428 protein-coding genes, 10 tRNA genes and 6 pseudogenes (2 of these 444 cut by a window edge) are annotated in these 449,931 nt (G+C 68.7%); 202 read left to right on the top strand and 242 right to left on the bottom strand.

The features are described from left to right. A protein-coding gene (locus FHQ07_RS14150; protein WP_139717750.1) for a DEAD/DEAH box helicase crosses the window boundary here: on the bottom strand, positions 1-835 show its start. 3,533 nt of this gene lie to the left of the window's left edge; 835 of the gene's 4,368 nt are visible here — the first part of the coding sequence; its start codon is at positions 833-835; its stop codon lies off the left edge, out of view. On the opposite strand from FHQ07_RS14150, the gene FHQ07_RS14420 reads away from it, so the two are divergent. Continuing rightward, positions 803-1,006 carry a hypothetical protein gene (locus FHQ07_RS14420; RefSeq protein WP_168191406.1) on the top strand — a complete coding sequence of 68 codons (204 nt, stop codon included), beginning with the start codon at positions 803-805 and terminating at the stop codon, positions 1,004-1,006. The genes FHQ07_RS14150 and FHQ07_RS14420 overlap by 33 nt on opposite strands. Here the strand turns inward: FHQ07_RS14420 and FHQ07_RS14145 are convergent. From FHQ07_RS14145 to FHQ07_RS14115, 7 genes are all read right to left on the bottom strand, one after another. After that, on the bottom strand, positions 979-1,785 hold the full coding sequence (locus FHQ07_RS14145; RefSeq protein ID WP_139717749.1) for a DUF3298 and DUF4163 domain-containing protein: 807 nt from the start codon (positions 1,783-1,785) through the stop codon (positions 979-981). The two genes, FHQ07_RS14420 and FHQ07_RS14145, sit on opposite strands and share 28 nt — an antisense overlap. A gap of 154 nt (positions 1,786-1,939) precedes the next feature. Next, on the bottom strand, positions 1,940-2,149 hold the full coding sequence (locus FHQ07_RS14140; protein WP_139717747.1) for a cold-shock protein: 210 nt from the start codon (positions 2,147-2,149) through the stop codon (positions 1,940-1,942). Positions 2,150-2,381: 232 nt separating this feature from the next. Continuing rightward, the gene (locus tag FHQ07_RS14135) at positions 2,382-3,095 is read right to left on the bottom strand and encodes a pseudouridine synthase (protein WP_139717744.1); all 714 of its coding nucleotides are present in this window, start codon (positions 3,093-3,095) and stop codon (positions 2,382-2,384) included. A 34-nt stretch (positions 3,096-3,129) separates the two neighbouring features. Beyond that, the gene (locus FHQ07_RS14130) at positions 3,130-3,402 is read right to left on the bottom strand and encodes a GNAT family N-acetyltransferase (RefSeq protein WP_139717742.1); all 273 of its coding nucleotides are present in this window, start codon (positions 3,400-3,402) and stop codon (positions 3,130-3,132) included. 14 nt (positions 3,403-3,416) lie between these two features. Beyond that, positions 3,417-4,037: a rhomboid family intramembrane serine protease gene (locus tag FHQ07_RS14125; RefSeq protein ID WP_139717741.1), complete on the bottom strand. Its 621-nt coding sequence runs from the start codon at positions 4,035-4,037 to the stop codon at positions 3,417-3,419. 3 nt (positions 4,038-4,040) lie between these two features. Beyond that, positions 4,041-5,672, bottom strand: a complete 1,632-nt coding sequence (locus FHQ07_RS14120; RefSeq protein WP_139717739.1) for a POT-type proton-dependent oligopeptide transporter — start codon at positions 5,670-5,672, stop codon at positions 4,041-4,043. Between the two features lie 46 nt (positions 5,673-5,718). Continuing rightward, positions 5,719-6,354 (bottom strand): glutathione S-transferase family protein, encoded by a 636-nt coding sequence (locus FHQ07_RS14115; RefSeq protein WP_139717737.1) that lies wholly within the window; start codon positions 6,352-6,354, stop codon positions 5,719-5,721. Between the two features lie 130 nt (positions 6,355-6,484). On the opposite strand from FHQ07_RS14115, the gene FHQ07_RS14110 reads away from it, so the two are divergent. Together FHQ07_RS14110 and FHQ07_RS14105 are read left to right on the top strand one after the other, a co-directional pair. Beyond that, a complete protein-coding gene (locus FHQ07_RS14110; RefSeq protein ID WP_139717735.1) occupies positions 6,485-8,266 on the top strand; it encodes a M14 family metallopeptidase in 1,782 nt (593 codons plus the stop codon). A gap of 4 nt (positions 8,267-8,270) precedes the next feature. After that, on the top strand, positions 8,271-9,116 hold the full coding sequence (locus tag FHQ07_RS14105; RefSeq protein WP_139717734.1) for an endonuclease/exonuclease/phosphatase family protein: 846 nt from the start codon (positions 8,271-8,273) through the stop codon (positions 9,114-9,116). A gap of 6 nt (positions 9,117-9,122) precedes the next feature. On the opposite strand, the gene FHQ07_RS14100 is transcribed toward FHQ07_RS14105, so the two are convergent. Continuing rightward, positions 9,123-9,719, bottom strand: a complete 597-nt coding sequence (locus tag FHQ07_RS14100) for a YdeI/OmpD-associated family protein (RefSeq protein ID WP_139717732.1) — start codon at positions 9,717-9,719, stop codon at positions 9,123-9,125. A gap of 66 nt (positions 9,720-9,785) precedes the next feature. Here FHQ07_RS14100 and FHQ07_RS14095 point away from each other — a divergent pair, with 66 nt between their 5' ends. From FHQ07_RS14095 to FHQ07_RS14085, 3 genes are all read left to right on the top strand, one after another. After that, positions 9,786-10,034 carry a hypothetical protein gene (locus tag FHQ07_RS14095; RefSeq protein WP_139717730.1) on the top strand — a complete coding sequence of 83 codons (249 nt, stop codon included), beginning with the start codon at positions 9,786-9,788 and terminating at the stop codon, positions 10,032-10,034. Positions 10,035-10,109: 75 nt separating this feature from the next. Next, a complete protein-coding gene (locus FHQ07_RS14090) occupies positions 10,110-10,529 on the top strand; it encodes a ribonuclease domain-containing protein (RefSeq protein ID WP_139718118.1) in 420 nt (139 codons plus the stop codon). Next, positions 10,526-10,960: a barstar family protein gene (locus FHQ07_RS14085; RefSeq protein WP_139717728.1), complete on the top strand. Its 435-nt coding sequence runs from the start codon at positions 10,526-10,528 to the stop codon at positions 10,958-10,960. The genes FHQ07_RS14090 and FHQ07_RS14085 overlap by 4 nt, the downstream gene beginning before the upstream one ends. Before the next feature lie 78 nt (positions 10,961-11,038). Here the strand turns inward: FHQ07_RS14085 and FHQ07_RS14080 are convergent. The 3 genes from FHQ07_RS14080 to tpiA form a co-directional block, all read right to left on the bottom strand. Beyond that, positions 11,039-11,123 (bottom strand) — tRNA-Leu (locus tag FHQ07_RS14080). Positions 11,124-11,163: 40 nt separating this feature from the next. Continuing rightward, positions 11,164-11,610 carry a preprotein translocase subunit SecG gene (gene secG / locus FHQ07_RS14075; protein ID WP_139717726.1) on the bottom strand — a complete coding sequence of 149 codons (447 nt, stop codon included), beginning with the start codon at positions 11,608-11,610 and terminating at the stop codon, positions 11,164-11,166. Between the two features lie 28 nt (positions 11,611-11,638). Next, positions 11,639-12,391: a triose-phosphate isomerase gene (gene tpiA, locus FHQ07_RS14070; protein WP_139717724.1), complete on the bottom strand. Its 753-nt coding sequence runs from the start codon at positions 12,389-12,391 to the stop codon at positions 11,639-11,641. A gap of 66 nt (positions 12,392-12,457) precedes the next feature. Between tpiA and FHQ07_RS14065 the strand changes: the two genes are divergently transcribed. Further along, positions 12,458-13,132, top strand: coding sequence for a DUF6445 family protein (locus FHQ07_RS14065; RefSeq protein WP_139717723.1), 675 nt, complete (start codon positions 12,458-12,460; stop codon positions 13,130-13,132). 43 nt (positions 13,133-13,175) lie between these two features. Here the strand turns inward: FHQ07_RS14065 and FHQ07_RS14060 are convergent, their stop codons facing one another. The 12 genes from FHQ07_RS14060 to prmB form a co-directional block, all read right to left on the bottom strand. After that, entirely contained in the window at positions 13,176-14,129 is a 954-nt protein-coding gene (locus tag FHQ07_RS14060) for an isopenicillin N synthase family dioxygenase (protein ID WP_139717721.1), read from the bottom strand. A 65-nt stretch (positions 14,130-14,194) separates the two neighbouring features. Beyond that, positions 14,195-15,559, bottom strand: a complete 1,365-nt coding sequence (gene glmM, locus FHQ07_RS14055; protein WP_139717719.1) for a phosphoglucosamine mutase — start codon at positions 15,557-15,559, stop codon at positions 14,195-14,197. After that, a complete protein-coding gene (gene accD / locus FHQ07_RS14050; protein ID WP_139717717.1) occupies positions 15,556-16,443 on the bottom strand; it encodes an acetyl-CoA carboxylase, carboxyltransferase subunit beta in 888 nt (295 codons plus the stop codon). The genes glmM and accD overlap by 4 nt, the downstream gene beginning before the upstream one ends. A gap of 86 nt (positions 16,444-16,529) precedes the next feature. Continuing rightward, positions 16,530-17,345, bottom strand: coding sequence for a tryptophan synthase subunit alpha (gene trpA / locus FHQ07_RS14045; protein ID WP_139717715.1), 816 nt, complete (start codon positions 17,343-17,345; stop codon positions 16,530-16,532). Next, positions 17,342-17,803: a DUF3144 domain-containing protein gene (locus FHQ07_RS14040; protein ID WP_139717713.1), complete on the bottom strand. Its 462-nt coding sequence runs from the start codon at positions 17,801-17,803 to the stop codon at positions 17,342-17,344. The genes trpA and FHQ07_RS14040 overlap by 4 nt, the downstream gene beginning before the upstream one ends. Positions 17,804-17,857: 54 nt before the next feature. Continuing rightward, a complete protein-coding gene (gene trpB / locus FHQ07_RS14035; protein WP_139717711.1) occupies positions 17,858-19,084 on the bottom strand; it encodes a tryptophan synthase subunit beta in 1,227 nt (408 codons plus the stop codon). Further along, positions 19,074-19,772 (bottom strand): phosphoribosylanthranilate isomerase, encoded by a 699-nt coding sequence (locus FHQ07_RS14030; protein WP_139717709.1) that lies wholly within the window; start codon positions 19,770-19,772, stop codon positions 19,074-19,076. Before FHQ07_RS14030 ends, trpB begins: the two co-directional genes overlap by 11 nt. A gap of 11 nt (positions 19,773-19,783) precedes the next feature. Next, a complete protein-coding gene (truA, locus tag FHQ07_RS14025) occupies positions 19,784-20,584 on the bottom strand; it encodes a tRNA pseudouridine(38-40) synthase TruA (RefSeq protein WP_139717708.1) in 801 nt (266 codons plus the stop codon). A 17-nt stretch (positions 20,585-20,601) separates the two neighbouring features. Beyond that, complete coding sequence (locus FHQ07_RS14020; protein ID WP_139717706.1) at positions 20,602-22,611, bottom strand: FimV/HubP family polar landmark protein; 2,010 nt, start codon at positions 22,609-22,611, stop codon at positions 20,602-20,604. 61 nt (positions 22,612-22,672) lie between these two features. Continuing rightward, positions 22,673-23,707 (bottom strand): aspartate-semialdehyde dehydrogenase, encoded by a 1,035-nt coding sequence (locus tag FHQ07_RS14015; RefSeq protein WP_139717704.1) that lies wholly within the window; start codon positions 23,705-23,707, stop codon positions 22,673-22,675. 118 nt (positions 23,708-23,825) lie between these two features. Next, a complete protein-coding gene (aroC, locus tag FHQ07_RS14010; RefSeq protein ID WP_240703507.1) occupies positions 23,826-24,929 on the bottom strand; it encodes a chorismate synthase in 1,104 nt (367 codons plus the stop codon). A gap of 19 nt (positions 24,930-24,948) precedes the next feature. Further along, positions 24,949-25,896, bottom strand: coding sequence for a 50S ribosomal protein L3 N(5)-glutamine methyltransferase (gene prmB / locus FHQ07_RS14005; protein ID WP_139717700.1), 948 nt, complete (start codon positions 25,894-25,896; stop codon positions 24,949-24,951). 83 nt (positions 25,897-25,979) lie between these two features. Between prmB and FHQ07_RS14000 the strand changes: the two genes are divergently transcribed. From FHQ07_RS14000 to FHQ07_RS13990, 3 genes are all read left to right on the top strand, one after another. Beyond that, on the top strand, positions 25,980-26,618 hold the full coding sequence (locus FHQ07_RS14000; RefSeq protein WP_139717698.1) for an SCO family protein: 639 nt from the start codon (positions 25,980-25,982) through the stop codon (positions 26,616-26,618). Further along, a complete protein-coding gene (asd, locus tag FHQ07_RS13995; protein WP_139717696.1) occupies positions 26,615-27,457 on the top strand; it encodes an archaetidylserine decarboxylase in 843 nt (280 codons plus the stop codon). Before FHQ07_RS14000 ends, asd begins: the two co-directional genes overlap by 4 nt. 80 nt (positions 27,458-27,537) lie before the next feature. Then, entirely contained in the window at positions 27,538-28,602 is a 1,065-nt protein-coding gene (locus FHQ07_RS13990; RefSeq protein WP_139717694.1) for a GGDEF domain-containing protein, read from the top strand. A gap of 375 nt (positions 28,603-28,977) precedes the next feature. Here the strand turns inward: FHQ07_RS13990 and FHQ07_RS13985 are convergent, their stop codons facing one another. Beyond that, a complete protein-coding gene (locus FHQ07_RS13985) occupies positions 28,978-30,513 on the bottom strand; it encodes a transglycosylase SLT domain-containing protein (protein ID WP_139717692.1) in 1,536 nt (511 codons plus the stop codon). A 154-nt stretch (positions 30,514-30,667) separates the two neighbouring features. Here FHQ07_RS13985 and FHQ07_RS13980 point away from each other — a divergent pair, with 154 nt between their 5' ends. From FHQ07_RS13980 to greB, 5 genes are all read left to right on the top strand, one after another. Continuing rightward, the gene (locus FHQ07_RS13980) at positions 30,668-32,179 is read left to right on the top strand and encodes a helicase HerA-like domain-containing protein (RefSeq protein WP_139717690.1); all 1,512 of its coding nucleotides are present in this window, start codon (positions 30,668-30,670) and stop codon (positions 32,177-32,179) included. 37 nt (positions 32,180-32,216) lie between these two features. Further along, positions 32,217-32,711, top strand: a complete 495-nt coding sequence (locus tag FHQ07_RS13975) for a copper resistance protein NlpE (RefSeq protein ID WP_139717688.1) — start codon at positions 32,217-32,219, stop codon at positions 32,709-32,711. 217 nt (positions 32,712-32,928) lie between these two features. Beyond that, a complete protein-coding gene (locus FHQ07_RS14415; RefSeq protein WP_168191578.1) occupies positions 32,929-33,075 on the top strand; it encodes a hypothetical protein in 147 nt (48 codons plus the stop codon). Positions 33,076-33,084: 9 nt separating this feature from the next. After that, positions 33,085-33,888, top strand: coding sequence for a CPBP family intramembrane glutamic endopeptidase (locus FHQ07_RS13970; RefSeq protein ID WP_139717686.1), 804 nt, complete (start codon positions 33,085-33,087; stop codon positions 33,886-33,888). Further along, the gene (gene greB, locus FHQ07_RS13965) at positions 33,885-34,388 is read left to right on the top strand and encodes a transcription elongation factor GreB (protein ID WP_139717684.1); all 504 of its coding nucleotides are present in this window, start codon (positions 33,885-33,887) and stop codon (positions 34,386-34,388) included. Before FHQ07_RS13970 ends, greB begins: the two co-directional genes overlap by 4 nt. On the opposite strand, the gene FHQ07_RS13960 is transcribed toward greB, so the two are convergent. The 3 genes from FHQ07_RS13960 to rimO form a co-directional block, all read right to left on the bottom strand. Beyond that, positions 34,376-34,819 (bottom strand): low affinity iron permease family protein, encoded by a 444-nt coding sequence (locus FHQ07_RS13960; RefSeq protein WP_139717682.1) that lies wholly within the window; start codon positions 34,817-34,819, stop codon positions 34,376-34,378. The two genes, greB and FHQ07_RS13960, sit on opposite strands and share 13 nt — an antisense overlap. Before the next feature lie 70 nt (positions 34,820-34,889). Beyond that, positions 34,890-35,462, bottom strand: a complete 573-nt coding sequence (locus FHQ07_RS13955; RefSeq protein ID WP_139717680.1) for a hypothetical protein — start codon at positions 35,460-35,462, stop codon at positions 34,890-34,892. Positions 35,463-35,582: 120 nt separating this feature from the next. Further along, a complete protein-coding gene (gene rimO / locus FHQ07_RS13950) occupies positions 35,583-36,914 on the bottom strand; it encodes a 30S ribosomal protein S12 methylthiotransferase RimO (protein WP_139717678.1) in 1,332 nt (443 codons plus the stop codon). Positions 36,915-36,979: 65 nt separating this feature from the next. Here rimO and FHQ07_RS13945 point away from each other — a divergent pair, with 65 nt between their 5' ends. The 6 genes from FHQ07_RS13945 to FHQ07_RS13920 all read left to right on the top strand — a co-directional run bounded on the left by FHQ07_RS13945 (position 36,980) and on the right by FHQ07_RS13920 (position 43,241). Then, positions 36,980-37,648, top strand: a complete 669-nt coding sequence (locus tag FHQ07_RS13945; protein WP_139717676.1) for a dienelactone hydrolase family protein — start codon at positions 36,980-36,982, stop codon at positions 37,646-37,648. After that, entirely contained in the window at positions 37,645-38,052 is a 408-nt protein-coding gene (locus tag FHQ07_RS13940; RefSeq protein WP_139717674.1) for an HIT domain-containing protein, read from the top strand. The genes FHQ07_RS13945 and FHQ07_RS13940 overlap by 4 nt, the downstream gene beginning before the upstream one ends. A gap of 264 nt (positions 38,053-38,316) precedes the next feature. After that, positions 38,317-39,822: a M20/M25/M40 family metallo-hydrolase gene (locus FHQ07_RS13935; RefSeq protein ID WP_139717672.1), complete on the top strand. Its 1,506-nt coding sequence runs from the start codon at positions 38,317-38,319 to the stop codon at positions 39,820-39,822. Positions 39,823-39,843: 21 nt separating this feature from the next. After that, the gene (locus FHQ07_RS13930) at positions 39,844-40,596 is read left to right on the top strand and encodes a hypothetical protein (protein ID WP_139717670.1); all 753 of its coding nucleotides are present in this window, start codon (positions 39,844-39,846) and stop codon (positions 40,594-40,596) included. After that, a complete protein-coding gene (locus tag FHQ07_RS13925) occupies positions 40,593-42,470 on the top strand; it encodes a tetratricopeptide repeat protein (RefSeq protein ID WP_139717668.1) in 1,878 nt (625 codons plus the stop codon). The genes FHQ07_RS13930 and FHQ07_RS13925 overlap by 4 nt, the downstream gene beginning before the upstream one ends. 15 nt (positions 42,471-42,485) lie before the next feature. After that, entirely contained in the window at positions 42,486-43,241 is a 756-nt protein-coding gene (locus FHQ07_RS13920; RefSeq protein ID WP_139717667.1) for a hypothetical protein, read from the top strand. Between the two features lie 6 nt (positions 43,242-43,247). Here FHQ07_RS13920 and dcd read toward each other — a convergent pair whose 3' ends face one another. Together dcd and apbC are read right to left on the bottom strand one after the other, a co-directional pair. Next, positions 43,248-43,820 (bottom strand): dCTP deaminase, encoded by a 573-nt coding sequence (gene dcd / locus FHQ07_RS13915; RefSeq protein WP_139717664.1) that lies wholly within the window; start codon positions 43,818-43,820, stop codon positions 43,248-43,250. 49 nt (positions 43,821-43,869) lie between these two features. Next, complete coding sequence (gene apbC, locus FHQ07_RS13910) at positions 43,870-44,718, bottom strand: iron-sulfur cluster carrier protein ApbC (RefSeq protein ID WP_139717661.1); 849 nt, start codon at positions 44,716-44,718, stop codon at positions 43,870-43,872. Positions 44,719-44,923: 205 nt separating this feature from the next. Here apbC and FHQ07_RS13905 point away from each other — a divergent pair, with 205 nt between their 5' ends. The 7 genes from FHQ07_RS13905 to rnfB all read left to right on the top strand — a co-directional run bounded on the left by FHQ07_RS13905 (position 44,924) and on the right by rnfB (position 54,461). Beyond that, complete coding sequence (locus FHQ07_RS13905; RefSeq protein ID WP_139717659.1) at positions 44,924-47,845, top strand: TonB-dependent receptor plug domain-containing protein; 2,922 nt, start codon at positions 44,924-44,926, stop codon at positions 47,843-47,845. A gap of 87 nt (positions 47,846-47,932) precedes the next feature. Further along, positions 47,933-49,927, top strand: coding sequence for an alpha/beta hydrolase family protein (locus FHQ07_RS13900; protein WP_240703506.1), 1,995 nt, complete (start codon positions 47,933-47,935; stop codon positions 49,925-49,927). Between the two features lie 116 nt (positions 49,928-50,043). Beyond that, positions 50,044-50,862 (top strand): tetratricopeptide repeat protein, encoded by an 819-nt coding sequence (locus FHQ07_RS13895; protein ID WP_139717657.1) that lies wholly within the window; start codon positions 50,044-50,046, stop codon positions 50,860-50,862. Positions 50,863-50,948: 86 nt separating this feature from the next. Continuing rightward, positions 50,949-51,380: a DUF2147 domain-containing protein gene (locus FHQ07_RS13890; protein ID WP_139717655.1), complete on the top strand. Its 432-nt coding sequence runs from the start codon at positions 50,949-50,951 to the stop codon at positions 51,378-51,380. Positions 51,381-51,449: 69 nt separating this feature from the next. Further along, positions 51,450-51,878, top strand: coding sequence for a DUF2147 domain-containing protein (locus FHQ07_RS13885; RefSeq protein ID WP_139717653.1), 429 nt, complete (start codon positions 51,450-51,452; stop codon positions 51,876-51,878). Between the two features lie 91 nt (positions 51,879-51,969). Next, positions 51,970-54,033, top strand: a complete 2,064-nt coding sequence (gene metG / locus FHQ07_RS13880; protein WP_139717651.1) for a methionine--tRNA ligase — start codon at positions 51,970-51,972, stop codon at positions 54,031-54,033. Beyond that, a complete protein-coding gene (gene rnfB, locus FHQ07_RS13875) occupies positions 54,030-54,461 on the top strand; it encodes an Rnf electron transport complex subunit RnfB (protein WP_139717650.1) in 432 nt (143 codons plus the stop codon). Before metG ends, rnfB begins: the two co-directional genes overlap by 4 nt. Before the next feature lie 4 nt (positions 54,462-54,465). On the opposite strand, the gene FHQ07_RS13870 is transcribed toward rnfB, so the two are convergent. From FHQ07_RS13870 to FHQ07_RS13845, 7 genes and pseudogenes are all read right to left on the bottom strand, one after another. Further along, on the bottom strand, positions 54,466-55,413 hold the full coding sequence (locus FHQ07_RS13870) for a TraB/GumN family protein (protein WP_168191577.1): 948 nt from the start codon (positions 55,411-55,413) through the stop codon (positions 54,466-54,468). Between the two features lie 5 nt (positions 55,414-55,418). Further along, positions 55,419-56,384, bottom strand: a complete 966-nt coding sequence (locus FHQ07_RS13865; protein ID WP_240703505.1) for a DUF1684 domain-containing protein — start codon at positions 56,382-56,384, stop codon at positions 55,419-55,421. Between the two features lie 11 nt (positions 56,385-56,395). After that, positions 56,396-57,127 (bottom strand): annotated as a pseudogene (locus FHQ07_RS14745) (DNA mismatch repair MutL family protein); the annotation flags it as partial. A 60-nt stretch (positions 57,128-57,187) separates the two neighbouring features. Next, a pseudogene (mutL, locus tag FHQ07_RS14740) lies at positions 57,188-58,195 on the bottom strand (DNA mismatch repair endonuclease MutL); the annotation flags it as partial. A gap of 31 nt (positions 58,196-58,226) precedes the next feature. Further along, positions 58,227-59,633, bottom strand: a complete 1,407-nt coding sequence (locus tag FHQ07_RS13855) for an N-acetylmuramoyl-L-alanine amidase (protein ID WP_240703616.1) — start codon at positions 59,631-59,633, stop codon at positions 58,227-58,229. A gap of 152 nt (positions 59,634-59,785) precedes the next feature. Next, positions 59,786-60,244: a tRNA (adenosine(37)-N6)-threonylcarbamoyltransferase complex ATPase subunit type 1 TsaE gene (gene tsaE / locus FHQ07_RS13850; RefSeq protein WP_425476974.1), complete on the bottom strand. Its 459-nt coding sequence runs from the start codon at positions 60,242-60,244 to the stop codon at positions 59,786-59,788. A gap of 13 nt (positions 60,245-60,257) precedes the next feature. Next, a complete protein-coding gene (locus FHQ07_RS13845) occupies positions 60,258-61,739 on the bottom strand; it encodes an NAD(P)H-hydrate dehydratase (protein WP_139717641.1) in 1,482 nt (493 codons plus the stop codon). Between the two features lie 33 nt (positions 61,740-61,772). Here FHQ07_RS13845 and queG point away from each other — a divergent pair, with 33 nt between their 5' ends. Next, positions 61,773-62,834, top strand: a complete 1,062-nt coding sequence (queG, locus tag FHQ07_RS13840; protein ID WP_139717639.1) for a tRNA epoxyqueuosine(34) reductase QueG — start codon at positions 61,773-61,775, stop codon at positions 62,832-62,834. 143 nt (positions 62,835-62,977) lie between these two features. Here the strand turns inward: queG and pgi are convergent, their stop codons facing one another. The 6 genes from pgi to pcnB all read right to left on the bottom strand — a co-directional run bounded on the left by pgi (position 62,978) and on the right by pcnB (position 68,524). Then, positions 62,978-64,480 (bottom strand): glucose-6-phosphate isomerase, encoded by a 1,503-nt coding sequence (gene pgi / locus FHQ07_RS13835; protein WP_139717637.1) that lies wholly within the window; start codon positions 64,478-64,480, stop codon positions 62,978-62,980. Next, entirely contained in the window at positions 64,477-64,857 is a 381-nt protein-coding gene (gene panD, locus FHQ07_RS13830; RefSeq protein WP_139717635.1) for an aspartate 1-decarboxylase, read from the bottom strand. The genes pgi and panD overlap by 4 nt, the downstream gene beginning before the upstream one ends. 145 nt (positions 64,858-65,002) lie before the next feature. Continuing rightward, entirely contained in the window at positions 65,003-65,845 is an 843-nt protein-coding gene (gene panC, locus FHQ07_RS13825; RefSeq protein WP_139717633.1) for a pantoate--beta-alanine ligase, read from the bottom strand. Positions 65,846-65,852: 7 nt separating this feature from the next. Next, positions 65,853-66,662, bottom strand: a complete 810-nt coding sequence (gene panB / locus FHQ07_RS13820) for a 3-methyl-2-oxobutanoate hydroxymethyltransferase (RefSeq protein WP_139717631.1) — start codon at positions 66,660-66,662, stop codon at positions 65,853-65,855. 24 nt (positions 66,663-66,686) lie between these two features. Further along, entirely contained in the window at positions 66,687-67,172 is a 486-nt protein-coding gene (gene folK / locus FHQ07_RS13815) for a 2-amino-4-hydroxy-6-hydroxymethyldihydropteridine diphosphokinase (RefSeq protein WP_139717629.1), read from the bottom strand. Continuing rightward, positions 67,169-68,524: a polynucleotide adenylyltransferase PcnB gene (gene pcnB / locus FHQ07_RS13810; protein ID WP_139717627.1), complete on the bottom strand. Its 1,356-nt coding sequence runs from the start codon at positions 68,522-68,524 to the stop codon at positions 67,169-67,171. Before pcnB ends, folK begins: the two co-directional genes overlap by 4 nt. Positions 68,525-68,668: 144 nt before the next feature. On the opposite strand from pcnB, the gene FHQ07_RS13805 reads away from it, so the two are divergent. Continuing rightward, positions 68,669-68,744: transfer RNA gene (locus FHQ07_RS13805), tRNA-Glu, on the top strand. Between the two features lie 144 nt (positions 68,745-68,888). Beyond that, positions 68,889-69,212, top strand: coding sequence for a ferredoxin FdxA (gene fdxA, locus FHQ07_RS13800; protein ID WP_139717625.1), 324 nt, complete (start codon positions 68,889-68,891; stop codon positions 69,210-69,212). 64 nt (positions 69,213-69,276) lie between these two features. On the opposite strand, the gene FHQ07_RS13795 is transcribed toward fdxA, so the two are convergent. Together FHQ07_RS13795 and dapA are read right to left on the bottom strand one after the other, a co-directional pair. Further along, positions 69,277-69,795: a hypothetical protein gene (locus FHQ07_RS13795; protein ID WP_139717623.1), complete on the bottom strand. Its 519-nt coding sequence runs from the start codon at positions 69,793-69,795 to the stop codon at positions 69,277-69,279. 12 nt (positions 69,796-69,807) lie between these two features. Continuing rightward, entirely contained in the window at positions 69,808-70,710 is a 903-nt protein-coding gene (gene dapA, locus FHQ07_RS13790; protein ID WP_139717622.1) for a 4-hydroxy-tetrahydrodipicolinate synthase, read from the bottom strand. 174 nt (positions 70,711-70,884) lie between these two features. Between dapA and FHQ07_RS13785 the strand changes: the two genes are divergently transcribed. The 5 genes from FHQ07_RS13785 (at position 70,885) to thiD (ending at position 75,010) form a co-directional block, all read left to right on the top strand. Continuing rightward, positions 70,885-71,445, top strand: a complete 561-nt coding sequence (locus tag FHQ07_RS13785; RefSeq protein WP_139717620.1) for a glycine cleavage system transcriptional repressor — start codon at positions 70,885-70,887, stop codon at positions 71,443-71,445. Further along, the gene (locus FHQ07_RS13780) at positions 71,445-71,915 is read left to right on the top strand and encodes a peroxiredoxin (RefSeq protein ID WP_139717618.1); all 471 of its coding nucleotides are present in this window, start codon (positions 71,445-71,447) and stop codon (positions 71,913-71,915) included. The genes FHQ07_RS13785 and FHQ07_RS13780 overlap by 1 nt, the downstream gene beginning before the upstream one ends. Positions 71,916-72,066: 151 nt before the next feature. After that, a complete protein-coding gene (locus FHQ07_RS13775; protein ID WP_139717616.1) occupies positions 72,067-73,464 on the top strand; it encodes a PhoH family protein in 1,398 nt (465 codons plus the stop codon). A 9-nt stretch (positions 73,465-73,473) separates the two neighbouring features. After that, on the top strand, positions 73,474-74,157 hold the full coding sequence (locus tag FHQ07_RS13770; RefSeq protein WP_139717614.1) for a YoaK family protein: 684 nt from the start codon (positions 73,474-73,476) through the stop codon (positions 74,155-74,157). 37 nt (positions 74,158-74,194) lie between these two features. Then, on the top strand, positions 74,195-75,010 hold the full coding sequence (thiD, locus tag FHQ07_RS13765) for a bifunctional hydroxymethylpyrimidine kinase/phosphomethylpyrimidine kinase (RefSeq protein WP_168191576.1): 816 nt from the start codon (positions 74,195-74,197) through the stop codon (positions 75,008-75,010). Here thiD and FHQ07_RS13760 read toward each other — a convergent pair. The 6 genes from FHQ07_RS13760 to FHQ07_RS13735 are packed head-to-tail and all read right to left on the bottom strand — an operon-like array spanning position 74,997 to position 80,574. Continuing rightward, a complete protein-coding gene (locus tag FHQ07_RS13760; protein WP_139717609.1) occupies positions 74,997-75,755 on the bottom strand; it encodes an SDR family oxidoreductase in 759 nt (252 codons plus the stop codon). The two genes, thiD and FHQ07_RS13760, sit on opposite strands and share 14 nt — an antisense overlap. Positions 75,756-75,763: 8 nt before the next feature. Then, a complete protein-coding gene (locus tag FHQ07_RS13755; RefSeq protein WP_139717607.1) occupies positions 75,764-76,456 on the bottom strand; it encodes a histidine phosphatase family protein in 693 nt (230 codons plus the stop codon). Beyond that, positions 76,453-77,529 carry a phosphotransferase family protein gene (locus FHQ07_RS13750; RefSeq protein WP_139717605.1) on the bottom strand — a complete coding sequence of 359 codons (1,077 nt, stop codon included), beginning with the start codon at positions 77,527-77,529 and terminating at the stop codon, positions 76,453-76,455. The genes FHQ07_RS13755 and FHQ07_RS13750 overlap by 4 nt, the downstream gene beginning before the upstream one ends. Next, on the bottom strand, positions 77,526-78,353 hold the full coding sequence (locus FHQ07_RS13745; RefSeq protein WP_139717603.1) for an SDR family oxidoreductase: 828 nt from the start codon (positions 78,351-78,353) through the stop codon (positions 77,526-77,528). The genes FHQ07_RS13750 and FHQ07_RS13745 overlap by 4 nt, the downstream gene beginning before the upstream one ends. Further along, positions 78,350-79,567, bottom strand: coding sequence for an acyl-CoA dehydrogenase family protein (locus FHQ07_RS13740; protein WP_139717602.1), 1,218 nt, complete (start codon positions 79,565-79,567; stop codon positions 78,350-78,352). Before FHQ07_RS13740 ends, FHQ07_RS13745 begins: the two co-directional genes overlap by 4 nt. Beyond that, the gene (locus FHQ07_RS13735) at positions 79,567-80,574 is read right to left on the bottom strand and encodes an NADP-dependent oxidoreductase (RefSeq protein WP_139717600.1); all 1,008 of its coding nucleotides are present in this window, start codon (positions 80,572-80,574) and stop codon (positions 79,567-79,569) included. Before FHQ07_RS13735 ends, FHQ07_RS13740 begins: the two co-directional genes overlap by 1 nt. A gap of 65 nt (positions 80,575-80,639) precedes the next feature. Here FHQ07_RS13735 and FHQ07_RS13730 point away from each other — a divergent pair, with 65 nt between their 5' ends. After that, a complete protein-coding gene (locus FHQ07_RS13730) occupies positions 80,640-81,491 on the top strand; it encodes an alpha/beta hydrolase family protein (protein ID WP_139717598.1) in 852 nt (283 codons plus the stop codon). Here FHQ07_RS13730 and fabB read toward each other — a convergent pair. Both fabB and fabA read right to left on the bottom strand, forming a co-directional pair. Next, on the bottom strand, positions 81,488-82,672 hold the full coding sequence (gene fabB / locus FHQ07_RS13725) for a beta-ketoacyl-ACP synthase I (RefSeq protein ID WP_139718112.1): 1,185 nt from the start codon (positions 82,670-82,672) through the stop codon (positions 81,488-81,490). The two genes, FHQ07_RS13730 and fabB, sit on opposite strands and share 4 nt — an antisense overlap. A gap of 29 nt (positions 82,673-82,701) precedes the next feature. Then, positions 82,702-83,217, bottom strand: coding sequence for a 3-hydroxyacyl-[acyl-carrier-protein] dehydratase FabA (fabA, locus tag FHQ07_RS13720; protein WP_139717596.1), 516 nt, complete (start codon positions 83,215-83,217; stop codon positions 82,702-82,704). A 187-nt stretch (positions 83,218-83,404) separates the two neighbouring features. On the opposite strand from fabA, the gene zwf reads away from it, so the two are divergent. From zwf to FHQ07_RS13695, 5 genes are read left to right on the top strand one after another with little or no spacing between them, the layout of a single operon-like run. Next, on the top strand, positions 83,405-84,874 hold the full coding sequence (zwf, locus tag FHQ07_RS13715) for a glucose-6-phosphate dehydrogenase (RefSeq protein ID WP_139717594.1): 1,470 nt from the start codon (positions 83,405-83,407) through the stop codon (positions 84,872-84,874). Next, complete coding sequence (pgl, locus tag FHQ07_RS13710) at positions 84,874-85,581, top strand: 6-phosphogluconolactonase (protein ID WP_139717593.1); 708 nt, start codon at positions 84,874-84,876, stop codon at positions 85,579-85,581. The genes zwf and pgl overlap by 1 nt, the downstream gene beginning before the upstream one ends. After that, positions 85,581-87,413 (top strand): phosphogluconate dehydratase, encoded by a 1,833-nt coding sequence (gene edd / locus FHQ07_RS13705; RefSeq protein ID WP_139717591.1) that lies wholly within the window; start codon positions 85,581-85,583, stop codon positions 87,411-87,413. Before pgl ends, edd begins: the two co-directional genes overlap by 1 nt. Then, the gene (gene glk / locus FHQ07_RS13700) at positions 87,410-88,417 is read left to right on the top strand and encodes a glucokinase (RefSeq protein WP_139717589.1); all 1,008 of its coding nucleotides are present in this window, start codon (positions 87,410-87,412) and stop codon (positions 88,415-88,417) included. The genes edd and glk overlap by 4 nt, the downstream gene beginning before the upstream one ends. An 8-nt stretch (positions 88,418-88,425) precedes the next feature. Then, a complete protein-coding gene (locus tag FHQ07_RS13695) occupies positions 88,426-89,076 on the top strand; it encodes a bifunctional 4-hydroxy-2-oxoglutarate aldolase/2-dehydro-3-deoxy-phosphogluconate aldolase (RefSeq protein ID WP_139717587.1) in 651 nt (216 codons plus the stop codon). A gap of 119 nt (positions 89,077-89,195) precedes the next feature. Here FHQ07_RS13695 and FHQ07_RS13690 read toward each other — a convergent pair whose 3' ends face one another. The 5 genes from FHQ07_RS13690 to FHQ07_RS13670 form a co-directional block, all read right to left on the bottom strand. Next, positions 89,196-91,994 carry a TonB-dependent receptor gene (locus FHQ07_RS13690; protein ID WP_139718110.1) on the bottom strand — a complete coding sequence of 933 codons (2,799 nt, stop codon included), beginning with the start codon at positions 91,992-91,994 and terminating at the stop codon, positions 89,196-89,198. 300 nt (positions 91,995-92,294) lie between these two features. Then, positions 92,295-93,254, bottom strand: coding sequence for an alpha/beta hydrolase (locus tag FHQ07_RS13685; RefSeq protein WP_139717585.1), 960 nt, complete (start codon positions 93,252-93,254; stop codon positions 92,295-92,297). Between the two features lie 4 nt (positions 93,255-93,258). After that, positions 93,259-95,289, bottom strand: coding sequence for a glycoside hydrolase family 97 protein (locus tag FHQ07_RS13680; protein WP_139717584.1), 2,031 nt, complete (start codon positions 95,287-95,289; stop codon positions 93,259-93,261). 5 nt (positions 95,290-95,294) lie between these two features. After that, positions 95,295-98,012 carry a pullulanase-type alpha-1,6-glucosidase gene (gene pulA / locus FHQ07_RS13675; protein WP_240703504.1) on the bottom strand — a complete coding sequence of 906 codons (2,718 nt, stop codon included), beginning with the start codon at positions 98,010-98,012 and terminating at the stop codon, positions 95,295-95,297. Positions 98,013-98,029: 17 nt separating this feature from the next. Continuing rightward, entirely contained in the window at positions 98,030-99,640 is a 1,611-nt protein-coding gene (locus FHQ07_RS13670) for an alpha-glucosidase family protein (protein ID WP_139717580.1), read from the bottom strand. Between the two features lie 194 nt (positions 99,641-99,834). On the opposite strand from FHQ07_RS13670, the gene FHQ07_RS13665 reads away from it, so the two are divergent. Both FHQ07_RS13665 and FHQ07_RS13660 read left to right on the top strand, forming a co-directional pair. Next, positions 99,835-101,310, top strand: a complete 1,476-nt coding sequence (locus tag FHQ07_RS13665; protein WP_139717578.1) for an MFS transporter — start codon at positions 99,835-99,837, stop codon at positions 101,308-101,310. 151 nt (positions 101,311-101,461) lie between these two features. Then, positions 101,462-103,048 carry an alpha-amylase family glycosyl hydrolase gene (locus FHQ07_RS13660; RefSeq protein WP_240703615.1) on the top strand — a complete coding sequence of 529 codons (1,587 nt, stop codon included), beginning with the start codon at positions 101,462-101,464 and terminating at the stop codon, positions 103,046-103,048. A 6-nt stretch (positions 103,049-103,054) separates the two neighbouring features. Here FHQ07_RS13660 and FHQ07_RS13655 read toward each other — a convergent pair whose 3' ends face one another. The 10 genes from FHQ07_RS13655 to FHQ07_RS13610 all read right to left on the bottom strand — a co-directional run bounded on the left by FHQ07_RS13655 (position 103,055) and on the right by FHQ07_RS13610 (position 113,541). Then, positions 103,055-104,101, bottom strand: a complete 1,047-nt coding sequence (locus tag FHQ07_RS13655) for a LacI family DNA-binding transcriptional regulator (protein ID WP_139717574.1) — start codon at positions 104,099-104,101, stop codon at positions 103,055-103,057. A gap of 362 nt (positions 104,102-104,463) precedes the next feature. Continuing rightward, positions 104,464-104,540: transfer RNA gene (locus FHQ07_RS13650), tRNA-Arg, on the bottom strand. A 71-nt stretch (positions 104,541-104,611) separates the two neighbouring features. Continuing rightward, positions 104,612-104,704, bottom strand: a tRNA-Ser gene (locus FHQ07_RS13645). Between the two features lie 71 nt (positions 104,705-104,775). Further along, complete coding sequence (gene csrA, locus FHQ07_RS13640) at positions 104,776-104,967, bottom strand: carbon storage regulator CsrA (RefSeq protein ID WP_139717572.1); 192 nt, start codon at positions 104,965-104,967, stop codon at positions 104,776-104,778. Positions 104,968-105,089: 122 nt separating this feature from the next. Next, positions 105,090-107,723: an alanine--tRNA ligase gene (alaS, locus tag FHQ07_RS13635; RefSeq protein ID WP_139717569.1), complete on the bottom strand. Its 2,634-nt coding sequence runs from the start codon at positions 107,721-107,723 to the stop codon at positions 105,090-105,092. A 112-nt stretch (positions 107,724-107,835) separates the two neighbouring features. Then, entirely contained in the window at positions 107,836-108,348 is a 513-nt protein-coding gene (locus tag FHQ07_RS13630; protein WP_139717567.1) for a regulatory protein RecX, read from the bottom strand. Continuing rightward, positions 108,345-109,370 (bottom strand): recombinase RecA, encoded by a 1,026-nt coding sequence (gene recA / locus FHQ07_RS13625; protein ID WP_139717565.1) that lies wholly within the window; start codon positions 109,368-109,370, stop codon positions 108,345-108,347. Before recA ends, FHQ07_RS13630 begins: the two co-directional genes overlap by 4 nt. Before the next feature lie 157 nt (positions 109,371-109,527). Further along, positions 109,528-110,163 (bottom strand): transcriptional repressor LexA, encoded by a 636-nt coding sequence (gene lexA / locus FHQ07_RS13620; protein WP_139717563.1) that lies wholly within the window; start codon positions 110,161-110,163, stop codon positions 109,528-109,530. A gap of 53 nt (positions 110,164-110,216) precedes the next feature. Further along, positions 110,217-110,717 (bottom strand): CinA family protein, encoded by a 501-nt coding sequence (locus FHQ07_RS13615; RefSeq protein WP_139717561.1) that lies wholly within the window; start codon positions 110,715-110,717, stop codon positions 110,217-110,219. 112 nt (positions 110,718-110,829) lie between these two features. Then, positions 110,830-113,541 carry a TonB-dependent receptor gene (locus FHQ07_RS13610; protein ID WP_139717559.1) on the bottom strand — a complete coding sequence of 904 codons (2,712 nt, stop codon included), beginning with the start codon at positions 113,539-113,541 and terminating at the stop codon, positions 110,830-110,832. Positions 113,542-113,769: 228 nt separating this feature from the next. Between FHQ07_RS13610 and mutS the strand changes: the two genes are divergently transcribed. Continuing rightward, positions 113,770-116,334, top strand: coding sequence for a DNA mismatch repair protein MutS (mutS, locus tag FHQ07_RS13605; protein ID WP_139717557.1), 2,565 nt, complete (start codon positions 113,770-113,772; stop codon positions 116,332-116,334). A gap of 448 nt (positions 116,335-116,782) precedes the next feature. Next, positions 116,783-117,574 (top strand): serine hydrolase domain-containing protein, encoded by a 792-nt coding sequence (locus tag FHQ07_RS13600; protein WP_206202326.1) that lies wholly within the window; start codon positions 116,783-116,785, stop codon positions 117,572-117,574. A 45-nt stretch (positions 117,575-117,619) separates the two neighbouring features. On the opposite strand, the gene FHQ07_RS14610 is transcribed toward FHQ07_RS13600, so the two are convergent. Further along, positions 117,620-117,754 carry a hypothetical protein gene (locus FHQ07_RS14610; protein WP_425476923.1) on the bottom strand — a complete coding sequence of 45 codons (135 nt, stop codon included), beginning with the start codon at positions 117,752-117,754 and terminating at the stop codon, positions 117,620-117,622. Positions 117,755-117,977: 223 nt separating this feature from the next. Here FHQ07_RS14610 and FHQ07_RS13595 point away from each other — a divergent pair, with 223 nt between their 5' ends. Together FHQ07_RS13595 and katG are read left to right on the top strand one after the other, a co-directional pair. Continuing rightward, positions 117,978-118,592, top strand: a complete 615-nt coding sequence (locus tag FHQ07_RS13595) for a DUF937 domain-containing protein (RefSeq protein ID WP_139717554.1) — start codon at positions 117,978-117,980, stop codon at positions 118,590-118,592. 178 nt (positions 118,593-118,770) lie between these two features. Next, positions 118,771-121,020 (top strand): catalase/peroxidase HPI, encoded by a 2,250-nt coding sequence (gene katG, locus FHQ07_RS13590; protein ID WP_139718108.1) that lies wholly within the window; start codon positions 118,771-118,773, stop codon positions 121,018-121,020. Between the two features lie 48 nt (positions 121,021-121,068). Here katG and FHQ07_RS14410 read toward each other — a convergent pair whose 3' ends face one another. The 10 genes from FHQ07_RS14410 to ffh all read right to left on the bottom strand — a co-directional run bounded on the left by FHQ07_RS14410 (position 121,069) and on the right by ffh (position 128,997). Continuing rightward, entirely contained in the window at positions 121,069-121,809 is a 741-nt protein-coding gene (locus FHQ07_RS14410) for a peptidoglycan-binding protein (RefSeq protein ID WP_206202325.1), read from the bottom strand. Between the two features lie 145 nt (positions 121,810-121,954). After that, positions 121,955-122,644, bottom strand: coding sequence for a peptidoglycan-binding protein (locus FHQ07_RS13580; protein ID WP_139717552.1), 690 nt, complete (start codon positions 122,642-122,644; stop codon positions 121,955-121,957). An 87-nt stretch (positions 122,645-122,731) separates the two neighbouring features. After that, a complete protein-coding gene (locus FHQ07_RS13575) occupies positions 122,732-123,139 on the bottom strand; it encodes an RNA-binding S4 domain-containing protein (protein ID WP_139717550.1) in 408 nt (135 codons plus the stop codon). A 72-nt stretch (positions 123,140-123,211) separates the two neighbouring features. Continuing rightward, positions 123,212-123,634, bottom strand: coding sequence for a 50S ribosomal protein L19 (rplS, locus tag FHQ07_RS13570; RefSeq protein WP_139717548.1), 423 nt, complete (start codon positions 123,632-123,634; stop codon positions 123,212-123,214). Between the two features lie 164 nt (positions 123,635-123,798). After that, positions 123,799-124,569: a tRNA (guanosine(37)-N1)-methyltransferase TrmD gene (trmD, locus tag FHQ07_RS13565; protein WP_139718105.1), complete on the bottom strand. Its 771-nt coding sequence runs from the start codon at positions 124,567-124,569 to the stop codon at positions 123,799-123,801. Positions 124,570-124,580: 11 nt separating this feature from the next. Beyond that, on the bottom strand, positions 124,581-125,102 hold the full coding sequence (gene rimM / locus FHQ07_RS13560) for a ribosome maturation factor RimM (protein WP_139717546.1): 522 nt from the start codon (positions 125,100-125,102) through the stop codon (positions 124,581-124,583). 37 nt (positions 125,103-125,139) lie between these two features. Continuing rightward, a complete protein-coding gene (rpsP, locus tag FHQ07_RS13555) occupies positions 125,140-125,388 on the bottom strand; it encodes a 30S ribosomal protein S16 (protein ID WP_139717544.1) in 249 nt (82 codons plus the stop codon). Between the two features lie 86 nt (positions 125,389-125,474). Next, a complete protein-coding gene (locus FHQ07_RS13550) occupies positions 125,475-126,503 on the bottom strand; it encodes a M48 family metallopeptidase (RefSeq protein ID WP_139717543.1) in 1,029 nt (342 codons plus the stop codon). Then, positions 126,503-127,564 carry a YjgN family protein gene (locus tag FHQ07_RS13545; RefSeq protein WP_168191574.1) on the bottom strand — a complete coding sequence of 354 codons (1,062 nt, stop codon included), beginning with the start codon at positions 127,562-127,564 and terminating at the stop codon, positions 126,503-126,505. The genes FHQ07_RS13550 and FHQ07_RS13545 overlap by 1 nt, the downstream gene beginning before the upstream one ends. A gap of 62 nt (positions 127,565-127,626) precedes the next feature. Next, complete coding sequence (ffh, locus tag FHQ07_RS13540; protein WP_139717539.1) at positions 127,627-128,997, bottom strand: signal recognition particle protein; 1,371 nt, start codon at positions 128,995-128,997, stop codon at positions 127,627-127,629. Between the two features lie 64 nt (positions 128,998-129,061). Here ffh and FHQ07_RS13535 point away from each other — a divergent pair, with 64 nt between their 5' ends. The 5 genes from FHQ07_RS13535 (at position 129,062) to FHQ07_RS13515 (ending at position 134,791) form a co-directional block, all read left to right on the top strand. Further along, complete coding sequence (locus FHQ07_RS13535; protein WP_139717537.1) at positions 129,062-129,853, top strand: cytochrome C assembly family protein; 792 nt, start codon at positions 129,062-129,064, stop codon at positions 129,851-129,853. A gap of 78 nt (positions 129,854-129,931) precedes the next feature. Continuing rightward, positions 129,932-130,390 carry a MarR family winged helix-turn-helix transcriptional regulator gene (locus FHQ07_RS13530; protein WP_139717535.1) on the top strand — a complete coding sequence of 153 codons (459 nt, stop codon included), beginning with the start codon at positions 129,932-129,934 and terminating at the stop codon, positions 130,388-130,390. 3 nt (positions 130,391-130,393) lie between these two features. Then, positions 130,394-131,842, top strand: a complete 1,449-nt coding sequence (locus FHQ07_RS13525) for an efflux transporter outer membrane subunit (protein WP_139717533.1) — start codon at positions 130,394-130,396, stop codon at positions 131,840-131,842. A 10-nt stretch (positions 131,843-131,852) separates the two neighbouring features. Further along, complete coding sequence (locus tag FHQ07_RS13520; RefSeq protein WP_139717531.1) at positions 131,853-133,073, top strand: HlyD/EmrA/EmrK family protein; 1,221 nt, start codon at positions 131,853-131,855, stop codon at positions 133,071-133,073. 254 nt (positions 133,074-133,327) lie between these two features. Next, complete coding sequence (locus tag FHQ07_RS13515) at positions 133,328-134,791, top strand: DHA2 family efflux MFS transporter permease subunit (protein WP_240703614.1); 1,464 nt, start codon at positions 133,328-133,330, stop codon at positions 134,789-134,791. A 7-nt stretch (positions 134,792-134,798) separates the two neighbouring features. Here FHQ07_RS13515 and radA read toward each other — a convergent pair whose 3' ends face one another. The 8 genes from radA to murJ all read right to left on the bottom strand — a co-directional run bounded on the left by radA (position 134,799) and on the right by murJ (position 144,081). Further along, a complete protein-coding gene (radA, locus tag FHQ07_RS13510; RefSeq protein ID WP_139717527.1) occupies positions 134,799-136,202 on the bottom strand; it encodes a DNA repair protein RadA in 1,404 nt (467 codons plus the stop codon). Between the two features lie 83 nt (positions 136,203-136,285). Further along, a tRNA-Thr gene (locus tag FHQ07_RS13505) sits at positions 136,286-136,361 on the bottom strand. Positions 136,362-136,418: 57 nt separating this feature from the next. Then, a complete protein-coding gene (locus FHQ07_RS13500; protein WP_168191573.1) occupies positions 136,419-136,802 on the bottom strand; it encodes a helix-turn-helix transcriptional regulator in 384 nt (127 codons plus the stop codon). A gap of 299 nt (positions 136,803-137,101) precedes the next feature. After that, complete coding sequence (gene ispH, locus FHQ07_RS13495) at positions 137,102-138,055, bottom strand: 4-hydroxy-3-methylbut-2-enyl diphosphate reductase (RefSeq protein ID WP_139717523.1); 954 nt, start codon at positions 138,053-138,055, stop codon at positions 137,102-137,104. A gap of 7 nt (positions 138,056-138,062) precedes the next feature. Then, entirely contained in the window at positions 138,063-138,566 is a 504-nt protein-coding gene (gene lspA, locus FHQ07_RS13490) for a signal peptidase II (protein ID WP_139717521.1), read from the bottom strand. Next, positions 138,566-141,355 carry an isoleucine--tRNA ligase gene (gene ileS, locus FHQ07_RS13485; RefSeq protein ID WP_240703613.1) on the bottom strand — a complete coding sequence of 930 codons (2,790 nt, stop codon included), beginning with the start codon at positions 141,353-141,355 and terminating at the stop codon, positions 138,566-138,568. Before ileS ends, lspA begins: the two co-directional genes overlap by 1 nt. A 143-nt stretch (positions 141,356-141,498) precedes the next feature. Beyond that, on the bottom strand, positions 141,499-142,452 hold the full coding sequence (locus tag FHQ07_RS13480; RefSeq protein ID WP_139717517.1) for a bifunctional riboflavin kinase/FAD synthetase: 954 nt from the start codon (positions 142,450-142,452) through the stop codon (positions 141,499-141,501). Positions 142,453-142,491: 39 nt separating this feature from the next. Continuing rightward, complete coding sequence (gene murJ, locus FHQ07_RS13475; RefSeq protein WP_139718103.1) at positions 142,492-144,081, bottom strand: murein biosynthesis integral membrane protein MurJ; 1,590 nt, start codon at positions 144,079-144,081, stop codon at positions 142,492-142,494. A gap of 194 nt (positions 144,082-144,275) precedes the next feature. Here murJ and rpsT point away from each other — a divergent pair, with 194 nt between their 5' ends. Next, positions 144,276-144,545: a 30S ribosomal protein S20 gene (gene rpsT / locus FHQ07_RS13470; protein ID WP_139717516.1), complete on the top strand. Its 270-nt coding sequence runs from the start codon at positions 144,276-144,278 to the stop codon at positions 144,543-144,545. Between the two features lie 139 nt (positions 144,546-144,684). Here the strand turns inward: rpsT and obgE are convergent, their stop codons facing one another. The 3 genes from obgE to rplU form a co-directional block, all read right to left on the bottom strand. Further along, positions 144,685-145,764, bottom strand: a complete 1,080-nt coding sequence (gene obgE, locus FHQ07_RS13465; RefSeq protein ID WP_139717514.1) for a GTPase ObgE — start codon at positions 145,762-145,764, stop codon at positions 144,685-144,687. A 103-nt stretch (positions 145,765-145,867) separates the two neighbouring features. Next, a complete protein-coding gene (gene rpmA, locus FHQ07_RS13460; protein ID WP_139717512.1) occupies positions 145,868-146,128 on the bottom strand; it encodes a 50S ribosomal protein L27 in 261 nt (86 codons plus the stop codon). A gap of 17 nt (positions 146,129-146,145) precedes the next feature. Next, positions 146,146-146,454: a 50S ribosomal protein L21 gene (gene rplU, locus FHQ07_RS13455; protein WP_139717510.1), complete on the bottom strand. Its 309-nt coding sequence runs from the start codon at positions 146,452-146,454 to the stop codon at positions 146,146-146,148. A gap of 672 nt (positions 146,455-147,126) precedes the next feature. On the opposite strand from rplU, the gene uvrA reads away from it, so the two are divergent. Both uvrA and FHQ07_RS13445 read left to right on the top strand, forming a co-directional pair. Beyond that, on the top strand, positions 147,127-150,036 hold the full coding sequence (gene uvrA, locus FHQ07_RS13450) for an excinuclease ABC subunit UvrA (RefSeq protein WP_139717508.1): 2,910 nt from the start codon (positions 147,127-147,129) through the stop codon (positions 150,034-150,036). After that, a complete protein-coding gene (locus FHQ07_RS13445; RefSeq protein ID WP_139717506.1) occupies positions 150,033-150,461 on the top strand; it encodes an acyl-CoA thioesterase in 429 nt (142 codons plus the stop codon). Before uvrA ends, FHQ07_RS13445 begins: the two co-directional genes overlap by 4 nt. A 15-nt stretch (positions 150,462-150,476) precedes the next feature. Here the strand turns inward: FHQ07_RS13445 and FHQ07_RS13440 are convergent, their stop codons facing one another. Next, complete coding sequence (locus FHQ07_RS13440; protein ID WP_168191572.1) at positions 150,477-150,905, bottom strand: copper chaperone PCu(A)C; 429 nt, start codon at positions 150,903-150,905, stop codon at positions 150,477-150,479. A gap of 39 nt (positions 150,906-150,944) precedes the next feature. On the opposite strand from FHQ07_RS13440, the gene FHQ07_RS13435 reads away from it, so the two are divergent. Continuing rightward, positions 150,945-151,703, top strand: coding sequence for an enoyl-CoA hydratase/isomerase family protein (locus FHQ07_RS13435; RefSeq protein ID WP_139717502.1), 759 nt, complete (start codon positions 150,945-150,947; stop codon positions 151,701-151,703). Between the two features lie 3 nt (positions 151,704-151,706). Here FHQ07_RS13435 and arsC read toward each other — a convergent pair whose 3' ends face one another. The 4 genes and pseudogenes from arsC to FHQ07_RS13410 all read right to left on the bottom strand — a co-directional run bounded on the left by arsC (position 151,707) and on the right by FHQ07_RS13410 (position 154,653). Beyond that, positions 151,707-152,129 carry an arsenate reductase (glutaredoxin) gene (gene arsC / locus FHQ07_RS13430; protein ID WP_139718101.1) on the bottom strand — a complete coding sequence of 141 codons (423 nt, stop codon included), beginning with the start codon at positions 152,127-152,129 and terminating at the stop codon, positions 151,707-151,709. A gap of 25 nt (positions 152,130-152,154) precedes the next feature. After that, positions 152,155-153,018, bottom strand: coding sequence for a sulfurtransferase (locus FHQ07_RS13425; RefSeq protein ID WP_139717500.1), 864 nt, complete (start codon positions 153,016-153,018; stop codon positions 152,155-152,157). Continuing rightward, a pseudogene (locus FHQ07_RS13420) lies at positions 153,018-153,835 on the bottom strand (CoA pyrophosphatase). Before FHQ07_RS13420 ends, FHQ07_RS13425 begins: the two are co-directional and overlap by 1 nt. An 83-nt stretch (positions 153,836-153,918) precedes the next feature. Beyond that, complete coding sequence (locus tag FHQ07_RS13410) at positions 153,919-154,653, bottom strand: FKBP-type peptidyl-prolyl cis-trans isomerase N-terminal domain-containing protein (protein WP_139717495.1); 735 nt, start codon at positions 154,651-154,653, stop codon at positions 153,919-153,921. A gap of 223 nt (positions 154,654-154,876) precedes the next feature. On the opposite strand from FHQ07_RS13410, the gene FHQ07_RS13405 reads away from it, so the two are divergent. The 13 genes from FHQ07_RS13405 to FHQ07_RS13345 all read left to right on the top strand — a co-directional run bounded on the left by FHQ07_RS13405 (position 154,877) and on the right by FHQ07_RS13345 (position 166,136). Then, complete coding sequence (locus tag FHQ07_RS13405; RefSeq protein ID WP_139717493.1) at positions 154,877-155,659, top strand: enoyl-CoA hydratase/isomerase family protein; 783 nt, start codon at positions 154,877-154,879, stop codon at positions 155,657-155,659. Beyond that, on the top strand, positions 155,659-156,030 hold the full coding sequence (locus FHQ07_RS13400) for a hypothetical protein (protein WP_139717492.1): 372 nt from the start codon (positions 155,659-155,661) through the stop codon (positions 156,028-156,030). The genes FHQ07_RS13405 and FHQ07_RS13400 overlap by 1 nt, the downstream gene beginning before the upstream one ends. Beyond that, complete coding sequence (gene nth, locus FHQ07_RS13395) at positions 156,027-156,758, top strand: endonuclease III (RefSeq protein WP_139717490.1); 732 nt, start codon at positions 156,027-156,029, stop codon at positions 156,756-156,758. Before FHQ07_RS13400 ends, nth begins: the two co-directional genes overlap by 4 nt. Before the next feature lie 74 nt (positions 156,759-156,832). Beyond that, on the top strand, positions 156,833-158,059 hold the full coding sequence (locus tag FHQ07_RS13390) for an OprO/OprP family phosphate-selective porin (protein ID WP_139717488.1): 1,227 nt from the start codon (positions 156,833-156,835) through the stop codon (positions 158,057-158,059). Between the two features lie 187 nt (positions 158,060-158,246). Then, positions 158,247-159,266, top strand: a complete 1,020-nt coding sequence (pstS, locus tag FHQ07_RS13385) for a phosphate ABC transporter substrate-binding protein PstS (protein ID WP_168191571.1) — start codon at positions 158,247-158,249, stop codon at positions 159,264-159,266. 168 nt (positions 159,267-159,434) lie between these two features. Continuing rightward, on the top strand, positions 159,435-160,526 hold the full coding sequence (pstS, locus tag FHQ07_RS13380; RefSeq protein WP_139717485.1) for a phosphate ABC transporter substrate-binding protein PstS: 1,092 nt from the start codon (positions 159,435-159,437) through the stop codon (positions 160,524-160,526). A gap of 34 nt (positions 160,527-160,560) precedes the next feature. Beyond that, positions 160,561-161,523, top strand: a complete 963-nt coding sequence (pstC, locus tag FHQ07_RS13375) for a phosphate ABC transporter permease subunit PstC (protein ID WP_139717483.1) — start codon at positions 160,561-160,563, stop codon at positions 161,521-161,523. 23 nt (positions 161,524-161,546) lie between these two features. Further along, positions 161,547-162,416, top strand: a complete 870-nt coding sequence (gene pstA / locus FHQ07_RS13370) for a phosphate ABC transporter permease PstA (RefSeq protein WP_139718099.1) — start codon at positions 161,547-161,549, stop codon at positions 162,414-162,416. Next, positions 162,409-163,251, top strand: coding sequence for a phosphate ABC transporter ATP-binding protein PstB (gene pstB, locus FHQ07_RS13365; RefSeq protein WP_425476922.1), 843 nt, complete (start codon positions 162,409-162,411; stop codon positions 163,249-163,251). Before pstA ends, pstB begins: the two co-directional genes overlap by 8 nt. Then, positions 163,251-163,952, top strand: coding sequence for a phosphate signaling complex protein PhoU (phoU, locus tag FHQ07_RS13360; protein WP_139717479.1), 702 nt, complete (start codon positions 163,251-163,253; stop codon positions 163,950-163,952). The genes pstB and phoU overlap by 1 nt, the downstream gene beginning before the upstream one ends. Before the next feature lie 103 nt (positions 163,953-164,055). Next, on the top strand, positions 164,056-164,568 hold the full coding sequence (locus FHQ07_RS13355) for an HvfA family oxazolone/thioamide-modified RiPP metallophore (RefSeq protein WP_168191570.1): 513 nt from the start codon (positions 164,056-164,058) through the stop codon (positions 164,566-164,568). 6 nt (positions 164,569-164,574) lie between these two features. Further along, entirely contained in the window at positions 164,575-165,399 is an 825-nt protein-coding gene (locus tag FHQ07_RS13350; RefSeq protein WP_139717476.1) for an HvfB family MNIO-type RiPP peptide maturase, read from the top strand. Beyond that, a complete protein-coding gene (locus tag FHQ07_RS13345) occupies positions 165,396-166,136 on the top strand; it encodes an HvfC family RiPP maturation protein (RefSeq protein WP_139717474.1) in 741 nt (246 codons plus the stop codon). The genes FHQ07_RS13350 and FHQ07_RS13345 overlap by 4 nt, the downstream gene beginning before the upstream one ends. A 48-nt stretch (positions 166,137-166,184) precedes the next feature. Here the strand turns inward: FHQ07_RS13345 and FHQ07_RS13340 are convergent, their stop codons facing one another. The 15 genes from FHQ07_RS13340 to FHQ07_RS13270 all read right to left on the bottom strand — a co-directional run bounded on the left by FHQ07_RS13340 (position 166,185) and on the right by FHQ07_RS13270 (position 184,188). Further along, entirely contained in the window at positions 166,185-167,153 is a 969-nt protein-coding gene (locus FHQ07_RS13340) for a copper resistance protein B (protein ID WP_139717472.1), read from the bottom strand. Beyond that, a complete protein-coding gene (locus FHQ07_RS13335) occupies positions 167,150-168,955 on the bottom strand; it encodes a copper resistance system multicopper oxidase (protein WP_139717470.1) in 1,806 nt (601 codons plus the stop codon). The genes FHQ07_RS13340 and FHQ07_RS13335 overlap by 4 nt, the downstream gene beginning before the upstream one ends. Positions 168,956-169,071: 116 nt before the next feature. Next, positions 169,072-169,470 carry a CopL family metal-binding regulatory protein gene (locus FHQ07_RS13330; protein WP_168191569.1) on the bottom strand — a complete coding sequence of 133 codons (399 nt, stop codon included), beginning with the start codon at positions 169,468-169,470 and terminating at the stop codon, positions 169,072-169,074. A 78-nt stretch (positions 169,471-169,548) separates the two neighbouring features. Next, a complete protein-coding gene (locus tag FHQ07_RS13325; RefSeq protein ID WP_139717467.1) occupies positions 169,549-170,850 on the bottom strand; it encodes a PQQ-dependent sugar dehydrogenase in 1,302 nt (433 codons plus the stop codon). 386 nt (positions 170,851-171,236) lie between these two features. After that, positions 171,237-172,436, bottom strand: a complete 1,200-nt coding sequence (locus FHQ07_RS13320) for an acyltransferase family protein (protein ID WP_139717465.1) — start codon at positions 172,434-172,436, stop codon at positions 171,237-171,239. Continuing rightward, a complete protein-coding gene (locus FHQ07_RS13315) occupies positions 172,411-173,097 on the bottom strand; it encodes an ABC-2 transporter permease (protein WP_139717463.1) in 687 nt (228 codons plus the stop codon). Before FHQ07_RS13315 ends, FHQ07_RS13320 begins: the two co-directional genes overlap by 26 nt. After that, a complete protein-coding gene (locus FHQ07_RS13310; protein ID WP_139717462.1) occupies positions 173,094-173,978 on the bottom strand; it encodes an ABC transporter ATP-binding protein in 885 nt (294 codons plus the stop codon). The genes FHQ07_RS13315 and FHQ07_RS13310 overlap by 4 nt, the downstream gene beginning before the upstream one ends. Then, positions 173,975-174,400 (bottom strand): GntR family transcriptional regulator, encoded by a 426-nt coding sequence (locus tag FHQ07_RS13305; protein WP_206202324.1) that lies wholly within the window; start codon positions 174,398-174,400, stop codon positions 173,975-173,977. The genes FHQ07_RS13310 and FHQ07_RS13305 overlap by 4 nt, the downstream gene beginning before the upstream one ends. Before the next feature lie 188 nt (positions 174,401-174,588). Further along, a complete protein-coding gene (locus tag FHQ07_RS13300; protein WP_240703502.1) occupies positions 174,589-176,010 on the bottom strand; it encodes a glycoside hydrolase family 47 protein in 1,422 nt (473 codons plus the stop codon). Beyond that, on the bottom strand, positions 176,007-177,254 hold the full coding sequence (locus FHQ07_RS13295; RefSeq protein ID WP_139717461.1) for an AGE family epimerase/isomerase: 1,248 nt from the start codon (positions 177,252-177,254) through the stop codon (positions 176,007-176,009). The genes FHQ07_RS13300 and FHQ07_RS13295 overlap by 4 nt, the downstream gene beginning before the upstream one ends. Next, complete coding sequence (locus tag FHQ07_RS13290; RefSeq protein ID WP_139717460.1) at positions 177,241-178,239, bottom strand: carbohydrate kinase family protein; 999 nt, start codon at positions 178,237-178,239, stop codon at positions 177,241-177,243. The genes FHQ07_RS13295 and FHQ07_RS13290 overlap by 14 nt, the downstream gene beginning before the upstream one ends. Positions 178,240-178,246: 7 nt before the next feature. After that, a complete protein-coding gene (gene fucP, locus FHQ07_RS13285) occupies positions 178,247-179,542 on the bottom strand; it encodes an L-fucose:H+ symporter permease (protein WP_425476921.1) in 1,296 nt (431 codons plus the stop codon). A gap of 38 nt (positions 179,543-179,580) precedes the next feature. Further along, positions 179,581-180,618 (bottom strand): LacI family DNA-binding transcriptional regulator, encoded by a 1,038-nt coding sequence (locus FHQ07_RS13280; protein ID WP_139717456.1) that lies wholly within the window; start codon positions 180,616-180,618, stop codon positions 179,581-179,583. A gap of 4 nt (positions 180,619-180,622) precedes the next feature. Further along, positions 180,623-183,094: a GH92 family glycosyl hydrolase gene (locus FHQ07_RS13275; protein ID WP_139717454.1), complete on the bottom strand. Its 2,472-nt coding sequence runs from the start codon at positions 183,092-183,094 to the stop codon at positions 180,623-180,625. Positions 183,095-183,135: 41 nt separating this feature from the next. Next, positions 183,136-184,188 carry a glucokinase gene (locus FHQ07_RS13270; protein WP_168191568.1) on the bottom strand — a complete coding sequence of 351 codons (1,053 nt, stop codon included), beginning with the start codon at positions 184,186-184,188 and terminating at the stop codon, positions 183,136-183,138. Positions 184,189-184,255: 67 nt separating this feature from the next. On the opposite strand from FHQ07_RS13270, the gene FHQ07_RS13265 reads away from it, so the two are divergent. Then, positions 184,256-185,008, top strand: coding sequence for a copper homeostasis protein CutC (locus FHQ07_RS13265; protein ID WP_139717451.1), 753 nt, complete (start codon positions 184,256-184,258; stop codon positions 185,006-185,008). On the opposite strand, the gene FHQ07_RS13260 is transcribed toward FHQ07_RS13265, so the two are convergent. Further along, entirely contained in the window at positions 184,993-185,937 is a 945-nt protein-coding gene (locus FHQ07_RS13260) for a glycosylasparaginase (RefSeq protein ID WP_425476973.1), read from the bottom strand. The genes FHQ07_RS13265 and FHQ07_RS13260 overlap by 16 nt on opposite strands. Before the next feature lie 236 nt (positions 185,938-186,173). Between FHQ07_RS13260 and rnt the strand changes: the two genes are divergently transcribed. Then, positions 186,174-186,869, top strand: a complete 696-nt coding sequence (gene rnt, locus FHQ07_RS13255) for a ribonuclease T (RefSeq protein ID WP_168191567.1) — start codon at positions 186,174-186,176, stop codon at positions 186,867-186,869. Positions 186,870-186,935: 66 nt separating this feature from the next. On the opposite strand, the gene FHQ07_RS13250 is transcribed toward rnt, so the two are convergent. From FHQ07_RS13250 to FHQ07_RS13220, 7 genes are all read right to left on the bottom strand, one after another. Next, positions 186,936-187,211, bottom strand: a complete 276-nt coding sequence (locus FHQ07_RS13250) for a CBU_0592 family membrane protein (protein ID WP_139717447.1) — start codon at positions 187,209-187,211, stop codon at positions 186,936-186,938. A gap of 15 nt (positions 187,212-187,226) precedes the next feature. Then, positions 187,227-187,970: a 23S rRNA (guanosine(2251)-2'-O)-methyltransferase RlmB gene (gene rlmB, locus FHQ07_RS13245; protein ID WP_139717445.1), complete on the bottom strand. Its 744-nt coding sequence runs from the start codon at positions 187,968-187,970 to the stop codon at positions 187,227-187,229. A gap of 28 nt (positions 187,971-187,998) precedes the next feature. Further along, complete coding sequence (locus tag FHQ07_RS13240; RefSeq protein ID WP_139717444.1) at positions 187,999-188,637, bottom strand: FABP family protein; 639 nt, start codon at positions 188,635-188,637, stop codon at positions 187,999-188,001. Positions 188,638-188,706: 69 nt separating this feature from the next. After that, positions 188,707-191,172 (bottom strand): ribonuclease R, encoded by a 2,466-nt coding sequence (gene rnr, locus FHQ07_RS13235; protein ID WP_139717442.1) that lies wholly within the window; start codon positions 191,170-191,172, stop codon positions 188,707-188,709. Positions 191,173-191,268: 96 nt separating this feature from the next. After that, a tRNA-Leu gene (locus tag FHQ07_RS13230) sits at positions 191,269-191,353 on the bottom strand. Between the two features lie 75 nt (positions 191,354-191,428). Then, positions 191,429-191,797 carry a nuclear transport factor 2 family protein gene (locus FHQ07_RS13225; RefSeq protein ID WP_139717440.1) on the bottom strand — a complete coding sequence of 123 codons (369 nt, stop codon included), beginning with the start codon at positions 191,795-191,797 and terminating at the stop codon, positions 191,429-191,431. Positions 191,798-191,820: 23 nt separating this feature from the next. Continuing rightward, complete coding sequence (locus FHQ07_RS13220; protein WP_139717438.1) at positions 191,821-192,336, bottom strand: DUF1993 domain-containing protein; 516 nt, start codon at positions 192,334-192,336, stop codon at positions 191,821-191,823. 104 nt (positions 192,337-192,440) lie between these two features. On the opposite strand from FHQ07_RS13220, the gene parC reads away from it, so the two are divergent. The 8 genes from parC (at position 192,441) to FHQ07_RS13180 (ending at position 202,761) form a co-directional block, all read left to right on the top strand. Continuing rightward, positions 192,441-194,687, top strand: coding sequence for a DNA topoisomerase IV subunit A (gene parC, locus FHQ07_RS13215; protein WP_139717436.1), 2,247 nt, complete (start codon positions 192,441-192,443; stop codon positions 194,685-194,687). Continuing rightward, complete coding sequence (locus FHQ07_RS13210) at positions 194,687-195,358, top strand: thiopurine S-methyltransferase (protein ID WP_139718092.1); 672 nt, start codon at positions 194,687-194,689, stop codon at positions 195,356-195,358. The genes parC and FHQ07_RS13210 overlap by 1 nt, the downstream gene beginning before the upstream one ends. Positions 195,359-195,402: 44 nt before the next feature. Continuing rightward, complete coding sequence (hemN, locus tag FHQ07_RS13205; protein ID WP_139717434.1) at positions 195,403-196,803, top strand: oxygen-independent coproporphyrinogen III oxidase; 1,401 nt, start codon at positions 195,403-195,405, stop codon at positions 196,801-196,803. A 19-nt stretch (positions 196,804-196,822) separates the two neighbouring features. Continuing rightward, a complete protein-coding gene (locus FHQ07_RS13200) occupies positions 196,823-197,575 on the top strand; it encodes a helix-turn-helix domain-containing protein (RefSeq protein ID WP_139717432.1) in 753 nt (250 codons plus the stop codon). Between the two features lie 90 nt (positions 197,576-197,665). After that, positions 197,666-199,954 carry a nitric-oxide reductase large subunit gene (locus tag FHQ07_RS13195; RefSeq protein ID WP_139717430.1) on the top strand — a complete coding sequence of 763 codons (2,289 nt, stop codon included), beginning with the start codon at positions 197,666-197,668 and terminating at the stop codon, positions 199,952-199,954. Between the two features lie 106 nt (positions 199,955-200,060). Further along, positions 200,061-201,293 carry an NnrS family protein gene (locus FHQ07_RS13190; RefSeq protein WP_139717429.1) on the top strand — a complete coding sequence of 411 codons (1,233 nt, stop codon included), beginning with the start codon at positions 200,061-200,063 and terminating at the stop codon, positions 201,291-201,293. A 14-nt stretch (positions 201,294-201,307) separates the two neighbouring features. After that, the gene (locus FHQ07_RS13185; RefSeq protein ID WP_139717427.1) at positions 201,308-201,697 is read left to right on the top strand and encodes a SirB2 family protein; all 390 of its coding nucleotides are present in this window, start codon (positions 201,308-201,310) and stop codon (positions 201,695-201,697) included. Further along, the gene (locus FHQ07_RS13180; RefSeq protein WP_240703501.1) at positions 201,694-202,761 is read left to right on the top strand and encodes a PLP-dependent cysteine synthase family protein; all 1,068 of its coding nucleotides are present in this window, start codon (positions 201,694-201,696) and stop codon (positions 202,759-202,761) included. The genes FHQ07_RS13185 and FHQ07_RS13180 overlap by 4 nt, the downstream gene beginning before the upstream one ends. A 3-nt stretch (positions 202,762-202,764) precedes the next feature. Here FHQ07_RS13180 and FHQ07_RS13175 read toward each other — a convergent pair whose 3' ends face one another. Beyond that, on the bottom strand, positions 202,765-203,043 hold the full coding sequence (locus FHQ07_RS13175) for a hypothetical protein (RefSeq protein WP_139717425.1): 279 nt from the start codon (positions 203,041-203,043) through the stop codon (positions 202,765-202,767). An 8-nt stretch (positions 203,044-203,051) separates the two neighbouring features. Continuing rightward, on the bottom strand, positions 203,052-204,260 hold the full coding sequence (locus FHQ07_RS13170; protein WP_139717424.1) for an alginate export family protein: 1,209 nt from the start codon (positions 204,258-204,260) through the stop codon (positions 203,052-203,054). A gap of 203 nt (positions 204,261-204,463) precedes the next feature. Here FHQ07_RS13170 and nirK point away from each other — a divergent pair, with 203 nt between their 5' ends. Genes nirK through FHQ07_RS13155 form a run of 3 tightly spaced genes read left to right on the top strand, consistent with a single transcriptional unit; the run spans position 204,464 to position 207,319 of the window. Next, entirely contained in the window at positions 204,464-205,981 is a 1,518-nt protein-coding gene (gene nirK, locus FHQ07_RS13165) for a copper-containing nitrite reductase (RefSeq protein WP_139717422.1), read from the top strand. A 1-nt stretch (position 205,982) separates the two neighbouring features. Then, entirely contained in the window at positions 205,983-206,750 is a 768-nt protein-coding gene (locus FHQ07_RS13160) for a formylglycine-generating enzyme family protein (RefSeq protein ID WP_139717421.1), read from the top strand. After that, positions 206,747-207,319 carry an SCO family protein gene (locus tag FHQ07_RS13155; protein WP_139717409.1) on the top strand — a complete coding sequence of 191 codons (573 nt, stop codon included), beginning with the start codon at positions 206,747-206,749 and terminating at the stop codon, positions 207,317-207,319. The genes FHQ07_RS13160 and FHQ07_RS13155 overlap by 4 nt, the downstream gene beginning before the upstream one ends. Before the next feature lies 1 nt (position 207,320). On the opposite strand, the gene FHQ07_RS13150 is transcribed toward FHQ07_RS13155, so the two are convergent. Continuing rightward, positions 207,321-208,100, bottom strand: coding sequence for a helix-turn-helix domain-containing protein (locus FHQ07_RS13150; RefSeq protein WP_168191566.1), 780 nt, complete (start codon positions 208,098-208,100; stop codon positions 207,321-207,323). 126 nt (positions 208,101-208,226) lie between these two features. Here FHQ07_RS13150 and ccoN point away from each other — a divergent pair, with 126 nt between their 5' ends. From ccoN to FHQ07_RS13095, 11 genes are all read left to right on the top strand, one after another. After that, a complete protein-coding gene (ccoN, locus tag FHQ07_RS13145) occupies positions 208,227-209,663 on the top strand; it encodes a cytochrome-c oxidase, cbb3-type subunit I (RefSeq protein WP_139717405.1) in 1,437 nt (478 codons plus the stop codon). Positions 209,664-209,670: 7 nt separating this feature from the next. Further along, positions 209,671-210,294: a cytochrome-c oxidase, cbb3-type subunit II gene (gene ccoO / locus FHQ07_RS13140; RefSeq protein WP_139717403.1), complete on the top strand. Its 624-nt coding sequence runs from the start codon at positions 209,671-209,673 to the stop codon at positions 210,292-210,294. Position 210,295: 1 nt separating this feature from the next. After that, complete coding sequence (locus FHQ07_RS13135) at positions 210,296-210,436, top strand: cbb3-type cytochrome oxidase subunit 3 (RefSeq protein WP_139717402.1); 141 nt, start codon at positions 210,296-210,298, stop codon at positions 210,434-210,436. Next, the gene (ccoP, locus tag FHQ07_RS13130; protein WP_139717400.1) at positions 210,436-211,371 is read left to right on the top strand and encodes a cytochrome-c oxidase, cbb3-type subunit III; all 936 of its coding nucleotides are present in this window, start codon (positions 210,436-210,438) and stop codon (positions 211,369-211,371) included. Before FHQ07_RS13135 ends, ccoP begins: the two co-directional genes overlap by 1 nt. Positions 211,372-211,380: 9 nt before the next feature. After that, entirely contained in the window at positions 211,381-211,677 is a 297-nt protein-coding gene (locus tag FHQ07_RS13125) for a hypothetical protein (protein WP_139717398.1), read from the top strand. 6 nt (positions 211,678-211,683) lie between these two features. Next, on the top strand, positions 211,684-213,225 hold the full coding sequence (locus tag FHQ07_RS13120) for a 4Fe-4S dicluster domain-containing protein (protein ID WP_139717396.1): 1,542 nt from the start codon (positions 211,684-211,686) through the stop codon (positions 213,223-213,225). Continuing rightward, complete coding sequence (locus tag FHQ07_RS13115; protein ID WP_139717394.1) at positions 213,225-213,734, top strand: FixH family protein; 510 nt, start codon at positions 213,225-213,227, stop codon at positions 213,732-213,734. Before FHQ07_RS13120 ends, FHQ07_RS13115 begins: the two co-directional genes overlap by 1 nt. After that, on the top strand, positions 213,731-216,142 hold the full coding sequence (locus tag FHQ07_RS13110; protein WP_240703500.1) for a heavy metal translocating P-type ATPase: 2,412 nt from the start codon (positions 213,731-213,733) through the stop codon (positions 216,140-216,142). Before FHQ07_RS13115 ends, FHQ07_RS13110 begins: the two co-directional genes overlap by 4 nt. After that, positions 216,142-216,330 (top strand): cbb3-type cytochrome oxidase assembly protein CcoS, encoded by a 189-nt coding sequence (gene ccoS, locus FHQ07_RS13105; protein ID WP_139717390.1) that lies wholly within the window; start codon positions 216,142-216,144, stop codon positions 216,328-216,330. Before FHQ07_RS13110 ends, ccoS begins: the two co-directional genes overlap by 1 nt. Beyond that, the gene (locus FHQ07_RS13100) at positions 216,320-217,042 is read left to right on the top strand and encodes a sulfite exporter TauE/SafE family protein (protein WP_139717388.1); all 723 of its coding nucleotides are present in this window, start codon (positions 216,320-216,322) and stop codon (positions 217,040-217,042) included. The genes ccoS and FHQ07_RS13100 overlap by 11 nt, the downstream gene beginning before the upstream one ends. A gap of 82 nt (positions 217,043-217,124) precedes the next feature. Next, entirely contained in the window at positions 217,125-219,494 is a 2,370-nt protein-coding gene (locus tag FHQ07_RS13095; RefSeq protein ID WP_139717386.1) for a penicillin acylase family protein, read from the top strand. Here the strand turns inward: FHQ07_RS13095 and asnB are convergent. The 6 genes from asnB to map form a co-directional block, all read right to left on the bottom strand. Continuing rightward, complete coding sequence (gene asnB, locus FHQ07_RS13090) at positions 219,491-221,173, bottom strand: asparagine synthase B (RefSeq protein ID WP_139717384.1); 1,683 nt, start codon at positions 221,171-221,173, stop codon at positions 219,491-219,493. The genes FHQ07_RS13095 and asnB overlap by 4 nt on opposite strands. Positions 221,174-221,343: 170 nt before the next feature. Then, complete coding sequence (gene dapE / locus FHQ07_RS13085) at positions 221,344-222,504, bottom strand: succinyl-diaminopimelate desuccinylase (protein ID WP_139717382.1); 1,161 nt, start codon at positions 222,502-222,504, stop codon at positions 221,344-221,346. Further along, positions 222,501-222,860, bottom strand: a complete 360-nt coding sequence (locus FHQ07_RS13080; protein ID WP_139717381.1) for a Spx/MgsR family RNA polymerase-binding regulatory protein — start codon at positions 222,858-222,860, stop codon at positions 222,501-222,503. Before FHQ07_RS13080 ends, dapE begins: the two co-directional genes overlap by 4 nt. A gap of 140 nt (positions 222,861-223,000) precedes the next feature. Continuing rightward, on the bottom strand, positions 223,001-223,927 hold the full coding sequence (dapD, locus tag FHQ07_RS13075; RefSeq protein WP_139717379.1) for a 2,3,4,5-tetrahydropyridine-2,6-dicarboxylate N-succinyltransferase: 927 nt from the start codon (positions 223,925-223,927) through the stop codon (positions 223,001-223,003). Next, a complete protein-coding gene (gene glnD / locus FHQ07_RS13070; RefSeq protein ID WP_139717377.1) occupies positions 223,924-226,551 on the bottom strand; it encodes a [protein-PII] uridylyltransferase in 2,628 nt (875 codons plus the stop codon). Before glnD ends, dapD begins: the two co-directional genes overlap by 4 nt. Beyond that, positions 226,548-227,324 carry a type I methionyl aminopeptidase gene (gene map / locus FHQ07_RS13065; protein WP_139717375.1) on the bottom strand — a complete coding sequence of 259 codons (777 nt, stop codon included), beginning with the start codon at positions 227,322-227,324 and terminating at the stop codon, positions 226,548-226,550. Before map ends, glnD begins: the two co-directional genes overlap by 4 nt. A 383-nt stretch (positions 227,325-227,707) precedes the next feature. Here map and rpsB point away from each other — a divergent pair, with 383 nt between their 5' ends. From rpsB to dnaE, 17 genes are all read left to right on the top strand, one after another. Next, positions 227,708-228,511, top strand: a complete 804-nt coding sequence (gene rpsB, locus FHQ07_RS13060) for a 30S ribosomal protein S2 (RefSeq protein WP_139717373.1) — start codon at positions 227,708-227,710, stop codon at positions 228,509-228,511. A 105-nt stretch (positions 228,512-228,616) separates the two neighbouring features. Next, positions 228,617-229,498 carry a translation elongation factor Ts gene (tsf, locus tag FHQ07_RS13055; RefSeq protein WP_139717371.1) on the top strand — a complete coding sequence of 294 codons (882 nt, stop codon included), beginning with the start codon at positions 228,617-228,619 and terminating at the stop codon, positions 229,496-229,498. Between the two features lie 122 nt (positions 229,499-229,620). Next, complete coding sequence (pyrH, locus tag FHQ07_RS13050; RefSeq protein WP_139717369.1) at positions 229,621-230,343, top strand: UMP kinase; 723 nt, start codon at positions 229,621-229,623, stop codon at positions 230,341-230,343. 52 nt (positions 230,344-230,395) lie between these two features. Further along, positions 230,396-231,358, top strand: coding sequence for a cation diffusion facilitator family transporter (locus tag FHQ07_RS13045; protein ID WP_139717367.1), 963 nt, complete (start codon positions 230,396-230,398; stop codon positions 231,356-231,358). Between the two features lie 84 nt (positions 231,359-231,442). Next, on the top strand, positions 231,443-232,000 hold the full coding sequence (gene frr / locus FHQ07_RS13040) for a ribosome recycling factor (protein WP_139717365.1): 558 nt from the start codon (positions 231,443-231,445) through the stop codon (positions 231,998-232,000). A 68-nt stretch (positions 232,001-232,068) separates the two neighbouring features. After that, positions 232,069-232,776 (top strand): polyprenyl diphosphate synthase, encoded by a 708-nt coding sequence (gene uppS / locus FHQ07_RS13035; RefSeq protein WP_240703611.1) that lies wholly within the window; start codon positions 232,069-232,071, stop codon positions 232,774-232,776. Further along, positions 232,773-233,621 carry a phosphatidate cytidylyltransferase gene (locus FHQ07_RS13030; protein WP_139717361.1) on the top strand — a complete coding sequence of 283 codons (849 nt, stop codon included), beginning with the start codon at positions 232,773-232,775 and terminating at the stop codon, positions 233,619-233,621. Before uppS ends, FHQ07_RS13030 begins: the two co-directional genes overlap by 4 nt. Before the next feature lie 10 nt (positions 233,622-233,631). Beyond that, a complete protein-coding gene (gene dxr / locus FHQ07_RS13025) occupies positions 233,632-234,837 on the top strand; it encodes a 1-deoxy-D-xylulose-5-phosphate reductoisomerase (protein ID WP_425476920.1) in 1,206 nt (401 codons plus the stop codon). After that, positions 234,834-236,207: an RIP metalloprotease RseP gene (gene rseP / locus FHQ07_RS13020; protein ID WP_139717357.1), complete on the top strand. Its 1,374-nt coding sequence runs from the start codon at positions 234,834-234,836 to the stop codon at positions 236,205-236,207. Before dxr ends, rseP begins: the two co-directional genes overlap by 4 nt. A gap of 71 nt (positions 236,208-236,278) precedes the next feature. Beyond that, the gene (gene bamA, locus FHQ07_RS13015; RefSeq protein WP_139717355.1) at positions 236,279-238,744 is read left to right on the top strand and encodes an outer membrane protein assembly factor BamA; all 2,466 of its coding nucleotides are present in this window, start codon (positions 236,279-236,281) and stop codon (positions 238,742-238,744) included. Positions 238,745-238,759: 15 nt separating this feature from the next. Beyond that, positions 238,760-239,779 carry a UDP-3-O-(3-hydroxymyristoyl)glucosamine N-acyltransferase gene (gene lpxD / locus FHQ07_RS13010; RefSeq protein WP_139717353.1) on the top strand — a complete coding sequence of 340 codons (1,020 nt, stop codon included), beginning with the start codon at positions 238,760-238,762 and terminating at the stop codon, positions 239,777-239,779. Continuing rightward, positions 239,776-240,258, top strand: a complete 483-nt coding sequence (fabZ, locus tag FHQ07_RS13005; RefSeq protein WP_139717351.1) for a 3-hydroxyacyl-ACP dehydratase FabZ — start codon at positions 239,776-239,778, stop codon at positions 240,256-240,258. Before lpxD ends, fabZ begins: the two co-directional genes overlap by 4 nt. Before the next feature lie 4 nt (positions 240,259-240,262). Beyond that, positions 240,263-241,060, top strand: coding sequence for an acyl-ACP--UDP-N-acetylglucosamine O-acyltransferase (gene lpxA, locus FHQ07_RS13000; RefSeq protein WP_139717349.1), 798 nt, complete (start codon positions 240,263-240,265; stop codon positions 241,058-241,060). A 5-nt stretch (positions 241,061-241,065) separates the two neighbouring features. After that, a complete protein-coding gene (lpxB, locus tag FHQ07_RS12995; protein WP_139717348.1) occupies positions 241,066-242,217 on the top strand; it encodes a lipid-A-disaccharide synthase in 1,152 nt (383 codons plus the stop codon). Then, complete coding sequence (gene rnhB, locus FHQ07_RS12990; protein WP_139717346.1) at positions 242,214-242,825, top strand: ribonuclease HII; 612 nt, start codon at positions 242,214-242,216, stop codon at positions 242,823-242,825. Before lpxB ends, rnhB begins: the two co-directional genes overlap by 4 nt. Positions 242,826-242,946: 121 nt before the next feature. Next, a complete protein-coding gene (locus FHQ07_RS12985; protein ID WP_168191565.1) occupies positions 242,947-243,570 on the top strand; it encodes a YkvA family protein in 624 nt (207 codons plus the stop codon). A 105-nt stretch (positions 243,571-243,675) separates the two neighbouring features. After that, the gene (dnaE, locus tag FHQ07_RS12980) at positions 243,676-247,200 is read left to right on the top strand and encodes a DNA polymerase III subunit alpha (RefSeq protein WP_139717343.1); all 3,525 of its coding nucleotides are present in this window, start codon (positions 243,676-243,678) and stop codon (positions 247,198-247,200) included. Positions 247,201-247,216: 16 nt separating this feature from the next. Here the strand turns inward: dnaE and FHQ07_RS12975 are convergent, their stop codons facing one another. Together FHQ07_RS12975 and FHQ07_RS12970 are read right to left on the bottom strand one after the other, a co-directional pair. Beyond that, positions 247,217-247,603, bottom strand: coding sequence for an STAS domain-containing protein (locus tag FHQ07_RS12975; protein WP_139717341.1), 387 nt, complete (start codon positions 247,601-247,603; stop codon positions 247,217-247,219). A 12-nt stretch (positions 247,604-247,615) separates the two neighbouring features. Continuing rightward, positions 247,616-250,012, bottom strand: a complete 2,397-nt coding sequence (locus tag FHQ07_RS12970) for a SpoIIE family protein phosphatase (protein ID WP_139717339.1) — start codon at positions 250,010-250,012, stop codon at positions 247,616-247,618. Between the two features lie 100 nt (positions 250,013-250,112). Here FHQ07_RS12970 and FHQ07_RS12965 point away from each other — a divergent pair, with 100 nt between their 5' ends. The 6 genes from FHQ07_RS12965 to FHQ07_RS12940 are packed head-to-tail and all read left to right on the top strand — an operon-like array spanning position 250,113 to position 256,751. Next, positions 250,113-251,075, top strand: a complete 963-nt coding sequence (locus tag FHQ07_RS12965) for an acetyl-CoA carboxylase carboxyltransferase subunit alpha (RefSeq protein ID WP_139717336.1) — start codon at positions 250,113-250,115, stop codon at positions 251,073-251,075. A gap of 3 nt (positions 251,076-251,078) precedes the next feature. Beyond that, positions 251,079-252,374 (top strand): tRNA lysidine(34) synthetase TilS, encoded by a 1,296-nt coding sequence (gene tilS, locus FHQ07_RS12960; protein WP_139717334.1) that lies wholly within the window; start codon positions 251,079-251,081, stop codon positions 252,372-252,374. 9 nt (positions 252,375-252,383) lie between these two features. Beyond that, complete coding sequence (locus FHQ07_RS12955) at positions 252,384-252,659, top strand: exodeoxyribonuclease VII small subunit (protein WP_139717332.1); 276 nt, start codon at positions 252,384-252,386, stop codon at positions 252,657-252,659. Further along, positions 252,652-253,533, top strand: coding sequence for a polyprenyl synthetase family protein (locus FHQ07_RS12950; RefSeq protein ID WP_139717330.1), 882 nt, complete (start codon positions 252,652-252,654; stop codon positions 253,531-253,533). The genes FHQ07_RS12955 and FHQ07_RS12950 overlap by 8 nt, the downstream gene beginning before the upstream one ends. A 15-nt stretch (positions 253,534-253,548) precedes the next feature. Further along, entirely contained in the window at positions 253,549-255,444 is a 1,896-nt protein-coding gene (locus tag FHQ07_RS12945; RefSeq protein ID WP_139717328.1) for a CHASE2 domain-containing protein, read from the top strand. Then, entirely contained in the window at positions 255,423-256,751 is a 1,329-nt protein-coding gene (locus FHQ07_RS12940; protein ID WP_168191564.1) for a M48 family metalloprotease, read from the top strand. The genes FHQ07_RS12945 and FHQ07_RS12940 overlap by 22 nt, the downstream gene beginning before the upstream one ends. A gap of 45 nt (positions 256,752-256,796) precedes the next feature. Here the strand turns inward: FHQ07_RS12940 and FHQ07_RS12935 are convergent, their stop codons facing one another. The 3 genes from FHQ07_RS12935 to pmbA all read right to left on the bottom strand — a co-directional run bounded on the left by FHQ07_RS12935 (position 256,797) and on the right by pmbA (position 259,210). Further along, entirely contained in the window at positions 256,797-257,231 is a 435-nt protein-coding gene (locus FHQ07_RS12935) for a DUF4870 domain-containing protein (protein ID WP_240703499.1), read from the bottom strand. 154 nt (positions 257,232-257,385) lie between these two features. After that, entirely contained in the window at positions 257,386-257,748 is a 363-nt protein-coding gene (locus tag FHQ07_RS12930; protein WP_139717322.1) for a DUF4870 domain-containing protein, read from the bottom strand. 106 nt (positions 257,749-257,854) lie between these two features. Continuing rightward, positions 257,855-259,210, bottom strand: coding sequence for a metalloprotease PmbA (pmbA, locus tag FHQ07_RS12925; protein ID WP_425476972.1), 1,356 nt, complete (start codon positions 259,208-259,210; stop codon positions 257,855-257,857). A 32-nt stretch (positions 259,211-259,242) separates the two neighbouring features. On the opposite strand from pmbA, the gene yjgA reads away from it, so the two are divergent. Further along, positions 259,243-259,830 carry a ribosome biogenesis factor YjgA gene (yjgA, locus tag FHQ07_RS12920; protein WP_139717319.1) on the top strand — a complete coding sequence of 196 codons (588 nt, stop codon included), beginning with the start codon at positions 259,243-259,245 and terminating at the stop codon, positions 259,828-259,830. On the opposite strand, the gene tldD is transcribed toward yjgA, so the two are convergent. The 4 genes from tldD to FHQ07_RS12900 are packed head-to-tail and all read right to left on the bottom strand — an operon-like array spanning position 259,831 to position 267,244. After that, a complete protein-coding gene (gene tldD / locus FHQ07_RS12915) occupies positions 259,831-261,273 on the bottom strand; it encodes a metalloprotease TldD (protein WP_139717317.1) in 1,443 nt (480 codons plus the stop codon). A gap of 50 nt (positions 261,274-261,323) precedes the next feature. Continuing rightward, complete coding sequence (locus FHQ07_RS12910; RefSeq protein ID WP_139717315.1) at positions 261,324-265,175, bottom strand: YhdP family protein; 3,852 nt, start codon at positions 265,173-265,175, stop codon at positions 261,324-261,326. Positions 265,176-265,184: 9 nt separating this feature from the next. Next, positions 265,185-266,678 carry a ribonuclease G gene (gene rng / locus FHQ07_RS12905; RefSeq protein ID WP_139717313.1) on the bottom strand — a complete coding sequence of 498 codons (1,494 nt, stop codon included), beginning with the start codon at positions 266,676-266,678 and terminating at the stop codon, positions 265,185-265,187. Then, complete coding sequence (locus FHQ07_RS12900) at positions 266,675-267,244, bottom strand: Maf family protein (protein ID WP_139717311.1); 570 nt, start codon at positions 267,242-267,244, stop codon at positions 266,675-266,677. Before FHQ07_RS12900 ends, rng begins: the two co-directional genes overlap by 4 nt. 153 nt (positions 267,245-267,397) lie before the next feature. Here FHQ07_RS12900 and FHQ07_RS12895 point away from each other — a divergent pair, with 153 nt between their 5' ends. Together FHQ07_RS12895 and FHQ07_RS12890 are read left to right on the top strand one after the other, a co-directional pair. Continuing rightward, positions 267,398-268,132 carry an SIMPL domain-containing protein gene (locus FHQ07_RS12895; RefSeq protein WP_139717309.1) on the top strand — a complete coding sequence of 245 codons (735 nt, stop codon included), beginning with the start codon at positions 267,398-267,400 and terminating at the stop codon, positions 268,130-268,132. Between the two features lie 231 nt (positions 268,133-268,363). Beyond that, positions 268,364-269,074 carry an energy transducer TonB gene (locus FHQ07_RS12890; protein ID WP_139717307.1) on the top strand — a complete coding sequence of 237 codons (711 nt, stop codon included), beginning with the start codon at positions 268,364-268,366 and terminating at the stop codon, positions 269,072-269,074. 64 nt (positions 269,075-269,138) lie between these two features. On the opposite strand, the gene FHQ07_RS12885 is transcribed toward FHQ07_RS12890, so the two are convergent. The 7 genes from FHQ07_RS12885 to leuS all read right to left on the bottom strand — a co-directional run bounded on the left by FHQ07_RS12885 (position 269,139) and on the right by leuS (position 275,447). Next, positions 269,139-269,369 (bottom strand): cupin domain-containing protein, encoded by a 231-nt coding sequence (locus tag FHQ07_RS12885; RefSeq protein WP_139717305.1) that lies wholly within the window; start codon positions 269,367-269,369, stop codon positions 269,139-269,141. A gap of 67 nt (positions 269,370-269,436) precedes the next feature. Continuing rightward, complete coding sequence (gene rlmH / locus FHQ07_RS12880; RefSeq protein WP_139717303.1) at positions 269,437-269,907, bottom strand: 23S rRNA (pseudouridine(1915)-N(3))-methyltransferase RlmH; 471 nt, start codon at positions 269,905-269,907, stop codon at positions 269,437-269,439. A gap of 4 nt (positions 269,908-269,911) precedes the next feature. Further along, positions 269,912-270,331, bottom strand: coding sequence for a ribosome silencing factor (gene rsfS, locus FHQ07_RS12875; protein WP_139717301.1), 420 nt, complete (start codon positions 270,329-270,331; stop codon positions 269,912-269,914). A 24-nt stretch (positions 270,332-270,355) separates the two neighbouring features. After that, positions 270,356-271,045, bottom strand: a complete 690-nt coding sequence (gene nadD / locus FHQ07_RS12870; RefSeq protein WP_139717299.1) for a nicotinate-nucleotide adenylyltransferase — start codon at positions 271,043-271,045, stop codon at positions 270,356-270,358. After that, complete coding sequence (holA, locus tag FHQ07_RS12865; protein WP_139717297.1) at positions 271,042-272,088, bottom strand: DNA polymerase III subunit delta; 1,047 nt, start codon at positions 272,086-272,088, stop codon at positions 271,042-271,044. The genes nadD and holA overlap by 4 nt, the downstream gene beginning before the upstream one ends. 21 nt (positions 272,089-272,109) lie before the next feature. After that, positions 272,110-272,619 (bottom strand): LPS-assembly lipoprotein LptE, encoded by a 510-nt coding sequence (locus tag FHQ07_RS12860; RefSeq protein WP_139717295.1) that lies wholly within the window; start codon positions 272,617-272,619, stop codon positions 272,110-272,112. Positions 272,620-272,660: 41 nt separating this feature from the next. Continuing rightward, positions 272,661-275,447, bottom strand: coding sequence for a leucine--tRNA ligase (gene leuS, locus FHQ07_RS12855; protein ID WP_139717293.1), 2,787 nt, complete (start codon positions 275,445-275,447; stop codon positions 272,661-272,663). Between the two features lie 72 nt (positions 275,448-275,519). Here leuS and FHQ07_RS12850 point away from each other — a divergent pair, with 72 nt between their 5' ends. Then, a complete protein-coding gene (locus tag FHQ07_RS12850) occupies positions 275,520-276,827 on the top strand; it encodes a metal-dependent hydrolase family protein (protein WP_139717291.1) in 1,308 nt (435 codons plus the stop codon). Here the strand turns inward: FHQ07_RS12850 and FHQ07_RS12845 are convergent. Genes FHQ07_RS12845 through FHQ07_RS14600 form a run of 5 tightly spaced genes read right to left on the bottom strand, consistent with a single transcriptional unit; the run spans position 276,806 to position 279,605 of the window. After that, complete coding sequence (locus FHQ07_RS12845; RefSeq protein WP_139717289.1) at positions 276,806-277,420, bottom strand: DUF998 domain-containing protein; 615 nt, start codon at positions 277,418-277,420, stop codon at positions 276,806-276,808. The genes FHQ07_RS12850 and FHQ07_RS12845 overlap by 22 nt on opposite strands. Beyond that, a complete protein-coding gene (locus FHQ07_RS12840) occupies positions 277,417-278,322 on the bottom strand; it encodes an alpha/beta fold hydrolase (protein WP_139717288.1) in 906 nt (301 codons plus the stop codon). Before FHQ07_RS12840 ends, FHQ07_RS12845 begins: the two co-directional genes overlap by 4 nt. Beyond that, positions 278,319-278,537, bottom strand: a complete 219-nt coding sequence (locus FHQ07_RS12835) for a helix-turn-helix domain-containing protein (RefSeq protein ID WP_139717286.1) — start codon at positions 278,535-278,537, stop codon at positions 278,319-278,321. Before FHQ07_RS12835 ends, FHQ07_RS12840 begins: the two co-directional genes overlap by 4 nt. Position 278,538: 1 nt before the next feature. Then, positions 278,539-278,940 (bottom strand): bleomycin resistance protein, encoded by a 402-nt coding sequence (locus FHQ07_RS14605; RefSeq protein WP_240703498.1) that lies wholly within the window; start codon positions 278,938-278,940, stop codon positions 278,539-278,541. Beyond that, positions 278,937-279,605 (bottom strand): hypothetical protein, encoded by a 669-nt coding sequence (locus FHQ07_RS14600; protein ID WP_240703497.1) that lies wholly within the window; start codon positions 279,603-279,605, stop codon positions 278,937-278,939. Before FHQ07_RS14600 ends, FHQ07_RS14605 begins: the two co-directional genes overlap by 4 nt. Before the next feature lie 134 nt (positions 279,606-279,739). On the opposite strand from FHQ07_RS14600, the gene FHQ07_RS12825 reads away from it, so the two are divergent. Then, entirely contained in the window at positions 279,740-280,630 is an 891-nt protein-coding gene (locus FHQ07_RS12825; RefSeq protein ID WP_139717282.1) for an IS1595 family transposase, read from the top strand. Between the two features lie 360 nt (positions 280,631-280,990). Here the strand turns inward: FHQ07_RS12825 and FHQ07_RS12820 are convergent, their stop codons facing one another. Beyond that, positions 280,991-281,560, bottom strand: coding sequence for a hypothetical protein (locus FHQ07_RS12820; RefSeq protein WP_139717280.1), 570 nt, complete (start codon positions 281,558-281,560; stop codon positions 280,991-280,993). Between the two features lie 222 nt (positions 281,561-281,782). Between FHQ07_RS12820 and trxA the strand changes: the two genes are divergently transcribed. The 3 genes from trxA to FHQ07_RS12805 all read left to right on the top strand — a co-directional run bounded on the left by trxA (position 281,783) and on the right by FHQ07_RS12805 (position 285,207). Then, on the top strand, positions 281,783-282,658 hold the full coding sequence (trxA, locus tag FHQ07_RS12815; protein ID WP_139717278.1) for a thioredoxin: 876 nt from the start codon (positions 281,783-281,785) through the stop codon (positions 282,656-282,658). 58 nt (positions 282,659-282,716) lie between these two features. Beyond that, positions 282,717-283,166 carry a DUF4442 domain-containing protein gene (locus tag FHQ07_RS12810; protein WP_139717276.1) on the top strand — a complete coding sequence of 150 codons (450 nt, stop codon included), beginning with the start codon at positions 282,717-282,719 and terminating at the stop codon, positions 283,164-283,166. 64 nt (positions 283,167-283,230) lie between these two features. Continuing rightward, positions 283,231-285,207 (top strand): serine/threonine-protein kinase, encoded by a 1,977-nt coding sequence (locus FHQ07_RS12805; protein ID WP_168191563.1) that lies wholly within the window; start codon positions 283,231-283,233, stop codon positions 285,205-285,207. Between the two features lie 3 nt (positions 285,208-285,210). On the opposite strand, the gene FHQ07_RS12800 is transcribed toward FHQ07_RS12805, so the two are convergent. Then, positions 285,211-286,539, bottom strand: a complete 1,329-nt coding sequence (locus FHQ07_RS12800) for a hypothetical protein (RefSeq protein ID WP_139717272.1) — start codon at positions 286,537-286,539, stop codon at positions 285,211-285,213. 71 nt (positions 286,540-286,610) lie between these two features. Between FHQ07_RS12800 and FHQ07_RS12795 the strand changes: the two genes are divergently transcribed. Further along, positions 286,611-287,285, top strand: a complete 675-nt coding sequence (locus tag FHQ07_RS12795) for a DUF502 domain-containing protein (protein WP_139717270.1) — start codon at positions 286,611-286,613, stop codon at positions 287,283-287,285. After that, the gene (locus FHQ07_RS12790) at positions 287,282-288,052 is read left to right on the top strand and encodes a queuosine precursor transporter (RefSeq protein WP_139717269.1); all 771 of its coding nucleotides are present in this window, start codon (positions 287,282-287,284) and stop codon (positions 288,050-288,052) included. The genes FHQ07_RS12795 and FHQ07_RS12790 overlap by 4 nt, the downstream gene beginning before the upstream one ends. A 65-nt stretch (positions 288,053-288,117) precedes the next feature. Here FHQ07_RS12790 and FHQ07_RS12785 read toward each other — a convergent pair whose 3' ends face one another. Next, positions 288,118-289,449 (bottom strand): DEAD/DEAH box helicase, encoded by a 1,332-nt coding sequence (locus FHQ07_RS12785; protein WP_139717267.1) that lies wholly within the window; start codon positions 289,447-289,449, stop codon positions 288,118-288,120. A 309-nt stretch (positions 289,450-289,758) separates the two neighbouring features. Here FHQ07_RS12785 and FHQ07_RS12780 point away from each other — a divergent pair, with 309 nt between their 5' ends. Together FHQ07_RS12780 and FHQ07_RS12775 are read left to right on the top strand one after the other, a co-directional pair. Then, positions 289,759-290,145 (top strand): hypothetical protein, encoded by a 387-nt coding sequence (locus tag FHQ07_RS12780; protein ID WP_168191562.1) that lies wholly within the window; start codon positions 289,759-289,761, stop codon positions 290,143-290,145. 2 nt (positions 290,146-290,147) lie between these two features. After that, a complete protein-coding gene (locus FHQ07_RS12775) occupies positions 290,148-291,326 on the top strand; it encodes a low temperature requirement protein A (RefSeq protein ID WP_206202323.1) in 1,179 nt (392 codons plus the stop codon). 3 nt (positions 291,327-291,329) lie between these two features. Here the strand turns inward: FHQ07_RS12775 and FHQ07_RS12770 are convergent, their stop codons facing one another. The 4 genes from FHQ07_RS12770 to FHQ07_RS12755 are packed head-to-tail and all read right to left on the bottom strand — an operon-like array spanning position 291,330 to position 295,109. After that, on the bottom strand, positions 291,330-291,749 hold the full coding sequence (locus tag FHQ07_RS12770) for a DUF1801 domain-containing protein (protein WP_139717263.1): 420 nt from the start codon (positions 291,747-291,749) through the stop codon (positions 291,330-291,332). Positions 291,750-291,758: 9 nt separating this feature from the next. Further along, positions 291,759-293,132: an MBL fold metallo-hydrolase RNA specificity domain-containing protein gene (locus FHQ07_RS12765; protein ID WP_139717262.1), complete on the bottom strand. Its 1,374-nt coding sequence runs from the start codon at positions 293,130-293,132 to the stop codon at positions 291,759-291,761. Between the two features lie 58 nt (positions 293,133-293,190). Beyond that, a complete protein-coding gene (locus FHQ07_RS12760) occupies positions 293,191-293,949 on the bottom strand; it encodes a LytR/AlgR family response regulator transcription factor (RefSeq protein ID WP_139717260.1) in 759 nt (252 codons plus the stop codon). Next, entirely contained in the window at positions 293,946-295,109 is a 1,164-nt protein-coding gene (locus FHQ07_RS12755; RefSeq protein ID WP_139717258.1) for a sensor histidine kinase, read from the bottom strand. Before FHQ07_RS12755 ends, FHQ07_RS12760 begins: the two co-directional genes overlap by 4 nt. 159 nt (positions 295,110-295,268) lie before the next feature. On the opposite strand from FHQ07_RS12755, the gene FHQ07_RS12750 reads away from it, so the two are divergent. From FHQ07_RS12750 to dxs, 7 genes are all read left to right on the top strand, one after another. Beyond that, positions 295,269-298,343 (top strand): TonB-dependent receptor, encoded by a 3,075-nt coding sequence (locus FHQ07_RS12750; RefSeq protein ID WP_168191561.1) that lies wholly within the window; start codon positions 295,269-295,271, stop codon positions 298,341-298,343. A 4-nt stretch (positions 298,344-298,347) separates the two neighbouring features. Next, on the top strand, positions 298,348-298,848 hold the full coding sequence (locus FHQ07_RS12745; protein WP_139717254.1) for a DoxX family protein: 501 nt from the start codon (positions 298,348-298,350) through the stop codon (positions 298,846-298,848). Beyond that, positions 298,845-299,267: a DoxX family protein gene (locus tag FHQ07_RS12740; protein WP_139717252.1), complete on the top strand. Its 423-nt coding sequence runs from the start codon at positions 298,845-298,847 to the stop codon at positions 299,265-299,267. The genes FHQ07_RS12745 and FHQ07_RS12740 overlap by 4 nt, the downstream gene beginning before the upstream one ends. Positions 299,268-299,368: 101 nt before the next feature. Further along, positions 299,369-300,745, top strand: coding sequence for a M16 family metallopeptidase (locus FHQ07_RS12735; RefSeq protein ID WP_139717250.1), 1,377 nt, complete (start codon positions 299,369-299,371; stop codon positions 300,743-300,745). Then, positions 300,742-302,136, top strand: a complete 1,395-nt coding sequence (locus FHQ07_RS12730) for a M16 family metallopeptidase (RefSeq protein ID WP_139717249.1) — start codon at positions 300,742-300,744, stop codon at positions 302,134-302,136. The genes FHQ07_RS12735 and FHQ07_RS12730 overlap by 4 nt, the downstream gene beginning before the upstream one ends. A 159-nt stretch (positions 302,137-302,295) precedes the next feature. Then, the gene (locus FHQ07_RS12725) at positions 302,296-304,371 is read left to right on the top strand and encodes a M13 family metallopeptidase (RefSeq protein ID WP_139718086.1); all 2,076 of its coding nucleotides are present in this window, start codon (positions 302,296-302,298) and stop codon (positions 304,369-304,371) included. 123 nt (positions 304,372-304,494) lie between these two features. Next, positions 304,495-306,402: a 1-deoxy-D-xylulose-5-phosphate synthase gene (gene dxs / locus FHQ07_RS12720; protein WP_139717247.1), complete on the top strand. Its 1,908-nt coding sequence runs from the start codon at positions 304,495-304,497 to the stop codon at positions 306,400-306,402. A gap of 15 nt (positions 306,403-306,417) precedes the next feature. On the opposite strand, the gene FHQ07_RS12715 is transcribed toward dxs, so the two are convergent. The 10 genes from FHQ07_RS12715 to thrS form a co-directional block, all read right to left on the bottom strand. Beyond that, entirely contained in the window at positions 306,418-307,458 is a 1,041-nt protein-coding gene (locus tag FHQ07_RS12715) for a TraB/GumN family protein (protein WP_168191560.1), read from the bottom strand. Positions 307,459-307,589: 131 nt separating this feature from the next. Then, positions 307,590-307,666 (bottom strand) — tRNA-Pro (locus FHQ07_RS12710). Positions 307,667-307,765: 99 nt separating this feature from the next. After that, positions 307,766-308,122: a MerR family transcriptional regulator gene (locus tag FHQ07_RS12705; protein ID WP_139717243.1), complete on the bottom strand. Its 357-nt coding sequence runs from the start codon at positions 308,120-308,122 to the stop codon at positions 307,766-307,768. Beyond that, the gene (locus FHQ07_RS12700; RefSeq protein ID WP_139717241.1) at positions 308,115-308,432 is read right to left on the bottom strand and encodes an integration host factor subunit alpha; all 318 of its coding nucleotides are present in this window, start codon (positions 308,430-308,432) and stop codon (positions 308,115-308,117) included. The genes FHQ07_RS12705 and FHQ07_RS12700 overlap by 8 nt, the downstream gene beginning before the upstream one ends. An 11-nt stretch (positions 308,433-308,443) precedes the next feature. Further along, entirely contained in the window at positions 308,444-310,828 is a 2,385-nt protein-coding gene (gene pheT / locus FHQ07_RS12695) for a phenylalanine--tRNA ligase subunit beta (protein ID WP_139717240.1), read from the bottom strand. Then, positions 310,825-311,820, bottom strand: a complete 996-nt coding sequence (gene pheS / locus FHQ07_RS12690; protein ID WP_139717238.1) for a phenylalanine--tRNA ligase subunit alpha — start codon at positions 311,818-311,820, stop codon at positions 310,825-310,827. Before pheS ends, pheT begins: the two co-directional genes overlap by 4 nt. A gap of 100 nt (positions 311,821-311,920) precedes the next feature. After that, positions 311,921-312,280, bottom strand: a complete 360-nt coding sequence (gene rplT, locus FHQ07_RS12685) for a 50S ribosomal protein L20 (RefSeq protein WP_139717236.1) — start codon at positions 312,278-312,280, stop codon at positions 311,921-311,923. Between the two features lie 11 nt (positions 312,281-312,291). Further along, the gene (gene rpmI, locus FHQ07_RS12680; protein ID WP_027083463.1) at positions 312,292-312,489 is read right to left on the bottom strand and encodes a 50S ribosomal protein L35; all 198 of its coding nucleotides are present in this window, start codon (positions 312,487-312,489) and stop codon (positions 312,292-312,294) included. 237 nt (positions 312,490-312,726) lie between these two features. Next, positions 312,727-313,254 (bottom strand): translation initiation factor IF-3, encoded by a 528-nt coding sequence (gene infC, locus FHQ07_RS12675; RefSeq protein ID WP_139718084.1) that lies wholly within the window; start codon positions 313,252-313,254, stop codon positions 312,727-312,729. Between the two features lie 94 nt (positions 313,255-313,348). After that, a complete protein-coding gene (thrS, locus tag FHQ07_RS12670; protein WP_139717234.1) occupies positions 313,349-315,247 on the bottom strand; it encodes a threonine--tRNA ligase in 1,899 nt (632 codons plus the stop codon). 325 nt (positions 315,248-315,572) lie between these two features. Here thrS and FHQ07_RS12665 point away from each other — a divergent pair, with 325 nt between their 5' ends. The 3 genes from FHQ07_RS12665 (at position 315,573) to FHQ07_RS12655 (ending at position 317,660) form a co-directional block, all read left to right on the top strand. Further along, entirely contained in the window at positions 315,573-316,217 is a 645-nt protein-coding gene (locus tag FHQ07_RS12665) for a MarR family winged helix-turn-helix transcriptional regulator (protein WP_139717232.1), read from the top strand. A 91-nt stretch (positions 316,218-316,308) separates the two neighbouring features. Continuing rightward, a complete protein-coding gene (locus FHQ07_RS12660; RefSeq protein ID WP_139717230.1) occupies positions 316,309-317,055 on the top strand; it encodes a hypothetical protein in 747 nt (248 codons plus the stop codon). A gap of 44 nt (positions 317,056-317,099) precedes the next feature. Continuing rightward, a complete protein-coding gene (locus tag FHQ07_RS12655; protein WP_139717228.1) occupies positions 317,100-317,660 on the top strand; it encodes a redoxin domain-containing protein in 561 nt (186 codons plus the stop codon). A 74-nt stretch (positions 317,661-317,734) separates the two neighbouring features. Here the strand turns inward: FHQ07_RS12655 and FHQ07_RS12650 are convergent. After that, positions 317,735-317,809 (bottom strand) — tRNA-Val (locus FHQ07_RS12650). A 57-nt stretch (positions 317,810-317,866) separates the two neighbouring features. Further along, positions 317,867-319,915, bottom strand: coding sequence for an excinuclease ABC subunit UvrB (gene uvrB, locus FHQ07_RS12645; protein ID WP_139718082.1), 2,049 nt, complete (start codon positions 319,913-319,915; stop codon positions 317,867-317,869). A 161-nt stretch (positions 319,916-320,076) separates the two neighbouring features. Between uvrB and FHQ07_RS12640 the strand changes: the two genes are divergently transcribed. Then, positions 320,077-320,607, top strand: a complete 531-nt coding sequence (locus FHQ07_RS12640) for a GspH/FimT family pseudopilin (protein WP_139717226.1) — start codon at positions 320,077-320,079, stop codon at positions 320,605-320,607. 56 nt (positions 320,608-320,663) lie between these two features. Here FHQ07_RS12640 and FHQ07_RS12635 read toward each other — a convergent pair. From FHQ07_RS12635 to FHQ07_RS12605, 7 genes are all read right to left on the bottom strand, one after another. Continuing rightward, a tRNA-Asn gene (locus FHQ07_RS12635) sits at positions 320,664-320,740 on the bottom strand. A 173-nt stretch (positions 320,741-320,913) separates the two neighbouring features. Next, a complete protein-coding gene (locus FHQ07_RS12630; protein ID WP_277871792.1) occupies positions 320,914-321,327 on the bottom strand; it encodes a type IV pilin protein in 414 nt (137 codons plus the stop codon). 3 nt (positions 321,328-321,330) lie between these two features. Beyond that, positions 321,331-325,143: a pilus assembly protein gene (locus FHQ07_RS12625; protein ID WP_240703496.1), complete on the bottom strand. Its 3,813-nt coding sequence runs from the start codon at positions 325,141-325,143 to the stop codon at positions 321,331-321,333. Between the two features lie 27 nt (positions 325,144-325,170). After that, positions 325,171-325,767 (bottom strand): pilus assembly PilX family protein, encoded by a 597-nt coding sequence (locus tag FHQ07_RS12620; RefSeq protein ID WP_139717224.1) that lies wholly within the window; start codon positions 325,765-325,767, stop codon positions 325,171-325,173. Beyond that, positions 325,764-326,645, bottom strand: coding sequence for a PilW family protein (locus FHQ07_RS12615; RefSeq protein ID WP_139717222.1), 882 nt, complete (start codon positions 326,643-326,645; stop codon positions 325,764-325,766). Before FHQ07_RS12615 ends, FHQ07_RS12620 begins: the two co-directional genes overlap by 4 nt. Then, complete coding sequence (gene pilV / locus FHQ07_RS12610) at positions 326,642-327,127, bottom strand: type IV pilus modification protein PilV (protein WP_139717220.1); 486 nt, start codon at positions 327,125-327,127, stop codon at positions 326,642-326,644. Before pilV ends, FHQ07_RS12615 begins: the two co-directional genes overlap by 4 nt. Then, entirely contained in the window at positions 327,124-327,654 is a 531-nt protein-coding gene (locus FHQ07_RS12605) for a GspH/FimT family pseudopilin (RefSeq protein ID WP_168191559.1), read from the bottom strand. Before FHQ07_RS12605 ends, pilV begins: the two co-directional genes overlap by 4 nt. Before the next feature lie 187 nt (positions 327,655-327,841). Here FHQ07_RS12605 and FHQ07_RS12600 point away from each other — a divergent pair, with 187 nt between their 5' ends. Then, positions 327,842-328,819 (top strand): sensor histidine kinase, encoded by a 978-nt coding sequence (locus FHQ07_RS12600; RefSeq protein WP_139717216.1) that lies wholly within the window; start codon positions 327,842-327,844, stop codon positions 328,817-328,819. Positions 328,820-328,828: 9 nt separating this feature from the next. On the opposite strand, the gene ppnN is transcribed toward FHQ07_RS12600, so the two are convergent. The 5 genes from ppnN to grxD form a co-directional block, all read right to left on the bottom strand. Next, on the bottom strand, positions 328,829-330,232 hold the full coding sequence (gene ppnN / locus FHQ07_RS12595) for a nucleotide 5'-monophosphate nucleosidase PpnN (RefSeq protein WP_139717214.1): 1,404 nt from the start codon (positions 330,230-330,232) through the stop codon (positions 328,829-328,831). 106 nt (positions 330,233-330,338) lie between these two features. After that, a complete protein-coding gene (locus tag FHQ07_RS12590; protein ID WP_139717212.1) occupies positions 330,339-333,650 on the bottom strand; it encodes a TonB-dependent receptor in 3,312 nt (1,103 codons plus the stop codon). 213 nt (positions 333,651-333,863) lie between these two features. After that, positions 333,864-334,457 carry a YhgN family NAAT transporter gene (locus tag FHQ07_RS12585; RefSeq protein WP_139717210.1) on the bottom strand — a complete coding sequence of 198 codons (594 nt, stop codon included), beginning with the start codon at positions 334,455-334,457 and terminating at the stop codon, positions 333,864-333,866. Then, entirely contained in the window at positions 334,454-335,197 is a 744-nt protein-coding gene (locus FHQ07_RS12580) for an SDR family NAD(P)-dependent oxidoreductase (protein WP_240703495.1), read from the bottom strand. Before FHQ07_RS12580 ends, FHQ07_RS12585 begins: the two co-directional genes overlap by 4 nt. Then, the gene (gene grxD / locus FHQ07_RS12575; RefSeq protein WP_139717208.1) at positions 335,194-335,517 is read right to left on the bottom strand and encodes a Grx4 family monothiol glutaredoxin; all 324 of its coding nucleotides are present in this window, start codon (positions 335,515-335,517) and stop codon (positions 335,194-335,196) included. The genes FHQ07_RS12580 and grxD overlap by 4 nt, the downstream gene beginning before the upstream one ends. A gap of 149 nt (positions 335,518-335,666) precedes the next feature. Between grxD and FHQ07_RS12570 the strand changes: the two genes are divergently transcribed. Then, complete coding sequence (locus FHQ07_RS12570; protein WP_139717206.1) at positions 335,667-336,245, top strand: superoxide dismutase; 579 nt, start codon at positions 335,667-335,669, stop codon at positions 336,243-336,245. 64 nt (positions 336,246-336,309) lie between these two features. On the opposite strand, the gene FHQ07_RS12565 is transcribed toward FHQ07_RS12570, so the two are convergent. From FHQ07_RS12565 to purE, 3 genes are read right to left on the bottom strand one after another with little or no spacing between them, the layout of a single operon-like run. Beyond that, positions 336,310-336,813, bottom strand: coding sequence for a CcdC protein domain-containing protein (locus tag FHQ07_RS12565; protein WP_139717204.1), 504 nt, complete (start codon positions 336,811-336,813; stop codon positions 336,310-336,312). Between the two features lie 17 nt (positions 336,814-336,830). Then, positions 336,831-337,970, bottom strand: a complete 1,140-nt coding sequence (locus FHQ07_RS12560; RefSeq protein ID WP_139717202.1) for a 5-(carboxyamino)imidazole ribonucleotide synthase — start codon at positions 337,968-337,970, stop codon at positions 336,831-336,833. Continuing rightward, positions 337,971-338,474, bottom strand: coding sequence for a 5-(carboxyamino)imidazole ribonucleotide mutase (gene purE / locus FHQ07_RS12555; RefSeq protein ID WP_139717200.1), 504 nt, complete (start codon positions 338,472-338,474; stop codon positions 337,971-337,973). A gap of 84 nt (positions 338,475-338,558) precedes the next feature. On the opposite strand from purE, the gene FHQ07_RS12550 reads away from it, so the two are divergent. Together FHQ07_RS12550 and nadC are read left to right on the top strand one after the other, a co-directional pair. Then, entirely contained in the window at positions 338,559-338,828 is a 270-nt protein-coding gene (locus FHQ07_RS12550) for a Trm112 family protein (protein WP_139717198.1), read from the top strand. Next, positions 338,825-339,700, top strand: a complete 876-nt coding sequence (gene nadC / locus FHQ07_RS12545) for a carboxylating nicotinate-nucleotide diphosphorylase (RefSeq protein WP_139717196.1) — start codon at positions 338,825-338,827, stop codon at positions 339,698-339,700. The genes FHQ07_RS12550 and nadC overlap by 4 nt, the downstream gene beginning before the upstream one ends. A gap of 4 nt (positions 339,701-339,704) precedes the next feature. Here nadC and FHQ07_RS12540 read toward each other — a convergent pair whose 3' ends face one another. Further along, positions 339,705-340,466 carry an FHA domain-containing protein gene (locus FHQ07_RS12540; RefSeq protein ID WP_168191558.1) on the bottom strand — a complete coding sequence of 254 codons (762 nt, stop codon included), beginning with the start codon at positions 340,464-340,466 and terminating at the stop codon, positions 339,705-339,707. A 75-nt stretch (positions 340,467-340,541) separates the two neighbouring features. Between FHQ07_RS12540 and FHQ07_RS12535 the strand changes: the two genes are divergently transcribed. Continuing rightward, positions 340,542-340,880 (top strand): DUF3301 domain-containing protein, encoded by a 339-nt coding sequence (locus tag FHQ07_RS12535; RefSeq protein ID WP_139717193.1) that lies wholly within the window; start codon positions 340,542-340,544, stop codon positions 340,878-340,880. Positions 340,881-340,970: 90 nt separating this feature from the next. Here the strand turns inward: FHQ07_RS12535 and FHQ07_RS12530 are convergent, their stop codons facing one another. The 6 genes from FHQ07_RS12530 to FHQ07_RS12505 form a co-directional block, all read right to left on the bottom strand. Then, positions 340,971-341,435, bottom strand: coding sequence for a ClpXP protease specificity-enhancing factor (locus FHQ07_RS12530; RefSeq protein WP_139717191.1), 465 nt, complete (start codon positions 341,433-341,435; stop codon positions 340,971-340,973). A gap of 27 nt (positions 341,436-341,462) precedes the next feature. Then, complete coding sequence (locus tag FHQ07_RS12525) at positions 341,463-342,098, bottom strand: glutathione S-transferase N-terminal domain-containing protein (protein ID WP_139718074.1); 636 nt, start codon at positions 342,096-342,098, stop codon at positions 341,463-341,465. A gap of 105 nt (positions 342,099-342,203) precedes the next feature. After that, positions 342,204-342,947, bottom strand: a complete 744-nt coding sequence (locus FHQ07_RS12520) for a cytochrome c1 (RefSeq protein WP_139717189.1) — start codon at positions 342,945-342,947, stop codon at positions 342,204-342,206. Next, complete coding sequence (locus FHQ07_RS12515; protein WP_139717187.1) at positions 342,940-344,211, bottom strand: cytochrome b; 1,272 nt, start codon at positions 344,209-344,211, stop codon at positions 342,940-342,942. Before FHQ07_RS12515 ends, FHQ07_RS12520 begins: the two co-directional genes overlap by 8 nt. A gap of 3 nt (positions 344,212-344,214) precedes the next feature. Further along, complete coding sequence (gene petA / locus FHQ07_RS12510) at positions 344,215-344,814, bottom strand: ubiquinol-cytochrome c reductase iron-sulfur subunit (protein ID WP_139717185.1); 600 nt, start codon at positions 344,812-344,814, stop codon at positions 344,215-344,217. A 131-nt stretch (positions 344,815-344,945) separates the two neighbouring features. Beyond that, positions 344,946-345,878, bottom strand: coding sequence for a lytic transglycosylase domain-containing protein (locus tag FHQ07_RS12505; RefSeq protein ID WP_139717184.1), 933 nt, complete (start codon positions 345,876-345,878; stop codon positions 344,946-344,948). 149 nt (positions 345,879-346,027) lie between these two features. Here FHQ07_RS12505 and miaB point away from each other — a divergent pair, with 149 nt between their 5' ends. Together miaB and FHQ07_RS12495 are read left to right on the top strand one after the other, a co-directional pair. After that, positions 346,028-347,422, top strand: coding sequence for a tRNA (N6-isopentenyl adenosine(37)-C2)-methylthiotransferase MiaB (gene miaB, locus FHQ07_RS12500; RefSeq protein WP_139717182.1), 1,395 nt, complete (start codon positions 346,028-346,030; stop codon positions 347,420-347,422). A gap of 16 nt (positions 347,423-347,438) precedes the next feature. Beyond that, entirely contained in the window at positions 347,439-347,636 is a 198-nt protein-coding gene (locus FHQ07_RS12495) for a hypothetical protein (protein WP_139717180.1), read from the top strand. On the opposite strand, the gene FHQ07_RS12490 is transcribed toward FHQ07_RS12495, so the two are convergent. The 5 genes from FHQ07_RS12490 to FHQ07_RS12470 form a co-directional block, all read right to left on the bottom strand. Then, positions 347,619-349,304, bottom strand: a complete 1,686-nt coding sequence (locus tag FHQ07_RS12490; RefSeq protein ID WP_139717177.1) for an amidohydrolase — start codon at positions 349,302-349,304, stop codon at positions 347,619-347,621. The genes FHQ07_RS12495 and FHQ07_RS12490 overlap by 18 nt on opposite strands. Before the next feature lie 75 nt (positions 349,305-349,379). Then, entirely contained in the window at positions 349,380-350,462 is a 1,083-nt protein-coding gene (locus tag FHQ07_RS12485) for an ABC transporter permease (protein ID WP_139717175.1), read from the bottom strand. Next, on the bottom strand, positions 350,459-351,382 hold the full coding sequence (locus tag FHQ07_RS12480; protein WP_139718072.1) for an ABC transporter ATP-binding protein: 924 nt from the start codon (positions 351,380-351,382) through the stop codon (positions 350,459-350,461). The genes FHQ07_RS12485 and FHQ07_RS12480 overlap by 4 nt, the downstream gene beginning before the upstream one ends. Before the next feature lie 13 nt (positions 351,383-351,395). Beyond that, complete coding sequence (locus FHQ07_RS12475; RefSeq protein WP_139717173.1) at positions 351,396-352,355, bottom strand: HlyD family secretion protein; 960 nt, start codon at positions 352,353-352,355, stop codon at positions 351,396-351,398. Between the two features lie 11 nt (positions 352,356-352,366). Beyond that, the gene (locus FHQ07_RS12470) at positions 352,367-353,059 is read right to left on the bottom strand and encodes a TetR/AcrR family transcriptional regulator (RefSeq protein ID WP_139717171.1); all 693 of its coding nucleotides are present in this window, start codon (positions 353,057-353,059) and stop codon (positions 352,367-352,369) included. Between the two features lie 96 nt (positions 353,060-353,155). Between FHQ07_RS12470 and FHQ07_RS12465 the strand changes: the two genes are divergently transcribed. Further along, positions 353,156-354,142, top strand: coding sequence for a PhoH family protein (locus FHQ07_RS12465; protein ID WP_139717169.1), 987 nt, complete (start codon positions 353,156-353,158; stop codon positions 354,140-354,142). Between the two features lie 9 nt (positions 354,143-354,151). Next, positions 354,152-354,634: an rRNA maturation RNase YbeY gene (gene ybeY / locus FHQ07_RS12460; RefSeq protein WP_139717166.1), complete on the top strand. Its 483-nt coding sequence runs from the start codon at positions 354,152-354,154 to the stop codon at positions 354,632-354,634. Between the two features lie 6 nt (positions 354,635-354,640). On the opposite strand, the gene FHQ07_RS12455 is transcribed toward ybeY, so the two are convergent. Beyond that, positions 354,641-356,317, bottom strand: a complete 1,677-nt coding sequence (locus FHQ07_RS12455; RefSeq protein WP_139717164.1) for a tetratricopeptide repeat protein — start codon at positions 356,315-356,317, stop codon at positions 354,641-354,643. 195 nt (positions 356,318-356,512) lie between these two features. On the opposite strand from FHQ07_RS12455, the gene FHQ07_RS12450 reads away from it, so the two are divergent. Genes FHQ07_RS12450 through FHQ07_RS12440 form a run of 3 tightly spaced genes read left to right on the top strand, consistent with a single transcriptional unit; the run spans position 356,513 to position 359,586 of the window. After that, positions 356,513-357,382 (top strand): CorC family transporter, encoded by an 870-nt coding sequence (locus FHQ07_RS12450; protein ID WP_139717163.1) that lies wholly within the window; start codon positions 356,513-356,515, stop codon positions 357,380-357,382. Continuing rightward, positions 357,369-358,559: a lipoprotein N-acyltransferase Lnb domain-containing protein gene (locus FHQ07_RS12445; protein WP_139717161.1), complete on the top strand. Its 1,191-nt coding sequence runs from the start codon at positions 357,369-357,371 to the stop codon at positions 358,557-358,559. The genes FHQ07_RS12450 and FHQ07_RS12445 overlap by 14 nt, the downstream gene beginning before the upstream one ends. A gap of 31 nt (positions 358,560-358,590) precedes the next feature. Continuing rightward, complete coding sequence (locus FHQ07_RS12440; RefSeq protein ID WP_139717159.1) at positions 358,591-359,586, top strand: magnesium and cobalt transport protein CorA; 996 nt, start codon at positions 358,591-358,593, stop codon at positions 359,584-359,586. On the opposite strand, the gene FHQ07_RS12435 is transcribed toward FHQ07_RS12440, so the two are convergent. Genes FHQ07_RS12435 through FHQ07_RS12420 form a run of 4 tightly spaced genes read right to left on the bottom strand, consistent with a single transcriptional unit; the run spans position 359,583 to position 365,156 of the window. Next, entirely contained in the window at positions 359,583-359,774 is a 192-nt protein-coding gene (locus tag FHQ07_RS12435) for a hypothetical protein (protein WP_139717157.1), read from the bottom strand. The genes FHQ07_RS12440 and FHQ07_RS12435 overlap by 4 nt on opposite strands. 44 nt (positions 359,775-359,818) lie before the next feature. After that, complete coding sequence (locus FHQ07_RS12430; RefSeq protein ID WP_240703494.1) at positions 359,819-361,072, bottom strand: DUF819 family protein; 1,254 nt, start codon at positions 361,070-361,072, stop codon at positions 359,819-359,821. Between the two features lies 1 nt (position 361,073). Further along, entirely contained in the window at positions 361,074-363,152 is a 2,079-nt protein-coding gene (locus FHQ07_RS12425; protein ID WP_139717155.1) for a S9 family peptidase, read from the bottom strand. Between the two features lie 60 nt (positions 363,153-363,212). After that, positions 363,213-365,156: an OPT family oligopeptide transporter gene (locus FHQ07_RS12420; RefSeq protein ID WP_139717153.1), complete on the bottom strand. Its 1,944-nt coding sequence runs from the start codon at positions 365,154-365,156 to the stop codon at positions 363,213-363,215. Between the two features lie 111 nt (positions 365,157-365,267). Between FHQ07_RS12420 and FHQ07_RS12415 the strand changes: the two genes are divergently transcribed. Then, positions 365,268-366,995 (top strand): peptide MFS transporter, encoded by a 1,728-nt coding sequence (locus tag FHQ07_RS12415; protein WP_139717151.1) that lies wholly within the window; start codon positions 365,268-365,270, stop codon positions 366,993-366,995. Between the two features lie 86 nt (positions 366,996-367,081). Next, a complete protein-coding gene (locus FHQ07_RS12410) occupies positions 367,082-369,097 on the top strand; it encodes a M13 family metallopeptidase (protein ID WP_139717149.1) in 2,016 nt (671 codons plus the stop codon). 17 nt (positions 369,098-369,114) lie between these two features. Here FHQ07_RS12410 and FHQ07_RS12405 read toward each other — a convergent pair whose 3' ends face one another. Together FHQ07_RS12405 and FHQ07_RS12400 are read right to left on the bottom strand one after the other, a co-directional pair. Further along, positions 369,115-369,792 (bottom strand): rhomboid family intramembrane serine protease, encoded by a 678-nt coding sequence (locus FHQ07_RS12405; protein ID WP_240703493.1) that lies wholly within the window; start codon positions 369,790-369,792, stop codon positions 369,115-369,117. Positions 369,793-369,871: 79 nt separating this feature from the next. Then, positions 369,872-370,231, bottom strand: a complete 360-nt coding sequence (locus tag FHQ07_RS12400; RefSeq protein ID WP_240703492.1) for an MGMT family protein — start codon at positions 370,229-370,231, stop codon at positions 369,872-369,874. 43 nt (positions 370,232-370,274) lie between these two features. Between FHQ07_RS12400 and FHQ07_RS12395 the strand changes: the two genes are divergently transcribed. Beyond that, complete coding sequence (locus FHQ07_RS12395) at positions 370,275-370,685, top strand: hypothetical protein (protein ID WP_139717144.1); 411 nt, start codon at positions 370,275-370,277, stop codon at positions 370,683-370,685. A gap of 74 nt (positions 370,686-370,759) precedes the next feature. Here FHQ07_RS12395 and FHQ07_RS12390 read toward each other — a convergent pair whose 3' ends face one another. Continuing rightward, positions 370,760-371,881 carry an inorganic phosphate transporter gene (locus FHQ07_RS12390; protein WP_139717142.1) on the bottom strand — a complete coding sequence of 374 codons (1,122 nt, stop codon included), beginning with the start codon at positions 371,879-371,881 and terminating at the stop codon, positions 370,760-370,762. 21 nt (positions 371,882-371,902) lie between these two features. Continuing rightward, positions 371,903-372,529 carry a DUF47 domain-containing protein gene (locus tag FHQ07_RS12385; RefSeq protein WP_139717140.1) on the bottom strand — a complete coding sequence of 209 codons (627 nt, stop codon included), beginning with the start codon at positions 372,527-372,529 and terminating at the stop codon, positions 371,903-371,905. Between the two features lie 189 nt (positions 372,530-372,718). Here FHQ07_RS12385 and FHQ07_RS12380 point away from each other — a divergent pair, with 189 nt between their 5' ends. Beyond that, positions 372,719-374,044 (top strand): hemolysin family protein, encoded by a 1,326-nt coding sequence (locus tag FHQ07_RS12380; protein WP_139717138.1) that lies wholly within the window; start codon positions 372,719-372,721, stop codon positions 374,042-374,044. Then, the gene (locus FHQ07_RS12375) at positions 374,031-374,675 is read left to right on the top strand and encodes an exopolysaccharide biosynthesis protein (RefSeq protein ID WP_139717136.1); all 645 of its coding nucleotides are present in this window, start codon (positions 374,031-374,033) and stop codon (positions 374,673-374,675) included. The genes FHQ07_RS12380 and FHQ07_RS12375 overlap by 14 nt, the downstream gene beginning before the upstream one ends. Before the next feature lie 43 nt (positions 374,676-374,718). Here the strand turns inward: FHQ07_RS12375 and FHQ07_RS14735 are convergent. From FHQ07_RS14735 to FHQ07_RS12360, 4 genes and pseudogenes are all read right to left on the bottom strand, one after another. Beyond that, positions 374,719-375,462 (bottom strand): annotated as a pseudogene (locus FHQ07_RS14735) (putative bifunctional diguanylate cyclase/phosphodiesterase); the annotation flags it as partial. Positions 375,463-375,531: 69 nt separating this feature from the next. Then, a pseudogene (locus tag FHQ07_RS14730) lies at positions 375,532-376,320 on the bottom strand (diguanylate cyclase domain-containing protein); the annotation flags it as partial. A gap of 533 nt (positions 376,321-376,853) precedes the next feature. Further along, positions 376,854-377,792: a phosphate/phosphite/phosphonate ABC transporter substrate-binding protein gene (locus FHQ07_RS12365; protein WP_425476970.1), complete on the bottom strand. Its 939-nt coding sequence runs from the start codon at positions 377,790-377,792 to the stop codon at positions 376,854-376,856. Between the two features lie 68 nt (positions 377,793-377,860). Beyond that, positions 377,861-378,646: an RNA methyltransferase gene (locus tag FHQ07_RS12360; protein ID WP_139717134.1), complete on the bottom strand. Its 786-nt coding sequence runs from the start codon at positions 378,644-378,646 to the stop codon at positions 377,861-377,863. Positions 378,647-378,742: 96 nt separating this feature from the next. Here FHQ07_RS12360 and FHQ07_RS12355 point away from each other — a divergent pair, with 96 nt between their 5' ends. Continuing rightward, positions 378,743-379,561 carry an inositol monophosphatase family protein gene (locus FHQ07_RS12355; RefSeq protein ID WP_139717132.1) on the top strand — a complete coding sequence of 273 codons (819 nt, stop codon included), beginning with the start codon at positions 378,743-378,745 and terminating at the stop codon, positions 379,559-379,561. Positions 379,562-379,636: 75 nt separating this feature from the next. On the opposite strand, the gene secF is transcribed toward FHQ07_RS12355, so the two are convergent. The 6 genes from secF to FHQ07_RS12325 all read right to left on the bottom strand — a co-directional run bounded on the left by secF (position 379,637) and on the right by FHQ07_RS12325 (position 385,767). Then, the gene (gene secF / locus FHQ07_RS12350; RefSeq protein ID WP_139717130.1) at positions 379,637-380,599 is read right to left on the bottom strand and encodes a protein translocase subunit SecF; all 963 of its coding nucleotides are present in this window, start codon (positions 380,597-380,599) and stop codon (positions 379,637-379,639) included. Between the two features lie 13 nt (positions 380,600-380,612). Beyond that, positions 380,613-382,487 (bottom strand): protein translocase subunit SecD, encoded by a 1,875-nt coding sequence (gene secD, locus FHQ07_RS12345; RefSeq protein ID WP_139717128.1) that lies wholly within the window; start codon positions 382,485-382,487, stop codon positions 380,613-380,615. Positions 382,488-382,541: 54 nt separating this feature from the next. After that, positions 382,542-382,886, bottom strand: a complete 345-nt coding sequence (gene yajC, locus FHQ07_RS12340; protein WP_139717126.1) for a preprotein translocase subunit YajC — start codon at positions 382,884-382,886, stop codon at positions 382,542-382,544. An 80-nt stretch (positions 382,887-382,966) separates the two neighbouring features. Next, on the bottom strand, positions 382,967-384,091 hold the full coding sequence (gene tgt / locus FHQ07_RS12335) for a tRNA guanosine(34) transglycosylase Tgt (RefSeq protein ID WP_139717124.1): 1,125 nt from the start codon (positions 384,089-384,091) through the stop codon (positions 382,967-382,969). 160 nt (positions 384,092-384,251) lie between these two features. Next, positions 384,252-385,292 (bottom strand): tRNA preQ1(34) S-adenosylmethionine ribosyltransferase-isomerase QueA, encoded by a 1,041-nt coding sequence (gene queA / locus FHQ07_RS12330; RefSeq protein WP_240703490.1) that lies wholly within the window; start codon positions 385,290-385,292, stop codon positions 384,252-384,254. Between the two features lie 43 nt (positions 385,293-385,335). Next, a complete protein-coding gene (locus FHQ07_RS12325; RefSeq protein WP_139717120.1) occupies positions 385,336-385,767 on the bottom strand; it encodes an Lrp/AsnC family transcriptional regulator in 432 nt (143 codons plus the stop codon). A 126-nt stretch (positions 385,768-385,893) separates the two neighbouring features. Here FHQ07_RS12325 and FHQ07_RS12320 point away from each other — a divergent pair, with 126 nt between their 5' ends. Next, positions 385,894-387,387: an aminotransferase class III-fold pyridoxal phosphate-dependent enzyme gene (locus FHQ07_RS12320; protein WP_139717117.1), complete on the top strand. Its 1,494-nt coding sequence runs from the start codon at positions 385,894-385,896 to the stop codon at positions 387,385-387,387. An 82-nt stretch (positions 387,388-387,469) separates the two neighbouring features. Beyond that, positions 387,470-388,102, top strand: a complete 633-nt coding sequence (gene upp, locus FHQ07_RS12315) for a uracil phosphoribosyltransferase (protein ID WP_139717115.1) — start codon at positions 387,470-387,472, stop codon at positions 388,100-388,102. Between the two features lie 7 nt (positions 388,103-388,109). Here the strand turns inward: upp and FHQ07_RS12310 are convergent, their stop codons facing one another. Both FHQ07_RS12310 and FHQ07_RS12305 read right to left on the bottom strand, forming a co-directional pair. Then, on the bottom strand, positions 388,110-388,496 hold the full coding sequence (locus tag FHQ07_RS12310; protein ID WP_139717113.1) for an MAPEG family protein: 387 nt from the start codon (positions 388,494-388,496) through the stop codon (positions 388,110-388,112). Between the two features lie 9 nt (positions 388,497-388,505). Then, entirely contained in the window at positions 388,506-389,396 is an 891-nt protein-coding gene (locus FHQ07_RS12305; RefSeq protein WP_139717112.1) for an MBL fold metallo-hydrolase, read from the bottom strand. Between the two features lie 68 nt (positions 389,397-389,464). Here FHQ07_RS12305 and FHQ07_RS12300 point away from each other — a divergent pair, with 68 nt between their 5' ends. Next, positions 389,465-390,205: an SEL1-like repeat protein gene (locus FHQ07_RS12300; protein WP_139717110.1), complete on the top strand. Its 741-nt coding sequence runs from the start codon at positions 389,465-389,467 to the stop codon at positions 390,203-390,205. A gap of 24 nt (positions 390,206-390,229) precedes the next feature. Here FHQ07_RS12300 and ggt read toward each other — a convergent pair whose 3' ends face one another. The 5 genes from ggt to rsmD form a co-directional block, all read right to left on the bottom strand. Further along, entirely contained in the window at positions 390,230-391,951 is a 1,722-nt protein-coding gene (gene ggt / locus FHQ07_RS12295) for a gamma-glutamyltransferase (protein ID WP_139717108.1), read from the bottom strand. Continuing rightward, positions 391,948-392,202: a YfhL family 4Fe-4S dicluster ferredoxin gene (locus FHQ07_RS12290; protein ID WP_139717106.1), complete on the bottom strand. Its 255-nt coding sequence runs from the start codon at positions 392,200-392,202 to the stop codon at positions 391,948-391,950. Before FHQ07_RS12290 ends, ggt begins: the two co-directional genes overlap by 4 nt. A 57-nt stretch (positions 392,203-392,259) precedes the next feature. Next, a complete protein-coding gene (locus FHQ07_RS12285) occupies positions 392,260-392,739 on the bottom strand; it encodes a hypothetical protein (protein ID WP_139717104.1) in 480 nt (159 codons plus the stop codon). Between the two features lie 72 nt (positions 392,740-392,811). Beyond that, a complete protein-coding gene (coaD, locus tag FHQ07_RS12280) occupies positions 392,812-393,309 on the bottom strand; it encodes a pantetheine-phosphate adenylyltransferase (protein ID WP_139717102.1) in 498 nt (165 codons plus the stop codon). 21 nt (positions 393,310-393,330) lie between these two features. Further along, the gene (gene rsmD / locus FHQ07_RS12275; RefSeq protein ID WP_139717100.1) at positions 393,331-393,930 is read right to left on the bottom strand and encodes a 16S rRNA (guanine(966)-N(2))-methyltransferase RsmD; all 600 of its coding nucleotides are present in this window, start codon (positions 393,928-393,930) and stop codon (positions 393,331-393,333) included. An 87-nt stretch (positions 393,931-394,017) separates the two neighbouring features. Here rsmD and ftsY point away from each other — a divergent pair. The 4 genes and pseudogenes from ftsY to FHQ07_RS12260 form a co-directional block, all read left to right on the top strand. After that, positions 394,018-395,091: pseudogene (gene ftsY / locus FHQ07_RS12270) on the top strand (signal recognition particle-docking protein FtsY); the annotation flags it as partial. Beyond that, on the top strand, positions 395,088-396,371 hold the full coding sequence (locus FHQ07_RS14590) for an AsmA family protein (protein WP_240703489.1): 1,284 nt from the start codon (positions 395,088-395,090) through the stop codon (positions 396,369-396,371). The pseudogene ftsY and the gene FHQ07_RS14590, both read left to right, overlap by 4 nt. Beyond that, the gene (gene mutY / locus FHQ07_RS12265; RefSeq protein WP_240703488.1) at positions 396,368-397,411 is read left to right on the top strand and encodes an A/G-specific adenine glycosylase; all 1,044 of its coding nucleotides are present in this window, start codon (positions 396,368-396,370) and stop codon (positions 397,409-397,411) included. Before FHQ07_RS14590 ends, mutY begins: the two co-directional genes overlap by 4 nt. A gap of 2 nt (positions 397,412-397,413) precedes the next feature. Continuing rightward, positions 397,414-397,686: an oxidative damage protection protein gene (locus tag FHQ07_RS12260; protein WP_139717095.1), complete on the top strand. Its 273-nt coding sequence runs from the start codon at positions 397,414-397,416 to the stop codon at positions 397,684-397,686. On the opposite strand, the gene FHQ07_RS12255 is transcribed toward FHQ07_RS12260, so the two are convergent. Beyond that, positions 397,665-398,084: a DUF6491 family protein gene (locus FHQ07_RS12255; protein ID WP_139717093.1), complete on the bottom strand. Its 420-nt coding sequence runs from the start codon at positions 398,082-398,084 to the stop codon at positions 397,665-397,667. The genes FHQ07_RS12260 and FHQ07_RS12255 overlap by 22 nt on opposite strands. 145 nt (positions 398,085-398,229) lie before the next feature. On the opposite strand from FHQ07_RS12255, the gene FHQ07_RS12250 reads away from it, so the two are divergent. The 7 genes from FHQ07_RS12250 (at position 398,230) to aqpZ (ending at position 404,017) form a co-directional block, all read left to right on the top strand. Then, a tRNA-Phe gene (locus FHQ07_RS12250) sits at positions 398,230-398,305 on the top strand. A 106-nt stretch (positions 398,306-398,411) separates the two neighbouring features. Continuing rightward, positions 398,412-398,600 carry a hypothetical protein gene (locus tag FHQ07_RS12245; RefSeq protein WP_139717091.1) on the top strand — a complete coding sequence of 63 codons (189 nt, stop codon included), beginning with the start codon at positions 398,412-398,414 and terminating at the stop codon, positions 398,598-398,600. 1 nt (position 398,601) lies between these two features. Further along, the gene (locus FHQ07_RS12240) at positions 398,602-399,078 is read left to right on the top strand and encodes a hypothetical protein (RefSeq protein ID WP_139717089.1); all 477 of its coding nucleotides are present in this window, start codon (positions 398,602-398,604) and stop codon (positions 399,076-399,078) included. Positions 399,079-399,248: 170 nt separating this feature from the next. Continuing rightward, entirely contained in the window at positions 399,249-401,039 is a 1,791-nt protein-coding gene (locus FHQ07_RS12235) for an acyl-CoA dehydrogenase C-terminal domain-containing protein (RefSeq protein ID WP_139717087.1), read from the top strand. 93 nt (positions 401,040-401,132) lie between these two features. Further along, the gene (locus FHQ07_RS12230) at positions 401,133-401,798 is read left to right on the top strand and encodes an HNH endonuclease (protein ID WP_139717085.1); all 666 of its coding nucleotides are present in this window, start codon (positions 401,133-401,135) and stop codon (positions 401,796-401,798) included. A 285-nt stretch (positions 401,799-402,083) separates the two neighbouring features. Continuing rightward, positions 402,084-403,184, top strand: coding sequence for a hypothetical protein (locus FHQ07_RS12225; RefSeq protein ID WP_139717083.1), 1,101 nt, complete (start codon positions 402,084-402,086; stop codon positions 403,182-403,184). Positions 403,185-403,282: 98 nt separating this feature from the next. After that, on the top strand, positions 403,283-404,017 hold the full coding sequence (gene aqpZ / locus FHQ07_RS12220; protein ID WP_139717081.1) for an aquaporin Z: 735 nt from the start codon (positions 403,283-403,285) through the stop codon (positions 404,015-404,017). Positions 404,018-404,086: 69 nt separating this feature from the next. On the opposite strand, the gene FHQ07_RS12215 is transcribed toward aqpZ, so the two are convergent. From FHQ07_RS12215 to FHQ07_RS12200, 4 genes are read right to left on the bottom strand one after another with little or no spacing between them, the layout of a single operon-like run. Continuing rightward, entirely contained in the window at positions 404,087-404,680 is a 594-nt protein-coding gene (locus tag FHQ07_RS12215) for a class I SAM-dependent methyltransferase (RefSeq protein ID WP_139717079.1), read from the bottom strand. Positions 404,681-404,704: 24 nt separating this feature from the next. Next, on the bottom strand, positions 404,705-406,837 hold the full coding sequence (gene rlmKL / locus FHQ07_RS12210) for a bifunctional 23S rRNA (guanine(2069)-N(7))-methyltransferase RlmK/23S rRNA (guanine(2445)-N(2))-methyltransferase RlmL (RefSeq protein ID WP_139717077.1): 2,133 nt from the start codon (positions 406,835-406,837) through the stop codon (positions 404,705-404,707). Next, positions 406,834-407,364: an alpha/beta hydrolase gene (locus tag FHQ07_RS12205; RefSeq protein WP_139717075.1), complete on the bottom strand. Its 531-nt coding sequence runs from the start codon at positions 407,362-407,364 to the stop codon at positions 406,834-406,836. The genes rlmKL and FHQ07_RS12205 overlap by 4 nt, the downstream gene beginning before the upstream one ends. Continuing rightward, a complete protein-coding gene (locus FHQ07_RS12200) occupies positions 407,361-407,855 on the bottom strand; it encodes an MOSC domain-containing protein (protein ID WP_139717074.1) in 495 nt (164 codons plus the stop codon). Before FHQ07_RS12200 ends, FHQ07_RS12205 begins: the two co-directional genes overlap by 4 nt. A gap of 22 nt (positions 407,856-407,877) precedes the next feature. Between FHQ07_RS12200 and FHQ07_RS12195 the strand changes: the two genes are divergently transcribed. From FHQ07_RS12195 to FHQ07_RS14470, 3 genes are all read left to right on the top strand, one after another. Beyond that, positions 407,878-408,435, top strand: a complete 558-nt coding sequence (locus tag FHQ07_RS12195) for an N-acetylmuramoyl-L-alanine amidase (protein WP_139717072.1) — start codon at positions 407,878-407,880, stop codon at positions 408,433-408,435. Between the two features lie 110 nt (positions 408,436-408,545). Then, complete coding sequence (gene tesB / locus FHQ07_RS12190; protein ID WP_139717070.1) at positions 408,546-409,451, top strand: acyl-CoA thioesterase II; 906 nt, start codon at positions 408,546-408,548, stop codon at positions 409,449-409,451. Between the two features lies 1 nt (position 409,452). Further along, a complete protein-coding gene (locus FHQ07_RS14470; protein WP_206202322.1) occupies positions 409,453-410,265 on the top strand; it encodes a hypothetical protein in 813 nt (270 codons plus the stop codon). A 51-nt stretch (positions 410,266-410,316) separates the two neighbouring features. Here the strand turns inward: FHQ07_RS14470 and FHQ07_RS12180 are convergent, their stop codons facing one another. Next, positions 410,317-410,910, bottom strand: coding sequence for an EF-hand domain-containing protein (locus tag FHQ07_RS12180; RefSeq protein WP_139717069.1), 594 nt, complete (start codon positions 410,908-410,910; stop codon positions 410,317-410,319). Positions 410,911-411,029: 119 nt separating this feature from the next. Between FHQ07_RS12180 and FHQ07_RS12175 the strand changes: the two genes are divergently transcribed. Continuing rightward, entirely contained in the window at positions 411,030-411,749 is a 720-nt protein-coding gene (locus FHQ07_RS12175) for an arginyltransferase (protein WP_139717067.1), read from the top strand. A gap of 3 nt (positions 411,750-411,752) precedes the next feature. Here the strand turns inward: FHQ07_RS12175 and FHQ07_RS12170 are convergent, their stop codons facing one another. Together FHQ07_RS12170 and purT are read right to left on the bottom strand one after the other, a co-directional pair. Beyond that, complete coding sequence (locus tag FHQ07_RS12170; protein WP_139717065.1) at positions 411,753-412,115, bottom strand: hypothetical protein; 363 nt, start codon at positions 412,113-412,115, stop codon at positions 411,753-411,755. A 12-nt stretch (positions 412,116-412,127) separates the two neighbouring features. Next, positions 412,128-413,333 (bottom strand): formate-dependent phosphoribosylglycinamide formyltransferase, encoded by a 1,206-nt coding sequence (gene purT, locus FHQ07_RS12165; RefSeq protein WP_139717063.1) that lies wholly within the window; start codon positions 413,331-413,333, stop codon positions 412,128-412,130. 91 nt (positions 413,334-413,424) lie between these two features. Between purT and FHQ07_RS12160 the strand changes: the two genes are divergently transcribed. The 9 genes from FHQ07_RS12160 to FHQ07_RS12120 all read left to right on the top strand — a co-directional run bounded on the left by FHQ07_RS12160 (position 413,425) and on the right by FHQ07_RS12120 (position 419,715). Further along, complete coding sequence (locus FHQ07_RS12160; RefSeq protein WP_168191557.1) at positions 413,425-414,336, top strand: SdiA-regulated/phytase-like domain-containing protein; 912 nt, start codon at positions 413,425-413,427, stop codon at positions 414,334-414,336. Between the two features lie 95 nt (positions 414,337-414,431). Then, on the top strand, positions 414,432-415,295 hold the full coding sequence (locus tag FHQ07_RS12155; RefSeq protein ID WP_139717060.1) for an SPFH domain-containing protein: 864 nt from the start codon (positions 414,432-414,434) through the stop codon (positions 415,293-415,295). Positions 415,296-415,309: 14 nt separating this feature from the next. Beyond that, positions 415,310-415,495: a type II toxin-antitoxin system antitoxin gene (locus FHQ07_RS12150; RefSeq protein WP_139717057.1), complete on the top strand. Its 186-nt coding sequence runs from the start codon at positions 415,310-415,312 to the stop codon at positions 415,493-415,495. Then, positions 415,492-415,662 (top strand): DUF4177 domain-containing protein, encoded by a 171-nt coding sequence (locus FHQ07_RS12145; protein ID WP_139717055.1) that lies wholly within the window; start codon positions 415,492-415,494, stop codon positions 415,660-415,662. Before FHQ07_RS12150 ends, FHQ07_RS12145 begins: the two co-directional genes overlap by 4 nt. Position 415,663: 1 nt before the next feature. Next, positions 415,664-417,055 (top strand): alpha/beta hydrolase, encoded by a 1,392-nt coding sequence (locus FHQ07_RS12140; protein ID WP_240703487.1) that lies wholly within the window; start codon positions 415,664-415,666, stop codon positions 417,053-417,055. 15 nt (positions 417,056-417,070) lie between these two features. Continuing rightward, complete coding sequence (locus FHQ07_RS12135) at positions 417,071-417,604, top strand: PH domain-containing protein (RefSeq protein WP_139717054.1); 534 nt, start codon at positions 417,071-417,073, stop codon at positions 417,602-417,604. Continuing rightward, on the top strand, positions 417,601-417,813 hold the full coding sequence (locus tag FHQ07_RS12130; protein WP_139717053.1) for a hypothetical protein: 213 nt from the start codon (positions 417,601-417,603) through the stop codon (positions 417,811-417,813). The genes FHQ07_RS12135 and FHQ07_RS12130 overlap by 4 nt, the downstream gene beginning before the upstream one ends. A 28-nt stretch (positions 417,814-417,841) precedes the next feature. Next, the gene (locus FHQ07_RS12125; protein ID WP_139717052.1) at positions 417,842-418,660 is read left to right on the top strand and encodes a M15 family metallopeptidase; all 819 of its coding nucleotides are present in this window, start codon (positions 417,842-417,844) and stop codon (positions 418,658-418,660) included. Next, on the top strand, positions 418,657-419,715 hold the full coding sequence (locus tag FHQ07_RS12120) for an acyltransferase family protein (RefSeq protein ID WP_139717051.1): 1,059 nt from the start codon (positions 418,657-418,659) through the stop codon (positions 419,713-419,715). The genes FHQ07_RS12125 and FHQ07_RS12120 overlap by 4 nt, the downstream gene beginning before the upstream one ends. Positions 419,716-419,718: 3 nt before the next feature. Here the strand turns inward: FHQ07_RS12120 and rfbD are convergent, their stop codons facing one another. Genes rfbD through ssb form a run of 5 tightly spaced genes read right to left on the bottom strand, consistent with a single transcriptional unit; the run spans position 419,719 to position 423,655 of the window. Then, positions 419,719-420,609: a dTDP-4-dehydrorhamnose reductase gene (gene rfbD, locus FHQ07_RS12115; RefSeq protein ID WP_139717050.1), complete on the bottom strand. Its 891-nt coding sequence runs from the start codon at positions 420,607-420,609 to the stop codon at positions 419,719-419,721. After that, the gene (gene rfbC, locus FHQ07_RS12110) at positions 420,606-421,166 is read right to left on the bottom strand and encodes a dTDP-4-dehydrorhamnose 3,5-epimerase (RefSeq protein WP_139717049.1); all 561 of its coding nucleotides are present in this window, start codon (positions 421,164-421,166) and stop codon (positions 420,606-420,608) included. The genes rfbD and rfbC overlap by 4 nt, the downstream gene beginning before the upstream one ends. Positions 421,167-421,176: 10 nt before the next feature. Next, on the bottom strand, positions 421,177-422,070 hold the full coding sequence (rfbA, locus tag FHQ07_RS12105) for a glucose-1-phosphate thymidylyltransferase RfbA (protein WP_139717048.1): 894 nt from the start codon (positions 422,068-422,070) through the stop codon (positions 421,177-421,179). Beyond that, a complete protein-coding gene (rfbB, locus tag FHQ07_RS12100) occupies positions 422,067-423,122 on the bottom strand; it encodes a dTDP-glucose 4,6-dehydratase (protein ID WP_139717047.1) in 1,056 nt (351 codons plus the stop codon). The genes rfbA and rfbB overlap by 4 nt, the downstream gene beginning before the upstream one ends. Before the next feature lie 26 nt (positions 423,123-423,148). Further along, positions 423,149-423,655 carry a single-stranded DNA-binding protein gene (gene ssb / locus FHQ07_RS12095; protein ID WP_139717046.1) on the bottom strand — a complete coding sequence of 169 codons (507 nt, stop codon included), beginning with the start codon at positions 423,653-423,655 and terminating at the stop codon, positions 423,149-423,151. A 171-nt stretch (positions 423,656-423,826) separates the two neighbouring features. On the opposite strand from ssb, the gene FHQ07_RS12090 reads away from it, so the two are divergent. Beyond that, positions 423,827-424,828 carry a polyprenyl synthetase family protein gene (locus FHQ07_RS12090; protein ID WP_139717045.1) on the top strand — a complete coding sequence of 334 codons (1,002 nt, stop codon included), beginning with the start codon at positions 423,827-423,829 and terminating at the stop codon, positions 424,826-424,828. Here FHQ07_RS12090 and FHQ07_RS12085 read toward each other — a convergent pair whose 3' ends face one another. The 4 genes from FHQ07_RS12085 to FHQ07_RS12070 are packed head-to-tail and all read right to left on the bottom strand — an operon-like array spanning position 424,829 to position 431,067. Next, complete coding sequence (locus FHQ07_RS12085; protein WP_139717044.1) at positions 424,829-425,626, bottom strand: dienelactone hydrolase family protein; 798 nt, start codon at positions 425,624-425,626, stop codon at positions 424,829-424,831. A 59-nt stretch (positions 425,627-425,685) separates the two neighbouring features. Then, entirely contained in the window at positions 425,686-427,095 is a 1,410-nt protein-coding gene (gene murD / locus FHQ07_RS12080) for a UDP-N-acetylmuramoyl-L-alanine--D-glutamate ligase (RefSeq protein ID WP_139717043.1), read from the bottom strand. Further along, the gene (murL, locus tag FHQ07_RS12075) at positions 427,076-428,437 is read right to left on the bottom strand and encodes a UDP-N-acetyl-alpha-D-muramoyl-L-alanyl-L-glutamate epimerase (RefSeq protein ID WP_425476918.1); all 1,362 of its coding nucleotides are present in this window, start codon (positions 428,435-428,437) and stop codon (positions 427,076-427,078) included. The genes murD and murL overlap by 20 nt, the downstream gene beginning before the upstream one ends. Further along, entirely contained in the window at positions 428,434-431,067 is a 2,634-nt protein-coding gene (locus FHQ07_RS12070; RefSeq protein WP_139717042.1) for a bifunctional aspartate kinase/diaminopimelate decarboxylase, read from the bottom strand. Before FHQ07_RS12070 ends, murL begins: the two co-directional genes overlap by 4 nt. 88 nt (positions 431,068-431,155) lie before the next feature. On the opposite strand from FHQ07_RS12070, the gene FHQ07_RS12065 reads away from it, so the two are divergent. Together FHQ07_RS12065 and FHQ07_RS12060 are read left to right on the top strand one after the other, a co-directional pair. Further along, positions 431,156-432,022: a PhzF family phenazine biosynthesis protein gene (locus FHQ07_RS12065; protein ID WP_139717041.1), complete on the top strand. Its 867-nt coding sequence runs from the start codon at positions 431,156-431,158 to the stop codon at positions 432,020-432,022. A gap of 29 nt (positions 432,023-432,051) precedes the next feature. Then, positions 432,052-432,936 (top strand): PhzF family phenazine biosynthesis protein, encoded by an 885-nt coding sequence (locus FHQ07_RS12060; RefSeq protein WP_139717040.1) that lies wholly within the window; start codon positions 432,052-432,054, stop codon positions 432,934-432,936. An 81-nt stretch (positions 432,937-433,017) separates the two neighbouring features. Here the strand turns inward: FHQ07_RS12060 and FHQ07_RS12055 are convergent, their stop codons facing one another. Both FHQ07_RS12055 and FHQ07_RS12050 read right to left on the bottom strand, forming a co-directional pair. Continuing rightward, on the bottom strand, positions 433,018-433,710 hold the full coding sequence (locus tag FHQ07_RS12055) for a glycine zipper 2TM domain-containing protein (protein WP_139717039.1): 693 nt from the start codon (positions 433,708-433,710) through the stop codon (positions 433,018-433,020). A gap of 144 nt (positions 433,711-433,854) precedes the next feature. Further along, positions 433,855-434,292, bottom strand: a complete 438-nt coding sequence (locus FHQ07_RS12050) for an OsmC family protein (RefSeq protein WP_139717038.1) — start codon at positions 434,290-434,292, stop codon at positions 433,855-433,857. Between the two features lie 95 nt (positions 434,293-434,387). Here FHQ07_RS12050 and FHQ07_RS12045 point away from each other — a divergent pair, with 95 nt between their 5' ends. The 7 genes from FHQ07_RS12045 (at position 434,388) to FHQ07_RS12015 (ending at position 440,627) form a co-directional block, all read left to right on the top strand. Further along, a complete protein-coding gene (locus tag FHQ07_RS12045; RefSeq protein WP_139717037.1) occupies positions 434,388-435,332 on the top strand; it encodes an aminotransferase class IV in 945 nt (314 codons plus the stop codon). After that, positions 435,329-436,063, top strand: coding sequence for a sulfotransferase-like domain-containing protein (locus tag FHQ07_RS12040; RefSeq protein WP_139717036.1), 735 nt, complete (start codon positions 435,329-435,331; stop codon positions 436,061-436,063). Before FHQ07_RS12045 ends, FHQ07_RS12040 begins: the two co-directional genes overlap by 4 nt. Positions 436,064-436,219: 156 nt before the next feature. After that, on the top strand, positions 436,220-438,268 hold the full coding sequence (gene fusA / locus FHQ07_RS12035) for an elongation factor G (RefSeq protein ID WP_139717035.1): 2,049 nt from the start codon (positions 436,220-436,222) through the stop codon (positions 438,266-438,268). Positions 438,269-438,337: 69 nt separating this feature from the next. Beyond that, the gene (locus tag FHQ07_RS12030) at positions 438,338-438,886 is read left to right on the top strand and encodes a M23 family metallopeptidase (protein ID WP_139717034.1); all 549 of its coding nucleotides are present in this window, start codon (positions 438,338-438,340) and stop codon (positions 438,884-438,886) included. A gap of 75 nt (positions 438,887-438,961) precedes the next feature. Then, complete coding sequence (locus tag FHQ07_RS12025; protein WP_139717033.1) at positions 438,962-439,519, top strand: YceB family lipoprotein; 558 nt, start codon at positions 438,962-438,964, stop codon at positions 439,517-439,519. 2 nt (positions 439,520-439,521) lie between these two features. Beyond that, positions 439,522-439,905, top strand: a complete 384-nt coding sequence (locus FHQ07_RS12020; protein WP_139717032.1) for a hypothetical protein — start codon at positions 439,522-439,524, stop codon at positions 439,903-439,905. Next, positions 439,902-440,627 (top strand): hypothetical protein, encoded by a 726-nt coding sequence (locus FHQ07_RS12015; RefSeq protein WP_139717031.1) that lies wholly within the window; start codon positions 439,902-439,904, stop codon positions 440,625-440,627. The genes FHQ07_RS12020 and FHQ07_RS12015 overlap by 4 nt, the downstream gene beginning before the upstream one ends. A gap of 3 nt (positions 440,628-440,630) precedes the next feature. Here FHQ07_RS12015 and FHQ07_RS12010 read toward each other — a convergent pair whose 3' ends face one another. Continuing rightward, positions 440,631-442,889 carry a DUF5916 domain-containing protein gene (locus FHQ07_RS12010; RefSeq protein WP_240703486.1) on the bottom strand — a complete coding sequence of 753 codons (2,259 nt, stop codon included), beginning with the start codon at positions 442,887-442,889 and terminating at the stop codon, positions 440,631-440,633. A gap of 172 nt (positions 442,890-443,061) precedes the next feature. Then, a complete protein-coding gene (locus tag FHQ07_RS12005; RefSeq protein WP_139718060.1) occupies positions 443,062-443,526 on the bottom strand; it encodes an SET domain-containing protein in 465 nt (154 codons plus the stop codon). Between the two features lie 134 nt (positions 443,527-443,660). Here FHQ07_RS12005 and FHQ07_RS12000 point away from each other — a divergent pair, with 134 nt between their 5' ends. After that, complete coding sequence (locus FHQ07_RS12000; RefSeq protein ID WP_206202321.1) at positions 443,661-444,206, top strand: cytochrome C; 546 nt, start codon at positions 443,661-443,663, stop codon at positions 444,204-444,206. A 17-nt stretch (positions 444,207-444,223) separates the two neighbouring features. On the opposite strand, the gene FHQ07_RS11995 is transcribed toward FHQ07_RS12000, so the two are convergent. Beyond that, complete coding sequence (locus tag FHQ07_RS11995) at positions 444,224-444,478, bottom strand: hypothetical protein (protein ID WP_139717029.1); 255 nt, start codon at positions 444,476-444,478, stop codon at positions 444,224-444,226. A gap of 170 nt (positions 444,479-444,648) precedes the next feature. Between FHQ07_RS11995 and FHQ07_RS11990 the strand changes: the two genes are divergently transcribed. The 6 genes from FHQ07_RS11990 to FHQ07_RS11965 all read left to right on the top strand — a co-directional run. Continuing rightward, entirely contained in the window at positions 444,649-445,554 is a 906-nt protein-coding gene (locus FHQ07_RS11990) for an alpha/beta hydrolase (protein ID WP_139717028.1), read from the top strand. 77 nt (positions 445,555-445,631) lie between these two features. Further along, positions 445,632-446,081 carry an SUF system Fe-S cluster assembly regulator gene (locus FHQ07_RS11985; protein ID WP_139717027.1) on the top strand — a complete coding sequence of 150 codons (450 nt, stop codon included), beginning with the start codon at positions 445,632-445,634 and terminating at the stop codon, positions 446,079-446,081. Between the two features lie 10 nt (positions 446,082-446,091). Beyond that, positions 446,092-447,534, top strand: coding sequence for a Fe-S cluster assembly protein SufB (gene sufB, locus FHQ07_RS11980; protein ID WP_139717026.1), 1,443 nt, complete (start codon positions 446,092-446,094; stop codon positions 447,532-447,534). A gap of 27 nt (positions 447,535-447,561) precedes the next feature. Beyond that, entirely contained in the window at positions 447,562-448,326 is a 765-nt protein-coding gene (sufC, locus tag FHQ07_RS11975; RefSeq protein ID WP_139718056.1) for a Fe-S cluster assembly ATPase SufC, read from the top strand. Positions 448,327-448,328: 2 nt separating this feature from the next. Then, positions 448,329-449,588 (top strand): Fe-S cluster assembly protein SufD, encoded by a 1,260-nt coding sequence (gene sufD / locus FHQ07_RS11970; protein WP_139717025.1) that lies wholly within the window; start codon positions 448,329-448,331, stop codon positions 449,586-449,588. Next, positions 449,585-449,931: the 5' end (the start) of a cysteine desulfurase gene (locus FHQ07_RS11965; RefSeq protein ID WP_139717024.1), read on the top strand. 889 nt of this gene lie beyond the right edge of the window; the window shows 347 of its 1,236 coding nt (coding positions 1-347); it begins with the start codon at positions 449,585-449,587; its stop codon lies off the right edge, out of view. Before sufD ends, FHQ07_RS11965 begins: the two co-directional genes overlap by 4 nt.

Below are 449,931 nucleotides of genomic sequence, written 5' to 3'. Positions count from 1 at the left end.
CGATGCGTGCGTACACCAGCTCCCACTGCGCATTCGACATCACCGCGTCCAGCGGCACCGGCGGCAGTTCCAGCGCCAAGTCGCGCTTGCGCACGTGGCCGATATCGACGATGACCGGGAAAAGGGGGTCAGAGTCGGTTTTCGTTTCGAAAACCGACTCTGACCCCCTTTTCCCGACCAGGAACTTCGCCACCGCCTCGATCGGCTTCTGCGTCGCCGACAGGCCCACCCGCGTCGCGCGCTTGCCGGTCAACGCGTCCAGCCGCTCCAGCGACAGCGACAGGTGGCTGCCGCGCTTGTTCTGCACCAGCGCGTGGATTTCGTCGACGATCACCGTGCGCACGCCCGCCAGCATCGCCCGCCCGGATTCGGAGCCGAGCAACACGTACAGCGATTCCGGCGTGGTCACCAGGATGTGCGGCGGGCGCTTGCGCAGGGCCGCGCGTTCGGACTGCGGGGTATCGCCGGTGCGCACCGCGGTGCGGATGGCGACATCGGGCAGCGCCTGCGCGGCGAGTTCCCCGCGGATGCCGGCCAGCGGCGCATCGAGGTTGACGTGGATGTCGTTGGACAGCGCCTTCAGCGGCGAGACGTAGAGCACCAGCGTCGCATCCGGCAGGCCGCACGACAGGCCTTCGCGGACCAATGCGTCGATGGCGGTCAGGAATGCGGTGAGGGTCTTGCCCGAGCCCGTCGGTGCGGCCACCAAAGTGTCTCGACCGGAAGCAATCGCAGGCCAAGCCGCGATCTGCGCGTCGGTCGGCGCGGGGAAACTGCGCGCGAACCACGCGGCGACGGCGGGATGGAAGACAACGAGCGCCGGGTGCGCGGACATGCGCGGATTATCCGCCGCGTCGGGCTGCGGCGAATGAACGCGCTGGCGATCGAAATCGAGCCGGATCTGGGCGCTGCCGTGCATCGCGCCATGCTGCCGGCGGCGCGTCTCAGGAACTGCGACGCAGCCGCGCCAGTGCGGGATCAGCCGCCCTGGAACAGCTTGCGATAATCGGCGGCCACGTGCGGCAGCAGCGCCCGCGCCGGAATTTCCACGGTGCGCGTGCCTTCGACGTACGGCGCGACCTGGTACGGCGGGAACACGAAGCGGATCGCGCGGATCTGCCCTTCGGCATTCATCACCGGCTCGAACTGGGCGAAATTCGCCGGCGCCGGCTTGGTACCGTCGTCGATCATGCGACTGCCGGTCTTCAGCTGCTCGGCGCGATCGGCGCCTTCCACTTCGTCCGCATCCAGGCGCTGCGACAACGCGGTCATCAGCTGCTCGCGGCTGGCGTCGGAAATGGCCTGCCAGCCGGCGGCATCGACGATCAAACGGTCGGCCTGCAGCATCTCCTGCCGCTGCGGCAACCAGACGAAACGCGCCACCAGCGGATTGCCGTGGGCGCCGCCGGTATAGCTGCTGCCATCCGCCGCCACCGCCACCACTTGCGGGGTATCGACCAGGCCGGTGAACTGCAGGCTGAGGTCGTAGGGTGCGGTGGGTTTCTGCCCTTTCAGGCCTGCCACGGCCTTCATCAAGTCGGCGCGCGCGGCATCGGCATAGGCCTTCAAGGCCTGCGCCAGCGCGGGATGGTTGCTGGCGGATTTCGGGTAGCTGATGCCGACGATGTAATCCGGCCGGGTTTCCACCACGTCCTGCAGGGCCACGCTGGCCGGAACCGCGGCGGGGGACTGTGCATCCGCGGTCGGCGCAGGCGCGCGATCGCAGGCTGCGAGCAGGGTGCAAGACGCGAGGACGAGGATCTGGGCGATGCGGGGGGAGCGCATGTGCAAGGGGAAACCGGTGATTTCGAGAACGATTACGCGATTCAGGCTAGCCAGAGGACGTTGAAGGACACGTGAGAAGCCGGCCCCGTCCTGCATCGCCGTAAAGAAAAAGCCCGGCCGGAGCCGGGCTTTCTTGGCGCGAGCGCCAGGCGAATTACATCGCCTGCACTTCGTCGGCCTGCAGGCCCTTCTGGCCCTGCACGACCTTGAAGGAGACCTTCTGGCCTTCCTGCAGGGACTTGAAGCCGGTGCCCTGGATCGAGCGGAAGTGGACGAAGACGTCCGGGCCGCTTTCCGGGGTGATGAAGCCGAAGCCCTTGGCGTCGTTGAACCACTTGACGGTACCGGTCTGACGATCCGACATGTTTGTTACTCCTAGAACAGTTTGAAATGGTGACACGGTCCGCCGAAACGCACCGCGACTGTCGAGCAAGGGGTAACGCACACGATGTAGCGGATCACATGGATCTACCGCATCGGGTCACGATGTACCGTGATCCCGCTTGAAACAGTGGGCGCACCATACCGCACTTTTCTGGACATTTGTGAATGGGTGGCAATTATTTTTCGCCGCCCCGGAGCCGGCTGCAACCGGCCTACCAGTCCGCCTGCTCCGGCAGCAGGCCGCGCAGCTCGGCGTCGGTCAGGTTGCGCCACTGGCCGGGCTTGAGGCGGCCGAGCTTGACGTTGCCGATCCGCACCCGCAGCAGCTGCTTCACCCGGAAGCCGAAATGGGCCGCCATCAGCCGGATCTGCCGGTTCAGGCCCTGGGTCAGCACGATCCGGAACCCCTGGCTGCCCAGCTTGCCGGTCTTGCACGGCAAGGTGAGCTGGCCGTGGACCGGCACCCCGCGGCTCATCCCGCGCAGGAATTCCGGGGTCACCGGGTGGTTCACCGCGACCAGGTATTCCTTCTCCAGCTTGTTCTCGGCGCGCAGGATGCGGTTGACGATGTCGCCGTTGCTGGTCAGCAGGATCAGCCCTTCCGAATCCTTGTCCAGCCGGCCGACCGGGAAGATCCGCTGCTGGTGGTCGACGAAATCGACGATGTTGCCCTTCACCGCGGAATCGGTGGTGGAGGTGATCCCCACCGGCTTGTTCAGCGCGATGTACACGTGCCGGCGCTGGCCCTTGGCCGCCGTCCGCACCGCCAGTGCATTGCCGTCGACGCGGACCTCGTCGCCCTCGCCCAGTTCGGCGCCGATGCGGGCGCGGATGCCGTTCACGGTCACCCGGCCCTCCGCGATCAGGCGGTCGGCCTCGCGGCGGGAGCAGAAGCCGCTATCGGCGATGTGTCGGTTCAGGCGCATGGGCGCGCATTCTACGCGCCCGGGGGGGGCGGGATCAGGCGCGCAAGGCGTCGAATTCCGGATGGCGGCGCATCCACGCGTCCGCGTAGGAGCACAGCGGCTCGACCTTCAGCCCCTCGTTGCGGGCGTGCAGCAGGGCCGCGCGCACCAGGTTCCCGGCGATGCCGCGGCCACCGATCGCGGCCGGGACGATGGTATGGGTGATGGCGATGGCGTTGTCGCCCGGCACGTATTCCACGTAGGCGAGGTGGCCGTCCACCTCGGTGACGAAGCGGTGATGGGCCGCGTCATGGCGGATCTCGGACATGGCGGTCTCCTGGGTCATGGGGATCCCGAGTGGAACAAGCTTTGCGTGAAGTGGCCGAAAACCCGCGGTTCCATCAGCAGCGTGAACAGCACGCCGTAGGCCGCGCCCCACAGGTGCGCGCTGTGGTTGACGTTGTCGCCGCCACGGCGGTCCATCCAGATGCTGTAACCGACGTACAGCAAGGCGAACAGGAATGCGGGGATCGGCACCGGGATCGGGAAGATGACCAGCTTCGACCACGGATCGAACAGGATGAACGCGAACAGCACCGCGGAGACCCCGCCGGAGGCGCCCAGGCTGCGGTAGTTCGCGTCCCTGCGATGGCGAAGGTAGGTCGGCAGGATCGCCACCACGATCGCCGATAGGTAGAACAGCACATAGCCGATCGGGGTGATCCACCCCGAGAACACCCGCTCCACCGCCGTGCCGAACGACCACAGGGTGATCATGTTGAACGCCAGGTGCATCCAGTCGGCGTGGATGAACCCGTGGGTGAGCAGGCGGTCGTATTGCTTGCGCCGTTCCACCGCCGGCGGCCACAGGATCAACCGCTCCAGCAGGGCGCGGTCGTTGAAGGCGCGCCACGACACCAGCACGGTGATGGCGACGATCACGATGGTCAGCGAGAAGGTCATGCGTCAGGCGGTCCGGTAGTTGTCCTGCATCGGATAGGTGCGGGCATAGGCGGCGAATGCCAAGGCCGCGGCGAAGGCGAAGACCGCGAAGAAGAACATCAGGAACGCGTTCTCGCTGTAGCCGGTGGCGGCGATCCGCGCGGTCACCGCCTCGTTGCGCACGGCGACGTTGGTCAGCAGCACCCACAGGCTGCCGAAGGTACTGGTCAGGTACCAGAAGGCCATGATCACGCCCTTCATCGATTGCGTGGCCTGGCTGTAGGCGAATTCCAGCGCAGTGGCGGACACCAGCACCTCGCCGAAGGTCAGCAGCAGGTAGGGCCAGGTCTGCAACGCCAGCGAGGTCTGCGCACCGCTGTCGATCTTGAGCTGGATCAGGCCGGCGATGACCCAGGCGATGCCGGCGAAGGCGATGCCGAAGCCCATCCGCCGCAGCGCGGTCGGCTCCCAGCCGATCCGGCGCAACGCTGGGTACAGCACGAGGTTGTTGAACGGGATCAGCAGCATGATCAGCAGCGGGTTCAGCGCCTGCATCTGCCCGGCTTCCTTGACCAGCCAGCTCGGCCACCACCAGGCCTCGTGCGGCACGATCATGTCCTTGCCCTGGATCACCCAGGTGCTGGCCTTCTGGTCGAACAGCGACCAGAACGGCGTGGTCAGCGCGAACACGATCAGGATCCGCAGCACCGCGCGCACGCCATCCACCGCCGCGTCCGGATGCCGGCCGCGCGCGCGTTCCAGCTGCATCGACACGCCGATGCCGCCGAACGCGATCAGCGCGCCCAGCGCCAGGCAGGCGCTGATCACGAAATGGAAATCCTCCGGCCAGAACGGCAGGTTGATCCCGAACCACGCATGCAGCGCCCAGCACAGCAGCATCGCCGCCGCGAGCACGACGCCCGTGCCCGCCACCAACAGTCCCGGCCTGCCCTGCCCCGCGACCTGCGTGGTCAGTGCGGTGCGCGCCACGTTGAAGAACGAATCCGGATCCTCGCCGCGGGTCGGCGGCACCCGCACGTACTGCTTGCGGCCCAGCCAGAACACCAGTGTGGCGATGAACATCAGGATGCCGGGAATGCCGAACGCCACCGCCGGCCCGAAGTTGCGCAGGAACAGCGGCATCAGCAGCGAGGCGAAGAAGCTGCCGAAGTTGATCGTCCAGTAGAACGCGTCGAACACGATCTTGGCGAGGTGCTTGTTGGCGGTGGTGAACTGGTCGCCGCAGAAACTCACCACCAGGGGCTTGATGCCGCCGCTGCCCAAGGCGATCAGGAACAGGCCGGTGTAGAAGCCGGTGCGATTGCCTTCGAACAGCGCCAGGCAGGCATGGCCCGCGCAGTAGACCAGCGAGAACCACAGCACCGTGTTGTACTTGCCGAAATAGCGGTCCGACAGCCAGCCGCCGAGCAGCGGGAAGAAATACACGCCGATCACAAAGCTGTGGAACACGTCCTTGGCCACGCCCTGGCGTTCGGCCTCCGGCACGTAGGCCAGGATCACGCTGCTGACCAGGAACTGCACCAGAATGTTGCGCATCCCGTAGAAGCTGAAGCGCTCGCAGGCTTCGTTGCCGATGATGTAGGGGATCTGCCGGGGCAGGCGCGCGTTCGGATCGGCCACCGTGGTCTGGGTCATGCTTGGTGCTTCGTGATGGGTGGCGGAAGCCTAACCGATGCGGCCCTCAGGCCCATTCGCTCAGCCCTTCGCGTTCATACAGGAGCTTGAACGAGGGCCGCGCCTTCATGCGTTGCGCCAGCGCCGCCAGCTGCGGCCATTCGGTGGCCGGCTTCGGCATGTTGCGCGACCAGCGCATCAGCATGGTCAGGTAGAAATCGGCGACGCTCGGTTCGTCGCCCAGCAGGTACGGGCCATGCGCCGCGAGGTGGTCGTCGATGCGTTGCCACTCCGCCTCGATGCGCGGCGCGCAATGCGCGCGCAGGACATCGGCATTCGCCTCGCCGGCCGGCTCGCCCGGATACCACCATTGGCGGAACAGCGGCTGCACCATGTTGGCCAGGTTGAACATCCACTGCAGGTAATCGGCACGCCGCGTATCGTCCGGCAACGGCGCCAGGCGATCGTCCGGGTGGCGCTCCGCCAGCATCAATGCCAGCGCCGCGGCTTCGTATTGCGGCCTGCCGTCGATCACCAGCGTGGGCACCACGCCGTTCGGGTTCAGCGCGAGATACTCCGGCGATTTCTGCGCCTTCGCCGCGGTATCGACCAACTGCAGCCGGTGCGGCACATCCAGTTCGATCAGCAACCAGTGCACGAGCAGGCTGGCGGCGCCGGGGGCGTAGTAGAGGGTCGTGTCCATGTGCGAACCGATGGCGGGCGATGCCGCATCTTCGCATGCGCCGGATCGGCGCGGCCGCATGACCTTGGGCAGTCACGGCCGCGCGACGCCCCGGTTACCATCGGCCCAATCCCCCGGAGACCTGCCGACCATGCGCCGCGCCTTGCTTGCCGCCACCTTGTTCGCCTGCCCGCTGTTCGCCGCAGCGCCGTCCGCCTCCGCCGCCAGCGCGGCCTTGGCCACCACCGCCGAACGCAGCGGCTTCAGGCAGACCGGCCGCTACGACGAGGTGATCGCGCTCTGCGATGGCTTCCAGTCGGCCTACCCGCAGGCAGTGCGCTGCTTCAGCTTCGGCACCACCCCCGAGGGCCGGCCGATGAAGGCGATGGCCGTGTCCACCAGCGGCGCGCTGGACGCGAAGGCGGCGCAGGCGCGCGGCCTGCCGGTGCTGCTGGCGCAGGGCGGCATCCACGCCGGCGAGATCGACGGCAAGGATGCGGGCTTCTGGCTGGTCCGCGACCTGCTGCAGGGCAAGGTCGGCAAGGGGCTGCTCGACAAGGCCGTGCTGCTGTTCGTGCCGGTGTTCAATGCCGACGGCCACGAGAATTTCCGCGCCTGGAACCGCCCCAACCAGCGCGGCCCCGAGCAGATGGGTTTCCGCGTGACCGCGCAGCGCTACAACCTCAACCGCGACTACGTGAAGGCCGACAGCGCCGAGATGCAGGCGATGCTCGGCCTGGTCAACCAGTGGGATCCGCTGGCGATGCTGGACCTGCACGTGACCGACGGCGCCAAGTTCCAGCACGACATCTCGATCACCGGCGAGCCCACCAATTCCGGCGACATGGCCCTGCGCGAGGCCGGCAACGGCCTGAAGGACGGCATCATCGCCAAGCTGGCGACGCAAGGTTCCAAGCCGGTCGGGTTCTACCCGAGCTTCGTCGAGGACGACAATCCGGCCTCCGGCTTCGTCCACGGCGTGAGCACGCCGCGCTTCTCCAACGGCTATTTCCCGCTGCGCAACCGCATCGGCATCCTGGTCGAGACCCATTCCTGGCGCACCTATCCGGAGCGGGTGAAGGCCACTTACAACGCCGTGCTCGACGCGCTGGAACTGGTCGCGGCGAACGGCCCGCGTTGGCTGCAGCTCGCGCACGACGCGGACGCGCGCGCGGCCAGGCTCGGCGGCCAGCCGATACCGCTGGACTACAAGGCCACCGACCAGGTGCGCAGCATCGACTTCCTCGGCTACGCCTACACCCGCACGCCCTCGGAGATCTCCGGCGCGACGATGACCCGCTACGACGAGCGCAAGCCGCAGGTGTGGAAGATCCCGCTGCGCGACGAGATCGTGCCGGGCAACAGCATCGTCGCGCCGATGGGCGGTTATCTGGTGCCGCGGCAGTACGCGGTCGCGGTGGCCAAGCACCTGCTGGCGCACGGCATCGGCTTCCGCGTGCTGAGCGCGCCGCTGCGCGACAGCAAGGCGCAGGCGTTCATCGCCGACAGCGCGCAGTTCTCGCCGGCATCGGTCGAAGGCCACCAACGGGTCAGCCTGGCGGGCAAGTGGACGCCGCAGGCGGCGGAGGTCGCCGCGGGCTCCCTGTACGTGCCGATCGCGCAGGCGAATGCGCGGCTGCTGGTCAACATCCTGGAGCCGACCGCCACCGACTCGATGGCGGCCTGGGGCGATTTCAACAACGCCTTCGAGCGCAAGGAATACATGGAGGGCTACGTCGCGGAAGAGCAGGCGCGGTTGATGCTGGCGAAAGACCCCGCGCTGAAAGCCGAATTCGAAAAGAAGCTGAAGGACGACGCCGACTTCGCCAGCAACCCCGCTGCCCGCCTCGATTTCTTCTATCGACGCCACCCGGCATGGGACGCGGGCAGCAACCGCTACCCGGTGCTGCGCACCGATACCGTGCTGGACTAAGCCGGTGTACCGCCGCCGAGCGCTCGCCACCGGGTTGCTGGCGATGCTGTTGGCGGCGGCATCCGCGTTCGCCGGTTGCGCGACGATCCGGGAACCGCGCGCCCCGTCGTTCGGGATCGTCACCTTCAACCTGTACCACGACAAGGCGGACTGGCCGAAGCGCCGCGCCCTGATCGTCGACGAACTGCGCGAACTGCAACCCGACGCGATCGTGCTGCAGGAAGTCCTGCAGCACGAGGCCCTGCGCAACCAGGCCGACGACCTGGCCGCTGCGCTCGGCTATTCGGCGTACTTCATTTCGATCGACCCCGGCGACAGGCCGCGGCGCTACGGGAACGCGATCCTGACCCGGCATCCGGTGCTGGCCCGCGACTGGACGAGACTGCGACCGCTGGAGGATTCGCGCACCGCCGGCTGGGCACGCATCGACATCGGCGGGCATCCGCTCAATGTCTACGTCACCCACCCCAATTACCAGGACGACGACAGCGGACGACGCATGCGCGCGCAACAACTCGCCGACCTGCAGGCCTTCATCGCGCGCACCGCCGGCGCTGCGCCTTCGATCGTGGCCGGCGACTTCAATGCAGGTTCAGGCCAGCCCGAACTCGCCGCGCTGGAAGCCGGCCACGACAATGCGTTCGACACCCTGCATGGTCGCGCGGACCCGCGGCCGACCCTCAATCCGCATTACTTCCCGGACGATGCCCGCCGCATCGACCACGTGTACCTGCAACGCGGGCCGCTGAAGCCACTCGAAGCCCGCATCGTGCTGGATCGGGAAGGCGCGCCCGGCGTCTGGCCCAGCGACCACTTCGGCCTGTACGTGCGTCTCGCGTTCGCCCGCTGAGGGCGATCAGCAGTTCTCGTACTTCCAGTTGCGGCGCTTGCCTTCGGCCATCCACTCGACCGCCTGCGCCAATCGCTTGGCGCGGGTGTCCTCGCGCTTGGCCTCGACGATCCACTCGATGTACTCGCGCTTGCAGCCGGGCGGGAACCCATCGAAGGTCGCCTGCGCGGCCTTGTCCTTCTTCAACGCGGCGACGAGGTCGTCCGGCGCCTGTGGCGGTGGCTTCGGCGCAGACTTGCGCACCGGCGCCTTCACCCCGTCCTCGTTGAGCTTCATCGCCTTCTTGACATGCGCGAGCAGGGTCTTCTTCGGCGGCAGGTCCTTGATCGTGACCATCTTGCCGTAGCTGCCCATGCCATCGCGCGGCGAGCCGTCGCCCACCACCAGCGCATGCTTCCAGAACCCGAACGAGGCGTGCTGCTTGAACGCCGCCATCCCGCACAGGATGCCGCCGGCATGCACGAAGGTCGGCATGCCCCACTTGATGGTTTCCTCGACCTGCGGGCAGGCCTCGTGCACCAGTTCGCGCACGCGGGTCAGGATCGGCTGCGCGAACGGCGCGGCGCGTTCGATGTAGGCGTCGATGCGTGGGTCGCGGGCCATGGGCTTGCATGCGCGTGGGGACGGGGCCATTCTGCGCCTCCAGCCGGATGTCGCACAGGGGGGCCCATGCCTCAGTCCGAACGACGCAAGGACGAGCACCATCGCGCGCGCGAAATGCGCGCCGAGCTCAACGAAGCGCAGCAGGAGACGCTGGACGCGCTGGAGCGCTACGGATGGTCGCTGAAATTCATCCGCCACCCGCTGTTCCAGCCATCGATCCCGGTCGTGTTCGACGGCGACCGCAAGACCTTCGGCGTGCTGGAAGCGGACGGCACGTTGAACGAACACCCACCCTTCGAGATCCGGCACGACTGATCGATGCGCAACCGCAACCCGAACAACTGGATTCCCTGGCTGCTGCTCGCGGTCGTGCTGGCCGGCGGCTGGCTCATGTGGCCGCGCCCGCAAGCGCTTCCTCCCGCCCCCGCCGGCGACACCGTCCACGCGCTTCCCGGCAATGACATCGCCCTGCCGCCGATGGCGGATGCTTCGCCATCGGCGAAGCCGGTCGAGGCGGAAACGGCGCTCCCGGGTTTCCTGCCGGCCGAAGCGCACGCCACCATCGCCATGATCCGGCGCGGCGGCCCGTTCCCGCATCGCCAGGACGGCAGCGTGTTCGGCAACCGCGAGGGCCGCCTGCCGCGCAAGCCGCGCGGCTGGTACCGCGAATACACCGTCGACACGCCCGGCGTGGAACATCGCGGTGCGCGCCGGATCGTCACCGGCGGCGACCCGCCCGGCGAGTGGTACTACAGCGACGACCACTACGACAGTTTCCGCCGCTTCGATGTCGCGGGAGGCCTGCAGTGACCGATTCCGGTTTCGACCTGGGCCTGGACGATGCGGCCCGCGCCGGCGTGTTCTTCGTCACCAGCGACGACATCGCGACGCTCGGCATGGCGAGCCGCGACGCCGGCCTGCTGAGCCGCCGCATCGACCTGCGCGGCTGCGCCGACAAGGCGACGCTGATGCTGCGGCTGGCCACCGCACTGGACTTCCCCGCCGGCAGCGGCCGCAACTGGGATGCCGCCAGCGACCGCCTGCGCGACCTGTCCTGGCTGCCCGCGCCCGGCTACGCCTTGCTGTTCGATGCCGCCGCCGAACTGCGCGACGCCGACGAAACCAGCTTCGACACCCTGCTGGAAATCCTTGACGAAGCGGTGTCCGACTGGGCCCGGCGGGAGATCCCGTTCTGGGCCTTCCTGGCCTTGCCGGAAGACGAGTTCGAGCAGGCGGAGTGAAACCCGCGGGCCTGGAGTCGCCATCGGGACTCGAACCGCAACAAAAAGCCCGCCTTGCGGCGGGCTTCTCGTTTTGTATGGTGCCCAAGAGGGGACTCGAACCCCTACGACCTAAATCGCTACCACCTCAAGGTAGTGCGTCTACCAATTCCGCCACCTGGGCAGGTGTTGCGGCTCGCGCCGCGAGAACATTGTAAATCCGATTACTTGGCCGGGGCAGGTGCCTGTTCGGCGGCCGGCGCAGCAGCGGCAGGCTGCTGGGCGTACTGCGGCGCGGAGACCGGCGCGGCCGGCTGTTGCGCCGGGGCGGCGGCCGGCACCTGCGCGGTCGGCACTTGCTGTGCCGGCGCGGCGGGCGCCTGCTGGCCCATCACGCCAAGATCCGCCGCGGCCGGCGTGGCGCCGCCTTGACGGGCCATCTTGCTGGCGTAGACGGCCATGCCCAGGCTGATGGCGAAGAACATGATCGCCAGCCACTTGGTGCTCTTGGTCAGGAAGTTCGATGCGCCGCGCGAGCCGAACACGGTGGCCGACGCGCCGCCGCCGAAGCCCGAACCCGCCTGCGCACCGGCACCGCGCTGCATCAGGATCAGGCCGATCATGGCGATCGCCACCAGCACGTACAGCACGTTTACAAGTTGCAGCCACATCGTGATTCGTATCCGTCTTGTATTTGGGTCAGGCCGCCGCGGCGGACGCGATGGCCAGGAAATCCGCGGCGACGAGCGAGGCGCCGCCGATCAGCCCGCCGTCGACGTCGGCCTGGGCGAACAGGCTGGCCGCGTTGTCGGGCTTCACGCTGCCGCCGTACAGGATCGGCAGCGAGCCGGCGATTGTAGCATCGCGCGCGGCCACCTCGCCACGGATGAACGCATGCACCTCCTGCGCCTGTTCCGGGCTGGCGGTCCGGCCGGTCCCGATCGCCCAGACCGGTTCGTAGGCGATGACCGCCCCGGCGAACGCCTGCGGGCCCGCGGCGTCGAACACGGCCTGCAACTGCTCCTCGATCCGCCACTCGGTCTGCCCTGCCTCGCGCTCGTGCAGGGATTCGCCCACGCACACGATCGGGGCCAGGCCGGCGTTCTTGGCGGCGACGAACTTGGCCGCCACCAGCTCGCTGGTTTCCCGGTGGTGCTGGCGGCGCTCGGAATGGCCGACCAGGCCGTACTTCGCCCCGATATCGACCAGCATCGAGGCCGAAACCTCGCCGGTATAGGCGCCCTTGGCATTGGCGCTGACGTCCTGCGCGCCGAAATCCAGCCCGCGCCTGGCGAATTGCGAGATCAGCTCGCAGAGGTAGGGCAGCGGCGGCAGGATCACCAGTTCGACGCCCGCCGCGGCCGGCGCGGATGCCACGGCATCCAGCAAGCCGTGGGCGAAGGCGCGATCGCCATGCAGTTTCCAGTTCCCGGCGACGATCTTGCGGCGCATGCGCGGCTCCCAGCGTGTGATGCGCAAGTTTAGCAACCGGCGGCGGCGGGCCGTTATAGTCGCGCGATGAACCGCCCCTTGCCGCCCCTGCGCATCCTGCCCTACCGCAAGCCCACCGAAGGGCGCGACTACTGGGTGTTCGACGACGTCCTGCCGAACGCGGGCGACGTGCGCGAACGCTGCATGGCCAAGCAGGACTGGGCGCTGGGCTTCCCGCATACCGGCGAGAGCTGGCCCGGGCGCCGCGCGTTGCCGGCGCTGGAAGCGGACGAACTGTCGCTGGTCGAAGGCCGGGTGCGCGCCGCCACCGGCATGAAGCGGTTGTGGGTGCAAAACACCCCCGACGGCAAGACGCTCAACCACAACTGCGTGCAGGTCGTCGGCGAACGCGAGGCGGGTGCGCGCCCGCACACCGATTCGCGCGCGCTGTGCCGCTATGCCGGCGTGCTCTACCTCACGCCCGACGCGCCGCAGGATTGCGGCACCAGCTTCTATCGCCAGCGCATGCCCAGCGGCCAGCTCGGCGGCAACACGGTGAACAAGCCGCACAACACGCTGGTCGACGCATTGGGCACCCGCTTCGTGCCGCCGGACGCGTTCGTGGAGGACGTGCGCGTGCCGAACCGCTTCAACCGCCTGCTGGTCTACAGCGCGGCGATGATCCACAGCGCCACCGCCTATTGCGGCGAAGTGCTCGCCGACGAGCGGATGGCGGCGGTGTTCTTCTGGATGGGCGCCTAGCCGCAGCCATGCGCGAAGGCCGCCTTGCGGCGGCCCCGGCGGTTCACTTCAGCTTGATCTCGCGCAGCCGTTCCTCGAGGTAGCCCTGCGCGGTGATCGGCTCCGGATAGCGGCTGGGATTGTCCGCGGTGATCGTGGACGGCAGCACGTCGATCAGGAAATCCGGGTTCGGGTGCAGGAAGAACGGCACCGAATAACGCGGCTGGCGCGCCTGCTCGCCCGGCGGATTGACCACCCGGTGGGTGGTCGACGGGTACACGTGGTTGGTCAGCCGCTGCAGCATGTCGCCGATGTTCACGACGATGGTGTCGGCATCGGAGGTGAACGGCACCCAGTCGCCCTTCTTCGACAGCACTTCCAGGCCGGCGGCGCTGGCGCCCACCAGCAGGGTGATCAGGTTGATGTCCTCGTGCGCGCCGGCGCGCACGTTGGGGATGTCGTCGGTGGTGATCGGCGGATAGTGGATCGGGCGCAGGATCGAGTTGCCGGAATCGGTCTTGTCGGCGAAGTAGTCCTCCGGCAGGTCGATGTGCAGCGCCAGCGCGCGCAGGACCTGCGAGCCCAGTTCGTCCAGCGCCTGGTACAGGCCGTAGCCGACGCGCTTGAACTCGGGCAGTTCCTGCGGCCACAGGTTCTCCGGCATGTCGTTCGCGTACCTGGAGTCGCGCGGGATCTCGCGGCCGATGTGCCAGAACTCCTTGAGGTCGGAATACTTCGCGCCCTTCGCGGTTTCCACCCCGAACGCGGTATAGCCGCGCGCGCCGCCGCCGCCGGGCACGTGGTAGCGCTTCTTGGTGTCCTCGGGCAAGGCGAAGAACTTGCGGAAGGTCTCGTACGCCTCGTCGATCTGCGCCTGCGGGATGCCGTGGTTGCGGATCCCGGCGAAGCCCCATTCGCGGTAGGCCGCGCCGAGTTCGTCGATGAAGGCCTGGCGGTCCTGCGGCGACGAGGGATGGGTGAAACGGCGGATGTCGAGGGTCGGTATCTGGCTGGCCATGGCGTGCTGTCTTGAAGGGTCTGCGACAGTGTGCGCCCGTCGCGGAGGATGGGGTTTGATCGGGATCAGGCCGCCGCCACGCGCACGGCGTCGGCGAGCCTGGCCAGGGTGGATTCGACCAATGCCGGGTCGTCGGCTTCGACCGTGACCCGCACCACCGGCTCGGTGCCGGACGCGCGCAGGAACGCGCGGCCGCGGCCTTCGACCGCGCGTTGCGCCTCGGCCAGGGCGATGTGCACGTTGTCGGCGTCGGCCGGCTTGGCATTGCCGCTGTAACGCACGTTGACGGTCTTCTGCGGCACCTTGCGCAGGCCGGCCAGCGCCTCGGCCAGGCCGACGCCGCGGCGCTGCAGCACCTCCAGCACCTGCAGCGCGCTGACGATGCCGTCGCCGGTGCTGGCGCGGTCCAGGCAGAGGATGTGGCCGCTGGCCTCGCCGCCGAGCACGCCGTCGTTCGCCAGCAATTGCTGGTGCACGTAACGGTCGCCGACCTTGGCGCGGACGAAACCGATGCCGCGCTCGCCCAGCGCGCGCTCGAAGCCGTAGTTGGTCATCAGCGTGCCGACCACCGGCCCGCGCAGACGCCCGCTTTCCTGCCAGTCGCAGGCCAGCACGTACAGCAGCTCGTCGCCGTCGCGCGCCTGGCCTTCGCCATCGACGAACAGCACGCGGTCGCCGTCGCCGTCGAAGGCGATGCCGAGGTCGGCGCCGGTCCCGCGCACGCGCGCGGCGAGGAATTCCGGATGGGTGGAGCCCACGCCGTCGTTGATGTTGACGCCGTTCGGGTCGACGCCGATCGCATCTACGCGCGCGCCGAGCTCGCGCAGCACCAGCGGGCCGAGCTGGTAGGTCGCGCCGTTGGCGCAATCGACCACGATGCGCATGCCGTCGAGGTTGAAGCCCTTCGGCACCGAGTTCTTGCAGGCCTCGACGTAGCGGCCGATGGTGTCGCGGGTGCGCACCGCCTTGCCGAGCTGCTCCGAGGACACGGTGCGGAACGGCGCGTCCAGCGCGGCCTCGATCGCGAGTTCGGTGGCGTCGTCGAGCTTCTCGCCCTGCGCCGAGAAGAACTTGATGCCGTTGTCGTGGTGCGGGTTGTGCGAGGCCGAGATCACGATGCCGCCGTCGGCGCGCATCGAATGGGTCAGGTGGGCGACTGCCGGGGTCGGCATCGGGCCCATCAGCTGCACGTCGACGCCGGCCGCGACCAGCCCCGCTTCCAGCGCGGCCTCGAACATGTAGTTGGAGATGCGGGTGTCCTTGCCGATCACCACCATCGGCTTGCGCCATTCGCGGTCGCGCTGGCGCGCGGCGGCGACCAGCGCGTGGCCGTAGGCATTGCCCAGGCGCAGGACGAAATCGGCCGAGATCGGGCCTTCGCCGACCCGTCCGCGGATGCCGTCGGTACCGAAATACCGGCGCGCGCTCACGCGGCCTCCGCGTCGTCCGCAGGCATGGCCTGCTTCATCAGCAGCGCCAGCAGGTGGGCGAGGCGATCGCGCATCTCGCGGCGATCGACGATCTGGTCGACGGTGCCGTGCTCGAGCAGGAACTCGCTGCGCTGGAAGCCTTCCGGCAGCTTCTCGCGCACGGTCTGCTCGATCACGCGCTGGCCGGCGAAGCCGATCAGCGCCTCCGGTTCGGCGATGTTGAGGTCGCCGAGCATGGCGAAGCTGGCGGACACGCCGCCGGTGGTCGGATGGGTGAGCACCGAGATGTACGGCAGCCCCGCCGCGCGCAAACGGCCCAGCGCGGCCGAAGTCTTGGCCATCTGCATCAGCGAGAACAGGCTTTCCTGCATGCGCGCGCCGCCGCTGGCGGAGAAGCACACGAACGGGCAGCGCAGTTCCAGCGCGCGCTCCGCGGCCAGGGTGAAGCGCTCGCCGACCACCGAGCCCATCGAACCGCCCATGTAGGCGAAGTCGAAGGCGGCGGCGACCACGTTATGGCCCTTCAGCTTGCCTTCCATCGCGACCAGCGCATCGCGCTCGCCGGTCGACTTCTGCGCGGCCTTGATGCGGTCGGAATACTTCTTCTGGTCCTTGAACTTGAGCACGTCTGTCGGGCCGAGTTCGGCGCCGATCTCGTGCCCCATCCCGTCGTCCAGCAAGGCCGCCAGCCGCGCGCGGGCGCGGATCGGCATGTGGAAATTGCACTTCGGGCAGACCTCGAGGTTTTCCTCGAGCTCGGGGCGGTACAGCACGGCGCCGCAGCGCTCGCATTTCTCCCACAGGCCTTCCGGCACGCTGCGCTTGCGATCCACCCCGGTTTCGGTGCGGATGCGGGCAGGCATCAATTTTTTAAGCCAGCTCATTCGGGGCGATCACCGCGGTTGTCGAGCGCATGGGTTGTTCGCCCGCCATCCCGGCCGGCGCCGGGATGACGGCATCGCAGTCTAGCTCAGGCGGCGACGGCCACGCCGTCGAGCGCGGCGCGCAGCGGACGCAGGAAATCGCCGGCGCGGGTGGCGGCTTCGGCCCCGTCCGCGCTGGCTTCGAGGGCGGAGACCAGCGCGCTGCCGACCACCACGCCATCCGCATTCGCGGCCATGGCCGCGGCGCTTTGCGCATCGCGGATGCCGAAGCCGGCGTACACCGGGATCGCGGCCATCGCGCGCAGCCGTTGCAGGCGCTGGCCGGCATCGCCGACGTCGAGCCGGTCCGCGCCGGTCACCCCGGCGAAGCTGACGTAGTACAGGTAGCCGTCGGCCTGGGTGGCGAGCCGCTGCAGGCGGGCTTCCGGGGTGGTCGGCGAGGCCAGCGAAATCAGCGCCAGCCCATTGCGGGCGAACGCCGCGCGGTATTCCTCCGCCTCTTCCGGCGGCAGGTCGACCAGCAGCACGCCATCGACGCCGGCTTCCGCCGCCGCCGCCGCGAAGCTCGCGGAGCCGCGGATCTCGACCGGGTTCAGGTAGCCCATCAGCACCACCGGCGTGGACGCATCGCGCTCGCGGAACGCGCGCACGCACTCCAGCACGTAGCGGATGCCCGCGCCGCGCGCCAACGCACGCTCGGAACTGCGCTGGATCACCGGGCCGTCGGCCATCGGGTCGGAGAACGGCACGCCCAGTTCGATCACATCCGCGCCGGCATCGACCAGCGCGTGCATGACCGGCACCGTCGCCGCCAGCGAGGGATCGCCGGCGGTGACGAACGGCACCAGGGCCTTGCGGCCGGCCGAACGCAAGGCGTCCAGCCGGGTCTGTAGCCGGGTCATTCGTTCGAGGCGGCCGGCGGGGTCGCGCCGGCGGCGGCGACGTAATCGGCGGCAGGCGTCTGCTGCTTCATGCGGCCGATCTGCACGCCGGCGGCGGCGTATTCCGTGGCGAGCTCGGATTCGCCGACGTCGATGCCGCGCTCCTCGCCCATCCCGTCCAGGTGCTCGTTCAGCATCCTGCGGTACATGGTGGTCATGTAATCCATGAAATCCTTGCGCTCGTTGGCGGCATTGATCGGCTTCACGCTGACCAGGTACATGTGGGCGCTGTGGCGGGCGGCGGCGTAGTTCATCGCCATCGCGGCTTCCTTCACCCCGAACTTGCGGGTCTGGTCGTCGGACACGGCCAGGTAGGCGTTCACTGCATCGAAAAAGCCGGGATCGACCTTCACGCCACCCTGCGCGGCCGCTTCTTCGGTGTTGTCGGCCGCGGTCTGGGCCTGCTGTTCGTCGGCCATGGCCGGACTCCTGATAGCGATTGGATTGAACCGGCTATTGTCGCCGAATCCGGGCTACAGGGCCAAGCCCTCGCGCCCGGCGATGGTGTGGACGTCCTTGTCGCCGCGGCCGGACAGGTTGCACAGGACGATGCCGTCCTTCGGCATGTCCCGCGCCAGCTTGATCGCCTGGGCGATGGCATGGCTGGACTCCAGCGCCGGCAGGATGCCCTCGGTCCTGGCCAGCAGGTGGAACGCCGCAAGCGCCTCGTCGTCGGTGACGCCGACGTATTCGGCCCGCCCGGTGTCCTTCAGGAACGCGTGTTCGGGGCCGACACCGGGATAATCCAGGCCGGCCGAAACCGAATGGGTCTCGATGATCTGCCCGTCGTCATCGCAGATCACATAGGTGCGGTTGCCGTGCAGCACGCCGGGGCGCCCCGCCGCCAGCGAGGAGGCGTGGCGCCCGGTCTCGATGCCGTCGCCCGCCGCTTCCGCGCCGACGATCCGCACATCGCGATCGTTCAGGAACGCATGGAACACGCCGATGGCGTTGCTGCCGCCGCCGACGCAGGCGGTCACCGCGTCTGGCAGGCGGCCGTATTCGGCCAGCATCTGCGCGCGCGCCTCGCGCCCGACCACCGCGTTGAAGTCGCGAACCATGCGCGGATACGGGTCCGGCCCGGCCACGGTGCCGATGATGTAGAAGGTGTCGCGCACGTTGGTGACCCAGTCGCGCATCGCCTCGTTCAGCGCGTCCTTCAGCGTGGCCGAGCCGCTGGTCACCGGCACCACGGTCGCGCCGAGCAGCTTCATCCGGTAGACGTTGATCTTCTGCTGTTCGATGTCGGTGGCGCCCATGTACACGACGCACTCGAGGCCCAATCGCGCCGCGACCGTGGCCGAGGCCACGCCGTGCTGGCCGGCGCCGGTCTCGGCGATGATCCGGGTCTTGCCCATGCGGCTGGCCAGCAACGCCTGGCCGATGGTGTTGTTGATCTTGTGCGCGCCGGTATGGTTCAGGTCCTCGCGCTTGAGCAGGATGCGCGCGCCGCCGGCCTCTCGGCTCAGGCGCTCGGCGAAGTAGATCGGGCTGGGGCGGCCGACGTAATGCGCCAGGTCGGCCTCGAATTCGGCGATGAAGGCGGGATCGACGCGCGCGGCGTCGTAGGCCGCGGCCAGCTCCTCCAGCGGGCCGATCAGGGTCTCGGCGACGAAGCGCCCGCCATAGCGGCCGAAGTGGCCCGCCGCATCCGGGTAGGCATGGAAATCGAGGTGCTGGTCAGTCCGCTCAGCGGCCACAGGCGTAACACTCCTTCAAATCATTGTCCTCGCCGAGTTCGACGCAATCGGCGCGCCGCACTTCCTCGACGAAACGGCGCATCAGCGCGCCGTCCTTGATGCCGGGTTCCAGTTCGATCCCGCTGGACACGTCCACGCCCCACGGCGAGGCGGCGCGCACCGCGGCGAACACATTGTCCGGCTGCAAGCCGCCGGCCAGCACATAAGGCTTGGACATGTCGGGCGGAATCGCGGCGATATCGACGCGCTGGCCGCTGCCGCCGGCTTCGCCCGCGCCGTGGCCGTCCAGCACGAAACCGGCGGCATGCGGATAGCGCCCGTGCAGCACGCGCCCGCTCAGGCTCGCCCCGGCGCCGCGCAGGCCGATGCCCTTCAGGTACGGCAGGCCGAACTTGCGGCAGAAAGCGTCGTCCTCGCCGCCATGGAATTGCAGCAGGGTCGGCCGCGCATGCGCGATCGCCTCGCGCACCTCGTCCACGCTGTTGTCCATGAACAGGGCGACCACGTCCACCAGCGGCGCCAGCGCATCGCGCAAGCCTCGCGCGGCCTGCGGCGCAACCCGGCGCGGGCTGCGCGCGGCGAAGATCAGGCCCACCGCATCCACGCCCAGCTCGCCGGCCAGGCGTACGTCGCCGGCGCGGGTCAGGCCGCAGAACTTGATGCGGGTGCGGAACAGCGGGCGAACCATGGGGCCGGCTCTCAGGAGGTCGTTTCGTCGCCGCAGACTTCCTGCGGCAGCCCCCATTGTCGCGGATAGCGCGGGCCGATGAACAGCAGCCCCGCCGCCGGCGCGGTCGGGCCGGCGATGGTGCGGTCGCGCTTCTCCAGCAATTCGGCGATCCATTCGCGCGGTTGTTCGCTGCGTCCCACCACCAGCAGCGAGCCGACGATGTTGCGCACCATGTGGTGCAGGAAGGCATTGGCCTGGACCTCGACCACGACCTGTTCGCCTTCGCGATGCACCGCGATCTCGTGCAGGTTGCGGCGCGCGTGGGCGGCCTGGCATTGCACGCTGCGGAACGCGGAGAAATCGCGCTCGCCCGTCAGCGCCTGCGCGGCCTGGTGCATCGCGCCCGCATCCAGCGGCATGCGTTCCCACCCCAGGTACTGGCGCTCCAGCCCCGGCCGCACCGTGCGATTGAGGATGCGATAGCGATACCGCCGCCCGCGTGCGGAAAAACGGGCGCTGAATTCATCGGAGACCGGCACGCACCAACGCACCGCCATCGTCGGCGGCAGGCTGGCGGTGGCGCCAAGAACCCAGCCGCGCGGATCGCGCCGGGCATCGGTGTCGAAATGCACCACCTGGCACTGGCCATGCACGCCGGCATCGGTGCGGCCCGCGCAGACGGTGTCGATGCGCGCGTCGGCGACCTTCGACAGCGCGATTTCCAGCGCCGTCTGCAGGCTGCCGTCCGGCTCCCGCGAACCCGCCGCGCTCAATCGCTGCCAGCCGGAAAAACCGCTGCCGTCGTATTCGACCCCGAGCGCGAGACGCATGTCGCCCTTGCGCGCCCTCAGCCGAGCTCGCGCAGCATGCGGGCCGCTTCGGTGCGCATGGCCGGATCCGGGCCGTCGAGCAGTTCGCGCAGCAGTTCCTTCGCCGAATGATCGTCGCCGATGTCGAGGAAGGCGCGAGCCAGCTTCATCCGTTGCTCGGCGCTGGCCTGCGGCGGCGGCGGGTCGGGTTCCTGCGGCACGAAACGCGGCTTGGCCGTTTCCGCCGGCGGCGCAGGCGCAGGCGCGGCGGTCTTGACCCAGCCGGAATGCCAGTTCGGGGCCTCGCTGCGCGGGGCCTGCGTTGCCGGCACCTCGTCCAGGTCGACCACGGTGGTCGCCGCCGGCGCTTCATCGGCGATATCGGCGGATTCGCCTTGCGCGGCCTCGTCCAGGGTCGGCACCACCATGCTTGCCGCCAATGCCTCGCTGTCGAAGCCGCGCCGCGCGGGCGCCTTCGCTGCCGGTTTCGGCCCGCGACGCACGAACAACCAGGCCAGCACGGCCATGCCGACCAGGGCCAGTCCGCCCCACAGCCAGGGCATCGGGTTCGACGGATGGGGCTTCTCGGCAGGCTGCGCGGTCTGCGCGGTCTGCGCCGCCGCGCTGGCGGGCGGGGCCTGCACCGCGGCCGCGGCCTTGCGCGCATCGGCCAGGCGCTGCTGCGCGGCGGCCAGCTCGCTGTCCTTCATCGACAGCAACTGCTCCTGCTGCTGCTTGAGTTTCTCGAGTTCGGCCACGCGCTCCTTGAGGTCGCCGATTTCGGCGGCCTTGGCGGCGATGTCCTCGTCCTTTTGCCGCAATTGTTGCTGGAGCATGCTGCCCTCGCCCCCGGCATTGGTGCCGGATCGTGTTCCTGTGGCCTTGCCCGGTGCCGCCGGCGGCACGATCTCCAGCCGCGCCTGCTGCCGGCGCGGCGCGGCGGCCGGGGTTTTCGGCGCCGCCGGTTTCGCGACGGCGGTCTTGTCGGTCGTTGCCGGTGCCGCCGGCTTTTCGCTGGCCTTGGCACTGCGCGTCGGCGTGCCGGCGGCTGGCGCGCGCTCCGCGCTGGCGGCGGCATCGGCCACCACCGTCGCATCCGGTTGCGCGACCGGACGCCGCGCCTGCCGCCATTGCTGCATCTGTTCGCGCACCACCAGCGCGGCCTCGTCGGCGCTGACGCCGCCGATCTCGCCGCCGCCCGGCACGCGCAGCACCGCACCACGCTTGAGCAGGTTGATGTCGTTGCCGAGGAACGCGTCCGGATTGGCCCGCAGCAGGGCAAGCATGGTCTGGTCCAGGCTGTAGCCGCCCGCCAAGCCCAGGCCGTGGGCGATCTTCGACAGGGTTTCGCCCTGCCGCACCGGCCCGTACTGCGCGGACGCGGACGCGGCGGCGGCAGGCGCAGGCGGCGGCACGGCGATCGCCGGGGCCGGCATCGCTACCGGCTCGGCGGCCGCTTGCGCAGGCGGCGGCAACGGCGCCACCGCGACCGGCGGCGGTGCCGGTTCGGCGGCGGCGGCAGGCGGCGCGGCCGCCGCGACCGGCGCGGGTGCCGGTGCCGGTGCCGGCGGGGCGACCGCCGCTGGAGCCTGTTGCAGCGGTCGCTGCACCACGTTCGGCGCGGCCACCACCGGCGCACTGATCGCCGGCTGCACCGGCGCGCTGGCGGTGCGCGGCGCATCGACCAGCGCCGAGTACTCGCGCACCAGCCGGCCCTGCCCCCAATCCACTTCGATCAGGAAATTCAGCACCGCCTGGTTGACCGGCGCGACCGTGGTCACCCGGATCACCGGGCGGCCACGCGCATCGCTGCCCAGGCTGAACTGCAGGTTGGCGGCGGCTCCGCTGGGTGCGGCAAGGCCGACCCGGCGGAAGGTTTCCGGCGAGGCCAGCCGCGCCTGCAGCGCTTCCAGTTCGCCCGGGGTGGTGGAGATGATCGGGATCTCGGCCAGCAACGGCTGGTTGAGCCGCGACTTCACCTCGATCTGGCCCAGCCCCAGCGCCGCGGCATTGCCCGCCGCCAGCAGCAGCGCGGTTGCAACCGCCATTCGCAATTTGCCGATCACGCGCGCCCTCATCCCTGCTTCCCCGCGTGGACTCTAGCCGTGCTCAGCCTTCGCTGGCAACGAGTTCCGCGATCTGCACCGCGTTCAGCGCCGCGCCCTTGCGGATGTTGTCGGACACCACCCACAGGTTCAGTCCGCGCGGATGCGAGAAATCCTCGCGGATGCGGCCGACGTACACGGCATCGCTGCCGGAGGCATGGGTCACCGGGGTCGGATAACCGCCGGGCGTGTGCTCGTCGACGACGACCACGCCCGGCGCGCGTTCCAGCAGCTCGCGCGCCTGTTCGACGGACAGCTTGTCGCGGGTTTCGATGTTGACCGCCTCGGAATGGCCGTAGAACACCGGCACCCGCACCGCAGTCGGATTCACCTGGATCGCCTCGTCGCCGAGGATCTTGCGGGTCTCCCACACCAGCTTCATCTCTTCCTTGGTGTAGCCGTTGGGCTGGAAGTCGTCGATGTGCGGGATCAGGTTGAAGGCGATCTGCGCCTGGAACTTCTTCGGCGCGATCTCCTGGAAATTGAGCAACTGGCCGGTCTGGATGCCCAGCTCCTCCAGCCCGGAACGCCCGGCGCCGGACACCGACTGGTAGGTGGCGACGTTGATGCGCTCGATCTTCGCCGCGTCGTGCAGCGGCTTCAGCGCCACCATCAGCTGCATGGTCGAGCAGTTCGGGTTGGCGATGATCCCGCGCGGGCGGTTGCCCACCTGTTCCGGGTTCACTTCGCTGACCACCAGCGGCACGTCGTCGTCGTAGCGGAAGGTCGAGGAATTGTCGATGACGACCGCGCCCGCGGCGGCGAACTTCGGCCCGTATTCCTTGCTGATGCCGCCGCCGGCGGAGAACAGCGCGATCTCGACGCCGGCCGGGTCGAACGTGGCCAGGTCCTGCACCACGATGTCGTCGTTGCCGTACTTGACCAGGCTGCCGGCCGAACGCTCGCTGGCCAATGCGATCACTTCGCTCGCCGGGAACTCGCGCTCGGCCAGGATCGACAACATCGTCTCGCCGACGGCGCCGCTCGCGCCGACCACCGCCACCTTGAATCGCCTGTTTGAAGCGGGCTTGCTGCTCATGGAATGTCCTCTCGTCTGATTGCGGCGCGCTGCGCGCCTGCTGGATGGATGGATGCGTATCGCGGTTGCCGCTGCGGCGCAGTCGTTGCCCGTGGGGGGCGGATGGCACGACTGGCCGCTATCGTTTTTTGCCGGTGGCGGCGGGAATCCGCGGCGACATCTCGCCCACGTCGCCGCACTGCGCACGGTGGCGCAGGGCCTGATCCATCAGCACCAGCGCCAGCATCGCCTCGCAAATGGGCGTTGCGCGGATGCCGACGCAGGGGTCGTGGCGGCCGGTGGTGACGACCTCCACTTCGTTGCCCTCGACATCCACGGTCTGGCCCGGCAGGCGCAGGCTGGAGGTCGGCTTGAACGCCACCGACACCAGCACTTGCTGGCCGCTGGAAATGCCGCCGAGGATGCCGCCGGCATGGTTGGACAGGAAGCCGTCGCGGGCGATCTCGTCGCGATGCTGCGTGCCCTTTTGCGCCACCGCGGCGAAACCGTCGCCGATCTCCACGCCCTTGACCGCATTGATCGACATCATCGCCGCGGCAAGCTCGCCGTCGAGCTTGCCGTACACCGGCTCGCCCCAGCCCGGCGGCACGCCGTCGGCGACCACGGTGACCCGCGCACCGACCGAATCGCCGGACTTGCGCAACGCGTCCATGTACGCCTCGAGCTCATCGACTTGCGCGGCATGCGGCCAGAAGAACGGATTGGTTTCGATGGCGGCGGCATCGAACCCGTTCGGCACGACCTCGCCGATCTGCGACATCCAGCCCTGCACGCGCACCCCGTACCGGTCCGCCAGCCACTTCTTGGCGATGACGGCCGCGGCCACGCGCATGGTGGTTTCGCGCGCGCTGCTGCGTCCGCCGCCGCGCGGATCGCGGATGCCGTATTTCTGCCAATAGGTGTAATCGGCATGGCCGGGGCGGAACTGCGCGGCGATGTTCGCGTAGTCCTTGCTGCGCTGGTCGGTGTTGCGGATCAGCAACGCGACCGGGGTGCCGGTGGTCCTGCCTTCGTACACGCCGGACAGGATTTCCACCGCGTCCGCCTCGTGCCGCGCCGAGGTATGCCGGGTCTTGCCGGTGGCGCGGCGCGCGAGGTCGTGCGCGAAATCTTCCGGCGCGATGGCGATGCCCGGCGGGCAGCCGTCGACCACGCAGCCGATGGCCGGCCCGTGCGACTCGCCGAAGGTGGTGACGCGCAGCAGCTGGCCGAAAGTGTTCAAGTGGGTCGGCCGCGCCTGCTCAGAACAGGTCGCCGGGCGGCGTGCCGCGCGATTCGCGCGCATCCGCCAGCCGTGCGATCCGCTCGTGGTGGGCGATCAGGTCGGCGCATTCGGCGACGAAGATCCCCATCTGCCCGAACTTGAATTCCACCCAGGCCAGCGGCAGTTCCGGCAGCAGCTTGACCAGCGCGCGTTCGGCCTCGCCGACTTCGCAGATCAGCAGGCCGTCGCGGTCCAGGTGCAGCGGGGCATCGCGCAGGATCCTCAGCGCCAGGTCGAGTCCGTCGTCGCCGGCGCGCAGGCCGAGTTCCGGCTCGTGCGAGTACTCGCGCGGCAGGGCGTCGGTCTCGTCGTTGGTGACGTAGGGCGGATTGGTGACGATCAGGTCGTAGTGCTCGCCCTGCAATCCGGCGAACAGGTCGGACTTGAGGAAGCGCACGTTCTCCACGTGCAGGCGCTTCTCGTTCTCGCGCGACAGCGCCAGCGCGTCGTCGCTGATGTCCACCCCGTCGACGTGCCAGTCCGGGTTGTGGTGCGCCATCGCGATGGCGATGCAGCCGGAGCCGGTGCACAGGTCCAGCGCGCGACGCACCTCGCGGTCGCCCAGCCAGGGCTGGAAGCCGGCTTCGATCATCTCCGCGATCGGCGAACGCGGCACCAGCGCACGCGGGTCCGACTTGAAGCTCAGCCCGGCGAACCAGGCCTCGCCGGTCAGGTAGGCGGCCGGGATGCGCTCCTCGATGCGGCGCAGGAACAGGCCCAGCACGTCTTCCTTCTCGGCCTCGGTGATGCGCGCGTTGCCGTACACCGGCGACAGGTCGTGCGGCAGGTGCAGGGCATGCAGGGTGAGCTGGGTCGCCTCGTCGAGGGCGTTGTCGTAGCTGTGGCCGAAGGTCAGCCCGGCCGCGTTGAAACGGCTGGCGCCGTAGCGGATCAGGTCGATGATCGTCTGCAATTCTTCGGACATGGCGGCGCTATGCGGTCTGTAACCGTGAAGTATAGCGGCGGCGGGCCGCTATCATGGCCGCTTTCCGGTCATTGCCATCGCTCATGTCGAAACGCGCCATCCTCCTGCTGGTCATCGCCGCCATCGCCGCCGGGCTGGGCCTGTGGGTGTCGCAGCGGCATTTCGCCGTGCCGGTGGCCGCGCCGCCGTCCGTGGCCAGCTTCAACCTGCTGCCGACGCCACGCACCCTGCCTGCGTTCTCCCTGCAGCAATCGGACGGCACGCCGCTGACCGGCGACGAGCTCAAGGGCCACTGGACCTTGGTCTTCCTCGGCTTCACCCACTGCCCGGACGTGTGCCCGACCACGCTGGCCCAGCTTGCCGGCGCGCAGAAGCGATGGGCGTCGCTGCCGGAAGCCACCCGCCCGCGCGTGCTGTTCGTCTCCGCCGACCCGGACCGCGACAGCCCGAAGCTCACCGGCGACTACGCGCATGCCTTCCACGCCGACACCCTGGCCGCGACCGCGCCGCTGCCGCAGCTGGAAGCCTTCGCGCGTTCGCTGTCGCTGGTGTTCATGAAATCGCCGGGCGCCAGCGGCAAGCCGGACGACTACACGATCGACCACAGCGCCGCGCTGGTGATGCTCGACCCGCAGGCGCGGATGGCCGGCGTGGTGCAACCGCCGTTCGATGTGAAAGGCATCGCCGCCGACCTTGCCAAGCTGACCGAGGGCAAACAATGAGCCCGATCACTGCCCTCACCTATGTCCTGCCGCACCGGCTGCTGTCCTCGCTGGCGCGCAGGCTGGCGTACTCGACCAATCCGTCGATCAAGCAATGGCTGATCGACACGGTGACCCGCAAGTTCGGCGTCGACCTGTCCGAAGCCGCCGAACCGGATCCGAACGCGTATCCAAGCTTCAATGCCTTCTTCACCCGCGCGCTGAAGCCCGGCGCGCGCGTGCCGGATCCGGATCCGAACGCGTTGCTGATGCCGGCCGACGGCCACATCAGCCAGTGCGGCGAGATCGTCGATGGCCGCATCTTCCAGGCCAAGGGCCAGTCCTATACCGCCGCCGAACTGCTGGGCGACGAGGAAGCCGCGAAGCCCTACGCCGACGGCCTGTTCGCCACCGTGTACCTCTCGCCGCGCGACTACCACCGCGTGCACATGCCGTGGACCGGCACCCTGCGCGAAACCGTGCACGTGCCCGGCCGGCTGTTCTCGGTCGGCACCGCCGCGGTGGCCGACGTGCCGCGCCTGTTCGCCCGCAACGAGCGCCTGGTCTGCCACTTCGATACCGAGTTCGGGCCGATGGCCTCGGTGATGGTCGGCGCGCTGCTGGTGTCCGGGGTGGAGACCGTGTGGAGCGGCGTCGAGATCCCCGCCTATGCCGACCGCATCACCAGCAAGGATTACCGCGGCAAGGGCATCGTGCTCGAGCGCTTCGCCGAGATGGCGCGCTTCAACTACGGCAGCACGGTGATCGTGCTGCTGCCGAAGGGCGCGGCGAGCCTTGCGCCGGGGTTGGCCGCGGAACAGCCCGTGCGGCTGGGGCAGCGACTGGCGTTGCGCGGATGATGCCAAGGGCCGGGCGGCCGGCCCGGCGCTTGCGCCGCTTGCCGCGATAGGGGAACCTGCGCGCGCGATCCGGGGGACGAATGCATCAGGACGATTCCGGGCGGGACACCTTGCGCCAGCTGTCGGTGCTGAACCGCATCGCCCGCATTGCGCTGGAAGACCTCGACCTCGGCCCGATGCTGCAGCGGATCGTGGACACCCTGCACGACGAATTCGGCTGGGAATTCATCGCCTTCGCCCGGGTCGACCGCGAGCGCGGCGAATTCTGCTGCGAAGCGGTGTACAGCGAGGTGCCCACGGCGATCGCCGTGGGCTACCGCCGCGCGCTCGGCTCGGGCGTGGTCGGCGAATGCGCGCTGACCGGGCGCACGCTCGACATCGAGGACACCAGCAGCCACCCCAATTTCATCGACACCATGCCCGGCACCCGCTCCGAACTGTGCGTGCCGATCGTCCATCGCGGCGAGGTGCTGGCCGTCCTCAACGTCGAAAGCCAGGCGCCGGGCGCGTTCCGCGGGCAACGCGCGTTGCTGGAAACGGTCGCCGACCAGATCGCCGGCGCGATCCGCGCCGCCAACCTGGTGGCGGCCCTGCAACGCGCCAACGAGGAACTGCGGGATGCCTACGCCATCGTCGAATCGCTGTCGGAACTCGACAGCCTGACCCGGATCCCCAACCGGCGCAGCTTCGACGCATGGTTCGCGCAGGCGCATGCGGATGCCGGCGCATCCGCTTCCCCGCTGTCGCTGGTGCTCGCGGACGTGGACGACTTCAAGGCCTACAACGACGGCTACGGCCACCTGGCCGGCGACGATTGCCTGCGCCTGGTCGCGGCGATCCTGAAGGAGACGATCGCCGGATCGACTGGCCGGCTGGCCCGTTACGGCGGCGAGGAATTCGCCATCATCCTGCCCGGCACCGCGCTGGAGCAGGCGCATGCCCTGGCCGAGCGCGTGCGCGAAGCCGTGCAGGCCTGCGCGATAGAACACCGCCATGCGCAGGCCGGCCTGGTCACCATCAGCGTGGGCGCCGCCTGCGCGGTGCCTGCGGCGGGCAGCGCGACCGATGCCTTGTTCGCCAGAGCGGATCGCGCGCTCTACGAAGCCAAGCGCGCGGGGCGCAACCGGGTCGCCAGCGCCGCCTGACCGCCGGCAACCGCCCCGGCCCGCTGCCTTGCATGGCAGCGGGCGTTCGCGGGCTCGCGGCTAGCGCCGCTCGAATTCCCCGCTGGCCCCGGCCCGCTGCCTTGCATGGCAGCGGGCGTTCGCGGGCTCGCGGCTAGCGCCGCTCGAATTCCCCGCTGGCCCCGGCCCGCTGCCTTGCATGGCAGCGGGCGTTCGCGGGCTCGCGGCTAGCGCCGCTCGAATTCCCCGCTGGCCCCGGCCCGCTGCCTTGCATGGCAGCGGGCGTTCGCGGGCTCGCGGCTAGCGCCGCTCGAATTCCCCGCTGGCCCCGGCCCGCTGCCTTGCATGGCAGCGGGCGTTCGCGGGCTCGCGGCTAGCGCCGCTCGAATTCCCCGCTCACCCCTTGCAGCCTGCGAGCTTCAGGGCCTGCCCGGGGCGGATCGCGTACTTCGGCGGCTTGAGCTTGTTGGCCTTGGCGAAATCGGACAGGTCGCAATCGAACTTGCGCGCGATCCCGGTCAGGTTCTCGCCGCGCTGCACCTTGTAGGTCTTCGGCTTCGCCGGCTTGGCGGGCTTGGCCGGCCTGGGCGGCGGCGCGGCTTCCTGCGCCGGCGGATCGGCGCTTGCGACGGGCGCGCTGGTCATCGGCCCGATCCGCACCAGCGCGGACTGCACGTTGCTCTGCACCAGTTGCTTGGCCAGTTGCGCGCGCTTGCCGTTGCCGCAATTGAAGCGATACAGCCAGGCGATGCGGGTGGTGGCGTTGAGCGCGGTACCGGCGGGAATCGTGCTGTCCACGTCCCAGCGCGGATTGAGGTTGCGCAACGCGCGCATGTAGCCGTCGCGCGAACCGTAGTTGCCCAGGCAGATGGTGAGCTCGTAGATCGAGGCCGGTTGCGTCAGGGTGACCATGGCCGGCCTGGCGCTGACCCGCGGCCAGCGGATGCCGTATTCCTTCGGATGCAGGAACAGCCAGGCCGCGGCGATCACCATCGGCACGTAGTCCTTGGTTTCCGCGGGGAACTGGTTGTAGACGTCGTAGTCCCAGAAGCTGCGCCCGCCGCTGCCCTGGAACACCCGCGCCGCGCGGCCCTCGCCGCCGTTGTAGCCGGCCAGCGACAGTTCGATGCTGTTGTTGAGCTGGGCCATGCGCTCGCTCAGGTACTGCGCGGCGGCATCGGCCGATGCGGCCGGGTCGTAGCGGGTATCGAAGCCGGTGCCGTCGTTGCCCAGGCCGAAGCGGCGGCCGGTGGCCGGCATGAATTGCAGCGGACCCACCGCGCCGGCGCGCGAACCGGCATGCACCTTGCCGTTGGATTCCTTGGCCATGATCCCGAACAGCAGCGCCTCCGGCAGGCCGTGGCGCTTGAACGGCGGCGACATCAGGTGCTGCATGTAGCGGTAGTTCTCGTAGCTGTCCATCAGCGACGGGCGCATGTCGGTGAGCCAGCGGCGGATGCCGGCCTGCACCGCCGGGTTGAACTGCACCATGCGCACGAAGCGCTGGCCGTCCTCGCTCAGCAGCGAGGCTGCGTTCGCCTCGTCCGGCACGTCGGCGGCGGTGAAGTCGGCTTCGTCGATCGGGTCCTGGCCGTCCTCGTCGAACAGTTCCTCGCCGGCTTGCGGGCTGGCCTTGAGCAGGCGTTCGTAGGTCGCCAGCATGCCCGGCATCGAGCAGCCCTTCTGCTTCGCGCAGGCCTCGATCACCGTCTTCATCTCGGCCAGCGCGGCGCTGCTGGCGGCGCTGGCGGCTTCCTCGTCATCGGCCAGCATGCCGTCGCGGTAACGCTTCTCGGCGGCATCCATGCGTTGCTGGAGGACGCTGGCGGCGGCCAGGTCGCGCTTCGATTGCGCGTGGGCGCCCGGCGCGGACAAGGCGGCGATCGAGGCGATGGCGAATGCGGCGGCAAACACGGAAACGCGATGGGACATGGATGCATCGAGGGGCTGCGTGGGAAGCGGGAGGGTAGCCGCCACGCGCGGGCAAGGGAACCCGCCACGGCACGGGAAATGCGACCGGCATCGCATAGAATCGGCGTTGCACGCATTCACATTCCCAGCAGCCCATCATCGGACGCGCATTCGCATGGACCCCATCCTCGTCGGCAAGGCCGTCACCACCGAAACCAGCGGCAACGTGTTCCTGCTGCCGAAATACGGCAATCGCCACGGCCTGGTCGCCGGCGCCACCGGCACCGGCAAGACGGTGACCCTGATGACCCTGGCCGAGGGCTTCAGCCGGATCGGCGTGCCGGTGTTCCTGGCCGACGTCAAGGGCGACGTGGCCGGGCTGGCGGCGGCCGGTGCCATGAACGACAGGATCCAGCAGCGCATCGCCCAGCTGGGCATCGCCGATTACCGCAATGAAGCCGCGCCGGTGGTGTTCTGGGACCTGTGGGGCAAGCTCGGCCACCCGGTGCGCACCACCGTCAGCGAGATGGGCCCGACCCTGCTCGGCCGCATCCTCGAATTGAACGAGACCCAGGGCGGCGTGCTCGACATCGTGTTCAAGCTGGCCGACGACCGCGGCCTGCTGCTGCTCGACCTCGAGGACCTGCGCGCCCTGCTCGGCCTGATCGCCGAGGAACGCAAGGACGTGTCCACCTCCTACGGCCTGGTCAGCACGCAGTCGATCGGCGCCATCCAGCGCGCCCTGCTGCGCCTGGAACAGGAAGGCGCGGAGCTGTTCTTCGGCGAACCGGCGCTGGAACTGGCCGACCTGATGCGCACCACGACCGACGGCCGCGGCGTGGTCAACATCCTGGCCGCCGACCAGCTGATCCTGAAGCCCAAGCTGTATTCCAGCTTCCTGCTGTGGCTGCTCAGCGAACTGTTCGAGAACCTGCCGGAAGTCGGCGACCTCGACAAGCCGAAACTCGTCTTCGTGTTCGACGAGGCGCACCTGCTGTTCGACGACGCGCCGCCGGCGCTGCGCCAGCGCATCGAACAGGTCGTCCGCCTGATCCGCTCCAAGGGCGTCGGCGTGTACTTCTGCTCGCAGTTCCCCGACGACGTGCCGGACGAGATCCTCGGCCAGATGGGCAACCGCTTCCAGCATGCGCTGCGCGCGTTCACCCCGCGCGACCAGAAGGCGGTCAAGACCGCCGCGGAAACCTTCGTCGCCAATCCCGGCCTGGACGTGGCCAAGACCATCGGCCAGCTCGGCGTCGGCGAGGCGCTGGTCTCGACCCTGCAGGACAAGGGCATCCCGATGCCGGTCGAGAAGACCCTGGTCGCGCCGCCGCGTTGCCGGATGGGCGCGATCACCGAGGCCGAACGCGCGCAGGTGCGCGCCGGCAGCCCGGTCGGCATGAAGTACGACACCCGCATCGACCGCGATTCCGCCGCCGAACTGCTGGCGAAGAAAGCGGAAACGAAAGCCGAACAGGCGCAGGCGCCGCAAGCGAAGACCCGCGAAGACGACGATGCCGAGGAAGGCGGTTTCGGCGGTGCGGTCAAGGACGCCGTGTTCGGCACCAAGCGCCGCCAGGGCATGATCGAGACCATGGCCAAGCAGACCGCCCGCACCGTCGGCAACCAGGTCGGCCGGCAGATCCTGCGCGGCATCCTCGGCAGCATCTTCGGCGGCAAACGCTGATCCCCGACCATCCGCAACCCATCGACGAGACCACACGATGAACCGCTCGCGCATTTTCCTTGCACTCGCCCTGTCCTGCCTCGCCCTCGCCGCCTGCAAGCGCGAAGCCGAGGCGCCGCCCGCAGCCGTCGCCGCCGCGCCGACCGAAGAGATCAAGAGTGCGGTGATCTCCGAAATCGACCAGAACTCGCCATCCAGCGCCGCCCCGGGTTTCGACGCGAAGGCGTTCGCCGGCACCTACGGCGGCACCCTGCCCTGCGCGGACTGCCCCGGCATCGACACCAGCATCGCGTTCGCCCCGGAAGGCGGCTTCACCATGAGCGAGGTCTACCAGGACAGCGACAGCAGCAGTTTCACCCTCAAGGGCACCTGGACCGTAAAGGAAGACGGCAAGACCCTGCTGCTCGATCCGGAAGACAAGCAGGAGCGCGACCGCTGGTTCGAAGTCGTCTCCGGCAACGAGTTGCGCGCGCTGGATACCGAAGGCAAGCCGATCGACAGCAAGCTCGATTACAGCCTGCGGCGCCGTTGATCGATGGGGCGCTGGGGTCCGCCCGGCAGCATCGCGCTGATCACGCGCGCCGGGCACGACCGGCTGAAGGCGGACGCCGCGCCCGCGGATCGCGATGCGGTGTTCTTCGGCGCGCACGTCGCACTGGTGAGCACGCGGCACAACCACGGCCTGCCCCGGCCAGGAGATCGGCGAGCTCCTGTCGGGGACCCGGCGCCGCCAAGGCGTGGCGGAACGCATGGCGAAGCAGACCACGCGCAATGTCGGCGGCTTGATCGGCGAATCGGCGGCCGGCAATACGGCGGGCCGTTCGGCAAATGGAGCGCGCGCGGGATCTTCGGCAGGCGTTGAGTGCGCCGTTGTTTTTTCTTCACAACACCTCTAGGACATATCGATGACCAAGACCCAGCGCGGGCTTGCGGTTTTCCTGTTCATGGCGTTCGTCCCGGTCTGGGCCTGCGACATCTTCATGAGCGAGGACAACCCGCTGTATTGGTACACCGCACTCTTCTGCAGCCTCGGCGGGTTTGCCGCCAGCTATGCCGAAGGCGGCTTGGACGGGCTGCGCGCGTTCGGCCGGCGCACACTGCGCGTGGCCGGGTCGCTGCGTTTCATCGTCATCGGCTATCTGATTCCGCTCGGCCTCGGGCTCGGGTGGATGGCGCTGCGCGCGGCGGGCAAGCTGCCGTCCGCTTTCCACCCCGCCCTCGATGCCGGCTTCCTCACCATGCTGGCAACGGCGTGGATCACCGGCCCGTTCGCCGAGGAGTTCGGCTGGCGCGGTTATCTCCAGAACACGCTGCTGACTCGCATGTCGCCGTTCCTGACCGCACTGGTCGTCGCCCTCATCTGGGCCGTCTGGCATCTACCGGCGTTCTACGACAGCGTGTTCTCCTCGCTGCGCTCCACGCTGGGCTTCGCCTCGCATTGCCTGACGCTGTCGCTGCTGCTGGTATGGCTGGTGCCGCGCGCCGGCGGCTCGGTGTGGCCGGCTGTGTTCCTGCATTGGAGCGCCAATACGCACGGGCGCCTGCTGGAAGCCGCCTTCCCCACCATCGGCGGCGCCAACCTGCCCGGCGGCGCGTCGAGCGCGCCGTTCTATCTGGGCGCCGTGCTGTTGTTCGTGGCCTGGCAGCGCAGGTACTACTTCCGCCGCGCCGCGTCGGCCAGCGCTCCACCGGAACCGTTGTCCGCATGAGCCGTTGGCGTCCCCCCGCCGAGAAGAGCACGGCGCTGATCACCCGCGAAGGCCACGACCGGTTGAAATCGGAACTGGACGACCTGTGGCGGGCGAAGCGCCCCGGCGTGGTGAAGGCCCTCGCCGCCGCGGCGGCCGAGGGCGACCGCTCGGAGAATGCCGAGTACACCTATCGCAAGAAGCAACTCGGCGAGATCGACCGCCGGGTGCGTTACCTGAGCAAGCGGCTGGAGGCCTTGCGCGTGGTCGATGCCGCGCCCGCCGACCGCGACGCGGTGTTCTTCGGCGCGGAGGTCGAACTGGAAGACCTGGACAGCGGCGAGCTGGTGCGCTACCGCATCGTGGGCCCGGACGAGACCGACGCGCAGCGCGGCTGGATCAGCATCGACGCGCCGCTGGCGCGGGCGATGCTCAGGAAACGCGTGGACGACGGATTCGACGCCGTGCTGCCGGGCGGCGTCGTGCGCTACGCGATCGTCGGGATCCGCTATCGCGGCTGAGCGGGATCCGTCGGTGCCGCGACTTCCGGCGTGCCCACGTCGTTGTCGTCGTCCGCGATGTCGCACTCCCGCGCGCGCCGGGCCAGCGCCTCGTAGCGATCCTGGAACGTCTGCAACTCCCGCTCCTCCAGCTCCTCGAGGTCGAGCAGGCTGTTGTGCGCGCCGCGGGTGGCGCGGATCAGTTCGTCCAGCTTGATCTGCAGCGCGCGCGCGTCGCGGTTCTGGCTGTTCTGGATCAGGAACACCATCAGGAAGGTGACGATGGTGGTGCCGGTGTTGATCACCAGCTGCCAGGTGTCGCTGAAGCCGAACAGCGGCCCCGTCACGATCCACGCCAGCACCACCAGCAGCGCCAGCACGAAGCTCAACGGGCTGCCGGCGAAGCGCGAAGCGGCATTGGCGAAACGCGTGAACCAGCGCCTGTTGGCCATGCGGTAGCTCCGGATCGTGGCGCCCCATCTTGCGCCGACAGGCGCCGGCGTCAAGGCGACACGGCGCGGTTCAGTCGCGATCCTCGCCGGCGGGCACGCTTTCGGCAGCCACCAGGCCGTCCGGGTTCGGCGTGTCTTCCATGTACACCGGCACCGACTTGCGCGACGTGCGCTGCGGTTTTGAATACAGGTAGGCCGGATCGTCGTCGCGCTTCGCGGCCTGGTTGACGATGCCGCGCACGACCTGGTGCGCGCCGGTCAGCAGGTTCCAGCTGGTCTCGACCATGTCGTGGCTGTTGGTGCGGCTGTAGGTGGTGGCGTCCAGGCCGATCAGGCGCATGCGCTTGAGCTTCGGATCCCAGCGATAGCGGTAGGTCGCCATGGTCGCGGTGGTGCCGCCTGTCAGGTCGCCGACCACCAGCACGTCCTTCTTCACCGACAGGCTGGCTGCGCCCAGCGGAAACGGATCGAGCTTCTTGTTGATCGACGCCGGCTCGAAGCCCCAGTCGAGTTCGTCCTTGTAGCCGATCTTCACCACCAGCCAACGCGCGTCCTCGTTGCCGCCGACGAAGGCGACATCGGGGATGCCATCGCCGTTGATGTCGCCGTTGCGCCGGGTTTCGAGATGGGCGCCATCGGGCAAATCGACCAGCAGGTCCTTGTCCGACGGAATCCAGAATTCCGGCTGCCCTGTCCCCGCGGATCCTTCGCGGGCGCCGGCCCGGCAATCGCAAGGCCAAGCATCGCCAACAAACCGATCGCGTTACGCGTTGTACTCGACTTCGCCATACAGGTCGTGCTCGTCGTTGCCCATGATGCGGACGAATGCGAAATCGCCGGGCTGGAGGCCGGCTTCGCGACCGTCCTGGACCTGCACCAGGCCATCGATCTCCGGCGCATCCGCCTTCGATCGCGCGATGGCGAGCTCGCCGTCGATCGCATCGACGATCACCTGCTGCACCGTGCCGACCTTGGCCGCCAGCCGCGCTTCGCTGATCGCCGCCTGCCGCTCCATGAAACGCGCCAGGCGCTCCTGCTTGAGGTCTTCATCGACTGGATCCGGCAATTCGTTCGCCTTGGCGCCGTCCACCGGCGAATAGGCGAAGGCGCCGACGCGGTCCAGCTGCGCTTCGTCGAGGAAATCCAGCAGCTCCTCGAACTCGGCCTCGGTCTCGCCGGGGAAGCCGACGATGAAGGTGCTGCGGATGGTCAGCTCCGGGCAGATCGCACGCCAGCGCTGCACGCGCTCCAGGGTCTTGTCGACCGCGCCGGGCCGCTTCATCAGCTTCAGCACGCGCGGGCTGGCGTGCTGGAACGGGATGTCGAGGTACGGAAGAATTTTCCCCTCCGCCATCAGCGGGATGATGTCGTCCACGTGCGGGTACGGATACACGTAGTGCAGGCGCGTCCACACGTCGAGTTCGGACAGGCCTTCGCACAGCGCCTTCATCCGCGTCTGGTACTGCTTGTCGCGCCAGGTGCGCTCGGCGTACTTCACGTCGACGCCGTACGCGCTGGTGTCCTGCGAAACGACGAGCAATTCCTTGACGCCGCCGCGCACCAGCTTCTCGGCTTCGCGCAACACCTCGTCGACCGGGCGCGAGACTAGGTCGCCGCGCATCGACGGGATGATGCAGAAGCTGCAGCGATGGTTGCAGCCCTCGGAAATTTTCAGGTATGCGTAGTGCTTCGGCGTGAGCTTCAGACCGTAATCCGGCACCAGGTCGATGAACGGATCGTGCTTCGGCGGCAGCGCGACGTGCACCGCTTCCATCACGCTCTGGTAGTCCTGCGGGCCGCTGATCGAGAGCACGTCCGGGTAGGCCTCGCGGATCACCTCGCTGCGCTTGCCCAGGCAGCCGGTGACGATGACCTTGCCGTTCTCGGCCATCGCCTCGCCGATCGCGTCCAGCGATTCGGCCACCGCGCTGTCGATGAAGCCGCAGGTGTTGACCACCACCACGTCGGCATCGTCGTAACTCTGCACCAGGTCGTAGCCCTCGACCCGCAACTGGGTGAGGATGCGCTCGGAATCGACCAGCGCCTTGGGGCAGCCGAGGCTGACGAAACCGACCTTGGGTTGTTGCAGGGACATGCACGGGCACCGCGAAAAGGTGCGAAATTATACGTCCCCACCCCGCCGCGAGGCCGGAGGCTGCGATGGGCGACTGGATCCACCTCGACACCCCCGCCGGCCCGGTCCGCGCCTGGCTGGCCCGCCCGGACAAGCCGCCGCGCGGCGCGGTGATCGTGCTGCAGGAGATCTTCGGGGTGAATGCGCACATCCGCGCGGTGGCGGACGGGTTCGCGAAGCACGGGCTGGTGGCGATGGCGCCGGCGCTGTTCGACCCGGTGCAGCCGGAGGTCGAACTCGGCTATGGCGATGCCGGTTTCACCCGTGGTCGCGAGCTGGTGGCCGAACTCGGGACGGAGCGCGCCCTGCAGGTGGTCTCCGCCGCGGCGCGCTGGCTGCGCGAGGCGCACCACCATCCCGGCGTGGTCGGTTATTGCTGGGGCGGCTCGATGGCCTTCCTCGCCAATACCCGGCTGCGCCTGCCGGCGGTGAGCTACTACGGCGCGCGGACCATGCCGTTCATCGCCGAACCCGCGCAGGCGCCGCTGATGTTCCATTTCGGCGGCCACGACCGCAGCATTCCACCCGAGGACATCGTCCGTCATCGCGAACTGCAGCCGCAGGCGAGCGTGTTCGTCTACGCCGCCGCCGACCATGCCTTCAACCGCGACGTCGACCCGCATCACTTCCATGCCGAAAGCGCGGCGCTGGCGCGCGAGCGCACCCTCGCCTTCCTCGCGGAGCACACCTCATGAACGCCTGGCAGCTTCACCCGCAATTGGCCAACGACACCGTGCCCGTCATCGAATTGGCGCTGTGCGAAGTGCGGCTGATGGACGATGCCAACCATCCGTGGCTGGTGCTGGTGCCGCGCATCGCGGACATGGTCGAGATCATCGACCTCGACCCCGCCCAGCGCAGCCAGCTCACCGCCGAGATCGATGCCGCCTGCCGCGCGCTGAAGACCCTGTTCAAGCCGGACAAGCTCAACGTGGCCGCGCTCGGCAACATGGTCCCGCAGCTGCATGTGCACGTGATCGCCCGCTATCGCGACGACATCGCCTGGCCGCGGCCGGTCTGGGGCAACGCGACCGCGCGCCCGTACGCGCCCGAGGAACTGATCGAGCGGGTCAAGGCATTGCGCACCAGTCTGGCCTGAAAGCCGACCCATTCACGTTCGTACCGACAACGCCAAGGGGGATGGCGATGGATCGGAACCAGACGCCCTGCAGGGGCCCCGCATGAGCGGGCCCGCCTGCCGCAACGCCGATGACCCCGTGCGGCCGGCAACGCCTGCCGCAGGCCGGACAACGTTCAGCAGGGCGCCATGCGCCTGCACCCGCTGACCGCACGCCGCCGCGACGCGCACCACGGCCGCCAGGCACGTGATGCCCACCCTTCCATGGCAACCAAGGAGCATCGGATGTCCCCGCATCGCCCGATTTCGTCCGGCGGCATCGCCGCTGCGCTCGTGCTTGGCCTCGCCGCGCTGGCGCCGGTCCACGCGGCCGATGGCACGCACGCGCCGCTGCGCGCGCAGCTGACGGCGCAACACGATGCCAACGTCCAGCGCCTGCGCGACTGGATCGCGCTGCCCTCGATCGCCGCCGAGAACCTCAACGCCGCGCAAGGCGCCGAACACATGCGCCAGCTGCTGCTGGAGGCCGGCTTCCAGCATGCGGACATCATCCCCACCGACGGCAAGCCCGGCGTGTTCGCCACCCTCGATGCCGGCGCGCCGAAGACCGTCGGCGTGTACTTCATGTACGACGTCAAGCAGTACGACCCGAAGGAATGGAGCAGCCCGCCGCTGGAAGGCCGGATCGTCCACAAGCCCGGCTACGGCCAGGTGATGATGGGCCGCGGCGCGGTCAACCAGAAAGGCCCGGAGGCCGCGTTCCTGGCCGCGCTGCACGCGTTCAAGGCGGCCAACGTGAAGCTGCCGGTGAACATCGCGCTGATCGCCGAGGGCGAGGAGGAGATCGGCTCGCCGCACATCGGCCAGATCGTGCGCGCGCCGCAGGTGCAGGCCGCGCTGGCGAAGACGGTGGGCGTGTTCATGCCCAGCGCGATGCAGGACACCGACGGCATCGTCACCGTCAGCCTGGGCGCGAAGGGCATCGTCGAGCTCGAGCTGGTGGCCAGCGGCGAACAATGGGGCCGCGGGCCGAGCCGCGACATCCATTCCTCGCTCAAGGCGATGGTCGACAGCCCCGCGTGGCGGCTGGTCAAGGCGCTCGACACCCTGGTGTCCGCGGACGGCAACACCATCGCCATCGACGACTATCCGCAGCCGCCGCCGATCAGCGAGGAGCATCGCGCGATGATCAAAGCGGCGATCGCCCCCAACAGCGAGGCCGAGGCGAAGACCGCCTACGGCGTGCAGCACTGGATCGACGACCTGCCCTACCAGCAGGCGCAGGAACGCCTGGTCTCGCAGCCCACGGTCAACATCGAGGGCCTGGTCGGCGGCTACACCGGCCCGGGCGGCAAGACCGTGCTGCCGCATCGCGCCGTCGCCAAGATCGACATGCGGCTGGTGCCGGGCATGCGGTTCGACGATGCGGTTTCGGCATTGAAGCGGCACCTCGCCAAGCGCGGCTTCGGCGACATCGAGGTCAACGTCACCGGCGGCTACAACCCCACCCAGACCCGCGCCGACGCGCCGCTGATCCAGGCGCAACTGGCCGTGCTGCGCGCATGCGGGATGGCGCCGCTGCTGTGGCCGCGCAATGCCGGTTCCTACCCGGGCTTCGCCTTCACCGACCCGCCGCTCAGCCTGGCGGCGGGCCACTTCGGCATGGGCCACGGCAGCGGTGCGCATGCGCCCGACGAGTACTTCGTGATCGAGTCGGAGAACAAGAACATCGACGGCTTCGATGGCGCGGCGATGTCCTACGTCGACTATTTCTACGCACTCGCCAAGTAGGCAGACGCCGACGCCATGATCATGCGCCGCCTGACTCAGTCGCTGAAGGAGCAGAACTGGACGGCGATCGCCATCGAGTTCGTGTTGCTGGTGTTGGGCGTGTTCCTCGGCATCCAGGTCGGCAACTGGAACCAGGAGCGCGAGTTGCGCGCCAAGGCGGACACCTTCAGCGCGAGGCTGCGCGAGGATCTCCGCCGCGAACTCTGGTTCGAACGTGCCTTGATCGAATACAGCCGGCAGGTGCGCAGGAATGCCGAACTCACCCTCGCCGCGCTCTATGGCCGCGAGCCGTCGACCGACGAGCAATTCCTCGTCAGCGCCTATCGGGCGACGCAGTACATGTACGCCAATCAACATCGCGCCACCTTCGACGAACTGGTGTCCACCGGCTCCATGGATTTGATCACCGACAGCGCCCTGCGCGGGATCGCCAACGCCACCTTCATGAATCCGCTGATCGATAAGATTCGCGACAGATCCATCGATTCGGAATACCGCAAGCTGTTCCGCGAGAGCGTGTCCTTCGAGGTGCAGAACGCCCTGACGGCACGTTGCGGGGATCGCCCGCCACGCGCCTATGACTACGCCGCACTTGCGCACATGCTCGATTACCCGTGCACGCTGGGCCTGCCCGAGGCGGCCATCCGCGACGCGGCGGCGGCGTTGCGCGCGCAGCCGCGCCTGGTTCCCGCGCTGCAACTGCGGCATGCCGACATCGGCACCGCCATCTCCGACCTGAGCCTGGACATGGACCGCAAGGCACGCGCCCGATGAGCTTCCTGGCCGAACTGCGCCGCCGCAACGTGATCCGCATGGCCGGGCTGTACCTGGTCGGCGCGTGGCTGGTGACGCAGGTGGCGGCGACCCTGCTGCCCGTGTTCGATGCGCAGGCGTGGGCGATGAAGGCGGTGGTCGGATTGCTGGCGGTCGGCTTCCTCCCGGCCATCGTGTTCGCCTGGGTGTTCGAGTTGACCCCGGAAGGCCTGAAGCGCGATGCCGATGTCCCGCTGGCGCAGTCCATCGCGCCGCGGACCGCACGCAGCATGGAGCGCATCTTCCTGTTGCTGCTGGCGCTGGCGCTGGGCTTCTTCGCGTTCGACAAATTCGTGTTGGCGCCGCGGCGCGAGGCCGCATTGGTGGCCGCCGCCACGCAAACGGTCAAGGCCGAAGCCGGCATCGCCGGAAAATCCGCGATCAGCGAGAAATCCATCGCGGTGCTGCCGTTCGTCAACATGAGCGCCGACAAGGACAACGACTATTTCTCCGACGGCATCGCCGAGGAAATCCTCAACGCGCTGGCGCAGGTGCAGGACCTGAAGGTCGCGGGCCGCACCTCGTCGTTCCAGTTCAAGGGCAAGAACGAAAACCTGACCGTCATCGGCGAAACCCTGGGCGTGGCCCACGTGCTGGAAGGCTCGGTGCGCAAGCAGGGCGACAAGGTGCGCATCTTCGCGCAGCTGATCCGCGCGAAGGACGGCTACCTCCAGTGGTCGGAAACCTACGACGGCGACTTGAGCGACGTCTTCGCCTTGCAGGAACGCATCGCCCAGGCCATCGCCGCCAAATTGCAGCTCACGCTCTCCGGCCAGCAGGCGCAGCGGCTGGTCGATGCCGGCACACGGAATCCCGATGCCTACCAGCTGTACCTGCAGGCCTCCGCCATCTTCGACCATCGCGATGGTCCGCACATGCTCGACGCGGTCAAGCAACTGGAACAGGCGATCGCGCTCGATCCGAACTACGCCCGCGCGTATTCGCGGCTGGCGGCGGTGCACGGGATCCTGCCGACGTATGTCCCGGGCCGCTACGCGGACAGGGAGAAGCAGGTGCGCGCCAACGCGCAACGCGCGATCGAACTCGACCCGCGCCTGGCCGAACCCTGGGCGGCGATGGGCATGACGAGTTCGCTGTCCGGCAGCATCAGCCTGATCGAATCGCGGGAATACTTCGAGAAGGCCCTGCAACTCGATCCGGACGACATCACCAGCAATTTCTGGTTCGGGCTGGCGCTGGTGCGCAGCGGTTACAACCGCGCCGGGGCGGAACGCATCGAGCACGCGCTGGCGGTCGATCCGCTGGTGCCGAACGTGATGCGCTGGCGCGGCGTGTTGTATCTGCGCGATGGCGACATCGCCCATGCCGAGCCGCTGCTGCAGCGGGCCTGGGCCGCGGGCCTGCGGCTGGCCGGCCGCGAACTCGGCGAGATCGCGTTCCGCCATGGCGATGCCGCACAGGCGAAGCGCATCTGGACGGATGGCTCGGATCCGATGCTTAGACAATTGCCTGCTGACGCGCGGAAAGCCTTGGCCGATGGCTTGCTCGGCGGGAATGCCCCCGAACGCGCGCGCGCCGTTGCCGTGATCGATGCCTACCTCGCGTCGGATCCGGAATTCGTGCCCGGCATGATGTCCCTTTGGCTGGCGCAACTCGGCGCTGGCGCACAGGCGATGGAACTGGAGCGCACGCGGGTGAAGGTGGACAACTCCGATTTCATGGCCTATCTGTTCAGCCCGGCCGGCGAATCGCTGCGCGCGTTGCCCGAATTCCCCGCCTACATCAAGGCCAAGGGCTTCCCGGCGCTGTGGGACAAGTACGGCGCACCGGACTTATGCACGAAATCGGCCAACGGCGACTACGCCTGCCAGTGACAAAGGAGCACGAAAATGCTGCTGCGCCGCCTGTCGCAATCGCTGAAGGAACAGAACTGGACGGCGATCGCCGTCGAGTTCGTGCTCCTGGTGGCGGGTGTGTTCCTCGGCATCCAGGCGGCCAACTGGAACGAGACGCGGATCGAACGCGACTTGGTGCGCGGGCACCTGTCCGAGATCGCCCAGGACCTGCACACGCACGAGGCCATCGGCGAGGAGCTCGTCGATTCGACGAAGATGCGCATCGCCGCCGTCGACTACATCTACCGCGAGGCCTTCGGCACCCGCCTGCCGACCACGCTGAAACTTGCGTCGAGATCATGGAACGCGCCGAAGGTCGACGCCTTCCCGCCGGACCAGCTCGACCAGCTGATGGGTTCGATCAACCTGGTCCGCGTCTCGGTGCGCTCGCGCAACGCCTACGAGTCGCTGATCAATTCCGGCCGCCTTGGCTTGTTGAAGAACCGCACACTGGCGCGCCATATCCAGACCTACTACGGCAACTACGACGACCTGCTGGACACGCAGACCAATGTGTTCCGCACGTTCCGCACCGACGGCGTGATCCAGCAATACCCGCTCGGGGTTTCGGTGTTCGACCAGCGCCCGGCATCGGAGATCGTGGCGCTGGCGCGGGACAACCCGGGGTTCGCCGCGTACCTGTGCAGCCAGCGCGAATGGGCCATCCTCAACTGGAACCTGCTGCACAACAGCGACCTGGAGACCAGGGCGCTGTTGCTCGCCATCGAGAAGGAGCTGGCCGCGCCCTGAGCGAACTCAGGTCTTCGGCAAGGTGACGCCTGTCTGCCCCTGGTACTTGCCGCCGCGGTCCTTGTAGCTGGTCTCGCAGACATCGTCGGCATCGGCCTGGAAGAACAGCATCTGCGCCACGCCTTCGTTGGCGTAGATGCGCGCCGGCAGCGGCGTGGTGTTGCTGAATTCCAGGGTGACGTGGCCTTCCCACTCCGGTTCCAGCGGGGTCACGTTGACGATGATCCCGCAACGCGCGTAGGTGCTCTTGCCCAGGCAGACCACCAGGGTGTCGCGCGGGATGCGGAAGTACTCGACGGTACGCGCCAGCGCGAACGAATTCGGCGGGATGATGCACTCGTCGGCCACCACGTCGACGAAGCTCTTCGGGTCGAAGTGCTTGGGGTCGACGATGGTCGAGTTGATGTTGGTGAACACCTTGAACTCGCGCGAGCAGCGCACGTCGTAGCCGTAGCTGGAGGTGCCGTAGCTGACGATGCGGTTGCCGTCGACCTGCTTGACCTGGCCGGGCTCGAACGGCTCCAGCATGCCCTGTTCCTGCGCCATGCGGCGGATCCAGCGGTCGCTCTTGATGCTCATCGGGTCGGGTCGTCGGTCGGAGGCGAAGCGGGCAATTCTACCTGCGCGCCTACCCGCCCAGCAGCGAGGCCATGATCCCGCTGCGGACTTTCGGACGCAGCTCGAGCTGGGCCAGCATCGCCCGCGCCAGCTCGCGATAGGCCCGGGCAGCCGCCGAATCCGGCTGCGCGGCGACGATCGGCGTGCCGGCATCGCCCTGTTCGCGGATCCCGATCTGCAGCGGCAAGGAACCCAGCACCGGCACGCCGTACTGCCCGGACATCCGTGCCGCCCCGCCCTCGCCGAAGATGTGTTCGGCATGGCCGCAGTTGCTGCAGACATGCACCGCCATGTTCTCGACCAGGCCGAGCACCGCGATATCGAGCTTCTCGAACATCTTCAGCGCCTTGCGCGCATCCAGGGTGGCGATGTCCTGCGGGGTGGTCACGATCACCGCACCGGCCACCGGGATCTTCTGCGCCATGGTCAGCTGGATGTCGCCGGTGCCGGGCGGCAGGTCGACCACCAGCACGTCGAGGTCGCCCCAGCGGGTCTCGGTCAGCAACTGGGTCAGCGCCGAGGTCGCCATCGGCCCGCGCCAGATCATCGGCGCGTCCTGGTCGACCAGCAGGCCGATCGACATCGCCTCGATCCCGTGCGCGCGCATCGGCTCGATGGTCTTGCCGTCCGGGCTGTCGGGCCGGCCGGACAGGCCCAGCATCATCGGCACGCTCGGGCCATAGACATCGGCATCCAGCACCCCCACCGCCAAACCCTCGGCCGCCAGCGCCAAGGCCAGGTTGACCGCGGTGGTGGACTTGCCCACCCCGCCCTTGCCGGAGCCGACGGCGACGATGTTGCGGACATTGGCCAAGGGCTTCAGCTCGCCCTGGACGGCGTGGGTGGGGAGGCGGGGCATGGGCGGATCGCTGTGTCGGGGGCGGCAAGTCTAGCCCCGCCAACCATTCGGGCGGCTGCGGACCCGGCTTTGACGCTCATCGCCATAGCATGAAATTGCTAAGGTCTTGTGGCAACTACGTTAATTACTTGTTATCGTCAGGATTCCGGCTTGGCCGGTCCTGCTTCATATCGACGTTTGCAACCGCCTCCTACAGGGGAAATCCATGGCTGTCCGCACCAATATCCGCTTCACCCGTAGCCCACTCACGCTGGCGCTTGCCGCCGCGATGCTGCTGCCAGCCGCCTCGGCAATGGCACAGGACCAGTCTTCCGACAAGACCGACGCCACCGCCACCCAGGACGGCACCAAGACCCTTGACCAGGTCACCGTCGTCGGTTCGCGCATCAAGCGCGTCGAGATCGAAGGCCCGGCACCGATCACCGTGATCACCCGCGCGGATATCGAGCGCGAAGGTTTCCAGACCGTCGGCGACATGCTGCAGACGCTGACCCAGAACACCACGTCCTCGTTCACCGGCGACCTCGCGGTCAGCGGGTTCACCCCCAACGCGCAAGTCGTGAACCTGCGCAACCTGGGCCCCGGCTACACCCTGACCCTGGTGAACGGCCGTCGCCCGGCCCAGTACCCGCAGCCCTACAACCGCGACAACAACGTCGTCAACGTCAAGGCCATTCCGTCCTCGATCGTCGAGCGCGTCGAAGTCCTGACCGGCGGCGCATCGGCGATCTACGGTTCGGACGCCGTCGCCGGCGTGGTCAACATCGTGACCCGCGAGAACATCGACGGGCACAACCTCCGCCTGACCGTCGGCACCACCTCGGCTGGTGGCGGCGACCGCGGCAAGCTCGAGTTCTCGGGCGGCGCCAGCGGCGACCGCTGGAGCACCGTGTATGCCCTGCAGTACGAGAAGTGGGACCCGGTGTTCGCCAGCCAGCGCGACTTCCTCTCCGACACCCGCCGAGGGCCGCTCGGTAGCATCACCAACCCGGCGCTTTCGCTGATCGCCATCCGCGGCAATACCCGCCCGGGCGGCGCCGTCAACACCAATGCCTTCTATCCGGGCCAGGCCGCGTGCGACGCATTCGGCTACACCACGGTGACCACCGCGACGCGCGGCACCTACTGCGGTTCGTTCACGCAGCCGGCTTCGCGTTCGATCTTCAACGCGGGCTCGAACTACTCCGGCTACATCAATGGCCGGTTCGACGTCAGCGACAGCCTGCAGTTCTTCGGCGACTTCACCTACTACCACGCCGACGGCAAGTCGAGCAGCGGCACCGAATTCTGGGGCACCAGCGGCGACCGCTTCCTGACCACCAGCAGCGGCGCCACCACGTCGCTCTACTACGATCCGCAAGCCGGCGGCCTGCTGCAGCTGCAGCGCGTGTTCAACCCGTTCGAGCTCGGCGGCAATGAAGCTGCCACCACGCTGTACGACGAGAACACCTACAACGCCACCATCGGCGCGAACGGCACCCTCGGCGACCGCTTCGACTGGGAAGTGTCCTACCAGACCTCCCGCTACGAGTACACCGCCGATCGCCCGCGCCTGCTCGCCAAGGCGGTCCACGACTACTTCCTGGGCCCGCAGCAGGGCTGGGCATCCTCGACCGGCGTCGCCGGCGGCATCTACCCGGTCTACAGCCTGAACCTGGCCCGCTGGTATGCCCCGATCACCCCGGAAATCTACCGCTCGTTCGCGACCCGCGTGATCAACCGCGGCGAAACCAGCTCCTCGAACTTCAACTTCACCCTGTCGGGCGACCTGTTCGACCTGCCCGCGGGTCCGCTTGGCTTCGCCGCGATCCTCGAGTCCGGCACCCAGGAAACCGACCTGAAGAGCGATCCGCGCCTCGACCAGCTGCGCCCGATCGATGCCGGGACCGTCTACAACCTGACCAGCTCCGGCCGCACCCACGGCACCCGCGACCGCTATGCAGCCGGCGTCGAATTGAACGTCCCGATCTTCAGCAAGCTGGACATGGACATCGCCGCGCGCTGGGACAAGTACGACGACATCACCGCCGTCGACGACGCGATCACCTACAACATCGGCCTGAAGTACCGCCCGGTCGACAGCCTGCTGCTGCGTGCGTCCTACGCCACCAGCTTCCGTGCCCCGGACATGCAGCTGGTATATGCGGAAGGCGCCGCCTCGTATTCGACCGTGCTCGACGAATACTCCTGCCGCTCCGGTACCGGCCTGGGCCTGACCACCGGCCCGCGCACGCGCACCCAGTGCAACGTGACCAACGACCCGACCATCTACCAGGCGCAGACGCTGATCGCCGGCAACCCGCTGCTCAAGGAAGAAGAAGGCAAGTCCTTCACCGCCGGTTTCGTGTGGGACGTGGCCGACAACATGAGCGTGTCGATCGACTACTGGCGCATCAAGCTGGCCGACCAGGCCACCCAGCTGAGTTCGGCCTACCTGCTTGAGAACGAGGCCAACTGCCGCCTCGGCGTCAAGCGCGACGGCACGGCGTTCGAGCACGAGGCGTCCTCGGCCTACTGCCAGAACATCACCAGCCTGATCACCCGTACCGTGGGCGAGCCGGGTTCCAGCACCGACAACCGCATCTCGCGCATCAACTCGGCCTACATCAATGCCGCGCTGACCGATACCAGCGGCATCGACGCGAGCTGGAAGTACTCGCTCACCACTGACCGCATCGGCAAGTTCAATTTCGATGTCGGCTACTCGCTGATGCTGACCAACAAGTACAAGCAATTCGACACCGACCCGCTGGTCGATTACCGCAATGACCCGATCATTTCGGATCAGCGCAGCCGCGTGCGCGGCTCGATCGGCTGGTCGCTGAACACCTGGTCGGCCACGCTGTTCGGCACCCGCTACGGCTCCAACGGCAGCTTCGCCGCCGTGAATGGCGTCAACGCGGCAGGCGGCGCATACAGCTCCCGCCTCGAGCCGTACATGCTCTACAACATCTCGCTGGGCAAGCGCATCAACGAGAACCTGTCGCTGATGGGCACGGTGGTGAACGTCACCAACAACACCTTCCGTCCGGACAACAGCAACACCGGCTACCCGTACTACGACTACACCATCGGTGCGGATCCGATGGGCCGTCGCTTCACGCTCACGGCCGAATACAAGTTCTGATCCACGGCCTGCACCAGAAAAAGACCCGGCCATCGCCGGGTCTTTTTTTGCCCGCGGGTCGCCCATCGAACAGCGAACGAGGACTACATGAAGACAACCATCGCAGCGATCGCACTGGCTTGCGCAGGCGCGACGCCCGGACTCGCGTGGGGCCAGGCATCGGCCGCAGCCTATTCCATCGAGGACTTCGTCGGCCACGCCAGTTATGGCGCGGTGAAGATCTCCCCCAATGGCGAATACCTCGCCGTCACCGTGGATCGCGGCAACCAGGACGTCCTGACCGTGATGCGGACCCGCGACCTCGCCATCCTCAAGGTCAACCAGTTGCCCGAGGAAAAGAGCATCGGCAGCTTCTACTGGGTGAGCCCGACCCGACTCATGTTCAATGCCGTCCGCAAGATGGGCGGGTATGCGCAACCGTTCTCGACCGGGGAATGGTTCGCGGTCAACGCGGACGGGACACAGGCTCGCCCGCTGATCTTCTACGGGACGCGCGATGCCAGCCAGCGCAGCAAGACGGTCGGGGCCGAGAGCTTCTCCCTGCTCGACACCCTGCGCAACGACGACCAGAACGTGGTCATGCAGGTCTACTACCCGCGCTCGTCGGAAGGCGCCGGCACCGAGATCGTCCGCATGGACGTGCTGAGCGGACGGCGCACCTCGCTGGGCCGCGCGCCCAAGGAAAACTGCAGCATCTCGCTGGACTCCGCCAAGTTGCCGCGCTTCGCGGTGTGTTCCTCCAGCACCAACGAGGATGGCGAATACGACGAACGCACGGAACTTTACCGCAAGGACGAAAGCGGCTGGACGCTGGTCAACGCATCCAAGACCGGGGGCAAGCACCTGCAGGTGATCCGTACCACGTCCACCGGCGTGGTGTACGCCGACCAGGATGACGGCAAGAATCCTTCGGCCGTCGGCACCCTTGATACTGCCACCGGCAGCTTCACCCCGCTGTTCCAGGAGAAGGTCGCGGACATCTCCAACTACATCTGGTCGACCGACGACGCCACCTTGCTGGCAGTAGCGACTGAAGCCGGCGCCCCGGTGGTGAAGCTGCTCGACGAAAGCCACCCCGATGCGGAACTGTATGCCTCGCTCGCGTCCGCCTTCCCCGGGCAAATGATCGATTTCTCGAGCTACACGCAAGACGGCAAGAAAATCGTCGTGTCGGTCTACAGCGACAGCAACCCCGGCGAGCTGTACCTGTACGACCGCGATACCGGCAAGGCGCGCTTCCTGATGGGGCGCTACCCCAAGCTGGACAAGGCACGCATGGCGACGGTGAAGCCTTTCAGCTTCAGCGCCCGCGACGGCAGGCTCATCCATGGCTACCTCACCCTGCCGCGCGGCTCGAGCGGCAAGAACCTGCCGTTGATCGTCAACCCGCATGGCGGCCCGATCGGCCCCCGCGACAATTGGGGGTTCAACCCCGAAGCCCAATTGTTCGCGAACCGCGGCTATGCCGTGCTGCAGGTCAATTACCGCGGGTCGAGCGGCTATGGCCGCGGCTTCCAGGACGCGGGACACATGCAATGGGCCCAGGGCATCCAGAACGACATCATCGATGCCGCGCAATGGACGATCCAGAACGGTTACGTCGACAGGAACCGGGTCTGCATCTACGGCGGCAGCTTCGGCGGCTATTCGGCGATGATGGCGCCGATTCGCGCGCCCGGCTTGTTCAAGTGCGCCTTCGGCTACGTCGGTGTCTACGACGTGGACATGATGTTCAAGAAAGGCGACATCCCCCAGCGCGAATCGGGCCTGCGCTATCTCCGCCGCACCCACGGCACGGACCCCGCCGCATGGGCGCAGAACTCTCCCGCCAGACGCGCCGCCGAAATCAAGATCCCGGTGTTCCTGGCGGCCGGGGCACGCGACATGCGTGCTCCGCCCGAACAGACCGAAGCCATGGAGAAGGCCTTGGTCGCCGCCGGCAACAAGCCGGAGGGCGTGATCATCCAGTCTGGCGAGATGCACGGGTACTACGATGTGAAGAATCGCGTCGAGCTGTATACCCGGATGCTCGATTTCTTCGCCCGCCACCTGGGCGGCAACGCCTCGCCCGCGGCACCATGAGGCGCGCGACAGGGCCGGCAACCCCGGCCCTGTCGCCGCGATCATGACCAACGACGGATGACAACCATCCGGGCGGCCATCAGCATCGCCGCGAACCCCTGGATGAACCGGACACGATGAAGAACACCCGCTCGGCCGCCATCGCGCTGGCCACCCTGCTTGCCGCCTGCACGGGCGCGCCGGCGTGGGGGACAAACGGCAAGCCCGTCAACCCGGATATCGACGAAGGCATGATCCGGGCGGGCTTCCTGGGCAGTCACCCGGACCTGCGTTACCGCTTGCTGGGCTTGGAGCAGCGAAGGCAAGGCAAGCATGCCGATGCGTTCCGCTTCTTCCAGCGGGCCGCGTATTACGGCGACAAGCCCTCGCAAGGCATGCTGGCCGAGATGCTGTGGAATGGCACGGGCACGGCGGCAGATCGCCCGCAGGCGTACGCCTGGATGGATCTTGCGGCCGAGCGCGGCTACGAGGGCTTCCTGGTGCTGCGCGAACGCTACTGGAATGCCTTGGGCGAAGTCGAACGCGACGACGCACTGGCGCAAGGTGAAGCGATCTACGCGAAATACGGTGATGCCGCGGCGCAGCCTCGCCTCGCCAGGGTGCTGCGTCGTGAACGGCTCAGGATGACCGGCAGCAGGACCGGATCCGCCGGCACGCTGAAGATATCGGTGCCGGGTCCTGCCGGCCCCGAGGAAATCGACGGCAGCAAGTTCTACGACGAGAAATTCTGGAACCCGAAGATGTACCGGGCCTGGCACGACGGCATCTGGATGAAGCCGCGCATCGGGCAAGTCACGGTCGGCGAGGCGGAACAGGTGAAAGACGCCGGCCACCCGGCGTCCCGCATACCAGCGGTAAAGCCGACCACCGATACGCGCGAGCCCGCCACGCCGGACGTGGATGAAGCCGGGCTGGGCACGCCAAAGGGCGGCTGAATGAACGGCTTCCATACGTCGCCGGATGCGGTATAAATCCGCAACGGGCGCGCCGCGCCCCGCCACATCCCTGGGAGGGGACTCACATGCGCAAGATCATCCTCGCCGCCGCGCTCGCGTCCATCGCGTTCTCCGCCACGGCGCAGAACCACGCTTCGCCGATCGGCAAGTGGAAGACGCTGGACGACGAGACCGGCAAGGCCATGACCATCACCGAGGTCTACGAGGCCAAGAACGGCACGCTGGCCGCGAAGATCACCGAGAACCTGGGCCTGCCGGCGACCTGCACCGGATGCAGCGGCCAGTACAAGAACAAGCCGTTCGTCGGCATCGTCACCTTGTGGAACCTCAAGGCCAACAAGGACGGCACCTGGGGCGGCGGCAACGGCTACAAGCCCTCGGATGACAGGAATTTCAACGCCAAGTCGGTGAAGCTGGTCGACGGCGGCAACAAACTCGAAGTCAAGGGCTGCGTCGCCTTCTTCTGCAAGACCGCGACCTGGGTGCGGGCGCACTGATCGCGCCAGCATGACCCACCGAAACGGCCCGCATCCCGGGCCGTTTCCATTTCGACCGAAGGAAACCCGATGCGCGCCATCGCCCTGATCGCACTGCTGTCCCTCCCGCTGCTGGTACAGGCGCAGGAGTCGCCGGCAGGCCGCTGGAAGACCATCGACGACGCCAGCGGCAAGGCCAAATCCGTGGTCGAGATCTACCAGGCCAGGGATGGCAGCTACGCCGGCAAGGTCGCCGAGATCCTCGACCTCAAGGACGGCCCGAACCCGGCCTGCAAGGAATGCTCAGGCGCCAACCACGACAAGCCGATCAAGGGCATGGTCATCCTGTGGGGCCTGAAGCCCGACGGCAATCGCAAATGGGCCGGCGGCCACGTGCTCGACCCGAACAACGGCAAGACCTACAAGTCCAAGCTGGAATTGCTGGATGGCGGGCGCAAGCTCGGCATGTCCGGCTGCATCGCCTTCATCTGCCGGCAGCAGGTCTGGGTGCGGCAGTAGGGCGCGCCGCCGGCCGCATGCGAAGCCCCGGTTTGCCGGGGTTTTTTGTTGCCATGCAATAATTGCCGACCGCTCCGCACGCGTACTCCCGATGCCCCGCACCGCGCTCGTCACCAATGCCCTGCCCTACGCCAATGGCCCGCTCCACCTCGGCCACCTGGTGGGCTATGTCCAGGCCGACATCTGGGTGCGCGCGCGGCGCATGGCCGGCGACACGGTGCACTACGTCTGCGCCGACGACACCCACGGCACGCCGATCATGCTCGCCGCCGAAAAGGCAGGCGTGACGCCGGAAGCCTTCATCGCCAATATCCAGGCCGGGCACGAGCGCGACTTCGCCGACTTCGGCGTGGCCTTCGACCACTACGATTCCACCAATTCGGCGCGCAACCGCGCGCTGACCGAATCGATCTACGCATCGCTCGAGGCCAACGGCCATATCGGCCATCGCTCGGTGCAGCAGTTCTACGACCCGGACAAGGGCATGTTCCTGCCCGACCGCTACGTCAAGGGCATCTGCCCGAACTGCGGCACGCCCGACCAGTACGGCGACAATTGCGAACACTGCGGCGCCACCTATGCGCCGACCGAACTCAAGGAACCGAAGTCGGTCATCTCCGGCGCAACGCCCGAGCTGCGCGATTCCGAGCATTTCTTCTTCGAGGTCGGCCGCTTCGAGGCCTTCCTGCGCCAGTGGCTGGAAGGCGATGTCGCCGTTCCCGGGGTCAAGGCCAAGCTGCGCGAGTGGCTGGATGCCGAAGGCGGCCTGCGCGCCTGGGACATCTCGCGCGATGCGCCCTATTTCGGCTTCGAGATCCCCGGCACGCCGGGCAAATACTTCTACGTCTGGCTGGACGCGCCGATCGGCTACCTGTCCAGCTTCCAGGCGCTGTGCGCGGCACGCGGCCTCGACTTCGACGCCTACCTGCGCGCAGGCAGCGATGCCGAGTTGCATCACTTCATCGGCAAGGACATCGTCAATTTCCACGGCCTGTTCTGGCCGGCGGTGCTGCACGGCTCCGGCCATCGTGCGCCGACCCGGCTGCACGTCAACGGCTACCTGACCGTGGACGGCGCCAAGATGAGCAAGTCGCGCGGCACCTTCGTGATGGCGCGCACCTACCTCGAGGCCGGGCTGGATCCGGAAGCGCTGCGCTACTACTTCGCCTGCAAGACTTCCGGCGGCGTCGACGATCTCGACCTCAACCTGTCCGACTTCATCGCGCGGGTGAACAGCGACATCGTCGGCAAGTTCGTCAACCTGGCCAGCCGTTGCGCGGGTTTCATCGAGAAGCGCTTCGACGGCCAGCTGGCGGCATCCCTGCCGGATCCCGCGCAGTACGATCGCTTCGTGGCCGAACTCGCCGGCATCACCGCCGCCTACGAACGCAACGAGGCCGCCGCCGCGCTGCGCTCGGCCATGGCCCTGGCCGACGAGGCCAACAAGTACATCGACGAAAGGAAGCCGTGGGTGCTGGCCAAGCAGGACGGCGCCGATGCCGAACTGCAGGCCGTCTGCACCCAGGGCCTGAACCTGTTCCGGGTATTGGCCGCGGCGCTGAAGCCGGTGCTGCCGCGCACCACGCTGCAAGCGGAAGCCTTCCTCGACGCCCCGGTATCGCGCTGGGACGATCTCGCTGCGCCGTTGGCCGCGCGCGGCATCAAGCCCTATGCCCCGCTGTTCACCCGCATCGACCCCAAGCACATCGACGCCATGATCGACGCCAGCAAGGACACCCTCGCCGCCGCACCTGTTGCGCAGGCCGCGCCCGCGAAGAAGCCCGAAGCCGCGCCCGTCGCGAAGCAGGACCCGAACGCGCCGGCGCACATCGGCATCGACGATTTCGCCAAACTCGACCTGCGCATCGGCAGGGTGCTGGAATGCGGCTTCGTGGAAGGCTCGGACAAGCTGCTGCGCTTCCTGCTGGATGCCGGCGAGCTCGGCCAGCGGCAGATCTTCTCCGGCATCCGCGCCAGCTACGGCGAGCCAGACAAACTGGTGGGCCGCAACGTGGTGTTCATCGCCAATCTCGCCCCGCGCAAGATGCGCTTCGGCACCAGCGAAGGGATGATCCTGTCGGCCGGCTTCGACGGCGGCGGGCTCTCGTTGCTGGATGCCGATGCCGGCGCGCAACCGGGCATGCCGGTGAAGTGAGCGCGCGCGCGCCGCTGGGCTCCGTCGAACTGGTCGAACGCCTCGACCGCATCCTGCCGCAAACCCAGTGCGGGCAATGCGGCTACGACGGTTGCCGCCCGTATGCCGAAGCGATGGCGCGCGGCGAGGCCGGCATCGACCATTGCCCGCCCGGCGGCGATGCCGGCGCACGCGCGCTGGCGAAGTTGCTCGGCGTCGACGCGAAGCCGTTCGACCGTTCGCGCGGCGAGCACAAACGTCCGCTGGTCGCGGCCGTCATCGAAGCCGATTGCATCGGCTGCACCAAATGCATCCAGGCCTGCCCCGTCGACGCCATCGTCGGCGCCAGCAAGCACATGCACGTGGTGATCGAGCCGCTGTGCACCGGTTGCGAGCTGTGCATCCCGGCCTGCCCGGTGGACTGCATCGTCATGCAGCCACCCGCCTGAGGGCTCAGTTCGCGGCGGGCGCCTCGCAGCCCTCGCAGACGCGCTCGACCGCGTAGCCCTTCGCACGCAGTTTCTCGACCAGTCCGTCCTCGCCGAGCAGGTGCAGGCTGCCGACCACCACCAGGGTGTCGTCGCTCTTGGAGTCCTTCAGTCGCGCCTCGACCTTCGGCAGCCAGGCATTGTTGCGATCCACATCCAGCAGCTTGTAGGACTCGGGGGTCTTGCGCGCCATGTCCGCGCGCATGCCGTCGTCGAGCCTGGCCACGTCGCCGCTGCGCCACCAGCCATGCATGTCCTGCATCTGCTTGATCGCCTGCTTCGGGTCGCCCAGGAACTCGTCCAGCCCATCCGCCTGCTCGGCGTAGGGCACGCTGTCCATCGCCTTCATCTGGTCTTCGATGGTCTCCAGGCCCGCGGTCGGCTTGTTGGCCGCGGCCGCGCGCGCCATCAGGTTGCGATCGAGGCCGAGGTCGGCCTTGAAGCCCATCGCATTGGTGATGCCGAGCACCAGGCTCAGGCTCACCATCCACGGCTCGCTCTGCTCCAGCATCTGCACCGAACCGCCGGTCAGCGCAAGCAGGTTGCCCAGCTTGTCCAGCGTCGGTTTCGGCAGCACCGTACTCAGGCTCTTGCCATCCGCGTAGGCCGCGTATTTCTGGATGATCGCCGCCGTTTCCGGCGCGCTCATCTCGCGCGGATCGACCTCGAACAACAGCGACTCGGCATCGTCGAAGGCGGCGTCGATCTCCTTCGGCAGCGGATAGTCGTCCTGCTTCAACAAGTGGAACGAACCGAGCAGGTAGACGCTGTTGTCGGCATCCGACACCTTCCACAACAAGGGCCGTTGCGGCGGCTGCGCTGCCGCTGCCGCTGCCGCGGACGGCTGTTCGGCGAAGGCGGCGGGCAAGGCCAGCGTGGTCGCCAGGGCGAGGCAAAGCAGGCGGGATTTCAAGTCGATCATCCTTCGGTCGGGGGATCCTGCCGCGCAGGATCGTGGGGGACGGCTTGGGGCTTGCGGTAGTCGCGCTCGCCCGCCTGGATGGCGAGATCCAGCCGGTTCTCCGGCGGCGGCAGCGGACAGGTCGCGAACGGGGTGAACGCGCAGGGCGGGTTGTAGCTCTGGTTGAAGTCGAGCACCAGCCGGCCCTGCTTGTCCGGCATCGGCGCATCGAGGAAACGCCCGGCACCGTAGCTGCCGTGGCCGCTGGTGCGATCGGCGAACACCAGGAACAGCGTGCCCTCGCCTTCGTCCAGCGCTTCCAGGCGATAGGTCTTGCCGCCGCGCTCGAACTCCACCATGCCTGGATTCGGGATGTGGTCGGTGGTGCCGATGATGTTGGCGATCGGCAGGGTCTTGCCCGGCGGATGCGCGATGAATTTCGCAGGGATCTGCCAGTCGCGCCCGCCCACCCAATATTGCAGGCCGGCGAACTTCACCCGGCTCTCCGCATCCGCATGCTTGATCCGCAGCGCCAGGCGGCCGCCGCGCTCGATCACGGTGGCCAATCCCTTGCCGCCATCGAACACCAGTTGGCTGGCGCCTTGCGGGTCGCTGTCGATGCGCAAGTTGGTTGCGCCGATCTGCGGTTTTCCGTCCACCGTCACCAGCGCATCCGGCACGAAGCCGACCTGCTTGCCGCGCACCGTGAACACGCCAAGGTGCTCCGGCCCCATGCTGGTGCGGATGCCGTTGTCGGCGCCGCTGCCGACGCGGTGCGCGCCGGGATCCAGCCAGTGCAGGCCGACCAGGCTGGTCCAGCCGTCCGGCCGGCTCAGGTCGATCACCCGCTTGGCCCGCCACAGGTACTGGACCCGCGCGAACTCCCTGGCCTCGCGCGCGGCCTGCGCAGTCTGTTCCTGCGCCGCAGGTCCGGCCGGGCCGCGCTTGCAGGCGGCGAGCATGGCGACGCTTGCCAGCAACATCGCCGCGAATTTCAGCGTCCGCGCAGGAACCATCGATCGATCTCCGCCAGGTTGAAGCGCGTCCAGGTGGGACGGCCATGGTTGCATTGCCCGGAGCGTTCGGTCGCTTCCATCTCGCGCAGCAGGGCGTTCATTTCGGGCACGCTCAGCCGGCGATTCGCGCGCACCGCGCCATGGCAGGCCATGGTCGCCAGCAGTTCGTCGCGGGTTTCGGCGACGCGGCGGGTCGCGCCGTGTTCGCGCAGGTCGGCGAGCACGTCGCGCAGCAACGCTTCGACGTCGCCCTGCGCGAGCAGCGCCGGCACGCTGCGCAGCAGCAGCGATTGCGGGCCGCCGCGCTGCACCTCGAAGCCGAGTTGCGCCAGCGTTTCCGCTTCGCGCTCCGCGATTTCGGCCTCGCGTTCGGAGACGGCGATGCCGGCCGGCACCAGCAGCGGCTGGGTGCGCAGGCCGGCGCCGTCGTGCGCGGCCTTCAGCTTTTCGTAGCCGATGCGCTCGTGGGCGGCGTGCATGTCGACCACGATCAGTCCGTCGGCGTTCTCGGCCAGGATGTAGATGCCGTGCAGCTGGGCGATCGCGAAACCGAGCGGCGGCATGCCGCCCGGCGCATCGTCGGGCGTCGGCATCGCTGCGAACGATTCCGCGGGCGCGGGCGATGCGTCGCCCTCGCGCGGCGCGTACAGCGCGGCATAGGCCGCGGGCGCATCGCTGACGCGCAGGCCCATCGCCGACTGCTGCGGCGCCGGCATCGACCATGCCTGCGCCGGGTGTTGCTGCGGCATCGGCATTGCCGCGCTTCCCGCGCGGGTTTCCGCCAGCGCCGCATGCAGCGTGCGATAGACGAAGTCGTGGACCAGCCGCGATTCGCGGAAGCGCACTTCGTGCTTGGCCGGATGCACGTTGACGTCGACCCCGCGCGGATCGAGTTCGAGGAACAGTACGTAGGCCGGATGGCGGCCGTGGAACAGCACGTCGGCGAAGGCCTGGCGCACCGCGTGCGAGACGTTGCGATCGCGCACGCTGCGGCCGTTGACGTACAGGTATTGCTGGTCGGCGCTGGCGCGGTTGTAGCTCGGCTGCGCGATCCAGCCATGCAGGCGCATGCCCGCGCCAGCGTGGTCCACGCGCAGCGCATTGCGCGCGAAGTCCTCGCCGAGGGCTTCGTGCAGGCGCACGTCGCCGAGCCCCATTCCGTTCTGCAGCTGGCCCTCGCTTTTCCAGCGGCGCGATGGCTTGCCGTTGTGGGAGACGCGCAATTCGACGTCCGGCCGCGCCAGCGCCAGCGAGCGCAACCATTCCTCGATGTGCGAGAGCTCGGTGCGTTCGGCGCGCAGGAACTTGCGCCGCGCCGGCACGTTGTAGAACAGGTCGCGCACCTCGACCGTGGTGCCTTGCGGATGCGGGTGCGGCGCGACCTCGCCGACCCTGCCGCCCTCGACCTGCAGCATGGCGCCGTGCCCGCTGCCGTCGCGGCGCGAACTCAGGCGGAAGCGGCTGACCGATGCCACCGACGGCAGCGCCTCGCCGCGGAAACCGAGCGTCGCCACCGCTTCGAGGTCGTCGATGCTGGCGATCTTGCTGGTCGCATGGCGCTGCACCGCCAACGGCAATTCGGCCGCATCGATGCCGCCGCCGTCGTCGCGGATGCGGATCAGGCGCACGCCGCCTTCCTCGAGCTCGATGTCGATCCGCTGCGCGCCGGCGTCGAGCGCGTTCTCGACCAGTTCCTTGACCACGGACGCGGGACGCTCGACCACTTCGCCGGCGGCGATCTGGTTGATCAGGACATCGGGGAGTCGGCGGATGCTCACCCGCCAAGTTTAACGTGCGCGCCCTTGCGCTTTACGGGCTTCCGCCCGCGCCGACGCTGGCCACGCCGCCATCCTGCCGGGCCTGCGCGCGCGCCGCATACAGCGTGCCCGGCGGCGGCTGGCGCGAGAAATAATCGTCGATGCCGTCCAGGATCGCGGTCGCGAGGGTGCGCTGGAAATCGCGGTCGATGAGCCGCTTTTCCTCGTCCGGGTTGGAGATGAAGGCGGTCTCGACCAGCATCGCCGGCATCTTGTCGGAGGTGCGCAGCACGGCGAAATTGGCGCGCTCGATCTCCGGCTTGTGGTTGTTGCCGACCCGCTTCAGGCCGCCGAGCACGTGGCTGGCGGCGTCTTCCGAGGCCTTCATGTTGCCGCTCTGGGTGAGGTCGAGCAGCACCGACTTCAGGGTGTTGTCGACCACCCGCACGCGTTCGCCGCCGATCACGTCGGCCGCGTTTTCCTTGTCCGCCAGCCAGCGCGCACGCTGCGAGGAGGCACCGCGGGTGGACAGCACGTAGACCGAGGAGCCGCGGGCATTGCGGTTCTCGGCGGCATCCGCATGGATCGACAGGAAGATGTCGGCCTTGTTGGCGCTGGCGCGGCGGGCGCGCTGGCCCAGCGGGATGAAGACATCGGTGTCGCGGGTCAGGAAGGCCTTCATGCCCTGCGTGGCATTGATCTGCCGGGCCAATTCGCGGGCGATCGCCAGGGTCACGTCCTTCTCGCGGGTGCCGTTCAGGCCGTGCGCGCCGGGATCCTGGCCGCCGTGGCCGGCATCGATGGCGATCACCAGCGGCCGCATGCCGGGCTGCATCGAACGACGCGGCGCGGGCACTGGCGCCTGCTCCGCCTGCGACGCGGGAATCACGGGCTCGGGCTTGCCGGTGGCGATGCGGGTCGGCACGCCGGTGGCGACCGTACCCGGCAATTGCGACACGGTCGCGGACTGCTCGGTCTTGTCGCCGGCTGCGGCCACGGCCGGCGCATTCGTCGCCGCGGCCTTGGCGATCTCCGCGATGGGGTCGCGCACCGGTGCCGGCGCATCCGCCGCCTTGGGCGCCGGCTGGACATCGGCGACGCCGTCGCCCGGCCATTCCAGCACCAGGCGCGGGCCATCGGCGGACTGCTCGATGCGCGGCTTGAGCACGGCCACGCTGCTCGCCAGGTCGAACACGATGCGCACGGTGCCGGGCTCGGGCTGGCCGCTGCGCACGGCCTTGACCACGCCGGCGGCCTTGGGAAGGCTGAGGCCGCGGCCAAGACGGCTTTCGGGGAAATCCACCACCAGGCGGTCGGGGTTGCGCAGGCCGATCAGCTTGTAGCCGCCTTCACGATCCAGCAGGAACTCGGCACGCGTCCCAGTGGCCCCGGTTTCCACGCGCAACTGCCTGATTTCAGAGGCGTTTGCGAGATTCCAGCAAAGCGCGGCCAGCAGCATGGCGGCCAGCAGCAGTTGCTCGAAACGGATCCCCTTGACGCGCATGGCCGGGAGTTAAGCACTTGTGAACCCGATTGGCAAGTACTTTTCCCTTAATAATCCGTAACCTGCCGCAACTTCCTGCGGCAGGAATGCGATCCTGCCCGGAAACCTCAGCCCGACGCCATTTCGTTCAGCCAAGCCTGTCCGGTCCCGGTGTTCGGACGCAGCCGGCAACGCCGCCCAGCGCCTTCCACGGCGAGCTCGATGTCCAGGTCGGCCTGCGGCAGCGCGCCCTGCCCGCGCTCCGGCCATTCGACCAGCCACAACCGGATCTCGCCATCGAGGCCGAGGAACTCCAGTTCGCCGGGGTCGCCGATCCGGTACAGGTCCAGGTGCAGGGCCACGCCGCCGGCCGGCAGCGGGTATTGCTCGACCAGGGTGTAGGTCGGGCTGCGGATGGTGCCGGTCACGCCCAGCGCCCGCAGCAATGCGCGCGCCAAGGTGGACTTGCCGGCACCGAGGTCGCCGTGCAGGTGGACGACCGCGCGTTGCGGCAGGTGCCGCGCGAGCCGGGCGCCCAACTCGGCGGTGGCGTCCGCATCCTCCAGCAGGAGGTTGGTCGAAGTCAGTGTTTCCATCCCGCTATCGTCGCATCGGATTGGCCAGCCGTCGCAACCACGGCAACAGGTCGCTGGGCAGCAGGCCGCGCTCGCCGTCCACGCGCGCCGCGGCATCGCCCGCGCTTGCATGCAGCAGCGCACCGGCGATCGCGGCATCGCGCGGCGCGAAGCCCTGGGCCAGCACTGCGGCGATGCACCCGGTGAGTAGGTCGCCCATCCCGCCCACCGCCATGCCCGGGTTGCCGGCGCAGATCACTGCCGGCGGCGCGCCCGGCGATGCCACGATGCTGCCCGCGCCCTTCAGCACGACCTGCGCACCGTAGCGTTCGACCAGCGCTTGCGACGCCGCAAAACGGTCGCGTTGCACCTCCGCGGTGGCGATGCCGAGCAGTCGCCCCGCTTCGCCCGGATGCGGCGTGAGCACGTCGCATTCGTTCAACCGCCTCGACGACCGGGCGAGCAGGTTCAGCGCATCGGCATCGAACACGCGTGGCTTGTCGCAGGCGAGCACGGCATCGAACAACATCCGCCCCCACTCGCCCTGCCCCAGGCCCGGGCCGATGGCGATCGCATCCACACGCTCCAGCAACGGTGCAAGTTGTTCGGCATGGTCGACGGCATGCGCCATCGCTTCCGGCCGCCGTGCCAGCAAGGCCGGCACATGCCCCATACGCGTTGCCACGCTGACAAGACCGGCACCGCAATGCAGCGCGGCATCGGCCGCCAGCAGCACCGCGCCGCCGCTGCCGGCATCGCCGCCGACGCACAGCACATGGCCATTGCGCCCCTTGTGCGAATCGCGCGGGCGCAACGGGAAGAACCCGTGCAAGGCATCGTGGCGATAGGCCAGCGCCGCCGCTTCGATGCCGTCGAACAGCGTGGCCGGCAACTCGAGCGTCGCCAGTTCCAGTTCGCCGGCATGGTCGATCGCGATACCGGTACGCAGGCCGCGATGGCGGGCGATGAACTGCAGGGTGCGATCCGCGACGATAGCCGCGCCCGTTGCGGAGCCGCGGACGGCGTCGATGCCGCTCGGCACGTCCAGGGCCAGCAGCGGCGCGGGATGTGCGTTGATCGCCTCGATCAGCATGGCGGTCCCTGCATCCGGCGCGCGCGACAGGCCGATGCCGAACAGCGCATCGATGATCAGGTCGGCATGGCGCAGCGCGTCGGCCAATTCCGCGACCTGTCCACCAGCCGCGAGGTATTCGTCGCAGGCGCGCTGCGCCAACGGCGTGGCCGGCGGCTGCAAGCGCAGCACCTGCACGCTGCGCCCGCTGTCCTGCGCATGCCGCGCCAGCACGTAGCCATCGCCGCCGTTGTTGCCGGGTCCGCATGCAACCGCGATCCGCTGCGCCTGCGGCCAATGCTTCAACACGCTGCGCCAACCGGCCTGTCCCGCGCGTGCCATCAATGCGAATGCGTCGCCATCGAGGTAGGCCGTGCCACGCGTTTCGAGCGTGCGCAAGGCGTCTGTATCGAACAACGGCAGCGGGCTGTGCATCGCCGGATTCTATGCCGCACCTATACTTTGCGCATGTCCGCCATCGCGCCCGATTACGCCGCACTCGCCGCCCGCATCCGCGCGCTGGCGCAGGCGGCCGGCTTCCAGCGCTTCGGCATTTCCGGAGTGGAGTTGCCCGAGGACGAAGCCTTCCTGCGCAGCTGGCTGCAGCAGGGCCTGCACGGCTCGATGGCGTGGATGGCGCGCCACGGCGACAAGCGTGCGCGCCCGGCCGAACTGGTGCCGGAGACGCTGCGGGTGGTCTCGGTCGGCCTCGATTACGGGCAGGATGCCGATGCCGCCTGGGACAACCTGCGCGACGGCGAACGCGCCTACGTGGCGCGCTACGCGCTGGGCCGCGACTACCACAAGCTGATGCGCAACCGCCTGCAGAAACTGGCGGACGACGTGGCACGCGAGATCGGGCCGTTCGGGCATCGCGTGTTCGTGGATTCGGCGCCGGTGCTGGAGCGCGCATTGGCGCGCAACGCCGGGCTGGGCTGGATCGGCAAGCACACCTGCCTGATCGACAAGGACGGCGGCAGCTGGTTCTTCCTCGGCGAACTGTTCGTCGACCTGCCCTTGCCCATCGACCCGCCGGCCAGCGCGCATTGCGGCACCTGCACGCGCTGCATCGAGGTCTGCCCGACCCAGGCGATCGTCGCGCCCTACCGGCTGGATGCGCGGCGCTGCATCAGCTACCTGACCATCGAGCACGAAGGCAGCATCGACGAGGACCTGCGCCCGCTGATCGGCAACCGCATCTTCGGCTGCGACGATTGCCAACTCGTATGCCCGTGGAACAAGTTCGCGCAGCGCACCGACGAGCCGGATTTCCGCGCACGCAACAACCTGGACCAGGCCACGCTGGCGGAATTGTTCGCCTGGGACGAGGACGAATTCCTGCGCCGCACCGAGGGCAGCGCGATCCGCCGCAGCGGGCACGAGCGCTGGTTGCGCAACATCGCGGTGGCGCTGGGCAATGCGCCGAAGACGGATGCGGTCATCGATGCGCTGCAGTCGCGCCGCGAGCATCCATCATCCGTCGTGCGCGAGCATGTCGAATGGGCGTTGGCGCAACACGCCCGCATCTGACGACAGCGAGAAAACCACGCAGGCCGGTTGGCCTCGGGTCACTTCGGGACCATCGGCGACATGGATGTCGCCGATGAGCCTACATGGACGTACTTGCGGCGTGTCCCGAAGTGGCCCGGGGCCAGCCGGCCAATCGAGAACGTTCAGCGGCGAGCATTGAACTCCCGCAACAGCTCGCGTGTCACCGCATCGTCCACTTCGCCTTCGCCCTGCAGTGCCGGCAGCAAACGATTCGCCACCTGCTTGCCCAACTCGACGCCGAACTGGTCGAAGGCATTGATGCCCCACAGCACCGACTGCAGGTACACGCTGTGCTCGTACAGCGCGATCAGCATGCCCAGCGACTGCGGGGTCAGCGCATCGAGCAGCAACAGCGTGCTCGGGCGATTGCCCGGATAGCGGCGGTGCGGATCGTCGCTGGCCTGCCCGTTCGCCAGCGCCTCGGTCTGCGCCAGCAGGTTGGCGAGTAGCGCTTGGTGATTCTGCGTGTACGGATGGTCGGCCTGCAGCACGCCGATGAAATCCGCCGGCACCGCCTGGGTGCCCTGGTGCAGGGCCTGGAAGAAGCTGTGCTGGGTGTCGGTGCCGGCGCCGCCCCACCATACCGGCACGGTCTCGGCGGCGACCGCGCTGCCGTCGACGTGCACCGACTTGCCCAGGCTCTCCATCACCAGCTGCTGCAGGTAGTTCGGCAGCAGCCTGAGGCGTTCGTCGTACGGCAGTACCGCCTGCGTGGCGGCGTGCAGCGCATTGCGGTTCCAGACCGCGGTCAGCGCATGCCAGGCCGCGAGGTTTTCGCGCAGCGGCGCATCGGCGGCATGCGCATCCATCGCCGCCGCGCCGTCGAGCAACTGCAGGAAGCGCTCCATGCCGATCGCCAGCGCGATCGGGAAGCCCACCGCCGACCACAGCGAATAGCGCCCGCCGACCCAGTCCCACATCGGCAGGGTGCGCTCGGCCGGGATGCCGAAATCGGCGACCCGTTGCGCATTGGTGCTGACCGCGTACAGGCGCGAATCGTCGCCGAGCCAGTCGCGGACGATGCCGCCGTTGAGCAGCGTCTCCTGCGTGCCGAAGGTCTTGGAGATGACGATGGCGGCGCTGCGCTTCGGGTCCAGCGCGGCCAGCACGCGCTGCGCGGCGTTGCCGTCCACGTTGGAAACGAAGTGCACGCGGAAGCGGGCGCCGGGCAGCGACAGCGCATCGGCCACCAGCCGCGGGCCGAGGTCGGAGCCGCCGATGCCGATGCTGACGATGTCGGTGACGTCGCCGGCTTCCAGCCCGGCGACCAGCGCGCGCATCCGCGCCTGCGCGGCGACCGCCTGCGCGCGCGCATCGCGTGCGACCGGCGCGCCCGAGGCCTCCCCGCGCAAGGCCGTGTGCAGCACCGCGCGGCCCTCGGTCGAGTTGATGGCCTCGCCGTCGAGCTGGCGGCGCATCGCGCCGGCAAGCCCGGCGCGTCCGGCAATGCCGAACAACGCGTCCAGCACCGCGCGGTCGTAGCGCTGGCGCGAGAAGTTGGCGTACAGCGGGCCGACCCGCAACGCGAAATCGCGCGCGCGCGCCGGGTCGGTTTCGACCAGGCCGGCGATCGAGCTGCCGGCCAGGCGTTGCGCATGCGCATCGAGGCCGGCGAGCGGACTCATGCGGCCTGCTTCGGCATCGAATGGTTGGTGTGGGTCAGGCGGTTGTCGCGATCCACGTACACGCAGGTCGGCTTGAACTTCGCCGCTTCCGCTTCATCGCAATGGCCGTAGGCGCAGATGATCACCAGGTCGCCCGGCTGCGCCTTGTGCGCGGCCGCGCCGTTGACCGAGATCACCCCACTGCCTTCCTCGCCGCGGATCGCGTAGGTGGCGAAGCGCTCGCCGTTGTTGACGTTGTAGATCTCGATGCGCTCGTATTCGCGGATCCCGGCGATGTCCAGCAGGCGGCCGTCGATCGCGCACGAACCTTCGTAGTGCAGCTCGGCGTGGGTGACGGTGGCGCGGTGGATCTTGGCCTTGAGCAGGGTCAGTTGCATTGTTTCGGCTCCAGCGAACGGCCCGGGCAAACGCCCGGCACGGCGCAGTATAGGGGTCTGTTTCCGCACTGCAACATCGCCCGGCGAACGTTCAGCCGGCGTCAAACTCCGGGCTTTGGAACTCGCGGCTTCAGAACTCGCGGCTTCAGAACTCGATATTGTCGATCAGCCGCGTGCGGCCCAACCGGGCCGCGATCAGGGCGACCCACGCCCCGCCCTCGCCATCGGCCGGCTCGCTGAAATCACGACCACGCACGACAGCGTAATCCGGGACGAAGCCTGCATCGCGCAATGCCGCGTCGGCATCGGCCTCGACCCGCGCACGCGGCGTGCCGGCGCGGATCGCATCGCGCATCGCCCGAAGGGTGCGATGGATGACCGCCGCGGTCGCGCGCTCCTCGTCGGACAGGTACTGGTTGCGCGAACTCATCGCCAGCCCGTTGGCCTCGCGGACGATCTCGCCACCGACGATCTCGATCGGGAATTGCAGGTCGGCGACCATCTGCCGGATCACCGCCAGCTGCTGGTAATCCTTGTTGCCGAATACCGCCACGTCGGGCAGCACCTGGTTGAACAGGCGGCTGACCACCGTGCACACACCATCGAAATGGCCCGCCCGGAACGCGCCTTCCAGCACCGCGCTGACGCCGGGCACGTGCACCTTCGCGGCAAGCTCGACCCCGAACGGATACATCGATTCGACATCCGGCAGCCACAGCGCATCGCAACCGGCGGCGGCGAGGCCCGCGGTATCGGCATCGGGCGTGCGCGGATAGCGGGTGAAGTCCTCGTTCGGACCGAACTGGGTCGGGTTGACGAACACGCTGGAGACCACGCGGTCGGCCTGTTCGCGGGCGAGCTTCACCAGCGAATAGTGGCCGGCATGCAGGTTGCCCATGGTCGGCACGAAGCCGACGCGCAGGCCCGCGCGCTTCCAGCCGCGCACGCGTTCGCGCAGGACGTCCAGCCCGGTAATGGTCTCGATCATGTCGGCGTCAGGCGTAGGCGTGGTCGGCGTCGGGGAAGCGGCCTGAACGCACGGCATCGGCATAGGCGCGGATCGCGCCGGCGACGGAACCGCCTTCGGCCAGGAAATCCTTGACGAACTTCGGCTTGCGATGGCCGGTGTCGAGGCCGAGCAGGTCGTGCAGCACCAGCACCTGGCCGTCGCAACCGGCGCCGGCGCCGATGCCGATGGTCGGGATCGGGCTGGCGGCGGTGATCTGCGCGGCCAGTGCGGCCGGCACGCCTTCCAGCACCAGCAAGGCGGCGCCGGCTTCGGCCACGGCGAGCGCATCCTCGCGCAGCCTGGCGGCGGCGGCATCCTCGCGGCCCTGCACCTTGAAGCCGCCGAAGCGGTGCACCGATTGCGGGGTCAGGCCCAGATGGCCGCAAACGGGGATTTCGCGCTCGACCAGGTAGCGGATCGTGTCCAGCTTGTGGCCGGCGCCTTCCAGCTTGACCATGCTCGCGCCGGCCTGGACGAAGCGCACCGCGGCGGCGTGCGCTTCAAGCGACGAGCCGTCGGAGCCGAAGGGAAAGTCGGCGATCTTCAGCGCGCGCTTCGCGCCGCGGGCGACCGCAGCGGTGTGGTAGACGATGTCGTCGACGCGCACGGGCAAGGTCGAATCGTGGCCCTGCACCACCATGCCCAGCGAATCGCCGACTAGGATCAGGTCGCAGCCGTTGTCGTCCAGCACGCGGGCGAAGCTGGCGTCGTAGCCGGTCAGCATCACCAGCTTGCGGCCTTCGGCGCGCGCCTGCGCGAGCATCGGCACCGTCCAGGGTTTTTGCGGCTCGCTCATGCCTGGTTCCTGCCTGCGGGGCGGCTAAGGTAACGCTTCGATGCCGTCGGCCGCCATGCCGGCGGCGATGCTGGCGACGCTACCGATGCCGGGAATCGCCAGTTGCGGTGCGATTTCGGCCAGCGGCAACAGGGCGAAGGCGCGCTCGTGCAAGTGCGGATGCGGCACCCGCAGGCCGGGTTCGTCGATCACGGCGTCGCCGAACAGCAGCAGGTCGAGGTCCAGCGTGCGCGGGCCCCAGCGTTCGCCATCGAGGCGGACGCGGCCGAAGCTGCGTTCGATGGCGAGCAAGGCGTCGAGCAGCTCGCGCGCCGGCATGCCGGTCTCGACCAGGGCCACCGCATTGATGAAATCCGGCTGCTCGGTGCGGCCCCACGCCGGCGTGCGATACAGCCGCGAGGCGCGCAGCAGCTCGGTATCCGGCAAGCGCGCAAGTTCGTCGATGGCATCCCGCAAGGTCGCCACCGCTTCGCCCAGGTTGGCGCCCAGCCCGACCGCGGCGAGGGTCATGCCGGCGCTTGCGAGGCCGATCCGTTGCGGCGGCGACGGCGGCGCTTCTTGCGCGGCGCGTCCTGCGCTTCGTCGTCGCCTTCGACCACGGCCTCATGTTCGGCGCCGGCCACCGCTTCGGCCGGATGCGATTGCGCCTCGCGCCAGAACGCCACGTCCTCGGCATGCGAGTCGGACGCCGACAGGCGCAGTTCGAGGAAGTCGAACGCGGCGCGGAAGCGCGGATGCGACAGCAGGCGGAACACCCGCTTGCGCTGGCGCAGCGAGAAACGCGGTTGCAGCAGCCAGATTTCCTGCATCGGCAGCGAGAACCGGCGCGGCAGCGCAGTGCGCCCGACCTGGTGCAGGGTGACGCGATCGGCGGCGCGGCGTTGCGCCTCGGCGGCGTGCACGCCCTGCGCCTGCAACTGCGCCAGCGCACGGCAGTAGGCCGGCCACAGCAGCACCGCGTACAGGAATGCGGGGGAAACGGATTCGTCCGCGGCGACCCGCGCATCGGTATTGCGCAGCCCCTGCACCAGCATCCGCCGCAGCGCGCCGGACTTGTTGGACGCCAGCGCCTGCGCGGTTTCCGGCAGCAGCGCCGGCAGCAGGCCGTGCTTCTCGAGCAATTCGAAGCTGGCGACCGCGTGGCCGGACAGGAACAGCTTCAGGGTTTCCTCGAACAACCGCGCCGGTGCGGCTTCGGCCAGCAGCGGGGCGAGGTACGGGATCGGTTCGGCGGTCGCGGCTTCGATGGTGAAACCGAGCTTGGCCGCCAGGCGCGCCGCCCGCAGCATGCGCACCGGGTCTTCGCGATAACGGGCCTCCGGCTCGCCGATCAGGCGCAGCAGCCGCGCCTGCACGTCGGCATAGCCGCCGGTGTAGTCGCGCACCGAGAAATCCTCGATCGCGTAATACAGGGCATTGGCGGTGAAGTCGCGGCGGACCGCGTCTTCCTCGATGGTGCCGTAGACGTTGTCGCGCAGCAGGCGGCCGCCGTCGTCGGTCTGGCGGTCGTCGTTGTCGTCGGCGCTGTTGGCGCGGAAGGTGGCCACTTCGATGATCTCGCGCCCGTAGACCACGTGCGCCAGGCGGAAGCGGCGGCCGATCAGCCGGCAGTTGCGGAACAGCGCCTTGACCTGCTCCGGGGTGGCGTCGGTGGCGACGTCGAAATCCTTGGGCTCGATCCCGGCCAGCAGGTCGCGCACCGCGCCGCCGACCAGGTAGCCGCCGAAACCGGCCGCGCGCAGGCGGTACAGCACGCGCAGGGCGTTCGGGCTCATCTGCTTGCGCGAGATGTCGTGCACGTCGCGCGCGATGACGCGCAGTTCGGGCGTGGGCAGGCTGGGCTGTGCGGCGGTATCGGTCATGCTTGGCGGCCGTGCCGCGCGGTTCCTGAAACGGGTCGGGTGCGTTGCCAGTGGCGGACGCAGCCCTCTATACTAGCAAGCTCGGCGTGCGGCCCAGCCGCCCCGAACGCCGGTCGTCCAACCGGCGCAGTTCGGCACCACCCTGCTCCCATCGTCTAGAGGCCTAGGACACCGCCCTCTCAAGGCAGTAACACGGGTTCGAATCCCGTTGGGAGTACCAATCCCGGAAACCCGCGCAGTGCGCGGGTTTCTTTTTTGTTGCCGCCCCGGCTTCCCACGGATCGGCGCCGCGCATGGCCGAAAAACGCTGCTGGCGTTTTTCCGCGGCGCTAAACTACCCGCATCGCGCCACGGATCGCTGCCCATGCCCTTCGTCGTCACCGAAAACTGCATCAAGTGCAAGCACACCGACTGCGTGGAAGTGTGCCCGGTCGACTGTTTCCACGAAGGCCCGAACTTCCTGGTGATCGATCCGGACGAGTGCATCGACTGCACCCTGTGCGAACCGGAATGCCCGGTCAATGCGATCTTCCCGGAAGAGGACGTGCCCGCGGGGCAGGAAGGCTTCGTCGCGCTCAATGCGGAACTGGCGAAGGCATGGCCGGTGCTGACCACCCGCAAGGACCCGCCGGCGGATGCCGCGGAGTGGGACGGCAAGCCGAACAAACTGCCGCTGCTGGAACGCTGAGCGGCGTGGACTGCAAGCAAAAGGGCGCCTCACGGCGCCCTTTCTGCATCCGGCAAGCGCCCGGTTACGGCGCGATCGCCGCCTTCAGCGCGGCGACCAGCTTGACCGGGGCTTCGCCGGTCGGCGGCAGGCCGCGCGGGTCGACCGCGGACACGTAGGCGCCATCGCCCACCTTGGTCACGCGCACCAGGAACTTCGCGCCCATGTAGTCGACGTCGTAGGTGCCCAGGATCTGGGCGCGGTTCACCACCTTCACGCCGGACGTGGCGCCCAGCACCTCGCCGACCTTGGCGAAGATGGCGTCGCGGTCGCCGCTGGCATTGAAGCCGATCGGCGCGGCGCTGCCGCCGCCGGCGTTGTTCATGCCCGAGGCGGACACGCTGCCGCCCGCGGCCGGCAGGGCCATGGCACGATCCGCGGACGGACGGTCGAGGTCCGGCGGCACTTCCAGCGGCCGGCTTTCGGCGCTCTGGGCATACAGCTCGTTCTTCTTGCCGAACATGCTGCAGCCGGACACGGCCGCCACCAGCACGAGGGCAGCCAGCGGGGCGGCGAGGCGGGAGGCGCGGGAGAAACGGGGCATCAGGAGCTCCTGTCAGGCCGCCTGCAGGCGGCAGCGTTGTTCGAGTTGGAGGATGTCCGCGTGCAGGCGCAGGGCCTCGGCGGCATGTGTCGATGATAGCGGCTGCAGCGGCAGGCGCAGGCCGTGGCCGATTCCGTTCAGCGCCAGTAGGGCTTTCACCGGGATCGGGTTCGATTCGATGCCAAGGAAGTGGTAGAGGGCGTGCAGGCGCGCATCGAACTCCTCCGCACCCTCGGCATCGCCGCCCAGGGCCAGCTCGCAGAGGCGGCGGAAGGCATTCGGCACCACGTTGGAGGCCACCGAGACGATGCCGTCGGCGCCGGCCAGCATGGCGCGTGCCGCGGTCGGATCGTCGCCGCTGAGCACGGCGAAGCCGCTGCGGCGCAACGGCAACAGGGCTTCCATCCGCTCGCCGTCGGCGCGCGCCTCCTTGATGCCGACGATGTTGGGGTGCAGCGACAGTTCGCCGCTGGTTTCCGCCGCCAGGTCGCAACCGGTGCGGCCCGGCACGTTGTACAGCACCACCGGCAGCCCGCCATCGTCCGCGACCGCGCGGTAATGCGCCAGCAGGCCGGCTTGGGTCGGCCGCACGTAGGGCGGGGTCACGACCAACGCGGCATCCGCACCCAGCGCGGCAGCGCGGCGATTGGCCTCGATGGTCTTGGCGGTACTCGACTGGCCGGTACCGGCCAGCACCGGGATGCGCCCGCCGACCTGCTCCACCGCGGTACGCAGCAGGGTCTCGTATTCGGGATCGAACAGGGCCGCGGCCTCGCCGGTCGAACCGGCCACGACGATGCCGCGGGTACCGGCATCGAGCTGCCCCTGCAGCAGGCGCTGCCAGGCGGAAAGGTCGATCTCGCCGGCGGCCGTGAACGGCGTCGCCAGCGCGGTGATGCTGCCGGAAAGTTGCAAGGGGAAGGCTCGAGGCTGGGCGCAGGCGCGACGCGGCCGGCGCGGACGGACGGGGGGTTGTGCGGCCGATCTTACTTGCGGCGCGAAAGGGCCGGCAAGTATGCTGGCGGCACGCGATGCCCGCATGCCGATCGCCGATTTCAGCCAGACGCCCCAACCGCTTCGGACGCCCACTTGACCGACACCACCGCACGGCCAGCGCCGAACGAAAACCACCTGCTGATCAACGCGTACAGCACGCATCCGCAGTCGCCCCTGCTTGCCGTCACCCGCCGCATCGCCGACTCCGGCTGCAACCTGGTGGACACCCGCCTGGCCACGGTCGGCCGCGACGTGTCGGTGACCGCGCTCGCCACCGGCTCCTGGGACGCGGTGGCCAAGCTCGAGACCATGCTGACCAAGCTGGAGCGCGAGGAAGGCCTGAAGCTGGTCTGGTACCGCACCGGGCCGAAGCCCGTGCAGTCCAGCCTGCTGCCCTACGTGGTCGAGGTGATCGCCTCGGACAAGCCAGGCATCCTGTTCCAGCTGGCGGATTTCTTCGACCGCCAGGGCATCACCATCGAGAGCCTGCACTGCTCGCGCTACCGGGCGATGCAGACCGGCGCCGACATGTTCTCCGCCCAGCTGACCATCGGCGTGCCCTCGGACATGCACATCGCCGCCCTGCGCGACGACTTCCTCGAGTTCTGCGACCACCTGAACCTCGACGCCATCATGGATCCGATGAAGTACTGATGCTGCAGACCGGCGACCGCGTTCCCGATCTTCCCCTGGCCCTGTCCAGCGGCAAGGCCGCGACGCTGGGCGATTACGCCGGCAAGTGGCTGGTGCTGTACTTCTACCCGAAGGATTCCACCCCGGCCTGCACCACCGAAGGCCAGGACTTCAACGCGCTGCTGGCGAACTTCAAGCGCGCCGGCGCGCAGGTGCTGGGCGTGTCGAAGGATTCGCTGAAGGCGCACCAGAACTTCATCGCCAAGCAGGGCTTCAAGTTCGACCTGGCCAGCGACGCCGACGAAACCGTGTGCAACGCGTTCGGCGTGATCCAGCCGAAGAAGCTGTACGGCCGCGAGTACATCGGCATCGTCCGCAGCACCTTCCTGATCGATCCCGCCGGCGTCATCCGCCAGCAATGGCAGCCGGTGAAAGTGCCCGGCCACGCACAGGCCGTCCTCGACGCGCTGAAGGCCGCGAAGAGCAAGTGACCGCATCCGTTTCCACCCCGTCCGGCCCGGCGCAGCGCGCCGGGCGTTCATCGTCGCGCGCGCCAGTGGCGCGCAAGCCGCTCCTCTTCACCCACCGCCCCGCCCCGCGGGATGTGGTGGCCCGCCGCTGTCCGACTGCAGGAATCCCAGCATGACGCGAAGCAAGCGCATCTACGTCCTCGACACCAATGTGTTGATGCACGACCCGACCGCGCTGTTCAAGTTCGAGGAGCACGACGTCTACCTGCCGATGCAGGTGATGGAGGAGCTCGACAACGGCAAGAAAGGCACCAGCGAGGCCAGCCGCAACGCGCGCCAGGTCAGTCGCTTCCTCAACGAGCTGATCGAGGCGCACGGCAGCGCCGACGTGCACAACGGCATCGCCCTGGTGCGCCCGAACGGGCTGCAGCTGCGCGGCGCGGAAAGCGCCGGCCGGCTGCTGTTCCAGACCGGCGACTTCGACGCCGGCAAGCGCTTCGGCACGGTGATCCCGGACAACAACATCCTCGGCGCGATCCTGGCGCTGAAGGAATCCGACCCCGGCGCGCCGGTGGTATTCGTGTCCAAGGACATCAACCTGCGGATCAAGGCCTCGATCGCCGGCATCGTGTCGGAGGATTACGAGAACGACCGCGCGCTGGACGATTTCAGCCTGCTCTACACCGGCGCCACCGCGCTGCCGGAGGATTTCTGGTCGCGCCACGGCAAGGACCTGCGCTCGTGGACCGACAAGGGCCGCACCTACTACGAAATCGCGCGCAGCGAGGACGACGACTGGTACCCGAACCAGTTCCTGTACCTGCCCGGCGACGATGACGCCGAGATGAAGGTGGCCAAGGTCACCGACAGCAAGGTGACCCTGCAGATCGTCGACGACTTCCGCCACAGCCAGCATGCGGTGTGGGGCATCCTCGCCCGCAACCGCGAGCAGAACTTCGCGCTCAACGCGTTGATGGACCCGGAAATCGACTTCGTCACCCTGCTCGGCACCGCCGGCACCGGCAAGACATTGCTGGCGCTGGCCGCGGGCCTGGCGCAGACCATGGACGCGCAGCGTTACCGCGAGATCATCATGACCCGCGCCACGGTCAGCGTCGGCGAGGACATCGGCTTCCTGCCCGGCACCGAAGAGGAAAAGATGACGCCGTGGATGGGCGCGCTGACCGACAACCTGGAAGTGCTCACGCACAACCAGGACGGCGGCGCCTGGGGCCGCGCGGCGACCAACGACCTGCTCGCCAGCCGCATCAAGATCCGCTCGATGAACTTCATGCGCGGCCGCACCTTCCTGTCGCGCTACCTGATCCTCGACGAGGCGCAGAACCTCACGCCGAAGCAGATGAAGACCCTGATCACCCGCGCCGGTCCGGGCACCAAGATCGTCTGCCTGGGCAACGTGGAACAGATCGACACGCCCTACCTCACCGAAACGACTTCCGGCCTGACCTACGCGGTGGACCGCTTCAAGCACTGGGCGCACAGCGCGCACATCACCCTGCGTCGCGGCGAGCGCTCGCGGCTGGCCGACTTCGCTTCGGAAGTGTTGTAGCGGCCCGCGATGGGAGTGGCATTGCCGCGCTGGGTCTGGATCGGCGCAGGCCTGCTGGCCTGCGTCGCCGGCATGGTCAACGTGGTCGGTTACCTGGGTTTCGAGCACCAGGCGATCACCCATCTCACCGGCACCACCACCCTGCTCGGCGAGGCGGTGGCCAAGCGCGACCTGCGGGCCATCTCGCATCTTGCCGGCGTGGCGCTGGCGTTCATGGCCGGCGCCGCGCTCAGCGGGATGCTGATCCAGGACAGCACGCTCAAGCTCGGCCGCCGCTACGGCGTGGCGCTGGTCCTGGAATCGCTGCTGCTGTTCGCGGCGATCCCGCTGTTCCGCCACGGCCAACTCGCCGGCGCGCTGCTGGCGGCGATGGCCTGCGGCCTGCAGAACGCGATGGCCACCACCTACAGCGGCGCGGTGATCCGCACCAGCCACCTGTCCGGCATGTTCACCGACCTCGGCATCGGCATCGGCCATGCCCTGCGCGGCCTGCCGCTGCAGAAGCGACGGCTGATGCTGTGCGGGTTGATCATCGCCGGCTTCTTCACCGGCGCGGTGCTGGGCGCGCTGCTGTTCATGCACTTCGGCTACCGTGCGCTTGCGGTGCCGGCCGCGATCACCGGCAGCATCGGCCTGGGCTATGCCGTGTATCGGCACGCGCAAGTGCGGCGCGGCGGCGCCGAATCCGCCTGAACCGGCATCATTGCCGCCCGACTTCCGGAATCCCTTCGTGAACGATCCACGTCCCGTCAGCGCCCTCACCATCGCCGGCTCCGACTCCGGCGGCGGCGCCGGCATCCAGGCCGACCTCAAGACCTTCGCCGCGCACGGCGTGCATGGGTTGAGCGCGATCGCCGCGCTGACCGCGCAACACACGCGCGGGGTGACTGCGGTGCATGTGCCGGAGATCGGGTTCCTGCGTGCGCAACTCGACGCCTGCTTCGAGGATTTCCGCATCGGCGCGGTGAAGATCGGCATGCTGGCAAGCGCCGGGGTGATCGATGCCGTGGCCGATGCGCTGGAACGGCATCGTCCGCCGTTCGTGGTGCTCGACCCGGTAATGGTGGCGACCAGCGGCGCCAAGCTGCTGCAGGACGATGCCCTGCATGCGCTGCGCACGCGGCTGGTCCCGTTGGCATCGATCATCACCCCGAACATTCCCGAAGCCGAATTGCTGACCGGCATGCGCATCCTCGATGCCGCAGCGGCGGATCGCGCCATCCTGTCACTGCGACGGATGGGATCGCCCGCCGTGCTGCTGAAAGGCGGCCACTTGGACGAAGGCGAATGCGTGATCGATCGTTATGACGACGGCCACGCCGACGCGACCTTCATGCACGACCGCCTGCCCGTCGAAGGGCATGGCACCGGCTGCACGCTGGCCTCGGCGATCGCCGCGAACCTGTGCCGCGGCATGGCAATGCCCGCCGCGGTGGAAGCCGCCACCGATTACATCGAACGCGCGCTGCGCGGCGGCTATCGGCCCGGCCGCGGCGACGTGGTCGTGCTCGACCACTTCGGCGCATCGGCGCTCAGAACAGCTTGACCACCCAGCGCAGCGGCAGGCGCTTCAGCACCCATGCCAGCGGCGCCCACGGCCACCACGGCACGTAGGCCACGTCGGGTTCGCGCAGGATCGCCGCGGTGAGCAGGCGGCAGCCGCGTTCGCCATCGATCATGAACGGCGTGTGCGCGGCCGGCGCATCCTCGTTCATCTCGGTGCGGATGTAGCCCGGCAGCAAGGTGCTGACCCTGATCCGCGGCTTGCGCAGCATGTCGGCGCGGATGCCTTCGGCCAGCGAGGCCACGCCGGCCTTGCTCGCCGCGTAGGCGGTCAGCCCGCCACGGAAGCCGCGTATCGAACTCACCGACGAGATCACCGCGAGGTGGCCGCGATCCTGCGCGCGGAAGATTTCCATCGCCGCCTCGCACTGCGCCAGCGCGGCGATCAGGTTGGTCTCGATGATCGCCTTGTTGCGCTCGAAGCCGCCCTTGCCGACCGGCATGCCCTGGCCGATGCCTGCATTGACGACGACCCGGTCGAGTCGGCCGAAGTCGCCGCGGAACCCGCGCACGACCTCGAAGACCCGGGCGTAGTCGGTCACGTCGAGCGTGCGCACGACGATGCGGATGCCGGGATGCGCGGCTTCCAGTTCGGCCTTGAGCGATTCCAGCCGGTCCAGCCGGCGCGCGCACAGGCCGAGGTCGTGGCCGCGCCTGGCGAATTCGCGGGCCATGCCGGCGCCGAGCCCGGAGCTGGCGCCGATGATGATGACGTTGCTGTTGCCCATGCCTGTCCTCAACGATAGGTGACCAGTGCCGCGTGCTCGCCTTCGAAATGCGCATGCCCGTTGAGCGTGGACAGGCGCAGGCCGTCGCGCCCGCGCACCAGCTTGGTCACGCCGCAATTCACCAAGTTCCAGTTGAGGCGGAAGCCGTCGCTGTCGGGGATGCGCAGCAGGTCCTGCGCCAGCGCCGCGATCGGCCCGCCGGAAGTGAATACCAGCGCATCCGTCCCATGCGGCAACGCATCGAGCACGCCGGCCAACGCCGCCCTGCAGCGCGCCCTGAACGCCTGCCAGGTCTCGACGTAGTCGTCGTCATGCCCGCCGCCGACCCAGCGCACCACGGCCTGCTCGAACATCGCCTGGAACGCGCGCTTCGGATCCGGCGCGGCCATCAATTCCGCACGCAGCCGTGCATGGCCGGCATCGTCCGGATGCAGGGCATCGATCACCCCCACATGGTCGAACTCGTTCCAGCCGGCATCGACCTGCCATTCGGCGGCGCGGCCCATCGCCTGCAAACAGCCTTGCGCGGTTTGGCGATGGCGCAGCATGTCGCCGCTGATCACCGCGCCGACTCGCGGCGACAGCGCGGCCAGCGTACCGCCCAACACCCGCGCCTGCGTTTCGCCGCGCTCGCTGAGCCTGTCGTAGTCGGCGGCACCGAACGAGGCCTGGCCATGGCGGATCAGGTACACCGCGCTCATCGCACGCTCCCTTGCCGGGCGATCGCGCGACGGCAGCGCCAGTGCAGGTAGTTCACGAACAGCCAGAACCGCTTGAACGCGGGATTGCGGGTCTGTCCGTGGTGGTAGCGGTAGTAGATCTGCTGGGCGATGGCGGACAAGCGGAACAGGCCGTAGACCTCATGGAAGGTGAAATCGCGCGCATCGAAATCCATCTTCCCGCAGTAATAGTCGACGACTTCGCGCCGGCTCAGCATGCCCGGCAGGTGCGTCGGCTGGCGACGCATGCCCTGCGCCATGAAATCGTCGCCCGCCTCGACCCAGTAGGCCAGCGTGTTGCCGAGGTCCATCAACGGATCGCCCAGCGTGGCCAGCTCCCAGTCGAGCACGCCGACCACGCGGGTCGGATCGACGGGATCCAGCACCACGTTGTCGAAGCGGAAATCATTGTGGGTGACGCAGATGCGTTCCTGCGCGGGCAGGTTCGCGGCCAGCCAGCGCATGATCCTGTCGCCGCGCGGCACGTTCCAGGTGCGCGCGTCGCGGTAGCGCTTGCTCCAGCCCTCGATCTGGCGCTGCGCGTAACCCGTGCCCTTGCCGATGCCAGCGAGCCCCGCCGCATGGTGGTCGACCCGATGCAGCGCGACCAGCGTATCCAGCACGTTGGTGCACAGCAGGCGCACGCGCTCAGGCGGCAACGCGATCCCGCGCGGCAGGTTCTTGCGCGGGACGATCCCGGCCAGCCGCTGCATCGCGTAGAACTCGGCGCCGATCACCGAGGCATCGGCGCAGTAGGCGCGCATCTCCGGCACCAGCGGGAACACCGGCTTCAACGCCTGCTGGATGCGGAATTCGCGGCCCATGTCGTGCGCCGACTTCGCCTTGGTGCCGGCCGGCGGGCGGCGCAGGATCAGGTCGTCGTTGGCGTATTGCAGCCGATAGGTCCAGTTCGAGGCACCGCCGGCGTATTGGGTGACCTGCGGCGTGCCCTGCAGCGCGGGCAATGCCTGCTTCAGCCAGGCATCGACCGCGGCGATATCGAGCTCCTCGCCGCTGCGTACGGCGCGCGCCTCATCGGCCGCGTCCGCGCTCACGATGCGGCCTTGCGCTGCATGCGCGCGGCCACGCGTGCCAGTTGCCTGCGCATCAGCGCCAGGTACAGGCGATACGGCAGCAGTCGCTTCAAGCGCCAGAACCGTTTCGCTTCGGGATGGGTGAGGATGTGCGGATCGCCGCGCTGCATGCCGTCGAAGATGCGGTCGGCGATCTCGTCGGCGCCGATCCGCGCGCGTTCGACCAGGCGCTTGGTCATGCCTTCCAGCGCCGGGTTCGCGGCGCGCATGTTGCGGGCCAGGTCGGTGCGGAAGAACGCCGGGCAGACCACGCTGACGCCGATGTTGTCCGGCTCCAGTTCCAGTTGCAGGGTTTCCGAGAGCGCGACCACCGCGGCCTTGGTGGCGTTGTAGGCCGAGGCCTGCGGCAGGTGCACCAGCCCGGCCATCGAGGCGATGTTGACCAGCTGCCCGCCGCCCTGCGCCTTCAGCACGGGCGCGAACACCTTGCAGCCGCGCACCACGCCGAGCAGGTTGATGTCGACCGCCCATTGCCAGTCTTCGAGCGTGGTTTCGCCGATGCCGCCCATCTGCGCGACGCCGGCATTGTTGACCACCACGTCGACCCCGCCCCATTCGCGCTGCAGCCAGTCGGCGGCGGCCTGCAGCGCGTCCTCGCGGGTGACGTCGCAGGCCAGCGCGTGGCTGTGCGGCGCATGCGCGCGGATCGCCGCCAGCGCGTCGGCGCAGCGCTCGGCATCGAGGTCGCCGATGCACACCTTCCAACCCGCACGCGCATGGCGTTCGGCCAGCGCGCGACCGAGGCCGGACGCGCCGCCGGTGATGAAGATGCGCTTCCCGCTCATTTGTATTTCGCCAGCTCCATGCGCGCCACCATCGCCCGATGCACTTCGTCCGGGCCGTCGGCCAGGCGCAAGGCGCGCGCAAGCGCGAACAACCCGACCAGCGGCACGTCGTCGCTGACGCCGGCGCCGCCGTGGATCTGGATCGCCTGGTCGACCACCGCCTGCAGCATGTTCGGCGCGACCACCTTGATCGCCGAGATCTCGGTCATCGCCTGCTTCGCGCCCACCGCATCGATCTTCCACGCGGCATACAACGTGAGCAGCCGCGCCTGGTCGATGGCGATGCGCGCATCGGCGACCCGCTCCAGGTTGCCGCCCAGCTGCAGGATCGGCTTGCCGAAGGCGACGCGTTCCAGGCCGCGGCGGATCATCAGCTCCAACGCGTGTTCGGCGGCACCGATCGCACGCATGCAATGGTGGATGCGCCCGGGTCCCAGGCGTCCCTGGGCGATGGCGAAGCCCTTGCCCGGGCCGAGGATGTAGTTCGCCTTCGGCACGCGCACGTTGTCGAACACCACCTCGCCATGCCCGTGCGGCGCGTCGTATTCGCCGTGCACCGCCAGCATGCGTTCGATGCGTACGCCGGGCGTGTCCATCGGCACCAGCACCATGCCGTGGCGCGCATGCGATTCGGCGCCGGGATCGGACAGGCCCATGAAGATCGCGATTTCGCAATGCGGATGGCCGATGCCGGTCGACCACCACTTGCGGCCGTCGAGCACCAGTTCGTCGCCATCCTCGCGGATCGTGGCGCGCATGTTGGTGGCGTCGGACGAGGCCACCTCCGGCTCGGTCATGCAGAACACCGAGCGGATATCCCCCGCCAGCAGCGGCGTGAGCCAGCGCGCTTTCTGCGCTTCGCTGCCGAAGTGGTGCAGCACTTCCATGTTGCCGGTGTCCGGCGCGCTGCAGTTGAAGATCTCGGCGGTGAATTCGTTGCGGCCCATGGCCTCGGCCAGCGGCGCGTATTCCAGCGTGCTCAGGCCCGCGCCGTGTTCGACATCGGGCAGGAACAGGTTCCACAAGCCCGCCGCACGCGCCTGCGCCTTCCATTCCGCCATCTGCCCGGGCTCGCGCCATTGCGTCCAGTCGGCGCCGGCATTGGCCGCGTTCTGGCGCCGGTATTCGGCCTCGCGCGGGGCGACGTGTTCCGCCAGGAACGCCTGCAGGCGCTGCAGGTATTCCCGCGTCTTCGCGCTGTGGGCGAAGTCCATCAGCCGATCTTCAGCAGCAGCTTGCCGGTGTTCTCGCCGCGGAACAGCTTGAGCAGCGCGTCCGGGAATGTGTCGAAGCCCGCGACGATGTCCTCGCGCGATGTCAGCTTGCCCTGCGCAAGCCACAGGCCCATCTCGCGCGCCGCCTCGCCATAGCGCGGTGCGTAGTCGAACACCACCATGCCCTGCATGCGCGCGCGGTTGACCAGCAGCGACAGGTAGTTGGACGGACCCTTCACGCCCTCGGTGGCGTTGTACTGGGAGATCGCGCCGCAGATCACCACCCGCGCATGCATGGCGAGTTGCGACAGGGCGATGTCGAGGATCTCGCCGCCGACATTGTCGAAATACACGTCGATGCCCTTCGGGCAGTGCTCGCGCAACGCCTTGCGCACGTCCCCGGACTTGTAGTCGATGGCGGCGTCGAAGCCGAGTTCGTCGACCAGCCAGCGGCACTTCGCCGCGCCGCCGGCGATGCCGACCACCCGGCAGCCCTTGATCTTGGCGACCTGCCCGACCACCGTGCCGACCGCACCCGCGGCACCGGAGACGACGACGGTGTCGCCCTCCTTCGCCGCGCCGACATCGAGCAGGCCGAAATACGCGGTCATGCCGGTCATGCCGAGCACGCCAAGGTAGGTCGGCAGCGGCGCCAGCGCGGTATCGACCCGCTGCACGCCCTTGCCGTTGGACAGCGCGTATTCCTGCACGCCGAACAGCCCGGCCACCTTGCTGCCCACGGGGAATCCGGGGTGCTTGGACGCGATCACCTCGCCGGCACCGCCCGCGCGCATGACCTCGCCGATGCCGACCGGCGGCACGTAGGACTTGCCTTCGTTCATCCAGCCGCGCATCGCCGGATCCAGCGAGACATATTCGACGCGGACCAGGAATTCGTTGTCGCCGGGTTCGCGCACGGGCTCCTCGACCAGGGTCCAGTCGCTGGCCTTGGGCAGGCCGATCGGACGCGCGGCGAGGCGGAACTGGCGGTTGGCGATGGCGTTCATGCGGTCCGATCCCGTGGGCTGGACCCGCATCGTATGCGTACGCAGGCGTACGGCACAATGCGTCGATGCCATCTTCCGACATCGCTTCGTTTTCCTGCCTCGAACTGCCGGTCGCATCGCCGGACGGCCACCGCGCCTGCCTGCTCGCCCGCATTCCAGCCGCGCCGCAGGCCAGCCTGTTGTGGGTGCCGGCACTCGGGGTGGCGGCGAAGCATTACCTGCCGTTCGCGGATGCGCTGGCGGCGCACGGCGTCGCCGTGTTCCTGCACGAATGGCGCGGCAACGGCTCCAGCAACCTGCGCGCCAGCCGCGCATGCGACTGGGGCTACCGCGAACTGCTGGAGGACATCGCCGCCAGTGCGACCGTGGTCGCGGCAACCGCACCGGAACTCCCGCGCATCGTCGGCGGGCACAGCCTCGGCGGGCAGCTTGCGGGCCTGCATCTCGCCCTGCATCCACAGGCGGCGTCCGCACTGTGGCTGGTCGCCAGCGCCGCCCCGTATTTCCGCGCGTATCCGGCGCCATCGCGTTGGTGGCTGCCCTTGGCCTATCGCTTCCTGCCATGGCTGGCGCGGGTCAACGGCAGCCTGCCCGGCCGCTGGATCCGCTTCGCCGGCAACGAGGCGCGCGGCGTGATGGCGGACTGGGCGCGCAGCGCATTGAGCGGCCGTTATGCCGCGTCCGGCCTGGACGTCGATCTCGATGCCGCGATGGCGCAGTTCCACGGTGAGGCCCGCGCGATCGCGCTGCGCGACGACTGGCTGGCACCGCCGACTGCGACCGGGTTCCTGCTGTCGAAATTCAGGCCGGCACGCACCGAGCTGGCATTGTTCGACGCGGCGCGCCTGGGCACCTGCGCCGACCATTTCGCGTGGATGAAGCAGCCCGACGCGGTGGCGGACTTCCTGGCCGGCTAGAGCTTGCCGAACACCAGCGTGGCGTTGGTGCCGCCGAAGCCGAAGCTGTTCGACATCACCGTGCGCAACTGCGCATCGCGGCTTTCGCGCAGGATCGGGAAGCCTTCGCAACGCGGGTCCAGGGTCTCGATGTTGGCCGAGCCGGCCATGAAGCCGTCGCGCAGCATCAGCAGCGAATAGATCGCCTCGTGCACGCTGGCCGCGCCCAGCGAATGGCCGCTCAGCGCCTTGGTCGAGGACAGCGGCGGCACCGCGTCGCCGAACACCTCGCGCACCGCGCCGAGTTCGGTGACGTCGCCCAGCGGGGTGGAGGTGCCGTGGGTATTGAGGTAATCGATGGGACGATCGATGCCTTCCATCGCCATGCGCATGCAGCGCACCGCGCCCTCGCCGCTCGGCGCCACCATGTCGGCGCCGTCGCTGGTCACGCCGTAACCGATCAGTTCGGCATGGATGCGCGCGCCGCGCGCGACCGCGTGGTCGTAATCCTCCAGCACCAGCATGCCGCCGCCGCCGGCGATGACGAAGCCGTCGCGGTTGGCGTCGTACGGACGCGAGGCGGTGGCCGGGGTTTCGTTGTACGAAGTGGACAGCGCGCCCATCGCGTCGAACATCACCGTCATCGTCCAGTGCAGGTCCTCGCCGCCGCCGGCGAACACGATGTCCTGCGCGCCGAGCCGGATCAGGTCCGCCGCCGCGCCGATGCAGTGCGCGGAGGTCGCGCAGGCGGCCGACAGCGAATAGCTCACGCCCTTGATCTTGAACGCGGTGGCCAGGTTGGCGGAGACGGTGGAGCACATCGTGCGCGGCACCATGTACGGCCCGACCTTGCGCACCCCGCGCTCGCGCAGGATGTCGGCGGTTTCCACCTGCCATTCGCTGGAGCCGCCGCCGGAACCGGCGATCAGGCCGGTGCGCGGGTTGCTCACCGCCGCTTCGTCCAGCCCCGCATCGGCGATCGCGTCGCGCATCGCCACGTAGCTGTAGGCCGCGGCATCGCTCATGAAGCGCTTGAGCTTGCGGTCGATGGCGGCCTCGAGGTCGAGCTCGACCGCGCCGCCGACCTGGCTGCGCAGGCCGCGCTCGGCGTGGTCCGGCAGGAAGCGGATGCCCGCGCGCCCCGCGCGCAATGCGGCCGAAACCGTGTCCAGGTCATTGCCGAGGCAGGAGGCGATGCCCATGCCCGTCACCACGATGCGGCGTTGCGTGCTCACATGCCCTCCATCGACTGGAACAGGCCAACCCGCATGTCCGACGCGGTGTAGATCTCGCGCCCGTCGACATAGGTGCGGCCGTCGGCGATCACCATCTTCAGGCGGCCGCGCATCACCCGGCGGATATCGATCTCGTAGGCGACGACCTTCGCATCCGGCATCACCTGCCCGGTGAACTTGATCTCGCCGGCGCCGAGCGCGCGGCCGCGGCCCTGCTCGCCCAGCCACGGCAGGAAGAAGCCGGTGAGCTGCCACATCGCGTCCACGCCCAGGCAGCCCGGCATCACCGGGTCGTTGAGGAAATGGCAGCCGAAGAACCAGAGATCCGGATGGATGTCGAGCTCGGCGCGGATGAAGCCCTTGCCGTAGGCGCCACCGTCCTCGGTGATGGTGGTGATGCGGTCGAACATCAGCATCGGCGGCGCCGGCAGGCGCGCGTTGTCGGTACCGAACAATTCACCGCGGGCACAGGCCAGCAGTTGCTCGCGATCCAGCGAGGGCAGGCGGGTCATGGGGCGACCTGTTTTGGAGTAAGAACTCGATTCTACGGCCGGCGGGTCCGACATACCTACGCGTATGCGAGCAGGAATGCGGGTTCCGGCCTTTACCCGGGTGAAATCGATTGCCGGCTGAAACCATTCCCGCAACGCAACATTTCCCGTATTAGACTTGGGCCGACTGCCCTTCCGGAACGCCCGCGTGACGCGACCCGCGCCTGCTTCGCTGCTGACCATCTTCGGCGCCACCGGCGACCTCGCCCAGCGCATGCTGCTGCCCTCGCTGTACAGCCTGCAGGCGGAGCAGCTGCTGCCGCCCGGCCTGCGCATCCTCGGCACCGCGCGCAGCGAGCTGGATCGCGAAGGCTTCTCCACCCTGGTCGCCAACACCATCAACCAACGGATCCCGGCGGCGGAACGCAACGACGCCGCGCTGCGCGCCCTGCTGGGCCGGCTCGACTACTGCGCCGCCAGCGTCGACAACGACGCCTCGATGCAGGCGCTGGCGGCGAAAGTCGGCGAACTGCGCAACGGCGACGTGCTCTACCACCTCAGCACCGCGCCGCGCTTCTACGTGCCGGCCTGCCACGCGCTCGCCGCGCACGGCGCCGCCGACGCGCAGACCCGGGTGATGCTGGAGAAGCCGATCGGCAAGGACCTGGCCAGCGCCGACGCGATCAACGACGGCGTGGCCCAGGTGTTCGACGAGGAGCGGGTGTACCGCGTCGACCATTACCTCGGCAAGGAAGGCGTGCAGAACCTGATCGCGCTGCGCTTCGGCAACGCGCTGTTCGAGCCGCTGTGGAATTCCGTGCATATCGAGCAGGTGCAGATCACCGTGGCCGAGACCGTCGGCGTGGAAGGCCGCGGCGACTACTACGACGACTCCGGCGCGATGCGCGACATGCTGCAGAACCACCTGTTGCAGCTGCTGTGCCTGGTGGCGATGGAACCGCCGGCGCGGTTCGGCCCGAACTCGGTGCGCAACGAGAAGATCAAGGTGTTGCGTTCGCTGCGCGCGATCGGCCGCGACGACGTCGCCGGCGAATCGGTCGCCGGCCAATACACCGCCGGCGCGATCGACGGCGTGGCGGTCCCCGGCTATGCGTCGGAGCTCGGCCGCGACAGCCGCACCGAAACCTTCGTCGCCCTGCGCGCGCACGTCGACAACTGGCGCTGGTCGGGCGTGCCGTTCTACCTGCGCACCGGCAAGCGCCTGCCCGCGCGCTGCACCGAGATCTACATCCAGTTCCGCAAGGTGCCGTATTCGATCTTCGGCGGCCGCGCCGCCACCGACATGCAGCCCAACGGACTGCTGATCCGCCTGCAGCCGGAAGAGCGGATCGAACTCGACCTGATGGCCAAGACCCCGGGCCTGGACCGCAGCGGCCTGCGCATGTCGCAGGTGGCGCTGGATCTGGACTTCCACCAGGAATTCGCCAACGCGCGCCGCCGCATCTCCTACGAACGCCTCTACCTCGACGCGATCGAAGGCAACGGCACCCTGTTCGTGCGCCGCGACGAAACCGAAGCGGCCTGGCAATGGGTGGACACCATCCTCGATGGCTGGCGCAGCGCGAACCACGCCCCCAAGCCCTACCCCGCCGGCACCTGGGGACCGAGCGCGGCGGTGTCGCTGATCGAGCGCCACGGCCACAGCTGGCGCGAGTGATGGGCTGGGTCGAACACGACTACCCGAACACCGGTGCGTTGATCGACCAGGTCGCGCGGGCGCTGCAGCACGCCTGCCGCGAGGCCATCGGCGCGCGCGGGGCCGCATGGCTGGCGCTCGCCGGCGGACGCACGCCGCTGCCGATCTACGCACGACTGGCCGCCTCGCCATGCGACGGCACGATCACCGCGATCCCCACCGATGAACGCTGCGTGCCGCACGACCATCCCGCCTGCAACTTGCGTGCGCTGCGCGAAGCGTTCGCGGCGAACAGCGGCATCACCGCGGCCGGCATCACCCGCGAAGACGGCGACGAAGCCGCATCGCTGGCGCAGGCACGCGCGCTGTTCGCGGTGAATGCGCAACCTTTCGACTTCGTGCTGCTCGGCATGGGCGCGGATGGCCATTTCGCCTCGCTGTTCCCCGGCGCCGCCAACCTCGCCGAAGGCCTGGCGATGGAGGGCGGCATCGATGCCATCGCCACCCAGCCCGATCCGTTGCCGCCGGAAGCGCCATTCGTGCGGATCAGCCTGAGCCTGCCGCGCTTGCTGCGCGCCCGCGAAGTCCACCTGGTCGTGACCGGCGAGGACAAGCGCCGCGTGCTGCGCCAGGCGCAGCAGCAGGACCAGGGCGGCGCCATTCCATACCCGGTTGCCGCGCTGCTGCATGCGCGCGACCATCGCCTGCAGATCCACTGGAGTCCCTGATGGCAGCGTTGCATCCCGTGGTCGAACGCGTCACCGCCCGCATCGCCGAACGCAGCCGCAAACTGCGTGACGACTACCTGGCGCGGATGGACGCCGCGCGCGAATCGCGGCCGGCGCGCCGCGACCTGGGCTGCGGCAACCTCGCCCACGGCTTCGCCGCCTCCGGCGCCGACAAGGCCAACCTGCGCAGCGGCAGCGGCGGCAACATCGGCATCGTCACCGCCTACAACGACATGCTCAGCGCGCACCAGCCGATGGAGCAGTATCCGTCGCTGATCCGCATGGCCGCGCGCAACGCCGGCGGCAGCGCGCAGGTCGCCGGCGGCGTGCCGGCGATGTGCGACGGCGTCACCCAGGGCCGGGCCGGCATGGAGCTGTCGCTGTTCTCGCGCGATGCCATCGCGATGGCCACCGCGGTGTCGCTGTCGCACGAGATGTTCGATGCCGCGCTGCTGCTCGGCGTGTGCGACAAGATCGTGCCCGGCCTGCTGATCGGCGCGCTCAGCTACGGCCATTTGCCGACGATCTTCGTGCCGGCCGGACCGATGCCCTCCGGCATCCCCAACAAGCAGAAGGCGGAAGTGCGCCAGCGTTACGCGCTCGGCGAAGCCAGCCGCGACGAGCTGCTGGAGGCCGAGGCCGCCTCGTACCACGCACCCGGCACCTGCACCTTCTACGGCACCGCCAATTCCAACCAGATGCTGATGGAAGTGATGGGCCTGCACATGCCGGGCAGCGCCTTCGTCAGCCCGGGCACGCCGCTGCGCGATGCGCTGACCGTAGCCGCCGCCGAACAGGCATTGCGCATCACCGCGCTCGGCGACGACTACCGCCCGCTGGCGCGCACCGTCGACGAGAAAGCCATCGTCAACGCGATGGTCGGCCTGGCCGCCACCGGCGGCTCCACCAACCATGCGCTGCACCTGGTCGCCATCGCCCGCGCCGCGGGATTGATCATCGACTGGGACGACCTCGACGAACTGTCGCAGGCCACGCCGCTGCTGGCGCGCGTGTACCCGAACGGCAGCGCCGACGTGAACCACTTCCATGCCGCGGGCGGCCTGGGCTTCGTCATCCGCGAACTGATCGACGCCGGCCTGCTGCATCCCGACATCGCCTGCGTGCACGGCGGCGACCTGCGCCAGCAGGCGCTGGAACCGCACCTCGACGGGCTGCAGTTGCAATGGCGCGATGCGCCCGCGCAATCGAAGGACGACAGCGTGGTGCGCGGCGTGGCCGCGCCATTCGACAGCGAGGGCGGCCTGCGTCGCCTCGAAGGCAACCTCGGCCGCTGCGTGGTGAAGATCTCCGCGGTCGCGCCGGAGTTCCGCCGCATCGAGGCGCCCGCGCGCATCTTCGATTCGCAGGATGCCTTGCTCGACGCATTCAAGGCGGACCAACTGACCGGCGATTTCGTCGCGGTGGTGCGCTGGCAGGGCCCGCGCGCCAATGGCATGCCGGAACTGCACAAGCTCACGCCGACGCTCGCGGCCTTGCAGGACCGCGGCCAGAAAGTCGCGCTGCTGACCGACGGCCGCATGTCCGGCGCCTCCGGCAAGGTGCTCGCCGCGATCCACGTGACGCCAGAAGCGGCGGATGCCGGCGCGCTGGCCAAGCTGCGCGAAGGCGACCTCGTCCGCATCGATGCCGAGGCCGGCACGATGGACGCGTTGGTGGATGCCGGCGAATGGGCGGCGCGCGCGGTCGCGAAGCCGGAACTCGCCGGCAACCGCATCGGCCACGGCCGCGAGCTGTTCGCGCTGATGCGCAGGCAGGTCGGCCCGGCCGAACAGGGCGCCTGTTCGCTGTTCATCGACGAGGACGATGCATGAGCACGCTGGCGCTGGTCGCGGACATCGGCGGCACCAATGCGCGCTTCGCGCTGACCGACCTGGCCGCGCCGAACGTCGAACTGCACGAGGCGCAATCGCTGCGCAACGCCGACTTCGCCAGCGTCCAGCATGCGGTGGAACACTACCTGCAGGGCATCGGCAGCATGCCGAAGCACGCCGCGCTGGCGGTGGCCTGCCCGGTCGGCAGCGACGAGATCCGCCTGACCAACCGCGCATGGTCGTTCAGCCGGCGCGAACTGCAGCGCACGCTCGGCCTCGACGAGCTGCGCATGATCAACGACTTCGGCGCGGTGGCGTGGGCGATCCCCTCGCTGCAGCGCGACAGCCTGGTCACCCTGCACGGCGATGCCTCGGCGCCGCTGCGCGGCCCGGTCAGCGTGCTCGGCCCCGGCACCGGCCTTGGCGTCGCCCAGCTGGTCGGCTCGCACGAGCATGGCTGGCACGCGGTGGAAACCGAAGGCGGGCATACCAGCTTCGCCCCGATCGGCGACGAGGAGCGCGCGATCGCCGCGTGGCTCACCGCGCAGCACGGGCGCACCTCGACCGAACGCCTGCTGTGCGGCAAGGGCCTGTCGGAAATCGACCTGGTCCTGCGCGGCGGCACGGCCGTCGTCCCGGCCACCAGCCTCATGCCCGGCGAAAGCAGCCTGCAACGCCATGGATTGCGCGACCCCGCCGAAATCGTGGCCGCGGCGCTCGAAGGCCACGACATCGCCGCGCGCCAGACCCTGGCGCGTTTCTGCGCCGTGCTCGGCAGCGTCGCCGGCGATTGCGCGCTGATCCATGGCGCGCGCGCGGTGGTCATCGCCGGCGGCATCGTGCCGCGCTTCATCCCGTTCCTGCGCAGCAGCGCGTTCCGCGAACGCTTCCTGGCCAAGGGCCGGATGGCGGCGCTGCTGGAAACCGTGCAGATCCACGTCATCACCCACCCGCAACCGGGGCTGCTCGGTGCCGCCACCGCGCTGCGCTCCCGCGACCTGTGAGCCAGACCATGCTCGTTACCGCGCGCCACAACCAGCTCGTCGACGAAGTGTTCGCCTTGGCGCCGGTGATCCCGGTGCTGGCGATCGACCGCATCGAGGACGCGCTGCCGCTATGCCGCGCCCTGGTCGACAACGGCCTGCGGGTGCTCGAGATCACCCTGCGCACGGCGTGCGCGCTGGAGGCGATCGCCGCGGTCGCGCGCGCGATGCCGCAGGCCTGCGTCGGCGCCGGCACGGTGTTGAACGCACGCGATCTCGATGCGGTGACGCAAGCCGGCGCGCGCTTCGCGATCTCGCCCGGCGCCACCGACACGCTCTATCGCCACGCCGCCGGCTGCCCGATCCCGCTGATCCCCGGCATCGCCACCGCCAGCGAACTGATGCGCGGGCTGGAACACGGCTGGCAGCGCTTCAAGTTCTTCCCCGCCGAATCCAGCGGCGGCGTGGCCGCGCTGAAGGGCTTCGGCGGCCCGTTCGCGCAGGTGCGCTTCTGCCCGACCGGCGGCATCGACGCCGCCAAGGCGCCCGCCTACCTCGCATTGCCCAACGTCGCCTGCGTCGGCGGTTCGTGGATGGTGCCGGGCGATGCGCTGAAGGCGAAGGACTGGGCGCGCATCGGCGCGCTGGCGCGCGGAGCAGCGGCTCTGGCACGCGGCTGATCACCACGATCGGACGATGCCAGCTGCCTCGGCAAGAGCCGCACGCCTGGACTGTCCACAAACAAAAGCCCCCGCATCGATCGATGCGGGGGCTGCTTGTGCACTGTGAGGCTAAGCGATCAGAACTTGTAGTTCACGCCGAACAGGAGTGTGCGGCCCCACTTGACGGTCTCCAGCGGACGGTCCTTGCTACCGGCGTAGGTGCGGTAGGACTCGTCGCCCAGGTTGCTGGCCTGCAGCAGCAGGCTTAGCCCCTCGAGACTGCTGTTTTCGCCGAAGGCATAACTGACTTGCGCATCGGTGATGTTTTCGCCGACCACGTAACGCAGGGTGCGCTGTCCATCGAAGTTGCCGATCTCGCCAATGAAATCGGAACGGCGGCGGTTGTTGACGCGGAACTCGAAGCCGTTGCGCTCGTAGTAGGCGGTCAGGTTATAGACGCGCCTGGACAAGCCGGGCAAAGCGATCGGATCGCTGCCGATGCTGCTGGTGTTCTCGGGCGCCGCGATCGTGATGTTGCTATCGTTGAAGGTGGCGCTCGCCACCACGCCGAAGCCGGTGAAAGCCTTGCCGAACACCAGATCAAGCGGCATTGACGCGGTCAATTCGAGACCCTGCATCTTGCCGCCCTTGCCGTTGAACTGCGCGGTGTAATTGCCCGTGTTCTTCACCGTGACACCGGGCGGAAGCGAAGCGCCATTCACCGCCATCCACGACGCCACCTGATCGGTGAAATCGTAGCCGTCCCGGGTCGCGGTATAGATGTAGTTGACCAGATCCTTGTAGAAGTAAGCGGCGGCCACGTAGGCCTTGGAACCGAAGTACTTCTCGTACGAGATGTCGAACGCATTCGCGCGCCACGGCCGCAGCTCCGGATTGCCGCCACCACCGCCGGGAACGCCGGTGGCGGTGTTCACGCCGAAGTCCAGCGATGCGCGCATCTGGTCCACCCGCGCACGCGCGACTTGGCGCGCCAACCCGACGCGAAGCGTCTGGTCGTTCTCGAGCGAGAAGGCCAGGTTCATGCTGGGCAGAACATCGGTGTACTTCGCCCCCTTGTGGATCGGGAGCGCCTGCCGGCCGGCCGGCTGGGTGGCGTCCCAGTACCTGGAATCCGAGGACTGGTCTGTATGCTGGATCTGCACGCCGATGTTGCCGCGCACCGGGACCGATCCCCAGGTGGTATCGATGTTCGCCTTGACGTAGCCGGTGCCGATTTTCTCGTCGACCGCCCATGCCTTCGGGATCAGGTAGTCGAGGTTGTCCACCGGATTGAAGGTCATGTAACGCGAAACCGCGCCAGGCACGTTCCACGACGGGATCAGCCCCACGCCTGCGAACCCGAGGTCCACCAGACCGTACTGCAGGTCGGAGGCGATCGTCGTGTCGCCCTGCGCACCGACGTTGATGCCGCCTTCGGGCTGCCATTTCTGCTTGTGCCGATCCGAGTAATTCACGCCGGCATTGATTCCGGAGAACACGTTCTCCATGGCCCCCGGAGCCGGGAATTCCGCATCAAAGCGGAAGCTCTTCAACTCATCCTCGACCTTCGGCATCTTTCCGTAACCCGATCCGTAGATCGTGTTGCGCAGATATAGCTTGGTGGGATCTGAGTAATCACGGCCCGGCTTCAGCTGCGGAAATGGGCTGCCGGCGTAATTCACAGTCAGGGTGTCCAGCTGCTTGCTAGGCACCAGCTGGGTATTGTTCTCGAGGTTGATCTCGTTGCGCTTGGCCTTCGACCAGCTGAAATCGGCCGTAAGCTTGACTTGGTCGAGGAAGAATTCGTTGCGCCATCCGAATGCGTCGATCTTGTCCTTGCGCTTGTTGTACATCCCGCGGACGAGCGGATAGACGTTGGCGACCGTGCCGCCGGTCAAGGTTCCGTTGCCATTCACCCCGACATTGGTCCAGCTGCACGCCGGGCTGCACGGATAATCGCCGTTGTAGTAGAGATGGGATTCGAACTGGTTGGCAGTGTCTTCCTGGGTCGCCTGCGAATGGAACACGTCCAAGGTGCTGATCCAGGCGTCAGAAGGACGGAATTCGAGGGTACCCATCACGCCATCGCGCTTGCTGTAGCCAGTGCGGCGCAATGCCTTGATGCCGTCGGAGAACCATGTCCCCGCGGCGATGCCGGGACGCCAGCCTGCGCCGGCTTCGAACCAGGGTTCGTACAAACCCACTTGGTTCTCCTGGATCGGGGTATCCGAATGCGAGTAGCCGATCGAAAAACCAATCTTGCGATCCGCCGACTGGCCGATATAGCTCGCATTGAAGCGGTTGCCGTCGGCATCGGCATTCGCTGCGGAGCCGAGCGAATTTCGCTGCCAACGGCCGCTCAGTGCGATCACGCGGTGATCGTAATCCAGCGGACGCACGGTGCGCATATCGATCGTGCCGGACAGGCCCTGCCCGACCAGCGCCGCATCCGGCGTCTTGTACAGGGTCACGCCGGCCATCAATTCGGACGGGTACTGGTCGAACTCGACGCTGCGGTTGTCGCCCGTGCTCACCAGCTCGCGGCCGTTGAGCAGGGTGGTGGCGAAGTCCGGCGACAGGCCGCGCACGCTGATCACCTGCGCACGACCCGCCACGCGCTGGGCGGCGACGCCCGGCAGGCGGGCGATCGATTCGGCGATGCTCACGTCCGGCAGCTTGCCGATGTCCTCGGCCGACACGGCCTCGACGATCGAGGTCGCATCCTTCTTGATGTCGATCGCGCGCTCGATGCCGCCGCGGATGCCGGTCACCGTGACCTTGTCGAGGGTCTTGGCATCGTCGGCCTTCTTCTTCGCCGCCGCTTCTTCCCCGGCCTGGCCCGTCGACGGGGCCGTTTGCGCATGCGCCTGGGCCGTCAACATCATCGTCGCCGAGGCCAGCGCCACGCTCAGCAGGTTTCGCTTCAACTGCACCATCTTCCCCTCCAGGAATTTCGTTTGAGTGGTCGGACGATCGTTGTCGTCCGCTCCGCCGAGCCCGCATGCCGGCAGGCCATGCGTGAACGCGACCGATAGTAGTCGCGGAGTTTCGATGCCGCGCCAAACTGCATACGTATTCATGGAATTTCCGTTAATCGCCCGCTGGAACCCGCATGGCAGCGCGCTTTCAGGCATGGGCCGGTTGCGCGCGGAACGCACCGGCGCGAGGCGGCGCGGCGCTCGATCCCGTTTTTTTTGCAATGCACCATGCGCCAGCGCGCAGCCGAATCGCGGCGATCAATCCCGGCGTGCGGGCGGTGCGGCGGAATACGCCCAGCGCAGGAATACCGGCAGCATCCGCGCCCAGCTCGGCTGGTCGTGGCGGCCGCCCGCCAGCAGATACAAGGCCGCGGCTTCGCCATTCGGATTGTGCGGATCATCCGGGCTCACGTCGTAGCCGAGCTGGCGCAGCCCCTTGCGCGATGCGCCATCGGGGCCGTCCCAGCCTTGCATCAAGTCGCGTGTGTCGTCGAGCACGTCGATGACGCCATCGCCATCGCGGTCGTCAGTTTCCTCGTTCGTGCCGACGCCGAAGAACAGCTGCGGACGCTGCATCGGTTCGCTGCCATCCACCAACACGTGCACGATGCGCGTGGCCTGCACGGCATCCGCATCGCGATTGTCCGCCGACAGCCAGAACGAGGGCGAGAACGCACCGACGCGACCGAACGTTTCCGGATATTGCCAACCGATGCCGAACGCGCTGAGCGCGCCCAGCGACCAGCCGAGGATGGCGCGGCCGTCGGCGCGCGGCACGGTGCGGTAGCGCGCATCGATGGCCGGCAGCAGCGCTTGGGTGAGCCACTGCGCATAGGCCTGCGCGTTCGCGCCGACGTTCCCGTACTTGGTGGGCGCGATGATGGCGTCGCCCTTCGCGCGGTCGAACAGGCCATAGCCGGCCATGCGGTCCGGCGGCATGTCGATGGCGACCACGATGATCCGGGTGATCGCATGGCGGGCATACAACGCTTCGAGCGTGCCGGCCATGCCGACCGCGTCCATGTCCTGGCCGTCGTTGACGTACAGCGCCTCGTAGCGGGCCTGGGTCGCCGCGTAGTCCGGCGGCAGGTAGACGCGCACCCGGAACGGCTTGTCGGACAGCCCGGGCGCCGCCTGTTCCAGCGTCTCGACGCGAATGCCCTGCGCCTGCGCAATGGCGCAAGCGAGCAACAACCACAGACCGGCGATGAACCGCATCCGATCAACCCTCGATGGGGACCAGCCGCACCGCCGCACCGCCGCCGCCAGCCAGCCACAAGGCCAGCGTGTCGCCGCGCGTCACCTCGCGGGATTCGCGCACGAAGCGGAAACGCGCGTCGCCATGCCAGTCGGCGCCTTCGCCATCGCGGTAGATCTCCGCGCGGTAGCGCTTGCCGGGATCGAGGAAATCCAGCGCCAACGGCACGTTGCGCGGATTGCGGTCGTTGACCGCGCCGATGAACCAGGCATCCGCGCCGCGCTGCTTGCGCGCGATCACCGCGTACTCGCCGACCTCGCCGGCCAGCATCCGGCTTTCATCCCAGTCCACCGCGACGTCCTTGATGAACTGGAAGGCATCGGCATGCTGCGCGTAGTGCTCCGGCAGGTCGGCGGCCATCTGGATCGGGCTGTACAGCGCGATGTACAGGCCCAGCTGCCGGGCCACCGTGCTGCCGATCTCCTGCCCGTTCTTGCCGGTCAGGCTGACCACGCCCGGGGTGTAGTCCATCGGCCCGGCCAGCATGCGCGTGTAGACCAGCGTGACTTCATGCTCCGGCGAATTCGGCGGATCGCCCCAGGCATTGAACTCCTGCCCGCGCGCGCCTTCGCGCGAGACCCAGTTCGGGTAGGTGCGGCGCAGCCCGGTGTCCTTGATCGGCTCGTGCGAATTGATCGCGACATGGTGTTTCGCCGCGTCCTGCACCACGCGCAGATGATGGTTGCTCATCCACTGGCCTTCGTGCCATTCGCGCAGCACCGGGCCGTTCACAACATCTTGGCGCTCGATCTGCCCGGCATCGCAGACGTAGCCGGTCTTGACCGCGTCGATGCCCAGCGTGTCGAACAGGGCGAACGCCTCGTCCATCTGCCGCTCGTAGTGGCTGACCGCGCAACCGGTCTCGTGGTGGCCGATCAGGTGCACGCCCTTGGTTTTCGCGTATGCCGCAAGGCCGCGCAGGTCGTAGTCCGGCGTCGGCTTGCGGAAGTCGAAATCCCAGCCGTTGGCGAACCAGTCGCCGTCCCAGCCCACGTTCCAGCCTTCGACCAGCACGCCGCGGAAGCCGTTTTCTGCGGCGAAATCGATGTAACGCCTGGTGTTCGCGGTGGTCGCGCCATGCTTCGGCCCGGTCGCCCAGGTCTGCTTGTCCAGGTGCAGCGACCACCACACGCCCACGTACTTGGCCGGCTTGAACCAGCCAACGTCGCCCAGCTTGTTCGGCTCGTTGAGGTTGAGGATCAGGTTGGATTCGACCAGGCCGCCGGCGTTGTCGCTGATGGTGATGGTGCGCCAGGGCGTGGCGAACGGCGTCTTGCGCACCACCGGAGTCGGACTGCCCGGGGTGAGGATCGCGCGCAGGGTGCGGCCGTCGCGCATCAGGTTCATGCCGGCGTAATCGACCAGCGCGGCCTCGTGGATGCTGAGGTGCACGCCGTCGTCGGTGCGCAAGGTGATCGGCGTCTGCGCCACGCCCACTTCGACCAGCGGCGTGCGTTGGTAGAGGTATTCCTCGCGGTTCCATTCGAAGGCGGGAATCCACCACGCGGTGGCCGGCCGCGCGATCGCGAACTCGGTGAGTTCCTGCACGATCTGCGCTTCCTGCAGCTTCGGCTGGGCCGGGATGTCGTAGCGGAAGCCGACGCCGTCGTCGAACACCCGGAACACCATGTCGAAGCGGCGCCTGTCGTGGTCCTTCTCGACGAAGCTCGCGCGCAACTCGTTGTAGTGGTCGCGCACGTAGCGGCGCTCGCCCCAGGGTTGTTCCCAGGTGCTATCGGCGCTGCGCGCGGCCTGCTTGTCCAGTTGCAGCCCGCGCAGGATCTGCCGGCCATTGCGGAAGATGAAGCCGAGCCGCGAATCGGCGACCACCGGCTTGCCGTCGCGCAGCACGCGGTAGGCCAGCCGCCCCTCGCCGTTGAGGTCCAGCTGGACCACGATCCGCCCGTCCGGCGACGTCGCCTGCGCCACCTGTTCCGCATGCACGAAACCCGGCAAGGCCAACGCCAGCAAGATGCCCCATCGCAATCCCTTCATCGTCCTCACTCCTTCCGTTCGATCACGAACACCACCGCGGTGCGGCCCGGTACGCTGAAATGCCCGTCGGCCGCCCGGTAACGCGCCTGCTTCGCCCGCGCATCCGCCGCGCTACCGGCAGCCTGCAGCGGATGCAGGACATAAGCCTTGCCGGCATCGTCCGGCAGCACCAGGGTTTGCGGTTCCGGCGACACGTTCAGCAGGTAAAGCACTTCCGCGAATGCGCCCGCCATTCCGCTTCCGTCCAGGTGCCCGGCGATCACCAGCGGGTTCTGCGCCGGCCCCGCGTTGCGGAAGGCGAGCCTGCGCTGCACCTCGTCCGCGCTGCGCAGCCGGAACAAGGGCGTGCTTGCGCGGATGCGCAGCAGGTCGCGGAAGGCATCGCGCATCCAGGCGATGTCGGCCGGCGACGGCTTGGCGTTCGCATTGCGCAGCACCGGCCGCAGCAGCTCCCAGTCCTTGCCGTTGTCCGGCCGCGGCGGCAGGCCGGCGGCGAAACCGTTATCGCTGTAAGTCCAGTCGAGGCGGTTGAACCAGTCGCCGGAATCGAAGCTGTTGCGGTCCAGCGACTTGCTGCGCAACAGGTCCATGCCGGCATGGAAATAGGGGATGCCCTGGCTGAAGGCGACGAAGGCCGCGCCGAGCAGCTGCACCCGCGCGCGTTCTTCCGAGGTGGTGGCCTGCGGCAGTTTCAGCGCATCGATATCCCACAAGGTCGGGTTGTCGTGGTTCTCGACGTAGTTGACGACTTCGCCCGGTTGGCTGGCGTAACCGGCCTCCATGCCCTTGTAGTCGAGCGCCGACAGCGACGCGACGCGGCCGTCCGCCAGCGGCATGCGGTAGTCGCGCAAGGTGCCGGCAAGTCCCGCGCGCGCAAGGTCGGCGGCGTGCAGGAGCTCGCGGCGGGTGGCCTTGCCGCGCGCGCGCGCGTTCGGCGCATAAGCCAGCCCGTCGAGCAGGCCCTGGTTGGCGACCAGCTCGGCGCCGGAATCGCAGCAACCGCCGCCGCGCAGCGCATCGCGCGCGCGGTCGCTGAAGCTGGCGATGCCGGTACCGTTCAACATGCCCTGCGCGGCCTGCGGGAAACGCGCGCCGTTGGCGATCTCGCCGAAGTTCCAGCCCTCGCCCAGCAGCGGCACGTGGCGGCCCGCCGCCGCATCCGCGGTGCGTTGCACCTCGATCATCGCCGCCCTTGGCTGGTGGCCCATCAGGTCGAAGCGGAACGAATCGATCCGGTACTGCTTCGCCCACAGCGCGACGGAATCGCGCATCAGCCGCGCCATCATCCTGTGTTCGGTCGCGGTGTTGTCGCAGCAGGTCGAGGTCTCGACCCTGCCGTTCGCATCCAGCCGCTGGTAATAGCCGGGCACGATCCGGTCCAGCACCGAGCGCGGCGATTGCCCGGACGCGCTGGTGTGGTTGTAGACCACGTCCATGCCCACGCGCAGGCCGGCCGCGTGCAGCGCCTGCACCATCGCGCGGAATTCGCGGATGCGCACCGCGCCGTCGGCCGCGTCGCTGGCGTAGCTGCCTTCCGGGGCATTGAAGTGGAACGGGTCGTAGCCCCAGTTGAAGCAGTCCCGTGCCGCCACCGCCGTCACCGCGGCCTGTTGCGCCTCGCTGTCGGCGGCGGCCTGCGGGATCGACGGTGTCGCGCACGCGGCTTCCGGCACCGTGGCGAAATCGAACACCGGCAGCAGGTGGATGTCGGTGATGCCGGCCTCGCCCAGTGCACGCAGGTGGCGCATGCCATTGCTGTCGGCATCGGTGAATGCCAGGTACTTGCCGCGGTGCGCCTGCGGCACGCTGGCATCGCCCGCCGAGAAATCGCGCACGTGCAATTCGTAGATCGCCATGTCGGTGTTCGAAGCCAGCGCAGGCGGACGCGGCGCCGTATCCCAGCCGGCGGGCTTCAATGCGGGATCGTCGAGATCGGCGAGATAGCTGCGCGTGGAATCGGTGGTCAGGCTGGTCGAGTACGGGTCGGTGACGCGATTGCGGACGATGCCGGCGCCCGGCACGAACACGTCGACGAGGTAGCTGTAATAGCTGCCGCGCAGGTCGCGGGGCACGCTGCCGGACCACGCGCCGCTGCGCGCCTCGTAGGCCAGCGGCAGCTGTTCGATCGCGGCGGATGCGCCGTCGCGGTAGAGGCAGAGCGAGACCCCGGTCGCGGTCGGTGCCCACAGGCGGAACCGGGTGGCGCCCGCGCCAGGCACGGCACCGAGCGCCTCGCTATCGTCGCCCGCCGGCGCATACAAGGCATCCAGTGCGCCCGGCGTTTGCAGGTAGGTGGCATCGACCACATTGCCCTGCCTGTCCTCGCGCACCAGCAGCAGCTGTCCACGCAGCAATCCGCGCAGCGCGGCCTTGGCGGCATCGGGGATCGCCAGGGTGGCGCCAGCGCCGATGTAGGCGAAGCGCCCGGCGACGGCCTCCGGCACGTCGCTGGCCGGCGCCAACGCGAACGTTTGCATGGCGCTTGCCAACGGTTTGCCGCGGCTGATGCGCAAGCCTGCCGTGTTCGACGCCAGCAGCCGATAGCGCGCTTCGCCGGCCTGTCCCGGCCAGCGGATCAGCGCATCGTCAAGCCAGTACGCACGCGCATCGGTGGCGGCATGCGCGACCGGCTGCAGGACACGCATGCCGTCGCCATCGCAGTCGGCGGCCGTCGCGCGGGCGTGACCGCCAACGGCCAGCAGCAATGCGAAGGCCATTCGCATGCCGCGCATCGCCTCGCTCACCCGAGGATGGCGTAGGCGGCGCCGCGTGGCGGGAAATGCAGCGCGCCGTCGCGCAGGCTGGCCGCATCGGCGCCTGGTGCCGGCAGCAGTTCGATTCCGGCGGGAGCCGTCCATGCGACCGGATCCGGCGAGAGGTTGAAGGCCACCAGCAGGCGCTGGCCGTCGTGCTCGCGGACGAAGGCGAGGACCTGCGCCGGCGCGTCGAGGAAGCGGATCGCGCCTTCGACCAGCGCGGGTTGCGACTTGCGCCAGTGCAGGAACGCGCGCGCGGCGTTCAGCACCGAGGCCGGGTTCGCCGACTGGGCCGCCACGTTGCGCGCGATGTGCGCCGCGGGCACCGGCAACCACGGCTTGGCGCTGCTGAAGCCGGCCTGCGCGCGGTCGCTCCAGGGCATCGGCGTGCGGCAACCGTCGCGGCCCTTGAAGTTCGGCCAGAACGCCTTGCCGTAGGGATCCTGCAGCGCCTCGTACGGGACGTCGGCCTCGGGCAGGCCGAGTTCCTCGCCCTGGTAGAGGCAGACCGATCCGCGCAACGAGCAGACCAGCGCGACCAGCTGCTTCGCATGCGCATCGCCGGCCTCGCCGTTGCCCCAGCGCGTCACCGCGCGCTGCACGTCGTGGTTGGAGATCGCCCAGCACGGCCAGCCGTCCTGCAATTTCGATTCCAGCGCCTCGACCGTGCCGCGGATGTGCGCGGCCGAACCGTCGTCGGTCAGCAGCTCGAAGCTGTAGCCCATGTGCAGCCGGTGCGGCTGCACGTATTCGACCATGGTCGCCAGCGAATCGTCGGAGGAAATCTCGCCCAGCGCGGCGACGTCCGCATAGCCGTCCATCAAGCGGCGCACGTCCTCGAGGAAGGCGAGGTTCTCGGGGCGGGTGTTGTTGTAGGTGTGGTACTGGAATGCGTAGGGATTGTCGGGACTGAAGCCGCGCCCCTGGCGCAGTTCCATCGGCTTGGCCGGGTTGTCGCGCAGCTGCGCGTCGTGGAACGGGAAGTTGATCGAATCCAGGCGGAAGCCGTCCATGCCGCGTTCCAGCCAGAAACGCAGGTTGTCGAGCTGCGCGGCGCGCACCTCCGCCGAGTGGAAGTTGAGCTGCGGCTGCGAACTGAGGAAATTGTGCAGGTAGTACTGGCGCCGGCGCGGATCCCAGGTCCAGGCCACGCCGCCGAAGATCGACAGCCAGTTGTTGGGCGGGCTGCCATCGGGCCTGGCATCGGCCCACACGAACCAGTCGGCCTTCGGGTTGTCGCGGTCCTGCCGGCTTTCCACGAACCACGGATGCTCGATCGAGCAATGGCTGGGCACCTGGTCGACCATCACCTTCAGCCCGCGCGCATGCGCCTCGCGCAGCAGGCGGTCGAAGTCTTCGAGCGTGCCGAACAGCGGATCCACGTCGCGGTAGTCGGCGATGTCGTAGCCGAAGTCGGCCATCGGCGACTTGAAGAACGGCGAGATCCAGATCGCGTCCACGCCGAGCGAAGCGATGTAGTCGAGGCGGTCGACGATGCCCGGCAAGTCGCCGACGCCATCGCCATCCGTGTCGAGGAAGCTGCGCGGGTAGACCTGGTAGATCACCGCGCCGCGCCACCATTGCTGTCCGCTCATCCCCGCCCCAAGCCGCATTTCAGGCCGCGACTATGCCGCGACGTGCGCATGGATCGGAACCCGCGCGGGCATGCGATCCGCTTGAATACGTTTGCATGCGCGAAACAGCCCGGATATGCCGCGCTGCATCAAGACGAACGCATGCCGCAGCCCCACACTCCATGCACTTCATGCAACGCGAGTGCGAGGAAACGATGAGTCGAAAGCCGCAACTGTCGTTCTGGCAGATCTGGAACATGTGCTTCGGCTTCCTCGGCATCCAGTTCGGCTTCGCCCTGCAGAACGCCAACGTCAGCCGCATCTTCCAGACCCTGGGCGCGGAGATGGATTCGCTGCCGGGGCTGTGGATCGCCGCGCCGCTGACCGGCCTGGTCGTGCAGCCGATCATCGGCTACATGTCCGACCGCACCTGGACCGGACTGGGCCGGCGCCGCCCGTATTTCCTCGCCGGCGCGGTGCTGGCCTCGCTCGCGCTGCTGTTCATGCCGGACTCGCCGAGCCTGTGGATCGCGGCAGGCACGTTATGGGTGCTGGATGCCTCGATCAACGTCTCGATGGAGCCGTTCCGCGCCTTCGTCGGCGACCAGTTGCCGGTCTCACAGCGCGCCAAGGGCTATGCGATGCAGAGCTTCTTCATCGGCGTCGGCTCGGTGGTCGCCAGCATGCTGCCGTGGATGCTCGAAAAATTCGGCGTGGCCAACACCGCCGATGCCGGACAGGTGCCGGACACCGTGCGCTACGCCTTCTATGCCGGTGCCGGCGTGCTGTTGGGCGCGATCGCGTGGACGGTGCTGCGCACCCGCGAATACCCGCCGGAAACCCTGCATGCCTACGACGAAGCCGCGCCGCTGGACCGCGCGCCGCTGGATCGCGCGCGCGCCACCCGCTTCGGCCTGCTGTGGCTGTGCATCGGCGCGTTCGGCCTGGCCGGCGTTGCCTGGCAAGGCCTGCCGCGCGAGCTGTACCTGCTCGGCGCCTTGCTCGCGGCATACGGCATCGCCCTGCTCGCGCTGGGCATGGTCGGCCGCGACAACGGCTTCTCGCACGTGATGCACGACATCTACGCGATGCCGGCCACCATGCGCCGGCTCGCGGTCGTGCAGTTCTTCTCGTGGTTCGCGCTGTTCGCGATGTGGATCTACACCACCGCCACCGTGACCTCGGTCTACTACGGCACCACCGACACCGCATCGGCGGCGTACAACACCGGCGCCAACTGGGTCGGCGTGCTGTTCGCCGCCTACAACGGCTTCGCCGCGCTCGCCGCCATCGCGATCCCGTTCATGGCCAGCCGCCTCGGCCTGCGCAAGAGCCACCTGGTCAACGTCGCGCTGGGCGGGCTTGGCCTGGCCTCGCTGCCGTTCATGCCGAACGAGGACTGGCTGATCCTGTCGATGGTCGGCGTCGGCTTCGCCTGGGCCTCGATCCTGTCGCTGCCGTATGCGCTGCTGTCCGACAGCCTGCCCGCGCAGAAGATGGGCGTGTACATGGGCATCTTCAATTTCTTCATCGTCATCCCGCAGTTGGTCGCGGTGGCGACGCTGGGCTACATCCTCAAGCACGTGTTCGCCGACGACCCGTCGAAGATCCTGGTGATGGGCGGCATCAGCATGCTGGTGGCCGGCCTGTGCGTGCTGCGCGTGCCCGAGCCCGCCGCGCACGCGGCCTGACGGAGCCGACTGCATGCGCATCGCCATCGCCCCGCTCGCCGCCGCCATCGCCCTAGCGGTCGCCGCTTGCAGCCCCGCGCCGACCACGCCCAAGGCCGATGCCAAGGCCGCCACTGCCGCGCTGCCGGACTACTACGGCACGCTGGAACCCATGGCCAGCGACGCGGTGTACTTCGTGCTCACCGACCGCTTCGTCAATGGCGATACGTCCAACGACCAGCGCGAGCAGGGCAAGGCGAAGGGCGATGCGTTCTACACCTTCGATCGCCCGGTGCCCGGTGCGCCTGCCGGCAAGCACGACAACATCGGTTACCTGGGCGGCGACTTCAAGGGCATCGCCGACCACGCGCAGTACATCCGCGACATGGGCTTCGGCGCGGTGTGGATCACCCCCATCGTCGACCAGCCGGACGAAGCCTTCACCGGCGGCGAACCCGCCAAGTGGGGAGGCTTCTGGACCGATGGCGGCAAGACCGGCTACCACGGTTACTGGGGCGTCAACTTCTACCGGCTCGACGAACACCTGCCCTCGCCCGGCCTGGATTTCCGCGCACTGACCAAGACGCTGCGCGCGCATGGCTTGAAGACCGTGCTGGACATCGTGGCCAACCACGGTTCGCCCGCCTACACGATGCCCGTGGACCAGCCGAAGTTCGGCGAGATCTACGACGGCGGCGGCAAGCTGATCGCCGACCACATGAACCTGCCGCCGGACAAACTGGACCCGAACAACCCGCTGAACGCGTTCTACAACCGCAAGGCCGGCATCGCCCAGCTGTCCGACCTCAACGAAAACGACCCGCGCATGCTGCCCTACCTGCTGGGCGCGTACCAACAATGGATCGACCAGGGCGCCGATGCGTTCCGCATCGACACCATCGGCTGGCTGCCGCACACGTTCTGGCATGCGTTCACGCAGAAGATCCGCGAGAAGCATCCGGGCTTCTTCATGTTCGGCGAAGCCTTCGACTACGACGCGAACAAGATCGCCGAACACACCTGGGCGGAGAACGCCAACGTCAGCGTGCTCGATTTCCCGCTGAAGCAGGCGCTGGCTAGCCTGTTCGAGAAGCCCGCGGGCGACTTCGCCACGCTGGCGGAACCGCTGCACCTGACCGGTGGCCCGTACGCGAACCCGTACGAGCTGATGACCTTCTACGACAACCACGACATGCCGCGCATGAATGCCGGCGACAACGGCTTCATCGACGCCAACAACTGGCTGTTCACCGCGCGCGGCATCCCGGTGATCTACTACGGCTCGGAAATCGGCTTCGAACGCGGCGCCGCGGAGCACGCGGGCAACCGCAACTACTTCGGCGTCGAAGGCATCGCCGCGGCGAAGACGCATCCCATCCATGCGGCGCTCGCGCGCATCGCGAAGGTGCGCGCGGCCTCGCCAGCGTTGCAGCGCGGCCTGCAGGTCAACCTGGAACTGAAGGGCGACCGCGCGGCGTTCTACCGGGTCTACCAGCATGGCGGCGAGCACCAGCTCGCATTGGTGCTGCTGAACAAGGGCGATGCGCCGCAGGACTTCGCCATCGACGCCATGCTGCAGGCGGGCCGCTGGCGGTCGGCACTGGACGAGGGGGCGATCGACGTCGCCCGCGGCAGCTCGCTCAAAACCCGCGTGCCGGGGCATGGGGTACAGGTGTACCTGCTCGATGCCGCAGTCAGCGATCCTGGGTTGCTGGCGGCGCTGGACGCCGCGATGGCCGGCGCACGCCGACCGCAATAAATCGTCTCAGCCGCCGCTGGAGGCGCGGACCTGCAGGGTCGGCGCCATGGTGATGCTTTGCGCGGGCTGGTCGCGCACCAGTTGCAGCAGGGTGTCCACCAGCAACTCGCCGGCCTTCGAAGTGTCCTGCACCACCGTGCTCAGCGGCGGGTTGGAGAAGCGCGCCATCGGCGTGCCGTCGAAGCCGACCACCGCCACGTCTTCCGGAATCCGCAAGCCGGCCTCCTTCAACGCATGCATCGCGCCGAGCGCGATCAGGTCGCTGGCGGCGAAGATCGCGTCGAACGGCAGGCCGCGCGCGATCAGCACCTGCGCCGCCTCGTAGCCGGCCTGCTCGGTGCTGTCGGCATCGACCTGCAGGGCCGGATTCATGCGCAGGCCCACTTCGCGCAACGCGGCGTCGCAGCCGCAGTAGCGGGCGAAGAATTCGGGGAAATGGGTGGAGGCATCGCCGAGGAAGGCCACTTTCTTGCGCCCCTGGGCGACCAGGTGGCGGCCTGCCAGCGCCCCGCCTTCGGCATTGTCGCAACCGATGGAGATGCCCGGCTGGCCCTGCAGCACCGGCCCCCAGCGCACGAAATGCGTGCCCTGCGCCACCAGGTGCGCGAGCTTGCTCTCGTAGGCCAGGTAGTCGCCGTAACCGAGCAGGATCAGGCCATCGGCCTTCATGCTGTCCTCGTAATCCGCATGCCAGTCGTCCGACAGTTGCTGGAACGAGACCAGCAGGTCGTGCCCGTGGCGCGCGCAGGCGCGGGTGATCGAGCCCAGCATCGACAGGAAGAACGGGTTGATGTGCGAATCGTCCGGGGTGGGATCCTCGAACAGCAGCAGCGCCAGCGTGCCGGAGCGCTGGGTGCGCAGGCTGGAGGCGTGGCGGTCGACCTTGTAGTTGAGCTCCTTCACCGCCTCCTCGACCCGCCTGCGGGTCTCCGCGTTGACCAGCGGGCTGCCGCGCAGCACGCGCGACACGGTGGCCTGGGACACGCCCGCGCGATGGGCGATGTCCATCGAGGTGGCCTTGGTCTTCTTCTTCGCGCGGGTGGGCGATTGCATCGTCGCAGTGTGCTATCGGCCCGCGTGCGAATACAAGGCGAATCGAAGGCGAGGACGAACCCGCCCTTGGCCGGCTTTCCTAAGGCATGCGCCCGGAAGGGTGAGCCGGCGCCGCCTGCGAAGCGCAGCTTCGCGCGCGGCGAACGCCCGAGCGCTGCGCGCGAGGGCCGGCAATCCGACGGTGTAACAAAAAAAACCGGCCCTGAGGCCGGCTTTTCAAAGGTGGCGCGCCCGGAAGGGTGAGCCGGCGCCGCCTGCGAAGCGCAGCTTCGCGCGCAGCGAACGCCCGAGCGCTGCGCGCGAGGGCCGGCAATCCGACGGTGCAACAAAAAAAGCCGGCCCTGAGGCCGGCTTTTCAAAGGTGGCGCGCCCGGAAGGATTCGAACCTCCGACCCCCAAGTTCGTAGCCTGGTGCTCTATCCAACTGAGCTACGGGCGCAGAAGCGGAATTATGCCGGTTCAACGAAACATCCGTCAATCGCGGCGTGTTGCAACGCATGAACAACCAAGTGGCGGAGACTGAGGGATTCGAACCCTCGATGGAGCTTTTGACCCCATACTCCCTTAGCAGGGGAGCCCCTTCGGCCTCTCGGGCAAGTCTCCGAGGCTGTTCAAGCGAGCGCGAAGAATACAGGCTGCGCCGTGATACGGCAACGCGCCGGTGACAACCGACTTCAGGGGGTTTCGTCGCCGGCCTTGCCGTCGTCGTTCTGGATGCGCTGGTAAATCTCTTCGCGATGCACGGCCACATCCTTGGGCGCGGTAATGCCGATCCGCACCTGGTTGCCCTTGACGCCGAGCACCGTGACCGTGATCGCATCGCCGATCATCAGCGTTTCGCCCACCCGTCGTGTCAGGATCAGCATCGCGCAACTCCCATGTCGCTTGATCGGTTCCGCGTTGCCCCCTGCATGCGGATACCGGTACTTCCAGTCCCACGGATGATACGAGGCTTCATTCAGCTTTCACAAGCAGGCCAGACGCCCATTCAGCCCATGCGGCCCCGTATCCAGGCCGGTACCCCGTCCAGCGCAGCGACCAGGGCCGGACCATCGTCTCCGCCGCCCTGCGCCATGTCCGGACGGCCACCGCCCTTGCCGTTGATCTGACCGGCGACCATGCCCAGCAGTTCCCCGGCCTTGATCCTGCCAGCCGCGGCGCCGCTGACGCCGGCCACCAGCGCCGCCTTGCCGCCATCGGTACCGGCCAGCACGACCACGGCATCGCCCAGCTGCTGCTTGAGCCGGTCCATCGCGTCGCGCAGGGCCTTGGCGTCGAAGCCTTCCAGCCGCGCCGCCAATACCTTGATCCCGCCGACGTCCTGCGCCTGCGAGGCCAGGTCGCTGGTCGCGCCCGACGCAGCCTTCGCCTTCAGCGCTTCCAGTTCGCGTTCCAGCTTCTTCTGGCGGTCGAGCAGGCCGCGCAGCTTGTCGCCGACGTCGCCGGCGGTGCCGCCGAGCAACGCCGCCGCTTCGCCCAGCCTGCGCTCCTCCTCGGCCACGTAGTCCAGCGCGCCCTGCCCGGTCAGCGCCTCGATCCGGCGCACGCCGGCGGACACGCCGCCCTCGGAGACGATCTTGAACAGGCCGATGTCGCCGGTGCGGCCGACATGGGTGCCGCCGCAGAGTTCGGTCGAGGTCGGGCCGAAGCGCAGCACCCGCACTTCCTCGCCGTACTTCTCGCCGAACAGCGCCATCGCGCCGAAATCGAGGGCGTCCTGCATGCCCATGTGGCGCACTTCGCCCTCGTGGTTGGCGCGCACTTCGGCGTTGACCCGGCGCTCGATGTCCGCGAGTTCCGCCGCGGTCATCGGCTGGAAATGCGAGAAGTCGAAGCGCAGGCGGTCCGGCGCGACCAGCGAACCCTTCTGCTGCACATGGGTGCCCAGCACGTTGCGCAGGGCGGCGTGCAGCAGGTGGGTGGCGCTGTGGTTGAGGATGGTGGCGCCGCGGCGCGCGGCATCGACCGACGCGACCAGCTTGTCGCCCTTCTTCAGCGTGCCGGCCGACAGCGTGCCGACATGGCCATGGAACTGGCCGGCGAGCTTCAAGGTGTCATCGACCACGAAGCGCACGCCCTGCTCGTCCAACTCGCCGGTGTCGCCGACCTGGCCGCCGGATTCGGCATAGAACGGGGTGGCATCGAGGATGACGATGGCTTCGTCGCCGGCATCGATGGCATCCACCGGCTTGCCGTCCTTCAGCAGGGCGATGACCTGCAGGCCGCCCGCGGCCAGCGATTCGTAGCCGAGGAACTTCGTCGGCGTCAGTTGCGCGACGAGTTCCGCCGGCAACACGGTGCCGCCACCGAACTTGCCGGCGGCGCGCGCGGTCTCCTTCTGCTGCGCCATCGCCGCATCGAAACCGGCCACGTCGACCGACATGCCGCGCTCGCGCGCCATGTCCTGGGTGAGGTCGAGCGGGAAGCCGTAGGTGTCGTACAGGCGGAAGGCGTCGACGCCGGGGATGGTGTCGCCGGACTTCGCCGCGACCTCGTTGAAGATGCGCATGCCGGAATCCAGCGTTTCGGCGAAGCGTTCTTCCTCGGCCTTCAAGGCGCGCTCGGCGGTGGCGCGGCCTTCGCGCAGCACCGGGTAGGCCTCGCCCATCAGCGCATCCAACGTCGCGACCAGCTTGTGGAAGAACGGTTCGCGCACGCCCAGCATCCAGCCGTGGCGCAGCGCGCGGCGGATGATCCGGCGCAGCACGTAGCCGCGGCCTTCGTTCGAGGGCAGCACGCCGTCGACGATCAGGAACGCGCTGGCGCGAATGTGGTCGGCGATCACCCGCAGCGACTTGTTGTCGAGGTCGGCGGTGCCGGTGAGCTCGGCGGCGTGCTTGATGAGCGCCTGGAACAGGTCGATCTCGTAGTTGGAATGCACGTGTTGCAGGATCGCGGTGATGCGCTCCAGGCCCATGCCGGTGTCCACGCAGGGCGCCGGCAGCGGGGTGAGCGTGCCGTCCGCGGCGCGGTCGAACTGCATGAACACGTTGTTCCAGATCTCGATGTAGCGGTCGCCGTCCTCGTCGGGCGAGCCGGGCGGGCCGCCGAAGTGCGCCGGGCCGTGGTCGTAGAAGATTTCCGAGCACGGGCCGCAGGGGCCGGTATCGGCCATCTGCCAGAAGTTGTCGCTGGCGAACGGCGCGCCCTTGTTGTCGCCGATGCGGATGATCCGCTCCGGCGGCAGGCCGATGTCGTTCAACCAGATGGCGTAAGCCTCGTCGTCGGTGTGGTAGACGGTGGCCAGCAGGCGCTCCGGGGGCAGCTTCCAGACCTGGGTCAGCAGTTCCCAGGCCCAGGCGATGGCCTCTTTCTTGAAATAGTCGCCGAACGACCAGTTGCCGAGCATTTCGAAGAAGGTGTGGTGGCGCGCGGTGTAGCCCACCGAGTCCAGGTCGTTGTGCTTGCCGCCCGCGCGCAGGCAGCGCTGCACGTCCGCCGCGCGCACGTAGCTGCGCTTCTCCGCGCCCAGGAACACGTCCTTGAACTGGACCATGCCGGAATTGGTGAACAGCAGGGTCGGGTCGTTGCCCGGCACCAGCGGCGCCGACGGAACGATGGTGTGGCCCTTGGAGGCGAAGAAATCGAGGAAATCCCGGCGGATGTCGGAGGTGGTTTTCATCTGGGCATCGAGTGAGGGCGGGCGCCATGCGAAGCGCCGCGATCCCGTCACGATGCGGGCGCGGAACCGAGTTGGCAACCCAATCGCGCGATTCTACAGGCCGCAGCCAGCCTCAGTCCCCATCGTCCGAATCCTGCAGGGCGGCCTTGGCCAGCGACATGGCGAAGCCGCGCCGCAGCAGCAGGTCGAGCGCCTTGCGCCGTTGCCCCGCGTCGGATCGGTCCAGAACGCCGAAGCGGCGTCGCAGCAGGTCCCGTGCGGCACCGATCCAACCGTCCTGGTATGCCTCCATGGCCGCCGAGACAGCGTCCGTACCCAGGCCATGGGTTCCGAGCTCGGCGCGGATCCAGCCAGGGCCATAGCCGGCGGAAGCACGGCTGCGCACCACGGATTCGGCGAACCGGGCGTCGTCCTGCCAGCCCGCCTCGGCGAGCTTGTCGATGACGGCGGCGGCCTCGGCGCTCTCGACGCCGCGGCCCGTGAGTTTGCGCGCAAGCTCCTTGCGCGAATGCTCGCGCCGGGTCAACAGGCCCAGCGCGCGCGCAGTCGGTGATGGCTCCGGGCGATGGCGGCGCCTACGCGCTGACGAGGACGTTTCGTCGCCACCACCGCCCGGCACCGTCATTCGTCGCGGCCTTCGTCCCGCGATGCTTCTTCCGGCACGAACTGCTCGCGCAGGGCGGCTTCCAGCTTCTGCGCCGCAGCCGGGTTCTCCTTGAGGTACTGGCGGGCGTTTTCCTTGCCCTGGCCGATGCGCTCGCCGTCGTAGCTGTACCAGGCGCCGGCCTTCTCGACCAGCTTGGCGTCCACGCCCATGTCGATCAGTTCGCCCTCGCGGCTGATGCCCTCGCCGTACAGGATCTCGGTGACCACCTGCTTGAACGGCGGCGCCAGCTTGTTCTTGACCACCTTGATCCGGGTCTGGTTGCCGATGATCTCGTCGCCCTTCTTGATCGAGCCGATGCGGCGGATGTCCAGGCGCACCGAGGCGTAGAACTTCAGCGCATTGCCGCCGGTGGTGGTCTCCGGGCTCTGGCCGGGCATCATGATGCCGATCTTCATGCGCAGCTGGTTGATGAAGAACACCATGCAGTTGCTGCGCTTGATGTTGCCGGTCAGCTTGCGCAGGGCCTGGCTCATCAGGCGTGCCTGCAGGCCGGGCAGCTGGTCGCCCATCTCGCCCTCGATTTCCGCCTTCGGGGTCAGGGCGGCGACCGAGTCGATCACCACCATGTCGACGGCATTCGAACGCACCAGCATGTCGGCGATCTCCAGCGCCTGCTCGCCGGTATCCGGCTGCGACAGGTACAACTCGTCCAGGTTCACCCCCAGCTTCTGCGCATAGACCGGATCCAGCGCGTGCTCCGCGTCGATGAAGGCGCAGGTGCCGCCGGCCTTCTGGCACTGGGCGATGGTCTGCAGGGTCAGGGTGGTCTTGCCGGAGGATTCCGGGCCGTAGATCTCGACCACGCGGCCCTTGGGCAGGCCGCCGATGCCCAGCGCGATGTCCAGCATCAGCGAGCCGGTGCCGATGGTCTCCACCGCTTCCACGGTGCGGTCGCCCATGCGCATCACCGAACCCTTGCCGAACTGCTTCTCGATCTGGCCCAGGGCCGCCGCCAGCGCGCGCTTCTTGTTCTCGTCCATCGTGGTGTTCCTCAAGGTCGTTGAATCCGGGATGTGGGCAGGTTAGGCGGGGCGCATCGCAAAAGCTGCGACGCCGCGCGCCGTGCGATCAGACTGCCGATGGACGATGCCCACGGGCATCGGGGAATGCCGCGGCCGCGGCTGCGACTTGTGCGCGTCACGCATTCGGGCGCACCAGGCCGCAGTACAGGCCTTCGATGGCGAAGTCCTGGCCGGGCTGCACCTCGATCGGCGCGTAATCCGGATTGCGCGGCAGCAGGCGGATGCGGCCCTGGCCGATCTTCAGCAGCTTGACCGTGATCTCGTCGTCGATGCGGGCGATCACCACTTGCCCGCTGCGCGCATCGGAAGTGCGGTGCACGCCGATCAGGTCGCCGTCGAAGATGCCTTCGTCGCGCATCGAATCGCCCTTCACCTTCAGCAGGTAGTCCGGCGCCGGCGAAAAGAAGGTGCGGTCCATCAGCACCACCTGCTCGCTGCCGATGTCGGCGCCGATCGGCACGCCGGCGGCGACCTGCCCCAGTACCGGCAGTTGCAGGACATCGTCGTTGGTCGGCAGCGGCAACTGCTGCGGACCCTCCGGAAGTTGCAGCAGGCGCAGGCTGCGCGCGCGCCCGGGGCTGCGCTCGACGATGCCGGCGGCTTCCAGCGCCTCCAGGTGGTACTGCGCGGCGCGCACCCCCTTGAAGCCGAAGGCGCGGGCGATTTCCGCCTGCGAGGGGGCGAAGCCGTCCGCCTCGATGCGCTCGGCGATGAAGGCGTGGATGTTGCGCTGGGTATCGGTCAGGTTCATGGTTAGTAGTAATACTACTAACGAATTTGGCCGTCAACACCCTCCCCCGGATTTCAGGCCAGCTGGTGCTCCAGCCCGCGCAAGGCCGCCGCCACGGTCTGCCGGCGCACCGCGTCGCGGTCGCCTTCGAAGTGGAAGACTTCGGCGCGCGGGTAGCCGCCACGCCGCTTCCAGGCGACCCACACGGTGCCGACCGGCTTGTCCTCGGTGCCGCCGCCCGGGCCGGCGATGCCGGTCACCGCCACCGCGATGCCGGCGCCGGAGTGCACCAGCGCACCGGAGACCATTTCGATCACGGTTTCGCGGCTGACCGCGCCATGCACTTCCAGCGTGTGCGGGTTGACCCCCAGCATCGCCTGCTTGGCTTCGTAGCTGTAGACGGCCATGCCGCAATCGAACCAGGCCGAGGAGCCGGCGACATCGGTCACCGCCTTGGCGATCCAGCCGCCGGTGCAGCTTTCGGCGGTGACCAGCATCTGCCGCGCGGCCAGCAGGCGCGCGCCGGTGGCCTGCGAAAGCGCGTCGAGTTCGGCATCGGTGGGAACGATCGTCATCGTGGGTTCGCCGCGGGAAGTGCAGGCGTTGTAGCGCATGCCCGCGCGACATGCACGCCCGAAACCGAACCGGCCCGCAATGCGGGCCGGTTCCGCCACACCCGCGAGCCGATCAGAACCGCTTGCGGAAGGTGATGCCGTAGGTCGCGGGCGCGCCGAGGAAGGCGTTGTAGGTGTTCAGCGGATCGCCCGGCGTCGGCGCGCCGGGTGCCTGCAACGGGCCATCGAACGCCACCTGCACGTAGTCCTGGTCGAGGATGTTCATGCCCCACAGCTCGAGTTGCCAGTTGCGATCGCGCGAACCGATGCCGATCCGCGCGTTGACCACGGCATAGGCGTCCTGCAGCTTCTCCGCATCCAGGTCGGAACCGGTGTTGTAGTCGGACATCCACTTGCCGCCGATGTTGAAGCGGCCTTCCAGGTTGGAACCGATGTCCCATTCGTAAGTCGCCGAAGCGGACAGCGACCATTTCGGGGCGAAGCTCATCTGCGCGCCCGGCAGCTTGTACAGCTGGCCGATCGAGGGACAGGCGACGGTCGTCGCGCCCGGCCCGACGAAATCGCAACCCGGGATGTGCTTGCCGTACTTGGTGTCCGCATAGACCAGGCCCGTCTGCAGCATCAGGCCCGGGGTGGCCTGCCACAGCATCTCGGCGTCCAGCCCCTGCGAGGTCACCTTCGGGATCGAACGCACCACGAAGCTGGTGCCGAGGAAGCTGTTGAGCTGGAAGTCGCTGTAGGTCTGGTGGAACAGCGCGCCGTTGAGCAGCAGGTTGCCGCCGGCCCAGGTGGTCTTGGCGCCCAGCTCGTAACTGTCGACGAATTCGCCGGGGAACGAGGTGTCGGAAGTGGTCGGCGTGACCCCCACCTGGGTGCGGTCGAGGTTGAAGCCGCCGGCCTTGTAGCCGCGCGCGGCGGAGAAGTAGGTCATCGCCTTCTCGTTCCAGCGATAGGCGAACTTCAGGGTGCCCGACCACTCGTTCTCCTCGCGCGACTGGTGGGTCACGCGCCCGTCATGCAGCGCATTGGTCCAGGGCAGGCACATGCGTCCGAGCACGCCGGCCACCAACGCCTGCCCCGCCGCGGACGAACCCAGCGCGGTCGCCAGCTGGCTGATCAGCGCCTGCTGGTTCGCCGCCGGCAACTGCGACAGGTTGGCGATGCGCGCGGCCAGCAGGCGCGCGATGCCGGCGCCCGGGTTGCTCAACGAAGCCGCGCAGGCCAATCCGCCGTTGGGGTTGTCGTAGACCGCATCCAGTTTCTTCCGTTCCTGCGTGTAGCGCAGGCCCAGGGTCACGTCGAAGGCTTCGGTGGCGTGCCAGGTGTTGTTGGTGAACAGGGCGAGGTTCTTCGCGTTCTGCTCGTACTTGTCCAGCGCGCCGAGGCCGGCGAAGGTCGAACCGAAGCTTTGCCCGCTGAACTGCGACAGGAACGCGGCCGGGTTGGCCGGGTTGAACGACATCGTCAGCGGCAGGTGGTACTGCGCGCTCACCGCGGCCAGGGTCGGATCCAGCGCGGCCTTGATCGACGGCAACGCGGATGAACCCACCAGCGTCGAGAGGTACGGCTCGTAGGCCGCGCCGATGCGGTAGGACTCGGTCTTCTCCAGGTTTTCATTGGCGTAGAACAGGCCGACCATCCAGTCCAGCTTGTCGGTGGCCCCGGCCAGGCGGAGTTCCTGGCTGAAGGTCTTGAAGCGGTTGAACGATTCGCTTTCCTGCGGGTTCATGTAGATCAGGTCGGCCGCGCTGAAGTCGAAGTCGCGCCCGTTGACCGCATCCCAGTCGCGCCCGCCGGTGACCGAAGTCAGGGTGGATCCGCCGAACGCGGCGAGGTCGATGTTGACCTCGGCCTGCAGGCCCTTGTCGTTGATGATTTGCGAGGTGTCGCGATTGCTGTACGCATGCCGCGCCCACGGATCGGCATGGCCGCTGGGGGCGATGGCGTTGCCGCCGCCAAGCGCATTGATCAGCGCCGAAGGCGACGTGCCGCTGACCAGCTGCACCGCGGTGCAGCAGTTCTCGTCGCGCTTGGTGAGGTCGCCGGAAATCACGATGTCCACGCCATCGGCGGGCTCGATCAGCAGCTTGCCGCGGAAGGTGTTGAAGTCCTGGTCGTAGTCCTTGTCCACGGTGCGCGGGCCGGCGCCGGTGGTCACGTCCATCCAGCCATCGCGGTCGCGGTGCGCCGCATAGATGCGGAAGGCCGCGTAGTCGCCCAGCGGCGCGTTGAACCAGCCGGCCAGGCCGAGCGCGCCGTAGTTGCCGAACGTCGTCTCGATCCCGCCGCCGAGCTCGTGATCCGGGCGCTTGGTCACCACGTTGATCACGCCGGCCGAGGTGTTCTTGCCGAACAGGGTGCCCTGCGGCCCCTTCAGCACCTCGATGCGCTCGAGCTCGCCGAGGTCGCCGAAGCCGACGCTGTTGCGCGGCCGGTACACGCCGTCGATGACCACGCCGACCGAGGACTCCAGGCCCATGTTGTCGCCGACCGTCCCGATGCCGCGGATGCGCGCGGTGGTGATCGCCTCGTTCTGGGTGCTGGTCACGGTCAGGCCGGGCACCAGGATCTGCATGTCCTTGATGTCGCGCACGCCGGTGTCCTGCAGGGTCTGCTGGGACAGCGACGTGACCACGATCGGGACGTCCTGCATCGCCTCCTCGCGCTTCTGCGCGGTGACGACCAGGGTGTCCAGGGTCTTCGCCACTTCCTTCTTCTCGGCCGGCGCGGCGTCCTGTGCGAACACGGGCAACACCGACATCGCGGCCAATGCCGCGAACACGGCGACTGCCAACTGCTTGGGCTGCGGTTGCTTGCGATACATGGACTCCCCCTTGGTTTGAATACGCCGGCATGCGCGCCGTCGCGTGCGCGACGGCTGCATCGTCATCGACTCGGCCACGTGGGGGATGGCGCGCGGGCAGCGTGAAGACCGCCTTGACGGAAAACTAACACATCCGTACGCCTGCGTGTCCAGCGGTCGTTACAGCCGGAACGATGGGTGCGCGGGGTGGATCGGGCACACTATCCGGCCCCTCGCCCACGCTTGCGCATGTCCCTCGAGCAACACACGCCGCTGATGCGCCAATTCTTCGCCGCCAAGGCGGAGCACCCGGACGTCCTGCTGTTCTTCCGGATGGGCGATTTCTACGAACTGTTCTACGACGATGCGCGCAAGGCCGCGCGCCTGCTGGACATCACCCTGACCCAGCGCGGCAGTTCCGCCGGCCAGCCGATCCCGATGGCCGGCGTGCCCCACCACGCCTACGAGGGCTACCTGGCGCGGCTGGTGGCGCTGGGCGAGTCGGTGGCGATCTGCGAACAGATCGGCGACCCGGCACTGGCCAAGGGTCTGGTCGAACGCAAGGTAGTGCGTATCGTCACCCCGGGCACGGTCACCGACGAAGCCCTGCTCGACGAACGCCGCGACACGTTGCTGCTGGCGATCAGCCGTTTCAAGCACGGCTACGGACTGGCCTGGGCGGATCTCGCCAGCGGCCGCCTGCGGGCGAACGAAGTCGACAACGACGACGCGCTGGAAGCCGAACTCGCCCGCCTGCAACCGGCGGAAACCCTGATCGCCGACGAAGAGGGTTGGCCCGAGGCGGTGCTGGAAGCGCGCGGCCTGCGCCGCCGCGCACCGTGGCTGTTCGATGCCGACTCCGGCCGCCGCCAGCTGCTGCAGTTCTTCGGCGTGCACGACCTGACCGCGTTCGGCATCGACGACAAGCCGCGCGCGATCGCCGCCGCCGGCGCCTTGCTCGGCTACATCGAGGAAACCCAGAAGCAGCGCCTGCCGCATTTGCGCGCGATCGCCCTGGAAACCAGCGACGAAGCGGTGGCGATGAATGCCGCGACCCGCCGCCACCTCGAACTGGATTCGCGCATCGACGGCGATGCGCGCGCGACCCTGCTCGGCGTGCTCGATTCCACCATCACCCCGATGGGCGGGCGCCTGCTGCGGCGCTGGTTGAATCGCCCGCTGCGCAACCGGCAGACCGTCGGCGAGCGTCATCACGCAGTGGCCACGTTGATCGAGCATCGCGCCGACGACCTGCTGCGCGAAGCCTTCCGCGGCCTAGGCGACCTCGAACGCATCCTCTCGCGCGTCGCCCTGCGCAGCGCGCGCCCGCGTGACCTCTCGACCCTGCGCGACGGCCTGTCGCTGCTGCCCGCCGTGCGCGAGATCCTGGCGTCGCTGGATTCGCCACGCCTGCGCGCCCTGCACGACGAACTCGGCGAACACGATGCGACCGCGCACCTGCTGCGCTCGGCCATCGTGCCGCAACCGCCGCTGCTGGCGCGCGACGGCGGGGTGATCCTCGAGGGCTACGATTTCGAGCTGGACGAGCTGCGCACGCTGTCGACCAACGCGGACCAATTCCTGATCGACCTGGAAGCGCGCGAGCGCGAGGCCACCGGCATCGCCACCCTCAAGGTCGGCTACAACCGCGTGCACGGCTACTACATCGAGATCAGCAAGGGCCAGGCCGACAAGGCGCCGGTGCACTACACGCGGCGGCAGACCCTGACCGGCGCCGAGCGCTACATCACCGAGGAACTGAAGGGCTTCGAGGACAAGGTGCTGTCCGCGCGCGACCGCTCGCTCACCCGCGAGAAGCTGCTGTACGACGGCCTGCTCGACCTGCTCAACGAGCAGCTGGAACCGCTGCGCCGCTGCGCGGGCGCGCTGAGCGAACTCGATGTCTTCGCCGGTTTCGCCGAACGCGCGCAATCGCTGGACTGGACGATGCCGCAGTTGCGCGACACACCGGGCATCGCCATCGAACGCGGCCGCCATCCGGTGGTGGAAGCAGTGCGCGACGCGCCGTTCGAACCCAACGACCTGGTGTTCGACGACGCCACCCGCATGTACGTGATCACCGGCCCGAACATGGGCGGCAAGAGCACGTTCATGCGGCAGAACGCGCTGATCGTGCTGCTGGCCTGCATCGGCAGCTTCGTGCCGGCGGCGAAGGCGACCATCGGCCCGATCGACCGCATCCTCACCCGCATCGGCGCCGGCGACGACCTGGCGCGCGGGCAATCGACCTTCATGGTCGAGATGAGCGAGACCGCCTACATCCTCCACCACGCCACCGAACAGTCGCTGGTGCTGATGGACGAGATCGGCCGCGGCACGTCCACCTATGACGGCCTCGCGCTCGCGGACGCGGTCGCGCGGCAACTGGCGGCGAGCAATCGCAGCTACACCTTGTTCGCGACGCACTATTTCGAACTGACCGCCTTGGCCGAACCCGGCAGCGGCATCGCCAACCTGCACCTGGATGCGGTCGAACACGGCGATGCGCTGGTGTTCATGCACGCGGTGCGGCCGGGACCTGCAAACCGCAGCTTCGGGCTGCAGGTTGCGGCACTGGCGGGCCTGCCGAAGGCCGCGCTGCAGCAGGCGCGCGCGCGGCTGGCCGAACTGGAATCGCAGAACCGCGATGCGCCGCTGGTGCCGATGAGTGCGCCGGCGCTGGATTCGCCGCAGCAGTTCGGCCTGTTCTCGCCGCAATCGGCGGCGCTCGACGCACTGGCCGCGATCGATCCGGACGATCTCACGCCGAAGCAGGCGCTGGAGGCCTTGTATCGGCTGAAAGCGCTGGGCTGAACCGCGCGCCACCGGCCTGCAAACCCGGATGCCGCGGCGGTGCCTGCGGACGAACCGATCGCGGATCGCATGGCGCTGCGCGATGACCGCCCGTCAACCGCCTGCGCAAGAAGGCGTTAGTTGCGATAAGCGCTGTCCATCGCAGCGCATCCAACCACAGAGGTTTTGCATGACCCGGATTCGCTTGCCGCGGCCAGCGCAGCGCCACGCCTTCCTGTTGATGTTGCTCCTGCCATGCCTGCAGGGATGCGGTGGCGGCGGTGCGTCTTCGCCGGCTCCGCCGCTGCCGCCTCCCTCGCAACCGCCTCCGCCTGTCCCGCCGCCCAGCAATGCGCAACGCAGTGCGGCGTCCACCGCGACCGCGCAGAGCGGCAGCAACGCGTGCGCGGCGATCCGGCCGTTCTATTGGGAAATCGGCGACAGGTCCGCGAGCCTCGCCGCGGGCTCGGTGAACTCGGCGACCGATGCCACGGTGTACAAGGCGGACACGCCGATGGCCATCGCATCGGCATCGAAATGGATCTTCGCCGCCTACGTGGCCCAAGTACGCACGGGCTTGCTCACCGCACAGGACATCAAGTTCCTGAATTTCCGCAGCGGCTACAGCAGCTTCAACGGTTGCCAGCAGGGGCAAAGCGTCGACGAGTGCGTCGCCTTCGGCAACAACGGCGTCTACCACCCGGCCACCGACGGGCTGTTCTCCTACGGCGGCGGCCACATGGAAAAGCACGCGAGTACGATCGGTCTGGGCGCGTTGCGCAACGACGGCCTCGCCGCGGAGATCCGCGCCAAGGTCGGCAACGACATCGCGCTGATCTACACGCAGCCGCAACTGGCCGGCGGGATCTACACCACCGCCGACGACTACGCGCTGTTCCTGCGCAGGCTGCTCGGCGGGCAACTGGCACTCGGCGCCCTGCTCGGCACCCACGCGGTGTGCACCAACCCGGCGACCTGCCTGCAAGCGGTCAATACACCCGTGCCGACCACCGAAAGCTGGAACTACTCGCTGGGCCACTGGGTCGAGGCCGATCCGATCGTCGGCGACGGGGCGTTCAGCAGCGCCGGCGCCTTCGGTTTCTATCCTTGGATCGATGCCAGCAAGACCTGGTACGGCATCGTCGCCCGCAAGCAGGCGACGTCGGGCCAGGATCCCGACCAGAGCCTGGGCGAAGGCTATCGTTCCGCCCAGTGCGGCCGGCTGATACGCAAGGCCTGGGTCACCGCCACGGCGCAGTAGCCCGACCGATGCCGGCAGTGCCCTTGCCGCGCGAGGCGGGTGCGGTCACGCCGACAGCGGCGGATGCTCGGCGGCCAGGGCGGTATCGCGCGCATTGGCACGCTGGGCGGCCGGACGGCCGATATGCCGCTGCACGAACTCGACGAAGGCCGGCCGCGACTCCAGCGCACCGACCCGCATCTAGAACGCCAGGCACCGGCGTGCGCCTGCGCTGCAACTCGTCCAGCAGCTGCAGCAGGCGCGCGGCGCGTGTGGTCATGGCGATGGCATGGCGGGGGACTGCCGCAGGATAACGAGCCCCGCGATGCGAAAAAAAACCCGGAACAGCCCTTGCGCGGCGTCGCGTCCTGCTACCGTGTCCGTCCCGCGGATCATTCCGCCTGGCGCTTGCGAGGAACACAAGATGAGTTCATTGACCGATGAAATCTTCTCCCAGCTGTCGCGTGCCGACGTGCAGCAGATCGGTTCGCAACTCGGCACCGGGCAGGCGCAGACCGCCGGCGCGATCGCCGCGGCGCTGCCGATGATCCTGGGCGCGATGGGCCGCAACACCAGCCAGGCCGACGGCGCGGATGCGTTGTTCGGTGCGCTGGGCCGCGACCACGCGTCCGGCGGCGGCATCGCCGACATCCTCGGCGCGGTGCTCGGCGGCCAGCAGAACCGGCAGACCGACGGTCTGGGCCAGCTCGGCCACATCTTCGGCGGCCAGCAGCCACAGGCCGAAGCCGGCCTGGGCCAGGCCACCGGCCTCGGCAGCGACAAGGCGCAGATGCTGCTGAAGATCCTCGCCCCGATCGTGATGGCCTATCTCGCCAAGCGCATGTTCGGCGGCGGCGCAGCGCAAGGCTCGCCGCAGGACCTCGGCAACATCCTCGGCCAGGAGCGCCAGGTGCAGCAGCAACAGGGCGGCCTCGGCGGCGGCCTGCTCGGCGCGGTGCTCGACCAGGATGGCGATGGCCAGCTCGGCCTCGGCGACCTGCTCAAGGTCGGCATGGGGGCGATGCGCGGCGGCGGCTGAGCGCCCTCGCCCGATCTCCCGCAACGGCCGCGCATGCGGCCGTTGTCGTCTTCGGCATGGTCGATGCCTGCGGGTTCGATAGTCGGGGATTATCGAAACCGTTCGATCATTCGATTTCAACTGTCGCGCAACGGAGTCTATGGTGTCTGCAGCCACCCGCAACCGCCAGGAGCCGACCGTGTCGACCGAATCGAAATGCCCTTTCCACAGCAAGACCGCCGGCACCGGCAACCGCGACTGGTGGCCGAACCAGCTGCGGCTCGACCTGCTCAACCAGCACGGTGCGCGCTCGAACCCGCTGGGCGAAGCATTCGACTACGCCAGCGCATTCAAGAGCATCGACTACCACTCGCTGAAGAAGGACCTGCGCGAACTCATGACCGATTCGCAGGATTGGTGGCCGGCGGACTTCGGCCACTATGGCGGCCTGATGGTGCGCCTGGCCTGGCACAGTGCGGGCACCTACCGGATCGGCGACGGTCGCGGCGGCGGCGGCCGTGGCCAACAGCGTTTCGCACCGCTCAACAGCTGGCCGGACAACGTCAGCCTGGACAAGGCGCGCCGGCTGTTGTGGCCGATCAAGCGCAAGTACGGGCAAGCCGTTTCCTGGGCCGACCTGATCATCCTGGCCGGGAACGTGGCGCTGGAGACGATGGGGTTCCGCACCTTCGGCTTCGGCGGCGGCCGCGAGGACACCTGGGAACCCGACCTCGACGTCTACTGGGGCCGCGAGACCAAGTGGCTGGGCGGCGATGAGCGCTATGCGCACGGCGATGAGGGCGTTTCCAAGCCGGGCGAGGCCGCGGTGCTGGTGTCGGACGATCGCGCCGATGGCGACAGCCACACGCGCAGGCTGGAGAACCCGCTGGCGGCCGTGCAGATGGGCCTGATCTACGTGAACCCGGAGGGCCCGGACGGCAATCCCGATCCGTTGCTGGCCGCGAAGGACATCCGCGAGACCTTCGGCCGCATGGCGATGGACGACGAGGAAACCGTTGCGTTGATCGCCGGCGGCCACACCTTCGGCAAGACCCACGGCGCCGGCCCGGCCGACAACGTGGGCGCCGAACCCGAAGCCGGCGCACTGGAAGCGCAGGGTTTCGGCTGGCACAACGCGTACGGCAGCGGCAAGGGCGCCGACACCATCACCTCCGGCATCGAGGTGACCTGGACGCAGACGCCGACGCTGTGGAGCAACAAGTTCTTCGAGAACCTGTTCGGCTTCGAATGGGAGCTGGAGAAATCGCCGGCCGGCGCGCACCAGTGGGTGGCCAAGGACGCGCCGGAAGACGTGCCGCATGCGTACGATCCGGCGCGGAAGCAGCGGCCGAAGATGCTGACCACCGACCTCTCGCTGCGCTTCGATCCGGCGTACGGGGCGATCTCGCGGCGTTTCCTCGAAAACCCGCAGGCCTTCGCCGAAGCGTTCGCCCGCGCCTGGTTCAAGCTGACCCATCGCGACATGGGGCCGCGCGCGCGCTACCTGGGCCCGGAAGTGCCCAAGGAAGAACTGATCTGGCAGGATCCGGTTCCCGAAGTGGATCACCCGCTGATCGATGCCGCCGATGCCGGCGCATTGAAGGCGAAGATTCTCGCCAGCGGCCTGAGCGTGTCCGAGTTGGTGTCTGCTGCATGGGCTTCGGCGTCCACCTTCCGCGGCGGCGACAAGCGCGGCGGCGCCAACGGCGCGCGCGTGCGGCTGGCGCCGCAGAAGGACTGGGCGGCGAACCGGCCCGAGCAGCTGGCCAAGGTGCTGAAAGCGCTGGAGCGCATCCAGATGGAATTCAACCTCGATGCCGGCGGCGGCAAGAAGGTCTCGCTGGCCGACCTGATCGTGCTGGGCGGCGGCGCAGCCATCGAAAAAGCCGCGAAGGACGGCGGCCACGACATCGGCGTGGCGTTCTCGCCGGGGCGCACCGACGCCACCCAGAAGCAGACCGACGTCGATTCGTTCGCGCCGCTGGAGCCGTTCGCCGACGGCTTCCGCAACTATCTCGCCGGCGCGTCCGAGGTCCCGGCCGAGCACCTGCTGGTGGACAAGGCGCAGTTGCTGACCCTGAGCGCACCGGAGATGACCGTGCTGGTCGGCGGCCTGCGCGTGCTCGGCGCGAACAGCGACGGATCGGGGGACGGCGTGCTCACCGACCGCCCGGGCACGCTGAGCAACGACTTCTTCGTCAACCTGCTGGACATGGCCACCGAGTGGAAGCCGACCGGCCGGAACCGCTACGAAGGCCGCGACCGCAAGAGCGGCGCCGCCAGATGGACGGCTACGCGCGTGGACCTGGCGTTCAGCTCGAACTCGGTGCTGCGCGCACTGGCCGAGGTGTATGCCAGCGCCGACGCGGAGCTGAAGTTCGCGCAGGATTTCGCCGCGGCCTGGACCAAGGTGATGGAGCTGGATCGCTTCGACCTGGCCGACCGATAGCGGTGCCCGGCGGCGAACGGACGCGCATGCGGCCGTTCGCCCGCCGCGCTACTGGAACAGGCGGTAAGTGCGGGTGCTGACTTCGCTGACCCAGCGGTGATAGCTCACCCGCCAGCGCTTTCCCACGTTCGGCTCCCACGGGTCGTACACCATCAGGCTGGTGCCGATGCCGCTCGGATCGTTGTCGCCGCGCACGCCCACGACCAAGGTCATGTGGCCCGGGCTGCCCTGGTAGCCGCTGGGTATGCGCGTCAGGTAGCCGCTGACGTTCCACAGCGTGTCCACCATCACCGGCCCATGCCGCACCAGCGCGGCGAACCCCTGCGGCGTCCACGAAGACGGCGGGTAGTAGCGCAGGCCGTGCACGCGCGCGTAGCGCTCGGTCTGCGGCACCCAGTTGGCCACATCGGACTGGTTGTAGAGGCCGTTGGTGTCGTCCCACATGTCCGACGGCGTGGCCGCCTTCACCGCGCCCACGCTGCTGCGCTTGAGCATGGCGGTCGCCGCGGCCCAGCAGGTGCTGTTGGTCGGTTGCGGGATGAACGGACGGACATGCCGGGCCGGCGCGTAGGCCTCGGCATCGAACAGCGCATTCTGGGTGCACTGCCCCGCCTCGCCGTCCACCACCAGCCAGGCTTCGTCCTGGTAACGGCGCACCGCGGCCAGCGTGCGGCTGCCGAAATCGCCGTCGACGCTGAGCGTGGTACCGGGCAGTTTCCGGTTCAACGCTTCCTGCAGCCTGCGTACCTGCTCGCCCCTGGAGCCGAGCCTCAACACCGTGACAGTCATCGTGCGCATCCCTCGAGTGATGGTGCGCAATGCTGCGGCGGGCGCCTTGCGCGCGCCATTCCCAATACGAGGTAGCGCCGATGCCGCGGCCGGCGCCCGATAAGCGCTTCGGCCTATCGCCTACGGGCGGTGCCGGAGCGATCGCTCAGGGCGGGATCAGCAGGTATTCCAGCGAAGCCGGCGCGCGGTAACTGCCGTCGCGCAGGATGATCGGGCTGACGAAGCTGCCGTAGACCGCCCCATGCCCCACCGGCCACGGATCGTGGATGCGCACCATGGTGCCTTGGCCCGAGGCATCGCCGTCGCTGTAGACGCCGCTCAGCACTACCGCATGGCGGCCGGTGGCGTGCTGGACGCCGATCCACAGCGGCGTGCGCATCAACAGCGCGACCAGCTCACCCACGTCCGGCGTGTGATCCGGCATGCGCCAGCCGAGATGGCGGGCGAAGGCCTCGATGTTCTCGAATTCCGGCGCAAGGCCGCCCGTCGTGCCCAACGCCACGCCGTCCGGCGTCGCGTAATTGCTCGCATCGATCATCCCGGCGGCGGTCGCCCAGCAACTCATGCCGGTGGGCTGCCCATGCCGCTGGATGGGATGCTCGCGCTGGTTGCGCAAGCCGAGCGCCGTCCATGTTTGCGGGCCGACGATGCCGTCCACCACCAGCCCCGGATGCCGACGCTGGAACGCGCGCACCGCGCGATCGGTTTCGCCGTCGAACCGGCCGTCGCTGCCGAAGTACGGGTAGTCCGCATGCTCGCGGGTGTCCGCGCGCACCAGCAGGCGCTGCATGAACTCCACGTGGATGCCACGGCTGCCGCGGCGCAGGGTCTGCATGCCGCCTCCCGGGCGGGATCCTTACGCGGCAGTGTCGGCAAGCGCATCCGACCCGGCAATCCGCCTTCCGGGATAGGCCGCCCGGCTTCAAAGCGCGTCGATGTCGCCCAGCGCGCGGATCAGCCGGCGCGCGCGCTTGTCCGGCCTGGTTTCCGGCGGGCGGAAGCCGGCGCGCTCGGCGGCGCGCGCCGCCCGCGCCTGCTCGCGCGCGATTTTCGATGCATCCGATTCGCGGTACAGGGCCTGCGCGACGCTGGCCGGTCCGCGCACGTCGCTGAGGGCGGCGACTTCCAGCTCGAAGCGCTCCTCGCCGCGCGCAACCACCAGCGCATCGCCGACACGCACGCCGCGCGAGGGTTTCGCGCGCTGGCCGCCGAGATCGACCTTGCCGGTCTCGATCGCATGCTTCGCCAATGCCCGCGTCTTGTAGAAACGGGCCGCCCACAGCCACAGGTCGAGGCGGACGCTGGCGACGGGTTCGGTCTGCATCGTCATCGACCCATCGGACTCCCGGAATGCAAACGGCCACCCGGAGGTGGCCGTTGCGGGAAGCAGCCGATGCGCGCCTTACTCGGCGGCGGCTTCGGCAGCCGCCGCGGCGAGCGCGGCAGCCTTGGCCTTGGCGTTGCCGGCCAGGTCTTCCTTGATGCGCGCCTTCTTGCCTTCCAGGCCGCGCAGGTAGTACAGCTTGCTGGCGCGCACGTCGCCGCGGCGCTTGACCTGCACCGAGTCGATGGTGGCGCTGTGGGTCTGGAACACGCGCTCGACGCCGAAGCCGTGCGAGATCTTGCGCACGGTGAACGCGGAGTTCAGGCCGGCGTTCTTCTTGCCGATGACCACGCCTTCGTACGCCTGCACGCGCTCGCGGTTGCCTTCCTTGACCTTGACGTTGACGACGACGGTGTCGCCGGGGCCGAAGTCGGGAAGCTTGCGGGTGATTTGCGCGCTTTCGAAATCCTGGAGCAGGGTGTGGATCGAGGGCTTGTTCATGGGATCAACCTGTTTGCAGTGTGTGCGTGCTTCTGCACGCGCCTGTTGGAGTCGTTATATGCGCGAGTGCACGTGGACCCGCGTCATGGCACTGGTGTAGCGATGGATCGGGGTGAAGCGAAGCCGCGCATTATAACGGCATTTTTTCCTTGCGCGCTAGGGGCTTAGGCGTCCTCGCCGGCGTCCTGCAGGGCGGCCGCGTATTGCGCCCGGAAGCCCTCCAGCAGGCCGCGGTCGGCCCTGGACAGCGCCGCCTCGTCCAGCAGGTCGGGCCGGCGCAGCCAGGTGCGGCCCAGCGCCTGCTGCCGGCGCCAGCGGGCGATCCCGGCATGGTTGCCGGACAGCAGCACTTCCGGCACCGAGCCCAGCTCGTGCTCGACCGGGCGGGTGTAGTGCGGGCAATCCAGCAGGCCATCGCCCTCGAAACTGTCCTGCACCGCGGATTCGGCGTCGTTCAGCGCGCCGTCCTGCAGCCTGGCCACGGCATCGACCAGCACCGCCGCCGCCAGTTCGCCGCCGGACAGCACGTAGTCGCCGATCGAGATTTCCTCGTCCACCTCGGCCTGCAGCAGGCGCTCGTCCACACCCTCGTAGCGGCCGCAGAGCAGGACCAGGCGCGGCAGCGCGGCCAGTTCGCGGACTTTCGCCTGGGTCAGGCGCTGGCCTTGCGGGCTGAGGTAGACCACCTTCGCCGGCGCCGGATCGGCCTCGCGGGCGGCGCGCAGCGTGGCGCGCAGCGGGTCGATCAGCATCACCATGCCCGGGCCGCCGCCGAACGGGCGGTCGTCGACCCGGCGGTAATTGCCCTCGGCATGGTCGCGCGGGTTCCAGCCGTGGATCGACAGCAGCCCGCGCTCGCCGGCACGCCCGACCACGCCGTGCGCGGCCAGCTGGGCGACGAATTCGGGGAACAGGCTGACGATGTCGAAGCGCATCGGCATCGACCTCAGAAGTCCGCGTCCCAATCGACGGTGACGATGCCGGCAGCGAAATCCACGCTGCGGATGTAGTCCGGCAGCACGAACGGGATCATCCGCTCGCGTTCGCCCTGCGCGACCAGCACATCGTTGGCGCCGGTCGAGAACAGATGCGAAACGATGCCGAAATCCACGCCTTCGACATTCACCACGCGCAGGCCTTCCAGGTCGACCCAGTAGTACTCGCCGTCCGCCGGCGGCGGCAATGCCGAACGCGGCACCAGCACCTCCGTACCGCGCAGTGCATCGGCGGCGTCCTTGTCCTCGATGCCGGGCATCGTCGCGATCAGGCCCTTGCCGCCCTCGCGCACGCGCACGCCTTCGCAGGTGCGCTCGACGCCGCGGGCGTCGCGCAGGGTCCAGGGCTGGTATTTGCCGATGGCGCGCAACGGGTCGGTGAAGCTTTCCAGCTTCACTTCGCCGCGCACGCCGAACGCACCGTGCAACCGGCCCACGGTGATCATCCGCTGGCGGCTGTCCGGTGCGTTCATGGAAGCAGCGCCGCCCGCATCACGGGCGGCTGCGGCGTCAGGCGGCCTTGGCGGCCTGCTTGTACAGGTCGGCGACCTTGTCGGTCAGCTGCGCGCCGTTGTCGACCCAGTGCTTGACGCGGTCCAGGTCCAGCTCGATGCGCTTCTCGGCGCCCTGCGCGACCGGGTTGTAGAAACCCACGCGCTCGATGTTGCGGCCGTCGCGCGCGCTGCGGCTGTCGGTGACGATGATGTGGTAGAAGGGGCGCTTCTTGGCGCCGCCACGGGTAAGGCGGATCTTGACCATTGCGGTTTCTCGGTGGAGCCCAGCGGCCGGAATGGCCGGGTAAGCCGGCAAGTATAACGCCTTGATCCGGCGAGGCAAAGCCCGACTCAGCGACGGGCCGCCGCCGCTCGCTCCGCGGCGGCGATGCGCTCCGGGCTGGGCGGATGGGTGGACAGATAACCGACCGCCCCCTGCTCCAGCCCTTTGGGAACACCGGCGGACAGCCGCCGCATCATCGAGGCGAACGCCTTCGGCGATTGCCCGCGGCGCAGCAGCAGTTCGAAGGCATAGGCGTCGGCCTCGCGCTCGTAGCCGCGCGAGAAACCGCTGATCAGCAGGGTGGCCGGGATCGACACCGCCAGCGACGAGCCCGACGCGTCGCCGAACAGCAAGCCGGCGATGACGAACACCGAGGAGCTTTCCAGCGCCCCGCGCATGCCGTGGCGATGCACGTGGTGCCCGGCTTCGTGGGCGAGCACCGCCAGCACCTCCTCGTCGGTTTCGGCCAGGCCGATCAATTCGTCGGTGACGAAGATGCGGCCATCCGGCAAGGCGAAGGCATTCGGGCCGATGCCGGGCGCGCGCACGATCGACAGGCGCATCCCGGCGGAACGCGGCTCGCCCGCCACCAGCGCACGGAAGCGCCGATCCAGGCTTGCGCGACGCGCGGCGGGCACCTGGCTCGGCTTGAAATGGATGCGCTCGAGCATCGCCACCACCTGGTCGCTGGCATGGCGCTCGATCGCCGGCGGCATGCGCTCGGCGACTTCGCGGGCGAGCCACGGCATGCCGAAACGCAGGAACAGCAGGGTCGCCGCCAGCACCAGCGCGGCCGAGGCGATGATCGCGCCGCGGCGCCGCTCCAGCCAATCGGCGAACCCCTCGATGCGCCCGCCCGCGCCCTGGAACCAGGCCTCGAGTTCCGGCGAATCGGCGACCTCCACCCGCGCACCGTCCGGCAGGCGCAGGATCCGCGGCGTGCGGCCCAGGCGGGGATTGATCGCCACCGATTCCAGCGGCCATTGCCGGGTTTCGGCATCGTCGAAGGCGAGCTGGAGCATGCCTTGCGCGCAGCCCAGCCGGACCGCGCGGGCTCGGCTGGACTCGCCGTCGTACCAGGTCGCCGGCAGCGGCATCAGAGGCCGAGGTCGATGCCCACGTCGAGCGCGTCGATCAGTTCCGCGCCGGCCGCGGCATGCTCGCGCTCCTGGTCGCGGACGAAATCGTCGATGCCGCCGTCGGCAAGCACGGCGAAGTGCGCGGCGCGGTAGCGCGCGAGCCGGATCATCGCCCATGGCACGGCCAATCCGAGCGTGCAGACGATGGCGACCAGGTTGCTGGCGTACAGCCACATCATGTCGCGCACGCGCAGGCTGGATTCGAAGCGGTGCGGCCCGAGCCGGGTGTTGTTCCACAGCAGGTTGGCGTAGCGAACGCGCAGGAAGATGCCGAGCGCGAACATGCCGGCGTAGAACAGCACGAGCGCGGCGACCACCCCGACGCCCAGCGCCTGCGCGGCCGGACCCTCGGCCGCGTGGACGCCGGCGAAGATCGCCGCGCTGAACGCGATCCCGAACGCCAGCATCAGGCCGGCACCGATGCCCAACGCGACCAGGTACGGCGGGTAGTAGCGCGAGGCGTCGCCGGCGAACTCGAAGCGCTTGCGGCCGAACCGGTGCCCGCCGGCGACGAATTCGTGCTGCTTCAGTTTCATCAGCGGATACAGCAACGTGCCGGTGATCGCGCTGAGCAGCTGCCAGCCGAGGAACGGGCCATAGGCCGCGCCGCCTTCGCGATCGAAACGGAAGCTCAGCCCGCGCCACGCCGAATTGCGCGCGCGGAAGCGCAGCCCCAGCACGATGATCAGCGGCATCAGCGCGAACAGGGCCAGGATCAGCGCGAAATACAGGATCGGCAGGAACTTCGACGACAGCAACAGCGCGATCACCACCGCATAGGCGATCAGGCGCCCCTTGAGGATCGCGATCGGATCGGCGAGGTAGTCGAAGCTGGAACCGGCAAGCGTGGTGTTGCCGTAGAAGTAGCGCTCGCTGCGCACCTTGGCCCAGGCCGAATAGATGCCGAGGGTGACGATGCCCAGCAGCAGGTTGACGAACCAGATGCCGAAGTACTCGCCTGCGCGCCCGGCGAACGCCGGCTGGTGGCGCACGACCCGCCCGGTCCCGGTCCTAGCCATGGCAGCAGCCGGCTGCGCCGGGATTGCCTCGCTCATCGTGCCTTCCCCCGGAGTCGCCGGCATCAACGCATCGGCGGCATGCCGCCGCGCCCGCCCATCATCCCGCTCAGCCCGCGCATCATGCCCTTCATGCCGCCGCGGCCCAGCTTGCCCATCATCTTTTCCATCTGCTGGTACTGCTTCAGCACCTTGTTGACGTCGGCCGGGGTCAGGCCGGAGCCGCGGGCGACGCGGGCGCGGCGCGAACCGTTGAGCAGGTCGGGGTTGCGGCGCTCTTTCTTCGTCATCGAATTGATGATCGCGATCATCCGCGGCACTTCCTTGCCGGTGACCTGCTGCTTCACCGATTCCGGCAGCTGGCCGACGCCGGGCAGCTTGTCCATCAGGCCGTGCAGGCCGCCCATGTTCTGCATCTGCTCGAGCTGGTCGCGCATGTCGTTGAGGTCGAACTTCTTGCCCTTGGCGACCTTCTCCGCCAGTTTCTTCGCCTTGTCGTGGTCGACCTGCGCCTCGACCTGCTCGACCAGCGACAGCACGTCGCCCATGTCGAGGATACGGCCAGCGGCACGGTCCGGATGGAACACGTCGAGGCCATCCGGCTTCTCGCCGACGCCGATGAACTTGATCGGCTTGCCGGTGATGTAACGCACGGAGAGCGCCGCGCCGCCGCGCGCATCGCCATCGGTCTTGGTCAGCACCACGCCGGTCAGCGGCAGCGCCTCGCCGAAGTGCTTCGCCGTCACCGCGGCGTCCTGGCCGGTCATCGAATCGACCACGAACAGGGTTTCGACCGGATTGACCGCACCGTGCAGCGCCTTGATCTCCGCCATCATCGCGTCGTCGATGCTGGTGCGGCCGGCGGTATCGACGATCAGCACGTCGGCGAACGACTTGCGGGCGTCGTCGATCGCCGCCTTGACGATCGCTTCCGGCTTCTGCGACGCATCCGACGGGAAGAACAGCGCACCGACCTGCCCGGCCAGCGTCTGCAATTGCTCGATCGCGGCCGGACGATAGACGTCGGCGCTGACCACCATCACCTTCTTCTTGCGCTTTTCCTTCAGGTGCTTGGCGAGCTTGGCCACGGTGGTGGTCTTGCCCGCGCCCTGCAGGCCGGCCATCAGGATCACCGCCGGCGCCGGCACGTTGAGGTTCAGGTCGGACGCCTGCGCGCCCATCACCGCGGCCAGTTCGTCGCGCACGATGCGCACCAGCACCTGGCCCGGGGTCAGCGAGCGCATCACTTCCTGGCCGACCGCGCGCACCTTGATCCGCTGGATCAGCGCCTGCACCACCGGCAGCGCGACGTCCGCTTCCAGCAGGGCGATGCGCACTTCGCGCACGGCTTCGCTGATGTTGGAATCGGTCAGGCGGCCACGTCCGCGCAGGCGTTCGAAGGTGCCGGACAGGCGTTGGGTCAGGGATTCGAACATCGTGGGCTGCGCAAGAGAAACGGCCCGCGATTATAGCGGGCAGCCTTTGTGCGACACTGGATCGATGACAATCGTTCTCATCGCCATCGCGTTGTACCTGGTCGCCTCGGGCTGGCTGGTCGCTTCGGTCCAGCGCGACGATGACGCCTCGCGAAGCTGGCTGCTGCCCGCCAACCTGGCCCTGCTCCTGCATGGCGCGACCCACTACCTGGCCTGGCGCGGCAGCGGCATCACCGACCTGCATTTCTTCGCGGCGCTGTCGCTGGCCGGCCTCGGCATGGCGATCCTGACCGCGATCGTCGGCGCCTCCGGGCGCATGCGCGCACTCGGCGTGGTGGTCTTCCCGTTGGCCGCGCTGACCTTGCTGGGCTATTCGCTGTACGGTCATGCGACTAAGCCGGAGCCGCTGGACTGGCGATTGCTGCTGCATGCCTGGCTGGCCCTGCTGGCCTACGCCACCCTGGCCATCGCCGCGCTGCTGGCGATCTTCCTGTGGGCGCAGGAACGCGCGCTGCGCCGCCGCGAATTCCACCGCTGGCTGCGCGCGCTGCCGCCGCTCACAGAGTTGGAAACCCTGCTGTTCCGCACCATCAGCGTCGGTTTCGTGCTGCTGGGCGCGGTGCTGCTGACCGGCGTGCTGTTCGTCGACGACCTGCTGGCCCAGCACCTGGTGCACAAGACCGTGCTGAGCGTGCTCTCGTGGCTGGCATTCGGCGCCTTGCTGCTCGGCCGCTGGCGCTTCGGCTGGCGCGGCGCCACCGCGGTGCGCTGGACGCTGGCGGCGATGGTCCTGCTGCTGCTGGCCTTCTTCGGCAGCAAGTTCGTGCTGGAACTGGTCCTGCACCGAGCAAGCTGAATGCAGCCGCCGCGAATACGTTTGCAGCGATAATATTTGCATTGACAACTATTGCATGGGCGGGCAATATGCCGCCCCATGAACGTACCCGCCACCCCCGCCGAGGCCTGCAGCGGCTCCGCCCTGGGCCTGCTGTTCCGGCAGACCCGCGATGCCATGTGGGCGCGCATGGAGAAGGAACTGGCCGACGCCGGCCATGACCTGACCTTCAGCCAGTTCATCGCGATCAAGAAGCTGGCCACCGGCATCGCCAGCGTCACCGACCTCGCCCGCGCCGCCGACCTCAACCCCGGTGCGATGACCCGCCTGCTCGACAAGCTGGAAGCCCGCGGCCTGTTGCAGCGCGTGGCCGACCCGAACGACCGCCGCGCCCTGCACATCCACCTGACCGAGGCCGGCGTGGCGATGTGGCGCGACATCGACCAGTGCGGCCAGCGCGTGCGCGAACGCGCCCTGCAGGGCATGGACGACGCCACCCGCACCCAACTCACCCGCCTGCTGGAGCAGGTGCGCGACAACCTCGTTGCCGAAGACTGAGCCATGAACAAACTCCTTCCCCTCGCCATCGCCAGCGCGCTGCTGGCCGGCTGCGCCAGCAGCAACGGCCTCGTCGCTGAAGGCAGCCGGCGCGATCCGGCCACGCTTTCCGCCGGCAAATCGCTGGGCAACGCCAAGGTCTCCGACGCCGCCTGGCCGTCCGAGCGCTGGTGGGCCGCGTTCGGCGATCCGCAGCTGGATGGGTTGATCGATGAGGCGCTGGCCGCCTCGCCGGCGCTGGATGCCGCCGACGCACGCACCCGCAAGGCGATCGCGCAAGCCGGGTTGGCGGATGCCGCGCGCAAGCCGAGCCTGGGCGCCGGCGCGCAAGTGCTGGGCCTGCAGATTCCGGAAACGCTGGCCGGCCCCGATCTCGGCGGCGATTTCAGCGTCGCCGAACTGCTCACCCTCAACTTCAAGTACAACCCGGATTTCTGGGGCGCGGACAAGGCCAAATGGCAGGCCGCGCTGGGCAATGCGCGTGCGGCCGAAGTCGACGCGCAGGCCGCGCGCCTGCAGCTGGCGGCGAACATCGTGCGCGCCTATGTCGCGCTGGCGCAGGCCTTCGATGCGCAGGACGCGGCCAATGCCGAAGCCGCACGTTCCGATGCCTTGGTGAAGCTCAACCAGCAGCGGATCAAGGCCGGCCTGGACAACACCATCGCGCTCAACCAGAACCAGAGCGCTTCCGCCGCCGCACGCCAGCAGGCGCAGGCCGCGCAGCAGCAGATCGACGCGCTGCGCAATGCGCTCGCGGCATTGGTCGGTGCCGGCCCGGATCGTGGCCTCGAGATCGCGCGCCCGATGCTGGCGACGCCGGATGTCGCGGTGCCCTCGCAACTGCCCAGCGACCTGCTCGCCCGTCGCGCCGACATCGTCGCCGCGCGCTGGCGGGTCGAAGCCGCGCAGCACGGCATCGATGCCAGCAAGGCCGCGTTCTACCCGACCATCAACCTCAGCATGATGGTCGGCCTGGCCGCCGGCAACCTCGGCGACCTGTTCGGCAGCGACGCGCTGCTGGTCAATGGCGGCCCCGCACTCACGTTGCCGATCTTCGAAGGCGGCCGCCTGCGCAACCAGCTGATGGGTAGCAATGCCGACTACGACCTCGCCGTGGCGAACTACAACCAGTCGCTGCTCGGCGCGATCCGCGAAGTGGCCGATGCCGTACAAGGCGCGCGTGCGCTGGATGCGCAACTCGCCAGCACCCGCATCGCCCGCGACACCGCGGCCAAGGCGTATGCCGCGGTCGCGCAGCGCCATCGCGCCGGCCTGGCCAACCAGCTGGACGTGCTGGCCGCGCAGAAGCCGCTGCTGCAACTCGACCAGCAACTGGCCGCGCTGAACGCGAAACGGCGCACCGCGACCATCGACCTCGACCAGGCGCTCGGCGGCGGCATTGCCCTGCCCCAATCGAACACGACCGCGCCCAACACCACCGCATCGAACTGAGCGACCCGACATGACCACCGAAACCACTCCGAACACCTCCGCGGGCCAAGGCGCGCCGCTGCCGGTCTCGCAAAGTTCGCTGAAGCCGGCCAACGGCAAGCGCAAGCGCGCGCTGCTGATCCTGCTGGTCGTCGCCTTGCTGGCCGGCATCGGCTGGCTGGCGTACTACCTGCTGGTCGCGCGCTGGCACCAGGACACCGACGACGCCTACGTGCAGGGCAACATCGTCAGCATCACCCCGCAGACCGCGGGCACCGTGGTCGAGATCCACGCCGAGGACGGCATGCGCGTGCAGGCCGGCCAGGTGCTGGTGCAGCTGGACCCGAACGATGCGCAGGTCACCTACGAACAGGCCAAGGCCAACCTCGCCGGTACCGTGCGCCAGGTGCGCGGGCTGTACAGCAGCGTGGATTCGGCGCAGGCCGATATCGCCGCGCGCGAAGTCGCGGTGGCGCAGGCACGCGCCGACGTCGCCCGCCGCAGCGGGCTGGTCGCCAGCGGTGCGGTGTCCGCCGAAGAACTCGCGCATGCACAGGCGCAACTGAAGTCCGCCGAAGCGGCGCTGTCGGCCTCGCGCGGCAGCCTGTCGCGCAACCGCGCGCTGGTCGATGCCACCACCGTCGCCAACCAGCCGCAGGTGCAGGCCGCCGCCGCGCAGCTGCGCCAGGCCTACCTGAACCTGCAGCGCGCGGCGATCGTCGCGCCGATCGACGGCTATGTCGGCAAGCGCAGCGTGCAGCTGGGCCAGCGCGTGCAGCCGGGCACCGCCCTGCTGACCGTGGTGCCGCTGGAACAGGTGTGGGTCGACGCCAACTTCAAGGAAACCCAGCTGCGCAACCTGCGCCTGGGCCAGCCGGTGGAACTCGTCGCCGACGTGTACGGCGACAAGGTGGTCTACACCGGCAAGCTGACCAGCCTGGGCCTGGGCACCGGCAGTGCGTTCGCCCTGCTGCCGGCGCAGAACGCCAGCGGCAACTGGATCAAGATCGTGCAGCGCGTGCCGGTGCGGGTCGAACTGGACCCGAAGCAGCTGCGCGAACACCCGCTGCGCCTGGGCATGAGCATGGCGGTCGACGTCAGCGTGCGCGACCAGGACGGCCCGGTGCTGCCCGCCGCCAGCGCGCGCGAGCCGGTGCTGGCCACCCAGGCCTATGCCAAGCAGCTGAAGGATGCCGACGCGCTGATCCGCGACGTCATCGAAAGCAACTTGCCGCAGGGCCACAAGGCCTGACCTTCCACGCAGGAGTCGCGCAGGCGGCCGCGTTCCCGATCCCTCCCCCTCGTCGGAACGCGCCCCCTGTCGCCGGCAGCCACCGCGCTGCCGCTCCTGCACCTTCTTCCTGATCCCGGAACCGCATGTCCACCATCGCGCAAGAAGAGGAAAACTTCGGCTTGCCGCCGGGTCGCGAGGCCGTGGCGAAGCCGGAGGATTTCCGCCCACCGAACGTCGCCCTGACCACGCTGGGGCTGGCGCTGGCCAGCTTCATGCAGGTGCTGGACACCACCATCGCCAACGTCTCGCTGCCGACCATCTCCGGCAACCTCGGCGGCAGCGCCAACCAGGCGACGTGGGTGATCACCTCGTTCGCGGTGAGCACCGCGATCGCGCTGCCGCTGACCGGCTGGCTGGCGCGCCGCTTCGGCGAACGCAAGCTGTTCGTGTGGTCGACGATGGCGTTCGTGATCGCCTCGTTCCTGTGCGGCATCGCCAACAGCATGGGCCTGCTGGTGCTGGCGCGCGCGTTGCAGGGCTTCGTGGCCGGGCCGATGTACCCGATCACCCAGGCGCTGCTGCTGTCGATCTACCCGCCGGCGCGGCGCGGACAGGCGATCGCGCTGCTGGCGATGGTGACGGTGGTCGCGCCCATCGCCGGCCCGATCCTGGGCGGCTGGATCACCGACAACTACAGCTGGGAATGGATCTTCTTCGTCAACGTGCCGATCGGCATCTTCGCCAGCACGGTGGTGGGCCGCCAATTGAAGGGCCGCCCGGAACGGCTGGAAAAGCCGAAGATGGACTACGTCGGCCTGGCCACCCTGGTGCTGGGCGTGGGCGCGCTGCAGATCCTGCTCGACCTCGGCAACGACGAGGACTGGTTCCACTCCACCACGATCGTGGTGCTGGCCATCGTCTCGGCGATCGCGCTGGCGGTGTTCGTGATCTGGGAACTGACCGACAAGGATCCGATCGTCAACCTGCGCCTGTTCCGCCACCGCAACTTCGCCGCCGGGACCATCGCGATGGTGCTGGCCTACTCGGCGTTCTTCAGCGTCGGCATCCTGGTGCCGCTGTGGCTGCAGCGCAACCTGGGCTACACCGCGATCTGGGCCGGCTTCGCCACCGCGCCGATCGGCATCCTGCCGGTGCTGCTCACGCCATTCGTCGGCAAGTACGCCAACCGCTTCGACCTGCGCATGCTGGCCAGCGTGGCCTTCGTGGCGATGTCGCTGACCAGCTTCACCCGTTCCTACTTCAACCTGGACGTGGACTTCGCCCACGTGGCCTGGGTGCAGCTGTTCCAGGGCATCGGCGTGGCGCTGTTCTTCATGCCGGTGCTGCAGATCCTGCTGTCCGACCTGGAACCGCACGAGATCGCCGCCGGCTCGGGGCTCGCTACCTTCGTGCGCACCCTGGGCGGCAGCTTCGCCGCATCGCTGACCACCTATGCCTGGACCGAACGCGGCGCGGTGCACCACGCCCACCTCACCGAAAGGATTTCCGCCTACGATCCGAACACGCTGCAGGCCGTGGCCCAATACGGCGGCGGCGACCTGCAGCGCGGCGCGGCGGTGCTGGAACGGATGATCTCCAACCAGGCCGCGCAGCTCGGCTTCAACGAGATCTTCCACCTGCTCGGGATCCTGTTCCTGTGCGTGATCGCCTTCGTCTGGATCGCCAAGCCGCCGTTCGCCGCCAAGGCCGGCGGTGCCGCGGCCGGCGGGCATTGAACGGGGACTACGCGTGCTCCAGCGCCTCGGCCAGGCGTTCGACCGCGATCACCTGCATGCCCTTGTAGCTGCCGGACTTCGGCGCATTGGCCTTGGCCACGATGGCGCGCTTGAAACCGTGCGTCGCCGCTTCGTTGAGGCGCTCCTCGCCGTTCGGCACCGGGCGGATCTCGCCGCTCAGGCCGACTTCGCCGAAGGCGATCGTCTTTTCCGGCAGCGGCCTGTCGCGCAACGACGACAGCACCGCCAGCAGCACCGGCAAGTCCGCGGCGGTTTCCTGCACGCGGATGCCGCCGACCACGTTGACGAACACGTCCTGGTCGCCGGTCATGATCCCGCCATGCCGATGCAGCACCGCCAGCAGCATCGCCAACCGGTTGCCTTCCATGCCCACCGCCACGCGACGCGGATTCGACAGCGGCGAGGCATCCACCAATGCCTGCACCTCCACCAGCAGCGGCCGGGTGCCTTCGCGGGTGACCATCACGCAACTGCCGGGCTGTGGCGCGCTGGCGCCGGACAGGAAGATCGCGGACGGATTCGGCACCTCGCGCAAGCCCTTGTCGCCCATCGCGAACACGCCGAGCTCGTTGACCGCACCGAAGCGGTTCTTGAACGCGCGCAACACGCGGAAGCGCGAACCGGAATCGCCCTCGAAATACAGCACGGCATCCACCATGTGCTCCAGCACGCGCGGACCGGCGATGCCGCCTTCCTTGGTGACATGCCCGACCAGGAACACCGCGGTGCCGGTCTCCTTGGCATAGCGCACCAGCCGCGCCGCGGCCTCGCGCACCTGCGACACCGAACCCGGCGCCGCGCTCAGCGTGTCCGTCCACAGGGTCTGGATGGAATCGGCGACGATCAGTTTCGGCTGCGCCGCGAGCGCATGCTCGAGGATGCGCTCGACGCAGGTTTCGGCCAGCGCCTGCACGCCGTCGAGCGGCAGGCCCAGGCGCTGCCCGCGCCCGGCCACCTGCGCGAGGGATTCCTCGCCGGTCACGTACAGGCCCGGCAATTTCGCCGCCATCAGCGCCAGCGCCTGCAGCAGCAGCGTCGACTTGCCGATGCCGGGATCGCCGCCGACCAGCACCACCGCGCCTTCGGCCAGGCCGCCGCCGAGCACGCGGTCGAATTCGCCGATGCCGGTGGACACCCGCGCCTGCGCGTCCGCGCGCACGTCCGCCAACGCGGTCACTTTCGGCGCATCCACCTTGCCCGCCCAGCCGCCGCGCCGCGACGCCGGCGATGCCGCCTGCGCCGCGCTTTCCAGCACGACCTCGCCCAGCGTATTCCATGCACCGCAGGCATCGCACTGGCCCTGCCACTTGGCGTAGTCGGCGCCGCATTCGCCGCAGACGTAGGCGGTCCGGCGTTTCGCCGAGGATGTGCTGGATGCGGTCTTGGCCATGCCGCATCCTAGCCGCCACAGGTCGCAGCCGTTAAGACGCGGGCACGAAAAAGCCCGCGCGGGGCGGGCTTCTTCGTTGCAGCTGGTGCCGGAAATAGGAATCGAACCTACGACCCCATCATTACGAATGACGTGCTCTACCAACTGAGCTATTCCGGCGTGGGCGCAATTCTAGCCGCTGCCGGGCCGGCGTTCCAGCGAGAACGCGGCAATCCCTCACCTCGCCTTGCTTCCGCGGTGCCCGGCCTGCAGGGCAAGGATCAATTCCATGACCAGGTGCTGCGAACGGCGCGCCAGGTTGCGGTACGCCGCCAGCAGCGCGCGTTCCTCGTGCGCATCCACCAGTTCGGCATCCGCCGCGGGAATGTCGGCCAGCGCTTCCGGGTCGGATGTCATGCCGCCGCGGCCCGTGCCCAGCCATTCGATCGAGACGCGGCAGGCGCGGGCGATCGCCACCATGTTCTGCATCGACGGCTGCACGTCGTTCGCGGATTCCCAGTTGGAAACCGCGCTGCGCTGGACCTTGACGAGCTCCGCCAGGCCCGCCTGCGACAAACCGGCCTTGCGACGCGCGCGCCGGATCCGTTCCTGCATCTTCATGAGCCCGACTTGCCAGCCTTGCTGGCGGCCATCAACACTGTCCCTATTATGCACACGCTGGCTGTCAATTCCACCGGAACCCCAATATGCAGAACGCCTGTACATGGGCATGACAGCAATCCTGTCATGGCGAACCTGCCTCGATGCGGGCAGCATTCGGGAACGGGCGACACGGACGTTGCCCGCTCCTCCCCCGGGGCGCCGGTGGTTCCTCGTCAGTGACGCAGCGCGTCGCCCATCCCGGCCGCCCCGCTTTTCTGCGCTACCGAACGCCACGCTTGAAGCGTGGCGTTCGCGCGTCAGTCCACCAGCCGCAGGCGCAGTTCCTTGGGCAGGGCGAACACCATGTCTTCCGGCTCGCCATGCAGCTCGCGCACGCTGGCCGCACCGAGCTCGCGCAGCCGCGCGAGCACGCCCTGCACCAGCACGTCGGGCGCGGAGGCGCCGGCGGTGACGCCGATGCGCTTGCGCCCCGCCACCCAGGCGGGATCGATCTCGTCGGCGCCATCGATCAGCCAGGCCGCCGCACCTTCGCGTTCGGCCAGCTCGCGCAGGCGGTTGGAATTGGAGGAATTCGGCGAGCCGACCACCAGCACCGCGTCGCAGCCCTCGCCGACCAGCTCGCGCACGGCGTCCTGGCGGTTCTGGGTGGCGTAGCAGATGTCGTCGTTCTTCGGCCCCTGCATCTCCGGGAAGCGGGCCTTCAACGCGGCGATGATGTCGCGGGTGTCGTCCACGCTCAGCGTGGTCTGGGTGGTGAACGAGCAGTTGCCAGGCTGCGCGATCTCGAGCGTGGCAACGTCATCGATGTCCTCGACCAGGTGGATGCTGCCGATGCCGCCCTCGCGGTTCCACTGCCCCATCGTGCCTTCCACTTCCGGATGCCCGGCGTGGCCGATCAAGACCATGTCGCGGCCGTTGCGGCATTGCCGCGCCACTTCCAGGTGCACCTTCGTCACCAGCGGGCAAGTGGCATCGAACACCTTCAGGCCGCGGCGTTCCGCTTCGCGGCGCACCGCCTGCGAGACGCCGTGCGCGCTGAAGATCACCGTGTTGCCGTCCGGCACTTCGTCCAGTTCCTCGACGAAGATCGCGCCGCGCGCCTTCAGGTCGTCGACCACGAACTTGTTGTGCACGACCTCGTGGCGCACGTAGATCGGCGCGCCCAGGGTCTCGATGGCGCGCTTGACGATCTCGATGGCACGATCGACGCCGGCGCAGAAACCGCGCGGGTTGGCGAGCAGGATATCCATGCCGCGATTATCCGCCCTGCGCTTTCGGCTTGCCCGACAGCAGCCCGAACAGGCCGATGCCGATGGCGCCGCCGACCACCGCGCAGTCGGCGATGTTGAACGCCGGCCAATAGTGCTCGCCGACGTACCACTGGATGAAATCGACCACGTGGCCGTGCATGAAGCGGTCGATCACGTTGCCCAGCGCGCCGCCGATCACCAGCGCCAGCGGCAGCGCCTGCTTCCAGTCGCCGCGCGGCGTGCGCGACAGCATCCACGCCATCAGCCCGCTGATGGCGAAGGCGAGCGTGGCGAAGAAGTACTTCTGCCAGCCGCCGGCATCGGCGAGGAAGCTGAAGGCCGCGCCGGTGTTGTAGGTGCGGTACCAGTTCCAGAAACCGTCGATCACCGGCACCGCGGTGAATTCCGGCAGTGCGTGCAACACCCAGGCCTTCGACCACTGGTCGACGACGACGACGATGACCGATGCCAACAGCCAGGGCAACGCATTCGGCTTGACCGGCGCGGCCATCAGAACCACTCCCGTGTTTCGCCGGGGCCTTCGATGTTGGACACGCAGCGCATGCACAGCTCCGGATGCCGCGGATCCGCACCGACGTCCCCGCGGCGATGCCAGCAACGCACGCATTTGGCCTTAGTCGTCGCTTGCGCAAACACGCCGACCACGCCCTTCGCCTCCGCGTCCGGCACCACCCGCACGTCGCCGCTGATGAACAGGAAGCGCAGTTCGTCGGCCAGCGGCGCCAGCCGGTTCTGCTCGGCGACGCCGCAGCGCAATTCGATTTCCGCATCCAGCGCGGCGCCGATCTCGCCGGCGGCGCGCATCGGTTCCAGCACCTTGGCGACCTGCTCGCGCAGCGCCAGCAAGCCGTCCATGTCCGCTGCCGACAGCGCGGCATCGTCCGCCAGCGGCGCGAGGCCGTCGTACCAGGTCGCGAACAGCACGTTGCCGGCGCGCTCGCCCGGCAGGTGGCCCCACATCTCGTCGGCGGTGAAGCTCAGCACCGGCGCGATCCAGCGCACGAAGGCCTCGGCGATGCGGAACATCGCCGACTGCGCGCTGCGACGCCCGCGCGAATCCTCGCCCATCGTGTACAGCCGGTCCTTGGTCACGTCGAGGTAGAGCGAACCCAGGTCGACGCTGCAGAAGTTCATCAGCGCCTGCACCACCGCGGCGAAGTCGTAGTCCGCGTAGGCCTTGGCGATCTCTTCCTGCACCTGCCAGGCGCGATGCACGATCCAGCGGTCCAGCGCGACCATGTCGTCGAGCGCGCGCAGGTCGCGCGCCGGGTCGAAGCCGTGCAGGTTGCCGAGCAGGAAACGCGCGGTGTTGCGGATGCGGCGATAGGCATCGGCGTTGCGCTTGAGGATCTCCTGCGACAGCGACATCTCGTTGCTGTAGTCGGCGCTGGCGATCCACAGGCGCAGGATGTCCGCGCCCAGGGTCTTCATGATGTCCTGCGGCTCGATGCCGTTGCCCAGCGACTTCGACATCTTGCGGCCGTGCTCGTCCACGGTGAAGCCGTGGGTCAGGCATTGCCGGTACGGCGCGGCCTTGTCGATGGCGACGCCGGTGAGCAGCGAAGACTGGAACCAGCCGCGATGCTGGTCGGAACCTTCCAGGTAGAGGTCGGCGGGCTTGCCAAGGCCGCGCGGCAACAGCACGGCTTCGTGGGTGACGCCGGAATCGAACCAGACATCGAGGATGTCGGTGATCTTGTCGTAATCCTTCGCTTCGTCGCCGAGCAGTTCGGCGGCATCGAGCGAATACCAGACGTCGACGCCGCCCTGCTCCACGCGCTCGGCCACGGCGCGCATCAGCTCGACGCTGCGCGGATGCGGCTCGCCGGTTTCGCGATGCACGAACAAGGCGATCGGCACGCCCCAGGTACGCTGGCGCGAGATCGTCCAGTCCGGGCGGTCCGCCACCATCCCGGCGATGCGCGCCTCGCCCCATTCCGGGTACCACTTCACGCCCTTGATCGCGGCCAGTGCGTCGCTGCGCAGGTTCGCCTGGTCCATCGAGATGAACCACTGCGGGGTGGCCCGGAACGCCACCGGCGTCTTGTGCCGCCAGCAATGCGGGTAGCTGTGGGTCAGCTTGGAGAACGCGAGCAGCGCTTCGTTCGCGCGCAGCACCTCGACCAGCGCGTCGTTGGCCTTCCACACATGCATGCCGGCGAGCTCGACGCCGTCGGCGGGCGGCGTCGACGTCAGGTACACGCCGCGACCATCGACCGGATTGAGCTGCGCTGCCGAATACTTCTCGACCAGGCCGTACTTCTGCGAGACCGCGAAGTCTTCCTGGCCGTGGCCGGGCGCGGTATGCACGGCGCCGGTGCCGTCTTCGGCGCTGACGTGGTCGCCGAGCAGGATCGGGATGTCGCGCTCCGGATAGAACGGATGCGCGAACAACATGTTCTCGAGCTTCTCGCCGCTGGCGCGGCCGAGCAGCACGACTTCATCGACGCCGTAGCGCTTGAGCGCCTTCTCCGCCAGCGCTTCGGCCAGCACCAGCCAACGCCGCGAACCGTCGCCCTTGGCCGGGCCTTCGACCAACACATAATCGAGTTCCGGGCCCATCGAGATCGCCAGCGATGCCGGCAGCGTCCACGGCGTGGTGGTCCAGATCGGCACCGCGATCTCGACGCCATCGGGCACGCCGATGCCGAACACGCCGGCGATCTTCTTGTTCTCGCGCGCGGCGTAGGCCACGTCGACTGCGGGCGAGACCTTGTCCTGGTACTCGATCTCCGCTTCCGCGAGTGCGGAACCGCAATCGAAGCACCAGTACACCGGCTTCACCCCACGCAGCAGGTGACCGTTCTCGACCACTTTCGCGAGCGCGCGGATCTCGTCGGCCTCGAACTTGAAGTCCAGCGTGCGGTACGGATTGTCCCAATCGCCCAGCACGCCGAGGCGCTTGAAGTCGCGGCGCTGCACGTCGATCTGCTCGTTGGCGTACTCGCGGCACTTCTGCCGGAACTCGACCGCGTCCAGCTTGACCCCGACCTTGCCCCACTTCTTCTCGATCGCGATCTCGATCGGCAGGCCGTGGCAGTCCCAACCCGGGATGTACGGCGCATCGAAGCCGGCCACCGTCTTCGACTTGACGATGATGTCCTTGAGGATCTTGTTGACCGCATGGCCCAGGTGGATCGCGCCGTTCGCGTACGGCGGGCCGTCGTGCAACACGAACTGCGGGCGGCCCTTGGCCACGCTGCGGAGTTGCGCGTACAGGCCTTCGCTTTCCCAGCGCGCCAGCGTGTCGGGTTCGCGCTTGGGCAGGTCGCCGCGCATCGGGAACGCGGTCTCCGGCAGCAGGATGGTGGCCTTGTAGGGGTTGTCGGTTTTATCGGTCACACGGAGGCCTGTTTGGTCGATGCTCTTCTTGGAAACTCCGCACACGGAAGCGCGGGCTCTTGCTCAGGGGCGAGCGCATGTCACGCGGTGGCTCGCTGTGGCGTTGAATGGTCGAGGATGGCCCGCGCCTGCTCGTCGTCGCGCTTGATCTGCGCCACCATGGTCGGCAGGTCGGGGAATTTTTCCTCGTCGCGCAGGCGGGCGACGAATTCGACTTCGATGCGGCGGCCGTAGAGGTCGCCATCGAAATCGAACAGGTGCGCTTCCAGCAGCGGATCGACGCCGAACACGGTCGGGCGGGTCCCGAAGCTGGACACCGAGGGCCACGGCCTGTCGGCGACGCCGTGCACCCAGGTCGCGTAAATGCCGCGCAAGGCCGGCGTCTTGCCGCCGTAGCGCAGGTTCGCGGTGGGATAGCCGAGGGTGCGGCCGAGCTGCTGGCCGCGCACGACATGCCCGCCGATCGCATACGGGCGGCCGAGCAGGCGCGCGGCGGTATCGAAATCGCCGTTGCCCAGCGCCGTGCGGATGCGGGTGCTGGACACGCGTTCGCCGGCGAGCTGCACCGGTTCGATCTCATGCGCGGTGAAGCCGAGTTCGGCGCCCATCGCCTTCAGCAAGGCGATGTCGCCGGCTCGGCCCTTGCCGAAACGGAACTCGGGGCCGACCCAGACCTCGCGCGCATGCAGGCGCTCCACCAGCACCTTGCGCACGAAGTCTTCGGCCGGCATCGCCGCCAGTCGTGCGTTGAAGCGCAACAGGCCGATGACGTCGCAACCCAGCGCGTACAGGCCTTCCAGCTTGGCGCGCGGCAGCATCAGGCGCGGCGGCTTGGCGTCCCTGGCGAAGAACTCGCGCGGCAGCGGCTCGAAGCTCAGCGCCACCGCCGGCAAGCCGAGTGCGCGCGCACGCGCAACCGCGCGGCCGACCAACGCGCGATGGCCCAGGTGCAGGCCGTCGAAGGCGCCGATGCAGGCCACGCTGCCCTGCGGGCTCGGGGCCCGGCCATCGGCGTCGCGGAACAGAGGCTTCATGATGACCTTGGAGTATAGCTGCGGTGCAGCATCGCGGCCTCAGTGCTCGCGGAAGTCGCGCGGGCGGAAGCCCAGCGCCAGCATCGCCAAGCCGTAGACCGCCGCGCCGCCGAACACCAGCGCGCCCAGCCAGCCGATCCGCTGCCATTTGTCGACCACGGTGAAATCCGGCGCCAGTTGCAGGCCGGCGACCAGCGCCGCCGCCATCACCCCGTTCGCCAGCAGCATCCGCACCAGGAAGCGCGTCCAGCCCGGCTGCGGATCGAACACATCGGCCTTGCGCAGCCAGCGCCACAGCAGCACCAGGTTGAGGTAGCTGCTCAGCGCGCTGGCGATGCCCAGCGCGAAATGCAGGCCGGGCACCCGCGCCAGGGCCGCCATCACGCCGTCGGCCTTGGCCGCGTCCGGCACCCACAGCATGTACAGCAGGGCCAGCAGGCCGACGTTGAACAGCATGTTGGCGACCATCGCCACCAGTCCGGCGCGTACCGGCGTCCTGGTGTCCTGGCGCGCGTAGAACGCCGGCAGCACGGTCTTGACCATGGCGAACGCCGGCAGGCCGAAGCTCAGGCCGAACACCGACAATGCGGTCATCCTCGCCGCCTCGGCGGTGAACTTGCCGTACTGGAAGATCGTCGAGACCAACGGCAGCGACAGCAGCATCAGGCCCAGCATCGCCGGGACGATGATGATCAGGGTGGTGCGCAGGCCCCAGTCCAGCGACTTCGAGAACCCCGCACGGTCGGTGTTGACGTGGTGGCGGGACAGCGTGGGCAGGATCACCGTGCCCAGCGCGATGCCGAATACGCCCAGCGGGAACTCGAGGAAACGGTCGGCGGTGGACAGCCAGCTCTGCGAGCCGTGCACCAGCATTGCGGCGATGAAGGTGTCGAACAGCAGGTTGACCTGCGCCACCGAGGAGCCCAGCAGGGTCGGCACCATCAGCCGCATCACCTTGCGCACGTCCGGGTGGTTCCAGCCCCAGCGCGGCAACGCCAACAGATCGAGTTTCGCCAGCTGCGGCAGCTGGAACAGCAGCTGCAGCACGCCGGCGGCGAGGATCGCCCAGCCCATCGCCAGGATCGGCGGGTGGGTGAATTTCGAGCCCCACAGCGCGCCGGCGATCATGCACAGGTTGAGGATGATCGGGGTGAACGCCGGCCAGCCGAAGCGCTGGAAACTGTTCAGGGCGCCCGCGGACAGGGCGGTCAGCGACACGAACAGCAGGAACGGGAAGGTCAGCCGCAGCAGGTCGGTGATCAGCTGGTCCTGGCCCGGCGCCGGCTCGGCCTGGGTGAAGGCGGTGGCCAGCTGGGGGGCGAAGATCATGCCCAGCGCGGTGATCAGCAGCAGCACCCCGCCCAGGGTGCCCGCGGTGCGGCCCATCAGCGCCTTCAGGTCGTCGTGGCTGCGCTTTTCCTTGATCTCGGTGAACACCGGCACGAAGGCGGTGGAGAACGAGCCCTCGGCGAACAGCCGGCGCATGAAATTGGGGATGCGGAAGGCGACCCAGAAGGCGTCGGTCATCCAGTTGGTGCCGAAGGTGGTGTTGAACACCTGGTCGCGGACCAGGCCGAACACCCGGCTGAGCATGGTCATCCCGCCGAAGGACAGGACGCCGCGGGTCATGCTGCGGCCGGGTTTGGCCGATGCCGGGCCGCCGCTCATGCCCGTCCCGCCCGGCTGCCGGGGCCAAAACCGGGGTTGTTGACGCAAGCCATTGAATCGCCCATAATTTTGAGTCTTCCAGATCCTTTCGTCCGTGGGCAGTCCTGCCGGCGGCCGATTCTTTCAGCCCCAACAGACTCTCCAGGATTTTCCTCGTGGCCAATATCAAGTCCGCCAAGAAGCGCGCCAAGCAGACCGTCGTGCGCAACGAACGCAACGTCGCCCAGCGCTCCATGCTGCGTACCGCCGTCAAGAAGGTGATCAAGGCGCTCGACGCCAACGATGCCGAAGCCGCAACCGCCGCGTTCGTCACCGCGCAGCCGCTGCTGGATCGCTTCGCCGCCCGCGGCCTGATCCACAAGAACAAGGCCGCCCGTCACAAGGCCCGCCTGACCGCGCGCATCAAGGCGCTGAAGGCCGCCTGAGGCCGCAGCGTCATTCGCAAAAAACCCGGCGAAAGCCGGGTTTTTTGTGCCCGCCGTGGTTGGCGGGCACGATCCGGAGCATCGCCGACGCGATGTCGAAAAACGCTCCGGGCGTTTTCTCGCTGCCTGCGCGAATGCCTCAAGCATCGCCATTCGTGCTCGCCGCCGCTTCATTCGCCGCAGCCTCGAGTTCGTCCTCGCGCAGGCGGTCGAAGAAGGCCTGCACCGCCAGCATGATCGGACGGGTGCCTTCGCGACCCAGCGCCGAGGTGATGTACCACGGTTCCTTCCAGTCCAGCTCGGCGACGATCGCCTCGGCCGCGGCCCGCGCCTCGTCCTCGAACATCAGGTCGGCCTTGTTCAGCACCAGCCAGCGCGGCTTCTCCAGCATCGCCGGATCGTACTTGCGCAGCTCGTGCTCGATCGCCCGCACCTGCTCCGCCGGCGAGACCGCGCTGCCTTCGTAATCCATCGGCGCCATGTCGACCAGGTGCAGCAGCAGGCGGGTGCGCTGCACGTGGCGCAGGAACAGGCTGCCAAGGCCGGCGCCGTCGGCCGCGCCCTCGATCAGGCCGGGGATGTCGGCGATCACGAAGCTGCGGCCCACTTCCACGCTGACCACGCCGAGGTTGGGATACAGGGTGGTGAACGGATAGTCGGCGACCTTCGGCGTGGCCGCCGAGACCGCGCGGATGAAGGTCGACTTGCCCGCATTGGGGAAGCCGAGCAGGCCCACGTCGGCCAGCAGCTTCAGCTCCAGCCGCAGCACCCGGGTCTCGCCCTCGGTGCCCGGCGTGGCCCGGCGCGGGGTGCGGTTGACCGAGCTCTTGAAGTGCATGTTGCCGAGGCCGCCCTGCCCGCCCTTGGCCACCAGCAGGCGCTGGCCATGCTCGGTCAGGTCGCCGATCACCTCGTCGGTGTCGACGTTGTGGACCACGGTGCCGACCGGCACGATGATGGTCCTGTCGTCGCCGGCCTTGCCGTACATCTGGCTGCCCATGCCGTTCTCGCCGCGCTGCGCCTTGAAGCGCGTCTCGTGGCGGAAGTCGACCAGGGTGTTGAGGTTCTCGTCGGCCTGCAGCCAGACGTCGCCGCCGTTGCCGCCGTCGCCGCCGTTGGGGCCGCCGAGCGGGATGAACTTCTCGCGACGGAACGCGATGCAGCCATTGCCGCCATTGCCGGCGGTGACGGTGATTTCAGCTTCGTCGACGAGTTTCATGTGGGCGATTGTGCCGTGTCCGGTGAAGTGTGTGAGGAGCAGCCAGCCTGCAGAAACGAAAAGCCCCGCCGAAGCGGGGCCGTTCGCGGCGCATCGGCGTGGATTACTCCGCGGCGACGATGCTGACCGTGCGGCGCTTCTTCGGGCCCTTGGCCGAGAACTCGACCTTGCCGTCGACCAGCGCGAACAGGGTGTGGTCGCGGCCGAGGCCGACGCCCATGCCCGGGTGGAACTGGGTGCCGCGCTGGCGGACGATGATGTTGCCGGCCTCGATGGCCTGGCCGCCGTAGATCTTGACGCCCAGGTACTTCGGGTTGGAGTCGCGGCCGTTGCGCGAGGAGCCTACGCCCTTTTTATGTGCCATGACGGATTCTCCTTAGCTCAGCCGGCGATGCCGGTGATTTCGATTTCGGTGTAGTGCTGGCGGTGGCCCATCTGCTTGCGATGGTGCTTGCGGCGACGGAACTTCACGATGCGCACCTTGTCGGCACGGCCGTGGCCGACGACCTTGGCGGCAACCGAAGCGCCCTTCAGCGCGTCGCCCAGCTTGATGCCGTCGGCGTCGCCGAGCAGCAGGATGTTGTCGAACTTGATCTCGCTGCCGGCTTCGGCTTCGAGTTTCTCGACGCGGAGCTTTTCGCCCTGCATCACGCGGTATTGCTTACCGCCGGTGACCAGTACTGCGTACATGATGGTGGTTCCTGACTGTGGTTTCTGTAGTTCTTCTTGGTCATGTCGGCCGTTAAATCCGACACGCTGAGTGCCATCGAGGGCAGACAGGAGCGGAATTGTAGGGGATTCAGCTAGTTAGGGTCAACTGGGGTCCCGGATCGCGTCCCGAGGCGGCCGGGGGCAATCCCGCCGCTCCCTCGAGTCGTCCAGGACTCAGGTCACGGGCGCGGGCCATCCGTGGCCCGCTCGGGATTACCCCCGGCCGCCTCGGGACGCTCGGGTGAGTTGACGACATTGGATGGGAACAGCCGAAGAGCGAAAACCGCTTGTCCACACCCCGCGACATGGCTCGGGGGCGTCGTGTGTCTGGGGGAGGAGTTCGAGCGGGCCATGGGTGAAGCTGGGCCGCTTGCGCGGCACTACCGCGCAGCCCGGCTGAACGCCCGGCGCGCTGCGCCGGGCCGGAGGAGCCGCGAAGCGGCGTGCCCGCGCCCGCCGCATCAGTCAGGACGACTGGACAAGGCGGCGAGGCCAGCCCCGGGGCACACGGCGGCCCTGCGTCGCAGCCCCGGAGACGCCCATAACGAAAGCTGGCAATCCACCGATTTGCCCCCAAATCACCTGCTCGCTACGCTTCCCGATTGGCCTTCGCATCGCGCCGGCCACCCCCACCCGCAGGACAGACCCACGATGGCGCTGGACTACATCCGCATCCGCGGCGCACGGACGCACAACCTCAAGAACATCGACCTCGACCTGCCGCGCGAGAAATTGATCGTGATCACCGGCCTGTCCGGGTCCGGCAAGTCCTCGCTCGCCTTCGACACGATCTATGCCGAAGGCCAGCGCCGCTACGTCGAATCGCTGTCGGCCTACGCGCGCCAGTTCCTGAGCGTGATGGACAAGCCCGACGTCGACCACATCGAGGGCCTGTCGCCGGCGATCTCGATCGAGCAGAAATCCACCAGCCACAACCCGCGCTCCACCGTCGGCACCATCACCGAGATCCACGACTACCTGCGCTTGCTGTACGCGCGCGTCGGCAGCCCGCGCTGCCCCGACCACCACTTCCCGCTGGAAGCGCAGACCGTCAGCCAGATGGTCGATGCAGTGCTGGCGATGGAAGCCGATGCCGCGCTCGGCGAGCAACGCTGGATGCTGCTGTCGCCGGTGATCCGCGAGCGCAAGGGCGAGCACCTGCAGGTGTTCGAGCAGCTGCGCGCGCAAGGCTACACGCGCGTGCGCGTCAACGGCCAGGTGCACGAGATCGATGCAGTGCCGGCGCTGGCACTGCGCCAGAAGCACACCATCGAAGCCGTCATCGACCGCTTCAAGCCGCGCGCGGAGATCAAGCAGCGCCTGGCCGAATCGTTCGAGACCGCGCTCAAGCTCGGCGACGGCATGGCCATCGTGCAGTCGATGGACGAGCCGGCGCGCGAGCCGCTGCTGTTCTCGTCGAAGTATTCCTGCCCGGTCTGCGACTACTCGCTGCCGGAGCTGGAACCGCGGCTGTTCTCGTTCAACTCGCCGGTCGGCGCCTGCCCGACCTGCGACGGCCTGGGCGTGTCGCAGTTCTTCGATCCGTCGCGGGTGGTGGCGCATCCGGAGTTGTCGCTCGCGGCGGGCGCGATGCGCGGTTGGGACCGCCGCAACGCCTACTACTTCTCGATGATCGCGTCGCTGGCCAAGCACTACAAGTTCGACGTGGACATGCCCTGGCAGCTGCTGCCGGCGAAGATCCGCGACATCGTCCTGCACGGCAGCGGCGACGAGGTGATCAACCTGGTCTACGTGGGCGAGAACGGCAACAAGTACCAGCGCAAGCACACCTTCGAAGGCATCCTGCCGAACCTGGAGCGCCGCTACCGCGAAACCGAATCCGCCGCGGTGCGCGAGGAACTGGCGAAGTACATCAGCGAACGCCCCTGCCCCGACTGCGGCGGTGCGCGCCTGAACCGCGCCGCGCGCAACGTGTTCGTCGCCGACCGGCCGCTGCCGGAGATCGCGACGCTGCCGATCGACGCCTCGCTCGCCTTCTTCGACAAGCTCACGTTGCCCGGCTGGCGCGGCGAGATCGCGGTCAAGATCGTCAAGGAAATCCGCGAACGGCTCGGCTTCCTGGTCGATGTCGGCCTCGACTACCTCACGCTGGAGCGCAAGGCCGATTCGCTGTCCGGCGGCGAGGCACAGCGCATCCGCCTGGCCTCGCAGATCGGCGCGGGGCTGGTCGGGGTGATGTACGTGCTCGACGAGCCCAGCATCGGCCTGCACCAGCGCGACAACGAGCGCCTGCTCGGCACCCTCACCCGCCTGCGCGACCTCGGCAACACGGTGATCGTGGTCGAGCACGACGAGGACGCGATCCGCCTGGCCGACTACATCGTCGACATCGGCCCCGGCGCCGGCGTGCATGGCGGCGACGTGGTCGCGCAGGGCAGCCTGCCGGAGGTGTTGAAGGCGCCGCGCTCGGTCACCGGGCAATACCTGTCCGGCAAGAAGAAGATCGAGGTCCCGGCGCACCGCAACCCGCCCAACCGCAAGCTGATGCTCAAGCTGAAGGGCGCCAGCGGCAACAACCTGAAGGACGTCGACCTGGAGATTCCGTCGGGGCTGTTCACCGCCGTCACCGGCGTGTCCGGTTCCGGCAAGTCGACGCTGATCAACGACACCCTGTATTCGCTGGCCGCGAACGAAATCAACGGCGCCTCGCACACCGCGGCGCCGTACCGCGAAGTGCAGGGCCTGGACCTGTTCGACAAGGTGGTCGACATCGACCAGTCGCCGATCGGACGCACGCCGCGCTCGAATCCGGCGACCTACACCGGCCTGTTCACCCCGCTGCGCGAGCTGTTCGCGCAGGTGCCGGAAGCGCGCGCGCGCGGCTATGCGCCGGGCCGCTTCAGCTTCAACGTGCGCGGCGGCCGCTGCGAGGCCTGCCAGGGCGACGGCCTGATCAAGGTCGAGATGCACTTCCTGCCCGACGTGTACGTGCCCTGCGACGTCTGCGCCGGCAAGCGCTACAACCGCGAGACGCTGGAGATCCTCTACAAGGGCCACAGCATCCGCGACGTGCTGGAAATGACCGTGGAAGACGCGCTGGAGCTGTTCCAACCGGTGCCGAGCATCGCCCGCAAGCTCGAGACGCTGATGGACGTGGGCCTGAGCTACATCAAGCTGGGCCAGTCGGCGACCACGCTGTCCGGCGGCGAGGCGCAGCGCGTGAAGCTGTCGAAGGAACTGTCGCGCCGCGATACCGGCCGCACCCTGTACATCCTCGACGAGCCGACCACCGGCCTGCATTTCCACGACATCGAGCACCTGCTGGCGGTGCTGCACAAGCTGCGCGACGACGGCAATACCATCGTCGTCATCGAACACAACCTGGACGTGATCAAGACCGCGGACTGGGTGGTCGACCTCGGCCCGGAGGGCGGCCATCGCGGCGGCATGATCATCGCCCAGGGCACGCCGGAGGACGTGGCCGCCAACCCGGCCTCGCACACCGGCCGCTTCCTTGCGCCTTTGCTCGAAAAAAACGCGGCACGCTCGGCATCCACGCCCAAGCCTGCCGCGAAGAAGGCAAGGAAGAAAACCGCATGAGCCAGCCAGCAACCGGCACGTTGTTCCGCATGGCGATCCCGCTGCGCTGGAGCGACCTGGACGCGTTCAACCACGTCAACAATGCGCGCTATCTGACCTTCATCGAACAGGCGCGCATCGAGTGGTTGGAAGGCCTGGACGCACCGTGGGTGACGGAGGAATACGGCCCGGTGCTCGCGCAGACCCTGCTCAACTACAAGCTGCCGATCGAGTACCCGGCGAATGTCTTCGTCGAGCTGTTCACCGAGCGGCTCGGCACCAGCAGCGTGACCCTCGGCCATCGCATCCTGGCGGCGGACGGCACCCTGCACTGCGACGGGCATGCGGTGGTGGTGTGGATCGACCGCCGCAGCGGCAAGTCGCGGCCGCTGCCGGAGGGCGTGCGGCGCGCGCATGAATCGCTGATGGCGCCGGCAACGGACTGAAGTCCGCCGATGGAATCAGGGCGCCGGCTTGCGCGCCTCGAATTCGCCGAGCAGTTCGCGGCCGTCCTTCAGCTTGAACACGATGGCGACGCGGCTGCCCGGCTTCAGCGTCGCCTTCGGCTGCATCAGCATCAGGTGCAGGCCGCCCGGCTGCAGCAGCGCCGCGCCATCCGGCGCGATCCGCAGCTCCGGCACTTCGCGCATGCGGTTGATGCCGTCGACCAGCTTCGATTCGTGCAACTCGACGCTGCCGTAGGCCGGGCTGCTGGCCGAGACGATGGTCGCCGGCATCGGGCAATGGTTGTCGATCCGGCCGAACCCGGCCTGCATCGGCATGCCGCCGGGCATGAGGCGGATCCAGCCGTCCTTGACCTTGGGCGCGCAGTCGCGGGCGCAGGCGGACAGCGGCAGGCACAACAGCAGCAATGCGATGCGGATCTTCATGCGCCTATGATAACGGCTGCCCTGCATCCGGATCCCGCCATGCCGCTCGTCGAAACCCTCGTCCACGGCCACGTCACCGAACTGCGCTTGGCGCGCCCGCCGGTCAACGCGCTGGATCCCGCGCTGTGCAACGACCTGGCCGCCGCGCTGGCCGCCGCGCTGGCCAATGGCGCCGGCGGCATCGTGCTGTCCGGCGGCCCGAAGGTGTTCTCGGCCGGCCTCGACGTGCCCTACCTGCTCTCGCTGGGCGACGACCAGGCCGCGTTGTTGCACGCCTGGACCGCGTTCTTCGATGCCGCGCGCGCCCTGCTGGAATCGCCGGTGCCGGTGGTCGCGGCGATGGCCGGGCATGCGCCCGCCGGCGGCTGCGTGCTGGCGCTGTGCTGCGACTACCGGATCATGGCCGAAGGCCCGTACCGGATCGGCCTCAACGAAACCCAGGTCGGGCTGGTGGCGCCGGAAGGCATCCAGTCGCTGCTGGCGCGCGTGGTCGGGCCGCATCGCGCGGAACGCCTGCTGGTCGCCGGTGCGATGCCGGATGCGGCCGAGGCGTTGCGCATCGGGCTGGTCGATGAACTGACCGGGATCGACGACGTCGCCACCCGTGCCCGCGTGTGGCTGGAAGAGCTGCTGCAATTGCCGCGCAAGCCGATGCAGGAAACCCGCCGCATCGCCCGGCGCGACGCCGTGGCCGCGCTGCGGCCGGAACGCATCGACCTGCCGCGCTTCGTCGGTGCGTGGATGGAGCCGGATACGCAGGCGGGATTGCGCGCGATGCTGGCGCGCATCGGCAAGTGAGCCTTAGCGGACGCGATTGCCGCGTTCGTCGATCACCACCTCGCCGTCTTCCTTCACGAACGGCTTGTCGCAGGGCGGCAGCACGTCCAGCACCAGCGACGAGTCCGGCCGGCATAGGCGGGTGCCCAGCGGGCTGAACACGAACGGCCGGTTGATCAGCGCCGGATGCGCGAGCATCGCGTCGAGCAGCGCATCGTCGGTGAGCGCGGCATCGTCCAGCCCGTTGGCGAGGTAGGCCGGCTCCTTGCTGCGGATCGCCTCGCGCACGGACAGGCCGGCGGCGGCGATCGCCTCGCGCAATCGCGCCTTGTCCGGCGGCGACTGCAGGTACTCGACGATGCGCGGTTCAATCCCGGCGTGGCGGATCAGCGCCAGCGCATTGCGCGAGGTGCCGCAGGCCGGGTTGTGCCAGATTTCGACGGGCATGGTCATGGCGCGGATCGACGCATGCTCAGGCGCCGGCCGCGACGGGCCGCGCGGGGTCGCTGATCCAGCCGCTCCACGAACCGGTGTACAGCTTCGCGCCGCGCAATCCGGCGCGTTCCATCGCCAGCAGGTGGTGACAGGCGGTGACGCCGGAACCGCACATCGCCACGACCTGGTCCGGGCTGCGCTCGCCGAGCATGGCGCGGAATTCGTCGGCCAGTTGCATCGGCGACTTGAAGCGGCCGTCGGCAAGATTGTCGGAATACGGACGGTTGATCGCGCCGGGCACGTGGCCGGCGATGCGGTCGATCGGCTCCTCTTCGCCGCGGAAGCGCGACGCTGCGCGCGCATCCACCAGCATGCCGCCCTGCTGCAGGTGCGCCTCGACCGCCTCCGCGCCCAACAGGCGCGAGGCGTCGAAGGACAGCTGGGCGGCCTGGTATTTCGCCCGGAACTGATCCGCGACGGTGGCGGGCGACGATGACACCGGCAAGCCCAGCGCGGTCCAGCGCGCCCAGCCGCCATCGAGCACGGCGACTTTTTCATGGCCCAGCATGCGCAGCAGGAACCACAACCGCGCGGCGTGCGCACCATCGCCATTGTCGTAGGCGACGACCTGCACGGTCGGCCCGATGCCCCAGCGCGACAACTTGGCGGTGAAGACCTCCGCGGACGGCCACGGGTGCCGGCCCTCGCCATGCGGCGACATTTCCGACAGGTCGCGCTCGAGGTGCGCATAGACCGCGCCCGGCAGGTGCGAGGCCAGGTAGGCGTTCTCGCCGGCATTGGGATCGAGCAGGCTGAAACGGCAATCGACGATCGCAAGGTCGCTGCGGTTGAGGCCGATCGCCAGGGTTTCGGCCTGCACCAGGGTTGTCCATCCGGCCATCAGATCCTCCCGGGGATTGCATGCGCGAGGCGTTCGCGGAGGTTGAACAGGATCGAGGCGGTCACGCCCCAGATCCGTTGCTGGTCATAACGGTATTGGAGCACGTGGCGCGGCCGTCCGCCGAATTGCAGCTCGATTTTCTCCAGCCTGGCAGGATCCAGCAGCAGATCCAGCGGCACCTCGAACACCTCGGCGACCTCGCCCGGATCCGGTCGCGGCGCGAAATCGGGCTCGATCAACGCCAGCAACGGCAGCACGCGGAAGCCGGTGATGGTGAGCATCGGATCGAGATAGCCCAGCGCCGTGGCCTGCGCGGCCTGCAGGCCGACTTCCTCCCGCGCCTCGCGCAGGGCGGCCGCGGCGGGGCTCGGGTCGAAGCTTTCGATCCGGCCGCCGGGGAAACTCACTTGCCCGGCGTGGTGGCGCAGGCCGTCATGGCGGCGGGTGAGCAGCACGCTGGGACCGTCTGCATGGGCCATCACGCCCACCAGCACGGCTGCAGCCCTGGGCTCGCCGGGCGACAGCAGGCCGTCCAGTTCGTGCAGGTTCCAGGGTTCGCCGGCCGGCGGCCGGTCAAGCGGATGCACCGCCAGCCGCAGCGACTCGACAAGCGCGGCCAGGGGCATCAGGCCGGCTCGCGCCGCGCCGCACGCCGGGGCAGGACGTCTTCCATCAGGCGCAGGCGGACATCGTCGTTCATCATCGGCCACGCGGCGATCTCGTCGCCGCTGCGGTGGCAGCCGGCGCACAGGCCGTCGTCGTCGATGTTGCAGATGCCGATGCAGGGACTCAGCACGGCACGGAACTGGTAAGTCATGTCGCTACCGTAGCATCGCTTCCGGAAACGCGATGCGCCGGCATAACCGGCGCATCGCGGAACACCTGCGGACAGGGCAACGATTACTTGACCGCGCCCAGCTCGACCTGGATGGCGACGGCCTGCTGCGCGAACTGCTGGTTCTGGTCGCCCACGCCCTTGCCCGGCGGCACCACCACTTCCCACACCGCACCCTGCGACATCAGCGGCAGGGTTTCCTTCAGCGCGGGGATCGGCGCATCGGAGACCTTGAACGCCGGCGGGGTCTGCACGCCGCTGAGCGGCACGCCGACCGCGGCGAGGAAGCTGCGCAGCGCGATCTGCACCTGGCTGGTGGCGGTGACCTTGGCGCCGGTGCCCTGCTTGGCGATGCGGTACATGATGCCGCTCGGCAGGGTCACCACGCCCTGCTGGGCCTTGTACTTGGTGACGAAGTCCGTGGACTGCGCCTGGTTGTCGGCCAGCGCCTTCTTGAACGCGTCTTCCATCTTCTTCTGCACGCGCTGCTGGAAGCCGGAATAGGCCGTGCCCAGCTGCTGCTCGGTATAGGCCGGCTGCTTCTTGGCATAGGCGTCCTGCACGCCGCGCACGACGGTGGCGATGTCGATCGGTTCGCCGGAGTTGACCAGTTCCTGGCCCAGCGACCAGCCGAAGGCGTAGCTCGCATGGGTCTTGTCGACCGCACCGGACGCCGCCGGGGCGGCCGTAGCGGCAGCGGGCTTGGCCGGGGCCGGCGCGGCCGGCTTGGTCTGCGCCGAGGCGATGCCGGCGGTGAGGGTCAGGGCCGCCAGGCTGGCAGCAAGCACGCGCAACTTCATCAACACAACCTCGCTCAAAATTTGGGGCGGCTTCGCCGCCCTTGGGTCCGACGCGGCCAGGCCGCGCGGTGCTTAACTTGCCGCCGGTCGAACCGCCCCGGATGGACACGCTAGGATAGCGGCCGCAGGGCTTAACCGCCACTGAGGCCTTACTCCGACCCGCGCCAGCCGGGAAAAGTTCCAACCCCTCCCCCTTCACGCAAAAACGACTCCCAGAGGCCGCATGACCAACCCCCTGCTGCTGATCGCCACCGCCGACGGCGTGCGCACGATCCGCGTCAACCGCCCCGACAAGCTCAACGCGCTGAACGCAGCGACCCTGGACGCGCTCGACGCCGCCTTCGCCGACGCCGCCGTCGACGATGCGGTCCGCGTGGTGGTCCTGACCGGCAGCGGGCCCAAGGCGTTCGTGGCCGGCGCCGACATCGCCGAAATGAATGCGCTGAGCCCGGTGCAGGGCCGCGATTTCTCCCTGCGCGGGACGCGCATGATGCGCCGTGTCGAAAAGATGCCGAAGCCGGTGATCGCGATGGTCAACGGCTTCGCCCTCGGCGGCGGGCTGGAACTGGCGATGTGCTGCCACCTGCGCATCGCCGCCGACAGCGCCAAGCTCGGCCAGCCGGAGATCAACCTCGGCCTGATCCCGGGTTTCGGCGGCACCCAGCGCCTGCTGCGCCTGTGCGGCCGCGCCGCCACCCTGGAGCTGTGCCTGACCGGCGCGCCGATCAATGCCGAACGTGCGCTGCAGCTCGGCATCGTCAACCGCGTGGTGCCGGCGGCGGAACTGGAAGCCGAGACCATGAAGCTTGCGGCGCAACTCGCGGGCTCGGCGCCACTGGCCCTGCGCGGCATGATCGACTGCGTCAACATCGGCGGCGAATGCGGGATCGAGGAAGGCCTGGAATACGAAGCCGCGCAGTTCGGCCTGGTGTTCTCCACCCAGGACATGCGCGAAGGCACCTCGGCGTTCCTGGAAAAGCGCAAGCCGGCGTTCCACGGACGCTGATGGCCGCGCCCTGCCCGCATTGCGCCTGCGCGTCCGCCGACGGCGCCGGCGCGCATGCCTTGCTGGCGCTGTTGGCCGCGGACGACCTGGATGCGGCGATGACGCAGGGCCTGCTCGACGCACATCGCTGTCCGGCCTGCGCTGACGGTTGCAACGCACGCCTCGCCGCCGCGCGCGACCAGCGACGGCTCGCGCTCGCCGCGCGCGACCGTTACCGCGCGCGTGGCGCAAGGCTCGCACGGCGCAAGGCCGAACGCGAAGCGGCGCGTGCGCCAGCATCCTCGCAAGCCGCCAAGGCGCCGGCATTGCCGTCGGCCGCCGCCGACGTGCTGGCGCGCGCACTGGCGAAAGCGGCCGCGCGCACGCCATGAAGCCGGCATCGGAACGTCCCGTGCGCGGCAGCAAGCTGACCCGCGGACAGATCGTCGAACTGTTCTCGCGCCTGCGCGAGCTCAACCCGGAACCGACCACCGAACTGGAATACACCAGTCCGTTCGAATTGCTGGTGGCGGTGATCCTGTCAGCGCAGGCCACCGATGTCGGCGTGAACAAGGCGATGCGCAAGCTGTTCCCGGTCGCGAACACGCCGCGGGCGATCCTCGCGCTGGGCGAGGACGGGCTGAAGCCGTACATCGCCACCATCGGCCTGTTCAACACCAAGGCGGTGAACGTGATCGCCATGTGCCGGCTGCTGCTCGAGCAACATGAGGGCGAAGTGCCGCGCACGCGCGCCGCACTGGAAGCCCTGCCCGGGGTCGGCCGCAAGACCGCCAACGTGATCCTCAATACCGCGTTCGGCGAACCGACCATCGCCGTCGACACCCATATCTTCCGTGTGTCCAACCGCACCGGGCTGGCGCCGGGCAAGACCGTCCGCACCGTCGAAGACAAGCTGGTGAAGCTGGTGCCGGAGGAATTCCGGCTGGACGCCCATCACTGGCTGATCCTGCACGGACGCTACACCTGCAAGGCACGCAAGCCGGACTGCCCGCACTGCCCGATCCGGGACCTGTGCAAGTTTCCCGGCAAGACCGCCGCCATCGATGACGACAGCGCATGGCGCGCACATGTCGATAAAAAGACAGCCTTGTCACAATAACGAAAGATTCACGCCCTAGGCTGCGCGCCATCGGCACCCCGCGTGCCGCTTCCCAACCTCACCAGGGCAACCCCATGAAACTCTCCCGCCGCACCCTGTCCATGGCCTTGCTGGCCGCCCTCGCCGCCCCGGCCGCGCACGCGGAAGTGCCGATCGACGTGATCGCCGGCTCCGAAGTCAGCTTCGAGGGCCTGCTGCAGGCCGACGCCAACTGGTTCCACAGCGACCTGGCCAACCTCAACGGCTCGGCCACCGACGGCAAGGACGGCGACTTCAAGCTGCGCCGCGCCGAGCTGGTCCTGAAAGGCAAGGGCCCGGGCAACTTCGAGTGGGTGCTCGGCTACGACGCCAAGGCCGACAAGTGGCTGGATACCAACCTGAAGTACAAGATCGGCGGCAACAGCAGCAACTTCGTCCAGTTCGGCCAGTTCAAGCAGCCCAACAGCCTGGAAGAGCTGAGCTCGACCAAGAACAACGATTTCATCTCCAAGGCCACCATCACCAATACCTGGGCAGTCGCCCGCCGCGTCGGCGTCGCCTACGGCATGGGCGATGCCAACTGGAGCGTGACCGGCAGCGTGTTCGGCCGCGAATTGACCCGCAACCTGGGCGCCGGCAACGGCTTCGGCCTGCGCGGCACCTGGGCGCCGATCAACGAGACCGGCAACCTCCTGCACCTCGGCCTGTCGTATGCCCGCTATGACGCCGAACTCGGCGCCGTCGGCAACAACGTGCAGGATACCCAGCGCTGGCGCGCCCGCCCGAACGCCGACCTGTCCGGCGTGCGCCTGGTCGATACCGGCAACCTGACCCTGGCCGACAAGGTCGCCACCACCGGCCTGGAAGGCATGTGGGTCAAGGGACCGTTCAAGCTGCAGGGCGAGTACATGCGCAGCACCACCGGTCGCGGCGGCAGCTTCTCCGACTTCACCGGCAAGGGTGCCTACCTCAGCGCGCTGTGGAACGTGACCGGCGAGACCTGGGGCTACAAGGCGGGCACCCCGACCACCCCGCTGCCGAACGAGCCGGAATCCGGCATGTGGCAGGTCGGCCTGCGCTACGACACCATCGACCTCAACGACGGCAGCCTGAACACCAGCGGCGCCACCCCGGTGGTCACCGGCGTGCTGGGCGGCAAGATGGATGCGTGGACGCTGGGCGCGAACTGGTACCTGCGCTCCAACTTCAAGCTGGCGGCGAACTACGTGAAGGTCACCAGCAGCAAGTACAACAGTACGGCCAAGGCGATCCTCCACGACGACCCGAGCGTGGTCGAGTTCCGCGCGCAGTTCTTCTGGTAAGCGCCGCACCGCCATCGGACCCGGAGGGGCGCGACGCAAGTCGCGCCCTTTTTCGTTCGCGCGCGGCCGGCACTGTCATCGATCTGTCATCGCACCTCCATCGCGCTGTCATCGAACCGTTATGCAATGCACGCAGCCGGGCAGCGGCCCGCCTTTCCAATTTCGTGCACAACCTCTGGAGCATCGCGTGTTCAAGTCCATCCAATTCCGCGTCGCCGCCCTCGCGCTGGCGACCAGCTTCGCCGCAGGCGCCATGGCCGCCGATGTCACCGGCGCTGGCGCGTCGTTCGTGTACCCGGTCATGTCGAAGTGGTCGTCCGACTACGCCAAGGCCACCGGCAAGAAGGTCAACTACCAGTCGATCGGCTCCGGCGGCGGCATCGCCCAGATCAAGGCCGGCACCGTCGACTTCGGCTCGTCCGACGCCCCGTTGAAGCCGGAAGAGCTGGACAAGTTCGGCCTGGCCCAGTTCCCGTCGGTGATCGGCGGCGTGGTGCCGGTGCTGAAGGTGCCGGGCGTGGTCGCCGGCGCGATGAAGCTGGACGGCGAGCTGCTGGCCGACATCTTCCTGGGCAAGGTCGAGAAGTGGAACGACCCGCGCATCGTCGCGCTGAACGGCGGCCTCAAGCTGCCCGACCTGAAGATCACCGTGGTCCACCGTTCGGACGGCTCCGGCACCACCTTCAACTTCGTCAACTACCTGTCGAAGGTCAACGCGCAGTGGAAGTCCACGGTCGGCGAAGGCACCGCGGTGAAATGGCCGGTCGGCATCGGCGGCAAGGGCAACGAGGGCGTGACCGCCTACGTCAAGCAGATCAACGGTTCGATCGGCTACGTCGAGCTGTCCTACGCGCTGCAGCAGAAGCTGACCTACAGCCGCATGAAGAACGCCGCCGGCAACTTCGTCAACCCGAGCGACGACACCTTCTCCGCCGCCGCCGCCAACGCCAACTGGAAGAACGCCAGGGACTTCTACCTGGTGATGACCAATGCGCCGGGCGAGAACAGCTGGCCGATCACCGCCACCAATTTCATCCTGATGTACAAGACCCCGAAGAACGCCGCCGGTGCCAGGAACGCCAAGGACTTCTTCAAGTGGGTGTACGCCAACGGCGACGCCCAGGCCAAGGCGCTGGACTACGTGCCGCTGCCGGATGCGCTGGTGCAGCAGATCGACGCCTACTGGGCGACCGAGATGAAGTACTGATCCGAATCCCCCGACCAGGGATGTACGTCGCGAGCGGGCCTTCGGGCCCGCTTTTTTTTGCGCCTGAACCCGGCGTTGTGACGAAAGCCGGGGCGCTGTCATCGACATGTCACAAAAACATCATTTCATGTCGCCATCCGAACAATGCGACCAGAAGACGAGCCCCCGATGAACCGCACCCTGCCCCGCATCGCCGCCCTCAGCCTGTGCCTGCTGGCCGGCCTGACCGCCTGCAAGAACGAATCCGCGCCGGCCGCCGCCAATGGCGAGGCCGCGTCGACGGCTTCGGCCCCGGTCGGCGACAAGGTCGCCGCCGAGATCACCGGTGCTGGCGCCAGCTTCGTGTATCCGCTGATCTCCAAGTGGTCGGCCGACTACGCGGCCGCCACCGGCAACAAGGTCAATTACCAGTCGATCGGCTCCGGCGGCGGCATCGCCCAGATCAAGGCCGGCACCGTCGACTTCGGTTCCTCGGACAAGCCGCTGGCACCGGAAGAACTGGCCAAGGACAGCCTGGTGCAGTTCCCGTCGGTGATCGGCGGGGTGGTGCCGGTGGTCAACCTGCCCGGGATCGAAGCCGGCAAGCTGCGCCTCACCGGCGCGCTGCTCGCCGACATCTACCTGGGCAAGGTCGCGATGTGGAACGACGCGGCCATCGTCGCCGCCAACCCGGGCGTGGCGCTGCCGGCGGAGAAGATCAGCGTGGTGCGCCGCTCCGACGGTTCCGGCACCACCTACAACTTCACCAACTACCTGTCCAAGGTCAGCGCCGACTGGAAGGCCAAGGTCGGCGAAGGCACCACCGTGAACTGGACCGGCACCAGCGTCGGCGGCAAGGGCAACGAGGGCGTGGCCTCGTACGTGAAGCAGCTGAAGGGCGCGATCGGCTACGTCGAGCTGTCGTACGCGCTGCAGAACAGGATGGCGCATGCGGCGATGCAGAACGCATCCGGCGCGTGGGTACAGCCAAGCGCGGCCAGCTTCGCCGCGGCCGCCGCCAGCGCCGACTGGCAGAACGCACGGGACTTCAACCTGGTGATCACCAATGCGCCGGGCGCCGATGCGTGGCCGATCGCCGCCACCAATTTCATCCTGATGCGCAAGCAGCCGCGCGACGCGGTGGCCGCCAAGGCCGCGCTGGAATTCTTCCGCTGGTCGCATGGCAACGGCAGCGCGCAGGCGCAGGCGCTGGACTACGTGCCGCTGCCGGCGGAACTGGTGCAACAGGTCGAGGCGTACTGGGCGGCGCAGCTGAAGTAAGCGCGCCCAGTCCCCCATCGAGCCGAGACCACGCATGAATGCCACCGCCCTTCCCGCGTCGGCGCGCGACATCGTCGACGCGCGCAACGACCGCCTGTTCCGCTGGCTGCTGACCGCCACCGCCGTGTTCGTATTGGTCACCCTGGCCGGCGCCGCGCTGTCGATGCTGTGGGGCGGCCGCAGCGTGCTGGCCAGCGAAGGCCTGGACTTCTTCTTCTCCACCGACTGGAACCCGGTCGAGGACAAGTACGGCGCGCTGGTGCCGATCTACGGCACCGTGGTCACCGCGATCATCGCCATGCTGATCGCGGTGCCGGTGAGCTTCGGCATCGCCTTCTTCCTGACCGAGGTCGCGCCGCGCTGGCTGCGCACCCCGGTGGGCACCGCGATCGAACTGCTGGCCGGCGTGCCTTCGATCATCTACGGCATGTGGGGCTTCTTCGTGCTGATGCCGGTGATGCGCGAATCGCTGATCCCCTGGCTCAACGACCACGTCGGCCCGCTGGCGCTGATCGGCCCGCTGTTCCAGGGCCCGCCGATCGGCGCCGGCATGCTGACCTCCGGCATCGTGCTGTCGATCATGGTGATCCCGTTCATCTCCTCGGTGATGCGCGAGGTGTTCCTGACCGTGCCGTCGCGGCTGAAGGAATCGGCCTACGCGCTGGGCGCGACCAAGTGGGAAGTGAGCTGGGACATCGTGTTGCCGTACACCCGCTCGGCGGTGATCGGCGGCGTGTTCCTCGGCCTGGGGCGCGCGCTCGGCGAGACCATGGCGGTGGCCTTCGTGATCGGCAACAGCGTCGGCTTCACCAAGTCGTTGCTGGAACCGTCCACCACCATCGCCGCGCTGATCGCCAACGATTTCGGCGAGGCCACCGAAACCTACCGCGCCGCGCTGCTGCTGCTCGGCTTCGTGCTGTTCATCGTGACCTTCGTGGTGCTGGCGATCGCCCGCCTGATGCTGATGCAGCTGGCACGCAAGGAGGGCAACCGATGAGCGCCGCGACGGCTCCCGCTTCGATGGCCCGCGACAAGGCGCGCAGCGCGCTGTATCGGCGCCGCGGCATCACCAACATCATCGCGATCGCGCTGGCCTGCGCCGCCGCGCTGTTCGGCCTGGCCTTCCTCGGCTGGATCCTGTGGACGCTGCTGGCCAAGGGCCTGGCCCACCTCGGCCCGTCGCTGTTCACCCAGGACCAGCCGCCGCCGATGGAAGCCGGCGGCCTGCGCAACGCCATCGTCGGGTCCCTGCTGATGTGCGGCATGGGCGTGGCGATCGGCACGCCGCTCGGCATCGCCGCCGGCACCTGGCTGGCCGAAGTCGGCAACAACCGCAAGCTCGGCACGGTGGTGCGCTTCGTCAACGACATCCTGCTGTCGGCGCCGTCGATCGTGCTCGGCCTGTTCGTCTACGCGGCGTTCGTGATGCAGACCGGCGGCAATTTCTCCGCGATCGGCGGCGCGCTGGCGCTGGCCTTCATCGTGCTGCCGGTGGTGGTGCGCACCACCGACGAGATGCTGCGGCTGGTGCCGGTGCAGATGCGCGAAGCCGCGCTGTCGCTGGGCGTGCCGCAGTGGAAGGTGACCATGCAGGTGCTGTACCGCAGCGCCCTGCCCGGCATCGTCACCGGCGTGCTGCTCGCGCTCGCCCGCATCTCCGGCGAGACCGCGCCGCTGCTGTTCACCGCCTTCGGCAACGAGTTCTTCAGCCTCGACGTCACCGGCGCGATGAGCGCGGTGCCGCTGGTGATGTACAAGTTCGCAGGCTCCGGCTTCGAGAACTGGGAGCACCTGGCCTGGGCCGGCGCGCTGCTTGTGACCCTGTTCGTGCTGGCCATCAGCCTGATCGCGCGCACCTTGCTACTGCGCAACAAAGTCGCAAATGACTAACTTCCCGCGGATCGATCCCATGAACGATGCACGCCTTTCCGTCGCCGCCGCCGTGCGCGACGCCGCCCTGCCGCTGGCGCCGCCGGTGAAGATCGCCGCGCGCGACCTGAACTTCTGGTACGACAGGTTCCACGCGGTCAAGCACATCAACCTGGAGGTGCCGGAAAAGCGCGTCACCGCGCTGATCGGCCCGTCCGGCTGCGGCAAGTCCACCCTGCTGCGCGTGTTCAACCGCATCTATGCGCTCTACCCGAAGCTGGAGGCCAAGGGCGAGGTGCTGCTGGACGGCGAGAACATCCTCGATGCCAAGTACCCGATGAACCGCCTGCGCAGCAAGGTCGGCATGGTGTTCCAGAAGCCGGTGCCGTTCCCGATGACGATCTACGAGAACGTGGCCTACGGCATCCGCCACCACGAGCGCCTGGGCAAGGCCGACATGGACGCGCGCGTCGAGCAGGCGCTGCGCCAGGCCGCGCTGTGGGACGAAGTGAAGGACAAGCTGAAGACCAGCGGCCTCGGCCTCTCCGGCGGCCAGCAGCAGCGCCTGTGCATCGCCCGCGCGGTCGCACTGCGCCCGGACGTGCTGCTGCTCGACGAACCGACCTCGGCGCTGGACCCGATCTCCACCAGCCGCATCGAACAGCTGGTCGAGGAGCTCAAGCAGGACTTCACGATCATGATCGTGACCCACAACATGCAGCAGGCCGCGCGCGTGTCCGACTACACCGCCTTCATGTACCTGGGCGACCTGGTCGAGCACGGCGCCACCGAGCAGATCTTCTCCAACCCCTCGAAGCAGCAGACCGAGGACTACATCACGGGACGTTTCGGCTGATGAACGAGCACAACCACATCGTCAAGAGCTACGACCAGGAGCAGGCCGCCCTGCTCGACGAACTGATCCGCATGGGCCAGATGTCGGTGGCGCAACTGGATGCCGCGCTCGACGTGGTCGAACGCCGCGACGACAAGGCCGCCGAGCGCGTGATCGGCAACGACGAGGCGATCGACGCAATGGAGCAGCAAGTCAACCACGACGTGATCCGGCTAATCCGCCGCGGCCCGATGGCTACGGACCTGCGGGTGATCCTGGCTGCGTTGCGGGTGGCCTCGGACATCGAGCGCATCGGCGACCTCGCCGCCAACATCGCCAAGCGTTCGATGGCGCTGAACCTGAGCCCGCCGCTGCCGCACACCCGCGGCCTGGACGCGCTCGGCCGCATGGCCGCGCGCCAGGTGCGCGAGGTGCTCGATGCCTACGTCCAGCGCGACGGCGATGCCGCCCTGCGCGTGCGCGCCAACGACGCCGAACTGGACACCCTGTACACCGGCCTGTTCCGAGAACTGCTGACCTACATGATGGAAGACGCGCGCGCGATCACCCCGTGCACGCACCTGCTGTTCATGGCCAAGAACCTGGAGCGGATCGGCGACCACGCCACCAACATCGCCGAGAACGTGTGGTTCCTGATCCACGGCGAGGAACTGATGCCGCCGCGCGACAAGCGCGACGAAAGCAGCACCACGGTGGTGTGAACGCACCGATCCGCCGCATGGATGCCTTCGGGCAAGTCGCGGCAGCGCCGTCCGCGCGGTAGGATGCCGGCACACCACGATGCGCCGACGCGCCGGAGTTGCCATGTCACAGTCCAAAACCAACAAGCCGGTCGCCCTGGCGATCGGCGCCGCCGTCGCCACCGGCACCCTGGTCGCCGGTTCGCTGTTCTCGATGCAGGCGATGGCCAGCGGCTACATGCAGGATGCCCCCAAGGCCGAAGCCAAGGCCGCCGAAGGCAAGTGCGGCGAAGGCAAATGCGGCGAGGGCAAGTGCGGCGGCGACCAGGCTGCCGCCAAGGGCAGTGGCGCCTCCGTCGGCAAGCCCAATCCCGGCAAGCACCACGCCATGGCGGACATGGACGCGGACAAGGACGGCCGCCTGTCGCGCGCCGAGTTCGATGCCGCGCACAAGGGCATGGAGGAGAAGTTCGCCGCCCACGACATCGACGGCGATGGCTTCATCACCCAGGCCGAGATGGACCAGCACCATGCCGCGATGAAGGACATGCCGGCGCAGGACGCCGGCAAGGCCAAGGCCGAGGGCAAGTGCGGCGAAGGCAAATGCGGCGAGGGCAAGTGCGGCGGTTCCAACTGACCGCGCATGCCTGAGGCATTGCCGATGCGCAGCGCGGGCCTCGGCCTGCGCCGCGCGCTGATCGACGCGTTGATCGAGGCGCCCGCGGGCGCCTTCGATTTTCTGGAATGCGCGCCGGACAACTGGATCGGCGTCGGTGGCGGGCTGGGCGACAAGCTCGCCATGCTGTCCTCGCGGCATCCGCTGAGCTGCCACGGCCTGTCGCTGTCGCTGGGCGGGCCGGATCCGCTGGACATGGCATTCCTGCGCAAGACCCGCGATTTCCTCGAACGCCACCAGACCGCGCTGTACAGCGAGCACCTCAGCTACTGCAGCGCGGACGGCCATCTCTACGACCTGCTGCCGATCCCGTTCACCGACGAAGCCGTGCGCCACGTCGCCGCGCGCATCCGCGACGTGCAGGACGCACTGGGCCGGCGCATCGCGATCGAGAACGTGAGCTACTACGCCGCGCCGTTCCAGGCCTTGAGCGAAGTGGAATTCGTCGACGCCGTGCTGCGCGAGGCCGACTGCGACCTGCTGCTGGACGTCAACAACGTCCACGTCAATGCCATCAACCACGGCTACGATGCGCACGGCTTCATCGACGCGATGCCGACCGCGCGCATCGCCAGCTACCACGTCGCCGGCCACTACGACGAGGCCGATGACCTCAAGATCGACACCCACGGCACGCCGGTGAAGGACGCCGTCTGGGGCCTGCTGGCGCATGCCTACCGCGTGCACGGCGTGCGCCCCACGCTGCTGGAGCGCGACTTCAACTTCCCGCCGTTGCCGGTGTTGCTGGACGAAGTGCAACGCATCCGCGACCTGCAGGTGCAGCCCGCATGAGCCGCCTGCGCGAACAATTCGAGGCGATGGCCCAGCACGTGCGCGATCCGGATGCGCACGCCGGGCCGCCCGGCATCGAGGCCCGCCGCCTCAAGATCTACAGCGACCTGGTCTACAACAACCTGGACGGCTTGCTGGCCGGCGGTTTCCCGGTGATCCGCAAGACCCTGGGCGATGCCGGCTGGCAGGCGCTGCTGCGCGGCTTCCTCGCCCGCCACCACAGCCGGACGCCGCTGTTCACCGAGCTGGGCCGCGAACTCATCGCCCACATCGAAGCCGAACCCGATCCACGGCGCCCGTGGCTGGCGGAGCTCGCGCATTACGAATGGGCCGAACTCGGCCTGCAGCTCAGCGATGCCCCGATGCCGGCGCACGATGCGCACGGCGACCTGCTCGATGGCGTGCCGTTGCTGTCGCCGCTGGCCTGGCCGTTGGCCTATCGCTGGCCGGTGGACCGCATCGGGCCGGAGCATCAACCGACGGCCGCGCCGGCAGAACCGACCCTGATCCTGTTGCGCCGCGAATCCGATGGCCGCGTGCATTTCTCCAAGCTGTCGCCACTGCTGTACCGATTGCTGGAGCTGATCGGCGCGAACCCGGGGCGCAGTGGACGCGAGCTCTTGCTTCGCCTGGCCGATGACGCCGGGCAAGCCGACTTCGACGCCTTCCTGCACGATGCCGTGCCGATGCTGGCACGCCTGCATGCCGAAGGCGTGCTGCCCGGCACCCGCGCATAGCGGGTCGTTCGCGCTCGACCCGCAACGCGGCGCGGCGCGGTTCTCCGCTCAGAACCAGAAGCGGAGGCCCGCGACCAAGCGGGTATCCCGGACCTCTTCGCCGGCGGCGCGGCGCATGCCCGAGGTGCGGCCGAACGCCCGCTCATGGACGATGCCGATGTAGGGCGCGAACTGGCGGGTGACCTCGCAACGCAGGCGCGCGCCCGCCTCCGCCGTGCCCAGTCCGGAACCGATGCCGCGCCGCGCGTCGTCCTTGCCATGGAATTCGAGTTCGAGCAGCGGCTGCAGGATCCAGCGATCGCTCAGCCGCGTTTCGTATTCGACTTCGAGCCGCGCGCCGGCCTGCCCGGACCGGCCGAGGTAGGCGGTGGCCGCGACCTCGAACTTGTACGGCGCCAGCCCCTGCACGCCCACCGCCACGAAGTCCTGCGCGGCGCCCGGCTTGAAGTCGTGGCGCATGCCGGCCACGACCTCCCACCAGCGGGCGAACGCGCGCCCGTACAGCACTTCCAGATCCGCGCTTTCGGCGTGCCCGCCGCTGCGCTCGCCTTCGCTGCGCAGCCAGAGCTTGCTGCGGTCGCCGCCGACCCAGCCGCGCGCTTCCCATGCCTGGCCGCTGCCGGGCCCGGCGTCGAATCCCTCGAGGCGATTGAACAGCACGTAGTACTGCCGCGTGGTGCCGTGCATCGCGTGTCCGCCCGCAGGCGGCACCGCCGCCGCGCGATCGGCGTCGGTGGGCGGCGGGACCGGGGTGGCGGGCCGGCCGTCGGCGCGCGGCATCGCCATGCCCTGCATGCCGGACATGTCATGGCCCATGCTCGAGTGATCCATCTGCGCATGCTCGATCGCCGTTTGCGCAGCCGGCGCCCGCGCATCCCGCGCGGGTTCGGCTTTCGCCGCCGGCGCAGCGCGATCCATCTTCGAGTGGTCCATCTTCGAGTGATCCGCCTGCTGCGCGAATGCCGGCGTCGCCGACAGCAGCGCGAGCCCGAACAGGCCTGTCGCCAGGGTCTTCATGCGATGCCCTCCCCGACCCGCACCGTGCGCATCATCCCCGCCTCCATGTGGTACAGCAGGTGGCAGTGGTAGGCCCAGTCGCCCAGCGCGTCGGCGCGGACGCGGTAGCTGCGCCTGCTGCCGGGCGGCATGTCGATGGTGTGCTTGCGCACCAGGAACCCGCCCTGCGCGTCCTCCAGGTCGCTCCACATGCCATGCAGGTGGATCGGGTGGGTCATCATCGTGTCGTTGACCAGCACGATGCGCAGGCGCTCGCCGTAGTTGAGGCGCAGCGGTTCGGCATCGGCGAACTTGCGGCCGTCGAAACTCCAGGCGAAACGTTCCATGTGGCCGGTCAGGTGCAGTTCGATCTCGCGTCCCGGCTCGCGGCCGTCCGGATCGTCGAACGCGCTCTTGAGCATCGAATAGCTCAGCGCCTTGCGCCCGTTGTCGCGCAGGCCGATGCCGGGATCGTCGAGTTTCGCCACCGGCGACATCGCCTGCATGTCGACCAGCGGGTTGCCGGTTTCGCTGGCCGGGTGCGACTGCATGCCGGCGCCATGCCCCATGCCGGGCTTCGCGCCGTGGTCCATGCCCGGCATGCCCATGTTCGCGCCGCAGGCCATCTCGCCGGCCTTGGCCGCGGCCATGCCGCCATGCCCCATGTCGGCCATGCTCAGCAGCGGGCGCGGATCGACCGGCGGGACCGGCGCGCGCAGGCCTTCGCGCACCGCCAGCGTGCCGGCGACGTAGCCGGTGCGGCCCATGTCCTGGGCGAAAATGGTGAACGCGTCCTGGCCGGAGGGCTCGACGATCACGTCGTAGGTCTCGGCGGTGGCGATGCGGAACTCGTCGACCGTCACCGGGTGCACGTACTGGCCATCGGCGGCGACCACGGTCATCTTCAGGCCGGGGATGCGCACGTCGAAATGGGTCATCGCCGAGCCGTTGATGAAACGCAGGCGGAGCTTCTCGCCGCCGCGGAACAGGCCGGTCCAGTTGCCCAGCGAGGTGCTGCCGTTGAGCAGGTAGGTGTAGGTGTTCGCGTTGACATCCGACAGGTCGGTCGGCGACATCCGCATCCTGCCCCACTGCCTGCGATCCGCGAGCGTCGCCGCCAGGCCGTCGCGTCCGGCATCGCGCATGAAGTCGCCGACCGTGCGCAGCGCATGGTTGTCGTACATCGGCATCTTCTTCAGCCGCGAGAACAACCGCCGTGGATCGAGGTCGGTCCAGTCGGACAGCAGCACCACGTAATCGCGGTCGTAGGCGAACGGTTCGGGCTCGACCGGATCGATGATCAGCGCGCCGTACAGGCCGGCCTGCTCCTGGAAGCCGGAATGGCTGTGGTACCAGTAGGTGCCGCCCTGGCGGACATCGAAGCGGTACCGGTACGTCTGGCCGCGATGGATGCCGTCGAAGCTCAAGCCCGGCACCCCGTCCATGTTGGCGGGCAGCAGGATCCCGTGCCAATGGATCGAGGTTTCGTGGCCGTGGACCGAGCCGGCCGGCAGCGCATTGGACACCCGCAGGTTCACCGTGCTGCCCTCGCGCCAGCGCAGCACGGGCGCGGGCAGCGAGCCGTTGACGGTGACCGCGCTGCGCACGCGCCCGGTGAACGCCATCGGCGTCTCGCCGATGGTGAGGTCGAACTCGGTGCCGGACAGCACGTTGGCGTTGCCGGGCCCTTTCAATGCCCAGGCGGGTTTCGGCCACAGGCCGAGGCCGGCGATCGCACCGCCGGCCGCCAGGCCCTGCACGAATCGCCGCCGCGAAGGCTTGGACAGGCCATCGGCATCTCGGCCGAAAGGATCGGAAGACATGTGAACTCCATCGTGGTGTCGGGGCGTCCAGCGCAGGCGCCGGATCGAAGGCCGCAAGCGCAGCGCACGGCAGGCGCGCGCGCATGCGGATCGGCGCCGGTGGCGCCGCAGGACACTCAGCCGATGGGAGGTCGGATCAGGTGGGGCAAGGCCGGGGCGGCATGGCCCGCCGGCATCGGCCGGATGTCGCCGGCATGGGGCATCGCCGCACCGTGGAACGCGATCGCCGGCGGCAACGCGGCGGCATGGCTGATGCATGCACAGGCGCACGTGGCCGACTTGCAGCAGCCTGGCGCGGCGGGTTGCTTGGGCGATTGCTCCGGGCTCGCCATCGGCGGCGATCCGTCCTCGTGGCAGGGCATGGCATGCCCGGCCACCTGCGCCGGTTCGCTCGCGGCGGCATGGCGGTCGTCCGTGCCTGCATGCATCCGCACGGATGCCATCGCCGGCGCCACCCCGTTGAGCACGAGGGCGAAGCACAGCAACAGGCGCAGGAGGATGGCGCGAGCGGACATGGATTCCATCTTACCGTGCAGCGCCACGACGGGCGAAATGCAGCGCCGATCGACGCAGTGCGCAAGATCCGAATGGCTTCAGCGGTTGCCGGGCGTGCGCAGGGCGGTCACGCGCCATACGCGGTTGCCGACATCGTCGGCGACCAGCAGCGCCCCATCGCCGCCGATCGCCACCCCGGCGGGCCGGCCGCGCGCATTGCCTCGACCGTCGAGGAAGCCGGTCAGTACGTCCACGGGTTGGCCTTGCGGCTTGCCGTTGGCGAAGGGAACGAACACGACCTTGTAGCCCGCGGGTTCGCGGCGGTTCCACGAACCATGCAGGCCGACGAAGGCGCCCTCGGCATAGCCGGGCAGGCGCGCGCCCTTGGCGAAGGCCAGGCCCAGCGGCGCGACATGCGAACCCAGCGCATAGTCCGGCGCGATGGCACGCGCCACCAGATCCGGCCGCTGCGGCCTGACCCTGGCATCGACATGCTGGCCGTAATAGCTGTATGGCCAGCCATAGAACGCGGCCTCGCGCACCGAGGTGAGGTAGTCGGGCACCAGCTGGTCGCCGAGTTCGTCGCGTTCGTTGACCACCGTCCACAGCGCACCGGTGGCCGGCTCCCACGCCATGCCGACCGGATTGCGCAAACCCGAGGCGAACACGCGCTTGCGGCCGCTTGCGGTGTCGATCTCGAGGATGTCGGCACGCCAGGCTTCCTCCTGCATGCCGTTCTCGGCGGCATTGCTGTTGGATCCGACCCCCACGTAGAGGCGGCGGCCATCGCCACTGGCGAGCAGACTCTTGGTCCAGTGATGGTTGCGCGGGCCACCCGGCAAGTCCGTCAGTTTGCGCGGCGCTTCGGCGATGGCGGCCATGCCGTTGCGCGGGGATCGCCAGGCGACGCTGACGATGGCGTCGGCATTCGCCACGTACAGGCGGCCGCCGGCCAAGGCCATGCCGAAGGGCGAATGCAGACCGGCCAGCAGGATCCTGCGCGTCTCGGCCACGCCATCGCCGTCGGCGTCGCGCAACAAGCTGATCCGGTTCGCACTCGGCACGCCCGCGCCCGCGCGGCCCATCACCTTCTTCATGAACCATGCGCGCAGTCCTGTTTCGGCGGGCTTCGGCGGCGCATTGGTCTCCGCCACCAGCACATCGCCATTCGGCAACACGTACAGCCAGCGCGGATGCTGCAAGCCTTCCGCGTAGGCATTCACCGCGAGACCCGGTGCCGCTTCGGGTTTTTCCGCGGCTCGCCAACCGACCGCCGGGGCGATGTTGATGGTGGGGATCGGGCGCGGCGCGCGGGGCGCAGGCAATGCGGGATTGGAACCGGTCTGGCTGGCGTCGGTGCGTTGCGCCCCGGCGTCCTGCGGTGCGGCGCACGCTGCCATGGCGGAGCCGAACACCAGGCAGAGGGCAATGCCCTGCGCTGTTCGCGCGATCGGGCCTTGCCCTCGCCCTGTCGCGGACGCATCGGCCCTGGCGCCTTCCGGCCTTGCGCTCGACCATGCCGGTACGCGCGATCCGCCCGGCGCGCGATGCGCGATTGCGGGCGCAGGCGCGTTGCGCTCGATTCGATTCGCCTGGCGTGTTTGCTTGGCGGTGGGCATGAGCACACTCCTTGCACGTCGGCATATCCCGGCTCGCGCAGCATCGCGCCGCCTGCGTCACGCCCTCGTCAAACGATGGCGATCGCGCTGAACGAACGCAAAGCGGGGCATGAACCGTGCCGGGTAGCGGAATTCGCCCGCCGCGACGACGCCTTGGAGCTCCACAGCTAGCTGCCGTGCATCGCCACCGCCCGGCTGCGTCGGCCCGACTGCCTGCCGTTCAGCAACCTGCCGAGCACGCTGCGCCGGACCAGCAGCTGGTAGCTGGCGAACGACAACAGCGCCGTGGCCGATACCGAGATCGCGAACTTGGCGGCCCAGTGCATCGGCAGGTCCAGCAGCCGGTACTGGATCGCAAGCAGCAATGGCAGGTGCACGATGTAGACCCAGTACGAGCCATCGGCGAGCCAGCGCATGGCCGCGTTGCGGGTGTCCAGCCATCGCTGCGCGGCGAGCAGGCACCACAGCGTCATCCAGAGCCCGGCGCAGGCTTCAAGCAGGGCATGCAGCATGTGCTGGGCGGTGGAAGCATGCGTGGCCGCGAATCCGTCGGTCAGGCGGAACAGCAACGCGTAGGCCGCAATCGCGCCGATCGGCAGCAAGGCCGACAGCGGCTGCAGGCGCGCGAGCAAGGCCTCGTGATGGAACAACTGGTAGCCGAATGCGAAGTAGACGCCGAAGAACGCCAGCGCCCATAGCGCGGGCACGAAGAACTCCGGCGCGGGCCATGGCGTCCCGGTCAGTGCCAGTGCGGGCGCCAGCAGCACCGGCAGGCCGGCAAGCATCGCGACCGCGGGCATCGCCGCGATCCTGCGGCCGATGCGCCCCAGCTCCAGCGTCGACGCGATCCAGACCATCAGCGTGAACAGCAGCAGGTAGAACAGGAACCACAGGTGCGCCCAACCCGGCATCGACGGCATCGCGCCGTGCTGGGCGATGTAGGCGCGGATCCACGCCAGCGCCGGCGACGGATGCGCCGCCGACAACGCCGCGCGTTCGGTCAGCCGGCCCATGCCGGCGAGCACGAGCGGTGCGAACAATACCAACGGCAGCAGCACGCGCACGCCACGATTGCGGAACAGGCCCGCCATGCCGCGCCGCGCCACCAGCAGCGCCGCGAAATATCCCGCCACCGCGAAGAACAGCGGCATCCGGAACATGTGCAGGAACCAGGCGAACGCATCGACGATGCGTGCGTTGCCAGCATCCGCCGCCGGCCACACCGGATGCATCAGCGGGCTGTAGGCGAGCGCCGCATGGAAGACCACGCCGGCCAGCATCGCCAGCGCGCGCAGGTTGTCCATGTAGTGGACGCGGTTGCCGGCCTGCATCGCGGCGAGCTCAGAGGAACGAGGCCTTGCGCGCATGCGCCCAGCCGGCGGCGAGGATCGCGATGGCCATCACCGCCAGTTCGCCGCCGACCAGCCCCAGCACCTGCGGACTCCAGACGACGGCATCGCCCCGCAGATGCTCGCGTATGCCATCCATCCAGGTGACCCAGTAGATGAAGGGTCCGATCAGTGTCATCAGCGCCAGCATCGCGAAGGCGTTCCAGCCTTCCGAATCCACCGCGATCGCCACGCACAGCGAGACGATGAAATTCACCAGCACGAACAATGCGATCAGCACCACCCATGGCACGGCGCCGTCGGGACCCGGCGTGGCCAGGATCAGGCCCAGCAGGCCGCCGGTCACGAGCAGGAACGGCACCATGTAGATCGTCAGGTTGGCCAGCAACTTCCCCCAGAAGACGTCCATCGGCGTCACCGGCAGGCTCATCACGAAGGGCTGGGTCTGTTGCTTGCGTTCGGCCATGACCAGGGACCCGACCGCGAAGGTGCCCACCACGATCAGCAGCACCAGCAGCAACAGCCCACCGGCGGCCGACATCAGCGGCGTGCCCATCCCCACCAACCCCAGGGCAAACAGCAGGCCACCGATGAAGCCCGCGAGTTGCTTCTGGTAGACCTGCCAATCCTTGACGATCAGCCTGCGGACCATCGCGGCATCGGATGCGAGCCAGTTCATGCGTTGCCGCTCCCGCGGACGGTGGTGATGAAGATGTCTTCCAGCGACATCGGCTCGATCGATTCGACGGCAAGCCCGAGCGCCTGCAGCGCAGGCAGGGTGGCATCGTCGAACGCGCCGGTCTTCACTTCCAGCAAGGGCGCGCTGTCGCGGATCGAGGCGACGCCCGGCAGGCGGCGAAGCGCCTCCGTGGACGCGCCGCGGCAAAGGATCCGCCGCCAGCCGTCGAGGAAGGATTCCTTGTCGCGCGCGGCGACCACGTGGCCGCCATGCAGGAAGGCGATCGAATCGGCGATCTGCTCGATGTCGGCGGTGTTGTGCGAGGAGAACAGGATCGAGCGTTCTTCGTCGCGCAGGACGTCGGCGATGGCGTCGAGCACCTCGCCGCGCGCGACCGGATCCAGCCCCGTGGTCGGCTCGTCCAGCAACAGCAGCCGCGGATGGCGGGCGAAGATCAGCAGCAGCAGGGCCTTGACCCGTTGCCCGTGGGAGAAGCCGCCGAGTGCCTGCTGCGGCCGCAGGTCGAAGCGCTTCAGCAGGTCCTGCGCATAGGCCTCGTCCCACGCGGGATAGACGCTGCGGATGAAGTCCATGTGCCAGCGCAGGCTCTGCCCGCGATACAGGCGCATGTCGTCGGAGGCGTAGCCGATCTCGCGCTTCACCGCGACCTGCGCCTGTGGCATCCGTTGGCCGAGCACCTCCACCGTGCCGCCATCGGCACGGACAAGGCCCATCAGCAGACGCAACAGGGTCGACTTGCCGGCGCCATTGACGCCGACCAGGCCCATCACCTGCCCGGCCGGCAGCACCAGGTCGATGTCGTGCAGGGCGAAGCCGTCGTAGTGCTTGCGCACGCCTTGCAGCGCGATGGCGGGGATCATTGCGGTTTCCCTGGATCGTGGTTCTTGGTCGTGTGTGCGGCGTCGGCCTGCCCGGCCAGCGCCTGTTCCACCCGTTCGACGATCTCCCGTCGCGCGAGCCCGAGCTTCCTGGCCGCCTCCAGCAGCCCCTGCAACTGCGCCTGGAATTCCTGGGTGGCCAGCGCCTGGGTGGCGTCCAGCGCATCGGCCACGAACGAACCCTTGCCGTGCCGCGTCACGATCACGCCGGCCCGCTCCAGTTCCAGGTAGGCGCGCTTGACCGTGATCACGCTGACGCGGCTGCCGGCGGCGAGCTCGCGGATGGATGGCAACGGCGCGCCCGCCTGCCATTCCCCCGCCATCACCTTGGCGACGACCTGCTCCACGATCTGCACGTACATCGGCGTGCTCGAGTGCGGAGACAGCAGCAGTTCGTCGCCCATGCAGGCCTTCGACTTAGTGTGTATAGTGAATATACACAGATATTTTCAGTCGTCAATGGCCGACCGCAGGAGCGACCGCGCGGGCAGCCGCAAGCACATGCCGCCGGCGAACCTCACCGCGGCATGTTCGACGGGCCGAGCCGGCCCGGGACCGGTCCGCGCGGATCCGCCCGCGCCTGCGCCTGGCCTCAGTCCTTCCAGGTCTTCCGCAACGGATGCGCCTCGGTGTTGAACACCACGCCATCGAAGTCCAGCGCGGACGGCGGCGAGAACAGCAGCCAGTAGTACTTGAAGGTTTCGGCGAACAGGAAACTCTCCATCGCGTCGCGCCGCTCCATCGTGCGCACGTCGCGGATCGCCGCATAGCCTGCGTCGGTGCGGGCGTGGCGGACGAAGTCGTCGAAGAACTCGCGGCCCATCGCGCGCCAGCGCGGGTCGCGGGTGTAGTGATGCAGGTAGTACGCGGACTCGACGATCTCCGGGCGCAACTGGTAGCCACCGGACACGACCTCCATCTTGCGGTAGTCGAGCGCTTCGGGCTCGATGCCGTGCAGTCGCCACATCGCCTGGCCGGACCGTTGCAGGCGCGCGGCGCGGTCGATGTCGCCGCCCAGCGCCAGCACCGCCGGCAGGAACGCGTCCAGCGCGCCGTAGACGCTGGCAGCGCGCGCGCCCGTGTCCATGTCCGCGTGGCCGTACCAGAGCTCGCCGTCGCGCAGTTCGTCGGCGAGATAGGCGTTCATCGGGCCGACGCTCTGCTCCCACATGCGCTTGCAGTCCTGGTCGCCGAACAGCTTCCAGCACTTCAGCAGGTATTCGTAATAGGAGTCGATGCCGCCGCCGATGTGGCTGTCGCGGTCGGTCCATGCGCCGGTCTCGACATCGATGCCGCTGCCGACCAGGCCGATCTTCGACCGCCGCTCGAAGGTCGCGACCAATGCGCGCTTGGCCTTGTCGTAATAGACCGGCTTGCCGGTGAGTTTCGAGAGCGTGCCGAACTCCAGCAGCAGGGTGCCGGTCTCGGCCGGGTTGCTGACCTTGCCGCTGGCCTCGCCGGTGCGCAGGTTGACGTGGGTGTACGGCAGGCCGGTGGGCGACTCGAACGCCGGCAGCAGGCGCGTGCCGAGGTCGTCGGCCAACTCGAGCAGCTTGCGGTCGCCGGTCATCTGGTAGCCGGACAACAGGCCGCCGAGCAGGCGGATGGTGACCTCGAAGTTCTGCACCTTCATGTCGTGGTCGAACGACAGGCGGGTGACGATCAGTTCGCGCGCCTCGGCGGCCTCCTTGTCCAGCCCCATCAACAACAGCGTGTCCAGCGCATCCACCGGGGTCATCAGCAGCGACTGCGGATACCAGTCGTGCGGCGCCTTGCTCAACGGCTTGAGCGCGTCGTGGCCGCTCGCGTAGCGCATGTAGCCCTGCCAGGCGTGGCGGGTTTCCTCGCGCACGCGTGCGGCCATGCGCGCGGCTTCGGCGTCGTCCATCGGCTGTGCGTAAGCCGCGGCGGCGGGCGCACCCGGCCTGGGCGGGGATTGCGCGCAACCTGCGGCCATCGCCAGCATCGACAAGGCCGCGGCCAGGCCCAAGGCGCGAACGGACGCGCCGCTCACTTGCCCGGCCTCAGCAGGTTCATCACTTCGTAGGCCGCACCCATGGTGTGGTAGTCGGTCTTGCCGGCCGGACTCTTCTGGTCGCCGTACTTGCGGTTGTCGGCATCGAGGATGCGGTACCACGCGCCATGCGCGTGATCGACCAGGTGCGCCCACGCATACGCCCACAGGTGTTCATACCAGTCCCAGTACTGCGGCTCATCGAAGCGCGCGGCCAGCAGCGCCGCGGCGGCCAGCGACTCGGCCTGCACCCAGAAATACTTGTCGTCGTCGCAGACGAACATCCCCTCGGGAAGAAGCCCGCCGCCGATCGGCGCACCCTGCATGCCAGGTTGCCGCCGCGCTTCCGGCGCGAAGCCGTAGTACATCCCGCCGCGTTCGCTGTCCCAGGAGCACGCCAGCGCGGTGTCGAACAGGTGGCGCGCCATCGGCGCCAGCCAATCGGTCGCCACGTGGCGATCGAGGATCAACAGCAGCTTGGCCCATTCGGTCTGGTGGCCGGGCTGGAATCCCCACGGGCGGAACAGGTGCTTCGGATCGTCGAGGTGGTAGTTCCAGTCCACGTTCCAGTCGCTGTCGTAATGCTCCCAGACCAGGCCGCCGGCCTGGGCCGCCTGCCGGCGGGTCATGTTGCCGGCCAGCAGCAGCGCGCGGTCCAGCCAGCGCGTGTCGTCGCTGGCCTCGTAGGCGGCGAGCATCGCCTCGCACATGTGCATGTTGGCGTTCTGGCCGCGATAGCCGCTGAAGTTCCAGTCGGCATCGGCCTCGTCCCTGTACAGGCCGTGTTCCGCCTCCCAGAAGCGCGCTTCCAGCAGCAGCCAGACTTCCTCCATCCAGTCGGCGGCCTCGGCCACGCCGGCCATCCGCGCATGCGCATACGCCAGCAGCACGAAGGCCAGGCCGTAGCAGTGGTTGCTGCGGTCCTCCGCCGCGCCGTCGCGGATCGTCCAGGCATAGCCGCCGGTCTCGGCGTCGAGATGCGCATAACACAGGTAATGCAGGCCGTGCAGCATCGCCTCGCGGTATTCCGCGTTGCCGAACTCGCGATACGCCATCGCGTAATTGAAGACGAAGCGGGTGCTGCTGACCAGGTGGCGATGGCCCGTGTCGTAGACCGTGCCGTCGTCCTTGAAGTAGTGGAAGAAACCGCCGGCCGGATCGATGCAGCGCGGATGGTAGAACGCCATCGTGCGGGCGATGTGCGCGCGCAGGAACTCGGGCGAACGGAAATCAGGCTGGTCCATGGAGGTCCTCGTCCTGCAGCAGGCGGATGACTTCGGCGTGGGTGGGCATGGCGGCGAATGCGCCATGGCGGGTGACCGCGAGCGCGCCGCAGGCGGCGGCGAAGCGCATCGCGTCTTCGATCGCGGCGGTATCGGCGACGAACGCGTCGATGCCGGCCGCATCGATGCCCCGCTCCGCGAGCCGGTACAACAGGCCGCCGACGAAGGCGTCGCCGGCCGCGGTGGTGTCGATGGCGCGCACCCGGAAACCGGCGACCGTGCCGCCGGCATCGCGCGCATGCCAGCGCATGTCGGCGGCGCCGTCGGTGACCAGCACCAGCCGCGCATGGCCGGCGAACAGCCGCGCCAGCACGGCCCGCTCGCCGCCCAGCGGTGCCGCCAGGTAGTCGAGTTCGTTGCGTGCCAGCTTCACCAGGTCCGCCGCGTCCAGCAGGCGCCACAGCCACGGATGTGGGTCGACTTCCCGCGGCCACAGCGCCGGCCGCAGGTTGAGGTCGACGCTGGCCAGCACGCCGGCAGCGCGCGCGCGGCGCATGCCGGCGAAGGTGGCCTCGGCGATGGCGGGTTCGGTCAGGCTGTTGGAACAGGCATGGAAGGATGCCGCGCGTTCGAACATGGCCGGCTGGAAATGCGCGTCGCGGAACAGCAGGTCCGCGGCCGGCGGCCGATGGAAACTGAAGCTGCGCTCGCCTTCGTCGTCCAGGGCGACGAAGGCCAGCGCGGTCTTCGCCGCATCGGTGCGGACGATGCCCGAGGTGCCGACGCCGGCATCGCGCAGGCTGCCGAGCAGGAAGTCGCCGAACATGTCTTCGCCGAGCATGCCGATGAACTGCGCAGCGCCGCCCAGCCGCGCCACCGCCACCGCCACATTGGCCGGAGCGCCACCGGCGAACTGCAGGAAGCTGCGCGGCGCACCAGGCGCGTCGCCGGGACGGGCGAGGAAGTCGATCAGCGCCTCGCCGAAGCAGAGGATCCCGCGTCCCATCGCGGCCTCATCCATCGCGGCGCGAACCCCGCAGGCCGTACCAGACGATGTAGCCGTAGCACAGCAGCGGCAGCACGAAGGCATGCTGCACGCCGATGCGGTCGGCCAGCAGGCCCTGCGCGAACGGCACCACCGCGCCGCCGACGATCGCCATGATCAGCAAGCTGGAGGCCTTGCCGGTCAGCGGGCCGAGGCGTTCGATGCCCAGCGCGAAGATGGTCGGGAACATGATCGAGTTGAACAGGCCGATGGCGACCACGCTGTACACCGCCAGCGAACCGGCGCCCGACATGGTGAGCAGCAGCAGCGCCACGCAGGCCAGCGCGAACAGCGCCAGCAGCGTGCGCGGCGGGAACTTCGCCAGCAGCGCGGAGCCGATGAAGCGGCCGACCATCGCCAGCGTCCAGTAGGCGGACACATAGTTGGTCGCATGTTGCTCACTGAAACCGCCGATCTCCGGCATCGACAGGTAATTGACCAGGAAGCTGCCGATCGCCACTTCCGCGCCGACGTAGAAGAAGATCGCCAGCACGCCGAACAGCACATGCGGATGGCGCAGCGTGTCCATCAAAGTGTGCTTCTGGTCGTCGGCCTGTTCGGTGGTCTCGGTCAACGCGGGCAAGCGGAACAGGAAAACGAACACCGCGAGCAGGAAAAGCACGAATGCCAGCCCAATGTACGGCCCCTGCACAGACTGTGCTTCCGCTCCGCGATAGGCCAATTGTTGGGCTTCCGGCAATGCGGACAACTGCTCTGCACTCAAAATTGTGCCGCCCAGAATCAGCATGCCACCGAACTTTGGAGCAATTGCCGTGCCCAGCGAGTTCAACGCCTGCGCCAGGGTCAGCCGGCTGGAGGCCGTGCTTTCCGGCCCGAGCAAGGCGACGTAGGGATTGGCCGCGACCTGCAGCACGGTGATGCCGGTGGCCAGCACGAACAGCGCGGCGAGGAAGGCTTCGTAGATGCGCAGGTGCGCCGCCGGCCAGAAGCCGAGCGCGCCGATCCCGGCGATCACCAGCCCGGCGACGATGCCCTTCTTGTAGCCCAGGTGCGCGACCAGCCGGCCCGCCGGCAGCGACATCAGGAAGTACGCGCCGAAGAAGGTGAACTGCACCAGCATCGCCCGCGCGTAGTTCAGTTCGAACACCGCCTTGAGATGCGGAATCAGGATGTCGTTGAGGCAGGTGAGGAAGCCCCACATGAAGAACACCGTGGTGACCACGGCCAGGGCGACGCGGGTGTTGACCGCAGGCGCAGTTGCATCGCCCGATGGAGCGCCCGAAGGCATTTGCGAAATATGCATGGCTTGCGCGCCTCTCCTCGCGCGGTCTGGTTATCGGGTCAGTCGTGCAAGGGCGTGCCGCTGCTGTCGCGCACCACCAGCCGCACCGGCGCGATCACCCGGCGCACCGGCGCATCCGGATCGCGCACGCGCTCCAGCAGCAGTTCGGCGGCCTGGCGGCCGCGTTCGCGCGGATCGACGGCGAGCGTGGTCAATGCCGGCGTGGTCTGCGCGGCTTCGGGAATGTCGTCGAAGCCGGTCAGCGCGAAGTCCAGCCCCGGGCGCAGGCCGCGCTCCATCAGGCCGAGCTTGAAACCGAGGGCGACGTTGTCGTTGTAGCAGACCGCGGCGGTAAGCCCGTGCTCCTGCTGGAACAGCATGCGGGTCGCCTGCCTGGATTCGACGCGGTTCGGCGCGCATTCCACCAGCCAGCGCGGATCCGCGGCGACGCCGGCGGCGTCCATCGCGCCGAGGTAGCCCTGGCGGCGCTCCTGGCAGGAGCTGGAATCGGCATGGCCGCCGAAGAACGCGATCCGGCGATGGCCGAGCGACAGCAAGTGCTCGGTGGCCAGGCGCGCGCCGTTGCGGTTGTCGAGGGCGAGGAAATCCCATTGCGTGCCGGGGATCTCGCGGTTGAACACCACCACCGGCTCGTGGCCGAGCATGCGCTGCAGGCGCGGGCCATCGGTATGTTCCGCCGGCGACAGGATGATGCCGGCCGGGCTGTGCTCCATCAGCGACCCGAGCACCGCTTCCTGCCACTCCACCGACTCGCCGGTGCTGCCGAGCAGGGCGACATGGCCGGCGCCGACCAGCGCATCGCCCACCCCCATCGCGAATTCGGCGAAGAACGGATTGGAGAGGTCGTTGATGATCAGGGCGACGCTGCTCGACGTGCGCGTGCGCAGGTTGGCGGCCGCGCGGTTGTAGACGTAACCCAGCGCCGCGATCTGCCGTTCGACGCGCTCGCGTGTCTTGGCATGCACCAGCGGGCTGCCGCGCAGGACCAGCGACACCGTGGCCCGCGACACCCCGCTGGCGAGCGCGACGTCGTTGACGGTGATCTTCCTTTCCCGGTTCGGCCTGGCTGGACGCATGCGCTCATCCACCTGCCGGCAGCGCGGCCGGGCAGAGTGCGGCCGGCAGGTCTTCCGGCGCGGTTCCCCAGCCGTCCAGCGGCGGGCGATCGACCAGCTCGATGCGGATCGCGCCGCCCCGGCGCAACCGATCCCAGCCGATCCATGCCGGCGCATGCGCGATGCCATCCATCGCCAGGCCGCCGATGTACTGCAATTTGCGGCCGTCCGCGCCTGGCGCCTCGATGCGCAGGACCCCGCCATCGCCGAGCTCGAGCTCCACCCCGGCGAAACGCGGCGCATGCAGCAGCAATTGCCCGCTGCCGGGCACCGCCGGATACAGGCCGATCGCGCTGAAGATGTACCAGGCCGACATCGTGCCGAGGTCGTCGTTGCCGGTGACGCCGTTCGGCGCATTGGTGAACAGCGCCTGCGCCGCGCGCACCACGGTCGCGGTCTTCCACGGCTGGCCGAGCAACGTGTACATCCACGGGCTGTGCAGGTCGGGTTCGTTGTTGGGGTTGTAGCGGTACTGGTTGTAGTAGCTGTACGGGCCGACCACCCACTGCTTGCGCGCACCGCCCTGCAGGTCCTGCGCCAGTGCGTCGTAGGCGAAGAACGCGTCCAGCCGCTGGCGCGCCTGTTCGATCCCGCCCATCGCCGCGACCAGCCCCGGCACGTCCTGCTGCACCAGCCACTGGTATTGCCAGGCGGTGCCTTCGTGGAAGCCGTGGTTGGAGCGCGGGTCGTATGCGCCATGGGTCGGCACGTAGAACCCGCCGTCATCGATGCGCGGACGAGGGAAGCCGCGGAAGCCCAGTTGCGAATCCACGACATCCGCATCCCAGACCTTGCGCCAGTTGCGCCCGCGTTCGCGCAGGATCGCGGCGGCCCGGGTTTCGCCGAGCGCCGATGCCATCTGCGCCAGCGCGCAATCGCCCAATGCATATTCCAGCGTGGCCGAACCGCCGTGGTGCTGGTCGACGTCCATGCCCTTCGACGGATAGGCGCGGTCGTAGGGCACGAAACCCTGCGCCAGGTAGCTGTCGTTGCCGGCGCGGCCCTGCGCCCGCGACATCGCCGGTGGCCGTCCGTCGGCGTTCTGCCACAGCGCCTGCCAGGCCTCGCGCTCGCGGCCCTGCAACGCGCCGAAGCGCCACAGGTCGACCAGCCACGGCGTGACCGGATCGCCGGTCATGATGTTGGTGTCGAAGTTGGCATAGCCCCAGCGCGGCAGCCAGCCCATCTGGTCGTGGATCGCCAGCATCGAACGCGCGATGTCGCGCGCGCGCTGCGGACGCAGCATCGCCAGCAGCTGGTTCTGCGTGCGATAGGTGTCCCACAGCGAGAAATACTCGTGGTAGGTCCAGCCATCGGCGACATGGATGTTCTCGTCGTAACCGCGGTAGCGGCCATCGGCGTCACTGCCGGTCATCGGTTGCAGCAGCGCGTGGTACAGCGCGGTATAGAACACCGTGCGGTCGTCGGCGCTGGCGCCCTCGATGCGGATCGAGCCGAGTTCCTTGCGCCAGGCGTCCTGCGCCTGCCGGCGCATCGCATCGAAGGCGATGAGCTTGCCGCCGCGCCTGCCTTCGGCGTCCAGGTTGCGGCGCGCGCCCTCGGCATCGACATGCGAGATCGCGCTCACCGCGGTCACGCTGCGCGACGCGCCCAGGTCGAACGTCAGCCACGCGCCATTCGGCACTTCCCACTGCGCGCCCACGCTGTGCCGCGCGCCGGGCACGCCGCCGTCCTTGTCCCATACGCCGAACGCCTTGAACGGGCGATCGAATTCGATGCGGAACCAGGTGGTGTACTGCTTGCCGCCGCAGAAGCTCTTGGTCACCAGCCGGCCTTCCAGCGCGCGGTCGCCGACCACCTCGACCACGCTGCCGACGACTTCATGCTTCTCGTTGGCCTGGCCGAGGTTGACCAGCACGTGGCCGCTCTTCGCATCCGCGGCGAAGGTGTAACGCTCTGCCGCCGCGCGGGTCAATGCGGTCATTTCCGCATCGATGCCGCCGCGATCGGTCAGGCGCACCTTGTAGTAGCCGGCCTGCCCGACTTCGCCGTCGTGCGTATAGGCCGATGCATAGGCCTTGTAGTCGAACGCTGCCGCCTTGTTGTCGCTGGTGTCGAAATCGCCGCCCGGCCCGATGCTCCCGGTCACCGGCAGCACCGCGACCTGCCCGCCCTGCTCCCAGCAACCGGCGCCGGACACGAAGGAGTGGCCGAAGCCGCGGATCTTCTTGTCGTCGTAGCGGTAGCCGGCGTAGTGGTCGCTGATCGGGCTGACCTGGAGCATGCCGAACGGCGCCGACGCGCCCGGGAAGGTATTGCCCTCGTCCTGGCTGCCGATGAAGGTGTTGACCCGCGCCGGCAACCCGGCATCCGCCGCCGTCGCCTGCGATGCGATGCACACGCCTGCGGCCAGCACGAACGCATGCAGCGCCCTGCTCGAACGCCCGCCAAAGCGGGCCGGATAGCCCTGCGACATGCACCACCCCGATTGCAGCCCCGGGACGAATTTAGAACGATCTAAATCGAAGCACAAGCCATCTGCGCGCCGGCCTGCGCCTGGCCGCGCTGCTGGTACCAGACCGCGGCGCCGATGACGCCCTGGTGCGGGTGGTCGATCAACCGGACCGGTATCTGTTCGAGTGCCGCGCGCATGATGCCGGTGCCCGTCCCGACGAAGCGCGCCCGGAATTGGCTGCCCGGCAGGAACTCGCGGATCCTGGGCACGATCCCGCCGGCGACATGCACCCGGGTCGCGATGCCGGCCACCGCCAGGTTGCCGATGGTCGCGCCGAGGACCGCGCAGAACATCTCCACGGCCTCGAGCGCCTGGCGGTCGTCGCCCTGGCGCGCGGCCGCCACCACCTCGGCCGGCGATGCTCGACGCACCGCCTCGCCATCCAGCGCGCACAGCGCGCCGTACAGCGTGAGCAGGCCGGGGCCGGAGACGATCTCGGTGCAGGCCACGCCCGCCGCCGCGGCGAACAGCTGCCCGAGCACCGCCAGTTCCCGCGCATTGCCGGGCGCGAACGCCATCTGCCCGGCTTCGCTCGGCAGCACCAGGATGCGGCCATCGCAGGGAATCCGGTAGGCGGCGCCCAGCCCGGTGCCCGGCCCCACCACCAGCCCGGGACCATCGGCCACCGGTTCTTCCGGGCCGCAGAGCAGGACGCTGTGGTCCGGCCCCAGGCACTGCACGGCGTGCGCGACGGCGACGAAATCGTTGACCGCGGCCACCCGCGCGATGCCCAGCCCGCGCAATTCGGACAACGACACCGGCCACGGCAGGTTGAGGCTGGTCACCGTGTCGCCGCGATGCATGCCGGCGCAGCCGATCGCCGCATCGTGCACGCGGCCGCCGCCGGATCGCGAGAGGAAATCCGCGACGATGCCGGCCAGGCTCGGGAAAGCGGAGCAGTCGTACTGCTGGTGGGCGAGGATGCCGATGCCGCCGTCGGCATCGTTGCGCACCAGGGCAAGCCGCGCGTGCGTGCCGCCGATGTCGGCGACCAGCACCGGCGCGTCCTCGCGGGCCACATCGGCGGCGGGCGGAATTCCGGGGCCAGTCTTCATCACGAAACGTTTTAGCGGCGAGGCCGCGGCAGCGCAACCGGACCGGCAGCCGGCTACCATCCTGCCGATGTACGCGCACGATCCGCCCCTGCTCGAAGTCGCCGCGAATTCGCTCGCCTCCGCCATCGCCGCGCAACAGGGCGGCGCGGGACGGGTCGAACTGTGCTCGGCGCTCGAACTCGGCGGATTGACGCCCTCCCATGCGCAAATCGCATTGGCGCGCGAGGCCTTGCGCATCCCGCTGGTCGTGCTGGTCCGCCCGCGCGCCGGCGGCTTCCTCTACGACGACGACGAGTTCGCGACGATGCTGCGCGACGTCGAAACCTGCGCCTCGCTGGGCTGCGACGGGGTGGCGATCGGCGTGCTGGATGCCGACGGCGGCGTCGACCGCCCCCGTTGCGCCGCACTCGTCGCCGCGGCCGGCAGGATGGGCGTGGCCTTCCATCGCGCGATCGACGTCAGCCGCGATCCGCTGCAATCGCTGGAAGACGCGATCGCGCTGGGTTGCGTGCGCGTGCTCAGCTCGGGCGCGCAAGCCGACGCGGCGGCGGGCGCGGCATTGCTGCGCGAGATGGTGCTGCGCGCGGCCGGACGCATCGTGGTGATGCCGGGCGCGGGCATCGACGCGGGCAATGCCGCAGCGCTGCGCGACTCGACCGGCGCGCGCGAGTTCCACGCCTCGTGCAAGGCCGGCATGCCTTGCGCGGCGCGCTACGCGCCGCCGCGCGCGCTCGGCATGACCGGCGCCGATACGCGCACCGACGCGGAATGCGTGCGCCGGCTGGTCGCGGCGCTGCGCGCGGGTCAGCCCCCGGGATAGACCGAACGCGCCTGCAACAGCGCCTCGCGCTGGCCGGCATCGCATACCGCGTACACGAAGCCGTCGTGCAACGCGAACGCGCCTACTTCGCCATCCCGGTTCATCGCCAGGAAGCACACCTGCAGGGTCCTGCTCGCCTGCGGGCGCTTGCGCACCACGCGCTCGATCGCTTCGCGGCAGGCGTCCATCGGCGTGCGCCCCTGCCGCATCAACTCGACCACCAGGAAGCTGGCGGCATTGCGGATCATTTCCTCGCCGACCCCGGACGCCGTCGCCGCGCCGACCTCGTTGTCCACGTACAGCCCGGCACCCACGATCGGGCTGTCGCCGACGCGGCCGTGCAGCTTCCAGGCCATGCCGCTGGTGGAGCAGGCGCCGGCCATGCGGCCTTGCCCATCCAGCGCGAGGATGCCCAGGGTGTCGTGGTTCTGCTTGTTGCCGGGCCGGGCCGCTGCGGGCATGCCCGCGCGTTCGGCATTGATCTGCGGACTGTAGCGCGCGGTCTTGCGCCATGCCTCCCAGGCCGCGCGCGCCTCCGGGGTCAGCAGCGAATGCCGTTCGAAACCCTGCTCCAGCGCGAACTGCTGCGCACCCGCGCCGACCAGCATCACGTGCGGCGTCTTCTCCATCACCGCCCGCGCCACCGCCACCGGATGCGCGATGTCCTCGATCGCCGCCACCGCGCCGCAGCGTCCATCGCCATCCATGATGCTGGCGTCCAGGGTCAGCACGCCGTCGCGATCCGGATAGCCGCAACGGCCGACGGTGGAATTGCATAGCGTGCCTTCCGCCCAGCGCGCGCCGGCCTCCACCGCATCCAGCGCGGACCCGCCGGCCTGCAGCGCCTGCCAGGCGGACTGGTTGGCGCCCACGCCGAAATCCCAGGTCGACGCCACGCGCGGGCGCACGCTGTCCTTGCGCACGGCCATGCCGTCTCCAGCGGCGCACGCCGTGGCCGGCGCCAATCCCAGCGCGGCAGCGGACAGCAGGCCCGATTGCAGGAAACGGCGGCGGCTGGTCATCGGGCTCTCCTGAATCGCGCGGTCGAGGCGCGATGCGACGGCATCGCGCGGCGTACAGGTAGCACGCGCTGCAAGCCGCGGCAACGCCGCGCGGCGACGCCGGCAATCGTCGCGCCGGAGGCGACATCGCTTAACCTGTGCGGATGAGCGACGAGACCGAGACCAGCCCCGCCTTCAAGCCGATGGCCGAACGCTTCCGCGGCTACCTGCCGGTGGTGGTGGACGTGGAAACCGGCGGCTTCGACTGGAACCGGCACGCACTGCTGGAAATCGCGGCGGTGCCGATCGAACTCGACGAGGACGGCCGCTTCGTGCCCGGCGAGGTGGCGAGCGCGCACATCGAACCCGCGCCCGGCACCAGCATCGACCCGAAGTCGCTGGAAGTCACCGGGATCAAGGTCGACCACCCGCTGCGCGGCGCGCTGCCGGAGCGCGAGGGCCTGGACAAGGTGTTCATGCCGGTGCGCGCGGCGGCGAAGAAGCACGGCTGCCAGCGTGCGATCCTGGTCGGCCACAACGCCCACTTCGACCTCAATTTCCTCAACGCCGCGGTCGGCCGCGTGCAGCACAAGCGCAACCCGTTCCATCCGTTCAGCGTGTTCGACACGGTGACGATGGCGGGCATGGCCTACGGGCAGACGGTGCTGGCGCGCGCGGTGCATGCCGCGGGCCTGGAGTGGGACCAGCGCGAGGCGCATTCGGCCGTCTACGATGCCGAGCGCACCGCGCAGCTGTTCTGCATCATCGCCAATGCATGGCCGCAAATCGGAAACGCCACGCCGGGTGTCGCGCAGGCATCGGACACAGGCAAGCTCGACGACCCGGATGCCGCCGACTAGCCTGCATGGGTGAGCCTGGCGTTCGCGGAGCAACGCGTCCCGCGCGGGCGAACGCGCGCGATTGGCTCAGGCCCGGGTCGCTTTCGCTTCCGCCTTCTGCCTGAAAGAGCGTGCGATCCCGTACAGGCTGACCGCCATCCACGCGGCTTCCAGCAGGAACACCGACAGATTGAAGGTCCCCAGCAGCGAGACCAGGATGCCGGCAGCGCCGCACAAATTGAGCAGCTGGTAGACCAGCCCGGTGCCGGACAGCTTGCCCGCCTGCAGCAGGGCGAAACCGCCCAGGATCATGGCGGTCCCCAGCAGGCCCACCCAGTCGTACCACGCCAGTTCCAGCGCCATCGCATTCCCCTTGGTTTATTGCCGTTGCCGCACCGCTTCGAACAGCGCGATGCCGGTGGCCACGGAGACATTCAGGCTCTCGAACTCGCCCGGCATCGGGATCTTCACCAGCTGGTCGCAGTTCTCGCGGGTCAGCCGGCGCAGGCCGTCGCCCTCGCTGCCCATCACCAGCGCCACGTTGCCCTTGAGGTCGAGCGCGTACAGCGAGGCCTCCGCCTCGCCGGCGAAGCCGTAGATCCACACGCCGGCCTTCTGCAGGTCGCGCAGGGTGCGCGAGAGGTTGGTGACGCTGAAGATCGGCAAGGTATCCGCCGCACCGGCCGAGGTCTTGCGCACGGTGGCGTTGACCTGCACCGCCTTGTCCTTCGGGAACACCACCGCGGTCGCGCCCGCCGCCGCCGCGCTGCGCAGGCAGGCGCCGAGGTTGTGCGGATCCTGCACGCCGTCCAGCACCAGCACCAGCGCGCGGCCGTTCGCCGCTTCGATCAATGCCGGAAGCTCGTGCTCGTCCCAGGTCCTGGCCGCGGCATAGCGCGCCGCCGCGCCCTGGTGGCGCACCCCGCCGGCGACGCCGTCCAGCGCCTGCCCGGCGACCCGGCGCACGTCGATGCCGAGGCGTCGCGCATTGCCTTCGATTTCGACGATGCGCGGGTTCTTGCCGCCGGCTTCCAGCAGCACCTCGCGCACGTGCTCGGCGTCGTGCTCCAGCGCGGAGGCGACCGCGTTGAGGCCGACGATCCATTGGGCTTGCTTGCTCATGCGGGTATTTTGCCCGAGCGACGCCGGATCAGGCGACGCGCGCCATCGGATTCGGCGTCGGTTCGCCGATTTTCGTCAGCAGGTTGCGGTCGGTGTGGTGGAACGGCTGGTCCTGGCCGAGGATCTGCAGCACGGTGTCTTCCTCGTAGCCCCACGTGCCGTCCGCATGGATCTCGACCGCGATCCGGAATTCGATGGTCTTGAACGCATGCTGCAGGTACGGCGCGGAGCAGATGCCCCAGGTCTCGAGGCCGGCAGTGGCGGTCAGTTCGAAGCGCTTGGCGTCCGCCGCGGCCTGGCACGTCGCCATCGCGGTCATGCCGCGCGGGATGGTCAGGGTGTGGATGATGCTGCCGGTCGCCGGTTCCCACAGCCAGTAGCCCACCTGTTCGTGGTAGGTCTTCACCTGGTCGGGCTTGGTGATGTGGGTGTGGTAGCGCAGCCCGTACAGCAGCTGCGGGCCGTTGGTGAACGGATCGGTCGGCTGCAGTTCGATCCGTTCGACGTAGGCCTGCTGCTTCGGCCCCTCCGCCTTCGGCTTGAGGTCGAGGCCGCGCGTGCCCTGCCAGATCCCGGCCAATGGCGCCAACGGCCCGAGATTGGCCAGGGTGTGGACGTCGATATCGCGTGGTTCGGTGTAGATGTCCTCGGTGGTGGCGCTGTCCATCCCGTTTCCCGTCGATCGTAGCGATGGCGGAAAGCCTACCGGGATGGATCGAACGCGGCTACGGCGGGTTCAGTACTTCTGCTTCGCCCGCTTGGCCGGCTTGCCGCGCTCCGGCAGCGGCTTCACGCCCGCTTCGTAGCGGCCATCGTCCTCGACCAGGCGGAAATCGATCTTGCGGTCCTCCACGCTGGCCTTCAGCACCACGATCCGCACCCGGTCGCCCAGCCGGTATTCGTGGCCACGGCGTTCGCCGGTGAGGGTCTTGCGCACGGCATCGAAATGATAGAAATCGCGCGGCAACTGGGTGACATGGACCAAGCCATTGACCTTGGACTCGTCCAGTTCGACGAACAGGCCGAAGCTGGTCACGCCGCTGATGGTGCCGTCGAATTCCTTGCCGACGTGGCCTTCCATCCATGCCGCGCGGTAGCGCTCGTCGACCTCGCGTTGGGCCTCGTCGGCGCGGCGCGAACGCTCCGAGCACTGCAGCGACAGGTTGGCCATCGCATGCGGCGAGTATTCGTAGGTATCCGGCTTGCCGCCGGCCAGCGCGTGCTTGATCGCACGGTGCACCAGCAGGTCGGGATAGCGGCGGATCGGCGAGGTGAAGTGCGCGTACGCCTCCAGCGCCAGGCCGAAGTGGCCGATGTTGTCCGGCGCATACACCGCCAGCGACTGGCTGCGCAGGATCACCGATTCCAGCAGCGCGGCATCCGGCCGCTCGCGGATTTTCTCCAGCAGGTTGCGGAAATCCTTCGGCTTCACCTTCGCCCACGGCGGCAGCCGCAGCTGGAATTCCTTGAGGAACTCCTCGAGGTCGGCGTACTTGGACTCCGGCGGCTTGTCGTGGTCGCGGTACGGCGCCGGGATGCGCGCGGCGAGCAGGAACAGCGCGGCCTGCACGTTGGCCGCGATCATGCATTCCTCGATCAGCTTGTGCGCGTCGTTGCGCTGGAGCATGCCGGCCTGGGTCACCGCGCCCTGCGCATCGAGGACGAAACGCACTTCGCCGCTCTCGAACTCGATCGCGCCGCGCTTGGCGCGCGCCTTGTCCAGCACCTTGTACAACTGGTGCAGGCGCTGGATCTGCGGCAGCAGCGGGCCGATCTTGGCCAATGCCGCGGCGTGCTCGTCCTCGGGGATGCCCTCGCCGACCGCGTTCCACACGTCGGTATAGGTCAGGCGCGCGTGCGAGTGCATCACCGCCTCGTAGAACTCGGCGCTGGCGACGATGCCGTCGCGCCCCACCTGCATGTCGCAGCAGAAGCAGAGGCGATCCACCTTCGGGTTCAGCGAGCAGATGCCGTTGCTCAGCGTCTCCGGCAGCATCGGCACCACGAAGCCGGGGAAATACACCGAGGTCGCGCGCAGCTGCGCCTCGTCGTCCAGCGGCGTGCCCGGGCGCACGTAATGGCTGACGTCGGCGATGGCGACGATCAGGCGGAAGCCGTCCTTGTTCGGTTCGCACCAGACCGCGTCGTCGAAATCCTTGGCGTCCTCGCCGTCGATGGTGACCAGCGGCGTGTCGCGCAGGTCGACGCGGCGGGCGGTGTCGGCCGGCTGCACGTCCAGCGGCACCGCGGTGGCCTGCGCCAGCACTTCCGGCGGGAATTCGTGCGGGATGTCGTGGCCGTGGATCGCCGCCTCGACCGCCTGCGAGGCGGTGAGCTTGTCGCCCAGCACCGCCAGCACCTTGCCGATCGGCGGGCGATGCGCGTCCGCCGGGGTGGTGATCTCGGCGACCACCAGCTGGCCGCTGCGCGCGTCGTTGCGGCCATCGGCGGGGATCATCACGTTGCGCTGCACGCGCTTGTCGTCCGGCACCACGTAGCCGATGCCGAGCTCCTCGGTATAGCGGCCGATCAGGCGGGTCAGCCGGCGCTCCAGCACTTCCACGATCGTGCCTTCGCGACGGCCGCGGCGATCCATGCCGGTGACGCTGGCCAGCACGCGGTCGCCGTGCATGACCTTGCGCATCTCGAACGGCGGCAGGAACAGGTCGTCGCCGCCGCCCGCATCCGGGCGCAGGAAGCCGAAGCCGTTCTCGTTGGCGATCACCACGCCGGGCACCAAGTCCATGCGTTCGGCCGGTGCGTAACCGCCGCGCCGGTTCTGCAGCAACTGGCCGTCGCGCAGCATCGCCGACAGCCGCTTCTCCAGCGCCTCGAAGCGATCCGGCGCGGTCAGCGCGAGCTTCTGCGCCAGCCCGTCGGCATCCATCGGCCCGTCGTGGGCGGCCAGCACCTGCAGGATCATCTCGCGGCTGGCGATGGGCTGGGCGTAGCGCTGCGCCTCGCGCTGCGCGTGCGGATCGAAGCGCGGCGATGGCGGTGGGGCGGCGCGTTGCGGCGCCGGCCGGCCGCGCGATGGCGGCGCCGACGCCGGCAGTTCCGGCATCCACGGCGGCCGCTTGGACGCCGCGGGCTTGCCGCCGCGTTCCGATCCCGCCTTGCTCGACTTGCTCGCCGGCTTGCCGGCCTTGCCCGTGGGCGCCTTGCCGCGGCCCGGGCCGCGCTTGCTGGGGGGCTTGCTCATGCGCCGATCTTACAGGGCGTGTCGTACGCGCCGGGCGCGCGCACCCGCTGCGAAAAACAAAAAACCCCGCTTGCGCGGGGTTCTTCATGTTTCGCTTGGTGCCCAGGAGAGGACTCGAACCTCCACGGTTTTACCCGCTAGTACCTGAAACTAGTGCGTCTACCAATTCCGCCACCTGGGCAGGTGCGAGCCGCGCATTTTCCGGGAGCGAGGCGCCCATGTCAACGGTCCGGAGCAAGTCCGTCGCCGGCTGCCCTCAGAACATGCCCAGCGCGTTCGGCGAATCCTTCGGGATCTCCTGCCCCAGGTCCCACAACTCGACGATCCTGCCGTCCTTGAAGCGGGCGATGTGGACCACCGCGTATTCCAGCCCGGCATCCGCGCGCGTCAAATGGGACAGCACCGCGACCCGATCACCGCCGTCGACCACCTGCTTCGGCTCGAACGACTTGTTCGGTTCCGCCGCCGCGCTCTGCTCCATCGCCAGCAGCAGCGATTCGCGGTCGCCCGGGAACCAGGCGTTGTGGTGGACGAAATCCGCGGCGACGAAGCGCTCGTACGCCGCGCGCACCTCGCCGCGGGCGCACATGCGCAGGAATTCGCAGGCGATGTCGGCATTGCCCATGGCGCCCTCCTTGGAGCGGCCGGTCAACCGTCCTGGCGGATGTGCGGGGCGAGGAAGCGCATGTAGTCGGCCTTGCCCACCGGCGCGCCCAGCATGCGCAGGATCGCGTAGGTCGTGGTGATGTGGAAGTACAGGTTCGGCAGCAGGTACTCGCTGACGTAGCCATGGCCGGGCAGTTCGCAATAGCGGCCGGGGCCAAGGCCGATGCGCTTGACCAGGTCCAGTTGCGCGTCGTCGCAGGCGATCGCGAGCACGCGCGCGCGGGTATCGGCGATATGCGCGCGCGCCGCCGCGAGCGAGGGCACCGCCGGATCGATGTTCTCGATCGGCAGGCCCGCGCACCATTGCGAGAACCCGCGCGGCTGGTTGCAGGCGAAGGCGATCTGCGCGCCCAGCGGCAGCATGTCCGCGGCCAGCCGGGCGTTGATGAGGTCGTGCTGCGCGCCGAGGTGGGCTTCGCCGACGTCGAGCAGGTGGCCGAGGGTATCGAGGCGCGACACGAAGACGCGCTGCAGTTCCTGGATTCGCGGGTTGGACATGGGGCGGGCCGGGCCGGAGGGAGCCGCAGTATCGCGCCATCCGCGGCTGCCGTGGGGCCGCACGGCGCGGCCACCTCGGCGGCGCCGATCCGTAGAATGGGCGGATGACCGACGACAGCATCCGCACCGCCTTCCACGGCTTCGAACAGATCCCGCTGCGCGAGTACGCCGAACGCGCCTACCTCGACTACTCGATGTACGTGGTCCTCGACCGCGCCCTGCCCTTCATCGGCGACGGCCTCAAGCCGGTGCAGCGCCGGATCATCTATTCGATGAGCGAACTCGGCCTCAACGCCGGGGCCAAACCGAAGAAGTCCGCGCGCACCGTCGGCGACGTGATCGGCAAATACCACCCGCACGGCGATTCCGCCTGCTACGAGGCGATGGTGCTGATGGCGCAGCCGTTCAGCTACCGCTACCCGCTGATCGAGGGCCAGGGCAATTTCGGTTCGTCGGACGATCCGAAGTCGTTCGCGGCGATGCGCTACACCGAATCGAAACTCGCGCCGATCGCCGAAGTGCTGCTGGGCGAACTCGGCCAGGGCACGGTGGACTGGGATCCGAATTTCGACGGAACGCTTGAAGAACCTACGTGGATGCCGGCGCGGCTGCCGCACCTGCTGCTCAACGGCACCACCGGCATCGCGGTCGGCATGGCCACCGACGTGCCGCCGCACAACTTGAACGAAGTGGTCAGCGCCTGCGTGCGCCTGCTCGACGATCCCGACGCCAGCGTGCGCGACCTGTGCGAACACGTGCGCGGCCCGGACTACCCGACCGCGGCGGAAATCATCACCCCCGCCGGCGACCTGCAGGCGATGTACGAGACCGGCACCGGTTCGGTGCGCGCCCGCGGCGTGTTCGTCAAGGAAAGCAGCAACATCGTGATCACCGAGCTGCCCTACCAGGTCAGCCCGAGCAAGATCATCGAGCAGATCGCCACGCAGATGCGGGCGAAGAAACTGCCGTGGCTGGAGGACATCCGCGACGAATCCGACCACGCCAACCCGACCCGCATCGTGCTGGTGCCGCGCAGCAACCGCGTCGACGCCGACCAGCTGATGGGCCATCTGTTCGCGACCACGGACCTCGAGAAGAGCTACCGGGTCAACATGAACGTGATCGGCCTGGACGGGCGTCCTCAGGTGAAGAACCTCAAGGCGCTGCTCAGCGAATGGCTGAGCTTCCGCCAGGACACGGTGACCCGCCGGCTCAAGCATCGCCTCGACAAGGTGGAGCGCCGCCTGCACCTGTTGGAAGGCTTGCTGGTCGCGTTCCTCAACCTCGACGAAGTGATCCGCATCATCCGCACCGAGGACGAACCGAAGGCGGCATTGATCGCGCGCTTCGCGCTGTCCGAAGAACAGGCGGACTACATCCTCGACACCAAGCTGAAGCAACTCGCGCGGCTGGAAGAGATGAAGATCCGCGGCGAGCAGGACGAACTGGACAGCGAACGCGACCGCTTGATCGCCACGCTCGACAGCAAGGCCAAGCTGAAGAAGCTGATCAAGGACGAATTGCTGGCCGATGCGAAGAAGTTCGGCGACGCGCGGCGCAGCCCGCTGGTCGCGCGCGAGGCCGCGCAGGCGCTGGACGAAACCGAACTGGTCGCCAGCGAGCCGATGACCGTGGTGCTCAGCGAGAAGGGCTGGGTGCGCGCGGCCAAGGGCAACGACGTCGACGCCGCCGCGCTCAGCTACCGCGAGGGCGATGGCCTGCTGGCGGCGGTGCGCGCGCGCAGCAACCAGCAGGCGGCCTTCCTCGATTCCGCGGGCCGCAGCTATTCGACCGCGGTGCATACGCTGCCGTCGGCGCGCGGCAACGGCGAACCACTGACCGGGCGCTTCACCCCCGCGCCGGGCGCCAGCTTCCAGGCGCTGGCCAGCGGCGACAACGATGCGCGCTTCGTGATCGCCTCCAGCCACGGCTACGGCTTCGTGACCCGCTTCGAGAACCTCACCGGCCGCAACAAGGCCGGCAAGGCCTTGCTGTCGCTGTCCGAAGGCGGCCTGGTGCTGCAGCCGGCGGCGGTGGCCAGCGTGGACGCCGACCGCATCGTCGCCGTCACCAGCGCCGGCCATGTGCTGGCGTTCCCGCTCAGCGAACTGCCGGAGCTCGACAAGGGCAAGGGCAACAAGATCATCGAGATCCCGAAGGCCAAGCGCGGCACCGAGAAGGTCGTCGCCATCGCGGTGGTGCCGCCGGGCGGCAAGCTGCAGGTGAAGTCCGGCGCGCGCACCATGACGCTGAGCTTCAAGGAACTGGACGAGTACATCGGCGCGCGTGGTTCGCGCGGCGGGTTGTTGCCGCGCGGCTGGCAGAAGGTGGACGGACTCGGGGTGGAATGATGCAACCCGAGTTCTGGCACCAGCGCTGGGCCGACAACCAGATCGGTTTCCACCAGCAGGCACCGACGCCGCTGCTGCTCAAGCATTGGCCTGCGCTGGGCGTTCCGGCGGCAGCGCGGGTGTTCGTGCCGCTGGCCGGCAAATCGCTGGACATGGCCTGGCTGGCGGCGCAGGGCCATCGCGTGCTGGGCGTGGAGCTGTCGCAGCTTGCGGTCGAACAGTTCTTCGCCGAGCACGGCCTGCAGCCGGATATCCGCGAAAGCCGATACGGCCGCCACTACGCCGCCGGCGACATCGAACTGATCTGCGGCGATGCGTTCGGGCTGGATGCCGAGTTGCTGCGCGATTGCGCCGCGGTGTTCGACCGCGCCGCGCTGATCGCGTTGCCGCCGGAACTGCGCCGGCGCTACGCGGGCGAGCTGTACGCGGCCTTGCCCGCCGGTTGCCGCGGCCTGCTGGTCAGCCTGGAATATCCACAGGCCGAACGCGCCGGGCCGCCGTTCTCGGTGCCGGAAGACGAGGTCCACGACCTGTTCGACGCCGATTGGCGGGTCGAGCTGCTGGATCGCCGCCCGATCCCGCCCGAGCATCCCGGCTTCGTGGCCGGCGTGTCGCGGCTGGATACGGCGGTGTACGCGCTGCGCCGGGGCCGATCGCCCGCCCGGAGTTGATCCAAATCAAGGTGCGCCCCCGCCGCGCCGCCTAACGTGCGCCGATGGAATCGCAATCCATCGCCTTCAATACCGAGCTGCTGCGCCGCTACGACCGGCCGGGGCCGCGCTATACCTCGTATCCGACCGCGCCGCAGTTCCATTCCGGCTTCGGCGAAAAGCAGCTGCGCGAGGTCGCGGCCAGCAGCAACGGCGACCCGATCCCGCGCCGGCTGTCGCTGTACGTGCACGTGCCGTTCTGCGAGAGCCCGTGCTTCTACTGCGGCTGCAACCGCATCATCACCCGCGACAAGGCGCGCGGCGACGCCTACCTGGCGCGGCTGTACCGCGAGATCGCGCTGACCGCCGACCTGTTCGACCGCGACCGCGAGGCGATCCAGCTGCATTTCGGCGGCGGCACCCCGAATTTCCTGTCGCCGGCGCAGCTGGGCGAGGTGGTGGAAACCCTGCGCAGCCATTTCCGCTTCTCGGACGCGCGCGACCGCGATGTCTCGATCGAACTCGACCCGCGCTTCGTCGATGCCGACGACATCGCCGCGCTGGCCAGGATCGGCTTCAACCGCGCCAGTTTCGGCGTGCAGGACTTCGATCCGGCGGTGCAGCAGGCGGTCAACCGCATCCAGTCGGTGGAACAGACCCGCGCGGTGGTCGAGGCCTGCCGCGCCAACGGCTTCCGCTCGGTCAACGTCGACCTGATCTACGGCCTGCCCAGCCAGAACGGGGACGGCTTCGCGCGGACCCTGGACATCGTCGCGGACATGCGTCCGGACCGGGTGGCGGTGTACGGCTATGCGCACATGCCGCACCTGTTCAAGCCGCAGAAGCAGCTCGACGACACCCTGCTGCCGAGCGGCGAAACCAAGCTGGCCCTGCTGCAACTGGCGATCGAGAAGCTCACCGCCGCCGGCTACCTGTACATCGGCATGGATCATTTCGCCCTGCCCGACGACGAACTGGCGCTGGCGCAGGCGCGCGGCGGCCTGCACCGCAACTTCATGGGCTATACCACCCACGCCGACAGCGACCTGGTCGGGTTGGGCGTGTCCGCGATCAGCCACATCGGCGACAGCTTCAGCCAGAACCCGCGCGACCTGCCGAGCTGGCAGGCGGCGCTGGACGAGGGCCGGCTGCCGGTGTTCCGCGGCATGCGCCTGGATGCCGACGACGTGTTGCGCGCCGACCTGATCCAGCAGCTGATGTGCCAGGGCGAGATCCCGGTGGCGGCGCTGGAGCGCCGGCACGGGATCGATTTCGCGGACTATTTCGCCACCTCTTTGGAGCGCCTGGCGCCGCTGGTCGAGGACGGGCTGGCGCGGATCGAACCGGGGCGGATCGTGGTCACCTCGCGCGGACGCCTGTTGCTGCGTAACATTGCGATGTGCTTCGACCGATACCTCGACCAATCCGCCGCCATCGCCACGCCGCGTTTTTCCCGCGCGATCTGAACCCATGGCGGTGGGCGCCATGAGCCGCGCGGCTTTCCCGCGCCAGGACCAGCGCACCCTGGCCGACGACGGCAACGAACTGCGGTTCTGCTCGACCTGCGCGTTCTCGCAGGCGTGCATGGACGAAGGCATGGACAAGGCCTCGCTGGGCGACCTGCACGTGCTGGTGGAGCATGTCGGCCCGTTCCACGCCGGCGAGTACATCTTCCGCGAGGGCGACCCGTTCGAGGCGATCGCCGCGGTGCGCGCCGGCACGGTCAAGACCAGCGTGGTCGATCGCGATGGCCACGAACACGTGCTCGGCTTCCACCTGCCGGGCGAGGTGATCGGTCTCAACGCGATCGACGGCGACCGCTATCCCTGCGATGCGGTGGCGCTGGACACGGTGATGCTGTGCCGGTTCTCGTTCCCGAAGATCTCGGTGCTGGCGACGCGCCTGCCCGGCCTGCAGCGGCAGCTGTTCCGCCTGCTCAGCCGCGACATCGGCCGCGCCGCGCTGCTGGCCGGCGACTGGTCGGCCGACCAGCGGATGGCCGCGTTCCTGCTCGGCGTGTCGCGGCGGCTGGCCGCGCGCGGGTTTTCGCCGAACCGCTTCCAGCTGACCATGCCGCGCACCGACATCGCCAACTACCTGCGGCTGGCGCCGGAAACCGTGAGCCGGGTGCTGCGCCGTTTCCAGGAAGAGGGGCTGTTGCGGGTCGAGCGCCGCGAACTGGAGTTGCTCGACCGCGACGCGCTCGACGCGCTGGCGGCGCCCGTATTGCGCGACTGACCCGCGCCGGCAACGCCGCGGTTGACCTGGATCAGGGACGGCCCGCGGTGCAGCGCCGACCATGGCGCAGTCCACAACGGGGAATCCATCATGTCCACCACCAAACGGCTTTGGCTGGGGCTTGCCGCCCTGCTCATCGCCAGCTTCGGCGTCATGCTGTGGCTCGGCTTCGAACTGCACCAGACCGCGCCGCCGATGCCCGAGCGCGTCGTCACCCGCAGCGGGCAAGTCGTCTACACCCGCGCCGACATCGAACAAGGCCGCCAGGTCTGGCAGAGCATCGGCGGCCAGCAATTGGGCTCGATCTGGGGCCATGGCGCGCTGGTCGCGCCCGACTGGTCGGCCGACTGGCTGCATCGCGAAGCGGAGGCGATGCTCGAACTCGACGCGCGCGCCAACACCGCCGAGCCGTATTCGATGCTCGATGCCCCGGCGAAGGCGCAATTGCAGGCCGCGTTGCAGGCGGAGCTGCGCGCCAACACCTACGACCCGGCCAATGGCGACATCGTGGTCAGCGACGTGCGCGCGCAGGCGATCAGCCAGGTCGCCGCGCACTACGTGAGCCTGTTCTCCAACGACCCGGCCACGCATGCGCTGCGCGAGGCCTACGCGATGAAGGAAGACACGGTGCCCGACCAGGAACACCGCCGGGCGATGACCGCGTTCTTCTTCTGGACAGCGTGGGCGGCGGTGACCAACCGACCCGACGGGACCATCAGCTACACCAACAACTGGCCCTACGACCCGCTGGTCGGCAACACCCCGACCTCCAGCTCGTTCATGTGGTCGATGTTCTCGCTGCTGTTCCTGCTCGGCGGCATCGGCCTGATGAGCTGGCACTACGCCGCCTACCACGGCAAGGAAGCGCTGCCGGTACCGCCCGCGCGCGACCCGCTGCTGGGCCTGAAGCCGACGCCGTCGATGCAGGCCACCGCCAAGTACTTCTGGGTGGTGATCGCGCTGTTCCTGGTGCAGATCCTGCTGGGCGCGACCACCGCGCACTACCAGGTGGAAGGCCAGGAAGCCTACGGCATGAAGATCGCCGAGATCCTGCCCTACTCGCTGACCCGCAGCTGGCATACGCAACTGGCGGTGCTGTGGATCGCCACCGCGTGGCTGGGCACCGGCCTGTACATCGGCCCGGCGATCTCCGGGCATGAGCCGAAGTTCCAGCGCGCCGGCGTCAACTTCCTGTTCGCCTGCCTGCTGGTCATCGTGGTCGGCGCGTTCGCCGGGCAGTGGTTCGCGGTGATGCAGAAGCTCGGCCTGGCCCACAACTTCTGGTTCGGCCACCAGGGCTGGGAATACGTCGACATCGGCCGCTTCTGGCAGGCGTTCCTGTTCGTCGGCCTGCTGCTGTGGCTGTTCCTGGTCGGCCGCGCGCTGTGGCCGGCGATCAGGCGCAAGGACGAGATGAGTTCCATCGTCGGCCTGCTGTTCCTGTCCACCATCGCGATCGGCCTGTTCTACGGCGCCGGCCTGATGTGGGGCGAGCACACCCACATCTCGCTGGTCGAGTACTGGCGCTGGTGGGTGGTGCACCTGTGGGTGGAAGGCTTCTTCGAGGTGTTCGCGGTGGCGGTGATCAGCTTCCTGTTCGTGAAGCTGGGCCTGCTGCGCGGCAAGACCGCGACCGAGGCGGTGCTGTTCGCCACCATCGTGTATCTGACCGGCGGCGTGCTGGGCATGTTCCACCACCTGTACTTCGTCGGCACCACGACCGCGGGCGTCGCGTTGGGTGCCGCGTTCTCGGCGCTGGAAGTGGTGCCGCTGGCGATCATCGGCCTGGAAGCCTACGAGACCTGGAGCCACAGCCGCGCCACGCCGTGGATGGCCCGCTACAAGTGGCCGATCATGTTCTTCCTGGCGGTGAGCTTCTGGAACCTGGTGGGCGCCGGCCTGTTCGGCTTCCTGATCAACACCCCGATCGCGCTGTACTACATGCAGGGCCTGAACCTCACCCCGCTGCACGGGCATACCGCGCTGTTCGGCGTGTACGGGATGCTCGGCATCGGCCTGATGCTGTTCTGCCTGCGCGGGCTGAAGCCGCAGGTGCAGTGGCATACCGGCCTGCTGCGCGGCGCGTTCTGGTGCTTCAACATCGGCCTGGTGCTGATGGCGCTGCTGACCCTGCTGCCGATGGGCGTGCTGCAGCTGCAGGCCGCGCTGGAGCACGGCTACTGGTTCGCGCGTTCGGCGGAGTTCATGAACCGTCCGATCATCGACATGCTGGTATGGATGCGCGTGCCCGGCGACACCATCTTCAGCGTCGGCGCGGTGCTGCTGGGCTGGTTCGTGCTGCGGCAGTGGCTCCTGCCCGCGCGCGATCCGGACTACGACCGCGCCCTCGCCGAAGGCCAGGCCGACGGCGAACGCTGAGCGCCTCCGGGGATGGCAGGGGCGGCCTTCGGGCCGCCCTTGTCGTTTACGGGACCAGCTGACCTGGATCAAGGCACGCGACACGGCCGGCGCGAACAATCGCCGCATGTCCGCAAGTCCGCCACCGATGCCCTCCGCCCTCTCGCCGCGCCTGCTCGCCGCCGCACCGCACCGCCTGCTGTTCTTCGTCGGCGCCGGCAACATCCTGCTGGCGATGCTGTGGTGGGCGGCCTGGCTGGCCAACACCCGCTGGCAACTGTGGGAGATGCCGCAACCGACGCCGTACGCCGGCTGGCTGCATGCCTTCGTCATGCAGTACCAGATGCTGCCCAGCTTCATCTTCGGCTTCCTGCTCACCGTGTTCCCGCGCTGGATGGGCCTGCCCGAGCTGCAGCGCTGGCGCTATGCGCCGGTCGGGCTTGGCCTGTTCGGCGGACAGCTGGCGACCCTGCTCGGCGCGCTCGGCTGGCAGTCGGGGATGGTGGTCGGCACCCTGATGACGCTTGCCGGCTGGATGGCCGGCATCGCCCACCTGCTGCCGCTGCTGTGGCGCGAGCGCGGCACCACCTGGCATGCGCGTTCGTGCATGGCCGCATTGCTGCTGGGCCTGGCCGGCCTGCTGCTGTGGTTCGCCTTCCTGCTCAACGAACAGCCGCTGTATGCCTTCGCCAGCATCAAGATCGGCACCTTCGGCTTCCTGCTGCCGGTGTATCTCACCGTCGCCCACCGGATGTTCCCGTTCTTCGCCGGCAACGCGGTGATGGGCTACCAACCGTGGCGACCGCTGTGGCTGCTGGCCGCGTTCTGGCCGCTGCTGCTCGCGCACCTGCTGCTCGAGCTGTTCCACGTCTATGCGTGGCTGTGGCTGGTCGATGTGCCGCTGTTCGCGCTGGCGCTGCTGATGAACTGGAAGCTGTGGCCGCGCGGCCGCATGCCGGGGCTGCTGGCGGTGCTGTTCATCGGCCTGGCCTGGCTGCCGCTGACCTTCGCGCTGTATGCGGGCCAGAGCCTGGCCTATGCGATGACCGGGATCTATTTCCTCGGTCGCGCGCCGGCGCATGCGCTGTTCGTCGGTTTCTTCGGCAGCGTGCTGGTGGCGATGGTGACGCGCGTGACCCAGGGCCATTCCGGGCAACCGCTGTTCATGCCGAAGGCGGCGTGGTGGGCGTTCGCCGCGGTGCAGGTCGTCGCCTTCGCCCGCATCGGCGCGGAGCTCGCCGACGATCCCGCCGCGTGGATGGCCTGCGCCGCGCTCGGCTGGCTGCTCGCGTTCGCGCCGTGGGTGCTGCGCATCGGCCGCATCTACCTGTCGCCGCGCGCCGACGGCAAGCCGGGCTGAGCAGGCCCGACCGGATGTTCGAGTTCTATCCGCAGATCAAGCTCTTCCACATGAGCGTCGCCCTGCTCAGCGGCGCGCTGTTCGCCCTGCGCGGCGCGTTCGCGCTGGGCGGCGCGCGCTGGCCGCAGGCGCTGCCGGTGAAGCTGCTGAGCTACGGCATCGACACCGCCCTGCTCACCGCCGCGCTGATGTTGCTGACCATCCTGCCGTGGGCGATGTTCGCCAACGGCTGGCTGGCGGCCAAGCTGGTGCTGGTCGTCGTCTATGTCGTGCTCGGCGTGTTCGCGATGCGGCCCGGGCGCAGCCAGCGCACGCGCGCGCTCTGCTACATCGCCGCGCTGCTGGTGTTCGCCCAGGTCTACGGCATCGCCCGCGCGCACAACCCGCTGGGCTGGCTGGCGTGAGCGGCGACGCCGCACGCGAGCGCCGTTGGGCGGCGGAGGCGATCGCGCAACTGCACCGCGAGGCCGCGCGTTCCGCCGACACCCACCTGCTGCACATGCGCTTCGCCGGCTTCCCCGGCATCGACTTCTATTTCAAGGACGAGGCCGCGCACCCGACCGGCAGCCTCAAGCACCGGCTGGCGCGTTCGCTGTTCCTGTACGCGCTGTGCAACGGCCGCCTGCGCGAAGGACAAACGGTCGTCGATGCCTCGTCCGGCAGCACCGCGATCTCCGAAGCCTGGTTCGCGCGGCTGCTCGGCCTGCCGTTCGTGGCGGTGATGCCGGCCAGCACCGCGCCGGCGAAGATCGAGGCGGTGCGCACGCTGGGCGGGCATTGCGAACTGACCCATGGCGATCAGTGCCCGCAGGCGCGCGCCCTCGCGATCGCCGCCGACGGCGCCTGCTTCCTCGACCAGTTCGGCCTGGCCGAGCGCGCCACCGACTGGCGCGGCAACAACAACATCGCCGAATCCATCATCGGCCAGCTGGCGCGCGAACCGCATCCGCAGCCGGCATGGATCGTCTGCGGTGCCGGCACCGGCGGCACTTCGGCCACCATCGGCCGCTTCCTGCGCTATCGCGGCCTGGAGACGCGGCTGTGCGTGGCCGAACCGTCGGGCCGCGCCTTCGCCCATGGCTGGCGCAGCCGCGATCCGCGGGCCACGGCCAGCCGCGACACCCTGATCGAGGGCATCGGCCGCGCGCGGGTGGAACCTGGCTTCCTGTTCGACGTGGTGGATGCGCTGGTCGAGGTCGGCGACGCCGATTCGATCGCCGCCATGCGCCTGCTGGAACGCCTGCTCGGCCGCCGCTACGGCGGCTCCTCCGGCACCAACCTGGTCGCCTGCCTGCAACTGGCGACCGCGATGCGCGAACGCGGCGAGGCCGGCAGCATCGTCACCCTGCTCTGCGATCGCGGCGAACGCTATGCCGGCACCCTGTTCGACGACGGCTGGCTGGCCGCGCACGGGATCGATCCGGCGGCAAGCGAGGCGCGCCTGTCGGCCCGGCTGCGCGCCGCCTGAGCCTCAACCCAGCAGGCGACGCGCCAGCCCCTGCAGCGCCTGCCACGAATCCGCCAGCCTGTCCTCGCGCGGCATGGTGTGCGCGATCAGCCTAAGCGCGCCTTCCAGCGCGCGCACGCGGGTCAGCAAGGCGTCGTAGTCGGCGGCGGCCACCAGCTCGAACTTGCGGTCCTGGCAGACGCCGATGCAGGGCCGCGGCGCATCCACCTTGCCGCAGCCGATGCAGCGCCAGCCCTGGATGCGCTCGGGCTCGGGCGCGGGCGCGTCGACGATGGCAGCCATCGCGTCCTTCATGGCGCCGCGCTGCCCTTGTATTCGACCTGCAGCCAGAGCTTGCGGGTATCGCGCGCATAGGCGTCGGCGCGGTAGTCGGCGAACTTCAGCAGGCCGCTCACGCCCTTGGCCAGCGGCAGGCTGAGCGACGCGTTCCATTCGCTGCCGTAGTGCGCATCGCCATGGTCGGCGCGGTAGTCGTGCCAGGCCAGCTGCCAGCCCATGCGCGCGCCGGCGCGCTCGCGGCCGAAGGCGCCGCCAAGGCCCAGATAGCGATCGTCCAGGCCGTTGGCCGGCGTGACCAGGAACTTGTCGGCCCAGCCGTTGAATGCGTGCAGGGTGGCCAGCGGCGTCTGCAGCGCGTGCGTGCCGTTGCCGCCGAGGCGTTCCCAGCCGGCGCGCGCGGTGATGCCGTGCATGGTGATCGCAGGTTCCAGCAGCCAGTAGCCGTGCGAGAACTGCAGCGGGTTGTTGGCGTGGTCCCGCTGGCGCGCGGTTTCCAGCGTCCAGCCGAACTTCGCCTGCGAAACCGGCACGCTGCCGCTCCAGCGCAGTCCGTATGTCGCAGTGGAGGCCGCCGCCACGTCGCGGTCCTCGTGCAGGTAGGCGTAGCCCGCCAGCTGCTGCGCGCCGTGCTTCCACGCGGCATTGAGCAGGTGGCTGGACAAGGCGCGCTCGCGCGCCAGCGGATCGCGGGCGTCGTCGCCGTTGATGCGGTGCACGCGGTCGAGGTAGGCATAGCGCAGGGCGAGGTCCTTGCGCGGGGCGAACTCCAGCGCCAGCGCGTCGAAGGTCTGTTCGTTCTGCCGCCAGCCGACGTTGCCGACCCAGCGCTGGTTGTCGAACAGCAGGCGCTGCCGGCCCAGCGCCAGGTTGCCGCGCGCGCCCTTCCAGCCCAGCCAGGCCTGGTTGAGTTCGGCGCCGTGCGGATCGATCACCGCCGGCAGCGTGCCGCGGCCGTTGGCGCCGCTGTTGTAGCGGTTGTTGCCGGCCACGCCCTCGCCTTCCAGCAAACCGTTCCAGCCGGATGCGGACGCGAAGCGCAGGCCGGCGCGCAGGCGCAGCGTATCCGCGCGCGCGGCATCGGCGAAGGCAGCGTCGTCGACCTGTTCATGGCGTGCGCGCAAGTCCCATTCCAGGGACAGTTTCGGGGTCTCGCGGGCCTGCGCCGGAAGCGCGGCGGCGCACAGCAGCAGCGGCAAATGGACGAACGATGGACGGGACATGGCTGTACTCTGGAGGCGATACGCACAGCCTCCGCGGCACGACCGTTCCGCGCGTTGATGCAGGTCAAGCCATGCGCCGGCGCTGGCGCGCGCGGCGAACCCGGTTGACCTAGGTCAACGCGCCGCGGTGGTGCCGAATCCAAGCTCGCATCGAGCCTTCGAACGCGCCGTGCGGCGCACTACCTGCCTCAAGGGGAATCCCGATGAAACGCGCCATCCCGCTTCTCGCCCTCAGCCTCGCCATCGCCATGGCCCTTCCCGCATGCAGGCAGGACGCCGCCGCCGACGCGAAACCGGCGACGGCAACGACCGACACCGGCGGCTCGGCCAAGGGCGACTTCGGCCCGCCGCAGGGTGCGCCGGTGGAAGCCGTGCTGACCTCGCCGCCGAACGTGCCGCCCGCGACCGGGCGCACCGCGCCGGCCAAGGTGATCGTCTCGCTGGACGTGGTCGAGAAGGAGATGCCGATCTCCGAAGGCGTCACCTACACCTTCTGGACCTTCGGCGGCACCGTGCCGGGCAGCTTCATCCGCGTGCGCCAGGGCGACACCGTCGAATTCCACCTGCGCAACATGCCGGACAGCAAGATGCCGCACAACATCGACCTGCACGGCGTGACCGGCCCCGGCGGCGGCGCGGCGTCCAGCTTCACCGCGCCCGGCCACGTCAGCCGTTTCAGCTTCAAGGCGCTCAACGCCGGCCTGTTCGTCTACCACTGCGCCACCGCGCCGGTCGGCATGCACATCGCCAACGGCATGTACGGGCTGATCCTGGTCGAGCCGCCGGAGGGCATGCCCAAGGTCGACCGCGAGTACTACGTGATGCAGGGCGACTTCTACACCACCGGCAAGTACCGCGAGAAAGGCCACCAGGGCTTCGCGATGGAGAAGGCGATCGACGAGCACCCGACCTACGTGCTGTTCAACGGCATGGAAGGCGCGATGACCGGCGACAAGGCGCTGACCGCCAAGACCGGCGAGAAGGTGCGCCTGTACGTCGGCAACGGCGGGCCGAACCTGGTGTCCAGCTTCCACGTGATCGGCGAGATCTTCGACAAGGTCTGGTACGAGGGCGGCACCAAGTACCAGGAGAACGTGCAGACCACGCTGATTCCCGCCGGCGGCGCGGCCATGATGGAATTCCACATGGAGGTGCCGGGCAGCTACGTGCTGGTCGACCACAGCATCTTCCGCGCCTTCAACAAGGGCGCGCTGGCGATCCTCAAGGCCGACGGCCCCGAGGACAAGACGATCTACTCCGGCAAGGAAGTCGATGCGGTCTACCTGGGCGACCAGGCCGCCGGCACCAGCCGCGCGCCGGTGGCCGCGGCCGCCGCGTCCGCGAAGACCGGCAACCTGACCAAGGAAGAGCAGATCGCCGCCGGCAAGGTGCTGTTCGCCGGCACCTGCTCGACCTGCCACCAGCCGGACGGCGCGGGCCTGCCCGGCGTGTTCCCGCCGCTGGCCGGCTCCGACTTCATCAAGGCCAACCCGAAGCGGGTGCCGCAGATCATCCTGCACGGCCTGGTCGGCCCGGTGAAGGTCAACGGCAAGGACTACAACTCCAACATGCCGCCGATGAGCCAGCTGACCGACGACGAGGTGGCCAACATCGGCACCTACGTGCTCAACAGCTGGGGCAACCCCGGCGGCCAGGTGAGCAAGGCCGATGCCGCCGCCGCGCGCGCCGCCAAGCCCGCCAACGGCTCGGACGGCCACTGAGATGCGCCGGCTCGCCGCCCTGCTGCTGTGCGTGCTGCCGCTGGCGGGCCAGGCCGCCGGCGACGGCTACGCCCGGCTGCCGGGCGGCGGGTTCCGCTCCGCGCTCAAGTACGAAGACCGGCAGTCCGTGCGCATCGCGCCGTTCCGGCTGATGCAGACGCCGGTCACCAATGCGCAGTTCCTGGCATTCGTGAACGCCAACCCGCAATGGCAACGCGGCAAGGCGCCCTCGGTGTTCACCGAGGCGCGCTACCTGCAGCACTGGGCCGGGCCGCAAACGCTCGGCGCGAACGCCTTGCCGCAGCAACCGGTGGTCAACGTCAGCTGGTTCGCCGCCGATGCCTATTGCAAGGCGCAGGGCGCGCGCCTGCCGAGCTGGAACGAGTGGGAATACACGGCCGCCGCCGACGAACTGCGCAAGGACGCGCGCAAGGATCCGGTGTGGCGCGAACGCATCCTCGCCTGGTATTCGCGTTCGTCGAAGACGGCGCTGCCGCGGGTCGGCCTGCAGGCCGCGAATGCGTACGGCGTGCGCGACATCCATGGCCTGGTCTGGGAATGGACCGGCGACTGGTCCTCGCTGCTGGTCGATGGCGACAACCGCAAGCAGGGCGATGCCGACAAGGCCAAGTTCTGCGGCGCCGGCGCGCTGTCGATGGACGACCGCGACAACTACGCGGTGCTCATGCGGGTGGCGATGCTGTCCTCGCTGGAAGGCGCCGACGTCACCCCCAACCTGGGATTCCGCTGCGCGAGGGATGCACGATGAAGACCCTGTTGCTGTCCGCCCTGCTCGCACTGGCCGCCGCACCCGCGGCTGCGCGCGATGCGCCCTTGCCCGCGGATTCGGTGTACCAGCTGCAGGCGACGCTGGTCGACCAGGCTGCGCGCAAGACCGAATGGCGCGCCCTGCGCGGCAAGCCGCGGCTGGTGGCGATGTTCTACACCTCCTGCCAGTACATCTGCCCGCTGATCGTGGACAGCGGCAAGGCGGTCGAGCGCCAGCTCGCGCCGGCCGAGCGCGCGCGCATCGGCATCGTCCTGGTCAGCATGGACCCGGCCCGCGACAGCCCGAAGGCGCTGCAGGCCGTGGTCGACAAGCGCAAGCTGGACGGCGGGCGATGGACCTTGCTGGCGCCGCAGGCGGACGACGTGCGCGGCATCGCCGCGGTGCTCGGCGTGCGCTACCGGCAACTCGCGGACGGCCAGTTCAACCACAGCAGCGCGCTGGTCTTGCTGGATGCCGACGGCCGGGTGCTGGCGCGCACCGAGAAGATGGGCACCCAGCCGGATCCCGAATTCGTCGCCGCCGTGCGCCGCGCAGCCGCGGCGAAGTAACTCAGGCGCGCGAACGCCGCCCCGCATCGCGCGCGAGCTCGGCCTCGCAACCGCTGGCCGCGGCATGCAGGCGCTTCGCGTCCAGCACCCGCACCCGGCGGCCGTGCACGTCGATCACGCCCTCTTCGTGCATGCGGCTGAAGCTGCGGCTCACGGTTTCCAGCGCCAAGCCCAGGTAGCGGGCGATCTCGTCGCGGCTCATCGGCAGCTGGAAATCGTCGGCGGGCCGCCCGATCCGCCGGTAGCGCTCGCCCAGCCCGTGCAGGAACAACGCGATGCGCTCGCTGGCCTGGCGGCGCGAGAGGACATCGACATGGTCGTGGTCGCGGTCCGTGCTCTGGCCCATCACCCGCAGCAACTGCTGCTGCAGGCTGGGCAATTCGCTGGCCACGCTGGCCAGGCTGGCGAACGGCAGTTCGCAGACGCGGGCCTCGGTCAGGGCGACCGCCTCGCAGCGGTGGCGGCCGCTGCCGAGCGCGTCCAGCCCGAACAGCTCGCCCGGCAGGTGGAAGCCCAGCACGTGCTCATCGCCGGCCTCGTTGACGCCGACGGTCTTGAAGGCGCCTTCGCTGGCCACGTACACCGAGCCCAGCGGGTCGCCCGCGCGGAACAGCGATTCGCCGGGCTTCAGCGGCTTGCGCCGTTGCACGACCGCTTCCAGCCGGCCCAGGTCCGGGCCATCGACGCCGGCCGGCAGGCACAGCCGCTGCAACGAGCACTCCGCGCAACTGCGGCGCAGGCGGGCCAGGTCCAGGGGGATCGCTGCGCTGTCGGCTGACATGGCCGCCATTATCGGCGATCCGCGCGGCGGATGCCCGCGCGGACAAGTCAAGGCCCGCGATTTGATCCAGGTCAAGCTGGTACGGCGCGCAACCAGTAGCATATCCGCGGACTTCCGGAGGCACGCATGCAGGCTGTCAGCGAAACCTACAACGACAAGGTGGTGAAGCAGTTCGCCATCGCCACGATCCTCTGGGGCATCGTCGGCATGCTCGTCGGCGTGTTCATCGCCGCCCAGCTGTACTGGCCGACCCTCGGCGAGGGCATTCCCTGGCTCAGCTACGGCCGCCTGCGCCCGCTGCACACCAACGCGGTGATCTTCGCCTTCGGCGGCAGCGCGCTGTTCGCGACCAGCCTGCACGTGGTCCAGCGCACCTGCCACGTGCGCCTGCTCAGCGACAAGCTGGCCGCCTTCGTGTTCTGGGGCTGGCAGGCGGTGATCGTGGCCGCCGCCATCACCCTGCCGCTGGGCTACACCCAGGGCAAGGAATACGCCGAGCTGGAATGGCCGATCGACATCCTGATCGCGGTGGTGTGGGTCTCGTACGCCTGGCTGTTCTTCGGCACCATCGCCAAGCGCCGCGTGCAGCACATCTACGTGGCCAACTGGTTCTACGGCGGCTTCATCCTCGCCGTGGCGCTGCTGCACATCGTCAACAACATCGCGATGCCGGCCGGCGCCATGAAGTCCTACTCCGCCTACAGCGGCGCGGTCGACGCGATGGCGCAGTGGTGGTACGGCCACAACGCGGTCGGTTTCTTCCTGACCGCCGGCTTCCTCGGGATGATGTACTACTTCGTGCCGAAGCAGGCGCAGCGGCCGATCTATTCCTACCGCCTGTCGATCGTGCACTTCTGGGCGCTGATCGCGGTCTACATGTGGGCCGGCCCGCACCACCTGCAGTACACCGCGCTGCCGGACTGGGCGCAGTCGGTGGGCATGGTGTTCTCGCTGATCCTGCTGGCGCCGAGCTGGGGCGGCGCGATGAACGGCATCCTCACGCTGTCCGGCGTGTGGCACAAGCTGCGCACCGACCCGATCCTCAAGTTCCTGATCGTCGCCATCAGCTTCTACATGATCGCCACCTTCGAGGGGCCGATGATGTCGATCAAGACGGTCAACTCGCTGTCGCACTACACCGACTGGACCGTGGGCCACGTCCACGCCGGCGCGCTGGGCTGGGTGGCGATGATCTCGATCGGTTCGCTGTACGCGCTGCTGCCGCGCCTGCTCGGCAAGGCCTCGATGCACTCGACCAGGTGGATCGATACCCATTTCTGGCTGCACACCCTGGGCGTGGTGTTCTACATCGCCTCGATGTGGATCGCCGGCGTCATGCAGGGGCTGATGTGGCGCGCCACCAACCCCGACGGGACGCTGACCTACACCTTCGTCGAGGCGCTCAACGCCACCTATCCCTATTACCTGGGCCGTCTGTTCGGCGGGCTGCTGGTGCTGGCCGGGATGTTGCTGATGGCCTGGAACACCTGGCTGACCGCGCGCGGCGCCACCGAAACCGAGCAAGCCGTGCTGCCGCCCGACGCCTCCGAAGCGCGCGCCTGAGGACCCCATGAGCGAACACCACAATCCCCACGAGAAGATCGAGAAGAACGTCGGCCTGCTGGCGGTGCTGATCGCGGTCGCGGTTTCGTTCGGCGGCCTGGCCGAGATCGTGCCGCTGATGTTCCAGGCCGAGACGATCAAGCCGCTGCCCGGGGTGAAGCCCTACCCCGCGCTGCAGCTGGCCGGTCGCGACGTGTACATCCGCGAAGGCTGCTACAACTGCCATTCGCAGATGGTGCGCACCCTGCGCTTCGAGACCGAACGCTACGGCCACTACTCGCTGGCCGGCGAGTCGGTCTACGACCGCCCCTTCCAGTGGGGCAGCAAGCGCACCGGGCCCGACCTGGCGCGCGTCGGCGGCCGCTATTCCGACGACTGGCACCGCGTGCACCTGATGAACCCGCGCGACGTGGTGCCCGAGTCCAACATGCCCAGCTTCCCGTGGCTGGCCGAAAACAAGGTCGATGGCGAAACCGTGCAGGACCACATGCGCGCGCTGCAACGCCTCGGCGATCCGTACACCGATGCCGAGATCGGCAAGGCCGCGACCGACGTCGCCGGCAAGACCGAACTGGATGCCGTGGTGGCCTACCTGCAGGGCCTCGGCAAGCACGCACCGAAGGGAGGCTGAGATGGTTGCCGGCATCATCACCACGTTGTTGCTGCTCGTGTTCCTGGCCGGCTGGGCCTGGGCCTGGAGCCCGCGCCGCAAGCCGGGCTTCGACGAGGCCGCGCGCCTGCCGCTGTCGGACGGGATGGAGGACCGCCCATGATGAGCACAGGCTGGTCGTGGTACGTCATCGTGCTGGTCGCGCTCAACATCGGCGGCTGCGCCTGGCTGCTGTGGTGGACCGCCAAGCGCCGCCCCGGCGATCCCAAGCCGGAAGACACCAGCCATGTCTGGGACGGCGACATCACCGAATACAACAAGCCGCTGCCGCGCTGGTGGATCAACCTGTTCTACCTGACCATCGCGTTCGCCATCGGTTACCTGGTCTGGTATCCGGGCCTGGGCAATTTCGCCGGCAAGTCCGGGTGGACCTCGGCCGGCGAGCATGACCGCGACAAGGCCGCGTACAACGCCAAGCTCGAGGAGACCTTCGCGCCGTACAAGGGCCAGTCGATCGACGTGCTCGCCCGCGATCCGGCGGCGTTGAAGCTGGGCCGCTCGATCTTCGGCAATACCTGCTCCACCTGCCATGGCTCGTCGGCGCAGGGCGCGATCGGCTACCCGAACCTGTCCGACAAAATCTGGCACTGGGGCGGCAGTCCGGAGCGCGTGCTGGAAACGGTGATGAAGGGCCGCGAGGGCGTGATGGCGCCGTGGGGCACCGTGCTCACCGGGATGGGCGGCGAACATGCGGTGGACAACGTGGTCGCCTACGTGCGCACCCTGTCCACCCCGGGGCAGAGCCTGCAGAACAACTACATGGCGGCGCAGGGCCAGAAGCTGTTCGACAACATCTGCGCCGCCTGCCACGGCAAGGACGGCAAGGGCAACCAGCAACTCGGCGCCCCCGACCTGACCGATGCCTACTGGCTGTACGGCGACAGCACCGCCGCGCTGCGCGAGACCATCGTCAACGGCCGCCACGGCTCGATGCCGGCGCACGGCCCGCTGCTCGGCGAAACCCGCGCGCGGCTGGTGGCGGCGTACGTGTGGTCGCTCTCGAACGGCAACGCCAAGGGCGCGGGCACCCCGCGCTAGACTGAGCCGATGGCCGACCATACCGCGCCCCGCTTCGACCACCCGCCGCGCCCGATGGCGCAGCGGGTCGGCGCCATCCTGTGGCCGAGCTTCTTCGCCGCCGGGGTGGCGACGATGGTGTTCTTCGCCTTCGTCGACCCGCTGGCGCTGCGCGACATGACCTTCCCGAACATCGAAATCAGCCGCGGCCTGGGCTACAGCATCGGCTTCTTCATGTTCTGGCTGGCCACCGCCGCTTCCAGCCTCTTCACCTGGATCCTGCTGCGCCCGGCCAGCCGCTTCAACCGGCCGCTGCCGCCGCAGTAAACACGCATGGGCAACAAGCAGATCCCCCTCGAAGTGCTCGACTCGGGCGGCGCCGCCTACGTCAGCGAACGCAAGGTCTACCCGCGCGACGTGTCCGGCCCGCTGAACCGCCTGCGGGTGGCCGCGGTGTTCTGGCTGCTCGGCATGTTCTACCTGTTCCCGTGGCTGAGCTGGGACGGACGCCAGGCGGTGCTGTTCGACCTGCCGGCGCGCAAGTTCCATGTCTTCGCCATCACCTTCTGGCCGCAGGACTTCCTGTTCCTGGCGATGCTGCTGATGATCGCCGCGCTGGCGCTGTTCTTCTTCACCGCGCTGGCCGGACGCCTGTGGTGCGGCTACGCCTGCCCGCAGACGGTGTGGACGGAAGTGTTCCTGTGGATGGAAAGCGCCATCGAAGGCGACCGCCACAAGCGGATGAAGCTGGATGCCGGCCCATGGACGCGCGAGAAACTCCTGCGCAAGGGCGGCAAGCACGTCGTGTGGCTGTTGTTCGCGCTGTGGACCGGCTTCACCTTCGTCGGCTTCTTCACCCCGATCCGCGAACTGGCCGCGCGCGCCTGGCCCTACCAGTGGGGCGGCTGGGAAAGCTTCTGGGTGTTCTTCTACGCGCTGGCCACCTGGGGCAACGCCGGCTTCCTGCGCGAGCAGGTGTGCAAGTACATGTGCCCGTATGCGCGCTTCCAGAGCGCGATGTTCGACCGCAACACCCTGATCATCGCCTACGACCCGATGCGCGGCGAACCGCGCGGCCCGCGCAAGCGCGGCCTGGGCAGCGTGCTGGAACGCGCGCGCGGCCTGCTCGACGTCGGCACGGCCTACGACTACGTGTTCCGCGCCAGCCGCCATCCCAGCGCCGCCGCGCAGCAGGCGCACGCGGCCGGCACCATCACCTTCGACACCGGCGCCGAAGCCGCGCCGCTGCCGAAGTTCGCGCCGGACGAACTCGGCGACTGCATCGACTGCACCCTGTGCGTGCAGGTCTGCCCGACCGGCATCGACATCCGCAACGGCCTGCAGTACGAGTGCATCGCCTGCGGCGCCTGCATCGACGCCTGCGACGCGGTGATGGAGAAGGTCGGTTATCCGAAGGGACTCATCCGCTATTCGACCCAGAACGCGATCGACGGCAAGCCTTCGCGCGTGCTGCGCCCGCGCATCTTCGTGTACGGCACGATCCTGCTGGCACTGATGCTCGGCTGGGTCTGGGGCGTGACCCATCGCACCCCGCTGATCGCCGAAGTCCTGCGCGACCGCAACGCGCTGTTCCGCGAGACCGCCGCCGGCATCGAGAACGGCTACACGCTGAAGATCGTCAACAAGACCGATCGCGCGCAGCGCTACCGCATCACCTTCTCCAGCGATGCCGCAGGGCTCGCCCTGCGCGAAGCCCCGACCGTCGACGTCGCCGCCGGTTCGGTGGCCTCGCAGCCGCTGACCCTAGTCGCGCCGGCCGGCACCCGCGGCCGCCATGCGCTGCACTTCGAGGTCAGCGCACTCGACGGCAAGGCCAGGGAAACCGTCGACAGCAGCTTCTTCGGGCCACTGTGATGCAGGCACCGCTGTCCGCGCGCCCGGCATGGAAGGAACCGATGGTGTGGCTGGTCGCCGCGATCCCGGCCGCCTCGGTGGTCGCCTCGGTGGCGCTGCTGGTCGCCGCCGCGCGCTCCAGCGGCAACAACGATGCGGTGGCGGATCGCGTGCAGCGCACCGCGCAGATCCAGGTCAGCGACCTTGCGCCCGACCTCGCCGCGCGCGAGCTCGACCTTGCCGCAAGCCTGCGCGTGGGCGACAAGCGCATCGACGTATTGCCCGCCCACGGCGCATTCCCGCGGGACGCACCGCTGCAGCTGGCCCTGCACCACCCCACCCGCGCGCAGGACGACCTCCAGCTCATCCTGCAGCCCTCCGCCGATGGCTGGTCGATGGCGTACCCCTTGCCGCAGGCGCATGACTGGACGTTGACGCTGGCGCCGGTCGACGGCCGTTGGCGCCTGCAAGGTCGCCTGCCACGTGACCAGCGCAGCGCCGGATTGCAGCCCGCCCTGGGCGCGCGATGAACGGCATGGTGGCCGTCGCCGGCCCGGTGCCTGCCGCGGCCGCCGGCTGCTTCCATTGCGGCGATTCGCTGCCGGCGGCGCCGGTCGCGCTTCGACTCGATGGCGTTACCCGCGAGTTCTGCTGCAACGGTTGCGCCGCCGCCGCGCAATGGATCCGCGACGCCGCCCTCGACGACTATTACCGCCTGCGCGAACGCCCGGGCCGTCGCATCGATCCCGACGATGGCTCGCTGGCGCACTGGGACCGCGAGGACGTGCTCGCCGGCCATGCCCGCGCGGTCGACGGCGGCCGCGAACTGGTGGTGGTCGCCGAGGGCATGCATTGCGCGGCCTGCGCCTGGCTGATCGATCGCGCGCTCTCGCGCGAGGACGGCGTGCTGGACGTGGTCGCCAATGCGGTGACCGGCCGCATCCGCATCGCCTGGGACCCGGCGCGCACCCCGCTGTCGCGGCCGTTGCGGCGGCTGCAGGCATTGGGCTACCGCCCGTATCTCGCCGCCGGCGAGGAACGCGAACGCGAACGTCGGCGCGAACGCAACCGCTGGCTGCTGCGGATCGGCATCGCCGGGCTGGGCGCGATGCAGGCGATGATGTTCGCCGAGGCGCTGTACCTCGACACCTCGAACCAGATGTCGCTGCCGATGCGCGACTTCCTGCGCTGGATCGCCTTCCTGGTGTCGACGCCGGTGGTGTTCTGGGCCGGCTGGCCGTTCCTGTCCGGCGCCTGGCGCGAGCTGCGCGAACGCGCCCCCGGCATGGATACGCTGATCGCGTCGTCCACCCTGCTCGCCTACGGCGCCAGCGTGGTCGAGACCGTGCGCGGCGGCCCGCATGTCTGGTACGACGCCGCGGTGATGTTCGTGTTCCTGCTGCTGCTCGCGAGGATGCTGGAGCAACGCGTGCGCACCACCGCCAGCGCGCAGGTCGATGCCCTCGCCCGCGCGCGGCCCGCCCTGGCGCTGCGCGAAACCGCCGATGGCGGCAGCGAAACCGTGCCGCTGGCGCAACTGGCCATCGGCGACATCGTGCGCATTCCGGCGGGTGAGGCGGCGCCCGCGGATGGCGTGCTGCTGGATGCCGAAGCCCGCTTCGGCGAAGCCCTGCTCACCGGCGAATCGCGTCCGCTGCGCAAGCAGGCCGGCGACACAGTGCTCGCCGGATCGCTGTGCGACGGCCGCACCGCGCGCATCCGCGTCGAACGCACCGGCGGCGACACGCGGCTGGCGCAGCTCGCCGCACTGGTCGAACGCGCGCAGGCGCAGCGCCCGCCCGCCGCGCGCAACGCGGATCGCATCGCCCGGATCTTCGTCACCGCGCAACTTGCAGGCGCCGTCGTGCTGTATTCCGCATGGCGCGCGCATGCGCCGGAGCGCGCCTTCGAGGTCGCCCTGGCCTGGCTGGTGATCAGCTGCCCGTGCGCGCTGTCGATGGCGATCCCCGCCGCGCTGGCCGCCGCCAACAGCGCGCTGGCGAAGATCGGCGTGCTGCCGGTGCGCGCCGATGCGCTGGAACGGCTGGCCGGCATCGACACCGTCGTGTTCGACAAGACCGGCACGCTCAGCGACGGCGAGCCGGAGCTCGGCGCCATCGCCACCTTCGCGGATCTGTCGCAGGTCGATGCGCTGCGCATCGCCGCCGCGCTCGAACGCGGCAGCACGCACCCGCTGGCAAGGGCGTTCGCGGTCATCGTCGACCCGCCGCAGGCGAGCGACGTCGCCACCCATGCGGGTGCCGGCATCGAAGGCCGCGTCGAAGGCAGGCGCTGGCGGCTCGGCCATGCCGCGTTCGCCTGCAAGGGCGAGGACGACGGCGCGCTGTGGCTGGGCGATGGCGAACGCGCCCACGCGCGCTTCGGCATCCGCGAACGCCAGCGCGCGGATGCCGGCGATGCCGTGCATGCCTTGCACGCGCACGGCATGCATGTGCACCTGCTCAGCGGCGATGGCGCGACCGCGGTCCACCGCTTCGCCGACTTGCTCGGCATCGAACATGCGCTGGCGCGCCGATCGCCCGAACAGAAGCTCGCCGAACTGCAGCGCCTGCAATCGGCAGGCCGCGCGGTGGCGATGATCGGCGACGGCATCAACGACGCGCCGGTGCTGGCCGCCGCCGACGTGTCCATCGCCATCGGCGACGGCGCAGCATTGGCCACCCGCAACGCCGACCTGGTGCTGGCCGCACCCACCCTGATGCGCATCCCGCAGGCCATCGTGCTGGCGCGTCGCACGCGCACAGTGATCCGCCAGAACCTGGCCTGGGCATTGGGCTACAACCTGCTGGCGCTGCCGGTCGCCGCGCTCGGGCTGGTCACGCCGTGGCTGGCCGCGCTGGGCATGGCCCTGTCCTCGCTCACCGTGACGCTCAATGCGCTGCGGCTGGCGCGCGCACCGCGCATGGAGCGCGCCTGATGGCCATCCTGCTGCTGCTCATCCCGCTCAGCCTGATGCTGCTGGTGGTGGCGATCTGGGCCTTCGCGTGGGCCGTGAAGCGCGGCCAGTTCGACGACCTCGACACCCCGGCCATCGACATCCTCCGCGACGACGACGCGCCCGCGCCGCGGCACCCGCGCGACCAGGCCGGCGACGATGCCGGTTGACGGCCTGGTGCTGCTGGCCGCGTTCGCCAGCGGCCTGCTCGGCACCGTGCATTGCGCGGCGATGTGCGGCGGCATCGCCACCAGCCTCGCCGTCGGGCAACGCGACAGCGTGTGGATGGCGGCGCTGCCGAACCTCGGCCGGGTGCTGGGCTATGCGCTGGCCGGCGCCATCGTCGGCGGGCTCGGCGGCGGCCTGCTGCAGCTGGCACGCATGCCGCAACTCGGGATCGCGATGCGGGCGCTGGTCGGCATCGTGCTGGTAATAGCTGGCCTGCGCCTGCTGGACCGCACGCATCGCCTGCCGAAGTTCGGCGGAGGCTCCGGCGCGCGCCTGTGGCGTTGGCTGGCGCCGCTGCGCGCGCGCGCATGGCCGGCGGATACCGCCGGCAAGCGACTCGCGGTCGGCATGCTGTGGGGCTGGATGCCGTGCGGTCTCAGCACCACCCTGCTCGCCGCCGCGTGGCTGCAGGCCAGCGCCGCGCATGGCGCGCTGACCATGGCCGCGTTCGGCTTGGGCACCCTGCCCTTGATGATCCCGCTGACCTGGGCCGGGGCGCGCATCGGCCAACGGTTGCAGCGTGGCGGTTTGCGCAACGCGGCGGGCGCGCTGGTGATCGGCGCCGGCCTGCTCACGCTCGCCGGGCCGTGGTTGATGCACGTCCCCATGCTGCATGGCATGCTGGCCGCGCTGGGTTGCCGCAGCCTGCCGTAAGCGCTGCCCCCTTGCGCCCCGCGGCGCGAACGCACACCCTGAAGCCGGATCGCGCCGCGACGCGGCATTGGGGAATCGCTCGATGATGAAGTGGCTCAGGCGCGGCATCGCGCTGTTGCTGGTCCTTGCCCTGCTCGTCGCCATCGCCGCGTGGTGGGCGATGCGCGCCAGCCTCGCCGCCCTCGATGGCGATGTCGCGTTGCCGGGCCTCTCCGCCGAAACCACGATCCAGCGCGATGCGAACGGCACGGTCACCATCGACGCCAGCAACGAAGCGGATGCCATGCGCGCGCTCGGTTACGTGCACGCGCAGGAACGCTATTTCGAGATGGACCTGCTGCGCCGTACCGCGGCCGGCGAACTGGCCGGACTGTTCGGCGCGATCGCCATCGATACCGACAAGCGCCACCGCGTGCACCGCCTGCGTGCGCGCGTCGCCGCCAACCTCGACACCGTCGCCGGCGCGCAACGCCCGCTGCTGCAGGCCTACGTGGATGGCGTCAACGCCGGCCTGCGCGACCTCAAGGCGCGCCCGTGGCCGTACCTGCTGCTGCGCCAGCAACCGGCGAAGTGGCGGATCGAGGACACGCCGCTGGTCGGCTATGCGATGTACTTCGACCTGCAGGGCGGCGACGACGCCAACGAATACGCGCTGTGGACGATCAAGCCGCAGCTGCCCGATGCGCTGTACGCCCTGCTCACCCATTCCGGCAGCACCTGGGATGCGCCATTGTTCGGTGCCGCCCGCGGCGACGCGGCATTGCCGACCGCGGACCAGGTCGACCTGCGCAAGCTGCCGGCACCTCCCGCAGCGAAGCCCGGCGAGATGGCCCACGGCGGCGACATCGGCAGCAACAACTTCGCGGTGGCCGGCAGCCTGACCGCCGACGGCCGCGCCATCGTCGCCGACGACATGCACCTGGGCCTGCGCGCGCCCAACATCTGGTTCCGCGCACGCCTGCGCTATCCGGATGCGCGTGCGCCCGCGGGCAAGGTCGATACCGGCGGCTTCAGCCTGCCGGGCCTGCCCGGGATCGTGGTCGGCAGCGGCGGCCACGTGGCCTGGGCGTTCACCAACAGCTATGGCGACTACCAGGACTGGAAGCTGCAAACGCCGTGCGCGAAAGACGCGGCCAGCGCCGGCTGCGCGCCGATCAAGACCCATCGGGAACGCATCGCGGTCGCTGGCGGCAAGGCCGTCGATTTCGATGTCGAGGAATCCGCATGGGGCCCGCTGCTGCATCGCCTGCCCGATGGCCGCGCGCTCGCCTTGCGTTGGGCCGCGCACCTGCCCGGCGCGCTCAACCTCGGCGTGGTCGACCTGCCGAAGGCGCGCGATGTCGGCGATGCGCTGGCGATCGCCGACCGCGTCGGCATCCCCACCCAGAACCTGTTGCTCGCCGACCGCGACGGCCGCATCGCCTGGCGCCTGCTCGGGCCGATCGCGCAGCGCGAAGGCGCATGCGCATCGACGCACCTGGTCGAGAACGATGCGACCGCTGCGCAATGCGCGCCCTGGAAGATCGCCAGCGACCGCTCGCCGCGCCTCGACGCGCCGGCTTCCGGCCGGCTGTGGACCGCGAACGCGCGCACGCTGGATGGCGACGCGCTGCAAGCCGTCGGCGACGGCGGGCTCGCGCTGGGCGCGCGCGCGCAGCAGATCCGCGACGACCTGTTCGCGAAATCGAAATTCAGCGAACGCGACCTGCTGGCGATCCAGCTCGACGACCGCGCCCTGTTCCTGCAACGCTGGCATGCGTTGCTGGGCGAACGCGCCGCGCAGGCGAAGACCCCGGCGCTGTCCGCACTCGCCGCTGCCGCGAAGACCTGGGAAGGCCGCGCGATCCCGCAATCGGTGAGCTACCGCATCGTCCGCGCGTGGCGGCTGGCGGTGCATGCGCGCATCCTCGACGGCCTGACCGCGCCGGCGCAGGCTGCACTGGGCAAGGACTACACCGCGCCGAAACTGTCGCAATTCGAGGGCGTGGCCTGGCCCCTGGTCGCGCAACGACCGCCGCACCTGCTGTCGCGTCGTTTCGACAGCTGGGATGCACTGTTCGAGGATGCCGCGAACGAAGTGCGTGGCGATCTCGAAACGCATGGCCCGCTTGCCCAGCGTCGCTGGGGCGAGCGCAACACCGCGGCGATCTGCCACCCGCTGGTGCGCGCACTGCCGTTCGCGAAATCCATGCTATGCATGCCGGCCGACCAACTCGCCGGCGATACCGCGATGCCGCGCGTGGCCGGCCCGGATTTCGGCGCCTCCGAACGCATGGTGGTGTCGCCCGGCCACGAGGCCGACGGCATCATCCACATGCCCGGTGGGCAGAGCGGGCATCCGCTCTCGCCGTTCTGGGGCGCGGGTCACGAGGACTGGGTGCACGGCCGGCCCACGCCGTTCCTGCCGGGTCCGGCCACGCACACCCTGCGCCTGCAACCGGCGACGCGCTAGGCCACCAGCGCGTCGTTGTGCACCCCGGCCACGGCACGGCCGGAGGGATCGGCCATGGTCGCGAACGCGGCATCCCAGGCAATGGCTGCGGGCGATGAACAGGCGATCGACTTGCCGCCCGGCACCGTGTTCGCGCAGGCCTCGCCGGGGAAGATCTCCTCGAACAGGCGGCGGTAGAAATACGCTTCCTTGGTCTGCGGCGGATTGACCGGGAATCGCGTTTCCGCGGTGGCGAAATCCGCATCGCTGACTTGCGCTTCGGCATGCGCCTTCAGGCCGTCGATCCAGCCGTAGCCCACGCCGTCGCTGAACTGCTCCTTCTGCCGCCACAGGATTTCCTGCGGCAGGTAGCCCTCGAACGCCTCGCGCAGCACGGATTTCTCGATCTTCCCGCCGCCGCTCATCTTGTGCCTGGCGTCCATCCGCATCGCCACGTCCATGAACTCGACGTCGAGGAACGGCACCCGCGGCTCCACCCCCCAGGCCATCATCGACTTGTTGGCGCGCAGGCAGTCGTAGCTGTGCAGCGCGTCCAGCTTGCGCACCAGTTCCTCGTGGAATTCGCGCGCGTTCGGCGCCTTGTGGAAATACAGGTAACCGCCGAACAGCTCGTCGCTGCCCTCGCCGCTGAGCACCATCTTCACCCCCATCGCCTTGATCCGCCGCGCCAGCAGGAACATCGGCGTCGAGGCGCGGATGGTGGTGACGTCGTAGGTCTCGATGTGGCGGATCACTTCCGGCAACGCATCGAGCCCTTCGGCGAAGCTGTAGGTGAAGCCGTGGTGCACCGTACCCAGGCTGTCTGCGGCGACCTGCGCGGCTTTTAGGTCGGGCGAGCCGTCGAGGCCGATGGCGAAGCTGTGCAGGCGCGGCCACCAGGCCTCGCCCTTGTCGTCGTCCTCCACCCGCTTGCGCGCGAACTTGGCGGCGCAGGCCGCGACCAGCGAGGAATCCAGCCCGCCCGACAGCAGCACGCCGTACGGCACGTCGCTCATCAGCTGGCGGTGCACCGCGCGCTCGAACGCCTCGCGCAGTTCGGCCTTGTCGGCGGCGACGCCCTGCACCGCGTCGTAGTCGCGCCAAGCGCGCTTGTACCAGTGGGTGAGCTCGCCGCTGGCGCTGTCGTAGACCTGGCCGGGCGGGAACGCGGCGACGTCGTCGCAGATCCGTACCAGCGCCTTCATTTCCGAGGCGACCCACAGGCGGCCATCGGCATCGTGGCCCCAGTACAGCGGGCAGATGCCCATGTGGTCGCGCGCGACCAGCACCCGCTTCGCCTGCGCATCCCACAGGGCGAAGGCGAAGATGCCGTTGAGCCGGCCCAGCCAGGTCTCCGGGGCTTCGCCATCGCGATACAGCGCGTTGATCACCTCGCAATCCGAGCCGGTCTGGAACGCGTACGGCTTGGCCAGCCGGCGCTCGAGTTCGCGGTGGTTGTAGATCTCGCCGTTCACCGCCAGCACCAAGGTGCCATCCGCGGAATGGATCGGCTGCGCGCCGCCGGCGGGATCGACGATGGCCAGGCGCTCGTGCACCAGCAGCGCATTCGCATCGGCATGTACCCCGCTCCAGTCCGGACCGCGATGGCGCTGGCGCGCGGACAGCGACAAGGCCAGCGGCCGCAGGGGTTGCAGGTCCGCGCCGGGGCGGAGGTCGAAGACGCCGAGGATCGAGCACATCGTGGAAGTCCTTGAGGGGAATTTCGGGAGGGGAAAACGAAGAAGCCCGCACTTCGCAGTGCGGGCTTCGGGAAGATCAGCGTGTGACGCGCGCGCTAATCGCCGACCCGCGGGGGGCTGGCGTTCAGACGATTATTATTTTCGGCGCGCTGGAAGCTCATGGGCCGACCTTAACCCGCCGAAGCGGCATCGCGCAACGGTTGCGCCAGCAACCGTTCGAGCAGGGCCAGGTACAGATCCGGCAGCGCCTCGAGGTCCGCCACGCGCACATGCTCGTCGACCTTGTGGATGCTGGCATTGACCGGCCCGACTTCGATGCACTGCGCGCCCAGCGGGGCGATGAAGCGTGCATCCGAGGTACCGCCGCCGGTGCTTTCCTCCGGCGCTGCGCCGGCGAAGCGCGCCAGCACTTCGCGCGCGGCGGCACGCAGCGGGCCTTCCGGCGTGTAGAACGGTTCGCCGCCGCGATGCCAATGCAGGTCGAACTCCAGGCCGTATTCGCGCAGCAGGTTTTCGCACTCCGCTTCCAGCTGCGCGGCGGTCCAGTGCGGGTTGTAGCGCAGGTTGAACAGCAGCTTCGCTTCGCCGGGGATCACGTTGTTGGCGCCGGTACCTGCGTTGAAATTGCTGATTTGCAGCGACGTGGGCGGGAAGCTTTCATAGCCGGCGTCCCACTGCTTCCACGCCAGCCCGGCCAAGGCCCGCAACGCCTGGTGGATCGGGTTGCGCGCCTTCTCCGGATAGGCGACGTGGCCCTGGATGCCCTTCACCGTGAGCGTGGCCGACAAGGTGCCGCGCCGACCGACGCGCAGCAGGTCGCCGAGCATCGCCTTCGACGAGGGTTCGCCGGTGATGCACCAGTCGATGCGCTGGCCGCGTTCGCGGAACAGGTCGGCGACCTTGCGCACGCCATCGACGGCATCGCCCTCTTCGTCCGAGGTCAGCAGCAGCGCCACCGTGCCCGCATGGCCCGGATGCGCGGCGACGAAATTTTCCAGCGCGACCACGAACGCCGCCACGCTGCCCTTCATGTCCGCCGTGCCACGGCCGTACAGCATGCCATCGCGCACTTCCGGCGCGAACGGATCGCTGGCCCAGGCGTCGCGCGGGCCGGGCGGCACCACGTCGGTATGGCCGAGCAGCACCAGTACCGGGCCGTCGCCGCTGCCGTGCGTCGCCCACAGGTTGTCCACCTCGCCGAAGCGCAGGTGTTCGATGGCGAAGCCGGCGCGCTGCAGGCGCTGCGCGATCAGTTGCTGGCAACCAGCATCGTCCGGCGTCACCGAAGGCCGCGCGATCAAGTCGCAGGCCAGGGCGAAGACGTCGCTCACTTGTCGATCCCGAACAGTTTCTTGAAGCCGTTGTCCGAAAATCCCTGCGACATCGAACCGTCGTTGAGCACGACGACAGGCCTGCGGATCAGCTGCGGATATTCCTTCAGCAGCAGCTTCCATTCGGCATCGCTGCCGGGCGCCTTGCGGTTCGGCGGTAGCTCGCGCCAAGTCGTCGAGGACTTGTTGATCAGCAAATCCCAGCTGCCCGCCGCGTCTTTCCATGCGATGAGCGTTTCCGGCGCCTGCCGCTCGTCGCGATAGTCGACGAAGCGATAGTCGATGCCGAAGCGCTTCAGCCAGTTCTGCGCCTTCCTGCAGGTGTCGCAGTTCTTCAGGCCGTACAAGATCGTCATGCGGAACAACTCCGGGGGAATGGTCGGCAGGCGGTTTTCGCGACCATCGGCGACATGGATGTCGCCGATGAGCCTACATGGATGTACTTGCGGGTGTCGCGAAAACCGCCTGCCGGCCAGCCTCGCGACGATGCCGAACCTCAGTCGGCCAACCCGCGCAGCAATTCGTTGACCGAGGTCTTGCTGCGCGTCTTCGCGTCCACCTGCTTGACGATCACCGCGCAGTACAGCGAATGCGAACCGTCCTTGGCCGGCAACTGGCCGGACACGACCACGCTGTACGGCGGCACCCGGCCATAGCTGATCTCGCCGGTCGCGCGGTTGTAGACGCGCGTGCTCTGGCCGAGGAACACGCCCATGCCGATCACGCTGTGGTGGCCGACCACGAAGCCTTCCACCACTTCCGAACGCGCGCCGATGAAGCAATGGTCCTCGATGATCGTCGGGCTGGCCTGCAGCGGCTCCAGCACGCCGCCGATGCCGGCGCCGCCGGACAGGTGGCAGCCCTTGCCGATCTGCGCGCAGCTGCCGACCGTGGCCCAGGTATCGACCATCGTGCCTTCGCCGACATGCGCGCCGATGTTGACGAAGCTCGGCATCAGCACCACGTCCTTGCCGATGTGGCTGCCCGCGCGCACCACCGCGCCCGGCACCACCCGCGCGCCGAGCTTGCGGAAATCGGCTTCGTCGAAATCGGCGAAGCGCGCCGGCACCTTGTCCCAGAACGGCGCCGGATAGCTTTCGACCAATTCCATTTCCTGGGTGCGGAAGTACAGCAGCACCGCCTTCTTCAGCCATTCATTGACCGCCCAGCCGCCGTTGCCGTCCGGTTCGGCCACGCGCAGGTCGCCCTTCTCGAGGCCTTCGATGACGCGATCCACCGCAGGCCTGGTGGCGCCCTCGATCTCTTCCGGGGTCAGCGCGGCGCGGCGCTCCCACGCGCTTTCGATCTCGAAGCGCAATGTTTCGATCTCCGCCGCACGCGCGGCGGCGCGCGCCTTCGCGGGCGACGGCTTCGCTGCGGCTTGCTCGTCGGCGGTCTTCTTGTTGGGCTTGGCGGGGCTCATCGCGGGTCTCCGTCGAGTGCGGCCAGCAGCGCGTCGCGCAACGACTGGCGTTGGGGGTCGGGCAACGGGCGGTCGTGCTCGTCGCTGATCTGGAACATGTCCTCGGCGCGTTCGCCGAAGGTGGCGATGCGCGCATCGTGCACGCGCAGGCGCTGCTCGCGCAGCACGCGCGCGATGTCGGCGAGCAGGCCCGGACGATCGTTGCAGACGATGCTGACCAGGGTGCGGCCGGCCTCCGCCTCGGCGAACCCGACCTGCGGGACGATGCGGAAATGGCGCAGATGGCGCGGCTGGCTGCGCCGCGCGGGCAGCACGCGGCCCAGGTCGCCGGCCAGCACGCGCTGCAGGCTGGTTTCGATCTGCGCCGGCGCAGGCGCGTGCCGCGGGTCGTTCGGCAACACGTGGAAGGTGTCGAAGATGGTGGCGTCCGGGCCGTCCAGCGCGCGCGCCTGCAGGATGGCCAGGCCGGCGCGATCCAGCCCGATCACGATCGCCGCGAACAGGCCATCGCGATCCGGCGCATGCACCAGCACTTCATAGCCACTGCCGCCGAGCTGGCGCGCACGCACGACGGTCTCGCCTGCCGCCACATCGCGCAACGCATTGGCCTGCCAGGCGATCTGTTCGGGGCGACTGCGCAGGAAATTGTCGCGCGGCATGCGCGCGAAGACGGCGTCGATGACGTCGTCGTCGAGGCCTTCCTCGGACAGCAGCATGCCGGCGGTGGCGCGGTTTTCGTCGATGCGTTCGTCCGCCGCGACCGGATGCTCCAGCCCGCGCCGCAACGCGAGGCGCGTCGCCGTGTGCAGGTCGGCCAGCAGCCGGTCCTTCCACGCATTCCACAGCTTCGGCGAGGTACCGGCGATGTCCGCGCAGGTCAGCAGGTACAGGCAATCCAGGCGCTGGCGATCCTCGACCAGCGCGGCGAAGCGGTGGATCACCTCGGGATCGGTGATGTCCTGCTTCTGCGCGGTCACCGACATCAGCAGGTGCTTGCGCACCAGCCATTCGACCAGCGCGGTATCGGCTTCGATCAGGCCCATCGCCTCGCAGAACTCGCGCGCATCGACCGCGCCGAGTTCGGAATGGTCGCCGCCGCGGCCCTTGCCGATGTCGTGGAACAGGCCGGCCAGCAGCAGCAGTTCCGGCTTGCGCAGCTGCGGCCAGACCGTATGCGCGACGGCGAAGCGTTCGTCCGCCTCGCCGGAGGCGAACGCGGCCAGGTTCTTCAGCACCGCCAGCGTGTGCTGGTCCACGGTGTAGACGTGGAACAGGTCGAACTGCATGCGCCCGGACACCTGCGCGAACGCGGGGATCCAGCGCCCGAGCACGCCGAGCCGGGTCATCCGTTCCAGCGTCTTCACCGGCTGCGGGCCGCGCAGCAGTTGCATGAAGGCTTCGCGCAAGGCTGGCGACGCCTTCGCGTATTCCTGGATCCCGGGCAAGGCGCGCGCCAGTTCGCGTGCGGTCTGCGAATGCAAGCCGCGCAGCGACGTGTCGGCCGCCCAGGCCGCGAACAGCGCGAACACGTTTGCCGTGTCTTCCAGCAACCAGCCCGGCTTGCGGGTGGCGAGGTAACCGCGGCGCAGCTCGAGGTCGTCGTCAAGCGCCTGCGGCTCGGCGGCGCCGTCGAAATGTTCCTCGAAGCGCTGCAGCAGGCGGTCGTTGATCCGCCGCACGATCGCCGCGCTGCGGTAGAAGCCCTGCATCATCTTCTCGACCGCCAGCGAATCGCCGTCGTCGGCGTAGCCCAGGCGCTCGGCCAGCAGTTTCTGGAAATCGAAGCGCAGGCGTTCCTCGCGCCGCCCGGCGACCAGGTGCAGGCCGAAGCGCAGGCGCCCGAGCGCACGCCGTTCGCGATCCAGCGCGACGGCTTCGTCGGCACCGAGGTGGTCCAGCCCGACCAGCGGATCCAGCTCGCGCACGCCGAAGCTGCGCAGCGCCATCCAGCCCAGCGTGTGCAGGTCGCGCAGGCCGCCGGGGCCGTCCTTGAGATTGGGTTCGAGGTTGTCGCTGGTGTCGCCGAAGCGCGCGTGGCGCTGCGCCTGCTCGCGCACCTTGGCCTCGAAGAAGGCCCGCGCCGGCCAGACCCGTTCGGGCGAAACCGCGTCGCGCAGGCCCTGCTGCGCGGCCTCGCCGGCCACCAGCGGGCGCGCTTCGATCAACGCGGTGAGCACGGTCTGGTCAGCGCTGGCCTCGGTGCACTGCGCGGGCGAACGCACCGCCTGGCTCGCCTGCAGGCCGGCATCCCACAGCAAGGCGAGGAAGCGTGCCAGCGCGGGCTGCTGCGCCTGCTGCACATCGCCATCGGCGAGCACCAGCAGGTCGATGTCCGAATGCGGGAACAGTTCGCCGCGGCCGTAGCCGCCGACCGCGAACAGCGCGAGCCCGGCACCGGCCGGGATGCAGCGCTGCCACCCGGCGCGGATCACTTCATCGACCGCACGCGTGCGCAGCGCGACCAGCTTGTCGACGATCTCGCCGCCGTCGAAGCGCCTGGCCAGCTTCGCGTCGGCCTGCGCCAGCACCGCGCGGGTAGCCGCGGCCCAGGCGGCATCGCCGTCGGCGCCCGCCGGGACATCAACGGAAGCCGCAGTCGTGTCGGCCGCCGCGTGGGTACTCACAGGTCGTTGTCGTCGCCCGGCAGGCGGGTCAGGATCTCCGCGCCGTCGGCGGTGACCGCGACGGTGTGCTCCCACTGCGCCGACAACTTGCGGTCCTTGGTGACCACCGTCCAGCCGTCCGGCAGCAGCTTGGTGTGGCGCGCGCCTTCGTTGATCATCGGTTCGATGGTGAAGGTCATGCCTTCCTTCAGCACCACGCCCTCGCCAGGGCGGCCGTAGTGCAGCACCTGCGGGTCGTCGTGGTAGACCTTGCCGATGCCGTGGCCGCAGTACTCGCGGACCACGCTGAAGCGCTCGGATTCGGCGTACTGCTGGATCGCGTGGCCGACATCGCCCAGGGTCGCGCCCGGCCTGACCGCGCGGATGCCGCGGAACATCGCCTCGCGGGTCACCTCGACCAGTCGCCTGGCCATCACCGACGGGGTGCCGACGAAGTACATGCGGCTGGTGTCGCCGTGCCAGCCGTCCTTGATCACGGTGACGTCGATGTTGACGATGTCGCCGTCCTTCAGCACCTTGGATTCGCTGGGGATGCCGTGGCAGATCACATTGTTGACCGAGGTGCACACGGTCTTGGGGAAGCCGCGGTAGCCGACGTTGGCCGGGATCGCGCCCTGCACGTTGACGATGTGGTCGTGGCAGATGCGGTCCAGTTCCTCGGTGGTCACCCCCGGCTTCACGAACGGGGCGACCACCTGCAGCACTTCGGCGGCCAGGCGGCCGGCTTCGCGCATCTTCTCGAGGTCGGCGGCGGTTTTCAGGTTGATGCTCATGGGCGGATTATCGCCGATCCGGCCTCTGCAGTGCCGCGCAGGGCGACGCAGCCGGGCCGCCGGCCGGGGCGCGAACCGAGCGGGTCATGGATGGCCCGCGCCCGCAAGATCGATCCTGGACGACTGGACCGAGCGGCGTGCTCACGCCCCGGCCGGCGGCCCGACTGCCCACGGATTGCCCCGATCCACTTTTTGCGCCATACTTTCAAGGCTTTACCGCCGCCATGTCGGGCGACACCGGCAAATCCACACCTGTCGACAACCCCTGCGCCGGGGTGCTCCGCAAGGAGTTCGGACGCAGTGACGGCAGGGAGGCCCAACCCCGGAACCATTGCCCCGCCGCAACGATCGGCGGCCGGTTCCATTGTTCAGGAGTTACTGCAATGCCCCAGATCACCATGCGCCAGATGCTGGAAGCCGGCGTCCATTTCGGCCACCAGACCCGCTACTGGAACCCCAAGATGGGCCCGTACATCTTCGGCGCCCGCGGCAAGATCCACATCATCAACCTCGAGAAGACCGTCCCGCTGTTCAACGACGCGATGAACTTCATCAGCGGCGTGGCGCAGAAGCGCGGCACCATCCTGTTCGTGGGCACCAAGCGCAGCGCGCGCGACCCGATCAAGGAAGAGGCGACCCGTTGCGGCATGCCGTACATGACCCAGCGCTGGCTGGGCGGCTCGCTGACCAACTTCGCCACCGTGAAGAAGTCGGTCGCCCGCCTGAAGGAACTGGAGGCCGCGGAAACCGACGGCACCTTCCAGAAGCTGGTCAAGCACGAAGTGATGGGCCTGCGCCGCGAGCGCGACAAGCTGGAAGCCTCGCTGGGCGGCATCAAGGACATGAACCGCCTGCCGGACGCCCTGTTCGTGATCGACATCGGCCATGAAGACATCGCCATCAAGGAAGCCAAGAAGCTCGGCATCCCGGTGATCGCGGTGGTCGACACCAACTACGACCCGAACCTGGTCGACTACGCCATCCCGGGCAACGACGACGCCATCCGTGCCGTGCAGCTGTACGCCGGCGCCGCCGCCGACGCCGTGCTGGAAGGCAAGGCCGCCACCCCGTCCGCCGCCAGCGTGCGCGAGGAAGACTTCGCCGCGGACGGCGACAAGAAGCCGGCCCGCCGCGCACCGGCCAAGAAGGCCGCCGCGACCGACGACGCCGCGCCGAAGGCCGAGTAACCGCAACGTCACGCAGCCGCACCAAGCCGTGCGGCCGCGACGCAGGCAACGCGACACATTGGCGGGCCAGGCGCCCGCCCGACTCATTACATCGAAGGTATCCCCATGGCTGAAATCACCGCTTCCCTGGTCAAGGAACTGCGCGAGCGCACCGGCGCCGGCATGATGGAGTGCAAGAAGGCACTCAGCGAAACCAACGGCGACATCGACGCGGCGGCCGAGGCGCTGCGCAAGTCCGGCGCCGCCAAGGCCGACAAGAAGGCCGACCGCGTGGCCGCCGAAGGCCGCATCGGCGTGGCCCAGGCCGGCGGCAAGGCCGTGCTGGTCGAGGTCAACTCCGAGACCGACTTCGTCGCCAACGACGTCAACTTCAAGAACTTCGTGCAGACCGTCGCCGACGCCGCGCTGGCCTCCGGCGCCGCCGATGTGGAAGCGCTGAAGGCCGCCAAGCTGGCCTCCGGCGAGACCGTCGAGGAAGCCCGCGCCACCGCCGTGCAGAAGCTGGGCGAGAACATCCAGATCCGCCGCCTAGCCAAGGTCGACGGCAGCAATACCGTCGGCGCCTACGTGCACACCAACGGCAAGATCGGCGTGCTGGTCGACCTGGCCGGCGGCAACGCCGAACTGGCCTCGGGCCTGGCCATGCACGTCGCCGCGATGAACCCGCCGTACAACAAGCAGGCCGACGTCCCGGCCGACTTCGTGGCGAAGGAAAAGGAAATCGAACTGGCCAAGATGTCCGAGAAGGACAAGCAGAAGCCGGCCGAGATCCTCGAGAAGATCATCGGCGGCAAGATCGCCAAGATCGTCAACGAAGTGAGCCTGTACGGCCAGAACTACGTGCTGGATTCCGACAAGACCGTGGAAGCCGTGCTGAAGGGCGCCGGCGCCGACGTGGCCGGCTTCCAGCGCCTGGTGGTCGGCGAAGGCATCGAGAAGGTGGTCGAGGACTACGCCGCGGAAGTGGCGAAGGCGATGCAGGTCTGATCGACCGCACCATCGCGATACGGAAAACCCGCCGGCGACGGCGGGTTTTTTTTATGGCCCGCGCGCGAGCCGGCGCGCCGCATCGGCTAGAATTCCGCCGTTTACCCCGCCGGAGCTTGCGCATGTCGAACCTCGCCTATCGCCGCGTCCTGCTCAAGCTCTCCGGCGAAGCGCTGATGGGCGACGAGGACTACGGCATCGACCCGAAGGTGATCGGGCGGCTGGCGCGCGAAGTGATGGAAGTGCGCGAGGCCGGCGCGGAGATCGCGCTGGTGATCGGCGGCGGCAACATCTTCCGCGGCGCCGGCCTGGCCGCCGGCGGCATGGACCGGGTCACCGGCGACCAGATGGGCATGCTGGCCACGGTCATCAACGCGCTGGCGATGCAGGACGCGCTGGAGAAGCTCGGCGGCAAGTCGCGGGTGATGAGCGCGATCAAGATCAACGACGTGTGCGAGGACTACATCCGCCGCCGCGCCGTGCGCCACCTGGAGAAGGGCCGCATCGCGATCTTCGCCGCCGGCACCGGCAACCCGTTCTTCACCACCGATTCCGGCGCCGCGCTGCGCGCGATCGAGATCGGCGCCGACCTGCTGCTGAAGGCGACCAAGGTCGATGGCGTGTACGACAAGGACCCGAAGAAGCACGCGGATGCGGTCAAGCTGGATGCGCTGACCTACGACGAGGTGATCGCCCGCAACCTGCAGGTGATGGACACCGCCGCGTTCGCCCTGTGCCGCGACGCCGACCTGCCGCTGCGCATCTTCGACATGGCCCAGCCCGGCGTGCTGCTGCGCATCCTGCGCGGCGAGCAGATCGGCACCCTGGTGCGCGGCCGCAGCTGAGGCCGGGCCGCTGGAATAGTGTCCGCAGCGCGCGCCATGCCAAGCTCCGCGCATGCACGGACACTCCCACGCTGACGGCACCCGCGCATTCGCGTGGGTGACCCTGATCAACCTGGCCTACACGGCGCTCGAAGCCGGCTACGGCTTCGCCACCAATTCGCTGGCGCTGCTGTCGGACGCGCTGCACAACTTCGGCGACGTGCTCGGCCTGGGCCTGGCCTGGGGCGCGGCGGTGCTGGCCAAGCGACCGCCGACCGAACGCCACACCTACGGCTGGCGCCGCGCCACCCTGCTCTCGCCGCTGGCCAATGCCTTGCTGCTGGTCGCGTTCTCCGGCGCGCTGGGCTGGGAGGCGATCCGCCGCTTCAACGCGCCGCCGGAGGTGCCCGGCCTGCCGGTGATGGTGGTGGCGGCGATCGGCATCGCCATCAACCTCGGTGCCGCCTGGCTGGTGCGCGACGGCCATGCCCACGACCTCAACCGGCGCGGCGCCTTCCTGCACCTGGTCGCCGATGCCGCGGTGTCGCTGGTGGCGGTGCTGGCCGGCGCCGGCATGTGGTGGCTGGGCTGGACCTGGCTGGACCCGGCCACCGCCCTGCTGGTCGCGGTGGTGGTGGCGATCGGTTCCTTCGGCCTGCTGCGCGATGCCTTCAATGCCGCGATGGACGCGGTGCCGCGCGGCATCGACCAGAACCAGGTGCGCGGCTGGCTGCTGCAACAGCCGGGCGTGTCCGCGGTGCACCACCTGCACATCTGGTCGCTGGGCGCCGGCGAGATCGCGATGACCGCGCACCTGGTGCGCGCGGGCGACGCCGACCACGACGCCTTCATCGACCGCCTCAACGACGGCCTCGACGAGCGCTTCGGCATCAACCACCCGACCCTGCAGATCGAGCGCGGCCACGGCGCGGCCCACGACTGCAACGACCGCGCGCCGCATGGACAGGCGATCGACCGGCACCATGGGCACGTGCACGGCCACGGGCATGGCAGCGACGAATTCGGCCATCCATGAATCCCCGCGCCCCCGGGCCGGCGCCGGGGCCGGCACCGGCTCGCATATAATTCCGCGGTTACCCAAGGAACCCGGAGCACATCGATGCTGAACGACATCAAGAAGGACGCCCAGGCCCGCATGGGCAAGAGCATCGAATCGCTGCGCCACAACCTGGTCAAGGTCCGCACCGGCCGCGCCAACACCGGCCTGGTCGACAGCATCAAGGTCAATTACTACGGCTCCGACATGCCGCTGTCGCAGGTCGCCAGCGTGGCGGTGGGCGATGCGCGTTCGATCATCATCACCCCGTGGGAAAAGCAGATGGTCGGCGCGGTCGAGAAGGCGATCCTCGCCTCCGACCTCGGCCTGACCCCGAACACCGCCGGCACCGTGATCCGCCTGAACATCCCGGCGCTGACCGAGGAGCGCCGCAAGGAACTGACCAAGGTCGTGCACAACGAAGGCGAGGACGCCAAGGTCGCGATCCGCAACATCCGCCGCGACGCCAACCACCAGGTCAAGGAACTGCTGAAGGACAAGCAGATCACCGAGGACGAGGCGACCCGCACCGAGGCCGAGATCCAGAAGATCACCGACGGCGCGATCAAGGACGTGGACGACGTGGTGAAGGCCAAGGAAACGGAACTGATGGCGGTCTGAGCCGCCTGCGCGACGCACCAGACGTGACGAGCCCCGCCGCGCGCGTTCCGCGCCACATCGCCATCATCATGGATGGCAACGGCCGCTGGGCGCAGCAGCGCCACCGCCCGCGCATCATCGGCCACCGCGCCGGCGCGCGCGCGGTCAAGTCCTGCGTCGAGTTCTGCCTCGACAACGGCGTGCAGGCGCTGACCCTGTTCGCGTTCTCCAGCGAGAACTGGAACCGGCCCAGCGACGAGGTCGGCGGGCTGATGAAGCTGTTCCTCGGCGCGCTGGAGCGCGAAGTGGACGAACTGCACCGGCTCGGCGCGCGGCTGCGCTTCATCGGCGAACGCGCCCGTTTCGCGCCGGAGATCCTGGCCCGCATGCAGGCCGCGGAGTCGCTGACCGCAGGCAACGCCAGGCTGCAGTTGAGCATCGCCGCCAGTTACGGCGGCAGGCAGGACATCGCCCAGGCCGCACGCGCGCTGGCCGAGGAGGTCGCCGCCGGCCGCCTGCGCGCGGACCAGATCGACGAAAGCGCGATCTCCGCGCGGGTCGCGCTGGCCGACCTGCCCCCGCCCGACCTGTTCATCCGCACCGGCGGCGAGCTGCGCATCAGCAACTTCCTGCTCTGGCAGCTGGCCTACACCGAGCTGTGGTTCACCGACACGTTGTGGCCGGACGTCGATGCCGCCACACTGCGCCGCGCACTGGACGATTACGCCGGTCGCGAACGCCGCTTCGGGCTGACCAGCGCGCAGGTGGCGGGACACGCAACCGGGGGAACCACGTGACCAAAACGCGCCTGCTGGCTGCGCTGATCATGGCGCCGATCGCCATCCTGACCGTGCTGTTCGTGCCGACGCCGGTACTGGCCGCGCTGAGCGCGGTGCTGTTCCTGGTGGCGCTGTGGGAATGGCTGAAGCTGGCCGAGATCGACGACACCCTGGCACGCACGGTACTGCTGCTGTGCAACGTGGGGGTGATGGCGGCGCTGGTCTGGGGCTCGCGCTCCGCGCAGGGCGGCTCGTTCGCCCTGCTGCAGCTGGTGGTGCTGATCGGCGTGGCCTGGTGGCTGCTGGCGATGCTGTGGATGAAGCACTACCACTTCGCCTCCGACCACGATTCGCATGCGCGCGCGTTCAAGCTGCTCGCCGGCACCCTGGCGGTGATCCCGGCTTGGTGCGCCCTGGGCCTGATCCATGCCAGCGCGCCGAACGGCCACCGGTGGCTGTTGCTGGCGTTGTTCCTGGTCTGGGCCGCGGACAGCGGGGCGTATTTCGCCGGCCGCTATTTCGGCGGCAAGCTGTTCAAGCGCAAGCTGGCGCCGAGGATCAGCCCGAACAAGACCATCGAGGGCCTGCTCGGCGGCCTGCTGCTGTCGCTGGCAGTCGCCATGGTCGGGGCGATGCTGATCGGTGCGCGCGTCGACCAGTTGCCCGCGATCGGCCTGGTCGCGCTGGCCACCGTGCTGTTCTCGGTGGTCGGCGACCTGTTCGAGAGCCTGCTCAAGCGCCACGTGGGAGCCAAGGATTCCGGCGACCTGATCCCCGGCCACGGCGGCGTGCTGGACCGCGTGGACAGCGTGCTGGCCGCGCTGCCGGTATTCGCACTGGGCAAACTGTGGTTGGGTTTCTAGGGCGGCGATGATGCAGAGGGTTGCAGTCTTCGGCGCCACCGGTTCGATCGGCGCGTCCGCGCTGGACGTGATCGCGCGCCATCCGGCGACGCTGCGCGCCAGCGTGCTGGCCGCCGGCAGCAAGGTCGGCGAGCTGGTCGGACTGTGCCGCACGCATCGCCCGGAGCATGCGGTCATCGCCGACCAAAGCCGCTTCGCCGAGCTGCGCGACGGATTGCGCGCGGCGGGATTGGCGACCGAGGCGCACGCGGGCGGCGCGGCACTGGATGCCCTGGCGGGCGGCGACGCCTGCGATGCCGTGGTCGCCGCGATCGTCGGTGCCGCGGGGCTGCCTTCGACCCTGGCCGCCGCGCATGCCGGCAAGCGCCTGTTGCTGGCCAACAAGGAATCGCTGGTGCTGGCGGGCGAACTGCTGATGCAGGCCGCACGGGCCGGCGGCGCACGCATCGTGCCGATCGACAGCGAGCACAACGCGGTGTTCCAGTGCCTGGCCAGTTGCGATGATCCGGCCGCGGTCTCGCGCATCACCTTGACCGCCTCGGGCGGTCCGTTCCGCGGCCGCAGCCGCGCCGAATTGGCCGACGTCACGCCTGCGCAAGCCGTCGCCCACCCGAAGTGGTCGATGGGCCCGAAGATCTCGGTGGATTCGGCCACGCTGATGAACAAGGGCCTGGAGGTCATCGAGGCCCACCACCTGTTCGCCCTCCCGGCCGGCAGCATCCGGGTGCTGGTGCATCCGCAGTCGCTGGTGCATGCCATCGTCGATTTCGTCGACGGCAGTTCGCTGGCGCAACTCGGCCTGCCGGACATGCGCACCGCGCTGGCGGTAGGCCTGGGCTGGCCGCGCAGGATCGAATCCGGGGTCGCCCCGCTCGACCTGCTCGCGCAGGGCGGCAAGCTCGAATTCGAAGCCCCCGACCTCGACGCCTTTCCCTGCCTGGCCCTGGCCTGGCGCGCGCTGGACGCCGGCGGCAGCGCCCCGGCCGTGCTGAATGCCGCCAACGAGGAAGCCGTTTCAGCCTTTCTTCAGGGCCGGATCGGTTTCCTGTCCATCCCCGACACCGTCGCCGCGACCCTGGACGCCATGCCCGCGCAACCCGCCGATTCGCTGGAAGCGCTGCTGGAGGCGGACGCGCGGGCGCGGGCGACGGCGCGAGCGCGGATCGACAGCCTTGCGGGCCGGACCCGCCCCACGCCCATGAGCATGTTCCCTTGAGTGAATTCTTCGGATCGTTGTGGTGGCTGCTGGTCGCGCTGGGCGTGCTGGTCACCTTCCACGAATTCGGCCATTTCTGGGTCGCGCGCCGCTGCGGCGTGAAGGTGCTGCGCTTCTCGGTCGGCTTCGGCCGCGCACTGTGGTCGCGTCGCGGCAAGGACGGCACCGAATACGTGGTCGCCGCGATTCCCTTGGGCGGCTACGTCAGCATGCTCGATGAAAGCCGGCTCGACGGGCGCGAGGGCGACGTGCCGGCCGCCGAGCTGGACCGGGCCTTCAACCGCCAGAGCGTGTGGAAGCGCATCGCGATCGTGGCCGCCGGCCCGCTGGCCAACCTGCTGCTGGCCGTGGCCCTGCTGTGGGCGATGCTGGTGATCGGCCGCCCCGACTACGCACCGGTGATCGGCAAGGCCGAGGGCATCGCCGCACAGGCCGGCCTGCAGGCTGGCGACCGCATCCGCGCGGTCGACGGCCGCGACACCCCGACCTGGAGCGAGGCGCTGATGGCGTTGAGCGTGGCCGCGCTGGACGGGAAGCCGGTGCAGGTGCTGGTCGCGCGCGGCGATGGCGACGAGCAGGCGCGCAGCCTGCCGTTGGACAGGCTGCCGGCCGGCTTCGACGAATCGCGCGCGCTGCAGGCGATCGGCCTGACCGCGCGCCACGAACTCATGCCCGCGGTGGTTGGCCGGATCGCCGAGGGCACCCCGGCGTGGGGCGTGCTGGCCGAGGGCGACAGGATCACCGCCGTTGACGCGGCGCCGGTGAGCAGCTTCGACCAGATCGCGCCGCTGGTGAACGTGCTGGGCGAGCGCGGCGGACCGGGCATGGTCGAAGTCGAGCGCGATGGCGAACGCCTGGCGCTGGAGATGACCCCGGTCTGGCGCGCCAAGCCCGATGGCGGCAAGAGCTGGCAGCTGGGCTTCGGCAACGCCGCCGCGACGCTGCCGGCGCACGACGCCGTCCTGCGCCTGAACCCGATCGCCGCCGTGCCTGCCGCGGTCAGGGAAACCGGCTACCAGGCCAGGCAGCTGTTCGAGATGATTGGGCGCGCGTTCAGTGGCCGGGTGTCGGTGCAGAACACGGTGTCCGGGCCGATCGCCATCGCCCAGGCGGCGAATGCCTATGCCAGCGGCGGCACCGCGTGGTTCCTGAACTTCCTGGCCCTGCTCTCGGTCAGCCTTGCCATCCTCAACCTGCTGCCGATTCCCGTCTTGGACGGTGGTCACCTGCTGTATTACCTTATCGAGCTGGCCATCGGCCGCCCCCTGGGCGATCGCGCGATGGCCTTCGGCCAGTACCTCGGGCTCGCGCTGATCGCGGGGCTGACGGGCCTGGCGTTCTACAACGACATCCTGCGCCTGGTGTCGTGACGCATCGCTCCCCCGCCGCTGGTGCCCGACCGCATGCACCCAGCACCATGTTCCGCAACAGGATGTTCCGAATGACCCGACCCTTGTCCCGCCGCCTGCTCACACTTGCCCTGGCCTCGGCGCTCGCGCTGCCGGCCTGGGCGCAGACGGCGCTCGCACCGTTCGCGGTCAGCGACATCCGCATCGACGGCCTGCAGCGCATCGGCGCAGGCACCGTGTTCACCTACCTGCCCGTCGAGCGCGGCGACACCCTCGACGCCGCCAAGGCCGCCGAGGCGCTGCGCGCGCTGTACAAGACCGGCTTCTTCGAGGACGTGCGCCTGGACCACCAGGGCAGCATCCTGGTGATCACCGTGGTCGAACGGCCCGCCATCAACAAGCTGACCCTGGTCGGCAACAAGGACCTGAAGTCCGAAGACCTGCTGAAGGGCCTCAAGGACATCGGCCTGTCCGAAGGCGAGACCTTCAACCGCCTCAACCTGGATCGCGTCACCCAGGAACTGAACCGCCAGTACAACAACCGCGGCAAGTACAGCGTCGAGATCAGCCCGAGCGTGGAGCGGCTCGACCGCAACCGCGTCAACCTGACCCTGAACATCAAGGAAGGCAAGGCGGCGAAGATCCGCCACATCAACCTGGTCGGCAACGACAGCTACAGCGACGAGGAGATCACCAAGTCCTGGGAATCGCATACCAGCAACTGGCTGAGCTGGTACAAGCGCGACGACCAGTACTCGCGCGAGAAGCTGTCCGGGGACATCGAGAAGCTCAACGCCTGGTACCTCAACCGCGGCCACGTCGATTTCAGCCTGGACACGACCCAGGTCGCGATCAGTCCCGACAAGAAGGACATGTACCTCACCGCGGGCATCACCGAGGGCGAGGTGTACAGCGTCTCCGGCGTGACCGTCTCCGGCGACACCGTGCTGCCGAAGGAGGAGATCGAGAAGATCGTCGAGTTCATCAAGCCGGGCAGCACCTTCTCGCGCGGCGTGCTCGAATTCGCGACCGATGCGATCACCGCGCGCCTGTCCAACATCGGCTACGCCTTCGCCCAGGTCAACCCGGCACCCACGATCGACCGCGACAAGCGCACCGTCGGCATCGACTTCCAGGTCCAGCCCGGACCGCGCGTCAGCGTGCGCAGGATCGTGTTCAAGGGCAATACCCGCACCGCCGACTCGGTGCTGCGCCGCGAGATGCGCCAGTTCGAGGGCAGCTGGTATTCGCAGGCGGCGATCGACCGCAGCAAGGTGCGCCTCTCGCGGCTGGGCTATTTCGAGGAAGTGAACGTCGAGAACGAGCCGGTGCCGGGCAGCGACGACCAGGTCGACGTGGTCTACACGGTGAAGGAAACCACCTCGGGCAGCATCGCCGCCGGCGTGGGCTATTCCCAGCTGTCCGGCGTCAACCTGTCGCTGCAGCTGTCGGAGAACAACTTCCTCGGCACCGGCAACCGGGTGTCGGTGGGCCTGACCCGCAGCACCTACCAGAAGCGCTACGACTTCTCCTTCATGAATCCGTACTTCACGGACGAAGGCCTGTCGCTGGGCTACAACCTGTGGTGGCGCGAGTTCGACTATTCCAGCTACAACGTCGCCCAGTACTCGACCAACAGCGGCGCGGCGCAGGTGTTCATGGGCCTGCCGCTGAGCGAGAGCGATTCGGTGTCGCTGATGTTCGGCATCGACAGCAACGAGATCCTGGCGTTCCCCGGCTCCACCCCGCCGCCGCTGGTGGACTACATCAGTGCGGTCGGCAACCGCACCTTCCATGCCCTGCGCACGCAATTGGGCTGGTCGCGCGATACCCGCAACGACTATTTCATTCCGGTACTCGGCAGCACCCAGAGCCTGTCGGCGGAAATCGCCATGCCGGGCTCCACGGTCGAGTACTACAAGCTGTCCTACGACTTCGCCAAGTATTGGCCGCTGAACCAGGCGCTGGTGGTGAAGACCGCCGTCAACCTCGGCTATGGCGATTCCTACGGCAAGGACTTCACCCGCAACCTCTGCTACACCGCGCCGACCTATACCGACAGCAATGGCGACGGCATCCTCGACACCGAGGTGCCCGGACCCGCGCCGAGCGATCCGTGCCTGCCGACTTCGCCGGATTTCGACAAGACGGTGACCGCCAGCGGCCTGCCGTTCTTCGAGAACTTCTATGCCGGCGGCATCGCTGCGCAGGGCAAGGTGCGCGGCTTCGTCGACAACACCCTGGGCCCCGCCTATGCCGGCATCTCCGGCTATCGCCAGCCGTTGGGCGGTTCGTTCCTGCTCGCCGGCTCGGTGGAAGCGATCTTCCCGAAGCTGTTCGACAGCCCGGCCGCGCGCGTCTCCGCCTTCCTCGACTTCGGCAACGTCTACAACGGCTGGGACAACTTCAGCGCCAGCGACCTGCGCGCGTCCGCCGGCGTGGCGCTGCTGTGGCGTTCGCCGATGGGCCCGCTGTCGATCAGCTACGCCATGCCGCTGCGCAAGAAGGCCGGCGACCAGATCGAGCGGCTGCAGTTCACCTTCGGCGGCCAGCTGTAACGGCCGCAACCGGGCATGAGCGCGCCAGTCTTCGCCGCTTCGGAGCTGGCGCAACGGTTCGGGCTTGAACTGCGCGGCGACGACCGCGCGGTGCATGGCGTCGGCACGTTGGCCACCGCCACCGCCGACCAGTTGGGTTTCCTCGCCAACCCGCGCTACCGCGGCCAGCTGGCCGAGACGGGCGCCGGCGTGGTCGTGCTGCGCGCGGACGATGCCGATGCGCGCGCCGGCACCGCCCTGCTGGCGCGCGACCCTTACGTCGCGTTCGCCAAGATCGCCGCCCTATTCGAGCGCAAGCCCGCGCGCATGGCCGGCATCCATCCCACTGCGGCGGTCGATCCCTCCGCCGAGGTCGAGCCTTCCGCGCATGTCGGGCCGCACGTCTCGATCGGCGCGCGCAGCCGGATCGGCGCCGGCGCCAGCATCGGCCCCGGCTGCGTGATCGGCGAGGATTGCGTAATCGGCGAGGGCTGCGAACTGGTCGCGCGCGCCACCCTGGTGACCCGCGTGCGGCTCGGCAAGCGCGTGCTGGTGCACCCCGGCGCGGTGCTCGGCGCCGACGGCTTCGGCATCGCCATGGACCATGGCCGCTGGATCAAGGTACCGCAGCTGGGCGGGGTGATGGTCGGAGACGACTGCGAGATCGGCGCCAACACCAGCATCGACCGCGGCGCGCTGGGCGACACCGTGCTGGAAGAGGACGTGCGCCTGGACAACCAGATCCAGGTCGGCCACAACGTGCGGATCGGCGCGCATACCGCGATGGCCGGCTGTTCCGCGGTGGCCGGCAGCGCGGTGATCGGCCGCCATTGCCTGGTCGGCGGCGGTGCCGGCATCCTCGGCCACCTCGAGGTCTGCGACCGCGTGGTGATCACCGCGATGTCGCTGGTCACCCACTCCATCCGCGAGCCCGGCGAGTATTCATCGGGCACCCCCTTGATGGACAATCGCAGCTGGCGCAGGAGCGCCGCGCGCTTCAAGCAACTCGACGACATCGCCCGCCGCAGCAAGGCCGGCGACAAGGACCCAGAATGACCGATGCAACCCACAGCGCCAGCGCCAGTCAGGTAAGCCTGCCGGTGAACACCCCGGAGATCGAACGCCTGCTGCCGCACCGCTATCCCTTCCTGCTGGTCGACCGCGTGGTCGAGTTCGAGAAGGACAAGCGCGTGCTGGCGTACAAGAACGTGACCTGCAACGAACCCTTCTTCACCGGCCATTTCCCCGGCCACCCGGTGATGCCCGGCGTATTGGTCGTCGAGGCGCTGGCGCAGGCCGGCGGCCTGCTCACCCAACTCTCGCGCGACCCGGCCGAGCTCGGCAAGGACACGTTCTACCTGGTCAAGGTGGACAACGCGAAGTTCAGCCGGATGGTGGTGCCGGGCGACAAGCTGGAACTCGAGGTCGAGCTGAAGCGGCGCATCCGCAACATGGCGCAGTACGTGGGCGTGGCCCGCGTCGACGGCGAGCAGGTCGCCTGCGCCGAGATCCTGTGCGCGGCGGCGCGGGACTGAGCCGATGGCCGGCGACAGCGCAGCGCTGATCCACCCGACCGCGGTCGTCGACCCGTCGGCGAAGCTCGGCGCGCACGTGCGCGTCGGCGCGTACGCCGTGATCGGCGCGGAGGTCGAGATCGGCGACGACACCCGGATCGGCCCGCATTGCGTGATCGAAGGCCCTACCAGGATCGGCCGCGATAACGTCTTCCACGGCCAGGCCGCGATCGGCGGCGCGCCGCAGGACAAGAAATACCGCGGCGAGCGCGTCGAACTGGTGATCGGCGACGGCAATTCGATCCGCGAATTCGTCACCATCAACCGCGGCACCGGCGACGGCGGCGGCATCACCCGCATCGGCCACCGCAACTGGATCCTGGCCTACTGCCACGTCGCCCACGACTGCATCGTCGGCAACGATTGCGTGTTCTCCAACAACAGCACGCTGGCCGGCCACGTCACCGTCGGCGACCAGGTGATCCTCAGCGGCTTCACCGGCGTGCACCAGTTCTGCCGGATCGGCGACCACGCCTTCATCGGCATGGGCGCGTTCGTCAACGGCGACGTGCCGCCGTTCGTGATGGTGGCGCAGGAAAAATACGCGCGCGCGCGCGGCATCAATGCCGAGGGCCTGAAGCGCCGCGGTTTCGATGCCGGCCGCATCGCCAGCATCAAGCGCGCCTACCGCGCGCTGTACATGGGCGATGCCAGGCTCGACGAGGCCAAGGCCGAGCTCGGCGAGATCGCCGCGGCCGGCAGCGAGGACGTGCGCGCCATGCTCGACTTCATCGAGAGCGGCGAGCGGCCGCTGCTGAGGTAGGCGCCGTGCCTGCGGCTGTCCGGCGTGTCGCCCTGTGCGCCGGCGAAACCTCCGGCGACCAGCTCGGCGCGGGACTGATCGAACAACTGCGCAAGCGCTTCCCCGATGCGGAATTCGCCGGCATCGGCGGCGACCGCATGCGCGCCGCCGGCCTCGACGCCTGGTTCGATGCCAGCGAACTGGCGGTGATGGGCCTGGCCGAAGTGCTGGCCCACCTGCCGCGCCTGTTGCGACTGCGCAAGGCGTTCCGCCAGCGCGTGCTGGACTGGAAACCGGATGTCTACATCGGCATCGACGCGCCGGACTTCAACCTCGGCGTGGAGCGCTGGCTCAAGCAGCGCGGCGTGCGTACCGTGCATTACGTCAGCCCCTCGGTCTGGGCCTGGCGCGAAAACCGCGCGGCGAAGATCGGCGCCAGCGCCGACCGCGTGCTCTGCCTGTTCCCGATGGAACCGCCGATCTACGCCAGGCACGGCGTCGACGCGGTGTTCGTCGGCCATCCGCTGGCCGATGAAATCTCCCTGCAACCCGATCGCGACGCCGCGCGCGCCGCGCTCGGCGAGCCGGCCGATGCGCCGATCCTGGCGCTGTTGCCGGGCAGCCGGCTCGGCGAGATCGAACGCATGCTGCCGGTATTCCTCGACGCCGCGTCGCGCCTGCAACGCGACATCTCCGGCCTGCGCGTGCTGGTGCCCGCCGCCAATGCGCAATGCCGCGCCGCGATCGAGCGCATCGCGGGCGATGCGGCGAACGTCCGCGTCCTCGATGGCCGGGCGCAGGCGACGATGATCGCCGGCGACTGCGTGCTGCTGGCGTCCGGCACCGCCGCGCTGGAAGCGATGCTGTGCAAGCGGCCGATGGTGATCGGCCATCGCATCTCCGCGCTGACCTACGCCATCGTCAAGGCCTTCGGCCTGCTGAAGTCGACGCACGTGAGCCTGCCGAACATCCTCGCCGGCAAGGCGCTGGTGCCGGAGCTGCTGCAGGGCGAATGCACCGCGGACAAGGTGCATGCCGCGCTGCTGCGCTGGTTCCGCGATGCGGGCGCCGCCGCCTCGCTGCAGCCCGAGTTCCTCGCGATCCACCAGGCCTTGCGGCGCGATGCATCGGCCCGTGCCGCGGAGGCGGTCGCCGGATTGCCGCCGCGCCCGGCATGACGATCCTGCTCGCCGGCGTCGACGAAGCCGGGCGCGGCCCGCTGGCCGGACCGGTGTGCGTGGCCGCGGTGATCCTCGATCCCGCCCGCCCCATCGATGGCTTGGACGATTCCAAGCAGCTCAGCGAACGCAAGCGCGAGGCGCTGTATCCGCTGATCGTCGAGCGCGCACTGGCGTGGCGGATCGAATTCGTGGAAGCCGGCGAGATCGACGCGCTCAACATCCTGCAGGCGACCATGACCGGCATGCGCCGCGCCGTCGCCGCGCTGGCGCCGGCCGCGCACCACGCGCTGATCGACGGCAACCGCGTGCCCGACGGCATGCCCTGCCTCGCGACCGCGATCGTCGATGGCGACGCATCCGAGCCGGCGATCATGGCCGCATCGATCCTGGCCAAGGTGGCGCGCGACGCGCGCATGCGCGAATTGCACGGGCAGTACCCGCAATACGGCTTCGACCGGCACAAGGGCTATCCCAGCGCGATGCATCGCGAAGCGCTGCTGAAGCACGGACCGTGCCCGCAGCATCGCCGCAGTTTCGCCCCGGTTCAGCGCGCGCTGGCGGCATGCGCGCAACATGACTTGCGGCACCTCGCTTCCGGCACATGACCCGACTGGCCCGGCGGCGCATGCTGCGCCTGCATCGCATCGATGCGGCGTGCGCGCAAGCCGGCCGACGCCCGCGCGCAACCCTCCCCCGCATGTCGGCCACGCGAGGTGCGCCATGTTCATGCGAACCGCAGCGCCCGCCGATACGCCGCTGCCCTGGGACGACCGTCCCGGCCACGCCCACCGCGACAGCATCGGCGGCCTCAGACTCGACGCCACCGCGGTCGCGCGCTTCGACCGCCTGCTGCACGAGATCCATCCCGAGGCGCGCCATGTCGATGCCGACCGCATCGCCACCCTCGGCCGCTGGCTGCAGGGCCTGCCCGCGGCGCGCGCGCGGGCGGTGCTGGACGAACGCCTGTCGCGCATCGAACAGCTGCGCGCGATGCTCGACGACGCCGACTGGGACCGTCGCCAGGGCGCCTGCCGGCGCGTGCGCAAGCTGCTGGCCTACCTCGACCAGGACCAGGACCTGATCCCCGACGCGATCCCGCTGCTCGGCCTGCTCGACGACGTCATCCTGCTGGAACTGGCCTGGCCGGCGGTGGCGACCGAAGCCGAGGACTACGCCGATTTCTGCGAATACCGCGCCACGGCGGCACCCGGCGGCGACGGCATGCAACGCCGCGAAGCCTGGATCCGCGACCGCCTCGGCGCACTGGCGCTGTTCCAGCACCATGCCCGGGTCAATGCCAGCCGCTACATCGACGGCGGCCATCCCGACCGACCGTTCCGGGTGGCCTGAGCCGACGCGGCGGCGCGAGCAGGGCCGGGCAGCTTCCGCGGCCTGTCAAGCCTTGCCCGGGGCACGGTGGCGGCCTACCCTGCTGGCTGGTTACGCGGTGCCAAGATGTCTGCCCGTTTCGTCCCCCTGCACCTGCACAGCGAATACTCGCTGGTCGATTCGACGATCCGCATCCCGGAACTCGTCGCGGCCTGCGCGGCGCGCGGCCTGCCGGCAGTGGCGATCACCGACCAGAACAACCTGTTCGCCCTGGTCAAGTTCTACAAGGAAGCGGAGAAGGCCGGGATCAAGCCGATCGCCGGCGCCGACGTGCTGGTCGCCGACGGCACCGCCGCGCCCTCGCGCCTGACCCTGCTGTGCCGCGACAACGACGGCTACCTCAGCCTCTCGCAGCTGCTGACCCGCGCGTGGATGCAAGGCCATCGCGTCGATGGCGTGGTCGCGCGCCCGGCCTGGCTGGCGGAGAACAAGGGCCTGTTCGCGATCGCCGGCCCGCATTCGGAACCGGGCCTGCTGTTCGCCTCGGGCCGCCACGACCTGGCCGAGCAGGCGCTGGCCGACCTGCAGGCGAAGTTCGGCGAACGCCTGCATCTGGAACTGCTGCGCACCGGCCGCGCCGGCGAAGACGCGTTCAACGCCTTCGCGCTGGACGTGTCCGCGCGCCGCGGCATTCCGCTCGTCGCCAGCAACGACGTGCGCTTCCTCGACGCCGACGGCTTCGACGCGCACGAGGCGCGCGTGTGCATCGCCAGCGGCCGCGTGCTGGACGACGCGCGCCGCCCGCGCGACTACAGCGCGCAGCAATACCTGAAGTCGGCGGACGAGATGACCGCGCTGTTCGCCGCCGATGCGGCGGACGCGCTCGACAACACGGTGGCGCTGGCGCAGCGCTGCAACCTGGAACTGCGGCTGGGCACCTATTACCTGCCCGCGTTCCCGGTGCCGGACGACGAGACCCTGGACAGCTGGATCCGCAGCCAGTCGCGCGCCGGCCTCGCGCAGCGGCTGCAGAAAGCGCCGCTGGCGCCCGGCAAGTCGCGCGCCGACTACGACGCGCGGCTCGAGCTGGAGCTCGACGTCATCGTCAAGATGGGCTTCCCCGGCTACTTCCTGATCGTCGCCGACTTCATCAACTGGGCCAAGCAGCACGGCATCCCGGTCGGTCCCGGCCGCGGTTCCGGCGCCGGCTCGCTGGTGGCCTGGGCGCTGGGCATCACCGACCTCGACCCGCTGCCCTACGACCTGCTGTTCGAACGCTTCCTCAATCCGGAACGCGTGTCGATGCCGGACTTCGACATCGACTTCTGCATGGATCGCCGCGACGAGGTGATCGACTACGTCGCCCGCAAGTACGGCCGCGACCGCGTCAGCCAGATCATCACCTACGGCACGATGGCGGCGAAGGCGGTGCTGCGCGACGCCGGCCGCGTGCTCGGCCTGTCCTACGGCTTCGTCAACGACCTGGCGAAGCTCATCCCGCTGCAACCGGCCGACCCGCTGTCGCTGGACGACGTGATCGGCCGCAGCAAGCGCTCGCAGCAGAAGGACGGCTACCTGATCGCCGAGATCAAGGACCGCTACGAGTCCGACGACGACGTCCGCGACCTGATCGACCTCGCCCTGCAGCTTGAAGACCTGACCCGCAACGCCGGCAAGCACGCCGGCGGCGTGGTGATCGCGCCCAGCCCGCTGCAGGACTTCTGCCCGCTGTTCGCCGAACACGACGGCCACGGCCATGGCCGCAACCCGGTGACCCAGTTCGACAAGGACGACGTCGAGTCGATCGGCCTGGTGAAGTTCGACTTCCTCGGCCTGCGCACGCTGACCATCATCGACTGGGCGGTGAAGGCGATCAATGTCCGCCGCGCCGCCAATGGCGAGCCCGCGCTCGACATCACCGCGCTGGAACTGACCGACAAGGCCGCGTACGAGCTGTTCGCGCGCGGCGATTCGGTGGCGGTGTTCCAGTTCGAATCGCGCGGCATGCGCGAGCTGCTCAAGCGCGCCAAGCCCGACACCTTCGAGGACATCATCGCGCTGGCCGCGCTGTTCCGCCCGGGCCCGCTGGGCAGCGGGATGGACCGCGAGTGGTGCGACCGCAAGCACGGCATCGCCGAGGTCAGCTACCCGCACCCGGCGCTGGAACCGGTGCTGGCGCCGACCTACGGCGTGATCGTGTACCAGGAACAGGTGATGCAGATCGCCCAGGTGCTGGCCGGCTATTCGCTGGGCGGCGCCGACCTGCTGCGCCGCGCGATGGGCAAGAAGAAGCCCGAGGAAATGGCGAAGGAGCGCGCCAAGTTCGAGGCCGGCTGCGCCGAGCGCGGGATCGAGGCGAAGGTGGCGACGCCGATCTTCGACCTGATGGAGAAGTTCGCCGAGTACGGCTTCAACAAGTCGCACTCCGCCGCCTACGCGCTGGTCGCCTACCAGACCGCATGGCTGAAGGTGCATTACCCGGCCGAGTTCATGGCCGCGGTGCTGTCCTCCGACATGGACAACACCGACAAGGTGGTCGGCTTCCTCGACGAGGCGCGCGCGCTCGGCCTGACCGTGCTGCCGCCGGACGTGAACGCCTCGGCCTACATGTTCGAGGCCACCGACCCGAACACGATCCGCTACGGCCTGGGCGCGGTGAAGGGCGTGGGCCGCGGCGCCTGCGAGGCCATCGCCGCCGCCAGGGAATCTTCCGGCCGCTTCGTCGACCTGCTCGATTTCTGCAAGCGCGTGGATGCCGCCGGGCTCAACAAGCGCACGCTCGAGGCCCTGATCCACGGCGGCGCGATGGACGCGCTGGCGAAGAACCGCGCCTCGCTGATGCTGCAGCTGCCGGAAGTGCTGAAGGCCACCGACCAGATCGCCAGGAACCGCGACGCCGGCATGGTCGACATGTTCGGCAATGCGACCGGCGCACCCGACATCCACATCGAGCTGCCCGAATGCGCCGACTGGCCGCTGGCGCAGTTGCTGCAGGGCGAGCGCGAAACCCTGGGGCACTACTTCAGCGGGCATCCGCTGGATCCGCACCGCGAGGAATTGAAGCGGCTGGTCGGCCACGACCTGGCATCGCTGGACGCGCTGTGGGAAGCGCGCCCGCAGGAAGCGCGCAAGGGCTGGCGCCAGCAGATGCAGGCGGTGGTCGCGGGCCAGGTGGTCGGCATGCGCAAGCGCGGCGATTCGCAGGCCTTCGTGCAACTGGAGGACGGGCGCGGCCGCATCGAATGCGCCTTCTTCGGCGACGAGTGGCAGGAATACGCGCCGCTGCTGACCCGCGACCGCATCCTGGTGGTGGAAGGCGACCTGCGCGAGGACGAATTCAGCGGCGGTTTCGCCCTGCGCGCCAAGCGCTGCTGGGACTACGGCCAACTCTGCGGGCAGCAGGCGCAGCGGCTGTCGATCCGGCTCGACCTGCGCACGCCGGGTGCGTTGCAGCAGTTCGAGGGGGTGCTGAAGGCGCACCCCGGCAACACCCCGCTGCTGATCGAGGCGACCACCGCTTCCGGCATCGGCCGGCTGTCGATCAACGGCGGTCGCGGCCTGCGCATGGATGCCGCCCTGCCCGGCCTGTTGCGCAGCCTGCCCGGCGTGCAGGCGGTGAACGTGCACCTGGGCAAGCCCTGGGTGCAGTAGCGCCAAGCGCCTGCGATCAGTCCTCGCCGTCGCCGGCGACGATCTTCTTCTGGATCCTGTCGAGGTAGGCGTCGGCCTCTTCCACCGAACGGAAGATCTCGCTCAACGGCACCGCCTTGACGATGTCGAACACCTTCTGCACCTGCGGCTGCGCGTTGGCGACCACCGCCTTGCCGCCGCGCTCGGACAGCAGCTTGCGCACGCGGAAGATCGAGCGCACGCCGGCCGAGCTGATGTATTCCAGTTGCGCCAGGTCGAGCAGCAGCGATTGCACCTTCGCCGCCAGCACCAGGGTCAGGCGATCGTCGAGCTCGCCGTAGGTATGCGTGTCCAGGCGGCCGCCGATCTCGACGCGCTGGCTGCCGTTCGGATGCAGCGGATGGATGCGGACGTTGATGGCCATGGGATCGCGCGCTTAGGTTGCAGGGAGTATGGCATCGAGCTCGATGCGCAACACGTTCCAGCCATCTTCGCGTCGGTAAACTGTGCGCTGCGACAACTCGCGGACCAGGTGGATGCCGAGCCCGCCGATCGGGCGCTGGTCGAGGTCGGCCTCCAGGTCCGGCACCGGATGCGCCAGCGGGTCGTAGGCCGCGCCGTTGTCGCGGATCTCCACCACCACCCGCCCTGCCTCGATGGCCAGGCCGACCGCCAGCGCATCGACGCCGCCCCGCACGCCATGGTCCATCAGGTTGCAGGCCAGCTCCTCGACCACCAGCTGCGCATCGTGGATGCAGCCGCCGTCGACCGCCGCATCGCGCAGGGCGGCCGCCACCGCGTCCAGCAGTTCCGGCAAGCGCGCGCGCTCGTCCGGCACGCGCAGGCGGATCGGCCACTCGCCCGCGGCCGGACGCGTTGCGCAATCGATCGCGAACACGGTGATGTCGTCCGATTGCGCCGCGCCGGACGCGAAGGCATGCACCGCGCGCAGCACGCCATCGCAGGCTTCGGCAGCGCTGCGCGATCCGCGCAAGGCCGCGTGCAGGCGATCCTCGCCGAAGGCCGCGTCGTCGCGGTCCAAGGCCTCGGTCACGCCGTCGGTGTAGGCGAACAGCAGCGCGCCCGGCTGCAAGCGGCCGCGCCAGACCTGGAAGCTGCATTGCGCGTGGAAACCGAGCGCCGGGCCGGATTCCAGCGCGATGGTTTCGATGCGGCCGTCCGCATGCCGCAACAGCGGCGCGTCGTGCCCGGCGCTGGCGATCGCCAGCTCGCCGGTCGCCGTGTCCAGCAGGCCGCACAGCACGGTGGCGAACATGCAGGCATCGTTGCCCTCGCACAGGTGGCGCGCGGCGTCGGCCAGCACCTGGTCCGGCGCATCGCCCGCGGCCGCCGCCACTTCCAGCACGGTCACCGCGCGCGCCATGAACAGCGCCGCCGGGACCCCCTTGTCCGACACATCGCCGAGCACGAACCAGGCTCCGCCACCGCGATGCGGGAAGTGGCCATGGAAATCGCCGCCGACCGCCTTGGCGGGCTCCAGCCGCGCGCGCAGGCGGTACTGCAAGCGGGCGCCGTCGAAGTCGCGATCCTGCGGCAGCATCGAACGCTGGATGCTGCGCGCGATGTCCAGCTCGCTCTGCAGTTTCTGCCGTTCCGCGGCGTAGCGGCCGATCTCGTCCAGCTGCAGGCGGATCGAATCGCGCGCGCGCTCCAGCGCGCGCGCCATCACCCCGACTTCGTCGCCGCGCGCGTCGTGCGGCACCGGCCAGTCGAACTCGCCGCTGGCGAAGTGGCCGGCGCTGGCGGTCAGCTCGGTGAGCGGCACGGTGATCCGCCTGGCCAACCGCAGCACCGCCAGCGCCAACAGCAGCGCGACCAATGCGCCGATCAGGCCCAGCATGCGCATCGCGCTGTCGAGGCCGGCGAGCATGGCGTCGCGGGCGAGCGAGAGTTGCAGGCTCCAGCCGCTGTCGCCCACCGGTTGCAGCACCGAATAGCGGACCGTGCCGTTGCGCGCATCGGCATGGGTGAACTGCAGCCCGCGTCGTTGCGCGCGCGCGGACTCCATCGGCTCGAGATCGCCGCGGCCGAAGCGCGCGATGTAGCCGGCCAGGCTATGGGCGAATGCGACGCCCCGCTCCGGATGCACCGCCACCGTCCCCGCCGGCGCGAACAGCGCGGTGCGCTGGCCGGTCACCGTGCGCAGCGATTCCAGCGAGGACGACAGCGCCTGCACCGGCACGTCCAGGCTGACCATGCCGATGCGCCTGGCCTCGCGGTCGCGCAGCGGCAGGTTGAGCGTGGTCATGTAGCGGCCGCCGGCGGTCTCGTTGAAGTACGGCTCCGACCACCAGGGCGAGGTCGCCTTCAACGTGCGCTGGTACCAGTCGCGCCCGGCCAGGTCGTAGCCGTCGGCGAGCAGGTCGCGGTCCGGCACGCCGCGCGCGGCGATGCCGACGTAGTAGGCCATCGGCGCGCGATCGGCCAGCACCCCGGGCTCCACTGCGACCAGGCCGCCGACCGTGCTCGGATTGGCGTCCAGCATCGCCTCCATCGCCGCCAGCAATTCGCCGCGGGTCAGCGACACCCGGTTGCTGAGTTCGATCATCGCCTCGCCGGACACCCGCACCGAGCGCATGGTCGCGTCCAGCCGGTCGGCGGCCTGTTGCGCCTCGTAGCGGGTGCGCGCCTCGGCATCGGCGACGACGCGTTCGCGCGCGGCGAGGAAGGCGGCGGCGAATCCGGCCAGCAGCAGCAAGGCCAGCAACAGCCCGACCCACAGCATCAGCCGCGTGCGCAGGCTGGCGTGCCACGGCACGCGCACGGCCGCCGGCGAGGGCGCAGACGGGGCCTGCATGGGTGGCTGGTCCATCCATGCAGCCTCCGATGGCCCATCGCCCGCGTCAAGCGACGCCCCGGGGTGCGCGACCTACGGCTCGGTATGGCAGGCCCGCTGGGCTAAACTGCGCCGGATGAACCCGAACTACCTCGACTTCGAACAGCCCATCGCCGACCTGGAAGCCAAGATCCAGGAACTCCGGCATGCCAGCAGCGGCCCGGCGGTCAACATCGACGCCGAAGTGCATGCGCTGCAGGACAAGCTGCGCAAGCGCACCGCGACCATCTTCCGCGACCTCACCCCGTGGCAGGTCTCGCAACTTGCGCGGCATCCGTCGCGGCCGTACACGCTGGATTACCTGCGGGTGATCTGCGACGAATTCCAGGAACTCGCCGGCGACCGCGCCTTCGCCGACGACAACGCCATCGTCGGCGGGCTGGCCCGCATCGACGGCCGCCCGGTGATGGTGATCGGCCACGAGAAGGGCCGCGACACCAAGGCCAAGGTCAAGCGCAACTTCGGCATGCCCAAGCCGGAGGGCTACCGCAAGGCGCTGCGCCTGATGCAGCTGGCCGAGCGCTTCGGCCTGCCGATCCTGACCTTCATCGACACCGCCGGCGCCTGGCCGGGCATCGACGCCGAGGAACGCGGCCAGTCCGAAGCCATCGCCCGCAACCTGCTGGAAATGGCCGAACTCAAGGTGCCGATCATCTGCACGGTGATCGGCGAAGGCGGCTCCGGCGGCGCGCTCGCGATCGGCGTCGGCGACCGCACCCTGATGCTGGAATACAGCACCTATTCGGTGATCACCCCGGAAGGCTGCGCCTCGATCCTGTGGCGCGATGCCGGCAAGGCCAAGGATGCCGCCGAACAGCTCGGCCTGACCGCCAAGCGGCTGCTCGGGCTGGGCCTGATCGACAAGGTCGTGCGCGAGCCCACCGGCGGCGCGCACCGCAACCCGGTGCAGATGGCCAGGCGGCTCAAGGCCGTCCTGCTCAACGAACTCGATGCGCTCGAGCAGGTGCCCGCCGACCAGCTGCTGGAGCGCCGCTACCGCCGGCTGCGCGGCTACGGCGCTTACGAAACCGCCAGCTGAGCGATGCCCGCGACCGCGCTGCGCAAGGCGGTGACGCGCGACGACGGCCGACCGATCCTGCTCGGCTACAGCGGCGGCATGGACTCCGGCGTGCTGCTGCACCTGCTGGCGAACGACGCCGGCGCCCGCCGCAACGGCCTGCGCGCGATCCACGTGCACCACGGCCTGCATGCCGATGCGGATGCGTGGGCCGCGCATTGCCGGCGCGAATGCGCGGCGCTCGATGTCGCGTTGCAGGTCGTGCGCGTCGAGGTCGATCGCGATGCCGGCCTCGGCCCCGAGGGCGCGGCGCGCGCGGCGCGGCATCGCGCATTCGGGGAATCATTGGGCGAAGGCGAGGTCCTCGCCCTCGCCCACCATCGCGACGACCAGGCCGAGACCTTCCTGCTGCGCGCCCTGCGCGGTTCCGGCGCGGACGGCCTGGCGGCGATGCGGCCGTGGCGCAGCTGCGCGCGGGGCTGGCTGTGGCGGCCGCTGCTCGGGATCGCCCGGGACGAGCTGCGCGGATACGCGATGGCGCACGGATTGCGCTGGATCGACGATCCCGGCAACGGCGATCCGCGCTTCGACCGCAACTTCCTCCGCAACCAGGTCATGCCGTTGCTGCACCAACGCTGGCCGGCCGCGGCGCAAAACCTCGCACGCAGCGCGGCATTGAGCGCGCAGGCGGCCGGCCTGCTGGAGCGCGAGGATGCGAGCGCCCTGTCGCGCGCGATGCACGACCAGTCCGCGTTGGATGTCGCCGCCCTGCGGAACATCACGGCTGAACGGCGCGCGCGGGTCCTGCGGCGCTGGATCGAAGGGCTGGGCCTGCCGCCGCTGCCGGGCCGCGGAATCGAACGCATCGAGACCGGATTGCTCGCCGCGCGCGCCGATGCCGCGGCCTGCTTCGACTGGGCCGGCGCGCGCGTGCAGCGCTGGCGCAACCTGCTGCATGCAGGGCGCATTCGCGCAGCGCTGCCGCGGGACTGGGAACAGGCCTGGGACGGCGATGCGCCGCTGGCGTTGCCGACCGGCGACCGGCTGGAACTGATCGGCGCCGGGCGTTTCGATGCGCCGTTGCGCGCGCATGCGCGGCAAGGCGGCGAACGCATCGTGCAGCCGGGTCGCGCGCATTCGCACGCGTTGAAGCACGTGCTGCAGGATGCGGAGCTGCCGCCGTGGCAGCGCGCGCGCCTGCCGCTGCTCTCCGACCGGGACGGCGAACTGCTGGCCGCCGGCGACGGCATCCTGTCCGCGCGGATGGCCGCATGGTTGCGGGCGCATGGCGCACGCCTGCACTGGACGCGGGTGCCGTAAACTCGCGCCATGGCCAAGAAATCCCCTGCAAGCGAAGCCACCGCCACGGATGCCTCGCCAGTCGCCGACTTCGAGGCCTCGATGCAGTCGCTCGAGGCGCTGGTCGGCAAGATGGAGGCCGGCGAGATGACGCTGGAGGAATCGCTGGCCGCCTACGAACGCGGCGTCGGCCTGTATCGCCGCTGCCAGGGCGCGCTGGAACAGGCCGAACTGCGCGTGCGCCTGCTCAGCGACCCGGCCCGGCCGGACGAGGCCCGCCCCTTCGATTCCGGCGACGATGCCTGAGGCCACGTTCGCGGCCTGGCGCGCGCGGGTCGAAGCCGCGCTCGACCATGCCCTGCCGGCTCCGCACGATTCCCCGCAACGCCTGCACGCGGCGATGCGCCATGGCGTGCTCAACGGCGGCAAGCGCATGCGGCCGATGCTGGCGTATGCCGCCGGCACCGCATTCGGCGCGGACCCGGCGCAGCTGGATGCCGCCGCGGTCGCGGTCGAACTCGTCCATTGCTATTCGCTGGTCCACGACGACCTGCCGGCGATGGACGACGATGCGCTGCGGCGCGGCCAGCCGACGGTGCACGTCGCCTTCGACGAAGCCACCGCGATCCTCGCCGGCGATGCGTTGCAGGCGCTGGCGTTCGCGGCGCTGGCGCATGCGCCGCAACCCGCCGGATCGCGCGTCGCGATGCTGGCCGAGCTCGCGCATGCGTCCGGCGCGGCCGGGATGTGCGGCGGGCAGGCGCTGGACATCGACGCGACCGGCAAGGCCGGCGCCATCGGCATCGACGGATTGCAGCGCCTGCACGCGCTGAAGACCGGCGCCCTGCTGCGCGCGTCGGTGCGACTGGGCGCTATCGCGGCGGGCGCGGACGAGGCAAGCCGGATCGCGCTCGACCGCTATGCCGACGCACTGGGCCTGGCGTTCCAGGTCCGCGACGACCTGCTCGACATCGAAGGCGATGCCGCCACCCTCGGCAAGACCGCGGGCAAGGACGTCGCCCAGGACAAGGCCACCTTCCCCGCGTTGCTCGGCATCGAGGCCAGCCGCGCGCGGCTGGCGGAGCTGTCGGCCGTCATGCACGATGCGCTGGCGGGCCTGGCGGTGGAGACGGCCGCGCTTGCGGCGCTCGCCCGCAAGGTGGTCGAACGCGACAACTGACGGGGACGCCGGGGGATGGCGCGCAAGCTGGTCAAGACCTTGCAGGACCGCATCGACGCCGCGATGGCCTCGCTGGCGGTGTGGTTCATGGATGCGTGGACCATCGTCGAACGCAGCTGGCGGCGGCCGCTGTCGCGCCTCGCGCTGCGCCTGAAGTACGCGTTCTACCCGCTGCTGGCCTGCGCCGCGCTGGGCTGGCTGGGCTGGGACTGGACCCACCAGCGCAGCCTGGATGCGGCCGAGAACAGCATCTTCGACACCGTCATCCAGTGGCGCCCGATCGAACCCAGGCCGTCGGGCAAGACCGTGGTGGTGGAGATCGACGACTGCTCGATCGACTATTTCAGCAACCGGGGCCAGGGCGGCTGGCCATGGCCGCGACAACGCCATGCCGACCTGCTGGACATGCTGGACCGGGCGGGCGTGCGCGCCGCCGGCATCGACGTCCTGTTCCTCGACGCATTGCGCGAGGATCCCGATGGCGATGCGGTGCTGGACGCGATGGCGAGCGGCGGCGACGGGCGTTTCGTGTTCGCATCCAAGCGCCAGGATCCGGCGTTCGACGCCGATGCGCCGCTGCGCGCATCGCAACTGCCCGGCGCGTTCCGCAACGACGCGAACGCGCAAGCACCAGGCCCGCGCGTGATGGTGCTGCTGCCTTACGGCGAGGCGATGGCGAAGCATTCCGCGCTGACCAATGTCAGTCGCGGGCAGGACGGCGTCCTGCGCGACGTTCCGTTGTCCGAGGACGTGGGCGGCGGCTGGTCGCTGCCCACATTGCCGCTGCGGCTCGCGATGCTCTTGCAGCGGAGGCCCGGCTCCGCCTACCCGGCCGAGATCCGCGTCAACTGGCGCGAACACAGCCGCATGCCGTATGTCAGCGCGGCGAACCTGCTCGAAGGCAAGCAGGTCTGCGTCGACAAGGCCGGCGAGAAGCGGCCCGACCTGAAGGACGCCGTGGTGCTGGTGGGCTACACCGCTTCCGGCATCAGCGACAGCAAGCCGACCCCGGTCAACCCCGCGATGCCGGGCGTCGAAGTCTGGGCCGAGGCCACCGACGCGCTGCTGCACGCGGGCGGGATCAAGGTGCCGCCGACGTCGTTCAAGTACCTGCTGGCGGCGCTGCTGGTGATGCTGACCACCTACGCCTTCTGGCGCGGCGAACCGCACGAGGACGTGGATCCGATCTTCGTCGCGATCAACATCGCCCTGCTCGCCGCGGCCTTCGTCGGCCTGACCTACTTCGGCGCGTTCCTGGACATCTTCGCCAGCATCGGCTTCGTCAGCCTGTGCTTCGGCTTCTGCCGGCTGTACTCGGGCGTGCAGCGCGGGCGCGCGGTCGGCAACAACGACTACCGCGACGAATACGATCCGCGCAGGCATCCCTGGCTGGTGATGGCGCGGTTGCGCTTCATCGCCAATCCGGAGCTGGACGCGTTCGCCGCCGTGCGCGGCAAGCGCGAATACCGCCGCCTGCTGCGCCGCCAGCTCTACGCCGGCGGCGAGGCGGTGATGATCGAAGGCATCGTCGAACGCAAGAGCTGGCTGCACGAGATCCTCGACGACCTGATCGTGCTGGTCTGGGAAGGCACCGATGAAGCCGCCGCGATGGCTTTGGCGAAGCGCGAGCTCGACCAGCTCTTCGCATCGCTGAACGACGGCGACCTGCCGCTGGATGCGCATGGCAGGGTGATGATCTGCGTGTCCGCCGCGGAGATCGACGACGACAACGACGACAGCGTGCGCGGCGAACGCGTGCGCCTGCGCGAACTGCTCGGCCGCGACCTCAATGCCACCGATGAATGGCCGCTCACCGCCGACAACCGCGTTTACGATGCGACACGTCCGGGCGCTACCATCGCGCAGACCGGCAACAGAGGGGACACAGGATGCGAAACACCCACCGATTGAGCCTGGTGCTGGCCACTGCCCTGCTTTCGCTCGGCCTCTGGGCCGCCGATGCGGCGACCACGGCCACCGTCTCCAAGCCCTCGGTGGAGGTGCGCCGCGGTCCCGATTTCAAGACCCCGGCGATCGCCACCCTCGCCAAGGACGCCAGCGTCACCATCGCCGCGCAGCAGGGCCTGTGGTTCAAGGTGCAGACCGCCGACGGCAAGACCGGCTTCGTCCGCGTCAACGACGTGCGCATGGCCTACGCCAAGGCCGAGACCGCCGGGATCGGCAAGACGCTGTTCTCCGGCAAGGCCGGCAAGGGCCGGGTCAGCGAAACCGCCAGCGTGCGCGGGCTGGACGAGAGCGACCTCAAGGCCGCCGCCTTCGATGCCGAGCAACTGCAGCTGATGGAGTCCTATCGGGTCGAGCCGGCGGCGGCCGAGAAGGCCGCGCGCGCGCGCCACTGGCCGGCCACCGAAGTGGCCTACGCCGCCGAATTCCGGCCGGGCCAGGCGCCGGCGGGGCCGCAGGCCACCCAGGCCGAAAAGCGCCAGCGCTTCGGCATCGCGCGCAACCTGCTGGGGATGGTCAAGCCCGGCCTGGCCGACGCCGCGGACGGCGGCGAGGAGATGATCGGCAAGTCCGAGCAGGAAATCACCGAGCAGGAACTGGAACTCGGTCCGCTGATCGCCGGCCGCATCCTCGGCGCCGCGCCGCTGGTCGCCGATCCCGCGGCGCAGCGCCGGATCAACCTGGTTGGCCGCTGGCTGGCCTCGCGCACCAGCCGTCCCGACCTGCCGTGGACCTTCGGCGTGATCGAGTCCGACGAGGTCAACGCCTTCGCCGCGCCGGGCGGCTACGTGCTGGTCACCCGCGGCCTGTACCAGCTGCTGGCGGACGATGCCGAACTCGCCGCGGTGCTGGGCCACGAACTCAGCCATGTCGTCCAGCGCGACCATTACGAGGTGGTGCGCAAGCAGGAGACGCAGGGCGCGCTCGGCAAGATGGGGATGAAGCGGGTCAAGGCCGGCGGCGTGGCCGGCAGCCTGGCCAAGGATTACGTCGCCAAGCACGGCGCAGCGGTGATGATGACCAAGCTGGACCGGGATGCGGAGTTCCGCGCCGACGAAGCCGCCGGCATCTACCTGGCGCGCGGCGGCAGCAATCCGCTGGCGCTGTACGCGGTGCTGCAGAAGATGACCGCGCTGGGCACCAGCTCGCCCAAGCTGACCCAGCTCTATCGCACCCATCCGCCGCTGGATGCGCGCATGGACCGCATCGACCAGCGCGGCTATGCCGGGCTCGAGGCCTATACCAAGCGCTGAGCGGGCGCCTTCCGCTGCAGGAAAGCGCCCGCCCCGGCCTGCGACTTACTTGAACAGGCGGATGCTGATCGGATAGCGGTACGGCTGGCCGTCGTAGGCCTTGAACGCCGCGATCAGGCTGCATGCCAGCCAGGCCACGGCGATCGCCGCATACACGGCCAGCAGCAGCAAGCCGGCGGGGGCGGTGACCAGCAGGCCGATGCCGAGGGTCAGCAAGGTCGCCCCGACCAGCACGACCGTGATGGCCAGCGCCACGCCGGTGTAGATCAGCATGCTGAGGTTGAAGTTGAGCGCTTCCCTGGCGTGCTCGGCAGCGAAGGGATAGCGGTCGCGCACCAGCAGCCACACCGCCAGTGCGGCGATCGCGCCGGCCACGCCGGCGACCCAGCTGGTCAGCAGCGCCGCAAGCAGGGCCGCCACGTGCGCGCCGGCCGCCCATTGGCGGTCGCTCAGGCCCGGGGACAGGGATTGGATGTTCATGGTCTCCATCGTCGGCTCCCGCCGGAATCGTTCCGGCCTCAGGACGATGATGGGGCCGCCGGCAGGCGATGCAAGCGAAGCGCCGACCGGACCCCGCATGCTGCGATGAAGGGCCTCCGGCGGGCGACGAAACGCCCGCCGGGGCGATGCCGCCTTACTTGATCAGGCGCAGCGCGAAGGGATAGCGATAGGCCACGCCTTCGTTGGCCTTCATGCCGGCGAGGATGCTGAAAATCAGGTTGATGATCCAGATCACCGGCATCAGCAGCAGACCGATGCCGACCACGCTCAGGATGGTGGCGGCCACCCAGCCGATCGCCAGGGTGATCTGGAAGTTCAACGCCTCCTTGGCCTGGTCGTTCAACCAGCCCTTGTCCGGCTTGTCCTTGTTGGTCAGCCAGATCACCAGCGGCACGATGAAGCTGAGGATGATCCCGGACAGATGCGTGAGCAGCGCGAGCGTCTTGTCCTCTTGCGAGGCACCCGACGGTGCGGAGGTAGCTTCGTTGGTTTCCATGCGTGGTTCCCCGAAATGACGGCGCAATGCCGCGATGCCGAGGATAACGCGATCCGCCGCCGCCGGAGGTCAGCCGCGGCGCCCGCGGCGGCGGCCGGGCCAGGGCTCAGCCGCTGCCGGCCACCGTCATCCTGCCGACCAGGATCGAACCGGTGCGGATGTGCGAACGCGGGTCGACATCGGTGCCGACCGCCTCGATCGCGGCGAACACCTGCTTGAGGTTGCCGGCGATGGTGATGCCGTCGACCGGATAGGCGATGTGCCCGCCCTCGACCCAGAAGCCGGCGGCGCCGCGCGAGTAATCGCCGGTGATCGGGTTCACGCCCTGCCCCATCAGCTCGGTGACCAGCAGGCCGCGGCCCATGCCGCGCAGCATCGACTCCAGGTCGCCGGCATTCGCGTGCACGTGCAGGTTGTGCACGCCGCCGGCATTGGCGGTGGTCTGCAAGCCCAATTTGCGCGCGGAATAGCTGCCCAGCACGTAGCGCTGCACAACGCCGCCCTGCACCAGCGGCGATTCGCGGGTGGCCACGCCTTCGGCATCGAACGCGGCGGAACGGAAGCCGCGCGCCAGGAACGGCAGCTCGTCGATGCCGAACCAGTCCGGGAACACCCGCGTCCCGGCGCTGTCGAGCAGGAAGCTGGCCTTGCGGTACAGCGCACCGCCGGACACCGCGCCCAGGTAATGCCCGACCAGCGAACGCGCCATCTCCGCGGCGAACAGCACCGGCACCTCGCCGGTCGGCAGTTGCCGCGGATCGAGCCGTTCCAGCGTGCGCTGCGCCGCCTTGCGGCCGACCGCATCGGCCTGTTCCAGGTCGGACGCTGCCAACGCCACGCTGTACCAGCTGTCGCGTTGCATGGCATCGCCCTCGCCGGCGATCAGCGCGCAGCCGATGCTGTGCGAAGTGCCGCGCTCGCCGCCGAGGAAGCCGTGCGAATTGGCATACACGCTGATCGAGGCATTGGTATTGACCGATGCGCCGTCGGAATTGCCGATCCGCGGATCGCTGTCGCGACCGGCCTGTTCGCTGGCCAGCGCCAGGTCGATGGCACGTTGCGCATCGATGTCCCACGGATGCCAGCCGTCGAACTCGCGCTGGGTGGTGGCCATCAGCTCGGCATCGGCCAGCCCGGCGGCGGCATCGTCCTCGGTGAATCTGGCGATCGCGCAGGCTTGGGCGACCGTCGCCGCGAGGCTGTCCTCGCGCAGGTCGGCGGTGCTGGCGCTGCCCTTGCGCTGGCCGAAATAGACCGTCACCGCGATGCCGCGGTCGCGGGTGGCTTCGACCGTCTCCACCTCGCCCATGCGCACGTTGACCGCAAGCCCGCTGTCCTCGTTGCAGCTGACTTCGGCCTGGCTGGCGCCGGCGGCGCGCGCCTGCTCGAGCAGGCGCTGGGCCACGCCGGACAACCGCTGCAGGCGCGCGTGGCTGTCGTCGGCGACGGGGGCGATATCGATGGCTGGGCTGTTCAATGGATTATCCTGTAGCGATGCGAGGACGCGACGACGAAACCGGGGAATTCTTCAGCCCCAGCCGCAGCGCCAACCGGCGTGCGGCGCTGGACGTGCTGGAACTGGGCGAACAACTGGTGGCGCTGAGTCCGGCGCAGCTGGCCAGGTTGCCGATCCCCGACGAATTGCTGCCGCATATCCGCGAGACCCAGCGCATCGCCTCCTACGGCGCGCGCAAGCGCCAGCTGGCGTTCCTGGCCAAGCAGATGCGCCGGCAGGACGATGCGGCGCTGGACGCGATCCGCGACGCGATGAGCAAGGACGGCGACGCCGCGCGCAGGGAAACCGCTGCGATGCACCGCATCGAGGCGCTGCGCGACGCCCTGCTCGGCGAGGACGGCGACGCGGCGATGACCGAGCTGCTGGACGAACACCCGGACGCCGACCGCCAGAAACTGCGCCAACTGGTGCGCAACGCGCACGAGGAACGCAAGCGCAACAAGCCGCCGCGCGCCTACCGCGAATTGTTCCGCGAATTGCGCGGACTGCAGGCGCAGGACGGAGACGCATCCAACGACGATGCGGACGATGCGTTCGACGACGAAGGCGACGAAGACCACGGCTGATCAACCAGCCCTGGTTCCGCCGACGGTCAATTCCGAAATCAGCAACGAAGGCTGGCCCACGCCCACCGGCACCGACTGCCCGTCCTTGCCGCAGACGCCGACGCCATCGTCCAGCGCCATGTCGTGGCCGATCATCGCCACCTTCTGCATGGTCTCCGGGCCGTTGCCGATCAACGTGGCGCCCTTCACCGGCGCGGTGACCTTGCCGTCCTCGATCAGGTAGGCCTCGGTCGCGCTGAACACGTACTTGCCGCTGGTGATGTCGACCTGGCCGCCGCCGAAATTCACCGCGTACAGGCCCTTTTTCACCGAAGCGATCATTTCCTGCGGGTCGTGGCTGCCGGCGCGCATGTAGGTATTGGTCATGCGCGGCATCACCAGGTGGGCGAACGATTCGCGGCGGCCGTTGCCGGTCGGCGCCATGCCCATCAGCCGCGCATTGAGCGTGTCCTGCATGTAGCCGACCAGCACGCCGTCCTCGATCAGCGTCGTGCAATTGGTCGGGGTGCCTTCGTCGTCGATGTTGAGCGAACCGCGGCGGCCGTCCAGCGTGCCGTCGTCGACGATGGTGACGCCCTTCGATGCCACCCGCTGGCCGATCCGGCCGGCATACGTGGAAGTGCCCTTGCGATTGAAATCGCCTTCCAGGCCGTGGCCGACCGCTTCATGCAGCAGCACGCCGGGCCAGCCCGCGCCCAGCACCACCGGCATCACGCCCGCGGGCGCATCGACGGCGTCGAGGTTCACCAGCGCCTGGCGCAAGGCCTCGCGCGCGAACTTCTCCGGCTTGTCGTCGGCCAGCAGTTGCTCGTACGAATGACGCCCGCCGAAACCGGCGTAACCGGATTCGCGGCGGCCGTTCTGTTCGACGATCACCTGCACGTTCATCCGCACCAGCGGGCGCACGTCGCCCGCCAGCACGCCGTCGCTGCGCGCGACCAGCACGGTATCCACCGCGCCGCTGAGGCTGACCATCACCTGCTGCACGCGCGGGTCCAGTGCGCGCAGCAACCCGTCCACGCGCCGCAACGCCGCGACCTTGGCCTCGTTGCCCAGCGCATCGACCGGATCCAGCGCCGGGTACAGCTGGCGTCCGCCGCTGCGCTGCAAGGCCTGTGCGCCGTGTTCGCGGCCATCGCGGGCGATCGCCCGCGCCGAATGCGCGGAGGCGATCAGCGCCTGCGCGTCGAGGTCGTCGGAATAGGCGAAGCCGGTCTTCTCGCCGGAGATCGCGCGCACGCCCACGCCCTGCTCGATCGAATGCGCGCCGTCCTTGACGATGCCGTCCTCCATGCTCCAGTTCTCGCGGCGCGCATGCTGGAAATACAGGTCGCCGAAATCGATGCCGGGGCCGAGCAGGCTGCCGAAGGCGCGCTGCAGGCTGTCCAGGTCGAGTCCGGTGGGCGCCAGCAGGCGCGATTCGGCGATGGCGAGATGGGTCATGGATGCGATTCGTTCGGCTCGATGATGGGATGGCGGCGAAGCGGCGGGGATCAACCCGGCGGCGGTTCGCGCACCGGCTTGGCTTGCGCCGCCGGGGCGCGGCTGGTGACTTCCACCTTGGGCGAGGCCCATGGCCCGGTGACGCGGTAGGTCTTGGCGCCCAGCCCCTGCAGCGGCTTGTCCAGCACCGCATTGGCGACCGCGCCGACCGCGGCGCCGACCGGGCCGCCGGCGATCGCGCCCACCGCGGTCAGCAGGCCACCGGATTTCGGCAGCACGTCCACGGTCTGGTCGAAGCGCTGGGTGCGCAGGTCCGCGCTACCGCGCACGTGGATGTCCGCGGCCGGTCCCTTGATCGCCAGGTTGTCGGTGCGCGCCGCGCCCTGCGCCAGGCGCACGTCGCCCTTGATGCTGTCGAAGGCGAAGCCCTTGTCGAAGAAATCGCGGAAATCCAGGGTCAAGCGGCGCGGCAATTGCGCGATGCCGAGCAGGCCGAGCACGCGGCCGGCGCCGGGTTCGATTTCCAGCAGGCGGCCATCGCGCGCATCCAGTGCGATGTTCGCCTCCATCGCGCCCGGGTCCAGCACTTCCGGCCCGCCTCGCCAGTTCGCCTCCATCCCGAGCTTGCCCTTGCCGCCGGCGACCTGCCCGCCCAGCCCCAGCCCGGCGAGCAGTGCGCCGATGTCGTCGCTGTCCACGTTCAAGCGCAGTTGCGTGCGCGCCGCATCGCCACGGCCCGACCAGGTGCCGCTGGCGCTCAGGCGCTGCTTGCTGCCGCGCGACGCGAATTCGTCCATGCGCATGCCGCCGGCGACCGGCGTGCTGCGGAAGCGCGCGCTTCCCAATACCGCATCGCCGATGCGCAACTCGCCGACCTCGAACAGCATCGGCGGGATGTTGGCCGGGTCGAACGCGATCGCGCCCGTCGCGGCAGCCGCGGGCAGCGGCGGAGCGGCCACCGGCTTCGCCGGCGCGCCCTTCGCCGGCATCCGCCAATGCAGGCGTTCGAAACGGCCGGCGACGGTCGCACCGTCCTGGTCCGGCACCAGCAACGAACCGGCGATGCCAGCGCCCTGCACCTGCACTGCGGTGCCGCGCGCGGCGGGGGCCAGGATCAGCTTCGCGTCGGCGAAGTTCGAGCCCAGCAGGCGCAACTGCCTGGCATCGACCTCGATCCGGCGCAGCGGCATCGAAGCGCCGCCGCGGTCGCCGGACACCACCCCGATCCAGTCCAGCGCATCCAGCCGGTCCACGCGCCCGCCGATGACCAGCCCATTGGCCGGCGGCGCGTCCGCCACGCTGCCGCCTAGCTGCACGCGCACGCCGGTCTGCTGCCCGCTGCTGCGGCTGCGCAGCGAGAGCAGGTTGCCGAGCTCGACCGCGACCTCGCCGCGTTCCATCGGCAGGTTCACGTCGACCGTCGCCTCCATCGCCTCGGATGCGGGCTTGCGCACGGGTTCCGGCAGGTCGATCGAGGTTCCGACCAGGTTCGAACGCAATTGCAGGCGCGTCGGCGGCGCGGCCTGCGCCGCGCCGTGCGGGATCGCCACCGCCACCGTCCATGCCGAACGCCCGTCCAGGTAGGGCTTCAGCCAGCCGAGGTTGCCGGCCTTGTCGAGCAGGTCGTCGATCCCGGCATTCGCCTGCAGCTCCGCCTCGAACGCCTGGTTCGCGTCGCGCACATGCGGGCCGGCGCGCAACGAGAGCACGCCCGCGGCGCCGTCGTGGCGCACCTGCAGCTTGTCCGCGAGGAAACCGCCGTTGTCGTAACTGGCCTGCCCGCGCACGTTGTCGAAGGCCAGCTTCCAGCGCTCCTCGCGCATCGTGGCGCCGGCAAGGTCGATCCTGCCCTGCATGCGCATCTGCGGCGCGCCGTCGTGGTGGAACGGCAGCAGCATGTGGAAATCGGCGGTGGCCGGGCCCGCCGCCCGTAGGTTGTCCATCACCTCGCCATGTTCCTTGTGCAGCGGGCTCTGCCGCAGCATCGCCAGGAACGCGCCGGCGTCGCCGGCGGCGTTCGCATCCACGCTCAGCTCGGCGCGGCCGAACCGCGGGATGCCGGCCCTGAACGAGCCGACCGGCACGCCGGCGAGCCGGCCGGAGCCGGCGATGGTGAACCCATCCGCCTCGAAGCGGATGTTGCCGTCCAGCTGCTCGATCGCCGGCCAATCCGGCTGGAACTTGAGCTTGCCGCCCTGCATGCGGGCATCGACGCGGAATTTGCCGGCACCGGCGTGGCCGGCCTCGGTGTGGAACGGCCAATCGTCGAGGTCGCCGGCGACCACCGCATGGATGTCGCGCAGGGTGCCGCCCTGGAGCGCGGCATCCAGCCATTCGACGGTCGATTTCGGCATCAGGTGATGGATCCAGAAACCGTGCGCGGCGGAGACCTGGGCGTCACCGATGTCGGCGGCGATGTCGAGGTGCGGGCGCCCGCCATCGTTCGGGAAACCGATGCCGCCGCGCGCCTTCAGGCTGAGCTCCTTGCCGCCGATGGCCAGCCCCGGCGTGCGCACGGTCCAGCCCGCGCCATCGCGCCAGAGCACGGCTTCGCCGTCGAGGGTGAATTGGTGGACCACGCCGAAGCCCGCAGGCCAGTCGAACGCCACCATGGCCGTGCGGTCGAAGCGCAGGCGCAGGCCATCGGCGTCGCCCTGCAGCTGCGCATCGACGCCGCGCATGCCCGGGCTGTTGCCGACCGGCGCGAAATGCAGGCCGCGCACGAGCGCGTCGACGCGCAAGCCGCCGCCGCGCGCGCCGGCCACGTCCACGTTCTCCAGCACCGCACCGGCGGCGGAGCCATGCAGCCAGCGGCGCAGGTCCGGCGACACGCGGTCGCTCAATGCCAGCAAGGCCAGCAGGGGCGCGGCATCGATGCGCCTGGCCCGCAGGCCGTACTGCCCGCCGCCGGCAACGGCGACGCCATCCAGCACCTGCTGGCGCTCGCCTTCGCCGATCCGCAGGCGGGCCGCGCGCGCCTGCCACTGGCGGATGCTGCCGGTCCAGCGCGCGTCCATGTTGACGATGCCGAAATCCAGGGTCGGCGCGCTGCGCCCGCCGGCGAGCGGCGCGCCGCGCAGCACCACGTTTTCCATCGCGGCATCGGCATGCACGTCGACCACGCGGTGCGCCTTCAAGGCCGCCCAGGCCTGGATCCGGCCGCGGCCGGACGCCGGCGCGATCCCGGCGAACTGCACGATGCCGGCCAGCTCGCGCAGGTCTGCCTTGCGCGTGCCCGCGTATACCCGGCCATCGCCGCTGCGGCGGTCGAAATCCAGCGCCATCGCGAACGGCATCGCCCGCTTGCGCAGCCATGCCCGCGCGCCCCCGCGGATGCGCGGGCCGTCCACCCGCATGCGCAGGTCGATGCGCGGCAGGCTCATGTCGACCTGCAGTTCCGGCGCGCTCACGTGCAGGCGCGCATCCGACACCTGCAATTCGCCCAGGCGCTCCAGGGTGGCGAACGGGTCGCCGTCCGCCTGCTGCTGTCCGGGCAGGCCGCGCACGCTCCAGCGCCCGGCCGCGTCGCGCTGCAGGGTCAGGTCCAGCCCGCGCACGCGCAACTCGGTGAACGAACGCCCCGGCAGCAGCCCGGCATATTGGGCGACCAGGATCTCCGCGTCGCCGATGCGCAGCGGATCGGCGCCGTCGCCGATGCGCAGGTTGTCCAGCCGCAGCAGCGGGCCGCGCCGGGTCCATTCGGTTTCGACGTGGTCGAACGCGACCTTGCGTTGCGCGCGCGCGCTCAGCCATTCGGCGATCTTCTGCGGGTGGCGCTCCACCAGCGGCAGCAACTGGCTGCCGATGCCATTGCCCAGCGCGAACAGCACCAGCAGCGCGGCCAAGCCGTACCAGGCGCCACGGCGCAGCAGGCGCAGGCGCCGGCGCAGCGGGGTGGTCATGCCGCGCGCTCAGAGCAGCACGACATCGAACTGCTCCTGCATGTATTGCCCATCCGCCTGGAAGCGGATCGACTTGCCGAGGAATTCCTCCAACTCGGCGACCGCGTTCGACTCTTCGTCGGTGATGCGGCCCACCACCTTCGGCGAGGCGATCACCAGCAGGCGCGCCGCATCGAACTGGCGCACCGCGCGGACGATCTCGCGGAAGATCTCGTAGGTGACGGTTTCCGCGGTCTTGACCGTGCCGCGCCCGCTGCATTCGTGGCAGGGCTCGCTCAACTGGCGTTGCAGCGATTCCACCGTGCGCTTGCGGGTCATCTCCACCAGGCCGAGCGGCGAGAAGTCGTAGACCGTGGTCTTGGCATGGTCGCGCGCCAGCGATTTCTCCAGGGTGCGCAGCACCTGCCGGCGGTGCTCGGCATCGATCATGTCGATGAAGTCGATGATGATGATCCCGCCCAGGTTGCGCAGGCGCAGCTGGCGCGCCACCGCCTGCGCGGCCTCCAGGTTGGTGCGGTAGACCGTCTCCTCCAGGTTGCGCTGGCCGAGGAAGGACCCAGTGTTCACGTCGACCGTGGTCATCGCCTCGGTCTGGTCGATCACCAGGTAACCGCCGGATTTCAGCGGCACTTCCTTCTCCAGCGCGCGGCCGATCTCGTCCTCGACCCCGTACAGGTCGAAGATCGGGCGCGCGCCACCGTAGTGCTCGATCTTCTCCGCCAGTTCCGGCATGTACTGCGCGGCGAATTCGCGCAGGCGCTCGCAGGTCTCGCGCGAATCGACCTTGACCTTCTCCACGTCGCGGCGGATGAGGTCGCGCACCGCGCGCAGCGGCAGGCTGAGGTCCTCGTACACGCAGCTGCCGACCTTGGCGCTGGCGGCAGTTTCCTCGACCAGCTTCCAGGCGCGGCCCAGGTAGGCGACGTCTTCCGCAAGCGCCTCGGCCGGCTGCCCTTCGGCATTGGTGCGCACGATGTAGCCGAACTGCCCGCCGGGCGGCGCCAGTTCGGTCATCAGCGATTTCAGCCGCGCGCGCTCGTCCTCGTCCTCGATCCGCGCGGAGATGCCGAGCACGCGCGAGCGCGGCAGCAGCACCATGTAGCGCGAGGGAATGCTGATCTGGGTGGTCAGCCGGGCGCCCTTGCTGCCGATCGGGTCCTTGACCACCTGCACCACGATCTCGGCGCCGTCGCGCAGCAGTTCGGTGATCGGGATCTGCACCTGCATCGGCGCACTGGCCGGCGCATCGTCGCCCTCGCCGGTGTCGAGCTGGGTGCTGCGGAAGATGTCGTTGGCATGCAGGAAGGCCGCGCGCTCCAGGCCGATGTCTACGAACGCGGCCTGCATGCCCGGCATCACCCGCTGCACCTTGCCCTTGTAGATGTTGCCGACCACGCCGCGCTGGCTGCCGCGCTCGATGTGCAGTTCCTGCAGCATGCCGTTCTCGACCACCGCGACGCGGGTTTCGCGCGGGGTCACGTTGACCAGCAGTTCCTCGCTCATTGCAGCAGCCCGAACCGCTTCAGCAGTTGCGCGGTCTCGAACAAGGGCAGGCCCATCACCCCGCTGTAGCTGCCGGACAGGTGCTCGATGTGGGCCTGGAAGCGGCCCTGGATCGCATAGGCACCGGCCTTGCCGTCCCATTCGCCGCTGGCGATGCAGGCGGCGATGTCGGCATCGGACAGCGCCGCCACCTGCACCTGCGAGGTGGAGACCGCCTGGGTTTCACGCCCGGCCGAGACCAGCGAGACCGCGGTGATGACTTCGTGCGTGCGGCCCGACAGCGTACGCAGCATGCCGGCGGCATCCACCGCATCGGCGGGCTTGCCGAACACGCGGCCGTCGAGGATCACCTCGGTATCCGCGCCAAGCACCACCGCACCCGGCACCGCGACGACCTCCAGCAGGCCGGCGCCGGCCTTCTCGCGCGCCACCCGGCGCACGTATTCGTGGGCGGCTTCGGACGCGCCCTGGCGTTCGGGGATATCGAGGTCGATGACGCCGAAATCGAGGCCCAGGCGGGCCAGCAGTTCGGCGCGGCGCGGCGAGCGCGAGGCAAGATGCAGCATGCGTAAAGTCTAACCCGCGGCTGACTGCGGGCCGCGTGCATTGGCGCACGCAACCCCGCTGCGGCTCACCATGCGTTCACTCCGGCACCGGCGTTCACCTGGCGCCGACCGCGCCGCCCGCTACCATTCCCCCGCATCGACAAGGAGTCCACCATGCCGTTCCGCCCGCTCGTCCTCGCCATCGTCCTTGCCTTCGGGATTCCCATGACCGCTTGCGCCCAACCCCAGACTTCGACCGCTGGCGAGATGCCGGCCACCGGCACCCTGCTGTCCGTCTCCGCATCCGCCGATGCCAAGCGCGTGCCGGACGTGGCCACGATCTCCACCGGCGTGGTCACCCAGGCCACCGACGCCAACGCGGCGATGCGCGCGAATGCCGCGCAGATGGACAAGGTGATGGCCGCGATCCGCGCGGCCGGCATCGCCGAGCGCGACATCCAGACCAGCGGCATCAACCTCAACCCGAACTACAAGTACGTCGAGAACGCGCCGCCGTCCATCGTCGGCTACCAGGCCAGCAACACGGTCAACGTCAAGGTGCGCGACCTGTCCAAGCTCGGCAAGGTGCTGGACACCTTCGTCGAACAGGGCGCCAACCAGGTCAACGGCCCGAGTTTCGAGGTGGACAAGCCGGACGAGGCCTACGACGAGGCGCGCGTCGCCGCGCTCAAGAAGGCGCAGGCGCGCGCCAGGACCTACGCCGAGGCGCTGGGCCTGAAGGTGCGCCGGATCGTCAGCATCAGCGAGGGCGGCGCCAGCTTCCCGCGGCCGATGCCGATGATGCGGGCGATGGCCGCGGATGCCGGCTTCGCCAAGGAAACCTCGGTATCGCCGGGCGAAAGCACGCTGTCGGTCAGCGTCGAGGTGGTGTTCGAACTCGGCGACTGAACCCGGCGCAGGAGCCGTCGCGACGCCCGCCCCGTGCGGGCGTTTTTTTGGCGAATGCGACTCATTGCCGCTTGTCGGCAGGCCGTGGCCGGTCGTCGTCCGCCGGTTGCCGTACGCCAGCGCACGGAGCAGCGTGGAAGCGTGCAATCCGCAGGAGGCCAACCCCATACGTGCCGTCCGCGCGTTGCATGGTTCGTGTTCCCCAACATCGCACCCTGACGGAGGTCGACCATGGTCCGCGCACCCGCCCACGCCCTGTCCCGCTCCACCGGCTTCGCCCTGCTCAAGCCCGCCGAGAAACCGCAGCTGGATTCCGCCCGGATCCTGACCATGAGCGGCACGATCGCGGTGAACTTGCTGGCCTTCGGCATGCTGATGATGCCGCTGTCGATGCCCCCGCCGCTGAGCTCCATCGACGAAGAGCCGCGCGACGACTTCCGCTGGATTCCGCGCGAACAACCGAAACCCGAGAAAGCCGAGATCGTCGAAAAGGCCAAGCCGGTGCCGGTCGATGCCAGGCCCATCGAGAAGCGCCCGGTCACGCCCAAGCCGATCGCAACCGCCTCCTCCGAGATCGTGACCGACAGCGGCAGCGAGTACGTGCCCACCGACAGCGACAACACCGGCGACACCGACGCCCTGGAGATCGCCACGGCGGGGCCCACCGCGATGCAACTCGAATACCGGCTGGCGCCCGCCCCCAGCTATCCGCGCCGCGCCCTGCAGCAGCGGCTGACCGGCACCGTGCTGCTGCAGGTGCTGGTCGGCGTCGACGGCCGCCCGCTTGAAGTCAAGGTCGCGCAGAGCAGCGGCCATCGCGAGCTGGACGAGGCCGCGCGCGCGCAGGTGCTCAAGCGCTGGAGCTTCCAGCCGGCGGCGAAGAACGGCCTGGCCGTGCAGGCGATCGGGATGGTGCCGATCGTGTTCGCGCTGGCGGACTGAGCCGGCCCGGCAGCGGCGGGACGCCCGCATCGACGATGCGGGCGCTTCCCCGCGCGCATGCCGGCTACTGCCGCTTGCCGGCCGCGGTCCGATCGATCCGATCCTGCCGCAGTGGCGCGAAGACCTCGATGGCATGCTCCACATTCGGCGGGAACAGCATGATGTCGCCGGCTTGCAACACGCATTGCCTGCCAGCCGATCCCATCCGCGACCTGCCCGAGACGGTCCAGCCGATCTGTGCGTCGGAATGACGATGCAGCGGCGCCTCGGCACGTTTCGCCCGCGCAATCCGCATCCGGCATCGACGGCATGGCGATGCCGGCGATGCCGGCGAGGCCGCCGCCCTGCGCGCATCGTGGCGGTCAGGCGCGATGGTAGGGATGGTTCGCCAGCAATGCCGCCGCGCGATAGACCTGTTCCGCCAGCACCAGCCGCACCAGCATGTGCGGCAGGGTCAACGGGCCGAGCGACCAGGTTTCGTCGGCACGCTGCAGCGCTTCGGGCGCGTGGCCTTCGGGGCCGCCGATCAGGAAGGCGAGATCGCGCCCCTGCCCGCGCCAATGTTCGAGGCGAACCGCCAGCTGTTCGGAAGAATGCATCTTGCCGCGGCCATCGAGCGCGACCACATGCGCATGCTTCGGCAAGGCGGCTAGCACGCGCGCGCCTTCGTCGGCCATCGCCTTCGCGGTATCGCGGCCCTTGCCGCGCACGCCGGGCTCCACCTCGACCAGGTCCAGCGGCAGCCAGTGCGACAGGCGTTTCTGGTACTCGGAGAAACCCTGCGCCACCCAGGCGGGCGCGCGTTCGCCGACGGCGACCAGGCGCGCCTTCAAGGGTTCAGAGTTGCGATTCGGCGTCGCTTTCGCCGATCTGATCCGGCGGCTGGTCGCCGACCGTCCACAGCCGTTCCAGCGCGTAGAACTCGCGCACCCGCGGCAGCATCACGTGGACCACGACATCGCCCAGGTCGACCAGCACCCACTCGGCCTCGCGCTCGCCTTCCACGCCCAGCGGCATCACGTCGAGCTTCTTGGCGAAGCGCACCACTTCGTCGGCGATCGACTTCACGTGGCGGGTCGAGGTACCCGAAGCGACCACCATGAAATCGCAGACGCTGCTCTTGCCGCGCACGTCGATCCGGGTCACGTCCTTGGCCTTCAGTTCGTCCAGCGCGGCATGCACGGTCTTCAGGAGCGATTCCACCGACGGCGGCGGGTTGGGCAGGCTGGTCTTGATGACGTGGGCGGTAGTGGTCAAGGGCGAAGCCCGGCGTCGGGCGCGTTATGGGGACGGCACCAGTATATCCCCCGGGTCGCGATACAGCCCCTCGCGGACGATATAGGCCGCCACCGCCGGGGGAACCCAGCCGATCCAGTCCCCGCCCGTGCGGATGCGGCGGCGCAGCTCGGTGGAGGATTCCGGGCGAAGTTGCGGCATCGGCAGCAGGGCGAAGCCACCGTTCGCGGCGGCAGCCAGGTCGGCCGGCGGCAGCCAGCGGCCGGCGATCTCGGCCAGCACCTCCGGCGCCTGTTGGCGCAGGCGCGCGGCATCGACCTGCGACCCCGGCCGCTGCACCGCGACGATGTGGGCGCGGTCGAACAATTCGCGCCAGCGATGCCAGGCATGCAGCTGCAACAGCGAATCGGCGCCGATCAGCCAGGCGATGGGCGCGGCCTCGCCATGTTCCGCGCGCAACTCGCCGAGCGTGTCGAAGGTGTAGGAAGGCCCGTCCCGCCGCAGTTCGCGACGGTCCACCGACAAGCCCGCTTCACCGGCCACCGCCAGCTCCAGCATCTCCGCGCGTTGCATCGCATCGGCGCGGGTCGGGCCCTTGTGCGGCGGATCGTGCGCCGGGAGCAGCGCGACCTCGGCACCCAGCCCGTCGCGCGCCGCGCGCGCCACCGCCAGGTGGCCGTTGTGCACCGGGTCGAAGGTGCCGCCGTAGCAGACCAGCAGCTTGCGCACGCTCACGAAGCGAGCAGCCGCGCCGCGCCCTTGTCGGCCATCGCCAGCAGCAGGCGTTCCAGCTGCAGCCACGCGTCCGGCGATTCCTCGCCGATGCGCACGCGGCCCTTGGCGATGCGGTCGACCCGCCCGGCCTCGACCAGGAAACGCTGCCAGCGCTCCGGCGGATGCTTGCCCAGCGCGCGCTTGTACACCGCCTGCTTGGAGTCCCAGATGCGCAGCGCCTTGCATTCGGCGGCGAAATTGCGCGCGCGCGCCAGCGCGGCCACGGTCTGCAGTTCCTTGACCACCATGCCCATCAGCGCCGGCACCGCCTCGCCTTCCGCGCGCAGGCCGGCGAGCATGCGCGAGACCTGCGCGGCATTGCCGTTGAGCGAGGCATCGACCAGGCGGAACACGTCGAAGCGCGCGGAATCGGCGACCAAGGCGTCCATCGCCTCCGCATCCAACGGTTTGGATGCGGCATCGGCTTGCGCCAGCAGCGCCAGCTTGTCCACTTCCTGCGCGGCGGCCAGCAGGTTGCCCTCGATGCGCTGGGCCAGCCGCGCCACCGCATCCGGCGTGGCCTTCACCCCGCGGCTGCGCAGCCGGCGATCGATCCAGCCGGTGAGTTCGTGCGGCTTGACCTGCCAGGCGATGCAGGCATGGCCGACGCGGCCGATCGCTTCGCTCCACTTGCCCGGATGCTGGCGCGACCAGTCGCCGGCGATCACCAGCAGGACCACGTCCGGCGGCGGTTCCGCGCAGAACCCGCAGACCAGCTTGCTGCCCTCGTTGCCGGGCTTGCCGGTCGGCAGCCGCACCTCGACCAGGCGGCGGGTGGCGAACAGGCTGGGCGCGTGGATCGACGCGGCCAGGCCGTCCCAGTCGGCATCGCGGCCCTCCATGTCGTGCACTTCGCGCTCTTCGATGCCCTGCGCGCGCGCAGCGGCACGGACCGCGTCGGCGGCTTCGAGGACCAGCAGGGTTTCCGGCCCGGCAACCAGATACGCCGGGCGCAGCGGCTCGCCGGCCAGTTGCGAGGCGATGCGATCGACGCTCAGTTCCATCGCGTCAAGCGCGACCCATCGTCATTGCGCGGCGGCGGGCTTCGATGCGGCGTCGACGCGGCGCAGGATCGCCGCGGCCATGTCGCGGCGCAGTTCGCGCACCAGCAGCTCGCGCTCGCTGGCCTTGCCGATCGAGTCGACCGCGGGCGCCAGGTAATCGCGCGACAGTTCCACCGCCTGTTGCGGCACCGCGGCGCTGCCGTCGGCGCGGCGCATGCTGAAGATCACCGCATAGCGCAGCGAGAACTCCTGCGCACGGCCGAACTGGTCGTGGCTGATCGGGGTATCCGCCCATTGTTCGGAAATCACCTGCAGGGTGGCCACGCCGTCGGCCGCATCGGCCGCGGCCGCCTGCGCGCCGGCGCGCTTCAGGCCATCGGCCAGCAACTCGCCCAAGGGGCTGTACGGATCCGCGGCCAACACCCGCACCGGGCCGAGGTTGGCCGGCAGGTTCAGGGCATTGCGCAGGTGGAAACCGCAACCGGTGAGCAGCGCGGCGGCGAGGGCGAGTACGGCGAGGCGTCGGGTCATGGCGGCAGTCTAAGCGATCGGCTAGCCGAAGTCGGCGGCGGTCAGCCCGCCACCACGATATTGACGATCTTGCCCGGGACCACGATCAGCTTCCTGATCTCCTTGCCGGCGACGAAGGCCGCGACATTCGGTTCGGCCAGGGCGGCGGCCTCGACCGCCTCGCGCGCGGCGTCCGGGGCCACTTCTATCGTGCCGCGCAGCTTGCCGTTGACCTGCACCGCCAGGGTCAGCGCGTCGCGCACCAGCGCGGCCGGGTCGGCCTGCGGGAACGGGATGTCTTCCAGCAATGCCTCCGCATGGCCGAGCGCCTGCCACAGCGCATGGCTGATGTGCGGGGTGATCGGGTTGAGCAGCAGGACGATCGCCTCGAACGCCTCGTGGCGCACCGCGCGCCCCTGGTCGGACATGTCGTTGAACTTGTTGACGTGGTTCAGCAGCTCCATCAGCGCGGCGATCGCGGTGTTGAAGCTGTGGCGGCGGCCGTAGTCGTCGCCGACCTTCTGGATCGCCTCGTGGATGTGGCGGCGCAGGGTCTTCTGCGCGGCGTCGAGCGCGGCCGGATCGGTTTGCGGATGGTCGGGCTGGGCCACGTGCGCGTGCACGTCGCGCCACAGCCGGCGCAGGAAGCGCGCCATGCCTTCCACGCCGGCATCGCTCCATTCCAGCGACTGCTCCGGCGGCGCGGCGAACATCGAGAACAGGCGCACGGTGTCGGCGCCGTACCTGTCGACCAGCACCTGCGGGTCGACGCCGTTGTTCTTCGACTTCGACATCTTCTCGGTGCCGCCGATCAGCACCGGCAGGCCGTCGACCAGCGACTTCGCGCCGATCACGCGCATGCGCTCGTCGTGCTCCAGTTCGACGTCGGCGGGATTGATCCATTCCTTCGCGCCGAGTTCGTCCTCGCGATAGAAGGTGTCGGCGATCACCATGCCCTGGGTGAGCAGGCGGGTGGCCGGTTCGTCGCTCGCCACCAGCCCCGCGTCACGCAGGAGCTTGTGGTAGAAGCGGAAATACATCAGGTGCAGGATCGCGTGCTCGATGCCGCCGATGTACTGGTCGACCGGCAGCCAGTAATCCGCGCGCTCATCGACCATGTCGCTCGCGCCCGGCGAGGTGTAGCGCGCGTAGTACCAGCTCGACTCCATGAAGGTGTCGAAGGTGTCGGTCTCGCGTTCGGCCGGCTTGCCGCAGTTCGGGCAGGCGGTCTTGCGCCAGTCGGGATCGGACTTGATCGGCGAATGCACGTCGCCCGAGGCGAAGGCATCGGCCACGTCTTCCGGCAGCAGCACCGGCAGTTGGTCCTCCGGCACCGGCACCGCACCGCAGGCGGCGCAGTACACCACCGGGATCGGGCAGCCCCAGTAGCGCTGGCGGCTCACGCCCCAGTCGCGCAGGCGGAAATTGACCCGGCGCGCGCCGCTGCCGTCGGCTTCGAACTTCGCCGCCAGCGCATCGAACGCGGCGTCGAAATCAATGCCGTTGAAGTCGCCGGAATTGATCAGCCAGCCACGCTCGGTCTGCGCGCCGTCTTCGTCGATGCGGCGCAGGTATTCGCGCACGACTTCGACCGCGGCATCGACCTCGACCACGTCGTCCGGCGCATGCCCGCCCAGCGCGACCGCCATCGGGTCGTCGTGCTCGGCGACGTGCGAGGCCATTTCCTCCAGCGCGTCGCGGGTCGCGGCATCCACGATCACCGGCTTCACCGGCAGGCCGTAGGCCTTGGCGAATTCCCAGTCGCGCTGGTCGTGCGCCGGCACCGCCATCACCGCGCCGGTGCCGTAGCCCATCAGCACGAAGTTGGCGACGTAGACCGGGACGTCCTCGCCGGTGACCGGATGGATCGCCCACAGGCCGGTGGCCATGCCGCGCTTTTCCTGGGTCTCCAGCTCGGCCTCGGACACGCCGCCCTGCTTGAGGTCGGCCAGGAACGCGGCCAGTTCCGGATTGTTGGCGGCAGCCTTCAGCGCCAGCGGATGCTCGCCGGCGACGCTGATGAAGGTCACGCCCATCAGGGTGTCGGGGCGGGTGGTGAACACGGTCAGCGGCTCGGCTTCGCCATCGACCTTGAACTGGATCTCCAGGCCCTCGCTGCGGCCGATCCAGTTGCGCTGCATGGTCTTGACCGAATCCGGCCAGCCCGGGAGCTTGTCCAGTTCGTCCAGCAATTCCTGCGCGTAGTCGGTGATGCGCAGGAACCACTGCGGGATCTCGCGCTTCTCGACCAGCGCGCCGGTGCGCCAGCCGCGGCCGTCGATCACCTGCTCGTTGGCCAGCACGGTCTGGTCGACCGGATCCCAGTTGACCACGCTGTTCTTGCGATACGCCACGCCCTTCTTCAGCAGGCGCACGAACATCCGCTGCTCGTGCACGTAGTAGTCCGGCTTGCAGGTGGCGAACTCGCGGCTCCAGTCGATCGCGTAGCCCAGCGACTTCAGCTGCGCGCGCATGTGCTCGATGTTGGAATACGTCCACTTGGCCGGCGCGGTCTTGTTCTTGATCGCGGCGTTTTCCGCCGGCAGGCCGAACGCGTCCCAGCCCATCGGCTGCAGCACGTTGTGGCCGGTCATGCGCTTGTGGCGGCTGATCACGTCGCCGATGGTGTAGTTGCGCACGTGGCCGACATGCAGCGCACCGGACGGATACGGCAGCATCGACAGGCAGTAGTACTTGGGCTTGTCGGACTGCTCGCTCACCTCGAAGGCGCGGGTATTCGCCCAGAACGACTGGGCGGCGGATTCGACGGAGCGGGGATCGTAGGCGACGGGTTCGGACACGGCGAAAACTGCGGGAATCGGGCCGCAAAGCCTACCGCAGCGCAGCATCCGCCGCCATTCGCGGGGCTTGCGTGGCACCATCCGGCATCGCCCATCGCCAAGTGCCGCCGGGGAACCGCCATGCGCCATCGCCTGCTCGCCGCCGCCGTGCTGTCCGCGCTCGCCCTGCCCGCCTCCGCGGCCGATGCGCCCGACAAGGGAAGCGCCCTGCACTGCGGCAACCTGTTCGACAGCCGCGCCGGCAAGCTGGTGGGCGCGCATACGCTGGTGGTGCGCGATGGCAAGATCGCCGAAGTGCTGGCCGGCCGCGTCGAGGCGCCCGCCAATGCGACCGCCATCGACCTTTCGGGCCATACCTGCATGGCCGGCTGGACCGACCTGCACGTGCACCTGGACGGCGAATCCAACCCGCAGAGCTATTCCGAGGGCTTTCGCCTGGACGACGTGGACTTCGCCTTCCGCAGCGTGGGCTATGCCGAGAAGACCCTGCTGGCCGGCTTCACCAGCGTGCGCGACCTCGGCGGCACGGTCACCCTGCACCTGCGCGACGCGATCAACCAGGGCCTGATCAAGGGCCCGCGGATCTGGGCGGCGGGCACCGCCATCGCCACCACCGGCGGCCACGCCGACCCCACCAATGGCTACAACACGCAGCTGTCGCACCTGCTGGGCCCGCCCGGCCCCACCGAGGGCGTGGTCAATTCGATCGACGATGCCCGCCGGGCGGTGCGCCAGCGCTACAAGGACGGCAGCGACGTGATCAAGATCACCGCCACCGGCGGCGTGCTCAGCTACGCGAAATCGGGCGACGCGCCGCAGTTCACCGTCGAGGAAGTGAAGGCGATCGTCGACACCGCCAAGGACTACGGCTACCGCGTGGCCGCGCATGCGCACGGCGAGGAAGGCATGTACCGCGCGGTCGCCGGCGGGGTGACCAGCATCGAGCACGGCACCTACATGAGCGAGCGGGTGATGAAGCTGATGAAGGAGAAAGGCACCTGGTACGTGCCGACCATCACCGCCGGCCGCTTCGTCGCCGACAAGGCCAAGATCGACGGCTACTTCCCCGACGTGGTGCGGCCGAAGGCCGCGCGGATCGGCGCGCAGATCCAGGACACCGCCGGCCGCGCCTACCGCAACGGGGTGAAGATCGCCTTCGGCACCGACATGGGCGTGGGCCCGCACGGCCAGAATGCGAAGGAATTCGTGTACATGGTCGAGGCCGGGATGCCTGCGGCCTACGCGCTGCAGGCGGCCACGATCCGCGCCGCCGAGGTCCTGGGCGTGGACGACCAGGGCGTGGTGGAAGCCGGCAAGCGCGCCGACATCATTGCCATGCCGGGCGATCCGCTGGCCGATATCGGCAACACCATGAAGGTCGATTTCGTGATGAAGGACGGCGTGGTCTATCGGGAACCGGCGCGATGAGCGGGCGGCGATCGCGGCGCTGACAGCGAAGCGCCGGCCGCCAGCCACCAGCCGAACCACAGCGCGAACGCGATGCGCTGGGCCAGCCCCACCCATGGCCCGATCGGCGCGAACACCGCGAGCAGCGGCAGCAGCGTCCCGGCGGCCATGCAAGCCAACGCGAACGGCATGCCGCGCCGCGCACCGATGGCGAGCAGCAACATGCCCGGCACGAAGGCGATCCACCACAGCATCCAGGCCAGCGCATGCAGGCGGCTCGCGGTGGAACCGGCATCACTCGGATCCAGCGGCAACAGGCCCTGCGCCGCGAACGCCAGTGCCGACAGCTGCGCCAGCACCACGCCGATCCGCGCAAGCCAGCCGGCCCCGGCGAGGCCCGCGCGCAGGCGCAGCCCGACCCATGCCAGCAGCAGTCCCGGCAGCACGAAGGCCAGCAGGTTGAAGGCGAAGGCCCATGGCAAGCCGGCGGTTCCGCGCAATGCGACCGGGTGGATACGATGCGAATATTCGGGCACGCCGACGTTCGCCAATGCGAGTGCGATGGCGAACGAGGCAGCCGCGAGCCAGGCCGGACGGTGCGCGATCGCGTTCATCGACAAGCCTGCTTGAACTGGGTGTCGAGGAATGCTTCCATCTTCGGGAATTCGTCCAGCGGTTCGGCGTGGCCGCCCTGCACCACCAGATGCTCGGCAGCATGGCGAAACCCGTGCGTTTTCAGTCGCTGCATCATCGCATCGCTCATTTCCTTCGATGGCCAGGCCTCATCCTGCGCCGCCGACACGAACTGCACCGGGCCATTGATCTTCTCCACTGGAATCGCCGCGCGCTGCATCGCCGCCTTATCGCGCATGATGGTTTCGAAGGCACCGCGCAGGTTGCCGACCAGCAGGTCCGGCGTCGCGCCCCAGGTCATCGGCACGAACGGCAGCGGCTGGTCGTGGAAGGAGAAGCCGGGCGTGGTCATCGCATCGGTCAGCGCCGGGAACACCGCGCTGCCGGGCACGATCGCCACCACCGCCCTGATGTCCGGATAGCGGCTGGCCAGCAGCAATGCGAGTTCGGCGCCACGGGAACCGCCGATCACCGCGATGCAGCGCCCGTCCACGCGCGGATCCTGCGCCGCTTCCATGATCGCCGCATGCACGCCGTCCAGCGAAATGCGGTCGAGGTGCTCCGGCGAGTTCGGCGTGCCGAAATAGCCGAGCGCGAGCAGCGCGTAGCCCCGGTCGAGGAAGCGCTCGCGCTGCCGCTTCCAGCGTTCGCTGGCCCAGGGATTGCCGCCCTCGCTGCCGCCGAGACCGACCAGCAAGGGATGCTTGCCGCCTTCGCGCGCGAACAGTTCCACATCCACCTGCCCATGCCGCGCGGGCAAGGTCTTGGTATCGAAGCGCTCGACCACCCACCACATGTACGCCGCCAGCAGCAACGCCAGCACGACCACGATGCCCAGCGTCCATTTGACGAAACGCCGGCCCTTGCCCGATGCCTTGCTCATTCCGGTTTGTTCCAATGGAACACCTCTTCGATGCGCACGCCCAGCGCATCGGCGATGCGGAAGCCCAGTTCCAGCGATGGCGCGTAGCGCCCCGCTTCCAGCGCGATGATGGTCTGCCGGGTGACGCCGCAGGCATCGGCCAGCGCCTGCTGGGTCATCTCGCCGCGGGCGAAGCGCAGGCGGCGGATCTCGTTGCCGATCGCGGTGCCGGCCATGTCAGCGCGCCCGGTAGAACTGCAGGCTGTTGCCGCCAGGGTCGCGCAGGTGGAACTCGCGCGTGCCCCAGGGCGTATCCGCCGGCGCCGCCCAAGGGCTGCCGTCCGACGAGATCGCATCGATCGCCCCGGCCACCGCGAATTGCGCATGCAGCGCATCGACATCCTCGACCAGGAAACGGCAGGCCGCACGGTCAACGCCCGCGACCCATTGCCCGGCATCCGCCCACTGCAGGTGCAGCTCGACGCCATCGCGATGCACCGCGGCATACCTCGGCTCCCCTGCGTCATCCTGGAAGGACAACGCGAAACCGAGCAGCTGGTAGAAGCGGATGGATGCAGCGACGTCGCGTGCGGCCAGCACCGGATGGATCGCCCGGATCGTCGCGATGCGTGCGCTCACTGGGCGCCTCCTTCCAGCTGCCGCACCGCGCGGCGGTCGCGCCAGTACAGGATCGCGGCCACCAGCTGGTCGAACCACAGGCCCCACAGCAACGCCAGCATCAGCATCTGCGCGATGAAGGGATAGCTGAACTCGCGCAGGCGGCCGGTATCGCTGAAGCCCAGCAGCACCGCGATGGCGATGATGCACACGGTGGTGGCGCCGCGGCCCCACTGGCTGGCGATGAGTTCGATCTGCATGTCGCGTTCGTCCTCCAGCACCTTGCCGGCCCAACGCTGCTTCAGCACCTGCGCCAACACCAGCCAGGCCACGAACAGGGTGCCGATGCCGCGCCCGGCCACGCCGGCCTCCGGGTTCTGCCCGATCGGCAACTGCGGCAGGAACACATCCGCCCTTTGCAGGCTGGCGATGATCACCGCGCCGACGAAGGCCACCCCGATCCATGCCTGCCATTCGCCGTGCGCGACCGCGGCCTCGTCCTCGCTGTGCGGGATGCGGTGCACCGCGTCCACGCAGAACCAGACCGCGACGACGAACAGCACGCTGCCGATCCAGCCCAGCGGCAGGCCCAGGTCGCGGTATTCGCCGCCGAAGAACAGGGCCAGGCCGACGCCGGCCAGCAGCAGGCAGGCGATCAATTGGTTGCGCGGGGACAGGGCCTTCATCGATGTCATCCATACCTGACGAAATGTAATATTCAGTTTACATCGTGAAATCGCGATGTCAAGTATTTTGGCGATTATATACTTGACACACCCATGATTTTTGGGCACTCTGGACACATAAACCGGAGTTCCAGATGGCCGCCATTTTTGCCCCGCACTTTCAGGACGCCGACAAGGCCCGCGAATACTTGGAAGCCCTGCGCTGGCCTAACGGTCCGGTCTGCCCGCACTGCGGCGTCGAAGGCAAGCACTACTCCATGAAGGGTGCTTCGCACCGCCCCGGCCTGTGGAAGTGCAAGGACTGCCGCAAGCAGTTCAGCGTTACCGTGGGCACTGTCTTTGAACGGTCGAAGATCCCGTTGAACAAGTGGTTGATGGCCGTCCACCTGATGTGCGCCAGCAAGAAGGCGATTAGCTCGCACCAGGTTCACCGGCTGCTGGGTGTTACCTACAAGTCGGCGTGGTTCATGACCCATCGCATCCGCGAGGCTATGAAGCCCGACGGTGGCGGCCTGCTGGGTTCAGGTGGCGGCGCTGTCGAAGTGGACGAGACCTACTGGGGCATCGAGCCGGGCAAGAAGATGCGTCCGGGCTACCAGCACAAGATGAAGGTGGTTTCGCTGGTCGAGCGGAACGGCGAGAAGCGCAGCTTCCACGTCCAGCAGGTGACCATCCGCAGCATGGCCGAAGTCTTGGAGGCGAACGTCAGCCCGGATGCGATCTTGAATACGGACGAGTTGAACGTCTACAAGAAGGCTGCCGCCAACTTCTCGCGGCACGAAGTGGTGAACCATGGTCTCCGCGAGTACGCCCGTGGTCGCGCCACTACGAACAGCGTCGAGAGCAGCTTCAGCCTGTTGAAGCGTGGCCTGATCGGCACTTTCCATCACGTTGGGTACGATCACTTGCAGCGCTACGTGACCGAGTTCGACTTCCGCTGGAACCACCGCAAGGTGTCTGACCGGGAGCGCAGCGATTCCCTGCTGAAGTCCATTGGCGGCAAGCGGCTGACCTATGCCCACTAAAAGGAAAGAGCCAAGCCCCCAGCCCCCCAGCGACCCGCAACTAGTCGAAGTCGCCGCAGACGACTTCGATGACGTTTTGAGGCGCATGCTGGTGACGCCGCCTGCGCCCAAGCCTAAGAAGAAAGTAAAGAAAAGGCCCCCAAGCTATTGAACGTGGGAGCCATTCGTGTACAAAGATAGTGCCCCGTGTCGGAGTTGAACCGACATGACCCGCCAGAGTCGGCGGTTTTAAAGACCGCTGCGTCTAACCAATTTCGCCAACGGGGCGATGCTGTACAAAATGGTGGAGCTGAGGGGATTCGAACCCCCGGGTGTTTGGATGGAAAGCCCTCACCCGGACCAACCCAGCCCCACAAACCTTCAGGAGCCACCTTCGGGTGGCTCTTGTTTTTCCGCACTTGCAAACCACCACTCGCTCTTAGGGCCGAGTTCAAAAACCGATGAACGGGAAAGGTGGGCGCTCAGGTTATTGAGCGGCACCTTGCCCGTAATGCTGACCCCCAGCTTCGACAGCCCTTCGTAAATCTCGCGGATTTTCAGCGGCCTGCCAGCCTCCTTCAGTACCTTGGCGGTGCCGTCGATGATTGCTTGGCCGCCGGGCGTAACCCGCGTCTTCGCCCTCCCGTCGCCAGTCAAGCGCAGCACGCTATCCGACGCTTCTTCGTCTTCATGGAAATCGATTGGCGGCCGAGAAAGAACCACCATCGGCGGCGGAATCGAGATAAGAGGCCGGGTGGGACGCGGATTGGCCTGTACCTTTTGACCAAGGCCAAGGGCGCTGAGCGCCTGCGCGGCTTGAGCGTAAAGCTGAGCGCCCGCGAAGATTTCTTCGTCCAGTTCTTGCAGTTCCGCGTTCAGTTTGGCGACGCGTGCCGCGAGGCTCTTCCGCTCCTCGATGAGATCCGTGATGTTGCGCGACTTCGTGCCCATGACGCGAGTCTACATGTCATGCGGTTTGCTGTGTCGTATCATTGCAAATGAGATTTGGCACCTTAGTTATCTGGCGTTCATCCAATCTATTCCATCTCGATGCCGAGATTGGTTAATGCAGAATGGGTTTGTTACGTATATAACAGCCAGTATTTTTTACATCGCCTTGTTAACCTGCCCGCCTGTCGCCATCTCCATCGCATCGCAACGACCAAGCCCGCCATGACCGACACCGCCAAGCCGCACGTATTCGACGCCACCGCCGCGACCTTCGAGGACACGGTGATCCGCAAGTCGCTGGAAACCCCGGTGCTGGTGGATTTCTGGGCGACCTGGTGCGGCCCGTGCAAGACCCTGGGCCCGGTGCTGGAAAAGCTGGCCGCCGACTACCACGGCGCCTTCGAACTGGCCAAGGTCGATGTCGATGCCGAACAGGAACTGGCCGCCGCGTTCCAGATCCGCTCGGTGCCGACGGTGATGCTGGTCAAGGACGGGCAACTGGTCGATGGCTTCCCCGGCGCGCTGCCGGAAGGCCAGCTGCGCGAATTCCTCAAGCACCACGGCATCGAGCCGGCAGCGGCAGTGGAGGACGCCGTGGTCGAAGAAACCGCCGCGCCGCCAATCGATCCGCACGAAGAAGTGATGCGCCTGCGCAAGGCGATCGAAGCCGAACCCGAGAAGTCCGAACTCAGGCTCGACCTCGCGCTGGCCCTGCTGCAGACCGGTGCCGCGAGCGAAGCGGAACACCTCCTGGATGCCCTGCCCGCCAACCTGTCCACCGACGACCGCGCGGTGAAGGCGCGTGCGCGGCTCGGCTTTGCCGCCCTGCTCAAGGACGCACCGCCGGCCGAAGTACTGGAAGCCGCCATCGCCAGCGATCCGGCCGACCTGCGCGCCCGCCACCTGCTGGGCGTACGCAGGCTGGTGGGCGGCGATGCCGAAGCCGGCCTGCAGCAGTTCATCGAGATGCTGCAGCGCGACCGCGGCTACGCCGACAACCTCGCGAAGAAGTCGCTGATCGACGCCTTCCGGGTGGTCGAGGACGAGGACCTGGTGGGCCGCTACCGCCGGAAGATGTCCGCCCTGCTGCTGGTCTGATCCTCCATACCAATGCGTATGGTAGGCTGCCGCCCCCTGCCGCAGCCGTTCCATCCGCATGAAGCCAAGCATCCTTCGCCACGGCCTGAACCTGTGGCCGCCGTTCCTGTTCAGCGGCATCCACGTCACCGAAATCACCGATGACTGGCGCCGCGTGCGCGTCGAGCTGCGGATGCGGCCGTGGAATCGCAATTACGTGAAGACCCACTTCGGCGGCAGCCTGTTCGCGATGACCGACCCGTTCCGGATGATCCCGGTGCTGCGCTGCCTGGGGCCCGACTACTTCGTCTGGGACAAGGCCGGCGAGATCGAATTCGCGAAGCCCGGCCGCGGCACCGTGCATGCCGTGTTCGAACTGGACGATGCCGTGCTCGACGAACTGCGCGCCGCCGCCGCGGGCGGCGAGAAAGTGCTGCGCTGGTTCGAGGCGGACGTCATCGATGAACAGGGCGATGTGGTCGCGCGCACCCGCAAGCAGTTGTACGTGCGCCGCAAACCGGGACGCTGAGCGGTTCCATCGCGGCGCGACCGCGGCGTATCCTTCGGCCAACGACGGCCCAGGGAACGCGCCTTTGTCCAGCAACGAACAACCGCAGATCGAGGGTTATCGCATCCTGCGCGTGATCGGCCACGGCGGCATGTCCACCGTCTACCTGGCCGAGCAGACTTCGCTCGGGCGCAAGGTCGCGCTGAAGGTGATGCTGCCGGAAGCGCTGGCCGACGAAGTCAGCCGCGGCCGCTTCGAGAACGAAGCGCGCACCATCGCCCGGCTGGAGCATCCCAACATCGTCGGCATCCACGAGGTCGGGCGCACCGCCGACGGCCTGCCGTTCTATTCGATGCCCTACCTGCCGCGCGGACACCTCGCCCAGCGCAACCTGCGCGGCGACCAGCAGAAGGCCGCATCGATCCTGCGCGCGCTGCTGCCCGCGCTCGACTACGCGCACGTGCGCGGCGTGGTGCACCGCGACGTCAAGGCCGAGAACGTGCTGTTCGACGAAGCCGAACGGCCGATGCTGGCCGACTTCGGCATCGCCCTGCGCCGCGGCAACAACCCGCGCCTGACCTCGACCGGCCTCGCCGTCGGCAGCACCGCCTACATGCCGCCGGAGCAGGCGCGCGGCGGCGAGGTCGACCGCCGCGCCGACCTGTACAGCATCGGCGTGCTGGCCTGGGAAACGCTGACCGGCCGCCTGCCGTACAACGCCGGCGATGCCTTGTCGATGGCGCTCAAGCACGTGCAGGACCCGATCCCGCGCCTGCCCGCGCCGCTCAAGCACTGGCAGGGCTTCATCGACAAGTCGATGGCGAAGCTGCCGGCCGAACGCTACGCCAGCGCGCACGAGATGCTGGACGCGCTCAACGAGCTGGAAAAACGCGCCGGCAAGAATTTCGGTTTCGTCGAAGTGGTGATGCCTCCCGCGGGAAGCGCTGCGCCGGCAGCGGAAGCCCGCCGCCATGGCTGGATGTCCTGGGCTTTCGGTGCGGTCGCGCTGGCCGCGCTCGCCTTCGGCATCGTCAATTTCATCGACCGGCAGCAAGCCAATGCCCCGGCCGCGGACGGCAGCGCGGACACCCGCCAGGCCGCGGACGGCGAGGCCCTGCCCGCACCCGCCGCCGATGCGCAAACCGGCCTGCTGGGCGAAACCGCGGCCATCGACAGCGGCGGCATCGCCGCCTATATCGCCAATGCGGAGCAGCAGTTGCGCGAAGGCCATGTCCTCGCGCCGCCGAACGGCAACGCCTGGGACAGCCTCGACGCCGCATGGCGGGTGGATGCCACCCATCCGCAGACCCAGGTGCTGACCGCGCGCCTGTTCGATGCGCTGGCCGACCTCGGCGAGCGCGGCCTGCGCGAAGGCGACCTCGCTGCCGCGCACATGGCCTTCGAGCGCGCCCGCGAACTGGACGCCCGCCGCGGCGGCGATGGCAGTGCGATCGCCTTGCTGCGCAAGCGGCTCGATGCCGCGCTGGCCGCGCGCATGGACGCGCTGGTGGCCAAGCCGGATCGCGCCGGCGCCAGCGCCCTGCTTGCCGGCACCCGCTGGCTCGGGCTCGATCCCGCCCGCAACCAGGCATTGCAGGCGCGCGTGGACGGCATGGCGAAGACCGCCTCCACCACCGTCATCGCCGCCCAGGCCGCCACGCCGCCGGCCAGCGCCGCGGTCGACGTGCATACCGTCAGCCGCGCCGACTACGCACGCTTCGCCAGCGCCAGCGCCCGCGCCCCGGCCGACTGCGGCCGCAACGGACTCTTCGGCGGCAAGCGCGACTGGAGCAAGGTCGGCAGCGATGGCGGGCCGGTGGTCTGCGTCTCCGCCGCCGATGCGCAGGCTTATGCCAGCTGGCTCAGCGCGCGCGAAAAACGCCGCTACCGGCTGCCCAGCGCGGGCGAACTGCGCGCGCAGGCGACCACGCCGGTCTCCGGCTGGCTGACCCTGTGCGCGGACGCCGGATGCTCGCGGCGCATGGCCAGCGGCAAGCTGCGCGCGCTGGATGCGAACCGCGGCTATGCCGACGTCGGCATCCGGCTGGTGCGCGAACGCTGAGGTTCAGGGGCGCAACGGCTGCGACCAGTCGCCGCCTTTCGATGCCTCATAGCGCCTGAAGTACAGGCGCCTGCCGCCCTCGCCGATCTCGAGCGCACGCGCAGGGCTTGTCAGCGATGCGGGGCGCCGCGACAGGCGATCCGCCAGGCTGGCCCCGGGTTGCGGGTTTTCATGCAGCCACTGCAGCGTCCCCAGCAACCTGAGTTTCATGCCGAAATCCTGCCGGCGCAGGGAATAGCTGGCATACGCCGGCGCGGCGATGTCGGCGAGGATGCAGCCCACCGGATTGGCGACGCAGGCGAACCGCCGGCGCCAATGGCGTTCGGCCGCGGGCGGCTCGAGCGGGACGTCGCGGGCGATCATCCCCGCGAACCGGCTCCCGCAGGCCGCGGCCATGTTGCGCGCATACATGGCACTGGTCGCTTCGGCATCGAACAGGAAACGGCGCGCGAACGGCGAAACCTCGTTCGACGGCGCCTGCGGGGAGTCGGCCAGGTTCCGCATGCCGTTGTCGGCGAAGGCGAATTCGCCCTTCATCGCCTCGCACAGCGACAGTTCCGCGGGACGGACTTCGGCCAGCGCGACGCGGCATTCGCCCGGGATCGGCGCATCGGCGGGCATCGCCGCCAGCATGTCGGCGAACAAGCCGCCATAGCCATCCGCCGCAAGCGCATCCGCGACCATGCCGGCGATCAGCATGTCGGTATGCGCCGCATGGCGACGCCAGCCGGCGATGCCCCGGCACACATTGCCCAGCGCTTCCTGCCGCCTGCCCTGCGCGAACAGCAATGCATCGCGGGTTGCAGGGGCGTAGGCATTCGCGAATGCCGGAAACGGCATGTCCGCACGCGCCGGCAAGCGCAGCTTGATGTGGTCGAAACCGGCAAGCGCATCGGCGCGCGCGATCAGCCTCGCATTGCGCGCCACCAAGCCGGCATAGGCGGGGATGTCCGCCGCGACCATCGCAAGGCAGCCGGGCTTCGACGCCGCGCACCACATGCCGCGGTCCGCAGCGCCCGGCTTGAGGTCCGGATACGCGGTCGCGGCGCTGCGGAAATCCGCGGACCGCAGCCCGAAGGCCGGCCACGCGCCGATGGTCCGGATGTCGGCATCGACCACCGCCCGTTGCCGGGCCGCGGGGACGTCGTAGTCGAGCGTCCACAGCGCATCGAAACCGTTGCGCCCCGGCGGCGTCCATCCGGCGCGCATCTGCGCGAGCGCCGCGCGCTCGTCCGCGCGCACGCCCCACAGCCGGGATGCGCCCCACACCGCGACGGCGGCAAGCAACAGCACGCCGAAGCTCGACAACACCCAACGCAATCCTCGCTTCATCATTCCCCCCTTTTCGTCCCAGCCTACAGACCGGCGACGGTCGCGGCCATGCCTTCCCCTACAATCGCGGCATGCCCGATCCCGCCCGCACTTTCGGACAGCGCCTGCAGCGGCTGTTCCTCACCGGACTGCTCACCCTGCTGCCGTTGTGGCTGACCTGGGTGGTGGTGAAATTCGTGTTCGTGCTGCTCTCCGACATCGGCCGGCCGGTGATCGAACCGCTGCTGCACAACCTGGCCATCGCCGCGCCGCAGGCCCTGGGCTGGCTCGACGAGAGCTGGGTGCGCACGGCGCTCGGCCTGCTCGCCACGCTCGGCGTGATCCTGCTGTCCGGGGCGATGGCGAAGGCGGTGGTCGGGCAGCGCCTGCTGCGCTGGTTCGAGGCCTTGATCGCGCGCATCCCCTTGGCCAGCACGATCTACGGCAGCGCGCGCAAACTGCTCGACATCCTGCAGACCAAGCCCGACGGCACCCAGCGGGTGGTGCTGATCGACTTCCCGCACACCGAGATGAAGACCCTCGGCTTCGTCACCCGCGTGATGCGCGAGGCCGGTACCGGGCGCGAGCTCGCGGCGGTCTACGTGCCGACCACGCCGAACCCGACCTCGGGTTACCTCGAGATCGTGCCGATGGAGAAGATCACCCCCACCGACTGGAACGTGGACCAGGCGATGAGCTTCATCATCAGCGGCGGCGCGGTGGCGCCGGACGAGATCCCGTTCTCGCCGCCGGCGGCGAAGGCATGAACCGGCTGCTCGACGACCGCGCGACCCGGCTGTTCATCGGCCTGGCCGCGTTCTTCTGCGTCAATGCGGTGCTGGCGGAGTTCATCGGGGTCAAGATCTTCGCGCTGGAGGACACGCTCGGCATCGCGCCGCTGCAGTGGAACCTGTTCGGCCAGAGCGGCTCGCTGAACTTCACCGCCGGCACCCTGCTGTGGCCGATCGTGTTCATCATGACCGACACGGTCAACGAATATTTCGGCAAGCGCGGCGTGCGCATGATCAGCTGGCTCGCGGCGGGACTGATCGTGTACGGCTTCGTGTTCGCCTTCGTCGCGATCCACCTGGCGCCGGCATCGTGGTGGGTCGGCGTGGCCAGGGACCAGGGCGTGCCGGATTACCAGGCCGCATTCGCCGCGGTGTTCGGGCAGGGGCTGTGGACGATCTGGGGTTCGCTGATCGCCTTCATGATCGGCCAGCTGATCGACGTGTCGGTGTTCCATCGCATCCGCAGGCGCACCGGCGAACGCCATGCCTGGTTGCGCGCCACCGGCTCCACCGCGGTCTCGCAGCTGGTCGACAGTTTCGTGGTGCTGTACATCGCCTTCGTGATCGGTCCGCAGCACTGGCCGACCTCGCTGTTCCTCGCGGTCGGCACGCTCAACTACGCCTACAAGATGCTGGCGGCGATCGCGCTGATCCCGCTGCTGTACCTGGCCCGTGTCGGCATCCACCGCTACCTCGGCCATGAGCGCGCGGCGGAGCTTCGCCGGCACGCCGCCGGAGACTGATCCGGCTCCGACAAAAAAAAGGGCCGGCAATGCCGGCCCTTTCGCATCACGGACGACGCTACCGATCAGGCGCGGGTGCCGCGCGGGGCGTTGCGCTTGCCGGCATAGGCGGCCTGGCCGCCGCTGCGGTGCTGCTTCGGCCCCGCATGGGTGGTCGGGCGCGCGGCGGGGCGCGCATGCGGCCGCGAGGCCGGCCGGCTCGGCGGACGCTGGCCGCCGCCACCGCCGTTCTTCGGGATCGGCGTGTCGAGGCGGATCGGCTTGCTCGGCGCGAAGCCGGGCACCACGTCCATCACCAGGTCGACCTTCAGCAGGCGCTGGATCTGCCGCAGCAGCCCGCCTTCCTCCGGCGACACCAGCGACAGCGCCTCGCCGGTCGCGCCATTGCGGCCGGTGCGGCCGATGCGGTGCACGTAGTCCTCGGCGACCATCGGCAGGTCGTGGTTGATCACCAGCGGCAGGTCGGGGATGTCGAGGCCGCGCGCGGCGACGTCGGTGGCGACCAGGATCCGCGCCTTGCCGGACTTGAAGTCCTTCAGCGCCTTCTGCCGCGCGGCCTGGCTCTTGTTGCCGTGGATCGCGACCGACGGCAGGCCCGCTTCCTCCAGCTGTTCGGCCAGGCGGTTGCAGCCGTGCTTGGTCTTGCCGAACACCAGCACCTGGTCGGTGTGGCGCTGCGACAGGATCTGGATCAGCAGGTCGCGCTTGCGCGAGCCGTCGACCGGGTGCGCGCGGTGGGCGATGGTCTGGGCGATGGTGTTCTGCGCCGCCACCTGCACCTGCTGCGGGTTGTGCATGAACTCCAGCGCCAGCGCCTTGATCTGCGCCTCGAAGGTCGCCGAGAACAGCAGGGTCTGGCGCTGCTTCGGCAGGCGGTTGAGGACGCGCTTGATCGCCGGCAGGAAGCCCATGTCGAGCATGCGGTCGGCTTCGTCCAGGATCAGCACCTCCACGGCATCCAGCTTCACGCTGCCGCGATCCAGATGGTCGATCAGGCGGCCCGGGCAGGCCACCAGCACGTCCACGCCGCGGCGCAGCTGCTCGATCTGCGGCTGCATGCCGACCCCGCCGAACAGGGTGGTGACGTTGAGCTTGAGGTGGCGGCCGTAGGTCTTGAAGCTGTCGGCGACCTGCACCGCGAGTTCGCGGGTCGGCACCAGCACCAGCGCGCGCGGCTTGCGCGGGCCGGCCGGCGGGGTGAGCTTGGACAGGTGGTTCAGCACCGGCAGCGCGAACGCCGCGGTCTTGCCGGTACCGGTCTGGGCGCCGCCCAGCACGTCGTGGCCGGCCAGCACCAGCGGGATCGCCTCGGCCTGGATCGGGGTGGGGGTGTTGTAGTTGTTGTCGGCCAGCGCGCGCAGCAAGGCGGGCGCGAGGCCAAGGGTTTCGAACGTCATGTGGAACTCCGGTTTATTGCAACCCGCGCGCAAGGCGTGGGCGAACCCGAGCGTTCCTGTTAGAACCGCGCTACGAGTCGACAGATGGCACGACGCCGGTGATCCGGGCCGTGTCTGCGCGACGAAAGGCGTACGGGAAGAAAGCCGCGTGAGCGGCCGGCTTGATCAGGAAAAACGCGCCCCGTGATGGAACCGGGGAGATCAGCCGTGCGCAGAACGGGGCGGATGATACGCGAAAACCGGCTTGTTTGCTGCGTTGCAACAGCGGCCGCTGGCGGCCGTTCAGGCTCTTCCGTTGCCTTGGCCCGCATGACACTCTTCGCACGGTTCCCGGATGGCGACGACATGAAACCCGAAATCCGCCTTGCCCAGTGGCTGATGGCCAGCGTGTTCATCGTGATGGGCGGCTACCGCCTGTGGGGCGCCCTGCACGGGGTGCCGACCGCGAACGCCACCCTCGCCTTCAGCGCGGTCGAATTCCTGCTGGGCCTGCTGATCGCCGCCGGCTGGCGGCTGCGCGCGATGGCCTTGCTGGCCGCCCTGCTGATGCTGGTCGACGCGGCGCTGTCGCACAGGTTCTGGCTGCTGCAAGGCGCCGAGCAGGGCGCGCAACTGCTGCACTTCATGAAGAACATCGGTTTCGTCGGCGGCCTGCTCCTGCTCGCCACGGTAGCCGGCGGCGGCAAGAGGCGCTGAGCATGCGCTTCGGGTCCGGGGCGCCGGTGCTGCGCGCGGCCGGCGCGCACCGCAGCCATGTCGGCATGGTCGAACTGTTCTACGACCTGGTGTTCGTGTTCGCGATCACCCAGCTCTCGCACGGGTTGCTGGAACGCCTCACGCCACTGGGCGCGTTGCAGGTCGGCGTGCTCTTCGTCGGTGCCTGGTGGCTGTGGATGTACACCACCTGGTGCACGAACTGGTTGAATCCCGCGTCCACCGCGGTCCGCCAGCTGCTGTTCGCCTTGATGCTGCTGGGGTTGCTGATGTCGGCGGCCTTGCCGCACGCCTTCGCCGAGCGCGGCCTGGTGTTCGCGCTGGCCTACGTGGCGCAGCACCTGCTGCGTTCCCTCTACATGATCCGCGCGTTCGGCCCGCGCACCGGGCATGGGCGCAATTTCATCCGGATCAGCCTCTGGCTGCTGGCCTCCGGCGTGCTCTGGATCGTGGGCGGCCTGGCCGATCCGCAGACCCGGCTGGCGTGGTGGGCGCTGGCGATCGCCATCGAATTCCTCGGCCCGATCGCCTACTTCCGGCTGCCCGGACTGGGCGCATCGTCCACCGCCGACTGGGACGTCGATCCCCAGCACATGGGCGAACGCTGCGGCCTGTTCGTGATCATCGCCCTGGGCGAATCGCTGCTGATCACCGGCGCCACCTTCGCCAACCTGCCCTGGAACCAGCCCAGCGTGCTCGGCTTCCTGGCCGCGTTCCTCGGCACGGTGGCGATGTGGTGGATCTATTTCGATTCCGGTTCCGAGCGCGCCGTCCAGCACTTCGAACACGCCGCGGACCGCGGCCGCGTCGCCCGGCTCGCCTACACCTACCTGCACATCCCGATCATCGCCGGCATCGTCGTCTGCGCCGTCGCCGACGAACTGGTGCTGGTGCATCCCGAACACGCCGAGAATGCCGGGATCGCGGCGATCCTGGGCGGGCCGTTCCTGTACCTGCTGGGCAATGCGCTGTTCAAATGGGTGACCAACCAGCGCCGCTTGCCGCCGTTCTCGCACATGGTCGGCCTTGCCGTGCTGGCCGCGCTCTCGGTACCGGCGTTCGGCCACGCGTTCAGCGCCTTGGCGCTGGGCTGGCTGACCACCGCCACCCTGATGCTGGTGGCGCTGTGGGAATGGTTTTCGCTGCAGCGGGGCAAGGCCTAGCGTTCAGCGCCGGATCCGCTGCGGCGCCATCGCCTGCACCGAGCGTTCGATCAACTCCCGCAGCACGCCGGCATCGACGTCGGCGAGCCGCTTCAGGTACAGGCAGCTCTTGCCGGTCTTGTGCCTGCCCAGCTTCGCCAGCGACTCGGCGCAGCCGTCGAAGCCCGGCATGAGGTACAGCGTCAGGTCGTTCTTGCGCGGCGAGAAGCCGACCAGCGGCCATTCGCGCGTCTTCTTCGCGCTGTCGACGTAGGCAAAGCGCCCGAAGCCGACGATGGCCGCGCCCCACATCTCCGCGCGCTCGCCGGTGGCGGCTTCCATCATCCGCAGCACCGCCTCGCAATCCGCGCGGCGCGCGTCGGCCTGCTGCGCCAGGAAGCCCGATACCGATGCCGTGGTCGGCCGCGTCTTCAGTTCGCCCATCGCGCGTCCTCAGGCCTGCAGGGCCATGCCCGGCCGCGCCAGCACCACCTCGATGCCGTCGCGCTCGCCGATCTCGCCGGCCAGCGCCTCGCGCGCCTTGTCCTCGCCATGCACCAGCGCCAGCCGCGGCTTCGGCTCGAAATGGCCGAACCAGTCGAGCAGGCCGCGCTGGTCGGCATGCGCGGACAAGCCGCCGACGGTATGCACCGCTGCGTTGACGCGGTAATCCTTGCCGTGGATGCGCACCCACCTGGCGCCGTCGACCAGGCGCCGGCCGAGCGTGCCCACGCCCTGGTAGCCGACGAAGACCACGTGCGCGCCGCGGCGTCCGAGGTTGTAGCGGAGGTGGTGCAGGATCCGGCCGCCGCTGGCCATGCCGCTGCCGGCGATGACGATGGCGCCGCGCTCGATGCGGTTGATCGCCATCGATTCCTCGACATCGGCGGTGACCCGCAGGTTGGGCAGCTTGAACGGATTCGGCCGCTCCGCCCACACGCGCCGCGCATCCTCGTCGAACAATTCGTGGTGGCGGCCGTAGACCTCCACCACCTTGCCCGCCATCGGGCTGTCGATGAAGATGGTCCAGCGCGACAGCTTCCACTCGTCCCAGTGCCTGGCGAACCAGTACAGCAGTTCCTGCGAACGCCCCACCGCGAACGCCGGGATCAGCACGTTGCCGCCGTCGCGCCAGGCGTCATCGAGGATCTGCCCGAGCTCGGCGATGGTCTCCGCGCGCTCCTTGTGGTTGCGGTCGCCGTAGGTCGATTCCATCAGGACGAGGTCGGCCTCGCGGATCGGGGTCGGGTCGCGCAGGATCGGCGTGCCCTTCGGGCCGAGGTCGCCGGAGAACACCAGTTTCCGGCCGTCCGCCCACAGCTCGACGATGCTGGAGCCGAGGATGTGCCCGGCATCGCGGAACGCGGCGTCGACGCCGCCGAGGATCGTCTCGCGCTTGTCGTAGGGCAGCGCGCGCACCTGCGCCATCGCGTCGGCGACATCCTCCCTGGTGTACAGCGGCTGCATTTCCGCTTCGCCGTGCGCGCGCCTGCGGTTGAAGCGCTCCGCCTCGCTTTCCGCCAGCGATGCCGAGTCCATCAGCATGATCGGCATGAGGTCGGCGGTGGCGCGCTGGGCGAAGATCGGGCCACGGAAGCCGCGCTTGACCAGCAGCGGCACCCGGCCGATGTGGTCGATGTGCGCATGGCTGATCACAAGCGCGTCGATGGAGGCGACATCGAACGGGAACGGGTCGGCGTTGGCCGCTTCCATTTCCCGGCTGCCCTGCGACATGCCGCAATCCAGCAGCACGCGCTTGCCCGCCGCTTCGACCAGGTGCATGGAACCGGTGACTTCGCCCGCCGCGCCGTGGAAATGCACTCGCATCGCCCGCTCCCTCGGAAACCCAGCGCAGGGTACCGCAGTCCCGCGTGCGGCCGATCACTCAGGCGCTTGCGCGTTCCTGCAGCGGCGGTTCCGCCAGCAATCCGAGCGCGGCGCGCAGCGCGTCGCGGTAGCTGCGCCCGGACACCAGGCGTTGCCCGCCGTGCAGGCTGACGCGGTAGCGGCCGGAGGCCAGCGGCTCGACTTCGCGGATCGCGTCGATGCGCACGATCGCCGAGCGGTGGATGCGCAGGAAGCGTTGCGGATCGAGCCGCGCATGGAAGCCGCTGATGGTCTCGCGCAGCACGAAGCTGCGCATGCCCACCTTCAACTCGACGTAGTTCGCCTGCGCCAGCGCGCAATCCAGCTCGTCCAGTTCCACCATCTGCATGCGCCGGCCGATCGGCAGCGCCAGCCGGCGCCGGATCGGCGCCGATGCCGTCACCGGCGCATCGCCCGCCAGCGCGCGTTGCACGCGCTCGATCGCCTGTTGCAGGCGTTCGGCGGAAATCGGCTTGAGCAGGTAGTCCAGCGCCTGCACATCGAACGCGCGCACCGCGTGTTCCGCGTAGGCGGTCACGAACACCACCGCGCGCGGCCGCGCGACCACGTGTTCCAGCGCCTGGAACCCGTCCGCGCCCGGCATCTGGATGTCGAGCAGCAGCAGGTCGCAGGGGCAGTCCGGCAGCAACTGCATCACCTCGATGCCGCTGGCGCATTCGGCCACCACCTCGATGTCCGGCATCGCCGCCAGCAGGCGGCGCAGGCGCAGGCGCGCCAGCGGCTCGTCGTCGGCGACCACCACCCGCAAGGCGCTCATCGCGCCGGCACCCCGTCGAAGCGGATCGCAGCGGGCGCTTCGCGCACGGCCGCGCCGGCGCCATGCGCGCGCGGCAGGCGCAGGCCCACCCGCGTGCCGCCGCGCTCGGTTTCCTCGATCGCCAGCGCGGCGGCGTCGCCATACAGCGCCTGCAGGCGCGCGCGCGTGTTCGAAAGGCCGATCCCGTTGCCCTCGGCATCGGGCAGGCCTTCGGCGCCGTCGTCCTCCACGTCCAGCCACAGCATGCCGGACACCAGGGCGGCGCCGATGCGCACGCTGCCCGGCCGGATGCGGCGGGCGATGGCGTGCACCACCGCGTTCTCCACCAGCGGCTGCAGCAGCAGCGGCGGCACTGCTTCGTCGAGGCAGTCCTCGGCGACGTGCCAATGCACCTGCATGCGTTCGCCCAGGCGCACCTTCTCGATGTCGAGGTATTGCGCCAGCAGTTCCAGTTCCTCGCGCAGGCTGACCCATTGCAGGCGCGACGTGTCGAGGCTGCGCCGCAGCAGCGCGGACAGGCCGACCAGCATGCGGTCGGCGCGCGCGGCGTCGTGGTGCACCAGTTCGGCGATCGAGTTCAGCGCGTTGAACAGGAAATGCGGGTTGAGCTGGGCGGAGATCGCGTCCAGCCGCGCCTGCGCCAGTTGCGCCTGCAGTTCCGCCGCATGCCGCTCCTGCGCATGCGCGCGGTCGAAGTACAGCAGCGCGTGCGCCAGCCCGATCATGATCCAGCCGAGCAGGAGGTTGTTCTGCAGGCTGGTCGGCATCACGTCGCGCCAGAACGACGGCGGCGTCTTGTACCAGCGGACCCACGGATCCAACCCGTAGATGAAGCACGAGCGCACGAACACGACGGCCATCGCCGCCAGCATCAGGATCGAGCAAGCGCGCAGGATCTGCCCGCGCCGGATCGGGTGGCGCTCCACCATCCAGAACAGGAACATGGCGAGCGGTATCCAGCCCCACATGCCGACCAGATTGGTGCGCAGTTCGTCCTGCCACGAGTAGGCTTCGCCCGATTCGAGATGCCATTCGACCGACTGGTAGGCATACAGCAGCCCATAGGCGGTCCAGCCGACCAGCATCACCAGCCACAGCACCCAGCGCCGGCGCAATGCGGTCGGTTGCGTCGATTGCGGGATCTGGTCTGCGCATTCCATGCCGACACGCTACCCGCGCGCCCGGCCACCCGCAACGCAGCCGGTGGCGTTCGCGGCCAGCGGCGTGCATTTCGTCCCCGGACGCTTGCCGCGGCCAGTCCCCGCGGACAGCTTCACGCCCCGCAATCGTTGCAATTCCGCAAACCCGGGGACATCCACATGCACGCATCTCAGCGCACCAATCCTTGCAAGCGCACCGCCCTCTGCCTGGCCCTGGCCATCGGCCTGGGTTTCGCCGGGCTCGCACCGGCGCAGAGCAATACCGCCGGCGCGATCTACGGCCGCGCATCGCAGGGCGACACGGTGGTGATCGAGAACGCCGCCACCGGCTTCCGCCGCGAGATCGCGGTCGGCGCGGACGGCGGCTTCCGCGCGCCGCAGACCCCTTCAGGCAGCTACACCGTGACCCTGCGCCGCGCCGACGGCAGCAGCCAGGTGCGCGAACGGGTGGCGGTCAGCGTGGGCACCGGCACCCAGATCGACTTCTCCACCGGCGACACGACCACGCTGGATGCCGTGACGGTGCGCGCTGACGCCGTCAATCCGGTCGACGTGTCGTCGGTGGAGTCCACCACCATCCTCAGCGCGCGCCAGCTCGCCGCCATCCCGGTCGCGCGCGACGCCACCAGCGTCGCCCTGCTCGCGCCGGGCACGGTGCGCGGCGATGCCGCGTTCGGCAACCTCGCCTCGTTCGGCGGCTCCTCGGTGGCGGAGAACGCCTACTACGTCAACGGCTTCAACATCACCAACGCGTTCAACAACCTCGCCTTCGCGCAGATCCCGTTCGAGGCGATCGCCGAGCAGCAGGTCAAGACCGGCGGCTACGGCGCGGAGTTCGGCCGCTCCACCGGCGGCGTGGTCAACCTGATCACCCGCCGCGGCACCAACGAATTCTCCGCCGGCGGCGCGATCTACTGGACGCCGTCGTCGCTGGCGGGGAAAACCCCGGACATCCACCTCGACAACGGCGACCTGCTGGAGGACAACTCGAAGGACCAGGGCGAGCAATCCAGCATCGCGCTGTGGGCCGGCGGCGCGCTGGTCAAGGACCGCCTGTTCGCCTATGGCCTGGTGCAGTTCGCGCGCAACCAGGCCGACGCCTGGGGCGACGTCAACGCCGGCGTCAACACCCGCACGCGCACGCGATCGCCGACGTGGCTGCTGAAGATGGACTGGAACATCGCGCAGGACCACCTGCTGGAACTGACCAGCTTCTCCGACGTGGCGCGCGCCACCCAGACCGTGCACACCAATGGCGAAGGCGCGCTCGACCGCACCGGCGTGCTCGGCACCGTGCATACCGAACAGGGCGGCACCAGCCACGCGCTGAAATACACCGGCTACTTCGGCGACGATTTCACCCTGTCCGCGCTGTACGGCTACGGCAAGTTCTCGCGCAGCATCTACGGCATCGCCGCCAACGGCATCCGCCAGGAATGGTCGGGCGACATCCATGCGCCCGACACGGGCTGCCCGGTCGTCGTCGACCAGCGCAATTCCACCCTGCTCGGGGTGACGGCCGCGATCCACGGCTGCGACTTCATCGGCGGCACCCTCGGCCGCCCGGACGCCGGCGACACCCGCAGGCAGTTCCGCGTCGATGCCGAATGGCAGCTCGGCGACCACCAGCTGCGCTTCGGCTACGACGCCGACCGCTTCACCTCGGTCGCCGGCGGCGCGGTCGAGGGCGGCCAGGTGTGGAACTACGCCACCATCGACCCCGACGGCGTGCCGCTGAACGACGACGACATCGATTTCGTGGTCAACGTGGTGTTCAAGAACGGCGCCACCGTCGACGTGGACCAGCGCGCCTTCTACATCGAGGACAGCTGGCAGGTCACCCCGAATTTCCTCGCCTACGCCGGCCTGCGCTGGGACAGCTTCGAGAACAAGAACGGCAACGGCCAGTCCTACGTCTCGATCGACAACCAGCTCGGCCCGCGCCTGGGCTTCGCCTGGGACGTCAACGGCGATTCCAGCCTGAAGGTGTTCGGCAACGCCGGCCGCTACGCGCTGCCGCTGACCGCCACCGTCGCCATCCGCGGCGCCAGCGCCTCGATCTTCAGCCAGCAGCTGTTCTTCTACGATGGCGTCGATCCCGCCACCGGCGCACCGACCGGCGCGACCCCGTTCACCCCGGTCACCTACCTCAACAACGAGTTCGGCGCGAACAAGGATCCGCGCACGATCGCCTCCGACAACCTGCAACCGATGTACCAGGACGAATACATCCTGGGCTTCCAGAAGCAGATCGGGGACCACTGGTCGCTCGGCCTGCGCACCGTGTTCCGCGACCTGCGCCGCGCCATCGACGACAACTGCGACGAGCGCGCGATCTACGACTGGGCGCTGGACAACGGCTACGTCGACCCCGACGGCGATCCGTTCGAGGCGCCGGGCGACAGCACGGTGCCGAAGGAGATCGCCTTCATCAACCCCGGCTTCACCTTCTGCCACCTGTACAACCCGGGCAGCGACGGCATCTTCAACATCGACATCGACGGCAACGGAACGCTGGAAAAGGTGACCATCGACGCCGCCACCCTCGGGCCGAAGGCCAAGCGCAGCTATTCGGCGGCCGAATTCTTCTTCGAGGGCCATTGGGACAAGCTGTTCCTGCAGGGCTCGTACACCTGGGCGCGCAGCACCGGCAATACCGAGGGCGGGGTGAAGTCCGACATCGGCCAGGCCGATACCGGCACCACCCAGGATTTCGACTACCGCGAGCTGATGCTGGGCGCCAACGGCCCGCTGCCGAACGACCGCAAGCACACCCTGAAAGTGTTCGGCAACTACGAACTCAACGACCAGTGGTCGGTCGGCGGCAACCTGCTGGTGCAATCCGGGCGACCGATCAACTGCTTCGGCGTGTACGGCAGCGATCCGTTGCACTACGGCGCCTCGTATTTCTCCTGCAGCGATGCGCCGGGCACCGATGCCGACGGCGACGGCGTGCTCGACAACGGCACTCAAATCGTCCCGCGCGGCAGCGCCGGGCGCACGCCCTGGCAACGCCAGCTCGACCTCAACGTGGCCTGGAAGCCGGCCTTCGCCGATGGCCGCCTGACCTTCAAGCTGGACGTGTTCAACGTGTTCGATTCGCGCACGGTGACCAGCGTGGTCGAAACCGGCGAAACCGCCCAGGGCAGTTCGCTGTTCGACACCGTGTACGGGATCCCCACCGGCTTCCAGGCACCGCGCTCGGTGCGACTGATGCTGCAGTACGCGTTCTAGGCGCATGGACGCACAGGTACCCCTCCCCGCGTCGCGCGGCCGAACGGAATCGGCCCGCGGCGCACCGTTCCTGCCGGCCCGGCTGCGCGGCTACCCGTGGTGGCCGCTGGACGATGCCCTGCGCCTGCTGCGCATCGTCACCGCGCTGCTGTTCATGGCGCATGCGTCGATGCGCTTCGTCTACGGCAGCATCCCGCAGTTCGCGCAGTTCATGGAATCGCGCGGGTTCCCGCACGGCGAACTCTGGGTACTGGCGATCACCTGCTACGAACTCGGCGCCGGCAGCCTGCTGCTGCTCGACCGCGGCGTGCGCTGGGCGGCCAGCGGACTGGCGGTGATCGTCGCGGTCGGCATTTGGTTGATCCATCGCCACAACGGCTGGTTCGTCGGCGAGCACGGCACCGGCGGCAGCGAATACAGCGTGGCCCTGCTGGCGATGCTGCTGGTGCTCGCCGCGCACGACGCCGCCCGCCGACAGGACCACAACCCCGGGAGTCCCGCATGAACAGTTCCGAAGCGCGGCAACCTGCGAACGACTGGCCGCTGTTCGGCTTCCGCCTGCTGGTCGCGCTGCTGATCGGCGTACACGGCTGGTACCGCCTGCTGCACGACGGCAGCCCGGTGTTCGGCGAATGGCTGGCGGGCGAAGGCGTGCCGCTGCCCTACGTGGTGGCATGGGGCGTCACCTGCGCCGAAATCCTCGGCTCGGCCTGCCTGGCGCTGGGCCTGTGCGTGCGCCCGTTCGCCGCGTTGTTCATGGCGGTCTACAGCATGGGCATCGTGCTGGTGCACGCCCCCGAAGGCTGGTTCGTGGTCGGCGCCGGCCGCAACGGCATGGAATACAGCGTGCTGCTGATCGGCAGCCTCGCCGTGCTCGCACTGCGCGTCCGGGCGCCGCTGTGGCGGGCGTTGCCTCCGCGCTGAAGCATCCCACCGAGCGGCGACGGCTCCGCCACGACTTCCGGCAGGTGCCGGCCGCGGCGGGTTCGGGCATGGTGCCGGGGTTCGTCATCCAGGGGATCCCCATGCGTCTTTTGTCCCTGGCCTGCGCGCTCGCGCTGGGCCTGAGTTCCGTCGCCGCGTCCGCGGCCACGCCCGCCGCGAAGGTGCAAGGCAGCGAGGCCATCGTCAGCAAGACCCTGGCGAACGGCCTGAAGATCATCGTCTGGCCCGACCACGACATCCCCAACGCCAACTACTACACCTTCTACAAGGTCGGCAGCCGCAACGAATATCCCGGCATCACCGGGCTCGCGCACTACTTCGAGCACATGATGTTCAACGGCACCACCAGGCGCGCGCCGGGCGAGTTCGACCGCACCATGGAAGCCGCCGGCGGCAGCAACAACGCCAGCACCAGCAACGACCTCACCATCTACACCGACTGGTTCCCGAGCAGCGCGCTGCAGACGATCTTCGATCTCGAGGGCGACCGCATGGCCAACCTCTCCTTCGACCCGAAGGTGATCGAGAGCGAACGCGGCGTGGTCTACAGCGAGCGCCGCTCCAGCGTGGACAACGACAACTTCGGCACCCTGCTGGAGCAACTGCAGGCGACCGCGTTCACCGCGCATCCCTACCAGTTCCCGACCATCGGCTGGCCCAGCGACATCGAGCACTGGAAGCTCGAGGACCTGAAGAAGTTCTTCAAGACCTACTACGCGCCGAACAACGCGGTGCTGGTGATCGCCGGCGACGTCGATCCCGCGCAGGTGTTCGCGCTGGCCGACAAGTACCTGGCGCCGCTGCAGAAGCAGCCGGAACCAGCGCCGATCACCACCATCGAACCCGAGCAGCAGGGCGAGCGCCGGATCGTGGTCGAACGCGCCGACGCGCAATCGCCGATCGTCGCCTACGCCTTCCACAGCGGGCTCGGCGCCGGCAGCAAGGACTACCCGACGCTGGAACTGCTGACCACGGTCCTGTCGCAGGGCGATTCCTCGCGCCTGCACCAGCGCCTGGTCGAGAAGGAACAGGCCGCGGTACAGGCCGGCGCGTTCACCGACCAGGGCTTCGATCCCGGCCTGCTCACCGTGTACGCGATGCTGCCGCCGGGCGGCGACATGGCGAAGGTGGAAACGCTGCTCGACGACGAACTGGCCAGGATCGCGCGCGATGGCGTGACCGCCGAGGAACTGGCGAAGGCGCGCAACCTCAAGGCCTCCTCGTTCTGGCGCGGTATGGCCACGATCAACGGCAAGGCGCGCGCACTCGGCACCTACGAGGTATTCCAGGGCGACTACCGCAAATTGTTCGATGCGCCCGCCGCGTACGACGCCGTCGCCGCCGCCGACGTGCAGGCGTTGGCGAAAAAGATCCTGCGCATCCAGAACCGCACCACCGGCCTGCTGAAACCGGTCGCCACCGCGCCCAGCGCCGACAACAAGGAGGGCGCGCAATGAAGATCTTCCGCATTGTTTCGATCGCGCTGCTCGCGGCGTTCGCGTTCAACGCCGCGCATGCCGGCGACATCAAGCTGCCGCAGTACCAGACGCTGGCGCTCGACAACGGCGCCACCGTGCTGCTGATGCCGCGCAAGGACGTGCCGCTGGTCGCCGCCAACATCGCCGTGCGCGGCGGCGCGCTGGCGGATGCCGCCGGCAAGGAAGGCACCGCCGACCTGCTCGGGGAAATGCTCTCGAAGGGCGCGGGCTCACGCAACGCGTTGCAGTTCGCGCAGACCGTGGACGGTGCCGGCGGCAACATCGGCTTCGGCAGCTCGCGCGAGGCGATCGTCGCCAATGCGCAGTTCCTGTCCAAGGACAGCGGGCTGATGCTGTCGTTGCTGGCCGATGCGCTGCTGCGGCCGAAGATGGAACAGGCCGAGTTCGACAAGCTGCGCAAGCGCGCGATCGACGGCATCGCCAACGCCAAGGACTCCGACCCGCGCCAGCTGATCGGCATCTATTCCGGCGCATGGCTGTTCCGCGGCCACCCGTACGGGCGCCCAACCGGCGGCGACGAAACCAGCCTCGCCAACATTTCGCTGGCCGACCTGCAGGCGTTCCGCCAACAGCAGATGGGCGGCGACCGCCTGGTCATCGCCATCGCCGGCGATTTCGACCCGAAGGCCGTCACTGCGCAGGTACGGCAGGCGTTCGGTGGCTGGGCGAAGGCGAGCGGCGCGTTGCCGCAGGTCGAGGCCAAGCCGCGCGAAAGCGGCCGTCGCGTGCTGCTGGTGGACAAGCCGGGCGCGACCCAGACCTACTTCGCGCTGGCCAACATCGGCAGCAAGCACGGCGATCCGGCGGAAGCCGCGCAGGACCTGGTGCAGACCGCGTTCGGCGGGCGCTTCACCTCGATGCTCAACACCGAACTGCGGATCAAGTCCGGCCTGAGCTATGGCGCCAGTTCGCGCATCGAACGTCCGCGCCAGCCCGGCGCCTCGGCGATCAGCAGTTTCACCAAGACCGAATCGACCAAGCAGGCGATCGACCTCGCCATCGCCACCCTCGACCGCCTGCACAAGGACGGGCTGGACGCGGCGACGATCGAATCGGCCAAGCACTACGTCGCCGGCCAGTTCGCGCCGGACCTGGAAACCGCGCCGCAGCTCGCCGCGCAGCTGGTCGAGATGAGCCTGTACGGCGACACCCGCGACGCGATCGACGGCTACCTCGGGCGCATCGCCGCGGCGACGCCGCAACAGATCGCCGCGGCAGGCACGGTATTCCCGGGCAGCAAGGACCTGGCGATCGTCGCCATCGGCGATGCATCGAAGATCCGCGAGGCGATGCAGACCTACGGCCCGCTGACCGAGATGAAGCTGACCGATCCGCGCTTCACGCCCTGAACGGGCTTGACCGGACTTGCCGGATTCGGCCGGCATGACCTGTGGCACCCGCTGGCCCAGCCGCCAGCGGCTACAGTCCGGCGACGTTGCGCCAGCCGCATCGCATTCCCTTTCCCGTCCGCATCGCCGGAGCCGCTGTCCGTGAAAACACCCAAGATCCTGCTGCTGTCCCTGTCCATCACCGCCGCGCTGGCCGCCTGCCAGAAACCGGCCGGGAACGCCGACGCCGGCGACACCGCCAAGGCCGAAGCCCCGGCGTACACGCTGGACGAATCCAAGCTGCCGCCGGTGAACCGCTTCCAGGCCAGCGACCTCGATCCCGGCAAGAGCGCCTGCAGCGACCTCAATGGCTACGTCAACGGCAAGTGGGTGGCGGCGAACCCGATCCCGGGCGACCGCAGCAGCTGGGGCGCGTTCGAGATGCTGGCCGAGCGTTCGCTCGCCGTGCAGCGCCAGCTGGCCGACCAGGCCGCGGCCAAGGCCGGCGGCAGCGGCGTCGACAAGATCGTCGGCGATTTCTGGGCGACCGGCATGGACGCGGCCAAGATCAATGCGCAGGGCATCGAACCGCTGAAGCCGGAACTGGCGAAGATCGACGCCCTGGCCGACGGCCCCGCCATCGCCGAGTTCCTGCGCGCGTCCGCCAAGCAGGGCAATGGCTATCTGATCGGCATCGGCTCGATGCCGGACTTCAAGAATTCCGACATCAACATCGCCGCCACCGGCCAGGGCGGCCTGGGCCTGCCGGACACGCCGTACTACAGCAAGGCCGAGTACCAGAAGATCCGCGACGCCTACGTCGCCTACATCGCCAAGCTGCTGGAACTGTCCGGCGTGCCGGCCGCCGATGCCGCCAGCCAGGCCAAGGACGTGCTGGCGTTCGAGACCCGCCTGGCCAAGGTCAGCAAGTCGAGCGAGGAGATGTCGCGCGACGTCGGCCTGTACTACAACCCGGTCAGCCCGGCCGATGCCGACAAGCTCTCGCCGAACTTCCCCTTCACCAAGCTGTTCGAGTCGCAGGGCGTCGCCGTGCCGGCGATGTTCTCGCTGTCGATCCCGGCCTACCATGCCGAAGTCAGCAAGATGCTGGCCGAGGTGCCGGCCGCGCAGTGGAAGAGCTACCTGCGCTTCCACCTGATCGACGACGCCGCGCCCTACCTGTCCGACGACTACGTGCAGGCCAACTACGAGTTCTACGGCAAGACCCTGGGCGGCCAGAAGGAACTGCGCGAGCGCGGCAAGCGCGTGCTCGGCACGGTCGACCGCCAGGTCGGCGAGGCGCTCGGCCAGATGTACGTGAAGGTGGCGTTCCCGGCCGAGTCGAAGGCCAAGATGCAGGCGCTGATCAAGAACCTCGGCGAGGCGCTGAAGGGCCGCATCGAGAACCTCGCGTGGATGAGCGCGGACACCAAGAAGAAGGCGCTGGAGAAGTGGTCGGCGTTCCAGCCGCGGGTGGGCTATCCGGACAAGTGGCGCAGCTGGGACGGCCTGTCCACCAGCCGCGACAGCTACATCGGCAACGTGCTGGCCGCGCGCAAGTTCAACTACCAGTGGGACATCGGCAAGATCGGCCAGCCGGTGGACAAGACCGAATGGAGCATGCGCCCGCAGACGGTCAACGCGAACTACAACCCGCTGGCCAACCAGATCACCTTCCCCGCGGCGATCCTGCAGCCGCCGTTCTTCGACCCGAAGGCCGACGACCCGATCAACTACGGCGGCATCGTGGCGGTGATCGGCCACGAGATGACCCACGGCTACGACGACCAGGGCAGCCGTTTCGGCCCGACCGGCAAGTTCGAGAACTGGTGGACCCCGGCCGACGCCGAAGGCTTCAAGGCCCGCACCGGCAAGCTGGTCGCGCAGTTCGACGGCTACAAGGCGTCCAACGGCAAGCACCTCAACGGCAACCACACCCTGGGCGAGAACATCGCCGACCTGGGCGGCCTGAATGCCGCCTACGACGCGATGATCAAGGCCACCGCCGGCCAGCCGGACCCGAAGATCGACGGCATGACCCGCGACCAGCGCTTCTTCTACGGCTGGGCCACGGTATGGCGCCGCAACTTCACCCCGGAAGAACTGGACAACCGCCTGCAGACCGACGAGCACGCCCTGAGCGAGTTCCGCGCGATCGGCGCGCCGTCCAACATGCCGGCGTTCGCCGCGGCGTTCGGCTGCAAGGCCGGCGACGCCATGGTCCGCGACGGCGACAAGCAGGTCGTGATCTGGTGATTCACCGCTGACGATGCCGCCGCCCCTGCGGCGCGCCAGTTCGAAGGCCCGGCATGTCCGGGCCTTCTTCTTTCCGGGTTGCGCTTCATTGCCGCCTCACCGCGACGGCGCGACAATACGCGGATGATCGACGCCACCCGCTACCCCCTGCTGTCGAAAATCGACAGCCCGGCCGACCTGCGCCAGCTTCCCGAATCCGACCTGCGCGCCGCCGCCGACGAGCTGCGCGCCTACCTGATCGAATCGGTGGGCAAGTCCGGCGGGCATTTCGGCGCCGGCTTGGGCGTGGTGGAACTGACCACGGTCCTGCATTACCTGTACGACACCCCGGACGACCGCATCGTCTGGGACGTCGGCCACCAGTGCTACCCGCACAAGATCCTCACCGGCCGCCGCGACGACATCCACACGGTCAAGCAGAAGGACGGCGTGGCGCCGTTCCCGAAGCGCGAGGAATCCGAATACGACACTTTCGGCGTCGGCCATTCGTCGACGTCGATTTCCGCCGCGCTGGGCATGGCGATCGCCAACGCACGCGCCGGCAATGATCGGAAAGTGGTCGCGGTGATCGGCGACGGCGCGATGACCGCGGGCATGGCCTGGGAAGCGCTCGGCCACGCCGGCGGCATGGAGGACGAGCCCAACCTGCTGGTCATCCTCAACGACAACCGCATGTCGATCAGCGAGGCGGTCGGCGGCCTGACCAAGATGCTAGGCCGCATGACCGGCAGCAAGACCCTGAACGCGTTGCGCGAAGGCGGCAAGAAACTGCTGGGCGACAAGCGCAGCAGCGGCCCTGCGCGCTTCGTGCGGCGCTGGGAGGAACACTGGAAGGGCATGTTCGTGCCGTCCACCCTGTTCGAGGAAATGGGCTTCCACTACACCGGCCCGATCGACGGCCACGACGTGGACGCCCTGCTGGGCGTGCTGAAGACCCTGCAAGGCCTGAAGGGTCCGCAGCTGCTGCACGTGATCACCACCAAGGGCAAGGGCTACGAACTGGCCGAGGGCGACCAGATCGGCTACCACGCGGTCAGCCCGTTCGATCCCGAAAAGGGCGTGGTGGCGAAGGCCGGCGCGAAGAAGCCGACCTATACCGACGTGTTCGGCGACTGGCTGTGCGACATGGCCGCGGCCGATCCGAAGCTGCTGGGCATCACCCCGGCGATGCGCGAAGGTTCCGGCCTGGTGCGTTTCAGCAAGGAATACCCGGACCGCTATTTCGACGTCGCCATCGCCGAGCAGCACGCGGTCACCCTGGCCGCCGGCATGGCCTGCGAAGGCGCCAAGCCGGTGGTCGCGATCTACTCGACCTTCCTGCAGCGCGGCTACGACCAGCTGGTGCACGACGTCGCCATCCAGAAGCTGGACGTGCTGTTCGCCATCGACCGCGGCGGCGTGGTCGGCCCGGATGGCGCCACCCATGCCGGCAACCTCGACCTCAGCTTCCTGCGCTGCGTGCCGAACATGGTCGTGATGGCGCCGGCCGACGAGAACGAATGCCGGCAGATGCTGTCCACCGGCTTCGAATACGCGGGCCCGGCCGCGGTGCGCTATCCGCGCGGCAGCGGCCCCGGCGTGGCGGTATCGCAATCGCTCGACGCGCTGCCGATCGGCAAGGCAGAAGTACGCCAGCGCGGTGCGCGCATCGCCCTGCTCGCCTTCGGCGCGATCGTGCCGGCGGCGCAGCAGGTCGGCGAGGAACTCGGCCTGAGCGTGGTCAACATGCGCTTCGTGAAGCCGCTGGATCGCGCCCTGATCCTCGAACTCGCGAAGAGCCACGAAGGATTCGCGACGCTGGAAGACAACGTGGTCGCCGGCGGCGCCGGCAGCGGCGTGGCGGAACTGCTGGCGGCCGAAGGCATCGTCATGCCGATCCTGCACCTGGGCCTGCCCGACGAGTTCCAGCACCATGCCAGCCGCGAGGACCTGCTGGCGGAAGCCGGACTGGATGCCGCCGGCATCCGCGCATCGATCCTCGCGCGGTGGCCGCAGCTCGCGCAACCGGCCAGTGCGGTGCGCAGCGCCTGAACGAAAACGCCGGGCTTATTCGTCCGGCGCCAGCACCGTGTAGCCCTTGGCCTTGAGCTTGGCCAGGAACCCGTTCGCACCCAGCAGGTCCTTCATGTCGAGCGTGGCGAAGGTCACTGCATTCTTGTTGAGCGCCGCATCAGCCGCGTCCATCCACTTGGCCCGCACTTTCTGGTTCGCGTCGCCGAAGCCGAGCCGCTTGCCGATGCCGGCCTCGGTGATCGCGCTGCTGCAGGCCTCCCACTGGTAGGCCGGCGGCAGCGATTGCAGTGCCGCCATGTCGCCGGTGGCCCAAGCGTTGGCGCGCGCGCGCATCGCATCGAGGTCGGTCTCGATGCGGGTCATGGTGTTGTCGAAGCAGGCGATGTCGTCGAGCGTGGTCTTCGACCATTCCTTGAGCAATGGCTTCGGATCCTTGATCACGATCTCCTCCTTCACCACCGTCACGTTCGGATGGTGGGTCTCGATCGCCTCGTTGACCACCGGCCACACCGACTTGGAGTTGTCGAGGCCCGACTTCTTCATCGCTTCCTGGTACAGCTCCTGCGCCGCGAACAGCGGACGCCATTTCTCGACGCCACCGTCGCTGCCGATGTAGCGCGCCTTCAGCGCCTTCCAGCGCGCATACGACTGCGGCGAGACCACCTGCTGCAAGCTCTTGCCGTCCGGGTTCTTGCGCGCGCCCAGCAGCGACGGCAACAACATCAGGCTCTTGAAGAAGCCAACGTCCGCCTTGAGCGACACACCCCGCATCTTGATCACTTCCTGTGCATTGGCGATGACCTGCTCGACCTGCTTCGACTGCCACTGCATGCCGGCCGGCAACGGGTTAAGCGTGCCCAGGATCCACAGATCGTGGCTGCCGTTGCGCACCAGCCACAGGCCCGGGCCGGGCTGTTCGCCGGTGACCACGACCGTGGCCGCGGTGCGTATGCCGTCAGCGGGCAAAGGTTGCGCAGGCAAGTTCGCATCGGCGGATTGCATGTTCGCCTGCTGCGCGTGCAGCGGCAGCGCAATCATCGAACCCAGCGCCGCCGCCAGCATCGTCATCCGCATTCGTGTCGCTCCTTCGATCGCCCGTTCGCGGCGCAGTGTGACCGAGCGCATGCGTCGAAGTTCAACCGCCCGATGAATCGCAGATAGCAAAACGCCCGGGCGATGCCGGGCGTTCGATGCGTTCCGCGAATTGGTCGGGACGGCCGGATTCGAACCGACGACCCTCTGCCCCCCAGGCAGATGCGCTACCAGGCTGCGCTACGCCCCGACTTCGCGAACGCGCATTGTACCGCGCCGTGAACAAATTCGCCGGCCATATCTCTCACAACGCGCCGCCGCGCACCGAGGGCACTGATATGCGGGCTGTTTAGCGCCGCAGCAGCTGCAGGACTTCTTCCAGCTCCATCCGCACCTGCTTGGCGATCTGGTTGCTGAGCGCGGATTCCTGCTTGGCGCCCTCGCCCTCCAGGCGCAGGCGCGCGCCGCCGATGGTATAGCCCTGCTCGTACAGCAGGCTGCGGATCTGGCGCACCATCAGCACGTCGTGGCGCTGGTAGTAGCGGCGGTTGCCGCGGCGCTTGGCCGGCTCGAGGCTCGGGAATTCGGTTTCCCAGTAGCGCAGCACGTGCGGCTTGACGTCGCACAGCTCGCTGACCTCGCCGATGGTGAAGTAGCGCTTGGCCGGGATCGGCGGCAGTTCGCGGTTGCTGCCCGGGTCAAGCATGGGCGGCTCCCGCGCTGTTCAAGCCCGAGTAGGCTTCCACGCGTTCCTTCAGCTTCTGCCCGGGGCGGAAGGTGACCACGGTGCGCGCGGAGATCGGGATCTCCTGGCCGGTCTTCGGGTTGCGGCCGGGCCGCTGGTTCTTGCGGCGCAGGTCGAAATTGCCGAAGCCGGACAGCTTGACCTGCCGCCCCTGCTCCAGCGCCTCGCGCAATGCATCGAAGAATGCGTCGACGAATTCCTTCGCCTCGCGCTTGTTCAGGCCCACGTCCTCATACAGACGTTCCGCCATTTCCGCCTTGGTCAACGCCATTGCTGTCCCCTTCAGCTCCGGATGACCGCGCCATGATCCAGCTTCAACGCAGCGACCACCTCGGTCACCGCCGCTTCCACGTCGCGGTCGGTCAGGGTGCGCGTTTCATCCTGCAAAATCAAGGCCATGGCGAGACTCTTGAATCCGGTTTCCACGCCCTTGCCGGCATAACGGTCGAACAGCCGCAGCCCGCGCAGGGACGGGCCCGCGGCGCGCCTGACGGTCGCCTGCATGGCGTCCCAGGACACCGCTTCCGGCACGACGAACGCGAGGTCCCGGCGGACGGACGGATATTTCGACAGCGCCGCTGCACGCGGCAAGGCACGCGCCAACAATGGGTCGAGTTCCAGCTCGAAGCCGTACACGTCGGCATCCAGGTCCAACGCCTGCTGCAGGCGCGGATGCAGCTGGCCGATCCAGCCGATGCGGACGCCGTCGCCCGCTTCATTCAGGCGATACACGTCGGCGGAACGCCCCGGATGCGCGAACGGCTCGGCCGAGGCGCGGTATTCCAGCGCGGCGCCGGACAAGGCGGCAAGGCTGTCGAGATCGCCCTTGATGTCATGGAAATCGAGCTTGCGCGCGACTTCGCCCCATTGCTCGTCCGCGGCATCGCCGCAAGCGACCGCGGCGATGCGACGGGTTTCGAGCGGCGCGTCGCTTGCGACGGCAAAGGTCTTGCCGATCTCGAACAGGCGCACCCGCGATTGCTGGCGCGCGGCGTTGCGCGCGAGCGCCGCCACAAGGCCCGGCAACAGGCGCGTGCGCATCACCCCGAGTTCGGCGCTCAGCGGATTGGCCAACGCCACGCCGCCGTCGGCGAGTTGCCACTTCGCGAGCAGGTCGGCATCGACGAAGGCGTAGTTGATCGCTTCCAGGTAATCGCGCGCGACCAGCTGGCGGCGCGCATCGTGCTCGCTGCTGCGGGTTTCGCTGGGATTGACCAGGCGCGTCGCGCCACCCGGCAGCGTGGTCGGGATCGCGTCGTAGCCGTGGATGCGCGCGATTTCCTCGACCAGGTCTTCCTCGATGGCGAGGTCGAAACGGCGCGCGGGCGGCGTCACGTTCCAGCCATCGGCGGTGGTCGCGACCGCGAGGCCAAGCGCCGTGAGGATGCGCGCCACTTCGGCATCGGCAACGGTCGTGCCCAGCACGCGCGCAAGGCGCGCACGACGCAGCAGGATCGGCTGCGGCTGCGGCAGGAAGTCGGCAAGCACCGCTTCGGTCACCGGGCCGGGCGCACCGCCGGCGATTTCCACGATCAAGCGCGTCGCATGTTCGATGGCGATGCGCGGCAGCTCCGGATCCACGCCGCGCTCGAAGCGGTGGCCGGCATCGGTATGCAAGCCCAGCTTGCGGCTGCGGCCGATGATCGCGGCCGGCGCGAAATGCGCGGCTTCCAGCATCACGTTGCGGGTTGCGTTCGACACCTTGGTATCGTCGCCACCCATGATGCCGGCGAGGCCGACCACGCGGTCGGCGTCGGTGATGACCAGGAACTGCGGATCGAGCCTGGCCTCGTCGCCGTTCAACAGCTTCAGCGCCTCGCCATCGCGTGCCTTGCGCACACCGAGCGAGCCCTTGAGGAGGTCACGGTCGTAGGCATGCATCGGCTGGCCGAGTTCCAGCATCACGTACTGGGTGACGTCGACCAGGAAACTGACCGGGCGCACGCCGCTGCGGCGCAGGCGTTCGGCCATCCACACCGGTGTCGTAGCCGTGGCGTCCACGCCTTCGATCACGCGGCCGAGGAAGCGCGGCGCATCCGCGCCTGCGTTCAACGCGATCGGCAGCACGGCGTCATGCAGCGCCGGCATCGGCACCGCGTCCAGCGGTTCGACCGCGCTGCCGGTGGCGGCGGCCACGTCGAAGGCGATGCCGCGCACGCCGAAGCAATCGGCGCGGTTCGGGGTCAGCTTCAATTCGATGCTGGCGTCCGGCAGGCCGAGGTAATCGGCGAGCGGCGCGCCGACCGGCGCATCGGCAGGCAGTTCCAGCAGGCCGGACGCATCGGCATCGAGGCCCAATTCCTTCGCCGAGCACAGCATGCCGTTGGATTCGACGCCGCGCAGCTTGGCGGCCTTGATCGTCAGCTCGCCGATCCTGGTGCCGATGGTGGCGAGCGGCGCGACCAGCCCCGGGCGCGCATTCGGCGCGCCGCAGACGATCTGCAGCATGCCGCGTTCGCCGGCATCGACCTGGCAGACCTGCAGCTTGTCAGCTTCCGGGTGCTTGGCGCATTCGACGATGCGGGCGACGACCACGCCCTCCAGCGCCGTGCCGAGCACGGTCATCTCTTCGACTTCCAGGCCGATCGCGGTCAGCGTGGCGGCGAGTTCCTCGCGCGTCGCGCCGGTCTTGACGTGCTGGCGCAGCCAGTTTTCGGAGAACTTCATGCGAACTGCCTCAGGAACCGCACATCGTTGTCGAAGAAGGAACGCAGGTCGTCCACGCCGTAGCGCAGCATCGCGAAACGCTCGACGCCGAGGCCGAAGGCGAATCCGGTGTATTTCTCCGGATCGATGCCGACGTTGCGCAGCACGTTCGGGTGGACCATGCCGCAGCCCAGCACTTCCAGCCAGCGCGTGCTGCCATCGGCCTGCTGCCAGGCGATGTCGACTTCCGCGGACGGTTCGGTGAAGGGGAAATAGCTCGGGCGGAAACGCATCTCGAAATCGCGCTCGAAGAACGCGCGCACGAATTCGGCCAGGGTGCCCTTGAGGTCGGCGAAGCTGGCGTGTTCGTCGACCAGCAGGCCTTCGACCTGGTGGAACATCGGCGTGTGGGTCTGGTCGCTGTCGCTGCGGTAGACCTTGCCGGCGGCGATCATCCGCAGCGGCGGTGCGTGTTCCTTCATGTAGCGCACCTGCACGCCGGAGGTGTGCGTGCGCAGCAGGCGACCGTCGCCGAAGTAGAAGGTGTCGTGCATGGCGCGCGCCGGGTGGTGCGGCGGGAAGTTCAGCGCCTCGAAGTTGTGCCAGTCGTCCTCGATTTCCGGGCCGTCGGCCAGTTCGTAGCCCAGGCGGCCGAAGATCTCGGTGATGCGCTCCAGCGTGCGGCTGACCGGGTGCACGCCGCCGCGCGCGGCATCGCGCCCCGGCAGGGTGACGTCGATGGTTTCGCCGGCCAGGCGCGCGTCCAGCGCGGCATCGTCCAGCGCGGCCTTGCGCGCGGACAGCGCTTCGGAAATCGCGTCGCGCGCGCGGTTGATCGCCTCGCCCGCGGCCTTGCGCTGGTCGCCCGGCAGTGCGCCCAGCGCCTTCAATTGCGCGGTGATGCTGCCGCTCTTGCCGAGCAGGCCCACGCGCAGCGCTTCCAGCGCCTCCGGCGTGCTTGCCCCGGCGATGTCGGCCAGCGCCTGGGTGGACAACGATTCGATGTCGCTCATGTAATTCCCGGACCCCGTAAACAAACATGGGGAAGGACTTGCGCCCTTCCCCACGTGATGGCGGCCGAGGCCGCCGCTACAACCGATGTGGAGTGACGGCTTACGCCGCCAAAGCGCCCTTGGCCTTTTCGGTCAGGGCCGCAAAACCCGCCGCATCGTGCACGGCGATGTCCGCCAGCACCTTGCGGTCCAGGGTGATGCCGGCCTTCAGCAGGCCGTTCATGAAGCGGCTGTAGCTCATGCCGTTGGCGCGCGCGGCAGCATTGATACGCGCGATCCACAGGGTGCGGAAATGGCGCTTCTTCTGCTTGCGACCGATGTACGCGTACTGCAGGGCCTTGGTGACGGCCTGCTTGGCGACGCGGAAGACCTTGCGGCGGGCGTTGTAATACCCCTTCGCGGCCTTCAGGACTTTCTTGTGACGGCGACGCGCCGTAACACCACGCTTAACTCGTGCCATGTCTTATCTCCTCACAAATACGGAAGCATGCGGTCCAGACGGCCCGCGTCCTCGGCACGAACATGGTTCGTCTGCCGCAGGTTGCGCTTCCGCTTGGTCGCCTTCTTGGTGAGGATGTGGCTCTTGTTGGCGTGGCCGCACTTGTACTTGCCGGAAGCGGTCTTCCGGAAGCGCTTGGCCGCCGCCCGATTGGTCTTGATCTTGGGCATTGGGAATCCTTGCGAAATCTACTGAACTGGTCGAGGCGGCAGCTTGGCCTTGCGGCTTCGCCACGCTTTCCATCCTGCCTGAGCCGGTGATAAGCCTTTGATTCCGAAGGAATCAAGGCGGGTCCTGGGTGCCTTTCAACAACAAACCCGGCGAACCGGGCCGCATAGTATGGCGGCCGCCTGCCGGGTTTGCAATCTTTCCTTGCGAAATCAGGCCTTTGCGGGCCTTGCGCGGCCTTACTTCTTCTTCGGCGCGATCATCATCACCATCTGCCGGCCTTCCAGGCGCGGGCGCGATTCGATGACGATGTCCTCGCCCAGGTCGGCCTCGATGCGGGCGGCCATTTCGCGGCCCAGCTCCTGGTGGCTCATCTCGCGGCCACGGAAGCGGATGTTGACCTTGATCTTGTCGCCTTCGACCAGGAATTCGCGCATCTTGCGCAGCTTGATCTGGTAGTCGCCCTCGTCCGTGACCGGACGGAACTTCACTTCCTTGATCTCGACCTGCTTGGTCTTCTTCTTGGCCTCGTTGGCCTTCTTCTGCAGCTCGAACTTGAACTTGCCGAAGTCCATGATCTTGCAGACCGGCGGATCCGCATTCGGCTGGATTTCCACGAGATCGAGGTCTTCCTCCTCGGCCATGCGCAGCGCTTCGTCGCGCGACAGCACGCCGATCATCTCGCCGTCGCTGCCGATGACGCGCACGCGCGGCACGCGGATCTCGTGGTTCCGTCGGTTCTGCTTTGAATCGGTGGTGGTACTGATGTTGCGATCTCCAAGGGATGGCTTCGGGTTGAAGCCGGATCGGCCATCGATTCCGGAATCGATGGCCGGCTGAACGTTCGGTTGGCCCGGGTCCTTACATGGATTCCTGACGCAAACGCGCGGCGAAGTCGGCGACGGACATGTTACCGAGGTCTTCCCCACCCCGCGTGCGCACGGAGAGCATGCCGTTTTCCTTCTCGCGGTCGCCGACCACCAGCAGGTACGGCACGCGCTGCAGCGTGTGCTCGCGGATCTTATAGCCGATCTTCTCGTTCCGCAAATCGGCGTCGACCCGGAAGCCTTGATTTGCAAGGGTTTTCCGGACGTCCTCGACGTAATCGGCTTGGGCGTCGGTGATGTTCATGACCATCGCCTGGACCGGGGCCAGCCAGGCCGGGAACTGGCCGGCGTGGTGCTCGATCAGGATGCCGATGAAGCGCTCCATCGAGCCGACGATGGCCCGGTGCAGCATCACCGGGTGCCGGCGCTGGCTGTGTTCGTCGACGTATTCGGCGCCCAGGCGGCCCGGCATCATGAAATCGACCTGCATGGTGCCCAGCTGCCAGGTGCGGCCGATGGCGTCCTTCAGGTGGTACTCGATCTTCGGGCCGTAGAACGCGCCCTCGCCCGGCAGTTCTTCCCACTCCACGCCGGAGGCGCGCAAGGCATCGCGCAGGGCGCCTTCGGCCTTGTCCCAGGTGGCATCATCGCCGAGGCGCGAATCCGGGCGCAGCGCGATCTTGATCTGGATGTCGCTGAAGCCGAAGTCCGCGTAGACCTTGAGCGCCTGCTCGTGGAACGCGCGCACTTCCTCTTCGATCTGGTTTTCCGTACAGAAGATGTGGCCGTCGTCCTGGGTGAAGCCGCGCACGCGCAGGATGCCATGCAGCGCGCCGGAGGGCTCGTTGCGGTGGCAGGCGCCGAACTCGCCGTAGCGGATCGGCAGGTCGCGGTAGCTGTGCAGGCCCTGGTTGAAGACTTGCACGTGGCCCGGGCAATTCATCGGCTTCAGCGCATAGGTGCGCTTCTCCGATTCGGTGAAGAACATGTTGTCCTTGTAGTTGTCCCAGTGGCCCGACTTCTGCCACAGCGACACGTCGAGGATCTGCGGGCAGCGCACTTCGCCGTAGCCGGTCTTGCGGTACACGTTGCGCATGTACTGCTCGACCACCTGCCAGATCGACCAGCCCTTGGGGTGCCAGAACACCAGGCCCGGGCCTTCTTCCTGCAGGTGGAACAGGTCCAACGCCTTGCCGATCTTGCGGTGGTCGCGCTTCTCGGCTTCCTCGAGCTGGGTCAGGTAGGCCTTGAGGTCCTTGTCGTTCAACCAGGCGGTGCCGTAGATGCGGCTGAGCATCTGGTTGTTGTGGTCGCCGCGCCAGTAGGCGCCGGCGACCTTCATCAGCTTGAACGCGCGCAGCTTGTCGGTGCCCGGCACGTGCGGGCCGCGGCAGAGGTCGGTGAACTCGCCCTGCGAGTACAGCGACAGTTCCTCGTTCGACGGGATGCTCTCGATGATCTCGGCCTTGTAGGCCTCGCCGATGCCCTTGAAGTAGGCCACCGCGTCGTCGCGCGACTTCACGCTGCGCGACACCGGATGCGCTTCCTTGACGATCTTCTGCATCTCCGCCTCGATCGCCGGCAGGTCTTCGGGCGTGAACGGGCGCTCGTAGGCGAAGTCGTAATAGAAGCCGTTGTCGATCACCGGGCCGATGGTCACCTGCGCGCCCGGGAACAGGCGCTGCACGGCCTGCGCCAGCAGGTGCGCGGTGGAATGGCGCAGGATGTCCAGCGCCTCCGGCGACTTGTCGGTGACGATGGAAAACGACGCGTCGTGGTCGATGCGGAAGCCGGCATCGACCAGCTTGTCGTCGACCTTGCCGGCCAGGGTGGCCTTGGCCAGGCCGGCGCCGATGGACGCGGCGACCTCGCCCACGGTGACGGGCGCATCGAACTGGCGGACGGAACCGTCGGGAAGGGTGATGTTGATCATGGGGATGGCTTTTCTTGGATGGCCCGGCTTTTGGGCCGGGCGCTTGTTCGTGGAGGAACAAACGAAAAAGGCGCCGGAGCGCCTTTCGAACGAATCGAATGCGTCGGCGGGCTCAGCGGTGGGCGATGGTAGTGCTCATGTCGCACGCTCGGCCGGCGTTTCCACAGGCCACCTTCTCCGTTTCGTCCTGCAGGCGGCACGGCAAGATGCAGGGCCGCCGCCAATTGCGGCCGCCAGTCTACCGAGCGCACCGAGGCGCTTCAAGGATTCGCCGCGCGCCGACGAACGGTCTTGACCGATTTAGTTAGGATTCCTAAATTACAGCATGACCAACGATCCATGCCAGCGTGAACAGGCGGCCGCCGGGCTGGAACAGCTGGCCTCGCTGGTGCGCGCGCACTCCTGGCGCAGCGAGGGGCTGCCGGCCCTGCCGCCCACCCAGGCCGCGGTCCTGCGCATGCTTGCGGGGGCGGACAACGGTTTGCGCGCGCAGCAGATCGCGGCCAGGCTGGATGTTTCCCCGGCCAGCCTCAGCGACACGCTGAAGACGCTGCAGGCGAAGGGCTGGATCGCCCGCCGCACGGATGCAGGCGATCGCCGTGCCAGCATCGTCCATCTGAGCAAGCAAGGCCGCGCGCTGGCGGCAAGACTCAAGCATCCCGCACGCGGCATGGCCGCCCTGCTGCAGGGGCTGGATGCCGCCGACGTGGGCGCCCTGCTCCGGGTCGCGCAGCTGCTGGTCGGCAAGGCGCAGCAGCAGGGCATGGCCACCGGCCTGCGCACCTGCCTCGGCTGCCGGTTCTTCCGCCCGTTCGCCAGCGGCGATGCCGCGCAGCCGCATGTCTGCGGGTTCCTGGGGACGCCATTCGGCGATGCCGAGCTGCGCGCCGACTGCGCCGACCAGTCGCCAGCCGACGCGCCGTTGCGGGCCGCGAACCGCGAACGCTTCCAGCTGCGCGCACCGCCCTGACCCCGAAAAAGATGGGCGGCGACCGACTGCAATCGGCCGCCGCCCGGTTCCTCCACCCACCCGGCAAGAGCAAGCAAGAGGAGATTCGAGTATGCGTCAGAAACTCGCTGCAATCGGCGCGTTCGCGCTCGCCATCGGCTGCGCGCACGCACACGATGGCGCCAGCCACACCGGCGGCATCCAGACCAAGGCCAATCCGGCCGCACGCGCGGATTTCGACATCGTCCACACCAGGATCAGCACCGAGGGCAACGTCGCCACCTTCCACATGGCGGTGTCCGGCAAGGCCGGCCGCAGCAGGCCCACCGCCACCGGCAAGCTGGCCGGCAGCGAGGTGTTCTCCTATGTCTGGCCGACCTCGATCGACCCCTACGAAGTCGGCTTCGAGCATGGCGCCGGCATCCTCGCGATGGCGGTCACCGCGCATCCGGATTTCGACGACACCCCGCTGTACGACGAAAACGGCGACGGTCGCCGCGACAACGACGGCAACCTCTGGCACAGCCACTGGGTGGTGCTGAAGCCGAACGAGGCCTGCGGCCCCGGCGCGCTGGGCGTGGTCGACATCCCGGAAGGCCGCAAGCCGCGCCTGCCGAAGACCTGGCCCGGGTTGCCGCTGCTGCTCGACAGCCCGGGCTGGAGCCCGACGCTGGAAGCCGGAACCGTGGAGGTCAAGGTGCCGTTCGACGACATCGGCATCGTCACCGCCGGCGGCTTCGACGGCGTCACCGCCGGCCTGCGGGTCAATGCCTCCGTGCATGCGCCGCTGCTGTGCGTGGTCGACGTGTTCAAGATCGCCTCCGGCAACCTCGGCCTGCCGGGCAAAGCCAACCTGTAACGCCACCCGCCCGCACCGCCCGGTGCGGGCTTTCCGGAGCCTCCATGAACGACAACGCGCATCCCATGGCACCCGCGCTGCAAGTGGAACGCTGGTTCAATACCCCCGCACCGATCACCCTGGACGCGCTGCGCGGCAAGGTGGTGGTGCTGGAGGCCTTCCAGATGCTCTGCCCCGGCTGCGTCTCGCACGGGCTGCCGCAGGCGATGCGCATCCGCTCGACCTTCGCGGACGAGCAAGTCGCGGTGATCGGGCTGCATGCGGTGTTCGAACACCACCAGGCGATGACCGCCGTCGCGTTGCAGGCCTTCCTGCACGAATACCGGATCCCGTTCCCGGTCGGCATCGACCGCCCGGGCGTGGATCAGCCGATCCCGCACACCATGCGCGCCTATGCGATGCGCGGCACGCCCACGCTGGCATTGATCGACCGCAACGGGCGGCTGCGCCAGCAGCATTTCGGCCAAGTCGGCGATCTGGCCGTCGGCGCACAGATCGCCGGGCTGCTGGCCGAGGCGTATTCCGGCATCCCGGGCACGGGACCGGCCACCGGTTGCGCGGAGGGCGCTTGCGCCGTCGATGCAGGCGAAAGCGCCGTCGGATAGCCCCCGGCTGCGCATCGCCCGCAAACGAAAACGGCGCAACCGATGAAGGATGCGCCGTATCGCCACTTTAAAAGTGGTGGGCGGTACAGGGTTCGAACCTGTGACCCCTACCATGTCAAGGTAGTGCTCTACCGCTGAGCTAACCGCCCGAAGGGGCGCGAATTGTAGCCCGGCAACGGGCTGCGGACAACCGCCGCCGCGACCGCCTACAGGCTGGCCTCGCGCAGCCGCCGGATCTGGTCGCGGACGCGGGCCGCATCCTCGAATTCCAGGTCGCGGGCATGCTGGTGCATCTGCTGCTCCAGCGCCTTGACCCTTGCCGCCTGCTGGGCCGGCGACATCCGCAGGTATTCCTGCTCCGGCTCGGCCACCCGGCGCGCCTTGCCGCGCCCCTTCAGTTCGCCCGGCTCCGGCCGCGCGCCTTCCATCACGTCCATCACCGCGCGCTGCACGGACTGCGGAGTGATGCCGTGCTCGGCGTTGTGCTCGACCTGCTTCTGCCGGCGGCGGTCGGTCTCGTCCAGCGCCTTCTGCATCGAATTGGTGATGCGGTCGGCGTACAGGATCGCCTTGCCGCGCAGGTTGCGCGCGGCGCGGCCGATGGTCTGGATCAGCGAACTGGTCGAACGCAGGAAGCCTTCCTTGTCGGCGTCCAGGATCGCCACCAGCGACACCTCCGGCATGTCCAGGCCCTCGCGCAGCAGGTTGATGCCGACCAGCACGTCGAACATGCCCAGCCGCAGGTCGCGGATGATCTCGATGCGCTCCACCGTCTCCACGTCGGAATGCAGGTAGCGCACGCGCACGCCGTGTTCGGACAGGTATTCGGTCAGGTTTTCGGCCATGCGCTTGGTCAGGGTGGTGACCAGCACGCGGTCGCCCATCGCCACGCGTTCGTGGATCTCGCCCAGCAGGTCGTCCACCTGGGTCGCCACCGGGCGGATCTCCACCGGCGGGTCGACCAGGCCGGTCGGGCGCACCACCAGCTCGATGACTTCGTCGCCGGCCTCGCGCAATTCGTACGGTCCCGGCGTCGCCGACACGAACACGCTGCGCGGCGCGCGTTCCTCCCATTCCTCGAAACGCAGCGGCCGGTTGTCCAGCGCCGACGGCAGGCGGAAGCCGAACTCCACCAGCGTCTCCTTGCGCGAGCGGTCGCCCTTGTACATCGCGCCGATCTGCGGGACGGTCACGTGCGACTCGTCGACCACCAGCAGCGAATCCGCCGGCAGGTAGTCGAACAGCGTCGGCGGCGGCTCGCCCGGCGCGCTGCCGGTGAGGTGGCGCGAGTAGTTCTCGATGCCGTTGCAGTAGCCGACCTCGGCCATCATCTCCAGGTCGAACTGGGTACGCTGCGACAGGCGCTGCACCTCGACCAGCTTGTTCGCCGCGTACAGCTGCTCCTGGCGCTCGCGCAACTCGGCCTTGATGGTTTCCACCGCGGTCAGAACGCGCTCGCGCGGGGTGGCGTAGTGGGTCTTCGGATACACCACGTAGCGCGGCATCCGGCGCAGGATCTCGCCAGTGAGCGGATCGAACATCGACAGTTGCTCTATCTCGCCGTCGAACAGTTCGATTCGGAGCGCCTCCAGGTCGGATTCGGCCGGGAACACGTCCACCGTCTCGCCGCGCACGCGGAAGGTGCCGCGGTCCAACGCCAGTTCGTTGCGGGTGTACTGCAAGGTCGTGAGGTGGCGCAGCAGCTCGCGCTGGTCGATGCGCTCGCCGCGCGACAGGATCAGCCGCATCGACAGGTAGTCCTCGGGTGCGCCCAGGCCGTAGATCGCGGAGACAGTGGCCACCACGATCGTGTCCCGCCGCGACAGCAGCGCCTTGGTCGCCGCCAACCGCATCTGCTCGATGTGGTCGTTGATCGAGCTGTCCTTCTCGATGTAGGTATCGCTGGAGGGGACGTAGGCTTCCGGCTGGTAGTAGTCGTAGTAGCTGACGAAGTACTCCACCGCGTTGTGCGGGAAGAACGCCTTGAACTCGCCGTACAACTGCGCGGCCAGGGTCTTGTTGTGCGCCATCACCAGCGTCGGCTTCTGCACCTGCTGGATCATGTTGGCGATGGTGTAGGTCTTGCCCGAGCCGGTCACGCCCAGCAGCACCTGCTTGGCGATGCCGTCCTGGAAGCCGGCCACCAGCTTCTCGATGGCCTGCGGCTGGTCGCCCGCCGGTTGGTAGGGCGCGACCAGCTGGAATCGGTCCGGGGAAGTGGACAAGTCGAGGTCGGAGGGCGTGGTCTGGCTCATCGTCGCGCGCGCGGTAGGCAACCGATGAGTCTACGCCCACTCGCCACCGCGACCTGAGGCACACCTGACTGGGACTTTCCTTACCCGCGATTCGGCAGCCGTCCGATCCCGGCCCGGTGCGGCGCGCCATAGCCTGTTGCCACGCCATCGGGAGCCCTGCCATGCGCCGCCGCAATGCCGGTTTCACCCTCATCGAACTGATGACCAGCCTCTCCGTGATGGCGATCTGCGCCGGGGTTGCGCTGCCGTCGATGGCCGGCTTCATCGAACACCAGCGAACCTCCGCCGCCATCGCCTCGCTCACCTCGCACATGGCCCTGGCGCGCATGGCCGCGATCAGCCGCAACCGCCGCGCCGTGCTTTGCCCGTCGGCCGATGGCAGCACATGCGAAGCGGGCACCGACTGGAGCCGGGGCTGGATGCTGTTCGTCGACGACGACGGCAACCGCATGCCGGACGCGCGCGACGAGATCCTGCGCGTCGACCTGGAACCCACCAGCCGGCACCTGCGCGTCACCAGCACCGTCGGCAGGCAGCAGCTGCGCTACCTGCCCGACGGGCGCAGCGCCGGCACCAACCTGACCCTGTCCATCTGCAACCAGCGGCAGGAACTGCTGGGCCAGGTCATCGTCAACAACATGGGGCGGCCGCGCAGCGAGCGGCCGAGGGTGCCTACGCCCTGCCCGGGATGAGGCCGATTCCCGCCTTCAGAAACGAAAAACCCGCCTTTCGGCGGGTTTTTCACATCTGGCGCCCGAAGTTGGACTCGAACCAACGACCCCCTGATTAACAGTCAAGTGCTCTAACCGGCTGAGCTATTCGGGCAAGGGTGCGCATTGTAGACGCCAGATCCGGGGCGGGCAAGCCGTCGACTGCAAGACATGCCTCTTTTGGAATTGAGGTCAAACCGGCGATCTACCCGCGTTTGCACCCATCGCCGATCCGGAATGTACAAGACCCGCGAGAAGCGGGCCTTGCATCGTCTGCTCTTTTGCCAATCACCAACAGCTGGCAGCAGGCCCCTTGGCACCCGCCTGATTGATTGACAGCGGCGAGCAGCCACTATCCCCGGCCTGTTTGCCCTTCGCCGTTGCGGTGACGCTGTAGTTCTTCTGGTTCGCGGTGGGAACGGCGATGTTGTAGAAGTTCAGCGTCTCCGGTTCGCAAATCCCGGTGTTCGCGACAAAGCCGGTATAGCGCAAGTTGACGGTGTAGTAGCGCTCGGCCTGCTGGGCAATGGCCAGCGCGCAGGAAGCGCCCGCGGCGCGGCGTGCTTTGCGCACGTGGTTGTTGTAGGCCGGCAGCGCGATCGACGCGAGGATCGCGATGATCGCCACGACCACCATCAACTCGATCAGGCTGAAACCGGAAACACGACGCGTACGCATGGGGATTCCTTGCTGGCTGGTCATCGATCAATCATCTCGCAATTCGCGCCAGGAAACGCGAGTCCACGCCGGCCGGCCCGTGCCGAATCCGCCGGAATACCCGCCCAGCCCGTCCGCCGCGCCGTAGCGTCCCTGGCCCGGCAACAGCAATGGCAGGGTCGGGATACCGTTGGTCTTGAACGAACCAGTGGGTTTGCCACTGGTGCCGGCATCGTCCGTGCTGCCATCGCGGTCAAGGTCGAAATAGGACCGTCCGCTGGCCCGCATGTCCGGGAACGGAGTGATGGCATTGATGTAGCCACTGCCCGAGGCGTCCGCGCAGGAATTGCCGGAAGGCATCATGCTGGCGGTGACCAAGTACGAGCCGTCGATCTGCGCGCTCTGCACGATGCGCTCGCCCTTGTCGGGCAGGTCGACATACCAGCCCTTGTTAGTTAAGGCGGTCAGGTCCTGGAAGTAGCGTTCGCCCGCGCCATCCGCGGTGACTGTGCGCGCGGTGAGATCGCTGCGGGTGTAAGCGGAGCCGACGGTGATGTCGTCCATCACCCCGTACATACTCTGCTTGTTGGTACCGATGTCGTTTGCATCAGCCGCAGTCAGGAAACTGCCGGTGCCGAACAGGATCCAGCGCTTGTTGGTGCGCGGGTCCACCGCCGTGGCGATGCCGCCGGTGATCGGCTGCGGCGTTCCCGCGGTCTTCTCTGCGTGGAAAATCTTCTTGGCCGACCAGGATCCCGGCGTGCTGGAGGTCAGGTCGAACTTCCAGACATTGCCCTGCAGGTCGCCGGCATAGACATAAACCAGTGTCTTGCCATCCGCGGCGTAGAGGCCGGTGGGGGCGAACAACCCGTTATTGGTGGTGTTGTCGGTGGGGATTTCCCGGATCACGCTGCCGTCGTCCATGTTCAGGACCAGCAGTGAGGCCTTGTCGCTGCCGCTGTTGATGCCGTTGCCTAGCACAACCGCCGACGTCAGGGTGCCGTTGCGCACCTTGGCCAGGACCGGCTGACCCATCACCATGCCCATGTTGTCGGACGCCGGCGTACCCGAGGTGGAAGAACGCTCCCACTTGACGTTGCTGGCGTTGAACGCACCCGGATTCGTGACATCCAGCGCATAAACCCCCTTGCCGCCACGACCCAGCGCACCCACGAGGATGTTCTTGTCGCCGGTGGGGCTCTGGGCCCGCGAGCTGATCGCGATCGGACCGTCCACAAACCAGCGGTGGTCGTAGTCACGGCGGCTCAGATCGGCCAAGTAGCCGAAGTTGATGATCCCCGGGATATAGGCGAACTGCTCCTGGCCATTGGCGGCGTTGAAGGCGTGCAACATGCCGTCGTTTGCGCCGATGTAAACGGTATCGGTATCCGTCACGTAAGCGGGCGAGGAATCGACGATGTCGCCCAGCAACGTGGTGCGCGGGCGCAGCTTGCCGGGGGCCGTGCCCTCCTTCGACTGGTTGCCGCGGATGTAGGACGCATTGTCCGCGCCGGACACCTCGTAGTTGGCCGGGCCGCCGGTGCGAACCAGCGCGGCGGTTTGCTGCGCAGTCGGGAAGGTGGTGCCGCCACCGGTACCGCCGGCACCGACGCCACCAGTCAGGGTGCCGCCGCGGGTGTAGATGTTCCGGCTGCCATAGGCCGGGAAAATACCGGCATTGGTGGTCTTCCAGACCTCGGTGCCGTTGATCAGGTTGTCCGCGCGCAACATGCCGGTCCAGCGGCCGGCCACATAGCTGGCGCTGAAGATCAGCGCACCGGTGTTGAGCTCGGTGGAGCTGGTGGCGCCCACGTTGGAGAAGGAGGCGGTGCGCTCGCTGATCTTGGCCAGCGCGGCCTCCAGGCCGTCGGCGAACGATTGCGGACTGGCCGCGGCCACGAAGGTGCCGCGTCCATTGACGGCGGCATGCAGCAGGTCGTCGATGTTGTCGATGTCGTCGTCGCCCGGGGCGGCCCAGATGGTGGCGGCGGTGACGTCGGACACGCTGGACAAACCGCTGGCGGCCTTCAGGCCGATCGAAATCGTAAAGGTGACCATGTGCTGCCAGAACGCCGGGTCGCGGCCAACGATGTTGTTCTCCGACGCGATCTTGGAATACTCGCTGGGCACGTTATTGGCCAGGTCCGTTCGCAGGTCGGTCTTCCAGTACTTCATGGCCACGTCGGCCAGGGTATTGCTGTTGCTGTCCTTGTACGGGGCAGGCATCAGGTACTGGTAGGTCTTGTAGTTGGGATCCGCGGCAGGCAGACCATTGGTGATCACGCTGCCGTTGCCTCCGTCGCCATCCGAGCCGGTCGTGACCGTACCGCCGTTCCAGTAACCGTCGGTGGTGAGCACAGTGAAGTTCTGGCGGCAGGACAACTGGTTTGCTGTGGCTTCCGGCCCGTAGGGTCCTGCGGCAGTATCGAGTTGGAAATACTTCCCGGCACCGTCCAGGATGGATTGCAGCGGCGTGCCGTTGGCGGCACTGGCCCGGAACAAGCGGTTGAACCATACCGAGCGACTGGTGGTGGACGGGTTGCCGTTTGTGCCATCGTTGTTCACGAAACGGCCGTCGTTGCCGTCCTGAACCGGAATGTTGTAGTTGGCGCTGCCGTTGCCGTGCAAGCTGCGATAACCCACGCGCACCTTGTTGCCTTGGGTATTGAATGCCTCGGCGGCGCCGCCCTTGGCGGTCTTGATACGGGTGCGATAGTAGGAATACCAGGTGGCGAAATTGATCTTCTCGTCGTCCACCGTCCGCTGCATGGTTCCGCCATTGGCGGTGTCGGGCACGACCGGCGTATTTTCAGTGCAAGCAATCCAGCTCCAGGCATTCGCGGTAAAACTGCTGCCATCGCAGTTGGTGCTGGTGCGGGCGGACAATGTATAGGTGCGGTTGCTGGCGGTATCGCCGCTCCGCTGCAGCCTGATGCTGTAACTGCCCGCAATGGTATTCGACACAATGCAGGTGGCGCTGCCCGCCTCGGCGGCGGTGCCGGAGCACACGGTGGTTCCGGACGGGTCAAGCACCGAGTAATTCAGACTACGCGTGCCGGAACCACTGGATGAGTTGTTGATCGTGAATTCGATCGCCCGGTTTGCGGTCGCAGACCCAGTGGTGCTGGTCGAGACGGTCGCGTTGGACGTGGTGCCTGAGTTAGGGCTGATGCTCGGGCTATTGGCGGTGATTGCCAACTGTCCCCACTCGGCACGAATGATGCGGGAGTTGCTACCGGCGAGGATCTGGAACCGGTAGTAGTTGCCGATGTTCGACAGGTACGCCGTGGTGCCGCCCTCAAGCTTCGGTGCGTAGAAGGTGCGGATGCTGTTGGACAGGTTCACCGTACCACTGCTGGTGCTGTTCTCCACGCCGGTATAGGCGACAAAGTTGGTATCGCTGTACGCGCTGTCGTAGGCGGTGCCGCCCGTCAGGCGGGTACCACTGGCGTCGAACCAGGGCTCGTACTTCACTGTCGGGTTGTAGTACAGCGTGTTGGTGTTGTAGTTCTGGTCGTACATCACCCCGTTGCCGGTCGAATCGGTGAAGTCGCCGGTATTGCCGGACGTCACGCCGCCGCTGTTGGGGCCGTCGCTGAAACTACCGGAACCGGTGACCGCGCTGATGTCGCCATTGTTGATGTTTTCCCAGGCCATCGACCCGGAATCGTCAAGGATGAACAGTACGTTCGGCGCCACCCGTACGCCCGAAGCCAGCGGGTCACCAGGGATGAGGACCGCGGCATTAATGGGCAGTGCCAGCAGCGTGGCGAGGAAAGCGGCAGGCAGCACACGCCATTCGGCGCGGGCGCGGGCGGCGCTGGCCAGCTTGCGGTCGTTGGTGGAAAGCTTGCGGTTCATGGTATGACCCGTGGATTCAAGGGTTGATCAACGCGCCTGGCTGACGACGTTCGCCTGCAGAACCACCGTGGACACGCCACGGCCGCGACCGTAGGACGTGACACGGAACATCGGACGTTCGCACTGGTAGCGGGGCACGTTCGAGGTTTCGCAGACGCCGCGCGTTTCCTCGCTCGCCCCCTGCGCCTTGCCCAGATACTCGACAGTGAAGGCATAGCTGCCTTTGCCCGTGGGCAAGGTTACATAGGCCGCCGACGCGGGCGGACTGGCGGTCTGCCAAGTGGCGGCATTCGCGGGGTTGCTGCGGTCGCAGTAGCCATTGGCGGAACAGGTCTTGCCTGCGGCCGTGCGCAACGACGTGTAGGTCTGGCCACCGTCCCACATCGGATTGAAGGTGCCGCGGATCACGCTGTTCTGGGCGATCAGCAGGCCGGTTTCGGCCGCCTGCATGGCTTCGTTGCGGTCGACCATGTTTGCACTCATCCGTTCCTGCATGGCCGAACTGCGCAACACGGCGATCCCGAGGATGGACATCACGATGAGCAGAAGCAGCACCACCAGCAGGGATACGCCCTGCTGGCGCTGGCGCGCGACCGATGCACGGGATTGCAGGGCCTGGTTCATGGCACTTTGATCCTGATTGCGGTGGTGTTTGAGGTCGTACGGGTGATGAAGTTGCTGCCATCGACCCTGACGTCGCCGCCGATGGTGCGCTGGCCGCGCAGGGTGAGGTTCACCCGCACCGCCACCACATCGGGCCAGGAGGGCGTAGTGGTGTAGGCGGCGCCATTGAGCTGGCGATAGCTGACGTTCATCGCCGTCACGCCAGGCACCACCGCCTGCGCCACTCCATTCCTGCTGGTGTAAAGCGACCCGCCGTTGAGGTACCAACGCGCGCTGCGGAAGCGGGCGGCGGACACAGTGGCTTCCGGGGCAATGCCCGACTGGTAGATCGGCACCGGCGTCGCAGGGGAAAACGTAAGGGTGTTGGTGGCATCGTTGACGCCACCACCGCTGATCGTCACCACGTACATGCGCGTGGCGTTGCACAGCACTAGCTTGTCGTTCTCCTTGAACCCACTAGAGAGCTTCCAGCCCGCCGGCAGCGGCGATGGTGGAAGGAGGGTCGCCGTCGTAGTGGTGGCCGCAGTGATCTGGTACGAAGCGTCGTCGGCGGACACTACGGTGAATTCATTCGCCGTGCCGGTGATCGGCGTGACCATCAGATTGTTCTCATCGGCGCTGTTCGCGTGTTCGACGTCCGGGATGGCCTGCTTTGAACAGGCCGTGCCACCGGTCGCACGCAGGTCGCGCGAGAGCATCTCATATGCCGCCCGCGCGCCTTCCTGGATGCGGTTCTGGCCTTCGTTGGCGTTGAAAGTCCGCTGGTTGGACTGGAATACGGCGATCGCCGCGCCAAGCACCAGCAAGCCCAGCACCATCGCGATCATCAACTCAATCAGGCCGAAACCCATGTGTCGCGGCTGGCGGATGCGGCTCATATCTGCGACTCCACGGAAAGCGAGCGATTGGTGCCGCCCGCATCCGTTCCCGCGCGGGAATCGTCCCAGAACACGGTGATGGTGCAGTTGGTAGCGTTGGCGCTATCGCAATTGGATATCTGCCCACAGGTCGTGGTATCGGCGGCGACGCCCGAACCGATGGTGGTTTTCAGCGCCGAGATCCAGGCCGCCCTGTCATTCGACGCCGTGGTGCCGGTTGATGCGGGCACGGCACAAGTCTTCGCCATGTTGTAGGCGTTGGCCTGGTCGCGGTTGGAGCGGATGGCCTCGAGGATGGAGTTGGTGGCCATCACCGCCTGCGTGCTTTCCAGCGAACCCTGGCCGCCGCGCAAGGCCAGCGATTGCATCGCGGCGATGCCCAGCAGGCCCACGGCCAGCACCAGCACCGACACCATTACCTCGATCAAGCCGATGCCACGCGCGTGGCGCGGCGATGCGGCCGGATGCAAGCGACGACTCATGGGCACGCCCCCTTTGCCACGGACACCACGCCACTGATCAGCACGGACAGGCACCTCTTGTCGCTGGACTTGGCGACTTCCAGGTTCAACTGGCTGTCGATCATTCCCGATGGTTTGAACACGATGCCGCCGGTGGGGCCGGTGACCTGCATCGAAGGACTTGCAGTGGTATCGCGGATCACGTCATTGGCCGGCACGGCAAGCGTGTTATCCCTGCCGAAGATCGTCCAGCCGCCCCAAGTCCCGCTGCCACTGCAGGCGCCTGCCGCCCCTGCGCAGACGGTGACCCGCGCATTGCGACGAATCGCTTCCGCCCGGGCGAGTTGCAACGAGGCGACGAGCTCTTCAGTCTGACCCGCGACACGGCTGTTGTTGATCAGGGCGGTCATGCTGGGCGTAGCGATGACGGCCAGAATCCCGATGACTGCCAGAGTCACCATCAACTCGACCACGGTGAACCCGTCGGGGCTGCCCGATCGCGAACGCTTGATGCAGTAAGGTGACATTTTGCCCCCGAATTTCGGCATGCAGACCATATCGGCCCGATCTGGGCTTCGCCACCGATCCCCGATGGGCGGCCCGTTCCCCGGCACGAATGGCTGCGGACGCAGCCCTGCCAGCGCGTCATCATAGGGCAACCTCCCCCTCCCCGATTGCGCCTTGGATCCAACCTCCTCCGCTCCGCTCGATGCCCTCTGGCGCCCGACCGCCTTGATGGCCGTAGTGCTCGCCGGCGAGGCATTGGCGCTGGTGTTGGCCCTTGCGTCCGCCGGGGACAACGGCTGGCTGGTACGGTTCGGATTGTCGTCGCTGGGGATCCAGTGGATTGCGCTTGGCACGCTTTGCGCGTTGTACCTGGCACGCGGGTTGCTGGCCCGAATGCCGGCGCAATGGGTGGCATGGGCATGCCTGGCCATCCTGCTCGGGATGACATCGCTGGTCTCCGCGGCGGCCTGGGGCATCATCGGCCTCACCAACAGCATCGAGCATGGCCGCACCGCATTCATGGCAAGGATGCTGGCGATGGCTTTCGTGGTGGGCTTGTTCGCCTTGCTGACCTATCAGAACTACTGGCGTGCGCGCCAGCTCGCCGTCCGCACCAAGCAACTCGAACTGGAATCCCTGCGCGCGCGGATCCGCCCGCATTTCCTGTTCAATACGCTCAATACCAGCGCGGCGCTGGTGCATGCCCGGCCGGACGAAGCCGAACGCGTGCTGCTGGACCTGGCCGACCTGTTCCGCGCCGCCCTGCGGGGACCGGAACGGATCCCGCTGGCCAAGGAAATCGAATTGACCCGGCGCTACCTCGAAATCGAGGCGCTGCGCTTCGGGCCGCGCCTGCAGGTGGCTTGGGACCTGCCGGACAGGCTGCCCGATGCCACCGTCCCGGCGCTGTCGCTGCAGCCGCTGGCGGAAAACGCCATCCGCCACGGCATCGAACGCTTGCCCGCCGGCGGCAGCGTGGGCATCCGGCTGGAACGCGCGGATGGCTGGATCCGCATCGAGGTCGACAACGACATGCCCGCCGACGGCAGCCGGGCACCGGAAGGCCATCGCATCGGCCTGAACTCGGCGCGCGAACGGGTTCGCGCGCTCAGCGACGGCCGCGGCGACGTGGAGACGCGGCTGGTCGAAGGCAGGCACGTCGCCGTGCTGCGGATCCCCGACGAGCCGTCGAACCAGCCGGCGTAGGCTGCCGCGCTAAGCGACCACCCGGTAGCACGGCCGGTAATCGCCGGCGATCTTCATCCTCCGCTGCTCGACGAAGGCGCGCAGCAAGGCATCCAGCGCCTGCATGATGTCGGCGTCGCCGTGGATCTCGAACGGGCCGAACCGTTCGATCCGGCGCATGCCGTCTTCCTTGACGTTGCCGGCGACGATGCCGGAGAACGCGCGCCGCAGGTCGGCGGCCAGTTCGTACGGCTTGCGGCCGTGGTGCAGGTCCAGCCCCGCCATCAGTTCGTGGGTCGGCGAGAACGGCTGCTGGAATTCCAGCGGCACGTGCAGCGCCCAGTTGAAGAAGAACGAATCCTTCTGCGCGATGCGCTGCTCGCGCACCTTGCGGATGCCGGACTCCATCCGCCGCGCGACCGTCTCCGGGTCGTTGACGATGATCTCGTAGCGCGACGCGGCCTCGTCGCCCAGGGTCAGGCGGATGAACCTGTCGATCTGCTCGAAATACGGCGCCGCGCCGGTCGGGCCGGTCAGGATCACCGGGAAGCGGCGGCCCGCGTTCTCCTCGCGCAGCAGGATGCCGAGCAGGTACAGGATTTCCTCGGCGGTGCCGACGCCGCCGGGGAACACGATGATGCCGTGGGCCATGCGCACGAAGGCCTCCAGGCGCTTCTCGATGTCCGGCATGATCACCAGGTGGTTGACGATCGGGTTCGGCGATTCGGCGGCGATGATGCCCGGCTCGGTGATGCCGATGTAACGGGTGCGGCGGCGGCGCTGCTTGGCGTGGGCGATGGTGGCGCCCTTCATCGGCCCCTTCATCGCGCCGGGGCCGCAGCCGGTGCAGATGTCCAGCCCGCGCAGGCCCAGCTCGTAGCCGACCTGCTTGGTGTAGACGTATTCCTCGCGGCCGATCGAATGGCCGCCCCAGCAGACGACCAGGTTCGGATCGGAGGGATGCAGCACGCGCGCGTTGCGCAGCAGGCCGAACACCGCATCGGTGATGCCTTCGCCGCTCCGCAGGTCGGCCTCTTCGGCCAGTTCGATCGCGGTCCAGGCAAGGTCCCGCACCACCGCGAACAGCAGCTCGGCGACGCCGCGGATGATCTCGCCGTCGACGAAGGCCATCGCCGGCGCGTTGTGCAGGTCGATGCGCACGCCGCGGTCCTGCTGCAGCACCTGGATGTCGAAGTCCGGATACAGCTCCTGCGCCGCGCGCGGATCGTCCGATGCGCTGCCGCTGGTCAACACGGCCAGCGCGCAGCGGCGCAGCAGGTCGTGCATGCCGCCGCCGGAGGCATCGCGCAGGCGCGCGACTTCGGCGCGCGACAGCACGTCGAGCGCGCCGCGCGGGTGGATGCGCGCATCCACGGTGGGGAGTTTGTGGGTCGTTACGGCCGCAGCCTGCGGCGAGGAATGGTTGTCTGTCATAGACCGCGCACTCTAGCGCAGTCCGCCGGGCGGCGCTCCCGCCATCCCCGCAAAAGAAAACGGCCGGGTTGCCCCGGCCGTTTCGGTGATGCGTTGGCGCAATGGATCAGAAGGTGTACTTCACGGTCAGCAACGCCTGCCAGCGGGAGACCACGCGCCCCGGGTTGCTGGAGCTGTCGTACACGCTGAAGTTCTGGTACAGCGGCGCGGTCGGCGTGCCCAGGTCGTACACGTACTTGCCGTTGACGACGTCGGCGACGTTGGCCAGGCGGCGGGTGCCGAAGAAGCCCAGGCCTTCCTGCTGACCCCAGTTCTTGTTGAGGAAGTTCAGGAAATTGAACATGTCCAGGCGGACGACGAACTTGTTGTCGTTGAAGAAGCCCGGCAACTCCTGCTGGAACCCGACGTCGAGCTGGTTGATCCACGGCTGGTGCGAGGCGCCGCGCTCGGCGATGTGGCCGCGACGGGACTGCAGGTAGGCGTCGTTCGAGATGAAGTTCTGGAACGCCTCGATCTGCGCGGCGGTGGTGCCCGGCTTGTAGGTCACCAGCGGATCGTTGAGCAGCGGGATGTAGGCCAGGTCGACGTTGGTGGCGACGGCATCGCCGTTCACGTCGTTGCCGAACACCCAGCTGTACGGCTGGCCGTCGTGGCCGTTGTAGTAGACGGACACGGTGGTCTTGTAGTCGCCGAAGAAGGCGTGGTCCCAGTTCGCCGACAGCTTCACCGAAAGCGGGATGTCGAAGCGCGAGCGAGCCTCGACGATCTCGTTCGGGTTGGTGCGCGACACGAAGTTGTAGTTGGAATAGGCCTGCGAGCTCGAGCCCGGGTTGACCTCGGTGCTGCGGGTCTGGGTGATGCTGAAGTTGCCGCTGAAGCCGTGCGACATCGCCTTGCTCAGCGAGAAGGTGATCGAGTCCGAACCGCCCTTGTTGGTGTTGGTCAGCAAGGTGGAGCGATAGAAGATCTCCGGATACGCGCCGTTGTTGCTGCCGTTGCCGACCTGCGTGGTGCTGGCATTGGGATAGGTCTGCCAGTACGAATCGCGGCCGTCCGGCAGTGTGCCCTTGGCCACGCCGACGTTCGGCAACAGGTAGACGATGGCGTTCTTGGCCTTGATCTTCGTGTACTCGACGGAGCCGGTCAGGCCCCAGGGCAGCTCGGCATCGAGGCCCAGGCTGAACTTCCAGGCGGTGGGCAGCTTGAAGTCCGGATCGAGGACGTCGATCTGGCAGTTGCCGGCGGAGCCGCCGCACACGCCCGCAGCGACGGAGGTCGGGCCCGGCTGGTTGTTCGGGTCGGAACTGAAGGGCGCATTGGCCGGGTTGGTGTTCGTGTACTGCTTGGACGAGACCGCGCCGTTGTTGAGGTACGGATTGGACAGCCAAACGTACGGCGGGACCGTCTGGAACAGGCCCAGGCCGCCGCGCAGCTGCATCTGGCGCTCGGTGTTGAAGCTGTAGTTGAAGGCGAAGCGCGGCTCGAACACCTTGTTCCTGGAACCCAGCGTGGTGTTGCTGGGATAGCCGAAGCGCGTCTCCCACACCGGCGCACCCGGCGTGACGCCGGCAACCCCGGTGTTCTCGACCGCAACCGGCGGCGCGCGGTCGGCCTTCGGCAGGTTGACGCGCACGCCGAACACCAGCGAGAGGTTGTCGTTGACCTGCCAGGTGTCCTGCAGGAAGGGGCTGATCTGGGTGTACTTCCAGGTACCGCCCGCATCGGCCAGGGTCACGCCGTCCGGCAGGTAGTTCTTGACGAAGGTGCCGTAGTTGCCGGCGGCGATTTCATCGGCGGGGGTGCCGTTGCCGTTCTTGTCGTAGAACCCGTACGACCCGTGCAGCAGCTGGCCGAACACGTCGAAGGTCTTGTTGCTCAGGAAGTCGAAACCGCCCTTGATCGCGTGGTCGCCCGCATAGTAGGTGCCGGACAGGGTGCCGGTGATGCGCTTGCTGCCGATCGAGTTCTCGTGGCGGAAGCGGTCTTCGCCGGCGACGACCCAGCCGGTGCCAGCGGGGATGCTGGTGGGGTTGTTCGGGCAGTTGCTCGCGATCGCGGTGAAGCACGCGAACACTTCCGGCTGGTCCAGGCCCGCGCCGTTGACGTTGTCGTACTTCTGGTAGCCGACCTTGAGCTCGGTGCTGAAGTTCTCGCTCCAGTCGCTGAACAGCTGGAACGAGTAGTTGTCGGTCTTGTTGGCCGAGGTGTACCAGTTGCTCGGCAGGATGACGCTGTAGTCCTTCACGTAGCCGGAGTACGGCGTGGGACGGGTTTCCTCGGTGCGCTGGAAGGTGAAGCTGGCGCGATGGTTGTCGCTGATGTTCCAGTCCAGCTTGCCCAGCGTGCGCTTGCTTTCCAGGGTCGCGGCGGTGCCGCCGCCGGTCTGGATGCCGATCGACTCGAATGCGCTGGCCACGGCGTCCGCCTGGGTCTGGCTGAGCAGGCCGGTGGACACGGCGTTCTGGCCGACGCCGGCGATGCCGTCGACCTTCTGGTTTTCGTAGGAGAGGAAGAAGAACAGCTTGTCCTTGACGATCGGGCCGCCGAAGGTGGCGCCGAGGGTCTTGTTCTTGTCGAACACGGTGAAGGCCGAACCCGGGCGGTCGCCGACCATGCTGCTGCCATCGGTCAGCGCGTAGTACACCGAGCCGTGGAACGCATTGGTACCCGACTTGGTGACCGCATTGATGTTGGCGCCGACGGCGTCGGAGGTGACGTCGTAATCGGTGATCTTGATGTCGTAGGCGGCGATGGTGTCCGGCGAGATCGGCGAACCGGTGAAGCCCAGGCCATTGGCGTTGAGGCCGAACGGGTCGGTCACCGACAGGCCGTCGACGCTGATGTTGTTGTAGCGGTTGTTCTGGCCGGAGACCGAAATCGAACCGTCGCTCTGGTCGGTGACGTTGATGCGCGGGTCGAGGCGGGCGATATCGTCCAGCGAGCGGTTGCCGCTGACCGCGGTTTCCAGCTGGCGGCCGCTGACCGAGGTGCCCACGCCCTTGTTGTCGGCGCCGAAGACGTTGGCTGCAGAGCCGACGACGGTCACGGTGCCCAGGGTCGTGGCATTGCCGGAAGCCAGGTTGGCGTCGACGGTGCTGACCTTGTTGAGTTCGAGGTAGACGTTGTCCTCGGTATCGGTACCGGCGCCGGCCTTGTTCACGGTGATGGTGTACGGGCCGCCGACGCGCAGGCCGCGCGCGATGTAGCGACCGGCCGCATCGGTGGTGGCGCGGCTGACCGTGCCCGACTCGACGTGGGTGATGGTGACCTCGGCGCCCGCGACCGGCTGGCCGTCGGCGCCGACGACCTGGCCGGCGACGCCGGAGGAAGTGCTCTGCGCGAAAACAGGAGCCGCGGCAAGCGCGACCATCAGGCCCAGCGACAGCTTCGAAAGCCGGACGCGGTTCGGGTGAGTCATGTTGATTACCTCTAGTCTACGAAGATGGAAACGACAGACGCTGCACGGCACGAGCCGACACGTCCGTCCTGCGACGGTTGTCGGCGAATTCGGAACCCCTGCCCATACGAAGCCGCATGGGTTTACCAAAGTTTAACACGGTAAGTTCTTTCGATGACGCCCGGATGACAGCGCGCGACCTGCGGTCGCCCAGCGCTAAGTACCTGTCCCCGTTCAGCTTCCTGCACGCAGGTAACTGGCGATGCCGTCCAGCAGCATCTGCACCGAGATGGCGACGATGACCATGCCCATCAGGCGCTCGATCGCGGTCAGGACCCGTGTGCCCAGCCACTTCTGCAGGTAGGTGGCGGAGAACAGGATGGTCGCGGTGGCGGCCCAGGCGATCGACAGGGCCAGCATCCAGTCGCCCATCCGACCCGGTTCCTGGCTGCCCAGCAGCATCACCGCGGCCATGCCGGAGGGGCCGGCGATCATCGGGATCGCCATCGGCACGATGAAGGGCTCGCCATCCGGGATCTCGCCCATGATCCCTTCCGGGGTCGGGAAGATCATGCGCAGGCCGATCAGGAACAGCACGATGCCGCCGGCGATCGAGACCGACTCCTGCTTCAGGTGCATCAGCTCCAGCGCGTACTGGCCGCCCCACAGGAACAGCATCAGCACGCCCAGCGCGATCAGCAGTTCGCGCACCAGCACCCGCCTCTGGCGGGACGGCGGCAAGCCCTTGAGCAGGCTGAGGAACACCGGGATGTTGCCCAGCGGATCCAGGATCAGGAACAGCAGCAGGGCGGCCGACGCGATGGTCATGCCGGCAGCTCCAAGACCCGCCCGCGCTGCGCGGCGCCGGCGACCGACAGCAGTTCCACGCAGGCTGCGGCGTAATCGCCGGGCGGCCTGGCCTGCATGTCCGTGTTGGGCTGGAACGCCTTGCCGCGCAACGCGGTGCGCATCGGCCCCGGGCGCAGGCCGCTGATGCGCGGACCGTGTTCGCCGAGTTCCGCCTGCAGCATCGGGACCAGCGTCTCCTGCGCGGACTGGGCCAGGCCATAGCCGCCCCAGAAGGCATTGCTGCCGCCGCGGGCGGGATCGTCGATGGCGAACACCACGGCGCCGGCATCGGACTCCGCGATCAAGGGCAGGCAGGCCTGGGTCAGCCACCAGCGCGCGGTCAGGTCGACATGGATGGCGCGGGCGAAATCGGCCGGATCGGTATGCAGCAACGGGGTCAGGCCCTTGAACTCGGCGGCGCAATGCAGCACCCCGTCGAGCCGGCCAAGCTCGGCCTGGATGCGCTGCGCGAGCTCGTCGAAATCGTCCGGCGTGGCTCCCACCAGGTCCAGCGGATACAGCACGGGTTCCGGACCCACCGCCTTGACCGCGTCGTACACGCGGTTCAGCGGCGCCACTTTGCGGCCAAGCAACACGACCGTGGCGCCCGCCTGCGCGCAAGCCACGGATGCCGCCGCACCCAGGCCGCCGGCAGCGCCGGCGACCAAGATGACCCGCCCGTGCAGGGCCGGCCGTTCGGGCGAAGCTGCCTGGCTCACGCCTTCTGCGCGTCCGCGACGATGCGCGCCAGTTCGCCGGATTCGGACAGCTCGACGGTGATGTCGCAGCCGCCGATCAACTCGCCGTTGATGAAGAGTTGCGGGAAGGTCGGCCAGTCCGAGTAGCGCGGCAGGTTGGCGCGGATTTCCGGCTCCTCCAGCACGTTGACGGTGTGCATCTGGACGGCGCCGGCCGCCTTCAAGGCCTGCACCGCGCGGCTGGAGAACCCGCACATCGGGAACTGCGGCGTGCCCTTCATGAACAGGACGACGGGATGGCCTTCGATTTCGGCGCGGATGCGGTCTTCGATGGAAGACATGGGGAGATCTCCTGCAATGCTGCGGCCCGCAAGCGCCGGCGGCGGTCGATGACCTGTCGACGCTGCGGCAATGGGCGGTGGGGATAGAATCGCCCATTGTAAGTCTTCGCGCGGCTCCGGCCGCATCCACCACCCCACAGGAGCCTGCCGTGGCCATCGAACTGCCCGCCCTGCCCTACGACCGCACCGCCCTGGAGCCGCACATCTCCGGCGAAACCATCGACTTCCACTACGGCAAGCACCACCAGGCCTACGTGACCAACCTCAACAACATGATCGCCGGCACCGAATTCGCCGACATGCCGCTCGAGGACATCATCCGCAAGTCGCAGGGCGGAATGTTCAACAACGCCGCGCAGGTCTGGAACCACACCTTCTACTGGAATTGCCTGAAGCCCAACGGCGGCGGCGAGCCGACCGGCAAGCTGGCCGATGCGATCAATGCGGCGTTCGGCAGCTTCGACAAGTTCAAGGAAGAATTCACCAAGACCTCGGTCGGCACCTTCGGTTCCGGCTGGGGCTGGCTGGTGCAGCGCGCCGACGGTTCGCTGGCCCTGGCCAGCACCCCGAACGCCGCCACCCCGCTGACCGGCGAGGACACCCCGCTGCTGACCTGCGACGTGTGGGAACACGCCTACTACATCGACTACCGCAACGCCCGGCCGAAGTACGTGGAGGCGTTCTGGAACCTGGTGAACTGGGATTTCGTCGCCGGCAACATGAAGTAAGCCGAACGCGACCGGCAATACGGAAACGGCCGGATCGCTCCGGCCGTTTCCGTTTGTGCGGCGATCACGCGTATGGGGGATGTTCGCCCAATTCGCGCATGCGCAGGATCAAGCCGATGCTGTAGTACAGCGTGTACGCCACCAGCGCGGCGGCGATGGCCATCGTGAGCGCGCTGGGTTGCCGCTGCATGCCCTGCATGCCGCCACCATGGGCGAAGCGCCAGGCCAGGCGGCCCAGCAGCGCCAGCGTCAGCACCGCGCCGACCCACGGGTTGGGCAGATAGGTGCGCACGCCGCCTTGCCATTCGGCATGGGTATGGCGCAGCCCGAACCAGCCAAGCAACAGGCCCGCCGCCAGGCCGCCAGCCATCGGTAGCGCCGCATGCGGCACGAAGATCGCCGCCGCGCACAACATCAACGCCACCAGCGAGATCAGGATCAACCGGAACCAGGTGCGTTTCGGCTTCCAGGTCTGCCGCCCGAAATTTCGCCGCACGCGGCGGTAGTACACCCATGCCAGCAACGCGGGCATGGCATAGGGCAGCAATTGCGCAGGCTGCAGGATCATCGATGCCACTCCGTGGATCAGGCCAGCCGCGCAACCACCGGGGCGACCTGCGCCTCGCGGCCGAGCGCATCGCCAACCCTCGCCAGCGCGGCGGCCAGCTCCGCTGCCGAATCCGCACGCAGGGTGGCATGCCCGACCTTGCGGCCCGCGCGCGGTTCCTTGCCATAGTCGTGCCAATGGCCGCCGGCTTCGCGCAGCACGGCATTCGCGTCCGGCATCGCGCCGATCCAGTTGAGCATGCAGGCCAGGCCGACCATGCGGGTATCGCCCAGCGGCAGGCCAAGCACCGCGCGCAGGTGGTTCTGGAATTGCGAGGTCTCGCTGCCCTCGATGGTCCAGTGCCCGGAGTTGTGCACGCGCGGCGCCAGCTCGTTCGCGAGCAATTCGCCATCGCGGCAGAACAGTTCCAGCGCGAACACGCCCACGTAGTCCAGCGCCTCGGCCAGCTTGCGCGCATGCGACAGCGCGGTGGCCTGCATCGCCGCATCGACCGACGCGGGCGCCAGACTGGCGGACAGCACGCCGTCGACATGCCAGTTCTCGGTCAGCGGCCAGGCGCGGAATTCGCCGTCGCGGCCGCGCACCGCGACCACCGACAACTCGCGCTGGAAATGCACGAAGCCCTCGAGGATCAGGCCGACGGTCGCCGCCTGCGCGCCAAGTGCATCCCATGCAGCATCGACACCGGCGGGCGTCTTGATGCGGAACTGGCCCTTGCCGTCGTAACCGAGCCGGCGCGTCTTCAGGATGCAGGGCGTGCCGAGTTCGGCAACCGCGGCCTGCAATGCCTCGCGCGAGGCGATGTCGGCGAAGTCCGGCACCGGGATGCCAAGCTCGCGGAACAGGGTCTTCTCGGCCAGGCGATCCTGCGCCACCGCCAGCGCACGCGGCTTCGGGAACACCGGCACGCGCTCGGCCAGCCACTGCGCGGACTCGGCCGGCACGTTCTCGAAATCGAAGGTGGCGACATCGACCTGCGCGGCGAATTCGGCCAGCGCGGCCTGGTCGGTGTAATCGCCGACGATCATCGGCGCGAACTGCCCGGCGCAGGCATCGGCCACGTTGTCCAGCACGCGGAAGCGCAGGCCGAGCGGCGCGCCCGACAGCGCCATCATCCGGGCCAGCTGCCCGCCACCGAGGATGCCGACGGTCGTCATCTACTTGCGCGGGTCGTCGTTGTTGGCGACGTCGTCGGTCTGCTTGCTGCGGAATGCCGCAAGCGCTTCGCCGATCGCCGGGAACTCACTTGCCAGCAGCGCTGCCGCGAACAGGCCGGCATTCGCCGCGCCGGCATTGCCGATGGCGAAGGTCGCGACCGGGATGCCGGCCGGCATCTGCACGATCGACAGCAGCGAATCCATGCCGTTCAGCGCCTTCGACTGCACCGGCACGCCCAACACCGGCACCGCGGTCTTGGCCGCCAGCATGCCGGGCAGGTGCGCCGCGCCGCCGGCGCCGGCGATGATCGCGCGCAGGCCGCGCGATTGCGCGGATGCCGCGTAGTCGAACAGCACGTCCGGCGTGCGGTGCGCGGAGACCACGCGCGCTTCGTGCGGCACGCCCAGCGCCTCGAGCTTGGCGGCGGCATGCTGCATGGTCTCCCAGTCGGATCGGGAGCCCATCACGATGCCGACCAGTGGTGCGTCGCCTGCTGCTGCCATGTCCTGTCCTGCGGCATTGCGCCTGCTGCAAAACGGTATTCTACCGATCCCCATCCCCTATCGGCATGCCCGCACCGCATCGACATGGATCGCAAACTGTTGGACATCCTGGTCTGCCCCGCTTCCCGCCAGCCGCTGGCGATGCTGGAAGCCGCCGGGCTGGACGCACTGAATCGCGCCATCGCCGCCGGCGGCATCAGGCGCAACGACGAGGGCCCGCAAGCCGATGCCCTGCGCGAAGCGCTGGTGACCCGCGACCGCAGGACCGTGTACCGGATCGACGACGGCATCCCGGTGCTGCTGGTCGAGGACGGCATCGCCACCGCCCAGGTCGAAGGATTCCCGAAAGCATGAGCGCCGGTGCTTTCGCCCCACCGCCGGCGGAAGTGATCCAGGCCGACGTGGAGGCGGCATTGGCCGAGGACATCGGTCCCGGCGATGCCACCGCGGCCTTGCTGGACGATGCGCCGGACAGCGCCTACCTGTTGTGCAAGGAAGACTGCGTGGTCGCGGGACGGCCGTGGTTCGACGCCACCCATCGCGCGCTCGATCCCGACGTGCGCATCGACTGGCGCTGCAACGAAGGCGACCGCATCGCCAAAGGCAGCGTGATCGCCACCCTGCGGGGCCGCAACCGTGCGCTGGTCAGCGCCGAGCGCACCTCGCTGAATTTCCTGCAGACCCTGAGCGGCACCGCGACGGTCACCGCGCAGTACGTGGACGCGGTACGCGGCACCGGCGCGGCGATCCTCGACACCCGCAAGACCATTCCCGGCCTGCGCCAGGCGCAGAAATACGCGGTGCGCGTGGGCGGTGGCGCCAACCACCGGATGGCCTTGTACGACGCGGTGATGCTCAAGGAAAACCACATCCGCGCGGCCGGCTCCCTGACCGCCGCGGTCGCGCGCGCGCGCGCCATGCACCCGGCGCTGCCGTTGATCGTGGAAGTGGAAACGCTGGGGCAATTGCGCGAAGCGCTGGACGCCGGCTGCACGCGCATCCTGATCGACGATTTCGATGCCGCCACCCGCCGCGAGGCGGTGCGCATCGCGAAATCGGCGCCTTACGACGGCCGCATCCCGCTGGAAGTCTCCGGCGGGGTGGACATGACCACCCTGCGCGCCATCGCCGAGGACGGCGTGGACTGCATCTCGATCGGCGGACTGACCAAGCATGTGCACGCCATCGATTTCTCGTTGAAGCTGGGCCCGCCGCCGGGCGGCTGACTACTCAGCGCGACAGCCAGTACGCGGCACCGGCCACAACGACCAGCGCCACCGCGACCAGCCACGGCCAACGGCGCTGCGACGCTGCGTCGGCGATCTGCACCGGCAGCGGCTGTCCCGGCACCAGCAACTGGAAACGCTGGGTGTCGAAGCGGATCTCGTCGCCATGCACGGCCTGCGCGCGGGTGATGCGCTTGCCGTTGAGCCAGGTGCCGTTCGCCGAGCCCAGGTCCTCGACCAGCACCTCGTCGCCGGCCGGGGTCAGCCGCGCATGCTGGCGCGAGATGCCGTCCTGCGCGATGCGCAAGCCGGCATCGTCGGCGCGGCCCACGTTGAGGTGGGCGTGTAGCGGGAAGCTGCGGCCGAACTGCTCGCCGGACAACCCGCGCAGCACGAATTTCGGCACCACCGGGCGGACCATGGTGGCGTTGCTGTCGGCAGGATCATGATTGCGCGCTGCCTGGTTGGCGTGCGTCGCGTGCGGCGTCGCCGCGTCGAGCAGGCGGATCCGGGTGGAGGCAAGGCCGAGCGTGTCGTCCGCGCGCAGGGCGATCAGGCCATCGACCGGACGTTCGTTGACCAGCACCCGGATGCCGTTCGGCACGCGCACCTGCACGCCCTGCATCCCCACCTGCAACTCGCAATGCAGGGGCTCGATCCCGTCCGCATCCAGGGCCACGTCCGCATCCGCGGCCGAGCCGATCCGGTACACGCCCTGGTCGAGCAGCATCTGCGGCCGGTCGCCGGCCGGAAACACCAGTTTCATCATCATCCGCGTCTTCGCCTCTTCCATGTTCGTCGCGCGCTTGCGCTTCCGGGCCGGCGCCACCACATTAGGGCGATGCCAAGCTTGCTGATTCTAATGGTCGTGGGCGTCGCCGCCTTCTTCATCTTCACCGCGGCGCGCGCCGCCGCCGAACGCGCCGCCGACATCGGCCGCGATGCCTGCCATGCGGCGGGGGTGCAATGGCTGGACCAGTCGGTGCACGCCACCGGCATGCGCCTGCGCCGGCACGACAACGGCTGGCTGGGCGTCGAACGCAGTTTCCGCTTCGAGTATTCCGAAGACGGGCAGAACCGCCATGTCGGCCGGGTGGTCCTGCTCGGCGAGAAACTGGTCGGTTTCAGCGGACCCAGCCGCGCGGCGCAGGCGGTGGTGCGCAACTTCCCGTTGCAGTGATGCTTGCCTCCGCCGTCCCGGCGTAGAGCCGGGCACCGCCGCTCGACGATCGGAAACATGGATTCCGGCCCTGCCGGCCGGGCGATCAGGTCATTTGACGATCCGCAGGTGGCCGCCGCGCCTGGGCGGCTCGTGCGGGCCGTCCGGACCGTCGTCGTCCGGCGCGGGCGCCTCGCTTTCCGATGCGGGCGAGGCCGCGGCCGCCATCGGCGCCGCCGCCCCGCGCGGATCGTCCGGCAGGGCCATGCCCTGCCCGGTTTCGCGCGCATACACCGCGATTACCGCCTCCAGCGGCACCAGCACCGACTGGCTGACGCCGCCGAAACGCGCGGAGAAGCGCAACGCGTCGTTGTCCATGCGCAGCCCGCCCACGGCACGCTCGGCGATGTTGAGCACGATCCGGCCGTCCTTCACCGATTGCATCGGCACGCGCACGCCCGGCATGCCGGCATCCACCAGCACATGCGGGGTCATGCCGTTGTCGACGATCCACTCGTACAGCGCCCGCAGCAGGTACGGGCGGTGGCTGGTCATCTGCAGGGCATCGTCGCCCATCTCAGGTTTCCGTCATCGGCGCCGTCGTCAAGCGGGCATCTCGCGAAGGTTTTTCTCCTTCTCGGTCAGGCTACGCATGAAGCCCGGGTTGCGGAAGATGCGGTTGCCGTAGTCCTCGATCGCCTTGCCGTCCTTCGGCAGCGGGATGTCGAGCGACGGCAGGCGCCAGATGATCGGCGCCATCGCGCAGTCGGCCAGGCTCATTTCCGGGTTGAGGAAGAACTTGCTGGCCTTGAACAGCGGCACCGAGGCGGTCAGCAGTTCCTTCAGGCGCTTGCGGCCCGCATCGGCCTGCTGCTTGTTGCCCAACTGGATCGCCTGCACCTGCGGCACCCAGTCGTGCTCGATGCGCAGCATGGCCAGGCGCAGGCGCGCCCGCGAGAGCGGGTCGACCGGCATCAGCGGCGGGTGCGGGTAGCGCTCGTCCAGGTATTCGCTGACCACGCTGGCCGCGTAGAGCACCAGGTCGCGCTCGACCAGGGTCGGCACCGAGTGGTAGGGATTGAGGTCGATCAGGTCTTCCGGCGGGTTCTGCGGATCCACCGGGATCAGGTCGTAGGTGACGCCCTTGGCGGCCAGCACCAGGCGGACGCGGTGGCAGAGGACGTCGTCGACCGAGGAGAACAAGGTCAGGGCGTTACGCATGCGCGGACTCACAGCCATCATCAGGACAACTCCTGCGCCCGGACCCCGCCGGCCGCACCCGCGCCGCCTGCACGATGCAGGCGGCCGCAAAGCTTCGTTCCCCGTGTCGCGCGCAACGCTGCGTCAGTGAACGTCCCGCCAGTATTCCTTCTTCAGCAGGTAGGCGATGAAGGTGAAGAAGGCCAGGAACAGGACCGCCCACACGCCGATCCCCTGGCGCTTGATCGCCGCCGGTTCGCCGGCGTACTCGAGGAAGGCCGTGATGTCGCGAACGGTCTGGTCGAACTGTTCCGGCGTCTGCGTGCCCGGCTGGCTGATCGTGAAGCCCTCGACCGGCATTTCGCCCGTCGCGGTCTTCTTGCCGTACACCGGCTGCTGCAGGCCCTGCATCTCCCACAGCGGGTTCGGCATCGAGGCGTTGGCGAACAGCTTGTTGTTCCAGCCGACCGGGCGCGACTCGTCCAGGTAGAACGATTTCAGGTAGGTGTAGATCCAGTCGCTGCCGCGCACGCGCGCGATCACCGACAGGTCCGGCGGCGCCTTGCCGAACGCGGCCTTGCCCATCTGTTCGGTCATCGGCGAGATCACGTGGTCGCCGATCTTGCCGCCGTTGAGGTTGAGGTTCTGCTGCACCTCGTCCTCGGTCAGATCCAGGTCCTCGCCGATGCGCGCGTAGCGCAGGTACTTCAGCGAATGGCAGCCGCTGCAGTTGTTCATGAACAGCTGCGCGCCGCGCTGCAGCGAGGCCTTGTCGTCGAGGTCGGTGCCCGCCTGTTGCAGGCCGGCGGTCTCGTTGGCCAGGGCCACGGTGGACAGCAGCAGGCCGGCGGCGAACGTCGCGGCGCGGGTTGCGAAGTTCTTAGTCATGCATCGTCACCCGTTCCGGCACCGGCTTGGTCTTGTCGAGCTTCGTCCACACCGGCATGGTGATGAAGAAGGCGAAATACAGGAAGGTCAGCACGCGGCCGATGATCGCCTCGACCGGGTCGGTGCCCGGGCCGGCGCCGATCTTGGCCAGCCACAGGAAGCTGACCGCGAACATCAGCAGCATCGCCCAGCTGAGCAGGCCGCGGTAGCGGTACGACTTGACCTTGGACTTGTCCAGCCACGGCACCAGGAACAGCATCACGATCGCGCCGAACATCACCAGCACGCCCCACAGCTTGATCCCGAAGAACGAGGGGATCACGCGCAACATGGCGTAGTACGGGGTGAAGTACCAGACCGGCTTGATGTGCTCCGGGGTGACCAGCGGGTTGGCCTCGGTGAAGTTGTCGTGCTCGAGGAACCAGCCGCCGAAGGTCGGGGCGAAGAAGATGATGAAGGCGGCGATGATCAGGAAGAAGCCGACGCCGAACAGGTCCTTCACCGTGTAGTACGGGTGGAACGGGATGCCGTCGGCCGGCTTGTTCGGATCCCAGCGGTTGCCCTTCGGGCCCTTCTTGATGTCGACGCCGTCCGGGTTGTTGGAACCCACTTCGTGCAGCGCGCCCAGGTGCAGCACGACCAGCAGCAGCAGCACCAGCGGCAGCGCGATCACGTGCAGGGCGAAGAAGCGGTTCAGGGTGGCGTCGCCGGGGTTGAAGTCGCCCATGATCCATTCGGTCAGGCCGGTGCCGACCACCGGGATCGCGCCGAACAGCGAGATGATCACCTTGGCGCCCCAGTACGACATCTGGCCCCACGGCAGCACGTAGCCCATGAAGGCTTCGGCCATCAGCACCAGGTAGATCACCATGCCCAGCAGCCAGACCAGCTCGCGCGGCTTCTGGTAGCTGCCGTACATCAGGCCGCGGAACATGTGCAGGTAGACCACGATGAAGAACAGCGAGGCGCCGGTGCTGTGCATGTAGCGGATCAGCCAGCCCCACTCCACGTCGCGCATGATGTACTCGACCGAAGCGAAGGCTTCCGCCGCGCTCGGCTTGAAGTGCATCGTCAGGAAGATGCCGGTGACGATCTGGTTGACCAGCACCAGCATGGCCAGCGAGCCCATGTAGTACCAGAAGTTGAAGTTCTTCGGCGCGTAGTACTCGGTCATGTGCTTGCGGTACATCGGCATCATGCCGGGCGCGCGCTCGTTGACCCAGTTCCAGGCGGTTTCGACGCCGCGGGTGATCATGTTCGCCATGGCTTAGGCAGCTCCCTTCGGGTCGACGCCGATGACGACGGTGTCGTCGTTCTCGAAGTGGTACGGCGGCACCGGCAGGTTGGCCGGCGCCGGCTGCGCCTTCAGCACGCGGCCGGCCAGGTCGTAGCGCGACTTGTGGCAGGGGCAGAAGTAGCCGCCCTTCCAGTCCGGGTCGAACGGTTCCGGCTTCACTTCCGGCTTGAACTCCGGGGCGCAGCCGAGGTGGGTGCACACGCCGACCAGCACGGAAATCTCCGGCTTGATCGAACGGGTCGGGTTCTGCGCGTACTTCGGCTGCTGGTCGGCGTTGGACGAAGCCGGGTCGGCCAGCATGCCGTCCAGCGACTTCATCACGTCCAGCATCGCCTTCGAGCGGCGGGCGATGTAGATCGGCTGGCCGCGCCAGTTGATCACCATCTGCGCGCCTTCAGCCAGCGCACTGATGTCCTGGCTCACCGGCGCACCGGCGAAGCGGGCCCGCGCACTGGGGCTCCAGGACTTGATGAAAGGCACCGCGGCGAACCCCGCTCCCACCGCACCGACCACGGCCGTGGTCGCGGTGAGGAACCTGCGCCGGCCGGTGTTGACCTCTTCGTTGGCCATCCCGCACTCCGAAAAAAAGCAAAACAACGGTTGCGGAGACTCGCGGAGCGCTGGCGCGCGCTGGCCTGCCGCAAAAGACGGGGAAGTGTAACGGAACGCTTAACGGGCCGACAATCCGCCCGCGCCGAAACTCAGCGTGCGGCGGCCAGGCTGCCCCGGTAGCGCTCGGCCAATACGCCCACCCGGTCCACGTAGCGGCGGGTCTCGCTGTACGGCGGCACGCCGTTGTACTTGTCCACCGCGCCCTCGCCGGCGTTGTAGCCGGCCGCGGCCAGGCTCAGGTTGCCGTTGAAGCGCTTCAGCAGCCAAGCCAGGTATTTCACCCCGCCCTGGATGTTCTGCTGCGGGTTGAAGGCGTCGCTGACCCCGAACCGGCGCGCGGTGGCCGGCATCAGCTGCATCAGGCCCTGCGCGCCGACCCGCGACAGCGCCAGCGGGTTGTAGGCCGATTCGGCATGGATGATGGCGCGGACGATGGCCTCGTCGACCCCGTGCTCACGCGCAGCGGCGGCGATTTCGGCCTGGTAGGCCGCGGTGTTCAGGCGCAGGGTGCCGAAATTGACCCCCGGCTTGGCCGCGCAGGCGTAGCAGGTTTCCATGTAGCTGTACTTGATGGTCCGCATCGCGCTGGCGGACACCCCGCGCGGGCGGGCGCTGCTGTAGTTGCGGACGCCGTCCTTGCCCACGTAGGCATAGACCTGGCCGCGGATCAGCCGGGGGGCGTTGTAGCTGGCCGCGGCGACCGGCGCGCTGGCCGGGGCGGCCTTGGCTGGCGGCGGGCTGATGATCGTGGCAGGCGGGACGCCCATCGCCACGCCCTTCGGCAGGGTCTGGGGCTCGTTCGCCGCGGCGCCTGCGGAGGCGACCGTGGCGGCGGGTTTCGGCCTGGGTTTGGCGGGACGCTGCGCCTTGTAGCTGCCGACAAGCCTGCAACTGGCGCCGGGAACGCGCTTGTTCGAATAGGAGGTCACCCCGTCGCCGGCATCGCAGCGATAGACATTGCCGGCCATCACCGGCAGCGCCAGCGCGGACAACAGCAGCAAGAACGCGGCGCTTCCCCTCATGGCGCGGAGTCTCCCCTCTTCAGGAAACTTTGACAAGTATTTGATTTATATGAACGTGCAGCCTGTCGCATTCAGGCCAAGCGGCCCGATTCGGGCATCGTTACAATGCGCGCCCGGCCCGGATTACCCACCGCGCCCCGGAGAGGACAATGACGGACCTGCACCCCCTGCCCGCGGCCCCGGCCGCGCCGAAGCCGGCAACGCCCGGGGCCAAGAAGCTCTACATCCAGACCCACGGCTGCCAGATGAACGAGTACGACTCGGCCAAGATGGCCGACGTGCTGGCTGCGGCGGAAGGGATGGAACTGACCACGATCGCGGAAGAAGCCGACGTGGTCCTGGTCAATACCTGCTCGATCCGCGAAAAAGCCCAGGAAAAGGTATTCAGCCAGCTGGGCCGCTGGAAGTCGCTGAAAAAGGACGGCAGGCCGGTGCTCATCGGCGTCGGCGGCTGCGTGGCGTCGCAGGAAGGCGCCGCCATCGTCAAGCGCGCGCCCTACGTGGACCTGGTGTTCGGCCCGCAGACCCTGCACCGCCTGCCGGAGCTGATCCGCGAGCGCCGCGCCTCCGGCCAGCCGCAGGTCGACATCAGCTTCCCGGAGATCGAGAAGTTCGACCGCCTGCCGGAACCGCGCGCCGAAGGCCCGTCCGCCTTCGTCTCGATCATGGAAGGCTGCAGCAAGTACTGCAGTTTCTGCGTGGTGCCTTACACCCGCGGCGAGGAAGTCAGCCGCCCGTTCGAGGACGTGCTGGTCGAAGTCGCGCAACTGGCCGCCCAAGGCGTGCGCGAGGTCAACCTGCTCGGCCAGAACGTCAACGCCTACCGCGGTCCGTACGGCGACGGCGAGGTCGCCGACCTCGGCCTGCTGATCCGCGCGATCGCGCAGATCGACGGCATCGGCCGCATCCGCTTCACCACCTCGCATCCGCTGGAGTTCAGCGACTCGCTGATCGAGGCCTACCGCGACGTGCCCAAGCTGGCCAATTACCTGCACCTGCCGGTGCAGGCCGGCAGCGACCGCATCCTGGCGGCGATGAAGCGCGGCTACACCGCGCTGGAGTTCAAGCAGAAGATCCGCAAGCTGCGCGCGGTGCGCCCGGACATTTCGATCAGTTCGGACTTCATCGTCGGCTTCCCCGGCGAAACCGATGCGGACTTCGACAAGACCATGAAGCTGATCGAGGACGTGGGCTTCGACCAGAGCTTCTCCTTCATCTATTCGCGTCGCCCCGGCACCCCGGCCGCGGACCTGCAGGACGACGTGGGCGACGCCGAGAAACACGCGCGGCTGGACCGCCTGCAGAAGCACATCAATGCGCATGCGCTGGGCATTTCCCGGGCGATGGTCGGCAGCGTGCAGTCGGTGCTGGTCGAAGGCCCGTCGAAGAAGGATCCGAACGAGCTCACCGGCAAGACCGAGAACATGCGTTCGGTGAATTTCGCCGGGCCGAAGCGGCTCATCGGCCAGTTCGTCGATGTCGTGATCACCGAGGCGATGAGCAATTCGCTGCGCGGGCGGGTGGCGACCGCCGACGCCGCCTGATGGCGCATCGCGCGCCATGAAGCCTCGCGCATGGCTGGCGCGTCATGCGCTGGGGCTGTGGTTCCTCGGCATCGCCGCGCTCGGCTTCATCCGCTGGTGGATGAAGGTCGGGCGCGAGGCGAGTAGCGCGCAGGCGCCCGATGCCATGCTGTGGCTGGCGGGGTCGATCACGATGGCGACGATCGGCCTGGTCGCGCTATGGCGCAGCCGCTGACGCGGCCTTCCCCGCCTCGTACACCGGCCTGCCGTCCACGTAGGTCGCGCGCACGTCGAGCGTGCGCAGCCGCGCGTCCGGCACCGCCAGCGGGTCTTCCGCCAGCACCACGAAATCCGCGCGCTTGCCGGGCGCCAGGCTGCCGAGCTCGTTTTCGCCGAAGCCCGCGTAGGCGGCGTCGAGGGTGAAGCCGCGCAGGGCTTCGAACGCGTTCAGTTTTTCCTGCGGCATCCAGCCGCCGGCCGGCTTGCCTTCGCCATCGGCCCGGCTGACCGCGGAATACAGGCCCAGGCGCGGATCGACCGATTCCACCGGGAAATCCGAACCGAAAGCGAGGCGCGCGCCGCTGTCGCGCAGCTGCCGCCATGCATAGGCGCCGACGATGCGCTGCGCGCCGACGCGCTCCTGCGCCCACGGCATGTCGCTGGTCGCATGCGTCGGCTGCATCGAGGCGATCACGTGCAGTTGCGCGAACCGCGCCAGGTCGGCCGGCGCCAGGATCTGCGCATGCTCGACGCGCCAGCGATGGTCGCCGGCGACATCCGCGCCGAGCGCATGCGCGTAGGTATCGAGCGCCAGCCGGTTGCCGCGGTCGCCGATCGCATGGGTCGCCACCTGCACGCCGCAGCGCTTCGCCTTGGCGCTGGCGACCGCCAGTTCGTCCGCCGACATCACCAGCAGGCCGCGGTTGCCGTGGTCGTCGCTGTAATCCTCCAGCATCGCCGCACCGCGGCTGCCCAGCGCGCCATCGGCATACAGCTTCACCGCGCGCATCTGCAACCGCCCCGATGGATGCCGGTACAGGCCGTTGCGGCACAGCGATTCCAGCGCGTCGCTGTTGCCGTCGGCCATCGCGTAGATGCGCAGCGGCATCTGCCCGCGGTCGGCCAGGCGTTGGTATCTCCGCAATTCGGCGAGGGTGATGCCGGCATCGTGCACGCCGGTCAGGCCGTGTTCGACCGCCGCCTGCATGCCCAGTGCGAGTGCGCGCTCCGACGTGGCTTCATCGGGCGCCGGCCGCGCGTGTTCGACCAGCAGCATCGCGTTGTCGATGAAGATGCCGTTCGGCTTGCCGGCGGCATCGCGCTGGATCATGCCGCCGTCCGGCTGCCAATTGCCGGCGAGGTCGCGCGGGACCGCGCGCATCGCGGCGCTGTTGGCCCAGCCGGCGTGGCCGTCGACGCGCGACAGCCAGACCGGGCGGTCCGGGAACACCACATCCAGTTCGGCGGCGGTCGGGAAGGATTGCTGCGGCCAGTCGTTCTGGTCCCAGCCGTTGCCGAGCAGCCACTCGCCGGGCTTCAGTTGCGCGGCCTTGGCGCGCAGGCGTTCGATGATCTCGGCCTTGCTCGCCGTGCCGACCAGGTCCGCGCCCAGCATGGCGAAACCGAGCCCGCCGACGTGCGCATGCGCGTCGATCAGGCCCGGCACCACCGTGGCGCTGCCGACATCGAGCCGGCGCGCCTGCGGATAGCGCGCCTGCAATTCGTCCGCGTCGCCCAGCGCGAGGATCCTGCCGGAGGCATCGAAGGCCATCGCACGGGCAAGCGGCCGCGCCGTGTCCATGGTGTGGATGCGCGCGGCGCTGAGCACCGTGGTCTGCGCCAGCACGGGCGCGGCCAGCAAGCCGAGCAGCACCGCCACGATCGACCGTTCCAGCTTGCGCATCGCCACCGCTCCTCGCCCGTGCCCTGCGCGACTGTACGAAAGCGCGCGCCCGATTGCGACCGGCCGGCGGCGCGGTCAGTCCAGGCGCTTGCGGAAGCGCAGGATCGCCAGCGCCATCATCGCGCAGGTGAACGCCGCCAACGCCAGCACGTCCGGCCACAACTCCGTCAACTGCGCGCCGCGCAACACCACGCCGCGGATCAGGCGCATGAAATGGGTCAGCGGCAACAGCTCGGCGATCCACTGCGCGGCTTTCGGCATGCCGTCGAACGGGAACATGAACCCGGACAGCAGGATCGACGGCAGGAACAGGAAGAACGCCATCTGCATCGACTGGAACTGGGTCTTGGCCACGGTCGACACCAGCAGGCCCAGCGTGAGGTTGGCGACGATCAGCAGCATCGCCGCGCCGTAGACGCCGGCCAGGCTGCCGCGGATCGGCACCGCGAACAGCCAGGCACCGAGCAGCAGCACCACGCTGACCTGCACCAGCCCGACCGCGATGTAGGGCAGCACCTTGCCCACCATCAGTTCGCCGCTGGACACCGGCGTGGTGATCAGCAATTCGAGGTTGCCGCGCTCGCGTTCGCGGACGATGGCCATGGCGGTGAACATCACCATGGTCATGGTCAGGATCACCCCGATCAGGCCCGGCACCACGTTGATCGCGGAGATGCGCTGCGGGTTGTACAACGGCAGCACGCTGATCTGCGATGCCGGCAACGCATTGCCGCCATCCAGCGGCAGCATCGCCAGCTGGCGCGCGGTGGCCTGCACCGAGGTATCGCTGCCGTCGACGATCACCTGCACCGCCTCGCGCCTGTCGATGCGGCGGCGCTCGAAGTCGGGCGGGATCAGCACGCCGATCTTGATCTTGCCTTCGCGCAACAGCGCCTGCAGTTCCTGCGGCGTGCGCGCACCGGCGGCCGGACGCACCACGCCGGTGGCGAACAGGTCCTGCACCAGCGCGCGCGAACCGCCGGTATCGGCCATGTCGGCGACCGCGGCGGGTAGATTGCGCACGTCGGGATTGATCGCGTAGCCGAACAGCAGCAGTTGCAGGGTGGGGATGCCGATCATCATCGCGATCGTCATCCGGTCGCGCGCCATCTGCCGGATTTCCTTCAGCATCACCGCGACGAGCCGCTGCAGTTTCATGCCGCGCGCGCCTCCGCCCTGCCCTGCGTGGCCGAGACGAACACGTCCTCCAGGTTGGGCTCGATCGCGGACACTTCGGCCTCGATGCCCTGCGCCTGCAATGCCGCCTGCAGGCGCGACGACGCATCGCCATTGGCGGCGCACAGCACGCGCAGTTCGTTGCCGACCTGGGCCACGCTGAGCACGCCGGGCGCGGCATGCAGCACCGCCTGCGCGCGCCGCGGTTCGCGCGCACGCACGCCGAGCGTGCGCCCGGCCAGTTGCCCGGTCAGCTCGCCGGGCGTGCCATCGGCGACCAGGCGGCCACGGTCGAGGATGGCGATGCGGTGGCAACGCTCGGCCTCGTCCATGTAATGCGTCGACACCAGGATCGTGGTGCCGGCATCGGCGAGGTCGAAGAGTTTTTCCCAGAAATCGCGGCGCGATTCCGGATCCACCGCGCTGGTCGGCTCGTCGAGGAACAGCAGTTCCGGCTCGTGCACCACCGCGCAGGCCAGCGCGAGGCGCTGCTTCTGGCCGCCGCTCATGGTGCCGGCGAGTTGCTTCCCGCGATCCGCAAGGTTGTAGGTCTGCAGCAGTTCGTCCACGCGCCTGCGACGCACATCGCGCGGCAGTCCCTGCACGCTGGCGATGAAATCCAGGTTCTCGCGCACGCTCAGGTCCTCGTACAGCGCGAATTTCTGGGTCATGTAGCCGATCCGCTTGCGCAGCGCCTCCGCCTGTTCGGGGATGCGCAGGCCGAGCACTTCGATCTCGCCGGCGGTCGGCGTCAGCAGCCCGCACAGCATGCGGATGGTGGTGGACTTGCCGGAGCCGTTCGGCCCGAGGAAGCCGTACACGCAGGCGCGCGGCACCGTCAGGTCGACCGCGTCGACCGCGAGCAAGGCGCCGAAGCGCTTGCTCAGGCCGCGCGCGCGGATCGCGATGGCGGCCTCATTCGCCACCGGTCGCTCCGGCGAATTCGACCCGCACCGGCAGGCCCGCGGGCAAATCGGCGGGCTTGTCGAGCACGATCTCGGCGAGATAACTCAGGCGCTGGGCGTCGTCGCCGGACAGGGCGTAATACGGCGTGAAACTCGGCTCGCTGCGCACCATCCGCACATGGCCGGGCAAGCTGCCGTCGCGGCCATCGACGAACACCTGCGCCGCCTGCCCCGGCTTCACCCCAGCGCGCAACCGTTCCGGCACGTAGACGCGTGCGTATGGCGCATCGCCGACCAGCAGGATCGCCAGCGGCGCGCCGACCGGGGCCTGGTCGCCGAGCTTGTACGGCAGGCTCTCGACGCGGCCGGCGCGCGGCGCGACCACGTTGAGCTTGTCCAGCGCAACCGTCTGCACCGCCGCCTGCGCCTGCGCGGCGGCGGCGGCGGCTTCGCCCTGGGCGATGCGTTCGCGGCGGGTGCCGTTGAGCAACTCATCCAGCGCGGCCTGCGCTTGCCGGACCTGCGCATTCGCGCTGCCCGCCGCCGCAACGGCACGGTCCAGGTCGATTGCCGCCACCAGTTTCCGCGCAGCCAGGGGACGCAGCCGCCCCAGCGACGCATTGGCATCGCGTGCCGAGGCCTGTGCGGCGGCCACCGCTGCGCGCGCCTGCGCGATCTGCTCGCTGCGCGGCCCGGCCTGCAATTCCGCAAGCGCGTCGCGGCTCTGCTGCGCCTGCGCCTGCGCGGCGGCCAGTTGCGACTGCGTGCGCGTGAGTTCCAGTTGCAGCAACGGCGCACCGGCGGCGACCTGCTGGCCTTCGCGCACGTCGATGCGCACGATCTTCTCCGCCACCGGCGCCGGCAGGGTGATGCGGTCCCATTCCAGCGTGCCCAGCACCTGCGGCGATTCTTTCGCGCACGCGCCCAGCAGGAGGGCGACGATGACGACGGACATGGATTTGGCGTGCATCGTGCGCTCCTTCAACCGATCCCGACGCCGCGGTCGAGCAGGGCCAGCGTGTGCCGGCGCAGGGTTTCGAAATCGAGGTCGTCGGCCTCGAACAACTTGCGCCAGATCGGCGCGCCGGCGACCGGGAACAGGGTGAGGCCGACCAGCGAGACCATCAGCAGGCGCGGATCGAGGTCCTGGTTGATCTCGCCGCGCGCCTGCGCGGCGGCGAACCGCTGCGCCAGCAGTTGCGGGATCGCCGGTCCGACGCGTTCCAGCAGCACGTTGCGCAAGGCACCGCCTTCGCACAGCACCTCGCGCACCCACAGCGGCGGCAGCCAGGGATGGGCGATGGCGATGCGCCCCACGCCGGCGACGAAGCCGGCGATGTTGGCGGCCACGTCGTCGCCGGCCTGCTGCAGCGGTTCGCGCAGCAGGGCCAGCACCGGCATCAGCCGCTCCTCGACCAACGCCGCCTGCAGCTGCGCCTTGTCGCCGAAGTAGTAGTTGAGCAGGGCCGGGGTGACGTGCGCCTCGCGGGCGATCTCGCGCAGCGTGGTCGCGGCGATGCCCTTGCGCACGAAGCAGGCGACGGCCGCATCCAGCAGTTGCGAGCGCAGGCCGGCATCGGCATCCCGGCGCTTGCCGGCAGGCCGTCCGGGGGCACGCTTGCGGCTGGGCGCGCGCGTCCGGATCCGCGGTTTGCCGGCATCGGGCTCGATCATGCGGTTATTTAATTCGATAGTTAATTAAATATCAAGCCCTGCCCGCGGCGCGTGCCATGCCATGACGGAACCCCGGCTGCGCGCTACCCTTTTCGCATGCAGACACAACGCGACTTCGTGCTCGAACCCGACGACATCGAGCGCCTGGCCAACCTCGCCGGGCCGTTCGATGCGCACCTGCGCCAGATCGAACTGCGGCTGGGGGTGGAGATCGCCAACCGCGGCAATGTGTTCCGGGTGACCGGGGGCGACGCCGAGGCGGTGGCGCGCTGCGAACGCCTGCTGCGCCAGCTGTACGACGAAGCCGCATCGGAAACCCTCGACGAACACGCCATCCACCTGCGGCTCGGCGCATTCGCGGACGACAGCGCGGCTTCCGCGCGGCAGGACTACGTGCCGCAGGACATCGCGGTGCGGGTCAAGCGCGGCACCCTGCGCGGGCGCGGCGACAACCAGCGCAAGTACCTGCACGCGATCGCCACCCACGACATCAACTTCGGCGTCGGCCCGGCCGGCACCGGCAAGACCTTCCTCGCGGTGGCGATGGCGGTGGACGCGCTGAACCAGTCGCGGGTGCAGCGGGTGATCCTGGTGCGCCCGGCGGTGGAAGCCGGCGAGAAGCTCGGGTTCCTGCCCGGCGACCTCACCCAGAAGGTCGATCCGTATTTGCGCCCGCTGTACGACGCCCTGTACGAGATGCTCGGCGTGGAGAAAGTGGCGCGGCTGCTGGAGAAGTCGGTGATCGAGATCGCGCCGCTGGCCTACATGCGCGGGCGCACCCTGAACGACGCGTTCGTGATCCTCGACGAGGCGCAGAACACCACCATCGAGCAGATGAAGATGTTCCTGACCCGGCTGGGCTTCGGCAGCACCGCGGTGATCACCGGCGACATGACCCAGATCGACTTGCCGCGGCACGTGAAGTCCGGGCTGAAGGACGCGGTGGAAGTCCTGCGCGGCGTCGAAGGCGTCAGCTTCACCTTCTTCGAGTCGCGCGACGTGGTCCGCCATCCGCTGGTGGCGCGCATCGTCAACGCCTACGAGGCGCGCGACAACAACGATCCGCAATCGGGTTCGGCGTAAGATCCGCGCATGACCAAGGGCCCGATCCGCCTCGATGTCGCCGTCGGCTACGCAGTGCCGCGCAAGGGCATTCCCGCCGCCGTGAGTTTCCGCAAGTGGATCGCAGCCGCGCTGGCCGGCCGCATCAGGGAGGCCGATCTCGCGGTGCGCATCGTCGGCGCCAAGGAAGGCCGCTCGTTCAACCACCACTACCGCGGCAAGGATTACGCCACCAACGTGCTCAGCTTCCCGGCCGAATTGCCGGAAGGCCTGCCGAAGGGCGTGAAGCTGCCGATGCTCGGCGACCTGGTGCTATGCGCGCCGGTGGTGGCACGCGAGGCCAGGGAACAGGGCAAGACGCTGGCCGCGCATTACGCGCACCTGACCGTGCACGGCACCCTGCACCTGCTGGGCTGGGACCACGAGGACGCGCGCGAAGCCGAGTGCATGGAACAGCTCGAGCGCGAGATCCTGGCCGGGCTGGGACTGCCCGACCCCTACATCGAGCGCTGAATCCCGTCAGCCGCGCGGTTCGCCCGCCTTGTCCGCGGCAGGCGCTTCCGGCACCAGGTCGAGTTCCTTCGCCAGGGCGATGAAGCGTGGGTCCGCCGCATAGCGCGACACGAAGGGCAGGTAGCGGATTTCGACGATGCCCGGGTCGCCGCTGTCCCTGGCCACGTCCAGCCAATGGAACATCGAGGCTTCGTCGTCGCGCTGGGCGTAGATGTCGGCGATCTGGGTCGCCGCGCTGCCGGCCTTGTCCTTGATCAGCGACTGCAATTCCGCATCCGAGCGCGCGCGATCGCCCTTGGCCCAGTACACCATGGCCAGCGCGTAGGTCTTCCACAACGGATCCGGTTCGGCTTCGGCGATGCGCACCGCCTCGTCGACGCGGTTCTGCTGGAACACCGCGATCGCCTGGAAGGCGCGCACCACCGACAGGTCGGGACGCAGCGCCAGGGCCTCGGCGAGGGCATGCTCCGCCTGCGGATAATCGTTCAGGCCAAGATAGACGCCGCCCAGGTGGTATTGCGCGGTCGCCGACAACGGATCGAGGACGAGCACGCGCCGCAGGTTGCCGGCCGCCTGCTGCAGTTGCCCGAACGCCGTTTGCTGGATCGCCAGCGTGTGCAGCAGCTCCGGATCCTGCGGGCTGAGCGCCAGCGCGCGCAGGGTCTCGTGCATCGCGCCGGCCTGGTCGAGCGCGATGCCGCCCATCCAGGCCGCATTCGCCTTGTGCGCTTCGGCGCTGTCCGGCGCCAGCCGCAATGCGGTGGCGGCCTCGCGTCGCGCCTTCTCGCCGTGTTCGCGCAGGTCGCCGGCCTCGGACGGGAACCGCGTGGCCAGCTGGATCCGCGCCAACGCGAGCCGCGCATGCGCCTCGGCGTAGCCGGGATCCAGCGCGGTCGCGCGCTCGTACGCGGCCATCGCCTGGCGCAGGCCTTCGCCATCGCCGCGCAGCTGGCTGGATTCGCCGCGCAGCAAGGCGTCGTAGGCCTGCAGGTCGCCGCTGCGCGGGCGTTCTTCCTGCGCGCCCTGCGGCGCCGGCAGCCGCTTGGCCTTCAAGGCGACGCCCAGCGCGGCGACCACCTCGTCCTGCAGCTTGAACAGGTCCTTGTAGGGACGCTGGTAGTGCTCGAACCACAGCGTGGCGCCATCCTCGACCCGCACCAGGGCGATGTCCATGCGCAAGCCGTCGCCCGAACGCTGCGCAGTGCCTTGCAGCAGGTGGCTGGCGCCGAGCTTGCGGCCGATGGCGCGAACCAGTTCGCCGTTGTCGCGCAACTGGAAGGAGGATGCCGGGGTGATCACCTGGACCCCGGAGTACTGCGAAAGCTCGCCGGCGAAGTACGCAGACAGGCCATCGTTGAAGTAATCGGCATCGGCGTCGGCGTCGCCGCCCTTCAGCGCGCCGATCAGGAATTCCGCGGAAGCGGGATCGGCGGGCTGCGCGGCCGCTTCGCCCGCGCGGGCCAAGGGCAGGACCGCGATGGTGACCGACGGGGCCTGCACCGCGTCCGCCGCGGCCTCCTGCGCCGGCATGCCCGCCGCATCCCGCGGCGCCGGGCGCATGAACTTGCCCCAGCTGAAGTAACCCACCGCCAACAAGGCCAGCACGGCCATCCCCATGGCCACGTACTTGCCGGGCTTGCGCGGTTCCGGCTTGAGCAGCAAGCCCTCGTCGTCATTCGTCATCCGGCGTTTCCCAAGGATGTTCCCGAACCAGTGGCGCCCCCATGCAGGCCGCGTTCGCCCGGCCTGCCGCCGCAGTGTCGGCAATGGCCGGCACCCGTGCAACCCGACAGGCGGCCTATGCCGCCGGGTTCACCGCTCCGCCACGCGACTTCGCTAGACTTCGCTTCCGTTCGCCCCACAGGCACCCGCAAGACCATGTCCGAGGACGACAGTCGTCACGACGCGCCCGAAGCGTCCGAGAAGCCGCGCCGCTCCTGGCTGGACCGCATCAGCGCCGCCCTTTCCGGCGAACCGACCAGCCGCGAAGACCTGATCGAGCTGTTGCGCGACGTGCAGGCCGACGGCCTGATCGGCCCCGACACCCTGCGCATGATGGAAGGCGCGATCGCGGTGTCCGACATGACCGTGGGCGACGTGATGGTGCCGCGCGCGCAGATGGTGGCGCTGCCCGCGGACGCGAAGTTCCTCGACCTGATGAAGGACGTGGTCGAATCCGGGCATTCGCGCTTCCCGGTGCACGGCGAGGACAAGGACGAGATCCTCGGCATCCTGCTGGCCAAGGACCTGCTGCGCGGCGTGGTCGCCGACAACGGCCCCGGCACGATCCACGAATTGCTGCGGCCCGCGGTGCTGATCCCGGAATCGAAGAAGCTCAACGTGCTGCTGCGCGAGTTCCGCCAGTCGCGCAACCACATGGCGATCGTGATCGACGAATACGGCGGCGTCGCCGGGCTGGTCACCATCGAGGACGTGCTGGAACAGATCGTCGGCGACATCGACGACGAGCACGACGAGGCCGAGGACGAATCGAAGCTGATCGCGGCCCAGGCCGACGGCCAGTTCGCGGTCGATGCGCTGACCCCGATCTCCGACTTCAACCAGCGCTTCGGCGCCGACTTCGACGACGACGAATACGACACCATCGGCGGCCTGGTCACCGCCGCGATCGGCCACCTGCCGGAAGCCGGCGAGGAGCTCGCGCTGGGCCGCTTCGTGTTCCGCGTCGCCCGCGCCGACGCCCGCCGCCTGCTGGCGCTGCACGTGGGCGTGCATGCGGACCACTGACGCGCTGCGGCTCGCCATCGCGTTCCTGCTAGCGCTCGCCGCGGGTTTCGCGCATGCGCAGCCCGCGCCGGCGGAGGTCCGGATCGGCGTGGTCACGATGGGCCCGGGCGAGATCTTCTGGGAACGCTTCGGCCACGACGCCATCGTGGTCGACGACCCCGCGCGCGGCGAACCGGTCTCCTACAACTTCGGCTTCTTCGACATGGCCGAGGACGGCTTCATCGGCCGCTTCGTGCGCGGCGAGATGCAGTACATGCTGGTCGCATTGCCGCTGGAACAGGACATGCAGTACTACCGCGACGTCGGGCGCGGCGCGACCCTGCAATGGCTCGCCCTCGACCCGGCGCAGGCGCGCCAGCTCGCAGGCGAGCTGGCCGAGAACGCGAAACCCGAGAACGCGCGCTATCGCTACGACTACTACACCGACAACTGCGCCACCCGCGTGCGCGATGCGCTGGACCGCGCACTGGGCGGCGCGTTGCGGGCGCAATTGAGCGGCCGTTCGGTCGGCGACAGCTATCGCAGCGAATCGCTGCGGCTGGCATCGCCGGCGCCGTGGATGTGGCTCGGCTTCGACCTCGCGCTGGGGCCGTACGGCGATCGTCCGCTGTCGCGCTGGGAACAGGGTTTCCTGCCGCGCCGGCTGGCCGACGACCTGCGCGAACTGAAGCTCGCCGACGGCCGGCCGCTGGTCGTCGCCGAACAGCGCTTGCTGCCGCAACGACAGGCCGCGGAACCCGGCGAACAACCACGCCGGCTGTGGCCATGGCTGCTGGCCGGGCTCGCGCTCGCCGCTTCGCTGCTGGCATCGGCGCGGCGCGCGCCGCGCGCGACCGCGGCGTTCGCCTTCGGCTTCTGGCTGGCATGCGGCATCCTCGGCCTGGTGCTCGCGTTCGCCTGGGGCTTCACCGAACACCGCGCACTGTGGGCCAACCGCAACCTGCTGTTGCTCGACCCGTTGTGCCTGCTGCTCTTGCCCGGCGCCTGGGCCCTGCTGCGCGGGCGCGATCCGTCCGCGCGCTTCCGCGCCTCGCTGCTGGTGGTGGCGGCGATCGCGGCCTCGGCATTGCTGCCGCTGTGGCTGCAGGTGCAAGCGCAGCGCAACGGCAACTGGCTCGCATTGCTGCTGCCGATCCATGCGGCGCTGGCGTGGGCCTGGGCCGGGCGCAAGGCTTGATGGCGATGCCGCGCCGATGCAGGATGCCGCGATGAAGACCGCCACCGCGATGCCCGCCTGCGTAGTGAACTGCGCGGCCTACGACCGCAACGGACAACGCCGCGACATCGACCTCGATGCGATCAGCGACGTGCTGGCGGTGGACGACGGCAGTTTCGTCTGGGTCGGCCTGTACGAGCCGGAAGCCGCCCTGCTCGACAAGCTGCAGGAGGAATTCGGCCTGCACGACCTGGCCGTCGAGGACGCCCAGAGCGCGCACCAGCGGCCGAAGATCGAAGCCTACGGCAGCAGCCTGTTCATCGCCGTGCATACCGCGCAGACCGTGGACGATCACGTGCGCTTCGGCGAAACCCAGATCTTCATCGGCCCGCGCTTCCTGGTCAGCGTGCGCCACGGCGCATCGCTGAGCTACGCGCCCGTGCGGCAGCGCCTGGAACGCGAGCCGGAGGCATTGGCGCGCGGCCCGAGCGTGGCCCTGCATGCCGTGCTCGACTTCATCGTCGACAACTACCAGCCGATCGTGTCCGATTTCGAGGAGGAACTGGACGCGCTGGAGCAGGACGTGTTCGCCGAAGCCTACAAGCGCGGCACCATCCAGCGCCTGTACGAGCTGCGCAAGGAACTGACCCAGATGCGGATGGCGGTGGCGCCGATGCACGACATCCTGTCGCAGCTCATCCGCACCCCCGCGATCGGCATCCCGGACGTGGTGAAACCCTATTTCCGCGACGTGCTCGACCATGTCGCGCGCGTCGGCGACAGCATCGACACCCTGCGCGAGATGGTGACCGCGGCGATGAGCGTGAACCTGTCGCTGGTCACCGTGGCGCAGGGCGAGATCGTCAAGAAGCTGGCCGGCTGGGCCGGCCTGCTCGCGGCGCCGACCTTGATCGCCAGCTGGTACGGCATGAACTTCGAGCACATGCCGGAGCTGCACGGCCGCCACAGCTACGCGATCCTGATCGGCGCGGTGATCCTGTGCTGCGTGCTGCTGTACCGCTACCTGCGCAAGGTGCGCTGGCTCTAGCGGGAAGACGCCCCGTCCCAGCTCGCGCGCCGCCGGTCCTGGCCGCTGCGTCGTTCCTGCTTGGCCGGCTCGAAGCGGATCAGTTCCCTGCGGTCCTCGCGCTTGCGGCGCACGTTGCCAGTGCGTCGTTCCGGCCCAATGCGCGGCATGGGCGGCATGCGCTGCTTCGGCTCACGTGACTCGAACATCGCTGGCTCCGATCGGCGCGCTTCATCGGGACACAACGTAGCGCTCAGCCGGCGCCGGCCAGCGACTTCAGGATCACCCCCAGCAGGTACGCAAGCCCGGTACCCGTCGCATAGCCCAATGCGCCCAGCAGCGCGCCCACCGGCGCCAGCGCCGGGTGGAATGCGGATGCCACCACCGGCGCCGAGGCCGGCCCGCCGATGTTGCTCTGCGAACCGATCGCGAAATAGAAGAACGGCACCCGCAGCGCGCGGCCCAGCAGCCACAGCAGCACGATGTGGATCGCGATCCAGACGATGCCGAGCAGGAACAGCCACGGCCGGTCGAGCAGCGCGAAGATGTCCATCTGCATGCCGATGCAGGCGATCAGGAAATACAGCAGCAACTGGCCGAGGTTGGACGCGCCCGCGCCTTCCAGCCGGCGCGCGCGGGTGAAGCTGAGCGCCAGCCCGAACAGCGTGGACAGCATCACCACCCAGACGAAGGGCTCGTGCAGGCTGACCGTCTTCGCCCATGTCACGTTCGCGCCGAACCACGCCGACAGCGGCGCGGCCAGCGCGTGCGCAAGCCCCACCGCGCCGAACGCGATGCCGACGATCAGCATCAGGTCGGTCAGGCTGGCGATGCGCGAATGTTCTGCCTTGAACGCGGCCAGCTTCGCCTTCAGTCCTTCGATCGCGCTGGTGTCCGCGCCGCTGCGCGCATCGATCGCCGGCGCGCGCGCGGCGAGGAAGATCAGCACCGCCATCCACACGTAGCCCACGCCGACATCCACCACCGCGAACTGGCCGAAGGTGGTGGCGTTGACCTGGAACACTTCCTTCATCGCCAGCATGTTGGCGCCGCCGCCGATCCAGCTGCCGGCCAGCGCGGCCATGCCCGCCCAGGTGTCGCCGGCGACGGTCTCCGGATGCACGGCGCGGAACAGCAGGAAGGCGAGCACGCCGCCGGCCATCACGCTGAGCGACGCGCCGAAGTACATCAGCACCACCTTCGGCCCGAGCCTCAGGATCGCCTTGAGGTCGATGGTCAGGGTCAGCAGCACCAGCGCCGCCGGCAGCAGCACGCGGCTGGCCACCGGGTTGTAGAGCTTGCTGTCGGCGCCGTCGATCAGGCCGAAGCTGTTGTACAGGCCGGGGATCAGGTAGCACAGCAGCAACGGCGGCACCAAGGAATAGAACTTCTTCAACGCCGGTTGCGGCGAGGAGGCGCTCCAGAACACCGCGGCCAGGGTGGCCGCGATGAGCCCGAGGATGACGATGTCGTTGCCGATCAGCGCACTGCGGGCGACAGGCTCCACGTCACTGCCCGATGTGCTGCTTCAGCCAGCCGTTCACCGTGTCATGCCATTGCACGCTGTTCTGCGGCTTCAGCACCCAGTGGTTCTCGTCCGGGAAGTACAGGAACTTCGACTCCACGCCCTTGCGCTGCAGCGCGCTGAACAGCGCGATGCCCTGCTCCACCGGGATGCGGAAATCCTGCTGGCCGTGGATCACCAGCATCGGCACCTTGAAATCCTTGACGTGGTTGGCCGGGTTGAACTTCTGGTAGCCCTGCGGATTGTCGTACGGCGTGCCGCCGTTCTCCCACTCGCTGAACCACAGTTCCTCGGTGGCGTAGCCCATCGCCTGGTTCTCGAACACGCCGTCATGGCTGACCAGGCACTTCCACGGCGACTTGCCGTCCTTGTCGTACCAGTTGCCCTCGATCCAGTTGACCATGAAGCCGCCGTAGCTGGCGCCCAGCGCGCAGGCCTTGCCGCCGTCGAGGAAGGCGTACTTCTGCTGCGCCGCGGCCCAGCCCTTCTGCAGGTCTTCCAGCGGGCGGTCGCCCCAGTGGCCGCTGATCGCGTCGGTGAACTTCTGGCCGTAGCCGGTGCTGCCGTGGAAATCGATCATCACCACCGCATAGCCCTGGCCCGCGTAGGTCTGCGGGTTCCAGCGATAGCTCCAGCCATCGCCGAAGCTGCCCTGCGGGCCGCCGTGGATCAGGAACGCGACCGGGTACTTCTTGCCCGGCTGGTAGTTCCACGGCTTGACCACGTAGCCGTGCACGGTCTCGTTGTTCCAGCCGATGAAGTTGAACTGCTCGTACGCGCCCCAGGCCACGTCCGGCAGCATCTCGCCGGCGCTGGGGGTGATCGCGCGCAGCGGCGCCTTGCCGTCGGCGCTGGTGGTGGAAATCACGTCGCCACTCTTCATCGAGTTGCGCGCGATGGCGAGCGTGGCACCGGCAAGGTCGAACGACGACACGCTGCCATCCTTGACCACGCTTTCCACTTCGCCATTGGCCAGCGACACGCGGAACAGCGGATGCCGGCCCAGCTCGCCCGCCGTGGTGTAGAGCCACTTGCCGTCGGCGGACAGGGTGATGCCGTCGGCGGAGGCATCCCACTTCGAGGCGATTTCATGCGACTTGCCGGAGGCCAGGTCCATCGCCATCAGCGCGAAGCGATCCGCTTCGAAGCCGGGGCGCGCCATCGCGCGGTAGTAGAGCGTCTTGCCGTCGTGCGAGAACACCGGGCCGGCATCCCAGGCGGGGTTCTTCGCGGTGAGGTTGCGCGCGCCGCTGCCGTCCGCATTGACCAGCCAGATGTCGAAGTTGGTGCTCCACGGCTCTTCGCGATTGGCCTGGCGCACGCTCATCGCCACCTGCTTGCCATCGGGCGACCACGCGAAATCGCCCAGGTCGCCGAACGGCTTGGACGGGATATCGCCATGGATATCGCCGCTGAGCAGCGTCGCCGACGTGATCATGCCGTCGCCGCCGAGCTTCGCCGCGAACACGCGATTGAGGCGACCGTCGTTCCACGCATCCCAGTGGCGGATGAACATGCGGTCGAACACCTTGCCGCTGGCCTTGGCCGCTTCGACTTCGTCCAGCTTCTTCCTGGTGCAGCCGAGGTCGGCCTTGCAGTCCGGGAACACCGCCAGCGCCAGCGCGACGCTGCCGCCATCGGGCGACAGCTTGTAGCCGTCGACGTCGATCGCGGTGTCGGTCAGGCGCTTCGGTTCGCCGCCGCCGATCGGCATCGCATACAGCTGCATCGAGCCCGACTTCGCGCTCATGAAATAGACGGTCTTGCCATCCGCCGCGAACGCCGGCGAGTTCACGTTCCAGCCGTCCGGCGTCAGCTGCTGCGGCGGGCGCATGTCGCGCGTCATCAGGTTGCGCGTCCACAGCGAGGTGCTGGACTTGTTGGTCTCCTTGTTCACCACGCGCTTGGCGAACACCAGCACGCGCCCGTCCGGCGACAGCGTCGGCGACGAGTAGCGGTCCAGGTAGGCCATGTCCTGCACGGTGAAGCCGCGCGCCGCATCGGCGACGGCCGGCAGCGACAACGCGAGGGCGAACGGGAGGATGGCGTGGCGAAGTTTCATGGCGTGGGTCCGTGATGCGGGAAGATGACGCGCCCGCGGCGATGCGCGGGCGCGGGTGGATCAGGCGGCGTTCGGGTTGGCCTTGGCGCCGGTGCGGTAGATCAACCAGCCGACGATGGCCAGCACCACCAGGCCGACGACCTGGCCGAAGTGGAACTTCTCGGGCAGCGCAAGCACATCGGCGCGTTCGCTGACCACGATCGGGATCGCGATGGCGATGCCCATCAGCGCCTCGCCGGTGATCAGGCCGGCGGAGAACAGCACGCCCGGGCGGTGCACGCGGTCGCGCAGCGCTTCGTCGTGGGTGCCGACGATGCCGTGGCGCTTCTCGACGAAATGCGCGAGCAGGCCGCCCAGGAAGATCGGCACCATCAGTTCCAGCGGCAGGTAGATGCCGATGGCGGCCGCGAGCACCGGCACGCGGAAAGTGGAATTGCGCGACTTCAGCCAGCCGTCGAACGCGATCACCATCGCGCCGATCACGCCGCCGGCGATGATCATGTCCCATGGCAAATGCCCGCCGAACAGGCCCTGCGCCACCGAGGCCATCAGCGTGGCCTGCGGCGCCTGCAGCGAGCCGGGGCGGGTCGGGTCGCCGATGCCGTAGGCCTGCGCCAGCAGGTTCAGCACCGGCGCCATGATCAGCGCGCAGGAGAACGCGCCGATGCCCAGCATCAGCTGCTGCTTCCACGGGGTGGCGCCGACGATGTAGCCGGCCTTGAGGTCCTGCAGGTTGTCGCCGCCGACCGCCGCCGCGCAGCACACCACCGCGCCGATCATGATCGCGGCCACCGCGCCGATCTTGGAATCGCTGCCCAGCAGCAGCATCAGCACCACCGAGGCGAACAGGATGGTGGCGATGGTGATGCCCGACACCGGGTTGTTCGAGGAACCGACCAGGCCGGCGAGGTACGCGGACACCGACACGAACAGGAAGCCGGCCACGATCATGATGATCGTCATCGGGATGCTCACGCCCCAGTTCTGCACGATCGCCTGGTACAGGCCGAGCAGCGGCAGCACGAACAGCAGCAACGCGATCAGCATCCACTTCATCGGCAGGTCGCGTTCGGTCTCCGGCAGGTTGGCGTCGCCCGAGCCCTTGCGCGCGGCGGCGATGCCGCTCTTGACGCCACTGAGCAGCGAGTTGCGCAGCGAGAACAGGGTCCAGATGCCGCCGACCAGCATGGTGCCGACGCCGAGGTAGCGCACCTTCTCGGCGCGGATCAGGCCGGCGGCGTCGGCCGCGCTGAGGCCGGCGAGCTTGGTCGCGAACACCGGGTCGAAGGAGGCGGCGTATGCGTGGTAGATCGGGATCGCGATGTTGTAGGCGAGGATGCTGCCGGACACCACGACGATGCCGATGTTGAGGCCGACGATGTAGCCCACGCCGAGCAGCGCCGGCGACAGGCCGGTGCCCATGTAGCCGAGGTACTTGCCGAAGAAGCCGGCGCCGGCGGCGTTGTCCGGGATCATGCGCAGGCCGCTTTCCGCGGCCAGCTTGACCAGCGCGCCGATGCTGGCGGAAATGCCGAGGATCTTCAGGCCCGGGCCGGGGTTCTCGCCCGCCTTCAGCACTTCCGCCGCGGCCTTGCCTTCCGGGAACGGCAGCGGATCCTCGACGATCATCGAGCGCCGCAGCGGCACCGAGAACAGCACGCCGAGCAGGCCGCCCAGGCCGGCGATCGCCAGCACCCAGGAATATTTGAAGTCCTGCCAGTAGCCCAGGATGATCAGCGCCGGGATGGTGAAGATCACGCCGGCGGCGATCGAGGAACCGGCGGACGCGCCGGTCTGCACGATGTTGTTCTCCAGGATGGTGCCGCCGCCGAGCAGGCGCAGCACGCCCATCGACACCACCGCCGCGGGGATCGCGGTGGCGATGGTCAGGCCGGCGAACAGGCCCAGGTACGCGTTCGCGGCGGACAGGATCACCGCGAGGATGACCGCCAGCACCACCGCGCGGAACGTGAGCTGCGGCGCTCCGGAACCTGAATTCGACATCGTTTCCCCCTCCCGGGACATGCAATCGACGAAACCTAGCGGCTGGGGCTGGCCAAGTCCAGTGCGGAAAGCCGCTTGCTATGCTCCGCCGACCCTGCGCGGATGCGATCCATGAATGCCAGCACCTACAGCGAGATCCCCGCGCGCGAGGATTTCCTCGGCCATCCCAAGGGCGTGTTCGTCTGCTTCTTCACCGAGATGTGGGAGCGCTTCTCGTTCTACGGGATGAAGGCGCTGCTGCTGCTGTACCTGCTCAAGCACCACCGCTTCAGCGACGACATGGGCTACGACCTGATCGGCGCCTACGGCGGGCTGGTGTACGCGGTGCCGGTGATCGGCGGGCTGATCGCGGATCGCTGGCTGGGCATGCGCAAGGCGGTGGTGCTGGGCGGCGTGCTGCTCTGCCTGGGCCACCTGGGGATGGCGGTGGAAGGCGCGGATGCGCAGGTCGTCAACGGCGTGGTGGTGCGCGACGAGGGCGCGCTGCAGGTGTTCTACCTGTCGCTGGCGCTGATCATCATGGGCGTCGGCTTCCTCAAGCCGAACATCTCCACCATCGTCGGCAAGCTGTACGCGCCCGAAGACCCGCGCCGCGATTCCGGCTTCACCCTGTTCTATGCCGGGATCAACGTCGGCGGCCTGTTCGCGGGGCTGATCTGCGCCTTCCTCGGCGAAACCTACGGCTGGAAATACGGCTTCGGCGCGGCGGGCATCGGCATGCTGGCCGGCCTCGGCATGTTCCTGTGGGGACAGAAGTACCTGCATGGCCACGCCGAACCGAAGGACCCGGCGCTGCTGCGCGAGCGCATCGGCCCGCTGGTGCGCGAGTGGTGGATCTACCTCGGCGCGTTCGCCGGCGTCGCCGTCGTGTGGCAGCTGATCCAGCGCACCTGGACGGTGCACGGCGCGATGCACCTGGTTGCGATCGCCTTCGTCACCTGGTTCGTGTGGTTCCTGCTGCGCCAGTGCAACAAGGTCGAGCGCGAGCAGATGATCGCGCTGCTGGTCACCATCCTCGGCGTGCTGGTGTTCTTCACCCTGTACGAGCAGACCTACGGCTCGTGGCTGACCTTCACCGACCGATTGATGACCAAGGACATGTTCCCGTCGCTGGTCAGCGATGCCAGCGGCACCCTGCCCTGGTCGCTGTTCGTAATGGCCGCCAGCGTGCCGCTGATGGTGCTGGCGTTGCGGGCGAGCGATCGCGGCGACCGCCGCATGGCCGGCTGGCTGATCGTGCTGCTGGTCGCGGGGATGGGCATCGCCTGCTTCCGCGACGTGGTGCTGGTGCCGCAGACCGCCGGTTCGCTGACTTTCCTCGGTTCGTTCTTCATCGTGCTGCTGTCGCCGCTGTTCGCGTGGCTGTGGCCATGGCTGGAAGCGCGCGGGCGCAACCCGGGCAAGCCGCTGAAGAGCGCGATCGGCCTGCTGTTCGCCGCGCTGTCGTTCCTGCCGCTGATCGCCGCGGCCAAGGTCGCCGGCAGCGGCGCGATGGCCAGCGTGTGGTGGCTGGTGCTGGCCTACCTGATCCTCGAGATCGGCGAGATGTGCCTGTCGCCGATCGGCCTGTCGGCGGTCACGCAATTGTCGGTCGCGCGCGTGGTCGGGCTGATGATGGGCGGCTTCTGGCTGGCCACGGCGTATTCGGAAATGCTGGCGGCGCAGTTCGGCAAGCTGGCCTCGCTCGACATTCCGGAAGGCGGCGGCATCGACATGGCGCAGGCCGCCGCGAAATACGGCGAACTGTTCCAGTTGCTGCTGTGGATCGGGCTGGGTTCGGCGCTGCTGTTCCTGCTGCTGGCGCCGTTGCTGCGGCGGATGATGCACGGCGTGAAGTGAGCCGCGCGCGGAGCTGAATTCACGCCGAATAACGGCGCGCAGGCCGCTGCTACACTCGGTCGTTCGATCACCCCGGATAACGACGCATGCCAACGCCGCGCCCGCTCGCCCTTGCCCTGCTCCTCGCCCTCGCCGCCGGCCTTGCCGCACCCGACGGGCATGCCGCGAAGAAACCCGCGGCGAAGAAGGCGAAGGCGCCGGCGGCATCGGCGGCATGCGCGGATTTCTACGCGAACGCGAACGCGGACTGGCTGAAGGCGAACCCGATGCCGGACAGCGGCGCGATCTCGTCGCTGGGCCAGCTCACCGCGCGCGCGCAACAGCAACAGCGCGACCTGCTCGATGCGGCGATGAACGCGCCGCAGGGCAACGTGCAGAAACTGCTGGGCGATTTCTGGGCGAGCGGCCTGGACGAAGCCGCGGTCGAACGCGACGGCGCCAATCCGGTCGCGCCGCTGCTCAAGCGGATCGACGGCATCCGCAAGACCGGCGACGTCGCCCCGGCGATCGCCGCGCTGCACCAGGTCGGCATCCCGGCGCTGTTCAACTTCAGCGCCGACGTCGACCTGCGCGAGCTCGACCGCCATCTCGGCTACTTCGCGCAGGGCGGCCTGGGCCTGCCCGACCCGGCCTACTACACGCGCGGCGATGCCGACACCCAGGCCTTGCTGGCGCGTTACGCCGACTACATCCGCAGGATCCTGACCCTGACCGGGATCCCGGCCAAGGACCTGGAACGCGAAACCGCGCTGGTGCTCGACCTCGAGAAGCGCATCGCCGCAGCCGAACGCCCGCTGGTGGAACTGCGCGACCCGAAGGCGAACTTCGCGCCGGTGGCCACCGCGGGCCTCGGCAAGCAGTACCGCAACCTGCAGCTGGACGCCTTTCTCAAGGTGCAGGGCGTCAGCGACGACACGGTGTCGATCGCCAACCCGGCGCTGTTCGCCCGGCTCGATGCGCTGGTCGGCGGATTGAAGCCGGCGCAATGGAAGACCTACCTGCGCTGGCGGGTGGGCGACGCGATGGCGCCGTATCTCGCCAAGCCGTGGCGCGATGCCTCGTTCGATTTCCGCGGCAAGGTATTGCGCGGCGAAACCCAACCGGCACCGCGCTGGCAGCAGACGCTGGAGGCCATCAACCTGGCCGCCGGGCCGATGCTCGGCCGCGAATACGCCGCACGCTACCTGCCCGACGCCACCCGCAGGCAGGCGGTCGATATCGCCGACCATGTGCGCGATGCGCTGGTGCGCAACATCGGCAACAGCACCTGGATGAGCGATGCGGTCAAGGCGGAAGCGCGCAGCAAGCTCGGCAAGCTGCGCATCGAAGTCGGCACCCCGCGCCGCGACCTCGACTACAGCGTGCAGCCGATGGGCCGCGGCAGCTTCGGCGGCAACATGCTGATCGCCTCGACCTGGCGGCATCGCGAGGAGATGAAGCGGATCGGCCGCGGCAATGCCGACCGCCGCTGGGACGTGCTGCCGCAGCAACCGGCGCTGGCCTACGACCTCGCCCAGAACCGCCTGATCGTGACCGCGGCGATGCTGCAGGCGCCGGTGCTGGATGCGGCGATGCCGCAGGCCGCGCAATACGGCGCCTACGGCGCGCTGGTCGGCCACGAACTGAGCCACGCGGTGGATGCGCGCGGCCGCATGGTCGACGCCGGCGGCGACCTGCGCGACTGGTGGACGTCCACCGAAGCCGCGGCCTGGGATGCGAACGCGCAGAAGGCGGCCGCGCTGTACGACGGCTTCGCGTATCCGCAACTCAAGGGCGCGAAGGTCAACGGGCGCATCACCCGCGACGAGAACATCGCCGATATCGCCGGCCTGGAGCTGGCGCGCGCCGCACTGGTGGCCGCAGGGCCCGCGGGCGGCGCCGATGCCGACAAGGCCTTCTACCGCGGCTGGGCGCAGGTCTGGGCGCAACAGGTGACGGTCGATGAGGCGCAGCGGCGCAGCCTGCAGGACGTGCGCGCGCCGGGACAGTGGCGCAGCAACGGGCCGGTCATGCAGCAGGGCGCGTTCGGCAGCGCCTTCGCTTGCAAGGCCGGCACGCCGATGCAGCCGCCGGCGCAGCAGCGGGTCGGCATCTTCCGCTGAGCCGGCGCGCTGGCCTTCTAGGGAACGATCCGCATCCGCGGCTTCGGCTTCGATCCGCCGAACGGCGGCTGCCCGCGCCAGTAGCGGATCAGCAGCCAGCCGAACAGCATGCCGCCGAGGTGGGCGAAATGGGCCACGCCCGGCTGCAGGCCGGTCAGGCCCACGCCCAGTTCGAACAGGCCATAGACGATGACCAGGGTCCGCGCTTTCATCGGGATCGGCGGGAACAGCAGCATCACCCGCTGGTTCGGGAACAGCATGCCGTAGGCCAGCAACAAGCCGAACACGCCGCCGGAGGCGCCGATGGTCGGGTACGCGACCGCGCCGTTCGACACCGCCAGCGAACCGACCAGCAGCTGGCATAGCCCCGCGCCCACCACGCACACCAGGTAGTAGGCCAGGTAGCGGCGCTCGCCCCAGGTGTATTCCAGCGGCGCGCCGAACATCGCCAGTGCCAGCATGTTGAACGCGAGGTGGAGGATGTTGCCCGGGTCGTGCATGAAGCCGTACGTCACGAGCTGCCATGGCAGGAACGACGGCGCCAGGCCCGCGGATGGATCGTAGGCATCCCCTCCCAGCGGCCACAGCATGAACGGCAGCATGCGTTCCTCGCCCAGCAGCCATTGCAGGGCGAAACCGATGAGATTGGCGATCAGCAGGGCCTTGGTGACGCGTGGCAGGTTGAAGAACGGCATCCTTGCGGGCATCCAGTGTCAGCGGCGGCCCGTTGGCAAGCAGCCTTGTTCGTTGCACCGCATCATAGGGCCTGCGGCGTCAATCCGGCGACCACAGTGCGGCATCCAGCGAGTCTTCGCGCGGCATGCGCACCCGGCCGTTGCGGACGTCCACGCCCTCGGCGCGCAGGCGCCGGCTCTGCTCGGCGTAGCCGGGCGAATCCGCAGGGAACGCGATGCGCCCGTCGGAGCGCAGGATGCGATGCCACGGCAGCTTGCGGTCGCCGTTGCCGCTGAGGATCCGCGCCACCAGCCGCGCCCGCCCGGGCAGGCCGGCGCGGCGCGCGATCGTCCCGTAGCCGGCGACCTGCCCGCGCGGCACCGCGCGGATCGCGGCGAGGATCGCATCGACCGGCGAGGGCTGCGACGGCGGCCTGCCACGGGCGGATATTTCCGGCATCCGGGTTAGCATAGCCGCCTCCCCGCCCGCCGCGTTGCACGCCATGCAGAATTTCGAACAGATCCGCAGCCACCTGGTCGCCTCCGGCTACAGGCTGACCCTGCAGGAACCCTTCGTGCTGTGCGTTGAACTGTCGCTGGCGCAGGGCAAGCGCCACCAGGCGATCTTCCTGTCGGAAATGCAGGACGACGACGGCCGCGAATACCTGCGCGTCAGCACCGCGATCGCGCCGATCACCGGGCTGGATGCGCGGCGCGCGCTGGCGTTCAACTGGGCCAGCCGGGTCGGCTTCCTCGCCATCGGCGAACTGGACGGCGTGCCCTACCTGCAGCTGTGCGAGAACCGCCCGTACGATTGCGTGGATGCCGCCGAGATCGACCGCCTGGTGCTGGAGATCGGCGGCACCGGCGACGAGATGGAGCGGCGGATGTCGGCGGGCGGCGACCTGCTCTGATTCCTGCTCGCCCAGCCGAACGAAAAAGGCCCGCGCGAGCGGGCCTTTTTCGTTCGCGATTGCGGCCGCCCGGATCAGGCCCAGCCCAGCGCCTCGGCCAGCCGCAGCAGCGCGTAGGCGATGCCGCCCGCGGCGGGGATGGTCAGGATCCATGCCCACACGATGCGCTCGATCACGGTGATCTTGAGCTTGCGCGGGTTCTTGCCGAAGCCCACGCCCATGATCGCGGTGGAGATGCTGTGGGTGGTCGAGACCGGCATGCCGAAATGCGCCGCGGTCACCAGGATCGTGGCCGAGGCGGTTTCCGCGGCGAAGCCGTCGATCGGCTGCAGCTTGACCATCTTGTGGCCCAGGGTCTTGATGATGCGCCAGCCGCCGGAGGCGGTGCCGGCCGCCATCACCAGCGCGCAGGTGACCACGATCCAGCGGTCGATGTCGGTCTCGCCGCCGTCCGGGTGCAGGAACTGCGCCCACGCCGGCAGGGCATCCAGGGTGCCGGCGCCCTGCGCGGCGAAGATCGCCAGCGCGATGATGCCCATGGTCTTCTGCGCGTCGTTGCTGCCGTGGGCGAAGCCCATGTAGGCGGCGGAGGCCAGCTGCGCCTTGCCGAAGAAGGCATTGACCCAGCGCGGCCGCGACAGCCGCGACAACGGCCGGCCGGCCTTGCGCAGGGCGGCGATCAGCGCGTACAGCAGGGCCAGGATCAGCACCCCGAGCAGGAAGCCGGCGATCGGCGAGCTCACCATCGGCACCGCGACCTTCCACAGCAGGCCCTTGTTGCTGGTCCAGCCGGCGTCGCTCAGCTTCGACCAGATCAGCGCATGCCAGTTGTTGTGCGAGGCGGCCAGCGCGGCGCCGCACAGCCCGCCGATCAGCGCGTGCGAGGACGAGGACGGCAGGCCCAGCCACCAGGTGATCAGGTTCCAGGTGATGCCGCCGGCCAGCGCGCAGATCAGCACCTGCGAGGTCACCGTGACCACGTCGGTATCGATCAGGCCGGAGGCGATGGTCTTGGCCACCGCGGTGCCCCAGAACGCACCGATCAGGTTCATCGATGCCGCCAGGATCACCGCCTGGCCGGGCGACAGCACCTTGGTCGCGACCACGGTGGCGATGGAGTTTGCGGTGTCGTGGAACCCGTTGATGAACTCGAACACGAGCGCGAACAGGATCACCAGCAGCAACAGGGTCAGCATCGTGCGTCTCCGGCCGCCGGATCAGGAATTCTTCAGGACGATCTCGTAGGCCACCACGCCCGCCTCGCGGCAGCGGTCGATCGCCTTCTCCATGATCTCGAAGAACTCCTTGAGCAGGAACATCTCGCCGGCATCGAGGTTGCCGGAGTAGATGTCGCGGTGCAGCTCGAGGATCAGCCGGTCGGCCTCCATCTCGATCACCCGCAAACGGTCGTTGAGGCTCTTCATCGGCTCCAGCCGCAGGGTGTGCAGTTCGCGCACCATGTCCACTACCACCCCGGCGGCCTGCTCCAGCATCGCCGCGCGCGGGGCGAAGTCGATGCCGGTCAGGCGGTGCTGGGCCAGCGCGTAGCGGTCGGCGAAGCGCTCGACCTGCTTGGGGATCTTGTACAGCGCGGAACCCAGCGCCTCGATGTCCTCGCGCTCGAACGGGGTGATGAAGCTGTCCACCAGCGCCTGGCTGATCTTGTCGCTGGCCACGCGTTCGCGCTGGCGGGCGTGCTTGAACGGCTCCATCGAGGGCTGCCGCTCGCGCTCCTTCAGCATCGCGTGCAGGGCCTTGGTGCTGTCGTAGGCGGCATCGGCCGCTTCGTTGAACAGGGCGTAGAACTGCTTGCCCTGGCCGAAGATGGTCTGCAACGAGAACATTGGATTGCCTGCCGGTCGTGTGGCGTCGGGGCGGAATTATGACCGCTGGATGACGGTTTGCGCAGCCGGGGCGCCGCGCGGCCCTGTTATGATCCCGCTGCGCTCCGGCGCATCCCATGGACGACTCCCCCGAGCCACTGCCATCGACCCCCCGTTCCCCCGCCAGCGGCGCGCCGTGCGGGGGTAGCCGTGGCTGAGCTGCTGGTCGTCCTCGCCCTGATCGCCCTCAACGGCTTCTTCGCGATGTCGGAGATGGCGCTGATGACCTCGCGCAAGCTGCGCCTGAAGCAGCTCGCGGAGGATCCCGAACGCCCCAGCCGCGGCGCGCGCAAGGCGCTGGCGCTGGCCGAGCACCCGGACAACCTGCTGTCCACGGTGCAGGTCGGGATCACCCTGATCGGCATCTGCACCGGCGTGTTCGGCGGCGACGCCATCGGCCTGCAGATCGCCGATTGGGTGCGCCACGTCTGGCCGAACGCGCAGGAATACGCCCGGCCGCTGGGAATCGGCACCGCGGTGGCGCTGATCACCGCCAGTTCGGTGATCTTCGGCGAGCTCATCCCCAAGCGGCTGGCGCTGACCAACCCCGAAGGCATTGCCTGCCGGGTGGCGATTCCGCTGGATGCCCTGTCGACCGCGGCCAAGCCGATCGTGCTGCTGCTCGGCGCGATCAACCGCGGGGTGCTGCGCGTGCTCGGGATCAAGGACGACGCCCGCAACAGCATCACCCAGGAGGAAATCCACCTGCTGGTCAGCGAAAGCCACGAGCAGGGCGTGATCGACCTCGACGAACGCAACATGATGAACCGGGTCATGCGCCTGGGCGACCGCACCGCGGAAAGCCTGATGACCCCGCGCACCGACATCGCCTGGCTGGATGCCACCGGCGCGCTGGCCGACAACCTGGCGGTGATGCAGGAGACCCCGTTCGCGCGCTATCCGGTCTATCGCGGCGGCGACTCCGACGTGGCCGGCATGCTGGAAGTGAAGACCCTGCTCGACGAGCTGGGCAAGGACGCGCCGGAACTGTTCCGCGACATCCGGCCCCCGCTGTTCGTGTCCGAATCCACCCATGCGCTGAAGTTGCTGGAGATCCTGCGCGAGGAACAGCAGTCGCTGGCGCTGGTGGTGGACGAGTACGGCGACATCCAGGGCCTGGTCACCATCACCGACATCATGGATGCCGTGCTCGGCCGCCTGCAGTCGGGCGAACCGCACGACGACGAGGCGCTGGTGGTCGAACGCGAGGACGGATCGCTGCTGGTCGACGGCGGCCTGCACATCGACGAATTGCGCGAGCTCACCGGCGAGCGCCTGGCCGATGCCGAGGAACACGACTACCACACCGCCGCCGGGCTGGTGATCGCGCATTTCGGCCGCATCCCGCATGTGGGCGAGCATTTCCAGCTCGGGCTGTGGCGGGTGGAAGTGGTGGACCTCGACGGGCCGCGGATCGACAAGCTGCTGCTGCAGCGCATGCCGGACGCAAGGGACAGCGACGATGTCGGCGGCTGAGCCGGGCGACCCAGGCCAGCGCCCCCCGCGAGAAGCCGGCACCCGCGCCATCCTCGACACCCTGCTCGACGGCGACCACGCGCAGACCCTCGACTTCAACGCCCTGCTCTCCGGCCTCGGCCGGCGTGCGTTCGGCATGCTGCTGTTCGTCGCCGTGCTGCCGGCCTTCATCCCGATCCCGATCGGCGGCGCGCTCAGCGGCCCGCTGGTGGTGCTGATCGCCGCGCAATTGCTGGTCGGCCTGCGCCGGCCGTGGCTGCCGCGGTTCATCGCCCGGCGCGGACCGAAGCGGCAGGCGCTGGCGCGCTTCGAGCGCGTCGTCGACCCCTGGCTGGGGCGGCTGGAACGGCTGGTGCGGCCGCGCATGGCCGCGATCCTCGACCACCGGCTGGCGAGCGCCTTCACCGGCCTGTTGCTGCTGCTGCTCGGCGTGCTGCTGTCGTTGCCGATCCCGTTCACCAATTACCTGCTCGGCGGGATCATCCTGCTGCATGCGCTGGCCCTGCTGGAACGCGACGGCGCGCTGATGCTGGCGGCCTGGGGCGTGGGCATCGTCGCCCTGAGCACGACCGGCGCGCTGTCCGGCGGGCTGGTCGCGGTGGTGCAGCCTTGGATCGACCGGCTGCTGTAGTGCGCGCAACGCGCTTGCCGCGCGCGGGCGGCGGCAGGCGGCGCTAGCCGGCCAGCTTGGCGAATTCGGCCGCGGTCAGCGGGTGGCCCAGCCAGTAGCCCTGCACCAGGTCGCAATCGCGTTCGCGCAGCAGGTCGTACTGGCCCTGCTTCTCCACGCCCTCGGCGACCACGGTGATCCCCATCGAATGCGCCATCGCGATGATCGCGCTGGTCAGCGCCAGGTCGTCCGGGTCGCGCAGCAGGTCGGTGATGAAGCTGCGGTCGATCTTCAGGCCGTCCACCTGCACGCGGCGCAGGTGGCTGAGGCTGGAATAACCGGTGCCGAAATCGTCCAGCCAGACCCGCACGCCGGTCTCGCGCAGGCGCGCCAGCAGCGCGGTGGCGTTGGCCTCGTCGCTGATCACCGCGGTCTCGGTCAGCTCCACGTGCAGGCGCTCCGGCGACAGCGCGGCCTCGTGCAGGGCCGTGCCGATCTGCTGGACCAGGTCGGTGCTGCGCAACTGGCGCGGGGAGACGTTGACCGAGACGAACGGCGGCTCGCCGGCGCCATCCGGGGTGCGCCAGCGCGCGGCTTCCTGGCAGGCCGCGCGCATCACTTCCGGGCCGATCGACTCGATCAGCCCGCTCTGCTCGGCCACTTCGATGAACACCGCCGGCGAGATCGCGCCGTCGTCGGGATGGTTCCAGCGCAGCAGCGCCTCGGCGCCGACCAGCACGCGGTCGCGGGTGCGGAAGATCGGCTGGTACGACAGGCTCAGCTCGCCGCGGCCCCATGCGCCGCGCAGGTCGTGCTCCATGCGCATGCGCCGCTCCACCGCCTGGTCCATGGTCCGGCTGTAGAAGCGGTAGCAGTTCTTGCCGGCCACCTTGGCCTGGTACATGGCGATGTCGCCGTTCTTCATCAGCAGCGAGGCGCTGCTGGCATCGTCCGGGAACAGCGCCACCCCGACCGAAGACCCCAGGAACACCTGCCGCCCGTGCAGGATCAAGGGCTCGCCCAGGTCGACGACCAGCGCCTTCGCCAGCCGGGTCACCATCGCGCGCACGTCGCCGTCCGGCTCGGCATCGCCGGCCTGCAGCAGGATCACGAACTCGTCGCCGCCGAAGCGCGCGACCATCGCGTCCGCGCCGTCGATGGATTTCACCGCGCGGTCGATGCGCCCGGCGACCTGCAGCAGCACTTCGTCGCCCGCTTCGTGGCCGAGGGTGTCGTTGACCCGCTTGAAGTCGTCGAGGTCGGCGAACAGCAGCGCCAGTTGCCGTCCCGCGCCCTGCAGCGCGCGCAGGCGCTGGTCCAGCGATTCGCGGAAGGCGAGCCGGTTGGAGAGGCCGGTCAGGGCGTCGCTGTAGGCCACGCGGCGGATGTCGCGGTCGTGCTTGGCCACGCTTTCGCGCATGCGGTCGAAGGTGCGCACCAGGTCGCCCAGTTCGTCGTCGCGCGAGGTCTGCGGCACCGGCAAGGTGAAATTGCCGACTTCGATCTCGCGCGCGGCGTCGCCCAGCTGCTTGATCGGCCGCACCAGCACCCGCTGCACCAGGCCGGCCGCGGCCAGGCCCACCGCGCCGAGAGCGACGCAGAGCAGCAGCAGCCAGACGAAATTGCGCCGGCCCACTTCATCGATGCGGCCGCGCAAGCCGCGCATCGACTGCTCTTCGGCGCGCGCCATGCCGGCCATCGAATAACCGATGCGCACCCCGCCGAGCCGCTGGTCGCCGACCAGGATCGGGCTGGACACGTCCAGCACCTGGCCGATCGCGCGGGTGTGCGGACCGGGGGCGGCGATCACTTCCTTGGCCAGCGCGTCGCCCATCGGCTGGCCGTAGGCGGCGATGTCGCCGGAACCGTCGTGCAGGATCCGCCCCTGCGGGTCGTAGACCAGCACGTATTCGACGTCCGACTCGCGCAACGCGGCGCGCGCCAGCGCACCGATCGCATCCAGGTCGAAGTAGTACAGCGGGTTGGTCAGCGCATCGGCGAGCTGGCGCACCTCCGCCTCGCCGTCCACCCGCACCTGTTCCGAGAGCAGGCCGTGCATGGCTTGCCGGGTGACGTCGCTGACTTCGTGCTGGCTGGCCTGCTCGCGCTGCCACATCAGCATCATCACCAGCACCACGATCGCCAGCAGGGCGAGGATCGCGGCGATGAACCGCGACTGCAGGCCGAGCCGCGGCCGCCTCACTCGACCTCCGCGCGCACGCGCGCCACGCCGATGCCGAGCTTGTCCAGCGCGCGCCGGTCTTCGTCGGCGATCGGCACGAACCGCGAGGTGCCGATGAAGCGGCGCAGCACCTCGCCGGCATCGGGATCGGTCGAGGCTTCCATCAGCACTTCGCGCAGGCGGGCCTCGACCTTCGGATCCATGCCCTTGCGGGTCAGCATCAACGCGCGCGGCACGTCCTCGGTCGCCCCGATGATGCGGAAGTCCTGCGCGAACGAGGGCGGCATCCGCTGCGGATTGGCCCAGTCGAGGTTGCTGAACACCCCGGCATCGACCAGCCGCTTGTGCACCCAGGTGGTGATGTTGAGTTCGGTGCGCGCGAACAGGTAGCCCACCGCACCCGGCACCGGCTTGTCCATCGGCGACAGCAGCACTTCCAGCTTCATGCCTTCATCGAGCAGGCGCGCGGCCGGCAGGTAGTAGGCGCTGGTCGAATACGGGTTCTGGAAGGCCACGCTGCGCCCGGCAAGATCCGCCAGCGTCTGCACCGGGCTGTCCCGGCGGACGAAGAACACGCTGTGGTAGCGGGTCGCGCCCTCGCGCTCGGTGACCAGGAAGGCCTTGGCCACGCCGCGGCGCTCGAGCAGGCCGGCGTTGCCCGCGGTCTCGTTGATCCAGTCGACCTGGCCGCGGCGCAGGTAGCTGGTCATCTGCTGCAGGTCCTTGGCCATCAGGATGCGGCCGCTGCGGATGCCGACGCCGGCCAGGCGCGGCACCACGTAGTCGAGCAGCGGCTTGAGCTGGTCGTAGTGGGATTTCGGATCGTCGCTGACCCGGCCGAGCACCAGCACGCTGGCGTCGTCGTCGAGCGGTTGCGCGGGCGCAGCGTCCTGGGCCTGGGCGGACGGCACCCAGGCCATCGGCAGGCAGAACAGGCAGGCCAGCAGCAAGCGCAGGCTTCGCGTCGAGAAGAAGGACAATGTGATGCGCTTCCCAGATCCCCGTGCGGAGCCTACCCGATTTTTCACCCGGCGGAACCCGCCTGCCCGGCCAGCCGGGCCATGCGCTGCGCATCGGCCAGCACCCCGCGCAGCAGGCGCACGTCGGCGCTGTCGAGATTGGCGCGCAGGTACAGCCGGCGCAGCTTGCGCATCGCCGATTCCGGCGCGCGCCCCTTGTGGAAATCGATCTGGTCGAGGGTCTCCGCGAGTTGCGCGAACAAGCCTTCCAGCTCGGCGTGCGACGCCGCGCCTGCGCCGGGCGGCGCGGTGCGCACGGCGTCCTGCCCGATCCCGCCGGCATCGCCCAGCAGCGCGCAGCGCAGCTCGTAGCTCAGCACCTGCACCGCGGCGGCCAGGTTCAAGGAACTGAATTCCGGATCCGACGGGATATGCACCGCCGCATGGCAGAGCTGCAGTTCCTCGTTGCTCAGGCCGGTGCGCTCGCGGCCGAACACCAGCGCCACCGGCCCGCTGGCGGTGGCCTGCACGGCGCGCTGCGCCGCATCGCGCGGGTGCAGCGGCTCCAGCTGGATGCGGCGGTTGCGCGCGGTGGCGCCCAGCACCCAGCGGCAGTCGGCCACGGCCTCGGCGAGGCTGGCGAATACCGGCGCGGCCTCGACCAGGTCGTCGGCACCGGCCGCCATCGCCTGGGTATCGCGGTCGGGTGCCTTTTCCGGCGCCACCAGCACCAACCGCGACAGGCCCATGGTCTTCATCGCCCGCGCCGCCGAACCGATGTTGCCGGGGTGCTGGGTGCCGACCAGCACGATGCGGATGTTGCTGGCGGGGGTTTCGAGCAGGGTCTCCATTCGCAAATGGTAAACTGCGCGCCCCGGCCCCCGCGCCGGGTTCGTTCTTTACCGCCGCTGCCGTCCCTTCCCCTCTTCGATTCGAGGCGCTCCGCCATGCAGAAACCCGTGGTCAATGTCATGGTCAAGGCGGCCCGCGCGGCCGGCAACGTGCTCCTGCGCGGCATGCACAAGCTCGACGCGATCAACGTGGTCGAGAAGGACCGCATGGACTTCGCCAGCGAGATGGATGAAGAGGCGGAGAAGGCCGCGATCAAGGAACTGCGCCGCGCCCACCCGGACTTCGCCATCCTCGGCGAGGAAAGCGGCATGATGGGCAAGGGCCATTCGGTGTTCGTGATCGACCCGCTGGACGGCACCAGCAACTACCTGCGCGGCTTCCCGCACTGGTGCGTGTCGATCGCCCTGGTCGAGGGCGGCGACGTGCAGCACGGGGTGATCTTCGACCCGCTGCGCAACGAGCTGTTCACCGCCAGCCGCGGCAGCGGCGCGGTGCTCAACGACAAGCGCATCCGCGTCTCCGAGCGCAAGGACCTGGCCGGCGCCATGCTCATCACCGGCTTCCCGCTGCGCGAGCGCGAACGCGCGCCTGCGCAGCTGGAGTGCATCCGCGAACTGCTGCGCGACGCCGAGGACATCCGCCGCACCGGCTCCGCCGCGCTCGACCTGGCCTACGTGGCCTGCGGCCGCGCCGACGGCTATTTCGAGGCCGGGGTGAAGCCCTGGGACATCGCCGCCGGCGTGTTGCTGGTGCGCGAGGCCGGCGGCCGCGTCTGCGATTTCCGCGGCGCCGCCACCGGCCCGCTGGACGCGAAGGGCCTGGTCGGGCGCCAGCTGGTCGCCGGCAACCTCAAGCTCAGCGACGCCCTGCAGAAGGGCATCGTGCAATCGGGGTACGCCGCGGTCTTCAAGTAAACCGCACGCCACGGCCGCCAACAAAAAACCCGCGCGATGCGCGGGTTTTTGTTGGCGCGGAGCCGGCTCCGGGAATCAGGGGCGACGCGCCAGCGCCGCCTCGTCCTTCGCCTTCGGCATCAGGTCCTGCTTGGTGACCTTGAGGATGCCCATGGTCAGCAGCGGACAGGCCACGAAGATCGAGGAAACCGTGCCGATCACGATGCCGATCATCTGCGATTCGGCCATCCCGCGCAGCGAGTCGCCGCCGTAGATGTACAGCGCCACCACCGTCAGGAACGCCACGAACGAGGTGATCACCGTGCGCGACAGGGTCTGGTTGACCGACTTGTTGAGCACGGTCACCGGGTCGGCGCGCATGCCGCGGAAGTTCTCGCGGACGCGGTCGAACACCACGATGGTGTCGTTGATCGAGAAGCCCATCACCGACAGGATGCCGGCCAGCACGTTGAGGTCGAATTCGTGCCCGCTGAGCGCGAACCAGCCGGCGCAGATCAGCACGTCGTGCAGGGTGGTGATGATCGCCGCCATCGCGAACTTCTTCTCGAACCGCAGCGAGATGTAGCCGAGGAAGCCGATGATCACGAACAGCACGGCGTACAGGCCCTTCAACGCGAGGTCCTTGCCGACCTGGGCGCTGATCACCGAACTGCTGCGCTTCTCCGCCGGGTTGCCTTCGAGCGAGGCGGCCTTCGCCACCGCGTCGCCGATGCTGGCGGCCTGGTCGGCGCCGCCGGCCTGCCGGCCCTCGGCCTGCAGGCGCACCAGCAGGTCGTTGCCGGCGCCGAAGTTCTGCACCTGCGCGCCGTGGAAGTTCGCCGCGTCGAGTTGCTCGCGGACCTTGTCCACGTTCGGTTCCTTCGCGTAGCGAAGTTCGACGCCGATGCCGCCGGTGAAGTCCAGCGCGAAGTTGAAGCCGCGGGTGGCCATCGCACCCAGCGCGACCACCATCAGCAGGAAGGCCACCGACAGCGAGATCCAGCGCAGGCGCATGAAGTCGATGTTGCTGTCGTACGGGAACACATTGAAAGGTTTCATGGGTCGTGTTTCCTCAGATCGCGATCGACTTCAACTTGCGCTTGCCGCCGTAGATCAGGGTGGCGATCCCGCGCGACACGGACACGGCCGTATAGGCCGAAGTGGCGATGCCGAGCATCGTGGTGATGCCGAAGCCGCGCAGCGGGCCGGTGCCGAACGCCGCCATCGCCAGGCCGGCCAGGAAGGCGGTGACGTTGGCGTCGAGGATGGTGCCGGACGCGCGGTCGTAGCCTTCGGAAATGGCCTTCTGCGGCGGCAGCCCCAATCGCAGCTCCTCGCGTATGCGTTCGTTGATCAGCACGTTGGCGTCCACCGACATGCCCACCGTCAGCGCGATGCCGGCCAGGCCGGGCAGGCTCATGGTCGCCCCCAGCACCGACATCAGCGCGAACACCATCAGCAGGTTGATCAGCAGCGCCAGGCAGGTGATCAGGCCGAACATCCGGTAATAGACCAGGAAGAAGCCCAGCGCGAAGATGAAGGAGAACGCCACGGCCTTGAGGCCGCGCTCGATGTTCTCGCGGCCCAGGCTCGGGCCGATGGTGCGTTCGTCGACGAAGTCCATCGGCGCGGCCAGCGCGCCCGCGCGCAGCAGCAGGGCCAGGTCGGAGGCTTCCTTCATGCTGTCCAGGCCGGTGGTCTGGAACTGCTTGCCCAGCGTGCTCTGGATGATGGCGACCGAAATCACCTGCTCGTTGATGCGGACGCTGCGCACTTCCTTGCCGTCGACCATCCGCACCTCGGGCACGCGCTCGATGTAGACCGCCGCCATCGGCTTGCCGACGTGCTCGCTGGAATACTCGAAGTTGCGCTGGCCGCCGATCGCGTTCAGGGTCATGCTCACCGCAGGCGAGCCGGTCTGCGAATCGAAGAACGCGCTGGCGCTCTGCAGCTGGTCGCCGGAGAAGATGACGCGCTTCTTCAGCAGGATCGGCAGCGGCTTGCCGTCCGGCCCGTTGCGGTTCTGCAGGTACAGGCGCGCATCCGCCGGCGGCGCGACCGCGCCGCTGGCGACGTCGACCGCGTTGCCTTCCTCGGAAACGCCGTGGTACTCGAGGGTCGCGGTGGCGCCGAGGATGCGCTTGGCCTGGGCGGTGTCCTGCACGCCCGGCAACTGCACCGCCACCTGGTCGGGGCCCTGGCGCTGGATGATCGGCTCGGCCACGCCCAGTTCGTTGATGCGGTTGCTGAGGGTGCCGATGTTCTGCTGCACCGCTTCGGTCAGGATCTTGTCCAGTTCCGCCTGCGGGATGCGCACGGTGACCGTTTCGCCGACCGCGTCGACCTGGTAGGTCGGCATGCTGCGGCCGATCAGCTGGCGCGCCTTGGCGTTGTCCTGGCCGGCGCCGAGCCTGGCCACCACGGTATTGCCCGCGGCCGGTTCCACCGAGGTGTAGCGGATGTGGTTGTCGCGCAGCAGGCCGCGGATGTCCTCGGCGGTGCTCTCGAAGCGCTTGGCGAGCGCCGCCTGGCGGTCGACCTGCATCAGGAAGTACACGCCGCCGCGCAGGTCCAGGCCCAGCGACATCGACTTCGCGCCCAGCGCCCGCATCCAGCCGGGCACGGTGGAGGCCTGGTTGAGCGCGACCACGTAACCGCTGCCGAGCTCGGCGCGGATCGCGTCGGACGCGCGGGTCTGGTCGTCGTCGCTGCCGGTGCGCACCAGCAGGTTGCCGTCCTTCTCGATGCTGCTCGCCTTGAACGGCACCGAAGCCTTCTTCAGCGCGGCCTCGACCCGCTGCTGCAGGACGGCGTCCACCTTGGAGCCGCGATTGGCGGTGACCTGCACGGCGGGATCCTGCGGGAACACGTTCGGCACGGCGTACAGGACGCTCAAGGCCAGGACGAGCAGGATGACGAAGTATTTCCAGCGGGCGTATTCGAGCATTGCGGAACCCCGCGCACGGCCCGCGGGGCCGGCGCTTCAAGCAAACGGGAAGGATCAGGCCGCTTTCAGCGTGCCCTTGGGCAGAACATTCGCGATGGCGCCCTTCTGGATGCGCACCTGCACGCCATTGGCGATCTCGACGGTGATGAAGTTCTCGCCGATCTCGGTCACGGTGCCGGCGATGCCGCCGTTGGTGATCACCTCGTCGCCCTTGGACAGCTTGTCGAGCATGGCGCGGTGCTCCTTCTGCCGCTTCATCTGCGGACGGATCATCAGGAAGTACATGATCGCGATCAGGATGATCGGGAACAGCAGGGTCGACATCATGCTGGGGGCGGCGGGCGCGGCGCCGGCGGCCTGGGCATGGGCGACGGGAATCAGGAAATCGAGCGGGTTCATTCGGGAATCCGTGGGTGCAGGAGCGATGGGCTGGCCATGGCCAGCCGGGAATTATGCCATGTAGGCCGGGATCCGGCCTTTCAAGCCCGGCGGGCCGCGTAGAAGGACTCGCGGAACGCCGCGAAGGTTCCCGTTTCGATGGCCGCGCGGATCTGCGCCATCAGCCGCTGGTAGTAGCGCAGGTTGTGCAGGGTGCCCAGCATCGGCGCCAGCATCTCGTTGCAACGGTCGAGGTGGCGCAGGTAGCTGCGGCTGAAGCCGCCCGCGCAGGAATAACAGTCGCAGCCCTCCTCGATCGGGCGCAGGTCGCGCTCGTACTGGGCGTTGCGGATGCGGATGGTGCCGGTCGAGGTGAAGAAGTGGCCGTTGCGGGCGTTGCGGGTCGGCATCACGCAGTCGAACATGTCGACCCCGCGCGCCACCGCCTCCACCAGGTCCTCCGGCCGGCCCACGCCCATCAGGTAACGCGGACGGTCTTCGGGCAATTGCGGCGCGGTGTGGTCGAGCATGGCGTTGCGCTCGGCCTCGGTCTCGCCGACCGCGAGGCCGCCGATCGCGTAGCCGTCGAAGCCGATCCCGCGCAGGCCTTCCGCCGAACGCGAGCGCAGGTCGTGGTGCACGCCGCCCTGGACGATGCCGAACAGCGCCGCGTCGTTGCCCTCATGGGCGATCTTGGAGCGCGCGGCCCAGCGCAGCGACAGTTCCATCGAACGCTCGACCACCCGCTTGTCGACCGGCTGCCCGTCCACGGTCACCGGCGGGCATTCGTCGAAGATCATCACGATGTCGCTGCCCAGCACCTTCTGGATGTGCATGGATTCCTCGGGACCGAGGAACACCTTGCTGCCGTCGGTGGGCGCGGCGAAGGTCACGCCTGCTTCGGTGATCTTGCGGCGGTGCGCCAGCGAGAACACCTGGAAGCCGCCGGAATCGGTGAGGATCGGCCTGTCCCAGCGGGCGAAGCCATGCAGGCCGCCATGCGCTTCGATGACGTCGAGCCCGGGCCGCAGGAACAGGTGGAAGGTGTTGCCGAGGATGATCTCGGCGCCGAGGTCCTCGATCTGGTGCGGCAGCACGCCCTTGACCGAACCGTAGGTGCCCACCGGCATGAATGCCGGGGTTTCGATGGTGCCGCGCGGGAAGGTGATGCGGCCGCGACGCGCGGCGCCGTCCGTTCCCAGCAATTCGAAGTCCATGCGGCTCATGCGGGGAAACCCTGCGTTTTCGATCGCAGGGCGCGCCGACCGGGCACTCCTCCTCGGCTTATGCGAACGTCCATGTTCGATGCGCCGCCGCGCGCCATCCATGGCGCGCTTTCCGGAGTACCCGGTCGGCGCGCCCTGCCCGTCGTGATTGCGTCGCAACTCATGCCTGGCCCTGCGCCGGAAACAACAACATCGCATCGCCATAGCTGAAGAAGCGGTAGCGCTCGCGCACCGCGTGTTCGTAGGCGGCGAACACGCGCTCCTTGCCGGCGAACGCGGAGACCAGCATCAGCAGGGTGCTTTCCGGCAGGTGGAAATTGGTCATCAGCGCATCGATGCTGCGGATGCGGTAGCCGGGGAAGATGAAGATGTTGGTCTCGCCGGCGAACGGCTGCAGCTCGCCATCGACCAAAGCGCTTTCCAGCGCGCGCAACACGGTGGTGCCCACCGCGACCACCCGCCCGCCCGCCGCGCGCGTCCTGCGCACCTGCTGCACCAGCTCCGCGCCGACATTGATCCACTCGCTGTGCATGCGGTGCTCGCGGATATCGTCCACCCGCATCGGCTGGAAGGTGCCGGCACCGACATGCAGGGTGACGTGGCCGAACTGCACGCCGCGTGCGCGAAAGGCATCGAGCAAGGCATCGTCGAAATGCAGGCCGGCGGTGGGCGCGGCGACCGCGCCAATCTCGCGGGCGAACACGGTCTGGTAGCGCTCGGCATCGTCGGCGCCGGGCTCGCGCTGGATGTATGGCGGCAGCGGCAGGCGGCCGGCATGCAGCAGCCAGTTCTCCAGCGGCTCGGCGACATGGAAGCGCAGCTGCCAGAAACCTGCTTCATCGCGCGACAACACTTCCGCCACGCCGCCGGCATCCAGCGCGATGCGGCTGCCGAGTTGCGGCGACTTGCTGACGCCGAGCTGCGCCCGCGCCTCGTTGCCGGGCAGCAGGCGCTCGATGAGGATTTCCACCCGACCGCCGGTGGCCTTGTTGCCGAACAGCCGCGCCGGGATCACCCGGGTGTCGTTGAACACCAGCAGGTCGCCCGGCTGCAGCAGCGTGGGCAGGTCGCGCACGCCAAGGTCGGCGAACGCCGCATCGCCCGGCGGCACCAGCAGCAGGCGGCTGGCCGAACGCTCCGGCAGCGGCGCCTGCGCGATCAGCTCGGCCGGCAACTCGAAATGGAAATCGGACTTCTTCAAGGGCAACGAAACACAAGCGGGGCGCGCATTGTAGCGGCCCGCATCAACGCTCGAACTTGGTCGAGAGGATGATCGAGGTAGTGGTGCGCTCCACCCCGTCGATCGCGCCGATCGCATCGGTCAGCACGTCCATCTCGCCGACGCCGGCGGTGACCGCCAGCGCGATCAGATCGTGGCCGCCGCTGATCGAATACAGCACGCGCACTTCCGGCATCGCCTGCAGCGCACGGGCGACGGTCGGCATCTGCTTCGGCCGCAGGGTGATCAGGATGTGCGCGCGGATCCGGCTGCGCTCGTACTCGTCGTCGACCCGCACGGTATAGCCGCGGATCACGCCCTGCGCCTCCAGCCGGGCGATCCGGTTCTGCACCGTGGTGCGCGACAGGCCCAGCTTGCGGGCGATGTCCGCGGTGGAGGCGCGGGCGTCCTCGCGGAGCAGGGACAGGAGCTGTTCGTCGGCCGGGGTTATGCGCATATCGACGGATTGTAGCGTCGATTCGCCCGGATTGCCCCGTTATTCGGCCGGATCATCCCTATCGAATGGCAGGGGAACGGCGATAATGCTCGTTTCCGCATTTGTGCCCGCACCCAGGAGGCCGCCATGACCCTGCTCGATACCCTCGCCCCGCTGCGCGCCCACGGCAAGACCCGCACCACCGGCCTGGACGATGCCAGCGTGCTCGCCTTCGCCGCCCGCGACCCGCAGCTGGCCGACGCCATCCATGCCGCCGCCGCCGAGTACGCGCTGGTGCGCGCCGACTTCCCGGAACTGCTGGACCTGGATGAAGACGCGCAGCGCGCGCAGGTCCAGTCCGGCTTCGTCAATTTCTATTCGCAGGACAACGCCAACCCGTACGTGGCGCTGACCGCGCGCGGCCCGTGGATCGTGACCCTGAAGGGCGCGGTGGTGTACGACACCGGCGGCTACGGCATGCTCGGCCTGGGCCATGCGCCGGCCGCGGTGATCGAGGCGATGGCCAAGCCGCAGGCGATGGCCAACATCATGACCCCGCACGTCTCGCAGCTGCGCTTCGCCAATGCGATGCGCAAGGAAATCGGCCAGACCCGCGGCGGCTGCCCCTACGCCGCCTTCCTGTGCCTGAACTCGGGTTCGGAATCGGTCTCGCTGGCGGCGCGCATCGTCGATGCCAATGCCAAGACCCTGACCGACCCGGGCGCGCGCCACGCCGGCAAGGCGATCAAGCGCGTCGTCGTGAAGGGCGCCTTCCACGGCCGCACCGAGCGCCCGGCGTTGTATTCGGATTCCAGCCGCAAGGCCTACGTCGAGCACCTGGCCAGCTTCCGCGGCGAGGATTCGGTGATCGCGGTCGCGCCGTACGACACCGCCGCGCTGCGCAAGGCCTTCGCCGATGCCGACGCCAACGGCTGGTTCATCGAGGCGATGTTCCTGGAACCGGTGATGGGCGAAGGCGACCCGGGCCGCAGCGTGCCGGTCGAGTACTACAACCTGGCGCGCGAGCTGACCCGCGGCCACGGCAGCCTGCTGCTGGTCGATTCGATCCAGGCCGGCCTGCGCGCCACCGGCTACCTGTCGATCGTCGACTACCCCGGCTTCGAACAGGCCGAGGCGCCGGACATGGAAACCTATTCCAAGGCGCTCAACGCCGGCCAGTACCCGCTGTCGGTGCTCGCCGTCACCGAAGCCACCGCCGCGATCTACAAGCGCGGCCTGTACGGCAACACCATGACCGCCAACCCGCGCGCGCTGGACGTGGCCTGCGCGGTGCTCGGTGCGATCACGCCGGCACTGCGCAGCAACATCCAGCAGCGCGGCAAGCAGGTGCTGGCACTGCTGGAAGCGCTGAAGGCCGAGACCGACGGCCGCATCACCAAGGTGCAGGGCACCGGCCTGCTGTTCTCCTGCGAGCTGGCCGCCGGCTACAAGGGCTACGGCACCGGCTCCACCGAGGAATGGATGCGCGAACAGGGCATCGGCGTGATCCACGGCGGCGAGAACTCGCTGCGCTTCACCCCGCACTTCGCGGTGAGCGAGGACGAGCTGAAGCTGGTGGTGGCGATGGTCAAGCGCGCCCTGCTGGAAGGCCCGCGCGTGGAGCAGGCCGCCGCGGCCTGATTTGCGCATCTCGCGGCATCGAACAGGGCGGCCAGTGGCTGCCCTGTTCTGTTTTGGGCCCCGCCTGCGCTAGCCTGCGCGGATGAAGACCGTCGAAGTCCGCCATCCGCTCATCCAGCACAAGCTCGGCAAGCTGCGCGACATCGGCACCGATCCGGTGCTGTTCCGCCAGCTGGCCAGCGAGATCGCCGCGATGCTCGCCTACGAGGCCACCCGCGACATGCCGGTGGAAACCCGCAGCGTACCCACCTGGGCCGGGCCATTGGACGTGGCGCACGTGCGCGGCGAAAAGGTCACGCTGGTGCCGATCCTGCGCGCGGGCCTCGGCTTCCTGCCCGGCGTGCAGGCGATGCTGCCGTCCGCCGCGGTCAGCGTGATCGGCCTGCGCCGCAACGAGACCACGCACCAGCCGGAAACCTATTACGAGCGGCTGGCCGACCACATGGGCCAACGCACGGCGATGCTGATCGACCCGATGCTCGCCACCGGCGGCAGCGCGATCGCCGCCATCGACATGCTCAAGGCCGCCGGCTGCACGCGCTTCAAGTGCCTGTTCCTGGTCGCCGCGCCGGAAGGCCTGCGCGCACTCGAAACCGCGCATCCGGACATCGAGGTCTACGTCGCCGCGATCGACCAGCGCCTCAACGACGATGCCTACATCCTGCCCGGGCTGGGCGATGCCGGCGATCGTTTGTTCGGTACGCCGGTGGATTGAGCCGCGCTCAGCGCAGCGCCAGCCACAGGCCCGCCAGGGCCATCAGCAGCAGCGACAGCCAGGTCAGCGAGGTACCCCAGAAGCGCCCGAACGAGTAGCCGCCGTGGCGTGACAACCCGGCGGCATGCAACAGCCGGCCGAGCAGCAGGACGCTGCCGAAGCTCCAAACCCCGACCGCCGGCAAGCCGCACAGCTCCAGCATCGCCAGCAACAGCAGTGCCAACGGCACATGCTCGATGAAGTTGCCGTGCACGCGGATCCTGCGCGCGAGCAGCTTGTCGCCGCCATCGCCCAGGCCGATCTTGTGCGCATGCCGGTACCGCGCGATCGGCACCGCCAGCGCCAGCAACAACAAGGCGTGCAAGGCGGCGAACAACAGGGTGATCTTGGGCATCGTCAGGGCTCAGGCGACAAGTGCGCGGGCATGCAATTCCGCGTGTTCGTGCGTGGTTCCGAACTTGCCCTTCTCGTCGCGGGCGACCTGCGCCAGCGCGCAGCCCGGATCGTGGGTGAAGAACAGATGCACGTTGCGCGCCAGCTTGTCCTCGAGGAAGGCGCGCTTCTCGTCGATCAGCAGCTCGGCGTTGCGGTCGTAGCCCATGGTGATCGGCACGTGCACCCACGGCCGGCCGGGAATGAGGTCCGCGCAGAACACCACGCCGCCGTGCGCTTCGCCATCCACGATTTCGGGCCCGACGATCTCCGCCAGCAACAGCCCCGGCGTGTGCCCGTCGCTGTGGTGGAAGCGCACGCTGTCGCCCAGCGCCCGCGAGGAATCGCCATCGACGATTTCCAGCCGCCCGCTGGCTTCCAGCAAACCCGGCAATTCGGGGATGAAGCTGGCGCGATCGCGCGGATGCGGAGCGCGCGCGCGCTGCCAGTGCTGCGCACCGACGATGTAGGCGGCGTTCGGGAACAGCAGGCGCGGCGGTTCGCCCTCTTCCCATGCCGCCAGCAAGCCGCCGGCGTGGTCGAAATGCAGGTGCGAGAGCACGACGACATCGATGTCCTCATGCCTGAAGCCGGCCTCGCCCAGCGATTCCAGCAACACGTGCCGCGCTTCCTGCACGCCGTAGCGTTCGCGCAGCGCAGGCGGAAAGAACGCGCCGATGCCGGTCTCGAACAGCACCGTCTTCCCGTTCAGCGGTGACGCCAACAGCGCGCGGCAGGCCAGCTCGATGCGGTTGCCGTCGTCGACCGTGGTCCAGCGCTGCCACATCGCCTTCGGCGCGTTGCCGAACATCGCGCCGCCGTCGAGCTTTTGCGAATTGCCGAGGATCGACCAGAGTTTCATGGCGTTCGTCCCTGATTTGCGCTTCCCGCACTTGCAAGGCGGCGGACGCGGGAGTAGTAGGGAATTCCGTGGGCGCGGGCTCACGGGAGGAGCCGATGGGCGCACGGACCTTGCTCTGCCTATTGTCCTGCATTTGCGCGTCTGCGGCCGTGCAGGTCGCCGGCGCGCAGTCGCGAGCGGGCCATTTCGCCGATATCGAACGCATCGCCTGCGCCGCGGGCGCCGAGCGCTACCTGCCAGGCGATTACTACTTCTGCGCGGGCAACAAGGCTCTGCAGGAGGGCAATCCGCGCAAGGCGCGCGCGATGTACGAGGAATCCGCGCGGTGGGGCGACAAGCGCGCCATGTTCAACCTCGGCCTGCTGCTGGTGCGCGGCGATACCTTGGCCCGGGACGAACCGCTGGGGCTAGCATGGCTGGCCCTGTCCGCCGAACGCAAGCAGGACCGGATGCAGCGCGAAGTACTGGCGAGCAGGTGGCGCGAGGCGAATTCCGAGGTTCGAGATGCCGCCAACGCGCTGTGGAACCGCATGAAGTTCGAATACGCCGACCGTTTCGTCTTGCCACGCGCACAGCAACGCTACGAGCGCGAGAGCCGCCAGCTACGCCAGGAACTCCTGCACGATCCGCTTTTGCGGATCCAGATCTCCGGGATCGACCGCCCGATGGGCGGGACCCAGGCCGTCCAACTGCTGGACCAGGCCGCCGCCGAAACCATCCTGCGCCCGCTGCCGGGCGGCGCGCCGGGCGAAGTCACCGTGGGCGACCCCGAAACCATCCGTGAACAGGCCGGACCGACGAAGCCCTGACGCGACCGCCTGCATGGCCAAACGCTAGGGCGATGCCAGCACTTCCGCCTTGCCGACGCCGTTGCGTGGGTCGCTGCCAGCGCTGAGCGAGTTGCCGCGCCTGTCCCACAGCACCGTGTTCATGTTGCCCCAGGCATCGCTGGAACGCCGGCCCTGGTTGTCTTCGCCGGGCACGGTGACGACGTGGCCCATCGCCCGCAGTGCGGCGACCACGTCGGCCGGCAGGGCATCGCGCTCGGTATCGACCACGTCCGGCCACCACTGGTGGTGGTAGCGCTTGAGCGCGGCCACCTGCGGCGCATCCAGGCCGTCCGCGTAGCCGAGCATGCCGAGCAGCACCATGGTGATGATGCGGGTGCCGCCCGGCGTGCCGATCACCGCCACCTTGTCCGCGTTCGACATGAAGGTCGGCGTCATCGAGCTGAGCATGCGCTTGCCCGGCTTGGGTGCGTTCGCTTCGTAGCCCATCACGCCGAAGGCGTTCGGCGTGCCCGGCTTCAGCGCGAAATCGTCCATCTCGTTGTTGAGCAAGACGCCGGTGCCGGAGGGGATCAGGCCCGAGCCGAACAGCAGGTTCACGGTCTGCGTCACCGCGGCGCGGTTGCCTTCGGCGTCGATGATCGAGAAGTGGGTGGTTTCCTCGTCTTCCAGCGGGGTCGGTTCGCCGGACAGCAGGTCGCTGGGGGTGGCCTTGTCCGGATGGATGGTCGCGCGCAGGCCCGCGGCATAGTCCGGATCCATCAGGGTCTTCACCGGGATCTTCACGAAATCCGGATCGCCGAGGTAGAAGGTGCGGTCGCGGAAGGCACGCCGCATGGCCTCGACCACCAGGTGCACGCGCTCCGCCTGCGGCAGCCTGGCCAGGTCCCACGGCTCCAGGATCTGCAACATCTCGGCCAGCGCGATGCCGCCGGAGGACGGCGGCGGCGCGGTCACGATGTCCCAGCCGTCGTATTCGAAGCGCAGCGGTTCGCGTTCCTTGACCCGGTAGCCGGCGAGTTCGTCCGCGGTCCAGTGGCCGCCGGCCTTGTTCACGCCCGCGATCAGTTTCTTCGCGGTATCGCCGCGATAGAAGCCATCGAAACCCTTCGCCGCCAGCAGTTCCAGCGTGCGCGCCAGTTCCGGCTGCTTGAACAATTCGCCTTCCTTCGGCGCATGGCCATTGCGCAGGAACACCTCGCGCGTGCCCGGATAGCGCTGCATGACCTCGCTGCGCTCTGCATAGCCGCGGGCGAAGCGGCCATAGACCGGGAAGCCGTCGCGGGCGATGCGGATCGCCGGCGCCAGCGTCTGTTTCAGCGGCAACCGGCCGTACTGTTCCGCCACGTGCACCAGTGCCGCCGGCAAGCCGGGGATGCCCGCCGCCCACGGCCCGTTTTCGGCGCGATCGCGATCGAGGCCGCCAGTCTTGTCCAGGTATTTGTCCGGGGTGGCCGCTGCCGGCGCGGTTTCGCGCGCATCGACGAATACGTCCTTGCCGGTCCTGGCATCGTGCAGCAGGAAGAAACCGCCGCCGCCCAGGCCGGAGCTGATCGGCTCCACCACCGACAGCACCGAGGACACCGCGACCGCCGCATCGAAGGCATTGCCGCCCTGCTTCAGGGTCTGGATGCCGGCTTCGGTGGCGAGTGAATGCGCCGATGCCACCGCTGCGCCCGGCGGCTTACGCGCGTCCGCCGCGGCGGATTGGGCGAATGCCGAAACCGGCAGCAGCAGGGCCAATACGAAGATCGCGAAACGGTTCATGGCGCGCCTCCCTGCAGTCTCGCCAGCTTGGCCAGCAACTGTTCGTTGGTTTCCGGATGCTCCGGATCGGGATCGATGCATTCCACCGGGCACACCACCACGCATTGCGGCTCGTCGTGGTGGCCGACGCATTCCGTGCACAGGGCGGGATCGATCACGTAGATGTCCGGCCCCATCGAGATCGCCTTGTTCGGGCAGACAGGCTCGCAGACGTCGCAGTTGACGCAGAGTTCGTTGATCTTCAGCGACATCGTGGGGATGGGCCGCAAGGCCCGCCCTTCGCGGCGGAAGGGCGGACCGTCGTGCGCTTACTTGGTCTGGACGAAGACGTACTTCACGCCGGCCGCCTTGGATGCGGCCTCGACCTTCATGCTGTCCTCGGCCTTGCCGACGAACACGACCTTGACGTTCTTCAGCGAACCCGCCGGCACGTGGCCGAAGCCGGTCACCGCCAGCTCGCCGATCTTGGCCGACGACGGCGAGGCGAACACCAGCATGTTGCCCTCGACGATGCCGCGGCCGAGGTCGCCTTCGACCTTCTCCAGCAGGCGTTCGTACTGGCCGCCGAAGCCTTCGCTGCTTTCGCCGGGCAGGAAGTAGACGTACGGGCTGTTGGTGATGCCGTCCATGTTGCGCTTGGCCACGTCGGTGACGTAGGCGCGCCATGCGGCCACGTCGTCGGTGGTCGGCGCGGTCAGCGGCGCGGCTTCGACCACCTTCGGCGCTTCTTCCTTCTTGCATGCGGCGAACGGCAGGGCCAGGCAGGCGATCACAAGCATGCGGGTCATCGTGTTCATAAGCTCTCCCCTCGTTCTACGGTAATGGTGCGTTTTCGCGGTGCTGCGGTTGTGGTGCGCGGCTCAGCCTTGCCTGCCGCGCCATTGCGCCTCGAGCGCCGCGGCGACCGCCACGGGCACGAAGCCGGACACGTCGCCGCAGAGGCGCGAGATCTCGCGCACCAGCGACGACGAAATGAAGCCGTATTGCTCGGCCGGGGTCAGGAACAGGGTCTCGACCTCGGGGATCAGGTGGCGGTTCATGCTCGCCATCTGGAATTCGTATTCGAAGTCGGACACCGCGCGCAAGCCGCGCAGCAGCACCCCGGCATCGCATTCGCGGACGAAATGCGCCAGCAGCGAATCGAAGCCGCGCACTTCCACGTTCGGGCAGCCGGCCAGCGCATCGCGCGCCAGTTGCACGCGCAGCTGCAGCGGCAGCGCCGGCCCCTTGGACGGACTGGCGGCCACGCCGACGATCAGCTTCTCGAACAACGGCGACGCGCGTTCGACGAGGTCCACGTGGCCATTGGTGATCGGGTCGAAAGTGCCCGGGTAGACCGCAACGCGCCTGGCAGTCATGTCGTGGCTGGATCGCCGCCGTTAAGGAACTTGCGCAAGTGTAACGCGCCGGTACAGCGCATAGCGCACCTCGCGGGTGCCGCTTTCGCGATGCAATGCCCATTCCGCGGGCAGCAGGGGCGTATGGTCGGCGGGGCTTTCGAGGTAGAGCCAGGCATCGGCGGCCATGCGTGCCGGCAACAATCCAAGCACCGCCGGCCACAGGTTGGCGCCGAACGGCGGATCGACGAAGGCGATGTCGTAGCGTTCGCCATCGCCCGCGCCCAGCCAGGCCAGCGCGTCGCCTTGCCGCACCTGCACCTCCGCACTAGCACCCAACCGCGCCGCCGTGGACTCCAACGCCTGCGCGAGCTGCGGATCGGCCTCCACCAGGCGCGCCGAGGCCGCGCCGCGCGACACGGCTTCAAGCCCCAGCGCCCCGCTGCCCGCGAACAGATCCAGCACCTTCGCCCCCGGCAGCACCGGCATCAGCCAGTTGAACAGGGTCTCGCGGACGCGGTCGGAGGTCGGCCGCAGGCCCGGCTTGTGCGGCACCTGCAAGCGGGTGCCGCGCCAACGGCCGCCGATGATGCGCACGCTGCCGGCGGCCTCGCCGCGACTTGGCCGGGGTGGTTTGTTCATCGGGGCGGAAGGAAGGCGGGTGCTACCATGCGCGCCATTCTCCGACATTCCCCCGGCCTCATGGTCAGCTGGTTCCGCCGCAAGAAACCCGATGCGCCCGAGCGCGCAGCGGAGGCGACCCAACCCGACGTTTCCACCGCCCCCGCCGCTTCTGACAGCCGAATGGCTGTCCAAGCCGCGCCGGCCGCACCCGAGCTCGAGGCGCCGGCCGGGCACGCCCCGCGGGAGCCGGCAGCAGCGGCCGCCGGCAAACTCGGCTGGATGCAGCGGATCGGCAAGCTGCTGAATACCGACGTGGCCGAGCTGATCGGCCGCAATCCGGTACTCGACGACGACCTGCTCGACGAGATCGAGACCGCGCTGATCACCGCCGACGTCGGCGTGACCGCCAGCACCGAGCTGACCGAAAAACTGCGCAAGCGGATGAAGGCGCGCGAGTTCGCCGACGCGCGCGCCTTGCTCAAGGCGTTGCGCGCGGAACTCGTGGCGATGCTGGCGCCGGTGGCGAAACCGCTTGAGATCGACACCAGCCGCAGGCCGTTCGTGATCCTCACCGTCGGCGTCAACGGCGTCGGCAAGACCACCACCATCGGCAAGCTGGCGCGCCGCTACAAGGACGAAGGCCGCAGCCTGATGCTGGCCGCCGGCGACACCTTCCGCGCCGCCGCGGTCGCACAGCTGCAGGCCTGGGGCGAGCGCAACGGCGTTGCGGTGGTCGCACAGGGACAGGACGCGGATCCGGCCTCGGTCGCCTTCGATGCGCTGCAGGCGGCGAAGGCGCGCGGCACCGAAGTGCTGATCGCCGATACCGCCGGCCGCCTGCACACGCAGCAAGGCCTGATGGCCGAGCTCGGCAAGATCCGCCGCGTGCTGGGCAAGCTGGATGCGGAGGCGCCGCACGAGGTGCTGATGGTGATCGACGGCACCACCGGCCAGAACGCGATCTCGCAACTGCGCCAGTTCAACGCCGCGGTGAACGTCACCGGCCTCGTGGTCACCAAGCTCGACGGCACCGCCAAGGGCGGCGTGGTATTCGCCCTGGCGCGCGAGTTCGGCATCCCGATCCGCTACGCCGGCATCGGCGAGCGCCCGGAGGACCTGCGCGTGTTCGATGCCGAGGCGTTCGTCGACGCCATGCTCCCGGAGAGCCTGGGCGGGTGAACACCAGCGCGACGGAGCCGAGCATCCCGGCCCTTCGCCGCCTGCTGCGGATCACGGCCATCGCCAGCGTCGTCCTGATGCTGCTGGTCGCGCTGCTCGCCTGGTTGATGCAGCCGCCGCGCGCCACCGGCTTCCTGCTGGACAAGGTCGGCGATGCGCTCGGCTTGCGCATCACCGCCTCGGGCGCAGTCGACTATCGCCTGCGCGGCACGCCGCAACTGCTGCTGCACGACGTCGTCGTCCAGCGCCCCGGCGATCCGGCGCCGCTGCTGCGCGCCGAACGCGTGTTCGTCTCGCTGCCGTGGCGCACGATCCGCGCACGCGGCGACGACCTCACCGTGCAACGCGTCGAACTCGATGCGCCGGTGCTGGACGTGCCGGCGCTGCAGCGCTGGCTGGCCACCCGCCCGCCCAGCGAAACCCGCATCCCCACCCTGCGCGATGGCCTGCGCATCGTGCGCGGCCGCATCGTCAACGACGACTGGAGCATCGACGGCATCGACATCGCCCTGCCCTCGCTGTCGCCGACAACCCCGGTGAACACCAAGCTGCGCGGCCGCTACCTCGATCCGCCGACGCGGATCCCGTTCGACCTCGACATCGCCCTCAGCAAGCCGGAGAACGGCGCCGGCATCGCCGCGATCGGCGGCATCACCATCGAAGGCGAGGGCTGGAAGCTGCCGGCGCGGGTGCGGCTGTCCGGGCCGCTGCGCCTTGGCGACGACGAAGTGCGGATGTCGCCGGCGAAGATCGGCATGTCCGCGCGCTATGTCTCGGCCGGCTCGGACCTGCCATTCACGCTCGGCGCGTTCGGCCCGTTGCTGTTCGACGAAGCGGTATGGTCGCTGGATCCGGCCGCGCTGGTGCTGGATGGCGAAGGCGCGATCCCGGATGCGCAGGCGCGCGGCGCGCTGGCGCTGGGCCGGCGGCTGGTGCTGCGGCTCGATGGCAGCATCGACGCGTGGCCGCAGCAATGGCCCAGCTTGCCGCCACCGTTGTCGGCATCCACGTCCGCGATGCCGTTCGCGCTGGACTATGCCGGCCGCGTCGATTTCAGCGACATGGCATCGCTGCAGGTGCGCCGCGACGACACCGCGCTCGACGCACGCTTCCGCCTGCCCGTCGTACTGGACTGGATGAATGCCGATGCGGGCGGCTCGCCATTGCCGCCGCTGCAAGGCAGGCTGCGCACGCCGCGCGTCGAGGTCGCCGGCGCGCGACTGGAAGGCGTGGAAATCGAACTGGACGATCCGGCGATCGCGCCGCTGCCCTCGCCGTGAACATCGAACGCGACTACACCGCGCGCCTGCTCGCGTGGTTCGACCGCCACGGCCGCCACGACCTGCCCTGGCAGCATCCGCGCACGCCGTACCGGGTCTGGCTCAGCGAGATCATGCTGCAGCAGACCCAGGTCGCGGTCGTGATCCCGTATTTCCAGCGCTTCGTCGATGCACTGCCCGACCTGTCATCGCTTGCGAACGCAGCGCAGGACGAGGTGCTGGCGCTGTGGTCCGGACTCGGTTACTACGCCCGCGCGCGCAACCTGCATGCGGCGGCGAAACGTTGCGTCGAACTGCACGATGGCGACCTGCCGCGCGATCTCGAGGCGCTGGTCGCCCTGCCCGGCATCGGCCGCAGCACCGCCGGCGCGATCCTCTCGCAGGCCTGGGGCGATGCCGCGCCGATCCTCGACGGCAACGTCAAGCGCGTGCTGAGCAGGTTGTTCGGCATCGAAGGCTGGCCCGGCACGCCCGCGGTCGAGAAGAGATTGTGGGGCATCGCGGCATCGCTGCTGCCGGATGCACGGCTCGCCGACTACACCCAGGCGCAGATGGATTTCGGCGCGACCCTGTGCACGCGCGCCGACCCGGCCTGTGCGATCTGTCCCTTGCAGGATGGTTGCACCGCGCTGCGCGAAGGCCGCGTCGCCGAACTGCCGTCGCCTAAACCGGGCAAGCCGCTGCCGGAACGCTTGGCGCACATGCTCGTCATCGAGGACGAATCGCAGCGCGTATTGCTGCAACGTCGCCCCTCGACCGGCGTGTGGGCATCGCTGTGGTCGCTGCCGGAACATGCCGACATCGCCGATGCGCGGCACTGGTTCGAGCGCCATGTCGATGGCGATTTCGATGCCGCGCGCAGCGGCGACGCCATGGTCCACGGCTTCAGCCACTACCGGCTGCGGATCCATCCGCACCGCATCGCCGGGGTGCGGCCGCGCGACGCGGTCGGCGATAATGGCGATCTACGCTGGGCAGCGCGCGCGGAACTCAAGGCCATCGGCCTGCCCGCACCGGTGCGGCGATTGCTGGAGGAATGACGATGGCGCGGATGGTGTTCTGCGAAGTGGACCAGATCGAAACCGAGGGCCTGGATTTCGCCCCCTGGCCCGGCGAAGCCGGCAAGCGCGTGTTCGCCAGCGTCGGCAAGCCGGCCTGGCAGCGCTGGCTGGCGCACCAGACCATGCTGATCAACGAGAACCGGCTGTCGCCGCTCAACCCGCAGCACCGCGCCTTGTTGGAAGGCGAGATGCTGAAGTTCCTGTTCGGCGGCGGCGCGGAAAAGCCGGCGGGTTACGTGCCCTCCGACGCCTGAGCGCGCAGCGCCGCCTCGGTCGCACGCACCGCCTGCACGTCGACCGGGCGGATTTCCTCGATCCTGCAACTCACCGGGGAACCGTCAGTCAGGATGCGATCGAGCTTCGCCATCACGTACGGACCGGTCGAACTCAACCGCAATACCGGCGACGCACTGCCCCAATCCAGGCACGGGCCAGAGACCTTCATCAGCCAGGTTTCCTTCGGCCGCATGCTGAGCAGGACGTGCTCGTCGTCGATGCGGTCCCAGCCCATCGCGTTGTAGAAGCGGATCTGCTTCACCGGTGCACCCGAATGCGCCTGGTACATGGCCAGGCGATCCGCATCGCTGGCGCGGTTGGTCGCGCAGGCGCCAAGGCCAAGCACGGCGAGCATCGGGATGATCAGGGCTTTCATGGCGGTCTCCGGCAGTGGTGGCGATGATCTTGCTCCCCGCTCGCCCAACGGATGCTTTACCCGGCGCAGCGCGTTCAGCGGCCGTCCGGCTTGCCCTGCCCGGCTTCGCCCCGTATCATGCGCGGCTCGTTTCACCGGCTGCACTGGCCGGGTAGCTCAGTTGGTAGAGCAGGGGATTGAAAATCCCCGTGTCGGGGGTTCGATTCCCTCCCCGGCCACCATTCCGGTGAACGATCGCGAACCCCACCATGTGCGGGGTTTTTGCCTTGTGTCGCATGCGTCGCATGCCCGGTGTATGTTCGCACTCCACGACCACGGAGCCGCCGCATGGACATCCACGACACCGCCTTCGCCCTGTACGTTTCGCTGGCCGGGAAACAGGATCTGTCCAATGCCAGCGACGAAACCCGCGCCGCGCTCGGGCGCGAGGCCTACAGGCTGGCGGAAGCGTTCGTCATCGCCAAGGACACCTACATCCGCGAACTGCCGGCCAGCCAGCTCGATGCGGGCTTCTGAGGTGCGCATCCCGCGTTTCGCCGCGATCGCCACCGTGGCCCTGCTGCTGGCCGGTTGCGGCAGCGGCGGCCCGGTCCGGCGGATCTCCGAGCCTGCGGCCAGCATCCAGCAGCTGACCGTGCGCGCGGATGGCCGCTGGGAGGTGGAAGTGCGGCTGAACAACTTCAGCAGCGTGCCGATGCGCTTCACCGCCAGCAACATCCAGGTCGCCTTCGACAACGGCGCGGCGGCAACCCTGCAGGCGCAGCCGCAGATCGCGATCGGCCCGGAATCGGCCGACGTGTTCACCACCACGGTGTCGCCGCTGGCGGAAGGCCGCGCGCGCATCGCCACCGCGCTGGCCGATGGCCGCAGCCTCAACTACACCCTGGGCGGCACGGTCGATGCAGGCCCCGAAGACGGCAAGCCGCGCAGCTACAAGATCAAGCTCAGCAGCGCCCTGACCCCGGTGCCCGGCCTGCCCGGCGTGCTGCGCTAGCGCAGGCGTGCTGCGCTAGCGCATGGGAATTGCGGGGCGCGAGGGATTGCGCTTACGCGCAAGGGGCTGCGCTGGCGCGCAAGGGATTGCGCTGGCGCGTTTGAAGATTTCACTCTAATCGGGTGGCGCAGACTCGGTGCCATCCCAACGATTGATCGCCGAGGCACCGCATGAGCAGCTACAAGGCCCCGCTGGACGACATCCGCTTCGCCCTGTTCGACGTGCTGGACAGCGAGGCGACCTTCGCCAGGCTCGGCTTCGCCGATGCCAACCGCGAGCTGGTCGATGCGGTGATCGACGAGGCCGCGCGTTTCGCCGAAACCGTGCTGGCGCCGCTCAACAAGGTCGGCGACGAGGTCGGCTGCAAGTTCGACCCGGCCAGCGGCGACGTGGCGGTCCCGCCCGGCTTCAAGCAGGCCTTCGACCAGTTCGTCGAAGGCGGCTGGACCGGCCTGACCAACGAGCCCGAGCACGGCGGCCAGGGCATGCCGGCCGCGCTGGGCGGCGTGCTCACCGAACTGGTGGACAGCGCCAACCTGGCCTGGGGCAATTTCCCGATGCTCTCGCACGGCGCGGTCAAGGCGCTCGAGACCTATGGCGAGGACTGGCAGAAGGAAGCGTTCCTGAAGCCGCTGGTGGCCGGCACCTGGACCGGCACCATGTGCCTGACCGAACCGCATTGCGGCACCGACCTCGGCCTGCTCAAGACCAGGGCGGTGCCGAACGGCGACGGCAGCTACGCGATCACCGGCACCAAGATCTTCATCACCGCCGGCGAGCACGACATGTCCGGCAACATCGTCCACCTGGTGCTGGCCAAGCTGCCGGACGCGCCGCCCGGCGCCAAGGGCATCTCGCTGTTCGTCACCCCGAAGTTCAAGGTCGCGCGCGATGGCTCGGTCGGCGAGCGCAATGCGCTGCGCTGCGGCTCGATCGAACACAAGATGGGCATCCACGGCTCCGCCACCTGCGTGATGAACTTCGACGGCGCGCAGGGCTACCTGGTCGGCGAGCCGCACAAGGGCCTGCAGGCGATGTTCGTGATGATGAACTCCGCGCGCCTCGGCGTCGGCGTGCAGGGCCTGGGCCTGTCCGAGCGCGCCTACCAGAACGCGCTGCGCTATTCGCGCGAACGCCTGCAGTCGCGTTCGCTGTCCGGCCCGAAGAATCCCGACAAACCGGCCGATCCGATCATCGTCCATCCCGACGTGCGGCGCATGCTGCTGTCGCAGAAGGCGCTGGTCGAAGGCGGCCGGCTGCTGTCGCTGCACGCCTATTCGCTGCTCGACGCCGCCGAACACGAAGCCGACCCCGCCGCGCGCGAACGCGCCGACACCCTGGTGAGCTTCCTTACCCCGATCTCCAAGGCCTGCCAGACCGAGTGGAGCATCGAGAACACCTACAACGCCTTGCAGTGCTTCGGCGGCCATGGCTACATCGCCGAGCACGGCATGGAGCAGTACGCCCGCGATGCGCGCATCACCACCCTGTACGAAGGCACCACCGGGATCCAGGCGCTGGACCTGATCGGGCGCAAGACCGCGGCTTCGCAGGGCGCCGGCTTGAAACTGTTCCTCGGCATGATCGAGGAGTTCGCCAAGGCGCACGAAGGCGATGCCGCATTGGCCGAGTTCATCGGCCCGCTGCGCGCCAAGGCCGCCGAATGGGGCAAGCTCACCATCGACACCCTGCAGCGCGCCGCATCGAATCCGGAAGAGCTGGGCGCGGCGAGCTACGACTACCTGTTCTATTCCGGCTACGTGGTGCTGGCCTACTGGTGGGCGCGCAGCGTGGCCGCCGCCGAGGCCTCGCCCAGGTCGCAGGCGTTCAAGGACGCCAAGCGCGAAACCGCCCGCTTCTACTTCGCCCGCATCCTGCCGCGCACGCTTGCGCACAAGGCCGCGATCGACAGCGGCGCGGCGCCGCTGATGGCGATGCCGGCGGAACTGTTCGGCGACTGACCCGCTCCAACCCGCCGGCGGCCGCTCGCCGCCGGCAGCCCGCGACGGGCTTGTACACAAACGGTCACCAAAGGCGTATAAGCTGGTTTCCCGATGGAGACCGATAGCGCAACGCTACGTCCGGTCCTGACCGGATCCCGAACCGCGATCGATGTTGCGGACGGGCTCCTGCCCCCCGCTTCCGTCCTGCGTTTCCCCGGCCTGCGCCTGCTCGGGCTCGATGCCCATGGCCGTGCGCTGGACTGGATGAGCTGGCAGGACGCGACCTGCCTGTACGCGCGCGGCGCGGTGGCCTGGACCCTGGGCGAGCCCTGCCTGGAGATCCACGGCGGCACCTGTCGCGCCAGCGGCGAACAAAGCATCGTGCAGCTGCATCCGATCATCGCCGCGCGCGGGCATGCCCGCCCGCAGGCGCTGGATCCCACCCCCGCGCTGACCAATCCCGCGCTGTTCGCGCGGGACCAGGGCCTGTGCCTGTATTGCGGCCGCGAGTTCCATCGCTCCTCGCTGACCCGCGACCATGTGCAGCCGGTGTCCAAGGGCGGCCGCGACATCTGGGAGAACGTGGTCTCCGCCTGCTTCCACTGCAATTCGCGCAAGGGCAACCGCACCCCGCAGCAGGCCGGCATGCCGCTGCTGGCGGTCCCGTACCGGCCGAGCTGGATCGAACACCTGATCCTGTCCAACCGCAACATCCTCGCCGACCAGATGGCCTTCCTGAAGGCGCAACTGCCGAAGAAGACCCGGCTGTTCGCCTGAGCGCAGGCGCGGATGCCCGGCCCGCGCCAGGCGCGGGCGTTCGCGACGCCGCCATCGGCCTGACGTCGATGCCAAGCGGCGTCCCTCACCCTTGCGGACCAGATGGCGTTCCTGAAGGCGCAACTGCCGAAGAAGACCCGGCTGTTCGCCTGAGCGCAGGCGCGCCCAGATGCAGCCGCGAGCTTGCCCATCGACCCGGCTCCGGTCCCGATGTGACGCTGCGCGCGCGTTGACGTGGCGCGCAGGGTTGGCAACACTTCGGTCTTTCCGCAGCGGACGACGGTCATGGCGCTGACCCTGGGCATCACCGGCATGGACAGCAAGACCGAGGCCGACATGCAGGCCGCGTTCAAGGTGGCCAATGCGGAAACCGGCCACAAATGGACGCTGGTCGGCGGCGACAGCGCCGACTACGTGGTCATCGACATGGACAGCCTGTACGGGCCGATGAGCTGGCTGCGGCTGCATGCCGCGGGCCGCAAGGTGATCGGCCTGACCTCGGTGGAACGCAACCAGACCGATTACCGCCTGCCGCGCCCGATCAGCGCCAGCGACCTCACCGTGCTGCTCAGCGAAATCGCCGGCGACATGCCCCCTGCCGAGGCATCGGCGCCACCGCCGGCCGCCTCCACGCCTGCCCCGGCACCCAGCGACCACATGCCGCCCGCGCAAGCGATGCACGTCGATGCGGTCGAAGACGCGCCGGCCGAAGCCCCGGCAATGGCAGCCGCCCCCATCATCGAACCGCAAGCCGCTGCTCCGGAACCGGAACCTGAGCCGGAGCCCGAGCCGGAACCCGTCGCCGACCTGCCCCCGGATCGTCCGCTGGGCGATTGGCTGGGCGCGAACGGGCTGGCACGCCGGGTTCGCCTGCAACGCGATGGCGGCCCGGTGCTGCTGGTCGATCCGCGCAGCAAGGTCTGGCACGGTCCGGCCACGCTCAAGCCGCTGGTCGCGTATTTCGAAGGCACCCTGCTCATCGAGGATTTCGCCACCCCGGATGCCGCCGCATGGGAAGCCGAAGCCGAAAAGATCGGCGCGGCGCAACCGCTGTCGCGCCTGCAATGGCTGGCCGGCCTGCTGGGCGGGCACGGCGCCCTGCTCCCCGGCAACGACCCGGATGGCCACTATCGGTTGACCAAGTGGCCGCAGACCGAACGCGAGTACCCCAAGCACTTCCGCATCGCCACCGCGATGATGAAGGGCCCGGCGACGGTGGCCGAAGTGGCGGAATCCAGCGGCGTCGCGCAAGAGGAAGTCGCCGACTTCATCAATGCCAACCTGGCCACCGGCTACGCCGAATTCGTGCCGCCGGCGCCACCGGAACCGGACACACCGGCGCAGAAACCCGCTGGCGGACTGTTCGGGCGCATCCGCGGCCGCTGAGCGCACCGGCTTAACGCAATTTCCACGCTGCATCCCCAACGATCCAGTACGGTAGCCGGGCGCGCATGCCGCGCGCCAATTCGCATGGGGAGCAAGCGATGATCAAACGACTCGGCGCCGAGTTCATCGGCACGTTCTGGCTGGTGTTGGGCGGTTGCGGCAGCGCGATACTGGCGGCGAAGTTCGGCGGCGACGGCAACCCGCTGGGCATCGGCCTGCTCGGCGTGGCGCTGGCGTTCGGCCTGACCGTGCTGACCGGCGCCTATGCGCTCGGCCACATTTCCGGCGGCCACTTCAATCCGGCGGTGAGCTTCGGACTGTGGGCGGGCGGACGCTTCTCCGCGAAGGACCTGCTGCCCTACATCGTCGCGCAAACCCTCGGCGCGATCCTCGCCGCATGGATCCTGTTCCAGATCGCCAGCGGCGCGGCCGGCTTCGCCATCGACAACACCGCCGCCGGCGCATTCGCCACCAACGGCTTCGACGCATTCTCGCCCGGCGGCTACAACATGGCCTCGGCCTTCCTGTGCGAGGTGGTGATGACCGCGATGTTCCTGGTGATCATCCTCGGCGCGACCCACAAGAACGCGCCGGCCGGCTTCGCCCCGATCGCGATCGGCCTGGGCCTGACCCTGATCCACCTGATCAGCATCCCGGTCACCAATACCTCGGTGAACCCCGCGCGCTCGACCGGCGTTGCGCTGCTGGTCGGCGGCACCCCGCTGTCGCAGCTGTGGCTGTTCTGGGCGGCGCCGATCATCGGCGGCGTGCTGGGCGGCGTGGTCTACAGGTGGTTGGGCCAGCAGGGTCCGGACATCTCCGGCAGCGCGTAAGCGCGTTCCCCCGCGCCAGCGAAAAGGCCGCGCGAGGCGCGGCCTTTTCGCTGGCGCGGGCGGCGGGATTCAGTCCGGCCTGGCGCGTTCGTACACGTAGACCGTCGCTGGCGGCACGTTGCGCAGCACGAATTCGCCCCGCCGCATCCTCAACCCAAGCGCATCCAGCACCGAATCCGAGACCGGCGACACCGGCCCGTAGGTGAACTGGATGAAGCGCCCGTCCGGGCGCAGGCAGGCGAACGCGCTGCGCAGGATCTTGGTCACCAGTTCGCGATCCATCGCCAGCAGGCCCAGCCCGGAAATCACCGCATCGGCGGGACCGGCGGCAAGGAAACCGGCCTCCGCGGCGAGCCGCGGCAGTTCCACCGCGTCGCCCAGTACCAGCAGTTCCTCGGGGAAGCGGCGATGCAGGTGCGCGTGCAGTTCCTCGTTCAATTCCAGCACCAGCAGCGCATCGCCGGCGATGCCATGGCCGACGATGGCGCGGGTGATCGCGCCGGTGCCGCCGCCGAGTTCGATCACCCGCCGGCTACCGGCCGGCAATTCGCCCAGCATCGCCGCGGCCAGTTCGGGGCTGGAGGGCGCGACCGCCGCGGTCTGGCGCGGGTTCTTCAGCCATTGGCCGATGAAACGCAGTTTTTCCGAATGGCGATGGCGCATGGCGCATGGCGTCCCTTGTCCGGCTCAGTCGCGGCGCACGATCCGCCAGGCGCGGTGGATGCGCGGGTTGCGCGCGAAGTCCGGCGGGATGGTCGACGCGCTGATGTCTTCGACCGCGGCGAACGCGGAAAGTGCGGCCTCGTCCAGCCTGAACCGGCGGAAATTGTTGGAGAAGTAGAGCACGCCGCCCGGCGCCAGGCGTTCGGTGCCGGCGCGCAGCAGCCGCACGTGGTCGCGCTGCACGTCGAAGTCGTCGGCACGCTTGGAGTTGGAGAAGGTCGGCGGGTCGCAGAAGATCACGTCGTATTCGCCACGGTCGGCTTCCAGCCACTTCAGCGCATCGGCCTGGGCGATGCGGTGGCGGGTGCCGCCGATATTGTTTTCGCGCAGGTTGTCGGCCAGCCACTCCAGGTAGGTCGCCGACAGGTCGACGCTGGTGGTCTGCGCCGCGCCCTGCACCGCCGCCTGCACGCTGGCCACGCCGGTGTAGCAGAACAGGTTGAGGAAATGCCTGCCGCCCGCTTCCAGCGCCATCCGCGCGCGCAGCGGGCGATGGTCGAGGAACAGGCCGGTATCGAGGTAATCGAACAGGTTGACCCGCAGCGTCGCAGCGCCTTCGGCGACATGCAGGAACTCGCTGCGCTGGTCGAAGCGGCCGTACTTGGAACCGCCCTTGCCGGTGCTGCGGGTCTTCACCGCCACCCGCTCCTTCGGCACCTCGAACACCTCGCGCGCACCGGCCAGCAATTCGTTGAGGCGCTTGCGGGTGGTCGCCTCGGGGATCTCGGTCGGCGCGGCGTATTCCTGCACGTGCAGCCAAATCTCGTCGTCGGTGGTCGTGTAGACGTCGACCGCGCAGGCGTATTCGGGGATATCGGCATCGTAGGCGCGGAAACAGCTCACGCCTTCCTGCTGCCGCCAGCGCTTCAGCTTGTCGAGGTTCTTGCGGATCCGGTTCGCGACCATCTGCGCCCCTTCGCCGAGCTCGCGCTTCCGGGTTTCCTCGCGCACCGGCAGCGCGACCGGATCGCAGACGATCAGGCTGCATTCGATCGGGCCGTTGAACAGCTGGTAGCGCTTCTGCGCACGCAGGCCGGTGGCGCGCGCCAGCTCGAAGTCGCCGCACAGCAGGCTGGCGCACCAGTTTGGCGTCGCGCGCTTGAGCGCATCGCCCAGTGCGCGGTACAGCGCGGGATCGGCGGCAAGCCGGGCGTCGTAGGGCGGATTGCAGGCGACCACGCCGCGCCGGTTGTCCTGCACCGGCAGATCGGCCACATCGCGCACGGCGAAGGAGATCGCATCGTCCACGCCCGCGGCCTGCGCGTTCTCGCGCGCGGCGCGGATCGCATGCGGGTCGAGGTCGCTGCCGGTGAAGCACGGCCGCAACGCTGCGCGACCCTTCGACTCGCGTTCGATCGCTTCGATTTGCAGGGCCTTCCAGGCTTCCACGTCGAACCCGGCCCAGCGGGTCGGCAAGGCATCGCCCAGACGCATCAGGCCAGGCGCCACGTCCGCAGCCATCAGCGCGCCCTCGATCAGCAAGGTGCCGCTGCCGCACATCGGGTCGAGCAGGTCGCCGCCATCGGCATAGGCCTGCGGCCAGCCGCCTCGCAACAGCACCGCCGCCGCGAGGTTCTCCTTCAGCGGCGCCTCGCCCTGCGCGCGCCGCCAGCCGCGGCGATGCAGCGAACCGCCGCCGAGGTCGATGGACAGCGTGGCCTGGCCCTTGCGCACGACCAGGTTGATGCGCACGTCCGGCGATTCGACATCCACGTCCGGTCGCGCGCCGGTCTTCGCGCGCAGCGTATCGACGATGCCGTCCTTGACGCGCTGCGCGGCGTAGCGCGCATGGGTGATCGCATCGCCGGACACATGCGCGTCCACCGCGATGCTGTGCGCCGGATCGAGGTGCTGCGTCCAGTCGACCGCGGCCACGCCGGCATACAGCGCGTGTTCGTCCGGACAGGCGAATTCGGCGATCGGCCACAGCACGCGGCTGGCCAGTCGCGACCACAGCACCGCGCGCTGCGCGTCGGCCAGTTCGCCTTCGGCATTGGCGCCGGCGACCGCCGCGGTGGCGCGGGTGCAGCCCAGCGCGACCAGTTCGTCGGCCAGCAGGTATTCCAGGCCCTTGCCGCAACTCGCGAAGAACTTCATGCGGACAGGCCTGCGAGCAATTCCGCGAACGCATCCGCGCTCGCTTGCACGTGCTCGGACAAGCGGTGCGAATCGTCGACCAGCAGCAGCCGCGCCTTGCGTGCCTGCGCCCAATCGACCACCTGCTGCGCCGGGATCAGTTCATCGTGCCAGCCGTGGATGATCGAGGTCGGCACGGCCGCCGCGTCCAGCATCGGCGCGGGTCCCATGTGGATCGGCGGCGCCATCAGGAACAAGCCGCGCAGCGGCACGTCCAGCGACACCCGCGCCGAGATCCATGCCCCGAGGCTGGAACCGGCGAGCACCACCGGACCGTGGCTCGCCGCGTCATGCGCGATCTGCTGCAGGCGTTGCAATCGCGCCAACACATCGCCGAATGGACTGACCTCGCGCATGGCATCGAGATCGGTGTAGTCCGGACGTTCATGGGTCCAGCCCAGGCGCTCCGCAGCGTCCGCCAGCGCGGTGACCTTGGTCGCGTCCGGGCCGCTCTCGAAACCGTGCGAGAGGATGCAGTGGCCCTTCATTCGGCCACCACCTCGTCGCTGACGCGGATCGCGCCGCCTTCGAGAATCCGCGCGCACAACCCGCCCATGCCGCGCATCGCGTTGTAGCCGCCCGGGCCCAGCGCGGCTTCCATGCGCGAACACGGATCGCAGGCGTCGGTGCCTTCCAGCAGCACCTCGCCGATGCGGAAGCGACGGCCCTTCAACGCCACCAGCGGGATGCCGGAGACCAGCAGGTTGCGGCGGAACGTCGCGGGCGCGATCTCGGCATGCCCGGACAATGCCGCGATCACCGGCAGGTGTTCGGCCTGGATCAGGGTCACGCCGCGCTTGCCGCTGCCGCCGCTGTAGCGATCCCCTGCGAGCCCGCCGCCGGTTGCGGCTTCGACCATGTCGACTGCCCGCATCGGCACGTCGCGGGCCGGCCGCAGGCCGATCCATTGCACGCGACCGGCGCGCGGAAACTGGCCGAACAGGCGGCCGAGTTCGGAATCTTGGGGGGGTTGGCGCATGCGCGAATGCTAGCATCGCCGCATGCCAGAGCCCCTGATCCAGCGCCAGCCGTTGCCCTATGCCGATGCGCTGACCGCGCGTGACGCGGGCCAGATCGACCTGGTGGTGATCCACTGCACCGAGCTGCCCGACCTCGCGACCGCGCGCGAGTACGGCGAGCGCGTGCTGTACGCCAGCGGCACCGGCAATAGCGGGCATTACTACATCGACCGCGACGGCAGCATCCTCGAGTACGTCGATCCGTCGCGCATCGCCCACCACACCCGCGGCTACAACCCGCGCAGCATCGGCATCGAACTGGTCAACACCGGCCGCTACCCGCATTGGCTGGACTCGCGCCGGCAGGCGATGGACGAGGCCTATACCGAGGCGCAGGTCGAATCGCTGATTTCCCTGCTGGGCGAACTGCAAGCGCGGATCCCGTCGCTGCGCCTGATCGCCGGGCACGAAGACCTGGACCTGGATGAAGTCGAGGCCAGCGACGACCCGTCGCTGAAGGTGCGCCGCAAGCGCGATCCGGGCCCGCAGTTCCCGTGGACGCGCGTGCTGCAAGGCGTGCCCTTGCAACGCGTGGCCTGAACCCCTCGACGACGCGCGGCCCTCGGGCATTTGCGCAGGCGCATTTCGAGCGCCGAAGCGAATGCCCGAGGGCCACGCGTCGGGCGACAAGCCCCGCCTATAATCGCCGGATGAATTCCCACGTCTCCGAACTGATCGAACTGCTCTCGCTGGAGCGGCTGGAAGACAACCTGTTCCGCGGCCAGAGCCGCGACATCGGCACCAAGTACGTGTTCGGCGGGCAGGTGCTGGGACAGGCCCTGTCCGCCGCGCAGGCGACCATGGACTCGGCCGGCGAGCACCGCGACGCGCATTCGCTGCACGGCTATTTCCTGCGCGCCGGCGACATCGAGGCGCCGATCGTCTACAACGTCGACCGCACCCGCGACGGCGGCAGCTTCTCGGTGCGCCGGGTCACCGCGATCCAGCACGGCCAGCCGATCTTCTTCCTGGCCGCCTCCTTCCAGCAGCAGGAGGACGGCGCCGAGCACCAGTTGTCGATGCCGGAAGTACCCAAGCCCGAGGACCTGCACGAAGCGCCTTCGCTGCCGCCGGAGGAACTGGCGAAGTTGCCGAGCAAGGTGCAGCGCTGGCTGGCGCGGCGCGGGCCGTTCGAGTTCCGCCACGTGTATCCGCGCGACGAACTGAACCCGCCCAAGCGCCCGCCGTTCCAGCAGGTCTGGTTCCGCCTGACCGAGCCGGTCGGCGATGCGCCGGAACTGCACCGCGCGCTGCTCGCCTATGCCAGCGATTTCCACCTGCTCGGCACCGCCACCTTCCCGCACGGCATCAGCTACTACCAGCCGAACGTGCAGATGGCCTCGCTCGACCATGCGCTGTGGTTCCATCGCCCGTTCCGCGCCGACGACTGGCTGCTGTATTCGATCGACAGTCCCAGCGCGCAAGGCTCGCGCGGGCTCGCCCGCGGGCAGGTCTTCGACCGCAGCGGGCGGCTGGTCGCCAGCACCGCGCAGGAAGGCCTGATCCGGGTGGTGCCGGCGGACAAGGCCGGCACCCCGTTGCACGCGAAGGGTTGAGATGAGGCAGGTATTCAGCAGCCCGCGCCTGGAGAACGTCGAAGCCGTCGCCGAGTTGCTGCGCGCGGAAGGCATCGAGGTGCGGATCAGCAACGACCGTTCCTACCGCGGCAACCGCCGCAGCAGCTTCAGCTATCGCGACAGCGACGACGCCGGCCCGCAGCCGGCTGTCTGGATCCTCAACGCCGAGGACCAGCCGCGCGGCCGCCAGCTGCTGCGCGAAGCCGGCCTGCTGGAAAGCTCGCGCGCCAGCGAAGGCAGCTACCTGCCGCTGCCGGCGCTGGATGGCGGCGGCACGCGCACGATCGAGGCCGGCAAGCGCGGCCGGATGCGAGTCCGGCTGGTGCTGCTGGGGCTGATCGGGATCGTGGCGGTGATGATCGCGTTCTCGTTGCGCGACAAGCCCGGCGCCGGGCCGGCGACGACCGCCGCCCCCGCCGCCAGGCCCGCGCCGGTGATCGTCCCGCAATCCAGCGAGGAGCTGCAGGCCTTCCGCGTGGACGTGCCGACCGCACTGGCCAGGCTGCTGGTCGAAACCGAGGTCGCCAAGCGCGCGCCGGCGCGGGCCTGCATCGCCATCGACGGCAAGGATCCGTCGCCGCAGTTCATGCAGGGCCTGCGGCACGATGCGAAGACCCGGGTGTTCGCCGCTTCGGCCTGCCCCGATGGCGATGCCTACGACGTCGACGTGCACGACTACATGACCGACGGCAGCGGCAGCGGCAGCGTGCAGTTGATGCTCGACGTCGAGGATGCGCGCACCGTGGACGTGGAGCGCGAAGGCGAGCGCTGGCGCGTGCTGCGGGTGCATTGACGCAAGCAAAAACGGCCCGCATCCATGCGGGCCGTTTGCTTCCAGCGTTGCTTACCGCTTCGGCGGGAACGGACCCGGGTTCGGGTTGTTGCGCGGCAGGCGCTTGCCGGCGCCGCCATGCATCCGCCCGCAGGCCTCGCCCATCCTGTCGAACTCGGCGCGGCTCAGTTGGCCGTTGCCGTCGGCATCGGCCTTGGCGAAGCATTCGCCGCGGCGCTGGGCGACCCGCGCCTGCATGTCGGCGCGATCGATGTAGCCGTCCTTGTTGAAATCCATCTGATCGAAGCGCTCGCCTGCCCTGGCCTGCGCGGCCTGCGCCTCGGCGCGGCTGATGCGGCCGTCGTGGTCGGTGTCCGCGGCGCGCATCCCGCCGCGTCCGCCGCCACGGTGGCGCATGCCGCGCATGTGCCGACGCTCGTCGGCGCTGAGCTTGCCGTCCCTGTTCTTGTCGAGCTGGTCGAACTTCTGGGCCAGCATCGGCGCCTTGGCCGCCTCGGCGCGGTCGATGGCGCCGTCCTTGTTGGCGTCGAGCTGGATGCGCGGCTTGCCGGCGGCAGGGGCCGCGGTCTGCGCGCATGCCGCGGCGGACGCCAATGCGATGGTGACCGCCACCGCCAGCACACCGGAAACGTGGAGCTTCTTCATCGTGATTCCTCTCGCGAACCGGCAGCGGCCGGACTTGCAGAGGAAAACGCCGGCGCGCGCGGGCGGTTGACAAGCCCGGCTTGCGCGCCGCTGAACGGCAGCGGCGGTATGCTCGAACCATGGGCACCGATGCCGACAACGTCCGCATGTTCCGCACCGGCACGCATCCGTGCGGCTACTGGGCCGACCGCCAGGCGCGCGACCTGGTGCTGGATCCGCACGACCCGCGCCTGCCGCAGCTGTACCCGATGGCGCTGGACTGGGGCTTCCGCCGCTCCGGCGACATCGTGTACCGGCCCAGCTGCGTCGGCTGCCAGGCCTGCGTGGCGGTGCGGGTGCCGGTGGCGGGCTTCCGTCCGGACCGCAGCCAGCGCCGCTGCCTGAAGCGCAATGGCGATGTCGATGCGCGCATCGTCGCGTCGGTACGCACCGGCGAGCACCTGGGGCTGTACCGCAAGTACCTGGCCGCGCGCCATCCGGGCGGCGGCATGGACGACCACGGCGCGCCGGAGTTCGAACAGTTCCTGATCGGCTCGTGGAACGAGGGCCGCTTCCTCGAACTGCGCGAACACGGCAGCCACCGCCTGCTCGCGGTCGCGGTCACCGACCTGGTCGATGGCGCGCTGTCCGCGGTCTATACCTTCTACGATCCCGACGACAGCGAGCGCGGACTCGGCACCCTGGCCGTGCTGAAACAGCTGGAATGGGCCGCACGCGACGGCCGCGCGCACCTGTACCTGGGCTACTGGATCGCCGGCCACGCCAAGATGGATTACAAGCGCCGCTTCCAGCCGCTGGAAGGCTTCAACGGGCGCGGCTGGGCGCGCCTGCAGGCCTGAGCCTCAGGCGCCGGGCTTGGCATCCTGTGCCGGCGCGGCGGCGACCGGCGCCGCCGGCGCCAGACCCGGCTCCAGCACCGCGCGCAGCGGCTTGACCCGATTGTAGAAGCCGAATTCCTCGTCGCTGCGCGCGGACACGATCATCCGCACCATGTTGCCGGGCACCATCAGTTCCAGCGCGACCTCGCGGCCCTCGGCGGTGCGGCCTTCCAGGGTCATCTCGATGAAGGCGCCGGCGGTGTCGACCTCGCGGCAGGGCACGTGCGGGCCGGCGGGGCCGTCCTGCAGGTAGGGCTTGATCGCCTCGCCCAGGGCTTCGAGCGCCGGGGCGAAGAAGAACACGGCGTATCCGGTCGTTTCGTTCATGCGCTCAGTCTCTCATTCCTGCAGCAAATCCACCGTCAAGGCCGCGGCGGCCTCGCGGGCGATGCTGCGTGCATCGTCGATATCCGTGCCGCGGGCCAGCGTCACCGCCACCCGGCGGTGCCCGGCCACCCGCGGTTTGCCGAACAGGCGCAACTGGGTGTCCGGCTGGGTGAGCGCGGCTTCGACATTGTCGAACACCGGCACGCCGTGGCCGTGCGCGAGCACCGCGCAGGACGCGGACGCGCCGAGCTGGCGGATCTGCGGGATCGGCAGGCCGAGGATCGCGCGCGCATGCAATGCGAACTGCGACAGGTCCTGCGAGGCCAGCGTGACCAGGCCGGTGTCGTGCGGGCGCGGGCTGACTTCGCTGAACCAGACCTCGTCGCCCTTGACGAACAACTCGACGCCGAACACCCCGCACCCGCCGAGGTCGTCGGTGATCGCGCGCGCGATGTCCTGCGAACGCTGCAGCGCCAGTGCCGACATCGGCTGCGGCTGCCAGCTCTCGCGATAGTCGCCGTCCTTCTGCAGGTGGCCGATCGGCTCGCAGAAGCCGGTACCGCCGGCATGGCGCACGGTCAGCAGGGTGATCTCGTAATCGAAGTCGATGAAGCCCTCGACGATGACGCGACCCGCGCCGGCGCGGCCACCGGTCTGCGCGTAGTCCCACGCCGCATCGACGTCGGCTTCGCCGCGCACCAGCGACTGGCCGTGGCCGGACGACGACATCACCGGCTTCACCACGCAGGGGATGCCGAGCGCGGCGACCGCAGCGCGGTAATCCTCGACGGTATCGACGAAGCGGTACGGCGAGGTCGGCAGCCCCAGCGTTTCCGCGGCGAGCCGGCGGATGCCTTCGCGATCCATGGTCAGGCGCGCCGCGCGCGCGGTCGGGATCACCCGCTGGCCCTGCTCCGCTTCCAGCTCGACCAGGGTCTGGGTGCTGATCGCCTCGATCTCCGGCACCACGACATGCGGGCGTTCGCGTTCGATCAGCGCGCGCACCGCCGCGCCATCCAGCATGTCCAGCACATGGCTGCGGTGCGCGACCTGCATCGCCGGTGCATTCGGGTAGCGGTCGGCGGCGATCACCTCCACCCCGAAGCGCTGCAACTCGATCGCCACTTCCTTGCCCAGTTCGCCGGAGCCGAGCAGGAGCACGCGGGTTGCGTGCGGCGAAAGCGGCGTGCCGATTCTGACGGGGCTCGTCCGGGTCATGCGGGGTTCCGGTGCGTGGGGAAGCCGCGATTTTAACGGAGGCAACGGCCGGGACTGTCGCCGCGGCGCGGGTCCATGCCATCCTCCGCGCATGCCGATCCACCCACGACTGCGGCTGCCCGCACTCGCCGCGCTCTGCCTGTGCGCGGCCGCGTGCTCGCCGCCGTCGCTGCCGTTCGCGCGGCTGGCGGGGCTGATCACCAGCGGCGACCTGGACGAAGTCAGCGGGCTGGCCGCCTCGCACGTGCACGACGATGTGCTGTGGGCGATCGAGGACAGCGGCAACCCGGCGCGCCTGTACGCGATGTCGCGACGCGGCCGCGTGCTGGCGCGCTACAAGGTCGAAGGCGCGAAGAACACCGACTGGGAAGACATCGCCAGCTTCGACCTCGACGGCAAGCACTATCTGATGGTCGCCGACACCGGCGACAACGGCGGCCTGCGTCGCAACTTCGTCCTGCACGTGTTCGAGGAGCCGAAGACGCTGCAGAACGGCACCCTCAAGCCGGCATGGTCGATCCGCGCGCGCTGGGCGGACGGCCCGCGCGATTGCGAGGCGGTGGCGGTGGACGCGGCGGCCGGCAAGGTGCTGCTGGTATCGAAGAAGCGCAAGCCGCCGGAGCTGTTCGCCCTGCCGCTGGCCGATCCGCATGGCGAGTGGCGCGAGGCACGGCGGATCGGCCGCCTGGCCGGGGTGCCCGAGGCCGATGCCGACCTGCAGCGCAGCGATCCCAAGCTGGCCAAGCTGTCGCCGCAGGTGACGGCCGCCGACCTCTCGCCGGACGGACGCACGCTGGCGGTGCTGACCTACGGCAGCGTGCTGTTCTATGCCCGCAAGGCCGGCGAGGACTGGGGCGAAGCGGTGGCACGGGCGCCGGAAGCGCATGACGTGCCGCTGATCCCGCAGGCCGAAGCGCTGGCCTGGAGCAAGGGCGGCGGCGGCCTGTATGCCAGCGGCGAGTTCTCCCCGGCGCCGATCTTCTACCTCAGCCCGAACCGCTGAGATCCCCGACCGTTCGTCGGCCGGCGCTTGGCAGACAGATATCATTTTGATATCAATATCTCGCCCACCCATTCCGGGTGGTTTCGAGAATCGTCATGAAAGAGACCCCGATCCGCTCCCTCCCCGGCATCCCGATGCTGCTGGCCTTGCTGGCCGCGATTGTCCTCTGCGCCTGGATGGTGATCTCCGGCGTCCAGATCGGCGCCCCGCTGCAAGTCGTCGCCGGCATCGTGCTGGGCACCGTCGCGGCGTTCTGCCTGCTCGGGCTGTACATGATCGAACCCAACCAGTCGGCGGTGCTCAGCCTGTTCGGCAAGTACGTGGGCACGGTCAAGGAGAACGGCCTGCGCTGGAACAACCCCTTCCTCGCCAAGAAGAAGGTCAGCCAGCGCGTGCGCAACTTCGAGAGCGGCAAGCTCAAGGTCAACGAGCTGGACGGCAGCCCGATCGAGATCGCCTCGGTGATCGTGTGGCAGGTGGTCGATGCCTCGGAAGCCGTCTACAACGTCGACGACTACGAAAGCTTCGTGCACATCCAGGCCGAATCCGCCCTGCGCGCGATGGCCACCAGCTATCCCTACGACCAGCACGAGGACGGCCAGCTGGCGCTGCGCAGCCACGCCAGCGAAGTGGGCGAGCACCTCAAGCAGGAACTGCAGGAGCGCCTGGCCGATGCCGGCATCGCGGTGCTCGACGCGCGCATCAGCCACCTCGCCTACGCGCCGGAAATCGCCCAGGCCATGCTGCAGCGCCAGCAGGCCAACGCGATCATCGCCGCGCGCACCCGCATCGTCGCCGGCGCGGTGGGCATGGTCGAGATGGCCCTGGCCGAGCTGCAGAAGAACGGCGTGGTGCACCTGGACGAGGAACGCAAGGCGCAGATGGTCAGCAACCTGCTGGTCGTGCTGTGCGGCGAGCGCAGCACCCAGCCGATCGTCAACACCGGCTCGCTGTACTGAGCCCGGCGGCGACCGTGAGCGAGAAGAAGGCCTATCCGCTGCGCATCAACGCCGAGGTGTTGGCGGCGGCGCAGCGCTGGGCCGACGATGAACTCCGCAGCCTCAACGCGCAGATCGAGTACGTGCTGCGCGAGTCGCTGCGCAAGGCCGGGCGGCTGCCGAAGGCGCCCGCCGACAAGCATGAAGGGGAAGCGAAATGAGCAAGCGCTGGTCGTACAAGGTGGTCGAGGTGAAGCCGCAGTGGCTGGGCATCAAGCCGAAGCAGCTGGAAGAGACGCTGGCTGCGCTCGGGCAGCAGGGTTGGGAATTGGTCTCGGTGACCACCAACGGCATGAACGCGATGCTCTACCTGAAGAAGGAGATCTGACGTGCTGCATCTCATCCACCTGCTCGAACGCCGTTTCGGCGCGCAACGCGCCTCGCACATCGGCATGCGCCTGCTGCTGGCCTCCGCCTTGTTGCTGATGCTGGGCCTCGGCCTGTTGCTGTCCGGCCGCGCCGCCGCGCAGGCTGCACCGGTCGATGGTGCCGGCATCGCCACCCGCTTGCTCGACCACCTCGACGCCGGCCGCTATGCCGATGCCGAAGCGATGTTCGGCCCCGAGATGGCCAAGGCGGTGCCTGCCGACAAGCTGAAGGCGGTATGGGAATCGCTGCCCGCGCAGGCCGGCGAAGCGCAGGGGCACGGCGACGTCGCGACGATGATGCAGGGCGACGCCACGCTGGTGAAACTGCCGCTGCATTACGCCAAGGCCGAGCTGGTGGCGAAGCTGGCGATCGGCGCGGACGGCAAGATCGCCGGTTTCCTGATCCAGCCGGCGGAAGCGCCGGCCGTCGCCGCGCCCGTCGCCGCAGACGCGAATTTCAGCGAACGCGAGTTCAGCGTCGGCGCAGGCGAACGCGCCCTGCCCGGCACGCTGGCGATGCCCAAGGGTGATGGGCCGTTCCCTGCGGTCGTCCTCGTCCATGGCTCCGGCGCGCACGACCGCGACGAAACCATCGGCCCGAACAAGCCCTTCCTCGACATCGCCCGTGGCCTGGCCGCGCAGGGCATCGCGGTGCTGCGCTACGAGAAGCGCAGCAAGGCGCGCCCGCAGGACTTCGCCGGCGGCAACTTCGGCGTCGACGACGAAACCACCAACGACGCCGTGCTCGCGGTCGATGCGCTGCGCAAGGCCGAAGGCATCGATCCCAAGCGCGTGTTCGTACTCGGCCACAGCCAGGGCGGGATGATGGCGCCGCGCATCGCCGCGGTCTCCGGCCATGTCGCCGGGCTGGTGCTGATGGCCGCGCCGGCGCGGCCGTTGCTCGACATCGTGATCGAGCAGAACCGGCGGATGGCGGTGCTGGACGACGGCAAGACCAGCGATGCCGAACGCGATGCGATCGCCGTGCTCACGGAACAGGTTCGCCAGACCCGCGATCCGCTCACCGATCCGGCGACGAAGACGGTACTGGGCCAGCCGGTCGGCTACTGGCGCAGCATCGATGCGGTGGACGCGGTCGCCGACGCGCAGTCGGTCGCGCTGCCGATGCTGGTGCTGCAGGGCGCGCGCGACATCCAGGTGGTCGATGCCGACTGGGGCCGCTGGCGCGGGGCGTTCCACGCGGACAAGCGCGTCGAATTCAAGCTGTACGAGAAGCTCAACCACCTCGGCATCGCCGGCGAAGGCGACGGCAACCTGGCCGAGTACAACGTGCCGGGCCATGTCGACGCGACCCTGGTCGACGACGTGGCGAACTGGATCAAGGCGCACTGACGGAGACGACACGACATGGCAAGCCCGCAAGCCCGCGAATTCCCGGTTGCGCCCTTGCAGCCGATGGTCTGGCCGATCGCGATCCTGCTGACCATCGTGCTGCCGCTGGCGATCACCGCCGCGGTCGTGTTCGGTTCGCAACAGCGGCCGCTGCCGGGCGCTGCGATGGCGACGCTGCTCGGCGTGCTGCTGCTGACCGCGCTGGTGCTGGCGATGCTGGGGCGGCGGCGGATCACGCTGGAAAACGGCATGCTGGTCGTCGCCGCGGCGTTCTACACGCGCAAGGCGCCGGTGGCGAGCCTCGACCTTGCGCATGCGCGGATCGCGAGCCTCGACGAACGCACCGAATTCCGCCCGGGGCTGAAAACCAATGGCTATGGCCTGCCCGGCTTCCAGGCCGGGCATTTCCGCCTGCGCAACCGGGCCAAGGCCTTCTGCCTGCTGACCGGCCAGCAGCGGGTCCTGATCCTGCCGCAGCAGGACGGCGCATTCCTGCTGCTCAGTCCCGAGCAGCCGCAGGCGTTGCTGGATGCCCTGCGCGCCGCATGACCGTCCTGCAGGAGGTTGCCCGGATGAAGCCGTTCACCCGCATCGCCGCACTGCTGCTCGCCGTGGTCGCCGTGTTGCAGGCGACCCGCTTCCTGGCCGGATGGCCGGTGACCATCGACGGCTTCGCCGTGCCGGCATGGGCGAGCGGGTTGGTCGCCGCCATCGCCGGCCTGCTCGCGTTCATGCTGTGGCGCGAGTCGAAGCGTTGAATCAGGGCGGCTGCGCTAAGCTGCGCGCATGCCACGCCTGCCGCCGGTTCCGCTGAAGATCGCGCTGCTCAACACGCCGGAGATCGAACTCTGGCCGGCCGCGCTGTTGCGCGCGCGCAGCAACCACGATGCCCGCGCACTGTCGCGCGCCAGCCGCGTGTTGCGGCGCAAGCGCGATGGCGCCTATCTCGCCGCCGACCTCGCCGAAGGCCTGTTGCCGCTGCTGCCGAACCTGCGCCGCGAACCCGGTCTCGACGCTGCGCTGGATGCGCTGGAATCGGCGCCGATGCATGCGCGCAGCGGCCTGGAGCATGTCGGCGAGCTGCCGCTGCATCGCCTGCAGGAACGGCTGGATGCGCTCGGCATCGATGAAGCCGACTATGCCGATCGCACCGGCCTCGGGCTGGTCGCCGAACCCGACTGGCTCGCGTTCGCCGGCTTCGACCGTTATCGCCGCCCGCTGTGGCTGCGTGTCGATGCCGCGCGCGCATGGCTGCGCATGCGCGACGAAGCACGGCGCGACGGCGCGCTGCTGGAAGCGATCTCCGGCTACCGCAGCCACGACTACCAACTCGGGATCTTCGGGCGAAAATCCGCGCGCGGCCTGTCGCTCGACGACATCCTCGCGGTCAACGCCGCCCCCGGCTTCAGCGAACACCACTCCGGACTGGCGTTGGACATCGGCACCATGGACGAACCGCCGGCCGAGGAAAGCTTCGAACGCACCGCGGCGTTCGCCTGGCTGCGCGAACATGCCGGCGAACACGGCTTCGCCATGAGCTACCCGCGCAATAACCCGCACGGCATCGTCTACGAACCGTGGCATTGGCGATACGCAGGGGCATGACCGCGCCCACCATCGCCACCGCTTGGGCCGGGCAGCGCAACAACTTCAACCTGATGCGGCTGGTCGCGGCGTGGATGGTGATCTACGGCCATGCGCATGCGATCACCGGCATTCCCGGCAACGACGGCATCGCCTGGCTGACCCAGCTGCGCGGCGCGGGTGCGGTGGCGGTCGACATGTTCTTCGTGATCAGCGGCTTCCTGATCGCCGCCAGCCTGGAGCGCAACACGGCGCGCGGCTACCTGGTGTCGCGCGGCCTGCGCATCCTGCCGGCGTTGCTGGTGTGCGTGGCGCTGACGACCTTCGTGCTGGGCCCACTGCTCACCACCGCGGCGGACTACTGGCGGCAGCCGGCCACGTGGAATTATTTCCTGGTCAACGCCACGCTGCTGCTCAGCCGCTTCCAGCTGCCGGGTGTGTTCGCAGGCCATCCGCTGGACGTGATCAACGGTTCGCTGTGGACGCTGCCGAACGAGGCGAAGCTCTACATCCTGCTGCTGATCGCGTGGCTACTCGTATTGCTCGCGCCGAGGCGTTACACCCCGCTATGGGCGCTTGTGATGCTGGCCGGATACGCGCTCGCGCGGCATTACTGGCCCTTGCCCGACCATATCCAGAAATACGGCGAGTGCACCGCGTTCTTCATCACCGGCACCCTGCTGTGGGTGAACCGCGAACGCATCCGGCTGTCGGGCTGGGCGGTCCTCGCGTTGGTCGCCATGTTCGCGGCGTTGCGAGGCACCGGTTGGTCGCACCTGCCCTACTTCGGCCTGCTGACCTACGGCACGTTGTGGCTGGGCCTGCGCGCGCGCCTGCCGATGATCCGCCACACCGATCTCTCGTACGGGCTGTACCTGTACGGCTGGCCCGCGCAGCAACTGGCGTGGATGCTGCCGGCGGGCAAGACCATCGCCGGCAATATCGCGATCGCGACCGCGATCGCCATGGCATGCGCGGCATTGTCCTGGTTCCTGGTCGAACGTCCGGCCCTGCGGCTGAAGAGGCGTTTCGTGGCGCGCGGGCCGGAGGCGTCGCCGGTGGCGGCGCAGGCCTGAACCTCAGCGGGACGGCGCCAGCGCTTCCAGCGTGCGGCGCAATCCATCGCGCCACTGCGACGGTTCGACGCCGAAGTCATGACGCAACTTCGCGGTGTCCAGCACCGAATAGGCGGGGCGCCGCGCCGGCGTCGGATAGTCGGAGGTCGGGATGGCGACGACGCGCGGCTTGCGCGCGATCAGGCCACGGGCATGCGCATCGTCGATGATCGCCTCGGCGAAACCGTGCCAGCTGGTGGCGCCGCCGGCGGTGAGGTGCCAGGTTCCGGATTGAGCGACCCCAGCGCGAATCAGTGCCGCGGTGGCATCGGCGATCCACGCGGCCGGCGTCGGTGCGCCGACCTGGTCGGCGACCACGCGCAGTTCGTCGCGTTCACTCGCCAATCGCAGCATGGTCAGCAGGAAGTTCTTGCCGTGCGATGCATACACCCAGGCCGTGCGCAGGATCGCGTGGCGCGCGCCGCTGGCGCGGATGGCGGCTTCGCCGGCGAGCTTGCTGGCGCCATAGACGCCCAGCGGCGAGGTGGCATCGTCCTCGCGGTACGGCCGGGTGGCGCTGCCATCGAAAACGTAGTCGGTCGAGTAATGCACCAGCAATGCACCGGATGCGGCGCATGCACCGGCCACTGCAGCCGAGGCTTCGGCATTGATGCGGAACGCCGCATCGGCATCGCTTTCGGCCTTGTCGACGGCGGTATAGGCGGCGGCATTCACCACCACATCCGGCGCGACCCGTGCGATCAATGCCGCCAGCGATTCCGGCGCATCGAAATCCGCGATCGCGTCGGCTTCGGCGCCATCGCGGGTGGCGACCACGATCTCGCCCAGCTGCGGCAGGCTGCGCCGCAGTTCGCGGCCGACCTGCCCGTTGCCGCCGAGCAGCAGCAGTTTCATGCGATGTAGAGCGGCAGGCGTTCGGCCGGCATCTCGGCCAGCAACGGCGCGATGGCGTCCTTGCCCGACAGCGAGACCTCGGCCAGCGGCCAGTCGATCGCCAGTTGCGGATCGTCCCAGCGCAGCGAATTGTCGCTGGCGCGGTCGTAGGGCGCGGTGCACAGGTAGGTGAACACCGCGGTCTCGCTCAGCACCAGGAATCCGTGCGCGAAGCCTTCCGGAATCCAGAAATGACGCTTGTTGTCCGCGCTCAGGATCGCTGCCGCATGCCGGCCGTAGGTCGGCGAACCGCGGCGGATGTCGACGGCGACATCGTAGACCTCGCCTTCCAGCACGCTCACCAGCTTGCCCTGCACGTTGCCGGGCCACTGGTAATGCAGGCCGCGCAACACGCCGCGCTGGGAGCGCGAGACGTTGTGCTGCACGAATTGCGTGGGCAGCCCGTGTTCGGCGAAGCGCGCGGCGTTCCAGCCTTCGTAGAAATGGCCGCGCTCGTCGCCGTACACCGCCGGCTCGATCATCACGCAGCCCGGCAAGCCGGTTTCGATCAGTTTCATGCGTTTGGGCTCACTCGATGCGGCCGTGCTCGAGCAGGCTCAGCAGGTACTGGCCATAGCCGTTCTTGGCCAACGGCATCGCCAACGCGCGCAGCTGCTCGGCGTCGATCCAGCCGTTGTGGAAGGCGATCTCCTCCGGGCAGCACACGCGCAGGCCCTGCCGTTTCTCGATGGTCTCGATGTAGGTCGAGGCCTCGACCAGCGACTCGTGGGTGCCGGTATCCAGCCAGGCGTAACCGCGGCCCATCTTCTCCAGCTGCAGCGAATCGTCGTCGAGGTAGCAACGATTGAGGTCGGTGATTTCGAGCTCGCCGCGCGGCGACGGTTTCAGCCCGGCGGCGAAGTCGCTGGCGCGGCCGTCGTAGAAGTACAGGCCGGTGACCGCATAGTTGGACTTGGGTTTTGCCGGCTTCTCTTCCAGCCCGACCACCTTGCCGGAGGCATCGAACTCGGCCACGCCGTAACGCTCGGGATCGCGCACCCAGTAACCGAACACGGTGGCGCCCTGCTCGCGCGCATCCGCGCGTTGCAGCAGTTCGGTCAGGCCGTGGCCATAGAAGATGTTGTCGCCGAGGACCAGGCAACTCGGGCCGCCGGCAAGGAAGTCGCGGCCGATCAGGAAGGCCTGCGCCAGCCCGTCCGGGCTCGGCTGCGCGGCGTACTCGATCTTCATGCCCCACTGCGAACCATCGCCCAGCAGGTTGCGGAACAGCGCCTGCTCGTGCGGGGTATTGATCACCAGCACTTCGCGGATGCCGGCCAGCATCAACACGCTGAGCGGGTAATAGACCATCGGCTTGTCGTACACCGGCAACAGCTGCTTGCTGATCGCCTGGGTGATCGGATACAGCCGGGTGCCGGAACCGCCGGCGAGGATAATGCCCTTGCGTTGCGTCGCGCTCATGCGGCGGCTCCGATCCGCTCAAGGCGATACGAACCGTCGAGCACGCGCTTCACCCAGTCCTGGTGGTCGAGGTACCAGTCGATGGTTTCGGCGATGCCGCGCTCGAAATCGTATTTCGGCTCCCAGCCCAGTTCGTCGCGCAGCTTCGATGCATCGATCGCGTAACGGCGATCGTGGCCCGGGCGATCGGCGACGTAGGCGATCTGCGATTCGCGCGGTTGCCCGTCCTCGCGCGGGCGGCGCTGGTCGAGCAGCGCGCAGATCGCCTTCACCACCTCGATGTTCTGCTTCTCCGCATTGCCGCCGACATTGTAGGTCTCGCCCACGCGGCCCCTGGCCAGCACGGTGCGGATCGCCTCGCAGTGGTCGCTCACGAACAGCCAGTCGCGCACCTGCTTGCCGTCGCCGTACACCGGCAGCGGTTCGCCAGCCAGCGCCTTGGCGATCACCAGCGGGATGAGCTTTTCCGGGAAGTGGTACGGACCGTAGTTGTTGCTGCAATTGGTGGTCAGCGTGGGCAGGCCGTAGGTGTGGTGGAAGGCGCGGACCAGGTGGTCGGACGCGGCCTTCGATGCCGAGTACGGCGAGTTCGGCGCGTACGGGGTGGTCTCGCTGAACTTGCCGGTTTCGCCCAGCGTGCCGTAGACCTCGTCGGTGGAGACGTGCAGGAAACGGAACGCCTGCTTCGCCTCGCCTTCCAGCGACTTCCAGTGATCGCGCACCGCCTCCAGCAAGGCCAGCGTGCCGACCACATTGGTCTGGATGAACGCCGCCGGGCCGTCGATGGAACGATCGACATGGCTTTCCGCGGCGAAATTCACCACCGCGTCCGGGCGATGCTCGGCCAACAGCTTCGCCACCAGCGCGCGATCGCCGATGTCGCCGTGCACGAACACATGGTTGGCGTCGCCATCCAGCGAGGCCAGGGTGTCGCGGTTGCCGGCATAGGTCAGCGCATCCAGGTTCACCACCCGGATGCCGTCGCCCACCGCGCCCAGCACGAAATTGCCGCCGATGAAGCCGGCGCCGCCGGTGACCAGCCAGGTCGTCATGCGTCAGCGTCCCTGCGAAATCGCGATCAGAACGGAATGTCGTCGTCGAACGGCACGTCGTCGAAATTGGCCGGCTTGGCCGCTGCCGGGTCGCGACGCTGCGCCGGGGCACGCTGCTGGCGATCGCCGCCGCTGCCGTAATTGCCGCCACCGCCGCTGCGCTGCTGGTAGCCGCCGCCTTCGCCGCCGCCGCGCTGGCCATCGCCGCCGCCGAGCATCTGCATGTCCTCGCCGATGATGTCGGTGGTGTAGTGCTTGACGCCGTCCTTCTCGTACGAGCCGTACTCGATGCGGCCCTCGATGTAGACCTGGCGGCCCTTCTTCAGGTATTCGCCGGCGACTTCCGCGGTCTTGCCGAACAGCTTGACCCGGTGCCACTCGGTCTTTTCCTGGAACTGGCCGTCCTTGTCCTTGCGCGAGTAGGTCGTGGCCACGCTCAGCGTGGCGATGGCCATGCCGCCCTGGGTGTACTTCACGTCCGGGTCGTTGCCCAGGTTGCCGAGCAGGATCACCTTGTTGACGCCGCGTGCCATGTCGTTCCTCGTTTCTTTCGCATCGTCCGGAGCGGACGACCAGCAGTAGATGATACCAGCGCCCCCGCGGGCAGCCGGATTGCACCGGACCGCGGGGTCGGGGGATTCCCCGCCCCCGGGCCGGAAATCGCGCGCAGCCTATAATTCCGCATTCCCCTGATCCCCTGCCCCATGCCCGACAACGTCGTTTCCCCCGCATCCCGGCTCGACCTGCCCGCCATCCAGGCCCTGGCCGCGCCGGAAATGGCGGCGATGGACGCCCTGATCCGCCGCCGGCTGGCCTCGGACGTGGTGCTGATCAACCAGGTCGCCGAATACATCATCGGCGCCGGCGGCAAGCGGCTGCGGCCGATGCTGCTGCTGCTCACGGCCGGCGCGCTGGGGCATCGCGGACCGGACGCCCACCAGCTGGCCGCGGTGGTCGAATTCATCCACACCGCCACCCTGCTGCACGACGACGTGGTCGACGAATCCGACCTGCGCCGCGGCCGCAAGACCGCCAACGCGGTCTGGGGCAACGCGGCCAGCGTGCTGGTCGGCGACTTCCTGTATTCGCGCAGCTTCCAGCTGATGGTCGAACTGGACCGGCTGGAGGTGATGCGGATCCTCGCCGACACCACCAACACCATCGCCGAGGGCGAGGTGCTGCAGCTGCTGCACGTGCGCAACCCGGACACCGACGAAGCCGCCTATTTGCGCGTCATCGAGCGCAAGACCGCGGTGCTGTTCGCGGCGGCCACGCGCCTCGGCGCATTGCTCGCGGGTGCGGATGCGGCGACCTGCGACGCGCTGCATCGCTACGGCATGGCACTGGGCTACGCCTTCCAGATCGCCGACGACGTGCTGGACTACGCGTCCGACGCGGAAACGCTGGGCAAGAACCTCGGCGACGACCTGGCCGAAGGCAAGGCGACGCTGCCGCTGATCCATGCGATGCAGCACAGCGACGCGGCCACCCGCGCGGTGCTGCGCGAGGCGATCGAACAAGGCGATACCGACGCGCTACCGCAGGTGCTGGCGGCCATCCATGCCTGCGGCAGCCTCGACTACAGCCGCGAACGCGCGCTGCAGTACGCGCGCGATGCCGAAGCGGCCCTCGCGACCCTCGGCGACAACGCGCATGCCGCCGCGTTGCGCGGCCTTGCGCAGTATTCGGTCAGCCGCGACCACTGATCATTTCGCCGCGAACCGCTCGCGGAAGAAGTCGTCCATCATCCGGTAGGCGCGCTTCGCCGCGCGCGCGTCGTAACGGCAATTGCTGGCCGGATCGTTGCCGGCGGACGGCTCGGCGAAGCAATGCACCGCACCGCTGAAGTCGACGAACTGCCAGTCGGCCCTGGCGGCGTCCATTTCCTTCTCGAACGCGAGGATGTCCGCGTCCGGCGTGGCCTTGTCGTCGGCGCCGTTCAGCACCAGCACCGGCGCCTTGATCGAAGCCGCGGTCTGCGATTTCGTCCCGGGCGCCAGACCACCGTGCAGGCTGACCACGCCGGCCACGTCGGCACCGCTGCGCGCGAGTTCAAGCACGGTGGAACCGCCGAAGCAGAACCCGAATGCACCGAGCTTCGACGCATCCAGCGGCGCCTTGCCGGCCTGCGCCTTGAGCGTGGCCAGCGCCGCCTCGATCCGTGCGCGCAACGGCCCGCGATCCTCGCCGCGCAGCGCGCCGGCGAACTTGCCCGCTTCGGCGCTGTCCTTCGGTTGCTTGCCCTTGCCCCAGACGTCGGCGACCAGCACCACGTAATCGTCGCCGGCGATGGCCTTGGCGCGTGCGACTGCGTCGTCGGTCACGCCCATCCAGTTCGGCACCATCACCAAGCCGGGGCGCTTCGCCTTCGCTGCATCGTCGTAGACCACGTAACCGCTGAAACGCTCCTGGCCCACGCTCCATTCGACCGGCTTGGCCTGCATCTTGGCGAAGACGGGCGTGGCGGCGAACAGCAATCCGATGGCGAACACGAGGCGACGCATGACGATCTCCTTCGATGTGGTGCGCCCACGCTACCCGGCGCAGGTTCAACCTGTGTGAATCAGGCAATGCCCATCCCGGTGATGCCGGAAATAGCCTCCGGATCGAAGCCGGCCAGCTGCGCGAAATGCCGGCCGCGCGCCACGTAATCCTTGTACGCACCGAAGCTGGGCGCGCCCGGCGAGAGCAGCACCACGCCGCCATCCGGGAGCGCCGCACGCGCCTGGTCCATCGCGTCGGCAAGGTCGTTCGCGGCGCGCAGCGCGAAACCCGTGGTCGCGGCGACAGGTTCCAGCAATGCATGGATGCGCGGGCCGTTCTGGCCCATGGTGACGATCGCGCGCGGCACCTGCGTGCGCATCGCCACGGCGAAGTCATCCCACGGCAAGCCGCGGTCGTGTCCGCCGATGAGCACCGCCACCGGCCGGCTGCGATACAGCTCCAGCGCCGCCAAGGTCGCATGCGGCGTGGTGCTGATCGAATCGTTGACGTAGAGGAAGCCGTCGCGTTCGCCGACCGGTTGCAGGCGGTTCGGCAGCGGCTGGAACGTCGCCGCATGCGGCGCCAAGGCCAGCGCATCCAGGCCGAAGGCTTCCAGCGCGGTCAGCACCGCGCACAGGTTGCTGCGGTTGTGCCGGCCCGGCAGCGGCAGCGTGGCCGTGTCCATCACGAACGCGTCGCCACGATGCAGCGCATCGCCGCGCAGGTGCCAGCCACGCGCATCGCCGTACCAGCGGATGTCGCTGTCGGGCAGCTGCAATGCGGCGAGCCGAGGGTCGGCGGCATTCAGCACGGCGACATGCGGCTTGGCCTCGGTGACCAGTGCCAGCTTGTCCTCGATGTAGCGCGCCTCGCTGCCGTGCCAGTCCAGGTGTTCCGGGAACAGGTTGGTGACGATGGCGATGGCCGGCCGCGCGCCGGACGCTGCCACGTCGCGGGTCTGGTAACTGGACAGCTCGACCGCCCAGGCGTCCGCGCGCGCGTCGAGCAACTCGAGCAACGGCAGGCCGATATTGCCGGCCAGCGCGGTGCGCAGTCCCGCGGCACGCAGCAGGTGCGCCAGCAGCGAAGACGTGGTGCTCTTGCCCTTGGTGCCGGTCACGCACAGCGTGCGCGCCATGGTGCCGTCGCCGGCATGTTCGCCGAACCAGAGCGCGGTGCCGCCGATGAAGCGCGTGCCGCGTGCCGCCGCGAACAAGGCGTCAGGCTTGTTGGGACTGATGCCGGGCGACTTCACCACTATCTCGAATGCCGCCAGACGTTCGCCGCCGGCCTCGTGTTCGATGGCGAGCAACGGATCGCCGAAGGCCATGGCATCCGCGGCTTCCTCCGCGCTGCAAAACAGGGTCAACGGCTGCTGCGGCAGGCGCGCGCGCAGCGCGTTGTAGGCAGCGCGGCCTTCGCGCCCCCAGCCCCACAGGGCGACGCGCTTGCCTGCGAGCGACGCCAGGTCAAGCGGCGAACTGGTCACGCAGCTTCTGCCACAGCGCGGGCGGGATGCGATGTTCCTCGTCGATCACCAGCAACGGTTCGACACGCAGTTCGGATGCGTCGAGCTGCGGCGCGATCTCGCGGCGGAAGCGTTCGACCAGCGCGTCCTCGCGCCACTCCGGACGCGCGGCCAAGGCCGCCATCGCCGCGCGCGATTCGCGGCCCTCGCCGACGCATTCGAACGGCTTGTGGTCCTGGTACTCGAGCAGCGCATCGAAGCCGGCGGTCTGCTCGACATCGTCCAGCAGGTTGCGGCCGATGATCCCGACCAGCCGCGTCTTCGGCATGAACGGCGCCAGCGCGAGGAACACGAAATGGCACTTCGGGCAGACCCCGCACCAGCGGCTGGTCGGGCGCTCGCCCATGATGTGGAAATTGCGGTTGCAGCTGGAAAAATGCGCGTCGTAGCGGCTGACCTTGGCGAACTGCCGGGCCACCGCCAGTTCGCTCATCGGCCGCAGCAGCGAGTAGTAATGCAGGTCGGCGGCGACGTGCTGCTGCAGCCAGTCGCCCAGCGCGGATTCGAAGGCCCAACCCTTCGACCACTGGTGGTTCACTTCGCCGGTGCCCGGGATGATCGACCCGTAACTGGCCGAACGCTCGTTGGAGAACACTACCTGATCGACGCCCAGCAACACCGCGGCGAAGGCCATGATCGCGGAGTTCACCGCGGTCACCGGGATATGGCCGTTCCATGCGCCGAGGCGGTTGAACTCGAACAGCAACGGCGACAGCTGGCGGCCCAGGTTGAGCGTGGGCAGGCCGGTATGCGCGGCGCAGGCGGCGATCAATTGCGAGCCGCCGATCCAGGTCACGGTCTGTTCGACGCCGGCATTGCGCAACGCCTCGATGCTGACCAGCGAATCCTTGCCGCCGCCGATCGCGACCAGCGCGTGTTCGCACAGGCCCAGCGCCGGCGCCGGCGCATCCGCCGTCGCTGCCGCCGGGAACTTGATCCGGCCGTGCAGGTTCAGGCCGTTGCGATAGGCGAACTCGCCGAGTCCGTTGAGATAGACGCTGTCGAGGAAGGCCGCGGTTCCGGCATCGATGGCATAAGACTCGATGCGGATGGCCTCCGGCACCGCCGCCTTGTAGTAGCTGACGCCCGCGATCAGGTGCAGCAGGCGCAGCGCGCGCTCCGCCGCAGCCGCGCGCGCATCGTCCAGGACGAACGGCGCGCCGGGCACGCTGACGGTTTCGACCAGCTCCGGGCCGTCGTCGAAGGCGTACACCAATTGCGCGACGCCGGTCTGCGCATCGAACGCGCAGCGCACGAAACGGAACGCGCGGATCGCATCGCGCTGGAACATCCACTCACTCATTCAAGTACGTCCTCTGCGGGCAGCGCGCGCAGGTTGTATGCGTTGGACATGCAGAAGCCATAGGCGCCGGCATCGGCCACCAGCATCACGTCGCCGGGCACGGTGGTCGCGGGCAGCTTGACCCGCTGGCCGAACACGTCGCTGGATTCGCAGATCGGGCCGACCACGTCGAAGTCGACGTCGCAGGCGGCGTCGAGCTGCGACAGGTTGGCGATGTCGTGCCAGGCGTCGTACAGCGCGGGGCGGATCAGCGCGTTCATGCCGGCATCCAGGCCGACGCGCTGCACGCCGTCCTTCTCGATCACTTGCGTGGCATGCGTCAGCAGAACGCCGGCTTCGGCGACCAGGAAGCGGCCGGGCTCGATGGCGAGTTTGAACGCCGGGTGCAGGATCTTGATCGCGGCAAGTCCGGTCGCCCAGGCGTCGAGGTCGAAGGGTTCGTCATCGTCGCTGTAGGCGATCGGCAGGCCGCCGCCGATATCGATGACCTCCACGCTGCCGATCCGCCGCGCGAAACCGGCGAGCTCGTCGACCACGACCTTCCAGTGCGCGCTGTTGTCGATGCCGCTGCCCAGGTGCGCGTGCACGCCGGTGATGCGCACGTCCAGCGCGCGCGCCGCTTCGACGAATTCCTCCACCCGCTGCGCGGACAGGCCGAACTTCGATGCCTTGCCGCCGGTATTGACCTTGGCGTGGTGGCCGTCGCCGTGGCCGAGGTCGATGCGCAGCCACAGCGCGCGGCCGCGGAACACCCCGGGCCAACGCCGCAACAGTTCCACGTTGTCGACGGTCACGGTGATGCCGCGCGCGAACGCGGTTTCGTATTCGCCGATCGGGGCGAAGCTGGGGGTGAACAGCACGCGCGCCGGGTCGAAACCGGGCACGGCGTCGAACACGCGCTCGACCTCGCCCTGCGACACGCATTCCAGGCCGAAGCCCTCCGCGGCCAGCGCGCGCAGGATCGCCGGATGCGAATTCGCCTTGATCGCGTAGTAGCGACGGTCGACGGCAGCGATCGCCTGCAGCTGGCGCGCGCGTTCGATCACCGTCGGCAGGTGGTAGGCGTAACGCGGGGTGCCGTGGCGGGCGAGTTCGAGCAGGCGCGTGCGTTCGTGCGGCGCACGCCACCACGCCGCCGGGCGCGGACGCACGCTGCCGTTGATCTCGCGCCAGCGCGGGCCGAACACCTGGGTCTCGTACACCGGCATCGCGCCGCTGTCGATCAGTTCCGCATGCAGCTTGTGCAACATGCCGTCGGCGGCGGCTTCGTCGACCACGAAGGTGAGGTTGAGGTCGTTCGACGACTGCGAGATCAGGTGCACCCGTTCGCGGCCGAACATCTCCCAGACCTCGGACAACTTGTGCAGCAGCGAACGCATGCCGCGGCCGACCAGGGTGATCGCCGCGCAAGGCACGATCACCTTGACCCGGCACACCTGCGCCAGGTCTTCGGAAAGGCGGCCGAGCACGTCGGTACTGACCAGGTTCTCGGACGGATCCAGCGACACGGTCACGTTGGTTTCGGACGAACCGATCAGGTCCACCGACAGGCCGTGGCGCTTGAAGCGCTCGAACACGTCGGCGAGGAAGCCGACCTGCTGCCACATGCCGATGCTTTCCATCGACACCAGCACGATGCCGTTGCGGCGGCTGATCGCCTTGACCCCGGGCACCGCGGCCACGCTGCCTTCGATCCGCGTGCCCGGCAGTTGCGGGCGGCTGGTGTCGAGGATGCGCATCGGCACGCCGACATCGCGGCAGGGCTTGATCGAACGCGGATGCAGCACCTTGGCGCCGGTGGTGGCGATTTCCTGCGCCTCGGCGTAATCGAGCCGGGTCAGCAGGCGCGCGTCCGGCACTTCGCGCGGGTTGGCGCTGAACATGCCGGGCACGTCGGTCCAGATCTCGACGCGCGATGCGCCCAGCAGCGCGCCGAAATACGCCGCCGAGGTATCCGAACCGCCGCGACCGAGGATCGCGGTGCCGCCATCGCCATGCCGTGCGATGAAGCCCTGGGTCAGCAACAGGCGCGCGGGCTGCGCGGCGAAGCGTGCGCGCAGTGCGGCGTCGGCTTCGAAGCGGCAATTGACTGACAGCCGCTGCGCCCACTCGCTGGCATTCGGCAGCGACACCGCATCCAGCCACTCGCGCGCATCGCACCAGCCGAAGTCCAGCCCCTGCGCGCGCAGGTAAGCCGCACCGAGCGAGGACGACAGCAGCTCGCCCTGCCCCAGCACTTCGGCCTGCCAGTCGAGCGCACGCGATGCCGCGCGCGGGTCGTCGCGCAAGGCTTGCAGCGCGCGCAGGCGTTCGCCGAGCGCGGCATCGGGATCGATCCCAAGCTCATCCGCGCAGAATGCGCGGTGGCGGGCGATGAGCGCGGCGATGCGGCCGGCGATGTCCTCGCCATTGGCGATCGCCTGCAATTCGTTGGTGACGCCGGAGAGCGCCGACACCACCACCAGCACGCGGGCGTGCTCGAGGCTGGCGCGCTCGTCGGCCAGCCGGCCGATGGTGTCCCAGCGCTCGCGTTTGGACACCGAGGTTCCGCCGAATTTCAGCACCAGCCAACGCCCGGCATGCGTGGTGGGTGCGGAGGTGGTGGCGTCAGGCGCGGTGGCGATGGACATAAGCCCTTTCGGAATGAGGTGGGGGATGCCCGCGTGCGGGCCGTGGTGCATTCTAGCGGCCCCGTGGGCTGTGCCGGGCGCCATCGCAATGCCAAGACGTTATGTGCAACTGGATGTGTTCGCCTCCCGGCCCGGCACCGGCAATCCGCTCGGCGCCGTGCTCGATGCCGAGGGCCTCGACACCGCCTCGATGCAGGCCATCGCCGCGTGGCTCAACCTCTCGGAAACGGTCTTCTTCCTGCCGCCCGATGCCGGCGCCGACTACCGGATCCGCATCTTCACCCCCGGCAGCGAGCTGCCGTTCGCCGGCCATCCCAGCGTCGGCGCGGCGTGGCTGGCGACCACCCACGGACTGGCCACGCCGCGCGACGGCCGCCTGGTCCAGCAATGCGCCGCCGGCCTGCTGCCGGCCGAAGTCCACGGCGATCCGTTGCGACCGGGGATCCGCTTGCGCAGCCCGCGCGGGCGCCTGCTCGATGCGTCGCCGGGAACACTGCCTGCGGAACTGGCCGCGATCGCGCAGGCCGGCCACGCCGTCGAACTGTGGAACAACGGCCCATCCTGGTGGCTGGTCGAAGCCGCTTCCGCGGAACAGTTACGCAGCTTGAAGCCGGATTTCGGCGCGATTGCCGACTGGACGGACGCGACTTCGGCTACCGGCGTCGCGCTGTTTGCATTCGAAACAGCGTCCGAACATGAGCTTGCGGTGCGCGCGTTCTGCCCGGGCGACGCAGTGAACGTCCCCGAAGACCCGGTCACCGGCAGCGCCAATGCGCTGATCGCGGCACGCCTGCATCGCGAGGGCCGGTTGCCCGGGCAGGATGGCCGCTATGTCGCCAGCCAGGGCCGCGAACTCGGCCGCGACGGCCGGGTGGCACTGCAGGTCGATGCCGAGGGCGATGTCTGGATCGGCGGCGAGGTACAGCAGGTCATCGCCGGCACGCTCGATTGGTAAGCTGCGCGCCCCACTCCCGCGGCATCCCCATGTCACAGCGTCGTTACGTGCAACTCGATGTGTTCGCCTCGCGCGCCGGCGCCGGCAATCCGCTGGCGGTCGTGCTGGATGCCGAAGGCCTGGACGATGCGCAGATGCAGGCCATCGCCAAATGGACGCGCCTGCCGGAAACCACCTTCGTGTTGCCACCGGTCTCCGACGATGCGACCCATCGCATCCGCATCTTCAGCCCACGCCGCGAGGTGCCGTTCGCCGGTCATCCCAGCGTCGGCACCGCGCATGCGTTGCTTGATGCCGGGCTGGCCGCGCCGCGCGACGGCTTGCTGGTGCAGGACGGGATCGCCGGCAAGCTGCCGCTGAAAGTCGTCGGCGAAGGCAGCGAACGCACCATCGCCGTGCGCACGCCGCGCGCGCGGGTGCAGGAGATCGCCACGCCCGATGATCCGCGCCTGCGCGATGCCCTGGCCGGACTGCAGCTGGGCACCTTGCCGCCGGTGCTGATGGACGGTGGCCGCCGCTGGTGGCTGGCCGAACTCGCCAACGAAACCGAACTGCGCAATGCGCAGCCGAACTGGAACGCCATCGTCGAACTGGCCAATGCCACCGAGAGCATGGGCCTGTTCGTCTACGCGCGCAGCGACGACCCGGTCTATTACTACGCGGTGCGCGCCTTCGTCGGTGCGCCGGCGCAGTTCGAGGATGCCGCCTCCGGTGCCGCCAATGCGACCCTTGCGGCGTGGCTGGCCGAACGCGGCGCTCTGCCCGACCTGCCCGGCGGCTTCTACCGCGTCAGCCAGGGCCGCGAGGTCGGGCACGACGCGATCATCGAGCTGAGCATCGATGCCGATGGCGATGTGTGGTCGGGTGGGCGCGCGGTGGCGGTGGTGACCGGCACGCTGGACTGGCCCGGATAGCGGATCGCCACGGGGAGTCGCCAGACCGGAAACGACGAAGGGGCCATTCGGCCCCTTCGTTTCGTTCATGACGGCCGCCGCTTACTGCGGCGACACGTCCACGCGTACGCGCACGCGCTCGCCCGGGTTGTAGTCCATGCGCCGGGTGTAGCGGCGACCGTTGTATTCGTAGGTCACGTCGTAGGCGCTGGCGCGGCCGTCGCCGGTGCGGCTGTAGCCGCCGTACCCGCTGTTGCCATACACGGGTTCCGGATCGCAAACGGTGACCACGCCCGGCCGCACGTAACGGTTGCGCTGGGTCTGGTCGTAGATCTGGCGGCCAGCCATGCCGCCGACCATCGAGCCCACTGCGGTGCCGACATAGCTGCCGGTACCGCTGCCGACCTTGCTGCCCAGCACCGCACCGGCGATGCCGCCGACGACGGTGGCGATGTTGCGGCCGGCACCGCTGCCGTACTGGTCGCGGTAGTAGCCGTCATCCCGATAGCCATCGTTGCGGTAGCCGTTGTTGCCGTAGTAGCCGTCGCGCTCGTAACCGCCGGCGGTGGTGCTCTGGTAGCAGCGCTGGCCGTTGCGGCCGTAACTCGACGTCGAGGAATAACGGCCATCGAGCACCGGATCGACGCGGATCACCCGCGCGTAGTCGGAATAACTGTCGCCCTGTTCATAGCCGTTGTAGCCATTGCCGGACGGGTAGTAGCTGGACTGCGCGAACGCGGCGCTGCTGGAGGCAAGGCCGAAGGCGACAAGCAGGGCAGCGGTAAGGCGCTTCATGGTGGACTCCCGGTCGCCGGGAAAGTGGATTGGCCGGCGCGATGCGAACACTGCGGCCATGCTGGTAACGCGAGGCTGAATGCAGCCGGCAACGGCAAAACCGTTTAGCGCGGCGACAGCTAGCCGCCGCGCCCGTAACCGTTCTCAGCTCGCCAGCGTCGCCTGCAAGCCGACCGGCACCGCCAGCGCGCGCGAAATCACGCAGCCGGCCTTGGCCGCCTCGGCGATCTGCTGGAATTGCGCCGCGTCGATGCCCGGCACCTTCGCCTTCACGACCAGGGTGACGCCGGTGATGGTCGGCCCCGGGTCCATGCCGGGTTCCATCGTGGCTTCGGCCCGCGTTTCGATGCTGTCGGGGACGAAACCCGACTTGCCCAGCACCGCCGACAGCGCCATCGAGAAACAGCCGGCATGCGCGGCGGCCAGCAACTCTTCGGGATTGGTGCCTTTGTCGTCGCCGAAGCGGGTCTTGAACGAGAAATTCTGTTCGGCGAACAGCCCGCTCTGCGGCGTGCTGATGCTGCCCTTGCCGGATTGCAGGTCGCCGTTCCAGCGGGCGTCGGCGTAGCGCTTGAAGGCCATGGCACATCTCCAAGGGGTCGGAAGCGCACGAGCATACGACGGCGCGCGTTTCCGCGGCGTTACCATCGGGGCTCCCACCCCGACGAGCGGAAACGATGGCACAAGGCACCCAGCACGCTGCGGACGATCCGCGCAACGCCGAGATCCGCATCTGGATCAACGGCGCGCTGCATCACCGCGACCAGGCGTTCGTCTCGGTATTCGACAGCGGCTTCGTGCTGGGCGACGGCGTGTGGGAGGGCCTGCGCGTGGTCGATGGCCAGCCGGCCTTCCTCGATGCCCACCTCGACCGCCTGTACGAAGGCGCCAGGGCGATCATGCTCGACATCGGCATGGATCGCGCCGCGCTGGCGGCGGCGATCCGCGACACCCTGGCCGGCAACGGCATGCAGGCCGCCAGCGGCGTGCACATCCGGCTGATGGTCACCCGCGGGGTCAAGCGCACGCCCTACCAGGATCCGCGGGTGACCGTGGGGCCCGCGACCATCGTCATCATCCCCGAGTACAAGACCGCGTCGCCGGAAAACGCCGAGCGCGGCATCACCCTGTTCACCGTCCATGTGCGCCGCGGCTTCCCCGACGTGCAGGACCCCAAGCTCAATTCGCACAGCAAGCTCAACTGCATCACCGCCTGCATCCAGGCCTATACCGCCGGCGCCGACGAGGGCCTGATGCTGGATCCGCACGGCTTCGTCGCCACCTGCAACTCCACCCATTTCTTCATCGTCCGCAAGGGCGAGGTCTGGACCTCGACCGGCGACTACTGCCTGGGCGGGATCACCCGTTCCAACGTGATCGCGATCTGCCGCGAGGCCGGCATCCCGGTCCTGCAGAAGAACTTCAGCCTGACCGATGCGTACGGCGCGGACGAGGCATTCGTCACCGGCACCTTCGCCGGGGTGGTGCCGGTGCGCAGCATCGACGGCCGCGCGATCGGCGACGGGCGCGGGCCGATGGTCGAACGCCTGCAAGGCCTGTATCGCGCATGGCTGGCGCGCGACATCGCCGCGCGCAAGGCGATCGCGGGCGCATCGTCGTGAGCGCGCCGCTGCGGATCGCGATGTGGTCGGGGCCGCGCAACATCTCCACCGCGATGATGCGTGCCTGGGAGAACCGCGAGGACTGCGCGGTCAGCGACGAACCGCTGTACGCGCATTACCTGGCGCAGACCGGGCTCGACCATCCGGCTCGCGACGAGGTGATCGCCGATGGCGAGACCGACTGGCGCAAGGTGGTCGGCGCGTTGACCGGAGCGGCGCCCGGCGATGCGCCGGTCTGGTACCAGAAGCACATGACCCACCACCTGCTGCCGCACATCGACCACGGCTGGATCCGCGGCCTGCGCAACGTGCTGCTGATCCGCGACCCGCGCGAGGTGGTGGCGTCCTACGTCAAGTCGCGCGCGCAGGTCGAAGCCGACGACATCGGCCTGCGCCAGCAGGTCGCGCTGTACGCGGAACTCGCCGCTGCCGGCGATGCGCCGCCGGTGATCGACTCCGGCGATTTCCTGCGCGCACCGGAAGCGCACCTGCGGGCGCTGTGCGGCTGGCTCGGCATCGGCTTCAGCCAGCGCATGCTGCACTGGCGCGCCGGACCGCGCGCCAGCGACGGCATCTGGGCGCCGCACTGGTATGCGCATGTGTGGGCGTCCACCGGCTTCGAGGCCCCGCCAGCGCGCGAACTCGCGCTGGATGGCGCCGCCGCCGCGGTCGCCGAGGCCTGCATGCCGCATTACCGGCAGCTGCACGCGCTGAGGATGCGCGTGGACTGAACCCCGCCTGCGGATGCTGCACCGCAAGACATGGGCCGGCGTTTCCGCGCTAAGGTGCATGTCCGCCATGACCGCCCGCCGAGCGCCCCCGCTCCGGCGCGAAGCGCGGACAGCCATGACGCCACGTCCACCCACTGCACAGGGAGAAACGGGCTCATGTCCTACAGCACACAACAGATCCGCAACGTGGCCCTGGCGGGCCACCCCGGCGCCGGCAAAACCACCCTCTTCGAAGCCCTGCTGCATGCCGGTGGCGCGATACAGACGGCAGGCACGGTCGAACGCGGCAGCACGGTCTCCGATTTCGACCCGATCGAGAAGGAACGCGGCCATTCCATCGACGCCGCCATCGCCAGCACCGACCATGCCGGCATCCACGTGAACCTGATCGACACCGCGGGCTACCCGGATTTCCGCGGCCCCACCTTGTCCGCACTGTCCGCGGTCGAGACCGTCGCGGTGGTGGTCGATGCCGACGCCGGGATCGGCTACGGCACCCGCCGCATGATGGACCACGCCAAGGCGCGCAAGCTGTGCCGCGCGATCGTGGTCAACAAGATCGACCACGCCGGCCACGACCTCGGTGCATTGCTTGAGTCATTGCGGGCCGAATTCGGTCCCGAGGTATTGCCGCTCAACCTGCCCGCCGATGGTGGCGCACGGGTAGTGGACTGCTTCGGCAGCAAGGACGGGGATTCGGATCTCGGCGCGGTCGCCGACTGGCACCAGAAGATCATCGACCAGGTGGTCGAGATCAACGAGACCGTGATGGACCATTACCTCGACCTGGGCGAGGACGGCCTGTCCGGGCAGGAATTGCACGATGCGTTCGAGCAATGCCTGCGCGAAGGCCACCTGGTCCCGGTCTGCTTCGTGTCCGCGCGCAGCGGCGCCGGCGTCAAGGAACTGCTCGACGTCGCCGAGAAGCTGTTCCCGCATCCGGGCGAGGCCAACCCGCCGCCGTTCGTGAAGAGCGCGGGCAGCGCGGCCGAACCGATCGAAGCGCGGCCCGATCCCGCCGCGCACGTGATCGCCGACGTGTTCAAGATCGTCAACGATCCCTTCGTCGGCAAGCTCGGCATCTTCCGCGTCTACCAGGGCACGGTCAGGAAGGATTCGCAGCTGTTCGTCGACGACGGCAAGAAGCCGTTCAAGGTCGCCCACCTGTTCAAGCTCAAGGGCAAGGAGCACGTCGAGGTCGCGCAGGCGATCCCCGGCGACATCGCCGCGGTGGCCAAGGTCGACGAGCTGCATTTCGACGCGGTGCTGCACGATTCGCACGACGAGGACCAGATCCACCTGGCGCCGATGGCCTTCCCGAAGCCGATGTTCGGCCTGGCGGTGGAACCGGCCAGCAAGGGCCAGGAGCAGAAACTCGCCACCGCCCTGCACAAGCTCGACGAGGAAGACCCGGCATTCGCGGTGGAACACAACACCGAGACCAACGAGACCGTGATCCGCGGCCTCTCCGACCTGCACCTGCGGGTGATGCTGCAACGGCTGAAGGACAAGTACGCGGTCGAGGTGAAGACCCATCCGCCGCGCATCGCCTATCGCGAGACGGTCAGCGGCAAGGCCGAGGGCCATCACCGCCACAAGAAGCAGACCGGCGGCGCCGGCCAGTTCGGCGAGGTGTTCCTGCGCATCGAACCGCTGCCGCGCGGCGGCGGCTTCGAGTTCGTCGACGAAGTGAAGGGCGGCACCATCCCCGGCCAGTTCCTGCCGGCGGTGGAGAAAGGCGTGCGCCAGGTGCTCTCCGGCGGCGCGGTGGCCGGCTATCCGATGCAGGACGTGCGGGTGATCGTGTACGACGGCAAGCACCATCCGGTGGACAGCAAGGAAGTCGCGTTCATCGCCGCCGGCAAGAAGGCCTTCCTCGACGCGATCGGCAAGGCGCGACCGCAGGTGCTGGAACCGATCGCCGACCTCGAGGTCACCGCGCCCGAGCAGCACATGGGCGACATCAGCGGCGGCCTGTCGAGCAAGCGCGCGCGCATCAGCGGCACCGATTCGCTGCGCGGCGGCGAGATCGTGGTCAAGGCGCAGGTGCCGTTGTCGGAACTGGAAGGCTACGCGGCGGAACTGAAGTCGGTGACCGCCGGGCGCGGCCGTTACGCGCTGGATTTCAGCCACTACGAGCCGGTGCCGGCGCAGGTGCAGCAGAAGCTGGTCGAGGCCTACAAGCCGCACCACGAAGAAGACTGATAGCGGCGCCACACGCCGGCTTCACCCGGGCGCGGCATCGTGGACGCCAATCCACGATGCCGCAGGCCGATGAAGCAGCGCACGCCACGCAAGATCGCCGGCCGGCTGGCGCTCGCCGTCCTGCTGGCGGCGGTTGCCTGTTCGTGGAACGGCCCGCTGCTGCGGGCGTTGCCCGATGCGTACCGCTTGTGGCGGATGCCGCCGGCCGCGCGGGTGGCGGTACCGGTGCAAGGCATCCGCGCGCGCGACATCGCCGACACCTGGGGCGGTCCACGCAGCGGCGGGCGCCGGCACCAGGGCACCGACATCTTCGCCGCGCGCGGCACGCCGGTGACCAGCGCGACCCGCGGCATCGTGGTGCGGATCGGCGATTACGGCATCGGCGGCAGGCACGTCTGGGTGCTCGGGCCGGGCGGCGAGCGCCACTACTACGCGCACCTGGATGGCTGGGCATCGGGCCTGCATCGCTACCAGGTCGTGCGCGCCGGCGACGCACTCGGCACGGTCGGCGATACCGGCAATGCGCGCGGCACCCCGCCGCACCTGCATTACGGGATCTATGGCGCGTCCGGCGCGGTCAATCCGCACCCTCGCCTGCGCGACACCGCGGCCAGGTGACGCGCACGACGCGCGGCTAACCGCGGTTCACCGCAACGCGCTAAGGTGCGCGCAAGTTTTCATCGGAATGCCGCCATGCGCCGTCTTGCCGCGATCCTCGCCCTTGCCGCAGCCATGCTGCTGGTCGCCGCGTGTTCCACGCTGGACGGCGCCGCCGCGCTGCTCGGCCGCGACATCAGCTTCACCGCGCCGCAGCTGCAGGCGCAGCTGGACCGCAAGTTCCCGCGCGACTACAAGAAGCTCGGAGGGCTGGTCAGCTTCAGCCTGCTCAACCCGCGCCTGAGCCTGCCTGGCGGCGGCCGCCTGAAGCTGGATTTCGACCTCGGCATCGGCGCGATGGGAAATGCCTCGCGCAACCCGTCCGGGCATTTCGCCCTGGAAAGCGGCCTGCGCTTCGATCCCGGCACCCGCGGCCTGCACCTCGACAATCCCGAGATCGTTTCGGTCGACGTGCCCGCGCTCGGCGGGGTGATGAACGACTCCGCGCGCGCCGCGCTCAACAGCTGGCTGCTGGACTACGCGCGCGAAGAACCGGTATACCGCCTCGACGACAGCACCTTCGGCCGCATCGCCTCGCGTCGGATCGAGCGGGTGAACATCGACAGCGGCCTCATCACCCTGCAACTGGATTGACCATGCACGCATACCGCCTCGCGCTCCTGATGTCCTGCTGCTTGCTGGCGGCCTGCGGCGGCGACAAGGCCGGCACCGATGGCGCCCAGGGCGAGGACGGCTTGCCCAAGCCCGCCGCGGCCGGCGGCTCGGTCACCGGCATGCCGAACCCCGGCGTCGCCGAGGCGCGCCCCGCGGCAAGCGCGGCGCAGCAACCGGACATCGTCGAATTCCCGGAACCGGTCGATGCGGGCGATGTCGCGCCCGCCGATCCCGCCGAAGCGCCCGCACCCATCGGGAATCCGGTACCGGTACCGGAATCGACCATGCCCGTGGATCCGAATGCGCCGCCGGCACCGCCCGCCGAGGCCACCGAAGTCCGCGTGCAGGACGACAAGCAGAAGTGAACCGCGGCCTGCTGCTCGCCTGCATCGCGAGCGCGCTCGCCTGCGCGTGTTCGCCCGCGCCGCAGCCCGCGCCGGCCCCCAAGCCGCAGGCAACCCCGGCGCCAGTAGCGCCGCCACCTGTTCCGCCCAAGGCGGAAGTGGCGCCAAAGCCCGTCGCGCAACCCGAAACCTGGGAGCTGCCCGGCGGACTCGGCCCGCTCACCACCCGACGTGAACTCGACGCGCGTTTCGGCAAGGCCAATGTGCGCGAGGACACCTTCGCCGGCGCCGAAGGCATCGGCACCTATCCGGCACTGGTGATCTTCCCCGACGATCCGCGCAAGCGCCTGGAACTGGTGCTGGACGCCGACGATCCCGATGCCCCGATCCGCGAACTGCGGGTGCGCTCCACCGATTCGCTCTGGCACGACGCCTCGGGGTTGCGCGCGGGCATGAGCCTGGCGGAACTGGTCGCGCTCAACGGCGCGCCGGTCAGCTTCTACGGGCTGGGCTGGGACTACGGCGGCACCGTGCAGGACTGGCACGGCGGCAAGCTGGCCAATGCCGTCGGCGACCCATTGTTCCACCGGGTCACGCTGTCGGCGCGCAAGGACGCGGACGATGCCGCATTGCCCGCGGGCGACGCCACCTTCCGCAGCGACGACGCGAAGTGGCCGGCGATCGGCAAGGACCTGGTCGTCGACGAGCTCGGCATCAGCTGGCCGAGCGATGGCGACGAATGAGCCTCACAGCTCGAAGCGATAGGCCAGCTTCACCACCAGCTGTTCGTCGTCGCGCAGGCTGAAGGCATCGTTGAACTGGTCGAACGCGCCGACGGCATGCGGGTCGTAGCCGAAGCCGCCGCGCCCGTACACCACGTACAGGTTCGACAGCGGCGCGAGTTCGTAGCGATAGCGCACCTGGAAGCCCATGTTGCGGAAGCTGAAGGGCTGCACCGGATCGTTGCTGCGCATGCCGCGGCCATCCGCGCCCACCCGCCACGCGATCGGATCGTCGGCATCGAAGCCCAGCGCCTCCAGCTTCACCCGCAGTTCGTGCCGGGTGCCGATGTTCCAGTTCAGGCTGGCGTTGAGGTCGTAGCGGTTCATGTGGAAACCGCCGACCACGTTCTCGTAGCCCGGCCCCAGGTCTCCGCCCTGCCAGATCAACATTTCCTGGTCCGTCACGTGGCCCAGCCACAGCTCGATGTTGAGCGCGTCGCTGATGTAGTAGGTGCTGCTGAGCGAGGCGCTCCACGCATACGGCGTGTCCTGGCGCAGGCCGCTGGCCAGGCCCAGGCTCGCATCGACGCCGAATTGCCATTTCCCGCGCCGCGGGAAACCGCGATTGATGTAGGCGCTGCCGCCGTTGCGCACGTACATCGGGTTGTGGCCGCGGGTGATCTGGTCGTCGTAGGCGGGGCCGCGCAGCTGGAAATTCCAGTTGAGGTTGCCGCCGTCCTTGCGCTGGCTGTTGACGTTGAAACGGAACTGCTTCTGCAGCCACAAGCCGCCGTTGTTCTGCAGCCCCTCGATGCGGGTGCGGATGTTGTGCGATGAGAACGCGGAGCCTTCGGGCAGCTGGGTGATGCGCTTGCCCACTTCGAACTGGCCGTAGTTGAGGTCGTTGCGGCCCAGGTAGCCGGCATCGTTGACCTCGAAATCTTCGCCGTAGTGGATCAGCAGGCCGGTCAGGCTCCAGCCCTTGTCCAGGGTCTTCTGCGCCATCGAGGTGAAGGCGAAATCGCGGGTGTGCTGGCCTGCGACCTCGACATCGCTGCCGACCAGGGTCGAGGCGACGGTCAGGCTGGCATCCGGCTGCCAGCGATGGTCGAAGCCGATCACGTTGGCGCTGCGGTCGAGGAACGGGCGGTCGACATTGGTCAGCATCACGCCCAGGTTCTGGGTGCCGAACGCACGCTGCAGGCGCAGCGCGCTGAAGCGGCGGCCGGCATCGCCGCGCTCGTCGGCGACGAAGGCGCCGTACTGGGTGGCGCCGACGCTGCCGTTGAACTTGACCGCGCCCATGATGTCGCCGGGGCCGCTGCCGTCGTCCGCCATCGCGCCGACGCGGCGGGTGTACAGCAGCTGGCTGTTGTCGAACAGCAGGCCGAAGTCGAAGAAACCCTGGTTCTCGGTGAAGAACGGCCGCTTGTCGCCGAAGAAGGTCTCCTCCGCGCTGAAGTTCACCACCAGCGAATCGCTTTCCACCTGGCCGAAGTCGGGGTTGATGGTCGCGCTGAGCTGGAACTGGCTGTTCGGCTTCCAGAAGATGTCGGCGCCGGCATCGAACTTGTTGTCCTTCGCCACCAGGTCCTGCAGGCCGACCACGTACGGGGTGATCGCCAGCAGCGACTGCGAATACGCCGGGATCTCGATCTTCTCGAACTGGTTGAGGAATTGCGGCCGCTCGAAGCTCACCGCCGGCCAGGCCATGCGCTCGTTGATGCTGCCGACCACGCGGTCCAGGTACACCGCCACCGTGCGCTTGTCGCCGGCCGCCTTCTTCATCGGCGCGGTATGCCAGGGGATCAGCAGCTCGGCGGTCCATTCGCCCTCGCCATCGACCACCGCGTGCTGCCAGCTGCCGTCCCAGTCGCTGCTGAAGTTGCCGCCGCTGGTGATGGTGGAATCCTGGATGCCGTCGCTGGCGGTCAGGGTGAAGTCGTAGCCGCTGCGGCCGTCGCCATCGAAGTCCAGCATCACGTTGACCCGGTCGATCGCCACGTCCTGGTCGCGCGCGCTGCGCTGGCGCGGGGTTTCCACGCCGGCCAGCTTGGCATTGCGGAACGCCACCGCCAGGCCTTCCGGCGTGGCCAGGATCCAGGCTTCGGTCGGGTGCCGGGTCGCGGCCTGGGTGAACGGCTGCACCATCCTGAAATCGGTGACGTGGCGGGCGCCCTGCCATTCGGCAGGATCGATCACGCCGTCGATCTTCACCTGCGCGCCGGCTTCCTGCGCGAACGCGGGCGAGGACAACGCGGCCAGGACGGCAAGGGGCAGCAAGGATCTTTTCGGGGACAGGCGCATGGGCGTCGTCGAGTGGCAGCAACTGCTGCGATGACGCGCACGGTAACGATGGCGTTAACCGTTACCGACTGGCACAAGTCATGTAAACCTTCGGCAGGGATGCGGCATCCGGCCCGCCCCTGGTGTCCGGCGCGATGCCGGATCCGCGTTACCGCTTCGGCTTCAGCATCGTCCCGGTGCACTTTTTCGAGCCGCAGCGGCAGGCCCAGATCTTCTTCAACCGCGGGGTATGGCGCTCCGCCAGGGTGATGCCGTAGTCGTAGGTCAGTTCCTCGCCCGGCTTGATCGCGCGGATCGCCTCGATGAACACCCGCGAGCGCTTCGGGTCGGCTTCGTTTTCGTCGAGGATCGCCTCGCAGTTCGGATCGCAGCTGTGGTTGATCCAGCGCGCGTCGTTGCCCTCGAAGTTGGCGTCGATCACCCACTGGTCGTTGAGGGTGAACAGGAAGGTGTGGCCGGAATCGACGTCGCCGCTGTCGCCGGCGTCCACGTCCTCGTGGGTGCGCCGCTGCCCCTTGTATTCGATCAGGCGCTCGCCTTTCCTGATCTGGGCGGCGGCGAACATGCCGTTGCCGTGGATGGCGGAACGGCGGGTGACGATCTTCTTCGGCATCGGGCAAGCCAGCATGGGGAGCCGCCATTGTGGCGCAGGCGCGTACCGTGCGTCACCGCCATGGCCGCTGCCGGTGGGTGGCCGCGTTCCTGTACCCAGCGCGAACCCCGCCTGCGAATGAGGATGGACCGACCATGATGCGATCCGCCTGCCTGTCCCTGGCCATCCTCGGCCTTGCCGCATGCTCGGCACCCGATGCCATCGAAACCAGCGCGCAGGCGCCGGTGGCGGGGCCCTCCGATGCCGAACTGCTCGCCCGCGGCGACTACCTGGTGCGCATCGCCGGCTGCAACGATTGCCACACCCCGGCCTACGGCGAGCGCGGCGGCAACGTGCCGAAGCAGGAATGGCTGGTCGGTTCGCCGCTCGGCTTCAACGGCCCCTGGGGCACCACCTACGCGGCCAACCTGCGCATCAAGGCCGCGGAAATGGACGAAGCCGGCTGGCTGAAATACACCGGCGCACTGCACACCCGCCCGCTCATGCCGGACTTCGCCCTGCGCGCGATGTGCGAGGACGACCGCCGCGCGATCTACCGCTTCATCCGCTCGCTGGGCGCGGGCGGCGCCAAGGCGCCGGACTACCTGCCGCCGGGCAAGGCCCCGCCGCTGCCGTACATGCAGATGGTGTTGCCGCCGATGCCGCAGCCGGCGGCAGCGGCCGCTCCCGAGGCCGGCTGACGGCAAGCCCGCGCGCTTCAGCGCGAGTAGAACCAGAGCGCGCCGCCGCTCCACCAGAACGCCATGGCGATGCCGAACATCGCCCAGAACAGCTTCTTCAGGCCGCGCGCGAAACGCCACAGGGCGAACACCGCCAACGCGACCAGCAGCCAGCGCACGAGGCGCGAACGCTCGGCGCCCGGCCCCGCGGCGGTGGCGCGTTCGACCAGTTGCCCCAGGCTGGCCTGCAAGCTGTCGTTGAAGGCGGAATGCGGCTTGGTCTGCGTGTGCATGGCGTTCTCCACCGTCCGGATCGGACATGGCGCATTGTCCGCGGCGCAGCTTCCTGAACCATTGGCCATCGTCAGCCATCGGCGATGACAACCATCACGTCGGCGGCGTCAACCGCGGTGCGCATGCCCGCGTTGCCTGCGATACCACCGCAGACGACGACACGACCGACATGCGCAAGACGCCACTGCTCACCCTCCTGTTGTTGTCCCTTGCAGCCCTGGTCGCGATGCCCGGCGCCGGCGCGCAGCAACGCCTGCGCCAGCTGATCGAGCAGCGCCGCGAAGCCAAGGCATCCGCGGCGCTCCCCGCCGGCACCCGCGTCGAGCGCGACATCGCCTACGGCGCGGACCCCGCGCAGCGCTACGACGTCTACCTGCCGGCGCACGCGAAGCCCAATGCGCCGATCCTGTTCATGGTCCATGGCGGCGGCTGGCGGCGTGGCGACAAGGCCTATGCCAACGTGGTCGAACACAAGGCCGCACATTGGCTGAGCAAGGGCTATGTATTCGTCTCCGCCAACAACCGCCTGCTGCCGCAAGCCGATCCGCTGCAACAGGCGCGCGACGTGGCGGCGGCGGTCGCCTCGATGCAGAAGCGCGCACGGCAATGGCGGGCCGACCCGCAACGGCTGGTGCTGATGGGACACTCCGCCGGCGCGCACCTGGTGGCGCTGCTCGGCGCGTCGCCCGCGCTGCTGGCGCAGGCCGGCGCGACCCGTCCGCTGGGCGTGGTGGCATTGGACAGTGCAGCGATGGACGTGCCCGCGCTCATGGCCAAGCCCCGCCACCCGCGGCTCTACGACGATGCCTTCGGCAGCGATCCGGCGTTCTGGCGCGCCGCGTCGCCCTACCAGCAACTCGGCCGCGACGGCCTGCCGATGCTGATCGTCTGCTCCAGCCAGCGCCGCGATTCCTGCCCGCGGGGCGATGCGCTGAAGGCCAGGGCCGCCGGCCTGGGCGTGCCGATGCAGGTGCTGCCCGAGGATCTCAGCCATGGCGAGATCAACCAGCGACTCGGCGAGCCATCGGCCTACACAGGCGCCGTGTCGGACTGGATCGACCGCTTGCTGAACTAGGCGCCATGGCCCGCTTGGCCCGGCGCGGGTTAAATCGTACAATTCCGGTACGTTTTCACGGCCAGCCATCGTAAGCCATGCTCCGGGTCACCAAACTCACGGATTACGCCAGCGTGGTGCTGACCGTGCTGGCCAGCGATCCCGCCGCCGTGCTCAGCGCCAGCGAACTGGCCGAGCGCGCCGGGCTGGAAGCGCCCACCGTGGCCAAGGTGCTCAAGCCGCTGGCCCAGGCCGGGCTGGTGGACGGCTTCCGCGGCGCCAACGGCGGTTACCGGCTGGCGCGCGACGCCGCCGAGATCTCGCTGGTCGAGATCGTGGAAGCGATGGAAGGCCCGCTCGGCATGACCGAGTGCAGCCTGCACGCAGGCCAGTGCGGCATCGAGAGCTCCTGCGGCGTGCGCGCCAACTGGCGGCGGATCAACGACGTGGTCGCCGATGCCCTGCGCGGCGTGTCGCTGGCGCAGATGCTGGGCCCGGCGCCGCGCACCGCGCGCAAGGGCATTCCCGTGCAGCTGGCGAACGCATGAGGACGCAGCGATGAGCGAACAACAGAACGCGCAGATCCACGCCCAGCTCGGCCGCAAGTACGAAGCCGGCTTCATCACCGACATCGAAGCCGATTCGCTGCCGCCCGGTCTGTCCGAAGACATCATCCGCGCGCTGTCGGCGAAGAAGGACGAGCCGGAATGGATGACCGACTGGCGGCTGGCCGCCTACCGGCACTTCCTGACCATGCCGATGCCCGACTGGGCGAAGCTCAAGATTGGCCCGATCGACCTGCAGGCGCTGTCGTACTACTCCGCGCCGAAGGCCAAGTACAAGTCGCTGGACGAGGTGCCGCAGGAACTGCTGGACACCTACGACAAACTCGGCGTGCCGTTGCACGAACGGGCGAAGCTGGCCGGCGTGGCGGTCGACGCGGTGTTCGATTCGGTCAGCGTGGGCACCACCTACCGCAAGGAACTGGCCGACAAGGGCGTGATCTTCTGCTCGATGAGCGAAGCCATCCGCGAATACCCGGATCTCGTGCAGAAGTACCTCGGCAGCGTGGTGCCGACCGGCGACAACTATTTCGCCGCGCTGAACTCGGCGGTGTTCTCCGACGGCAGCTTCGTGTTCATCCCCAAGGGCGTGCGTTGCCCGATGGAACTGAGCACCTACTTCCGCATCAATGCCGGCCATACCGGCCAGTTCGAACGCACCCTGATCGTGTGCGAGGAATCGGCCTACGTGAGTTACCTCGAAGGCTGCACCGCACCGATGCGCGACGAGAACCAGCTGCACGCGGCGGTGGTGGAACTGGTCGCGCTGGACGATGCCGAGATCAAGTACTCGACCGTGCAGAACTGGTACCCGGGCGACGAGAACGGCATCGGCGGCATCTACAACTTCGTGACCAAGCGCGCCGAATGCCGCGGCGCGCGCAGCAAGGTCACCTGGACGCAGGTGGAAACCGGTTCGGCGATCACCTGGAAATACCCGAGCTGCGTGCTGCTCGGCGACGACAGCGTCGGCGAGTTCCATAGCGTGGCGCTGACCCACCACCGCCAGCAGGCCGACACCGGCACCAAGATGATCCACGTCGGCAAGCGCACCAAGTCGAAGATCGTGAGCAAGGGCATCAGCGCCGGCCGCGGCCAGAACAGCTACCGCGGGCTGGTGAAGGTGGCGGCGGGCGCGGACGGCGCGCGCAACCACACCCAATGCGATTCGCTGCTGATCGGCAAGCAGTGCGGCGCGCACACCTTCCCCTACATCGAAGTGAAGAATCCCAGCGCCACCGTCGAGCACGAAGCGACGACATCGAAGATCAGCGACGACCAGCTGTTCTATTGCCGTTCGCGCGGCATCGGCGAGGAAGACGCGGTATCGATGATCGTCGACGGCTTCTGCAAGTCGGTGTTCCGCGAACTGCCGATGGAGTTCGCGGTGGAAGCCAAGAAACTGCTGGATGTCTCGCTCGAAGGATCCGTCGGCTGACGGCCCCGCCTCATGGAAACCGCAACAATGCTGAAGATCGACAACCTCCATGCCCGCGTCGCCGGCAAGCAGATCCTCAAGGGACTCTCGCTCGACGTGAAGCCCGGCGAAGTGCACGCCATCATGGGTCCGAACGGCGCCGGCAAGTCCACGCTGGGCAATATCCTGGCCGGCCGCGAGGGCTACGAGGTCACCGAAGGCTCGGTCGAATTCGAAGGCAAGCCGCTGCTGGAATTGGAGCCTGAGGAACGCGCCGCCGCCGGCGTATTTCTTGCCTTTCAGTACCCGGTCGAAATCCCCGGCGTGAACAACACCTATTTCCTGCGCGCGGCGCTCAATGCGCAGCGCAAGGCGCGCGGCGAACCGGAACTGGATTCGATGCAGTTCCTGAAGAAGGTGCGCGAGAAGCTGGCCGTGCTGCACCTGAAGGACGAGCTGCTCCATCGCGGCGTCAACGAAGGCTTTTCCGGCGGCGAGAAGAAGCGCAACGAGATCTTCCAGCTCGCCCTGCTGGAACCGAAGCTGGCGATCCTCGACGAGACCGACAGCGGCCTCGACATCGACGCACTCAAGGCGGTCGCCGACGGCGTCAACGCGCTGCGCGACGCCGGCCGCAGCTTCCTGGTCATCACCCACTACCAGCGCCTGCTCGACTACATCCAGCCGGATTTCGTGCATGTGCTGGCCGATGGCCGCATCGTGCAGAGCGGCGGCCCGGCGCTGGCGCTGGAGCTGGAAGCGCACGGCTATGCCTGGCTGAAGGATCGGGTCGCGCCCGAAGCGGCGGCCTGAGCATGAGCGCCCTGCTCGATTCGCTGGCGGCCGGTTTCGAGGGCGATGCCGCACGCCGCGCCGCGCTGGACGAGGCGCTGCGCGACGGCTTGCCCGGCCCGCGCACGGAACGCTGGAAGTACACGCCGCTGCGCGCGCTGGAGCGCCGCAGCTTCGCCGCCGCCGAACCGGCATCGGTCGATGCCGGCCTGCTGGCGGCGATCCCGGCGCCGCGCATGGTGTTCGTCAACGGGCGCTTCGATGCCGCGCTGAGCGACCTGTCCGCGTTGCCGGACAGCGCGACCCTGCAGACCCTGCCGCAGGCATTGGCCGACCCCGATCCGCGCGCCGCCAACTTCATGCAGCGCCGCTACGGCCACGCCGACGAAGTGTTCGCGCGGCTCAACGCCGCGCTGGCCGGCGACGGCGCGGTGCTGCGGCTGGCGGAGAACGCGCGCCTGGCCGCGCCGCTGCACCTGGTGTTCGTCGGCGCGCCCGCCGCCAGCGACCAGGCCTGGCACCTGCGCCATTTCATCGAGCTGCGCCGCGGCGCCGAAGCGACCGTGGTCGAGCACCACCTCGCCGCCGGCGAGCACGCGCACCTCGGCAACGCGATCGTCCACGTGCACGTGGCCGCGGGTGCGCGCCTGCAGCACCTGCGCCTGCAGGACGAGTCCGCGCGCGCCACCGCATTCGCGCGCACCGACGCCGTGCTGGCGCGCGAGGCCGTCTACCAGCGCATCGACCTCGAACTCGGCGCCGGCTTGTCGCGCCACGAACTCAACGTGCGCCTGGAAGGCGAGCGCGCGATGCTGCAGGCCGACGGCGTGCTGCTGGCCGAAGGCCGCCGCCACGTCGACACCCGCCTCGGCATCGACCACATCGCCCGCGATAGCGCCTGTGCATTGAACTGGCGCGGCCTGGCCGGCCAGCGCGGCAAGGCGGTGTTCCACGGCGGCATCCTGATCCGCCAGGGCGCGGACGGCACCGCCGCGTCGCTGTCGAACAAGAACCTGTTGCTGTCGCGCGACGCCGAGATCGACACCCAGCCGGTGCTGGAAATCCACGCCGACGAAGTGCAGGCCGCGCACGGCGCCACCGTCGGCCAGCTCGATGCGACCGCATTGTTCTACCTGCGCTCGCGCGGGCTGCCGGAGGCCGATGCGCGCGCGCTGCTGACCGGCGCGTTCTGCCGCGAGATCGTCGCCGGCATCGACGACGACGCGACCCGCACGCTGTGCGACGCCGCGCTGGAACGCGCGCTGGCGAGGCTGGGCGCATGAACGCTCCTGCCACCAACGCCATCGACTGGAACGCGGTGCGCGCCGATTTCCCGCTACTGGCACGCGAGGTCAACGGCAAGCCGCTGGTCTACCTGGATTCGGCCAATACCAGCCAGAAGCCGGCGGCGGTCATCGAGACCGTCGACGATTTCTTCCGCCGCCACAACGCCAACGTCAGCCGCGCGGTGCACACGCTCGGCAGCGAGGCCACCGAGGCCTACGAAGGCGCGCGACGGACACTCGCCGCGTTCCTCGGCGTGCGCAGCGACGAGCTGGTGCTGTGCAGCGGCACCACCTTCGCGATCAACCTGGTCGCGTATTCCTGGGCATTGCCGCGCCTCAA

Origin of the sequence: Thermomonas aquatica (genome assembly GCF_006337105.1) — a bacterium.
In the GTDB taxonomy this organism is placed as follows: domain Bacteria; phylum Pseudomonadota; class Gammaproteobacteria; order Xanthomonadales; family Xanthomonadaceae; genus Thermomonas; species Thermomonas aquatica.
Note: the sequence above shows the minus strand (reverse complement) of the source record. Positions and strands in the feature narration are given on the sequence as shown.

Bases quoted from the DNA above. Each gene is read 5' to 3' on its own strand.
- FHQ07_RS14420 (WP_168191406.1), top strand. From the start codon at position 803: ATGGAAGACAACGAGCGCCGGGTGCGCGGACATGCGCGGATTATCCGC.
- FHQ07_RS14145 (WP_139717749.1), bottom strand. From the start codon at position 1,785: ATGCGCTCCCCCCGCATCGCCCAGATCCTCGTCCTCGCGTCTTGCACC.
- FHQ07_RS14140 (WP_139717747.1), bottom strand. From the start codon at position 2,149: ATGTCGGATCGTCAGACCGGTACCGTCAAGTGGTTCAACGACGCCAAG.
- FHQ07_RS14135 (WP_139717744.1), bottom strand. From the start codon at position 3,095: ATGCGCCTGAACCGACACATCGCCGATAGCGGCTTCTGCTCCCGCCGC.
- FHQ07_RS14130 (WP_139717742.1), bottom strand. From the start codon at position 3,402: ATGTCCGAGATCCGCCATGACGCGGCCCATCACCGCTTCGTCACCGAG.
- FHQ07_RS14125 (WP_139717741.1), bottom strand. From the start codon at position 4,037: ATGACCTTCTCGCTGACCATCGTGATCGTCGCCATCACCGTGCTGGTG.
- FHQ07_RS14120 (WP_139717739.1), bottom strand. From the start codon at position 5,672: ATGACCCAGACCACGGTGGCCGATCCGAACGCGCGCCTGCCCCGGCAG.
- FHQ07_RS14115 (WP_139717737.1), bottom strand. From the start codon at position 6,354: ATGGACACGACCCTCTACTACGCCCCCGGCGCCGCCAGCCTGCTCGTG.
- FHQ07_RS14110 (WP_139717735.1), top strand. From the start codon at position 6,485: ATGCGCCGCGCCTTGCTTGCCGCCACCTTGTTCGCCTGCCCGCTGTTC.
- FHQ07_RS14100 (WP_139717732.1), bottom strand. From the start codon at position 9,719: ATGGCCCGCGACCCACGCATCGACGCCTACATCGAACGCGCCGCGCCG.
- FHQ07_RS14095 (WP_139717730.1), top strand. From the start codon at position 9,786: ATGCCTCAGTCCGAACGACGCAAGGACGAGCACCATCGCGCGCGCGAA.
- FHQ07_RS14090 (WP_139718118.1), top strand. From the start codon at position 10,110: ATGTGGCCGCGCCCGCAAGCGCTTCCTCCCGCCCCCGCCGGCGACACC.
- secG (WP_139717726.1), bottom strand. From the start codon at position 11,610: ATGTGGCTGCAACTTGTAAACGTGCTGTACGTGCTGGTGGCGATCGCC.
- tpiA (WP_139717724.1), bottom strand. From the start codon at position 12,391: ATGCGCCGCAAGATCGTCGCCGGGAACTGGAAACTGCATGGCGATCGC.
- FHQ07_RS14065 (WP_139717723.1), top strand. From the start codon at position 12,458: ATGAACCGCCCCTTGCCGCCCCTGCGCATCCTGCCCTACCGCAAGCCC.
- FHQ07_RS14060 (WP_139717721.1), bottom strand. From the start codon at position 14,129: ATGGCCAGCCAGATACCGACCCTCGACATCCGCCGTTTCACCCATCCC.
- accD (WP_139717717.1), bottom strand. From the start codon at position 16,443: ATGAGCTGGCTTAAAAAATTGATGCCTGCCCGCATCCGCACCGAAACC.
- trpA (WP_139717715.1), bottom strand. From the start codon at position 17,345: ATGACCCGGCTACAGACCCGGCTGGACGCCTTGCGTTCGGCCGGCCGC.
- FHQ07_RS14040 (WP_139717713.1), bottom strand. From the start codon at position 17,803: ATGGCCGACGAACAGCAGGCCCAGACCGCGGCCGACAACACCGAAGAA.
- FHQ07_RS14030 (WP_139717709.1), bottom strand. From the start codon at position 19,772: ATGGTTCGCCCGCTGTTCCGCACCCGCATCAAGTTCTGCGGCCTGACC.
- truA (WP_139717708.1), bottom strand. From the start codon at position 20,584: ATGCGTCTCGCGCTCGGGGTCGAATACGACGGCAGCGGTTTTTCCGGC.
- FHQ07_RS14020 (WP_139717706.1), bottom strand. From the start codon at position 22,611: ATGGCGGTTGCAACCGCGCTGCTGCTGGCGGCGGGCAATGCCGCGGCG.
- FHQ07_RS14015 (WP_139717704.1), bottom strand. From the start codon at position 23,707: ATGAGCAGCAAGCCCGCTTCAAACAGGCGATTCAAGGTGGCGGTGGTC.
- prmB (WP_139717700.1), bottom strand. From the start codon at position 25,896: ATGTCCGAAGAATTGCAGACGATCATCGACCTGATCCGCTACGGCGCC.
- FHQ07_RS14000 (WP_139717698.1), top strand. From the start codon at position 25,980: ATGTCGAAACGCGCCATCCTCCTGCTGGTCATCGCCGCCATCGCCGCC.
- asd (WP_139717696.1), top strand. From the start codon at position 26,615: ATGAGCCCGATCACTGCCCTCACCTATGTCCTGCCGCACCGGCTGCTG.
- FHQ07_RS13990 (WP_139717694.1), top strand. From the start codon at position 27,538: ATGCATCAGGACGATTCCGGGCGGGACACCTTGCGCCAGCTGTCGGTG.
- FHQ07_RS13985 (WP_139717692.1), bottom strand. From the start codon at position 30,513: ATGTCCCATCGCGTTTCCGTGTTTGCCGCCGCATTCGCCATCGCCTCG.
- FHQ07_RS13980 (WP_139717690.1), top strand. From the start codon at position 30,668: ATGGACCCCATCCTCGTCGGCAAGGCCGTCACCACCGAAACCAGCGGC.
- FHQ07_RS13975 (WP_139717688.1), top strand. From the start codon at position 32,217: ATGAACCGCTCGCGCATTTTCCTTGCACTCGCCCTGTCCTGCCTCGCC.
- FHQ07_RS14415 (WP_168191578.1), top strand. From the start codon at position 32,929: ATGGCGAAGCAGACCACGCGCAATGTCGGCGGCTTGATCGGCGAATCG.
- FHQ07_RS13970 (WP_139717686.1), top strand. From the start codon at position 33,085: ATGACCAAGACCCAGCGCGGGCTTGCGGTTTTCCTGTTCATGGCGTTC.
- greB (WP_139717684.1), top strand. From the start codon at position 33,885: ATGAGCCGTTGGCGTCCCCCCGCCGAGAAGAGCACGGCGCTGATCACC.
- FHQ07_RS13960 (WP_139717682.1), bottom strand. From the start codon at position 34,819: ATGGCCAACAGGCGCTGGTTCACGCGTTTCGCCAATGCCGCTTCGCGC.
- rimO (WP_139717678.1), bottom strand. From the start codon at position 36,914: ATGTCCCTGCAACAACCCAAGGTCGGTTTCGTCAGCCTCGGCTGCCCC.
- FHQ07_RS13945 (WP_139717676.1), top strand. From the start codon at position 36,980: ATGGGCGACTGGATCCACCTCGACACCCCCGCCGGCCCGGTCCGCGCC.
- FHQ07_RS13940 (WP_139717674.1), top strand. From the start codon at position 37,645: ATGAACGCCTGGCAGCTTCACCCGCAATTGGCCAACGACACCGTGCCC.
- FHQ07_RS13935 (WP_139717672.1), top strand. From the start codon at position 38,317: ATGTCCCCGCATCGCCCGATTTCGTCCGGCGGCATCGCCGCTGCGCTC.
- FHQ07_RS13930 (WP_139717670.1), top strand. From the start codon at position 39,844: ATGCGCCGCCTGACTCAGTCGCTGAAGGAGCAGAACTGGACGGCGATC.
- FHQ07_RS13925 (WP_139717668.1), top strand. From the start codon at position 40,593: ATGAGCTTCCTGGCCGAACTGCGCCGCCGCAACGTGATCCGCATGGCC.
- FHQ07_RS13920 (WP_139717667.1), top strand. From the start codon at position 42,486: ATGCTGCTGCGCCGCCTGTCGCAATCGCTGAAGGAACAGAACTGGACG.
- dcd (WP_139717664.1), bottom strand. From the start codon at position 43,820: ATGAGCATCAAGAGCGACCGCTGGATCCGCCGCATGGCGCAGGAACAG.
- apbC (WP_139717661.1), bottom strand. From the start codon at position 44,718: ATGCCCCGCCTCCCCACCCACGCCGTCCAGGGCGAGCTGAAGCCCTTG.
- FHQ07_RS13905 (WP_139717659.1), top strand. From the start codon at position 44,924: ATGGCTGTCCGCACCAATATCCGCTTCACCCGTAGCCCACTCACGCTG.
- FHQ07_RS13900 (WP_240703506.1), top strand. From the start codon at position 47,933: ATGAAGACAACCATCGCAGCGATCGCACTGGCTTGCGCAGGCGCGACG.
- FHQ07_RS13895 (WP_139717657.1), top strand. From the start codon at position 50,044: ATGAAGAACACCCGCTCGGCCGCCATCGCGCTGGCCACCCTGCTTGCC.
- FHQ07_RS13890 (WP_139717655.1), top strand. From the start codon at position 50,949: ATGCGCAAGATCATCCTCGCCGCCGCGCTCGCGTCCATCGCGTTCTCC.
- FHQ07_RS13885 (WP_139717653.1), top strand. From the start codon at position 51,450: ATGCGCGCCATCGCCCTGATCGCACTGCTGTCCCTCCCGCTGCTGGTA.
- metG (WP_139717651.1), top strand. From the start codon at position 51,970: ATGCCCCGCACCGCGCTCGTCACCAATGCCCTGCCCTACGCCAATGGC.
- FHQ07_RS13865 (WP_240703505.1), bottom strand. From the start codon at position 56,384: ATGTTGCTGGCAAGCGTCGCCATGCTCGCCGCCTGCAAGCGCGGCCCG.
- FHQ07_RS13855 (WP_240703616.1), bottom strand. From the start codon at position 59,633: ATGCTGCTGGCCGCGCTTTGCTGGAATCTCGCAAACGCCTCTGAAATC.
- FHQ07_RS13845 (WP_139717641.1), bottom strand. From the start codon at position 61,739: ATGCACAGCCCGCTGCCGTTGTTCGATACAGACGCCTTGCGCACGCTC.
- queG (WP_139717639.1), top strand. From the start codon at position 61,773: ATGTCCGCCATCGCGCCCGATTACGCCGCACTCGCCGCCCGCATCCGC.
- pgi (WP_139717637.1), bottom strand. From the start codon at position 64,480: ATGAGTCCGCTCGCCGGCCTCGATGCGCATGCGCAACGCCTGGCCGGC.
- panD (WP_139717635.1), bottom strand. From the start codon at position 64,857: ATGCAACTGACCCTGCTCAAGGCCAAGATCCACCGCGCCACCGTCACC.
- panC (WP_139717633.1), bottom strand. From the start codon at position 65,845: ATGATCGAGACCATTACCGGGCTGGACGTCCTGCGCGAACGCGTGCGC.
- panB (WP_139717631.1), bottom strand. From the start codon at position 66,662: ATGAGCGAGCCGCAAAAACCCTGGACGGTGCCGATGCTCGCGCAGGCG.
- folK (WP_139717629.1), bottom strand. From the start codon at position 67,172: ATGACCCTCGCCGCGGTCGGGCTGGGCGCCAACCTGGGCGAAGCGGTG.
- pcnB (WP_139717627.1), bottom strand. From the start codon at position 68,524: ATGACCGATACCGCCGCACAGCCCAGCCTGCCCACGCCCGAACTGCGC.
- fdxA (WP_139717625.1), top strand. From the start codon at position 68,889: ATGCCCTTCGTCGTCACCGAAAACTGCATCAAGTGCAAGCACACCGAC.
- FHQ07_RS13795 (WP_139717623.1), bottom strand. From the start codon at position 69,795: ATGCCCCGTTTCTCCCGCGCCTCCCGCCTCGCCGCCCCGCTGGCTGCC.
- FHQ07_RS13780 (WP_139717618.1), top strand. From the start codon at position 71,445: ATGCTGCAGACCGGCGACCGCGTTCCCGATCTTCCCCTGGCCCTGTCC.
- FHQ07_RS13775 (WP_139717616.1), top strand. From the start codon at position 72,067: ATGACGCGAAGCAAGCGCATCTACGTCCTCGACACCAATGTGTTGATG.
- FHQ07_RS13770 (WP_139717614.1), top strand. From the start codon at position 73,474: ATGGGAGTGGCATTGCCGCGCTGGGTCTGGATCGGCGCAGGCCTGCTG.
- FHQ07_RS13760 (WP_139717609.1), bottom strand. From the start codon at position 75,755: ATGGGCAACAGCAACGTCATCATCATCGGCGCCAGCTCCGGGCTCGGC.
- FHQ07_RS13755 (WP_139717607.1), bottom strand. From the start codon at position 76,456: ATGAGCGCGGTGTACCTGATCCGCCATGGCCAGGCCTCGTTCGGTGCC.
- FHQ07_RS13745 (WP_139717603.1), bottom strand. From the start codon at position 78,353: ATGAGCGGGAAGCGCATCTTCATCACCGGCGGCGCGTCCGGCCTCGGT.
- FHQ07_RS13740 (WP_139717602.1), bottom strand. From the start codon at position 79,567: ATGGACTTCGCCCACAGCGCGAAGACGCGGGAATACCTGCAGCGCCTG.
- FHQ07_RS13735 (WP_139717600.1), bottom strand. From the start codon at position 80,574: ATGAACGCCATCGCCAACCGCCAGTTCCGCCTCGCCGCGCGTCCGATC.
- FHQ07_RS13730 (WP_139717598.1), top strand. From the start codon at position 80,640: ATGCCATCTTCCGACATCGCTTCGTTTTCCTGCCTCGAACTGCCGGTC.
- fabB (WP_139718112.1), bottom strand. From the start codon at position 82,672: ATGGGCATCGCCTCCTGCCTCGGCAATGACCTGGACACGGTTTCGGCC.
- fabA (WP_139717596.1), bottom strand. From the start codon at position 83,217: ATGACCCGCCTGCCCTCGCTGGATCGCGAGCAACTGCTGGCCTGTGCC.
- pgl (WP_139717593.1), top strand. From the start codon at position 84,874: ATGGGCTGGGTCGAACACGACTACCCGAACACCGGTGCGTTGATCGAC.
- edd (WP_139717591.1), top strand. From the start codon at position 85,581: ATGGCAGCGTTGCATCCCGTGGTCGAACGCGTCACCGCCCGCATCGCC.
- glk (WP_139717589.1), top strand. From the start codon at position 87,410: ATGAGCACGCTGGCGCTGGTCGCGGACATCGGCGGCACCAATGCGCGC.
- FHQ07_RS13695 (WP_139717587.1), top strand. From the start codon at position 88,426: ATGCTCGTTACCGCGCGCCACAACCAGCTCGTCGACGAAGTGTTCGCC.
- FHQ07_RS13690 (WP_139718110.1), bottom strand. From the start codon at position 91,994: ATGGTGCAGTTGAAGCGAAACCTGCTGAGCGTGGCGCTGGCCTCGGCG.
- FHQ07_RS13685 (WP_139717585.1), bottom strand. From the start codon at position 93,254: ATGCGGTTCATCGCCGGTCTGTGGTTGTTGCTCGCTTGCGCCATTGCG.
- FHQ07_RS13680 (WP_139717584.1), bottom strand. From the start codon at position 95,289: ATGAAGGGATTGCGATGGGGCATCTTGCTGGCGTTGGCCTTGCCGGGT.
- pulA (WP_240703504.1), bottom strand. From the start codon at position 98,012: ATGCGAATGGCCTTCGCATTGCTGCTGGCCGTTGGCGGTCACGCCCGC.
- FHQ07_RS13670 (WP_139717580.1), bottom strand. From the start codon at position 99,640: ATGAGCGGACAGCAATGGTGGCGCGGCGCGGTGATCTACCAGGTCTAC.
- FHQ07_RS13665 (WP_139717578.1), top strand. From the start codon at position 99,835: ATGAGTCGAAAGCCGCAACTGTCGTTCTGGCAGATCTGGAACATGTGC.
- FHQ07_RS13660 (WP_240703615.1), top strand. From the start codon at position 101,462: ATGGCCAGCGACGCGGTGTACTTCGTGCTCACCGACCGCTTCGTCAAT.
- FHQ07_RS13655 (WP_139717574.1), bottom strand. From the start codon at position 104,101: ATGCAATCGCCCACCCGCGCGAAGAAGAAGACCAAGGCCACCTCGATG.
- csrA (WP_139717572.1), bottom strand. From the start codon at position 104,967: ATGCTGATCCTGACACGACGGGTGGGCGAAACGCTGATGATCGGCGAT.
- alaS (WP_139717569.1), bottom strand. From the start codon at position 107,723: ATGAAAACCACCTCCGACATCCGCCGGGATTTCCTCGATTTCTTCGCC.
- FHQ07_RS13630 (WP_139717567.1), bottom strand. From the start codon at position 108,348: ATGACGGTGCCGGGCGGTGGTGGCGACGAAACGTCCTCGTCAGCGCGT.
- recA (WP_139717565.1), bottom strand. From the start codon at position 109,370: ATGGACGAGAACAAGAAGCGCGCGCTGGCGGCGGCCCTGGGCCAGATC.
- lexA (WP_139717563.1), bottom strand. From the start codon at position 110,163: ATGAACCTGACCGATACCCAGCGCAACATCCACGCCTTCATCGCCGAG.
- FHQ07_RS13615 (WP_139717561.1), bottom strand. From the start codon at position 110,717: ATGACGATCGTTCCCACCGATGCCGAACTCGACGCGCTTTCGCAGGCC.
- FHQ07_RS13610 (WP_139717559.1), bottom strand. From the start codon at position 113,541: ATGTATCGCAAGCAACCGCAGCCCAAGCAGTTGGCAGTCGCCGTGTTC.
- mutS (WP_139717557.1), top strand. From the start codon at position 113,770: ATGTCCCTCGAGCAACACACGCCGCTGATGCGCCAATTCTTCGCCGCC.
- FHQ07_RS14610 (WP_425476923.1), bottom strand. From the start codon at position 117,754: ATGCGGGTCGGTGCGCTGGAGTCGCGGCCGGCCTTCGTCGAGTTCGTG.
- FHQ07_RS13595 (WP_139717554.1), top strand. From the start codon at position 117,978: ATGAGTTCATTGACCGATGAAATCTTCTCCCAGCTGTCGCGTGCCGAC.
- FHQ07_RS14410 (WP_206202325.1), bottom strand. From the start codon at position 121,809: ATGACTGTCACGGTGTTGAGGCTCGGCTCCAGGGGCGAGCAGGTACGC.
- FHQ07_RS13580 (WP_139717552.1), bottom strand. From the start codon at position 122,644: ATGCAGACCCTGCGCCGCGGCAGCCGTGGCATCCACGTGGAGTTCATG.
- FHQ07_RS13575 (WP_139717550.1), bottom strand. From the start codon at position 123,139: ATGACGATGCAGACCGAACCCGTCGCCAGCGTCCGCCTCGACCTGTGG.
- rplS (WP_139717548.1), bottom strand. From the start codon at position 123,634: ATGAACAAGCCCTCGATCCACACCCTGCTCCAGGATTTCGAAAGCGCG.
- trmD (WP_139718105.1), bottom strand. From the start codon at position 124,569: ATGCGCTTCGACATCGTCAGCCTGTTCCCCGAATTCGTCGCCCAGCTG.
- rimM (WP_139717546.1), bottom strand. From the start codon at position 125,102: ATGAACGCACCGGACAGCCGCCAGCGGATGATCACCGTGGGCCGGTTG.
- rpsP (WP_139717544.1), bottom strand. From the start codon at position 125,388: ATGGTCAAGATCCGCCTTACCCGTGGCGGCGCCAAGAAGCGCCCCTTC.
- FHQ07_RS13550 (WP_139717543.1), bottom strand. From the start codon at position 126,503: ATGCCGCTGCCGGCGACCTGGTACGACGGCGAGTCCAGCCGAGCCCGC.
- FHQ07_RS13545 (WP_168191574.1), bottom strand. From the start codon at position 127,564: ATGGCTAGGACCGGGACCGGGCGGGTCGTGCGCCACCAGCCGGCGTTC.
- ffh (WP_139717539.1), bottom strand. From the start codon at position 128,997: ATGTTCGAATCCCTGACCCAACGCCTGTCCGGCACCTTCGAACGCCTG.
- FHQ07_RS13535 (WP_139717537.1), top strand. From the start codon at position 129,062: ATGACAATCGTTCTCATCGCCATCGCGTTGTACCTGGTCGCCTCGGGC.
- FHQ07_RS13530 (WP_139717535.1), top strand. From the start codon at position 129,932: ATGAACGTACCCGCCACCCCCGCCGAGGCCTGCAGCGGCTCCGCCCTG.
- FHQ07_RS13525 (WP_139717533.1), top strand. From the start codon at position 130,394: ATGAACAAACTCCTTCCCCTCGCCATCGCCAGCGCGCTGCTGGCCGGC.
- FHQ07_RS13520 (WP_139717531.1), top strand. From the start codon at position 131,853: ATGACCACCGAAACCACTCCGAACACCTCCGCGGGCCAAGGCGCGCCG.
- FHQ07_RS13515 (WP_240703614.1), top strand. From the start codon at position 133,328: ATGCAGGTGCTGGACACCACCATCGCCAACGTCTCGCTGCCGACCATC.
- radA (WP_139717527.1), bottom strand. From the start codon at position 136,202: ATGGCCAAGACCGCATCCAGCACATCCTCGGCGAAACGCCGGACCGCC.
- FHQ07_RS13500 (WP_168191573.1), bottom strand. From the start codon at position 136,802: ATGAAGATGCAGGAACGGATCCGGCGCGCGCGTCGCAAGGCCGGTTTG.
- ispH (WP_139717523.1), bottom strand. From the start codon at position 138,055: ATGGATATCCTGCTCGCCAACCCGCGCGGTTTCTGCGCCGGCGTCGAT.
- lspA (WP_139717521.1), bottom strand. From the start codon at position 138,566: ATGGCCGCGCCGGTCAAGCCGAATGCGTTGCCCTGGCTGTTGGCATCG.
- ileS (WP_240703613.1), bottom strand. From the start codon at position 141,355: ATGCGCGGCGACCTGCCCAAGCGCGAACCCGACACGCTGGCGCGCTGG.
- FHQ07_RS13480 (WP_139717517.1), bottom strand. From the start codon at position 142,452: ATGAAGCCTCTGTTCCGCGACGCCGATGGCCGGGCCCCGAGCCCGCAG.
- murJ (WP_139718103.1), bottom strand. From the start codon at position 144,081: ATGACCCGCGGCGTCCTGTCCTTCGGCGGGATGACCATGCTCAGCCGG.
- obgE (WP_139717514.1), bottom strand. From the start codon at position 145,764: ATGAAACTCGTCGACGAAGCTGAAATCACCGTCACCGCCGGCAATGGC.
- rpmA (WP_139717512.1), bottom strand. From the start codon at position 146,128: ATGGCACATAAAAAGGGCGTAGGCTCCTCGCGCAACGGCCGCGACTCC.
- rplU (WP_139717510.1), bottom strand. From the start codon at position 146,454: ATGTACGCAGTACTGGTCACCGGCGGTAAGCAATACCGCGTGATGCAG.
- uvrA (WP_139717508.1), top strand. From the start codon at position 147,127: ATGGCGCTGGACTACATCCGCATCCGCGGCGCACGGACGCACAACCTC.
- FHQ07_RS13445 (WP_139717506.1), top strand. From the start codon at position 150,033: ATGAGCCAGCCAGCAACCGGCACGTTGTTCCGCATGGCGATCCCGCTG.
- FHQ07_RS13440 (WP_168191572.1), bottom strand. From the start codon at position 150,905: ATGAAGATCCGCATCGCATTGCTGCTGTTGTGCCTGCCGCTGTCCGCC.
- FHQ07_RS13435 (WP_139717502.1), top strand. From the start codon at position 150,945: ATGCCGCTCGTCGAAACCCTCGTCCACGGCCACGTCACCGAACTGCGC.
- arsC (WP_139718101.1), bottom strand. From the start codon at position 152,129: ATGCCCGTCGAAATCTGGCACAACCCGGCCTGCGGCACCTCGCGCAAT.
- FHQ07_RS13425 (WP_139717500.1), bottom strand. From the start codon at position 153,018: ATGGCCGGATGGACAACCCTGGTGCAGGCCGAAACCCTGGCGATCGGC.
- FHQ07_RS13410 (WP_139717495.1), bottom strand. From the start codon at position 154,653: ATGAAGTTGCGCGTGCTTGCTGCCAGCCTGGCGGCCCTGACCCTCACC.
- FHQ07_RS13405 (WP_139717493.1), top strand. From the start codon at position 154,877: ATGACCAACCCCCTGCTGCTGATCGCCACCGCCGACGGCGTGCGCACG.
- FHQ07_RS13400 (WP_139717492.1), top strand. From the start codon at position 155,659: ATGGCCGCGCCCTGCCCGCATTGCGCCTGCGCGTCCGCCGACGGCGCC.
- nth (WP_139717490.1), top strand. From the start codon at position 156,027: ATGAAGCCGGCATCGGAACGTCCCGTGCGCGGCAGCAAGCTGACCCGC.
- FHQ07_RS13390 (WP_139717488.1), top strand. From the start codon at position 156,833: ATGAAACTCTCCCGCCGCACCCTGTCCATGGCCTTGCTGGCCGCCCTC.
- pstS (WP_139717485.1), top strand. From the start codon at position 159,435: ATGAACCGCACCCTGCCCCGCATCGCCGCCCTCAGCCTGTGCCTGCTG.
- pstC (WP_139717483.1), top strand. From the start codon at position 160,561: ATGAATGCCACCGCCCTTCCCGCGTCGGCGCGCGACATCGTCGACGCG.
- pstA (WP_139718099.1), top strand. From the start codon at position 161,547: ATGGCCCGCGACAAGGCGCGCAGCGCGCTGTATCGGCGCCGCGGCATC.
- pstB (WP_425476922.1), top strand. From the start codon at position 162,409: ATGACTAACTTCCCGCGGATCGATCCCATGAACGATGCACGCCTTTCC.
- phoU (WP_139717479.1), top strand. From the start codon at position 163,251: ATGAACGAGCACAACCACATCGTCAAGAGCTACGACCAGGAGCAGGCC.
- FHQ07_RS13355 (WP_168191570.1), top strand. From the start codon at position 164,056: ATGTCACAGTCCAAAACCAACAAGCCGGTCGCCCTGGCGATCGGCGCC.
- FHQ07_RS13350 (WP_139717476.1), top strand. From the start codon at position 164,575: ATGCCTGAGGCATTGCCGATGCGCAGCGCGGGCCTCGGCCTGCGCCGC.
- FHQ07_RS13345 (WP_139717474.1), top strand. From the start codon at position 165,396: ATGAGCCGCCTGCGCGAACAATTCGAGGCGATGGCCCAGCACGTGCGC.
- FHQ07_RS13340 (WP_139717472.1), bottom strand. From the start codon at position 167,153: ATGAAGACCCTGGCGACAGGCCTGTTCGGGCTCGCGCTGCTGTCGGCG.
- FHQ07_RS13335 (WP_139717470.1), bottom strand. From the start codon at position 168,955: ATGTCTTCCGATCCTTTCGGCCGAGATGCCGATGGCCTGTCCAAGCCT.
- FHQ07_RS13330 (WP_168191569.1), bottom strand. From the start codon at position 169,470: ATGTCCGCTCGCGCCATCCTCCTGCGCCTGTTGCTGTGCTTCGCCCTC.
- FHQ07_RS13325 (WP_139717467.1), bottom strand. From the start codon at position 170,850: ATGGCAGCGTGCGCCGCACCGCAGGACGCCGGGGCGCAACGCACCGAC.
- FHQ07_RS13320 (WP_139717465.1), bottom strand. From the start codon at position 172,436: ATGCGCGCAAGGCCTCGTTCCTCTGAGCTCGCCGCGATGCAGGCCGGC.
- FHQ07_RS13315 (WP_139717463.1), bottom strand. From the start codon at position 173,097: ATGAACTGGCTCGCATCCGATGCCGCGATGGTCCGCAGGCTGATCGTC.
- FHQ07_RS13310 (WP_139717462.1), bottom strand. From the start codon at position 173,978: ATGATCCCCGCCATCGCGCTGCAAGGCGTGCGCAAGCACTACGACGGC.
- FHQ07_RS13305 (WP_206202324.1), bottom strand. From the start codon at position 174,400: ATGGGCGACGAACTGCTGCTGTCTCCGCACTCGAGCACGCCGATGTAC.
- FHQ07_RS13295 (WP_139717461.1), bottom strand. From the start codon at position 177,254: ATGGACCAGCCTGATTTCCGTTCGCCCGAGTTCCTGCGCGCGCACATC.
- FHQ07_RS13290 (WP_139717460.1), bottom strand. From the start codon at position 178,239: ATGGGACGCGGGATCCTCTGCTTCGGCGAGGCGCTGATCGACTTCCTC.
- fucP (WP_425476921.1), bottom strand. From the start codon at position 179,542: ATGCATATTTCGCAAATGCCTTCGGGCGCTCCATCGGGCGATGCAACT.
- FHQ07_RS13280 (WP_139717456.1), bottom strand. From the start codon at position 180,618: ATGCGTCCAGCCAGGCCGAACCGGGAAAGGAAGATCACCGTCAACGAC.
- FHQ07_RS13275 (WP_139717454.1), bottom strand. From the start codon at position 183,094: ATGTCGCAGGGCTATCCGGCCCGCTTTGGCGGGCGTTCGAGCAGGGCG.
- FHQ07_RS13270 (WP_168191568.1), bottom strand. From the start codon at position 184,188: ATGAAGACTGGCCCCGGAATTCCGCCCGCCGCCGATGTGGCCCGCGAG.
- FHQ07_RS13265 (WP_139717451.1), top strand. From the start codon at position 184,256: ATGTACGCGCACGATCCGCCCCTGCTCGAAGTCGCCGCGAATTCGCTC.
- FHQ07_RS13260 (WP_425476973.1), bottom strand. From the start codon at position 185,937: ATGGCCGTGCGCAAGGACAGCGTGCGCCCGCGCGTGGCGTCGACCTGG.
- rnt (WP_168191567.1), top strand. From the start codon at position 186,174: ATGAGCGACGAGACCGAGACCAGCCCCGCCTTCAAGCCGATGGCCGAA.
- FHQ07_RS13250 (WP_139717447.1), bottom strand. From the start codon at position 187,211: ATGGCGCTGGAACTGGCGTGGTACGACTGGGTGGGCCTGCTGGGGACC.
- rlmB (WP_139717445.1), bottom strand. From the start codon at position 187,970: ATGAGCAAGCAAGCCCAATGGATCGTCGGCCTCAACGCGGTCGCCTCC.
- FHQ07_RS13240 (WP_139717444.1), bottom strand. From the start codon at position 188,637: ATGGACAGCGCCACCACCGAGGACATCTACACCGAACCACGCGATATC.
- rnr (WP_139717442.1), bottom strand. From the start codon at position 191,172: ATGAGCAAGCCCCCCAGCAAGCGCGGCCCGGGCCGCGGCAAGGCGCCC.
- FHQ07_RS13225 (WP_139717440.1), bottom strand. From the start codon at position 191,797: ATGGGCAATGCCGACATCGCCTGCGAATTCCTGCGCATGTGCGCCCGC.
- FHQ07_RS13220 (WP_139717438.1), bottom strand. From the start codon at position 192,336: ATGTCCAACCCGCGAATCCAGGAACTGCAGCGCGTCTTCGTGTCGCGC.
- parC (WP_139717436.1), top strand. From the start codon at position 192,441: ATGACCGACGACAGCATCCGCACCGCCTTCCACGGCTTCGAACAGATC.
- FHQ07_RS13210 (WP_139718092.1), top strand. From the start codon at position 194,687: ATGCAACCCGAGTTCTGGCACCAGCGCTGGGCCGACAACCAGATCGGT.
- hemN (WP_139717434.1), top strand. From the start codon at position 195,403: ATGGAATCGCAATCCATCGCCTTCAATACCGAGCTGCTGCGCCGCTAC.
- FHQ07_RS13200 (WP_139717432.1), top strand. From the start codon at position 196,823: ATGAGCCGCGCGGCTTTCCCGCGCCAGGACCAGCGCACCCTGGCCGAC.
- FHQ07_RS13195 (WP_139717430.1), top strand. From the start codon at position 197,666: ATGTCCACCACCAAACGGCTTTGGCTGGGGCTTGCCGCCCTGCTCATC.
- FHQ07_RS13190 (WP_139717429.1), top strand. From the start codon at position 200,061: ATGTCCGCAAGTCCGCCACCGATGCCCTCCGCCCTCTCGCCGCGCCTG.
- FHQ07_RS13185 (WP_139717427.1), top strand. From the start codon at position 201,308: ATGTTCGAGTTCTATCCGCAGATCAAGCTCTTCCACATGAGCGTCGCC.
- FHQ07_RS13175 (WP_139717425.1), bottom strand. From the start codon at position 203,043: ATGGCTGCCATCGTCGACGCGCCCGCGCCCGAGCCCGAGCGCATCCAG.
- FHQ07_RS13170 (WP_139717424.1), bottom strand. From the start codon at position 204,260: ATGTCCCGTCCATCGTTCGTCCATTTGCCGCTGCTGCTGTGCGCCGCC.
- nirK (WP_139717422.1), top strand. From the start codon at position 204,464: ATGAAACGCGCCATCCCGCTTCTCGCCCTCAGCCTCGCCATCGCCATG.
- FHQ07_RS13160 (WP_139717421.1), top strand. From the start codon at position 205,983: ATGCGCCGGCTCGCCGCCCTGCTGCTGTGCGTGCTGCCGCTGGCGGGC.
- FHQ07_RS13155 (WP_139717409.1), top strand. From the start codon at position 206,747: ATGAAGACCCTGTTGCTGTCCGCCCTGCTCGCACTGGCCGCCGCACCC.
- FHQ07_RS13150 (WP_168191566.1), bottom strand. From the start codon at position 208,100: ATGTCAGCCGACAGCGCAGCGATCCCCCTGGACCTGGCCCGCCTGCGC.
- ccoN (WP_139717405.1), top strand. From the start codon at position 208,227: ATGCAGGCTGTCAGCGAAACCTACAACGACAAGGTGGTGAAGCAGTTC.
- ccoO (WP_139717403.1), top strand. From the start codon at position 209,671: ATGAGCGAACACCACAATCCCCACGAGAAGATCGAGAAGAACGTCGGC.
- FHQ07_RS13135 (WP_139717402.1), top strand. From the start codon at position 210,296: ATGGTTGCCGGCATCATCACCACGTTGTTGCTGCTCGTGTTCCTGGCC.
- ccoP (WP_139717400.1), top strand. From the start codon at position 210,436: ATGAGCACAGGCTGGTCGTGGTACGTCATCGTGCTGGTCGCGCTCAAC.
- FHQ07_RS13125 (WP_139717398.1), top strand. From the start codon at position 211,381: ATGGCCGACCATACCGCGCCCCGCTTCGACCACCCGCCGCGCCCGATG.
- FHQ07_RS13120 (WP_139717396.1), top strand. From the start codon at position 211,684: ATGGGCAACAAGCAGATCCCCCTCGAAGTGCTCGACTCGGGCGGCGCC.
- FHQ07_RS13115 (WP_139717394.1), top strand. From the start codon at position 213,225: ATGCAGGCACCGCTGTCCGCGCGCCCGGCATGGAAGGAACCGATGGTG.
- FHQ07_RS13110 (WP_240703500.1), top strand. From the start codon at position 213,731: ATGAACGGCATGGTGGCCGTCGCCGGCCCGGTGCCTGCCGCGGCCGCC.
- ccoS (WP_139717390.1), top strand. From the start codon at position 216,142: ATGGCCATCCTGCTGCTGCTCATCCCGCTCAGCCTGATGCTGCTGGTG.
- FHQ07_RS13100 (WP_139717388.1), top strand. From the start codon at position 216,320: ATGCCGGTTGACGGCCTGGTGCTGCTGGCCGCGTTCGCCAGCGGCCTG.
- FHQ07_RS13095 (WP_139717386.1), top strand. From the start codon at position 217,125: ATGATGAAGTGGCTCAGGCGCGGCATCGCGCTGTTGCTGGTCCTTGCC.
- asnB (WP_139717384.1), bottom strand. From the start codon at position 221,173: ATGTGCTCGATCCTCGGCGTCTTCGACCTCCGCCCCGGCGCGGACCTG.
- FHQ07_RS13080 (WP_139717381.1), bottom strand. From the start codon at position 222,860: ATGACGATCTTGTACGGCCTGAAGAACTGCGACACCTGCAGGAAGGCG.
- dapD (WP_139717379.1), bottom strand. From the start codon at position 223,927: ATGAGCCCCGCCAAGCCCAACAAGAAGACCGCCGACGAGCAAGCCGCA.
- map (WP_139717375.1), bottom strand. From the start codon at position 227,324: ATGAGCATCAACCTGAAAACCGCCGCCGACCTCGAGAAGATGCGCGAA.
- rpsB (WP_139717373.1), top strand. From the start codon at position 227,708: ATGCCCCAGATCACCATGCGCCAGATGCTGGAAGCCGGCGTCCATTTC.
- tsf (WP_139717371.1), top strand. From the start codon at position 228,617: ATGGCTGAAATCACCGCTTCCCTGGTCAAGGAACTGCGCGAGCGCACC.
- pyrH (WP_139717369.1), top strand. From the start codon at position 229,621: ATGTCGAACCTCGCCTATCGCCGCGTCCTGCTCAAGCTCTCCGGCGAA.
- FHQ07_RS13045 (WP_139717367.1), top strand. From the start codon at position 230,396: ATGCACGGACACTCCCACGCTGACGGCACCCGCGCATTCGCGTGGGTG.
- frr (WP_139717365.1), top strand. From the start codon at position 231,443: ATGCTGAACGACATCAAGAAGGACGCCCAGGCCCGCATGGGCAAGAGC.
- uppS (WP_240703611.1), top strand. From the start codon at position 232,069: ATGGATGGCAACGGCCGCTGGGCGCAGCAGCGCCACCGCCCGCGCATC.
- dxr (WP_425476920.1), top strand. From the start codon at position 233,632: ATGCAGAGGGTTGCAGTCTTCGGCGCCACCGGTTCGATCGGCGCGTCC.
- bamA (WP_139717355.1), top strand. From the start codon at position 236,279: ATGACCCGACCCTTGTCCCGCCGCCTGCTCACACTTGCCCTGGCCTCG.
- lpxD (WP_139717353.1), top strand. From the start codon at position 238,760: ATGAGCGCGCCAGTCTTCGCCGCTTCGGAGCTGGCGCAACGGTTCGGG.
- fabZ (WP_139717351.1), top strand. From the start codon at position 239,776: ATGACCGATGCAACCCACAGCGCCAGCGCCAGTCAGGTAAGCCTGCCG.
- lpxA (WP_139717349.1), top strand. From the start codon at position 240,263: ATGGCCGGCGACAGCGCAGCGCTGATCCACCCGACCGCGGTCGTCGAC.
- rnhB (WP_139717346.1), top strand. From the start codon at position 242,214: ATGACGATCCTGCTCGCCGGCGTCGACGAAGCCGGGCGCGGCCCGCTG.
- FHQ07_RS12985 (WP_168191565.1), top strand. From the start codon at position 242,947: ATGCGAACCGCAGCGCCCGCCGATACGCCGCTGCCCTGGGACGACCGT.
- dnaE (WP_139717343.1), top strand. From the start codon at position 243,676: ATGTCTGCCCGTTTCGTCCCCCTGCACCTGCACAGCGAATACTCGCTG.
- FHQ07_RS12975 (WP_139717341.1), bottom strand. From the start codon at position 247,603: ATGGCCATCAACGTCCGCATCCATCCGCTGCATCCGAACGGCAGCCAG.
- FHQ07_RS12970 (WP_139717339.1), bottom strand. From the start codon at position 250,012: ATGGACCAGCCACCCATGCAGGCCCCGTCTGCGCCCTCGCCGGCGGCC.
- FHQ07_RS12965 (WP_139717336.1), top strand. From the start codon at position 250,113: ATGAACCCGAACTACCTCGACTTCGAACAGCCCATCGCCGACCTGGAA.
- tilS (WP_139717334.1), top strand. From the start codon at position 251,079: ATGCCCGCGACCGCGCTGCGCAAGGCGGTGACGCGCGACGACGGCCGA.
- FHQ07_RS12955 (WP_139717332.1), top strand. From the start codon at position 252,384: ATGGCCAAGAAATCCCCTGCAAGCGAAGCCACCGCCACGGATGCCTCG.
- FHQ07_RS12950 (WP_139717330.1), top strand. From the start codon at position 252,652: ATGCCTGAGGCCACGTTCGCGGCCTGGCGCGCGCGGGTCGAAGCCGCG.
- FHQ07_RS12945 (WP_139717328.1), top strand. From the start codon at position 253,549: ATGGCGCGCAAGCTGGTCAAGACCTTGCAGGACCGCATCGACGCCGCG.
- FHQ07_RS12940 (WP_168191564.1), top strand. From the start codon at position 255,423: ATGCGAAACACCCACCGATTGAGCCTGGTGCTGGCCACTGCCCTGCTT.
- FHQ07_RS12935 (WP_240703499.1), bottom strand. From the start codon at position 257,231: ATGAACATCCAATCCCTGTCCCCGGGCCTGAGCGACCGCCAATGGGCG.
- FHQ07_RS12930 (WP_139717322.1), bottom strand. From the start codon at position 257,748: ATGGAAACCAACGAAGCTACCTCCGCACCGTCGGGTGCCTCGCAAGAG.
- yjgA (WP_139717319.1), top strand. From the start codon at position 259,243: ATGCGAGGACGCGACGACGAAACCGGGGAATTCTTCAGCCCCAGCCGC.
- tldD (WP_139717317.1), bottom strand. From the start codon at position 261,273: ATGACCCATCTCGCCATCGCCGAATCGCGCCTGCTGGCGCCCACCGGA.
- FHQ07_RS12910 (WP_139717315.1), bottom strand. From the start codon at position 265,175: ATGACCACCCCGCTGCGCCGGCGCCTGCGCCTGCTGCGCCGTGGCGCC.
- rng (WP_139717313.1), bottom strand. From the start codon at position 266,678: ATGAGCGAGGAACTGCTGGTCAACGTGACCCCGCGCGAAACCCGCGTC.
- FHQ07_RS12900 (WP_139717311.1), bottom strand. From the start codon at position 267,244: ATGCTGCATCTTGCCTCGCGCTCGCCGCGCCGCGCCGAACTGCTGGCC.
- FHQ07_RS12895 (WP_139717309.1), top strand. From the start codon at position 267,398: ATGCCGTTCCGCCCGCTCGTCCTCGCCATCGTCCTTGCCTTCGGGATT.
- FHQ07_RS12890 (WP_139717307.1), top strand. From the start codon at position 268,364: ATGGTCCGCGCACCCGCCCACGCCCTGTCCCGCTCCACCGGCTTCGCC.
- FHQ07_RS12885 (WP_139717305.1), bottom strand. From the start codon at position 269,369: ATGCGGATTGCGCGGGCGAAACGTGCCGAGGCGCCGCTGCATCGTCAT.
- holA (WP_139717297.1), bottom strand. From the start codon at position 272,088: ATGGAACTGAGCGTCGATCGCATCGCCTCGCAACTGGCCGGCGAGCCG.
- FHQ07_RS12860 (WP_139717295.1), bottom strand. From the start codon at position 272,619: ATGACCCGACGCCTCGCCGTACTCGCCCTCGCCGCCGCGCTGCTCACC.
- leuS (WP_139717293.1), bottom strand. From the start codon at position 275,447: ATGCTGCGCTGCGGTAGGCTTTGCGGCCCGATTCCCGCAGTTTTCGCC.
- FHQ07_RS12850 (WP_139717291.1), top strand. From the start codon at position 275,520: ATGCGCCATCGCCTGCTCGCCGCCGCCGTGCTGTCCGCGCTCGCCCTG.
- FHQ07_RS12845 (WP_139717289.1), bottom strand. From the start codon at position 277,420: ATGAACGCGATCGCGCACCGTCCGGCCTGGCTCGCGGCTGCCTCGTTC.
- FHQ07_RS12840 (WP_139717288.1), bottom strand. From the start codon at position 278,322: ATGAGCAAGGCATCGGGCAAGGGCCGGCGTTTCGTCAAATGGACGCTG.
- FHQ07_RS12835 (WP_139717286.1), bottom strand. From the start codon at position 278,537: ATGGCCGGCACCGCGATCGGCAACGAGATCCGCCGCCTGCGCTTCGCC.
- FHQ07_RS14600 (WP_240703497.1), bottom strand. From the start codon at position 279,605: ATGAAGGCCCTGTCCCCGCGCAACCAATTGATCGCCTGCCTGCTGCTG.
- FHQ07_RS12825 (WP_139717282.1), top strand. From the start codon at position 279,740: ATGGCCGCCATTTTTGCCCCGCACTTTCAGGACGCCGACAAGGCCCGC.
- FHQ07_RS12820 (WP_139717280.1), bottom strand. From the start codon at position 281,560: ATGGGCACGAAGTCGCGCAACATCACGGATCTCATCGAGGAGCGGAAG.
- trxA (WP_139717278.1), top strand. From the start codon at position 281,783: ATGACCGACACCGCCAAGCCGCACGTATTCGACGCCACCGCCGCGACC.
- FHQ07_RS12810 (WP_139717276.1), top strand. From the start codon at position 282,717: ATGAAGCCAAGCATCCTTCGCCACGGCCTGAACCTGTGGCCGCCGTTC.
- FHQ07_RS12800 (WP_139717272.1), bottom strand. From the start codon at position 286,539: ATGAAGCGAGGATTGCGTTGGGTGTTGTCGAGCTTCGGCGTGCTGTTG.
- FHQ07_RS12795 (WP_139717270.1), top strand. From the start codon at position 286,611: ATGCCCGATCCCGCCCGCACTTTCGGACAGCGCCTGCAGCGGCTGTTC.
- FHQ07_RS12790 (WP_139717269.1), top strand. From the start codon at position 287,282: ATGAACCGGCTGCTCGACGACCGCGCGACCCGGCTGTTCATCGGCCTG.
- FHQ07_RS12785 (WP_139717267.1), bottom strand. From the start codon at position 289,449: ATGACGTTCGAAACCCTTGGCCTCGCGCCCGCCTTGCTGCGCGCGCTG.
- FHQ07_RS12780 (WP_168191562.1), top strand. From the start codon at position 289,759: ATGACACTCTTCGCACGGTTCCCGGATGGCGACGACATGAAACCCGAA.
- FHQ07_RS12775 (WP_206202323.1), top strand. From the start codon at position 290,148: ATGCGCTTCGGGTCCGGGGCGCCGGTGCTGCGCGCGGCCGGCGCGCAC.
- FHQ07_RS12770 (WP_139717263.1), bottom strand. From the start codon at position 291,749: ATGGGCGAACTGAAGACGCGGCCGACCACGGCATCGGTATCGGGCTTC.
- FHQ07_RS12765 (WP_139717262.1), bottom strand. From the start codon at position 293,132: ATGCGAGTGCATTTCCACGGCGCGGCGGGCGAAGTCACCGGTTCCATG.
- FHQ07_RS12760 (WP_139717260.1), bottom strand. From the start codon at position 293,949: ATGAGCGCCTTGCGGGTGGTGGTCGCCGACGACGAGCCGCTGGCGCGC.
- FHQ07_RS12755 (WP_139717258.1), bottom strand. From the start codon at position 295,109: ATGGAATGCGCAGACCAGATCCCGCAATCGACGCAACCGACCGCATTG.
- FHQ07_RS12750 (WP_168191561.1), top strand. From the start codon at position 295,269: ATGCACGCATCTCAGCGCACCAATCCTTGCAAGCGCACCGCCCTCTGC.
- FHQ07_RS12745 (WP_139717254.1), top strand. From the start codon at position 298,348: ATGGACGCACAGGTACCCCTCCCCGCGTCGCGCGGCCGAACGGAATCG.
- FHQ07_RS12740 (WP_139717252.1), top strand. From the start codon at position 298,845: ATGAACAGTTCCGAAGCGCGGCAACCTGCGAACGACTGGCCGCTGTTC.
- FHQ07_RS12735 (WP_139717250.1), top strand. From the start codon at position 299,369: ATGCGTCTTTTGTCCCTGGCCTGCGCGCTCGCGCTGGGCCTGAGTTCC.
- FHQ07_RS12730 (WP_139717249.1), top strand. From the start codon at position 300,742: ATGAAGATCTTCCGCATTGTTTCGATCGCGCTGCTCGCGGCGTTCGCG.
- dxs (WP_139717247.1), top strand. From the start codon at position 304,495: ATGATCGACGCCACCCGCTACCCCCTGCTGTCGAAAATCGACAGCCCG.
- FHQ07_RS12715 (WP_168191560.1), bottom strand. From the start codon at position 307,458: ATGCGGATGACGATGCTGGCGGCGGCGCTGGGTTCGATGATTGCGCTG.
- FHQ07_RS12705 (WP_139717243.1), bottom strand. From the start codon at position 308,122: ATGCTTGACCCGGGCAGCAACCGCGAACTGCCGCCGATCCCGGCCAAG.
- FHQ07_RS12700 (WP_139717241.1), bottom strand. From the start codon at position 308,432: ATGGCGTTGACCAAGGCGGAAATGGCGGAACGTCTGTATGAGGACGTG.
- pheT (WP_139717240.1), bottom strand. From the start codon at position 310,828: ATGAAGTTCTCCGAAAACTGGCTGCGCCAGCACGTCAAGACCGGCGCG.
- pheS (WP_139717238.1), bottom strand. From the start codon at position 311,820: ATGAGCGACATCGAATCGTTGTCCACCCAGGCGCTGGCCGACATCGCC.
- rplT (WP_139717236.1), bottom strand. From the start codon at position 312,280: ATGGCACGAGTTAAGCGTGGTGTTACGGCGCGTCGCCGTCACAAGAAA.
- rpmI (WP_027083463.1), bottom strand. From the start codon at position 312,489: ATGCCCAAGATCAAGACCAATCGGGCGGCGGCCAAGCGCTTCCGGAAG.
- thrS (WP_139717234.1), bottom strand. From the start codon at position 315,247: ATGATCAACATCACCCTTCCCGACGGTTCCGTCCGCCAGTTCGATGCG.
- FHQ07_RS12665 (WP_139717232.1), top strand. From the start codon at position 315,573: ATGACCAACGATCCATGCCAGCGTGAACAGGCGGCCGCCGGGCTGGAA.
- FHQ07_RS12660 (WP_139717230.1), top strand. From the start codon at position 316,309: ATGCGTCAGAAACTCGCTGCAATCGGCGCGTTCGCGCTCGCCATCGGC.
- FHQ07_RS12655 (WP_139717228.1), top strand. From the start codon at position 317,100: ATGAACGACAACGCGCATCCCATGGCACCCGCGCTGCAAGTGGAACGC.
- uvrB (WP_139718082.1), bottom strand. From the start codon at position 319,915: ATGAGCCAGACCACGCCCTCCGACCTCGACTTGTCCACTTCCCCGGAC.
- FHQ07_RS12640 (WP_139717226.1), top strand. From the start codon at position 320,077: ATGCGCCGCCGCAATGCCGGTTTCACCCTCATCGAACTGATGACCAGC.
- FHQ07_RS12630 (WP_277871792.1), bottom strand. From the start codon at position 321,327: ATGACCAGCCAGCAAGGAATCCCCATGCGTACGCGTCGTGTTTCCGGT.
- FHQ07_RS12625 (WP_240703496.1), bottom strand. From the start codon at position 325,143: ATGAACCGCAAGCTTTCCACCAACGACCGCAAGCTGGCCAGCGCCGCC.
- FHQ07_RS12620 (WP_139717224.1), bottom strand. From the start codon at position 325,767: ATGAACCAGGCCCTGCAATCCCGTGCATCGGTCGCGCGCCAGCGCCAG.
- FHQ07_RS12615 (WP_139717222.1), bottom strand. From the start codon at position 326,645: ATGAGCCGCATCCGCCAGCCGCGACACATGGGTTTCGGCCTGATTGAG.
- pilV (WP_139717220.1), bottom strand. From the start codon at position 327,127: ATGAGTCGTCGCTTGCATCCGGCCGCATCGCCGCGCCACGCGCGTGGC.
- FHQ07_RS12605 (WP_168191559.1), bottom strand. From the start codon at position 327,654: ATGCCGAAATTCGGGGGCAAAATGTCACCTTACTGCATCAAGCGTTCG.
- FHQ07_RS12600 (WP_139717216.1), top strand. From the start codon at position 327,842: ATGGCCGTAGTGCTCGCCGGCGAGGCATTGGCGCTGGTGTTGGCCCTT.
- ppnN (WP_139717214.1), bottom strand. From the start codon at position 330,232: ATGACAGACAACCATTCCTCGCCGCAGGCTGCGGCCGTAACGACCCAC.
- FHQ07_RS12590 (WP_139717212.1), bottom strand. From the start codon at position 333,650: ATGACTCACCCGAACCGCGTCCGGCTTTCGAAGCTGTCGCTGGGCCTG.
- FHQ07_RS12585 (WP_139717210.1), bottom strand. From the start codon at position 334,457: ATGACCATCGCGTCGGCCGCCCTGCTGCTGTTCCTGATCCTGGATCCG.
- grxD (WP_139717208.1), bottom strand. From the start codon at position 335,517: ATGTCTTCCATCGAAGACCGCATCCGCGCCGAAATCGAAGGCCATCCC.
- FHQ07_RS12565 (WP_139717204.1), bottom strand. From the start codon at position 336,813: ATGATCCTGCAGCCTGCGCAATTGCTGCCCTATGCCATGCCCGCGTTG.
- FHQ07_RS12560 (WP_139717202.1), bottom strand. From the start codon at position 337,970: ATGACGACCGTCGGCATCCTCGGTGGCGGGCAGCTGGCCCGGATGATG.
- purE (WP_139717200.1), bottom strand. From the start codon at position 338,474: ATGGCAGCAGCAGGCGACGCACCACTGGTCGGCATCGTGATGGGCTCC.
- FHQ07_RS12550 (WP_139717198.1), top strand. From the start codon at position 338,559: ATGGATCGCAAACTGTTGGACATCCTGGTCTGCCCCGCTTCCCGCCAG.
- nadC (WP_139717196.1), top strand. From the start codon at position 338,825: ATGAGCGCCGGTGCTTTCGCCCCACCGCCGGCGGAAGTGATCCAGGCC.
- FHQ07_RS12540 (WP_168191558.1), bottom strand. From the start codon at position 340,466: ATGAAACTGGTGTTTCCGGCCGGCGACCGGCCGCAGATGCTGCTCGAC.
- FHQ07_RS12535 (WP_139717193.1), top strand. From the start codon at position 340,542: ATGCCAAGCTTGCTGATTCTAATGGTCGTGGGCGTCGCCGCCTTCTTC.
- FHQ07_RS12530 (WP_139717191.1), bottom strand. From the start codon at position 341,435: ATGGGCGACGATGCCCTGCAGATGACCAGCCACCGCCCGTACCTGCTG.
- FHQ07_RS12525 (WP_139718074.1), bottom strand. From the start codon at position 342,098: ATGGCTGTGAGTCCGCGCATGCGTAACGCCCTGACCTTGTTCTCCTCG.
- FHQ07_RS12520 (WP_139717189.1), bottom strand. From the start codon at position 342,947: ATGACTAAGAACTTCGCAACCCGCGCCGCGACGTTCGCCGCCGGCCTG.
- FHQ07_RS12515 (WP_139717187.1), bottom strand. From the start codon at position 344,211: ATGGCGAACATGATCACCCGCGGCGTCGAAACCGCCTGGAACTGGGTC.
- petA (WP_139717185.1), bottom strand. From the start codon at position 344,814: ATGGCCAACGAAGAGGTCAACACCGGCCGGCGCAGGTTCCTCACCGCG.
- FHQ07_RS12505 (WP_139717184.1), bottom strand. From the start codon at position 345,878: ATGAGGGGAAGCGCCGCGTTCTTGCTGCTGTTGTCCGCGCTGGCGCTG.
- miaB (WP_139717182.1), top strand. From the start codon at position 346,028: ATGACGGACCTGCACCCCCTGCCCGCGGCCCCGGCCGCGCCGAAGCCG.
- FHQ07_RS12495 (WP_139717180.1), top strand. From the start codon at position 347,439: ATGAAGCCTCGCGCATGGCTGGCGCGTCATGCGCTGGGGCTGTGGTTC.
- FHQ07_RS12490 (WP_139717177.1), bottom strand. From the start codon at position 349,304: ATGCGCAAGCTGGAACGGTCGATCGTGGCGGTGCTGCTCGGCTTGCTG.
- FHQ07_RS12485 (WP_139717175.1), bottom strand. From the start codon at position 350,462: ATGAAACTGCAGCGGCTCGTCGCGGTGATGCTGAAGGAAATCCGGCAG.
- FHQ07_RS12475 (WP_139717173.1), bottom strand. From the start codon at position 352,355: ATGCACGCCAAATCCATGTCCGTCGTCATCGTCGCCCTCCTGCTGGGC.
- FHQ07_RS12470 (WP_139717171.1), bottom strand. From the start codon at position 353,059: ATGATCGAGCCCGATGCCGGCAAACCGCGGATCCGGACGCGCGCGCCC.
- FHQ07_RS12465 (WP_139717169.1), top strand. From the start codon at position 353,156: ATGCAGACACAACGCGACTTCGTGCTCGAACCCGACGACATCGAGCGC.
- ybeY (WP_139717166.1), top strand. From the start codon at position 354,152: ATGACCAAGGGCCCGATCCGCCTCGATGTCGCCGTCGGCTACGCAGTG.
- FHQ07_RS12455 (WP_139717164.1), bottom strand. From the start codon at position 356,317: ATGACGAATGACGACGAGGGCTTGCTGCTCAAGCCGGAACCGCGCAAG.
- FHQ07_RS12450 (WP_139717163.1), top strand. From the start codon at position 356,513: ATGTCCGAGGACGACAGTCGTCACGACGCGCCCGAAGCGTCCGAGAAG.
- FHQ07_RS12445 (WP_139717161.1), top strand. From the start codon at position 357,369: ATGCGGACCACTGACGCGCTGCGGCTCGCCATCGCGTTCCTGCTAGCG.
- FHQ07_RS12440 (WP_139717159.1), top strand. From the start codon at position 358,591: ATGAAGACCGCCACCGCGATGCCCGCCTGCGTAGTGAACTGCGCGGCC.
- FHQ07_RS12435 (WP_139717157.1), bottom strand. From the start codon at position 359,774: ATGTTCGAGTCACGTGAGCCGAAGCAGCGCATGCCGCCCATGCCGCGC.
- FHQ07_RS12425 (WP_139717155.1), bottom strand. From the start codon at position 363,152: ATGAAACTTCGCCACGCCATCCTCCCGTTCGCCCTCGCGTTGTCGCTG.
- FHQ07_RS12420 (WP_139717153.1), bottom strand. From the start codon at position 365,156: ATGTCGAATTCAGGTTCCGGAGCGCCGCAGCTCACGTTCCGCGCGGTG.
- FHQ07_RS12415 (WP_139717151.1), top strand. From the start codon at position 365,268: ATGAATGCCAGCACCTACAGCGAGATCCCCGCGCGCGAGGATTTCCTC.
- FHQ07_RS12410 (WP_139717149.1), top strand. From the start codon at position 367,082: ATGCCAACGCCGCGCCCGCTCGCCCTTGCCCTGCTCCTCGCCCTCGCC.
- FHQ07_RS12405 (WP_240703493.1), bottom strand. From the start codon at position 369,792: ATGCCGTTCTTCAACCTGCCACGCGTCACCAAGGCCCTGCTGATCGCC.
- FHQ07_RS12400 (WP_240703492.1), bottom strand. From the start codon at position 370,231: ATGCCGGAAATATCCGCCCGTGGCAGGCCGCCGTCGCAGCCCTCGCCG.
- FHQ07_RS12395 (WP_139717144.1), top strand. From the start codon at position 370,275: ATGCAGAATTTCGAACAGATCCGCAGCCACCTGGTCGCCTCCGGCTAC.
- FHQ07_RS12390 (WP_139717142.1), bottom strand. From the start codon at position 371,881: ATGCTGACCCTGTTGCTGCTGGTGATCCTGTTCGCGCTCGTGTTCGAG.
- FHQ07_RS12385 (WP_139717140.1), bottom strand. From the start codon at position 372,529: ATGTTCTCGTTGCAGACCATCTTCGGCCAGGGCAAGCAGTTCTACGCC.
- FHQ07_RS12375 (WP_139717136.1), top strand. From the start codon at position 374,031: ATGTCGGCGGCTGAGCCGGGCGACCCAGGCCAGCGCCCCCCGCGAGAA.
- FHQ07_RS12360 (WP_139717134.1), bottom strand. From the start codon at position 378,646: ATGGAGACCCTGCTCGAAACCCCCGCCAGCAACATCCGCATCGTGCTG.
- FHQ07_RS12355 (WP_139717132.1), top strand. From the start codon at position 378,743: ATGCAGAAACCCGTGGTCAATGTCATGGTCAAGGCGGCCCGCGCGGCC.
- secF (WP_139717130.1), bottom strand. From the start codon at position 380,599: ATGAAACCTTTCAATGTGTTCCCGTACGACAGCAACATCGACTTCATG.
- secD (WP_139717128.1), bottom strand. From the start codon at position 382,487: ATGCTCGAATACGCCCGCTGGAAATACTTCGTCATCCTGCTCGTCCTG.
- yajC (WP_139717126.1), bottom strand. From the start codon at position 382,886: ATGAACCCGCTCGATTTCCTGATTCCCGTCGCCCATGCCCAGGCCGCC.
- tgt (WP_139717124.1), bottom strand. From the start codon at position 384,091: ATGAGCCGCATGGACTTCGAATTGCTGGGAACGGACGGCGCCGCGCGT.
- FHQ07_RS12325 (WP_139717120.1), bottom strand. From the start codon at position 385,767: ATGCGCATAACCCCGGCCGACGAACAGCTCCTGTCCCTGCTCCGCGAG.
- FHQ07_RS12320 (WP_139717117.1), top strand. From the start codon at position 385,894: ATGACCCTGCTCGATACCCTCGCCCCGCTGCGCGCCCACGGCAAGACC.
- upp (WP_139717115.1), top strand. From the start codon at position 387,470: ATGAAGACCGTCGAAGTCCGCCATCCGCTCATCCAGCACAAGCTCGGC.
- FHQ07_RS12310 (WP_139717113.1), bottom strand. From the start codon at position 388,496: ATGCCCAAGATCACCCTGTTGTTCGCCGCCTTGCACGCCTTGTTGTTG.
- FHQ07_RS12305 (WP_139717112.1), bottom strand. From the start codon at position 389,396: ATGAAACTCTGGTCGATCCTCGGCAATTCGCAAAAGCTCGACGGCGGC.
- ggt (WP_139717108.1), bottom strand. From the start codon at position 391,951: ATGAACCGTTTCGCGATCTTCGTATTGGCCCTGCTGCTGCCGGTTTCG.
- FHQ07_RS12290 (WP_139717106.1), bottom strand. From the start codon at position 392,202: ATGTCGCTGAAGATCAACGAACTCTGCGTCAACTGCGACGTCTGCGAG.
- FHQ07_RS12285 (WP_139717104.1), bottom strand. From the start codon at position 392,739: ATGACCCGCATGCTTGTGATCGCCTGCCTGGCCCTGCCGTTCGCCGCA.
- coaD (WP_139717102.1), bottom strand. From the start codon at position 393,309: ATGACTGCCAGGCGCGTTGCGGTCTACCCGGGCACTTTCGACCCGATC.
- rsmD (WP_139717100.1), bottom strand. From the start codon at position 393,930: ATGAACAAACCACCCCGGCCAAGTCGCGGCGAGGCCGCCGGCAGCGTG.
- FHQ07_RS12260 (WP_139717095.1), top strand. From the start codon at position 397,414: ATGGCGCGGATGGTGTTCTGCGAAGTGGACCAGATCGAAACCGAGGGC.
- FHQ07_RS12255 (WP_139717093.1), bottom strand. From the start codon at position 398,084: ATGAAAGCCCTGATCATCCCGATGCTCGCCGTGCTTGGCCTTGGCGCC.
- FHQ07_RS12245 (WP_139717091.1), top strand. From the start codon at position 398,412: ATGGACATCCACGACACCGCCTTCGCCCTGTACGTTTCGCTGGCCGGG.
- FHQ07_RS12235 (WP_139717087.1), top strand. From the start codon at position 399,249: ATGAGCAGCTACAAGGCCCCGCTGGACGACATCCGCTTCGCCCTGTTC.
- FHQ07_RS12230 (WP_139717085.1), top strand. From the start codon at position 401,133: ATGGAGACCGATAGCGCAACGCTACGTCCGGTCCTGACCGGATCCCGA.
- FHQ07_RS12225 (WP_139717083.1), top strand. From the start codon at position 402,084: ATGGCGCTGACCCTGGGCATCACCGGCATGGACAGCAAGACCGAGGCC.
- aqpZ (WP_139717081.1), top strand. From the start codon at position 403,283: ATGATCAAACGACTCGGCGCCGAGTTCATCGGCACGTTCTGGCTGGTG.
- FHQ07_RS12215 (WP_139717079.1), bottom strand. From the start codon at position 404,680: ATGCGCCATCGCCATTCGGAAAAACTGCGTTTCATCGGCCAATGGCTG.
- rlmKL (WP_139717077.1), bottom strand. From the start codon at position 406,837: ATGAAGTTCTTCGCGAGTTGCGGCAAGGGCCTGGAATACCTGCTGGCC.
- FHQ07_RS12205 (WP_139717075.1), bottom strand. From the start codon at position 407,364: ATGAAGGGCCACTGCATCCTCTCGCACGGTTTCGAGAGCGGCCCGGAC.
- FHQ07_RS12200 (WP_139717074.1), bottom strand. From the start codon at position 407,855: ATGCGCCAACCCCCCCAAGATTCCGAACTCGGCCGCCTGTTCGGCCAG.
- FHQ07_RS12195 (WP_139717072.1), top strand. From the start codon at position 407,878: ATGCCAGAGCCCCTGATCCAGCGCCAGCCGTTGCCCTATGCCGATGCG.
- tesB (WP_139717070.1), top strand. From the start codon at position 408,546: ATGAATTCCCACGTCTCCGAACTGATCGAACTGCTCTCGCTGGAGCGG.
- FHQ07_RS14470 (WP_206202322.1), top strand. From the start codon at position 409,453: ATGAGGCAGGTATTCAGCAGCCCGCGCCTGGAGAACGTCGAAGCCGTC.
- FHQ07_RS12180 (WP_139717069.1), bottom strand. From the start codon at position 410,910: ATGAAGAAGCTCCACGTTTCCGGTGTGCTGGCGGTGGCGGTCACCATC.
- FHQ07_RS12175 (WP_139717067.1), top strand. From the start codon at position 411,030: ATGGGCACCGATGCCGACAACGTCCGCATGTTCCGCACCGGCACGCAT.
- FHQ07_RS12170 (WP_139717065.1), bottom strand. From the start codon at position 412,115: ATGAACGAAACGACCGGATACGCCGTGTTCTTCTTCGCCCCGGCGCTC.
- purT (WP_139717063.1), bottom strand. From the start codon at position 413,333: ATGACCCGGACGAGCCCCGTCAGAATCGGCACGCCGCTTTCGCCGCAC.
- FHQ07_RS12160 (WP_168191557.1), top strand. From the start codon at position 413,425: ATGCCGATCCACCCACGACTGCGGCTGCCCGCACTCGCCGCGCTCTGC.
- FHQ07_RS12155 (WP_139717060.1), top strand. From the start codon at position 414,432: ATGAAAGAGACCCCGATCCGCTCCCTCCCCGGCATCCCGATGCTGCTG.
- FHQ07_RS12145 (WP_139717055.1), top strand. From the start codon at position 415,492: ATGAGCAAGCGCTGGTCGTACAAGGTGGTCGAGGTGAAGCCGCAGTGG.
- FHQ07_RS12135 (WP_139717054.1), top strand. From the start codon at position 417,071: ATGGCAAGCCCGCAAGCCCGCGAATTCCCGGTTGCGCCCTTGCAGCCG.
- FHQ07_RS12130 (WP_139717053.1), top strand. From the start codon at position 417,601: ATGACCGTCCTGCAGGAGGTTGCCCGGATGAAGCCGTTCACCCGCATC.
- FHQ07_RS12125 (WP_139717052.1), top strand. From the start codon at position 417,842: ATGCCACGCCTGCCGCCGGTTCCGCTGAAGATCGCGCTGCTCAACACG.
- FHQ07_RS12120 (WP_139717051.1), top strand. From the start codon at position 418,657: ATGACCGCGCCCACCATCGCCACCGCTTGGGCCGGGCAGCGCAACAAC.
- rfbD (WP_139717050.1), bottom strand. From the start codon at position 420,609: ATGAAACTGCTGCTGCTCGGCGGCAACGGGCAGGTCGGCCGCGAACTG.
- rfbC (WP_139717049.1), bottom strand. From the start codon at position 421,166: ATGAAACTGATCGAAACCGGCTTGCCGGGCTGCGTGATGATCGAGCCG.
- rfbA (WP_139717048.1), bottom strand. From the start codon at position 422,070: ATGAGCGCGACGCAACGCAAGGGCATTATCCTCGCCGGCGGTTCCGGC.
- rfbB (WP_139717047.1), bottom strand. From the start codon at position 423,122: ATGACGACCTGGCTGGTCACCGGCGGCGCCGGCTTCATCGGCGGCAAT.
- ssb (WP_139717046.1), bottom strand. From the start codon at position 423,655: ATGGCACGCGGCGTCAACAAGGTGATCCTGCTCGGCAACCTGGGCAAC.
- FHQ07_RS12090 (WP_139717045.1), top strand. From the start codon at position 423,827: ATGCCCGACAACGTCGTTTCCCCCGCATCCCGGCTCGACCTGCCCGCC.
- FHQ07_RS12085 (WP_139717044.1), bottom strand. From the start codon at position 425,626: ATGCGTCGCCTCGTGTTCGCCATCGGATTGCTGTTCGCCGCCACGCCC.
- murL (WP_425476918.1), bottom strand. From the start codon at position 428,437: ATGAGTGAGTGGATGTTCCAGCGCGATGCGATCCGCGCGTTCCGTTTC.
- FHQ07_RS12070 (WP_139717042.1), bottom strand. From the start codon at position 431,067: ATGTCCATCGCCACCGCGCCTGACGCCACCACCTCCGCACCCACCACG.
- FHQ07_RS12065 (WP_139717041.1), top strand. From the start codon at position 431,156: ATGCCAAGACGTTATGTGCAACTGGATGTGTTCGCCTCCCGGCCCGGC.
- FHQ07_RS12060 (WP_139717040.1), top strand. From the start codon at position 432,052: ATGTCACAGCGTCGTTACGTGCAACTCGATGTGTTCGCCTCGCGCGCC.
- FHQ07_RS12055 (WP_139717039.1), bottom strand. From the start codon at position 433,710: ATGAAGCGCCTTACCGCTGCCCTGCTTGTCGCCTTCGGCCTTGCCTCC.
- FHQ07_RS12050 (WP_139717038.1), bottom strand. From the start codon at position 434,292: ATGGCCTTCAAGCGCTACGCCGACGCCCGCTGGAACGGCGACCTGCAA.
- FHQ07_RS12045 (WP_139717037.1), top strand. From the start codon at position 434,388: ATGGCACAAGGCACCCAGCACGCTGCGGACGATCCGCGCAACGCCGAG.
- fusA (WP_139717035.1), top strand. From the start codon at position 436,220: ATGTCCTACAGCACACAACAGATCCGCAACGTGGCCCTGGCGGGCCAC.
- FHQ07_RS12030 (WP_139717034.1), top strand. From the start codon at position 438,338: ATGAAGCAGCGCACGCCACGCAAGATCGCCGGCCGGCTGGCGCTCGCC.
- FHQ07_RS12025 (WP_139717033.1), top strand. From the start codon at position 438,962: ATGCGCCGTCTTGCCGCGATCCTCGCCCTTGCCGCAGCCATGCTGCTG.
- FHQ07_RS12020 (WP_139717032.1), top strand. From the start codon at position 439,522: ATGCACGCATACCGCCTCGCGCTCCTGATGTCCTGCTGCTTGCTGGCG.
- FHQ07_RS12005 (WP_139718060.1), bottom strand. From the start codon at position 443,526: ATGCCGAAGAAGATCGTCACCCGCCGTTCCGCCATCCACGGCAACGGC.
- FHQ07_RS12000 (WP_206202321.1), top strand. From the start codon at position 443,661: ATGATGCGATCCGCCTGCCTGTCCCTGGCCATCCTCGGCCTTGCCGCA.
- FHQ07_RS11995 (WP_139717029.1), bottom strand. From the start codon at position 444,478: ATGCACACGCAGACCAAGCCGCATTCCGCCTTCAACGACAGCTTGCAG.
- FHQ07_RS11990 (WP_139717028.1), top strand. From the start codon at position 444,649: ATGCGCAAGACGCCACTGCTCACCCTCCTGTTGTTGTCCCTTGCAGCC.
- FHQ07_RS11985 (WP_139717027.1), top strand. From the start codon at position 445,632: ATGCTCCGGGTCACCAAACTCACGGATTACGCCAGCGTGGTGCTGACC.
- sufB (WP_139717026.1), top strand. From the start codon at position 446,092: ATGAGCGAACAACAGAACGCGCAGATCCACGCCCAGCTCGGCCGCAAG.
- sufC (WP_139718056.1), top strand. From the start codon at position 447,562: ATGCTGAAGATCGACAACCTCCATGCCCGCGTCGCCGGCAAGCAGATC.
- sufD (WP_139717025.1), top strand. From the start codon at position 448,329: ATGAGCGCCCTGCTCGATTCGCTGGCGGCCGGTTTCGAGGGCGATGCC.